The sequence below is a fragment of the Novosphingobium sp. JCM 18896 genome, assembly GCF_025938095.1.
In the GTDB taxonomy this organism is placed as follows: domain Bacteria; phylum Pseudomonadota; class Alphaproteobacteria; order Sphingomonadales; family Sphingomonadaceae; genus Novosphingobium.
The window spans coordinates 170,520-613,970 of sequence record NZ_JAPCZF010000002.1 but is presented as its reverse complement, the minus strand read 5'-3'; the positions used below and the strand labels follow the sequence as shown (position 1 = coordinate 613,970).

Sequence of the window (443,451 nt, the reverse complement as noted above, 5' to 3'; positions counted from 1 at the left end):
AACCCATGGCGCTCGCGCTGGCCCAGGCGGAAAAGGCCGTGGCCGCGGGCGAAGTGCCGATCGGCGCGGTCCTGGTCAAGGATGGCAAGGTGCTCGCGGTCGCACACAACGCGCCGCGCACCCTGCACGATCCCACGGCCCACGCCGAGGTCCTGGCGATTCGCGAGGCGGCGCGGGCCTTGGGCAACGAGCGGCTCGACGGCTGCGAGCTCTGGGTCACGCTCGAACCCTGCGCGATGTGCGCCGGCGCGATCGTCCACGCGCGAATCGCCAAGGTCTATTACGGCGCCTCCGATCCCAAGGGCGGCGCGGTCGAGCACGGCGCGCGCGTGTTCGAGCAGGACCAGTGCCTGCATCGGCCCGAGGTCTATCCGGGAATCGGCGAGGCGGAGGCGGCGGACCTGCTGCGCGGTTTCTTCCGCGAGCGACGCTAGAGTCCGCGCCAGATCTTCAGCGGCGCCGAATCGGGCGGGCCGCGGTCCTGGCGGTCGCAGGCGGTGGGCATGAAGTCGCGCCCATAGCAGAGGTGGATTTCGCGGAGCCAGCCGGCATCGCTGAGCCGCACCTTCACCTGCTCGGCGCGCCAGTGCGGATTGCGTTCGAGGAAGGCCTTGCGCAAGTCGCCGACGGTCAGGCCCTCCTGGCGCGAGAACCGGTCGGCGTCGGGCCAGTGCAAGGAGCGCCACAGCGCGGCGCTCGAGCGGTAATAGGCCTCGGGCGTCCGGGCCATGCACGAGCCGTGCTTGGCCCATTCGTGCTCGATCAGCCAGGGCACCGGCGTCATGCAGAGGTTGCGGCGCACCACCTGCGGCGAGGGGCGCGGGGTCAGGCTGCACCATTGCGGTGGCGGCCCATTGGCGGCCTCGGGCCAGAGCCCGTGGAGCACGAAGCCGAAGCGGCCATTCTGGCCCGAGCACTGCATCGTGCCCTTGTCCTGCGGCCGCCGGCAATATTCGGGCGACCAGCTCGCCGCGAGCACATAGCCGGCCACGGGCACGCGCCGGACTTCGCCGTCGGGCTGGACCGGACGCGGCGGATCGAAGCGGCGCGGCGCCGTGCATTGATAGGCCTGGGCATGCGCCAGTCCCGGCAGCGCCAGCAAGAACAGCGCGGCGGTGGCCGGAAGCCTCACAGCGGCGTGAAGTCCAGGCCGATGTCGGCGGCGGGGGCGCTCTGGGTCAGGCGGCCGACCGAGACGTAGGTCACGCCCGTCGCGGCGATCGCGGCGATCGTCTGGAGGTTGACCCCGCCCGAAGCCTCGCAGGGCACGCGACCGGCGACGATCGCCAGGGCTTCGCGCAGCCTGTCGGGATCCATGTTGTCGAGCAGCAGATGGTTGGCGCCGGCGGCGATCGCGGGTTCGATCTGGTCGAGGTGGTCAACCTCGCAGATGATCTGCGCCACCCCGGCGGCCTTGGCGGCGCCCACCGCCTGGCCGATCGAGCCCGCGACCGCGACGTGGTTGTCCTTGATCATCGCCGCGTCCCACAGGCCGAGGCGGTGGTTCTGCGCGCCACCGGTGCGCGTCGCGTATTTCTCGAGATGGCGCAGGCCAGGAATGGTCTTGCGCGTGTCGAGGAGGGTGCCGTTACCCTCCATGGCATCGACATAGGCGCGGGTCAGCGTGGCGACGCCCGAGAGGTGCTGGACGGTGTTGAGCGCCGCGCGTTCGGCTGTCAGCAGCGCGCGGGCATTGCCCGAGAGCCGCATCAGGTCCGAGCCGGCGGGAACGGCCTCGCCTTCCGCGACGAGGATCTCGATCTCGACCGTAGGGTCGAGCTTGCGGAAGAAGGCCGCGGCGATCGGCAAGCCGGCGACGGTGATCGCGTCGCGGCTGTCCATCACCCCGGCGAAGCGCGCTTCGGCCGGGATCACGCTTTCGGAGGTCACGTCGCGCCCACCGCCGGGCCAGCCCTCACCGAGGTCTTCGGCGAGCGTGGCGGAGACGAAGGCGTCGAGGTCGAACCCAGGAATGGCGAAGGTCATGCAGCGGACCTAGCGTCCGGATATCCAGGGTCAAGCGCTGTGCTTGGTGCTTCGACAAGCTCAGCACGAGCGGCAATGGACTGGATCAAACGCCACTCCGCTCATCCTGAGCTTGTCGAAGGATGCTGGCGCAACGTCAGTGAACGAAGCGCGCCACCACGTCGCGGTAGGAGCGGCTGACCTTCACCTGCGCGCCCGAATCGAGCACGAGGAAGCATTCGCCGTTGGTGTGCGGCTTGACCTGGCGGACCTGGTTGAGGTTGACGATGGTCGAGCGGTGGACGCGCTGGAACACGCGCGGGTCGAGCCGGCGCTCGAGGTCTTTCATCGTCTCGCGCAGGATCAGCGAATTGTCGGCGGTGCGGATGCACATGTAGTCGCCGGCGGCCTCGATGTGCTCGATCGAATCGACGTCGATGCGGAAGATCTGGCCGCGATCCTTGATGTTGATCAGCTTCTCGTAGCGCGAGGCGTTGGCGTCCACCTCCTCGGGCAGCGTCTCGATCGCGTCGGGCGCCACTTCGGCGAGGACGTTCTTGAGCTTTTCGGCCTCTTCGGCCGACTTCTTCTCGGCCAGGCGCGTACGCACGCGGTCGAGCGTATCGGCGAGCTTGTCCTCGTCGACGGGCTTCATCAGGTAGTTGACCGCATTGGCCTCGAAGGCGCGGACCGCATGTTCCTGATAGGCGGTGACGAAGACGAACAGCGGCGGCTCGATCTCCATCACGCCCTTGACCACCGAGAAGCCGTCGAAGCCGGGCATCTGGATGTCGAGGAAGACGAGGTCGGGCTTCTCGGTCTTGATCTTGCGGATTGCTTCGCGGCCGTTCGAGCAGGTGTCGATGATCTCGACGTCGGGGAACTTCTCCAGGCGAAGCTGCAGACCCTGGATGGCCAGTTTCTCATCGTCGACGAGGATGGTGCGGATGCTCATGCAAGTACCTTTGCTGGGATTCCCGGTGGCACCGCTCAACGTGGCGGTTGCGCGACTTAGCTCGCCGCAGCAACGCTTCGCGGTGCGATCGGTTCCGATTCAGTCGCCTCTCGGCGTTCGAAGGGGATTTCGATGACGACAGCGAAGCCGCCTTCGGGTGGTTCCAACGTTTCGAAACGATGCTGTTCGCCATAGGCTTGCGCCAAGCGATCACGGATGTTCGCCAGACCCACCCCGGTGGAAACAGGTTCGCCGCCGTCAAAACTCACGCCCGACAACCTGTTGGAGGCGCTGGGGCTTTGCAAGCCCGGGCCGGTGTCCGAGACGGTGATGCGAAGGTTCTGACCGATGAGTTGCGTGGTGATGGTGATCTCGGCACCGGTTTCCTGCGCGCCGACCGCATATTTGATCGCGTTTTCGACCAAGGGCTGCAGCAACAGCGAGGGCAGCAGCGCGGCTTCGGTCTGCGGATCGATGTTGAAGGTGGTGCGCAGCCGTTCCTCGAAGCGCATCCGCTCGATGTCGAGGTAGAGTTTGAGCGTGTCGATTTCCTGCTGCACGGTGACCCGGCCGGTCGGCTCGGTGATCAAGGTGTAGCGCAGGAAAGACGACAACCGGCTCAGCATCGCATTGGCCGGCTCGGTCTGCTTGAGCAGCACCAGGGTCGAGATCGAGTTCAGCGTGTTGAACAGGAAGTGCGGGTTGAGCTGATAGCGCAGCATGGTCAGCTGCGCCGAGGTCGCCTGGTTCTCGAGCCGGATCAGCTGGTCCTGCTGTTCCTCGATCTGCAGGAAGAAGTTCACCGCATAGTAGAGCGCGGTCCAAGCGCCGAGCAGGGTCAGGTCGAGATAGAACACGCCGATGAACAGCTGCGCGAAGCTGCCCTCGCTTTCGGCGCGGTAGAGCGAGATCACCCAGGCGTCGATGAAGGCGTTGAGGCCCACCGCGAAGGGCAGGACGATCATCGTCACGCCCCAGGTGATCAGCGGTCGCTGCGAGATCAGCTGGCGATAGATCACCGACAGCAGCAGCGAGATCGAGAAACCGGTGATCGTCGCGATCAGCAGCAGGACGAGGAACGACGGCGGCTGCGCATTGGCCAGGCTGGACATCGCGCGCAGCAGCATGGCACCGGCCCAGCCGGCCGATTGCAGGCGCCAGAAGGCCTGGTTCTTGTTGGCGAAGAACGGCGTCGGTCGAAAGGGCAGCACGGCCATGGACTGACTCTTACCGAAAAAAACCGCTTAGGCGAATCCCCGCTTGGACAGACCCTTGGCGCGCCTTATCGTTCCCGGCCGAGGCATGGTGCGGGGTAGGGCTGCCGATGGTCGACGTGTTCATCTCCTATTCGCGCAACGATCAGGCCAAGGTCGCGGTGCTGGCGCGCGCGGTCGAGGCGGCGGGCTACAAGGTCTGGTGGGACGCCGAACTGCCGCCGCACGAATCCTATGGCGACGTGATCACCGACAAGATCGCCCATGCCAAGGCGGCGATCGTCGTCTGGTCGCCGACCGCGGTGAAGAGCGAATGGGTGCGCGCCGAGGCCGACATGGCGCGCAACCAGCGCAAGCTGATCCAGACCGCGCTCGATCAGGTGGTGCCGCCGCTGCCGTTCAACCAGATCCAATATGCCGAGATCGGCGACTGGCAGGGCGAGGACGATCATCCCGCCTGGAACAAGGTCAAGCTGAGCCTCGCCACGCTGTGCGGCGCGCGCGAGGGAGCCGAGCCGCCGCCCGTGCGGCCGGCGCTGCGGGTGGAACCACAGCGGGTGGCGGCCTTGCCGCAAGGCGGATCGCGCGGCGGTCTCGTGGTGGGAATCCTGGTTGGCGCGGTCGTGATCGCGCTGGCCGTCGCGGGCGGCATCATGCTCGGTCGGGGAAGCAGCGAGGCGCCGGCGCCCACTCCGTCAGCCGGCACAAGCGCAGCCGTGCCCGTTGCCGCGACCCCAGCGCCTTCGGTCGCACCGGAGCCTGTCGCGAGCGTGTCCCCTGCTGTGGTCTCCGACGGGGCCGAGGACGCCCCGTCGCCCCCGCCGACCGACATGGAGTTCCCCGATTCGAGCACGCGGCTGCTGACCGCGGCCGAGGTCCAGGAACTCGGGCCGACGACTCTGCGAGTCGCGCGCAACGAGATTTACGCGCGCAAGGGGCGGCGCTTCGCCGATCCCTGGCTGCGCGAATGGTTCGGCCGCTATGCCTGGTATCGCCCGCGCTTCGACCAGGTGGAGCTCAACGCGATCGAGAAGCAGAACGTCGCGCTGATCCAGCAGGCCGAGGCGCGGTACCAGTAGGGGCAGGAACAGGGGGAACGCCGCATGGTCGACGTGTTCATTTCCTATTCGCGCAAGGACGAGGCGCTCGTCGCGGTGCTCGCGCGGGCAGCGCTCGCCGAGGGCTACGACGTGTGGTGGGATGCCGAGCTGCCGCCGCACAAGTCCTATGGCGAGGTGATCACCGACAAGATCGCCGAGGCCAGGGCGACGATCGTCGTCTGGTCTGCCGATGCCGTGCGCAGCGAATGGGTGCGCGCCGAAGCCGACATGGCGCGCAACCAGCGCAAGCTGATCCAGACTGCGATCGACACGGCGATGCCGCCGCTGCCGTTCAACCAGATCCAGTTCGCCGAGATCGGCGACTGGCGCGGCGAGCCCGATCATCCCGGTTGGCGCAAGGTCAAGGCCAGCCTCGCCGAACTTTGCGGGCCGCGTGACGGCGACGCCCGCGCGACGCCGCTGCCCGCCACGCCGCCGCCGCATTTGGCGGCGCCTGCTGCGCCGATATTCCCGCGCTGGCCGCTGTTCGCCGGAATCGGCGTCGCGGCGCTGGGCCTGGCGGCTGCGGGCGGGGCTCTGCTCGCGCCGCGTGGCAGTGCGCCGGCGCCCGATGCTTCGCTGCCGGCCGTGCCCGCGGTGACCTCTGCCCCCGCGACCGTCGCCACCGAACCGACGGCCGCAGTGGCGGCGGCGCCGCGTCCGGCCGTCACACCCCTGGCCGTCCCAGTGCCCAATGTCCCGATCGCGCGTCCCCCGGTGATGCCGCCTGCCCCCGTGGCGGCCACGCCTTCGCCGACGCCTGCAGTTGCCGCGATCCCCACGCGCAGGGTGACCTGGCCGAAGCTGCTGTTCCCCGATTCGAGCCGGCGCCCGTTGACCGCGGAGGAATTGGCGCCTTTGACCCGGCAGCAATTGCTGATCGCGCTCAACGAAATGCCCGCGCGGCACGGCTTCCGTTTCAAGGATCCCGCCTTGCTGGCCCACTTCAGCCAGTATCCCTGGTACGATCCGCGGCTCGATCAGGTTTCGCCCAACCCGGTCGAACGGCAGAACACGGCGCTGATCCGGCAGGCCATGCAGGCGCGGAATGGCAACTGACGCCGGGCCTGATACCGGGCCGCCGGTCGTCGTCTACTGCGGCCATATGTTCAACGCGGGCAGCGACGAGGAAGCCGCGCTCGCGGTGCGCATAGCCGAAGCGCTCGACCGGCTCGGCGCGCGGGTCGGCTTCGGTCCGCTGGCCTGCGGCGCCGATATCCTCGTCGCCGAGGCGCTGCTCGCGCGCGGCGGCGAGCTCAACGTCGTGCTGCCGTTCGCCGAGGAGGACTTCGTCGCCGAATCGGTGCTCTGCGGCGGCGAGGCCTGGCTGGCGCGCTACCGCGCCTGCCGCGATGCTGCGGCTTCGGTGCATTTCGCGACGCCGGGCGCCTATGTCGGCGACGACAACCAGTTCGCCTACAACACGCGCCTCGCGATGGGCCTCGCGGCGCTGCGCGCGCAGCAGATCGAGGTCGAGGCCGTGCAGGTCGCGGTGATCTCGGACAAGTTCCGCTCGCTGTCGAAGACGGGCCTGGCCGGCACCTTAGCCGATATCGGCATGTGGCAGGCGCTGGGGCGCGAGACCGTGACGATCCCCGCAGGACCCGTGCCGCGCGACCTGGTGTTTCCGCCGCATCCGCCGATCGCGGGCGGCACCCGGCGCGAGATCCGCTCGATCCTCTTCGCCGACTACAAAGGCTTCTCGCGGCTCGGCGAGCGCGAGCTGCCGCTGTTCATGGCCGAGGTCATGGGGCGGATTGGCGCGGTGCTGGGCGAATTCGGCGATCACGTCGAGTTTCGCAACACCTGGGGCGATGCGATCTACGCGGTGGTCGATACGCCGCGCGTGGCGGCGCGGCTGGCGCTGGCGCTGCAGCAGCGGCTCGAAGACCTGCCACTGGCGCTGATCCCACCGGGCGGTGAGGCGGGCATGCGTATCGGCGTGCACTATGGCCCGATCTGGCAGGGCACCGACCGCATCACCGGCAACCGGATCTGGTACGGTGGCGAGGTCAACCGCACCGCGCGGATCGAGCCAGTCACCCCGGTCGGCGGTGTCTACTGCACCGAGAGTTTCGCCGCGGCTCTGCTGATCGACCAGTGCGATGAGTGCCGGTTCATCTCGGTCGGGCACAAGCCGCTGGCCAAGGAGTTCGGCGAGATCGAGCTGTATCGGCTGGAGGGGATCTAGTCCTCCCCGGTACGGGGAGGGGGACCGCCCGCGCAGCGGGTGGTGGAGGGGGGGCGCCGCAAAAGCAGCGTTGATCGAGAGCCCCCTCCGTCAGCCCTGCGGGCTGCCACCTCCCCGTGCCGGGGAGGATGAAGCTGGATTACCCCTTCTTCGCGGCTTCGATCGCTTCGCTCAGACGCGCCTTGCCGACCGCGCCCGAGAGCAGCTGATCGCCGGCGATCCAGGCCGGTGTGCCGTTGAAGCCGAGCTGGCGGGCGAAGTCGATGTTGCGTGCCAGCTCGGTCTCGATCCGCGGATCGGCGATCACCCTTTGCGCGCGCGCCATGTCGAGGCCGGCAGCCTGGGCGGCGGCCTGGATCGTCTCGGGGCCGGGCTGGCCCGCGGCGAACATCGCGTGGTGGAAGGCCGCGTACTTGCCCTGCTCGGCCGCGGCGAGCGCCATCTTGGCGGCATCGGCGCTGCGCGGGCTCAGGATCGGCAGGTCGCGCACGACGACGCGCAGCTCGGGATTGGCGGCGATCAGCTGCTCGACCTCGGCGACGCTCTGGCGGCAGAAGGTGCAGGCATAGTCGGTGAACTCGACGAGCGTGACCTTGCCCTGCGGATTGCCGAGCACGGCGCCGGGGAACGGCGTGTGGACCTGGTCGCGGATGCCCGACAGCGCCTGCGCGTTCTCACGCTTCTGCAGGTTCTGCATCGCCTCGGGCAGGATCTCGGGATGCTCGAGGATATACTCGCGGACGATCTTCTCGATCCCGGCACGGTCGCCGGCATCGACCGGCGCGCGCCAGAAGCGGCCGACGAGCAGGCCGGCGCCCAGCGCCAGGACGACGGCCACGACGGCGAGCACCGTCCCCTTGCGAGAGCTGGTCTGTGTCATGGCGCGTGCGCTAGCGGCGTTTGCGGTTGCGTTCAATCTCGGCGCGCGCCTGCAGCGCTATGTCCTGCGCGCGCAGCCAGTCGGGCGTACCCTTGGGCAAGGCTGACTCGGCCGCTTCGGCGCTGGCCAGGGCCTCGGGCATGCGCATCGAGAGCACCTGCTGCTCGGCACTCGCGAGCCGCGCGCGGGCATTGTCGCCGTTGGCGGCATAGACCACGCCGAGTTGGTACCAGGCGAAGGGGTTCTCGCGGTCGCGCGCGACCGCGGCCTTGAGCACGCGCTGAGCCTCCTGGAAATTCTTCGGATCCTCGGTGGCGATCAGCGCGTGGCCGAAGGTCGTGGCGATCAGCGGCTGGTTGCCGGTCAGCTCGGTGGCGCGGCGCAGCGGGCCCAAAGCGTCGGTCGGCCGCCCCGATTCGAGCAGGATCTGGCCCTTGAGCTCGAGGAAATAGGGATCGTCGGGTGACTGCTTGAGCAGGGCATCGGCCTCGACCATCGCCTTGTCGACGTGCGCGTCCTTGTGCCAGGCATAGGCGCGGGCATAGCGTGCGGGCACGCTGGTGTTGGTCTCGGGATAGACGCGCATCGTGTCCGCCGGCTCGGCCAGATAGCCGAACAGCTTGGCCTTGGCGCGCTGGAACCGCGCCTCGATCGTCGGATCGCTGGGCTTGGTCCAGGCCGGGTCCTTCTCGTAGACGTCCTGCAGGGTGGTGATGCGGTCACCCGTCATCGGGTGGCTCGAATAGAACTCGCTGTCGGCATTGCGCGTGTAGCCGTAGCGGAATTCGAGGTTCTGCAATTTCTTGAAGAAGGCGACCGAGCCGCGGCCGCTGATCCCCGCGCTCGAGAGGAACTTTGCGCCGGCGGCATCGGCGCTCGATTCCTGGCCGCGGCTGAAGGCCAGGTACTTGCCCATGGCCGCCTGCTGGCCGGCCATCAGCACGCCGATCGCGGCATCGCCGCCACCGGCCGCAGCCGCCGCGGCGCCGAGCAGCAGCGACAGCAGGCTGATGCCGCTCGCCGCCTTGCCGCCACCATCGCTGATGACGTGACCGCCGACGACGTGGCCCAATTCGTGCGCGATCACCCCCTGAACCTCGTTGGCGGTGTCGGCGGTGTTGATCAGGCCCGAGTTCAGATAGACGATCTGCCCGCCCGCGACGAAGGCGTTGACCGAGGGATCGTTGACCAGGACCACGTCGACGTTCTTGGGATCGAGCCCGGTGGCCTTGACCAGCGGCGTCGACATGTCGCGCAGCAGCGCCTCGGTCTCGGCATCGCGTAGGATCGATTGCGCGGCGACGGGCTGAGCCAGGAGCGTCGATGCGGCCAGGGCCGCGATCAGGCCCCGAGTAAAGCGATGGCGTGCCCATTGACGGCATTCCAGGCGACCGGTCCTTGCGAATGGGAGGCGCATGGCGGCGGGATTAGCCCGAAAAGCCCTGAACCGGGCGTGAAGCGGAAGCGGCATGGGAGATGTGTAGCCACGGCGTGCAGATACGTCATCCCCGTCTGCACGCCATCATTCTCTTCCCGTCATCCCCGCGAAGGCGGGGATCCATCTCCGGGGGCTTCCTGTCTGCACCGCGGTTCGAGCGGAGAACTCGGGTGATGGATCCCCGCCTTCGCGGGGATGACGGGCGTTCGTGGCGGGGCTGACAGGCAGGGAGCTTCTTACGCGTCGTGTTGGCACGACGACTTGCCACTTGCGACAAGATGAACGAGGAACGCGGCCTGTGACAATTGACGACAATAAACCCGGAACCCGGCATAAACGCGCGACATTCCGCATCTAGAAGCAAGGACAAGAGGCCGCGGTGAGGTTCCCCCTCCCTTCAAAATCATCGCGGCCTCCCCCTTATTCGAGAATGGACGGAGATTTGACATGACCCTCACCCGCAAGATCGCTCTGGGTATTTCGCTGACCGCCACCGCACTCGCCGGCGCTGCCTATGCCGAGCAGGCCAAGCGCGATGCGCCGGTCACCCGCGCCGAAGCCCAGGCCAAGGCGCAGGAGCATTTCGCCCGCATGGACGTCAACAAGGACGGCAAGATCGACCAGGCCGACCGCGCCGCACGTCGCACGGCGATGTTCGACCGGATCGACACCGACAAGAACGGTCAGATCTCGCGCGCCGAATTCGACAGCGCGCACCAGCGCGGTCCGAAGATGGCTGGTGCCCAGGGCGAGCGCGGTCCCGGCGAGCATGGTGCCGGCATGCGCGGCCACGGTGGTCCCGGTCGCGGCCCCTGGGGCCATCGCGGCGGCGGCATGGGCCGCATGGCCGATGGCGACAAGGATGGCGCGGTGACCCAGGCCGAATTCACCCAGGCGGCCATGACGCGCTTCGACCGTGTCGACGCCAACAAGGACGGTACGGTGACCAAGGAAGAGCGCCAGGCCGCGCGCCAGGCCATGCGCGACCAGTGGAAGAACCGCGCCGGTGCCCCCGCGGCGCCCCAGGCCAACTAAAGAACGGAGCGCGGTAGAGCGTGACGATGACCGATACCGCGCCCGTCCGACTGCTGCTCGTCGACGACGAAGCCGCCTTGCGCGAACCCCTGGCCGAGTACCTCTCGCGCCAGGGGTTCGACGTTACCCAGGCCGCCAGCGCCGCCGACGCGCGCACGCACATCCGTGACGAGACGCCCGATCTCGTCCTGCTCGACATCATGATGCCCGGTGAGGATGGCCTGTCGCTGTGCCGCCACCTGGTCGAGGCCAAGGCGATCCCGACGATCTTCCTGACCGCGCGCGGCGAGGCGACCGATCGCATCGTCGGGCTCGAGATCGGTGCCGACGACTATGTCGTGAAGCCGTTCGAGCCGCGCGAGCTCGTCGCGCGGATCCGCTCGGTGTTGCGCCGTGCCGGCCGCGCCGCCCAGCCCGCGGACAACGAGATGTTCGAATTTGAGGGCTGGAAACTCGATCCGCTCAAGCGCCGGCTGATCGATACCGAAGGCGCGATCGTGGCGATCTCCTCGGTCGAGTTCCGGCTGCTGATGGCCTTTCTCGAGCACCCGCGTCAGGTGCTCGATCGCGATCGCCTGCTCGACATGGTCCAGGGCCGCGAGGCGCATCTGTTCGACCGTGCGGTCGACAACCAGGTCAGCCGCCTGCGCCGCAAGATTGAGCTCGACAGTCGCAATCCGCAGCTGATCCAGACGGTATGGGGCGGCGGCTACATGTTCGCGGCCGACGTGAAGCGCACCGCCGCGTGATCCGTCGCCTGCTTCCGCGCAGCCTGATGGGGCAGATGATGCTCGCCGTGGCCGTCGCGCTGCTTGCGGCGCAGACCATCGGTGCCGTGCTCGCCTATCGCGCCGGGGCCGAACGGCGCGAGGCCGCGCTGCTCCATTCGGCCGCCTTCCGCCTGCTGATGACCGCGCGCGACGACGATCAGGATCGGCGCGAAGAGCGCCGCCCGCGCGAGCGAGACACCGATATGCGCCGCGAACGCGGTCCCGACAGGGGGCCGGGGCCGCGGCGCGATGGCGGCGGTGGTTTCCGCCTCGAGCGCGTCGCCGCCGCGCCGCTGCAGGCCGGAGACAGGCCCGATGCCGAGGCCGCGCGCGAACTGCGCCGGATCCTCGCCGATCAGGATTTCGCCGCCGCCGACGTGGTCGTGCTGCGCCGCGAGATCGCGCGGGACGAGATCACCCGCCGTCGCATGGATCGCCAGCAGCGCATGCTGGCCGCGCAGCACGAGCAGAGACCCACCCAGGTGATCCTCGCCGCGGTGCAGATGCCCGACGGCAGCGGCTGGGTGGTCGCCCGCGCGGTCGTGCCGCCGGGCGAGCGCGCGATCGTCATGTCGCTGCTGCTCCAGACCTTGTTCATCTACATCGTCCTCGTCGGTGCGATCGCGCTGATCCTGCGCCGGATCACGCGTCCGCTCGCGCAATTGACCCAGCGGCTCGAACGCTTCGCCGAGACGCGCAACCCCGAGGGACAGATCGCGCCGCAGGGCCCTGGCGACGTGCGCCGCCTGATCGTCGCGCACAATGCCATGGAAGCGCGCATCGCCGCCCTGCTCGACGAGAAAGACGTGATGCTCGGCGCGATCGGCCACGATCTCAAGACGCCGCTGGCGGCCTTGCGTGTGCGCATCGAATCGGTCGAGGACGACACCGAGCGCGCGCGCATGGCTGCGACGATCGAGGACATCACCCGCTCGCTCGACGACATCCTCTCGCTCGCACGCGTCGGCCGGCCCAGCGATCCGCTCGAGAAGTCCGAGATCTCGGCGCTGGTCGCCTCGGTGGTCGAGGAATACGAGGACATGGGCGAGCCGGTCGAACTGCTCGACACCCAGCGTGTGGTCCTGCCGCTGCGCGCGACCTGGCTGCGCCGCGGCCTGCGCAACCTGATCGACAATGCCTTGCGCTATGGCCAGCGTGCGCGCGTCTCGCTGGCGCGCGAGAGCCGCCACGTGGTGATCTGGATCGAGGATGACGGGCCGGGCATCGCCGAGGCCGATCTCGAACGCATGCTTGAGCCGTTCTCGCGCGGCGACCCCTCGCGCAACAGCGCCACGGGCGGCGCCGGTCTCGGCCTCACGCTCGCGCGTGCGATCGCCGAGCAGCATGGCGGTGCGCTGACCCTGGCCAATCGCCGCGGGGCGGACGGTCAGGTCACGGGCCTGGTCGCGACGCTAAGTTTGCCGCTTACCTGAACCGCGCGAATTCCGACGAGATCGCGGTCTCGCGCTTGTCGCGCAGCAGGCCGCAATTGCGCACGCGTTCGATCGTGCGCTCGAGTTCGAGCGCACCGGGCTTGCCGGCGAAGCGCGGGCGCAGGTCGCGCGCGAATTCGTCAGCGCGCTCGGCCGAGCAGAAGTGCGCGAGGAACTGCGGCAGCCGCGATGAGAAAAAGATCCCATTGCTGCCCGAGGTCAGCGCGTCGAGGTTGGCGCGCAGATAGGTGTAACCGATCTCGCGCGTCTGGCCGGTCAGCAGTACCCCGCGCAACAGGTCGTTCTTCTCGCTCGCGCGCAGGCGCTTGTCCGACAGGCCGTTGAGCAGCCAATTGGCTACGTCCTTCGAGCCGCTGTTCGCCGCGGCGCCCAGCGCGACCGGGCGGAAGGCCGGGTCTTCGGAGGCCAGAGCCTTGTCGACCAGCGCCTTGGCCGCCGAGACCTTGCCCTGGGCGACGCTCATTTCGAAGCCCATGCCGTACCAGGCGCGATCGAGCGCCTTGCCGTCGCCGGCGAGGAAGGCGCGGGTCGCTGTCGAGATGCGGCGGCGCAGCTCCTTGTCGCGGCCGGCCCCGGCCAGGCGGCCGACGATCTGCACGCGCCGCTGCGCGCGTTCGGGGGCTTCGGCGGAATAGGCGCCGGCGCGCGGATCGAAGCCGTATTGCGTCAGCAGCGGGCGATAGAGCCGTTCGACCAGGCGGCGCAGACCGCGGCGGCCGCGATCGTCGAGCAGACCCATCGCCGCGAGATCGCCGAGCGCATCGGTTGCCCTGTCGCTGGCATAGGTATCGGGATGATGGACGAGATTCTCGGCGAGCGCGGCAAGCCGCGTGGCATTGCCGCGCCCCGCGAGCACGCTGGCGTGGAGCGAATCGACCAAGGCCTGGGCCTCGCCGCCGCTGAGCTTGTCGGTACCGGCGATCAGCGCGTCCCAGTCGGCCGCGGGCAGTTCGAAGCGGTAGTAACCGGTGCCGCCGGCATTCGGCACCAGCGGTCCGCTGCCTGCGGGCAGCTCGATCGTGGCGCTCTCGTCGGTCAGCAGGCTGCAGGCGCGCGCTTCGCCGCGGCGCAGGCACAAGGGCACGCCCCAGCGTGTGGCCGGCGCCGTAGTGCCCAGCGCGGCGTAGCGGCTCTGACGAACGGTATAGCCGCCCTCGGCGGTGCGGCTGAAGGTCAGCAGCGGCACGCCCTGCTGGTCGATGAAGCTCTGCATGGCCGGGACGATCCGCGGATCGTGCGCGGCTTCGGCCATGGCCTTGAAGAAGTCGGTGCTGGTGGCGTTGCCATAGCGATGCGCGGCCATGTAGCGGCGCACGCCGTCGCGGAACGGGATGTCGCCCATGAAGGCGGCGATCATCGCGACGACGTGGCCGCCCTTGCCATAGGTAATCGAATCGAAGGCCGAATCGATCTCGCCGTTGGTGGCGATCGGCTGGTGGATCGGCCGGCCGGCGACCAGCGCGTCGGTGTCCATCGCCGCGAAACCCTCGGCCAATGCACCCGCGCCGATGTTGAGATCGGGCCGCCATTCCTGGCCGATGCGATAGCCCATCCAGTTGGCGAAGCTCTCGTTGAGCCAGATGTCGTCCCACCAGGTCGGCGTGACGAGATCGCCGAACCACTGGTGCGCGAGCTCGTGCGCGACGACCATGCCGAACTGGCGCTTCTGCGGCGTCGGCGCGTCGCGGTCCATCACCAGGATCGGATCGCCGTAGAGGTCGGCGCCGGCGTTCTCCATGGCCCCGGGCATGATCGGCGAGGTGATCTGGTCGAGCTTGGGATAGGGAAAACCGTCGGCGAAATAGTCTTCGAGCAGCGCGACGATCTCCTTCGAGCCCTGCAGCGCGAAGTCGAGCTTGGCGGCGTTCTGCCGGGTCGAGACCACGCGCAGCGGCAGCGGCTTGGCGCGCTGCGGCGTCGGCGCGACCTCGCTGGCCACGGTCTCGAACGGCCCGACCATCATCGCCACCAGATAGGTCGGCAACGGCAGGGTGCGCGCGAAGCGGTGGACGGCGAGCCCGTTCTCGATCTTCGTTTCGGTCTCGGGCGCATTGCTCACCGCCTTGAGCCCCGGCGGCGTGCGCAGGGTGACGGTGAACGAGGTCTTGAACGAGGGCTGGTCGAAGCCGGGGAAGGCCGCGCGCGCGTCGATCGATTCGAACTGGCTCCACGAATACCAGTCGCCGCCGACCTGGACGCGGAACATCCCCGCGGGCCCGTCCTGGAACTTCGCGTCATAGTCGAAGGCGAGGATCACCGGCCCTGCGGGCAGCAGCTCGGCGAAGGTCAGCGCGGCGACGCCGGTATCGTCGAGCTGCTTCCAGCTGCCCGCGAACGTGCGGTTGCCGACGCGTGCGGTGGCGCTGCGCATGACGAAGTCGCGGCCGTGCAGGTGGATCGTCGTGCTCGGCCGCTTGAGCAGCGCGTCGATCTCGGCATGGCCCGAGAAACCCTCCTTGGCCGGATCGACGGTCAGGTCGAGCCGATAGTCCTGCGGCTGGACGAGGTCGGTCAGCTGCCCCTTGGGATAGGGCGCGGCCTCGGGTGAAGCAGCGGCGGGAGCGGGGGCTTGGGCGAGGAGCTGCGCGGGAACGGTGGCCAGCAGCGAGGCCAGGACTATGCGGATCATCGCCCGAGCTTAGCGCGGTGATCGGCAAAATCTAATCGTTCTTGCCCCTCAACTTTCGTCGCCCCTGCGAAGGCAGGGGCCCAACCAAGCTGGCAATGCGAACGCTGCCGCGGCGCTTGGGCGTTAGGTCAGTTGGGCCCCTGCCTTAGCAGGGGCGACGGGAAGTGTTGGGGCAAGTCTGGCACGGCGTACCCTCAGCGCAGCAGGCCGCCCAGCAGCCCGCGCGCGAAGCGGCCCAGTGCACCGCTGCCGAGGACCGCGCCGACCGCGGCGGTCGCCGCCGAAGCCATCGGCGAAGCGCTCGACTTCTTGCCGCTCATCGAGCGCGCGACCATGGTCCCGGCCGAGGCCGCGGCGGCGCCGAGCGCGGCCTTGCCGGCCTTCTCCCACAGCGAGGGCGACTGGCGCGGCTGCGCGCGTTGCACCTCCTCGCCCTTCTCCTCGACGACCTGCGCCGCGGCGGCGGCATCCTGCGCCTTGCGTTCGAGCACTTCGGCCGCTGAATCGCGATCCACCAGCGTGTCGTACTTGCCTTCGCAGGGGCTGATCGACTGGACGATCGCGCGCTCCTTGTCGGTCACCGGGCCCAGCCGCGAGACCGGCGGCGCCACCAGCGTGCGCTGCACGACCGACGGGCTGCCGTCTTCCTGCAGGGTCGAGACCAGCGCCTCGCCGACCTTGAGCTCGGTGATGGCGGTGGCGACGTTCAGGTCGGGGTTGATGCGGAAGGTCTCGGCCGCGGCCTTGATCGCGCGCTGGTCGCGCGGGGTGAAGGCGCGCAAGGCGTGCTGGACGCGGTTGCCGAGCTGGCCGGCGATCTTCTCGGGAATGTCGATCGGGTTCTGCGTGATGAAATAGACGCCGACGCCCTTCGAGCGGACCAGGCGGACGACCTGCTCGACCTTGTCCATCAGCGCGTCGGGCGCATCCTCGAACAGCAGATGCGCCTCGTCGAAGAAGAACACGAGCTTGGGCTTGTCGGGGTCGCCGACCTCGGGCAGCGCCTCGAACAGCTCGGACAGCAGCCAGAGCAGGAAGGTGGCGTAGAGCTTGGGGCTCTGCATCAGCTTGCTGGCGGCGAGCACGTTGACGTAGCCGCGGCCCTGATCGTCGGCGCGCAGGAAGTCGGCGATCTCGAAGGCGGGCTCGCCGAAGAACGAGGCGGCGCCCTGACTCTCGAACGACAGCAGCTGGCGCTGGATCGCGCCGACCGAAGCCTTGGTGACGTTGCCGTACTTGGTAGCGAGTTCGCTCGCCGCCTCGGCCGTGGCGGTGAGCACGGCCTGGAGGTCTTCGAGGTCGAGCAGCAGCCAGCCGTTGTCGTCGGCATAGCGGAAGGCGACGTTGAGCACGCCTTCCTGCGTCTCGTTGAGCCCCATCAGCCGCGCCAGCAGCAGCGGCCCCATTTCGGAGATCGTCGTGCGGATCGGATGGCCCTGCTCGCCGTAGAGATCCCAGTAGATCGCCGGATTGTCGCGATAGGCATAGTTGTCGATGCCGATCTCCTTGGCGCGGGCCTCGAGGATCGCGGCGTTCTTGAACTGCGGGCTGCCGGCCATGGCGATGCCCGAAAGATCGCCTTTCACGTCGGCCAGGAACACGGGCACGCCGGCGGCGGAGAACTGTTCGGCGATGGTCTGCAGGGTCACGGTCTTGCCCGTGCCGGTGGCGCCGGCGATCAGGCCGTGGCGGTTGGCCCGCCCGAGATGGAGCACCTGCCGCTCGCCGTTCGCGCCCAGGCCCACGTAGATCTCGCTCATCCGCCGCTCCGTTCGATCTTGTCTTGCGGGTGATACCGGGCGTGGCGGGCGGCGGCGAGAGGGATTTTTGTGAACTCTAGTTCATCCCGGCAACGCCCGTCATCCCGGCGAGACGTAGTCGACCAACGGTCAAAGCCGGGACCTCTCTCGGCCGTTTCTGAGAGCGCCGAGACACAATGGCCAAAGGTCCCGGCTTTCGCCGGGATGACGATGGGGCTAGAGGCCGCTCGAATGCTCGCTCGCGAACCTTTCATCCTGCTCGACGATGCCCGGACCGAGGGTGCGAGCGACGCGCGGCTCTATCGCGCGCCGCTCGAACTGGTCGTCGCGCGGCGGCCCGAGGAGGTCGCGCCGGCGCTGGCGCGGATCGAGGAACTGCACCGCGCGGGACACGAGATGGCGGGCTATCTGGCCTATGAGGCCGGGCTGGCGCTCGAGCCGCGGCTGATGCCGCTCGCCGCCGCGCGCACCGGTGCGGCCGGGCCGCTCGTCTGGTTCGGCGCCTTTGCGGGCTATGAGACGATCCCCGCCGCCGACATGCCGCAATGGCTCGCCGCGCAGGCCAGCGGGCCGGGCGCGATCGGTCCGGTCGAGCCGCAGCTCGGCTTCGGCGGCTACGAACAGGCCTTCGCCGCGCTGCAGGCGGCGATCCAGGCCGGCGACATCTATCAGGCCAACCTGACCTTCCGGCTGGCAGCGGCCTGGCACGGCGATCCGCTGGCGCTCTACGCCGCGATCCGTCCCGCCGCCGCCGCCGGCTACGGCGGCCTGGTCTACGACGGCGCACACTGGCTGCTCAGCTTCTCGCCCGAGCTGTTCTTCGCACTGAAGGACGGCGCTGCGACGGTAAAGCCGATGAAGGGCACGCGCCCGCGCGGGCGTGCGGCCCCGGAGGACGCGGCGCTTGCGGCGGAGCTCGCGGAGTCGGTCAAGGACCGCGCCGAGAACCTGATGATCGTCGACCTGATGCGCAACGACCTGTCGCGCGTCGCCGCGCCGGGCTCGGTTCGCGTCGAGAATGCCTTCGCGGTCGAGACCTATCCGACCGTGCACCAGATGGTCTCGACCGTGCGTGCGCGGCTGCAGCCGGACAAGGGCGCGGTCGACATGATCCGCGCGCTGTTTCCTTGCGGTTCGATCACCGGCGCGCCCAAGATCCGGGCAATGGAACTGATCGATCGGGTCGAGCGCGATGCCCGCGGCGCCTACTGTGGTTCGATCGGTCGGATCGATGCCTCTGGCGATAGCGCTTTCAATGTGGCAATCCGGACTTTGCGTCTGACCCCCGGCGAAAATGGGGGGAGGGCCGTACTCGGAGTGGGATCGGCCATCGTCGCCGATTCCGACGGGCTCGGCGAATGGCGTGAGTGCCTGGTAAAAGGGGGTTTCGTGCGAGAATCTGCCGAGAGTTTCGATCTGATCGAGACCATGGCCTTCACGCCCGATGACGGCATTCCGCTGCTCGAGCTCCATCTCGAACGGTTGAAGGCGAGCGCGGCCGAGCTGGGTTTCACTTTCGATCGCCACGCCGTGCGCAACGCCATCCAGGCCTTGTGCTTCGAGGCTGATCAACCTTCGAAGCTGCGATTGGTCGTGGCGCGGAGCGGCTCGTTCAGCCTCGAACTCGCTGATCTGCCGCCGGCCCTGCCCGATCCCGCGCCCTGCGCCTTGTTCCGACTGCCCATCGATTCCGGCGACTGGCGGCTGCGCCACAAGAGCTCGGACCGCGGGTTCTACGAGATCGGCCTCAACGCCGCGCGCAAGGAAGGCGCGGCCGAGGCGCTGTTCCTGCGCAGCGACGGCCTCGTTACCGAGGGTTGCTTCACCAACGTCTTCGTCGAGCGCGACGGCAAGCTGCTGACCCCGCCGCTCGCGCTCGGGCTGCTGCCCGGCGTGCTGCGCCGCTCGCTGATCGAGCAGGGTCTGGCCGAGGAGGCCGAGCTGACGCTGGCCGATCTCGGTCCCGGCTTCCTCATCGGCAATGCCCTGCGCGGGCTGATGCCCGCCCGACTCCTGCCGTGATCCTGTTACCATGAACCAGACATCCATAGCGCTCCAGCGCATCGCTCCCTCGCAGACCACGGCCATGACCGACCGCGCGATCGCGCTGAAGGCGGAAGGGCGCGACATCATCTCGCTCTCGGTCGGCGAGCCCGATTTCGCCACGCCCGCCCACGTCATCGCCGCGGCCAAGGCGGCGATGGATGCCGGCGACACCAAGTACACCGCAGTCGGCGGCACGGCGCGGATGAAGGCGGCGGCGGCGCTGCACTTCGCGCGCGACCTCGGCATCGAAGTTCCAGTGAGCCAGGTGACGATCAGCGCCGGCGGCAAGCAGGCGATCTTCCACGCGCTGCTGGCGACGCTCGATCCGGGCGACGAGGTGCTGATCCCGGCGCCTTGGTGGGTGTCCTACCCCGAGATCGTCCGCTTCGCCGGCGGCGAAGTGGTCAAGCTGCCGACCCAGGCCGCGGGCGGCTTCCGCGTGACTGCGGCGCAGCTCGAGGCGGTGATCACGCCGCGCACGCGCTGGCTGCTGCTCAACAGCCCGGGCAACCCGACCGGCGCGACCTATCCGGCCGAGGAACTGCGCGCGCTCGGCGAGGTGCTGCGCCGCCACTCGCGCGTGCTGGTGATGAGCGACGATATCTACGCGCCGATCCGTTATGGCGCGGGCGCGCACGCGACCCTGGCGGTCGAATGCCCGGATCTGGCGGATCGCGTCCTGACGGTCTCGGGCGTGTCGAAGAGCCACGCGATGACCGGCTTCCGCATCGGCGTCGCCGCCGGCCCGGCCTGGCTGATCAAGGCGATGGAGAAGCTGCAGTCGCATAGTTCGGGCAACCCGGCTTCGGTCAGCCAGGCGGCGGCGGTCGCGGCCTTCGAGGGGCCACAGGACTTCCTGCTCGACTGGCGCGAGCGCTTCCGCGCGCGGCGCGATCTGGTGGTGGGTGCGATCAACGCGATCCCGGGCCTGTCGGCGCCAGTGCCCGACGGCGCGTTCTACTGCATGGTCGATGCCGCGCCGCTGATGGGCCGGTTCGGTGATGGCGAGAAGCTCGCCTTCCACCTGCTCGACCACGGCGTCGCGATCGTCGCCGCTTCGGCCTTTGGTGGCCAGGACGGTTTCCGCATCTCCTTCGCCGCCGACGAGGCGCAACTGACGGAAGCGCTGCGCCGCATTGGGAGCGCACTGGCATGACCGACATCCGCATCCTCTTCGAAGACGGCGAAGCGCTGGTCATCGACAAGCCCGCGGGCTTGCCGCTCGACCAGCCGCGCGCCGGCGGGCGCAGCCTCGAGGATCATCTCGACGAGCTGCGTTTCGGTTTCCAGCGTCAGCCGCTGCCGGTTCACCGGCTTGACCAGGACACCTCGGGCTGTCTGCTGCTCGCGCGCAACCCCAAGGCGCACAAGCGCTTTTCGGCGGCCTTCGAGGCGCGCCAGGTCGAGAAGCGGTATCTCGCCGTGCTTGCCGGGCAGATCGAGGCCGACGAGGGCACGATCGAACTGTCGCTGTCGAAGATCTCGAGCGCCGAGAAGGGCTGGCGGATGATCCCGGCGAAAAAGGGCAAGCCGGCGATCACGCATTGGCGCAAGCTCATGGTCGCGGGCGGCCTGACCCTGGTCGAATTCCGCCCCGAGACCGGCCGCACCCACCAGATCCGCGTCCACGCCGCCTCGGGTCTCGGCGTGCCGCTGCTCGGCGATCCGGTCTATGGCGATGGAAAAGGCGCGGGCCGGACGATGCTCCATGGCGCCGGGCTGACCGTTCAGCGCGAGACCAAGCCGGCGATCGTCGCGGTGGCGCCGCTGCCGGCGGACTTCGTCGCGCTCGGCTTCAGTGATGCCTGAAAACGGGGATGAGGTCGTTCAGCGCGCGCTCTCGCTGATCGAGGAAAGCTTCATCGCCGCCGCCGGCCCCGGCGGGCAGAACGTCAACAAGGTTGCAACCGCGGTGCAGGTGCGGCTCGACGTCTTTGCATTGCGTTTGCAGCCGGCGGTGTTCCATCGGCTCAAGGAGCTCGCGGGCAGCAAGATGACCGCCAAGGGCGAGATAGTGCTCACCGCGCGCAGCTTCCGCACCCAGGAAGCCAACCGCGCCGATGCGCGCGAACGCCTGGCCGAACTGCTGCGCGAGGCGCACAAGCTGCCCGAAAAGCGCGCGAAATCGCGGTTGAACCGGGTCGGCAAGACCGAACGGCTAGCGGGTAAGAAAATCCGCGGCGCGGTCAAGGCTGGGCGCGGCAAGGTGCGCTTCGACTGATCGTCAGGGCACGGTGGTCGCCGCGGTCGAGGGGCCAGGCATTTCCGGCGATCCCGAGGGATACTGGCGCTTCTCGATCATCTCCGCCGCTTCGTCGAGCGCCTTCGCCTCGCCCAGGGTGACGCCGCCGGGGCCGGGGGCGTTGTCCGACTTGCCGCAGGCGGCCAGCGTCAGCAGGGCGATCAGGGGAAGGGCGGTTCGCATCGCGCCAGCATAGCCGATGCCGTCGCCGCGGCTACCCTTCGATCACGCGCGAGCCCGGATGATGGCGATCGAGATGCTTGCGCACGATCTTGAGGTTGCGGCTGTTCGAGCGGAACAGGAAGTCGCCGACGACGCCGACGAAGGGGATCGCGCCGATCACCGTATCGAGCCCAACATTGCCGAGCATCCGCGTCATCTGCCACTTCGACATGCCCAGGTTGCGCGCTTCCCAGACCAGGTAGAGGCCCATCAAGGCGCCGACCGCGTCACCGGCGACGGGGACGAGGCCGACGATCGCATCGAGACCGACGGGCTGACTGGTGCCGGGCAGGGTGAAGCTGCGCTCGAGCAGGCGCTCGATCGCTTCGATCCGCCGCCGCACCGAAGCCGCGTCGCGGCCGAGGGGAAATTCGGGCGTCATCCGCCGCGCCTGCTGTGCCGTACCGGCCATCTCGCTCCTTGCCGGAACCGCGAGAAGGGCGGCTCCTCGCCTCTACTTGGGGCGTAGGGCCATGGGCATCAAGGGATGCATGTTCCAGCGATTGGCGGCGAAGCCGTGGACGTCGCCGCGCACCAGCGACCAGCGGATCGGCGGGCCGAAGGGGATGAACACGTTGGCCTTGGTCAGTTCGGCTTCGGCATCGGCCAGCAGTTCGGCGCGAACGGCCGGGTCGATCGCGCGCTGGGCCTGGGCCAGGGTGCGGTCCGCATTCTCGCTGCAAAGCCCGCGTTGGCCGGCGCAGCTGAGCTGGTTCATGTACCAGCCGACGCGCGGATAGCGGGCCACGGCCTCGAACAGGCGCAGGTCGGCATCGTCGTCGGGGCCGACGCGCAGCGTCTGCAGGCCGATCGCCTTGAGATCTCCCTGCAGACGATCGAACAGGATCTTGCCGCCGGCACCGCCCGGCAAGGCCAGTCGCAGCACGATCGGCGCCCCGCCGTGGCCGCTGCGCCAGCCCGAGACACGGGCTGCGGCCTGTCCGCGGCGCTCGTCGATACTCAGCCCGGCCCAGCGCTCGCCGATCGAGCCGGGATCGTCGGCCACGCCGGTACCTACGATGCGCGTCGTCGGGCTCCAGCCGCCGAGGCCGAAGGGTGCGATCAGGGCATCGCGGTCGATTGCCAGCGCCACCGCCTCGCGATTCTCGGGCGCGGCGAGGAAACCCTGACCGTCGACGACGGCCAAGCCGAACAGGCCCATGACGGGATCGAGCTGGATCGTCCCGCGGATCAGCCCGACCGATCGCGCGAGCGGAAAGTCCTCGATCCGGCCGCCGAGCAAGACGTCGGCCTCGCCGCTGTTGAACAGGTCTACGGCCTGCTTGGCCGGCAAGGCGCGCAGCCGTAGCGGGCGGACCTGATCGGACCAGCTCTCGATCGCGGGAAGGCCGCGTGCCTCCGGGGCGATCGGGGTCAGCAGCGCCACGTCACCCTGACGCTGCAGCCGCATCGGCCCGGTACCGCGGCCTTTCGGGGCAATGCCGAGCTCCGGCTGGGCGAGCAGTTGCAGGAGGTTCGGCATCGGCGCGGCAAGGCGGATCTCGATGACGCGCCCGGTCATCACGCGAATCTCGCCGATCCCCGCGAGATCGAGCGCCAGCGGCGTTCCGCGCAGGCTGGCCATGGTCTCGCGCAAGGCCGTGCGCAGCGTCTGCGCGCTCAGCGGACTGCCGTCGGCCCAGGTGCCGTCGCGCAAGCGGAAGATATAGCTGAGGCCGTCATCGGTGACGATCCAGCGGTCGGCCAGCGCGGGCACGACCTGGCCCTGTTCGTCGAAGCCGACGAGGCCTTCGCTCGTCGCGCCGCGGATCAGGCGGGCTGAAGGTGGTAAACGCACGCCTTTCTCGAAAGGCGAAGCGGTGCTGCCGATGGCGACGACGTTGAGCGCGGCATCCTGGCCCGAACCGCAGGCGGCCAGCAACAGCAAGGCAGAGAGCCAGGCATGGCGGGCGGCGATCTGCAGGGCCTTGCGCATCTACGCGAGGACTAACGGATTTTCCCTGAAATCGGAAATGCGGATCGAGCCTAATGCCCGCCGAAGCGTGCGATCAGATCTTGCGCAGCGCGCGCTCTTCGCGCGGAGCCGGGCGATGGAGCGGCGAGACGGTGCTGTCCGAAGCGACCGAGGCGCGTGCGATCTTGGGATCGATCTCGTCGCGGAAGGCCACGCCGAAGCGATCGTCCTGGACCCAGGCGACCGAGCCGGCGACCCAGCCGACGTTGCGGATCTTGATCTCGACCTCGTCGCCGCGTGAGACGCGGACCGCGCCTTCACCCATCATGCCGCCGGCCGAAAGATTGCGCACCTTGATCCGATGTTCGTCGTTCGAACCCGGCAGACGCAGGTCGGCCATCACGAACAGGCTGTCGCGCGCGATTTGCCTATTTTCGTTACCGTCCATTATCTCGCCTAGCCGATTGCCCAGCGCCATTCCGCGACTCTCTCATGCAGCCATGAGCCTATCATAGCCGCTGCGACCTCGCCGAGTGATAAAAGGAACTGCCCAACAAAGCCTTAATCGCCGTGTCGGGCATCCCACATCGAGACAGTGCCGGCTCAGTCGTCGCGCGAGATTTTCTCGCGCCTTTCATGCGCCTGCTGGGCCTCGACCGTCATCGTTGCGACCGGGCGGGCGATGAGCCGGCCGATGCCGATCGGCTCGCCCGTGACTTCGCAGTAACCATATTCGCCTTCCTCGATGCGGCGCAGTGCCGAATCGATCTTGGCGATCAGCTTGCGCTGCCGGTCGCGCGTGCGCAACTCGATACCCCAGTCGGTCTCGCTCGAAGCGCGGTCGTTAAGGTCGGGCTCGCGGATCGGGCCTTCCTGGAGCTGCTGCAGCGTATCCGCGGCAGAGTTTAGGATCGACTTCTTCCATTCGAGCAGGAGGCGCCGGAAATAATCCTGCTGCGCCTCGGACATGTAAGGTTCGTCTTCGCTGGGAGCGTAATCGCCCCCTATCGCACGCTTGGCCTTCGCAAGAACGTCGATTTCATCAGCAAGGGCAGTCGCCATCAGAGTCTCCGCACCACTCCTCCCCAGGGCCGCTTGCGTTATGCTGCCCCGGCTTTTGCCGGTGACGTAGAGCGAGCCACGGTTGCCGCGCCTATAGTTGCCCCCCGGAAGCCGCACAAGCGGCAATGGCGGTTGTCCTACGTGAAATTTCAAAGGGCTTGTGCGGTTAGACCTATGTCGAAGCGGGACCCCGCGATTTCGCCGACGGCGTTAACCCTTTGTTGACCATAAATCGGGCAATTCTCTTGTCATGGACGGGCGAAGGAGGGCCCGAGGATTTATGAAGGGATGTTTCGATGAGCAAAGCATGGTTACATGAAGTCGATCTCTCCACCGTCAGCGAGTGCCACGATACGGCCGGCGACATGATGGTGGCCCGTTGCCTGGCCAATGCGGCCCACGGCGACATCAACGCCTACTTCGAACTCGGCGTTGCCTTCTCGACCGGCGGACACGGCATTGCCGTCGATCTCGTCGAAGCTCACAAGTGGTTCAACCTGGCTGCAGTCGTCGGTCACGAAGAAGCCCAGATGTGCCGCGCCGACATCTCCGAAGAGATGACCGCGCGTGAAATCGCAGAAGCCCAGCGCCGCGCGCGCCAGTGGCTGGCTGCCACGAGCCGCAAAGCGGCCTGAAATCCATAGCGGCCTAGGCGGATAGGCCGACTATCACACCAGGACAGCCTCGCGCGTCCTGCCAGTCCCGGATCAGGGCCGGGACCTGTCTTCCTTACGAAACGGCGTTCGACCGCCGAGATAGAGCTGATCGCTCGCAATGCCTTCGCGTTCGCGCGCGAGGAAATCGGCCACGGCTTCGCGGAAGCCCGCGTGGACGATATAATGCGCCGATAGCGTGCGCACCGGCTCGTAGCCACGCGCCAGCTTGTGGCCGCCCTGCGCGCCCGCTTCCACCCGTTCGAGCCCGAGCGCGATCGCCGCGTCGATCGCCTGATAGTAGCAGAGCTCGAAATGGAGGAACGGCTTGTCGATCACGGCGCCCCAATAGCGTCCGTATAGCGCGTCGCCGCCGATGAAGTTGAGCGCGCCGGCCACTGGGCTGTCGTCGATGAAGGCCAGCACCAGCAGAATCCGGTCTGCCATCCGCTCGCCGAGCAGGGTGAAGGCCTCGCGCGTCAGATAGGGCTGCCCCCATTTGCGCGCGCCGGTGTCCTGATAGAACTGCCAGAAGGCGTCCCAGTGTTCGGCGCGGATGTCGTCGCCGCGCAGCGCGCGGATCTTCACGCCGTCCTGCGCCGCCGCGCGCTCCTTGCGCAGGTCCTTGCGCTTGCGCGACGACAGCGCGCCCAGGAAATCGTCGAAGCTCGCATAGCCGCGGTTGGTCCAGTGGAACTGGATGTCGTCGCGCAGCAGCCAGCCGGCCTTCTCGAACAACGGCGCCTGTTCGGGCGCGATGAAGGTCGCATGGGCCGAGGACAGGCCGTGCGCTGCGCAGAACCGCTCGGCCGCCAGCAGCAGCGGCGCGGCGAGTGCGGGTTCGCGGGTCAGCACGCGCGGCCCGGTCGCCGGGGTGAACGGCACGGCGATTTGCAGCTTGGGATAGTAGGATCCGCCGGCGCGGTGCCAGGCATCGGCCCAGCTGTGATCGAACACGTATTCGCCCTGGCTGTGCGACTTGACGTAGGCGGGCAGCGCGCCCGAGAGGCGGCCATCGGCACCGTCGATCACCAGCGGTGTCGGCAGCCAGCCCGTGCCCTGGCCGACGCTGCCCGAATCCTCCATCGCGGCCAGGAAGGCATGGCTGACGAAGGGGTTGGTGCCGCCCGGTCCTTCAGCGCTCAGCGCGTCCCATTCGGCGGCCTCGGTCTCGCCCACGGCCGACAGGACCCGCACGGTGAAATCGGCTTCACTCACGGAATGCCGGCTCCTTCGGCGATCGGCGCGTCGGCATGCTCGGCGGCGCGCGCGCGCAGTTCGGGGTTGCGCACGGTCCAGCTCGCGACGGGCAGGCCGCGCGCGCGCTGGCTGGCGGCGAAGCTGCTGGGCAGGTCGCGGATGTCGTAGGCGAGGAACTGCGGCTTGGCTCGCCACAGCGCGAGGTGGCGCTTGATCGCGGCGATCGCGTCCTTGGCGTTCTCCTCGGTGACGACGAGGCCGCGCAGGGTCAGCGGCGCATGCCGGGCGAACCAGTGGACGACGCGCGGGTCGAAGCTCATCACCGCGTGCAGGCCGCGATAGCCTTCGAGCACGCGGCGGACCGCCAGGCAGACTGGTGCGATGTGCATGTCACGGCGTGACTTGATCTCGATCAGCAGCGGCACCCGGCCGGCGACTTGGTCGATCAGCTCGCGCAGGCTGGGCACGGTATCGCTGCTGCCGGTCAAGGTCAGCGCACCGAGATCGGCCGCGGTCCGCTTGGCGACGGGGCCCTTCGCCTCGGTCAGCCGGTCGAGCTCCCAGTCATGGAAGACCATCGCCTGGCCGTCGCGCGAGCGCTGGATGTCGCATTCGATGCCGAAGCCGCGCTCGATCGCGGCGGCGAAGGCGCTCGGCGCATTCTCGGGCACACCCGGGCCGTGCAGGCCGCGGTGCGCGAACACGTGCTCACCGATCCAGGCCACGCGGGCCGGATCGGGCGCCGGCGCCAGCCAGCGGTCAATCGGCGCGAACGGCGACAATCGCATCGACCTCTACGGCGGCGCCCAGCGGCAGCACGGGCACGCCGACCGCGCTGCGCGCGTGCTTGCCGGCCTCGCCGAACAGCACGGCCATCAGCTCCGAGGCGCCGTTCGCCACTTTCGGCTGTTCGGTGAAATCGCCGGTCGAGCTGACGAAGGCGCCGAGCTTGACGATCCGCTCGATCCGATCGAGCGAGCCGAGCGCGGCACGCAGCTGCGCCAGGATCATCAGCCCGCAGGCGCGCGCGGCTTCGTAGCCCTGCTCGGCGCTGACGCTTTCGCCGAGCCGGCCCGTGACCAGAGCGCCGTTCACGAAGGGCAGCTGGCCCGAGACGTGCGCGAGACCGCCCGCGACGACCACCGGTACATAGGCCGCGACCGGCGCGGCCGGGGCGGGCAAGGTCAGGCCCAGTTCGGCGAGCTTGGCATCGATGGCGGCGTCAGTGGTCATGCGGTTTCCTCGGGTGTCTTTTCGATGTGTAGCCGGTCGAGCAGCCAGGGCAGGGCGCTGGCCCAGTCGTCGATCCGGGCGTGGGCGTGGCCTGCACGGTGGGCGCAAGCGATATGTGGCGAAAGCAGCGGTTCGCCGCAGAGGTGGAGGCGATCGACTTGAGGTACGAGCGCCGCCGCCGAATCGTGATGCTGCGCGAGATCGTCGATGAACACCGCGCGCGACGGCTGGTATTCGTCGAGGATCGTCTTGATCGCGGGGCCCTTCGGCCCCTGGTTGGTGAACACGCGCAGGTCCAGCCCGTGATCGCTCAGCTGGCGCGTGCGCGTCGCCTGGCGATGGTCGAGCAGGTTGGTCAGCACGACGACGTCGGCATGTTCGGCCAGCGCGGTCATCGCTTCGATCGCGCCATTGATGGGAAACTGGCGATGCATCTCGTCGTCGAAGAACATGTTGAGGTAGCGCCAGACGCCCTCGGGGGCGACCTGATCGCCGGTGCCGACGTGGGTCATCGACTGGGCGAAATCGCCGCGGCCGAGATCGAAGGCGATGCCGTGCTGCTCGGCCAGCCAGTCGCGATAGGGCACGATCATGTGCAGCAGCACTTCGTCGCAATCGCTGATGATCAGGGGACGGCTCACGAGACCAGCCTTTCGCGTGCATTCGCAAGCACTTGCGGCGGCACGTCGAGCGCTTCGGCCGCGGCGACGAGGTCGCGCTCATGCGCGCAGAGGAAGTCGAGCACGGCACCCATGAGCGCGGGATCGCCGAGCCTTTCGCGCAGGCTTTCGGGCGTGAGACCGGTCAAAGCGAGCAAGCGCTCGGCCCGGTCCTGGTCGCCGAGGACCCAGCCCAAGGCGGACAGCGCCAGAGTTTGCGCGTCAACGCCCAATTTTGGCACGGGGGAAGAAGGATTTACCGGAATTGTCAGCCTCGCTTGCAAAGCCTAGAGGGGCAGCACGCAACATGGTGCGCGGGCGGGCGAATGGCAAAGCGAATCCTCGTTGTCGAGGACAACGATCTCAATCGAAAGCTGTTCTGCGATGTCCTGAAGAGTCAGGGCTACGCCGTTGAACCCGTGTCCGATGGACTCGACGCGCTCGACAAGGCGAAGAACTTCGTCCCCAACCTGATCATCATGGACATCCAGCTTCCCAACGTCTCGGGACTCGACCTGATCGAGGCGGCCAAGGCCGATCCGTTGCTGCGGATGATTCCCGTGCTGGCCGTCACCGCCTATGCCGGCAAGGGCGACGAGGAGCGGATCCGCGAGGCGGGCGCCGATTCCTATCTGGCCAAGCCGGTCTCGATCGGACCGTTCATGGTGGCGGTCAAAGGCCTGGTCGAGCGGCCCGCGCTCTAGACCGGCGCGGCCCCCGCCGAGTCCCTTTGACTTGACACCTTGCCCAAGCGCCGCTTTTGCGCCGCATTTCTTGGCCAGAGCGCCAGACCTGTTTCGGGAGCCTATTTTGACCATGGACCGCGCCGCCACCGCCGAGCGTATCGGAGCGCTGATCGCGCCCTTCAACAAGAAGGGTGTCGCGATCACCGACGCTTCGACCTTCTCGGGCGACCTCGAGTTCGACAGCCTGACCGTCATGGATTTCGTCGCGGCGATCGAGGACGAGTTCGACATCATCATCAGCATGAACCAGCAGGCCGAGATCGAGACCTACGGCCAGCTCGTCGATGCCGTGGTCAAGCTGCAGGGCTGACATGACCGACACCACCGCCAAGGGCGACCTGTTCGACAAGTTCCAGCCGATCATCGATCTGCGCGCGGGGCTGCTCGCCTCGGGCGTCGAGGATCCGTTCGGGCTCGTCATGGAGAAGGTGCTCTCGCCGACCACGGCGATCTGCAACGGTCGCGAGACGATCCTGCTCGGCACCTACAACTACATGGGCATGACCTTCGACCCCGACGTGATCGACGCGGGCAAGCAGGCGCTCGACGATTTCGGCGCGGGCACGACGGGCAGCCGCGTGCTCAACGGCACCTATGCCGGGCACAAGGCGGTCGAAGAGGCGCTCTGCGAATTCTACGCCATGGACCACGCCATGGTCTTCTCGACCGGCTACCAGGCGAACCTCGGCATCATCAGCACCATCGCTGGCAAGGGCGATTACATCGTCCTCGACATCGACAGCCACGCCTCGATCTGGGACGGCTGCAAGATGGGCGACGCCGAAGTCGTGCCGTTCAAGCACAACGACATCGAGGCGATGGAAAAGCGCCTCAAGCGCATTCCCGAAGGCGCGGGCAAGCTCGTCATCCTCGAAGGCGTCTATTCGATGATGGGTGACATCGCCCCGCTCAAGGAGATGATCGCGGTCGCCAAGGCGCACGGCGCGATGGTCCTGGTCGACGAGGCGCATTCGATGGGCTTCATCGGCCCCAACGGCCGCGGCGTCGCCGAGGACCAGGGCGTGCTCGACGACGTCGACTTCGTCATCGGCACCTTCTCCAAGAGCGTCGGCACGGTCGGCGGCTTCTGCGTGTCGAACCACCCCAAGTTCGAGATCATGCGGCTGGTCTGCCGGCCCTACGTGTTCACCGCCAGCCTGCCGCCGAGCGTCGTCGCCACGGCCGCGACCTCGATCCGCAAGCTGATGCACGCCGGCAACAAGCGCGCGCATCTCTGGGAGAACTCGCGCACGCTGCATGCCGGGCTCAAGGAGCGCGGCTTCCAGCTCGGCACCGACAGCCCGCAGAGCGCGATCATCTCGGTGATCATGCCCGATCTCGAGCGCGGCGCGGCGATGTGGGAAGCGCTGCTCAAGGAAGGCCTCTACGTCAACCTGGCGCGCCCGCCGGCGACCCCGGCCAACATGACCCTGCTGCGTTGCTCGCTCTGCGCCGAACATTCGGCCGAGCAGGTGCAGACGATCATCGGCATGTTCGAACGCGCGGGCAAGGCGACCGGGATCATCTAGGCCGCGGCGGACTTGAAAAATTCATGGTTTTGGGCTAAAGAACACTCGTCAGTGTCGGAGTATTCTCCGTTGATATGACCCTCAGTCGTTGCTGCGGCTGGGGGTCAATCATTTTTGGCCGTTTGAGGGGGCAAGTTGCTGCTTACCCCCTCGCCCGTGCAGCTACTTGACCCGCATGACCTCCACGATCCTCAAGATGAGGGTCGCAAAAGCAATCAACAGGCCTAGGAGGATGCAGACTTCGGTCAGTGTCATCTGTCTCTCCATTGATGCGGCGGAATTGCCGCATCGCCGGAATATTCCTGGAGTGAGACATCGACAAACGCGTCCCGCCGTTGCGGGCACGGCTACGGCGTGAACTCCGTCCGCTTCGGACGCAGTTCGCCTCAGGCTTCCATCGTCAGCGTCGGATAGAGCGAGGCGACGAGCAGCAGCGCCATGACCACGTTGAACGCGCGCAGGGTCTGCGGGCGGTCGAGCAGGCGGCGCAGCTGCACGCCGAGCGCGGTCCACAGGCTGACCACGGGCAGGTTGATCATGCCGAAGACCACGGCGACCTGGACGAGCCCGAGCGTCTGGTTGTCGGCGGGCACGTAGACCGCGGTCGCGGTCAGCGCCATGGCCCAGGCCTTGGGATTGACCCACTGGAACGCGGCGGCCTGGACGAAGGTCATCGGCTTGCCGCCCGCGCGCAGCTCGACGTTCGGCGGCGGTGCCGTGGCGATCTTCCAGGCGAGGTAGAGCATGTAGACCGTGCTCGCGACCTTGAGCGCCAGCCCGGCATAATAGCTCGAATGGATGGCGAGGCCGACGCCGCTGCCGACCACGACGATCATCGCCACGAAGCCCAGGGCCACGCCCAGCATGTGCGCGCCGCTGCGCGCGAAACCGAAATTGGTCCCCGAGGCCATCAGCATCAGGTTGTTGGGTCCGGGCGTGGCCGAAGAGACCAGTGCGAAGACCGCGAGTGCTATGAGCGTGCCGGTGTCGAGCATCATTGTGCAATGATAGCGCGTGACGCGCAGTGATTGGGTGCATATTCACCGATCGATTGCACTAGATTTGCAAGGATCGGTGAATATGGACCGTATCGACCGTGGAATATTGCGCGAACTCTCGCGCGAGGGACGGCTGAGCAATGCCGAACTGGCCGATCGCGTCGGCCTCTCGCCCTCGGCCTGCTCGCGCCGGGTGGCCGAGCTCGAGCGCATCGGCGTGATTCGCGGCTATCGCGCGGTGCTCGATCCGATCGCGATGGGTGGCGGCTTCATCGCCTATGTCGCGGTCGGCCTGTCGCGGCACACGATCCACGAGCAGCGCGCCTTCGAGCGCGCCATGGTCGAGGCGCCGGCGGTGCGCGAATGCCACAACGTGACCGGTTCGATCGAATTCCTGCTGAGGGTCGAAGTGCCCGATCTCGCCGCCTACAAGCATTTCCACACCGAAGTCCTCGGCGCGCTGCCGCAGGTGGCGACGATCACCAGCTACATCGTCATGGAATCGGCCAAGGACGAGCGCGCCTAGAGCAATGCGCTAAATCCGGGGGCCGACGCTCGTCAGATTTACGAGGCTTTCCGCTGATCCTCGTCACCCCGGACTTGATCCGGGGTCCCGCTATTGGTCTCAATGCATTGCGTGCTGCAAGAAGCGGGACCCCGGATCAAGTCCGGGGTGACGGAAGGAGAGGCTTTGGTCGCACGCTGGGCGCGGAGATGCCGAATGTCCGGGCCATCCGAGAAGGCGGGAACCCGGTTCCGCTTGAACGCTTTTCCAAGAGCTCATAGTATCGAGCTGCGGGCCGGGCCCCTCTGGCGATCGTTCAGCGACGATCGTGATGTCGGACCGCATCGAGTCACTCTCGGTGCAGGCGGCCCCTTTCCGGCTTCATCACCGCGCGTGACCCGATCGACACCAGCATCGCTGATGTGAAGGGACCAACGTGGACGGACTTGTCACGCTATTTTCCGATCCGGCCGTCTGGGCCGCGCTCCTGACTCTCGTCGTCATGGAGATCGTGCTCGGCATCGACAACCTCATCTTCATCTCGATCCTCTCGAACAAGCTGCCGCCCGAACAGCGGCAGAAGGCGCGGCGCACGGGCATCGCGCTGGCGCTGATCATGCGCCTGGGCCTGCTCACGACGATCGCCTGGCTGGTCGGCCTGACCGCGCCGGTGATCGATCTCGGCTTCCAGGGCGCACCCGGTCCGCACGGCGAACCCAGCTTCGAGACGCAGTTCTCGTGGCGCGACCTGATCCTCATCGCGGGCGGCCTGTTCCTCGTGTGGAAGGCGACCAAGGAGATCCACCACAACGTCGATCCCAGCCCGGCGCAGAGCGTGTTCGGCGGCGACGAGGCGAAGGGCGTTGCCGGTAAGGCGGCGCTGAGCTTCGGCGCGGCGATCGTGCAGATCCTGCTGCTCGACCTCGTCTTCTCGATCGATTCGATCCTCACCGCCGTGGGCATGACCGATCACTTGCCGATCATGGTCGTGGCGGTGATCTCGGCGGTCGTGGTCATGCTCGTCGCCGCCGATCCGCTGGCGAATTTCATCAACCAGAACCCGACCGTGGTCATGCTGGCGCTGGGCTTCCTGCTGATGATCGGCGTGGTGCTGATCGCCGACGGTTTCGGCGTGCACGTGCCCAAGGGCTACATCTACGTCGCCATGGCCTTCTCGGCGGGCGTCGAGGCGCTCAACATCTGGGCGCGCAAGCGGCGCGAGAGGGCTGAGGCGCTGGCCGCCGAGGGAGGCTGAGCCGATAATCCCTCCCCGTCGTCATTGCGAGGCCCGCAGGGGCCGCGGCAATCCAGGGGCGGCAGAGCACTTCGCTCTGGATTGCCGCGCCGCTTCGCGGCTCGCAATGACGAAGTAGGGGGGCAGGCGTCAGCGTTGGGCCTTGTGCTCCAGCCTGCCGAGCAGGTCGAAGTAGCCCGACATCCTCTCGCGGATGTCGGGCTCGTTCAGCCCCGCATCGGCGAGCGAATACGGGAACGCCCCCAGCTTGTGCATGCGGTTGGCGGCGTTCCAGGCGAGCATGCTTTCGCGCGATGCCGCATCCAGTGGCAGGCCGGCGTGGTCGTAGATCCGTTCGATCGCGCGCGGCAGGTCGGCGACCACGTCTTCGAATCGCAGGTCGAGGATCGGCAGCTCGGGATGCGCTGCGCGGTTGGCCAGATGCGCGTCCATGCCGCGATAGTTGCCCTCGACGATCGCGCGGTTGTCGACCTCGGGGCTGCCATAGGCCTGGCGAAAGCAGCGCAGCAGCTTGCACATCGAGGCCATGGTCTCGATCGGCGAGCGGTGCGCCATGACGAAGCGCGCTTCGGGAAAGACCCGGCGCAAGGCGAGTTCCTGCCCGTTGTAGTTCGGCGACTTGAGCAGCCAGGGCCGGCCGGGCTCGGCCAGCCCCTGCCATTGCAGGTACTTGAGCACGTCGCGCAGGAACTCGAAGAAGATCGTCCGCGGCCGCGCACCCATCCAGGCGGCGTAGCTGGGCATCTCGGCATAACCGATGAACGAGGGTGCGACGAAGCAGCCTTCGCTGAGCGGGCCTTCCTCCTCGGGCTCGAGCGCTTCGAACTGGTGGCCGAGCTTGGTCTCGGGCGAGCGGTCGTCGTACCAGCGACAGAAGGCCTCGGCCTCGGCGATGCGGCTGTCGACCGGCTCGCCGGGCCGGCCGGTGACTGAGGCCCAGTTGAAGTTCTGCCAGAAGGTCAGGAAATTGAAATCGCCCGAGGCGGCGAGCACTTTCTGCAGCTTGGTCGTGCCCGAGCGGGCGACGCCCATGACCACGAGCGGGCCGGCGATTTCCTGCTCGGCGATCTCTGGATGGACCAGGAAATCGCGCTGCATCCGCAGGCGATTGGCCAGCAGGCGGACGAACTTCGCCTCGTAGGCGCGCGCGCCCTCGGCATCGAGCCGGGCCTCGGTGTTGAGCGCTTTGACCAGCACCGACAGCGGTTCGATCACCGCTTCGTCGATCAGGTCCATGCCCGCCACTTCGCGCGCGCGGGCCATGAGCTGCTCGACGGTCAGCGACAGCGGGTGGCCGCTCATGTCGCGATCTTCGGCCAGGCCACGGCGCTCGAACGCAGCGGTCCCAGTTCGTAGACGGGAACGATGCCGGGGCGCGCGGCGATCACGTCGGGGATGCGGTTGAACAGATTGCCCGCGGTGGCCTGCGCGGAATCGAGCCGTTCGACCCGCAGGCGGTTGCGCGGGGTGCCGGCGACCTCCCAGAACATGTGCTCGACGTCGCCGGGCAGGAACAGGCGCTGATCGATCAGGCCGGTGCCGGTCACGCCCTCGGCAGTCGTGGTCGTGCAGTGGAAGCGCACGCCCATGACCAGGCCGGGCTCGAACCAGCCGCCGGGGGCGAACTTGCTCTTCACCGGCACGTCGTAGACCACGGGTTCGATCGTCGCCGTGGATTCGAGCACGGTATAGCCGAGCGCGCGCAGCACCATTTCGGGGATGGTCTTCTTGGCCAGCGCCGCGGCGTTGGTGGCGATGCCGCGTTCGTGGAAAGTCTCGACCGGCAGGCTGATGCAGTATTGCTGGATCTGCTCGATCGAATTGCACTGGCCCTCGGGATCGGTGAGGCTGGCGATGTGGATCGACGTGATCTCGGTACAGGGGCCGGCGGCGAGGATCCCCGCCCAGATCCGCGACATGTCCCAGATGCCGCAGCCGGTGAAGCTGACGCCGTTGGCCTGGGCCAGCGCCTCGATCTCGGCGGCGAGCGCCGGATCGTTGCTCTGCGGCAGGTAGGACTGGACGCCGTGGCAGGCCACGTTGAGCCCCGCGCCCATCAGCCGGCGATAGGCGGGCATGTTGGCGCTGAGCAGGTCGCGATGGGTAACGACGCCGATGTCGGCAGCGAGGTTCGCGTAGTCGCCGGTCTCGGCGTCCTGGACCACGATGCCGAGATCGCGGCCGAGCCCGGCGACGCGGCCGAGATCCTGGCCGACCTTGGGGCCGGCGCGGTTGAAGGCGGCGACGATCGGCCAGCCGCGATCGGCGGCGAGCCGCGCGATCATCGTGCCGTACTGGCCCAGACCGTAGATGACGATCCGCGGCCTCGCCGCGCCTGCTGCCATGCCCCATGCTCCGTTGTGCGGGGCACAAGGTAAGGCAGGCGGCGCAGCGGGTTCAAACGCTAGGGTTAGAACGAAAGCCCGCTACGCTCCCGCTTGGGAAGTGGGATCAATCCTTTTCGCGGAAGCGCTCGTGGCAGCCCTTGCAGGCGGCGCCGAGCGGGCCCGTGGCGCCGCGGACGGCGGCGAGATCGCCCGACTGTGCCGCGGCGTCGAGCGCAGCGGCCGCCTCGGTGAAGCGTGCGGAGGCCTTGCCGAATTCGTCGGGCTGTTCCCAGATCGCCGCGAGCGCATCGGTCTTGACGCCGTCCTTCGGACTCGAGCCGGCGGGGAACCAGTCCTTCACCTGCGGGGCGAAGCCGTTGATCTTGGTGGTCTGGGCCTTGATCGCGGCGAGGTCGGGGGCGTCCTTCTTGAGTTCGTCGCCGATCGTCTTGAAGGCCTTGCCGATCGCCTCGAAATTCTCGTGGCGCTCGTGTGCGGCCTTGGCGCCGGGGCTGTCGGGCGTGCCGCCGCAGCCGGCCAGCGCGACGCAGAGCAACGCCCCCGGCAGGAGGTATAGCTTCATGACGTACTCCCTCGTTCTATCGCCCGACGCTGCCCGGCCTGACCAGACAGCATGGGTTCGTTCGGGGAGCAATGCGCCATATGGCGCAGGGTTCCGCAAGGGGGCTGCGACTTGGCGACCCGCGACTTGGCGACTTCGTCTCAGGCGAGCGCCTTGGGCCGCCGCGGCACGGGGGGGCGGTGATAGGACACGTCGTTGCCGTCGCGCGTGGCCTGGCTGGGCTCTTCGGCGGTGTAGGCCGGCGGGATCAGCGCGTTCATCGCCGCGTCGGACACGTCGAACTTGCCCTCGATGATGCAGACGCGGTTGGCGATCCGCCATTCGCCGTTGCGCTTCTGGAAATGATCGACGTAGCGGCCGGTCGAGACGAAGTGCGGCGGGGTCTCGCGCACGCCGGTGAACTGGTAATAGGTCTCGGCATAGGCGTCATCGCCGTCGAGCTCGCAATAGTGGTTGAGGATGCCGTGCTGGGTCGACAGGTGGGCCAGGGTCGTGCCGTCGGCCCAGTCGATGAAGTCGTCGGGCCGGCCGACGTAGTTGCCGTGGTCCTCGATCGCATCGTCCCAGTAGCACGAGCGGACCAGCGCGCGGTCGAGCCGGTCGAGCCCGCGCGCGTAGCGGAGCATGACCTGGTGGATCTCCTGGCGATCGACGAGTTCGCGCAGCTTGGCCTCGAGTGCGGCGTCCATCGTGTCCTCTCCCTTCGTGCGGTTTCGCCGGAACCTATCGTCAGCGCATCGCGCGGAAAAGTGGGCAGCGGTTTTCCGTGGGGGCGATGCGATCGCCAGGGCTAGCCCTTGAGGAACTCCAGCACGTCGGGTGCGATCAGCGGCCAGCGTTCGAAGCGGCCGCGGCGGTTGGCCGGGTCCATCGGGAAGGTCGAGACGTAGTTCCACTCCTGGTCGCCCCAGGGCGGCTCGCGGAAGGTCGAATTGGGCAGCAGTTCGTTGACCCATTCGCTGGTGCGGCGCGTGTGCGCCATGTCGCTCTTGCCGCTGCGGAAGACGAGGATCGGCATCGTCAGCTTGGCGAAATCGGCCTCGGTCAGGCCCGGCATCGGCGTGTCGTCGCGATAGTTGAAGGCCGCGGCCCACTTCTGCATCGTGTCGATGTAGGTATCGGGATCCTGGCGCAGCAGGATGTCGCGGATGCGTGGGTTGCGCGCGGTCTGGTCGGCCCAGCTCGGCAGTGCGGCGACGGCTTCCATGCCGCCCTTCGAGCAGGCCGCGACCTGGTCGCCGCAGTAGAACCAGGCGAGCCCGGCCAGGCCGATCGCCCCGCCCGACAGCCACCAGACCGCGATCTTCTTGACGTTCTCGGGCATGCGCGTGCCGATCATCAGCGAGATGCGCGATCCGGCCGAGCCGCCGACGAGGGTGATGTCCTTCAGATCGAGCGCGCGGATCAGGCCGGCGCCGGCCTCCGCGTTCATCACCGATTCGCTGGGCGCGGTGAAGGCGATGTCCGAGGCACCGCAGCCCGGGCGGTCCCACATCAGCACGCGATAGCCGTTGTCGGCGAAAATCCTGGCCAGCTCGGGTACGCCCGCGGTATCGCGCGGATAGCGACCGCCCGGGGTCAGCATCAGCGGCGGGGCGCCCTCGTCACCGATCAGTTCGTAGTCGATCTCCAGCCCGTCGACATCGATCCGTGCCATCGCCCCATCTCTCCGCTTGCGCTATTCGTATTACAATGTAATATGATTTATCGAATAGTAACATTGCAGGGATGGGCATGGCGGTCAAGCGGAGTTCCAGCGCCTCGCGCGTGCTCAAGGTGTTCGAGGAGATCGCGGCGAGCCAGCCGATCGGCGTGAGCGCCCTGGCGCGCGTGCTCGAGGCCGACAAGTCGGCGGTGCAGCGCGACCTGATGACCCTGGCCGACGCCGGCTGGATCCGCGCCGCGGTCGGCGCGTCGGGGCAATGGGAGCTGACCCCGCACGTGCTGACGATCGCGCGGCCGCCGCATTCGACCGACAGCCTGCGCCAGCGCGCGCGGCCCGCGCTTGAGCGGCTGCGCAGCGAGACCGGCGAGACCGCCTATCTGACCGTGCCCGACGGCGATCAGTTCGTCGTCATCGACGCGATCGAGAGCGAGCACCTGCTGCGCATGGCCCAGCCCGTCGGCATGGTCGTGCTGGTCGAGGGCACGGCGACCGCGCGCGCGATCCTGCCCCACTTGCCCGAACCCGAACAGGCGCGCCTGCTCGGCCGGGACGTCACCGCGGCGATGCGCGAGGAGTTCCGCGCGACCCTGGCGCGCGGCTTCGCGGTCAACGATGGCGAGGTCGCGCCGAGCGCCGTGGCCATGGCCTCGGCGATCGTCTCGCGCCAGGGCGTGCCCGCGGGTGCACTGGTGCTGACGGGGCCAGCCGAGCGCCTGACCGCGGCGCGGCGTCCCGAAGTGGGCGAGCGGCTGCGGCACGAGGCCGAGGCGCTGACTCAGGCGGTCGGCTGAGCCCCGCAACTATCGCGACATTCCAAGCGTTTGCTTCATGTTCGGCCCCGGTTCATCGGGTCTGTGAGAGAAAGATCATCATGAAGACTCGCCTCTACGCGGCGCTTCTCGCCGCTTCCGCATTCGGCCTCTCGGGCTGCGTCACCGACGATTACGGCTATGGCGGCGTGAGCCTCGGCTACGGCACCGGCTATGGTGGGGGAGGCTATTACGGCGATCCCTATTGGGGCTGGTACGACGACTTCTACTATCCGGGCGCGGGCTATTACATCTACGATCGCGGCGGTGGCCGCCACCGCTGGAACGATCGCCAGCGCGCCTATTGGGAAGGCCGCCGCGGCAATCGCTCGGTGCGCGAGAACTGGAGCGGCTTCCGTCGGGATGGCGGTTCGGCCTGGCGCGGCCAGCGCCAACCTTCGGGTCAGGGGCTGACCGACGAGGCTCGCCAGCAGCGCCGCGAGGCCTGGCAGGCGCGCCGCCAGCAGTCGGGCCAGGGTCTGACCAACGAGGCCCGCCAGCAGCGCCGTGAGGCGTGGCAGGCGCAGCGCCGGCAGTCGGGCCAGGGCCTGACCGACGAGGCTCGCCAGCAACGCCGCGAAGCCTGGCAGGCGCAGCGTCAGCAACGCCAACAGTCGGGCACCGCGACACAGGGCTGGCAGGGCCGGCCGCGCGGTCCGGATGCCGGCGGCCAGGGTTCGAGCGATCGGGGCTGGGGCGGCCGCCGTCAGCAGCGGCAATAGCCGACAGACGTCATCCCGGCGAAAGCCGGGACCTCTCTCGGGCTGTTCTGAGGGCTCGGAGACGCGTCGGCCAAAGGTCCCGGCTTTCGCCGGGATGACGATTTTGGCTGGCGGCCGTTATCGTGCCGTCGCGACGATCGCCGGCGCCTGTTTGCACTTCGCGCTGGTCTCTTCGCCGCCGCCGCTGAGCATGACCACCGCGACGAAGCCCGCGACCACGGCCACCGCGAAGCCCGCCGTGGCGAGACCCAGGTACTTGTCGATGAAGGCCTTGATCGGCGCGCCGAACAGGCGGAACAGCACGCCGACGATCATGAAGCTGATCGAGCGCGACACCAGGCTGGCACCGACGAAGGTCAGCAGCGGCATGGCGATGAAGCCCGCGGTGATCGTCAGCAGCTTGAACGGGATCGGCGTGGCGCCCTTGATCATGATGATCTCGGCGCCGTATTCGCGCAGATAGCAGGCCGCCTGCGGGAAGCTCTTGGCGAGGCCCAGCGCCGTCAGCATCTGCGTGCCGACGCTCTCGTAGACGAAATAGCCGATCGCATAGCCGAGCATGCCGCCCATCACCGAGGCGAGCGTCGCGATCACCGCGAAGCGGATCGCCTTCTTCGGCTCGGCCAGGCACATCAGCCCGAGCAGCGGATGCGGCGGGATCGGGAAGAAGCTGGCCTCGACGAAAGCGAACAGCGCGAGCCACCACTCGGCGTGGGGATGCGCGGCCTTGGCCATGGTCCAGTCGTAGAGGCGGCGCAGCATGGGGATCTCCGGCGTCAGTCATCCTCCCCGCTACGGGGAGGGGGACCGTCGCGAAGCGGCGGTGGAGGGGGGCTGCCGGTCGGGCACACCCTTTCGCCGAAGCGTTGGGACGATAGCCCCCTCCACCACGCCGCCTCCGGCGTCGCGGTCCCCCTCCCCGTACCGGGGAGGATTGCCGTTTAGACGGGCGCGATTCCGGGGGCAATAACCAAATGGGTTATTTCTGCTTGACATCGTCACGCTCATTCGGTACATAACGGGAACATCGCGATGAAGCGAGTCGCCTTCGGGTCGGACCGCTTCGCCGTTCTTCGAGACATATCCATGACCGATGATTTGACTCCGGCACGTTCGAAGCGTGTCGCGCGCAAGCCCCTGCGTGATGCTGAGGCCGATGCCGCGGCCTCAACGACGGGCAAGCTCAGCAACCGCTGGCGCGAACCGTTCTTTGCGAAACTTGCCGAAACCTCGAACGTGGCCGCCGCTTGCGCTCATGCCGGGGTTACCCGTGCCGCCGTCTACGACCTGCGCCGCCGCGATCGGCGGTTCTACGATCGCTGGATGGAAGCCCTCGCTGCCGGATACGACAATCTGGAGATGGAACTGCTCCATCATCTGCGCACCGGCGAGATCCAGGGCGGGCCCAAGTTCAACCCGCTGGCGGCGATGCGCGTGCTGCAACAGCATCGTGACACGGTGGCGCGCGAGAAGGCTCGCCGCGCCAATGTCGATGCCGCCACGGTGCGCGCCTCGATCGATCGCAAGATCGCCGAGATGCGGGCGCTCGTTCTGGCCGACAAGCTGGTGGCCGAACGTCTCGGCGATGTGCCCGACGATGACGATCGTTGATCGCAACCTGTGGCTGGCCGAGGCCAAGCCGCGGCACGTCACGCACCTGATGAAGCGGCTGTCGGAGCCGGAGCGCGACGAGGTTCCCTATGACTGGCAACTGCGTGCCCGCGATTCGCAATTGCCGCCCGAGGGCGATTGGCGGGTCTGGCTCATTCTTGCGGGTCGCGGCTTTGGCAAGACCCGCGCCGGTGCGGAATGGGTCCGCAGTGTGGCCGAGGCCGATCCGCACGCGCGCATTGCCCTCGTCGCCGCCTCGCTAGGGGAAGCGCGCAGCGTCATGGTCGAGGGCGAGAGTGGTATCCTCGCCTGCTCGCCGCCATGGCGCAGGCCCGAGTTCGAACCTTCGCTGCGGCGACTGACCTGGCCTTCGGGCGCGCAGGCCATGCTGTTTTCGGCCGGCGAACCCGAAGGCCTCAGAGGCGCGCAGCATAGCCACGCCTGGTGCGATGAAGTGGCCAAGTGGCAAAACGCGGGTGGTCGCGCGATCGCGGCCTGGGACAACCTGCTGCTCGGGCTGCGGCTCGGCGAGAATCCGCGGGTACTCGCCACCACCACCCCGCGCGCCGTAGCCCTGGTTCGGCGGATTCTGAGCGAGGATGGCGTCGAGCGGCGCGGCGGCAGGACCGAGGAAAATGGCGGCAACCTGCCCGATCGCTTCCTGCGCGCGATGCGCAAGACCTATGCGAAGACCCTGCTCGGCCGGCAGGAGCTCGACGGTGAACTGATCGAGGACCTGCCCGGCGCGCTGTGGACGCGCGCGTTGATCGAGGAGTGCCGTGAGGCCGAGGCTTCGGTACCCGCGCTGCGCGTGGTGGTCGGGGTCGATCCACCGGCTTCGGTCGGCGGCGACGCCTGCGGCATCGTCGTCGCGGCGCTGGGCGAGGATGGCGTGGGCCGCGTGCTCGCCGATGCCTCGGTCGCCGGGGCCAGTCCCGAGCGCTGGGCCAAGGCGGTCGCGCGCGCGGCGCGGCGCTGGCGCGCCGACCGCGTCGTGGCCGAGGCCAACCAGGGCGGTGCCATGGTCGCCTCCGTGCTGCGCGCCGCCGACGTCATGCTACCGCTGCGACTGGTCCACGCCAGCCGCGGCAAGGCAGCGCGCGCCGAGCCGGTCGCGGCGCTCTACGAGGTCGGGCGCGTGCGCCATGCCGGGGTGTTCGCGGCGCTCGAGGACGAATTGTGCGGGCTCGTCGCCGGCGGACCCTACCAGGGCCCCGGCCGCTCGCCCGATCGCGCCGACGCGCTGGTCTGGGCCCTGACCGAACTGATGCTCGGCCGTAGTGCCGAGCCGCGGGTGCTGATGACCTAGCTGCTGGCCTAGCGCGAACGTCCTTCGACGAGCTCAGGACGAGCGGGCCTTGCGTATTGCCGATTACCCCGAACCCGCTCGTGCTGAGCTTGTCGAAGCACCGCACGCAACCCCTCGCCCAAAGCGAAAGGTGTCCCATGTCCTTCCTCCAGTCGCTCGCCGCCGCCTTCAAGGGCGGGGGGGAGCGCGTGCCGCTGGCGCGCTCCTTCGTCTCGCCGTGGTATGCGGCGCAGGCGCTGACCTACGACTATCCCTCGGCGGTCAAGCAGGCCTATCTCGACAATCCGGTGGCGCAGCGTGCGGTGCGGCTGGTGGCCGAAGGCATCGGCGGCGCGCCACTGCTACCGAGCGAGCCGGCGATGGCCAGGCTGGTCAGCGCCACCAGCGCGGGGCAGGCGCTGCTCGAGACCTTGGCCTCGCATCTGCTGCTGCACGGCAATGCCTATGTCCAGGTGATGAAGGACGCGCGCGGCCGGCCGGTCGAGCTGTTCGCCTTGCGCCCCGAGCGTATGCAGGTGGTGGCAGGCCCCGACGGCTGGCCCACGGCCTTTGCCTACCGCGTCGGCGAGAAGGCGCTGACGATCCCGCTCGAGGCCGAGGATGCCGCGCCGAACCTCATCCATATCCGCCATTTCCATCCGGCCGACGATCACTACGGCGCCGGTTGTCTCTCCGCCGCGCACCAGGCGGTGGCGATCCACAATGCCGCGGCGCGCTGGAACCGCGAGCTGCTCGAGAACGCGGCGCGGCCCTCGGGCGCGCTGGTCTACGAGAACGGCGAGGGTGCTGGGCTGACCAGCGACCAGTTCGACCGGCTCAAGGCCGAGCTGACCGCGGCGTTTTCCGGCCCCGCCAACGCCGGACGGCCGATGCTGCTCGAAGGCGGGCTGTCGTGGCAGGCGCTGAGCCTGTCGCCCGCCGACATGGACTTCGCGACGCTCAAGGCCGCGGCGGCGCGCGACATCGCGCTGGCTTTCGGGGTGCCGCCGATGCTGCTCGGGCTGCCCGGCGATTCGACCTATGCCAATTACCGGGAGGCCAACCGCGCGCTGTGGCGGCTGACCCTTCTGCCGCTGGCCGCGAAGATCTTCGCCGCGCTGGGCGAGGGGCTGGCGCTGTGGTTTCCGAAAGCGGCGCTGGCGATCGATCTCGATCGCGTGCCGGCCTTGGCCGAGGACCGCGAGCGGCTGTGGGCCCAGGTCAGCGCCGCCGATTTCCTCAGCGATGCCGAGAAGCGGGCGATGTTGGGGCTGGAAACACCCGATGGATCCTCCCCTGCAAGGGGAGGTGGCGCGCGCGAAGCGCGTGACGGAGGGGTGTCCCCCCTCGTTAGCACGAAACCCCTCCACCACTCGCTGCGCGAGCGGTCCCCCTCCCCTTGCAGGGGAGAATCTTCAAGGAACTGTAGATGACTTCCCAGGACATGCTGGCCCAGCTCGTCGCCCAGGCGGCGAGCGAGGGGGCCGATTTCGTCACCCTGCGCGCTGTGGTCGAGGAAGCCAGCGAGCTCGGCGCCAAGCGCATGCTGGCCGGGCTCGGGCTCGACGACGAGAAGGCCTCGCGCGATCTCGGCGAGTTGCGCCAGCTGCTACGCGCCTGGCGCGACGCCAAGGCCAGCGCCTGGAAGGCCGCGGTCGAATGGACCGTGCGCGGCTTCCTGGCGCTGCTGCTGCTGAGCATCGCCTATCGGCTCGGCGTGGCGGACCTGCTCAAGTGATGCGCTTCGCCGGATATGCGGCGCTGTTCGATCGGCGCGACGCGGGGCGTGACGTCATTCGGCCCGGCGCCTTCGCGCGCAGTCTCGCCGAGCGGCGTGAGCGTTTGCCGCTGTGCTGGCAGCATCGACCGGACCAGAGGGTCGGCTGGATCGAGCGCGCGGTCGAGGATGCGCGCGGGTTGCGCGTGATCGCGCGGCTCGACGATCCCGAAGGCCGCGCCGCGCTGGCCCTGCGCCGGGGCGCGATCGACGGGCTGAGCTTCGGCTACCGCGCGCGCGACTTCCGTCGTGACGTCAAGGGACGCGAGCTGACCGGCATCGACCTGTTCGAGGTCAGCCTCGTCACCCACCCGATGCAGCACGCCGCGCGCGTCCATCTGATCGCCTAAGTTCCAACCAGGAAAGGGATAATGCCATGGATTACCCGGTACAGGACGGGGCGCTCGACGCCTCGTTCGATCTCGTCGCACGCCAGGACGCCGCCGACGAGGCGATCGACCGGCTCAGCACCGATGTCGAGGAGGTGAAGTCGCGGCTCGACCGCGTCGCCCGTGCTGCTGGGCGTCCGGCGCTCGACGGCGGTGGTATCGCCAGCCCCGAGGTCAAAGGCTTCGTCGACGGCTATCTGCGCCAGGGGCGCGAGAGCGAGATCAAGTCGCTGTCGGGTTCGGTGCTGGCCGATGGCGGCTATGCCGTCCCGCGCGAGATCGACGCGGCGATCGCCGCGCGGCTGCGCAACATCAGTCCGATCCGGTCGATCGCCCAGGTCGTCCAGACCGGCACGGCCGGCTATCGCAAGCTGATCACGACCAGCGGCACCGCCGCCGGCTGGGTCAGCGAGACCGCCGCGCGGCCCGAGACCGCGACCCCGGCCTTCGCCGAGATCGTCCCGCCCGCGGGCGAGCTCTACGCCAATCCCGCGGTCAGCCAGACCATGCTCGACGACGCGGCCTTCGATCTCGAATCCTGGCTGGCCGGCGAGATCGCCACCGAGTTCGCGCGTGCCGAAGGCCAGGCCTTCGTCTCGGGCAGCGGCACCAACCAGCCCAAGGGCTTCCTCGCCGCGCCGACCGCGGCGACGGCCGACGGCGTCCGCGCTTTCGGCACCTTGCAGTTCCTCGCCAGCGGCAATGCCTCGGGCTTCGATGCCGCGCCCGATCTCAAGCTGATCGACCTGGTCCACCAGCTCAAGGCCGCGCATCGCCAGAACGCGACCTGGGTGATGAACGCCACGACCCTGGCCTCGGTGCGCAAGCTCAAGGACGCGCACGGCGCCTTTCTCTGGCAGCCGGGCATCGCCCAGGGCCAGCCCGACCGGCTGCTCGGCTACCCGGTGGTCGAGGCCGCGGACATGCCCGACGTCGCCGCGGGCACTTTCCCGATCGCCTTCGGCAACTTCCAGGCCGGCTATCTGATCGCCGAGCGCAACGCGACGACGATCTTGCGCGATCCCTTCACCAACAAGCCCTTCGTCCACTTCTACGCGACCAAGCGCGTGGGCGGGCAGGTGCTCGACAGCGACGCGATCAAGCTGCTCAAGATCTCGGCCTGACGCCCTAGATCCTCCCCCTTTGGAGGCAGCGCAGAGCGCTGACGGAGGGGTGTCACCGCTGGCCGGGACACCCCTCCACCGCCTTCGGCGGTCCCCCTCCCCTTGCAGGGGAGGATCCTTCGCAAAGGAATCCCCCATGCAGCGGACATTCGTCACGCCCCCGGCGCTGGCCTCGGCGGCGCTGGCCGAACTCAAGCAATGGCTCGGCGTGACCACGCCGGCGGACGATGCACCGCTGGCCGCGCTGCTCGGCACCGCGCTCGAGACCTGCGAGGCCTTCACTGGCCAGATGCCGATCGCCGCGAGCTGCGAAGAGATCCTGCCGCTGTCGCGCGACTGGCAAGCGCTCGCGACGCGGCCGGTCCAGGCGGTCACCGCGCTCTACGGCGTTCCCGCCAGCGGCGCGCGCTTTGCGTTGCCGGCCGAGGCCTATGCCCTCGAACTCGAGGCCGACGGCGGCGCGCGGGTGCGGGTCTTCGCGCCGGTCGCGGCCGAGCGCATCGCGGTGCGCTTCACCGCCGGCCTGGCTCCCGCCTGGGACGGCCTGCCCGATGGTCTGCGCCATGGCGTCATGCGTCTCGCCGCGCACCAGCACCGTGCCCGCGACGGCGCCGAGGCCGCGCCTTTGCCACCCGCGGCGGTCGCGGCGCTGTGGCGCCCGTGGCGGCGGATGCGGTTGGCATGAGCGATTTCGATCGGGCCTTCGATCGTCTGGCGGCCCGCTTGCTGGCCAAGGCCCGCGCGCTCGCGGCGCAGCGCGAACTCGCCCGCCGCGACGATCCGCGCCGCTGGCGCCGCGCCGGCCTGCTCTGGCCGCTTTTCGGAAAGGACTGAGCGATGGAAGTCCCCCTGCGCGCCGCGCTGCTCGCCTGGCTGCGCGCCGATCCCGCGCTCGCCGCGCTCAACGGCGTCAGCGAGGAGATGCCCGTGCGCGCCGCTTTGCCCTGGCTGGCGATCGCCACCAGCGCCAGCGCCGACTGGTCGTGCAAGACCGCCCTGGGCCGCGAGGTTCGCCTCGCGCTCGAACTCCACGCCCGCGGCGACAGGCCCGATGCCGCCGGCGATCTCGTCGCCGCGATCGAGGCGCGGATCGCCGCCCTGCCGCGCGACCAGCCCGGTTTCACCGTCGTCACCGCGCAGTTCCTCCGCGCCCGCGTGGAACAGCAGGGCGAGAGCCGCCGCGCGATCCTGCTCGAATACCGCTTCCGCCTGCTCGCGGACTGAAACCCAACCACAGGAGCCCAGCCATGACCGCCCAGAAAGGCGCCGCCTTCCTCCTCAAGATCTCGGACGGCGCCGTGCCGCCCGCCTACCAGACCGTCGCCGGGCTGCGCACGACGCAGATGTCGGTGACCGGCGACGCCGTCGTCGTCACGCACAAGGGCAGCCAGGGCTGGCGCGAGCTGCTCTCGGGCGCGGGCGTGCGCGCGGTCTCGGTCGGCGCGGCGGGGATTTTCCTCGGTTCGGCGGCCGAGGCCAGGCTGCGCGCCAATGCGCTCGCGGGAACGCTCGACGACTACGAGCTGTCGTTCGAGGACGGCGAGAAGCTGCGCGGCAAGTTCCTGCTCCAGCGGCTCGACTATTCGGGCGATTTCAACGGCGAGCGCAATTACACGCTCCAGCTCGAAAGCTCGGGCCAGGTGTTGCCGGCATGACGTCGAACCCGCTGCGGGGCGAAGCCGCGCTGACGATCGCCGGCGCGCCGCACCTGCTGCGACCGAGCTTCACCGCACTGGTCGCGGCCGAGGAGGAACTCGGCCCGCTGTTCGCGCTGGTCGAACGCGCGGCCGCGGGAGAGCTGCGGCTCGCAGAGATGGTCGCGCTGTTCTGGCACTGCCTGGCCGACCGCGACACGGTGTCGCGCGAAGCCGTGGGTGAGGCGGTGGCGGCGCAGGGCCTCGCCGCCTGTGCCGCGCCCTTGCGCATGTTGCTCGCGCAGATTCTCCAGGGCCGCGAATGAGCGAGAGTTTCGCGGCGGCGGCGCTGCGGCTCTACGCGCTCGCTGCGCGGCTGCTTGGCTGGCGCCCGCCGGAATTCTGGGCGGCGACCCCGGCCGAACTTGCCGCCGTGTTGAACCCGCAGGGCGAAGTCGGGCTCGATCGCGCCGCCCTGGCACAGATGATGGAGCGGATAGATGGACGATCCGGTTGATACGCTGCTCGTCGACGTGCGCGCGAGCACCCAGGGTTTCGCGCAAGATGTCGCGGCGATGCGCGCGCAGTTCGACGGCACTCTCGTCGCGGGCTTCGAACGCGCGGGCGGCGTGCTCGAACGCGGCCTGCTCGGTGCGATCCGGCGCGGCAGCCTGGGCTTCGAGGATCTTCGCCGTATGGCGCTGCAGGTGATCGAGGACATCGCCGCGCAGGCGGTGCGCGGGCTGTTTGCGGGCGGGCGCAACACCGGCGGCGATCCGCTTGGCGCTGCGGTATCGGGACTGGGCGGGCTGCTCGGTTCGATCCTCGGCCTGCCGGGCCGCGCCACGGGCGGACCGGTCGCGCCGGGTCGCGGCTATCTGGTGGGCGAGCGCGGGCCCGAACTGTTCGTGCCGACTTCGGCCGGGCGGATCGAGCCGGGCGGTGCGGGTCGCCCGCGCGACGTACGCGTGTCGATCGCGGTCACCGGATCGAGCCCGGCCGCCGCGCCGCAGGCATTGCAGCGCTCGGCCCGCCAGGTCGCGAGCGCGGTGCGGCGGGCGCTGGCCTGATCCTCCCCGGTACGGGGAGGTGGCAGCCGCGCAGCGGTTGACGGAGGGGGCTCTCCGCAGCGCACGGCCTTCGCCGAGAGCCCCCTCCACCACCCTTCGGGCGGTCCCCCTCCCCGTGCCGGGGAGGATGCAGGGAGATTTCCATGGCCTTCTGGCTCGCCAAGACCCGCGAGGGTCAGCATTCCGATGTCATCCAGCGGTTCGATCCGCGCTTCTGGACGGTGAACTTCCCGCGGCCGATGACCGCATCGATCGTCACCACGGCGCCCGATGCGCTGCGCGTCGATGCCATGTTCCTGCGCAAGGCCGATCTCGCCGGGCTCATCTGGGAGAGCCGCGACCGGCTCGACCATCCGCTGCTCGCCTACGAGACCGACCGCGACTATTCGCGCACCACCCTGTCGTTCCGCTGGCGCTCGGGCGGGATCATTCCGCTGCCCGCGATCAATGGCCCGACCCTGACGATCGAGGGCCGCGACGCCGCGGGCAATCCGCGCACCTGGTACGTGCGGCTGTGGAACTATGCGCAAGGGGTGCCCGAGGACGCGCGGATCACGCTCGATTTCGCGAACCTCGCCGGCGGTTTCCTTCATCCGGCCGAGGCCGATCCGGTCTGGCCCGCCGACATCGACCGGCTGTTCGTCTCGCTGGTCGCGCCCGATTTCGACTGGTCGAGTAGCGCGCCTTTGGCCGCGGCGGTCGAGGGCTGGATCGAACTGACCGAGATGCGCTGCACCGGGCACCGGTCGATGCTCGAGATCGGTGACGTCGTGGTGCCGCCGCACGGGCTGTCGATCGCCACGGGTTTCGACGACAACGGCACGCAGAGCCCGGCGCGATTGCTGCGCAACATGCGCCAACTCGGCTACCGCGGCAGCGTCGTCCACTATGTCGGGATGAGCCATTATTTCCGGCTCACGGCGAGCGAGGAGGGCTATCTGGTGGGTGGGGGCGGCGATCCGCTCTGCGCCCCGGCACGCGCCTGGCACGCGGCCTTCTTCGCCGAGTGCAAGCGGCTGGGCTTCTCGCCGATTTCATCGCTGTCCTACGAAGTCCTGGCGCAGCATTGCCCCGAAGCCTGGCAGCAGCGCGCGCATGACGGCGCGCCGTCGCGCACGGGCTGGGATCCGCCCTCGGCGCTGCTCTCGCCGGCCAATGCCGAGGCCATGGCCTGGCTGCGCGAGGTCGGCGCGGCCTATGCGGAAATGATGATCGCGGCCGGGGTGGACGTGCGTTTCCAGGTCGGCGAGCCCTGGTGGTGGGTCTTCGCCGACGGGCGGATTTGCCTCTACGACGATGCCGCCGTGGCGGCGTTTGGGGCCAGAATGGGGATGAGCCCGCCGGTGATCGCCGATCTGCGCGCGCCGCTCGATGCTGCGCAGCAAGCACTGCTCGACATGGCCGGCACCGTGCTGGCGGAATCGACCGCGGCGCTCGTCGCGGCCGTGCGCGCAGCGGCTGCGCCCGAGCCGGTCGAGGCGCTGGCACTGGTCTTCCCGCCGACCCTGCTCGACCCCGCCACGCCCGAGGCGCGCCGCGCCAACCTGCCGCTGGCCTGGGCGGCACCGGCTTTCGACCGGCTCCAGGTGGAGGACTACGACTGGCTGACCGCGGGCGCCGATGCGCGGCGGCGTCAGGCCTACGATCTCGTCAACGCGCGGCTCGGCTATCCGCCGGGTGAGCAGGACTATTTCGCCGGCTTCGTGCTGCTCCCCGAACAGGCGGACCTGTGGCGGCGGATCGACGCCGGCATCGACGAGGCGCTGGCGCGCGATCCGCACCAGGTCTTCGTCTGGGCGCTGCCGCAGGTCTGCCGCGACGGTTACGTGCGGCTGCCCGCACCCGCTTCCGAGGATGACGCCATGCAGGCTTTCGACGACGTGCTCTATCCGCTGGCGCTGGGCATCGATGCCACGATCGCGCCCGAATTCTCGACCTCGGTCGCGGTCACGGCTTCTGGGCACGAGCGGCGCAACAGTCTCTGGTCCGACGCGCGGCTGCGCTTCGACGTCGGGCCGGGGCTCCGCTCGGAAAGCGAGCTCGGCGTGCTGATCGCCTTCTTCCGCGCCCGGCGCGGCGCGGCGCGCGGGTTCCGTCTGCGCGATCCGTCGGACTACAGCTCGAACGGCATGAGCGGCGCGCCGACCATGGCAGATCAGCTGCTGGGCATCGGTGACGGCACGCGATCGGCCTTTGCGCTGGTCAAGCGCTATGGCAACGAGAGCGCCGAGCAGGTCCGCCGGATCACGCGGCCGCGCTTCGACACCGTACTGGTCAGCGTCGGCGGTGTGCTGCGTGCGAGCGGCTGGACTCTGGCAGAGGGCGGGGTGGTGACCTTCGATCTGGCGCCGGCCGCCGGTGCCGAAGTGCGCGCGGGCTTCCTGTTCGACGTGCCCGTGCGCTTCGCCGAGGACCGGTTGCAGGTCTCGGGCGCGGCCTTCGCCGCGGGCGAGGCGCCGGCCGTGCCGCTGGTCGAACTGCGCGAGGCGTCATGACCCGCACCTGGTTCGCGCAGCAGCTCGATACCGCGGCGACTTTCTGGCGCGTGCTGCGGCGCGACGGGGTGGCGCTGGGCTTCACCAGCCATGACCGTGACCTGTGGTTCGACGGCGTGCTGCACCGCGCGGCGCCGGGCATGACGCCTTCGGCCGTGCGCCGCTCGGCCGGGCTCGATGCCGACAGCGCCGAGGTCGAAGGCGCGCTCAGCCATGACGCGATTTCGGGCGCCGATCTCGCCGCGGGGCGGTTCGATGGCGCCGAGCTGCGCATGGGCCTGGTCGACTGGGACGGCGGCGAGCGGACTTTCCTCTATCGCGGCACCCTGGGCGGCGTGGTCGAGGAGGACGGGCGCTTCACCGCCGAGCTCACCTCGCGCAAGGCGCTGCTCTCGGCCGATGACCTGCCGCGCACGAGCCCGTCGTGCCGCGCCGTGTTCTGCGGGCGCGGGTGCAATCTCTCGGCCGTGGCTTTCACGCACGAAGCGGTGCTGGCGGGCTGGAATGCCGATGCCAATGCCGTGACTCTCGCGACCGAGGCTGCGCCGGGTGACCTGGTCGGCGGCCTGCTGCGCTGGCTCGACGGGCCGCTGGCGGGCCTGGCCACGACGGTGATGCAGGCCGGTGCGGCGGGGCTCGTGCTCGACATGCCGCTGCCCGCCGGGATGGCCGCTGGCCAGCGGGCGATCGCGCGCGAGGGCTGCGATCATACGCTCGACACCTGCGCGACGCGCTTCGCCAATGCCGTCAATTTCCAGGGCGAGCCGTTCCTGCCGGGCAACGACCTGCTCACGCGCTATCCGGTGCCGGCGACATGACCGGTGAAGATCTCGCACGCGCTGCCGAAGCGCTCGTGGGCGCAAGGTTCCGATTGCATGGCCGGGATCCGGCCACGGGACTCGACTGCCTCGGCGTGCTCACGGCGGCCTTTGCTGGCTGTGGCCGGAAGCTGGTTCTGCCGACCGGTTATGCGCTGCGGGCGCCGATCCCGCGCGATGTCGATGCTTTGGCTGCAGCGGGTGGGCTCGTGCCCGCCGTTGGATCGGTCGCATCGGGTGACGTCATGCTGCTGCACGCCGGGCCCGGGCAGATTCACTGTGCGATCGCGACGGCCGCGGGGCACGTCCATGCCCATGCCGGGCTGCGACGCGTGGTCGTCACGCCGGGCGTTCCCGCGGGCACGATCCTGCGCCATTGGCGCCTCGTCGAGGGATAGATCATGGCGACTTTGCTGCTTTCGGCCGTGGGCACCGCGCTCGGCGGTCCGCTGGGCGGGGCGATCGGTGCGCTGGCCGGTCGTGCGATCGACGGGGCCGTGCTCGGCGGCGGGCGCGGCGAGGGGCCGCGGCTCAAGGAGCTGGCGCCCACCACCTCGACCTACGGCCAGGTGCTGCCGCGCCACTTCGGGCGCATGCGCGTCGCCGGCGCGATCATCTGGGCGACCGACCTCGTCGAGCATCGCGAGAGCCAGGGCGGCGGCAAGGGCCGCCCGTCGGTGACCAGCTATACCTACACCGCCTCTTTCGCGGTCGCGCTGGGCAGCCGGCCGATCGCGGCGATCGGGCGGATATGGGCCGACGGCAACCTGCTGCGCGGCGAGGGCGGCGATCTCAAGGTCGGCGGTGCCATGCGGTTGCATCATGGCTGGGGCGACCAGGCGCCCGATCCGCTGATCGCCGCGGCCGAGGGCTTGGCGCGCTGCCCGGCCTGGCGCGGCAGCGCCTATGTCGTGTTCGAGGATCTCGAGCTCGGCGACTTCTTCAACCGCATCCCCGCGCTGACTTTCGAGGTCATCGCCGATCCCGGTGCCTTCACTCTGCAGGATGTGGTCGATCCGCAACTGGCGGAGGCCGCCGTTGCCCTGCCGGGCATCGCCGGGCTGACCTGCGAGGGCCCTGTGGCCGACGTGCTGCGCCAGCTCGATCCGGTGCTGCCGATCGCTTGCGACGCCGGCGGCGAGCGCCTGGTGATCGCGCGCGAACGCCTGCAGGACGCGCCGATCGTGCTGCCCGAAGCGGCGGTAGCGGTCGAGGACGATGCCTTCGGCGGCCTGAGCGGTCGCACGCGTCGGCGCGAGGCGCTGCCCCAGGCGGCGCCCGAAATCCTGCGCTACTACGATCTCGACCGCGACTATCAGCCCGGCGTCCAGCGCGCGACGGGGCGTATGGCGAGCGGGCAGCCGTGGACCGTCGAACTGCCGATGGCGATGGCGGCTACCGATGCGCGCGCTTTGGCGGAAACGGTGGCGCGGCGCGCGGGCTGGCGGCGCGAGACGCTGTCCTGGCGTTGCGCCGCGCTCGATCCCGCCGTCGCGCCCGGCGCGCTCGTGACCGTGCCGGGGCTCGGCGGTCGTTGGCGCGTCGCCGAATGGGAGTGGCGCGCGAGCGGGGTCGAGCTCACGCTCGAGCGCGCGGTGCCGACCGGCGCCGACGCGGTGCCCGCCGCACCCGTCGATCCCGGGCGGATCAACCCGCCGCCCGACCTGCCCCCACCGCCGACCACGCTCGCGGCCTTCGAGCTGCCATGGGACGGCACCGGCAACGGCGATGCGCCGACGATCTATGCCGCGGCCTCGGCGGAGACGGCAAACTGGCGCGGTGCCGCGCTTTACGTCGATCGCGGCGACGGTGCGCTCGAGCCGCTGGGGCCGAGCGGCCGCACCCGCGGCCTGATCGGTGAGGCCGAGACGGCGCTCGCCCCCGCCCATCCGCTGCTGTTCGATCGCGGGGCCGGGGTGGTCATACGGCTCGTGGATCCGGCGATGGACCTGATCGACGCAAGCGGGCGCCAGCTCGCGCTCGGCGCCAACCGCGCGCTGCTCGGCGACGAGATCATCCAGTTCGGCCGGGCCGAACCGCTTGGCGCGGGACGCTGGCGGTTGCGCCTGCTGCTGCGCGGCTGCGGTGGTACCGAGGCCGCGCTGGCGAACCACGTCGCCGGCGAGCGTTTCGTCCTGCTCGACGGGCGGCCGGTGGCGCTCGATCCGGCGCGCGTCGGCAGCGTTCCCGGCGTGCAGATCGCCGCAGTCGGTTTCGGCGACGATGCCCCGGTCTTGGCGCCGATCGCGCTGCGCGGCGTGGGGCTGCGCCCGCCGGCACCCGTCCATCCACGCGTCGCCGCGGCGCCCGACGGCGCGCTCGAACTCGGCTGGACACGACGCGCGCGGGGCGGCTGGGCCTGGCGCGATGGCGTCGACGTGCCGCTGCAGGAGCAGGTCGAGCGCTATATCGTGACCTTGGGCGATCCGGCCGCGCCGGCAGCAGTGTGGGAACCGAGCGAACCGCGGCTCGCACTGTCGGCGGCCACGCTCGCCGCCTTGCCGACTGGCGCGCTGCGCGTGCGCCAGCAGGGCAGCCACGCGCTGTCCGAGCCGCTGTTCCTGACCACGCTTGCCTGATGGAGACTCGCCATGAGCGATCCGTTTCTCTTCGATACCGCCAGCCCGCGCTACGGCTTACCGCTACTTTTCCCGGGCCAGGCCCAGAAAGAGGTCTTCGTCAATGAGGCCCATGCGCTGGCTGATGCCCTGCTGCATTGCGCGATCGAAGGCGAAAGCGCGACCCCGCCGTCGACGCCCGCAGAAGGCGAAACCTGGCTCGTCGCCGCTTCGCCGAGCGGTGTCTGGGCGGGGCAGCCAGGCAAGCTTGCCTGCCGCCAGGCGGGCAACTGGCTCTTCGTCAGTCCGCGCGACGGCCTGCGTCTGCTTGATCGGTCGACCGGTCAGGAGCGACGTTTTTTCGGTATCTGGCGATTTCCTGCTGCGCCGCTGGAACCAATCGGCGGCAGCGTCGTTGATGCCGAAGCTCGCGCTGCAATTGTGCAACTGATTGCTGCGCTCAAGGACGCCGGGGTCTACCCCGACGGTGCATGAGGGACTGAACGTGAGGGAACTGCCGAAATTCGATGATGCCTGCGGGGCCGTCGTTTCTGGTTTGCAACCCACCGGAATCGCGGCATTTCTGCAACAGCGATCAGTTTTGCACACTTGCGCGGGCCATTTTAAGGCAGTAGACAAGGCCGCACTCGGTGGCTCCAGTCTCTATAATAGGGGAACAATAATGCGGAAACTCGTCATTGGGATGGCGCTGGCTACTTCAGCCCTCGCCACACCGGCTTTGGCGCGCGAAGGATCGTGGTACGTCGAAGCTGACGGCGGCGCCATGATCGTCGAAGATCTTCAGTTCGACATCAACAACGTCAACAACGCCAGCAATCTCGACCTCGCGACCGGCTATGACTTCGGTGGCGTGATCGGTTACGACTTCGGCATGTTCCGTCTCGAGACCGAGGCGAGCTATCGCCGCGCGAACGAAGGCGAAGACTACCGCGTCGGTGCGGCCACCTACACGGGTGCCCAGGTCGACGGCGGTGCCAGCGCTCTCAGCTTCATGCTGAACGGCCTGCTCGACTTCGGCAACGACGACGGCATTCAGGGCTTCGTCGGTGGTGGTGTCGGTGTTGCTCGCGTCAAGCTCCAGGCTGCCAGCCCGGGCGTCGGTGCGGCTGCTTCGAACATCAACGACAGCGACAGCGGCTTCGCATGGCAGGCTCTGGCCGGCGTTCGCACGCCGCTCAGCGACCATGTCGACGTGGGTCTGAAGTATCGCTTCTTCAACGTCGACAACGTCGACGTGGTGAACAACGCGGGTCTGCCGGTCAGCACGCGCTTCCGCTCGCACTCGCTGCTGGCAAGCCTGACCTACAACTTCGGTGGTGAAGCTCCGCCGCCGCCCCCGCCGCCCCCGCCGCCGCCCCCGCCGCCGCCTCCTCCGCCCCCGCCGCCGCCGCAGGCTGTGTGCAACAAGGGCCCGTACATCGTGTTCTTCGACTGGGATAAGTCGGACATCACGCCTGAGGCTGCGACGATCCTCGACAGCGCGATCAGCGCCTATGCCAACTGCGATCGCGTTCCGATCATGCTGGCCGGCTATGCTGACCGTTCGGGTACGGTGCAGTACAACCTCGGCCTGTCCGAGCGTCGTAACACCTCGGTCCGTTCGTACCTGGGCGCTCGTGGCATCCCCGATGCTGCGATCACCGGCCAGGCCTTCGGTGAAAGCAACCCGCGCGTCCCGACTGCGGACGGCGTTCGCGAGCTGCAGAACCGTCGCGTCGAGATCACCTACGGTCCGGGTTCGGGTCAGTAAGGTCCCGACAGGGCAAAACGATTGGGGGGCCGGAGCAATCCGGCCCCTTTTTCGTTGTGCGAGGCAGGCCCTTCACTAGGATGCGGGCCGTCTAGCCGGAGGCCGTACATGAAGACCAAGACCCTATCGTTGCTGCTCGTCACGGGTGCGCTCGCCAGCTCGGCCTATATGGCCGCCGCGGTCGCCAAGCCCACGCGTGCGGCCCGGCCCGCGGGCCTCGCCAGTGCCACGCTCAGGGCGGCCGACGGCACGCCGCGCGGCAAGGCCTGGATCGCCAACCGCAACGGTCATTGGGATCTGAAGGTCGAGGCGATCGGCGTTGCACCGGGCGCGCATGGCGTCCACCTCCACACCGTCGGCAAGTGTGACGCGCCCGATTTCACCAGCGCCGGTGGCCATCTCAATCCGCATGGCAAGATGCACGGCACCGCCAATCCCCAAGGGCCGCACCTCGGCGATCTGCCAAACCTGATCGCGGGCACCGACGGCAAGGGCACGCTGACCGCGGGGCTCACGGGCAGCGCGGCCGAGTTGAACGCGGCGCTGTTCGATGCCGACGGCACGGCCGTAGTAATCCACGCCGGTCCCGACGACAACCGCACCGATCCCAGCGGCAACAGCGGCGGCCGCGTCGCCTGCGGTGTGCTTACGCGGGGTTGAGCGACTTTCGGCGAAGATCGCGCTCGGCCACGGCGAGCGCGATCAAGCCGAAGGGCACGACCACGAGCAGGACGAGCAACCCGTTGCCGAGCCCGCCCAGCAGGCTCGAGAACTTGCCCGCCGAATAGGGGCCGAGCGCCAAGCCGAGCAGCGTCGATCCCAGGACGAAACCGGCCGTGGCGATCCCGCGCACCCGCGCGGGCACTGCGTTGACCACCGCGCCCGACGATCCGCCGAGCGTGCCGGCGAAGAAGATCCAGCCGACGAAGTTCAGCGCATAGTAGAGCGAACGGTCGCTGGCGGTGAACATCAAGGTGTAGAGCAGTGCCGAGCCGATCGCGGTGCCAGCGATCACCCAGACGCGGCGGTGGTTGTGGCTGTTCCCCGCAAGCCGATCGGCCAGCGCGCCGCAACCGACCACGCCGATGATCCCGCCGAGTGTGCCCGCGCCGCCCAGCCAGAAGCCGGCCTCGCGCGGATCGGCGCCGAGCACCTCGATCGCATAGAGCGGGGCGAAGGCGGTCATCGCATAGCCGACGATCGTGACCAGGCCATAGCCGAGCGTGACCCCCACCAGCGCGCGCGAGCGGCAGACCGCGTCGAAGGTTGCGTGATCGCGCAGGCGCAGGTTCTGGCCCCAGGAAAACACCGCATAGCAGCCGAGGGCGAAGGCGATCCACTGGACGAGATCGCCGGTCAGCCGCTGCATGCCCCAGACGAGCAGGCAGGCCAGTAAGGCGCCTAGAGCGTTGACCGCGAGTGCGATCGGCCCATGACGGCCGGCGGCGAACAGGGTGAAGGGCGGGAGCACGCTTTCGAGCGAGCGCACGAAATCGGCGAGCGGGCTGATCGGGGCGGCTGCAGCGCCGTCGTGCGGCGGATCGAAGCGGCCGCGCATGGGTTCGCGCATCGTCGTCACGAGCAGCGCCAGCAGCAGGCCGGGAATGCCCATCGTCATGAAGGCGACCTGCCAGCCGACGAGCCCGAGCGGGGCGCTGCCATCGGCAAAGTGGGCGTTCCACTCGGCCGCGATCGAGCTGCCGAAGGCGAGCGAGATGCCGCCGCCGACATAGAGCCCCGCCGAATAGATCGACAGCGCCAGCGCGCGCCGGCGCGGCGGGAAATAGTCGCTGACCAGCGAATAGGCGCAAGGACTGGCCGTGGCCTCGCCGATGCCCACGCCGATGCGCGCGGCACCGAGCTGGGTGAAGTTTTTCGCAAAGCCCGACAGCGTCGTCAGTGCCGACCACAGGGCCAGCCCGACCGCGAGCAGCCGCACGCGCGACCAATGATCGGCGAGCTTGCCCAGCGGAATGCCGAAGACCGCATAGAACACGCCGAAGGCCGTCCCGTAGAGGAAGCCGAAGTCGCTGTCGCTGATGCCCAGGTCGCGCTTGAGATCGGGCGCCAGGATGGTGATCAGCTGGCGGTCGATGAAGTTCAGCGCATAGACCAGCATCAGCACGCCGAGCACGTAGAAGCGATAAGGCTCGCTTTCGGCCGGCGGCACCGGATCGACGGTCGCCGGCTCAGCCTGCTGCATAGACGGTGCCATCGGTGAGGCCGGCATCGGCGAAGCCTGCGCGGCGCAGGCGGCAGCTGTCGCAGAGGCCGCAGGCGCTGCCATCGGACTGCGGGTCGTAGCACGACCAGCTCATCGCCGGATCGAGCCCGAGCCGCGCGGCCTCGCGCGCGATCTCGGCCTTACCGAGGAACTGCAGCGGCGCGTGGATGGCGAAGCGTTCGCCTTCGGCGCCGGCCTTGGTCGCCAGGTCGGCGAGGTCGGCGAAGCCGGCGATGAATTCGGGGCGACAGTCGGGATAGCCCGAATAGTCGAGCGCGTTGACGCCGATGAAGATGTCGCGCGCCGACAGGGCTTCGGCCCAGGCCAGGGTCAGCGACAGGAACACGAGATTGCGCGCGGGCACGTAGGTGACGGGGATGACGTCCTCGGCGACACCGTCCTTGGGCACGGCGATGTCGTCGGTCAGCGCCGAGCCGCCGAACTGGCGCAGATCGAGTGGCAGCGTGACGTGGCGCGCGGCGCCGAGCGCTTGCGCGATCGTCCGCGCGGCATCGAGCTCGCGGCGGTGGCGCTGGTTGTAATCGATCGTCAGCGCGTTGACGCGGTAGCCAGCCTCGCGCGCGAGACCGGCGACGACCATCGAATCGAGGCCGCCAGACAGCAGCACCACGGCCTCACGGCCATTACCTGGAGGAAGCGTCGACATGCCTGCGGGCTAGCCCGTCGGGGCCGGGCTGGCAACCGTATCGCGTCGTGGGCTCAGGTGGCGCAATCGCCGACCTTGCGGGCCTCGGCGGCGAAGGAGAAGGGCAGGCCGTCGGCGATGCCCTGGCTGTCGATCTGGACGAGACGGTTGGTCTCGCGCCGGATATGGGTGCGGCCATAGCCGCGGCCGCGGCAGGTGTACTGGACCGTGACCTCGCTGGCGCCGTCGTCGACCACCAGGCGCTCGCAGCTGTCGGCCGGATGGCGCAGCTGGATCAACCGGCGGGTGTCGGGCAGGCACAGGCGCTCGACCGAGCCGGTGTCGCGATTGCGCAGCTCCCAGCGGCCGGCCTCGAGCTGGCCGAGCATGGCCAGCGCGGGTCGCTGCGCCGCCGAGGGCGCGGCGAGCGCGACGAGCATGCCCGCAGCAGCCACAGCAATTCGCATCCGGCTTTTCATCCCAGGATCCCGCGTCGGTGAGGTTGGTCGTTTCCTGTCTTCACAGCGATCTGTGCCGTGAAATGGACAGGATAAGCATTGTACCGATCAAGCGTGCAATATGAGCGATGAGGTGCCGATTTTCAAGCGATCTTGAAAATCCGCGAGCAGAACGCGCAGTCGACCGAGATCATTCCGTCGTCGCCGCGCATCTCCTGACGGGCATCGTCGGAGAAGCGCGAAAGCACCTTTTCGTAGTGTTCGACGCTGCAGCGACAGCCGCGCGAGAGCGGCGAAAGCTGCTCGACGCGAACCTCGTCCTCCTCGTGGAACAGCCGCCAGACGAGCGCTTCCAGCGAGAGTGCGGGGTCGACGAGCTCTTCCTGCCGCGTGCTGCCGGCCAGGGCCGCGACGTGCTCCCACTCGGGGTGATCGAGGCGGACGTGGAGCCGTTCGCGGCCCTCTTCGCCGTCGGGCAGGTGCTGGACCAGCAAGCCGCCGGCGACACAGCAGTGCCCATCCCAGCGGACCGCGGTGCGGATCAGCGTGGGGATCTGCTCGGACTGCGCGAAGTAGGACTGACAGGCCTCGGCCAGCGAATCCCCTTCGAGCGGCACGATCCCCTGATAGCGCTGTTTGGTCGAGGCGAGATCGAAGGTCAGCGCGAGATAGCCGCCCGAACCGAACAGCGCGGTCATCGTCGGGAAGGTCTCGAGCGCGGCGAGCCGCTCGGCATCGAAATTGACGTAGCCGCGGACCTCGCAGGCGCGCCAGTCGCAGACGAGCAGGTCGACGATGCCGGTACCGGTCTCGTCCTGCGCCTGGGCCTGGATCGTCAGCTGGCCTTCGTCGTCCTTGAGCAGCGAGCCCATCAGCGCGGTCAGCACCAGCGCCTCGGCCAGCAGGTGGCGGATGGCGGTGGGGTACTCGTGCGCCGAGAGGATTTCGTCGAGCACCGGGCCCAGCCTTACGGCGCGGCCGCGGGCGTTGCGTTGCGGCAGGCCGAAGGCGAGCACCCGGTCGAAACCGGTCTCGCCTTCGGGGATGGAGGCCTCTTGTGTCATGCCACTATTCCTGGATCTGACTCAGATCTGGCCGAAGACCCAGCGTAGCACGGATTTCTGCGCGTGGATGCGGTTCTCGGCCTCGTCCCAGATCACCGACTGGGGGCCGTCCATGACCTCGTCGGTGACTTCCTCGCCGCGGTGTGCGGGCAGGCAGTGCATGAACACCGCGTCCTTCGCCGCCGTCGCCATCAGCGCGGCGTCGACCTGGTAAGGCTGCATCGCCGCGATGTGCACGTCGCCGCCGGCCTGGCCCATCGAGACCCAGGTGTCGGTGACCACGGCCTGCGCGCCGGCCACGGCTTCGCGCGGGTCCTGCGTGAACAGCACTTCCGCCCCGGCTGCGCGCGCACGTTCGACGAAGCCGGCATCGGGCTCGTAGCCCGCCGGGCCGCCGACGCGGATCGAGAACTTCATCAGCCCAGCCGCTTCGATCAGCGAGTTCAGCACGTTGTTGCCGTCGCCGAGCCAGGCGAGCTGGAGCCCCGGCAGCGCATGGCCGCGCTCGACGATCGTCAGCAGGTCGGCCATGATCTGGCACGGATGCGAGAGGTCGGTAAGGCCATTGATCACGGGAACGCTGGCGTGGTGCGCGAGTTCCTCGATCTTGGCGTGATCGTCGGTGCGGATCATGATCGCGTCGACCATACGGCTGAGCACGCGCGCGGTATCGGCGACGGTTTCGCCGCGGCCGAGCTGGGTCGAGCCCGCCTCGAGAATGATCGCGCTGCCACCGAGCTGGCGCATCGCCATGTCGAACGAGACGCGCGTGCGCGTCGAATTCTTCTCGAAGATCATCGCCAGGACGCGGTCGGCCAGCGGCGCGTCGGCATCGGCCTTGCCCTTGGGCCACGCCTTGCGCGCCACCTTCCGGTCGAGCGCGTCGTTGAGCATCGCGGCGACGGCATCGCCGCCCGCGTCGGTGAGATCGATGAAATGCCGGGTCATTGTCCTGCCTCGGGCGCATAGCTCGCGGCACCGGCCGAGAGCTTTTCCATGAATTCGTCGATGTGGCTGTCGTCGATGACGAGCGGCGGCACGATGCGCAGCGTGTTGTCGCCGCCGGCGACGGTCAGCAGGCCATGCTCGTCGCGCAGATGGGCGACGAAGCCGCGCGGCTCGATCTTGAGCTTGACGCCGAGCAGCAGGCCCTTGCCGCGCACTTCCTCGAACAGTTCGGGATAGTTGCCGATGAACTGCTCGAGCCGGCCGACGATCTTGGCGCTCTTGTCGCGCACGTTGGCGATCACGTCCTCGGCCGCGAAAGCGTCGAGCACGGCGACGCCGGCGGCCATGGCCAGCGGGTTGCCGCCATAGGTCGAGCCATGGCTGCCCGCGATCATGCCGCGCGCGGCCTTCTCGGTGGCGAGGCAGGCGCCGAGCGGGAAACCGCCGCCGATGCCCTTGGCCGAGGCGACGACGTCGGGCGTGATGCCGTAGAGCTCATAGGCGAAGAAGGTGCCGCTGCGACCATAGCCGCACTGGACCTCGTCGAGTGCGAGGATCAGATCGTGCTCGTCGGCGAGCGCGCGCAGGCCCTTCATGAATTCGTCCGTGGCCGGGCGGATGCCGCCTTCGCCCTGGATCGGCTCGAGCAGGAAGCCCGCGGTATTCGGCCCGATCGCGGCCTTGACGGCATCGAGGTCGTTGAACTCGACGTACTTGAAGCCGGGCAGCAGGGGCAGGAAGCCCTTGTGCATCTTCTCCTGGCTCGACGCGCTGATGGTGCCCAGCGTCCGGCCGTGGAAGGCCTGGTTGAAGGTGATCAGCTCGAACTTGTGATCATTGCCGACATGCTGGTGATAGGCGCGCGCGGTCTTGATCGCGCATTCCACCGCCTCGGCGCCCGAATTGGTGAAGAACACCGTATCGGCGAAGGTCTGGTCGACCAGCCGCTGCGCGAGCACTTCACCTTGCGGGCTGCCGTAGAGGTTCGAGACGTGCATCAAGGTCTCGGCCTGCCGCTGGATCGCGCCGATCAGGCCCTTGTGCGAATGGCCGAGGGCATTCACCGCGATGCCCGCGGCGAAATCGAGGTATCGCCGACCGTCCTCGCCGATCAGATGGCAGTGCTCTCCGCGGACGGGCCGAAAGGCGGTCCGAGGGTAGACGGGCATGAGCGGGGTGATCGACATTTCACATTCCTTCGGCATTTCGAAATCGAGAGGAAACGCAAACGACAAATGGCGGCCCCCCGAGGTCCGAAAACCTTAGGGGCCGCCATTTGCGCGCGTTTATTTTGTCGCGTGCTTCCGGTCAAACGTCCGGAAGCGGGTGCGCCTTTACGGCGGTGTCAGCCCTGACGCGGCACCAGGTTGACCGCCGAGTACTTGCCTCGTCGATCGACCTCGATATCGAATTCGAGACGGTCGCCTTCGTTCAGGGCAGACATGCCCGAACGCTCGACCGCGCTGATGTGGACGAAAGCGTCCGGCTGGCCGTCATCACGCGTGATGAAGCCGAAGCCCTTCATGGTGTTGAAGAACTTGACCGTGCCGGTCGCCTTCTCGCCGGTCAGCGAGCGCTGCGGCGCGGCTTCGCGCTTTTCGACGGGGATGACGTCGCCGACGACCACAAGGTCGCTCGCCGAGATCTTGCCGCCGCGATCGACCAGCGTGAACTCGAGCTGCTGGCCCTCGGCCAGGCCTTCGAGACCCGCGCGCTCGACCGCGCTGATGTGCACGAACACGTCTTCGCCGCCTTCATCACGCTGGATGAAGCCGAAGCCCTTGCCCGAGTTGAAGAACTTGACGACGCCCTTGCCCTGGCCAACGACCTGGGCGGGCATGCCGCCGCCACCGCCACCGCGGGGGCCGCCGAAGCCGCCACCACCGCCGCCGCGCGGGCCGCCGAAACCGCCGCCGCCGCCACGATCGCCGCCGCCGAAGCCGCCGCGTCCGCCGCCACCGCCGAAGCGATCACCGCCACCGCCGAAACGGTCGCCGCCGCCAAAGCCGCCGCCGGCAAACGGGTCGAAGCCGCCGCCGTCTTCACCGAAACCGTCCCGCTTGTCGCGTCCCCTACCGCGACGACCTCTGTCGAAACCCATAAACCTAGGTATACCTTCAATTCGCCCCATCCAACGAGCCTGGCAACGCGGACGAATCGCGCCAGACGACAGGGCAAGCGATCGTGCTGCGCGCACAACGCTTTCCTCTGCAGCATTGGACATAGACGAGAAAATGTAGAATGGCGAACGGAATCATGTCTCTTGCATGAATAGGCTCGTTTTTTGTCGCTCTCGCGGCCCTTCGCATCGGCTTGCTAGCCATTGCTCTGCTTGGCAGAGAGACGCTTTCCCCCGAATTATCCGATCGTGATGGAGAAAGATCGATGTTCCGCAAACTTTCCGACAGCGTGCTGGCCAGTCCCCAGATCGAGATCGCCGACGTCGCTGCCGCTGCTGCGCAAGGCGTGACCCTGATCATCAACAACCGCCCCGAGGGCGAGAGCGACGACCAGACGCCCGGCGCCGAAATCGCCGCGGCGGCCAAGGCGGCCGGTCTCGCCTATGTCGAGATCCCGGTGACCCATGCCGGCTTCAGCCAGGCCCAGGTCGAGGCGATGTCGGAAGCGCTGGCCGGTGCTGGCGGTGGAGTGCTCGCCTATTGTCGCTCGGGCACGCGCTCGACCCTGCTCTGGGCGCTGGCCGAGGCCAGCCAGGGCGGCGATCCCGATACCATCGCGGCGCATGCCGCTGCCGCCGGCTACGACATCACGCCGGTGCGTGCACTGGTCGACATGCTGGCGGCCGGCAAGGCCTGATCCCTCCTCGTCTTCCCGCCTCGCGTACGCTTCTCGAGCGCCGCCGGCAGCGAACATAAAAAAGGGGCCGGAGCGGCTGGCTCCGGCCCTTTAGTTTGCTGTTCGCAGGAGGAACATCGGATGGCGGGGTCCGGGGGGAGGAGAGGAGGAAGGTCCCGTCCCCCGCCAAGCTTGGTAAGTCTCAGTAGTTGTAGGCGCGCTCGCCGTGCTCGGAGAGGTCGAGGCCTTCGCGCTCGGCTTCTTCCGCGGGACGCAGACCGAAGATCTTGTCGACGATGAAGAACAGGATCGCCGAACCGACACCCGAGAAGATCAGGGTGAAGAGCACGGCCTTGATCTGAACGATCACCTGCTTGCCCATGTCGTAGCTGGCGGCGTCGAAGCCGGCAGGGAACACGGTGTAGTCGAACACGCCCTGACCGCCGAGCGACGGAGCGGCCATGATGCCGGTGCCGATGGCGCCGACGATGCCGCCGATGCAGTGGACGCCGAAGACGTCGAGCGTGTCGTCGTACTTGAGCTTGTTCTTGATCGTGCTGACGAAGAGGTAGCAGATCGGCGAGACGATCAGGCCGAGGACGATCGAGGTGCCCGGAGCGCCGAAGCCGGCGGCCGGAGTGATCGCGACGAGGCCGGCGACGGCACCCGTGGCGGCACCCAGCAGCGAAGGCTTGCCGTGGTGGAGCTTCTCGACGATCGACCAGCTAACCGCTGCGGCAGCCGTGGCGACGAAGGTGTTGATGAAGGCGACGGCGGTGACGGCGTTGGCTTCGAGGTTCGAGCCGGCGTTGAAGCCGAACCAGCCGATCCACAGCAGCGAGGCACCGATCATGGTCATGGTCAGCGAGTGCGGCGGGGTGGCTTCCTTGCCGTAGCCCGTGCGCTTGCCGATCATGATGCAGCCGACGAGGCCCGCGATACCGGCGTTGATGTGAACCACGGTGCCGCCGGCGAAGTCCAGCGCGCCCCAGCCCCACAGCATGCCGTAGTCGGTCGGAGCATCGACGAGGAAGTCCGGACCGGCCCAGTACCAGACCATGTGCGCCATCGGGAAGTAGATGCAGGTCAGCCAGAGCACGACGAAGATGATCAGCGGCGTGAACTTCACGCGTTCGGCGAAAGCGCCGACGATCAGCGCCGGCGTGATGCAGGCGAAGGTCATCTGGAAGACGACGAAGACCAGCTCGGGCAGATAGACGTTGTTCGAGAAGGTCGCGGCGTAGGTGGTCGCGTCGACGCCCACGAGGAACGCCTTCGAGAAGCCGCCGACGAATTCGCTGCCGCTGGTGAAGGCCATCGAATAGCCCCAGCAGACCCAGACGAGCGCGGCGACGGAAACGATCATCAGAACCTGCATCAGCACGCTGAGCATGTTCTTGGTGCGGACCAGGCCGCCGTAGAACAGCGCGAGCGCCGGCACGCTCATCATCAGCACCAGTGCGGCGCAGACGAGCATCCAGGCGGTGTCGCCCTTGTTGACCATGCCGGCCATCTGCTCGGCCGACGGTGCCTTGATCAGGCTGGTGGCGGCCTCGGTGGCCGCTTCGGTGGCTTCGGGCGACGGCGTCGCGGTGGCGACGGCGGCCGCAGCGCTGGCCGCGGCATCCTGGGCCCAGGCGGCCGTGGCGGCGAAGAGCGACGTACCCAGCGCCCCCGCGCCGCAAATCATCTTGCGGATCATGGTTGTACCCCCCTGTGGGAAGATGTGTCGGATGCGCGCATCAGAGCGCGGTGTCCCCGGACTCGCCGGTGCGGATGCGCACGGCGGACGCGAGGTCGAGAACGAAGATCTTGCCGTCACCGATCGCTTCGGTGCTGGCGGTCTGCTGGATGGTCTCGACGATCTGGTCAGCCAGGCTGTCCGGTGCGGCGACCTCGATCTTCACCTTCGGGAGCATGTTGGTCGAATATTCGGCCCCCCGATAGATTTCGGTCTGCCCCTTCTGCCGGCCAAAGCCCTTGACCTCGGAGACGGTCATCCCCGCGACGCCGATGGCGCCGAGAGCTTCGCGCACCTCGTCGAGCTTGAACGGCTTGATGATGGCGATGATGAATTTCATGCCTATCCCCTGCTAGCCACCGGACCGATCGCCGGCGGGCAGGGCATCGCAAGGGGCGTGCCAATTTAAGGAATCGTCAATAAAGCAGGCCGCAGGGCCAGAACGGCTCACCGCAGCGCAGCATGACAACGCTCGAATCGTGAGCAGCTGCCTAATTTTTAGGCAGGGATAGGCGAGCCCAGACCGGCAGATGGTCGGACCCTTTCGCCGCCAACGCCGAGTGGTGCACTCCGGTTCCCACCAGCTTCCAGTCGTGCGAGGCGACGATGCGATCGAGCTGCGCGACGGGGCGCCGCGACGGGAAGCTCCGGCCCGGGGCGAGCAGGTGCCAGCCGTCGAGGAATTCGTGGAAGCAGCCGCCGTGGCGCGCCCATTCGTTGAAATCGCCCATCAGCACGGTCGGGCTCGCGCCGTCGCAGGCGGCGACGTGCGACAGGATCGAGCGTACCTGCTGGCGTCGGCGCAGGCCCGAGAGGTCGAGATGCATGCCAACGACGCGCAGGCGGTGCCCGTCGAGCCGCAGATCGGCGCGCACCGCGCCGCGCGGTTCGAGCGTCGGCAGCGGCACGGCGGCGGCCTCGATCACCTCGATCTCGCGGCGCACGAGCAGGGCATTGCCGTGCCAGCCGATCGAATCGGGCTTCATCTGCAGCGGGATCGCGCGGTAGGGCGTATAGGTGTCGATCGCGGCCAGCGGCAGCACGGTCTCGCGTCGGCCGAAGCGCCGATCGGCTTCCTGCAGCGCGACCACGTCGGCGCCGATCTCGTTGAGGATCGCGATGATGCGATCGGGATCGCGGCGGCGGTCGATGCCCACGGCCTTGTGGATGTTGTAGCTGGCGAAGGTCAGTTCCATGACCGCGATCAAGCGTCGGTGGCGACCGATTTGTTCCCAGGCCCATGACCGGAAATGTAGCGATCGGTCGGCGTCACCGGCAGGCCGTCGATGCTTTTCGTCCGCGCGCGATACTTGGCTTCCCAGGCCTCGGGATCGGCCTGGGCGTGATATTTGACCAAGGTCTGCCGCTCGTGATCGAGCGTCATTACCGGCACGCCCCAGCCGCAGCTCGTCTGGACGCTTTCGACCGTTACCTCGAAGATCTGGCGGGTGCCGGGAAGCAGATCGAATGGCGCGGACAGTTCGTGCCAGTCGGGATCGGCGGGCAGCACCGGGCGCCCGCGCCCATAGATCCGCAAGATCAGCGGCGGCTGCGCGAATTCGCAGAACATTATGGTGATGCGCCCGTCGGCGACGAGGTGCGCGTGGGTCTCGTTGCCCGAGCCGCCGAGATCGAGCCAGGCGACGCGCGTGGGCGAAAGCACGCGGAAGGCATCGTAGCCCTTGGGACTCAGGTTGATCCGCCCCTCATCGGCGGCGGTGGCGACGAAGAACAGGCTTTGCCGCCCGATCATGGCGATGTCGGTGTCGGTCAGCGCTTCGGTGAACTGGGCCATGCGCCCAGACTAGGATCCGGCGCAGCGCGCGGCAATGGCCATGACGTGGCGGTGATCGGTGCCGCAGCAACCACCGAGGATCGTAAGCCCCGGCAAGGCGGCCAGCAGGCGGCGGTAGTCTTCGCCGAGCTCCTCGGGATCGCCCGCGTCGAGATCGGCGGCTTCGTCGAGCTCCGCATGGCTGCGGCGCGAGGCGTTGGCGCGGATGCCGCGGATGCGCTGCAAAGCATCGCCACCGTCGGCCAAGGTGCCGGCGAAGTGGCTCGGATGGGCGCAGTTGATCATGTAGTAGGCGGGACCATCGCCCGTCGCGCGGTCGACCGCGACAATCGCATCGACCAGCGTCTCGCCCGTCGGCAGCCTGCCGTCGGTTTCCAGGGTGAACGAGATCGCCACCGGCAGGCCGGCATCCTGCGCCGCCAGCACGACGCCGGTCGCCTCCGGCAGGTTGGTCATCGTCATCGCGGTCACCATGTCGGCACCCTGCTCGGCGAAGAGCGCGACCTGCCACCCATGATAGGCCCTGGCTTCGGCGACGGTCATGATCAGGCCGGGGTCGTAACCGTCGCCGCGCGGACCGATGCAACCGCTGACGACGATCGGCATGTCTTGTGTCGCGTGCGCCGTGCGCAGCGCCTGCAACTGGACGATCGCCTGCCGGTTGAGATCGGCGAGGGCCTGCTCGCCGAGCGCGAGCGGCGCGGCCCAGTCGCGGCTGGCGCGCCAGGTCGCGCTTTCGAGCACGAAACCGGTGCCCGCCTCGCGCGCGATCGCGAGATAGGTCTCGAAATAGCGATCGAGCACCGCGCGGCCTTCCTCGCGTTCGAGCAGCACGATCGCGGCGAACAGCGGTAGGTCGATGCCCTGGTGGAATATCAGCGTGGTCTCGAGACCGCCGTCGGTGAGAAAGCGGCGGGCGCCGAGCTGCGGCAGGGCCCAGGTCTGGTTGGCGGTCTGGTTCGCGGTCATCAGTCCGATCCCCCACGAGTGGACGGGCCCGACCGGCCCCGTTCCGATTCGCGATGCGATCAGTCTATGCCCGTCCGCCCCGCCGCTCCAGAGCGCGGCTGGACCTTCAGCGCTCCTTGGTGGCGCTGAAGGTCAGCTCGGGATTGCGTTCCTGCTGGTAGTTCACGTCCCAGGCCGAACGCGCCAGGAACACCGGGTCGCCGTCGCGGTCCTTGGCGAGGTTCGACTTGTTGAAGTCGGCGAAGCCCTTGAGCGCGGTGTCGCTGCCCTTGAGCCAGCGCGCGGTGTCGAAGGGTGCGGGTTCGAGCATGGCCTCGACCTTGTATTCGGCCTCGAGCCGGCTGATCAGCACTTCGAGCTGGAGCTGGCCGACCACGCCGACGATCCACTGCGCGCCGATCTCGGGGTAGAACACCTGGATCACGCCCTCTTCGGACAGATCGTCGAGCGCTTTGCGCAGCTGCTTGGTCTTGGTCGGGTCCTTGAGCGCGACTCTGCGCAGGATTTCGGGCGCGAAGTTGGGCAGGCCGGTGAAGCGGACCTTGTTGGCCTCGCTCAGCGTATCACCCACGCGCAAGGTGCCGTGGTTGGGAATGCCGATGATGTCGCCGGGCTCGGCGCTGTCGGCGATCTCGCGGTCCTGCGCGAAGAACAGGATCGGCGAGTGCACCGCGATCGGCTTGCCCAGGCCCGACGGCGTCAGCTTCATGCCGCGCTTGAAGGTGCCCGAGACCAGTCGCATGAAGGCGATGCGGTCGCGGTGCATCGGGTCCATATTCGCCTGGACCTTGAAGATGAAGCCCGTGACTTCCTTGTTGTCGGGCTCGATCGTGCCGGCCTCACTCGGCTGCGGACGCGGCGGCGGCGCGAACTTGGCGATCGCGTCGATCAGCTCGGCGACGCCGAAGTTCTTGAGCGCCGAGCCGAAATAGACCGGGGTCAGGTCGCCGTGACGATAGGCCTCGATGTCGAATTCGGGATAGCCGGCCTGGGCCAGCTCGATCTCTTCGGCGATGTCGTCGGGCAGCGCGGGCGCTTCCTCGACCTTGCCGAGGAATTCGCGGCTGTCGCCTTCGGGGCGGCTGATCGTGTTGGTCGCCAGGTCGAGCACGCCCTGGAACTGGCCGCCCATGCCGACCGGCCAGGACATCGGCACGACGTCAAGCGCGAGCGCATCGGCAACCTCGTCGAGCGTTTCGAACACGGGCCGGCCCTCGCGGTCGACCTTGTTGACGAAGGTGATGATCGGCACCGAACGCATGCGGCAGACTTCGAACAGCTTGCGCGTCTGCGGCTCGATGCCCTTGGCGGCGTCGATCACCATGATCGCCGAGTCCACCGCGGTCAGCGTGCGGTAGGTGTCTTCGGAAAAGTCCTCGTGGCCCGGGGTGTCGAGCAGGTTGAAGGTGATGGTCTCGCCATTGTCCATCGCCTTCTCGAAGGTCATCACCGAGCTGGTCACCGAGATGCCGCGCTGCTGCTCGATCTTCATCCAGTCCGACCGCGCTCGCCGCGCCGCGCCGCGCGCCTTGACCTGCCCGGCGAGATGGATCGCGCCGCCCTGCAGCAGCAGCTTCTCGGTCAAGGTGGTCTTGCCGGCGTCGGGGTGCGAGATGATGGCGAAGGTGCGACGATTGGACATGCGGCCCGTTAGCCGGGCGAAACGGTCACGTCCATGCGGAAGCTGCGTTCCGCGCCGGGGGCGAGGCTGACCACGCCGGGCTTGTTGCGCAGGTCATCGGCGAAGCCCTGCGGGTCGGCGATGCCCTGCCAGGGCTCGATGCAGAGGTAGGCGGCGCCGGGTTTCTGCCAGATTCCGAGCATCGGCGTGTCGGGGAAGGCAATGTCGAGGCTGGCGCCGCCCGGCGCGCCATAGGTCAGCGCGCGGCTGGCGAGATCGTCCCAGATCAGCGCATCGGCCTCGAACAGCGCCGCGTCGGGGGTGAGTTCACGCCCGACGACGGGTGTCGGCTGCGGCTCGGGTCGCAGCAGGCCGCTGGGCGGCTCGATCCGGCGGATCGGCTGGGGTTCGGCCTGCGCGAAGGTCACGCGATGGTCCTGCTTGGCCGCGCCGCCGGGCAGCGGCCAGGCGAAGGCGGGATGGAAGCCGAAGGAGAACGGCATGTCGGTCACGCCGTCGTTCGCGACCGTGGCGGTCATGCGCAGCGTCCAGCCCTCGAGCGCGAACCGCATGTCGAGCGTGAAGGGAAAAGGATAGGCTTGGTGCGTTGCTTCGCTGGCGGTGAGCCGGAACGTGGCGCTGACCGCATCGGCGGCCACGCAGTCGAACCGGCTGTTCCGCGCGAAGCCGTGCTTGGCCAGTTCGTGCGCCGAGCCGCAGAGCCGGTAATGCCCGCCGTTTAGCGCGCCGACGATCGGAAACAACAGCGGCGCGCGGCCGGTCCAGAAGGCCGGATCGGCGTCGGTCATGTACTCGCGGCCCTGGGCATCGGTCAGCGACCAGAGCTCGGCGCCTTGCGGGTTGATGCGGGCGGTGAGATCGCCGGAGGTGATCGTGATCAGGTCGGTCATGGCAGCTCCAATCCTCCCCGGCACGGGGAGGGGGACCGCGACGCGAAGCGGCGTGGTGGAGGGGGTTTGCCCGAAGCGCCGCTTGGCGTCGAGAGCCCCCTCCGTCAGCGCTGCGCGCTGCCACCTCCCCGGACCGGGGAGGATTGGCTTATCCCCGCAACGTCGCGCCCAGCTTGGCGGCCGCGGCGGTGACCTTGTCGGCGATCGCCTTGAGGTCGGCCTCGGCATAGCTCTTGTCACCCGGCTGGAGCGTCACCTCGATGGCCAGCGACTTGCTGCCTTCGGGCACGCCCTGGCCGCGGAAGTCGTCGAACAGGCGTGCGGCGACGATGTTCGCCTTGTCGGCGCCCTTGACCATGCGGACGAGATCGCCCGCGGGCAGTTCGGCGGGCACGAGGAAGGCGAAGTCGCGCGTTACCGCCTGCAGCGCGGGCGGGGCATAGTGGACGCGGGCGAAGCTCGCCGCGCCCTTCTTGCCGGGGATCGCATCGAGGAACAGCTCGGCGACGGCGACCGGCGCGTCGATGTCGAACTGCTTGAGCACCGCGGGATGCAGCATGCCGAAGCGCGCGAGCACGGCCTTGGGCCCGAGCCGCAAGGTTGCCGACTGGCCCGGATGGAACTGCGAACCCGCTTCGCCCATGACCTGCAGGTTGTCGACCGGCGCGCCGGCTTCGGCGAGCAGGGCCAGCGCCTCGGCCTTGGCGTCATAGGCGTCGAACGTGGCGGCCTTGCCCGTGGCCCAACCGCGCGGGGTCTTCTCGCCGGCGAGGACTACCGCCAGCGAAAGTCGCTCGTCGCTCGTGCCGTTCTCGGCGCGCAGATAGCGGCGGCCGATCTCGAACAGGCGCAGGCCGGCGGCACCGCGGTCGAGGTTGCGGCGCACCGCGGACAGCAGCCCGGGCAGCAGCGAGGGGCGCATGGCTTTCATGTCCTCGCTGATCGGATTGGCGAGGGTCCAGACGGCCGAATCCGCGAAGGTCGCGGCCTCGGCTTCGGGCAGGAACGACCAGGTCACGGCCTCGTGATTGCCGCGCGCGGCAGCGGCGCGGCGCAGACGGCGCTCGAGCTTCTGCGTGGGCGTGGCGGTCGGCCGCGCGACGCCATCTGCACGCGGCAGGGCGACGCTCTCGACCTTGTCGAGCCCGTGGATGCGGATGACTTCCTCGACGATGTCGGGCGCGCCGTCGACGTCGGGGCGCCAGCCGGGCGCGGTGACGCTCCACTGTTCGCCCTGCTGGCTGTCGACCACGACCACCGAGAAGCCGAGGCTTTCGAGGATTTCGCGCTGGCGTGCCGGCTGTACCGCGACGCCGCCGAGCCTTTCGGCCAGCGCCGGCTCGTAATGGACGACCTTGGCCCCCGAGGGCGGCGTGCCCGCGCGGATGACTTCCGAAGCCTGGCCACCGCAGATCTCGATGATCAGCCCGGTGAGCAGGTCGAGCCCGGTGTCGAGGAACTGCGGATCGATGCCGCGCTCGAAGCGGCCACGCGCGTCCGAGGTCAGGTTCAAGGTGCGGCCGGTCTGGGCGATGCGCGTCGGATCGAAATAGGCGATCTCGAGCAGCACGTCCTTGGTGTCGTCCGAGCAGCCCGAATGCTCGCCGCCCATGATGCCGGCGATGTCGTGGACGCCGGCCTCGTCGGCGATCACGGTCATCGTGTGGTCGAGCAGGTAGTGCTTGCCGTTGAGCGCGGTCACGCCTTCGCCGTCCTGGGCACGGCGCGCGACGACGGCGCCGGTCAGCTTGGCGCGGTCATAGGCGTGGGCCGGGCGGCCATAGGTCAGCATGACGTAGTTGGTCACGTCGACCAGTGCCGAAATCGGGCGCTGGCCCGCGCTCTTGAGGCGGGCCTGGAGCCAGTCGGGCGAGGGGCCGTTGGTCACGCCCAGCACCGTGCGGCCGTAGAAGGCGGGGCAGCCTTCGGCGTCCTCGGTACGGATCTCGACCGGCGAGGCGAAGGTGCCGGCGATCTGCGGCGCGGCGATCGGCTTGAGCGTGCCGAGGCCGGCGGCGGCGAGATCGCGCGCGATGCCGTAGACGCCCATGCAGTCGGGGCGGTTGGGCGTGATGGCGATGTCGAACACCGGATCGGCGCCATGATAGTCGGCGAAGGCCTGGCCGATCGGCGCGTCGGCGGGCAGCTCGATGATGCCGTCGTGGTCTTCGCCGAGCTCGAGCTCGCGGGTCGAGCACATCATGCCGTTCGATTCGACCGAGCGCACTGCCGCGACCTTGAGCACCATGCCGTTGGCCGGAACCACGGCTCCGGGCAGGCCGAGCACGCCGACGAGGCCGGCACGCGCATTGGGCGCGCCGCAAACGACCTGGAGCGGCTGGCCGTCACCCGAATCGACCGTCAGCACCTGCAGCTTGTCGGCATTGGGGTGGCGTTCGGCGGTCAGCACCTTGGCGACGCGGAAGCCCTTGAGCTTGTCGGCCGGGTTCTCGATGCCTTCGACCTCGAGGCCGATGGCGTTGAGCGTCAGCGCGATCTCGTCGACCGAGGCGGTCGTGTCGAGGTGGTCCTTGAGCCAGGAGAGCGAGAATTTCATCTGTCTGGCTCCCTTAAGCAGCCGTGCCCACGCCGCCCGACAGGGTCGGGACGTCGAGCGGGGCGAAACCATAGTGCGACAGCCAGCGGACATCGCCGTCGAAGAAGGCGCGCAGATCGTCCATGCCGTATTTGAGCATGGCCAGGCGATCGACGCCGGTGCCGAAGGCGAAGCCCTGGTAGACGTCGGGATCGAGCCCACCCGCGGCGATCACCTTGCGGTTGACCATGCCGCTGCCCAGCACTTCCATCCAGCCTTCCGAGCCGCCGATCACGCGCTTGCCGTTGACCAGGCTGTAGCCGACGTCGACCTCGACCGAAGGCTCGGTGAAGGGGAAGTAGGACGGGCGCAGGCGCAGGACCACGTCGTCGCGCTCGAAGAAGGCCTTGAGGAAGGTTTCCAGGGTCCACTTGAGGTGGCCGAGGTGGATGCCTTTGTCGATCACCAGGCCTTCGATCTGGTGGAACATCGGCGTGTGCGTCGCGTCGCTGTCCGAGCGGTAGACGCGGCCCGGGGCGATGATGCGCAGCGGTGCGCCCTGCTGGAGCATGGCGCGGATCTGCACGGGCGAGGTGTGCGTGCGCAGCAGCATCTCGCGGCCTTCGGCGTTCCGGTCGGGGAAATAGAAGGTGTCGTGCATCGCGCGCGCCGGATGGCTCTCGGGCATGTTGAGCGCGGTGAAATTGTGCCAGTCGTCCTCGATCTCGGGGCCGGTGGCGACGGCGAAGCCCATGTCGGCGAAGATCTCGGCGAGTTCGTCCATGGTCTGGGCGATCGGATGGACCGAACCGCGCGGCGCTTCGGGCGCGGGCAGCGACAGGTCGATCGTCTCGGCGGCGAGGCGCGCGTCGAGCGCAGCATGTTCGAGCGCGGCCTTGCGGTCGGCCAGGGCATTGGTCACGCCTTCGCGCAGCGCGTGGATCTTGGGGCCTTCGCTCTGGCGTTCCTCGGGGCTCATGCCGCCCAGCGTCTTCAGCAGGCCCGAGATCGAGCCCTGCTTGCCGAGAAACGCGACGCGCAGGCTTTCGAGCGTTTCAAGATCCTGCGCGGCCGCGATTTGCGAAAGCGCCTCCTGCTCGGTTGCTGCATGGTCCAAGGAAAATCACCCAACTGTTCGATGTTCAGGCGGGCTCCTTAGGGACCAATAGGGCGAATCGCAATCAGCCCCAATCGCCGTCAGCCCGCGAGTGCGACGCCTTCGGGGCCGTCGAGCGTCTGCGCGGCCGCACCGGCGATGCGGGCGCGGGCGCGCATCACCGCCGAGAGCACGGGCTTGTCGAGCGCGGCATAGGCGCGCGGGGTCATGCCCATGAACTGGCGGAAGTCGCGGACGAACTGTGCCTGGTCGTAATAGTGCCCGTCCATCGCGCCCGACCAGCGCATCGACGGATCGAGCATGAACTGGGCGAGGCTGCGCATGAAGCGCTGGCGGCGCAGCAGCAGCTTGGGTGCGAAGCCGAAGGCGCGGCGGCAGACCCGCTCGACCGTGCGCGGGCTGCCGCCGACGCGTTCGACCAGCGCGCCGACCGTATCGATCTCGGGATCGACCAGCGCCTCGTGGATGGCGAGAATCCGCTCCTCGTCGGGCAGCGGCTCGTCGAGGCGGGCGAGGAACAGCGCGGCGATGCGCGCGGCGTCGTCCTCGACCGTGGAGCCGGGGGCGAAGAGCGTTTCGGCCAGAGGCCGGAACGGCTCGAACGCGGGGTGGAGATTGCCGTCGGCCACGGTGTTGGCGACCGCGGCGGCGTCGCCCCGAACGAATTGCGCCCAGCCCAGCGGCATCAGGCCGATGCCCCAGAGCCGCGTCGGTCCGACCGAGAAGCGCACGGCCTGGCTCGAAGGGCCGGTCGCCGAGAATTGCGTGCCCGTCACGCGGGTGCCGTCGCGCGCCTCGGCCAGCGGCAGCGCGCCCGAGAAGAAGCGCATGTTCGCCCATTCGGGGTGGAGCAGGTCGATCGCCAGCGTGCCTTCGGCGGGAACGATCTCGGCGTGATAGAACGATGTGAAATAGCGCCGGAGTTCCTCCGGCGGTGCCATGAACTGCACTCGCACGTCACAAGCAGCTTGCACGCCAACCCCCGTGCAGCGGAGCCGAAGCTCCCTCCTTCCGGGGCCGTAACCGCAAACGATGTTGCGGCACAACAAAAAGGCGCAGACTCGCTAAGAGTCTGCGCCTTTTTGGTTTTCTCGAAAAACGAGAGGCTTAGGCGAGAGCAGCCTTGGCCTGGGCGATCACTGCCGAGAACACGCCGCCTTCGTTCATCGCCAGGTCGGCGAGCGTCTTGCGGTCGAGTTCGATGCCAGCGAGCTTGGTGCCGTGGATGAACTGCGAATAGGTCAGGCCTTCGGCGCGAACCGCGGCGTTGATGCGCTGGATCCACAGGGCGCGGAAGTTGCGCTTCTTAACCTTGCGGTCGCGATAGGCGTACTGGCCGGCCTTTTCGACGGCCTGACGCGCGACGCGGATCGTATTCTTGCGGCGGCCGCGGTAACCCTTGGCCTGCTCCAGAATGTTCTTATGCTTGGCGCGGGTGGTAACACCCCTTTTGACACGTGCCATTTATCAATCCTTCCTAGCTTCAGCCGAGCCCGTAGGGCGCCCACTTCTTGATCACCTTCGCGTCGGCGTCGGAGATCGTGTCGGTGCGGCGATGCTGGCGGATGTACTTGGCGTTGTGGCTGATCAGGCGGTGGCGCTTGCCGACGGCGCCGTGCTTGATCTTACCGGTGGCGGTGAGCTTGAAGCGCTTTTTCACGCCGCTCTTGGTCTTGAGCTTGGGCATTTTCGTCTCCTTTTTCAGGGACACGTCCAACCAGCCCTGGCAGCCCTTTGAGCCAGGCCGGTGGCTTGAATCCGTGTCGTGAAGCGGGGGCCCATAGTGACAGAAGCGCGTGATGGCAAGCGCGATCGACGACTCTGCGCCCGCCGCGTGGGCGGTCAGCCCTCGGCGCGCGCCCGGATCGTGTCGAGTGCGCGCAGCAGCACGCTGCGGGTTTCCTCGTCGAAACCGCCGAAGAAGCGTTCCTCGTTGGCATGCGCGAGCACGTCGATCTCGGCATGCAGCGCCTGGCCCGCGGGTGTCAGCGTTAGCGCGTGGGTGCGGCCGTCGGCCACGGCGCGTTTCACCAGCCCGCGATCGACCAGGCCGCTGACCACGGGCACCATGTTGGTGCGCCTTACGCCCAAGGCCTTGCTGATCTCGCCCTGGTTGCAGCCGGGATTGGCGCCGACGAAGCGCAGGACGATCGCGTCGGTCAGCCGCAGGTCGAGCGCCTCGTAGGATTCGCTGAGCGCCGCCAGGGTCGCCAGCGAGGCGCGGCGCAGCTGGTAGCCGAGCAGGTGCTCGAGCGGATCGATCAAGGGCCCTTTGCTGGTCATCGCGCCAGCCTTAGCGAATCGCCCGTTGCGGACAACTGGTAATAAGCCTACCAATCATGCAAAGGTGCGAAGGGTGCCGAGGGGAGAGACGTGATGCCGGTTTCGATCAAGCGCAGGATTCGCCATGCTCTTTATAGTGTCGCAGCCGGATCGCTGCTCGTGACTGCACCCGTTTCGGCTGCATCGGACGCGCCGCGCCCGCAGGTCACCGCCGTGCCGGGCAAGCCGAACCTGCTGATGGCGGCCTACGATCTCACCGCGCTCGGTTATCAGGTCGAAGAATACTTCATCGCCGGCAATGCCACGTCCTATCGCCTGCCCGGGCCGCCGCCGGCGAACGGCGTGTGGAACGCCCAGGCCGATGCGACCGCGCCTTATGTCACGCGCGTCGTGGTGGTGCGGCCCAGCGATCCGTTGAAGTTCAACGGCACCGCGCTGGTCGAATGGTTCAACGTCACCGCCGGCCAGGACACCCCGGCCGACTGGATGGTCGCGCACCGCGAGATGCTGCGCAAAGGCTATGCCTATGTCGGCGTCTCGGCGCAGAAGGTCGGCGTCGAGGGCGGCGATTCGGTGATGGGCCAAGGCACGGCGCTCAAGAAGGCCGATCCCAAGCGCTATGGCACCCTGGCCCATCCGGGCGACGCCTGGTCCTTTGACATCTTCTCGCAGGCCGGCGCGCTGCTGAAGACCCAGCGCGCGGGGGGCCTGCTCGGGCCGCTGATGCCACGCAAGGTCATCGCCATCGGCGAATCGCAGTCGGCCGCCTTCCTCACGACCTACGTCAACGCGGTCGACCGGCTGGCCCGCGTCTACGACGGCTTTCTCATCCATTCGCGCTTCGGCGGCGGCGCGGCCATCGACGGTACGCGCATGGTCGCCGGCTCGGGCGCGGCGCCAGATCACGTCGCCTTCCGCCCCGACCTGCGCGTGCCCGTACTGACCGTGATCACCGAGACCGACCTGCTCGGCGCGCGGCTGCCCGGTTACCACGCCTCGCGCCGGCCCGATGGCCCCAATCTGCGCGTCTGGGAAGTCGCCGGCACGGCCCATGCCGACAACTACCTGTTCATGGGCGCCTTCACCGATTCGGGGCAGAAGAGCGCGGCGGACCTCGCCAAGATCTTCGTGCCTTCGCTCAATTCGCCGATGGGCAAGCTGGCCAAGCCGCTCAATCCCGGCATGGCGCATCACTATGTCGTCCAGGGCGCGCTCGCCGCGCTCAACGGCTGGCTGCGCACGGGCAAGGCACCGGCCTCGACGCCGCTGCTGACCCTGGCGACCGGCGGCAAGCCCGGCGAGACCGCCAGCCTCGCGCTCGACGCCAATGGCCTGGCCAAGGGCGGCGTGCGCACCCCCTGGGTCGACGCGCCGACGATCCACCTCTCGGGCAAGGGCGATCCCAATTCGTTCATCGGCATGCTCGGCGGCAGCGGCGAGCCGATGACCAAGGCCGAGCTCGAAAAGCTCTATCCGCACGGCAAGGAGGACTACCTGCGCCGCTTCACCACCTCGCTCGATGCGGCGATCGCGGCGGGTCACATCGTGCGCGAGGACCGTGCCGAGATCCTCGAGATCGCCGCGATCAACTACGACACGGCGCCGTAAGGCCGCAGCCCCTCGCGTGCGATCCAGGCGGCGAAATCGCCGTCGGGGATCGCCAGGGCGCCCGGCGGCAGCGGGCCGTTGAAGACATAGGCCTGGGCTTGGTGGAAGGCGCCCTGGGCATCGGCGACGACGATCGTCGTGCGCAGGTAGAGCGAGCCGGCGGGATTCGCGGGATCGAAATCCTCGTAGGCGTCGAGCGCGGCGAGGTCGGCCTCGCCGAAGCCCGGCGCCGCGGCATAGAGCCGGCCGTGGACCGGCGCCGCGCCTGCCAGCATGATCGGATACCAGCCTTCGGGCTCTCCCAAGGCGTGGAGCGTGCCGCGTGCGGTCGCCGGCCCTTCGTCGCGCAGGCAGGCGTGGACGCGCGTCGCGACCGGATTGGCGTTTCCCGCCATCAACGTGCCGTAGAAGAAGAAGCGCATCGCTTTCCTGCACCTTCGGGCTCTGCCATGGGTGCCGCCGACATCAATAAGGAGAGGGCAGGCCGATGGCGTTGGTACACAGCTATCAGATGATCGCGCGGGCGGGCAGCGAACGCGCGCTCGGCGCCGCGCTCGAAGCGCTGGGCGAAGCGGCGCGGGCGGTCGCCGGCTCGCAGGGCGCGATGGTGCTGCAGGACCGCAAGGAGCCGCAGAAGTTCCTGTTCCTCGAATTCTGGGACAGCGAGGAATCACGCAAGGCCGCAGGTTCGCAGCTACCCAAGGAGGTCATGGGCCAGATCATGGCCGCGCTCGGCGGGCCGCTGCAGATGGCCGACTGGGATCGGCTGGCCGGCTAGCGGTCTTTCGAGCTGGTTCTGGAAGCGGCACCGGCCGGTGGCCGCATTCACATCAGTGGTGGCAGGCCATGGCCTCGACCACGTCCTCGAGCCGGGCGGGATCGCCCAGCGCCAGGACATGGCCGTCCGAGCCGGCGTGGAGCGGATCGCCGTTCCAGTCGCACATCGTGCCGCCGGCGCCCTCGACCACCGGGACCAGCGCGGCCCAGTCGTGCAGCTTGAGCCCGGCCTCGCAGACGAGGTCGAGATGGCCCGAAGCGAGCAGGCCGTAATTGTAGCAGTCGCCGCCCATGACCATGCGCTTGTGGTCGGTCTTGGCGGCGAGGCTCATGAAGTGCGCGCCTTCGTGGTCGTCGAAGTATTGCGGTCCGGTGGTCGCCAGGGTCGCGTCGGACAGCTCGCGGCAGGGGCGCGTGCGCACCGGTTGGCCGTTGAACGTCGTCGGCCGTCCGGTCGCGCCCAGCCAGCGTTCGCCGAGGATCGGCTGGTCGATCACGCCGAGCACGGGCCAGCCCTCGACCACGAGCGCGATCAGGGTGCCGAAGATCGGCCGGCCGACGAGGAACGAGCAGGTGCCGTCGATCGGATCGAGCACCCAAGAGCGGCCCGAGGTCCCCGGCGTCGTGCCGAACTCCTCGCCGATCACCGTGTCCTGCGGCACTTCGGCCTTGAGGATGCGGCGCATCGCCTCTTCGGCGCTACGATCGGCAATCGTCACCGGGCTCGCGTCGCCCTTGCGTTCGGAATCGACGCCGCTGCGGAAATGCGGCCGGATGGCCTCACCGGCGGCATCGGCCAGGCGTAGGGCGAGGGCGATGTCGGCGTCGGTCAGGCTCATGGGCGGTATCCTTAGTCGAACAGACTCGAAACCGAGCTTTCGTCGGCGGTACGGCGGATCGCCTCGCCGAGCAGCGGCGCGATCGTCAGGATGCGGATGCGGTCCGAATCCTTGGTCGCGTCGGTCGGCAGGATCGAATCGGTGATGACCAGTTCCTTGAGCGCCGAGCCGTTGACCCGCGCCACCGCGCCGCCCGAGAGCACGCCGTGGGTGATGTAGGCGGTGACGCTGGCGGCGCCCGCGTCCATCAGCGCCTGGGCGGCGTTGCACAGGGTGCCGCCCGAATCGATGATGTCGTCGATCAGGATGCAGGCGCGGCCCTTCACGTCGCCGATGATGTTCATTACCTCGGACTGGCCGGGCTTGTCGCGGCGCTTGTCGACGATCGCCAGCGGGGCGTTGTCGAGGCGCTTGGCCAGCGCGCGCGCGCGAACCACGCCGCCGACGTCGGGCGAGACCACCATCAGCGACTGGTCGCCGTAGCGCGCCTGGATGTCGGCCGCCATGACCGGCGCGGCGTAGAGGTTGTCGGTCGGGATGTCGAAGAAGCCCTGGATCTGCCCGGCGTGGAGATCGACCGACAGCACGCGGTCGGCACCAGCCTCGGTGATCAGGTTGGCGACGAGCTTGGCCGAGATCGGCGTGCGCGGGCCGGGCTTACGGTCCTGGCGGGCATAGCCGAAATAGGGCACCACCGCGGTGATCCGCTTGGCCGAGGCGCGGCGCAGCGCGTCGATGCAGATCAGCAGTTCCATCAGGTTGTCGTTGGCCGGGAACGAGGTCGACTGCAGGACAAAGACGTCCTCGCCGCGCACGTTCTCGTGGATCTCGACGAAGACCTCCTCGTCGGCGAAGCGGCGGACGCTGGCATCGGTCAGCGGCTGTTCGAGATAGCCCGCGATCGCTCTTGCGAGCGGCAGATTGCTGTTGCCGGCCATGATCTTCATTGCGCTGCCTTTCCCGCTCGATTCGAGGGCGTTCGAATGCGGCCCGGCTCTAGCCGAGAGTCTCGCGATTGCAATATTCCGCGACTGCGAAGCCGGGAAAGGGTGTGGACCGGTGGTGCTCCGGCCTCAGTGAAGCCGGAGCCGGGTCAGAATCAACGCGCCTTGCGGTGCTCGCCCTTGACCCAGCGGACTGTGCCCGACGAGGCGCGCATGACGACGCTCTCGGTGGTCATCGTGCCGTCCTTGCGGCGCTTGACGCCTTCGAGCAGCGAGCCGTCGGTCACGCCGGTGGCGGCGAAGATGCAGTCGCCCTTGGCCAGCTCTTCCAGCTTGTAGATCTTGTTGAGGTCCTCGATGCCCCACTTGCGGGCGCGGGCGCGCTCGTCGTCGTTGCGGAACAGCAGGCGGCCGTTGAACTGGCCGCCGACGCAGCGCAGCGCCGCCGCGGCGAGCACGCCCTCGGGGGCGCCGCCCGAACCCATGTAGAGGTCGATCGTGGTGTCTTCGTTGGTCACGGCGATCACGCCGGCGACGTCGCCGTCACCGATCAGCACGACGCCGCAGCCCAGGCCGCGCAGTTCGGCGATCAGATCGGCGTGGCGCGGACGGTCGAGCACGCAGACGATGATCTCGTGCGGCTGCACGCCCTTGGCGGCGGCCACGGCCTTGACGTTCTCGGTCGGGCTCTTGGCGAGGTCGATGATGCCTTCGGGATAGCCGGGGCCGACCGCGAGCTTGTCCATGTAGACGTCGGGCGCGTTGAGCAGGTTGCCTTCCTCGGCCACGGCGAGAACGGCCAGCGAGTTCGGGCCGGCCTTGGCGCAGATCGTCGTGCCTTCGAGCGGGTCGAGAGCGATGTCGATCTTGGGGCCGGAGCCCTGCGCGGCGCCGACCTTCTCGCCGATGAACAGCATCGGGGCCTCGTCGCGCTCGCCCTCGCCGATCACGACGGTGCCGTCCATGTAGAGTTCGTTGAGCGCGGCGCGCATCGCCTCGACGGCGGCGGCGTCGGCGGCCTTCTCGTCACCGCGGCCGACCAGCTTGGAGGCCGAGATCGCGGCGGCTTCGGTCACGCGAACCATCTCGAGGACGAGGACGCGGTCAAGAACGTGGCTGGCGGGCGTGGCGGTCATGAACTGATGGTCCTTTACGAAAAGGGCGGGAAGCGACTTGGCGGCGGCTTAGACAGGGGTTGGGTGCTTGTCGAGACGCCGCGCGGCTGCCGCGCGGCGACCGGGCGGACTTAGTCGCCGAGCAGTTGCATGACCAGCGGCGGCTCGGCCAGAGCGGGCGAACCTTCGAGCAGGCGGAGCGCTTCGCTGACGCGCGCCTCGGGCCCCTCGTGCGTGACCATGGCGACCATGACGTTGCCGCCTTCCTCGTGGCGACCCTTCTGGATCAGGCTCTCTATGGAGACGCCGGCGTCGCGCATGGCTGCGGTGATCTCGGCGAGGACGCCGGGGCGATCGGCGACCATGAAGCGGATATAGGCGCGGCCCAGGCGATGGCCCGAAGGCGCGGGGGCCATCGTCTCCATCTCGGCGACCTGGATCGAGAACGGCGCACCGGCCTCGCCGCCGAGATCGCCGCGGGCGATGTCGATGAGGTCGGCCACGACGGCGCTGGCGGTCGGACCGTCACCGGCGCCGGCGCCCTGGAACAGCAGGCGCCCTGCGAAATTGCCTTCGGCGACGACGGCGTTGGTCGCGCCGTCGACGTGGGCCAGCGGGTGATCGAAGGGCACGAGATGCGGGTGGACGCGCTGGAACAGGCGGCGCTGGCCGCCTTCCTCATCGACTTCGGCCACGCCGATCAGGCGGATGACGTAGCCGAGCGCATCGGCCTGGGCGATGTCGGCGGCCTGGATGCGGGTGATGCCCTGGGTGTCGACCGAGGCGAAGTCGATCCGCGTGCCGAAGGCGATCGCCGAGAGGATCGCCAGCTTGTGCGCGGCATCGGTGCCTTCGACGTCGAAGCTCGGATCGGCTTCGGCATAGCCCTTGGCCTGGGCCTCGGACAGCACGTCGGCAAAGTCGCGGCCCGTGTCTTCCATCGACGAGAGGATGAAATTGCAGGTGCCGTTGAGGATGCCGTAGAGCCGGTCGATATTGTTGGCCGCGGCGCCTTCGCGCAGGCCCTTGATCACCGGCACGCCGCCGGCGACCGCGGCTTCGAACTTCAGCGCGACCTTGGCCTTCTCGGTCAGTTCGGCCAGTTCGAGGCCGTGATGCGCGATCATCGCCTTGTTGGCGGTGACCAGCGACTTGCCGTGCTGGATCGCGTTGCGCGCCAGGGTCAGCGCCGGACCGTCGGCACCGCCGACCAGTTCGACCACCGCGTCGACGTCGTCGCGCGCGGCCATCGCGGTCATGTCGTCTTCCCAGGCGTAGTGCGAGAGATCGACGCCGCGGTCCTTGCTGCGGTCGCGCGCGGACACCGCGACGATCTCGATCGGCCGTCCCGCACGGCGGGTGATCAGTGCGGCATTGGTCTCGATCAGGCGGATGACTCCGCCGCCGACGGTTCCAAGCCCTGCCAATGCGATTCTAAGCGGTGCGGCCATGATGCTCCCTTTCGGGCCGCGCCCTAAGCGAGCCTCGGCGGAAAGGCCAGCGCCTTGAAGGCCGTCGGCCCTACGATCGCGTGCGCGTGCAGGTCCCCAATTCGCCGAGCACCATGCGGTAGTCGGCCTCGGCCTGGGCGCGGCTGCCCGCGCCTTCGGAGAGGTTGACCCCGCTCGGCAGCCGGTTGGGCAGGAAGCACGCGAGGCGATACCAGGCGAGCGTGTCGCGCTGCGGTGGGCTGCCGACCAGCGCGGCGACTTCGGAGAACGAGGCGCCCCAGGCCGGTGCCGCGCCGGGTCGGTGCTGGACGGTGATCGATGCGGCCGAATGCTTTGCGGTCTCGAGGAAGAACTGCGTCTCGCCCTCGCCGGCGAGATTGCCCGGGACGTGGATCGCTTCGCGCACGCGGGTCACCGATGGCGCCGCGTCGGGCGCCACGAGCGCCGCCAGCACCGCGCGCAGCTTGGCCTCGGTCTCCGCGCTCCACAGGATCTGCGCGTCGGGCGCGGCCAGTTGCAGGTCGCCCGCGGGGCCCTGGGCGCTGGTGGCGAAGAGCAGCACGGCCTTCTTCTTGATCGCGGGCGGCTTGCCGCGCGCATCGGGCTGCATGTCAACCAGATAGCGCAGCGACTGGCCCAGCGGCTTGTCGCCGCGGATCAGCGCCTGGGTCCGCGCCTCGATATAATAGCGGGCCCAACCCGGCCGGACGCCCCGTGCGCGCGCCGGTTCGACGGGGGCGATCTTGCGCACTTCGGCACGCACCACAATTCGCGCCGAATCGGATAGATCGGCCAGGTCGGCATAGGTCGGAACGACGACCGGCGCGGGGGGCTGGGCGGCGATCGCGGGCGCAAAATTTATCGGCAGCACCGCTGCCGTTATCGCCGCCGTCGCGGTCCGAAGGAAGCGCTTGGTTGAATTCATGTTCAACGAACTCCCGGAATTTCTCAGGTTTTTTGACGGGTGCAAAGCCCGCCGGGTGCGGCCATTCAGCTTAACATGTCTGAATCAGATGTTAACTTCTGGACACGCGCATAAGGCGTTGCGCGGGTTTGGCAACGGAGCTAAAGCATGGCCGAATTCCGGGCCAAAAAATATAAAAGGCCCTGCCGTTCGCCTAATCGGGCGCCGATGCCCCGAGAGGGGAGCCGGTCGTCCGTTCGGGGTGGTGCGTTAAGAATCACATGGGTCGCTGCCTAACGGCTCGCCTGTGGGCGCCTCGAGCTGTGGCTCGTGGCATTGTAATGGAGTGATGCGTCGGAATGGCTTACGCTGACCAAAAGATGAGCGGTAACAAAGTTACCGCGTTGATCATCGTTGCCCTCATTCACGTTTTAGTTGGTTATGCGCTTGTCACGGGTTTGGCCTATGAGGCGGCCAAGAAGGTCATCCAGAAGGTGACCACCGTCGACATCAAGGAAGAAGTCAAGAAAGAGGAACCGCCGCCACCGCCGCCGAAGGATGACCTTCCGCCGCCGCCGCCCGTCGTGGCGCCGCCGCCGAAGATCAACGTTTCGGTCGTGCCGCCGCCGATCACGGTCGTCGACACCCCACCGCCGCCGGCTCCGCCGATGGTCGTGGTGCCGCCGCCGCCGGCAGCTCCCCCGCCGCCGCGGTTCACGCCCTCGGGCGCCGTGCCGCGTGGCAATCCCGGTTCCTGGGCTACCACCAACGACTATCCCGCGCGGGCTCTGCGCGAGGAACGCGAAGGTACCACCGGTTTCCGCGTGTCGGTCGGCCCTGATGGCCGTGTGACCGACTGCCAGATCACCAGCTCGAGCGGCCATCCGGACCTCGACCAGGCGACCTGCGACAACGTCCGTCGTCGCGCCCGCTTCACGCCGGCCAAGGACGGCGAAGGCCAGCCGACTACCGGCACCTATGCGAACCGCGTCCGTTGGGTCATCCCGAAGGACTGATTTTCCTGACCGTGCCGGCACGCCCCCTACGCTGCCGGCCATCTTTTTTCCATTCTTGAGAGGACCTACCGCATGCACATCATCGATCTTCTCGCCGCGGCTGCCCCGGCTGCCCCGCAGAACAAGTTCGGTTTCGCCGAAGCTCTCGAGCAGGGCGGTTTCATCGCCTATGCGACCGTCGTCATCCTCGGCATCATGTCGTTCGGCTCGTTCTACATCCTGTTCACCAAGTGGTTCGAACAGTCGAAGATCCTGCGTCAGGGCCGCGAGGTCCGCGCGAGCTTCTGGAAGGCCCCGACCCTCAAGGACGGCGCTGCCAAGCTCGACAAGAACAGCGCCTGGCGCCAGATCGTCGACGACGGTCTCCAGGCTGAAGAAGAAGCCACCAAGCTCAAGGACTCGACCGAAGCGCACGACTGGCTGCACGGCTCGCTCGCTCGCTCGGAAGCCTCGATCAACGCACGCCTCGCTTCGGGCCTGCCGTTCCTCGCGACCGTCGGTGCAACCTCGCCGTTCATCGGTCTGTTCGGTACCGTCGTCGGCATCTATCGCGCTCTGATCAACATCGGCATCGCCGGTTCGGCCTCGATCGACAAGGTCGCGGGTCCGGTCGGTGAAGCTCTGATCATGACCGCGCTCGGTCTGCTCGTCGCCGTTCCGGCCGTGCTTGCCTACAACTACCTGCAGGCCCGCAACAAGTCGATCGGCGAGCAGCTGACCGGCTTCTCGACCGACGTCCTCGCCAACATCGCCTCGGGCGGTGCCGTGCGTCCGGCAACGATCGTTGCTCCTGCCAAGGCTGCTCCGGCCGCTGCCGCCAAGCCGGCTGCTGCCCCGACCAAGCCCTGAGCACGCAGCGGCGGCGGGCCTGGCTCGCCGCCAACCGCGGGGTCACGCGACGGGCTGCTGCATGCGGGCCCGTCGCCCTCTCGGGATTGAATGCAAAGATAGGATGAAACTATGGCAGTTTCAGTAGGCGGCGGGGCAGAGACTCCGATGTCGGACATCAACACCACGCCGCTCGTCGACGTGATGCTGGTGTTGCTGATCATCTTCCTCATTGCGGTGCCGGTCGCGATCCAGACCATCGAGAAGCTCAAGCTTCCGATCATCGTTTCGTCGGAATCGAAGGACAAGGTCGAAAACCTGCTCCTCACGGTCAGCTCGACCGACGGTGCAGGTCGCAGCGCGGGCGAGCCCGGCTACGAAGGCGCGACGCGCTATGGCCAGTGCCGCATTTACTTCAACAACATCACGCCGGTTACCTCGGTCGAACTGCGCGAACAGGCGTTCAAGCGGCTCGATGCCATCGTCAAGCGCGAGGGCGGTCCCGAGGCGCTGCGCGACAACCCCGACAAGGTTCCCCAGGTGCACATTCGCGGTGACGTGAACGTTCCCTGGCGCTGCGTCGCCGGTGCGATCTACAACGTGCAGATCTCGGGCTATCCGACGGTCGGCTTCATCTCGAACCCCGTGGATCCCACCGCCTAACCCGCGGCACGGCCCAATTCAGGAGTAAGATCCATGGCAATGTCAGGCGGCAAGGACGATGGCTCGCCGATGATGGAAATGAACACGACGCCGCTGATCGACGTCATGCTCGTGCTTCTCATCATGTTCATCATCACCATCCCCGTCGCGACCCACTCGGTCGATATCGACCTGCCGGTGCCGAATCCGAACGATACGCCGCCGCCGCCGGTCCTGCCGGTGGTCAACAAGCTGGTTCTCACCCGCAACGGCGAGATCCTGTGGAACGGCAACGTCCTGAACGCCGGCCAGCTGGTGACCAACCTCAAGACGACCACCACGATGAATCCCGAGCCGGAACTCCAGTTCCAGCCGGAACAGGACGCCAGCTACGATCTGTCGGCGAAGGTCCTGAACATCATCAAGGGCTCGAAGGTCACCAAGTTCGGCTTCGTCGGGAACGAGCAGTTCTCGGAATTCGACAAGTCGGCGGCCAACCCGAAGTAATTCGGCGCTGGTCCGATCGAACCGAAGAAGGGGCGGAGCGATCCGCCCCTTTTTTGTTGCGCGCCGCGAATACGAATGGCGCGGGCCGGGCGCCTTTAATCCGCTTCGCCGTCCCCAGCCTCTCTGATATACCTGTCTCATTAGACGACGAGAATCTTGGGAAGGTATTGCTGAAAGGAGGCGATTGACGATGGCCATGGCAAGCGTGCGGCCGGGAACCGGCCAACCGATGGGTGAGATGAACACGACGCCGCTGATCGACGTCCTGCTCGTACTGCTGATCATGTTCGTGATTACGATCCCCGTCGCCAGTCACGTCATCGAAGTGGGTCTCCCCGGAAAGGCGCCACCGCCGGGCATCATCGATCCCGTCACCAATCGCTTGGCGATCACCGGCGACGGCAAGGCGCTGTGGAACGGTGCGCCCGTCAGCGAGGCCGAACTCGGCGGTATCCTCCAGGCGACGGCGGCGATGAAGCCCGAACCCGAACTGCAGTTCCAGCCGGACCAGGATGCCAGCTACGATCAGTCGGCGAGGACCCTGGCGCTCATCAAGGCCTCGCAGGTGACGCGCTTCGGCTTCGTCGGCAACGAGCGGTTCGGGCAGTTCGACAAGGCGCCGACGACGCCCTGACCGCGCTCAGTCCGGCTCGACCGCGTCGGGCTCGGTCCGCATCGCTGCCGAGGCCAGGCTCTCGGCCTCTTCGAGCAGCAGATCGTCGGCCGAGCCCGCGGGCAGGCTCTCGCGGCCGATCATCGACAGCACGGGCACCGACAGCGGGCTGATCCGTTCGAGCCGGACATGATCGATCTCGCGCGCGGCGCGGTCGAGCACGTCGGCGACGCGGGCGACGTCGGTCATGCGCGCGCGCGCATCGGCCCAGGCCGCCTCGATCAGCAGGTGGTCGGGCTCGTACTTGCGCAGCACGTCGTAGATCAGGTCGGTCGAGAAGGTGACCTGCTTGCCCGTCTTCTTCTTGCCCGGATGCTGGCGCTCGACGAGGCCCGAGATCACCGCGACCTCGCGGAAGGCGCGGCGCAGCAGGTGCGACTGCTGGACCCAGTCGACGAACTCGTGCGTCAGGATGTCGGGCGAGAGCAGCGCGGCCGGATCGTCGACGGGCTTCAATCCCCAGATAGCCAGCGCATAGTCGGTGGCGTTGAAACCGAGCGGGCCGAGCCCGCGGTCCTCCATCCGCCGCGTGATCAGCATGCCCAGCGACTGGTTCGCGTTCCACCCCTCGAAGGTATAATAGGTGGTATAGGCGAGTCCGCGGTGCGGGAAGCTCTCGACCAGCAGCCGGCCCGGCACGGGCAGGTGCGAGCGCCAGGCCTGTACCTCGAGCCATTCGCGCACGTCGTCCGGCAGGCGGCCCCACTGGCTGCGATCGGCGATCAGGTCGCGCACCTTGTCGGCCAGATGCGTGGTCAGCGCCAGCCGCAGGCCGGTATAGGACGGGATCTGTGCCGACCTCTTTGACGCGCGCACGATCAGGTCGAGATCGCGGAACTGCTCGACCTCGAGATCGGTGCCGGCGAAGCGGAAGGTATCGCCGGGCGAGAGCTGCGCGGCGAAGCCCTCCTCGACCTTACCGAGCGCGCGGCCGTTCCTGAAGCGCACCTCGACCATCTCGTTGTCGACGATGATCCCGGCGTTGAGCCGGTGGCGCGCGGCCTGTTCGGGATGAGTCAGCCGCCAGAACCCGTCGCGACCTTTGACGATACGCTTGAAGCGGTCGTAAGCGCGCAGCGCGTAGCCGCCGGTCGCGACGAAATCGAGCACGCGCGTCATTCCCGCCTCGTCGAGCCAGGCATAGGCCAGCGACGAGCGAATCTCGGCGAGCAGGTCATCCTCGCGGAACGGCCCAGCGCAGGCGCATCCCATGACGTGCTGCGCGAGCACGTCGAGCCCGCCCGGGCGGAAGTCCTCGCCGTCGCGTTGGCCCTGTTCGACCGCGTCGGCGGCGGCCATGGCCTCGAGGAATTCGAAGCGGTTGCCGGGCACCAGCATGGCCTTGCTCGGGCAGTCGAGCCGGTGGTTGGCGCGGCCGATGCGCTGGAGCAGCCGCGACGAGCCCTTGGGCGCGCCCATCTGGACGACGAGGTCGATGTCGCCCCAGTCGACACCGAGGTCGAGGCTGGCGGTGCAGACCAGCGCGCGCAGCTCGCCGCGCGCCATCGCCCCCTCGACCTTGCGCCGCGCTTCCTTGGCCAGCGAGCCGTGGTGGATGCCGATCGGCAAGTGGGCCTCGTTCACGTCCCACAGCAGCTGGAAGATGTATTCGGCGAGAAAGCGCGTGTTGGTGAAGATCAAGGTTGTGCGGTGACGCTCGATCTCCGCATAGAGTTGCGGCACGGCCCAGGCGGCAGCGTGGCCAGCCCAGGGGACGCCGGTGTCCTCGCCCGGCAGCAGGATCGACACCTCGGGATCGGCCCCGGCTTCGCCTTCGACCAGCGCGACGCTGTCGATTTCTCCCCAGGGTGCGAGCCAAGCGCGATAGGACTCGGGATCGGCGAGCGTGGCGGAGAGCGCCGCGCGCTGGAGTCCGGGCGCGATCGCCTGCAGCCGCGTCAGGCACAGCGCCAGCAGGTCGCCGCGCTTGCCGGTGGCGAAGGCGTGGACCTCGTCGATCACCACACGCTGGAGCCCGGCGAACAGGTCCGCCGCCTCGGGATAGGACAGCAGCAGCGACAGCGATTCGGGCGTGGTCAGCAGGACGTGCGGTGGCTTGACCCTTTGCCGCGCCTTGCGATCCGAAGGCGTGTCGCCGCTGCGCGTCTCGACGCGGATCGACAGGCCGATTTCCTCGATCGGCGTCATCAGGTTGCGCTGGACGTCGTGCCCCAGAGCCTTGAGCGGCGAGACGTAGAGCGTGTGCAGGCCTTCGGGCGGCTTCGCGCCGCCGAGCCGCGACGGTGCGAAGGCGGCGAGCGTGGGCAGGAAGCCGGCGAGCGTCTTGCCGGCGCCGGTATCGGCGACGAGCAGCGCGTGCCGGCCCGCTTCGGCGGCGGCGAGCATCTCGGCCTGGTGGCGCCGCACGCGCCAGCCGCGGCCGGCGAACCAGGCCTCGATCTCGGGCGGGAGGGCGGAGCGGTCATCCACGTCGCAAGAGATGGGCGTGCCTCGCGCCGCTGTCGATAGGCCTTTGAGCTCGCGGTGTTTCTTTCCTGAAATCAAACACTTTGCTGCACCTGCAGCAATGCGACGAAGCGCGGAGCGGATGCGATGGGCACGCGGAACGCCGTCGCCTCGCGTGACGTTCCCTTTTTGGAAGCACGCGCGCCGGGCTCGCCCAGCCGCGCTCCTTTCAAGCTAGAGAGGAACTCTGATGACCGACTATCGAGACCGTTACCGCAGCCACGACGACGACCGGAACGAAGATCCCGGCCAGCGCTGGCGCCGCAACGAGGAGCGTTATCGCCGCGAGGCCAGCGGCACGCCCAATGGCAATCAGGGCGAAAATCGTTTCGACGAGGACCGCTATGAAGCCAACCGCCGCAATCGCGACTTGGGCTATGGCCGGACATCGCACGACGACGACTTCGGCAGCCGCGGCGGCTTCGCTCGCAACGACTGGCGTGATCAGCGCGGCTACAATCCGCGCACCTATGATACGCGCGATGACGACCGGCCCGTCCATCACTGGCACGAACAGGATCGCGAGTTGCGGTCGGGCCAGCCCTACCAGGGGACTTACGGCGGTACCGGCGATTCGAGCTACTTCACGGGCCAGCAGGGCTCCTGGGCCGTTGGTGGCCCCCAGAACTCGAACAACTATTACGGCGGCACCGGCTATGGCGCCGGCGGCTATGGCGGCGGAGCGCGTTATGGCACCGATTATCGCCAGCATGGGTATGGCCGCAACGACGACGACGGTCGCCGCGGCTTCTGGGATCGTGCCAGCGACGAGGTCGCTTCGTGGTTCGGCGACGAAGATGCGGCACGCCGTCGCGATCAGGATCATCGTGGCCACGGCCCCAAGGACTACACGCGCTCCGACGAGCGCATCCGCGAGGATGCCAACGATCGCCTGACCGACGATTGGCGCGTCGACGCGAGCAATGTCACGGTGACCGTCGACAAGGGCGAGATCACGCTCAACGGCACGGTCGGCAGCCGCGAGGCCAAGCGCCGGGCCGAGGACGTCGTCGACAACATCTCGGGCGTCAAGCACGTGCAGAACAACCTGCGCGTCGCGGTTGGGAGCGGCCAGGCCCATTCGGGCAACTGGGCCACTAGCCAGAGCGTTGCCGAGGGTGGCACGCTGGGGCAGTCGAAAACCGACGCGACGAAGACCAGCAAGATCTGATTCGCTGAAAACGAAAAAGGCGCCTCCCTCGCGGGGGCGCCTTTTGTTTTCATCCTCCCCAGAATGGGGAGGGGGACCGCCGGCGCAGCCGGTGGTGGAGGGGGCTCTCGGCAACGTGGGACTCGGCGGATAACCCCCTCCACCACCCTGCGGGTGGTCCCCCTCCCCGTACCGGGGAGGATGAGGGTACTATATCAGTGCCCCGCCTGCTCTCCGCGCTCGAGACCGGACTGCGCAAGCTGCGCGTCGATCTCGGCCATCAGACGGTCGAGCCCAGCCTGGTCGCTGCTCTCGGCGCGGGCGACGAGCACGTCCTGCGTGTTCGAGGCGCGCAGCAGCCACCAGCCGTCGGGGGTGGAGACACGCACGCCGTCGGTGGCGTCGACGTCTGCGCCAGAGGCCTTGAGGCGTTCCTTGACCTCGTCGACCACCGCGAACTTGCGGCTCTCGTCGACCTGGAAGCGCAGCTCGGGCGTGTTGATCAGCGCGGGCATCGCACCGCGCAGTTCGGTAACCGACTTGCCCAGCCGCGCCGAGGCGGCGATCAGCCGGATCGCGGCATAGAGCGCATCGTCGTAGCCGTAATACTTGTGCGCGAAGAACACGTGGCCGCTCATCTCGCCGGCGAGCGGGGCGTGGGTTTCCTTCATTTTGGACTTGATCAGGCTGTGTCCGGTCTTCCACATCAGCGGTTTGCCGCCGAGCTCCTCGACGCGCTCGAACAAGGCGCGCGAGGCTTTCACATCGGCGATGATCGTGGCGCCGGGCAGGTCGCGCAGCACGTCCTCGGCATAGATCATCAGCAACTGGTCGCCCCAGATCACCCGGCCCTCGCCGTCGATCGCACCGATGCGGTCGCCGTCACCGTCGAATGCCAGTCCGAAATCGAGCTTCTTCTCGGCGACGATCGCCTTGAGATCCGCGAGATTCTTCTCCTCAGTAGGATCAGGATGATGGTTGGGAAAACGCCCGTCGACTTCGGTGAACAGCAGATGGTGCTCGCCCGGCAGCTTGGCGGTAAGCTTCTCGAGGCTGGGACCGGTGGCGCCGTTGCCGGCGTCCCAGGCGATGCGCAGGGTCGAGAGCCAGTCGCGGTCGACGCCGTCGAGCCCTTCGAGCAGCCGGTCGATATATTCGTCGAGCACTTCGCGCCGCTCGCTGGTGCCGTTGCCGTGCATCCAGTCGCCCGCCGCCGCCAGCCGGCCGAGTTCGAGGATGTCGTCGCCGAAGAACGGACGCCCCTGAAACACCATCTTGAAGCCATTGTAGTTGGCGGGGTTATGGCTGCCGGTTATCTGAATGCCGCCATCGACATCTTCCGCTGAGGCGGCCGCGTAATAGAGCATCGGCGTCGGCCCCATGCCGATCCGCACGACGTCGACACCGCTGCCGGTCAGGCCTTCGACCAGCGCATCCTCGAGAATCGGCGAAGACACGCGCCCGTCATAGCCGACCGCGACCTTGGTGCCGCCGGCGCGGCGCAGCAGGGTCGCGAAGCCGCGCCCGATCGCGCGCGCGTCCTCGACGTCGAGCGTCTGGCCGATGATGCCGCGGATGTCGTATTCCCGAAGAACCGTCGGGTGAAATGTGTGCGTCATTGCTGCTCCTGGTCCTCTAGCGGACCGGCAGCTCGGCAAGCAGCAGGTCGCGCGCAGAATTGGCTTCATGCACCAGTTCGCTCGTGCCGCCCTTGTCCGGATGGACTTGGGTCACGAGCCGCCGGTGCGCTTCGATGATCTGTTCTCGGCTGGCGCCCTCGCCCACCCCGAGCAGGACGCGGGCTTGCTTGGCCCCGGAACGCGTGGGAACACGCCGCGGTTCCCATGGCCAGCGCCCTGCGACCAAGCGAAAAGCCAGCACGCCGAGCGCGATGAGGAGAAGGAATTTCATCGGTTCTGGCTCACGCCGGCTCGGCGAGCGCCAGCTCCTTCTGCCGCTGCGCCGGGGTGGGCAGGTTGAGCCCCGCGATCAGCTGGCGCAGCTCCTGGCGCGCGACGAGATGGCTGGTGCCGAGCTCGCCGAGATGGCCCTTGTCGAGCAGGGTCAGGCCCGAGGGGAACAGCTCGCGATAGATCACGCGTTCGGACAGGCCGCCGGTGACGCGGAAGCCGACCCGCTTCGACAGCTCGGTCAGCGCCTGCTCGATGCGGCGCATGTTGCGCGCCTCGGTGAAGCCCGTGCGGTTGCGCACGACCACCCAGTCCATCTCGCGGCGCTGGTCCTTGATCGTCGCCATCGCGCGCTTCTTGCGCGCTTCCCAGATCAGCTCGGCATAGAACGACAGGCGGCGGACCTTGAAGGTCTCGGCATCGACCTGACCGATCAGGTCGAAGTCGACGAAGCTGTCGTTGAGCGGGGTCACCAGGGTATCGGCCGTGGTGGCGACGTGGCGCGCGAAGGGATCGTCGCGGCCCGGCGTGTCGAACAGCAGGAAGTCCATGCCTTCGCCGACTTCGGCGGCCAGGGCTTCAAGCTCGTCGACGCCGGCGCCGGTCTCGGCACCGTTGAACACATCGAAGCGCGCCATCGGCAGGTCGATCTCGCGGCGGCGGATCGTCTCGGTGCGGTTCTCGAGATAGCGGTGCAGCGTGCGCTGGCGCGGATCGAGATCGATCGCCGCGACCTTGGCGCCCTGATAGGCGAGCGCGATGGCGACGTGGACGGCAGTGGTCGACTTGCCGGTGCCGCCCTTCTCGTTGGCGAAGACGATGCGATGAGGAGCCACGGTACTCTTTCTCAAACTGTTGCCGCGAAACTGTCGCTGGCCATCTGCCGGGCGGGCTGGCAGAGCGGGCCGCTCCACAGCTCATATCGGAGGGGCATGGCCCATGCAAACCGTCGACCAGCTTGATCCACTGCGCCGTGCCGTAGAGGGACTGCGCGCCGATGGGCCGGTGGCCATCGTGCCGACGATGGGCGCGCTCCACGAGGGCCATCTGACCCTGGTGCGCGAGGCCCGGCAGCGGGCCGCGCACGTCGTCGCCTCGATCTTCGTCAACCCGCGCCAGTTCGGCGTCGGCGAGGATCTCGACGCCTATCCGCGCCCGCGCGAGCGCGATCTCGAACTGCTGGCGGGCGAGGGTGTTTCGCTCGTCTGGGCACCGACGGTCGAGGTCATGTACCCGGCCGGCTATGCCACCAACGTCTCGGTCTCCGGCGTCAGCGAAGAGCTCTGCGGCGCGGCGCGGCCCGGCCATTTCGACGGCGTCGCCACGGTGGTCTGCAAGCTGTTCAACCAGGTGCGCCCCGACATGGCCTTCTTCGGCGAGAAGGACTGGCAGCAGCTCGCGGTGATCCGCCGCATGGCACGCGATCTCGATCTGGTGGCGCCCTATGCCGATGCCATCCACGGCGTCGCCACGGTGCGCGAGGCGGACGGCTTGGCGATGAGTTCGCGCAACGGCTACCTCACGGCCGACGAACGCGCGCGGGCGGAGGCGCTGCCCGCGGCGATGCACAAGGCCATCGCCGCGCTCGAGGCGGGCGGCGATGTCGGGTCGGTGCTCGACGAGGTCGCGCGCGAATTGCTCGCGGCGGGTTTCGTCTCGGTCGACTATGTCGAGCTGCGCGATCCCGATCGGCTGCGGCCCGTCGTCGCGCTCGGCGAGCATGGTGCGCGGCTGTTCGTCGCGGCGCGGATCGGGCGGGCGCGGCTGATCGACAACATGGCGGTCGGCGGCGCGAAAGCTGTCCCATCCCGCTGATATTTCCACATTTGCGCAGCGCTCAAAGCGGGCTATGACCGGCGAAACGGGCGCTCAGCATCTATCGCTATTCGGGGTAAGGGCTAAGGCCCGAAATGGGCCGTCGTGCCCATGCAAGGAGTTGGATTGATGAAGAAATTCGTCTGTGGGGTGGCTGCGCTCGCTGTCGCCATCGGCGGCGGTTCGGTGGCTGGGGCCAAGGATACCAAGGGGTCGTCGGCCCGCCAGCAGCAGAGCCGCGAGACGCAGGAAATTCCGCGCTGCAGCCGCCGGCTCGGCGCGCTCGCGATCGTCGAGCCCGACAACCAGTGGTGGCGCGAATTCAACCTCGGCAGCCCCGAGCAGATCCTGCGCGTCTTCGTCCAGCAGTCGGGCTGCTTCACGCTCGTCAACCGCGGCCGCTCGATGCAGAGCCGCGCGATGGAGCGCGCGCTCGCCGATGACGGCGAACTGCAGAAGGGCTCGAACCTGGGCCGCGGCCAGGTCCGCGCGGCCGACTATTTCCTCGAGCCGAACATCGTCTCGGCCAACCGCAACTCGGGTGGCGGCGGCGCCGGTGCCGTGCTCGGCTCGATCGGCGGCGGCCTGTTCGGTCGCGGCTTCGGCGCGATCGCCGGCGGCATCAGCGTGAAGAAGGGCGAGGCCAACGTCACGCTCTCGATCGTCAACGCCCGCACCACCGAGGAAGAGGCGCTGACCGAGGGTTATGCCCGCAAGTCCGACGTCAGCTTCGGCGGCGGTGGCGGCGGCGGCTCGTTCTGGGGCACCTTCGCCGGGGCCGGCGGTGGCGGCTATCAGGACACGGCGATCGGCCAGATCATCGTGCTCGCCTATCTCGATGCCTATACCAAGCTGGTCACCCAGCTCGGCGGCCTGCCCGACAACGCTTCGGCGGCGGCGCCGCGCGCGAACTGAGCGCGTTCAGAGGTTTGCGAAGGGCGGGTCCGCTGGGCCCGCCCTTTTCTTTTGCGGCCGGGGTGCTTTTGGGGAACCCGAAGCCCGCGCCAGGTATTATCGCGGCGCGGGGTTGACGATAGCTTAGCCGGATTGCGGGAAGGGCATCCGTCGAGGGAGGCTCCTATGTCGAACATCAGCATTCACAGCGGCCCGTCGGATCGATCGGCGAAGCCGCGCCAGGCACTGGATCCGAGCATGCGTCGCAAGGTGCACGGGCCGATCCGGCCGATGGAAGAACCGAGCCTGCTGGCGCGCCTGTTCCGCTGGAGCTGAAAGCCGTCGGGGTTTGGGCGCCCGGCATCGGAACATGGCCATCCGGTGGGCGCCCAGTTAACAGAACGTCACCGCAAACCCTGGTTTAAGCCCGACCTCCTTGGAGATCGGGCGTTTAGCATGCTGAACGATCCGAATTGGATCAATCGCCAGCGATGATCCCTGGCTGGCGGGTATCACTGGCCCGGGGGAGGGCCGCCCCAACCGCCACCACCGTTCCCGCCTCCGGGGCCATTGCGCATGCGCTCGGCGCGGAAGGCATCGCGTTCGGCCTTGGTCAGCTGACCGTCCTTGTTCGCATCCTGCATGTCGAAGCGGCGCAACTGCGCGGCGACGAATTCGTCCTTGGTGATCTTGCCGTCCTCGTTGGCATCGGCGCGGCGCAGGCCGCCGCCACCCGGACCGCGCTGGCCCTGGGCCGCGGCTTCGAGTTCGTCTTCGGAGATCGCGCCGTCGTGATTGGTGTCGGCCGCGGCGAAGCGCTCGCCGGCCTTGGCCTCTTCGTCGGCGCGCGCGACGGTGGCATCGCCGTAAGGATCGGGGAACGGCTGGGCCAGAGCGGCACCGGCAAGGCTCGCGGCCAGCGCCGCGGCGGCAATCGTCACATGCTTCATGTCATCGTCTTCCCAAGGCGGAAAGCCCGCCTGCGTCTCGCATGGCGCAGGCGCAGCGCGCGCGCAATTTGGGAAATGGTCGCGAATTGTCGCGGGAAGACGGCGCGCCCGAGCGGGCGCGCGGCGCGTGTCTTAGCTGCTGGCGCCGACGCCGGCCTGGGCCTCGCGGCCGTCGCCTTGCGGCGCGGCCAGGATGTCGCGGGTCACCTCGCCCTTGGCGACGGTGTTGGTCTGGTTGTCGCCCACGCTCGAACGGATGCCCGGCGCGGCGGTGCCGGCGCGGCCGATCGTGTTCTTCTCGATCTCGCTGCGCTGGGCCGGGCCGCCGAACAGCGCGTCGAGCGTCTGCTGGCGGATGCCGCCGTCGACCGGACGCGGCGCGCCCTGCTGCGGCGGGGTCAGCGCGAAATCGGGCGGAACCACCAGCGGCGACTGGCGCTGGACGGCGAATTCGTCGGGCCGGTCGCGGTTGAACAGCCCGCCGCCACCACAGCCGGCGAGCAGCGCCGAAGCGGTCGCGACACAAAGAAGGGTGGTGGTCTTGCGCATGTCTTAGCTCTCCGGAGCGGCCTGCTCGGTTTCGGGCTTCGGCTTCTCGCGCGAAAACAGGGACCGGGCAAGGATAATCAGGACGCCGATGGTGATGGCGGCGTCGGCGATGTTGAAGATCAGGAAGGGGCGGAAATCGCCGATGTGGAAATCCGCATAGTCGATCACGTAGCCGCGCGTGAAGCGGTCGCGAATGTTGCCGATCGCGCCGCCGAGGACGAAGGCCAGCCCCAGCAGTTCGGGCCAGCTCTTCTCGCGCAGCATCCAGACGAAGACGACGAGCGAGATCAGGCTGGTCAGCGCCACCAGCAGGTAGCGCATCTCGACCGACTGCGCGGTGAGCATGCCCAGCGAGACGCCGTAGTTCTCGGTCCAGGTCAGGTTGAAGAACGGGAGCAGGGGGATCTGGCCGACGTCGGGCAGGGCGAAATGGCCCAGCATCAGCATCTTGACCCACTGGTCGAGGCCGAAGACCAGCGCCGCGACGATCAACGCGATGACGCGTCGCTTCAGGACATTCGGCTGTTGCGCGTTCATGCCGCGGCGTCCGCGCCCACCACGTCGTCGCAGCGATCGCAGAGATCGCCGTCTTCCTTGACTTCGGGAAGCAGGCGCCAGCAGCGGCCGCACTTGTGGTCATCGGAGCGGGAGACGGTCACGCCCTCGCCCTGCCCGCGCGTGACTTTCGCGGTGATGAACAGCTCGGCGAGGTCGGCTTCCGGTGCGCTCTCGGGCACGGTGACATTGGCTTCGAGCCCCGAGCCGAGCACCTTCTCGCGGCGCAGCGGTTCGATCGCCTCGAGCACCTGGGCACGTAGCGCGCGCAGCTCTTCCCACTTGCCGGCCAGGCCCGCATTCTCGCCGTCCTCGGTGAAGGCGGGCAGTTCGGGCCATTCGAGCAGGTGGACGCTGCCCTGGTCGGGATAGCGCGACTGCCAGACTTCCTCGGCGGTGAAGACCAGCACCGGCGCGGCATAGCGGACCAGCGCGTGGAATAGCAGGTCGAGCACGGTGCGATAGGCGCGACGCTTGGGATCGGTCGCGGCGTCGCAGTAGAGGCTGTCCTTGCGGATGTCGAAGAAGAAGGCCGAGAGGTCTTCATTGCAGAAATCGCTGAGCTTGCGGACGTAGGTGTTGAAGTCGAACTCGGCGACCGCGAGCTTGAGATCGCCGTCGAGCTGCCACAGGCGGTGCAGCGCATAGCGCTCGAGCTCGGGCATCTCGTCGACGGGCAGGCGCTCGCTCTCGTCGAAGCCGTCGAGCGCGCCGAGCAGGTAGCGGAAGGTGTTGCGCAGCTTGCGGTACTGGTCGGCGACGCCCTTGAGGATCTCGTCGCCGATGCGGTGATCCTCGGTATAGTCGACCGACAGCGCCCAGAGGCGGATGATGTCGGCGCCGTTGGTCTCCATGACCTTGAGCGGGTCGATGGTGTTGCCCAGCGACTTGGACATCTTCATGCCCTTGGCATCCATCGTGAAGCCGTGGGTCAGCACCGCCTTGTAGGGCGCGTGGCCGCGCGTCGCGCAGCTCTCGAGCAGCGAGGACTGGAACCAGCCGCGATGCTGGTCGCTGCCTTCGAGATAGAGGTCGGCCGGCGGGCCCTTGTAGCCTTCGGGGCGCACGAGGTCGGGCCAGCGGCCGGACTCGAGCACGAAGGCGTGGGTCGAACCCGAATCGAACCAGACGTCGAGGATGTCGGTGACGCGCTCGTAGTCGTCGGCCTGGTAGTCGGCGCCCAGGTATTCCTGCGCGCGCTCGTCGGACCAGGCGTCGACACCGCCGGCCAGCACGCCGGCGATGATCCGCGCGTTGACCGCGGGATCGGCCAGGTACTGGCCGCTCTTGCGATCGACGAACAAGGTGATCGGCACGCCCCAGGCGCGCTGGCGGCTCAGCACCCAGTCGGGGCGGCCTTCGACCATGGCGCCGATGCGGTTGCGCCCCTTCTCGGGGATGAAGCGCGTGTCGGCGATCGCGTCCTTGGCGACCGTGCGCAGGGTCGGCGGCATGACCTCGTCGAGCAGGGCATAGCGATCGTCGCTGCGCACCAGAGCCTCGGATTCGCGGTCCATCGGCACGAACCACTGCGGCGTGCAGCGATAGATGACCTTGGCCTTCGAGCGCCACGAATGCGGATACGAATGCTTGTAGTCGGCCGAAGCGCTGAGCAGCCCGCCGCTCTCGCGCAGGTCCGAGCAGATCGGGCCGTCGGGCGCGTTGAACTTGGGATTGATCACCGATCCCTGGCCGCCGAGCCACAGCCATTCGGGCTTGTACTTGCCGTCGCCTTCGACCGCGAAGACCGGGTCGATGCCGTGCTTCTTGCACAGCAGGAAGTCGTCCTCGCCGTGGTCGGGTGCCATGTGGACGAGGCCGGTACCGCTCTCGGTCGTGACGAAGTCCGAGCCGTTGAGGAAGGGGCGCGGCTTGGCGAAGAAGCCGCCAAGCGCGTGCATCGGGTGGCGCGCGGTGGCGCCTTCGAGCAGCGGGCCCTTGACGTACATCTCCATCTTGAAGCCCTCGGCGCCGATGCGCTTGAGGAAGCCTTCGACCAGCGGCTCGGAGACGATGTAGCGCTCTTCGCGGCCGGTGACCGAGATCAGCAGGTAGTCGATCGGCGCGCCATAGGCGATCGCCTGGTTGGTCGGGATCGTCCAGGGCGTGGTCGTCCAGATCACCGCCTTGGCGCCGACCAGTTCGGGGCACTCGGGTGCGTCGACGATCTCGAAGCCGACGTCGATCTGGGTCGAGGTGATGTCCTCGTACTCGACTTCGGCCTCGGCCAGCGCGGTCTTCTCGACCGGCGACCACATCACCGGCTTGGCGCCGCGATAGAGCTGGCCGGTCTCGGCGAACTTCAGCAGCTCGGTGACGATCGTCGCCTCGGCCTGGAAGTCCATCGTCAGGTAGGGATTGTCCCAGTCACCGTTGATGCCCAGCCGCTTGAGCTGCTCGCGCTGCTTGTCGACCCACTGCTGCGCATAGGCGCGGCATTCGGCGCGGAACTCGACGGGATCGACCTGGTCCTTGTCGAGCTTCTTCTTGCGATACTGTTCCTCGACCTTCCACTCGATCGGCAGGCCGTGACAGTCCCAGCCCGGAACGTAGGGCGCGTCCTTGCCCAGCAGGCTCTGCGTGCGCACGACCATGTCCTTGAGGATATGGTTGAGCGCGTGGCCGATGTGCATGTCGCCGTTGGCATAGGGCGGGCCGTCGTGAAGGATGAACTGCTCGCGGCCGCGACGGGCGTCGCGCAGCTGCTTGTAGAGGTCCTGCTGCTGCCAGCGCGCAAGAATGCCCGGCTCCTTTTGCGGAAGCCCGGCCTTCATGGGGAAATCGGTCTTCGGCAGGAAGACGGTCGATCTGTAGTCGCGCTCGCTCATGACCGGCCGCCGTTAAAGGAAAGTGGTTAAGGAGGGAAGTCCGCGCTGCACGTATGAACGGCTCTTTGCCGTTAAGAATCAGAGTGAGATATGTATCGTGTGTTGAGCTGCACCGGCCCACGCCCCCACCCGGCCTCCCATAGGGTACTATCGTAGGGAGGCCGGGTGGGGGCGTGGGCCGGTGCCGCCTCCGCTACAAGCGGAGAGAAGCCAGTCTGGCGCGGGCCTCGTCACAGTCGCGCGCGATCTGCGCGGTGAGTTCCTCGAGGCTGTCGAATTTGGCTTCGGGGCGCAGGAACGAATGGAACGCGACTTCGATTTCCTGGCCGTAGAGATCGCCCGAAAAGTCGAAGAAATAGGGCTCGAGCAGTTCCTTCGGCGGGTCGAAGCTGGGCCGGATGCCGAGATTCGCGGCGCCGCCCACGCGCCGTCCGTCGGGCAGCAGGCCGGACACCGCATAGATGCCGTAGCGCGGGCGCAGATAGTCGCCGACGTCGACGTTGGCGGTGGGGAAGCCGATCGTGCGGCCCAGCTTGTCGCCGTGCTGGACCGTGCCGCGAATCGCGAAGGGCCGGGTCAGCAGCCGCGTCGCCTCGTCGCAGTCGCCGGCCTGGAGCGCGGCGCGGATGCGGCTCGACGAGATCGCCCCTTGCGCATCGTGGACCGCGCCGACCGTGCGCGCGGTCACGCCGACCGTGGCGCCCAGCGTGCGCAGCAGGTCGGTGTTGCCGCCGCGGCGCTTGCCGAAGGTGAAATCCTCGCCGGTGACGACGCCCGCGGCGCCGATGTGGCGGGCGATGACGTCCTCGATCCAGCGCTCGGCGGGCATTTCGGCCAGGCTCGCGTCGAAATAGAACACGAGCACGGCATCGACCCCGGCCGCCTCGAACAGCTCCATCCGCTGGTCGAGCCGCGTCAGGCGGAACGGCGGCGTCTCGGGCCGAAAGTAGCGCATCGGATGCGGCGAGAAGGTCGCGACGATTGCCGGCCGTCCCTCGCGCCGTGCCCAGGCGATGGCCTCGCCGATCACGGCCTGGTGGCCCTGGTGGAAGCCGTCGAAATTGCCCAGCGCCAGCACGGCGCCGCGCAGGTCTTCGGGCATGGGATCGCGGTGATCGAGGAGAATCATGTCTGGCGAGGGCTATAGATCGCGCGTCAGCGTCACGAAAGCGAATGCGGGGCGTTCGCCTTCGGCGGCGTGCTCTTCGCGGAAGGTCTCGTGCCAGGTGGCATCGAGCGCCGGCATGAAGGTGTCGCCGGCGATCTGGGCATGGACCTCGGTCAGCTCGACGCGGCGCGCCCGATCGAGGAACAGCGCGTTGATCTCGGCGCCGCCGATCACCGCGACCGCGCCGTCGCCCGCGATGGTGAGCGCTTCGTCGACCGAATGGACGACTTCGGCGCCCTCGGCCCGCCAGGCGGTATCGCGCGTCAGCACGATATGGCGGCGGCCCGGCAGCGGGCTGGGGAAGCTCTCGAAGGTCTTGCGGCCCATGATCATAGGCTTGCTCATGGTCAGCGCCTTGAAGCGCTTGAGATCGGCGGGCAGGTGCCAGGGCAAGCTGCCGTCCTTGCCGATCGTGCCGTTGGCGGCGCGCGCGTAGATCAGGAACAGGTCCTGGGTCACGGCGTCAGCACAAGGTCAGGCGGGTGACGTGGCCCATCTTGCGCCCGGGCCGCGCCGCCGCCTTGCCGTAGAGGTGGAGGTGGTTGGCCGGATCGGACAGGATCTTGGCCCAGTCCTCGGCGGCGTCGCCGATGATGTTGCGCATCTCGACGCCGCGTGCGGCGAGCGCGGTGTCGCCCAGCGGCAGGCCGCAGATCGCCCGGACGTGGTTCTCGAACTGGCTGGTGACCGCGCCCTCGATCGTCCAGTGCCCCGAATTGTGCACGCGCGGCGCCATCTCGTTGAACACCGGTCCCTCGGCGGTCGCGAAGAATTCGAGCGTGAGTACGCCGACATAGTTGAGCGCGTCGGCGACCTTGGCGGCCAGCGCGCGCGCCGGCGCGACCTGGTCCTGGATCGGCGCCGCGGCGGGCACGGTCGACAGCGCGAGGATGCCGCCCTTGTGGACGTTCTCGGCACTGTCCCAATAGCGGATGTCGCCATCGGCGGCGCGGCACAGGATCACCGAGAATTCGGCTTCGAAAGTGACGAAGCCTTCGTAGATCAGCGGAACATCGGGGAGATCGAGGCCCTGCGCGTCCTCGGGCGTCATGATCCGCCACTGGCCCTTGCCGTCGTAGCCGTCGCGGCGGGTCTTGAGGATGCCGGGCGTGCCGATCGTCGCGATCGCCGCGGCGAGGTCTTCGGCCGAATCGACCGTCGCATAGGGCGCGGGCTTGCCGCCGAGCGTCTCGACGAAGCGCTTCTCGTTGAGCCGGTCCTGCGCGGTTTCGAGCGCGCGCGGGTGCGCGAGCAGCGGCACCTGGCCGAGCGCGGCGAGCGGCGGCACGGGGACGTTCTCGAACTCGTAGGTCACCACGGCGCAGTCGGCGGCGAACTTCGCCATGGCCTCGGCATCGTCCCAGGCCGCGCAGGTGAAGGCACCGCAGACCTCGGCCGCGATCGAATCGGCCTCGGGCGCATAGACGTGGCAGCGATAGCCGAGCTGCGCCGCGGCCACGGCGATCATCCGGCCGAGCTGGCCGCCCCCGAGGATGCCGATCGTCTCACCGGGCGGAATCATCGCGTTACGAAGGCCTTTCCGCCACGGATTCGGTCTGCGCCGCGCGATAGGCCTTGAGGCGTTCGGCGAGCGCGGCATCGTTGCCCGCGAGGATCGCCGCGGCGAGCAGGCCGGCATTGGTCGCGCCGGCCTCGCCGATCGCCAGGGTGCCGACGGGAATGCCCGCGGGCATCTGCACGATCGACAGCAGGCTGTCCTGGCCCGACAGCGCCTTCGACTGCACGGGCACGCCGAGCACCGGGACATGCGTCATCGAGGCGATCATGCCCGGCAGGTGCGCGGCGCCGCCGGCGCCGGCGATGATCACCTTGAAGCCCGAAGCTTCGGCGCCCTTGGCGAAGTCGACCAGGCGATCGGGCGTGCGGTGCGCCGAGACGATGCGGACATCGGTGTCGACGCCGAGCTTGTCGAGCGCTTCGGCCGCGCGGCTCATCGTCGCCCAGTCGGACTGGCTGCCCATGACGATCGCGACGAGAGCGCCCACCTTACTTCTCCGAGAGGTAGTAGCGCTCGATCGCGCCCAGGTTGTCGTCGAGTTCGTAGACGATCGGCTGGCCGGTGGGGATCTCGAGGCCGGTGATCTCGTCGTCCGAGATGTTGGACAGGTGCTTGACCAGCGCGCGCAGCGAATTGCCGTGCGCCGAGATGATCACCGTCTCGCCCTTGCGGAGCTCGGGAACGATCGCGCTCTCGTAATAGGGCAGGACGCGGGCGATCGTGTCCTTGAGGCTCTCGGTCGAGGGGATGGCGATGCCGGCGTAGCGGCTGTCCTTGCCCAGATCGAATTCGCTGCCGGCGTCGAGTACCGGCGGCGGAATGTCGAAGCTGCGGCGCCACACCTTGACCTGGTCGTCGCCGTGCTTGGCCGCGGTCTCGGCCTTGTCGAGCCCGGTCAGGCCACCGTAGTGGCGCTCGTTGAGGCGCCAGTCCTTGGTCTCGGGGATCCACAGCCGGCCCGCGGCCTCGAGCGCCAGGTGCAGCGTCTTGATCGCGCGCGTCTGGAACGAGGTGAAGGCGACCGTCGGCAGCATGCCCTTGTCGGCAAGCAATTTGCCCGCGGCCAGGGCTTCTTCCTCGCCCTTGGGGGTGAGGTTTACGTCCCACCAACCGGTGAAGCGGTTTTCCAGGTTCCACTGGCTCTGGCCGTGGCGCACGAGAATCAGACGAGGCAAGGTCTATCGCTCCCTGTTTCGGAAGGCTGCTTGGAAGTTGGCGGCCCTAGCTTCTCGTCGGGGCTTTGGGAAGAGCGGCTTTGTCGTCCTGGTCGAGTGCGCGCGCCTGCACCTTGCGGCGCTTGAGGTTCTCGCGCAGCTTGGCTGCCAGCCGTTCTTCACGCGAAGCGGTTTCGGACTTCTTCTCCATGTCCCAGCCTTGCCGCGCGCCGGGCGAAAGCTCAAGCCGGCGCAATCCGCATGCGGGCGCTTGACATTGCTTCGGCTCGCGGCCAAAGCGCGCCCCTGCCCGGCGCCCCAGGTGCCGCGCGAGCGAATGGTGTGCTGCTGTAGCTCAGTGGTAGAGCGCATCCTTGGTAAGGCTGAGGTCGGGAGTTCAATCCTCCCCAGCAGCACCATTCGTTCCCCGGCCGGCACGGTTTTCGCCGAAGCGGCTTTAGGTGAACTTCTCGTAACAATACTTATCCTGCGTCGCCCCCGCGGCGCGAATCTGCTATGCCCGTTCCAGGTGAGCGGGGGGCCGATCGCCTGACTGTGCGAATTTCGCCATGGAGGCGGGGATGAAGGGCTTTGTGCTGCGCAGGCTGCAGCCGCATGCGGGTGTGATCAAGCAGAGGTATGCCGAGGGCGAATCGTTCGCCGATCTGGCCGAGCATTTCGATTGTGGCTGGGGGACGATCCGTCGTTTCCTGATCAGCCACGATGTGCCGCTGCGTCAGGAGCCGCGCAAGCGCAAGCTCGACGCGGTGGGGCCCGACGTGCTGGCGGCGTTCCGCGGCGGTACCGACATCAGCCTGATCGCGGCGCGCTACGAAGTGCAGTTGCAGACCGTGCGCAACTATCTGGTCGAACGCGGTGCACTCGTTGCGGCCAATTCGGCCGAGGATCTCGACGCGGCCTAATCCGCGTTGTTGAGCGTTCCATGCTGGCGCGAATCGCGCATGGTCACCGCGGTGACCAGCGCCAGCCCGCTCATGCCCGCCGCATACCAGTAGAACAGGCTCTCGCTGCCCGCCGCCTTGAACGCGAGCGCGACATATTCGGCCGAGCCGCCGAACACCGCATTGGCCACGGCATAGGAAAAGCCGACCCCCAGCGCGCGCACCTCGATCGGAAACAGCTCGGCTTTGAACAGGCCCGAGATCGAGGTGTAGAAGGACTGGATCAGCATCGCCGCCATGATCAGTGCGAAGGCCGTGGTGGTGTCGCTCACGCGGCCGATCGCGGTCAGCAGCGGCACGGTGGCCAGGGTGCCGAGCGCGCCCCAGACGATCAGCATGTTGCGGCGTCCGATCCGGTCGGACAGCAGGCCGAACAGCGGCTGGACCAGCATGAAGCAGAACAGCGCCAGGGTCATCACCGCGGTCGCGTCCCGGGTCGACATGCCCGCGGTGTTGACCAGGTACTTCTGCATGTAGGTGGTGAAGGTGTAGAAGCCGAGCGAGCCGCCGGCGGTCAGCGCGATCACCGTGATCAGCGCGCGCGGATGGCGCAGCAGCCCCTTGATCGTGCCGGCCTCGGCCGAGGCGGCGGCTCCTTTCGAGGTCTCATGCAGCCCGCGGCGCAGGTAGAGCGCCGACAGCGCCAGCACCGCGCCGATCACGAAAGGCACGCGCCAGGCCCAGGCGTGGATCGTTTCCTCGCTGACCAGCAACTGGAGCACGAAGACCACGAGCACCGCGGTCAACTGGCCGCCGATCAGGGTGACGTACTGGAACGACGAATAGAAGCCGCGGCGCCCGGCGATCGCGACCTCGCTCATGTAGGTGGCGCTGGTGCCGTACTCGCCGCCGAGCGAGAAGCCCTGAAGCAGCCGCGCCGCCAGCAGCAGCGCCGGCGCGGCCGCGCCGATCTGGGCATAGGTCGGCAGGCAGGCGATGATCAGCGAGCCCAGGCACATCAGCAGGACCGAAAGCAGCATCGCCGCCTTGCGCCCCTTGCGATCGGCATAGCGGCCGAAGAACCAGCCGCCGACCGGTCGTGCGAGGAAGCCGATCGCGTAGATCCCGGCGCTGTTCAGCAATTGCGCGGTGCGATCGGCCTGGGGGAAGAAGCTCGAGGCGAAGTAGAGCGCGGTGAAGGCGTAGGCGTAGAAGTCGTACCACTCGACGAGATTGCCGGTCGAACCGGCGACGATCGCCTTGACCCGTTGGCGCGGGGTGAGCGCCGGGGTTTCGTCGGCGGGCGTGATCGAAAGGTCGGCGCTGATCGTGCTCATGCGCGGCACGGTAGCGGAAAAGGTGGCGGTGGGAAGTATCCTCCCCGGCACGGGGAGGGGGGCCAGCCGCAGGCTGGTGGAGGGGGTTCTCGTAGGGGCGCTACCGCGCGGGCGTGGCGGTAGCGGTGAGCCCCCTCCACCACGCCCCCTTCGACAAGCTCAGGGGTCGCGGTCCCCCTCCCCGTGCCGGGGAGGATCGGCTCAATCGAACCCTTCGAGCCACTCCGCGATCATGCGCTGGCCGGCGGCGACGGCGCCGGGGCCCAGCGCTTCGTGATCGGCGCGCAGCCGGGCCTCGGTCGTGCCCGCGCGGAGAATCGCATCCTGGCCGCCTTCGATCCAGGCGTCGAAGCGCGGGTCGAGCCCCATCTCGGCGTGGAACTGCAGCGCCAGGATGTGCCGGCCGCGGGCGAAGGCCTGGTGCGGGTAGAGCGGGCTCGAGGCCAGCAGCTCGACGTCGTCGGGCAGGGTGAAGGTATCGCCGTGCCAGTGCAGCACGGGCACTTCGGCGACATGGCGCAGCGGACCGGACAGGCCCTGCGCGCTCAGGTTCACGGGATGGAAGCCGACTTCGGAGGCATGGCCGGCGTAGACCTCGCCGCCGAGCGCGGCGGCCATCATCTGCGAGCCGAAGCAGACGCCCAGGGTCGGGCGATCGGCTTCGAGCCGGCGCGCGAGGCGGCCGAGCTGGCAGGAAATCCAGGGGTATTTCTCGCGCTCGTAGACCCCCATCGGCCCGCCCATCATGATCAGCAGGTCGGGCTCGGCCAGGTCGACCGCGGAAAAGCGGGGGTCGGACACGTCGATCCGATCGACGTCGTAGCCCGCGGCCTCGATCGGCGCGCGGTAGCCGGCGACCCCTTCGTAGGGAACGTGCCGGATGATCAAGGCGGTCTTTTGGGCAGTCTTCTGCGTCATCGATATCCTCTCGTGAGGGCCGGCTCGGGTTGTCCCGTCGCAGGCCGCTCATCAAGTCATAATAGCGATCAGCCTCAGAACGAGAACTTCAGCGTACCGCCCCAGGTGCGCTGATCGCCCGGCGTACCGGCGATCAGGCCGACGTTGCCCGGCGCGACCTGCAGCAGATCGATGTAGTTGACGTCGAAGGCGTTGCGGACCCAGCCGAACACGTCGAAGCCCTCGCCGCGGAAGCCGGCGCGGAAGTTGGTCAGCGCATAGCCCTCGACCTTGGTGTAAATCGACGGCGAGGCGTTCGAGTTCCAGTCCGAGCGGTAGTTGCCGTCGACGCCCAGGTAGATCTGGCCTTCCTTGTCGAGCAGGTTGACCGGCACGTTGTATTCGGCGCCGTAGGAGAAGGCCCACTTCGACACGCCCGGCAGACCCTGGCCCGAGATGTCGCAGGCGCGCGGGCTCAGCGCGCCCGGAACGCCCGCGGCGCCCGGCGTGCCGCCGACCGCGACGAAGCTACCGCCCGAGAGCTCGGGCGGGCACGGCGCGCTGGTGAACTTGACGTACTTGGCGTCGGTATAGGCGGCGTTGGCATAGGCGGTGAAGCGGTCGCTCGCGCGGATCTTGAAGTCGGCTTCGATACCCTGCGAACGGACCTTCTCGGCATTGGCCAGATAGCCGCGCACCGTGCCGAACTGGCCGCCGTTGACCGTGGCCTGGAAGTCCTTGATCTCGGTGCGGAAGGCGGTGAGGTTGAAGGTCGCCAGACGGTTCAGGAACGAGGTCTTGAGGCCGATCTCGAAGTGGTTGACCGATTCCGGCCGGACCGTGGAGGCGCTGAGCACCGGCTGGTTGTTGGTGTCGAGCGGCAGGCCGTTCTGGTTGATGCCCACGGTCTTGAAGCTCTTCGCATAGGTCGCATAGACCAGCACGTCGGGCGTGATCTTGTAGTTGACGTTGAGGTCGTAGCTGAAGTTCCAGTCGCTGACCGAAGGCGTCGTCAGCTGCGGCTGATAGACGCCGCACTGGGCGGTGAGCACGGCATTGCCCGCCGTCGCCGAGGGCGCGCAGCTGGTGATCAGCGTACCTGCACCGGTGGTCACGACGCGCTGGTAGAAGCCTTCCTTCTTGTCGTAGTTCACGCGGATGCCGGGCTGGATGGTCAGCTCGGGGGTCAGCTTGTAGCTGACCTGGCCATAGAGCGCGACGCTGTCGGCCTTCAGATACTGCGTGTTGGTGGCGGTCAGGCCGTTGAGCACGTCGGGCCGGTTGTAGACGTTGGTCGGGTCGGTCGAGGGCGCCAGGCTGAAGCGCGTGGCTTCGCTGCCCTGCTGCTCGGTGCCCTGGGTGTCGATCCGCTGCTTGAAGCCGAACAGGCCGACGACGAAGTCGATCTTGTCGCCCGAGTAGTTGTAGCGGAACTCCTGGCTGTACTGGTCCTGCTGCGAGGGGTTCTGCGACTTGGCGACGACCGAGGCGCCGGTGAAGTCACGATCGTTCTCGGGCTTCCAGTCCCAGAAGCGCCAGGCCGTGATCGAAGTGAAGGTGCCGGGGCCGACGTCCCACTTCACCTTCAGCGAGGCGCCGCCGATCTTGTTGCCGGCGTTGAGGCTGGCGTCGATGTCGGTCAGGCGATCGTAGACGTTGCGGCTGGGAACGGTGAAGTTCTTGCCGGGATTGGCCGCGTTGAGCGCGGCGATCAGCGCGTCGTACTGGCGGTTGAGCGGGCGCTGGGTGGTGCCGACGCGAACGAAGGCGGTGCCGCAGCATTCGGGATCCTGCTGGCTGTAGTCGCCCGACAGCGTGATCGAGAGATCCTCGCTGGGCTTGAACAGCAGCTGGCCGCGCAGGCCGAGGTTGTCCTGCTCGTTGACCCAGCGCTGGGTGCGCGTGTTCCACAAGGTGCCGCGGCGGCTGGTCGTGGCGACGGCGACGCGCGCGGCGACCGTGTCCGACAGCGGACCCGAGACCGCGGCCTTGCCCTGCTTGTAGCCGAGGTTGCCCGCGGTCAGCTCGGCGCGGCCCTCGAAGTCGAAGGTCGGCTGGTTGGTGGTGATGTTGATCGCGCCGGCCGTGGTGTTCTTGCCGTAAAGCGTGCCCTGCGGGCCGCGCAGTACTTCGACCTGGTCGACGTCGAGGAAGTCGAAGGTCGCGGCGGCGACGCGCGAGTTGTAGACGTCGTCGACGTAGATGCCGACGCCCTGCTCGAAGCCGTCGCTGGTCAGGCCGAACGGCACGCCCAGGCCGCGGATGTTGACCGAGGTGTTGCGCGGGTTCGAGGTGTAGACCTGCAGGGTCGGTGCCAGCTGCTGCAGCTTGACGACGTTGAAGTTGCCCGTGGCTTCGATCGAGTCCCCCTTGATCACCGAAATCGCCAGCGGCACTTCCTGCGCGGTCTCCTGGCGGCGGCGGGCGGTGACGATGATCACGTCGCCGCGGCTGGGATTGTCGGCTTCGGGCTGATCGGCGGCAGCGGTGTCGGCACCCGTGGCGGTGCCGGTCGTCGCCTCGTCGGCGAGGGCGGGAGACGCGAGAAGCGTCAGGCCGGCGGCGCTCGCCAGCAACAGGGAACGGGAGATCATCGTATTTTCCTCCTGGTAGAGATCACGACGCCTCCAGTGGTCCGGTTGGCAGTCAGCGAATTTATGGATTGTTGTTGAAAGGAAGGGTGGAGCGCGTGGGTGCGATCAGTTCGGCTTGAGCCGCTTCTTCTCGGTCACGTCGATCTGGACGACGCGGCCCTCGTGGACGGTCAACGAGACGTTGCCGTACTTGAGGCCGGTCAGCGCCTCGCGGACGCTGGAGATGCTTTCCTCGAGGATGCGCGCCGCCTCGGGCGAGATCGGCGCAGATTCTTGGTTGGTCATGGCTGGGCTCCATTGGGGGTGAAGGTCGTGGAACGGAGGGGGCGCACGCGGATCGTGCTGCCGAGCGCGGGCGCCGGCTGGTCGGCATCGACGTCGATCTCGACGACTTGAGCAGGGTTGGGGCCATTGCTCTCGAGCTGCCCTTCGATCCGCCAGGCGCCGCCCTTGCGGAAGACGTTGTCGACGACCACCGCCCAATTTTCCTGAGATGGGCCGCCTTCGGACACGATCTCGATGTCGTGTGGGCGAACGTGCAGGTTGCCGGGCAGCTTGTTGGTTTCGCCTACGAAGTTCGCGACGAAGGGCGTTGCCGGCTGCATGTAGACCTGCTCGGGCGTACCGATCTGCTCGATCCTGCCGTGGTCCATGACGACCACGCGGTCGGCGAGTTCGAGCGCTTCCTCCTGATCGTGGGTCACGAAGATCGAGGTCAGCCCCATCTGCTGGTGCAGTTCGCGCAGCCAGCGGCGCAGATCCTTGCGCACCTTGGCGTCGAGCGCGCCGAAGGGCTCGTCGAGCAGCAGCAGCTTGGGCTCGATCGCCAGGGCGCGGGCCAGGGCGACGCGCTGACGCTGACCGCCCGAGAGCTGGCTGGGCAGGCGATCGCCGAGCCCGTCGAGCTGGACCAGGCGTAGCAGTTCAGCGGCGCGCGCCTTGATGTCGGCCTTGCTCGGCCGGTCGCGGCGCTTCTTGACGTTGAGCCCGAAGGCGACGTTCTCGGCCACGGTCATGTGGCGGAACAGCGCATAGTTCTGGAAGACGAAGCCGACGCCGCGGTCGCCCACGCCGATGCGCGAGACGTCCTCGTCATCGAACAGGACCTCGCCGGTATCCTGGAACTCGAGGCCGGCGATGATGCGCAGCAGGGTGGTCTTGCCCGAGCCCGAAGGGCCGAGCAGCGCGATGAATTCGCCCGGCTCGATCTTGAGGTCGATGCCGTGCAGCGCGGGGAAGTCGCCGAAGCGCTTGGTGACGTGGTTGACGGTGATCAATGCCCGACTCCTTCGTGGCGGAGGTCGAAACGCCATTCGAGGACGCTCTTGGCGACCAGCGTCACCAGCGCGAGAAGCGCCAGCAGCGAGGCCACGGCAAAGGCACCGACAAAGTCGTATTCGTTGTAGAGGATCTCGACGTGCAGCGGCATCGTGTTGGTCAGGCCGCGGATGTGGCCCGAGACGACCGAGACCGCGCCGAACTCGCCCATGGCGCGCGCGTTGCACAGCAGCACGCCGTAGAGCAGGCCCCAGCGGACGTTGGGCAGGGTGACGTGCCAGAAGGTCTGCCAGCCGTTGGCGCCGAGCGAGATCGCGGCTTCTTCGTCGGCCTTGCCCTGCTCCATCATCAGCGGGATCAGCTCGCGCGCGACGAAGGGGAAGGTGATGAACACCGTCGCCAGGACGATGCCGGGTACCGCGAAGACGATCTTGAGGTCGTGCGCCTGGAGCCAGGGGCCGAGATAGCCGTGCGCGCCGAACAGCAGCACGAAGATCAGGCCCGAAACCACCGGCGAGACCGAGAAGGGCAGGTCGATCAGGGTGATCAGCAGGCTCTTGCCCGGGAACGAGAACTTGGTGATCGCCCAGGCCGCGGCGAGGCCGAAGACCATGTTGAGCGGCACCGAGATCGCGGCGATCAGCAGGGTCAGCCTGATCGCGGCGATCGCGTCGGGATTCTTGATCGCCTCGAGGAAGGCGCCGAGGCCCTGTTCGAGCGCCTCGAAGAACACCGCGATCAGCGGCAGCGCGAGGAAGAAGGTGAGGAAGGCCAGCGCCAGCGCGATCAGCACGCCCTGGGTCAGCCGGTCCTCGGTGGTCGAGCGGAGGCGCGCCATCAGATCGCCCTCCCGCGCGCACGCGCCTGGATCAGGTTGATCAGCAGCAGCACGCCGAAGCTCGCCAGCATCATCACCGTCGCGATCGCGGTGGCGCCGGCATAGTTGTACTGTTCGAGCTGGGTGACGATCAGCAGCGGGGCGATCTCGGTCTTGCCGGGCATGTTGCCCGAGATGAAGATCACCGAGCCGTATTCGCCGACGCCGCGGGCAAAGGCCAGGGCGAAGCCGGTCAGCAGCGCCGGGCCGATCGCGGGGAGGATCACGCGGTTGAAGGTCTGGAAGCGGTTGGCGCCCAAGGTCGCGGCGGCCTCCTCGACGTCCTTGCCGAGATCGGCGAGCACGGGCTCGACCGAGCGGACGACGAAGGGCAGGCCGATGAAGACCAGCGCGACGGTGATGCCGAAGGCGGTGAAGGCGACCTTGATGCCCAGCGGGTCGAGGAACTGGCCGACCCAGCCGGTCGGCGCATAGAGCGCGGTCAGGGCGATGCCGGCGACCGCGGTGGGCAGCGCGAAAGGCAGGTCGACCAGCGCCGAGACCACCTTCTTGCCCGCGAAATCATAGCGCACCAGCACCCAGGCGACGAGCAGGCCGAACACCGCATTGACCAGCCCTGCGGCCGCGGCCGTGCCGAAACTCAGGCGATAGGCGGCGAGCGCGCGGTCCGAGAAGCCGACCGCGACGAAGTCGTGCCAGCCCATGCCGGCGGACTTGAGGAAGATCGTCGCGAGCGGGATCAGCACGATCAGGGTCAGCCAGCCGAGCGTGAAGCCGAAGGTCAGCCCGAAGCCGGGCAGGACCGACGGCCGGCGCCAGGATCGGGCGCGCGCCAGGGTGCGGGGATGGGATGGGGACATCTGCAGTGGCCTGCTCGAATGCGGGGGTGGGGAGGGTGGCTTACTTCTTGACCGAGATGCGGTCGAAGACGCCGCCGTCGTCGAAGTAGGTCTTCTGCGCCTTGGTCCAGCCGCCGAAATCCTTGTCGATCGTGACGAGGTTGATCTCGGGGAACTGGGCCTTGAACTGCGCGGCGACCTCGGCATTGCGCGGGCGGTAGAAGTTGCGCGCGATCGCGGTCTGGGCCTCGGGCGTGTAGAGGTATTCGAGGTAGGCCTTGGCCACGGCCTCGGTGCCGTGCTTCTTCGCGTTCTCGGTGACCACCGCGACCGAAGGCTCGGCGAGGACCGAGATCGACGGGACGACGATCTCGAACTTGCCCGCACCCAGCTCCTTCTCGGCGAGGAAGGCTTCGTTCTCCCAGGCCAGCAGGACGTCGCCGATGCCGCGCTCTACGAAGGTCGTGGTCGAGCCGCGCGCGCCGCTGTCGAGCACGGGAACATTGCCGTAGACGCGCTTGACGAAGTCCTCGGCTGCGGCCTCGGAGCCGCCGGCCTTGCGGCCATAGGCCCAGGCGGCGAGGAAGTTCCAGCGCGCGCCGCCGCTGGTCTTGGGGTTCGGGGTGATCACCTGGATGCCCGGCTTCACCAGGTCACCCCAGTCCTTGATCGCCTTGGGATTGCCCTTGCGAACGAGGAACACGATCGTCGAGGTGTAGGGCGCCGAATTGTCGGGCAGCGCCTTCTGCCAGTCGGCGGGGAGCAGGTGGCCCTTCTCGGCGATGGCATCGACGTCGTGCGCCAGCGCCAAGGTGGCGACGTCCGCCTCGAGCCCGTCGATCACCGCGCGGCTCTGCTTGCCCGAACCGCCGTGGCTCATCTTGAAGGTCACGTCCTGGCCGGTCTTCTGCTTCCAGTAGGCGGCGAAGGCGGGGTTCACCGCCTGGTACAGCTCGCGCGTCGGATCGTAGGAGACGTTGGTCAGCTCGACCGAATTGCCGTCTTTCTTGGCGCCGCCCGAACAGGCGGAGAGCGTGGCGGTCAGGGCCAGGGCGGCGGTCAGGAACAGGCGGCGTTGCATCTCGTGGGTCTCCCTCGTGGGTTGGACGCAGTAAACTCAATTAATCAAGTAGACATTCAATTTGATCTGTTGCGCCCTAAAGCGCGGCTTTCATCGCGGCCGCTCCGGCTGGTCTTTCTGCAGGGTTGCGGAGGCGTGCCGAACGAATCGACCGCCTGCGATTAACCAGGATCAACTAACTCAACTCTTGAAGTAGACAATGACCTGTCGACGAGCCGATGTCAAATCTCGATGAAATGAGTAGACATTGCATCGCCTCAGCGATCGGGTTCGATTCCGACAGTGCGATATCGCGCGGCGATCAGGCGCCGTTCAGCCAGACTGGCGAAAATGGCCGTCTTGCTTTATCGCGGCGCGGGGCCGTGGAGTTCGAATCGGGTGGATCGCCGTATTTTCGTGTCTCTCGCCGCGAGCTCCGTCGCGGCCATGATCCCGTCCGCGGCCTCGGCCGACGTGATGGAAATCGGCGTGGGCGGCCACAGCTGGATCGCCGGCGGACCGCGCGCCGCGGTGGTCGAGGTGGCCGCGCCGGCCAGCGATGGCCAGATCGAAGCCCAGATCGAGGCGGGGCCCGATTCCGCAGCCTATCCTTTGTCCTTCACGCAGATCGGCGACACTGCCGGACCCGCGCAGTGGCAGCCGCGCGTGGCCGAACTCGCCGCCAAGTACGATCTCAGCCCGGCGCTGCTCGAAGCCGTGGTCTGGCAGGAGAGCCGCTGGAACACCGGCGCGGTCTCGCCGGTCGGTGCGCGCGGCCTGACCCAGCTGATGCCGGGCACGGCGCGCCAGATGGGGGTGAACCCGCACGATCCCAGCGCCAATCTCGAAGGCGGCGCCCGCTACCTGCGGCTGCAGCTCGATGCCTTCGAGGGCGATATCGAAAAGGCGCTCGCCGCCTACAACGCCGGGCCGCAGCGCGTCGTCCGCGCCGGCGGCATCCCGGCGATCCGCGAGACGCAGCTCTACGTCTCCTCGATCATGGCGCGGCTCTCCGCGCCGGTCCGCAGATAGTCGCGATGCCGGCGAACCGGTCACCCGTCGCCGTCGTACCGCATTGCCGCAATCGTCACAGTGCTGTCATGTTACTAGCGCAACGGAGCCGCCAGGAGGGCCCCTTGAGTCGTCGATTCTCTAGCCGTGCGTTGCGTTCGCTGCTTCCGTTCCTGTCGTTCGCCGCGCTTTCGGCGCCGGTTTCGGCGCAGGTGCAGGGCGCCGATCCTGCGGGTTCGGGCCCGATCGTCGCGGCGCTGGGCTGGCTCCAGGGCACCCTGCTCGGCAATGTCGCCACCGCGGTTGCGGTCATGGCCGTCGCCGCCGTCGGCTTCATGATGCTGACCGGCCGGATGAACTGGCGCTTCGGCGCCACCGTCATCATCGGCTGCTTCATCCTGTTCGGTGCCGGGGCGATCGTCTCGGGCATCCAGACGGCAGCGGGCTGACCCTCGTGGAACTCATCCGCCACTCCGTCCATCGCGCGCTGACGCGGCCGCAGATGTTCGCCGGCGTGACCTTCAGCTTCTTCGTGATCAACCTGATGGTCACGACCGAACTGTTCCTGATGACCAAGAGCTTCTGGGCGCTGCCCGCCGCCGCGCTGATCCACGGCGTCGGCTATATCGCCTGCCTGCGCGAGCCGCGGGTGTTCGACCTGTGGATCACCAAAGTTTCGCGCTGCCCGCGCGTGCCGAACTTCCGGCACTGGGGCTGCAACTCCTATTCGGCGTGAGGGCCTGACGCGATGGCGAAACCCAAGCTTTCCCTCCCCTGGGCCACCAAGGAAGCCAAGGCCGGCGACCGCCTGCCCTATCGCGCGCTGGTCGACGAGAACGTCGTGCTGCTGCGCGACGGTTCGGTGATGATCTCGCTGCTCGTCCCCGGCATCTCGTTCGAGACCGCCGACGCCGACGAGCTCAACGCCCATACCGCGGTGCGCGAAGTCCTGCTGCGTGCCAGCCTCGACGCGCGCTTCGTGCTCTATCACCACGTCGTCCGCCGCCGTGTCCACGTCGAGCTCGCCGGCGGCTTCGAGGATCCGCTGGCCGCGCATATCGACGCGCGCTGGCGCGACAAGCTCGGCGCGGGCGCGCTGTTCGTCAACGACCAGTTCGTCACGCTCGTGCGCCGTCCCGCGCGCGGCAAGGCGGGCTGGCCCGAACGTATCGGCCGCCTGTTCAAGAACCGCGGCCAGGAAGCGATCGAGGCCGAACCGGGCGACGTGCGCACCCTGCGCTCGGCCGCCTCGGCCATGCTCGCCGCGCTCGGTGCCTATGGCGCGCGCCTGCTGGGTGATTACGAGGGCGGTGCCGGTACCTGCTCCGAAGTGCTCGAACTGCTCTCGGCGCTCTACAACGGCGAGATGCGCCCCGTGCGCCGGCCCGAGGATCACGTCGACGTCGGGCAGATGCTGCCCTATCGCCGGCTGTCGTTCGGGCTCGACGCGCTCGAGCTCAAGGGCGCCCAGGGCACCTCGTTCGGTGCGCTGGTCAGCCTCAAGGACTATCCCGATTCGACCGGCCCGGGCCTGACCGACGCGCTGCTGCGGCTGCCGCAGGAGCTGACCCTGACCGAAAGCTATGCGCCGTCGGACCGCCAGGTCTCGCGCGAGCGGATCGATCTCGCCATCCGCCGGCTCAAGTCGGCCGACGAGGAAGCCGTCGCCGAACGCCGCGAGATGACCGCGGCGCGCGATGCGCTCGGCACCGGCTCGGCGGCTTTCGGCGATCATCACCTGTCGGTGCTCGTGCGTTCGGACCGGCTCGACAGCCTCGACGATGCCGTGGCCATGTGCGCCGCCGCGCTCGCCGATGCCGGCGCGGTCGCGGTGCGCGAGGACACCAATCTCGAGCCCGGCTTCTGGGGCCAGCTGCCCGGCAACGAGGCCTATGTCGTGCGCCGCTCGCTGATCTCGAGCGCCAACATGGCCTGCTTCGCCAGCCTCCACGGCTTCGCCATGGGCCAGGCTTCGGGCAACCACTGGGGCGAGGCGGTGACCCTGCTCACCACGACCAGCGCGACGCCGTTCTTCTTCAACTTCCACGCCGGCGATCTCGGCAATTTCACCGTCATCGGCCCCTCGGGCTCGGGCAAGACCGTGGTGATGAACTTCCTCGCCGCCCAGGCGCAGAAGTACAATCCGCGCATGGTCCTGTTCGACAAGGACCGCGGCGCCGAGGTCTTCGTCCGTGCGATCGGCGGGACCTACTCGCGCGTCGCCGCCGGCCATCCGACCGGGTTCAACCCGCTGGCGCTGCCCGACAGCCCCGCCAACCGCGCCTTCCTGCGCGACTGGCTCGGCGTGCTGCTTGAAGCCCAGGGCCCCGAGGAACTGGCGACGGTCTCGGCCGCGGTCGACGCGGCCTATGCCAACGACGCGCGCCTGCGCCGTCTCACCCACTTCCGCGAGCTGCTCGCCGGTTCGCGCCGCCCCGAGCCCGGCGATCTCGCCAGCCGCCTCGACGCCTGGATCGGCAACGGCGAACACGGCTGGCTGTTCGACAACGAGCAGGATCGCCTCGACCTGACGTCGAAGACGCTCGGCTTCGACATGACCGCGCTGCTCGAGACGCCGCGGCTGCGCACGCCGGTCATGATGTACCTGTTCCACCGCATCGAGGAACGCCTCGACGGCGAGCCGACGATGATCCTGATCGACGAGGGCTGGAAGGCGCTCGACGATCCGGTCTTCGCCGCGCGCATCCGCGACTGGCTCAAGACCTTGCGCAAGCGCAACGCGCTGGTCGGCTTCGCCACGCAGTCGGCGCGCGACGCGCTCGAAAGTCGCATCTCGGCGGCGCTGGTCGAGCAGACCGCGACGATGATCTTCATGCCCAACGCGCGCGCCAGGGCCGAGGACTATTGCGAGGGCTTCGGCCTGACGCAGCACGAGCTCGAGCTGATCCGCACGCTGCCCGCGCAGAGCCGCTGCTTCCTGATCCGCCAGCCCGATGCCTCGGTCGTCGTGCGGCTCGACCTTTCGGGCATGCCCGAAGTGCTCACGGTGCTCTCGGGCCGCGAGTCCATCGTGCGCCGGCTCGACACGCTGCGCGAGACCTATGGCGACGCGCCGGCGGCTTGGTATCCGGCGCTGACCGGCCAGATCTGGCCCGACGACGTGGACGGTGACCCCCTCTGGACCGAGGCGGCCGAATAATGGCCAGCGCCTGCGAGGTCCTGGCGGCAGAAGCGTCGAACGGCGTCGCCTCGGCGCTGCGCGCGGTCGATTGCCTCGCGGGCGAGACCGTCGCTTCGGCTTTCGCACGGCTGTTCGGTGGCGGCGCGGGCGGCGGCGGTGCGCTGCTGCCGGCGCTGACGATCGGCCTCACGCTCTACATCGCCTTCTTCGCGATCAGCCTGCTGACCGGGCGCAGCCGCATCGGCGTCTCGGCGCTGACCCCGCGGATGCTGACCCTGGGCCTGGTGCTGACCTTCGCGACCTCGTGGGTCGCCTATAGCCAGGTCGTCTGGAACCTGACGACGGGCGCGCCCGACGAGATCGCCTCGGTGCTGACCGGTAGCCAGGGTTCGGCGACGCAGATCTTCGGCGACCGCGTCGACCTCGTCTTTGCGGCGATCGCCGAGGCGGCCGATGCCAACAAGGCCGCGACCCCGCCCGCCGCCGCCGCGCAACAGGGCGCCCAGGCGGCCAGCGCCGCGGTCTCGGGCAATTTCACCCCCGCCAACGTCATGTGGCTCGGCGGGCTGCTGCTGCTGCTCGGCACGGTCGGCGTACTCGTCACCGCGCGGATCGCGCTGGCGGTGCTGCTCGCGGTCGGCCCGGTCTTCGTCATCTTCGCCTTGTTCAACGGCACGCGCGGGCTCTTCGTCGGCTGGCTGCGCGGGCTGACCCTGACCGCGGTGACGCCGCTGTTCGTCGTCGTCGGCGGCGGCGTGGTCATGGAACTGCTCGTGCCGGTCGTGGCCTCGCTCCACGGCGTCGAGGGGGTCAACGGCCGCTCGGCGCTGGCGCTGTTCGTCATCGCCTGCGTCCACGTCGCGCTGATGTCGATGATCCTGAAAGTGGCGGGGACGATGGTCTCGGCCTGGCAGGTCTTCGGCCTCGCCAGCAACGATCGCGAGAGCCGCGACAGCATGCCTGCGGCCGCGCCGCTGATGCCGGCCGCAGTGATGTCGCCGCTCATGCCCGCGAGCGGCGCCGCCGCGCTCGGCGGTCGTGCGGCGGCCCTGGTGCCGGCGACGAGCGTCGAAGTGGTGTCGCAAGGTGGCACCGGGGCGGCGTCCGGGAGCTCGTCGAGCCGCACCCACATCACTCAGGTTTCGGGCGGTTCGACCGCGGGCCTGCCGCCGCTGCCGCGCAGCCGCGCGCGCGGTATCGGCAGCCGCTTCGCCGCGCCCCAGTCAACGGGCGGCTCGGGCCGCGCCGGAGGAATGCAACGATGAAGACCCGTCTCCTCGCTCTCGCGCTGCTCGCCGCCACGGCGTCGCAAGCGGCCCACGCCGCCGACGCAAGGCTGACGCAACGGCTCTACAACGCCAACGAGGTCGTGCGCATCGACGGCAAGATGGGCGTCCAGGCGACCGTCGCCTTCGCCGACGACGAGCACATCGAGAACGTCGCCGTGGGTGATGCCGAATCCTGGCAGATCACCCCGAACAAGCGCGCCAACCTGCTGTTCGTGAAGCCGCTGACGGCCACGGCGCGGACCAACATGACCGTGGTGACCGATCGCCACACCTATTACTTCGACCTGATCGCCAATCCGCGCGCGACGGCGCCGGTCTATGCGCTCAAGTTCACCTATCCGGCCGAGCCGAAGGCTGCCGGAGCCGCGGGCGCCCCGGCCGTGGCGCTGACCGATGACGAGCGCGAGGCGCTCGACGCGCAGCCGGTCGATCCCGCACAGCTCAACTTCGCCTGGGCGAGCAAGGGCCCCGCGCGGCTGATCCCGCAGCGGCTCTACGACGACGGCGAATCGACCTATGCGGTCTGGCCCAAGGACGTGCCGATCCCGGCGATCCTGGTGACCAACGAGAAGGGCGACGAAGGCCCGGTGAACTTTGGCGTGCGCGGCGACACGATCGTGATCGACGGCGTCCCCAAGCAGCTCGTCCTGCGCGTCGGCCGCGAGCGCGCGCAGCTCGACTACAAGGGGCCGGGTCCCAAGCCCAAGGCCCAACCACAGGTCCAGACCGCCAGCAACGCCAGCGTCCAAGGGGGACAGCCATGAACCGCCAGCTCGGTACCCGCCGCAATGCCGAGGAATTCGAGGATCCGCGCGACCAGCAGGGCGCCGAGGTCATCGACCTCGCCACGCGTTCGGTGCTGCCGCAGGTCGCGGCGACCAAGCGCGGTTCGGACGGTCTCGGCCTCGCCGCGGGTGTCGCGGTGGTGGCGCTGCTCGGCGGCGTCACCCTGTGGTCGATGAACGCCGCGCGCGAGGATAGCCGGACACCCGCCGTGGCGCCGCAGGCCGCGGTTCCCGCACCCGCCGCGCCGCCGGTCGTGCCGCCGCAGGCGATTACGCCTGCGCCCAATCCCGCTGCGCCGCCGCCGGCTCCTGCGCCCGCGCCGGTCCTCGCCGCGCCGCCGCAGACCGCTGCCAATCTCGCCCCGCGCGCCAATCCCGCGGGTTCGCCCGCGGTCGTGTTCGACGCCTCGGCGTTGCCCGCGGCCTTGGCCGGCCCCGCCGCGGCCGGCGCGCCGGCCGGTGCCGGCAACAGCAACGACGACTTCGCCTCGCGCCTCGGCGTCGGTGGCGGCTCGGGCATGGCCACGGCCACCAAGATGATCGACCCCAAGTCGACCGTGACCCAGGGCACGCTGATCCCGGCAATCCTCGAGACCGCGATCGACACCGACGTGCCCGGCTATGTCCGCGCGATCGTCTCGGCCGACGTCCGTTCGTTCGACGGCAGCCGCGTGCTGGTCCCGCGCTCGTCGCGGCTGATCGGCCAGTACAAGTCGGGCCTCCAGGCCGGGCAGAAGCGCGCCTACGTTATCTGGACGCGGCTGATCCGGCCCGATGGCGTCTCGGTCAACATCGCCTCGCCGGCCGTGGCCTTCTCGGGCGAGACGGGCCTCGCGGGGAAGGTGAACTCGCACTTCTTCGAGCGCTTCGGCTCGGCCATGCTGCTGTCGGTGATCGGCGGGCTCTCGGCGATCGGCGGCAATGCCGGCGTGATCATCGCCGGTGGCGGCCAGTCGGCGGCGGCGGCGGCGGTCGGCCAGTCGGGTCAGATCGGCCCGACGATCCGCGTGCGCCAGGGCGAGCCGATCCGCGTGTTCACCGCCAAGGACCTCGATTTCTCGAAGGTGAAGACCGACTGAGGCGGCGCCCCGCGCAATGATGAAATGGTGGCGTAAATCACAATAGAAGGCGTCGCATTCCGCCTATACACTTCGCTACGTTGCCGCCATCCGACTCGGAAATCGCGTGTCGGGAATGGCTTGGCGCCGAAGGGGGAAGAACAATGGCGGTATCGGATCACGTCGACTTCAATGGCTTCATGGAGGGCGTCAACCGGCGCAATCCCCATCAGCCGGAGTTCGTCCAGGCGGTCCAGGAAGTGGCGGAAGACATCTTTCCGTTCCTCGACAGCAACGAAGAATACCATTCGCAGCAGATCCTGCGCCGCATTGCCGAACCCGATCGCGTGGTTTCGTTCCGCGTCTGCTGGGAAGACGACAACGGCAACATCCGCGTCCAGCGCGGCTGGCGCGTGCAGAACAACAACGCGATCGGCCCCTATAAGGGCGGCATCCGCTTCCACCCCTCGGTCACCGAATCGGTGCTCAAGTTCCTGGCCTTCGAGCAGACCTTCAAGAACGCGCTGACCGGCCTGCCGATGGGCGGCGGCAAGGGCGGCTCGAACTTCAATCCCAAGGGCAAGAGCGTGCGTGAGATCATGCGCTTCTGCCAGTCGTTCATGACCGAGCTCTATCGCCACATCGGCGCCGACGTCGACGTGCCCGCGGGCGACATCGGCGTGGGTGGTCGCGAGATCGGCTACATGTTCGGCCAGTACAAGCGCATCACCAACCAGTTCACCGGCGTGCTGACGGGCAAGGGCCTCGAATACGGCGGCTCGCTGATCCGTCCCGAGGCGACCGGCTACGGTGCGGTCTATTTCCTCGCCAACATGCTCGCGACCAAGGACCAGGACCTCGTCGGCAAGACCGCGGTGATCTCGGGCTCGGGCAACGTCGCCACCCACGCGGCCGAGAAGATCGTCCAGCTTGGCGGCAAGGTGCTGACCCTGTCCGATTCGGGCGGCTTCATCCATGATCCCGACGGCCTGAGCCAGGAGAAGATCGACTGGGTGAAGACGCACAAGACGCACCGCCGCGGCCGCATCGAGGAATATGTCGAGGCTTTCCCCGGCGCCACCTTCACCGCCGGCAAGACCCCCTGGGGCGTGCCCTGCGACGTCGCACTGCCCTGCGCGACGCAGAACGAGCTGCTCGGTGAAGATGCCAAGACCCTGATCGCCAACGGCGTCCAGGCCGTGTCCGAGGGCGCCAACATGCCGACCGACCTCGACGGCGTACACGCCTTCCGCGGCGCCAAGATCCTGTTCGCGCCGGGCAAGGCCGCCAATGCCGGCGGCGTCGCGGTCTCGGGCCTCGAGATGAGCCAGAATTCCGAACGCCGCTCGTGGAAGGAAGAGGAACTGCAGCAGATGCTCAAGGACATCATGGCCGGCATCCACAAGAGCTGCGAGACCTATGGCCGCCAGGGCGATGGCTACATCGACTACGTCAAGGGCGCGAACATCGGCGGCTTCAAGAAGGTCGCCGACGCGATGCTGGCCTTCGGCGTCGTCTGATCGCAGAGCCTTAGAGCGTGAACAGTGAAGACAAGCCGGCGGCGGCGGTGACTACACCGTCGCCGACTGCCTCGACTCCGAGTGCGCCGGTAGGCCCCGCGCGCAATGCCGACGGCTTTTCGATCCAGGCGATCCACCTCGTCCGCACGACCATGCAGGTCAACGTGACGATGAGCCAGATGGCCGACCAGAAGGCCTCGATCCTGATGGGCGCGACCTTCGTCGTCTTCACCATCGCGGTCGGCCAGGCGAGCCGCGGGGACTTTCCCTATGCGCTGATGGTCCTGGCGATCTCGGCCTTCCTCTCGGCGCTTTGCGCGATCGCCGCGGTGCTGCCCTCGTTCCGGCCGCCGCGCCGGCAGAGCTCCGATCGCGAGAACGTGCTGTTCTTCGGTGTGTTCGCCAATCTCAGCGAGGACGAATATGCCGATCGCGTGCTGGCCGCGCTGCGGTCGGACGAGACCGTGTTCCGCACGATGCTGCGCGACATCCACCAGAACGGCGTCGTGCTCCAGCGCAAGAAGTACCGCTATCTCGGCTACGCCTACCGCATCTTCCTCGCGGGGCTGACCCTGACTCTGGTGACCTTCCTGGTCGAGAGCGGTGGGGCGTTGGAGCGGTTGTTCTGACGGTCCACGCAGAAGGCTTTCCCACCTTCCACCGTCGCCCCTGCGAAGGCAGGGGCCCAACCGACCGCGCGCTCACGCACCTTTAGCTGCAGGACGAGAGCTTGGTTGGGCCCCTGCCTTCGCAGGGGCGACGGGACCGGGAAGCAGCTAGCCTCCCGGCTTACTTCACCCCCAGCACACCGGCCTGCTCGCGCAGCAGATCCGCCTTGTCGGGATTGGCCGCGATCGCGTCCCTGAGTGCCTGGCTGGCCTTGTCGGGCTGGTTGAGGGTCATCCGGCTGCGCATCAGCATGACCCAGCCTTCGGGATTCTTGGGCTGCGCCTTGAGCTTGCCCTCGAGCCGCGAGACCATGCCTTCGGCCATTTCGCGCTGTTCGCTCGGCGCCATGGCGGTGGCGGCCTGGAGGTCCTGCGCGGTCGGGCCGGGGATGCCCTGCGCCGCCATCGGCATCTGCGCCATCTGCGGTGGCGTCGTCGGCTTGGGCGCCTTGGCCTGGGCCGCGGCGATGCGCGCGGCGACGTCGATCTTGTTGATCTTGCCAATCTGCTCGATCGTGCGGACGAGGTTGTCGTGCCAGACCGCGTCGCTCGGCGTATCGGCGAGCAGCGCCAGCCAGTCGCCGACCGCGCCTTCGTGATCGCCGGTCAGGTCGCGCTTGACCGCGAGGAAGTAGCGCGAGCGCGGATCCTTGGGATCGAGCTTGAGCGCGCGCTGGAAGGCTTCGACCGCCGGTGGCGGCACGTCGCTGCCGCTGGCCATGGCCCGCGCCTCGCCGAGCGCCGACCAGATCACCGCATTGTTCGGCTCGATCGCGCTGGCCTTTTCATAGGCACCGGCGGCATCGGTATAGCGCTCGGCGACGAAATAGGCCGTGGCGAGCTGGCGCCAGACGCTGACGTTGTCGGGCTCGGACTTGCTGCGCAGTTCGAGCGCCTCGATCGACTGCGGCGCCAGGGCGGCGTCGCTGGCCGTCGCGGCGGGCGTGGAATCGCCCGACTTGCGCATGATCGTGAGGCCCACGGCAAAGGCCGCGATCAGCGCCGCGACCAACAGGGCGATCCTGCCCCACGGCAACTTGCGGGCTTCTGCCCCGTTCACGGCTTGTGTCATCCCGCCCTTCCCGTCATAGTCCGCGCAGCCATTGCGGTGATCCGCTTTGCCGGCGCTGATCCGCGATGTGCGGAAAATCCGCCGATAAAGCAATCGTCGAGACGGATGGGGACCCGGGGGGAAACGGGGTTGGAAACGCGCGTACGCATTGCCGTCATCGGCTCGGGTCCGGCTGGGCTCAGCGCAGCTTCGCGTGCAGCGCAGCTGGGGCTGGCGCATGTCCTGATCGAGAAGACCGACCACCTCTCGGACACGATCTACAAGTACCAGAAGGGCAAGCACGTCATGGCGACGCCCTCGTCGCTGGTGCTGCGTTCGGACCTCGATTTCGAGGCCGGCAAGCGCGAGGTCGTGCTCGGCACCTGGGACGAGCAGACCGCGGGCAACAAGGTCAACGTGCTCTACGAGGCCGAGATCACCGCGATCACCGGCGAGAAGGGCAATTTCTCGCTCAAGACCAAGAAGGGTGACGTCGTCATCGCCGAGACGGTGATTCTGGCGATCGGTACCCAGGGCAATCCCAACCTCGTGCGCTGCCCGGTCGAGGACGGCGCCCAGGTCCAGTACCAGCTCGACGATCCCGGCGAATATATCGACGAGCACATCACCGTCATAGGCGCGGGCGACGCGGGCATCGAGAATGCGATGGGCCTCGCGGCCGACCCGCAGCAGCGCAACAAGGTGACGATCGTCAACCGTTCGGCCGATTTCGCCACGGCCAAGGATGCCAACGTCAAGGCGCTGGTGGCGATGGAGGCCGAGGGCCGCATCACCGTGCTGCGCGAGACCACGGCGTCGCGGATCGACAAAGGCTCGATCACCTTCGACACGCGCGACGGCGAGCTGACCGTCCCCTGCGACCGCGTCATCGCGCGCATGGGCTCTGCCCCGCCGCGCGCCTTCGTCGAGGGCGCCTGTGCCGAGTTCGAGGAGAAGGACGGGCGCAAGGTCATCAAGCCCGGCACCGGCATCGAGTTCACCAGCGCCGACCGCGTCGCCTATCCCAAGCTGTCGCCGGCCTTCGAATCGACCGTCCCGGGGATCTACGTGATCGGCGCGCTGGCCGGCTATCCGCTGATCAAGCACTGCATGAACCAGGGCTACGACGTCGTCGAGTTCATCAACGGCAACAAGAGCCTCAAGCCTGCCGACGAGCCGATCCTGGCCGACAAGTTCGCCAAGCTGCCGGGCAACCGCTCGGTCGACGAATGGCTGACCACCTTCGGCAGCCAGATCGACATCTTCAAGGAGGTCTCGCCGCTCCAGCTGCGCGAGCTGATGCTCGATTCGACCGTCGCCGCCTTCGACGCGGGCGAGGCGGTGTTCGAGCGCAACGAGCCGGGCACCTCGCTTTTCGCGATCGCCGAGGGTTCGGTGCTGGTCGAGATCGACAAGGACGATCCCAGCAAGACCGTGCCGCTGCCGCAGGGCTCGATCTTCGGCGAGGTCGGCCTGATCTCGGGCCGCCGCCGCGGTTCGACGATCCGCGCGGCCGAGCCGACCGTGGTGGTCGAGCTCGCGCGCAACGCCGCGCTCAAGCTGATCTCGACCGTGCCGCCCGCGGGCCGCGCGATCACGCGCACCTCGATCGAGCGCCAGCTGCTGCAGATCTTCGGCTCGGGGCTGACCAGCGCCGACGTCGCCGAAGTGGTCGCGGGGGCCGAGGTCAAGGACGTGCGCGCGGGCGACGTCGTGCTGACCGAGGGCGACACCGGCGACGACATCTACGTGATCCGTCGCGGCTCGATGATCGTCGAGAAGACGATCGCCGGAAAGCCGGTGTTCCTCTCCTACCTGCCCGCGGGCTCCTATGTCGGCGAGATGGCGCTGATCGACGGGCAGCCGCGCTCGGCCACGGTCAAGGCGGCGATCAAGTCCGAAGTGATCCGCCTGCCCGGCGAGGCCTTTGCCCGCCTGCTCGAAAAGAAGCCGCAGCTGCTGGCCAAGGCCCAGGCCGAGATGGCCACGCGCCGCGACGTCAACGCCTTCATCGAGGGGCGCAAGGACATCTTCTCCTCGGTCGTGGACATGTATTCGGAGACCGCGCGCTTCCTCGTCGACAACGGCATCGGCGAGGCGACCGACGTGCTGCTGATCGACGAGACGCTCTGCGTCGGTTGCGACAATTGCGAGAAGGCCTGTGCCGACAGCCACGAAGGCCTGTCGCGGCTCGATCGCGAGGCGGGCAAGACCTATGCCCACCTCCACGTGCCGACCTCGTGCCGCCACTGCGAGCATCCGCACTGCATGGCCGATTGCCCGCCCAACGCGATCAAGCGCGGCCCCGACGGCGAGGTGTTCATCGACGACACCTGCATCGGCTGCGGCAATTGCCAGCGCAACTGCCCTTACGGCGTGATCCGCATGGATTCGGTGCCGCCGCCCAAGCCGTCGCTGCTCGAATGGCTGTTCTTCGGCAAGGGGCCGGGGCCGGGCGAGCCGTCGTACTACTGGCGCAAGAAGAACGCCGTGCCGGGCGAGGAAAAGCCCAAGAAGGCGATCAAGTGCGACATGTGCTCGGGCATCGAGGGCGGCCCCGCCTGCGTTCGCGCCTGCCCCACCGGCGCCGCGATCCGCGTCGCGCCCGAGGCCTTCCTCACCGTTTCTCGGCTCGGGGAGGACAACTGATGGCCAGCCAGCCCGACACTGGCGCACCGGCGGTGACCGCGGCTTCGACCCCGGCCGAAATCCGCGCAGCCGTGCAGAAAGGCCGCCAGACCGGCCGCCAGGCGGTCAGCGATCACGAAGGCTTCCTGCGCCACGCCAAGTTCCGCTGGCTCAAGATCGCGGTGGTGCTCTGCGTGCTGTCGCTGATCGGCTATTTCGGTGCCGACGTGAAACCGCGGCCCAACGGCGGCTCGTGGATGGGCTATACCCTGGGCACGATCGGCGCCTTGCTGATCGTCTGGCTGACCCTGCTCGGCTATCGCAAGCGCCACATGACGCGCGGCGCCTGGTCGCTCAAGGCCTGGACTTCGGCGCACGTCTACCTGGGCCTGTCGCTGATCATCGTCGCGACCTTGCACACGGGCTTCCAGTTCGGCTGGAACGTGCACACCCTGGCCTATACCTTGATGATGCTGGTGATCCTGTCGGGCATCTTCGGGATCAGCGCCTATGCGACCCTGCCGCAGCAGCTCTCGGCCAATCGCGGTGAGATGACCCAGGGACAGATGCTCGACGCGTTGCGTGCGATCGACCGTCAGCTGCACGATGCCGCGCAGCCGCTCGACCGGCACTATGCCGATCTCGTGCTCGCCGCGCTCGAGCAGGATCCGTTCGAGGGCCGGCTGTTCGCGCGGCTCACCGGCCACTATCCGGGCTGCACGACGCGCGCTGCGGTCGAAGGCTTCAACCGCGCCTCGCTGTCCGAGGCGCGTGATCCGACGATCCAGCGCATCGAATCGCTGCTGCAACGGCGGACCTCGCAACTGTCGCTCGTGCGCCGGCACATGCGCATCCGCGGTCTGCTCGAAGTCTGGCTCTACGTCCACGTGCCGGTCACTTTCGCGCTGCTCGCAGCACTCACGGCGCACATCATCAGCGTCTTCTATTACTGGTAGGGGTGCTGGGGGGCATGACTTTCAGGCTTCGAACGATCGACATCACGGCCGATGGCCGGCAGATCGTGCGCGACCGCGACGTTGCCGCCAGCCGGCTGACGATCGGCCGCGCGGCGGAAAACGACATCCATCTGCCCGACCTGGCGATCGACCCGCATCACGCGGCGATCGAACTCAAGGGCGATTTCCTCGAAGCCGTCGCGCTGGGTACGCTGGGCTTCGGCGTCGATGGCGTGTCGAGCCAGGCGACGATGATCGATCCCGCGCGCGGGGCGGAGCTGCGCTTCGGCTCGTACAACCTCACCGTCTCGCGCCCTGATGACCTTGGTGCCGATGTCGCCGCGCTGATCACGATCGCCCAGGTGGCGAGCCAGGATCCGGGCGAGGCCACCGACGAGAAGGCGCGCTTCTCGCTGGCCGGGGCCGTGCCCGGCAAGCGCCGCATGGCCTGGATCTTCGGCGCGCTGATCCTGCTGGCCTTCCTGGCGGTCCCCGTCTTCTTCAACCTGCTGCACCAGGCCAATCCCAAGATCGCGGTGCGCGGCGACAAGGCCTGGAGCGCGGGCGCGCTGAGCCTCGCGCACCATTCGCTCGAGCAGAACTGCACGGCCTGCCACGTCAAGCCGTTCGAACCGGTCAAGGACGCGACCTGCATGTCGTGCCACAAGACCGTGCACGATCACGCCAGCCCGGCGCGGCTGGCCCTGGCGCGCGGCGGCAACGGCCCGCTGGGCGAGCGTCTGCTCTGGGCCGTGGCGCACAGCTTCGGCAAGGAAGGCCCCGGCGCCTGCGCCGATTGTCATACCGAGCACGAAGGCGCGACGCGGATGGCCGCGCCGGCGCAGCAGTTCTGCGCCGACTGCCACGAAAACCTCAAGAGCCGGCTGGCCGATACGCGGCTGGGCAATGCCGCCGACTTCGGCCTGCTGCACCCGCAGTTCACCCCCGTCGTGGTCACCGATCCGATCGCCAACAAGTCGGTGCCGATGTCGCTCGACGGCAACCCGCGCGAGAACAGCGGCCTGGCCTTCCCGCACAAGCTGCACCTCGATCCGCTGGGCGGCGCCGCGCGCATGGCCGCCTCGATCGGGCGCGAGCGCGACTATGGCCGCGCCGGGCTGCAGTGTTCGAACTGCCACCGCCCGACCGAGGACGGCATCCGCTTCAAGCCGATCGACATGGAACGCGATTGCGAGGGCTGCCACAGCCTGGCCTTCGACAACGTCGGCGGCATCGTGCGCCGTCTGCGCCACGGCGACGTCGACCAGATGATCGCCGACCTTGCGGCCTCGGGCTACAATCCGCCGGCTTCGGTCGAGCGGCCACGGCCTGGCCAACTCGGGGGCCAATTCGGAGTTGGTGGTAATTACCACATCTCTTTCGCGCCGCCGCGTTATACCAGCACCACTTTCCAGCAGGCTCTGTCGAAAGAGGGCGTCTGCGGCGAGTGCCATACGCCGACCATGCAGGGCGGCCGGCCCGGGGTCGTCCCGGTGCGGCAGACCGTACGCTTCATGTCGGATGGCTGGTTCAATCATAAGGCGCACGCCCAGGAGAAGTGCACCTCGTGCCACGCCGCGGAAAAGTCCTCGACGTCTTCGGACGTGCTGCTGCCCAACCTGGCGTCCTGCCGGACCTGCCACATGGGCGGGGACGACCGGCGCGCGAAGGTGCCTTCGGGCTGCGCGATGTGTCACGGCTATCACCCCACGCAAGGCGCCCCGCGCGGGACGAAGCTAGACAAGACCTGAGGATCCTGAGCCGATCGGAGAGAGCGAGGCGCGTGTGCTGATCGCCCAGATCACCGACGTTCACATCGGCTTCGATCGGGACAATCCCGACGAGCTCAACATGCAGCGGCTGCGCGCGGTGATCGCGCGGCTGGTCGAAGGCCCCAACCGCCCCGACCTGCTGCTGATGACCGGCGATCTGACCGAGGCGGGCGATCCGGACTCCTATGCGCGGCTGGCCGCGGCGGTCGCCGACTGCCCTTTTCCGGTTCACGCGATGGTCGGCAACCACGACGATCGCGCCGAACTCGTCGCCGCTTTCCCCGACACGCCCAGCGAAGGCGGCTTCGTCCACTATGCGATCGCGCTGGCGGGGCTGCGGCTGATCGTGCTCGATACGCTCGAGCCCGGGCGCCACGGCGGCGCCTTCTGCGCGGCGCGGGTGGCCTGGCTGCGCGATCAGCTCGCGCGTGATCCGGCGACGCCGACCTTCATCGTCATGCACCATCCGCCGATCGAATCGGGCATCACCTGGCTCGATAGCGCCGCGCACGAACCCTGGATCGCGCGCTTCGCCGGCGCGGTGGCGGGCTTCGACCAGGTGCGCGGGATCATCGCCGGCCATCTCCATCGCACGATCCACACGCAGTGGAACGGCCTGTCGCTGAGCGTCTGCCCCTCGACCGCGCCGGCCGTGGCGCTCGACCTCAGCCCGATCGACGAGGACCGGCCCGACAGCCGCGAGCTGATCACCGACGAACTGCCAGGCTATGCGCTGCACCGCTGGGACGGGCGCAACCTGATCACCCATTTCGAAAGCGTGGGCCGCCACGTCGCCCTCGCCCGCTTCGACCGCGCGCTGCAGCCGATGATCAAGGGCATGATGGCCGAGCGGCGCGAGGGTTAGGCTTTCATCTGCAACTGCGATGTAGCCAGCCACCGCTCGCGTTCCGCCATGCGGCGCCCTTCGTGGAGCGCGACGACGTCGAGCCCCGGCTGGCCGAGGATCAGCCGGCGCGGCGGGCTCGGGGCATCCAGCGCGGCGAGCAGTGCCGCGGCACCGTCCTTGGGGTCATCGCCCGCACCCCATTGCGAATTGCCCGCCTCGACCGACAGTGCGCCGAGATCGTAATGCGCCGAGGGCGTGGTCATGCCCATCGACTGCGTGAAATGGGTGGCGAAGGGGCCGAGCTCGGCCAGGGTCACCGCCACGCCGAGCGGTGCGACTTCGGCGGCGAGCGATTCGGTCAGCCCCGCGAGCGCGAACTTCGAGGCCGAGTAATGCGCGAGCGCGGGAAAGCCGATCTGTCCCGCGACCGAGCCGATCATGACGATCTGCCCGCTCCGCCGCGCGATCATCTCGGGCAGCACGGCCTTGGTCATCGCCAGGGTGCCGAAGACGTTGGTCTCGAACATGTCGCGCGCGGCTTCGAGCGAGGCATCCTCGACCGTGCCGAGGCCGCCGAAGCCGGCGTTGTTCACCAGCACGTCGATCGCGCCGAAACGCGCGTTTGCGGCCGCGACTGCGGCGTCAATGCGGTCTGCAAGGGTGATGTCAAGTTCGAGCGCCAGAACCTGCTCAGGCGCTTGATCGACAAGGCTTTTCAGCGTCCCGGGCCGGCGTGCGGTCGCCACCACGCGCTCGCCCCGCGCGATCAGCGCTTCGGCCAGCGCGCGGCCGAAGCCGGTCGAACAGCCGGTGATCATCCAGGTCTTGGCAGGCATCCCGATTCCCCAATTGAGCGTTTGCTCGGACTGTCGGGCCGATCGCGGTGCGCCGTCAATGTGCCTTGGCCGAGGGCTTCGATGGGCTGCCGAAACCCTTGGGTTTGGGGGCGAGCCAGACCACGGCCGCGCAGAGGAAGAACACCGCGGCGGTGATCCAGAAGACGTGGTCGACCGCCAGGGTCGTCGCCTCGCGATCGACCAGGTTCGATATGTAGGCGATCGCCCCCTGGTCGGTGAAACCGGCGCCCGACAGCTGTCGCATCGTGTCGTCGGGCTGGAGCTTGCCGGCGATCTCGCTGCGCGCCGCCTGCTGGGTATTGCCCTGGACCGATAGCACCAGCGCGGTCGCGACGCCCACCGCCAGGGTGCGCACGAAGTTCTGGATTCCCGCGGCCGTGGCGGTCTCTTCCATCGGCACCGAACCGAGCGAGATCGTCGTCAACGGCAGCATGAAGAAGCTCATGCCGAAGCCCTGGATCAGCTGCGGTGAGGCGAGCGTCCAGAAATCGCTCTCGCTGGTCCAGTGCGCGCGCATCAGCGCCATGCAGCCGAGCCAGGCGACCGACAGCGAGACCAGCAGCCGTGCGTCGATCCCGCGCGCCAGCGCCTTCGACGCGAGCTGCGAGGTGGTCAGCGCGGCCAAGGCGGTGCACGAGGTGACGAAGCCCGCGAGCACCGCCGGATAGCCCATCGAGCTCTGCAGCCACTGCGGGATCAGCACGATGCTGGCGAAATAGGCGCCGAAGCACAGCGACAGCGCGATGACGCCGAAGGTGAAGCCGCCGTGGCGGAACACGCGCAGGTCGACCACCGGATGCTCGTCGGTCAGCTCCCAGATCAGGAAGGCGACGAAGCCGACGGCGGCGAGGCAGGCCAGCGCGACGATCAGCGGATCGTCGAACCAGTCGTGCTCGCGGCCGATGTCGAGCATCAGCTGCAGGCTGCAGACCCAGGTCAGCATCAGGCACAGGCCGACAACGTCGATCGGCAGCTTGCGCGTCGGCGTCTCGGCCGCCGGCAACAGCGTCCGCGCGGCAAAGACGCAGCCCATGACCAGCGGAATGTTGATCAGGAAGATCCAGTGCCACGAGGCGTTGTCGCTGATGAAGCCGCCGACGTTGGGGCCGAGCGCCGGGCCGAGCATCGTCGTCATCGCGGCGAGCAGCATGGCCTTGGGGCGCTGCTCCATGGGGAAAATCCGCAAGAGCAGTGTCTGCGCGAGCGGCATGACGAGCCCGCCGCAGAGCCCCTGCGCGACGCGGCAGACGACCATCATCTCGAGCGTGACCGACGATCCGCAGAGCAGCGAGAACAGGCCGAAGCCGCTCATCGCCAGCAGGTACATGCGCAGCGAGCCCCAGCGTCCGGCGAGCCAGCCGGTCAGCGGCACGGTCACCGCCTCGGCCACCGAATAGGACGTGATCACCCAGGAGCCCTGGTTCAGCGACACGCCAAGGCTGCCGGCGATGTGCGGCACCGAAACGTTGGCCACGGTCATGTCGAGCACGACGATGAAATTGCTGAAGGCCAGCACCAGCGCGGCCGGCCAGAGCCGCGCGGGCGACAGCAGCGGCTGCGCCCCAAGAGCGGACGAAGGAGCGGGTTGACTGGCCATCGGCGCGGTCCTGGCGCCGTTACTTCCGGTAGGCCGCGGGCACCCAGGCCGACATGTCGACCTCATCGGTGACCTTGAAGGGCACGCCCTTGCCGGTCATGAACAGCTTTTCCATCTCGGGCCGGGTGAAGGGCCGCGAGCCGAGGCGGCCGAACACGGCGATCTGGCCGCCGGTCTCATCGACGCCGCGGTCACGATCGAGCCCCTTCGACAGCGCCAGCGCCGGCGAGGGGGTCTTGGCCCAGGCGATCAGCTCGGGCTTGGGCGCGGGCGAGAAGCCGTAGAAGTTCGGCTGGCTCGACGGCGAGGTCAGCTGGAGCACCTTGAGGCCGTTCCGCCCGTCGGCGACATAGGCGAACAGCGAGGCGTTGGTTGAACCGACGATCACGTCCTCGGCGTCGTTGAGCTGCCCGTCGAAGGTGACCTTCTGGTAGATCGTCGGCGCCTGCGGGCGGGTGATGTTGACGATCACCAGGCCGTCGCGCTTCGCCGCGACATAGGCATAGGTGCGCGCCAGATAGACGCGGCGGGCGTCGGCCAGCGGCACCGTCGCGGTCGGCTGGTGCACCGGGTTGGCGAGCTTGGTCACGTCGAACAGTTCGAGCCCGTTGGCCGTGGTCACCCACAGGTAGCGGAACTGCACCGCCGTCGCGCGCGGATCGCTGAGCGGGGTGACGCTGGTGATCTCGGGCGCGAGGCAGGTCTCGTCGCGGGTCAGCTCGCAGGGCGTCTCGCGCGACCAGGGCTTGGTCAGGTGGACCGTAACCAGCGCCTTGTCGGTGACGATGTAGGCATAGTCGCCGGCGAGGGTGATGTGCCGCGCGCCCGTAAGCGCGCCGTCGGGATTGAAGGTCAGCGCGCGCTTGAGGTCGTTGTTGCGGAACTCGCCGTCGGCGAAGGTGTCGACATTGACCGCGATCAGGCCTTCGACGCTGTCGGTGACGAAGGCGTAGTTGTAGATCGGGCTGAACGGCTGTTCCTGGTTCATCCGGCGCAGCTCGGGCGTGCTGCGCGTCGGCGCGATCGCCTGGTTGGTCGGGATCGCCATGCAGGTGGCGTTCTTGGTGCTCACCGAATTCTTCTGGCCGAGCGGCGAGAACGGCGCCGAGATCACCGAGTCGGCGAAGCCCTTGTTGCCGATCGAGGCGATGTCGTAGACCTTGAAGCCGCCGCGGCCCTCGGCGACGAACATGTATTCACCGCGCATCTGCAGGCAGCCGACCTTGTCGCGCGTGCCCTGGACGACGTTGCGGAATTGCTCGAGCGCATGGGTCTCGCCCGACAGCTTGCGGTCGAAGGTCTTGCCGCGCGTCCAGTTCTTGAGCTCGCGGCCGTTCTGCTCGACGTGGAGCTTGTAGAAGTCGGGATAGGCGTACTTCTGGAGGTAGGAACCGATCACTGCCTGCGGCTCGTCCCATTCGGTGACGCGCACCGCCTCGAACCCGCCTTCGAGGCCGGTCCAGGCGTTCATGCCGACGAAGTTCACGAAATTGGTGCCGAGCAGCATGACCTGCGCCATGATCGCGTTGTTGTCGTCCTTGTCCGACAGGTGGCAATCGGTGCAGGTCTTGGTCTCGTTGAGGCGGACCGTGTGCGGGAAGTGCGGCGCGAAGGCCTGGCTCGAGAAGCCGATCGCCGAGATCGGCGGCTGCTGGATGTAGATGCGCTCACGGTTGACGTTGGTCGAGGACAGCACCAGCGCCGAGGTCGAACGGATCGGCGCAGTCTGGTTGCCCTTGGTCGTCATGTGCTTGCCGAGCTGGAACATCTCGTCGCGTGCCACCTGCGGGTTGTAGGTCGCGAAGTTTCGCGTCTCCTCACCCTCGTAGTGGTGCATCGTGGTCTTCCAGTTCGCCTCGATCGGCAGGTGGCAGCCGCCGCAGCTCGTGGTCCACGACAGGTGGCAGGTGAAGCAGGCGACCTCGTCGGTCTTGTGCGCGCGTTCGGACAGCGGCACGCCGGGGCCGAAGGCGAACTTGCCGTCTTCGGCACCCTTCGCGCTCATCAGCTTGGCGCGCGCGGACTTCGGATTGAAGTTGGGCGAGGTCGGGTCGACCGCATCCTTGACCAGGCTGACCTGCCACGAGAGCCGCGGATCGACGATCGAGCGCTGGATCAACACCTTGCGACCGAAATTGTCGGTGGACCACTCGAAGCGACGCTGGCCGTCGCCATTGCGCAGCAGCGCCAGGTTGGTGCCCTTGGGCGGCGCGGCCGGGCCCGAGGTCAGCAGGGTCGGATACTCGTCGGCCGTGCCGTGGCAGTCCTTGCAGCCGATCTCGACGGCATTGGCGACCTCGCCATAGATCAGGCCGTTGCCGTGGCTGTCCTGGCCATAGTGGCAGTCGGCGCACTGCAGGCCCTTTTCGGCGTGGATGTCCATCATGTGGACGGTCTTGCCGGGGTTCACGCCGACATCGACGAACTTGCCTTCGCCCGCCTTGCGCCACTTCTCGGGATCGTTGGGATCGACGATGTGCGCGGTGTCGGTGCCCCAGGTCGCCATGTTGCCTTCGGCGTCGAGCAGGTTGCCCTCGCGGTCACGCTTGAAGATGCCGCGGAAGTTCCAGCCGTGGCCGTGATAGTCGGCGAACTGCGTGTCCTTGGCGGTCTCGTTGACGTCGTAGACGTTGCGCAGGAAGTCGATGTCGCCCCACTTGCCGCGCGGCGCCGCGCCTTCGGGATTGCGCTCGTTGATCTCGCGGACCTGCGCCGCGGTCGGATAGAGCTGTTTCTCGGGCCACATCTTCGGCGCGTCGGACTCGTAGTCCCACATCGTGTAGCCGAGGTACGAGTTCAGGAAGATGTTCGGCTGGTGCATGTGGCAGTTCATGCACTGCGCGGTCGGGATCGCGCGGGTGAAGACGTGCTGCAGCGGGTGGCCTGATTCCTTCTCGGGCGCGGCCTTCTCGTCACCATGCCCGTCGCCGTGCTCGCCCTCGTGGCCGGTCTTCAGCGCGCCGTGGTCGCTGCCACCGTGCTTCTCGCCATGACCGTGGCCGTCGTCGTGCTGGAGCTTGTTGGCGATCGTTGGGTCGACCGTGATCGTCTGGCCGTCGCGGCCGAGCGAGGCGTAGATCAGGCTGTGCCGCGGCTCGCGATCGTTGGCGTAGATCACGTGGCAGCTGGTGCAGCCCGAATGGCGATAGTCGCCGGGCTGGTCGTTGGTGCCCATGAACCAGGTGTAGGGATCGTTGAGGCGCGTCTTGTGGATGTTGAGCACGGGGATCGACACGCGCAGGCCGGTGCCCGGGCCGCGGCTCGACTGCTTGAGATCGGGGCGGCCGGGTTCCTCGAGGCGCTGGATCGAGCCCGTGGGATTGGGCAGGCCGACCTCGGCGAACTGGGTGGCGATGTTGCGGCCGCCGCGTTCGAACACGCGGAACACGTCGCCCGGCGGAATCACGTTCCAGCGCGGCAGCGGATAGAGCTCTGCCAGCGCGCCGCGCGCCTTCTGCGCCTCGGTCAGCGTACCCGGGGGGCTGCCCGGCGAGACGATCTTCGCGGCGGCGCCGTCCTTGGTATAGGCCTCGCCGAAGATGTAGCTTTTGAACGGCACGATGCCGTTGTTGTAGGCCGCGCCGCCGAACAGCATGGCGCCCGTGGCCATCAGCGAGCGCTCGGCCGCCTCGATCACCGGCAGGTGGCAGGCGCCGCAGGAATCGCGCGCCACGCGGTAGTCGCCGGGATTGACGAAGCGGACGAATTCGGGGCTCTCGCGGTTGAGCAGCGTGTAGGAGCGCTTGGGATTGGCCGACGAGGGATAGTGCCAGCCCTCGGGATACTTGGGCAGGACGTGCGCCTTCTCCATCGCCGCGCGGTTGAACGCGCTCTCGTAGCCGAGCTCGGGCTTGCCCCAGGCGGCGCGGCTGACCGCGTCGCCGCCGTGGCAGTCGGTGCAGCCGAGCTGGACCGCGTCGGTCACGTGCATCGTCGGCGCGTCGGTCTTGACGTGGCACGACAGGCAGCCCTCGGACTTGGCGAGGACCATGGCCGGGGTCTGCTGTGCCGGGGCGGGGCCCATGCGGACCTTGGAATAGTCGCGCATGACGGGCTTTTCGCTCTCCGACGCGCGCGTCAGGCTGGCCGGAACGATCGCCAGGACCAGCAGGCCCAGCAGGAGAAGGAGGGGTCTAACCAGCCGCATCAGTAGCTCAGGATCACGTTGGCCAGCACCGAGTAATAGGCTCGGTTCCGGTCGAAATTGGTGAAGAGATCGCGGAAGCCGCCACCGGGGCGCAGGGTCGCGGCGGACAGGCGGAACACCAGGTTCTGGGTCGCCTTGGGGCGCCAGACCGCGGCGGCCGACAGGTCCCAGCCGATCGCCTTGGGGATCGAGCCCTCGCTACGCAGGGTCGACAGCACCTTGGTGTTCTCGAACCACAGGTGGTTGGCATTGGCCGAGATGCGCAGCTGCGGGGTGATGTCGAAATCGCCGCCGGCGCCGAGCAGCATCGTGCCCGGATTGATGAAGTTCGACTGGCCCTGGTCCTTCGACGAGCGCAGCGAATTGAGAATGCCGTTGCGGCCGTTGAGGCTGATCGCGCGACCGCCGCCGATGAAGGGCACCGACTGGCGAATCCAGTACGAGGTATCGGCGCCGGCGAAGACCGGGTTCTCGAAGATCGCGTCGAAGCCCTTCTCGGTATCGTCGAACGGATCGTCGTCGCCGCTGGCAAAGAGCCCCGACAGGCGGAAGCGCATCCAGTCCTTGTCGTAGCTGAGCTCGGCCGCACCGAACCAGGCGCGGATCTCGGCCGGGCGGCCGGTGAACACGTTGTTGCGGTCCTCGCCGAGCGCGGCATAGCCGAAGGCGGTCAGGTTCAGGCGGCCGAGGCGGCCGTCGACGCCGTAGCCGATATAGGCGACGTCGTAGTCGCGGCCCTTGAGGTTGCCGATCAGTGCCGGGCGCACGGGGAAGCCGTTGTCGTCGATCTCGACGTCGCCGCCTTCGCGGTTGATGTTGACCGTGGCCGACAGTTCGCTGGTCAGGCCGACGAAGGGGAAGTCCTGGCGATAGAGGTTGGCGTGGAAGATCCAGTCCTTGCGCAGGCCCTGGGTCACGTCGTTGAGGCCCGAATTGGTGTCCTTCTCGAGCCGCCACCAGGCCGACAGGTTGTATTGGAAGCGGTTGTTGTCGCGGTTGCCGAACAGGCGGATACCGAGCTGGTTGTCGTTGAACAGGAAGCCGCGGAAGTCCGCCTGGAACTGCTGGATGCCGACGCGGATCGAGTGGAAGTCGTAGCGGTCGGACGAGTTGTGCAGGTGATAGTCGATGAAGGCTTCCTGCACGCCGAGGAAGTCATCGAAGCGGGTGCGACCGCGCGACGGCTCGACGTAGAGGATGCGCCGCTCGGGCACCCGCACGTAGTTCATGTTGTAGGCGAGGGTGACGCGGTATTCGATGTCGGGCGGCTTGTAGGCGGTCTGCCCCTTGATCAGCGCGACGCCGCCGATGAAGGTCTGCGACAGCACGAGGCTGGAGTCCTTGCCGAACACGTCGTTGCTGCCCGGGCGCTCGGGATACTGGATGCCCACCGGGATCGGGAAGGTGCGCGGCTCGACCACCGTGTCCGAGATCAGGTTGGCGACGAAGAACCAATCCTCGCCCTTGATCGGCAGCCACTTGACCTTTTCGCGGTCGATCGGCCGATCGCCCTTGTAGGTGTTCTGGTGGTAGGGATCGAACCAGCGTTCCTTGACCACGCCCAGCGACTGGATCAGGCGCCAGCGATCGGGGATCGGCACCTGGTCCGCGGGAAAGGCCTCGGGCGGCGGCGCGCGCAGGGCGCCCGCGTTTTCCTGGGTGATCCGGTCGGGCAGGCGCGGGTCCTGGCCGGGACGACGGCGGCCCTCGATCTTTCCGGAATCGACATCGACGGGTGCGGGATCGATCCCCGGCGGCGCGATGATGTTAGGCTCGGCTGCGGTCGCTTCGGCCGCTGCCGGTACGGCGTCCGGCGCAGGCGCCGCTGCCGCATCGGGCGCCGGCTCGGCCGGAGCCTCGTTCGCGACGGCTGCGCTGGCGGGCTGGGCCAGCAGGAGCGGCAGCGAGAGCGCCAGGGCCGTCATCAGAAGCCCTCGCAGACGTTCTGTTGCGGCGTGTCGATGAACGGCGCGAAGGGGCAGGCGATGAAGGTCAGCCGCTGGCTGCCGCTGCCCACGGGCACGACGATCGTATCCGAACGGATCGCCGGGGCCGGCGGGCCGAGGCTGTTGCCGAGCTTGAGCCCGGCGTTCACCAGGCCGAGGAAGGCGATCATGTCGCTCTGGTCGTCACCGTCGCCCGAGGCGGCGATCGCGCCGATCAGCTGCCCACCACGGTAGATCGGCACGCCGCCGCCGAACAGGGTGATGCCGTTGTTGATGCGGTTGCGCGCGGTCGCGGGCACGATCGGGCTCTGCGAGCAGGTCTGCGGCACGTCGGTCGGTCGTGCGCCGAGGATCCACTCGATGTGACGGATGATGTCGGGGGTCACCAGCTTCGACTGGAGCCCCGTCGAGAAGATAGAGAAGCGCGATTCGGGAACCGACAGAGGCCCGTTCGGGCGCCCGGCCTCGCCATCGGGGAAGTTGGGGCGCGACAGGTTGCCGATCGCGCGGCCCGAGAAGGCGATCTTGCCCGTCAGCGCGGTCGCATCGTTGAGGAAGGTGCGCGTCGCCGCCAGGAACGGCGCGACGGCCGGATCGCCGTTGGCGGTGAGGTCGGCGGCGGCGACCGGGTTCGAGAAGAACATCGCCGTGCGCGCCTTCTGCGGCACGGCATCGATCGCGTCGACCAGCGCGTCGGGACCGCGGACCAGGCCCAGGACCTCGCCGTTGGTGTCGACCACGACGATCGTGTTCTGCGCGCGGTTGTCGACCGGGCGGCGCACCTGCGCGCGGGCGCGGCGCTGGATGTTGAATGCCTCGACCAGCAAGGTGCGCACCTCGTTGGCGGTCAGCGGCTGGGTGACGGAGCCGGCGTCGGTGCCGGCCTTGGGCAGGTAGCGCGTGTTGCCCTGGCCGTCGCTGACCACCCAGATGTCCGGATCGTTGTAGCCGTCCGAGGCCTTGGCCGGGCGCACGCCCGATTCCTCGGCGCCGTAGACCGCGCCGGCGACGATGCCGGTGGCCGCGTCGAAATAGCCGCGGACCGAGACCAGCGCGCCGACCACGCCGTTGATCGACGCGAAGCTGGGCACCGACGAGGCGCTGCTCTTGAAATCTGCCGACGTGGCTTCCGAATAGCGCAGCAGGGTGCCGTCGATCGAGATGCGATCGGCGCGAATCTCGTCCTTGGGCTCGAAGCCGCGCGTCGCGGCGAGCGCGACGGTTTCCTCGCGCAGATCGGCGTCGCGTTCGCGGTATTCGCTGTCGAAGCCGTAGATGCCGTCGCCCACGACGGCGACCGAGCCGACCACGGCGCCGTCCTTGTAGAGCGGGAAGGCGCCGGCATCGGCGCCGACGCCCAGCGGCCCACGGTGCGTGCCCGCGAGATTGCCCGGCACGCCGACGCCGAGGAAGCGGCGCGACACGTCCGAACAGGGCAGCTGGCTCAGCTGGACCGAGAACAGCGCGCCGCTCTCGAAGCCTTTGGTGATCGCCGAGGGCGGGAAGTTGGCCTGGACGATGTCGTTGGCGGTGCGGCTCGAGAAGGCGCCGCCGACCGACGAGAAGTAGGACGAGGTCAGCGCCTTGGAAATGCCGCCCGCCAGCGCGGCGGGCGCCGGCAGGTTGAGGTTCTGCAGGTCGGTGCTGTTGCCATCGGGCGCGGGCGGGGTCTTCAAGGTCAGGTCGGCGCCGGTCATGGCGAAGACCGCGAGCACGTTGCCGACGCGGTCGATCACGACGAAGCCGGCCTTGAAGTTCTGCGCCTGGGCCTCGGCAACGCCCTGGGCGATCACCTTCTGGATGTCGGCGACGGTCAGGTTGGTCGCGGCGGGCACCTGGAACACGCTGCCCGTGGTCGGGGTCGGCGTGGGGCTCTGCGTCGCGACTGGGGTCGGCGTGCCGCTATCGCTGCCGCCGCAGGCGGCGAGCAGCAGCGAGGTCGTCGCCAGCAGGGTGCCGGCGGCCTGCGCGGTCTTGCGCCGGAAGATCCGCATCAGCGCAGGCTCCGGATGGCGCCGGCGGCCTGTCCCAGCGCGGCGCGGAAGCCGGCGGGGTCGTAGGTCGTCGGGCTGGCGACCGCGGCATAGGCGCGGTTGATGTTGGCGCGGATGCCGGCGGCGGCGCCGACCGTGACGCGGCCCTGGCGGACCATGGCGTTGAGCAGGGTGTCGACCGCCATCACCGCCTGGGCCGAGCCGGTATAGTCGGTGAAGCGCGGCGCGATCACGCGGCCGGCGATCGCGTCGACCACGGCGAAGGCGCTGTCGGCGCTGCCCTGGCGCGCGGCCAGCGCGCTCGACAGCGAGGCGGCGGCGGCGCGCAGCTTGCCCGCGGCGGCGACCGCCTGCGGCCGGCCTTCGCCCATCGCCGCGTGGAAGCTGCGGCTGGCAGCATCGAAGGCGCCCGCCTGGCCCGGGGCCAGCACCTGCGCGACGGCCGAGAGCATGATGATGTTCTCGTCGTTGTAGGGCGGCAGGCCGAAGGTCATCGGGCGGCCCGGATTGGTCTCGAAGGTGCGCGCGCGGTTCGGCTGGTCGTCGATGCTGCGGTGGCATGAGTGGCAATCGTAGAAGTAGAACTCGGGGAAGATCCCCTCGCTGGCGAACTGCGGCTGCTGGAACAGCGACAGCGAGCGCTGCACGGCCTCGGCCTGGCCGACCGCCCAGAGCCGCACCGAATCGTCGCGGCCCTTGCGCTGGCGATAGTCGGCGTCGTCGTCCCAGTGGCGCTGGAGGTCGGAGAACAGGTCGAGCTCGAAGGCGACGCGCGGGTGGCCCGCGGCCATCATCGAATGGCTGACGAACTGGCCGGTCTTGGCGCTGCCGAAGTGGCAATCGAGGCAGACCGAGGCGCGCGCCTTGGGATTCTCGAGCGGGATCATGCCCTGCGCGATGTTCGAGACGTGGGTCGCCGGCACGGCATAGTGCGATGAGATCCAGCCCGAGGCGGCGCCGTGGCACGATTCGCAGCCGACGCCGTCGGTCAGCTGGAAACGCCCGCCGCGCTCGCCCGGTCCGGGATTGGTCGCATGGCAGCCAAGGCAGGCCGAGGCGCTCTCGGCCTTGCCCAGACCCAGCGCCGAAAGGATCTTCTGGCCGCGCGGGCTGGTCAGTGCGGCATAGGCGCGGCTGTGCGCGCCGCCTTTGCTCGAAGGCTCCTGCCACTGCATGAGCTCATCCTGGCGGACGACCTTGCCGTCGCCCTCGCTGCGGCCGTGGCAGGTCGAACCGGCGCAGCTCGCGACGCCCTGGAAGGTGCCGCCGGCCCAGGCGGCGGAGGCCAGCAGAAGCGCTGCCAGCAAGGTCAGAATCGCCACGACGCGCAGGGGCGCCACGGCGCGCCGCCCGGTCGCTACGTTCTGTACCGCTGCCCTCATCATGTTTTCACCCCCCGGTGCTGCGCGAAGCCGCTCCGCTACATCTTCAAGTTGTTACCGTCTTATTGCAGACGACGGCGTCGACCCGTGTGATGAAGCGCACAGTTCCTTGCGCATTGCCTGGCTTTTCTCGCGCCGAGCACACTTTCGTCAAGCAATTCCGACGCCTTGCACGGTTCTTTTCGCTTCGCGCCGCGGGCACGTTTGCCCGCGCCTCGTTTCGCGCTAAGGCGACGCGATGGACAAGATCATCATTCGTGGCGGCAATCGCCTCGCCGGTACCCTGCCCGTCTCGGGCGCCAAGAACGCCGCGCTCACCCTGCTTCCCTGTGCCCTGCTGACCGACGAGCCGCTGACGCTGCGCAACCTGCCGCGGCTCGCCGACATCGACGGCTTCCAGCACCTGATGAACCAGTTCGGCGTCTCGACGACGATCGCCGGCTCGCGTCCTGAGGACTTCGGCCGCGTCATGACCCTGCAGGCGACGCGGATGACCACGTCGATCGCGCCTTACGAACTGGTGCGCAAGATGCGCGCCTCGATCCTGGTGCTTGGCCCGATGCTCGCGCGCATGGGCGAGGCAACCGTGTCGCTGCCGGGCGGCTGCGCCATCGGCAACCGCCCGATCGACTTGCACCTCAAGGCGCTCGAAGCGCTCGGCGCGACGATCGAGCTCGCCGCCGGCTATGTCCGCGCGATCGCCCCCGACGGCGGCCTGCCCGGCGGGCGCTACTCGTTCCCCGTGGTTTCGGTCGGCGCGACCGAGAACGCGCTGATGGCCGCGGCCACCGCACGCGGCAAGTCGACCCTGCACAACGCCGCGCGCGAGCCCGAGATCGTCGACCTGTGCAACATGCTCGTTGCGATGGGCGCGCAGATCGAAGGCATCGGCACGTCGGATCTGACGATCCACGGGGTCGACCGGCTCCACGGCGCGACCTATCGTGTGATGTCCGACCGTATCGAGGCTGGCTCCTACGCCTGCGCCGCGGCGATCACCGGCGGCGAGGTCACGCTCAAGGGCGCCGTCATCGAAGAGATGGAAGCGACCGTCCAGGCGCTGCGCGATGCCGGCGTCAGCGTCGAGCCGCGCGACGGCGGCATGCATGTCGCCGCCGACGGCCCGCTGCGCGCGGTCAACCTGTCGACCGCACCCTATCCGGGCTTCGCCACCGACATGCAGGCGCAGCTGATGGCGCTGCTCTGCCGCGCCGACGGCGCTTCGGTGCTGACCGAAACGATCTTCGAGAATCGCTACATGCACGTGCCCGAGCTCAACCGCATGGGCGCGCGCATCGAGACCTCGGGCCGCACCGCGATCGTCCACGGCGTGCCCAAGCTGACCGGCGCCGAAGTCATGGCGACCGACCTGCGCGCCTCGATGAGCCTGGTGATCGCCGGTCTCGCCGCCGAGGGCGAGACCCAGGTCCACCGGCTCTATCACCTCGACCGCGGCTACGAGCGGCTCGAGGAGAAGCTGGCGCTGATCGGTGCTGAGATCGAACGCGTCGGGGGCGACTGATCCGAGAACCAAAACCGCGCCGGCGCGTTTGAAGGGCAAACAACGAGGAGTTTGCTCTGATGGGTTTGCTTCAGATCGCTTTCGCCGGTGCGGTCGGTTACGGCCTCTACCGCTACGCCACGCGCGAAAAGGAACTGCGCCGCGCCGCTTTCGCCAGCGGCGAATCGACGCCAGGGCCGGTCGAGGTGCGCAACGCCGGACCCGATTCGATGCGCAGCGATCCGCCCGAATGGGACAAGGTCGACGAGGCTAGCGACGAGAGCTATCCCGCCAGCGATCCGCCGGCCGCCAACCGCTTCAACTGACGTCTAAGCCTCACTCGCCAGGCGATCGGCCAGCCACAGGCGGATCGCGCTGGCGAGCCCTGGCGGCGTTTCGGCCGCGATCCGCTCGACGTCGATACGCGCCACCAGCGCATTGAGCGGCACGCCTTCCGCCTGCGCCGCCTGCTTCAACAAGTCCCAGAACAGCGGTTCGAGGCTGATCGAAGTCTTGTGACCGGCAATCTCGACCGATCGCTTCACGGGCGGGTGGTAAGGCGTGCTCACCAGTTCAATACATGTGCTGGCCGCCGTTGATCGACATCGTCGAGCCGGTCACGAAGCCGGCTTCCTCCGAGGCGAGGAAGGCGACGCCGCGGGCGATTTCCTCGGCGTGGCCGAGGCGGCCGACGGGGATCTTGGCGACGATCTTCTCGAGCACCGGTGCGGGTACCGCGGCGACCATGTCGGTGTCGATGTAGCCGGGCGCGATCGCGTTGACCGTCACGCCGAACTTGGCACCTTCCTGGGCGAGCGCCTTGGTGAAGCCGTGGATGCCCGACTTGGCCGCGGCATAGTTGACCTGGCCGTACTGGCCGGCCTGGCCGTTGATCGAGCCGATGTTGATGATCCGGCCCCAGCCGCGGTCGCGCATGCCGGGGAAAGTGGCCTTGGCCATGTTGAAGCAGCCGCCGAGGTTGATGCGCATCACCTCGTTCCAGTCGTCGAAGCTCATCTTGTGAAGCACGCCGTCGCGCGTGACGCCGGCGTTGTTCACGACGACGTCGATCGGCCCGAAGCGCGCGGCGATGTCGACGCAGTTGTGGAAGGTGGTCTCGTGGTCGCCCACGTCCCAGCGCACCGCCGGAATTCCCGTCCGATCGGTGAAGGCCTTGGCCTTCTCGACGTTCCCCGCATAGTTCGCGACCACGGTGAAGCCCTGTCCCTGGAGAACCAGCGAGATCGCTTCGCCGATGCCCCGGGTCCCGCCCGTCACGACTGCCACACGCGCCATATTGAATCCTTCTTTTGTTGCGCTCTCCTCATGAAGAGGAATGCGTCGGATCCCGCCCGAAGGCAATCCAGGCCGGATCGCGAAGGCGCTATTCGGTCGAATTTATGATGGCGTGATGACGATTTAGGCGCGGGTTGCGTCCGATCCGGCGCCAACCGGCGATGGCGTGAACGATCGCCTCAGAACTTGAACTGCGTGCCGACGTAGACCGCCTGGTTGTCCTGCTTGCCGTCGGTCAGCGGATGCAGACGCTCGCGCTCGGACTGCGAATAGCGCACGCCGGCGGTGACGTTGAGGTTGCGCGTCAGGCGGTACGAGCCGCCGACATCGACCTGATCGTCGCCGTCGCCGGCGAAGGTTCGCGGGGCGCGGCCGGCGGCCTGACGCTCGTCGACGACGATACGGGGGCGCAGGCGCGAGGCCGGATCGGCGCCCGTGCCGCCGCTCGAGGCGATGGTGAACTTGCTGAGATCGGCGAGATCTGGCTTGCGGCCTTCGGTCGGCGGCACCAGGCCTTGCGCGAAGTTGTGGTAGCCGCGCGACACGCCGAGGTTGAACGCGGTCGGCGCGATGCGCAGCGGGGCGGTGCCGACGTCGGCCAGATGCGGAACGCGGATGCCGCGCACGGAGATCATCTGCGGCGCGCCCGAATCGACGCGCACGGCCACGGTCACCGAGCGGTCGGGCCGGTTCGGCGTGCCCGCCGGGGTGAACGGATAGAGCGGACCCTTGGCCAGCGAACGGATCGGGATCGCGCGTGCCAGCCGCGGCGGCGTACCGCTGGAATCGATCCCCTGCAGCGCGCTGGCGCCGGCGGGGGCGAACTGGGCTTCGAAATCGGTGGCGAAGGCGAGCACGGCGCTGGGCAGGGCCAGCAGCGAAACCGCACCGGCCAGCCAGAGACCGGCTGTCATGCCGCTCTTCGATCCGCTGGCCATCTTACTCCCCTCTTCAACCCTGGCAGCTCAAACCTCGCGCCGGACTTTGCCTCGGCCGCGACCTAGACTGCAGCGCGAGACTCGCGCAAGCAACCTTAACACAAGCTGAGACCGGCCGACAGCATTCGCCGTTCAGCGGGCGTTTAGCGGCGCGCGGACAATGAGGCCGCACTTGCCGCGCGGCGCGGCGCGGCTATAGAGGCTCAGCGGCGCGGGCTAAGGCCCCCAACTTCGCTCAGGGTTTTGGGCTCTAGGATTTGGAAACGACGATGACGGCCAGCATTGTTACCGGCACTGATACCGGTCCCTTCTCTTCGCGCTGGATTGCGCGCGCCGGCGTGGCCGCGATGATCGCGCTCGCGCTGACCGGCTGCGGCGGCAAGAAGGAACTGGCGCGGCAGGACATCGCGGCTTCGAAGGTCACGACGATCGGCGTGAACTCGTATCTGTGGCGCGCCAGCCTCGATGCGCTGTCGTTCATGCCGCTGGTCCAGACCGACAGCAACGGCGGCGTCATCGTCACCGACTGGTATGCCAACCCGCAGAACCCGGGCGAGCGCGTCAAGGTCACCGTCACGATTCTCGACCAGGACCTGCGCGCCGATGCGCTGCGCGTCGCGGCGAGCCGCCAGGTCGCCCAGGGCACCAGCTGGATCGACGCGCCGGTCCAGGCGGCGACCGTGCAGAAGCTCGAGGACATCATCCTCACCAAGGCCCGCGACCTGCGTCGGAACGCCATCGGCGGCTGAGGCTTTAGCAGATCATGAGCGAGCGTTTCGAACCGTCCGTCGCGGACGTCCGCTGGCAGCGCGTCTGGGACGAGAAGCAGAGCTTCCGCGCCGACGACGCCAGCACCAAGCCGCGCAGCTACGTCCTGGAGATGTTCCCCTATCCGTCGGGGCGCATCCACATCGGCCATGTCCGCAACTACACGATGGGCGACGTGCTCGCGCGGTACAAGCGGATGAAGGGCTTCGAGGTGCTCCACCCGATGGGTTGGGACGCCTTCGGCATGCCGGCCGAGAACGCGGCGATGGAGAAGGGCGTCCACCCCGGCGGCTGGACGCGCGAGAACATCGCCAACATGAAGGCGCAGCTCAAGCGCCTGGGCTTCGCGCTCGACTGGAGCCGCGAACTCGCCACCTGCGAGCCCGAATACTACGGCCACGAGCAGGCGCTGTTCCTCGATCTCTATGCCAACGGCCTGGTCTACCGCAAGGAATCGGCGGTGAACTGGGATCCGGTCGACATGACCGTGCTCGCCAACGAGCAGGTCATCGACGGCCGCGGCTGGCGCTCGGGCGCGCTGGTCGAGAAGCGCAAGCTCAGCCAGTGGTTCCTCAAGATCACCGACTTCGCTGACGAGCTGATCGAAGGCCTCGGCAGCCTCGACACCTGGCCCGAGAAGGTCCGGCTGATGCAGGAGAACTGGATCGGCAAGAGCCAGGGGCTGCGTGCCAAGTTCCACTTCGTCGACAGCCAGGACGGCATCGAGGTCTATACCACGCGCCCCGACACGCTGTTCGGCGCGAGCTTCGTGGCGATCGCCGCCGACCATCCGGTCGCGCAGCAGATGGCCGCCAATGCGCCCGAGCTCGCCGCCTTCATCGAGGAATGCAAGCGCGGCGGCACCACCGCGGCCGAGCTCGAGACCGCCGAGAAGCTGGGCTTCAACACCGGTCTCTCGGTCGAGCATCCGCTCAAGAAAGCCTGGCACCTGCCGGTCTACGTCGCGAACTTCGTGCTGATGGACTATGGTACCGGCGCGGTCTTCGGCTGCCCGGCGCACGACCAGCGCGACCTCGACTTCGCGCGCAAGTACGAGCTGCCGGTGACGCGCGTGGTGGCGGAAGGCGACGAGACCGGCGCGACGTTCCACGGCAACGAGGCCTATACCGGCCCGGGCCGCATCGTGAACTCGGAATGGCTCGACGGCATGTCGGTGCCCGACGCCAAGGCCGCGGTGATCGCCAAGGCGCAGCACGAGGGCTGGGGCCAGGGCGAGACGCAATACCGCCTGCGCGACTGGGGCGTCAGCCGCCAGCGCTATTGGGGTACGCCGATCCCGTTCATCCACTGCGAATCCTGCGGCGTGGTGCCCGTGCCCAAGGCGCAGCTGCCGGTCACCCTGCCCGAGGACGTCGACTTCCAGACGCCGGGCAATCCGCTGCTGCGCCATCCGACCTGGAAGAACGTCTCCTGCCCGCAGTGCAACGGCGCGGCGCAGCGCGAGACCGATACGCTCGACACCTTCGTCGACAGCTCGTGGTATTTCCTGCGCTTCGCCAGCCAGCCCGCCGACAAGCCGTTCGATCCCGAGCAGATCGCCAAGTGGCTGCCGGTCGAGCAGTATATCGGCGGCATCGAGCACGCGATCCTGCACCTGCTCTACGCGCGCTTCTGGACGCGTGCGCTCAAGCGCATCGGCCTGATCGACGTGGCCGAGCCGTTCGGCAGTCTGTTCACCCAGGGCATGGTCACGCACGAGACCTACGAGCGCAAGAATCCCGAGAACGGCCAGCCGGTGTTCTTCTCGCCCGCCGAGGTCGAGCGTTCGGGTGACGGCGCGACCCTGCGCGCCGATGGCGCGCCGGTCGAGATCGGCCGCGTCATCAAGATGTCGAAGTCGAAGAAGAACGTGGTCGATCCCGACGAGATCGTCGCGACCTACGGCGCCGACGCGATCCGCTGGTTCATGCTGTCCGACAGCCCGCCCGAGCGCGACCTGCCCTGGTCGGCCGCGGGGATCGAGGGCTGCGGCAAGTTCGTCCAGCGCCTGTGGCGCCTGTTCGCGCAGTACGATGCCGCTGCCGCGGGCCCAGATGCTATTTGGGACAAGCCGCTCGACCGTAAGCGCGACCAGACCGTCGCCTTGGTGGCCGAGGACATCGAGGCGCTGTCGTTCAACAAGGCCGTCGCGCGGATCTACGAGCTGACCTCGGCGATCGAGAAGGCCGCGCCTTCGGCCAGCCGTTCGCAGGCGATCAAGGCGCTGCTGCTGCTCGTCGCGCCGATGATGCCGCACCTCGCCGAAGAGGCCTGGAGCACGATTGGCGACAATCTGGTTGCGGAAGCGCTCTGGCCCGAAGTCGATCCGGCGCTTCTGGTCGAGGACGAAGTGACCATCGCGGTCCAGGTCAAAGGCAAGCTGCGCGATACCCTGACCGTGGCCAAGGGCACGGCCGGGCCCGAGCTCGAGGCGCTTGCCCTCGCCAGCGAGAAGGTCCAGCGTGCGATCGACGGGGCCGAGGTCAAGAAGATCATCGTCGTGCCCGATCGTCTGGTGAACATCGTCGCGTGAAGAAGCTGACCGTCCTTGCCCTGCCGCTCCTGCTGGCCGCCTGCGGGCTCCAGCCGATGTACGCGGGCGGGGGCAGGGGCGCGGTGGCCCAGGGTCTCGCGGGCATCGACGTCTCGCCGATCGAGGGCAAGTCGGGCTGGCTCGTGCGCAATGCGCTGAACGACCGGCTCGGCGCCGCGAGCAGTGACAGCGGCGCGCCGCGCTACCGGCTCGACATCCGGCTCGACGACAAGCTCGAGGGCCTGGCGCTGCTGTCGAACGACACGATCGGCCGCGAGCGCCGGACCCTGCGCGCGCGCTACCAGCTCGTCGATCTGAGCACGGGCCAGATCATGCTCGACGCCAGCGACGGTTCGGACGCGGGCATCGACGTGGTCAGCTCCGAATATGCGACGATCGCGGCCGAGAACACCGCGCTCGAGAACCTGGCCAAGGACGTTGCCGATCGCATCGTCACCAAGGTGGCGCTGCAGCTCCGCAAGCAGCAGTGAAAGCGACCGGGCGCGACTTCGCCGGCATGGCCGCTCGCGCGGCCGCCGAGGCGAAGGTCTTCTTCTTCTGCGGCGACGATTCGAGCGCGCACGACGCGGCGCAGAAAATCCTCTCGCTGCTGCCCGATCCCGGCGAGCGCATCGAATTCTCGGGAGCCGATCTCAAGCGCGATCCGGTCAAGCTCGGCGACGAGGCGCGCTCGAACTCGCTGTTCGGCGACAAGCGCCATATTTTCGTGCGCGGACAGGGCGACGATACCTTCGACGCCGTCCAGGTTCTGCTCTCAGGTGATGTCGAGCCCTGCCCGGTGCTGATCGTCGCGAGCGGCGCGACCGACAAGTCGCGCACCGCCAAGCTGCTTGCCGACCGGCCCGACGCGCTGATGGCGATGTTCTATCCGCCCGATCTCAAGTCGGTTGCCGCCTCGGTCCGCGCCATGGCCGATGCTGCAGGCCTGCGTATCGGCGGCGACCTGGCCGAGCGGATCGCGCGTTCGGCGGGGCTCGACACGCGGCTGGCGCGGTCCGAGGTGACCAAGCTCGCGCTCTATCTCGACGCCAGCGCCGAGAGCCCGCGCAGCGCCGACGCCGCGGCGATCGAGGCGATCGGCGCCAAGACCGAGGAGGATGGCTTCGGTGCCTTGGTCAACGTCGTGCTCGGCGGCGAGAAGGCGAAGATCCCCGGCGAGCTGCGGCGGATGCGCGAGCTCGGGCTCAACCCGATCGGTCTGCTGCTGGCGATCGAGCGCCGCGCGGCACAGCTCGCCGCGCTTGCGGCCAAGCTGGGGCCGAGGGGTGACGTCACCGCCCTGCTCAAGGCCGAGGTCCAGGCGCGGCGCGTGTTCTGGAAGGACGAGCGCGAGCTCGGCGCGCAATTGCGCCAGTGGCGCGGGCGCAAGCTCGAGCGACTGGTCGACAAGCTGGTCGGCCTGCATCGGTCGCTCTTGTCGAACAGCCAGGATTCCGAATTGCTGCTGTCGCAGGGTCTGGCGGAGATCGCGCGGGCGGCTGCGGGTTAGGCCTACCGCGATATTCACTGGAATCCTTCACGATTCATCGCAGCGTAAGCCGCAATGCTTGATGCTTGCCGCCGAAAAGGGCAAAATCGTGACGCGGGGCACCGCTCATGGAGCACGCCCCGGCAGCCAGCATAGATGGTCTACAAGATGAAGCAGGGGACGAAGGTGGAATTGCGTAAAGCGCTGATCGCGGGTGTGTTCGCGGTGTCCGGAGCGGTCGTGGCCGCACAGCCCGTGATCGCACAGGCCCCGACCGCGCAGCCGCGTCGCACGCCCGCGCCCGAGGTGTTGCTGCCGACCCCGGCGCCGGTCGTCGCCCCGCCTGCGCCGACGACCAAGGCCGGCGCGCCGGTGATCGGCATTCCCGAAGTCCAGCCGCTTCCCGTGGCCGAACCCGTCATGGCCTGGCCGCTCGCCGATGCGCGCGCGCTGCTCGCGGTGATCGACACGATCGACGGTGAAGGCCTGTTCGCGAAGGACTACCAGCCCGAGGCGCTGCGTGCGGCGATCGCCGGCGGCGCTGGCTCGGCGCTCGATGCCGTGGCCAGCAAGAGCTTCGCCTGGCTGGCCGAAGACCTGCGCGATGGCCGCACGCCGATGGAATCGCGCGTGCAGTGGTTCGCGGTCGATCCCGATCAGGACGAGACGCCGACGAGCATGCTGATGACCAAGGCGCTGGCGACGCACAACGTCGCGGGCACCCTGGCCGAACTCGCGCCGACCCATCCCGACTACCAGGCGCTGAAGGCGGCGCTGGCGACCACGCCGAAGACCGACGCGGCGACGCGCTCGAAGATCCGCATCAACATGGATCGCTGGCGCTGGCTGCGCCGCGATCTGGGCGAGATCTACCTGATCGCCAATGTCCCCGAATTCCAGCTGCGGCTGATGAAGGCCAACCACCAGCTGGTGAAGACCTTCCGCACCGTCGTCGGCAAGCCCGGCCGCACCGCGACGCCGCAGCTGGCCGAAGAGGTCAAGGCCGTGGTGTTCAACCCGACTTGGACGGTGCCGCAGTCGATCGTCGTCGGCGAAGGGCTCGGCGCTTCGCTGATGCGCGCGCCGCGCAAGGGCTACAAGGTCACGCGCAATTCCGACGGCAGCCTGACCGTGGTGCAGCAGCCCGGGCCGAGCAATTCGCTGGGCGTGATGAAGATCGACATGCCCAATCCGCACGCGATCTATCTGCACGACACTCCGGCCAAGCAGTATTTCAACCAGGCGGTCCGCGCCGAGAGCCACGGTTGCATCCGCACGCAGAACGCGCTGGTGCTGGGCATGACCATGGCCATCATGGGTGCCGACATGCCGCAGGAGCAGCTGATCGCCAACGCCACCTCGGGCAAATATACCAAGGTGCCGATGACGCGGACTTTCCCCGTCTATATCAGCTACTTCACCATGGGTCAGGATACGGGGATGACCGGCAACGTGGTGTCCTATGCCGACATCTACCGCCGCGATGCACCGGTCCTGGCGAGCTTTGCCAAGGCGCGCGAGCTCAAGACCACGCAGCGCATCAGCAGCGAGCCGGTGATCCAGCTCGACAATCCGCTGTAAGCTCCGGCGCGGGCCGTCGAAGCCGTCGAACTGGCGGAAATCCGCGGTTTCGACGGTTTCTTAACGCTTTACCCTTATCGCTCCCCTGAAATCCTCAGGGGGTACGCCATGGAATACAGTGCGCCCGGCCCGTGCGGAGCCGGCGACGACCAGGACGAGACCACGCTCGATGCGCTGACGCGCGCCGAACGGGCGGTCGATCGCGCGGAAGCACGCCTGCGCGAGGCGATCGAGGCGATGCCGCACGGCGTCGTCTTCCTCGATCCCGAAGGCCGCTACATCCTCTGGAACAAGCAGTACGCCGAGACCTACCAGCGCTCGGCCGATCTCTTCCACGTCGGCGCCCGGCTCGCCGACACCCTGCGCCAAGGCGTCGAGCGCGGCGACTATCCCGAGGCCGTCGGCCGCGAGGACGCCTGGATCGCCGAACGCCTCGAACTGCTGCAGAACCCGCGCGGCCGCCACGAACAGATGCTGGCCGACGGCCGCTGCATCATGATCGAGGAGCGCAAGACCGCCGACGGCGGCACGATCGGCCTGCGTGTCGACATCACCGAGATGAAGGCGCGCGAGGAAGGCTTCCGGCTGCTGTTCGAAAGCAATCCGGTGCCGCTGCTGGTCTACGATCCGGTCGAGGAATGCGTGCGCTCGGCCAATGCCGCGGCGGCCGAGCACTTCGGCTATGCCCTGGCTGAGCTCGAAGGCCTGGCCGCCGAGCGTCTCTTCGCCGCCGACGAATGGCCCGAGGCGCGGCGCCTGCTCGCCACCTCGTGCTCGGACAAGGATCGCTTCTGGCGCCAGGTCGCGCGCGACTGGAGCGAGATGGAATCGGTGCTGTTCACCCGCCAGTCGGTGATCGACGGCCGGCTCGCGACGATCGTCTCGGTCTTCGACGTGACCGAGCGCCGCAAGGCCGAGGCCCGTATCGAGCACATGGCCAAGCATGACGAGCTGACCGGCCTCGCCAACCGCGCGCATTGCCGCGAGGGGCTGCAGGACATGCTCGACGAACTGCCGCAGACCGGCGGCACCGTCGCGATCGCGATGATCGATCTCGACATGTTCAAGCAGATCAACGACAGCTACGGCCACCATGTCGGCGACATTGTACTCGCCGAAGCGGCGCGGCGCATGCGCGCGCTGACCCCCAAGCAGAACGCGCTGCTCTGCCGCCTGGGCGGCGACGAGTTCGCCGTAATCTGCCAAGCCAAGACCGACGAGAAGATCGATCTGATCACGCGCTCGATCGTCACGGTCATGGCCGAGCCGATCACCGTCGCGGGCACGACCCTGCACATCGGCGCCACGATTGGCATCGCCTTCGCGCCCGAGCACGGGCTCGATGCCAATCACCTGCTGCGCTACGCCGATCTCGCACTCTACGCCGCCAAGGCCGACCAGCGCGGCACGGTCCGCCGCTTCGAGCCCGAGATGGACACGGCCGCGCAGGAAAAGGCGCGGCTCGAAAACGACCTGCGCCGCGCCGTGCGTCAGGGCGAGTTGGTCATCCACTACATGCCGCTGATCGATCTCGCCGGTAACGACGTCATCGGTTACGAGGCGCTGCTGCGCTGGGAGCATCCCGAGCGCGGGTTGCTCTACCCCGACAGCTTCATCGGCCTGGCCGAGGAGATCGGCCTGATCGACGTGATCGGCCAGTACGTGCTCCAGGCGGCCTGCCGCGAGGCGGCATCGTGGCCGGGCAATCTCAAGGTCGCGGTCAACGCCTCGCCGCTGCAGTTCCGCGGCGGCAACCTGCTCAACATCGTGCTGCAGGCGCTGGCGATGTCGGGGCTCGATCCGGCGCGGCTCGAGATCGAGATCACCGAGGCGGTGCTGATGGATCGCAGCCCGGCGATCGCGCATCTGCTCGAATCGATCCGCGCGCTCGGCGTCGGCATCTCGATGGACGATTTCGGCACCGGCTATTCGTCGCTGTCCTATCTGCTCAGCTACCCCTTCACCAAGATCAAGATCGACAAGAGCTTCATCATGGGGCTGGCCGAGCCCAATTCGAAGGCCGTGGTCAGCGCGATCATTGGCCTGGGCCAGAGCCTGGGCATGACGGTCACCGCCGAAGGCATCGAAGAGCCCGAGCACATCGAATACCTCAAGGGCATCGGCTGCGGTCAGGGCCAGGGCTATCTAATCGGCAAGGCCCAGCCCGGCGATAAGCTGCCGCACGCGCAGGAACCACGCCGCAACGTCGCCTGAGTTCGGTTGCGGGGGCCCAACAAAGAGCCGGGCGCGGGGAGGTCCCCGGCCCGGCCATGCGCGCCAAGCGTCGGATCAGCGCGGTTCGGCGAACCTCTCGGTTCGTGGTGCCTTTTGAACATGGGGCGCCGCGCCGCCCGTTCAACCCGCCGGGTGCATCGCCCCTGCGGTTTGCCGCGAGTTCGCCGCGTCCCGGCGCAGCGATACTTTAGCGCACCACGATCCGTGCCCGCGCGAGGTTGAGCACGCGCGCATAGGGCGTCGCCGGGTCGCCCTGGCGATGCGCGCCGACGCGGACGACGGCGAAATAGGTGCCTGGCACGGCGTAGGCGTGACGCGTCGACAGGGTCATCGTTTCGGCAAGTGTGCTGACGCTCGCGGGGGTGAAGTCCCCGCTTCCGTCGAGATCCCATTCGACCGATACCACCTTGCCCGCACCCGGCGGCACGGTGATCGTTGCAGTCAGTGTCATCTCTTCGCCGACCGCGACTTCGGCTCGGTTGTTTCCGTTGGCCAGAAGATCGACCACCGGCTGCACGCCGCCGCGCGCTGCGGCTTCGGCGGGGACGATCACCTGCGTGTCCGCGACGGCATAGTTCGTTTCGGAAGGTTTGCGGCCCGTCTCCACCCAGGCCGCGAGATCGCGCAGCGCCTGCTGCAAGGCGCCTGAGAAGCTGGCGACCTGGGTGCGCTGGAGCGGGGTCAGCGGGTTCTCGTGATGCGCGCGATCGACGAACCACAGCGCGAAATTGTCGGCGAAGTCGGCGCCTTTGGCCTCGCGCACCAGCGAACGGTACCAGTCGGCCTGCCAGGCATAGGCGTCGATATCCATCAGCGCCGAGAGCATCAGCACTTTGCCCTGGACATTGCCGGTCAGCACCGCGCCCGCAGCGTTGGCGGTGCCGGCCGGGCCGACCAGCACCGGGCGCTGCGGATAGATCGGCTGACCGGCGGCGTCGCGGAACTGGTTCCAGCCGTAGTAGTCGGTGGTCGGCGGCACCTGATGGCGGTGATAGGTCTCAAGCGCGAGTGCCCACGAATTGTCGATGCGCACCTGGTCGCCGGCGCGGATGCCCGCGGCCTTGGCGTGGTCGAGCACGGCGATCAGGTGGACGGTCCTGCCCTCGACCCGCGCGATCGGCAGGCTCGCGCCCGCGGACTCGCCGCTGAGCACGACGAGGTGGCCGTTCTGGCCGTCGCCTTCGGGCAGATCGGCCAGTTCGATCACGAAAGGCGGGCCGCTGACTGCGGCGACGGTCGAATCGAAGCGGAAGCGCGCCTCGCCGATTGAACTGGTCGGATCGGTGCCGAGGTAGCCGGGCTTGGACCAGAAGTCCTCGGCATAGGTCGGGTCCATCATCGGGATCATGCCCGAGATGTTGGCGAAATAGCCGCTGTCGAGCGTCTCATGCAGGTACCAGCCGCGCGGCGGGAAGCCCATCAGCGTGACCTCGCGCAAGGCGCCGGCCTCTTCCTCGGTCAGGCCTTCATAGGGATCACCGCTGCCGCCGACCTCGACCGCATCGGCGATCCGCGCGAAGACGCCCGGTCGCTGGCGCAGCACGCGCAGGGCATGCATGCGCACGGTGAACATGCTCGGGATCGCGTGATTGCAGCCTGGGACGAAAGGCACGAAGCCGTCCCAGACGCCGCTGGTGTTCTCGGCCGCGCCCATCGTCTGGTAGGCGCCGCCCGAACCGCCGAACAGGTAGCCCCAGGGGCGATGCTCGCCGTAGAGCTCGGCCGCGACCTGCCGCGAGAACTTCGCCGCCGCCGCGTTGACGCGATAGGCGGCGATCGCCGGATCGGCGCCGGGGTTGCGGAAGACCAGGCCATTGTTGGTCTGGACGTAATAGGCGCCCGAATCGAGCGTAAAGCCGAGATCGCCGACCGCCACTTCGAACTGGATCGGGAAGGGCCCGATGTCCGAGGTCACGGCCATCGGATAGGTGTTGTGGAAGAAGCGGCCCTGGTACTGCAGCTTGAGCGGGAAATAGAACGAGAAGCGCGCGTCGGTGCCTTTGAAGCCGCCGCTCACATAGCGGTGCGGCACGGGCTCGGTGCGATCCTCGGAGATGTCGACGAAGGGATCAGCATAGTCGGGATCGATCGAATCCGCGGTCACGTGAATCGGCATGGGCGTCTCTCCCGTTCATTATGTTTCCAAGTGATAACATGCGTGACCGCCGGCTTGTCAATCGTGACGGGCATGCTTTTCGTTCCAGAGATGAAAGCGCGAATGCGCTTGCCGCTTTCGGGCTCGCACCGCAGGATCGGCCAAACGGATATTTCGGAGAGACTATCATGACCGTACCCAGCCTGGGCCGTCTCGGCATCTGGTCGATGGAACTGCGCTTCGGCGACCCCGGCGAAGCGGCCGAGGCTGCGGCCGAGCTCGACGAACTGGGCTATGGGGCGATCTGGTTCCCCGGCGGCATCGGCGGCGACGTCACCGGCGATTTCAGCCGGCTGCTGAACGCGACCAAGCGCACCACGCTCGCCACGGGCATCATCAACCTGTGGAAGCACGAGCCCGCCGAGATCGGCGCCTGGTGGAACGGCCTGTCCGACGATCACAAGGCGCGCGCGCTGCTCGGCATCGGCATCAGCCACGGTCCGCTGATCGGCGAGAACTGGGGCAAGCCGATCCCGGTGACGCGCGACTGGGTCGAGCGGCTGACGGCGCTGGGCGTGCCCGCGGACAACCAGTGCCTCGCCGCGCTCGGCCCCAAGATGGTCGCGCTCTCGCGCGATCTCACCGCTGGCGCGCATCCCTATCTCGTCACGCCCGATCACACCGCGATCGCGCGCGAGATCCTCGGGCCCGGCAAGCTGCTTGCGCCCGAGCAGGGCGTCGTGCTCGAAAGCGATCCGACCAAGGCGCGCGATCTCGCCCGCGGGGCGGTCGATCACTATCGCGCGCTGCCCAATTACCGCAGCAACTGGGTGCGTCTGGGCATTGCCGAGGAAGACATCGAGGCGATGAGCGACAGCTTCATCGACGCGCTGTTCGCCTGGGGCGGGGTCGAGCAGATCGCCGAACGCGTGAAGCAGCACCACGATGCCGGCGCCGATCATGTCTGCCTGCAGGTGATCGCGCCGCAGGGCACGCCGATCGCCACGCAGCGGCAGGCCTGGCGCGAGATCGCCGAGGCGCTGCTCTAACGGGCTTGCGCGGTCGTTCATCGGACCCCAAGTGAGTCCGATGAACGACAAGATCACCAGCGCCATCGAGCGCGTCACCGAACTGGAATCCGAGCTCGAGGCATCGACCGACGCGACCACCGGCGGCGATGCGCTCGGCCGCGCGCGCGAGATCCTGCACCGCTGGGTCGACAGCGTCACCGCCGTCGTCGCCACGCCGGGGATGGGGCGCGTCGTGCTGATCCACGACAACGGCAGCGAATCGCGGATCTCCTCGCCCGATCTGCCGATGCGGCTGGCCGTGCCCGTGACCTTCGCCGAGAAGTCCGACTAAGCAGTCGATTGCGCTTCGCCCAAGCGCTTGCTACAAACTCTCATGACATCCGGACAAGCCCGGAGCCTGGGAGATTTGGGACATGGCCGAAGCCGATTTCGACGTTAACCAGCAGTTCGAAGCCGAGCCGCGCGTGGCCGACTACGTGGTCGATGCCGACGTCCACGTCACCCCGCCGCCGACCTTCTGGGCCGAATACCTCTCGCCGCAGTTCCGCGATCTCGCGCCCAAGGTCGAGAGCGAGGGCGAGTTCGACTACATCGTCTTCGAGGGCCAGCGCCGCGCGGTTAACCTCATGGCCTCGCAGGCCGGCCGCACCTTCGACAAGTACAAGAACGCGGGCAAGCTCTCGGACCAGCGCCTGGGCGGCTGGATGGTCGACAAGCGGCTCGAGGACATGGACCGCGACGGCATCGACAAGGCCGTCTGCTTCGGCGGCGGTCCGCTGGGCACGGGCAATCTCGAACTCTATCTCGACAGCTTCGACGCGTTCAACCGCTGGCAGTCGGACTTCTGCGCCGATTCGAACGGCCGCATTTTCGCCTGCGCCTATCTGACCACGGTCGACGTCGACCAGACGATCGCGGGGATCAAGGCGGCCAAGGCGCGCGGCGACGTCGCGGTGAACCTGCCGGCCTTCCCGCAGTCGATCAGCCAGTTCACCAAGGAGGGCGCGGTCTGGCAGGCGATGACCGGCGATCCGCAGGGCGCGCGCCAGTATCGCGATCCCGAATTCGACAAGCTCTGGGCGACCCTGGTCGATCTCGACATGCCGGTCACCTTCCACCTCGGTGCGCGGATCTCGCGCTTCAAGGACAAGACCAACTTCCTCTGCGACCTGCCGATGGGCAAGCCGGCCATGCTCGAGATGATCAACATCATGCTCTATTCGGGCGTGTTCGATCGCTTCCCGACCCTGCGCGTCGGCCTGATCGAAAGCGGCGTGGGCTGGATCCCCTGGGCCTGCGAATACATGGACCGCGCCTGGGAGATGCAGCGCCACTGGACCGAGTGCGCGATCAAGCATCCGCCCAGCTACTACTTCGACCAGAATGTCTACGCCTCGTTCATCGAGGACCCGGTCGGGGTCGAGCTGCGCCACAAGCCCGGTGCGAAGAACATCATGTGGTCGTCGGACTATCCGCATTCGGAGACGACCTTCCCGCACTCGCACAAGGCGATCGCGCGGAACTTCCAGGGCGTACCCAAGGACGAGATGGACTGGATTCTCTCGGGCTGCGCCGAGAAGTTCTTCGGGCTGAAGTAAGAAGATCGTCCCCCATTGGGAGGGGGACCGCGTCGCGTAGCGGCGTGGTGGAGGGGTGTCCTGGTCGTCGGTTACACCCCTCCGTCAGCGCCACGCGCTGCCACCTCCCCTTGTAGGGGAGGATCGGTTCATCGGCCCCACCGCCTCTCGCAGAAGCCGCGCACTTCGGTGTCGAGTTCGGCTTCTTCGGGGGTGCGGTTGCCGAAGGCGCCGTGGGCGGCGGCTTCGAGGACGTGAAGTTCGGCCGGAACGCCCGCCGCGCGCAGCTTGCGGTGGAGCCGCACCGCGTTCGACAGGAACACGTCGCGCGTGCCCGCGGTGAGCAGGGTCGGCGGGAAGCCCTTGGCATAGTCGCCGAACAGCGGCGAGACGTAGGGATCGCGGAGGTCGTGTCCACCGGCATAGAGCAGGTTCGCCTGCATCAGGCTGCCCATGCCGTCGATCCCGGCATTGGTGCGGAAGGTGTCGCCCGATTCGGTCAGGTCGATCTCGGGCGAGAGCAGCACCACCGCGGCGGGCAGCGGCAGGCCCTCGTCGCGCGCGCGCAGCACCATGGCCGCGGCGAGGTTGCCGCCAGCCGAGGCGCCGCCGACGATGATCTCCTGCGGATCGCGGTCGCGCAGGAGCATGCGGTAGAAGGTCAGGCAATCGTCGAGTCCGACGGGGAACGGGTGATCGGGCGGCATGCGATAGTCGGGCGCGATCACGCGTGCGCGGACATAGCTGGCGGTGTTGACCGCCATGGCTTTGCAGACCTCGCCCGCGCCCATGATCAAGCCGCCGCCGTGGACGTCGAGGAAGACGCGGCGATTGGCGGGATCGAGCCCGGCGGGCAGGACCTCGAAGCCGCGCGCCGATCCTTCGGCGATCTCGCGGACCGTGCCGTCGAACGGCTTCCCGCCGCCGAGGTGGACGGTCAGGATCATCGCGTCGCTGGCGGCGATGCGCTGGCGCCAGGCTTCGGCGTCGTCGAGCGCGGGATAGACGTTGGCGCCTTCGGGTGGTCGCGGCATTGCCAGCCAGGCCTGGGCCTCGGGGCTCAGATGCGCGGGGATCGGGATCTCGCGCGCGGCAATGCGCAGCGCGCCGGTTTCGCCTTCGGCCATCGTGTCTCTCCCATGTTCTCGTTGCCGCCAGCATCACCCCGGGCGACGTTGCGTGCAAGGCAAGCGCGCGTGCACGACACGAGATCGCCGGGGCGCAGTAATGCTGCTAACGTCGCCACATGGTCTGGGATCTGCGCCGCGCCCTGCTTGCGAAGGAGGAGTTCGAATCCTCCCGCCTGACCGACTTCGAATTCCGCGAGATGGTGCGGGCCTTGCGCCTGGTCGCGGCCGACCTGGCGGTGGAGGTCACCCCGGTTCTGCACGAACTGACCGACCACGGGCTCGATGCCGGGCTGGCGCTACTGGCACGGGTTGCGGAACGCGAGCCGAGGTCCGTCGAACTGCTCTACTACGAGGCCCGACCCGAAGCGCGGCGTCAGCTCATCGCCGAACGCGGCGATCCGACGCCCTATCGGTTGGGTTAGTGCTGCCGGATCACCTGCAGAAACGCATCGCCGTAAGCCTCGAGCTTGCGCGTGCCGACGCCGCCGATCTCGCCGAGCGCGGCCAGCGAAGCGGGGCGTAGCGCCGCCATCTCGCGCAAGGTCGAATCGTGGAAGATGACATAGGGCGGCACGCTTGCTTCCTGCGCCAGCGCGCGGCGCAGCTCGCGCAGCGCGTCGAACAGCGGATCGCCGACCGGATTGACCCCGCCGCCGCTGCCGCCGCGCCCCTGGCCATTGGCTCGCCGCCCCCGCGGTTCCTTCTTGGGTGGCAGGACGAGCTGGACGCTCGCGTCGCCCTTGAGGATCGCCCGCGCGTCGCCGCCGAGCATCAGCCCGCCGTGCTCGGTCGATAGCAGGCTGCCCCGCGCCTGGAGTGCGCGCGACAGCGGCTTGAGCAGTTGCACCTCGTCGCCCGCGACGATGCCGAAGACCGAGAGCTGGTCGTGCCCGCGCGTCAGCACGCGATCGTCGGCCTGGCCGAGCAGCACCTTCTCGACGTGGCCGAAGCCATAGGTCTGGCCCGTGCGGAACACCGCCGAGAGCAGCTTCTGTGCGGTGACCGTGGCGTCGACCACGCCCGGCGCGTCGAGGCAGTTGTCGCAATTGCCGCAGCGTTCGGGCGGATCCTCGCCGAAGTGCCGGAGCAGGATCGCGCGGCGGCAACCGCCGGTCTCGACCAGCACCGCCAGCGCGTTCAATCGCGTGTTCTCGCCCGCGCGGCGGCTTTCCTCGATCTCGGACAGACGCGATCGCGCCTGGGCGAAATCGCCCGCGGCCCAGAACATCACCGCCTGGGCATCGTCGCCGTCGCGCCCGGCGCGGCCGGTCTCCTGGTAATAGGCCTCGATCGACTTGGGGATGCCCTCGTGCGCGACGAAGCGGACGTCGGGCTTGTCGATACCCATGCCGAAGGCGATCGTCGCGACGATGACCATATCCTCGGAGGCGACGAAGGCGGCCTGGTTGCCCGCGCGGACCTGCGGATCGAGCCCGGCGTGATAGGGCAGGACCGTGCGCCCGGTCGTGGCGGCCAACTGCTCGGCCAGCTTCTCCGTCTTCGCGCGCGAGGTCGTATAGACGATGCCCGGACCGGGCACGTCGGCCATGAGCTGGGCAATCTGCCGCGCGACGCTCTCGCGGTGGCGGATCGTGTAGCGGATGTTGGGCCGATCGAAGCCGGCGACGATCAGCCCCTCTTCGGGAATGCCGAGCTGGGCGAGGATGTCGGCGCGCGTGTGCGCGTCGGCGGTCGCGGTCAGCGCCAGCCGCGGCACTTCGGGAAAGGCGTCCATCAGCGGACGCAGCAGGCGATAGTCGGGGCGGAAGTCGTGGCCCCATTCGGATACGCAGTGCGCCTCGTCGATCGCGAAAAGGCAGATTGGCGCCTTGGTCAGCAGCTCGCGGAAATGCGGCTGGCTCGCGCGTTCGGGGGCGACGTAGAGCAGGTCGAGTTCGCCCGCGCGGAAGCGGTCGATCGTCGTCTCGCGGTCGGCGTCGGCGCTGGTCAGGGTCGCGGCGCGGATGCCGTTGGCCGTGGCCGAGCGCAACTGGTCGTGCATCAAAGCGATCAGCGGGCTGATGACGACGCAGGTGCCCTGCTGCATCACCGCGGGCAACTGGTAGGTCAGCGACTTGCCCGCGCCGGTGGGCATGACCGCCAGGGTCGAGCGCCCCGCGAGCACCCGCCGCACCACGTCCTCCTGCACGCCGCGGAAGGCGGAGAAGCCGAAAGTCGCGTGCAGCGCTTCGGCGGGATCGATCAGCAGGTCGGGCACGCGGCGCTTATGGCAGATCGCTGCGCCCACGCAAACGGAAGCCCCGATCGTTCCAACAATGCCGGTTTCGCGGGGGCCGGGATGGACTAGGCTCGCGCAAAATCCTGGGAGAGCGGGGCATGAGCCATTTTGACTTCGATCCCGCGGCGACGGCGCCGCGCCAGTATCCGCTCGAAGTCGCGCCCGATACCTTCTGCATCCGTGCGCTGACACCCTCGGTCGGCGGGACCTGGACCAATCTCAACTCGATGGTGATCCGCGGCGCCGAGCCGATCGTGGTCGATACCGGCATGGTCACGCACCGCGATCAGTGGTTCGAGGACCTGTTCTCGCTGGTACCGGCCGAGGATCTGCGCTGGATCTTCGTCAGCCACATCGACACCGATCATGCGGGCAACCTGATCGAGGCGCTGGCGCGTTGTCCGCAGGCGACGATGATCACCAGTCGCGGCGAGTCCTTCCGCATCGCGGCCTCGCTCGGCGTGCCGGTCGAACGCATGCGGTTGGTCGACGAGGGCGAGAGCTTCGGGGTCGGCGACCGCGCGCTCACGGCGCTGCGTCCGCCGGTCTACGACAGCCCCTACACCCGCGGTCTGCTCGACGAGTCCACCGGGGTCTACTACGCCTCGGACGCGTTCTGCGCGCCGATCCCCGGCGCGCCGGTCGACTGGACCGACGAGATCGATCCCGCGCTCTGGGCGGAAGGCCTCGCGCGGTTCCATCACGCCTCGCTCTGCCCCTGGGTCGCGCTGGTCGATCAGGCCAGGTATCAGGCCGAGGTCGACGCGCTAGCGGCGCGCGCGATCACGACGATCGTCAGCGCCCATTCGCCCGTCATTCGCGGCGCGGCGGTGGCCCAGGCCTTCGCGCTGCTCGCCGGCCTGCCGGCGGCCCGCTAGGCGGCGAGCGCCGGGCCGTCGCCGCGCAGCAGGCGTTCGACCATCGCATCCCAGTCGGCGAAGCCCCATTCTGCGGGATCGGCGGCAGCGACGATCGAATCGTTGGCGAGGTTGTCCTGGATCGTCACGTCCTCGGGTGCGATGAACTGGCGGTCGCGTGTCGCGTAGAAGGCCAGCACGCGCGGGCGCGAGGCGCGGCGCTTGTTCTCGAGCACCAGCGCCAGCCGGTTCGAGCGAAGCTGGACCAGCATGCCCGCCGGGAAAACGCCGATCGACTGCATGAAGGTGAACAGTAGCCCCTGGTCGAAATGGCCCTGCCACGACCACATCGCGGTCAGCGCCTCGACCGGCGACCAGGCGTTCTTGTATGCACGCTCCGAGGTCAGCGCGTCGTAGACGTCGCAGACCGCGCCGAGCCGTGCCACCAGCGAGATCGCCTCGGCCGGTAGCCCGAAGGGATAGCCCGAGCCGTCCATCTTCTCGTGGTGGTGCCGACAGACGTCGAGCGCGGCCTCGGGGATGTTCGGCGACTGCGACAGCACCTGATAGCCGTGCTCGGGGTGATTGCGCACCGCGAGGAACTCGGCCTCGGTGAGCTTGCCCTCCTTGTTGAGGATGGCGTCGTCCACACCCATCTTGCCGAGATCGTGGAGCAGGCCGGCCAGGCCGTAGTCGCGCGTTTCGGCCGCGCCTTTGCCCATATGGCGCGCGGCGTTGACCATTAGCGTGCAGACCGCGACCGAGTGCAGATAGGTATATTCGTTCTTGCTCTTGAGGCGGAGAATCTCGAGCAAGGTGCGCGGGCTGCGATCGACCGTGCCGACGACGTCGTCGACGATGGCGGTGACCTCGTCCATCCGCACCGCGCGGCCCAGGCGGACGTCGGCGAAGGCCGTGCGCAGGACTTTCATCGACCGCGAAACGAGTGCCTTGGCCTGCTGCTTGTCCGAGCGTTCGAGCGCCTTCTCGCGCTCGTCCCATTGCACCTGGGCGCTGCGCTCGGGGCGCTGCAGCCGGATCGACACGGGAACGGGTCGAGCTGCCGCGACGGGCGGGCTACCGGCCTGGTCGACGATACCCAGCCCCAGCGCATCGTCGATCACGACGTAGGAAACGCCAGATCCCTGGACGCGTTCGAGATCATGCTGGGTCTTGAGCACGAATTTGGCGCGCCAGAAGGGGTGGCTGAACCACGAGCCGCCGAAGCCGCAGACATACATGCCGAGCCGCACGTCTTCGGGTCGTATCTGGCGTTGCATCGGCGCTACCCCCCATCGTTCTCATCTTGAACAATAGGGGAAACGCCATGAACAAAGGGCATTATGGACTTGGTTAACGGGGCATTTAAAGTGCTGTAAAAACTGATGAAAATCGAGATCGGACTTATACCGCCGCGAACAGTCGGCTCAGGGTGCCGGTCAGGTCCTCGCGCTGCCAGAAGGCGAGGAAGTTGGTCATCATCTGCAATTGCACGCGCGCGGTCTCGCTGGCGGTGATGCGCGGGTCGAGCGGGCCGGTGCAGAGCGCCAGCTCGGGCACTTCGCGGCGCACGCGCGGCGGCGCGTCCATCAGCCAGCACAGCCCCATCATCGCGGTATAGAGCAGCAGGTGCGTCTTGAGCCCGGCCTGGTCGAGCGAGGGGCCACCGGCCGCGGCATATTCGCGCACGAACAGCGCCAGCAATTCGTCGAGGTGGTCGCGCCACATCCACAGCTCGGCGCTGGAGAGGCAGCCCCACAGGGTCATCGCCACGTGCATCTGGCCGACGGAGCCCCAGTCGAGCAGGCCGCACCGGAGTTCGCCGGTCTCGTCGCGCCAGTACCAGCCATTGTCCGAATTGGCGTTCCAGTGGCACAGCGCGATCAGGTCGGGATCGGCATGGAGGAAGCGCTTGATCGCATCCTCGTGCGTCTGGAACAGCGCCGCGCCTTCGCCGAGCTGGGCGATGAATTCGGGCGTGCGGATCTCGGGCGGCAGCAGCTGCGGCAGCTCCTCGGCGAAAGCGGCATAGCGCGCGACGCGGTTGGCCACCTGCTGCGGCGTATAGGGCAGGCGGTCGCTGGCCAGCGCCTTGGCATGATCGAAGGGAAACTCGGACGCCACGTATTCGGGCAGGTGGCCGCCCTTGTGGCTGCCCGCCAGCCGCGCCAGGGTGCCGATCAGCGCGCGGTAGTGCGCGAGCGGCTCGGGCATGACGTGATCCATGCACTTTTCGTACTGCGGCTCGATCGTGCCCTGACCGAAAGGAATGCAGCGGGTGATCAGAATGCCCGTGCCGCTCTCGGCCTCGTAGTCGGCGAAAAGGCAGTCGGGCACGGCCACGGGGAAGCCCGGCATGCGCGACAGCGCGGCGAAGCGGATCTCTGGGCCCATGTGCCAGCGTGCGCCGTCCATCGAAGCATCGACGAAATTGCGCGAGAACTTGACGAAGAGATCCTCGGCGAGATCGGCACCGGGCTTTTCGTAGGCCACCGACAGCAGCGCCTTGGCACCGGTGCCGCCCTGGACGAAGCTCTGGCAGCGGGTGATTGCGGTGATGCGATTGTCGGGCGCGAGCGAGCCCATCGCGTGGAAGGCGCGGGTCAGCCAGTCGGCGCCGCCCTCGCGCAGCGCCTCGGCATCGGCGGGCACGGGAAGGCCGAGCGCGTCGCCGGTGGCCCAGCGCTCGGGCGATAGGTCTGGGGAGGAAGCGTCGTTCATGGTTGGTCTCGCCATGACAGAAGCCCGGCCGGGACGAAATAGGCGCGGCGCGATCCACACTTGCCCCGAGGGGAACGGCTTGCTCCCCGCGCCGGTGGCGGCCAAGGTCCGTTGGCAACGATGGGACGAGACATGAGCGACAGGCAGAAAGTGGCAGTGGTGACCGGGGCGAGTTCGGGCATCGGCAAGGAGGTCGCGAAAGCGCTCGTCGGCGCGGGCTGGCGGGTCATCGCCACGGGACGCGATCCGGCGCGCATGGCTTCGGCTGAGGCCGAGATCGCCGCAGCGGCCGAAGGCGGTTCGGTCGAGATGCTGCGCGCGGACCTCTCGCTGATCGCGGAGGCTGACCGGTTGGCGCAAGACGTCGCCGCGCGCACCGATCGGCTCGACCTGCTGGTCAACAACGCCGGCGGCATGACCGACCGGCTGGAGATGACCGGCGAAGGCCTCGAAGCCAATTTCGCGGGCAACCACCTCGGCCCCTTCGCGCTGACCCAGGGGCTCGAACCGCTGCTGCGCGCGGCCGCGGCCGATGCGCCCGCTGGCGCGACGCGGATCGTCATGACCGCCTCGGACGCCAGCGAGATGGGTCTGCCGGTCGATTTCGCCGACATGCAGAACCTCACGCGGTTCAATCCGGGCCTCGCCTATTGCACGGGCAAGCTGGCCAACGTGCTGTTCGCCCGCGCGCTGGCGTCGCGGCTCGACGGCAGCGGCATCGTCGCCCACGCGATGGCGCCGGGCGCCACCGACACGCCGTTCTTCGACAATGCCCCGGCCGAGACGCGCGTGCACACCGAGAAGCTGGCCAAGCTGACCGTCGCCGAGGGTGCGGACACGCTGATCTGGCTGGCGCTGGGCGACGAGGCCGGCCGCAGCAGCGGCGGCTACTGGGAAAAGCGCGCGCCGCGTGCCCCGCACCCGCAGGTCGACGATGCCGAGGCGGTCGCGCGGTTCTGGCAGGAGAGCGAGAAGCTGGTCGACGGCGTACGGGGGTAATTATCCTCCCCGGAACGGGGAGGGGGACCGCCCGCGTAGCGGGTGGTGGAGGGGGCTCGCAGGCTTACGCCGCGTTTAGCCGATAGCCCCCTCCGTCAGCCCTGCGGGCTGCCACCTCCCCGTGCCGGGGAGGATATCAATCCAAATTCGGGCGCAGCCAGCGTTCGGCGGTCTTGAGATCGACCCCGCGGCGCGTGGCATAGTCCTCGAGCTGGTCCTGGCCGATCCGCGCGACGCCGAAATACTGGCTCTCGGGGTGCGCGAAGTAGAAGCCCGAGACCGCCGCGGTGGGCAGCATCGCATAGCTCTCGGTCAGCACCAGACCGGCGTTCTCTTCGGCCTTGAGCAGGTCGAACAGGATCGGCTTGAGGCTGTGGTCGGGGCAGGCCGGATAGCCGGGAGCCGGGCGGATGCCGCGGTACTGCTCCTTGATCAGCGCTTCGTTCGACAGCTGCTCGCCCGGGGCATAGCCCCACAGCTCGGTGCGCACATGCTGGTGCAGGCGTTCGGCCATGGCTTCGGCGAAGCGGTCGGCCAGGGCCTTCAAGAGGATGTCGTTGTAGTCGTCGTGGTTCGCGCGGAAGCGTTCGAGGTGCGGCTCGATGCCGTGGATGCCGACGGCGAAACCGCCGATCCAGTCGCCGTCGTGGTCGATGAAGTCGGCCAGAGAGAAGTTGGCGCGATCGCGGCTCTTGCGGATCTGCTGGCGCAGGAACGGCAGGTGCAGCGGCGGTTGCGGGCCCTCGATGTGCAGCACGACGTCGTCGCCGACGCGCGCGCAGGGCCAGAAGCCGCAGACCGCCTTGGCGGTCAGCCACTTCTCGGCGACGATCTGGTCGAGCATCGCCTGGGCATCGGCGTAGAGGCTACGCGCGGACTCGCCGACCACCTCGTCGTCGAGGATCGCGGGGAACACGCCGGCGAGCTCCCAGGCGCGGAAGAACGGCGTCCAGTCGAAGGTCGCGCGCAGGTCGGCAAGATCCCATTCCTCGAAGACGTGAACGCCCGGCTGTGCCGGCGGCGGCGCCTTGTCGCGCATGTCGGGCTTGAACGCATTGTCGCGCGCGTCGGTCAGGTTGAGGAGGATCGAGCCCTCCTTGCCCGCGCGCACGTCGCGGATGTGCTCGTACTCGTCGGCCGTGGTCGTGACGAAGCCCTCGGCCTGCGTGTCCGAGAGGAGCTGCGAGGCGACGCCGACCGCACGGCTGGCGTCGAGGACGTGCACGACCGGGCCCTCATAGGCGACGTCGATGCGCAGCGCGGTGTGCACCTTGCTCGTCGTCGCGCCGCCGATCAGCAGCGGGATCTTCATGTCGGCGCGCTGCATCTCCTCGGCGACGGTGACCATCTCGTCGAGCGAGGGCGTGATCAGCCCCGACAGGCCGATGATGTCGGCCTCGTTCTCGTTCGCTGCCTGGAGGATCGTCGACCAGGGCACCATGACGCCGAGGTCGATCACCTCGTAGCCGTTGCACTGGAGCACGACGCCGACGATGTTCTTGCCGATGTCGTGGACGTCGCCCTTGACCGTGGCCATGATGATCCGGCCCTTGGCCTTGGCGCCCTGATCCTTCTCCGCCTCGATGAAGGGGAACAAGTAGGCGACCGCCTTCTTCATCACGCGCGCCGACTTGACCACCTGCGGCAGGAACATCTTGCCCGATCCGAACAGGTCGCCGACCGTGTTCATGCCGTCCATCAGCGGGCCTTCGATCACCTCGATCGGCTTGCCGCCGCGCGCCGAGATTTCGGCGCGGGCTTCCTCGGTATCGTCGACGACATAGGTGTCGATGCCCTTGACCAGCGCGTGCTCGATCCGGCGTACGACGTCCCAGCCGCGCCATTCCTCGGCGGCCTTCTCGGTCTCGGCGCTCTTGCCCTTGTAGCTCTCGGCGATCTCGATGAGCTTTTCGGTGGCGGTCAGCTCACCTTCGGGCACGTCCTGGTTGCGGTTGAGGATCACGTCCTCGCAGGCTTCGCGCAGCACGGGGTCGATCTGGTCGTAGATGTCGAGCTGGCCGGCGTTGACGATCGCCATGTCGAGCCCGGCGGGGATCGCGTGGTAGAGGAACACCGAATGCATCGCGCGGCGCACCGGCTCGTTACCGCGGAACGAGAACGAGAGGTTGCTGAGGCCGCCCGAGAAGTGGACGTGCGGGCAGCGCAGGCGGATTTCCTTCACCGCCTCGATGAAGTCGACGCCGTAATTGTTGTGCTCCTCGATACCCGTCGCCACGGCGAAGACGTTGGGATCGAAGATGATGTCCTCGGGCGGAAAGCCGATGCCCGTCAGCAGCTTGTAGGCGCGCTCGCAGATCTCGACCTTGCGGTCCCTGGTGTCGGCCTGGCCGGTCTCGTCGAAGGCCATGACGACGACGGCGGCGCCATAGGCCATGCACTTGCGCGCGTGTTCGAGGAACTGTTCCTCGCCTTCCTTCATGCTGATCGAGTTGACGATCGGCTTGCCCGAAACGCATTTCAGGCCCTCCTCGATGACGTGCCACTTCGAGCTGTCAATCATCACCGGCACGCGCGCGATGTCGGGCTCGGCGGCGATCAGCTTGAGGAAGGTGGTCATGGCGACGACCGCGTCGAGCAGGCCTTCGTCCATGTTGACGTCGATCACCTGCGCGCCGTTCTCGACCTGCTGGCGCGCGACCTCGACCGCCTTGGCATAGTCGCCCGCGAGGATCAGCTTCTTGAACGCGGCCGAGCCGGTGACGTTGGTGCGCTCGCCGATGTTGACGAACATGGAACCGGCAGGCCGGGTGGAGGTGGTGGTGTCGGTCATGCCTGATCCAGTTGGACGGAAGTTTTGAGAGGGCGGGCGAGCACGAAGTCGTGGTGTTCGACCTTGCCGACGAGGAAGCCGCGCGTGCCGATCTGGGCGAAGCCCTGGCGCTCGTAGAACGCCAGCGCACGCGTGTTGCGCGAATGAACGCCCAGCAGAAGACGATCGTAACCGGAGCAGGTCGCCAGCGCCTTGTCCATCAAGGCTCGCCCGAGGCCGGTGCCCTGCATCCGGGTCAGCGCGTAGATTCGCTTGAGCTCGATGTCGCCTTCGCGCGCGTCGTCGAGTTCGGGCGGGCAGAGCAGCGCATAGCCGAGCGGAACGCCGGTCCCTTGCGCTTCCGCCAGCCAGGCCTGCGCCCCGCCGTCGATGTAGCGGCGATAGGCTTGCGCGCTATGCTGCGTCGCGCAGAAGTCCAGCATGTCGGCGATTTCGAGCAGGCCGGCATAGGTTTCGAGGATCGTCGCGCTGCCGACGAGCGCCAGCGCTGGCGCATCGTCGGCGCCCGCTTCCCGAATATTCCAACCCGCGATGTCGAACATCGCCTCAGGCCGCCATGGTGAACGGTTCGAGCCCGGCCAGGCGCGTCACCGGCTCGAGCACCGGCACCACGCGCGGCTTGGCCTCGGCGACGGCCTTGGCGATCGCGGCGATGTGTTCGGGCGTCGTGCCGCAGCAGCCGCCGACCGCGTTGACCAGGCCGCCGTCGATCCATTCGCCGATCAGCTGCGCGGTCTTGGCCGGCAGCTCGTCGTACTGGCCCAGTTCGTTGGGCAGGCCGGCGTTGGGATAGGCGAGGATCAGCGTGTCCGAGGTCTTGGCCAGCTCGGTCAGGTAGGGGCGCATCAGGTCGGCACCGAAGGCACAGTTGGCGCCGATGGTCAGCGGCTTGAGGTGGCGCAGCGCGTACCAGAAGGCGGTGATCGTGTGGCCCGAGAGGTTGCGTCCGCTCATGTCGGTGATGGTGAAGCTGGCCATCAGCGGCACTTCGCGTCCAGAGGCTGCTTCCGCCTCGCGCGCGGCCATGCCGGCGGCCTTGGCGTTCAAGGTGTCGAAGCAGGTCTCGATCAGCAGGAAGTCGACGCCGCCGGCGATCAGCGCGTCGCACTGTTCGCGGTATTCGGCCTTGAGGCCGTCGTAGTCGACCTCGCGGAAGCCCGGGTCGTTGACGTCGGGCGACAGCGACAGCGTCTTGTTGGTCGGGCCGATCGAGCCCGCGACGAAGCGGCGGCGGCCGTCCTTGGCCTGCGCCTCTTCGGCCGCCTCGCGCGCGATCTTCGCGGCGGCGACGTTGATGTCCCAGACCAGGTGCTCGCAGCCGTAGTCGGCCATGGCGATCTTCGTCGACGAGAAGGTGTTGGTCTCGACCATGTCGGCGCCGGCATCGAAATAGGCGGTGTGGATGCCCTTGATGATGTCGGGCCGCGTCAGGCACAGCAGGTCGTTGTTGCCCTTCTGGTCCATCGGCAGGTCGAGGCTGCCGCGATAGTCGGCCTCCTCGAGCTTGAACTTCTGGATCGAGGTGCCGTAGCCGCCGTCGAACACCAGCACGCGGGATGCGGCGGCCTTGCGGAAATCGGCTTCGGCGGAATTGGCGTGAACGGTCATCGCGGCCGCACTCCCAGCAGGTGGCAGATGGCATAGGCCAGTTCTGCGCGGTTCAAGGTGTAGAAATGGAACTGGCGGACGCCGCCGGCATAGAGCCGGCGCGACAGCTCGGCCGCCAAGGTCGCGGATACGAGCTGGCGCGCGGCGGGGCGGTCGTCGAGGCCTTCGAACAGGCGCTCCATCCAGCCGGGCACCTGGGTGCCGCACATGCCCGACATGCGCACGACCGAGGCATAGTTCATCACCGGCATGATGCCGGGGACGATCTCGGCGTCGATGCCGGCCTTGGCGGCGTCGTCGCGGAAGCGGAAGAAGGTGTCGGGTTCGAAGAAGAACTGCGTGATCGCGCGCGTCGCGCCGTTGTCGATCTTGCGCTTGAGATTGTCGAGGTCGGCCGCGGCATGCGGCGAATCCGGGTGGCACTCGGGATAGGCGGCGACCGAGATCTCGAACGGGTGCAGCTTGGTCAGGCCGGCGACCAGGTCGGCAGCGTTCTCGTAGCCGCCCGGATGCGTCTGGTACTTCTCGCCCGCGCGCGGCGGATCACCGCGCAGCGCGACGATGTGGCGCACGCCGGCCTGCCAATAGTCCTGGGCGATGCGGTCGATCTCTTCCTTGGTGGCATCGACGCAGGTCAGGTGCGCGGCGGCCGGGATCGCGGTCTCGCGCGCGATCCGCGCGACCGTGTTGTGCGTGCGTTCGCGCGTCGAGCCGCCGGCGCCGTAGGTCACCGAGACGAAGCGCGGGTGGAGCGGCGAGAGCGTCTCGATCGACTCCCACAGGGTCTCTTCCATCTTCTCGGTCTTGGGCGGGAAGAATTCGAACGACACGTCGATGTCGCCCGCGACGTCGGCGAACAGTGGGGTGGCGTGGGCGCGATAGCTTTCGATCGGGGCGGTCATCGGCCGGCGGTCTTCTCGGTCTTGGTCATTTCGTCGGGTCCCCTGCGCGTATCCTGTCGCGCCGTCCAGATTTTTACCGTCAGCGGCGTGCCGGGCAGCGCGATCGCCGGCTCGGGCGCGAGCCCGGCATCGGCCAGCAGCGCGAGCATCTGCTCGTCGGAAAAGCCGAGGCGGGCATGCGCGTGCCGCTCGCGCAGCTCCTCGCGGTCGTGCGCGGCAAAATCGACCACGGCGATGCGCCCGCCGGGCCGCGCGACGCGCGCGGCTTCGGCCAGAGCAACTTCGGGTTCGAGCGCATAGTGCAGCACCTGGTGGAACAGCACGGTGTCGAAGCTGGCGTCGGCGAAGGGCAGGGCGCCGAATTCGCCCTGGACCAGCGAGACCTGTTCGGCCGGGATGTTCTGCAGCCGGGCGCGGGCGATGCGTAGCATCTCGGGGCTCTTGTCGAGCCCGGTGATGTGGCGGCTGCGCGGCGCGAACAGTTCGGCCATGCGGCCGGTGCCCGTACCGATGTCGAGCAGCGAACCGAGATCGCCTTCTCCCAGCGCGCGCGCCAGCGCCGCCTCGACCGGGCCGTCGGGCGAATGCAGCGAGCGCAAGGTGTCCCATTCCTCGGCGTGGCGGGCGAAATAGGCCTCGGCGCTGGTTTCGCGCGAGGCGCGGATCGCGGCGAGGTGGCGGCGATCCTCGCCGCAGCGCGCGGCGAAGCCGGCGTCGTCGCGTTCGGCCGCGGCGAGCAAGCCGGCGGCGGCGCTGCCCAGCGACGGGGAGGACGACGGCCCGCGCGGCTCGGCGATGGCGCTGCGCAGGAACACCCAGGAGCCCTCCTTGCGCCGCTCGGCCAGGCCTGCGTCGCAGAGGATGCGCACGTGGCGCGAGACGCGCGGCTGGCTTTGCGCTAGGACCTGGGCGAGCTCTCCCACGGCCAGCTCCATGGCGCTGAGCAGGCGCATGATGCGCAGCCGCGTCGGGTCCGCCAGAGCGCGCAGGAGGGGATCGATCTTCATTGCAAGGGTCATATAAAGAAATCTTTATATGACTTCAACCCGACCCGTTTAGGTAGATATACGGGGAACGCCGAAGCCGTCCTGCCGGGAACCATTGCCGTTTGCGATGTATTGGAGGCTCGACTAGTGTCCGCGCCCGCAGGGGGGCGGGTTTCCACGGATCGTGGCCGCACTGCGTCACGCCAGTCGAAAAGGGATTAGCATGAAGAAGATCGCTTACGCCGCATTCGCTTCCATCGCCGCCTTGGCGTTGTCGGCTTGCGGCAGCTCGGACAAGGCCAGCGAAGAGGCCCAGGCCGAAAACGTCGAAATGCCGGCCGAGGAAGCGATGAACACCGCCGATGCCGCCGCCACGCCGGTGGCCGATGCCTCGGAGGCCGCGGGCGATGCCGCCGCTGCCGCTTCGGAAGCCGGTGCCGCTGCTTCCGGCGCGGCCGAAGCCGCGACGATGAGCGCCGAGAAGAAGACCGACGCCGCCAAGCACTAAAGCCTGGCCTCGCCCGGCGGGCTCACCGGGCCATCTGGCCGCCGCGGCCAAGCAGAAGCCCTCCCGCCTCGGGAGGGCTTTTTGTTTGCACGACGCAAAACGTTTGCATGACCGGATGGGGGGCGGCATCAGACCGCCATGCCCGATACGCTCAAGATCACGCTCGCCCAGCTCAACCAGTCGGTCGGTGACCTTGCCGGCAATGCGGCGGGCATGCTGGCCGCGCGCGCCAAGGCGAAAGGCTCGGACCTGATCGCTTTCCCCGAACTCCAGCTCATCGGCTATCCGCCCGAGGACCTGATCCTCAAGCCCGCGCTGATCGAGCGCGCCCAGGCCGAGCTCGAGAAGCTGGCCCAGGCGACCAACGACGGCGGCCCGGCGATGCTGGTCGGTTCGGTCTTCGTGCGCGACGGCGCCTTGCACAACGGTGTCGCCCTGCTCGACCAGGGCAAGATCGCCGCGACGCGGTTCAAGCGCGAGCTGCCCAATTACGGCACCTTCGACGAGATGCGGCTGTTCCAGCCCGGGCCGCTGCCCGAGCCGATCATCGTGCGCGGTACCATGATCGGCGTGCCCATCTGCGAGGACATCTGGCAGCCCGACGTCTGCCGCCACCTTGCCGATTTCGGCGCCGAGATCTTCGTCTGCATCAACGGCAGCCCCTACGAGATCGACAAGGACACCCTGCGCATCGATGGCGTGGCCAAGCGCCGCGCGGTCGATACCGGCCTGCCGCTGGCCTATCTCAACCGCGTCGGCGGCCAGGACGAACTGGTCTTCGACGGTGCCAGCTTCGTGGTCAACGGCGACGGCGGCCTCGCCGTGCAGATGCGCGACTGGGAAGAGCAGGCGGTCGAGACCCGCTGGACCAAGACCGCGCAGGGCTGGCGCTGCGATCGGGGCGAGATCGCCCAACTCGCCGATCATCCCGAGGACATCTACTGCGCCATGACCATGGCGCTGCGCGACTATGTCGATCGCAACCGCTTCCCCGGCGTGGTGCTCGGCATGTCGGGCGGCATCGACAGCGCGATCTGCGCGGCGATCGCCGCCGACGCGCTCGGCCCCGACCGCGTCTGGGCGGTCATGCTGCCCAGCCGCTTCACCAGCCAGGAAAGCCTCGACGACGCCGCGGCCTGCTGCAAGGCGCTCGGCATCCGCCACGACGTGATCCCGATCCAGCCGGCGGTCGCCGGTTTCGACGAGATGCTCGCGGGCAGCTTCGCCGACCGGGCCGTCGACATCACCGAGGAGAACCTGCAGTCGCGCGTGCGCGGCGTGACCCTGATGGCGCTGTCGAACAAGTTCGGCCACATGCTGATGACCACGGGCAACAAGAGCGAGATGAGCGTCGGCTACGCGACGATCTACGGCGACATGGCGGGTGGCTACAACCCGATCAAGGACGCCTACAAGATGACCGTCTTCGCGATCTCGAAGTGGCGCAACCAGCACCGCCCGAAGATCGGGCTCGGCGCCAAGGGCGTGGTCATTCCCGAGAACATTATCGTCAAGCCGCCGAGTGCCGAGCTGCGCCCCGACCAGAAGGATTCGGATTCGCTGCCGCCCTACGAGGTGCTCGACCCGATCCTGCTCGGCCTCGTCGAGCACGAGAAGAGCGTCGACCAGCTCGTCTCCGAAGGCTTCGACAAGCCCACGGTGACGCGCATCGAACGCCTGCTCCACCTGGCCGAGTACAAGCGCCGCCAGGCGCCCCCGGGGGTCAAGCTCGGCACGCGCAACTTCGGCCGCGACCGCCGCTATCCGATCACCCACGCGTTCCGCACGGCATGAGCACGGTCACCCGTTTCGCGCCCTCGCCCACGGGCACGCTGCACGTCGGCAACGTGCGCACGGCGCTGCACAACTGGCTACTCGCCAAGAAGCACGGCGGCCGTTTCCTGCTGCGTATCGACGATACCGATGCCGAGCGTAGCAGGGAGGAATATGTCGAGGGCATCCGTGCCGATCTCGCCTGGCTCGGGCTCGTGCCCGACGGCGAGGAGCGGCAGTCGGCGCGCTTCGATCTCTACGAACGCGAATTCGCCAAGCTCTGCGAGGCCGGCCGCGTCTATCGCTGCTACGAGAGCGCGCAGGAGCTCGAGCTCAAGCGCAAGGTCCTGCTCGGTCGCGGCCTGCCGCCGATCTACGATCGCGCCGCGCTGAAGCTGACCGAGGCCGACCACGCCGCCAAGTGGGCCGGCGGCGAGCGGCCGCACTGGCGCTTCCTGCTCGATCACGAGCAATCCATCGAATGGACCGACGGCGTGCGCGGGCCGCAGCATTTCGATCCGCGGCAGATGAGCGATCCGGTCGTCCGCCGCGCCGACGATTCGTGGCTCTACATGCTGCCCTCGGCGATCGACGACGTCGCCATGGGCGTCACCGACGTGCTGCGCGGTGAGGATCACGTCTCGAACACCGCGGTCCAGCTGCAGATGTTCGCCGCGCTTGGCGCGCCGGCGCCGAACTTCAGCCATACCGCGCTGCTCGTCGGCACCGAGGGCAAGCTGTCGAAGCGACTCGGCTCGCTGGGCATGGCCGAACTGCGCGAGGCCGGGATCGAGCCCGAGGCGCTGATCGCGCTGCTCGCGCGGCTGGGCACGTCCGATCCGGTCGATCCCGCGCTCGACGCGGCGGCGCTGGCGGCGAGCTTCGACCTCTCGCGCTTCGGCCGCGCGCCAGCGCGTTTCGACGAGGCCGAGCTGCAGCGGATCAACGCCGCGGTGGTTCACGACCTGCCTTTCGCCCGCGTCGCGCACCTTCTGCCCGAAGGCATGAGCGAAGCCGGGTGGGACGCGATCCGCCCGAACCTCGCGCATATCGGCGAGGCGGCCGAATGGTGGCAGATCGTCACCGGTGCCGTCGATGCGCCGGCCTTCGACGGCGAGACCCAGGGCTATCTCGAACTCGCGGCCGATACGCTCGCCGCCGTGCCGTGGAGCGATAGCGTTTGGCAGGAGCTGACCGGCGAACTCAAGCAAGCCACGGGCCGCAAGGGCAAGCCGCTGTTCCTGCCGCTGCGCCAGGCGCTGACCGGGCGTGATCACGGACCCGACATGGCCGCGCTGCTGCCGCTGATCGGGCGCGACGTGGCCGTCGCACGCTTGCGGAGCGCCGCTTCGGCTTAGTCCAGGCGTTCGAACAGGTGCTCGTAGCGGAGCACCAAGCCGTCGTCGTCGATTTGGAGATCGGCCTCGAAGCCCGCCGACAGCCCGAGATCGACATAACGGCAGCGTCCCGGGCCCTGTCGGTGGTAGCGCTGGCGCGAGCGCGCGACGGTGAGCGCCGGCCCGTCGATGAAGGCCGTGTCGAGCGTCAGGCTGGCGCCTGGCCCTTCGGGCAAGCGGCGGATCGGGAAGCTGTTGCAGAACGGCGTGACCGAAAGGTCGGGTTCCTCGGCGCCGTCGAGATCGGGGCGCGGCAAGCCGTCGACGCGCCAGCCGTCGTCCGTGCGTTCGAGCAGCAGCCGACCGTGCCCTTGCGCATCCCAGCGCTCGACGGCGACCGACAGCGCGCGCCAATCGGGGGAAAGCTGCCAGACGTGATCGAGGCGAAACCCGCCTTCGCCCTGGCAGAGCACCGTCGATCGCGCGGTGATTCCCTCGGGCTCCGCCGAAAGTTCGAGCCGTTCGAGACCGGGCAGATCGATCCGCTGCCAGAAGAGCACGCGCGTCATGCGAGGATAATGGCGGGAACGTCGCGGTGTTCCGCGCGATTTCGCTTGGCAGGCCGCGGCGAAGCGCGTTGAGGGATCGCGATGCAGTTCACCCCGTCCGATCGCGAAGTGCTCCACCGCCTGCTCGCCTGGCGGCGCGACGTGCGCGAGTTCCAGCCGCGGCCGGTGGCGGAAGATCTGATCGCGCGGCTGCACGCGGCGATGGAACTGTCGCCCTCGGTCGGCAATTCGCGGCCCTGGCGGGTGATCCGGGTCGAGGACGGGGGACTGCGTGCCCAGGTGCGCGCGCAGTTCGCCGTGACGAATGCCGAGGCGGCGGCGGTCTACGACGAACGCCGGGCCGAGTACGAGCGGCTGGTCCTCGCCGGGCTCGACACCGCGCCGTTGCAGCTCGCGGTGTTCACCGCGCTCGATCCCGACGCGGGTGACGGGCTCGGGCGGCAGTCGATGCCCGAGACGCTCGAACAGTCGACCGCCATGGCGGTCTACACCTTGTGGCTGGCGGCGCGCGCGGAGAACGTCGGGCTCGGCATGGTCTCGATCCTCGATCCCGATGCGATGACGCGGCTGTTCGCGGCACCGGCCGACTGGCGCTTCTCGGCCTACCTGTGCCTCGGCTATCCGCTGCGCGCCGACGACGACACGCCGCTGCTCCACCGCGTCGACTGGCAGGAGAATACCGCCAGCGCCTGGCAGACGCGTTAGGCGGCCTCGACCTCGACCGAATCCTCGCTCGCGGCTTCAAGCAGCTTCTTCTCGACCGCCTTGATCCGCGCGGGTGCGTCGATCTTCTCGCCGAGCAGGTCGGTGACGTAGAAGGTATCCGCCGCGCGCTCGCCATAGGTGGCGATATGCGCCGAATGGACCATCAGCCGCGCCTCGAACAGCGCGCGCGCCAGGCGGTTGAGCAGGGCCGGGCGATCGCGCGCGTTGACTTCGACCACGGTGAAGCGGTTCGAGGCCTTGTTGTCGAACTCGACGCGGGGGCGCACTTCGAAGGCGTCGGCGCGCGGCCGGGCGAGCGGGCGCGCGGCGAGCTGGGGCACGAGCTTGACGCGGTTGGCCAGGGCATCCTCGATCGTCGCCTTGATCCGCGCGAGCTGGCTGTCCTCCATGAACGGCCGGCCGAGCGGGTCCTGGACGAGGAAGTTGTCGACCGCCATGCCGTTCTTGGCGGTGTGGATGCGCGCGTCGATGATGTTGCCGCCGGCCAGGTGGATGCCGCCGGCGATGCGGTAGAACAGGCCCGGATGGTCGGCTGCGACCACGGTGACGAGCGTCGCGCCGCGCGCGGCGTAGTATTCGGTGGCGATCGTCAGCGGCGCCGTGCCCGCGGCGGCGAGCTGTTCGAGGTTCATCACGATGATGTCCTCGGGCTCGGCGATCCAGTAGGCGTCGGCGAGCTGCGAGCCGGCGTCTTCGACCAGCGCGGCCTGCGCGCCCATGCGCTCGGCGACGCGCGCCTTCTTGGCGGTGACACGCTCCTCGCGGCCGTGCTGGGCATGGCCCAGGCGCAGCCTTTCCTCGGCGGCGTTATAAAGCTCACCGATCAGCTGGCGCTTCCACGAGTTCCAGGTCCCCGGCCCGACCGCGCGGATGTCGACGATGGTCAGCAGGGTCAGCTGGCGCAGGCGTTCGATCGACTGGACCTGTTCGACGAAGTCGGAAATCGTCTTCCAGTCGGCCAAGTCGCGCTTCTGCGCGGTGGCCGAGAGCAGCAGGTGATAGCGCACGAGCCAGGCGACCAGCTCGGTTTCGTCGGCATCGAGGCCGAGCCGCGGGCACAGCCGCAGGGCGATCTCGGCGCCGAGCACCGAATGGTCGCCGCCGCGGCCCTTGGCGATGTCGTGGAGCAGCACCGAGCAGTAGAGCGCGCGGCGCGAGCCGATCTTGTGGATGATGCCATGTGCCAGCGGATGATCGGCCTTGAGCTCGCCCTTCTCGATCCGTGCGAGCAGGCCGATCGCGCGGATCGTGTGCTCGTCGACCGTGTAGTGGTGGTACATGTCGAACTGCATCTGCGCGTTGACCCGGCCGAAGTCGGGAATGAACCGGCCGAAGACGCCGGCTTCGTTGAGCCAGCGCAGCACCATCTCGGGATTGTTGCGGCTGGTCAGCAGGTCGAGGAACAGCGCATTGGCGCGCGGATCCTTGCGCACGTCGCCGTTGATCAGCCGCGCGTCGCGGCTGACCAGGCGCATCGTCTCGGGATGGATCTCCAACCCCTCGCTGTCGGCGATCGCGAAGACCTCGAGCAGGCGCACGGGATCCTGCTCGAACCAGTCGTCGCCCAGGGCCTGGATCTTGCCGCCGAAGACGCGATAGCCCTTCACCATGCGCGGCCGCGCGCGGAAGCCGGCGAGCAGCCCGCGCGGCTGCTTGGCGAACTGCTCGTCGAGCTGGGCGAGGAACAGCCCGGTCAGGTTGCCGACGACCTTCGCCTGCAGGAAGAAGTACTGCATGAAGCGCTCGACCGGGCTCTTGCCCGGCCGATCCGAGAAATTCATCCGCAGCGCCACTTCCCGCTGCAGGTCGAAGGTCAGGCGGTCCTCGGCGCGATTGGTGATCGTGTGGAGGTGGCAGCGCACGGCCCAGAAGAACGATTCGGCGCGGCGGAAGGCGCGGTATTCGTCCTGGCTCAGCAGGCCGACGGTGACGAGTTCGCTGACGTCGCGCACCTTGTGGATGTATTTGCCGATCCAGTAGAGCGTGTGGAGGTCGCGCAGCCCGCCCTTGCCCTCCTTGACGTTGGGTTCGACGACGTAGCGGCTGTCGCCCAGCTTCTTGTGCCGGTCGTTGCGTTCGGCCAGCTTCTCGGCGACGAACTGGCGCTCGGTGCCGGCGACGACTTCGGCCCAGAAGCGGCGTGTGCCTTCCTCGTAGAGCGGCTGATCGCCCCAGACGTAGCGGCCCTCGAGCATGGCCGTGCGGATCGTCAGGTCCGAACGGCACATGCGCACCATCTCGCTCAGCGAGCGGCTCGAATGGCCGACCTTGAGACCCAGATCCCAGAGGAAATAGAGCATCGCCTCGATCACCTGCTCGCACCAGGCCGTGGCCTTGATCGGTGTGAGGAAGGCTATGTCGAGGTCCGAATGCGGCGCCATCTCGCCGCGGCCGTAGCCGCCGACGGCCATGATCGTCAGGCGTTCGCCCGAAGAGCGGTTGCTGGCGCGATAGACGTCACCGACGACGTGATCGTGGATGATGCGCACGATCTGGTCGATCAGGAAGGCTTGCGCCTCGGCGACGTCGTGGCCGGCCGAGGGCTTGTCGGCGAGGCGGCGTGCGATCTCGGCGCGGCCCGCGGCCAATGCACCGCGCAGCAGCTCGACCACGCGCTGGCGTGCAGCGGCGCCGCCTTTCTCCTGGACAGCCTCGCCGATCGCATCGGTCAGGGCGCGCCGGTCGACGATGGCACGCTGGTTGGGTATCCGCGATGCGCTCATAGAGCGCCTTTAGCGCCTTCCCAGTCCTGCGAATAGCGGGCTTTCAACCCCTGCTTGTCGATCTTCTCGCTGCCGAGGCGCGGCAAGGCGACGTTTTCGCGCCAGAGCCGTACGGGAACCTTGAAGGCGGCGATGCGCGCCTCGAGGTGCGATCGCAGTTCCTGCTCGCTCAGGCGGTGGCCGTCGCGGATCGCATAGACCGCGACCGGGACCTCGCCATAGCGATCGTGCGGCAGGCCGAAGACGCTGGCCTCGGCCACGCCGGGATGGGCGCAGAGCGCCAGCTCGACCTCGGCACTGGCGATGTTCTCGCCGCCGCGGATGATGATGTCCTTCTTGCGATCGACGACGAACAGATAGCCGTCGTCGTCGAGATAGCCGATGTCCCCGGTCAGGAAAAAGCCGTCGTCACGAAAGGCCGCGGCGGTCTCGTCCGGATTGCCCCAGTAGCCGCGGATATTGCAGACCGATCGCACCGCGATCTCACCGCGCAGGCCGGCCGGCAGCGGCAGGCCGTCGGGCCCGAGGATCGCCACTTCGGCGAGCGGGAAACTGGCCGGGCCCGAGCTGCGCGGCTTGGCCAGATAGTTGTCGGCGACGTTGCAGGTGCCGACGCAGTTGGTCTCGGTCAGGCCGTAGCCGAGGAAATGCGCGGCGTGGGGCAGCGAATCGCGCAGATGGTCGACATGCTGGACGGGACGCGGCGCGCCGCCGGCGGCAAAGCCCACGCAGCTCGTCAGGTCGAAGTCGCCGCGTGCCGGATGACTGGCGATCTCGACGCTCATCGAAGGCACGCCGGCGAAGAAGGTGATCCGCTCGGACTCGATCAGCCGCATCGCCTCGAGCGCGTCCCACTTGGGCATGACGATCAGGCGGCGGCCGACGAGGAAGCTCTGGAGGAACAGCGCGATCTCGCCCGCGACGTGGAACAGCGGCACGCTGACCAGCGCCGATTGCGGCGGCTGCTCGGCGCCATCGGGTGCGAGCGCATCAAAGATCACCTGCGCCTGAACGACGAACGAGTAGGTCGCCTGGACCAAGGCGCGGTGGTCGGAGACCGCAGCCTTGGCCATGCCCGTCGATCCTGAGGTGAACACGATTGTCGCCAGATCGTCGGCGTCCAGCGTCGGCAGCGCTGAGATCTCGATCGCGCCGACGAGCAAGGCGGCGAGGCCGCTTTCGGGCCGGCCGTGTTCGAACACGACGACCGGCGCCGCCGATCCGGCCTGGGCGAGCCGCTCGGCGCGCGGCCGATCGGCGAGGACCAGCGAGCATTCGGCCAGGGCGACACCGCCCGCCAGCTCGTTGCCGGCCCACCAGCCGTTGAGCAGGGTCACGCAGCCGCCGGCCATGAGCACGCCCATGTAGAGCACGATCCAGCTCGCCGAATTGCGCGCGGCGAGGCCAACGCGATCTCCGCGGCGCACGCCATGCCGCGTCACCAGCCCGGCGGCGACGCGCTGCGCGAGCGCGTGCGTTTCGGCATAGGTCAGTCGCACGTCGCCATCGACGAGGAATTCGGTTTCGGCGTGTTCTGCGCAGGACCGAGCGAACAGCTCGGTCAGGGTTTCCGGGGCACGGGCGAAGACGGGCAGACGCGAACCGCCACGATCGAGGAAACCGGTCTCGAAAGGCGTGCCGGAAGCGGTGACGCGCGCCGTCTTGGCCGTCAATCGCTGGTCGAGTTCGCTCGGCATGCGCCCGGTTTTCATCCCTGTTCGGTGCCGGTCAAAAGCCGGCTTACATCGCGGCAGCCGCTATGCCAGAAGGCCAGGCGGGAACTCGCTTTCCGCAACCATACGCCGATGGGGTTAAACCTTTGTTGTCCTTGCTTTCCGCCGCAGCCACCGCCGGTGCGCCGATCCATTGGGTCGACCTGGGTCTGACCCGCGGCATCGATCTCGGTTTCTTCACACTGCGCTGGTACAGCCTCGCCTATCTCGCGGGCATCGTTCTCGGCTATTGGCACCTGACGCGGATGCTGCGCGTGCCCGGCGCGCCGATGGCGCAGCGCCATGCCGACGATCTGTTCTTCTACTGTACGCTCGGCATCATCCTCGGCGGCCGGCTCGGCTATGCGACGTTCTACACGGGCGGCGACACCGGCATTCCCAGCCTCTGGGCGCACCCGACCGAACTGCTCAAGCTGTGGAATGGCGGGATGAGCTTCCACGGCGGGTTGATCGGCACGGTCCTGGCGATGGCCTGGGTATCGTGGCGCGGGAAGCTCGATTTCGTCCGGGTGGGCGACTACGTCTCGGTCTGCGTGCCCTTCGGCATGCTGTTCGGCCGGCTCGCCAACTTCGTCAACGGCGAGCTCTGGGGCAAGGTCGCCACGGGCGTGCCCTGGGCGATGGTGTTCCCCGACGGCGGGCCGCTGCCGCGCCATCCGAGCCAGCTCTACGAGGCCGCGCTCGAAGGCTTCGTGATGATGGTGGTCATGCTCCTGCTGTTCTGGAAGACCCGCGCGCGCTGGCGCAAGGGCCTGCTCGTCGGCGTGTTCACCTTCGGCATCGCGCTCGCGCGGTTCATCGTCGAATTCTTCCGCGAGCCCGATGCCCAGCTCCAGGAATTCGCCATGCGCACGGGCCTGTCGATGGGCCAGTGGCTGACCGTGCCGCTGATCCTGCTTGGCCTGTTCTTCGTCGTGCGCGCGCTGACGCGCCGGCCGCTCGGGGCGGGGGAGGCCGTCGCCCCGGCATGAGCGGTGCCGACAGGAGCGGGCGGGAGCCGCTGTCGACGGTCTTCGCGCGGTTGATCGCCAACTTCGGCCCTATCAGCATCATGCAGTACATGGGCGAGGCGAACGCGCGCTACTACGCCGCGCGCGATCCGCTGGGCGCGGCCGGCGATTTCGTCACGGCGCCCGAAATCAGCCAGATGTTCGGCGAACTGATCGGGCTCTGGCTCGCGGACCTATGGCAGCGGGCGGGGGCGCCGGCGACGGTGCACTATGTCGAACTCGGCCCCGGGCGCGGCACCCTGGCGCGCGACGCCCTGCGGGCTGCCGGCAAGGCGGGGCTGGCGCCGCAGGTTCATTTCGTCGAGGGATCGCCGGCGCTGCGTGCGGTCCAGCGCGAAGCCGTGCCCATGGCGCAATGGCACGACGACCTGTCGACCCTGCCCGATGACGCGCCGATCCTGCTCGTCGCCAACGAATTCCTCGATGCCCTGCCGGTGCGCCAGCTCGTGCGCGCCGAGGCCGGATGGCGCGAGCGGATGGTCGGCCATGAGGATGGCGGCTTCCGCCCGGTGATCGGTGATCGGCCGATCGACGTGGCGGTTCCCGAGCATCTGCGCGAGGCCGAGGCCGGCACGATCATCGAGACCTGCCCGGGCGCGGCCGCTGTGGTCGACGAGGTGGCCCGCCGTCTCGCGTCGCAGGGCGGCGCCGCGCTGTTCGTCGACTATGGCCATGCGGCGTTCCAGACGGGATCGACCTTGCAGGCGGTGCGCGCGCATCGCAAGGTCGACCCCTTCGTCGATCCCGGCGAGGCCGATCTCACCGCGCTGGTCGATTTTGCGACCCTGGCCGACGTCGCACGCGCCGGCGGCGCGCGCTGGCTCGGCACCACCGAGCAGGGCGCCTGGCTGCGCGCGCTCGGCATCGAGGCACGCGCCGCGGCGCTGAGCCGCGCGGCGCCGGCCCAGGCCGAGGCCATCGCGATCGCGCGCGACCGCCTGACCACGCCCGATCAGATGGGCGCGCTGTTCAAGGTCATGGGCCTGGCCGCGCCGGGCTGGCCCGACGGCGCGGGTTTCTAGTGCCCCAGGACGCGCCGTTCGCTCGGCACGGCGCGAACCGGCACGGCCTTGATCCAGGCTTCGAGTGCATCGATGTCGGTGGCGCCGCGCACCTTGTCGCGCTGCTGCGCGAAGACCGAGAAGCCGTCGCCGCCGTTCGACAGGAAGTCGCTGACCGTGATCCGGTAGTCGGCCTTGGGATCGATCACCTTGCCGCCCAGCTTCATCGCCGAGACGCGCGAACCGGCGACGGCCTTGCGGTCGACCGTATAGGTGAAGCCGGCCGAAGGCGTCAGGAACTGCTCGGGACCGCTGTCCTGGAAGCTCTGTTCGAGCATGGCTTTCAGATCGGCGCCGCTCATCGTCATCGTGACGAGCTGGTTGTTGAACGGCTGGGTCGCATAGATCATGCCGAAGCTGACGTTGCCGTCGGCCGCAGGCACCAGCGGCGCGCGCACGCCGAAGGCGTTCATGAAGCTGAGCTGCGCGCCGTTGACCTTGGTTGCGGCGAGCTGGGCATCGGCGATCAGGCCGGCCAGCGGGCCGCCGTAGTCGACGTCGCCGATCTCGCGCCGCGTCGCCGGACCCGCGAGCTTGCCGATCGTCCGCTCGGAGAACGCCTTCGCCGCTTCGACATAGCGCGCGACATAGTCGCGAACGTCGGCGCGTGGCTGCATCACCGGCACCAGATCACTGTTCGGCACGGGCCCGCGCGACGCCGTGTAGGGCGGCGACTGGACGACGACGTTGCGCGCCTTCTTGCTCACCACGCGGTGGGTTGCCGGATCGATCTTGAGCTCGATGTCGCTGACCAGTTCGCCATAGACCCCGGCGCTGGTCAGCAGCACGGGCTTGGCCGGATTGATCGCGGCATAGTCGCAGACATAGGCCCAATGCGTGTGGCCCGAGACGACGACGTCCACCGCCGGGTCGAGCCGATCGATGATCGGCTGGATATCGCCGATGAAATCGGTGCAGCCGCTCGGATCGCTGCCCGCCGGGGTCTTGCCGCCCTGGTGGATCAGCACGACCACGGCATCGGCACCCTGCGCCTTGAGCTGCGGCACCGCGGCGTTGACCGTGTCGGCCTCGTCGGCGAAGGTCAGGCCCTTGATCCCCGCGGCCGAGACCAGTTCGGGCGTGCCCTTCAGGGTCAGGCCGATGAAGCCGACCGTGACCTTGCGGCTGCCCTCGCCGAAGCTCTTGAGCCCTGTCGCGGGGAACAGGGTCGAGCCGTCCTCGGTCTTGGTGGAGGCCGCGAGGTATTTGAACTGCGCGCCGGCGAATCGTTCGAGCTGGCAGGGCTGGCGCGCGGTATGCTTGTCGCAGCCGCCGTTCTGCATGCGCAGCAGTTCGTCGCGGCCGCGGTCGAACTCGTGGTTGCCGACCGCGTTGAACGCGACGCCGATGCGGTTCATCACGCCGATCGTCGGCTCGTCGAGATAGACCGACGAGGCGAACTGCGAGGCGCTGATCATGTCACCGGCCGAGACCACGACGTTGTTCGGATAGTGCGCGCGTATCCCGTCGATCGCCGAGGCGAGCCAGGCCGCGCCGCCCGCTGGTATGCCGACGGTGCCGCCCTTGCCGTCGGGCACGAAGACCGACTGCTTGGGCGGTTCGATCGCACCGTGGAAGTCGTTGATGCCGATGATGCCGACGGTAACGGGCTCGCTTGTCGCGGCTTGCGGACCGGGGCGCGAGGCCATCGGCGCGGCGCAGGCGGAGGTGAGCAGGACGGCGGCGAGCGTTGCGGAGAGACGACGGATCATGAGGGGGATCTGATACTCGAATATTGCAGGGGTGAGACTTAGCCTGCCGTACCCGGAGCGGCAATCTGCGGGCTTAGCCTGCGGGCAGGGCATAGACGTTGCGCGTGATGCCGTCGGGGAAGCGCTCGCGTGCGATCATCGTGCCGCCCAGCTTTTCGGCGAGCAGCCGCGCCGGCGCGTTCTCGTCCTGCATGTGCGTTTCGACCAAGTCCCAGTCGAGCGTGTTATAGCCGAAGGCGATCGCCGCGCGCGAGGCCTCGAAGGCATAGCCATGGCGCCGCGCTGTGGGGACGATCCACCAGGTCAGCTCGGAGCGCGGATAGCCTTCGGGCCACCACAGGCCGGCACCGCCGATCATCCGCCCGCTTGCCTTCTCGACCACGGCCCAACGACCGTAACCGCGCAGCGCCCAGTGGCCCAGGTCGGTGGCGAGCACGCGCCAGGCGCGATCGGCCCGCAGCGGCCCGCCATAGGCCGCCGAAGCCTCGGCATCGGCGAAGAAGTCGCGATAGACCGGGAAGTCCCCGGCGATCGGACCGCGCAGGATCAGCCGCTCGGTCTCGATCTCCGGGATCACGATCGGCTCAGACGTCGAGGTTGGCGACGTTGAGCGCGTTCTCCTGGATGAAGTCGCGGCGCGGTTCGACGATGTCGCCCATCAGGCGGGTGAAGATCTCGTCGGTGACGTCGGCGTCCTCGACCTTGACCTGCAGCAGGATGCGGTTGTCGGGGTCGAGCGTGGTTTCCCAGAGCTGCTCGGCGTTCATCTCGCCGAGACCCTTGTAGCGCGCGATCGACAGGCCCTTGCGGCCATTGGCCAGGACCGCGTCGAGCAGCTGCGTCGGCCGGGTGATCGCGCCGTCCGAAACGGTCGGGCGCGCCGGGGCGGCCTGCTGCGTTTCCTCGTCGGCGTCCTCGATCGCGGCCTCTGGCTCGGCGATGTCCTCAACCGTGCCCGCCTTCACCAGACGCGCCGGGGCGGTGTAGACCTCGGCCTGTTCGCCGGCGAGTCTCGCCAGCTTGCGCGCCTCGGCGCTCGACAGGAAGCTGGCCTCGATCTTGTGGTTGTCGGTGACGCCGCGCCAGACGCGGTTGATCTCGACGTGGCCGTCCTCGGTGAGTTCGGCGGTCCACTTGGCCTCGCGGTCGGCGCGGTCGAGCCAGCCGGCGGCGCGGGTCAGCGCGGCCACGCGCGCATCGCGCGACAGGTCGGGATCGAGCGCACCGGCCAGGGCCAGCGCCTCGACGATCGCCGGGTCATAACGGCGCGGCACGAAGCCCATCAGCGAACGAAGGCGCAGCGCATGCTCGACCAGGCCTTCGAGCTCCTGGCCGCCGCGCGCACCGCCTGCGGTTTCGAGCACGCGGCCGGCGGTGCCCGCCTCGACCAGGTAGCGATCGAGCGCGGCGCCATCCTTGAGGTAGACCTCGCTGCGGCCCTTGGCGACCTTGTAGAGCGGCGGCTGGGCGATGAAGAGGTGCCCGGCCTTGATGATCTCGGGCATCTGGCGGTGGAAGAAGGTCAGCAGCAAGGTGCGGATGTGCGCGCCGTCGACGTCTGCGTCGGTCATGATGACGATCTTGTGGTAGCGCAGCTTCTCGAGGTTGAACTCGTCGCGGATGCCGGTGCCCATCGCCTGGATCAGCGTGCCGACCTCCTTCGACGAGATGATCCGGTCGAAGCGCGCGCGCTCGACGTTGAGGATCTTGCCCTTGAGCGGCAGGATCGCCTGGATGTGGCGATCGCGCCCCTGCTTGGCCGAACCGCCGGCCGAATCACCCTCGACCAGGAACAGTTCGCACTTGCTGGGATCGCGCTCCTGGCAGTCGGCCAGCTTGCCGGGCAGCGAGGCGATGTCCATCGCGCCCTTGCGGCGGGTCAGCTCGCGCGCGCGGCGCGCGGCTTCGCGCGCGGCGGCGGCGTCGATGATCTTGCCGACGACCTGCTTGGCGTTGGCGGGGTTTTCCTCGAGCCATTCGGACAGGCGATCGGCCATCAGGCTCTCGAGCGGCTGGCGCACTTCGGACGAGACCAGCTTGTCCTTGGTCTGCGACGAGAACTTGGGATCGGGCAGCTTGACTGAGACGATCGCGGTCAGGCCTTCGCGCATGTCCTCGCCGGTGAGGTTGACCTTCTCCTTCTTCAGCAGCCCAGTCTTCTCGGCATAGGAGTTGAGCGTGCGCGTCAGCGCCGCACGGAAGGCGGCGATATGGGTGCCGCCGTCGCGCTGCGGGATGTTGTTGGTGAAGGCGAGGACGTTCTCGTAGTAGGAATCGTTCCATTCGAGCGCGACGTCGATGCCGATGCCGTCACGCTCGGAGCTGATCGCGATCGGATCGGCGAGCAGCGCGGTCTTGTTGCGGTCGAGGTACTTCACGAAAGCGGCGATGCCGCCCTCGTAGAACAGGTCGTGCTCGATCGGCACTTCGTGGCGCCGGTCGCGCAGCAGGATGCGCACGCCCGAGTTGAGGAAGGCGAGTTCGCGGTAGCGGTGCTCGAGCTTCTCGAAATCGAACTCGGTGACGTTCTTGAAGGTCTCGGTGCTGGCGAGGAAGGTCACGCGCGTGCCCTTCTTGCCGGCCGGGGCGGGGCCGCGCTCGATCAGCGGTGCCACGGCATCGCCGTTGGCGAACTTCATCCAGTGCTCGATGCCGTCGCGCCAGATCGTCAGTTCGAGCCATTCGGACAGCGCGTTGACCACCGAGACGCCGACGCCGTGGAGGCCGCCCGACACCTTGTAGGCGTTGTCGTCGCTGGTGTTCTCGAACTTACCGCCGGCGTGGAGCTGGGTCATGATGACCTCGGCCGCCGAGACGCCTTCCTCGGGATGGATGCCCGTCGGGATGCCGCGGCCGTTGTCCTCGACCGAGACCGAACCGTCGGGATTGAGTTCGATCAGCACGAGGTCGCAGTGCCCGGCCAGTGCTTCGTCGATCGCGTTGTCCGACACCTCGAACACCATGTGGTGGAGGCCCGAGCCGTCGTCGGTATCGCCGATATACATGCCGGGGCGCTTGCGCACCGCATCGAGGCCCTTGAGGACCTTGATCGATTCAGCGCCGTAGGAATTCTGGTTGGGGGTGTTCTCGGGAGTGCTGGCCATGCCCAGCATATAGGCATGGCGGGCGGAATCCGGAACCCGTAATCGCCCCTCTCGTCCACAGATTAGGGGCAGCAAAAAGCCCGCGAAATCGCGGGCTCTGTTCGCCTTGTGAGGCAGTCAGGCTCGGCCTTGCGGGTGCGGTCCGGGATGTCCCGCCGTCAGCCGCAAGGCACGAGCGAATGCGCCGGCATCAGGCCAGCGTCAGAGCGAACATCAGACCGCTGGTGCCCAGGGCAACCGCGAGACCGACCGCACGATAAATGCGTTCCATGTTTCCACCTTTCTTGTGTTTTTATGACCACCCGCGAAATGGGATCGATTCCCCGTTTCGCAAGTGCAACATACCTAGGTTAGTAATTTTTGCACGCGCAAAAGCAACAAACGAAGTTGCATAAAATGCAATCAACGGTGAACCGTTTTTCATCATCGCCCAAGCGAGCGACGTCGGCTTCCGACTACGCGGTTTAGCGTAGAGACCCCAAGAAAAGGTTACCTTGGTTAGCATGAGGGGCTGGTCGCGAATTTTTTGCGATTGCGAAGATCGATGGCCGCAATGCAGCGGGCGAGCCACTGGACACCTCGCGCCCGCGCGACTAACGGCTTGCCATGAGCGTACAGCCTTCGGATTCCATCCTCATCGTCGACTTCGGCAGCCAGGTGACGCAGCTCATCGCGCGTCGCGTTCGCGAAGCCGGGGTCTATTCGGAGATCGCCCCTTTCAGTCTGGCCGAAGCCGCCTTCGCGCGGATGCAGCCCAAGGGGATCATCCTTTCGGGGTCGCCCGCCTCGGTGCTCGACGACAACGGTCCGCGCATCCCGCAGACGATCCTCGACAGCGGCCTGCCGATCCTCGGCATCTGCTACGGCCAGCAGGCGCTGATGCATCAGCTCGGCGGCGAGGTGCTGCTCGGCGATTCGGGTGAATTCGGCCGCGCCTTCATCGAGATCGCCGACGGCTGCGTGCTGTTCGACGGGCTGTGGAAGGAAGGCGAAACGCACCAGGTGTGGATGAGCCACGGCGACAAGGTCACCAGGCTCGCCTCCGGCTTCCGCCCCGTCGCCGCCAGCCCCGGCGCGCCTTTCGCGGTCATCGCCAACGACGACAAGCGCATCTACGCGATGCAGTTCCACCCCGAGGTCGTGCACACGCCCGACGGCGGCAAGCTGCTCAAGAACTTCGTCCGCCACGTCTGCGGCCTTACCGGCGACTGGACGATGGCCGAGTTCCGCAAGACCAAGATCGAGGAAATCCGTCAGCAGGTCGGCAAGGGCAAGGTCATCTGCGGGCTGTCGGGCGGCGTCGACAGCGCGGTCGCCGCGCTGCTGATCCACGAGGCGATCGGCGATCAGCTGACCTGCGTCTTCGTCGACGGCGGCATCCTGCGTGCAGGCGAGGCCGAACAGGTCGTCTCGCTGTTCCGCGGCCATTACAACATCCCGCTGGTCCACGTCGACGCTTCGACCTTGTTCCTCGGCGGTCTGGCCGGGGTCACCGATCCCGAGCAGAAGCGCAAGTTCATCGGCAAGACCTTCATCGACGTGTTCGAGGCCGAGGCGAACAAGATCGGCGGCGCCGAATTCCTCGCCCAGGGCACGCTCTATCCCGACGTGATCGAGAGCGTCTCGTTCACCGGCGGCCCTTCGGTGACGATCAAGAGCCACCACAACGTCGGCGGCCTGCCCGAGCGCATGAACATGCAACTCGTCGAGCCGCTGCGCGAGCTGTTCAAGGACGAGGTCCGCGTGCTCGGCCGCGAGCTCGGCCTGCCCGAGATCTTCGTTGGCCGCCATCCGTTCCCCGGACCGGGCCTGGCGATCCGCATCCCCGGCGAAGTCACGCGCGAGCGCTGCGACATCCTGCGCAAGGCCGATGCGATCTACCTCGAGGAGATCCGCAACGCCGGGCTCTACGACGCGATCTGGCAGGCCTTCGCCGTGCTGCTGCCGGTCAAGACCGTCGGCGTCATGGGCGATGGCCGCACTTACGACTCCGTCTGCGCGCTGCGCGCGGTGACCTCGACCGACGGCATGACCGCGGACATCTATCCGTTCGACGCGAGCTTCCTCAGCGCGGTGTCGACGCGGATCATCAACGAGGTGCGGGGCATCAACCGCGTGGTCTACGACTACACGTCGAAGCCGCCGGGCACGATCGAGTGGGAGTGAGGCGTTAAGCCAGAAGCTGGGTCGCCACGCCCAGCGGCGGCCCGGCATGGGCAAGCTGTCTGTCGAGCGTATGCAGGACCGCGCCATGGTTGGCCGCGATGGCCAGGTGCAGGGCATCGCCGCTGCGCAGTCCCAATTCGTGCTGATCCACGAACCGCGCCGCCGCCTGGAAATGGCTTCGCGCGACCGGCAGAACGGTGAGGCTTTCGCTGACGAGCCGATGGAACGCGGTCATTGCCATGGTCCGCTGATCCAGGTCGATCTGTTGGGTGCGCAGCTTGATCGCAAAGGCCGATGATGTCTCGGTCAAGGTCCAGTCGCTGATCGTCAGCTGCTCGGCATCCTGTTCTGCCAGCCAATCCTGCACCGCCCGGGTCGAAGCCTCGTTGGACAGAGCGGCTACGACCAGCGAGGTGTCGAGATAGAACATCAGTAGCGGTCGCTGTCTCGCATGGATCGGACCAGCTCCGCGGCGTCCTCTGCAGATTTGGGCATCCTGGCGGTCAAGGCGTACAAGGCTTCGGCGTCGATCGCCTTGCGTGGTGTCGCGGCGCCCGTCAGCCGGGCAACGGGCTTGCCGCGGCGGGTGATCTCGATCGACTCTCCAGCCTCGGCCCGATCGATCAATTCGCTCAAATGCGCCTTTGCTTCGGCGAGGCTGATCGATTCCATACCATGCTCCTGACCAACTAGATGGTCATATAGAGCGAAGTGGCCAAATCCGCAACGTCAGCTTGCCCAGTCGGCGATGTTGTCGGCCTCGCCGATCAGCGCGAGGCCGTGGGCGATCGAGGTCAGTTCGCCGCCGCTGGCGATGCGATCCTCGCCGAAGCGCTCGACGAACAGGCGGCGGATGACGGGGATCAGCGACGAGCCGCCGGTGAGGAACACGCGGTCGATCTGGCCGGGTGCGAGCCCGGCCTTGGCCAGGGCGTCGTCGACGCAGGCCTGGATCCGCGCGACGTCGGGTGCGATCCATTCCTCGAACTCGGCGCGGGTGACCTCGGCCGAGATGTCGAGCCCGCCGCCGGTGAAGCGGAATTCGGCATGGCTCTCGGTCGAGAGCGCGCGCTTCACCTGGCCCACCGCCTCGTAGAGCGGATAGCCGAGCTCGTTCTCGACGATCGCGATCATCCGGCCGATCGCCGCGGGGTCGACCGCGGCGCGCTGGAGCTTGGCCAGTTCGTCGAGCGTGCGGCGGTTGCGCATCAGCGCCAGTTTCGACCAGTCGGCGAAGTCGGTGAAGAAGCCCGGCGGGATCTCTAGCACCTTGTCGAACGAACGGTATTCGCCGCCCTTGCCGAGCAGCGGCAGGACCAGTCGCTCGACCAGACGCGAATCGAAGCGGTCGCCGGCAAGGCCCACGCCCGAGGCGCTCAGCGGCACGCAGCGCCGCGCCGTGCCCGGTTCGGCGACGCGCACGATCGAGAAGTCGCTGGTGCCGCCGCCGAAGTCGGCGACGAGCAGGGTCGCGGGTTCGGTCAGCCGCGAAGCATAGGAGAAGGCCGCGCCCAGCGGCTCGAAGACGTAGTGGATCTCGGGCGCGAAGCCCGCGAACATCTTGTCGTAGCGCTCGCGCGCCAGCGCGGCGTCGGCGCGCGCGCCGGCATAGGACACCGGCCGGCCGACCACGACACGCGCGGGCCGGTCGCGCAGCGCACCGCCGGCGTGGCTCACCAGCTTCTCGAGGAACTTGGCGCCGAGCTCCTCGAAGCGGTAGCGCTTGGTGAAGACCGAGGCGTGCTCGAACAGCGGGCTCGCCGCGACGGTCTTGAACGACTGGATGAAGCGGCTGCCCAGCGGGAAGTCGAGATATTCGGCGATCGCCCAAGGCCCGGCCTCGTGGTCGATCCCGCCGCGCGTGCCTTCGTCCTCCCAGAACGACAGCGCCGAGCGGAACACCGCGCTGGTGGCCTGCGGTGCGGCGAATTCGATCAGATCGGGCGAGGGCGTGCCGTTGGCGCGCGCGACGACGCTGTTGGTCGTGCCGAAGTCGAGGCCCAGCGCGGGACCGGCAGCATTCGTCATGAGGAATCTCCGGCTGGGTTGAGCTGCGGGCGGCGCCTATGGCACCGGGCCGCGCTCAGGGCAAGCGCGCGCCGCCGGCTGATCAAACCGGCCGATCAAACCGGCTGGGGCAAGCGCGCTGACGAGCCATGCTATCGACTGCGCCGCCGCGATTGCGCATCCTCGCCCGACAAGACGGGAGAGAAACGATGCGGCGCTTCAAGATGCTGGTGTTCTCGGAGCCTTTCGCGGGCCAGGATGCGGAATTCGACGAATGGTACACCGGCCGCCATCTCGACGACATCGTCGCGCTGCCGGGCTTCACCACGGCGCAGCGCTTCAAGCTGCATTCGGTGTCGATGGGCACCAGTCTCAACCGGAACCTGGCGATCTACGACATGGAGACCGACGATCCCGACTGGGTGATCGAGAACATGTTCGCCCATCGCGATACCGATGCGATGCCGATCCACCCGGCCTTCAACCTCGATGCCACGACCGTGATGCTCTACGAAGAGACCACCGGCGTGGTCTATGCGAAGGACAAGCCCTAACGCCTGCGCCTTGGCCAGTTGATCGCCCCGCTCGCCCAGAGCGCGAGCCAGATCAGCAGCGGCTGCGCGGCCAGGCGCGGAACGTGATAGGCGAGTGGCAGGCCGCCGCTCGGCCGCGCGAGATCGAGCAGCATGTGCTGGACGTTCGCCGGCCAGACGCACAGCGCGTAAAGCGCAAGGCCCCAGCCGGCCGCGCGGCGCAGGCCTGACGATCGGCGTTGCACCAGGCCGATGGCCCCCGCGATCTCGGCCAGGCCGGTCAGCGCGACGACCAAGCCGGCGGCGGGCACCCAGGGCGGCACGATCGAGACGAACGGATGCGGCGCTGCGAGGTGCAGCACGCCGGCGAGACCATAGAACAGCGCCAAGCCCCAGCGGGCGAGGTCGCGCTTGTTCACCAGGCATTGCCTTCGGCCACGGCGCGCTTCTCGGCGCGCGTGGACTTGCGGCCGAGCACCTTGTTGCGGTGGGGGAAGCGGCCGAAGCGTTCGATCATCCGCGCGTGCGAGCGGCAGAAGTCGAGAGTCCGGTTGTTCCCGAGCGCAGCGAAGAGCCGCAATGCGAGCAACTGGTCGGCGATCGCCTCGCTGTGCATCATCGGCATGTAGAGAAAATGGCGCGCGTTCTTGGTCATCGACCGGTCCCAGCCCTTCGCGCGGGCACCGCGGGTGATCGCGCGGGCCAAGCTATCATAGGCGAAAGCGCGCGGATCGTCGCGGAACAGGTTGCGCGGCACCTGATCGAACAGCAGCACCGCGGCGCGTGCGGTCAGCGGATCGCCGAGGAAGGCCGTGGCGGGTTGCCCACCCAGCCGGGCCAGCGTCCGGGCAAAGCGGCGGCGCAACTTGGTGTCGACGACATCACTGCGCCCGAACCATTGGTCCGGGCGCAGTTCGTGAAACCAGGCGTGCAGCAGGTCCGCCGCCCAAGGGAGTCGGGCGGCGGTCATCGTCAGAAGTTGAACTTGACCGTTGCGCCATAGGTGCGCGGCGCGCCGTTGCTCTGGGTCGTGCCGGTGCCCGTGGTGATCTTCTGCACGGCATAGTCGGTGTTGGTCAGGTTGCGGCCCCAGATCTCGACGCCGAGATGTTCGGACGAGCGGTACTCGATCGAGGCGTTGAGCAGGTGGTATTCGTCCTGCTTGGCGATGTTGTCGGGCTCGAAATAGTAGCCGCTGTTGAACGCGTAGAGACCCGTCAGGCGCAGCTCGCGCTCGTCGCCGAGCGGCACCGTATAGGTCGCGCCGAAGCTGGCCGCGAAATCGGGGGCGTTCGACACCTTGTTGCCCGAAGCGTCGCCGAAGCAGGTGACGTAGCCGCCGGTCCAGACGCCGCCCGCGGGAACGACGCCGGGATTGCGCGTGCCGCGCAGCGCCGCCGGGCAGGTCGCCGCAGCGGTCTGGCCGGCGATCACCGGATAGACGATCGGTGCCTGGAAGTTCTGGCCGGCGCCGCCAAATGTGCCGTAGCGCGAATTGAGCCAGGTGGCCCCGCCGAACAGGCGCAGGTTGTCGGTCGGCTTGGCCTCGAACTCGAACTCGACGCCGTCGACCTTGACCGTCGCCGCGTTGAGCACCAGCGACGAGCCCGGATTGGCCGCGGCGGCCGAACGGACCTGGTAGTCGTCGATGTCGTAGTGGAAGGCGGCGAGATTCAGGCGCAGGCGGCGATCGAACAGCTCGGACTTGAAGCCGATCTCGTAGGCCATGATGGTCTGCGGCAGATAGGGATCGTTGAGCGGGTTCTGCAGGCTGTACGAGCCCGACTTGAAGCCGCGGTTGGCCGAGGCGTAGACGCTGATGTCGGGCGTCAGCTCCTGGCGCAGCGCGGCGCGCCAGGTGACCTGGTTGTACTTGAGCTTGGTGCGCTGGATACCCGGTGCGGTCAGCGGCTGGCCGCTGGGATTGGTCACGGTGCCGCCGGGCAGCGCCGTGCCGTTGGCCAGGATGGTGAACTGGCTGGCGTCGAACGAACGGCGATCCTCGGTATAGCGGATGCCGCCGGTCAGCTTGGTGGTCGGCGTGATCGCATAGGTCGCTTCACCGAAGGCTGCATAGGAATTGCTGTCGAGCTTGGCGCGGACGTCCTGGCCGCGAGCCGTGCCGAAGGCGCCGCCCGAGAAGAACGACGTGTTGTTGGCCTTGGTGTTCAGATAGAAGCCGCCGAACTGCCATTGCAGCGGGCCCGAGCCGGTCGAGGCCAGGCGGACTTCCTGCTGGAACGACTTCATGCCCGACAGGAACTGGATGCGGATCAGCGAGATCGGGCCGCCATCGACGTCGAAGTCGCTGTTGGTGCGCGTGTTGCGATAGGCCGAGACGCTGGTCAGCGTGGCGAAGCCCAGATCGAACTCACCGGTGAAGCTGCCGCCGTAGATGCGCTGCTTGGTCAGCGCGAGATCGTTCGCGGTGGTGTCGTGGTCATCGGCGACGACGGCGCCCGCGGGAGTGCCGGGCACGTCGGGGCCGCGCGACAGGCCCGTGCCGATCGTGCCGTCGGCGATGCGCCAGCCCACGGGATTGTCACGGTTTTCGAGGTAGTCGCCCGAGAGGATCAGTTTGATCCGGTCGGTCGGCCGCGCGACGATCTTCGAGCGGATGCCCGAATAGTCCTGGATGAAGTTCTTGTCGCCGCGCGTCAGGTTGCGGCCCCAGCCCTCGTTCTGGTGATAGCGCGTGACCGCGATGTCGGCGCTGAGGCCCTCGGTGATCGGTGCGGCGACATAGGCGCGCGCGGAGACCGTCTCGTAATTGGCATAGCCGAAGTCGCCGTCGAGCACCCATTCGTCGCCGGGCTCGCGCGTGATGACGTGGACCAGGCCGCCCGTGGCATTGCGGCCGAACAGCGTGCCCTGCGGGCCCTTGAGCACTTCGACGCGCTCGATGTTGTTGAAGTAGTTAATCGTCTGGCCGAGGTCGGCCATGTAGACGCCGTCGACGTAGACCGCGTTGGCGCCCTCTTCACCGGCCGCCGCATTGGTCGTGCCGACGCCGCGGACGAAGAACAGGCCGCTCGGGCCCGAGCGCGTGAACTGCACCGAAGGGATGATCTGCGGCAGGTCGCGCGTGGTGTCGACGCCGCTTTCCCGCAGCGCCGAGGCGGTGACCGCCGAGACCGCGATCGGCACGTCCTGCAGGCGCTCCTGGCGGTGCTGCGCGGTGACGACGATTTCCTCGAGGCCGCCGGTATCGGCCGCGGCGTCCTGCGCGAAAGCCGGAACGGCGCTCATCGCGGCCAGGCCGGCCAGCGCTGCGCTGGTCAGAGCGCGCGCGCGAAAAGTCGTCAGAAGAGCAGCCATGGTATCCTCCCTTGTGTTTCCGATGATCCGGCCTTGCCGCGATCGTTCGGTGGCGCAGCACCCTCATGCCCGCCTCGAAAACTGGACGCCGTCTTAGTTACGGGTGGAATCGCGTCAAGCGGCCGCGGCAAAACGTTCCGCTGTGTATCATTGATGCCGCAGTCGGAGTCAGGAGCCGGGGTGCGTCAGGCGCCGTGTCGCGCGAGATCGACGGCTGCGAGCTCGCCTTCGCCCAAAGGTTCGAACTTGTCGAGGACCTGGGCGATCAGGCGCTTGACCTCTTCGTGTCCGAGCTGGACGCCGACTTCGTCCTCAATGACGAAGTTGCGGGCGATGGCCGACATCAGCAGGACGATGCCGTGCGGGCCGATCGTCGTCCGGTCGAAGCCGCGCTCGGCATAGATCCGTTCCATCGCCTCGATCTGCTGGCTGCGGAAACGCTCGCCGGTGTGGCGCATCTCCTCGCGCAGGCCGGGATAGACTTTGCCCAGCGCGACATATTCGGTCATGCGCTTGCCTTCGGGCAGGTTGCTGTTGAGTGCCCAGAGTGCGCGCACCGGATGGCGCGACGACAGCGCTTCGTCGTGGAGGCGGAAATAACGCGCCGACGACCGCTGGAACACCGCGATCAGCAGCTCTTCCATCGAGCGGAAATAATAGTGCACGAGCTGGGGCTTGAGGCCGGCCTTCTGCGCGACGCGGCGCGCGCTGAAGGCGTGGTAGCCCTCTTCGCCGAGCAGATCGTAGGCGGCCTCGATCAATCGCAGTTTGGAGCGCGAGCCGCGCGCCTTGGATCCCGGCGTTGACGCCATTGGCTCTCCGTTCGTGTCAACTCGCGCCAAATTGGCGCGCATCGTCACGCGAGGCAAGCGACAAGCGAGTCAGTTCCGCCCCGGAATGGAGCGCCACCCCGCAAGATCATCTCGGTATGCTCGGTCGGCGCGCTTAGTTGGCGCGCGCCACCCGGCGGTAGGGCACGAACTGCTGCAGCCCGACGAAGCCGTTGTAGAAGAAGCCGGCGCGGTCGTGGGTGCGGACGATGTCCATGCGGCAGAGCTGGCTGCCGCGGATGTCGGTGACCATGATGTCGTCGCGATCGAGATCGCGCGGATTGCTCGGCCGGTTGACGTAGATCGTGCCGCCGTTGCCATAGACGATCGCGGTCTTGTCGATCACGCGCTGGTCGCGCGAGTCGGTCAGGCTGATGCAGTCGACCGGTGTGCCCGGCTGGCGGCCGTCGAGGATCTTGGCGAGCTGTTCTTCGCCGGTGAGCTTGGGCTTCGCTCCGGCGGCTGCGCCGGTCAGAAGCACGGCGCCCGCCGCGAGAGCCAGGGCGATCTTACGCATGGGGACTCTCCTAAACGTCAATTTCGCACACCATACCGCAATCAGGCTTAACGCAGGCTGAGCAAAAATCAGGCCGTGCCGCCTACGGTCAGCCCCTCGACCAGCAGGGTCGGCTGGCCCACGCCGGCGGGCACCGATTGCCCACCCTTGCCGCAGACGCCGACGCCTTCGTCGAGGCACATGTCGTTGCCGATGCCGGTCACGCGGGTCAGCACCGAAGGCCCGTCGCCGATCAGGGTCGCGCCCTTGATCGGTGCGCCCAGCTTGCCGTTCTCGACCTTGTAGGCCTCGGTGCACGAGAACACGAACTTGCCCGAGACGATGTCGACCTGGCCGCCGCCGAAGCTCTTGGCATAGATGCCGTTCTTGACGCGGCTGAGCAGTTCGGCCGGATCGTCGTTGCCGCCGCGCATGAAGGTGTTGGTCATCCGCGGCATCGGCGCGTGGGCGTAGGATTCGCGGCGACCGTTGCCGGTGGCGGGAACGCCCATCAGCCGCGCGTTGAGGCGGTCCTGGATATAGCCCTTGAGGATGCCGTCCTCGATCAGCACGTTCTCCTGCGTCGGCGTGCCCTCGTCGTCGATCGACAGCGAGCCGCGGCGGCCGGCGATCGAGCCGTCGTCGATCACGGTCACGCCCGGCGCGCCGACGCGTTCGCCGATGCGGCCCGAGAAGGCGCTGGTGCCCTTGCGGTTGAAATCGCCCTCGAGGCCGTGGCCGACGGCTTCGTGCAGCAGCACGCCGGGCCAGCCGGGGCCGAGCAGCACGGTCATCTCGCCCGCCGGGGCATCGACGGAGTCGAGGTTGGTCAGCGCCTGTTGCAGCGCGGTGTCGATCGCGCGGTTCCAGTTGGCCGGGTCGAACAGGTCGTCGTAGAGCCAGCGCCCGCCCATGCCGAAGCTGCCCGTCTCGCGGCGGCCGTTCGCCTCGGCGACGATGCCGACGTTGAGCCGCACCAAGGGGCGCACGTCGGTGGCGACGAAACCGTCGGCGCGGACGATCTCTACCACCGACCACGAGGCCGAGAGGCTGGCCGAGACCTGGCTGACTCTCGGATCGCGCGCGCGGGCGGCGGCGTCGATCGTCTTGAGCAGCTCGACCTTCTTCTCGAAGGCGACCGCGTCAAGCGGCGAGGCGTCGGTATAGAGATGGCGGTTCGACTGGCGCGGCGGCGCGGCGCGCGTGCCCGTGGCGGGATCGAGCAGTTGCAGCGTCTCGCCGGCGCGGCGGATCGCCGCGGCCGAGATGTCGTTGGCGTGGGCGAAGCCGGTCATCTCGCCCGAGACGCCGCGCAGGCCGAAGCCGGCGTCGCGCGAGTAGTCGGCGGTCTTGAGCCGGCCGTCGTCGAAGCCGAAGGATTCCGAAGCGATGAACTGCAGGTAGAGCTCGCCGTCGTCGCATTTGCGCAAGGTTTCCTGCGCGAGCGCCTGAGCCTCCTCGGGGGAGAGCTGGCCGGAACGGTAGAGAAGCGAGCGGGGATCGGCGATGACGGTCATGCCGTCGATATAGGCGCTTTTGCGAAGCGCGCCAGCGTTACGCCGCGGCGGCGCCAGTCTCGCCGTCGGCCACGCCACCGCGCAGTACGAAGCGGCGGTCGCAATAGCCGCATTCGACGAAGCCCTTCTCGTCGATTTCCAGCCAGACGCGCGGATGACCCAGCGCGGCGCCGCCGCGGATGTCGGTGGCCCCGTCGCAGCTGACGCGGTGGGAATCGGTGTAGACGGTTTCGGGCGGCGTGATCATGGATGCGCGATTAGCAATCGCCTGCACCTTTTTCCAGCCTTTACGCAGGCGGCGTCCTGCCGCACAGAACGCGGCCATGAGCGATGCCCCTGCGATCTCGATCCGCAATCTCGTCAAGCGCTATGCCCCGGTCGGCGAAGGCCCTGGAAAACTCGCGCTGAACGACGTCAGCTTCGACGTGCCGCAGGGCGGGATCTTCGGCCTGCTCGGTCCCAACGGCGCGGGTAAGTCGACCTTGATCAACACGCTCGCGGGGCTGGTCATGAAGACCTCGGGCGAGGTGTCGATCTGGGGTTTCGACATCGACCGCGACATGCGCAATGCCAAACGCGCGATCGGCATCGTGCCGCAGGAGATCGTGTTCGATCCCTTCTTCACCCCGTTCGAAGTGCTCGAGAACCAGGCCGGGCTCTATGGCGTCGCCAAGCCGCTGCGCCGTTCGATGGAACTGCTGCGTGACGTCCACCTGGCCGACAAGGCCAAGTCCTATGCGCGCACCCTGTCGGGCGGGATGAAGCGCCGCCTGCTCGTGGCCAAGGCCATGGTCCACTCGCCGCCGGTGCTGGTGCTCGACGAGCCGACCGCGGGTGTCGACGTCGAGCTGCGCCGCCAGCTGTGGGACCTCGTCACCGAGATGAACCGCGAGGGCGTGACCGTGGTCCTGACCACGCACTACCTCGAAGAGGCCGAGGAGCTGTGCGATCGCATCGCCATCATCAACCACGGCAAGCTGATCACCAACCAGCCGACGCGCGAGCTCGTCGGCATGGCGCGCGAGAAGGTGGTGGTGCTGACGCTCGACCGCGACATCGACACGCTGCCCAGCCACCCGCATTTCCTCAAATGCGAGAAGACCGGTGAGCGCACGATCGAGGTGACCTACGACAAGGACCGCAGCAATGCCGGCGAAGTGCTGGCCTCGATCCAGGGGCAGGGCTTCGCGATCGTCGATGTGACCACGCGCGAGGCCGATCTCGAGGACGTGTTCGTCAGCCTGACCAGCTCGGTCCAGGCGGCGTGACATGATCCACGACGTTATCATCGTCGGCTCGGGTGCCGCCGGCCTGACCGCCGCGCTGGGCCTGGCCGAAAAGCTCAAGGTCCTGGTCCTCGCCAAGGGCACGCTGACCGGCGGTTCGACCGCGCATGCCCAGGGCGGCATCGCCGCCGTGCTCGACGCGGGCGACACCTTCGAGGATCACATCCGCGACACGATGGTCGCCGGTGCCGGGCTCAACCGCCAGGAGACGGTCGAATTCGTCATCGAGCGTGCGCCGCACGCGATCGACCGGCTGATCGAGCTCGGTGTGCCGTTCAACACCGCCAAGAACGCCGACGGCGGCGAGAACCTGCACCTGACGCGCGAGGGCGGCCATTCGCACCGTCGCATCGTCCATGTCGACGATGCCACCGGCTGGGCGGTGCAATCGGCGCTGCTCAAGGCGGCCGAGGACCATCCCAACATCACCCTGCTGCCCGGGCGTTCGTGCATCGACCTGATCACCGGCCGGCACGAATTGCGCTATTCGGGTTCGGGCCGCGTCTGGGGCGTCTATGCGCTCGACGAGGCGACGGGCAAGGTCGAGGCGCACACCGCGCGCGCGACCGTGCTGGCGACGGGCGGCGCGGGCCGCGTCTACCAGTTCTCGACCGCCCCGCGCGGCGCCACGGGTGACGGCATCGCCATGGCCTGGCGCGCCGGCGCGCGCGTCTCCAACATGGAGATGATGCAGTTCCACCCGACCTGCCTCTACAACCTCGAGGTCAAGAACTTCCTGATCACCGAAGCCGTGCGCGGCGAGGGCGGGCACCTGATCAACCCGCGCAGCGGCAAGCGCTTCATGGAGTTCTACGATCCCGAGCGGCTCGAACTCGCCCCGCGCGACGTCGTCGCCCGCGCGATCGACTCCGAGATCAAGCGCTTCGGTCTCGACTACGTCCACCTCGACATCAGCCACCAGCCGCCTGAATTCGTCCGCGAGCATTTCCCGACGATCTACGAGAAGCTGATGGGACTGGGCATCGACATGACCCGCCAGCCGATCCCGGTCGTCCCCGCGCAGCATTACACCTGCGGCGGCGTGCTGATCGACCTGACCGGGCGCACCGACCTGCCCGGGCTCTATGCCGTCGGCGAATGCACCGAGAGCGGGCTGCACGGCGCCAACCGCCTCGCCTCGAACTCGCTGCTCGAATGCTTCGTCTTCGGCGAGGCGGCGGCGGCCGACATCCTCGACCAGTGGGACGCCTTCGACGCGCCGCCGCCGGTCAAGGCCTGGGACGAGAGCCGCGTGACCAATTCGGACGAAGAGGTCATCATCAAGCAGAACTGGACCGAGATCCGCCGGTTCATGTGGAACTACGTCGGCATCGTCCGCACGACCAAGCGGCTCGAGCGCGCGCAGCACCGGATCAAGCTGTTGAACCACGAGGTCGAGGACTATTACGGCCACTTCCGGGTGACCACCGACCTGATCGAGCTGCGCAACCTGCTGCAGTCGGCCGACCTCATCGTCCGCTCGGCGCTCCACCGCCACGAGAGTCGCGGGCTGCACTATACGCTCGACTATCCCGAGACCCTGCCCGAGGCCCGCGACACGGTGCTGGTGCCATGAGCCAGGATTTGCGCTTCCTGATCCCGTCATCCCGGGCTTGACCCGGGATCCCGCTTTTTCTGCAAGGGTGGAGAAGGCAGCGGGACCCCGGATCAAGTCCGGGGTGACGATATGGATTGAGCAAGCGAACAGCGATCGCCCTGCGATGGTGGGAGAGAAGGAATGACCAGAACGGCCTTAGTCACCGGCGCGTCGCAGGGCATCGGCGCCGCGACGGCCAAGGCGCTCGCCGCCGACGGCTATCACGTCGTCGTCCACTACGGCGCACAGCGTGACAAGGCCGAAGCCGTCGTCGATGCGATCCGCGCGGCGGGCGGCAGCGCCGAAGTGGTCGGTGCCGACCTTGCCGATCACGCGGCGCCTTTCGCCCTGGCCGAGGAAGTCACGCGGCTCTGCGGTGGCCAGCTCCACGCGCTGGTGCTCAACGCCGCGATCATGTCGCCCTCGGCGATCCTCGACTGCCCGCCCGAGACCTTCGACCGGCTCTATGCGATCAACCTGCGCGCGCCGTTCTTCCTGCTCCAGCAGCTCGCGCCCGCGCTGGTCGAAGGGGCGAGCGTGACCTTTCTGTCCTCGCTGACCGCGCGGCGCGTGGTCGGCAACGTCTCCGCCTATGGCGCGATGAAGCAGGCGCTCGAATCGCTCGTGCATCGCGGCGCGGCGGAGCTCGGTTCGCGCTGGGTGCGCGTCAACGCGGTGGCGCCGGCGACGACCGCGAGCGAGACGATCAAGCCTTTCACCGATACCGAAGCGGGCTTCGCCGCGACCGTGGCGATCCAGGCGCTCAAGCGCGTGGCCGAGCCCGAGGACATTGCCGACGTCATCGCCTTCCTCGCCTCGGACAAGGCGCGCTGGATCAACGGCGCGGTGATCCCGGTCGACGGAGGATCGATGCTGTGACCGCCTATGACGACAATGACTATGGCTACGAGGACGAACACCGCGTCGACCGTGCCTATCGGATCATCGCGGCCCCGGTCGCGGTGGTCTATGCGGCGCTGACCGACGCGCGGATGGTGGCGAACTGGTTGCCGCCCGAGGGCGCGACCGGGACGATGGAGGCCTTCGACCCGCAGCCCGGCGGCGCGATCCGCATGACCCTGCGCTTCGCCTCGGGCGAAGGCGGCAAGACCACGGCCGACACCGACGTGGTCAGCGGCCGCTTCGTCGAACTCGATCCCAACGAGTGCGTGGTGCAGGAGTTCGACTTCGTCTCCGACGATCCCGCTTTCGCCGGCACCATGCGCATGACCTGGGGCCTGACCTGGTGCGCCGAGGGCACCGAGATCAGCGTCGTCGCCGAGAACGTTCCCTCCGGCATAAGCAAGGAGGATCACGCGGTAGGGCTGGCCTCGTCGCTTGCCAACCTCGCGGCTTACATCGAACAGTAGCGCGCAGTGTTGAGCGGGCCGGTGCCGCCGCCCTCATAAACGGGAGAGACAGGTGCGGATCAAGGACAGGGTGGCGCTGGTCACCGGGTCGTCGCAGGGCATCGGCAAGGCTATCGCGCGCAAGCTCGCGCAGGACGGCGCCAAGGTGATCGTCCACGCGCGCAGCGCCGAGAAGGCCGAACCGGTCGCCGCGCAGATCCGCGCGGAAGGCGGCGAGGCCGACGTCGTGCTGGGGGACCTGGTCGAGGGCGATACGCCGACGCGCGTGGTGCGCGATGCCTTCGCGGTCCACGGTGCGCTCGACATCCTCGTGCTCAACGCCGGCGGCGGCAGTTCGGGGCTCGCCACCGATCTCTCGGTCGAGACGATCGACCGCGTGCTCGCCTTCAACCTGCGCGCGACGATCCTCGCGACCACCGAATATGCGCGGCTGACGCAGAGTCCGCACGGCCGCGTGGTGTTCATCTCCTCGGGCATGGCGACCCACGCCGCGCCCGGCGTCTCGGTCGGCGCCGCGGCCAAGGCGGGGTCGGAGACCTTCCTGCGCTCGGTCGCGCAGGAACTCGGCGAGCGCGGCATCACCTGCAATTCGGTCGCGCCCGGCTGCACACGCACCGAGATGATCGCCGGCCAGACCTGGCCCGATCAGGTGCCGCCCTGGACCGCGCTGCGCCGGCTCGGCCAGCCCGAGGACATCGCCGACGTCGTGGCCTTCCTCGCCAGCGACGAGGCGCGCTGGCTGACCGGGCTGACGATCGCGGCGAACGGCGGCCTGGTCACGACCGCGGCGAACATCCTCGCCCGCGCGCGCTGAGCCCGCTTTTCAGCAACAGGCGGGCAAAGAACCGCGGCTTGTCACCGCTCTGACAACCGCGCGTGGCAGCAAATGCACCGTCCGTCGCAGTCGGGGATTGCCATAAGGCGTTCTCGTGAGTTTTCGCGGTCAACGATTTGCTAACCAAATCTGGTGGGACTGCGATTTGCTGGAAATCTCAAGAGCTTCGCTCGACTGTTCGGTGCTGTTCCTGGCCTTGCTCGGCTGCGCCACGACGGTGCTGACCGCGCGAGCCGTACGCGCGCCGCATCGGATCGACCGGCCGGCCTCGCAGGAACCGATCGAACTCGCCGTCGCCGTGCTGGCCGCCTTGGCGATCCCTTTGTGGCTGACCACGCGTCCGATCGATCTGGTGGCGATGCTGGCGCTGGTGCTGGCGACAGCCGTGGCGCTGTCGCTGTTCGTCCGCCGGCTTAGCCTGCCCGGGGTGCTGACCCTGGCCACCCAGGTGGTCGCACTGGTCGTCGGCCCGCTGTGGGGCGCGCTGTTCGTCGTCGAGGCGGGGCTGCCCTGGTGGCTCGAACTCGCCTCGCTGGCGGCGCTCGGCCTCGGCGCGATCGCCAGCGGCGTCACATTGGTCGCGGGTTTCGCGCGCGAGGCGGTGCTGACGCACGAGGACTGGCGCATGCCCGCGCAGGTGCCCGCACCCTGCGATCTCGCGCCGCGCTTCAAGGTCTCGCTGCACCTGCCCTGCTATGCCGAGCCGCCCGAAGTGGTGAAGGCGACGATGGATGGCCTCGCCGCGCTCGACTATGCCGATTTCGAAGTGCTGGTCTGCGACAACAACACCCAGGACGAGGCGCTGTGGCGTCCGCTCGAGGTCCATTGCCGCACGCTCAACCGTCGCCTGGGGCGCGAGGTGTTCCGCTTCTTCCACGTCGCGCCGCTGCCCGGCGCCAAGGCCGGTGCGCTCAACTTCTGCCTCGAGCAGATGGCGCCCGATACCGAGGTGGTCGGCGTGATCGACGCGGACTACCACTCGCGCCCCGATTTCCTGGCGCGGCTCGTGCCGTTCTTCGCCGATCCGCGGATCGGTTATGTCCAGACGCCGCACGACTATCGCGGCTATGAGGACAGCGATTTCCTCACCGCCTGCCACTGGGAATACATGCCGACCAACAAGGTCGATTACCCCGGTGTCAGCGAATACGGCGGGGCCTTCACGATCGGCACGATGTGCCTGTTGCGCGCCGAGGCCCTGCGCCGCGCAGGCGGCTGGGCCGAATGGTGCCTGACCGAGGATTCCGAAGTCTCGGTCCGCATCCGCGCGGTCGGCTATCGCGGGCTCTATTTCGGTGAGACCTTCGGCCGCGGCCTGATCCCCGAGACCTTCGACGACTACCGCAAGCAGCGCTTCCGCTGGACCGCGGGCCCGGTGCAGCAGCTGCGCCGCCACTGGCGGCTGTTCCGCCCGGCACCGCTGGCGGCACCGCTGCCCGGCTGGAGCAAGCTGCTCGAGGTCACGCGCTGCGTCTCGCCGTTGCTCAACCTTGCCGGGATCGCCATGGCCGCGCTGTCGGCCGTCGGCATCGCGATGACCGTGGTCAGCGACAATGCCCCGCGGATCGCCGTGCCCGACGTGACCTGGCTCCTGCTCGTGGTCGGCCTCGTGACCTGGATCGTGCGCACGGTCCATCGCTATCGACTGTCGGGCTGCGACGATCCGCGCGCGATGATCCGCGGCCAGATCGCGCGCGCCTCGCTCGACTACGTCGTGCTGCTCGCGGGTGTCGCGGGCCTGTCGAAGCGCCCGATCGCCTGGCGGCGCACGCCGAAGTTCGCGGTGCAGTCCGCCGCCGAATCGCCCTTCGTCATCGCCCGCGGCGAGACCGTGGCAGGCGCCATCTGCCTGGCGGTCGCGCTGCTCGCGCTGTTCGCGGCCGAGCACCTCGGCGGCGGTTTCGCGCTGCTACTGGGGCTGAGCTTCGCGACGATGGCGCTGCGCTTCTTCTGTGCACCGGTGATGGCGGCCCTGGGCAACCATCACGCGGCGCGCGCCACCGAACTGGCCGAGCCCGAACCCGAGCCCGAACCGAGGCCGCTCGCCGCCTAGAAGTTCAGGCCGAGCAGCCGGCCGACGAAGATCAGCACGATCGCGCCGATCACTGAGGCGAGGCAGCCCGCGCGGCTGAAGTCGCTGCTGCCGCGGCTGGCGAACCAGCCCGCGAGCAGCGAACCGCCGACGCCGAGCAGGATCGTCGACAGCCAGCCCATCGGCACCGCACCCGGATAGAAGAAGCGCGCGAGTGCGCCGATGATGAGGCCGCTGATGATGGCGCCGATGATGTTGAGCATGGGTTGTCTCCTCCGCTGGAACGCTTTTGCTGCCAAACGCACGAGAAGGCCATCTGTGTCACCGCCCGATTATCGACAACGCACGCGAGATCGGCGGTCATAAGACCGCCGCAGGTGCCGAGAATCTCGTTGGTATCCCGGCCGCTCGGGCAAATCTGCGCTGCAGCTTGCCGGCCAAAGGAAATGGTGCCCAGAAGAGGACTCGAACCTCCACGCCCTTGCGAGCGCCAGCACCTGAAGCTGGTGCGTCTACCAATTCCGCCATCTGGGCACGGGGTAGGCGCCGGCCTTTAGAGGTGAGTCTCGCAGTCTGTCAACAGCCCGATGCGGCAATATCAAACTTGTTTTCACCGCACGCCGCGCGGCACGGGAGGGGCGGGGCAAATCGCCATCTTGCGCGAGGGGGCGCCGGTGCCATATCGCCGGTCGCGACAATCCGCTTCAGGGCTGGGGGCACGATCATGGCCGATATTCCGGACGACATCTTTACCGAACAGGACGCCGATCCGAACACCTTGGCGAAGCTCGGGCCGCTGGCGCGGCTCGCGGGGGTCTGGGCGAGCGAGGGGCCGCGCGGCGCCGACATCAATCCCAAGGCCGACGGCCCCGAACATCGCGTCTACAGCGAAACGATCGAGGCGCACCCGATCGATCCGCAGGCGAACGGGCCGCAGCTGCTCTACGGGCTGCGCTATCACGTCCATATCAACACGCCCGAGGAGGATACGACCTTCCACGACCAGACCGGCTACTGGCTCTACGAGCCCGACACCGGGCTGATCATGCAGACCGTGTCGATCCCGCGCGGCCAGGTCGCGCTGGCTTCGGGCTTCGCCAAGCCCGAGGACACCACGCTCAGGCTCTCGGCGGTGCGCGGCAAGACCGATTACGGCATCTGCTCGACGAGCTTCCTCGAGCAGGCCTTCCGCACCGAATCCTATTCGATCGAGCTGACCTTCAATCCCGATGGCTCGATCACCTATGTCACCGAGACGATGCTGGCGGTGCACGGGCAGGAGGGGCTGTTCAACCACCGCGACACCAACACCTTGGTCAAGGTCGGTGAAGCACGCCCGAATCCGCTGTTCGAGATCGTCGGTCAGGGGCAGGGCCAGGGGCAGGAATAGGGCGCACCGCGGGAACCTTTCGGCGCCGCGGACCGTAAACACCCCTCATCGTCTGGATCATCGGAGCCCATGACCGCTGCAAGTCTCGAAGAGCCGGCGTCGCCGCGCCTGGCCTGGAAGCATCGCCTGGCCGACCGCCGAGTGCGGGCGGTGCTGGCGGTCGCGCTGGCCGGGCTCTGCGTGCTGGCCTTCCTCGTGCTGCGCGGTGGTCCGGCGGCGGGGCCGCAGGCGGGTGCGCCGCGACCCGCGACCTTGAAAGACCTGCCCGCCTTGCCCGAGGATATCGAGGCGCACGGCCAGCAGGCGGCTTCGGTGCTCGCGCCCGACGATGCCCGCGCGCGCAACGCCGCGGTGCCATTTCTCGTCGACAAGCTCGGCGCGGCGCGGCCCTTCGTGTTCCAGGGCTCCGACGCCGATCGCGACCGCGCCACCGAATGCCTGGCCACGGCCGCGCTCTACGAGGCCGGCGACGATACCGAGGGTGAGGCCGCGGTCGCGCAGGTCGTGCTCAACCGCGTGCGCCACGCGGCCTTCCCGGCGACGGTCTGCGGCGTGGTCTATCAGGGCTCGCAGCGCGCCACCGGCTGCCAGTTCACCTTTACCTGCGACGGTTCGCTGCGCCGGCACATGTCCGATGCGGCCTGGGCGCGCGCGCGTGTCGTCGCGGCGCAGGCGCTCGCGGGCAAGGTCTATGGCCCCGTCGGGCTCGCCACGCATTACCACACCGACTGGGTCTATCCCTACTGGAGCCCCGAGCTGAACAAGCTCGCGCGGGTCGGCACGCACCTGTTCTTCGGCTGGCGCGGTGCCTGGGGCGGCGGCGGCGCGTTCCGCCGCGAATATCGCGGCAACGAGGCCGGCGCGGCGGCGCTGATCGCCGCGGCCCAGCCCGGCCCGGCGCCGGTCGGCGAGTTGGGCACGGGCATTCTCGGCCTGCCGCAGCCCAAGGCGGAACTGCCCGCGGGCATGGGCAAGGTGCCGCTCTACGGCAACCGCGTCAGGCTGGTGCGTCCCGACGGCCGCGGCTTCGGCCTGCTCGCGCCGGCGGGGGCCTCGGCCGCCCAGCTGGTCAACGCCGCGCTGGCGCTGTGCAAGGATCAGGGCGCCTGCGAAGTCGCGGCCTGGGCCAACGAAGACGACATCCCCGGCGCCTATCCGATCCCCGAGGGTGCGCGCGGGACGATGGTGTTCGAGTACCGCCGCGACGGCCTGGGCGGCCGCGGCGCGACGCGCTTCGACTGCGACCGCTATCCGAACCGCGATCCCAAGGCCTGCCTCGCCGGTTCGGCACAGGCCGCGGACGTGCTGCCCGGCGTTCGCTTCAAGACGAAGCAAAGCCTCGAGTAATAAGGCCTCAAGCAATAAGGCGGGGAGCCACGGCGGCGACCAGGGCCTCGATCCCGGCGACGTCGGCTTCGTCGAACCGCGCGAGGTGCGGGCTGTCGAGATCGAGCACGCCGATCAGCGCGCCGTCGTGGACCACCGGCACGACCACTTCCGATTGCGAGGCGGCGTCGCAGGCGATGTGGCCGGGGAAGGCGTGGACGTCGGCCACGCACTGCGTCACGCGCTCGGCCGCGGCGGTGCCGCAGACGCCCTTGCCCAAGGCGATGCGGATGCAGGCGGGCTTGCCCTGGAACGGCCCGAGCACGAGTTCCTGCCCGTCGAAGCGGTAGAAGCCCGCCCAGTTGAGATCGGGCAGCGTGTCCCAGATCAGCGCCGCGACATTGGCCATGTTGGCGATGCCGTCGGGCTCGCCTTCTGTCAGCCCGCGCGCGGCAGAGACGAGGTCGGCGTACATTTCGGGCTTGGACGAGGTGTCGATCGTGGTTTCGAACATGGGTGCGATTTAGGGGCTTGATGCTGCGAGCGCCATAGAGGCTTCCCGTTCGGGATATTGTCTGGTGTGCGGACAGGCCGGTCCTAGCCGCCCGGACTTCAAAAGCGGACCTGCCCATTTCCCCCCTCGTCGCCCCTGCGCAGGCAGGGGCCTAACCAAGCTCTCGTCCTGAAACGGAAGGCGCGTGGAGGCGCGGTCAGTTGGGCCCCTGCCTTCGCAGGGGTGACGGATAGATAGTAGGATGCGGCACTGGCGACCCCTGCCATTTCGACGCAGCGATCGCTCTGTCGCGCCAGGCCGGCCTCGCCGGACGCAGCTCGCTGGCCGTGGGGTGCGGACTGGCGGGTTGCAACCGGAAACGAGGGATTTCCATCACACCACTCGTCGCCCCGGGCTTGACCCGGGGTCCCGCTTTGCCCGCATCGCCGCGTTGAAGAACAGCGGGGCCCCGGGTCAAGCCCGGGGCGACGGAGAAGATATGGGAAACGTCAGCATCGACGCAGTCGACGATCACGCGCTACGTCCGCTCTGTCGGCGCAACCAGCCATTCGCCACCTCACACCCAACGCTTGATCGGCCCCAGCTGCGGCGTCTGGTTGGGCAGGTCGACGAAGGTCTCGTCGACGTAGCACCAGCCCCAGCCTTCGGGCGGGTCGTAGCCCTCGATGATCGGGTGGTGGGTGGCGTGATGGTGGGCTGTGGCGTGGCGGTTGGGCGAATCGTCGCAGCAGCCGACATGGCCGCAGGTCCGGCACAGGCGCAGGTGAACCCACCAGTCGCCGCTGGCCAGGCATTCCTCGCAGCCCTTGGCGCTGGGCACGACCTGCTGGATGACGGCCTGGTGATCGCAGTTGCGGGTCATCGCGAACGTTCCTCGGCCTGGGCGGCGAGCGCCTGGTGGATCTGGGCGACGACCGCGGCGCCTTCACCGACCCCCGCGGCGACGCGCTTGACCGAGCCCGCGCGCACGTCGCCGATCGCGAAGATGCCGGGCCGCGTGGTCTCGAGCGGCAGGATTCCTTCGCGGTGCAGCGTGTCGCCGGTGCAGATGAAGCCGTGCGCGTCGGTCTCGACGCAGCCCGAGAGCCAGCCGGTGTTGGGATCGGCGCCGATGAACAGGAACAGGTGCTTGAGCGCGCAATGCTTGGTGGTGCCGTCGGCGCGGTCGCGGAACACGGCGCCGGTCAGGCCGGTCTGGCAATCGCCTTCGAGCTCGGCGATCTCCTTGCCGATGTGCAAGGTGACGTTGGGCAGCGCGGCGATGCGGTCGATCAGGTAGCGCGACATCGTCGCTTCGAGCGGGCGGCGTGCGACGAGGTGGAGGTGCTTCACCTTGGGCGCGAGGAAGACCACGCCCTGGCCCGCCGAATTGCCGCCGCCGACGAGCGCCACTTCCTCACCCTCGCAGAGCCGCGCCTCGATCGGCGAGGCCCAGTAGGACACACCCTTGCCCTCGAACATGGCGAGGCCCGGCACGTCGGGGCGGCGGTAGCGCGCGCCCGAGGCGATCACGACGGTGCGTGCGCGGATGTGGCGGTCGTCGGGCAGGACCAGGCCCAAGGGAAGGTCGGGGCAGACCTTGCCTTCGGGGCAGTCGAGCCTGGTGACTTCGAGCGGGATCGCGATCTCGGCGCCGAACTTGAGCGCCTGGTTGAAGGCGCGGCCGGCGAGCGCCTGGCCCGAGATGCCCGTGGGGAAGCCCAAGTAGTTCTCGATCCGGTTCGAGGCGCCGGCCTGGCCGCCATAGGCGCGTTCGTCGAGCACGATCGTCTCGAGCCCTTCGGACGCGGCATAGACCGCGGCGGCGAGACCGGCGGGGCCGGCGCCGACGATCGCGACGTCGTAGAGCTTGCGCGGGTCGATCGCGGGGGTGATGCCGAGGCAGGCGGCGAGCTGGATTTCGTTCGGCCGGCGCAGCAGCGAGCCGTCGGGGCAGACCACCAGCGGCAGCTCGTCGGCCTGGACGCCGATCCGCTCGACCAGCGCATGGCCTTCCTCGTCGCGCGCGGCGTCGAGCACCTGGTGCGGATAGCCGGCGCGCGCGAGGAAGCCCTGCAGCCGGACGATGTCGGGGCTGTTCGGCGTGCCGATGATGATCGTACCCGCGCCGCCTTCCTCGATCAGGCCGACGCGGCGCAGGATCAGCGCGCGCATCACCAGTTCGCCGATCTCGGCGGAGCCGATCATCAGCGCGCGCAGGTGCGCGGCGTCGAACGGCAGGGCCGTGGCGCCCTCGGGGCCGGCGCGGCCGCGCGCGATGGCCGAGCGGCCGGCGAGCTGGTTGACCTCGCCGGTGAACTGGCCCTCGGCCAGGGTCGTGATCGTCGCCTCGGCGTTGAGCCCGTCGCGGCGGGTGATGTCCGCCGAGCCCGCGAGCAGCAGCCAGGACGGGGCGCCGACCTCGCCGATGTCGTAGAGCAGTTCGTCGGGCGCGAAGTCGCGCGCGGGGCCGCTGGCGAAGCGCGAGGCTTCTTCGACCTGGGCCGCGCTGAGCACGGGGAACATCTGCGGGCGACGATCGTCGAGCGTGCTCATCGTTCCTCCTCAAGCGGCGCGTGGGTACCAGGCGGCGATCGTGGGCCGGCTGCCGCATCGCTGTCGATCATACCAAGGTTGGGCGGGCCTGATGTCTCGCACGGTGGGCCCGGCGCGGATGCTCACACAGCTGACGGGCGAGGTCAACGCGGCCAACGAGGGGTGGGCGGTGAAAGGCGGGCGCCTATGAGCATCGCCGGGCTGTGATGGTCAAGCTGCGGACTGACACGAATGTGAGTTTTCCAACAGTTTTTTGGCAACTCTCGTTCGTTCGGTTCGTTTCTTCATGTTACTAATGGGCATGACATAGGCGGGCATAGGAGTTGCGTATGGCCACCGGCGATCTGTTTTCCGATTTCGCTGCCAGCTACGAGGCGCGGCGCCAGACGGAGATGTCGCTGGAGGAGTATTTGAAGGGGTGTCGCGGCGACCCCATGATGTACGCCAGCGCGCCCGAACGATTGCTCGCCGCGATCGGCGAGGCGCAGGTCATCGATACCTCGATGGATCCGCGGCTCGGCCGCATCTTCATGAACCGGACCATCCGGCTCTATCCGAGCTTCGCCGAATTCTACGGCATGGAAGAGACGATCGAACGCATCGTCTCCTACTTGCGCCACGCCGCGCAGGGCCTCGAAGAGCGCAAGCAGGTGCTCTACCTGCTCGGCCCGGTCGGCGGCGGCAAGTCGTCGCTGGCCGAGCGGCTCAAGGCGCTGATGGAACTGCACCCGATCTACGTGCTCAAGGCCGGGGACGAGGTCAGCCCGGTGTTCGAGAGCCCGCTGGCGCTGTTCGATCCCGAGACGCATGGGGCGATGATCGAGGACAAGTACGGCATTCCGCGTCGTCGGCTGTCGAGCCTGATCAGCCCCTGGTGCCGCAAGCGGCTCGACGAATTTCGCGGCGACATCAGCCAGTTCAAGGTCGTGCGGCTGATGCCCAGCCGCATCCACCAGATCGGCATCGCCAAGACCGAGCCGGGAGACGAGAACAACCAGGACATCTCCAGCCTCGTCGGCAAGGTCGACATTCGCAAGCTCGAGATGCTGAGCCAGAACGATCCCGACGCCTATAGCTACTCGGGCGGGCTCAACCGCGCGAACCAGGGCATGCTCGAATTCGTCGAGATGTTCAAAGCGCCAATCAAGATGCTCCACCCGCTGCTCACGGCGACGCAGGAAAGCAATTACATCGGCACCGAGAACATCGGCGCGATCCCGTTCACCGGCATCGTCATGGCGCACTCGAACGAGAGCGAATGGGCGAACTTCAAGAACAACAAGAACAACGAAGCCTTCATCGACCGCATCTACGTGATCAAGGTGCCCTACTGCCTGCGCCCGACCGAGGAGCGGCAGATCTACGAGAAGCTGATCAGCGGCTCGGAGCTCGCGGCGGCCGCCTGCGCGCCGGGCACGCTCGACATGCTCGCGCGGTTCTCGGTGCTCACGCGGCTGCGCGCGCACGAGAATTCGAACGCCTATTCGAAGATGCGCGTCTACGACGGCGAGAGCCTGCGCGAGGTCGATCCGCGCGCCAAGTCGATGCAGGAATACAAGGACGCCGCCGGCGTCGACGAGGGCATGGACGGCATCTCGACGCGCTTCGCCTTCAAGGCGCTGTCGGCGACGTTTAACCACGATCCGACCGAGGTCTCGGCCGATCCCGTGCACCTGATGTACGTGCTCGAGCGCATGGTGAAGCAGGAGCAGCTGCCGGGCGAGACCGAGACCAAGTACCTCGAATTCGTCAAGGGCGACCTCGCGCCGCGCTATGCCGAATTCATCGGCAACGAGATCCAGAAGGCCTATCTCGAAAGCTACCACGACTACGGCCAGAACCTGTTCGACCGCTATGTCGCCTATGCCGACGCCTGGATCGAGGACCTGGACTTCAAGGACCCCGATACCGGCCAGCTGCTCGACCGCGAGGTGATCAACCAGGAACTGACCCGGATCGAGAAGCCCGCGGGCATCGCCAATCCCAAGGACTTCCGCAACGAGGTGGTCAAGTTCGCGCTGCGCATGCGCGCCGCCAACAGCGGCCGCAATCCGTCGTGGACGAGCTACGAGAAGATCCGCGAGGTCATCGAGCGGCGCATGTTCAGCCAGGTCGAAGATTTGCTGCCGGTGATCAGCTTCGGTTCAAAGAAGGACGGCGATACTGAGAAGAAGCACGACGAATTCGTCGATCGCATGATCGCCCGCGGCTATACCGCGCGGCAGGTTCGGCGCCTCGTCGAATGGTACATGCGGGTGAAGCAGGCCGGTTGATCGGAAAGGAGGCGGGCCGAAGCTAGATGCACATCGTCGATCGCCGCCTGAACCCGGGCGGCAAGAGCCTGGTGAACCGACAGCGCTTCCTGCGCCGGGCGAAGGCCTTGGTCCAGCAGGCGGTGCGCGACAGCCTCAAGGACCGCTCGATCAAGGACCTCGAGACCGAGGGCGAGGTCACCATCCCGCGCGACGAGGTCCACGAGCCGAGCTTCCGGCGCGGATCGAGCGGCGGCAACCGCGAGCACATCCTGCCGGGCAACAAGGAATACCTGCAGGGCGACGAGATCGAGCGTCCGCCCTCGGGCGGCGAGGGTGCCGGCGGGCACCAGGGCGAGGGCGACGACGAGTTCCGCTTCGTGCTCAGCCGCGAGGAATTCCTCGACCTGTTCCTCGACGATCTCGAACTGCCCGAACTGGCCAAGAAGAAGCTGACCAGCGGCGAGGCCGAGGGCGTGCGCCAGGCCGGCTATTCGACCAGCGGCAGCCCCTCGGCGTTGTCGATCACCCGCACCATGCGCAATTCGATGTCGCGCCGCATTGCGCTCAAGCGTCCGCGCGGCGAGGAGATGGCGAAGATCGAGGCGGAGATCGCCCGGCTAGAGGCGCTCCCCGGCGACCATTCCGATGCGATCGCCAAGCTGCGCGAGGAGCTCGAACGCCTTGAACGCCGGCGCAAGCTGATCACCTACGTCGATCCGATCGACCTGCGCTATCGCCGCTTCGAGCCCACGCCCAAGCCGATCAGCCAGGCGGTGATGTTCTGCCTGATGGACGTCTCGGGCTCGATGACCGAGCACATGAAGGACCTGGCCAAACGGTTCTATGCGCTGCTCCACCTGTTCCTCAAGCGCTGCTACCGCCACGTCGAGGTCGTGTTCATCCGCCACACCGACCGCGCCGAGGAGGTCGACGAGGAGACCTTCTTCTACAGCCGCGAGACCGGCGGCACCCTGGTCTCGACCGCGCTCGAGAAGATGCTCCAGGTGATGAAGGACCGCTATTCGCCGAACGACTGGAACATCTACGTGGCCCAGGCCTCCGACGGCGACAACATGCCCAGCGACACGGCCAAGACGATCGCGCTGATGGCCGACGAGATCATGCCGGTGGCGCAGTACGTCGCCTATCTCGAGGTCGGGCGCGAGGAAGACCCGATGATGTCGATGGGTGGTCCCTTGATGCGCGCGAGCGACCTCTGGCGGTCCTACGGCCAGATAGACGGGCAGAACGGCAAGTTCGTCATGCGCAAGGTCCACCACCGGCGCGAGATCTATCCGGTGTTCCGCGAGCTCTTCGCCAAGCGCGGCCTGGCGGCGGGGAGGGGCAAGTCATGAGCAAGCTCGCGACCAAACCGCTCTACGAGGGCAGCGACTGGAACTTCGACACGATCCAGCGGATCTACGACACTGTCGAACAGGTCGCGCACGAAGAGCTGGACCTCAACACCTATCCCAACCAGATCGAGGTGATCACGGCCGAGCAGATGCTCGACGCCTACAGCTCGACGGGCATGCCGCTGCTCTACAATCACTGGTCGTTCGGCAAGCAGTTCCTCACCAACGAGCTGATGTACCGCAAGGGCCAGCGCGGTCTGGCCTACGAACTGGTGATCAATTCGGACCCCTGCATCAACTACATCATGGAGGAAAACTCCGCGACGATGCAGACCCTGGTGCTCGCGCACGCGGCCTTCGGACACAACCACTTCTTCAAGAACAATTACCTGTTCCAGCAGTGGACCGACGCCGAGGGCATCCTCGACTATCTCGAATTCGCCAAGCGCTACATTGCCCAGTGCGAAGAACGCTATGGCCAGATCCAGGTCGAGCGGCTGCTCGACGCCGCCCATGCGCTGAACCGGCAGGGCGTCCACCGCTATCCGCGCGGCCAGGCGCGCGACCTCAAGGCGGAGATGGCGCGCGAGAACGAACGCCACGCCCAGCGCGAGCGCGATTACAACGATCTCTATCGCACCCTGCCCAAGGGTAAGGCCAAGGCCGCCGACGCCGCGGTCAGCGAGCGCGCCGCGGCGTTGGGCCTGCCGCAGGAGAACGTGCTCTATTTCCTCGAGAAATCGGCGCCGCGGCTGGCGCCCTGGCAGCGCGAGATCCTGCGCATCACGCGCGTGCTGGCGCAGTATTTCTATCCGCAGGGCCAGACCAAGGTGATGAACGAGGGCGCGGCCTGCTACGTCCACTATCGGATCATGACGGCGCTGCACGAGCGCGGCCACATCACCGAGGGATCCTTCCTCGAATTCCTGACCTCGCATACCAATGTCGTCAGCCAGCCGATGTTCGATTCGGGGCGCTATGGCGGGCTCAATCCCTATTGGGTCGGCTACAACATGATGCAGGACATCGCGCAGGTCTGCACTGCGCCGACCGAGGAAGACCGGCTGTGGTTCCCCGACATTGCCGGCGGCGGCGACGTCGAGGGCACGCTCAAGCACATCTGGGCGAACTACCGCGATGAGAGCTTCGTCTCGCAGTTCCTCTCGCCGCGGCTGATGCGCCATTGGCGGCTGTTCAAGCTCGACGATCACGAGAAGGTCGATCACATCAAGGTCGACGCGATCCACGACGAGCGCGGCTATCGCGAACTGCGCCGCGGCCTGGCGCGGCAGTACGACATCTCGTGGCAGGAGCCCGACATCCAGATCGTCGACGTCGACCTCGCCGGCGATCGTACCCTGATGCTCGAGCATCACGTCACCAACGGCGTGCTGCTGGCCGAGAAGGATGCCGGCCGCGTCGTCCAGCATCTCGCCGATCTCTGGGGCTACGAGGTCGTGCTGGCCGAGATCGAGCCCGAAGGCGGCTCCACGCTCAAGGAGCACAAGGCGCGGCCAAGAGCCAGCGGGCCACGATTGGCCGAGGGCTGACCCTCTGGGAATCCGCTTCTATCCGCTCCGGAATCGGAGTATGGCCTGTGGATAAACACAAAGCGGATACACGGGGGATAGGAGCGATCAGATGTTCGATTCACCTGATGCCCAGGCCTATATCGAGCGCGCGGAGATGCACGAGCAACTTGCCGCGACCACTTCGGACGCGCCCGCGCGCAAGATGCACCAGGCCATGGCCGAAGCCTATCGCCGCAAGGCGGAGGAGGCGAATGGCCGCATGATCCAGGCGATCCCGCTCGATACGACACCGAGCCGCCTCGTCCTGAGCGGCGGCGTCTAGAAACCGCGGCAATTTGCTTTCGCCAAAACGCGCCGCCTGCAAGGGCGGCGCGCGTTTCGTGTTGGTTTTACGACAGGATATTGACGGTCCAGTTTCCAAGATGCATTCTGGAAGTCCTTCGAAAGACGCGCCCGCGGAAATTTCAACATCCTCCACGGGCCTCAGACTTCAACCCCCCGCTTCGGCGGGGGGTTTTTTATGGCCGGTGTCGCGCCGTGTGGCGACCTTCTCCGCGCGATAGCCCTGGCCGTTATCGAGCGTGCCGAACAGCCAATCGTAGAGCAGGGTGATCGTGGCGAAATTGCCGCCGGTGAAGCGCGCGTGGTGGTTGTGGTGCATCCGCGACATCGTCGCCAGGTAGCGGAAGGGAAAGCGGTCGGTCTCCCACAGGTCGTGGTTGTGTAGGTTGATCTGCGAGAAGGCGACCCAGGTGATGACGATCGTCACGACGTGGAAATCGCCCATAACCCGCGACAGCGCGAAGATCGTGCCGGCGTAGAGACCCAGCCCCAGCGCCACCTCGATCGGGTGGATATAGCTCGAATCCTGCCGGCAGGGGTTGTGCTGGCGGTGGTGCACCGCGTGGACCCACATCAGCGGCCCGCCGAGAAAGCCGCCGTCGTGGAACAGGAAGCGGTGCACGAGGTAGTAGAAGAAATCGTAGACCAGCAGGATGACCGCCATGTCGAGCAGCACCCGCCACCACGGCTGCGGCGCGGCGGTCAGGCAGAACGGCAGGATCCCGGCGAAGATCGCCACCATGAAGACCGGACCCCAGCGGCGGTTCCATTGCTGGTTCTGCGCATAGTGCGGCTTGGCCATCTTGCTGCGGCGCATGGCCTGGTTGCGGTCATGCTCGGCGCGGAAGGCCGGGATCAGCAGCGCGAGCCTGCTGCCGATCAGGGTGAGCGCGGCAATGCCGAGCGCGGCATAGAGCGAGAGCTGCCATTCGTATCCGGCGAGCAGCGGGGCGAGAAATCCTGTGTCCATGACGTGCTTTCCAGGTTGGTCTGGCCTGGATGTAGAACGCTGTTCTCAAGTGCTCCTTGATCGAGGACAAAGCGCGCAGTGCCCTTGCGCGGCTAGCCTTGCCGCGAAGGAGACGGACCCATGGAACAGGCCACCCAGAACCGGCCGCTGACGGCCTACGACAGGCTCGGCGGGCAGCCGGTGGTGCGGCGGATCGTCGATCGCTTCTACGACCTGATGGAGGCCGATCCCGCCTATGCCGAACTGCGCGCGATGCACGCGCCGGACCTGACGCCGATGCGCGCATCGCTGACCGGGTTTCTGACCGCCTGGCTCGGCGGCCCGCGCGACTGGTTTGAGGAACGGCCGGGCCTCTGCATGATGTCCGCGCATCGCGGAGTGACGATGACCGAGCCGACCGCGCGGCAATGGGCCGATGCGATGACGCGGGCGGTTCAGGATGCCGAGGCCGATCCCGAGCTGGCAGCGAAGATGGCCGAGGCGCTGGCCGGCATGGCGCTGAACATGGGCGGGGTGGGGCGCTGATCCTCCCCGGCACGGGGAGGGGGACCGCATATCAGCTTCGGCAACTCATATCGTCACCCCGGGCTCGACCCGGGGTCCCGCTGTCTTCTCCGCCGCTGCGGGAAAAGCGGGATCCCGGGTCAAGCCCGGGATGACGGGAAGAGGAAGCGCAAGTCCGCCCTCCCTAATCCAACCCCAAATCCAAAATCGGCCCGTCGAAATTGCCGCCGAGCTTGCGGTTCGCCGCCGCCAGCCGCTCGCCCGATACGCCGGCGATATAGCCGTCGATCAGCCGCTGGTAGTTGCTGATCAGCCCTTCGCGGTCCTGCGACAGCCGCACCACGTCGAGCCCCTGCGAATGCAGGCCCTTCTGCTGGATCGGAATGTTCGCATAGTCCTGCCGCGGGATCATCGGGAAGTCGGGGCTGTCGAACGGCAGCATGACCGGTTCGCGCGGCACCTCGGGTTCCTGGCCTTCGGGATAGTGCGTCAGCGACCACAGCTCGAACAGGCAGGACTCGGGACCGAGCGGGCGGATGCGGTAGCTCGACATGCTCGTGAAATAGGTCAGCAGGAAATAGTGCGGGAACAGGAACTCGACCGCCTCGACCGGGTGCTCCTGCATCACCCTGGGCAGGTCGGGCACGTCCTCGCCGGCCGCGCGCAGCCTGTCGGTGATCGCCTGGCAGACCAGGCCGTACCAGGTCATCATCGCCAGCTGCGGATCGTCCGGCAGCGGCGCGTCGGCGAGGTCGCGGGCGATGGCGATCTCCTTGGGCTGGACCAGCCCGGCCATGCCCGCGCCGAGCAGTTCCATCGAGGCCAGGGCTTCCTCGACGTTGTCGCGCACCGAAAGGTTGGGATTGATCGTCGCGCCGATCCCGCCGGTCTCGTGGCCATAGCGCGCGTTGTAGAGGCTGGGCTGCGCATGCTGGAGCTGCGGGTGCGTCTTCATCACGTGGTAGCCTTCCATGAAGGCCTCCATAGCCACCTTCCAGTTGGCCGGCAGCACCGTGGCGAACCACCACTGGCTGCGTAGCTTGCTCATGCCGCGCGCCTCAAGCCGGTCGAGCACCGGCCCCAGGCTGTCGCGCAGCGAGGGGGCGTCGGCATCGTGGTTGATGAAGGCGCAGCCGCCCCAGGTCTCGACGCGCACCGGCCGAAGCGCGAGTTCGTCCTTCTGGAGGACCTCCTCGTCGAACAGGTGGCGGCCGTAGACGAAGGTGCATTCGCCTTCCATGTTCCAGCGCCAGCCGTGGAACGGGCAGATGAAGCCGCTCTTGGCGCAATTGCCGTGGGCGTGCTGGCCCTCGGCATTGCCCGCACCGCCGGCGATCGGCACGCCGCGGTGGCGGCAGTGGTTCTGGTGCGCCTTCACCCCGTCCTTGGTGCGCACGACGATGACCGACTTGCCGACGTTGGAATATTCGATCCAGTCGCCGACATTCGGGATCTGCTCGAGCCGGCAGGCCATCTGCCAGACGTGCGGCCAGACGCGCTCGCATTCGAGCCGGTAGAAGTCCTCGTCATGATAGCGCGCGGCGGGGATCAGCGCGGGGTTGTCGATCTTCAGCGGGTTGTCGGCGCGGAGGTCGCCCAGGTCCATTTCGGCCATTGTCCTCTCCCTATATTGGTGATCGGGTGCTGGCGATCAGGCGAAGGGCTCGTCGCCCTGGAGGATCGTGCGGTGGAGCAGGCGGCCGCAGTCGGGATCGTAGGCCATGGCGCGGTGCAAGGTGCCGGTGTTGTCCCACATCACCGAGTCGCCGACCTCCCATTCGTGCGCGTAGTGGTAGGGCTCGGAGGTCGCGATCTCGCGCAGGCCGTGGAGAATGCGCGCGGACTCCTCGGGCTCGAGCCCGACGACATATTGCGCGGTGTTGCCGAGCACGAGCGACTTGCGGCCCGAGCGGTGCGTCCAGACCAGCGGCAGCTCGCGCTTGCCCTGGCCGCGCGTCTGCCAGTTGGTCAACTGGGCCAGTGTCGGCTCGGGCGTGTGATAGAGCTGCGAGGCCCACATCGTGTGGATCACGCGCAAGGACTCGATCCGCGCCTTGGTCTCGGTGGGCAGGTCGTCGTAGGCGGCATAGCAGTTGGCGAATTCGGTGTTGCCGCCCCAGGTGGGCAGGACCTTGCTGGTCAGGATCGAGCCGCGCACGGGAACGTCGTTCATCGTGCCGTCGACGTGCCAGAACAGCGAACCCTTGAGGTATTCGGTCACCTCGCGGTTGACCGACTTGTCGAGCGAGATCGGGAAGACCGCCTTGTTCTGGAAGCCGATCTCGGTGGCATTGCCGCCGAGCGCATTGGTGAACTGGATCTGCTCGTCGTCGGTGAAGTGGAGCTGCTTGAACACCAGTACGCCGCGGCGTTCGAGCAGGTCGTTGACCGCCTGGGTCAGGTCGCCGCTGAGCAGCTCGTCCTTGGTGTTGAGCACGCGGCTGCCGATCTGCGGCTTGATGTCTTCCGCGCGCAGGCGGGTGAGGGTGGTCGTGGCCATGAGGCGCTCTCCTGTCGGTTTGGGGGTAGACTGCGAGGGGCGGTGCAGGGCCGCCTTGATCTCGCGCAATGTTGCGATCAGGCCGAGACCGCCTCGCGCGTCAGTTCGAGCCCGGCCAGGTCGCCCGCCTCGCGCCAGCGCTGCAGCATGGCCTCGAAGGCGTAGTAGCCCTCGCCCCAGGGCTCGCCGAAGATCGAGCGCTTCTTCTGCTGGTCGCCCTCGTTGTTGAAATAGGAGGGCGTGCACTCGGTCTGGAATTCCGAGACGTCGACCGCGACCGAACGCAGATGCGCGATGTAGGCGTCCTGCGCTGCCTGGCTGGGCTCGACCCGCACCGCGCCGCGCTTCAGCGCTTCGCTGGCGATATGGCCGATGTGGAAGCCCTGATCGATGAAGGTCTTGGAGTTCGAGGCATTGGTCCCGGCCTGGGTGAAGCCGGTGAAGAACATGTTGGGGAAGCCGTGTGCCATCATCCCCTGGAAGGTCCGGTAGCCATCGCGCCAGTAGTCGTAGATCGACAGGCCGCCCTCGCCCTCGATCGTGTCGATGCCCCAGCGGCGGTCGAGGTCGTTGGTCACCTCGTAGCCCGAGGCCATGATCAGGCAGTCGATCGGATATTCGGTCCCCTCGTGGACGAAGCCGGTCTCGGTCAGTCGCTCGAGCCCGCGCGTCTCGGCCACGTCGATCAGGTGGACGTTGGGCTGGTTGAACGCCGGATAGTAATCGTCGTTCGAGGCCGGGCGCTTGCACAGGTAGCGGTAGTAGGGCTTGAGCGCCTCGGCCACCTGGGGATCGGTGACCACATCGCAGCGGCGGCGCAGGCGTTCCATCACGCGATAGTCCATCACCTCGCGGCGAGCGGCATAATCAGCCGGCGAGATCTCGGGCCAGCCTTCGGCTTCGAGCTCGGCCGCGCAGTTGCGGCTGATCTCGGTCCAGATGTCCTTGACGAGATCGGGCTCGCCCGGCGCGAGGCGTTCCATCGCCGCATGATGGAAGTTGCGGATGCGCTCCTGCTGCCAGCCGGGCTGCTGCGCGGCGAACCAGGCGGGATCGATAGCCCGGTTGTCGCGCGCGTCGATCGTCGAGGGGGTGCGCTGGACGACGTAGGTCTGCTGCGCATACTTCGCCAGATAGGGCACGACCTGGATCGCCGTCGCGCCCGTGCCGACGATCGCCACCTTCTTGTCCGCCAGCTTGCTCAGCACCGGATCGCGCCAGGCGCCGCCGGTATAGTCGTAGTCCCAGCGCGCGGTGTGGAAGACCTTGCCCTGGAACTGGTCGAGCCCCGGGATCCCCGGCAGCTTGGGCTTGTTGAGCGGGCCCATGGCGAGCACCACGAAGCGCGCCTTGATGCTGTCGCCGCGGTTGGTGCCGACGTGCCAGCGGTTGAGCGCGGGATCCCATTTCAGCGACTGGATCAGCGTGTGGAACAGCGCGTTCTCGCGCAGGCCGAAGGTGTCGGCGATGACCTGGCAATGGTCGTGGATCTCGTAGCCGTCGGCGAACTTCTTCGACGGCATCGTGCCCGTCTCTTCGAGCAGCGGCATGTAGACCAGGCTGTCGTTGTCGCACTGGATCCCCGGATAGCGGTTCCAGTACCAGGTGCCGCCGAAGTTGCCGCCGTGGTCGATGTTGTGGAACTTGGTGATGCCCGCCTTCCTGAGCTGGGCGGCGACCATCATGCCGCAATAGCCGGCGCCCAGGATCACCACGTCGGTCTCGCCGGTGATCGGCTCGCGCGGGGCGACGGGCGTATAGGGATCGGTCTCGTAGATCCCGGCCCACTTGCCGCTGGTGGGCACGTACTGGTCGTTGTGGTCGCGTTTGACGCGGCGATCGCGCTCCTGGCGGTACTTTGCGCGCATCGCCGGGATGTCGATCTCGCTGGCGGGCGGGCAGTCGCTGGGCTGGCAGATCATCGGGGACTCTCCTAATCAACAGGTCTGTTGATTAACTGGCGCATCCACCCAATTACAGCTTTGATCCGGATCAATGCCGCGGGGGAAGCGCACGGCGAATGTGGCCTCCCGGTTCCGCCACAAGGCACGCAGGTACCTCCATTCCGTCCCTGCGCGCCGGAACCGACTCTCCCCACCTTCGAGCGGCCGACCTCGTGACGGCCGCTCATTTTTTGCCTGCCGATCGCGTCGGCGATGGCGCCGTCGGCTCCCGGCCCGTTTTGACCGCGATCAATGTCGCGCGGCGGTCCGCCCCGGACAATGCGCCGGCAAGCCGCCAGATCCGCGCGGCCGGGAGATACGACGATGCACATGAACGACATGGTGGTGATCAGCACCGACGACCACATCTGCGAGCCGCCGACCCTGTTCGACAACCAGCTCTCGGGCGACCTGCTCGCTTCTGCGCCCAAGCTGCGCACCGACGCGCAGGGCAAGAACTTCTGGCAGTACCAGGGCTATATCCGTCCCTCGGTGGGTCTCAACGCCGTGGTCGGCCGGCCTTTCGAGGAATACGGCATGGAGCCGACCTCGCTCGACCAGCTGCGCGACGGTTGCTGGGACGTGCACAAGCGCATCGACGACATGGACGTCAACGGCGTGGCCGCCTCGATGTGCTTCGGCAATTCGATCGGCTTCGACGGCCAGACCTTCCACAAGGCGGCGGACAAGGCGCTCAGCCTGCGCCACATGCGGGCCTACAACGACTGGCACTACGACGAATGGTGCATGGCCTATCCGGGCCGCTTCATCCCGCTGGCGATCCTGCCGACCTGGGATCCGGCGGCGACCGTCGCCGAGATCGAACGCTGTGCGAAGAAGGGCTTCCGCGTCGTCTCGATGAACGAGAACCCGACCGTCCAGGGCCTGCCCTCGATCCACAACGCTTATTGGGATCCGGTCTACAAGGCGCTGATGGACCACGACATGACCATCGCGCTGCACATCGGCAGCGGCAATCCCGCGCCCCACGCGTCGATGGAAACGCCGATCGAAGCCTGGATCAGCACGATGCCGCTGTCGGTGGCACAGGGCGTCGCCGACTGGCTCCAGCTCGAGGAGCTGCACCAATACCCGAACATGCGGATCATCGTGTCCGAAGGCTCGATCGGCTGGGTGCCCTATCTGGCCGAACGCGCCGACTTCTCGAACTGGCGGCACAAGGCTTGGACGCGTTCGCGCTTCCAGGACATCAAGCCCAGCGAACTGCTCAAGCGCCACTTCGCGCACTGCTTCCTCTGGGACCCTTACGGCATCAAGAACCTGGCCGAGGTCGGCGAGGACAACGTCACCTACGAGGTCGACTACCCGCATTCGGACGCGCTCTGGCCCGATGCCGCCGAACTGCTGTGGGAACAGGTCAAGGACCTGACCGACGCGCAGATCGACAAGGTCACGCACGGCAACGCGATCAAGTGGCTGCGCCATGATGCGCTGTTCGCGCACAACAAGCGCGAGGACCTGACCGTCGGCGCCTGTCACGCGCGCGCGCTGGCGAAGAACGTCGACATCGCGCCCAAGAGCTCGGGCGGATCGGTGCCGACCACCGAAACCCGGCCGGTGACCTCGGGCGACGTCATGGAGATGTTCAAAGCCCACGCCGAGAAGCGCGCGAAGGAGGTCGAGGCGGCCTGAGGCCAGATCCTCCCCTGCAAGGGGAGGTGGCAGTTGCGAAGCGACTGACGGAGGGGTGTAGCCGCCAGCGGGGACACCCCTCCACCACCGCCCTTCGACAAGCTCAGGATGGCGGTCCCCCTCTCCCTAAGGGGGAGGATACGGCGTCACTTTTGCGCCGCCGCCACGATCGCTTCGACACTCGGCATAGCCCGCGCCACGGTGCGGCTCACGCAGTCGGCATCGGGATTGAGCGGATAGAGCCGATCGAGCGTGGCGCAGGCATCGCGCGCCACGCGTTCGACGCGCGTCGTCAGCCGCGCCGCCTGCGCGGGCTGGCTGAGGTCGAGATCGCCATAGAGCGCCGAGATGCGCACCGTCGTGGTGACCGTCGGTGCGCCGGTGAAGCCGTCGCGCGTGGCGGGTGCGGGCGGAGGCAGTGGCAGCGCCCGCGGTGCCTCGACGACGATCGCGGCATCTTCGGCCGGCTCGGCCGCTTGCGCCGCCACGGCGGCGGCGATCGCCAGCACGGCGATGCCGCAGATCTCCGCGACGAGAATGTAGAACGCTATCGTCGATTTCCGCATGCCCCGACCTTCCCCTGGTGCCGGAGACCGGATTGCCGCGTCGCAGGCGAGTCCGCGATACGGTATGTTCCTTAGTCGGGGAGGGGCAGTGCTGCGGTCAGGCTGCCGCGACGATGCGTTCCACGGCGATCTCGTCCTGGTGCGCGCGGACCTGTGCCAGTTCGTAGGCGCTCTGCATCCGCATCAGACTGTCCGCCTTGATGCCGAAGGCCTTTTCGAACCGGATCGCCATCTCGGCAGACAACGCAGCGCGTCCATTGAGCAAGGTGCTCAGCGCTTGGCGGGAAACCCCGAAATGCTGGGCGAGCTGCCGCACGTTCTGGCCATGGGGCTCGACGATCTCGCTCTTCAGCCAGAGCCCAGGGTGGACATAGATCGACGGGTGAAGCTGGATGGCCATTGGTTGTGGTCCTCGATGTCGCGAACTTTTTGGTACGACAGCTTCTAGCATCATTGAGGTAGCAGATGGCTGGCACAATGAACACCACTCGTCATCCCCGCGAAGGCGGGGATCCATCTCCGGCGTTGCGGTTGTGGAAAGACCTGGAGATGGATTCCCGCCTTTGCGGGAATGACGACGATATTGAGTTTGGGGACTTCATCATTCCGCTTGCGGGCCAGCGCGCAAGATCAAAACCGGAAATAGACCCCGCCGCTGACGACCCAGGGGTCGAGCTTGTGCCTGGTCTCCAGCGCCGTGACTCCGGCGGCGGTGGTGAAGCGCGTGGTCGTGCCGATGAAATACTTCTTGGCGTCGAGGCTGAGGCCGAGGCCGCTGTCGCTCACGGGAATGTCGACGCCGCCCTGGAGCACCACACCGAGCTCGTTGCTCATCGACACCTTGCTGGCACCGAGCGCCCTGGCGGCGGCGCCGGGTTTTTCGCCCATGATCACGAAGAGGCTGGGGCCCAGGCCGACATAGGGGCGGATCGGCCCGGCATCGACATGGTACTTGAGCGTCAGCGTCGCGGGCAGGATCAGTACGTGATCGACCAGCCTTGCCCCGGCCAGCGCGCCGGCACCATCGACCTTGTGCTGGGTCAGGCAGCAGATCGTCTCGATCGAGACGTTGGGTGTGGCGTAGTATTCGATCGCCAGGGTCGGCACGACATTGTCGTCGGCCTTGGTCTGGCTGCCGGCCGGAAGCCCGATCAGGTCGGTCTTCACCGCATCGATCTTGCCGTCGGGCAGCACGCCGCTGCCGAGCAGCTTGACCTGCCAGCGGCCGTGCTGGTCCGCGGCCAGCGCGGGCGTGGTGACGGCCGCGGCCGTGGCGAGCGCGGCGGCCCAGAGCATCGTCTTGTTCATGATCCCTCATCCGTCGCCGCAGTGTCCGCAGGCCGCGGACCAGGGTTGTTACGGCGTCGGATCCCGCCTGGGGCAGCGAGCGCAGGGATGCTTTGATCGCGCGCAAAACGGCCCAGCACATTTCGTCGCCCCGGACTTGATCCGGGGCCCCGCTGTTCTTTCGAGCGCATTGCCTGCCGCAGGAAGCGGGACCCCGGATCAAGTCCGGGGCGACGATGCTGGATATGTAACGTGCATTTGCGACAACTGGCCAAGCGGCGACAGGGGGGACGGAAAATCCCCCCGCCGGCGATTGTTGATCGCGGTCAATGTCGCGCTGCACAAATCGGCCCAGGGCGCTCTCATCATTCACATGAGGGAAGGCTCATGGTTAGCGTTCTATCGCGCGCCGGCATCTGGCTGGCCGTGCTCGTCCTCGCCGTCATGGCGGTCGCCCTGGCCGCCGACACCGGCTTCGCCGTCCACATGACCATCGTCGCGCTGGCCGCCTTCGTCGGTCTCTGCGTCTCGATCTCGACGGTCGACTACGCCGCCGTGGCGCGGGGGATCATCCGTACCCCGGCCGATCCCGGCATCTACGACGACGATCCGATCCGCTGGGGCGTGATCGCCACCGTCTTCTGGGGCATGGCCGGCTTCCTCGCGGGGCTGTTCATCGCGCTCCAGCTCGCCTTTCCCGCGCTCAATCTAAACCTTGAATGGACCACCTTCGGCCGCCTGCGGCCGCTGCACACGTCCGCCGTGATCTTCGCTTTCGGAGGCAACGCGCTGATCGCCACGTCCTTCTACGTGGTCCAGCGCACTTGCCGGGCGAGGCTGGCCTTCCCCGGCCTCGCCCGTTTCGTGTTCTGGGGCTACCAGCTGTTCATCGTCCTCGCGGCGACCGGCTACCTGCTCGGCATCACCCAGTCGAAGGAATATGCCGAGCCCGAATGGTACGTCGACTGGTGGCTGACGATCGTCTGGCTCGCCTATCTGGCGGTCTTCGTCGGCACCGTGGTCAAGCGCAGCGAGCCGCACATCTACGTCGCCAACTGGTTCTACCTCGGCTTCATCATCACCGTGGCCATGCTGCACGTGGTCAACAACCTCGACATGCCGGTCAGCCTGTTCGGCTCCAAATCCTATCCGCTGTGGGCGGGCGTCCAGGGCGCGCTGGTGCAGTGGTGGTACGGCCACAACGCGGTCGGCTTCTTCCTGACCGCGGGCTTCCTGGCGATGATGTACTACTTCGTGCCCAAGCAGGCCGAACGCCCGATCTATTCCTACCGCCTGTCGATCATCCACTTCTGGGCGCTGATCTTCCTCTACATCTGGGCGGGTCCGCACCACCTCCACTACACGGCGCTGCCCGACTGGGCGCAGACGCTGGGCATGGTCTTCTCGATCATGCTGTGGATGCCGAGCTGGGGCGGCATGATCAACGGCCTGATGACGCTCAACGGCGCCTGGGACAAGATCCGCACCGACCCGATCATCCGCATGATGGTGATGGCGCTGGCCTTCTACGGCATGAGCACCTTCGAGGGGCCGATGATGTCGATCAAGTCGGTCAACAGCCTGTCGCATTATACCGACTGGACGATCGGCCACGTCCATTCGGGGGCGCTCGGTTGGAACGGGATGATCACCTTCGCGGCGATCTACTACCTGGTTCCGCGCCTGTGGAACCGCCAGCGGCTTTACAGCCTCCGCTGGGTCAACTGGCACTTCTGGCTCGCGACCGTGGGCATCGTCTTCTACGCCGCCGCGATGTGGGTGGCGGGGATCACCCAGGGGCTGATGTGGCGCGAATACGGGCCCGACGGCTACCTGGTGAACTCCTTCGTAGAGAGTGTCGTCGCGGTCCACCCGATGTTCGTCCTGCGCGCCTTCGGCGGCCTGCTCTACCTCGCCGGCGGTGCGATCATGGCCGCCAACGTCTGGCTGACCATCCTCGGCAAGCTGCGCGACGAAGCCCCCATGCGTGACGCCGCGTTCGATCCTGAGAAGGACCGTCCGCTCGCCCCTGTTCCCGCCGAATAAGGGACCGATCCGATGTCCACCATCGTGCAAAACCACAAGAAGCTCGAACGCAACGTCAGCCTGCTCGGCCTGTTCGCCTTCGTCGTCGTCGCCATCGGCGGCATCGTCGAGATCGCGCCGCTGTTCTGGATCGACAACACGATCGAGCAGGTAAAGGGCGTGCGCCCCTACACGCCGCTCGAACAGGCGGGGCGCGACATCTACGTGCGCGAGGGCTGCTACGTCTGCCACAGCCAGATGATCCGCCCGTTTCGCGACGAGGTCGAGCGCTACGGCCACTACAGCCTCGCCGCGGAATCGATGTACGACCATCCGTTCCAGTGGGGCTCGAAGCGCACGGGGCCCGACCTCGCGCGGGTCGGCGGGCGCTATTCGGACGAGTGGCACGTCCAGCACCTCAAGGACCCGCGTGCGGTGGTGCCCGAGTCCATCATGCCGCCCTATGCCTTCCTCGCCGAGCGCGAGCTGAACCCGGGCGACATGACCGCGCAGCTCACCGCGCTCTACCGCGTCGGCGTGCCCTATACCCGGGCCGATCTCGCCAAGGCCAACGACGACCTCAAGGTCCAGGCCGATCCCGAGGCTGATACGGCCGATCTGCTCAAGCGCTATCCCAAGGCGCAGGCGCGCGACTTCGACGGCGATCCCAGCCGCCTGACCGAGATGGATGCGCTGGTCGCCTATCTCCAGGTCCTGGGCACCATGGTCGACGTCAACGCCGCCGCCGCGCAGGAGGAACTGGCCAGGGAGAAGGGCCGGTGAGCCTGCACTCCACTTACGACCTGCTGCGCCACCTGGCCGACAGCTGGGGCCTGCTGGTCATGACCCTGGTGTTCCTCGGCCTCGCCGCCTGGCCGTTCCGCCCCGGCGCGCGCGAGCACAACCGCGACGCCGCGAACCTGATCTTCAAGGACGAGAACGATGGCTGACGCCAACAATGTCCCGGCCTCCGCCGGGGGGAAGCGCATCGACGAAGCCACCGGCACCTCCACCGTCGGCCACGAGTGGGACGGGATCGAGGAACTCGACACCCCCATGCCGCGCTGGTGGCTGTGGACCTTCTACCTGACCATCGTTTTCGCGATCGGCTATATGGTGGTCTATCCGGCGGTGCCGCTACTCGACCGCGCGACCGCGGGCCTGTGGGGCTGGACCAGCCGCGGCGAGCTGGCCAGGGAAACCAAGGCGGCGAACGATGGCCGCGCCGGCCTGCTCCGGCAGATCGCGGCGACCCCGATCGAGCAATTGCCCGGCAAGCCCGAGCTGATGCAGGCCGCGGTCGCGGGCGGGCGCGCCGCCTTTCGCGTCAACTGCGTGCAGTGCCACGGCGCCGGCGCGGCGGGTGTGGCGGGGCTCTACCCCAACCTCGCCGACGACGACTGGCTATGGGGCGGCAATCTGGTCGAGATCGAACGCACGATCACCCACGGCATCCGCCAGCCCGGCGATGACCAGACGCGCACCAGCCTGATGCCCTCGTTCGGGCGCGACGGCATGCTGACCGCGGCGCAGATCGACGACGTGGTCAGCCATGTCCGCACCCTGTCGGGCAAGGAGCAGCCGAGCGCGGCCTCGGCGCGCGGTGCGCAGACCTTTGCCGACAACTGCGCCGCCTGCCACGGCCCCGCCGGCCAGGGTGGCCGTCCGTTCGGCGCACCGAACCTCGCCGACCAGATCTGGCTCTACGGCGGCAGCCGCGAGACGATCGCCGCGTCGATCCACAGTGCCCATGCCGGGGTCATGCCCGCCTGGGGCCAGCGGCTCGATCCGGTGACGATCAAGATGCTGGCCGCCTATGTCCACTCGCTTGGCGGCGGGGAAGAGTTCGATGCTGCCGGTCCTCGATAGTCCTCCCCATCCTGGGGAGGATGCCCCCCTCTACGAGAAGCGCCGGGCGGTGTTTCCCAAGGCGGTCGACGGGCTCTATCGCCGGATCAAGTGGGGCTGGATGGGCGTCACCCTGGCGATCTACTACGGCACGCCCTGGCTGCGCTGGGATCGCGGTCCCTATGCGCCCGACCAGGCCGTGCTGGTCGATCTCGCGCATCGCCGCTTCTACATGTTCGGCATCGAGATCTGGCCGCACGAGTTCTACTTCGTCGCCGGCCTGCTGATCATGGCGGGGATCGGCCTGTTCATCGTCACGAGCGCCGTCGGCCGCGCCTGGTGCGGCTACTCGTGCCCGCAGACGGTCTGGACCGACCTGTTCCAGCATGTCGACCGGCTGATCGACGGCGATCGCAACGCGCAGCTGCGGCTGCAGCGCAGCGGCTGGACCATGGAGAAGATCGGCAAGCGCACGCTCAAGTGGTCGATCTACCTCTTCGTCAGCTTCTGGACCGGCGGTGCCTGGATCCTCTACTTCGCCGATGCGCCCAGCCTGGTGCGCGATTTCTGGTCGGGCCAGGCCGCGCCGGTGGCCTATGCCACCGTGGCGACCCTCACCGCGACGACCTTCGTGCTCGGCGGCGTGCTGCGCGAGCAGGTCTGCATCTACATGTGCCCCTGGCCGCGCATCCAGACCGCGATGCTCGACGAGAATTCGCTGACCGTGACCTACAAGGACTGGCGCGGCGAACCGCGCGGTTCGGTCAAGCAGCACACCGGCGGAGACTGCGTCGACTGCAACCAGTGCGTGGCGGTCTGCCCCACCGGGATCGACATCCGCGAGGGGCCGCAGGTCGGCTGCATCACCTGCGCGCTGTGCATCGACGCCTGCGATGCCGTCATGGCACAGGTCGGCCGTGCGCCGCGGCTGATCGACTATGTCACGCTCCAGGGTGCCGAGGCCGAGAAGGCCGGGGCGGCGCGCCACCAGCCCTTGAAGTCGATCCTGCGCCCGCGCGTGCTGGTCTATTTCGGCGTTTGGTGCGCGATCGGCGCTGGCCTGCTGTTTGCGCTGGGCACGCGGCGGCACATCGACATCTCGGCCGATCGCGATCGCAATCCGCCCTATATGGTGCTCAGCGACGGTGCCGTGCGCAACGCCTACACGGTCAAGCTGCGCAATATGGAAAGCCGCCCGCGCGCGATGGAGATCGCGCTGCTCGGGCTCGACCGTGGTGTGATGTGGAGCGACGACATGCCGCGCGGGCAGGCGGCGCGTGCCCTGCGTCGCACGGTCGCCGCCGACCAGGCCGCATCGGTCCGCCTCTACGTCACCGCACCCGCCGGCACGCCCGCGCAGGACTTTCGCCTCACCGTCCGCGCGCTCGATGCCGAGGGCGGCAGCGACACGCACAAGGTCCGCTTCGACGGGCCGGGAGATGAATGATGAGCAGCTTTGCGAGCACGGCCCGTCCGAACCCAAATCCCCGTCACCCCCGCGAAGGCGGGGGGCCATCTCCAGGTCTCTCCACGATCGCAGCGCCGGAGATGGATCCCCGCCTTCGCGGGGATGACGGGAGAGGGGCTGGGGATGACGGAAATTTTGCGAGGCGAGGCAAAGCATTCACCGGCCGCCACATGGTCGCGATCCTGGTGGGCTTCTTCGCCGTGGTGATCGCGGTCAACGTGACCATGGCGCGGCTCGCGGGGGCTACTTTCGGCGGAGTGGTGGTCGACAATTCCTATGTCGCCAGCCAGCACTTCAACCGCTGGCTCGACGAGGCGGCGACCGAACGCGCGCTGGGCTGGAAGGCCGATTTCGGCCGCGCGGCCGACGGGCGCGTCACCCTGACGCTGGCCGGCCCCGACGCGGCGGCCACGGTCGAAGCCGTCGCGCGCCACCCGCTCGGCCATGCGCGCGACGTGGTCCTGCACTTCGTGCCCGCGGGCGCAGGCCGCTTCGTATCGGCCGAGAAGCTCCCCGCCGGCCGCTGGCGGCTGCGGCTCGAGGTCCGCGCGGGCACGACAAAAATCTGGCGCAGCGAAGGAGACCTGCGATGAACGCCGTCGTGCCGATCGTCGACGAGCCGCTGAGCGAGACCGTGCTGGTCGTGCCCGGCATGCATTGCGCGGGCTGCATGGCCAAGGTCGAGCGCGGGCTTGAGCAGATGCCCGCCGTCGCGCGCGCAAGGGTCAACCTGACCGCCCGGCAGGTGCGCGTCGCGCATCATCCGGACGTTTCCGTGCCCGATCTGGTCGCCGCGCTCGAGGCGATCGGCTTCGCCAGCCAGCCGCGCAGCGAGGAGCTGGGGGCGCGGCCCTCGGCGGTGAAGCCGCTGCTGGCGCCGCTGGCCGTGGCGGGCTTTGCCGCGATGAACGTCATGCTGCTGTCGGTCTCGATCTGGTCGGGTGCGGAAGGTGGCACGCGCTGGCTGTTCCACTGGCTCTCGGCGCTGATCGGCGTGCCGGCGACGGCCTATGCCGGCTGGCCGTTCTTCGCCTCGGCGTGGTCCGCGCTGCGCCGCCTGCGCACCAACATGGACGTGCCGATCTCGATCGGCGTGCTGCTCGCCACGGCACTGAGCCTCTACGAGACCGTGACCGGCGGCCACACCGCCTGGTTCGACGGCACCTTGATGCTGCTGTTCTTCCTGCTCGCCGGGCGCACGCTCGACGCGATGATGCGCGATCGCGCGCGCGCCGGGGTCGATGCCCTGCTGCGCCAGGCCGCGCCGGGCGCCATGGTGCTGACCCCGGGCGGCAAGCTCGAATGGCTGGGCGCCGCCAGCCTCGCGCCGGGCATGCTGATGCGTGTCGCCGCGGGCGAGCGGCTCGCCGCCGACGGCGCGATCGTCAGCGGGCGCACCGCACTCGACCAGTCGCTGCTGACGGGCGAAAGCGCGCCGGTCCGGGCCGAGCCGGGGCAGGCGGTCCACGCCGGCACGCTCAATCTCGATGCGCCGATCGACGTGCGCGTCACCGCCGCGGGGGCCGACACCTCGCTCGCCGAGATCGCGCGACTGATGGAGGCGGCGGGGCAGGCGCGCTCTGCCTATGTGCGGATCGCCGATCGCGCCGCGCGGCTCTATGCCCCGGCGGTACACAGCCTGGCGCTGGCCAGCTTCATCGGCTGGATGCTGATGGGGGCGGGCGCCTACCAGTCGACGGTGATCGCCATCGCCGTGCTGATCATCACCTGTCCCTGCGCGATCGGGCTGGCCGTGCCCGTGGCGCAGGTCGTCGCCTGCGGCGCGCTGATGCGCGCGGGGATCATGGTCAAGGATGGCTCGGCGCTCGAACGGCTGGCGGGTGTCGATCGCGCGCTGATCGACAAGACCGGTTCGCTGACCCTGGGACGGCCCGTGCCCGATGCCGCGGCGCTGGCGGTTCTGTCCGAACGCGAGCGGGGGATCGCTCTCGCGCTGGCCTCGCACAGTCGCCATCCTTTGTCGCGTGCCCTCGCCGATGCGCTGATCGTGGGGGGCCATTTCCCCGCAGCGCTCGAAGACGTACGTGAGGTGCCCGGCTACGGCGTGCGCGGCCTGTGGCAGGGCATGCCGGTGGCCCTGCGGCGGCCCGAGGTCGCGGGCCGCATGGCCGTGGCGCTGCATGTCACCGACTGGCCGGTGCGGCTGATCGGCTTCACCGACGCGCTGCGTCCCGATTGCTGCGAGGCCCTGGCGCAGCTGACGGCGCTGGGCGTGCAGAGCTCGATCCTCTCGGGCGACAACGCCGGCGCCGTCGCCGAAGTGGCGCGGCTGACCGGGCTCACCGGCCAGGCCAGCGCCAGCCCGCGTGACAAGACCGACGCGATCCACCGGCTGCAGAACGGCGGGCACTTCGTGCTGATGGTCGGCGACGGGCTCAACGACGGGCCGGCACTCGCCGCCGCCGATGCCTCGATCGCGCCGGGCACGGCCAGCGACGTCGGCCGTCAGGCGGCGGACGTGGTGTTCCTCGGGGATTCGCTCAGCGCCCTGCCGCGCGCCGTCCGCGCCGCACGCGCGACCCTGCAGGTGGTGCGCCAGAACTTCGCGCTGGCCGTGGGCTACAACGTGCTGGCCGTGCCGCTGGCGGTGCTCGGCCATGTCACCCCGCTGATCGCGGCCGTGGCCATGGCCAGCAGCTCGATCCTGGTGATCGCCAATTCGCTCCGCCTGGCGAGAGTTGCCTGAGGAGGGCCGCCCAATGACCAGTCTCGCTACCCTGATCCCGATCGCGTTGTTCCTCGGGCTGTGCAGCCTCGGCACCTTCTTCTGGGCGCTGCGCGGCGGCCAGTTCGACGATCTCGAGGGCGCGGCCAACCGCATCCTGATCGACGAAGAACCCGGAGAGCGGCCGTGAGGCGCGCCGCGCCGTTCGGCCTGCTGGCGCTGGTGCCGGCGGCGCTCAATGCCTCGGCGCCGGCGGGCATGACGCTGACCGCGCTGTCTTGTGCGGGAGGAGCGCAGGCGATCACCGTGCCGCTGCGTTCGGACGCACCGCAGGAGCAGAGCTCGACCTGTTGCGCCAAGGGTTGTCATGGCCGCAAGCGGGGCGTGCGGCCCGGCTAGTTCCTCCCCTGTAAGGGGAGGGGGACCGCCAGCGGAGCTGGTGGTGGAGGGGTGTAACCCTCTCCGAGATGGGGACACCCCTCCGTCATCCCTACGGGATGCCACCTCCCCTTACAGGGGAGGATCTCGGGTTCTTGACCTGCCGCAATGATCTCGCCGCCAGACAGCGCCAGAAAGCCCCGCATGTGGCCTTATCATCCCGATCTGCTGAGCACCCCGGTGCCGCGCTATACCTCCTACCCCACGGCGGCCGAGTTCGGCACGGGGATCGACGAGGTCGATCTCGAAGCCGCGCTGGTCACGGCGACGGGCGACGTTTCGCTCTACCTGCACGTCCCGTTTTGCGAGGCGATCTGCTGGTACTGCGGCTGCAACACCGGTCGCGCCAACAAGCGGCAGCGGCTGGCCTCTTACCTCGACGCGCTGCACCGTGAGATCGCGCTGGTCGGCAGCCGCCTGCCGCCGGGCGCGCGGGTACGGCGGATCGCCTTTGGCGGCGGCAGCCCCAATGCGATCCAGCCGACCGACTTCGTGCGGCTGATCCTGGCGCTGACCCAGGCCTTTCCGCTGGCCGATCCCGAAATCTCGGTCGAACTCGACCCGAGGACGCTCGACCGCGACTGGACTCAGGTGCTCGGCCGGGTCGGCGTCACCCGCGCCAGCCTCGGCGTCCAGACCTTCGACGCTGCGGCCCAGGTGGCGATCGGCAGGATCCAGCCCACGCATCTGATCGAGCGTTGCACCGCGCTGCTGCGCGAGGCCGGGGTGACCTCGCTCAACTACGATCTGATGTACGGCCTGCCCGGCCAGGATCGCGATGCGCTCAAGGCCAGCCTCGCGCTGACGCACATGCTCGGCGCGGATCGTGTCGCGCTGTTCGGCTATGCCCATGTCCCGCACCTGATCCCGCGCCAGCAGAAGATCGACGCCGCCGCCCTGCCCGGCCAGGCCGAGCGCTTCGCCATGGCCGAGTTCGGCCACGACTGGCTCGCCGGTGCCGGCTATGTCCCGGTCGGCTTCGATCATTTCGCACGGCCGGAGGATCCGCTGGCGCGAGCCGCGCGGGCCGGACACCTGCGGCGCAATTTCCAGGGCTTTACCGACGACCAGGCGCCGATCCTGATCGGGCTCGGCGCCTCGGCGATCAGCGCGTTCCCTGGCCTGCTCGTCCAGAACCAGAAGAACGCCGGCCGCTATCGCATGCTGCTCTCGCAGGATCGCCTGCCAGTCGAGCGCGGGCTGCGCCGCTCGGACGAGGACCGCCGCCGCGGCGCGGTGATCGCGGCGCTGCTGTGCCAGGGTCGGGCGCGGCTCGACGCGCAGTTGTTGCACGAGAGCGAGCGCGATCTCGATCGCTTCGTCAGGGCCGGGCTGGCGGCGATCCGCGACGGCGAACTGGTCATCGCGCCCGCCGGTCTGCCCTATGCGCGCACGATCGCCGCGCTGTTCGATCCCTATCGCCGGCAAGACGCGCGCCGTTTCAGCTCCGCGGTCTGACAGCGGCGCGAATGCGGCAGCAAAGGCAGCCGTCAAGTTCTCCGGTCATTTACGTATACCGACGCCGACGCGATTGCCCGATAGACTGATTTATCAGCATTTTCCGGATGAAAACGATGACGACCTGTGCCGACTGCGGTGTGCGCGAACGCGCCATCTGCCAATCGCTCTGCGAAGCCGATCTCGACCGGCTCAACCGCCTCGGCCGGCATCAGACGATCCAGCGCGGCCAGACCCTGCAGTGGCAGGGTGACGATTCCCTGCTGGTCGGCAATGTCATCGACGGCGTGCTCAAGCTCTCCTCGTCGAGCGTCGACGGCCGTGACCAGACCTTGGGAATCATGTTCGCCAGCGACTTCATCGGCCGGCCTTTCGGCAAGACCACCGATCACTCGATCGTCGCACTAACCGACGCAAAGATATGCACTTTTCCGCGCGCGGCTTTCGACGATTTCGCGCGCGACCACCCCGATCTCGAGCACCGCCTGCTGCAGCGGACGCTGACCGAGCTCGACCGCACGCGGCAGTGGATGATGCTGCTCGGCCGCAAGAGCGCGACCGAGCGGGTCTCGGCCTTCCTGCTCGAAATGGCCGATCGCCTCGCGGACAACGATAACGACGCCGCACCCTTGCGCTTCGCGCTGCCTTTCGGCCGTCAGGAGATCGGCGAACTGCTGGGCCTGACGATCGAGACCGTCAGCCGCCAGATCACCCGGCTGCGCGAAGAGGGCGTGATCGACACGCCCGATCGCCGCTCGATCGTCGTGCTCGATCGCGACGCGCTCGAAGCCTGTGCCGGCTGAGCATGACCTGGCAGTCGATACGTCTGGAACTGGCCGAAACCCGCGATTTTCCGCGCGGTTCGGCCAGCCGCGTCTATCTGCTGAGGCTGCCGCTCGATGCCGCGGGCGCGATCGACGAGGGCGCACTGACCCGCCTGCCGGCGCGTGCCACGGTGCGTCGTTTCTGGCCGAGCCAGGCCGATCTCTCGGGCCGCGTGGTCAAGACCGCGCAGGGCTGGGCCTTCGCCTATGCCGGCGGCGATCCGGTGATCCAGCCGGGCCTGCCGGCCTTCCACAGCGGCGCCGACGTGTTGCTGGCCGAGCCCGACGGAACGCCGCTGCCGTTCCGCGTGGCGCGGCTCGAACGGCTCAACTAGCCGGATCGCTTTCGCCGAGGCCTGCGGCAAAAGCCACGCGCAGCGCTTCGGACAGGCTCGACACGCCGAGCTTGGTCATCACGTTGGCGCGGTGGATCTCGACCGTGCGCGGACTGATCTCGAGATCGTAGGCGATCGTCTTGTTCGGATGACCGCGGACCAGGCCTTCGAGCACCTCGCGCTCGCGCGGGGTCAGGATCTCGAGCCGGGCGTTCGCCTCCTCGGCGCGCGCGGCGACGCGGCCGCTGCGTTCGAGCCGGGCGAAGCCCTCTTCGAGCGCGGCGAGCATGACCGCCTTCTCGAACGGCTTCTCGATGAAATCGACCGCGCCGGCCTTCATCGCCTGGACCGCGACGGTGACGTCGCCGTGCCCGGTCATGACGATCACCGGCAGATGCACGCCGCGCGTCCGCAGCGCCTGCTGGACTTCGAGCCCGCTCATCTCGGGCATGCGCACGTCGAGCAGAACACAGCCTGCCATCAGGTCCTTGGCCTGGTCGAGCAGTTCGACGCCCGAGGCATAGGTCTTCACCACTAGGCCCGACGTGCGCAGCATGAAACTGGCCGAACGGCGGATCGCCTCGTCGTCGTCGACCAGGTGGACCAGGCGGCCGTTTGCCTCAGCCATCGCTTTCTCCGGCATCGATCAGGGTGAAATGGAAGGCGGTGCCGCCAAGCGCCGAGGCTTCGGCCCAGATGCGCCCGCCGTGGCCGTTGACGATCGTGTGGCAGATCGACAGGCCGAGGCCCATGCCCGCGGTCTTGGTGCTGACGAAGGGCTGGAACAGTTGCGCCGCGACGTCCTCGGCCAGGCCCGGCCCGCTGTCCTCGACCGTCACCGTGACAAGACCGGCCTCGCGGCCCGACGAAATCCGCAACTGTCGCACCGGGCTGTCGGTCATCGCCTCGAGCGCGTTGCGCACGAGGTTGAGGATCACCTGCTGAATCTGGATGCGGTCGATCAACACCCGGTCGGCCTGCGGATCGAGCGAGAGCTCGACCTCGACCGCGCGTTCGCCCGCGGAGACCAGCGCCAGCGCGATCGCCTCGTTGACCACGCGCGCCAGGCTCTCGACGCGTCGCTCGGTCTCGCCGCGCGAGATGAAGTCGCGCAGTCGGCGGACGATCTGGCCCGCGCGCACCGACTGCGTCGCGCATTCGTCGAGCGCCTCGCGCACGATCTCCAGGGTCGCCGGATCGGGTTCCACGAGCAGGTCGCGTGCGGTCTCGACATAGTTGGCGATCGCGGTCAGCGGTTGGTTGAGCTCGTGCGCGATCGAGGTGGCGAGCGTACCCATCGCGGTCACGCGCGAGACGTGGGCGAGCTCGGACTGCAGGTCGTGGAGGCGAAGCTCGGTTTCCTGGCGCTCGGTCAGGTCGCGAATGAAGCCGGTGAACACGCGCTCGTTGTCGACCGTCGCTTCGCCGATGTGCAGGTCGATCGGAAAGGTGCCGCCATTGCGATGGCGCGCTGTGGTCACGCGCCCAATGCCGATGATCTTGCGTTCGCCGGTGCCGAGGTAGTGGCCGATATAGCCGTCGTGCCGCTCGCGGTCGGGCGAGGGCATCAGCATCGAGACGTTCTCGCCGAGCACTTCGTCTTCGGCATAGCCGAACATCCGTTCGGCCGCGGCGCTGAACGAGAGGATCGTGCCGCGCGCGTCGATGACGATCATCGCATCGGGAACGGTTTCGAGCAGCGAGCGCAGATAGGCTTCGCGCGCCAGCACCACGGTGCTCGAATTTCCGGGACCCTCAGGCGAACGATCGGTCATCGCCCTCCCTCATAGAAGTCCCGTGCGAAGGATCAACCGCGGCTAGCGCCGCTGCGCGACTTCGGCGGCGGCGATCGTCGTCAGGTTGAGGATGCCGCGCGCGGTCACCCCGGGCGTCAGCACGTGGATCGGCTTCGACAGGCCCATCAGCATCGGCCCGACCGTGGGCGAGCTCGACGAGGCCGAGAGCGCGGTCAGGGTGATGTTGGCGGCGTCGAGGTTGGGCATGACGAGCACGTTGGCGGCGCCCGCGAAAGCGCTGTCGGGCACCAGCCGCTCGCGTACGTGCTGCGACAGCGCAGCATCGGCGTGCATCTCGCCGTCGACCAGCAGGCCGGGTGCGGTCTCGCGAAGCAGACCGAGCGCGGTGCGCATCTTGCGCGCGCTGGGGCTGTGCGAAGCGCCGAAGTTCGAGTGCGAGAGCAGCGCGACGCGCGGCTCGAGGCCGAACTGGCGCACTTCCGCGGCGGCGAGGATCGCCATTTCGGCTACCTGCGCCGGTGTCGGTTCGGGCACCATGTGGGTATCGGTGATGAACAGAGCGCCGGCTTCGAGGATCAGGCCCGACAGCGCATAGACGCGGCTCTTGCCCGGCGCGCGATCGATGATGCGCAGGACATATTCGATCTGGCCCCAGTATTCGGAATTGCCGCCGACCAGAGCCGCGTCGACATAGCCGGTGCGCAGCAGCATCGCCGCGGTCACGGTCGGCCGGCGATAGACGTGGCGGATGATCTCGGCCGAGGGCACGCCCTTGCGGCCGGCGACCGCCTGATAGGCCTCGACCAGCGGACGCAGCTTGTCGTGGTCGGTCTCGGGGTCGATCACCTCGACGTCGCGATCGAGCTCGAAGCGCAGACCGAGCGCGGGCAGCCGCTGTTCGAGGATGCGCCGCCGCGCGACGATCACCGGGCGTACGATCGAATCGTCGAGTGCGTCCTGGATCGCGCGCAGCACACGTTCGTCCTCGCCCTCGCCATAGGCCACGCGCGTCAGGCTGTGCCGCGCCGCTTCGAACACGGGCATCATCAGCTGCGCCGAGCGCGTGTTCTGGCGGCTCAGCGACTGGCGGTAGGCATCGATGTCGAGGCTGCGACGGGCAATGCCGCTGTCGATCGCCGCCTGGGCGACGGCGGGCGCGATCTCGGCGATCAGGCGCGGATCGAACGGCGTCGGGATGATGTAGTCGGGGCCGAAGGTCAGCTTCTGGCCGCCATAGGCCTGGGCGACGCTTTCGTGCGCGGGCAGGCGCGCGAGCGAGGCGATGGCTTCGGCCGCGGCGACCTTCATCGCCTCGTTGATCGTCGTCGCGCCGACGTCGAGCGCGCCGCGGAAGATGTAGGGGAAGCAGAGGACGTTGTTGACCTGGTTCGGATAGTCCGAACGGCCGGTGGCGACGATCGCATCGGGGCGCTCGGCGCGCGCGACGTCGGGCAGAATTTCGGGCTCGGGATTGGCCAGGGCGAAGATCAGCGGGCGCTCGGCCAGCAGCGGCAGCCATTCGGGCTTGAGCACGCCGGGCGCCGACAGGCCCAGGAACACGTTGGCGCCGGGGAGCACTTCGGGCAGGCTGCGCGCGTCGGTCTGGCGGGCATAGCGCGCCATGTTGGGCTCCATGCCCTCGCGTCCGGCATGGACGACGCCGTCCTTGTCGGTCAGCGTCACGTTCTCGATCGCCAGGCCCATCGAGACGAGCAGATCGACACAGGCCAGCGCGGCGGCGCCGGCGCCCGAAGTCACGAGCCGCGCTTCGGCCAGGGTCTTGCCCTGGAGCACCAGCGCGTTGCGCACCGCCGCGGCAACCACGATCGCCGTGCCGTGCTGGTCGTCGTGGAAGACCGGGATGTTCATCCGGGCCTTGAGCGCCGCTTCGATCGCGAAGCACTCGGGCGCCTTGATGTCTTCGAGGTTGATGCCGCCGAAGGTCGGTTCGAGCAGGGCCACGGCCTCGACGAACTTCTCCGGATCGGTCGTGTCGACTTCGAGGTCGAACACGTCGATGTCGGCGAACTTCTTGAAGAGCACGGCCTTGCCCTCCATCACCGGCTTCGACGCCAGCGGGCCGATCGCGCCGAGCCCGAGCACGGCCGTGCCGTTCGAGATCACCGCGACGAGGTTGCCGCGCGCGGTATAGTCGAAGGCCTTGTCGGGATCGGCGGCGATCTCCTCGCAGGGCGCGGCGACGCCGGGCGAATAGGCTAGCGCGAGGTCGCGCTGGTTGACCATGCGTTTGGTCGGCTCGATCCGCATCTTACCCGGCTGGGGATAGCGATGATAATCGAGTGCCGCGCGGCGAAGCGTATCGTCCATAGGAAGCCCTGTCGGGCCTTCGCGGCCCATTTGCAATGCCGATTGGACCTGGGCCGATGGGCCTATCCGCTAGCCGGCGTAGGTGTGGGTCGGCAGTCCCTTGACGCCCGCGTCCACCTCGAACAGCGCGCCGTCGTAGACCGTGGGCTCGAGACCCACCGTGGCCGAGGTCACGAACATGCGGTCGAGGTTCGGCCCGGCGAAGGCGATGTTGGTCGTGCGGCGGGCGGGCAGGGCGATCGAGCGTTCGACCTTGCCTTGCGGGTCGAAGCGGCTGACCTTGCCGCCGTCCCAGTGCGCGACCCAGAGGCAACCCTCGGCGTCGACCGTCATGCCGTCGGGATAGCCGTCGGCCTCGTCGAAGCGGGCGAAGACCTCACGATCCACCAAATTCCAGTTGCCGGGCCCGTCCTCGGTCAGCGCAAAGCGGTAGATCGTCCGCAGGCCGGTGTCCGAATGATAGAGCCAGCGACCGCAGGCGGAGAAGGCCGGACCGTTGGGCACGAGGTAGCCGGTGTCCATCGGCGCCCATTCGCCATTGGGATCGAGCCGATAGAGCGAGCCCTGGGCGTTCTCCTCGGCGATCTCCATCGTGCCGCACCAGATCGCGCCGTGGCGATCGGCCTTGCCGTCGTTCATCCGGTTACCCGGCAAATGCGACTCGGGATCGCCGATTGGGCGGATCGCGAAAGGATCGAGATCGATTTCGGCAAAGCCGCTCCGGAAGCCGCCGATCATGCCGCCCTGGCTGCGCTCGACCACCCAGCCGAGCGGTTCGGGCATGGCCCAGCGTTCGATCTTGCCATCGACCAGCGACAGGCGATTGAGCGCGGGGTCGAGGATGTCGACCCAGTAGAGCGCCTGCTCGCGCGCCGACCAGGCCGTGCCCTCGCCCAGCGTGTCGCGCTGCTCGCGCTCGATCATCTGCCACTGCGCCATCGGTCTGTCCCGCTTAGTGCCGCTCAATGGTTGTCGCGCGGCAGGCCCTGGGTCTGCGCGATCCGCTGGTACTTCTCCGCACCCTCGAGGATCGCGCCGGTGTCGAGCTGGCCGACGACGGCACGCTGGATCTCCTGCCACGGCGTCTGCGAGGCGGGATAGGGGTAACCACCCTGCGCGACCAGCGCGGCGCGCCGCTCGGCGAGTTCCGCGTCGGGGATCAGCACGTCGACCCGGCCCTTGCCGAGGTCCATGCGCACGCGATCGCCGGTGCGCAGCAGCGCGAGACCACCCATCGCCGCCGCCTCGGGCGAGGCGTTGAGGATCGAGGGGCTGCCGCTGGTGCCCGACTGGCGCCCGTCGCCGATGCAGGGCAGCGCGCTGACGCCCTCGGTGATCAGATAAGCCGGCGGCCGCATGTTCACCACCTCGGCCGCGCCCGGATAGCCGATCGGGCCGGCGCCGCGCATGAACATCAGCGTCTGCGAGGTGATGCCGAGCGCGGGATCGTCGATGCGGTGGTGATAGTCCTCGGGGCCGTCGAACACGATCGCCGGACCTTCGAAGGCCTCGGGATCGGCGGGGTTCGACAGATAGCGCTGACGGAACTCTTCGCTGATGACGCTGGTCTTCATCACCGCCGCGTCGAACAGGTTGCCCGACAGCACGAGGAAGCCGGCGTCGGTTTTGAGCGGCTGGTCGAACGGGCGGATGACCTTCTCGTCCTCGATCGTGGCGTCGCGGCAGTTGTCGCCCATGGTGCGGCCGTTGACCGTCATCGCGCCTTCGCGGATCAGGCCCTGGCCCATGAGCTGGGCCACCACCGCGGGCACGCCGCCGGCGTGGTAATAGTCCTCGCCCAGATATTCGCCGGCGGGCTGCAGGTTGACCAGCAGCGGCACCTTGTGGCCGACGCGTTCCCAGTCGGTCAGCGGCAGGTCGACGCCGATGTGGCGCGCGATCGCGGCGAGGTGGATCGGCGCGTTGGTCGAGCCGCCGATCGCCGAATTGACGACGATGGCGTTGTGGAACGCGTCGAGCGTCAGGATGTCCGAAGGCTTGAGATCCTCGTCCACCATCGCGACGATGCGCTTGCCCGTGTGATAGGCGCATTCCTGGCGGTCGCGGTAGGGCGCGGGGATCGCCGCCGAGCCGGGCAGCATCATGCCCAGCGCCTCGGCCAGCGAGTTCATCGTCGTCGCCGTGCCCATCGTGTTGCAATAGCCGGTCGAGGGGGCCGACGAGGCGACGAGCTTGATGAAGCCATCGTTGTCGAGCTCGCCCTTGGCCAGCATCTCGCGGCCCTTCCAGACGATCGTGCCCGAACCCGTGCGCTCACCCTTGTGCCAGCCGTTGAGCATCGGCCCGACCGACAGCGCGATCGCCGGCAGGTTGACCGTCGCCGCGGCCATCAGCAGCGCCGGCGTGGTCTTGTCGCAGCCCGTGGTCAGCACCACGCCGTCGAGCGGATAGCCGTAGAGCGCTTCGACCAGGCCGAGATAGGCCAGGTTGCGATCGAGGCCCGCGGTCGGGCGCTTGCCGGTTTCCTGGATCGGATGGACCGGGAATTCGAGCGCGATGCCGCCGGCCTCGCGGATGCCTTCACGGATGCGCTCGGCCAGGACGATGTGGTGGCGGTTGCAGGGCGATAGGTCGCTGCCGGTCTGGGCGATGCCGATGATCGGCTTGCCCGAGCGCAGCTCTTCCAGGCTGAGGCCGAAGTTCAGGTACCGCTCGAGATAGAGCGAGGTCATGTCGATATTGTCGGGGTTGTCGAACCAGGCGCGCGAACGCAGCTTGGGTTTGGCTTGCTGGGTCATGGGGTCTCGATCAGCGTGAAGTGGACAGGCGGTAGATCATGGCGTGCCGGTAAGGCTTGCCGGGATCGACGCGCGGAGAGGTGAAGGCGGCCTGGTTGGGCGCATCGGGGAACTTCTGCGGCTCGAGCGCGATGCCGTCGCCCATGCGGTAGACGTGGCCGTGCTTGCCGATCAGCGTCCCGTCGAGGAAGTTGCCCGCGTAGAACTGCACGCCGGGCTCGGTGGTCAGCACTTCGAGCACGCGGCCCGAAGCCGGATCCTCGAGCCGTGCGGCCAGTTCGGGCTTGGCGGTCAGGCCTTTGTCGAGCGCGAAGTTGTGATCGTAGCCGCGGCCGAAGACGATCTGCGGATCGGTGCCGTCGCGCAGGCCGTCGGCGACGCGCCGCGCCGCGCGGAAATCGAAGACCGAACCGGCGACCGGCTTGAGCTCGCCCGTCGGGATCAGCTTGGCGTTGACCGGGGTATAGCGGGCGGCCGGGATCGTCAGGCGATGGCCGGTCGCGCCTTCGGGCGAACCTTCGCCGCCCATGTCGAAGATCGCGTGGTTGGTCATATTGACCACGGTCGGCTTGTCGGTGCTCGCCTCGAACAGGATGCCGAGGTTGCCGGCCTCGTCGAGCGTGTAGGTGACCGTCGCGGTCAGCTTGCCCGGATAGCCCGAATCGCCGTCGGGGCTGACGTGGCGCAGGACGACGCTGGCCGTGGGGCCGGACTTGACCGAGACGACCTGCCAGGCCGCCTTGTCGAAGCCCTTGCCGCCGCCGTGGAGGCTGTTGCCGCCGTCGTTCTGGGGCAGCTGGTAGGTCTTGCCGTCGAGCGCGAACTTGCCGTCGGCGATGCGGTTGGCATAGCGTCCGACGGTGACGCCGAAATAGTTGGGGTGATCGACATAGGACGCGAGATCATCGTAGCCGAGCACGACGTCCGCGACCTTGCCCGCGCGATCGGGCGCGAACAGCTTCTGCAGGGTCGCGCCGTAGCTGAGCACCACCGCCGAGACGCCGTTGCCGGCCTTGAGCGTGATCGCGGTGATCGGCGTGCCATCGGCGAGCGTGCCGGCCGGAGCCTGGGTCGCATCGGCGGCCATAGCCGTGCCCGCGAACGTGGAAGCCAAGGCGAGAACCGCCGAAGTCGCCAGTCTCTTGCCCAGTTTCCGCATTCCCGAAGCTCCCATATCTATGGCATTCGCTGCTCCATTGACGCAGCGTTGCAATCTATATAGTCCGACAAATAGAAAATGTGCAAGCCGCTTTGCCGCTCGGTGTTTCGGCTTCGTGATCTGAGAGGAACGATATGCCCCCTGCGGTCCCTTCGAGCGCCAAGCCTTTGACGAACCGGCAGGATGGCGCGGTTCGCTACGGTCCCGCGCTGACGCTGCTCGCCAGCCTGTTCTTCATGTGGGGCTTCATCACGGTCATCAACAACACGCTGCTGCCGCACCTGCGCAGCGTGTTCGAGCTCAATTATACGCAGACAACCCTGATCGAATCCGTCTGGTTTATCGCCTATTTCGTGGCGTCGATTCCCTCTGCCAAGCTGATCGAGCGCCTCGGCTACCAGAAGTCGCTGGTGATCGGCCTGCTGATCATGGCGGGCGGTTCGCTCGGCATGATGCTCGCGGCCTCGATCCCGTCCTACGGCGTGACCCTGACGATGCTCTTCGTGATCGCCTGCGGCATCACCCTGCTCCAGGTCGCGGCCAATCCCTACGTCGCCGTGGTCGGCAAGCCCGAGACGGCCTCGTCGCGGCTCAACCTAGTGCAGGCGCTCAACTCCGCGGGGACCATGCTCGCGCCGATGTTCGGCGCCTACCTGATCCTCGGTCGCTCCAAGGGTGGCACGGCCGAGGCCGGCGTCGTCCTGACCCATGCCGAGCGCCTGGCCGACGCGCAGTCGGTGATCCTGCCCTATGGCCTGGTTGCTGCGGTGCTGCTGGTCCTCGCGGTGGTGATCGCCAAGTTCCCGCTACCGGCGATGGTCTCGACCGCGTCACGGCGCGAGGCCCTGCTCGAAGGTGCGGGCCAGGGCGCCTGGCAGCGCTTCTGGCACCATCCGCTGTGGCAGCACCGCAATCTCGTGCTCGGCGTTCCGGCGATCTTCATCTACCTGATCGCCGAGATCGGCGTGGCCAACCTGTTCATCAACTTCGTCAGCCAGCCCGAGATCGCCAACCTGACCCACGAGCAGGCGGGCAAGTATCTGTCGTTCCTGTGGGGCGGCATGATGGTCGGCCGCTTCGCCGGTTCGGCGATCATGCAACGCTTCGACGCGGCCAAGGTGCTCGCGCTGTTCTCGGTCGGTGCCTTCGTGGTGATGCTGGTCACGGTCTTCGCACATGGCCCCGCCGCTATGTGGTCGCTGATCCTCGTCGGCCTGTTCCACTCGATCATGTTCCCGACGATCTTCACGCTCGGGATCAAGGGCCTGGGGCCGTTGACCGAGGAGGCCTCGGGCCTGCTCGTCATGGCGATCGCCGGCGGCGCGCTCGTCGTGGTCCAGGGCTACATCGCTGACCACGTCGGGCTGCAGACCTCGTTCCTGCTGACCGCGGCCTGCGAGCTCTACATCCTGTTCTATGCGCTGTGGGGTTCGCGCCCGACCGCGGCGCTGGCCGATACCGAGGTCGAAGCGCCAACGGCTTGAGCCTGCCGGCTATACCAAATCCCGCTCGTGCTGAGCTTGTCGAAGCACCGGTCGCAACGTTCGCGCCGGCACCCTTCGACAAGCTCAGGGTGAGCGGGGTTTGTCTAGGTCCTGGGATCTCGCCCTTCAGTTCTCCATCGAACTGCGGGTGTCCTCCAGCGCGAGATCGACGAGGACGCCCATCGCCTCCGCCGCGGCTTCCGCCTCGCCGGCGGCGATGGCGTCATAGACGCGCACGTGGTCGGGGATCGGGTTGCGTGGCAACTCGCGCGAGCGCTGCTTGAACTGTGTGGTCCAGTGCACCGCCGCGCCGATCGAGGCGCTGAGCACGACGAGTGCGTGGTTGCGCGTCGCCTGGAGAATGGCGTTGTGGAAGTCGCGGTCGGCGGCGCGGCCCGCGTCGGTGGTCAAGGTGTGGCGGCGCATGCCGGCCAGTGCATCCTTCATCACCTTGAGGTCGGCCTTGTCGCGACGCTGGGCGGCGAGCCGCGCGGCGGCGGGCTCGATGATCGCGCGCAGTTCGAACAGGTCGCGGACGAATTCGACGTCGGGTTCGCCGGCGAAGGCCCAGGCGAGCACTTCGGGATCGAGCAGGTTCCAGCGGTCGCGCGGCAGCACGCGCGTGCCCGCTTTGGGGCGGCTCGCAACGAGGCCCTTGGCGGTGAGCACCTGGATCGCTTCGCGATAGGCGCTGCGCGATACCTTGAGCTCCTCGGCGAAGGCGACTTCGCCCGAGAGCACGTCGCCCGGGGCATATTGGCCGGACAATATCGCCGTACCCAATTTGTGCGCAATCGCTCCGTGCAGCCTCCGCCCAGGACCGCGCGTCTCCTTCAGGCGCTCTGCTCCGTCTTCGTCATTGGCGGATTTAGGCTCGGTCACGATACGATATTCCCCTTCGATCAAAGCCTAACAGCCATCTTGCCGACAGGGAACGACAAAGATTGCGTTTCCTGCGCAGGAATAATATGTCGGAGTAAATAAGGAGCACCGATATGACCGAATTCCGTTCCGTGGCCGCAGCGACCGGCGAGCCTTTCGGCGAGCCCTTCCAGGTCGACGGACCGGCCGAAGTCGCCGCGGCCTGCGCCGCCGCCGAGGCGGCCTTCGACGTCTACCGCGCCACCAGCCGCGAGGATCGTGCGCGCTTCCTCGAGCGAATCGCCGCCGAGATCCTCGCGCTCGGCGATTCGCTGGTCGAAGCCGCCGTCGCCGAGAGCGGCCTGCCGCGCGGGCGCATCGAGAACGAGCGCGGCCGCACGATCGGCCAGCTGCAGATGTTCGCCGACGTCGTGCGCAAGGGCCTGTGGCAGCAGCTTCGCATCGATCCGGCGCTGCCCGAGCGCCAGCCGCTGCCGCGCCCCGATCTGCGCCTGCGTATGATTCCGCTCGGCCCGGTCGCGGTGTTCGGCGCCTCGAACTTCCCGCTCGCCTTCTCGACCGCGGGCGGTGACACCGCCTCGGCGCTCGCCGCCGGTTGCCCGGTCGTGGTCAAGGGCCACCCCGCCCATCCGCAGACCGGCGCGCTCGTTGCCGGTGCGATCGCCCGCGCGGTCGAGGCCAGCGGGCTTCCGGCCGGCGTGTTCGGCCACGTCGCCGGCCCGTCGAACGAACTCGGCGCCGCGCTGGTCCAGGATCCGCGCATCACCGCGGTCGGCTTCACCGGCTCGCGCGGCGGCGGCCTCGCGCTGGTCAAGCTGGCCCAGGCGCGCGAGGTGCCGATCCCGGTCTATGCCGAGATGTCGAGCATCAATCCCGTCCTGCTGCTGCCCGAAGCGCTGAAGGCGCGCGGCGAAGCGCTGGGCAAGGCCTTCGTCGGCTCGCTGACCATGGGCGCGGGCCAGTTCTGCACGAACCCCGGTCTCGTGATCGCCATCGCGGGCGAAGGGCTCGACGCCTTCGTCGCCGCGGCGAGCGGCGCCGTGGCCGAGGCGGCGCCGCAGACCATGCTCACCACCGGCATCCGCGCCGCCTTCGGCAGCGGTACCGGGGCGCTGGCGGGTCATGCCGCGGTGGAGACCCTGGCCCAGGGCGATGCCGGCAACACGACCTGCGGCGGTGCGGTGCTGTTCCAGACCACGGGAGCCCAGTTCCTCGCCGACAAGGCGCTCCAGCACGAGGTGTTCGGCGCCTCGTCGATCGTCGTGCGCTGCCAGGACGAGGCCGAGCTCGCCGCTGTGGTCGCCGGTCTCGAGGGCCAGCTCACCGCGACCCTGCAGATGGACGGTGCCGACGAGCCGCTCGCCGGCCGCCTGCTGCCGTTGCTCGAACGCAAGGCCGGCCGCATTCTCGCCAACGGCTGGCCGACCGGTGTCGAGGTCTGCCACGCCATGGTCCACGGCGGCCCGTTCCCCGCGACCTCCGACGCGCGGACGACCTCGGTCGGCAGCCTCGCGATCGACCGCTTCCTGCGGCCGGTGTCCTACCAGAACCTCGCGCAGGCGATCCTGCCCGCCGAACTGCGCGATGACGCCAAGACCGATGGCGCGCCGCGCCTGATCGACGGCGCGCTCACGCTCGGCTGATCCACATATGCACCCGCGGCGTCCGCAGCGGCGCCGCGGCAGGGAGAGATTTGATGACTGCCATTCGCCTGCTCCAACATCGCGCGTCCGACGGTACCCGCTCGGTCATCCTGGCTGAGGGCGACAGCGCCCATTTCATCCTCGGCGGCGTGACCAGCACGCGCGCGCTCGCGCTCAAGGCGCTGACCGCGGGAACCTCGCTGCTCGACGCGGCCAAGGCCTGCCCGCGCGGCGCGGCGGTCGACATCGCTGCGGAGTTCGCCGCGGGCAACCTGCTGCCGCCGATCGATCATGAGGATCCCGCGCATCTCGTGCTCGCGGGAACGGGGCTGACCCACCTCGGCTCGGCCGAGGGGCGCGACAAGATGCACCGCGCCGCGGCCGAGACCGAAAAGCAGACGGACTCGATGCGCATGTTCCTCGAAGGGCTCGAAGGCGGCAAGCCGGCGCCCGGCACGGTCGGCCAGCAGCCCGAATGGTTCTACAAGGGCGATGGCTCGCAGCTCGTCTCGGCGACCGATCCGCTGGCCATGCCGGCCTTCGCGCAGGACGGCGGCGAGGAGCCCGAGCTCGCCGGCATCTACATCATCGACGAGGATGGCACGCCCTATCGTCTCGGCCTGGCGCTGGCCAACGAGTTCAGCGACCACGTCACCGAGCGGCACAACTACCTGTGGCTCGCGCACTCGAAGCTGCGCCAGGCCGCGCTCGGCGCCGAGCTGCTGCTGGGCACGCCGCCCGAGCACGTCGAGGGCACCAGCCGCCTGTTGCGCGGCGGCGCGGTGATCTGGGAAAAGCCTTTCCTTTCGGGCGAGGGCAACATGTCGCACACGATCGCCAATCTCGAGCATCACCACTTCAAGTATGCGCAGTTCCGCCGCCCGGGCGACATTCACGTCCACTTCTTCGGCACTGCGACCCTGTCCTTCGCCGACGGCGTGCAGACGCAGGAAGGTGACGTGTTCGAGATCTCGGCCGCGCCTTTCGCGCTGCCGCTGGCCAATCCGCTGACCCGCGCCGAAGACGCCGCGGTCGCGGTCAAGGCGCTCTGAGCCGATGGACCCGATTCGCATCGCGGTCGTCGGCCTCGGCAAGATCGCGCGCGACCAGCACCTGCCGGCGATCCAGGGCAACCCGGCCTTCAGCCTGGCGGCAACGGTCAGCCCCGACGATCCGGGCCCGGTCGGCGTGCCGCACCTGGCGCGGCTCGAGGACCTGCTGAACGACGGTCCGGCGGTCGACGCGGTCGCGCTTTGCACACCACCGCAGGTGCGTTACGGCCTCGCGGCCATGGCACTCAAGCGCGGCGTCCACGTCTTCCTCGAGAAGCCGCCGGGCGCGACGCTGTCCGAAGTCGCGGCGCTGCGCGATCGCGCGGCCAAGGTCGACGCTACCCTGTTCGCGGCCTGGCACTCGCGCTTCGCCGCGGGTGTCGCGCCGGCGCGCGCCTGGCTGTCCGATCGCAAGGTCGAGCGCGTCTCGGTGGTCTGGCGCGAGGACGTGCGGGTCTGGCATCCGGGCCAGGCCTGGATCTGGGAACCGGGCGGGCTCGGCGTGTTCGATCCGGGCATCAACGCGCTGTCGATCCTCACCCATATCCTGCCGCGGCCGGTCTTCCTCAAGACCGCGACCCTGAGCATCCCAGAGAACCGCGCCGCGCCGATCGCCGCCGATCTCCAGTTCTGCGACACGGCCGGCGCCGACATCCACATGGATCTCGACTGGCGCCAGACCGGCCCGCAGAGCTGGGACATCGAGGTCGAGACCGATGCGGGCACGCTCAAGCTGTCGAGCGGCGGCGCCGTGCTGACCCTGCCGACGGGCACCGAGCACGCCGACGATCTCGAATATGCGGGGCTCTACGCGCGCTTCGCAAACCTGATCCGTGGTGGCCGCAGCGACGTCGACATCGATCCGCTGCGCCTGGTGGCCGACGCCTTCCTGCGCGGCCGGCGCGAGACCGTCGCCGCGTTTCACGACTGACAATCCGACCCAAGATCGACCTTCAGGAGAGGCCCCGATGTTCAAGACCCTGCGCCGCGCCGCCGCTGCGCTGCTGCTTTCCACCGTCGCCATCGTTGGCGCCGCCCAGGCCGACACGGCCGGCCAGCTCAGCACCGCGACGATCCGCGCCGACAAGCCCGGCCCGGTCTACGACAAGCTGATCTTCACCCAGTTCGCCGAGCATCTCGGCAACGGCATCTACGGCGGGCTCTGGGTCGGCAACGACAAGACGATCCCCAACACCAACGGCTTCCGCAACGACGTCGTCGCGGCGCTGCGCAACCTGTCGGTGCCGGTGATCCGCTGGCCGGGCGGCTGCTTCGCCGACGAATACCACTGGCGTGAGGGCATCGGCCCCAAGGCCAAGCGCCCGGTCAAGGTCAACACCCATTGGGGCGGCGTGACCGAGCCCAACACCGTCGGCACGCACGAGTTCTTCGAACTGCTGCGTCAGGTCGGCGCCGAGGCCTATATCGCGGGCAACGTCGGCAACGGCACCCCGCAGGAAATGGCCGAATGGGTCGAATACATGACCGCCCCCGCGGGCAGCCTCGCCGAAGAGCGCGCGCGCAACGGCCACAAGGAGCCGTGGAAGGTCCCCTATTTCGGCGTCGGCAACGAACTGTGGGGCTGCGGTGGCAACATGCGCGCCGAATATGCGGCCGACGTCACGCGCCGCTACGCGACGTTCGTCAAGGCGCCCGCGGGCACCAAGATCACGAAGATCGCCGCCGGCGCCAATGTCGCCGACTACGACTGGACCGAGGCGATGATGAAGATCGCGGCGGGCCAGCTCGATGCGGTGTCGCTGCACTACTACGTCCACCCCGCCGGCGGCTGGCCGCCGCGCGCGCCGGCGGTCGATTTCGACGAGACCGGCTGGGCCGATGCGCTCGCCGGCGCGATGCGCATGGACGAGCTGATCACCAAGCACAGCGCGATCATGGACAAGTACGATCCGCAGAAGCGCGTCTTCCTGGCGGTCGACGAATGGGGCGCCTGGTATGCCCAGGATCCGGGCACCCACCCGGGCTTCCTGCGCCAGCAGAACACCTTGCGCGACGCGCTGATCGCCTCGGTCCACCTCGACATCTTCGCCAAGCATGCCGACCGCGTGCGGATGTCGGCGATCGCGCAGATGGTCAACGTGCTCCAGGCAATGATCCTGACCGACGGCCCCAAGATGGTGCTGACGCCGACCTACCACGTCTTCGAGATGTACAAGCCGTGGCAGGATGCGACCGTGCTGCCGATCGAGCTCAAGACCCCGCAGTACAAGAAGGGCGACTTCGCGGTACCGGCGGTCAGCGGCTCGGCCGTGCGCGCCAAGGACGGCAAGGTCTATCTGGGCCTGTCGAACCTCGATCCGAACCAGACCAACACGGTGACGATCGGCCTCGACGGCATTGCCGTGAGCGAGGCTTCGGGCCGCATCCTCACCGCGAATGCGATCAACGCGCACAACACCTTCGCCGCCCCCGAAGTGGTCAAGCCGGCCGCCTTCAACGGCGCGCAGGTGCAGGGCGGCAAGCTGGTGGTGACGCTGCCGGCGAAGTCGGTCGTCGTGCTGCAGCTGCGGTGAGGGCCTTACGCAATATCATCGGCCTGGCGGCGCTCGTCGCCGCCAGTGCCGCCGGCGCGGAGCCGGCACCGGCCTCGCTCAACGCGCAGCTCTCGGGCGACATCACCCATGTTCACGACCCGGTGATCATCCGCGAGGGCGACACCTATTACGTGTTCAGCACGGGCGGAAAATACATCGTCTCGCGCAGTTCCAAGGATCTCAAGCACTGGACCGCGGGTGACACCCTGCTCAAGGAACTGCCCGCCTGGGCGACCCGGGCGGTGCCCGGCGCCGGGGATCTGTGGGCGCCCGACATATCCTTCGTGAACGGCGAATACCGGCTCTACTATTCGGTCTCGACCTTCGGCTCGAACCGCTCGGCGATCGGCCTCGCCACCAGCCCGACCCTGAACCCCAAGGCGGCGAACTACGGCTGGACCGATCGCGGTCTGGTCGTGCAGTCGGTCCCGGAAAGCGATTTCAACGCGATCGATCCCAACCTGGTGGTCGATGCCGAGGGTAAGCAATGGCTCGCGTTGGGCTCGTTCTGGACCGGGCTCAAGCTCTTCGCGCTCGATCCGGCGACGGGCAAGCCCGCGCCCGGCACCAAACCGCTTTCGATCGCGCGCCGCCCCGCCCCCGCGGGCGGGCCGGCGCCGGTCGAAGCACCTTTCATCATTCCGCACGGCGGCTGGTATTACCTGCTCGCGTCCTACGACTACTGCTGCAAGGGCGTGAACAGCACCTATTACACGGTCGTCGCGCGGTCGCGCTCGGTCACCGGGCCCTATCTCGGCAAGGACGGCAGCGCGATGATGCAGGGCGGGGGCTCGATCTTCCTGCGCGCCGATCTGCAGGAGCAGCAGCGCTTCCGCGGTCCCGGCCACGCCGGCGCTTTCACCGACAGGGACGGCACCACCTACGTCGTCTACCACGCCTATGATCGCGAGAATAACGGCGTCCCGACGATGCGGATCGCGCCGATCCGCTGGGGCGCAGACGGCTGGCCCGTCGCGCAAAACTGACACCACAAGCTCTGGAGAGGCCCCGATGCAGTTCCCCCTTTCGCGCCGCACTTTCGTCGCCGGCGCCGCGCTATTGCCGCTGGCGAATGCCCGCCTCGATGCCACCACGCGGCGACCTGTGGCAGCACCGGTCAATCCCTTGGTCCGCCAGCGCGCCGACGCGCAGGTGTTCCGTCACGACGACGGCTTCTACTACATGACGGGCTCGGTGCCCGAGTACGACCGGTTGGTGCTGCGCCGCTCGCGGACCCTGGCCGGCCTGGCCACGGCGGAGGAAGCGGTGCTTTGGCGCCACGAGGCCAGCGGGCCGATGTCGGGTTTCCTCTGGGCGCCCGAACTGCATTGGATCGACGGCCGCTGGATCATGTATTTCGCCGCCGGGCCGAGCGGCGGCGGCGAGGACGTGTTCCGCATCCGCACCTATGCGGTGGTCTGCGACGGACCCGATCCGATGCGGGGTAAATGGTCCGTTCTCGGCGAGTTCAAGGCGCCGTGGGACAGCTTCAATCTCGATTCCACGAGCTTCGTGCACCGCGGCAAGCGCTATTTCGCCTGGGCGCAGCGCGAACCGGGGATCGAGACCAATTCGAACCTCTACATCGCGCCGCTGGCGACGCCGTTGACCCTGGCGGCCAAGGCGACGCGGCTGACCGTGCCGACGCTCGACTGGGAGATCCGCGGCTACAAGGTCGCCGAGGCACCCGCCGTGATCGAGCGCAATGGCCGGCTGTTCATGACCTATTCGGCCAGCGCCACCGATGCGCGCTATTGCCTGGGCCTGCTGACGATCGACGCCGATGCCGACCTGATGGACGCGCGCGCCTGGAGCAAGTCGCAGGAGCCGGTCTTCGTCACCTGCCGCGAGACTTCGGTCTTTGGCCCCGGGCACAACAGCTTCACCGTGGACGAGCAGGGCCGCGACGTGCTGGTCTACCACGGCCGCGATTACGAGGCGATTACCGGCGATCCGCTTTTCGATCCCAACCGCCACACGCGCATGCAGCGGCTCTACTACAAGCCCGATGGCAGCCCCGATTTCGGCGTGCCCGTGGGCAACGGCGTGCTGCCCGAGCGCTTCGCGTCGGCGAGGAAGCCCGGGCTCCAGCTTGCGCACGACGGTCCGCACGCTTTCGTCGGCGCGGCGGCGTTGCCGGCGACGCAGTTCCGCGCGGTGGTGGAGCCGGGCGGCCTCGTCCGCCTTTCGCCGATCCTTCTGCCCGACCATAGCCTCGCCGTCGCCAGCGACGGTTCGGTGCGACTGGCGCGTCAGGGCGAGAGCGGCTTCGCGCCCGGCGCCGATCGCTTCCGGCGTCTGCCGGGTTCCGCGCGCGGCACGGTTCAGTTCGAGTCCAGCCTGCAGCGCGGAAAGGTGCTGTCGTCGGCGGAGGGTGCTCTGCACCTGACCTCGCGCGGCGATCCGGCCTCGGTCTGGAAAGCCGACTGAGTCGCATTCAGGTAGGACAAGATCGGCCGAAAATCGGCCTGATACTCCCCATTAAATTACTATATTTCATGTATATGAATGAAATCTGACGCCCGCCATGCATTTTCCCTTGCATCGGATTACTCGGACAAATAATTAGTCCGAGTAATCCAGGGCACCGAGCCACAGGGCCGGCCTATATGGGAGGGAATTCAATCATGGCGTTCAAGCCATTCGCATACTGTGCCGCATCCGTTCTTGCGCTGACCATCGCCGGCGCCGCCCAGGCACAGGATGTCGCTCCCGACAGCGCCGAGGGTGACGGCGAAGCGATCGTCGTCACCGGCGTCCGCGCCTCGATCGTCGGCGCGATCAACGTCCGCAAGGAATCGGTGCAGATCGTCGATTCGATCGTTTCCGAAGACGTCGGCAAGCTGCCCGACAACAACGTCGTCGAGGCGCTCCAGCGCGTCACCGGCGTGCAGGTCACCAACCGCACGGGCGGCGAAGCCGCGGCGCTGTCGATCCGCGGCCTGCCCGACGCGCTGACCACGCTCAACGGCCGCAACATCTTCACCACGACCGGCCAGTCCTTCGCGCTGCAGGACATCTCGGCCAACCTCGTCAACCGCGTCGACGTGTTCAAGACCCGCGCCGCCGACCAGATCGAGACCGGCCTCGCCGGCCAGATCAACGTCGAGACGCGCCGCCCGTTCGACTTCGACGGCTTCGCCATCTCGGGCCTCGTCCGCGGCATCTACAACGAGCAGGCCGACACCTATAACCCCAACGCCGCGCTGCTGATCAGCAACCGCTGGGACACGGGCGTGGGCGAGATCGGCCTGCTGGTGAACGGCTCCTACAGCCGCACCAAGTTCCGCGACCAGACCGTGACCGCGGGCGCGCTCGTGCCCTTCGCAACCCAGACCCCGCCGGCTGGTTCGGGCCTGGCCCCGCTCGAGCGCATCTTCCCCGGCGCCGACAACGTCAACTGGACGCCCGGCCTCGACCGCGGCCTCTCGACCGCGCCGGGCTCGACCCTGCGGATCAACGGCGTGAACGTGCCGTACTACCTGTCGCGCGATGCCGTGTTCAGCTCGGACCTCTACGGCAAGCGCGAGCGTCCCTCGTTCAACGTCGCGCTGCAGTGGGCGCCGAACACCAGCTCGGTCTACACCGCCGAAGTCTACTACGCCGGCTTCCGCGGCGAGACCTTCAACAGCCTGCAGTTCAGCTTCGTCGACTGGTGGGGCAACCCGGGCACGGTCGGGCTCTATGACGGCACCAACATCATTAAGTCGCGCACCAACGTCGCCGACGTCTACGGCTTCAACAGCGGCGATTTCACCAAGTCGAAGACCGACAGCTTCGTCTATGCGCTGAACGGCAAGTGGGACCTGGGCGATCGCGGCAAGATCGTCGCCGACCTCGCCTATCAGACCAGCAAGGTCGACAGCTCGTTCCTGGCCATGCGCACCGATCGCGTCGCGAGCTCGATCAGCACGGTGTTCAACGCCGGCGGCGGCATTCCGTCGTACCACTTCAGCGACGACAGCCTGCTGACCAATCCGGCGGTGTGGAACCTCGCCCAGCTCTACGACAACGCCAACCGCGACAAGGGCAGCGCCATCACCGGCACGCTCGACGGTTACTACACCTGGGACGAGGGCTTCCTCCGCAAGATCAAGGCGGGCGTGCGCATCGACGACCGCAAGGGTTCGTCCTTCGTGCGCACCCAGGACGCCGGCGCACCCGTCGGCGGGCTCAACCTCGCCAGCTTCGTCTCGCGGTTCGGCGCGGAATCGGTCTTCACCAACAAGGACTTCTACCAGGGCCGCGCCGACGTGCCGACCTCCTGGGTCCTGCCCAACGGCTCGTGGCTCTACGACAACGCCGATGCCGTCCGCGGCCTCTACGGTGTGAAGACCTCGGACCAGCTCGCGCTGCAGCAGGTCTTCGCGATCAACGAGAACACGATCGCCGCCTATGTCCAGGCCGATGCCGAGGTTTCGATCCTCGGGCGTCCGCTGATGCTCCAGGCGGGCGTGCGCTACGTCACGGTCGACACCAATTACGACTTCTTCGACCGCTACAACAACGGTGCCCACACCCGCGTGTCGAACGGTTCGAGCAAGTGGCTGCCGGCCTTCACCGCGCGCTACGAGATCACCGACAAGCTGCGCCTGCGCTTCAACTACGGCGAGACCTTGCGCCGTCCGAACTTCACCGACGTGAACCCGAACTACACCTTGACGGGTGACCTCACCAACGTGGGCTACGGCAGCGGCACGGCGGGCACGGCGAGCCTGAAGCCGACGACCTCGAAGAACTACGACGTCGCACTCGAATGGTATTTCGACCGCGACAGCGCGATCACCGCGACGGCCTTCCGCCGCGAGATCAACGGCCTGGTCGTGCCGCTGACGGTGATGGAGACGATCCCGAACAACGGCATCGTCGCCGGTGCAACCAACCGCTTCGCGATCACCCGTCCGGTCAATGCTTCAGACGGCGTGCTCAAGGGTATCGAGCTCGGCCTCACCTACTTCCCGCACTACCTGCCCAAGTTCCTGGACGGCCTGGGCTTCGTGGGCAGCGTGACGGTGCTCGATTCCAAGCAGAACATTCCGCTGTCCGATGCGGCAGGTAACATCACCGGCCAGGCGACCTCGTCGTTCTTCGGCGTGTCCGACCTGTCGTACAACGCCACCCTGGCCTACGATAACGGTCCGATCGGCGCGCGCCTCTCGTACATCTGGCGCAAGGAGTTCCTGGCGGTCAACGAAGCCCGCCTGTTCGCCAACCCGATCGGCGTCTGGCGCAACCCCGAGCAGAGCCTCGACCTCCAGCTGACCTTCAACGTCAACGATCGCCTGGGCATCACCTTCGACGCGGTGAACCTGACCAAGTCGAAGCAGCAGACCTACTATAAGTTCGAAGACGTCGGCGGTCCCGACCAGTTCAACCTCGGTACCACGCTGCTTTCGCGCACCTTCGCGCTGGGTGTCCGCTACACGTTCAAGTAGCGCGCCCGGCCCATAGAGCCCCCCGGAGGCGATGCGGATGCTGTCCGTATCGTCTTCCTGCGGCGGTCGTTCCTGGTAACTTCCTCCCTCCCGGACTTGGAACGGCCGCCGCACTCCCGCGATCCCGAAAGGACCGGCCATCCGTCGCGCGCTGGCATTTCTCCTGGCTGCAGCCGTCTCGCTGACCGGGGCGAATGCCTCGGCGCTCGACCGCGAAAGCATCGCCGAGCAGCGCTTCGGCAACGACGCGGCCTGGTACCGCGACCGCATCCCCTTCTTCGAATCCGCGGACCCGAAGCTCGATGCGGTCTGGTACTATCGCTGGGGGCTGTTTCGCGCGCACCAGCGCGATCTCGGCGCCGAAGGCTATATCACCACCGAGTTCCTCGACGACGTCTCGTGGCAACGGCAGCCCTATGCCAGCCTCAACGACGCCAGCGGCTTCCACATCGCCGAAGGGCGCTGGCTGAACGACCGGCGTTTCACCGACGACTACGTCGCCTTCATGTATGCGGGCGGCAACGACCGGCACTTCACCGATCACATGGCGGACTCGGTCTGGGGCCGCTACCTCGTCGACGGGAACCGCGATGCCGTGCTGCGGCACCTGTCGGTCATGCGCCACGTCTACCGGCTGTGGGACGAGAAGTACGACTTCGCCAAACGGCTCTACTTCGTCGAGCCGCTGCTCGACGCGACCGAATATACCGTGTCCTCGATCGACGCCTCGGGCGGCAAGGACGGCTTTCGCGGCGGCGATTCCTTCCGGCCCTCGGTCAACAGCTATATGTTTGCCAATGCCCGCGCGCTCGCGAACATGGCGCGGCTGGCCGGCGATGCGGCCATGGCGCGCGAATACGACGCGCGCGCCGCGGACATCCGCGAGCGCGTGCTGGCCGACCTGTGGAGCCCGCAGCTTTCGCACTTCATCGACCGCTATCAGGTCGACAACGAGCATGTGAAATACTGGCAGCCGATCCGCGCGCGCGAGCTCGTCGGCTATCTGCCTTGGATGTTCGATCTCGTGCCCGACGATCCGCGCTATGCCCAGGCCTGGGCGCACCTGCTCGATCCCAAGGCGCTCGCCGGCAAGGCTGGGATGCGCACGGTCGAGGCCAGCTACGAGCACTACATGCGCCAGTACCGCTATCTGGGCACGGCGCCCGAGTGCCAGTGGAACGGTCCGGTCTGGCCCTACCAGACCACGCAGGTGCTCATGGCCATGGCCAATCTGCTCGACCACTACGAGGGCACCGGACCGGTCACGCGCGGCGACTACATGCGGCTGCTGCGGCAATATGCCGCGCTGCACTATCAAGACGGCCGGCTCGATCTCGAGGAGGACTATCATCCCGAGACGGGTAGGCCGATCGTCGGGCTCGACCGCAGCCACCACTATTTCCATTCGGGCTTCGTCGACCTGGTCCTGACCGGGCTGGTCGGCATCCGCCCGCGTGCCGACGACGTACTCGAGATCAATCCGCTGCTGCCCGCGGCCGGCGATGCCCAGGCGTTGGCCTGGTTCCGTGTCGAGAACGTGCCCTATCACGGCCATAGCCTGGCGGTGACCTGGGATGCCGACGGCCGCCATTACGGCCGTGGTGCGGGGCTCGCGATCGAGGTCGACGGCCGCGAGGTCGCGCGCCGCGCCACGCTGGGGCGGCTGACGCTGCCGATCGCGCGGCGTGCGCAGCCGGCGATCGTGCGCGAGGCGAACCAGGCGGTGCAACTCGTGCGCGGACAGTTCCCCAAGCCCAGCGCATCGAGCAATCCGGATCCCGAGAAGCTGCAGGACGCGGTCGACGGCCGGGTCTGGTTCTATCCCGAACTGCCCAACGGCTGGGATTCGTCCGGCGCGGGCCAGCCCGAATGGTTCGCGATCGACTTCGGCCGGCCCGTGCCGCTGGCCGAGGCCGAACTGGCCTTCTTCGCCGACGGCCGCCGCTTCGCCGCGCCGCGTGGTGTCGAGATCGAGGTCTGGCGCGAGGGGCAGTGGCAGTCGGTGGCCAAGCCCGTGCGAGCGCCGCTGGCGAACGGCGTCACGCGGATCGACTGGCCTGCGGTCTCGACCGAGCGTATCCGCCTGCGGATGACGCCGGAGCGCGGGCGGGCGATCCGGCTGGTCGAGTTCAAGGCCTTCAGTCGGACGCGATGACCCGGCGCACGGGCGTACTGCCCTCGCTGACATATTGCCGGATATGCGGCTTGCCCTCGATCAGCGCTGCCGACCTGGGCAGGGCCTCGCGCACCCAGGCGCTGGCCATGTGCGCGGCGTGGACTGCGGCATCGGCATAGACCTCGACGACGACATAGGTGTCGGCCTCGTCGACGCTCTTCGCCCAGCCGTAGTGGACGACGCCGGGTTCGTGCGCGCGCGTCATCGCCGCGACGTGGGTCATCAGCGCCTCGTAGGCCGCCGCATTTTCCGGCGCGACGCGCAGGTGGGCGATCATCGTGATCACGCCTGGCCCCTCTGGCCCGCGGCGAGCGGATCGGCCACCGCGCCCGCGCCGCCGATCGGGCCGACGATCTCGATGACATGGCCCTCGTTGTCGGCGACGACCGCGGCGCGCACGGCATGTTCGGGGCGATCCTCGCCCGCGCGCAGCACGCTGCCGCCGGCGCTTTCGACCGCGGCGATCGTCGCGTCGACGTCGGCGACGTTGAAGGCCAGCCAGACCTCGCGCGGATAGGCGGGCAGCGCGGGGGCGGGGACTTCGAGGAATTGGGTGAGGATCAGCATATGCGTGGTCGAATCGCCCGAGACCGAGAGCCACGACTGCTGCTGGCGCACGTCGCCCTCGCCGCCGAGGTTGCGCGCCACGGGCTTGAGCCCGATCGCCTGGTAGAACCGATCGGCGGCGTCGAGATCGCGCACCACGAGCTTGGTTGCATGCATCGCCAGGATCATGTCTGCTCTCTCCCGTCTGGCGCATCGCGTGACTGCGCTCTAGACATTTGAGCAACTGCCTAACATTCGGCCAGAAACGGAGTCAACGCTTGGAGACCGACGCATCGTCCCCGCCGCGCGAGGCGATCCTCGACGCGACGATCGAGCTACTGCGCGAGGAGGGCTATGCCGCGGTCAGCTCGCGCCGCATCGCCACGCGCGCGGGGCTCAAGTCGAAGCTGGTCCACTACTACTTTCGCAACATGGACGAGCTGTTCCTTGCGGTGTTCAAGCGCATCGAGGACGAGCACTTCGCCCAACTCACCCAGGTCCTCGCGCAGCGCAAGCCGCTGCGGGCCTTGTGGCGGCTGTCGATGGATTCGACCAACACCGCCATGGTGCTCGAACTCAATGCACTCGCGACGCACCGTAAGGTCCTGCGTGCCGAGATCGCGCGGGCGAGCAAGCGGCTGCGCCTGCTCCAGTCCGCCGTGATCGAGCGCGCGGTCGCCGAATCGGGCAGCGACGGCGCGCCGCTGTCGCCGATCATCCTGTCGGTGCTCGCGCTCGCGGTGTCGCGGCTGCTGGCGATGGATTCGGTGCTCGGCGTCGATTGCGGGCACGAAGAAACGCTCGGCTGGATCGAGGCGCTGATCGCCCATGTCGAGGACGGCGCGCCGCTGCCCGCCTGACCTCTCCCGGCCTGCCCCCAGCCTGCCCCATTGACAGCCACGCTCCCGTTCGACAGATTTAGGCGACTGCACAAAAAATAGAACGGAAGAGGATCTGGCGATGGCGGGACTGTCGGGCAAGAGGGTGCTGGTGACCGGGGCGAGCGGCCTCGTCGCCTTTCCGGTGGCTACCGAACTGGCCAAGGCGAACGAGGTCCATGCGCTCGCGCGCTGGTCCGACCCCGAGCAGAAGCGCAAGATGGAAGCTGCGGGCGCGCGGACGGTCACCTTCGATCTCGCGAACCCCGATCTGTCTTCGCTGCCGGACGTCGACGTGGTGATCAACTACGCCGTGCTGCCCCAGCAGTATGCGCAGTCCTACGAGGTGAACACGGCGGCGACCGGACGCCTCGCGCGCCGCTATCGCGATGCCGAGGCCTTCGTCCACGGCGGCACCGGCTCGGCCTACGAATACCAGGGCGAGCGGGCGCTGCGCGAGGACGATCCCTATGGTCTCCACGCCTCGATCGAGAACTACGCGGCGAGTAAGATCGCCTCGGAATTCCTGCTTCGGCACGTGAGCGAGGACTACGGACTGCCGGTCACGATCGTGCGCATCTTCTCGTTCTACGGCCCGCGCGGCGGCGCGATCACCCAGCGGATCGACCAGGTCGCCGCGGGCCAGCCGGTGAGCGTCTATCCCGGTGTCCGCAACGTCTACACCCCGCTCTACGAGGACGACTACGTCGAGAAGACGATCGCCGCCGCGGGCATCGCCAAGGTCGGTGCCGAAGTGGTCAACGTCGGCGGGACCGAGCCGGTGACGATCCAGGAATACTGCACGATCGCCGGCGAGATTCTCGGCAAGGAGCCGGTGTTCGTCGAGAACAGCAAGGCCTGGCCGATCTGGGGCGACACGACGAAGATGGTCGCGCTGCTCGGGCCGAACAAGGTTTCGGTGCGCGAGGGCGTGCGGCGCGTGATCGAGAGCCGGCGCGAGCGGCTGGCCGGTGCGCACCACGTGGTCGGGGAGCCGACGGAATGACCGATCTCGAACGCCTGATCGAGCTCGAGGCGATCCGCCACATGAAGGCGCGGCGCGACCATGCGGTCGATCGCAAGGACTGGGACACCTATGCCGCGCTGCACAGCGACGATTATGTCGCGATGTCGATCGGTGCCGTGCCGATCGTCGGCGGCAAGGCGGCGGCGGCGGCGCTGGCGGTGCAGATGGCCGGGGTGACCACGGTCCACCACTGCCACACGCCGGTGATCGAGTTCCAGGACAGCCACAACGCCACGGGCGTCTGGGCGATGGAGGACAACCTCTTCTGGTACCGCAACGGCGAGAAGCAGTGGCTGCGCGGTTTCGGCTTCTACCACGAGACCTATCGCAAGGAGGCCGACGGCCTCTGGCGCTTCACCTATCGCAAGCTCGAACGCACCCACGCCGAGACCTCGCCCGGCGCGCGCGCGATCGCGGCGGACTTTTCGGGCGAGAACCTCATCGTCGGGGTGGGGTGATCACCGTCATCCCCGCGAATGCGGGGACCTCTATCGATCTTGCCCGAGATCGCGGAGACACGCCGGCCAAAGGTCCCCGCTTTCGCGGGGATGATGAGAATGTTGCAGAGACAGAAACGGAGAGAATGACATGAGCAGACTGGCCGGAAAGGTCGCCGTGGTCACCGGCGCGAGCCAGGGCATCGGCCTCGCCATCGTCCAGGCCTTTGTCCGCGAGGGCGCGGCGGTGGTGATGTCGGCGCGGCGCGGCGAAGTGCTCGAGGCCGAGGCGCAGAAGCTCACGGATGCCGGGGCGCAGGTCCTGGCCATCACGGCCGACGTTGCCAGCCGCGACGATGCCAGCCGCACGATCGCCGCGGCGGTCGAGCGTTTCGGTCGGCTCGATGTGCTGGTCAACAATGCCCAGACCACGCGCCAGGCCGGGGTCGAGGCAATCACCGACGAGGCGATCGCGCTGACTTTCGGCTCGGGGCTGTTCGGCACGCTCTATCACATGCAGGCGGCCTTCCCGCATCTCAAGCAACGTGGCGGTTCGGTGATCAATTTCGGCACGCGCCAGGGCATCTATGGCGAGCCCGGCGACGGCATCTACGGCGCCAACAAGGAAGGCGTGCGCGCGCTGTCGCGCTCGGCCGCGCGCGAGTGGGGCCAGTTCGGCATCCGCATCAACGTGATCAATCCGGCCGGGCTCAGCCCGGCGGCGGCGCGCTTCTTCGAACAGAACCCCGAGCGCGGACAGAAGTACATGGACGATATTTCGCTGCGCCGCTTCGGCGATCTCGACGCCGACATCGCCCCGGTCGCGGTGTTCCTGGCGAGCGAGGACAGCCGCTACGTCACCGGCCAGACGATCAACGCCGACGGCGGCCAGGTCATGCTCTGACGGAACCGGAAGCGACGATCCGCGCGGCCCCGCGCCACAAAATGGTGTTTCGCTGTAAAATGAGAATGACTCGCAATAGAGATAGGGCTATTGGCGCTCCCAACTAGGGAGCAAATCGTGAAGCGCATTCTCTGCATGTCGGTTGGGACCGTTCATGGTCCGTCCGTCGGGTCGACCGATCGATGAGCGCGGGCATGACGAGTCCGCGTATTCTCGCCTGGCGGCGGCGCGGGGACATGACCCTGCGCGTGATCGCCGCCGTGCCGCTCGGCTATGCCGTTGGCAGTCTCTGGGCGATGGCGCTTGCGCGGCTGCTGCCGGGTGACCGGGCCGAGGCCACGGTCGCGGCGACGCTCGTCGCCTTCGCGCTTTGCGCTTTCGCCGCGATGTGGGCCTTCGCGGCGCGCAGCGGCTGGCGCGCCTTCTGGACTCTGGCGCTGCTCGGCGCCCTGGCCGGCGGGATCACCTGGCTGTCCATCGCATCGACGGGGCGTCTATGAGCAAGAGCTTCCGCCAATCGCAGTCGTTCCTGCACACCTGGTCGGGCCTGATCCTCGGCTGGGTGCTGTTCGTGATCTTCGTCGCGGGCACGATCGCCTATTGGCGCGAGGGGCTCAACCGCTGGATGCGACCCGAGCTCGACCGCGTCGAGGAGCCCTATGTCGTGCTCGCGGGGGCGCAGCGCTTCCTCCAGAACAAGGTGCCCGATGCCAAGTCCTGGTCGATCTCGATGCCGAGCGCGCGCTCGCCGGGTTCGCAGGTGTTCTGGCAGCCGCAGCCCAAAAAGGGCGAGGAGAAGGGCCGTCGCGGCGGTCGTCGTGGTCGCGACAACCAGGCGCTGATCGGCGCCGACGGCGTGCCCACCGTGGCGCGCGACACGCGCGGCGGCGACTTCTTCTACCGCTTCCATTTCGACCTGCACTACATGCCGATCATCTGGGCGCGCTGGCTCGTCGGCATATCGGCCATGGCCATGCTGATCGCGATCCTCAGCGGCATCGTTACGCACAAGAAGATCTTCAAGGACTTCTTCACCCTGCGCCGCGGCAAGGGCCAGCGATCGTGGCTCGACGGGCACAATGCCACGGCCGTGCTGTCGCTGCCGTTCCACCTGATGATCACCTATACCGGGCTCGTCACCTTGATGGCGATGCTGATGCCCTGGGCCGTGGTCGCCAACTACACCGATCGCGAGACGATCTCCGACAAGCTGTTCCCGCACGTCGAGGAGCCCGAGCGTTCGGGCCGGCCGATGCCGATGGTCGATCTGACCGGGGTGGTGCGCGATGCGGAGAAGCGTCTCGGCGGTCCCGTCGGCTTCATCAGCGTGCGCGAGCCCGGCGATGCCGCGGCGCTGATCACGGTCACGCGTTCGGCCAATTCGATGCTGTCGTCGCGCGAGCCGTCGCTGGCCTATGACGCGAGCGGCAAGCTGTTCTGGCAGTCGCCGCCGCCGGGCGGCGCGAACGAGACCGCCGGTGCCATGATCGGTCTGCATGCGGGGCGTTATGCCGACTATGGCCTGCGCTGGTTCTACTTCCTCTGCGGTCTGGGCGGCTGCCTGATGGTGGCGAGCGGGCTCGTGCTGTGGACGGTCAAGCGGCGCGAGAAGCTGCCCGATCCGGCGCGGCCGCATTTCGGGTTCCGTCTGGTCGAATGGCTCAACGTCGCCGTCGTCGGCGGTTTCCCCTTCGGCATCGCGGCGATGCTCTGGGCCAACCGGCTGCTGCCGCTGGGCATGAAGGGCCGCGCCGAATGGGAAGTGCACGGGCTGTTCATCGCCTGGGCCCTGGCGCTGGTGCTCGCCAGCCTGCTCAAGGCGCGGCAGGTCTGGACCCTGCTGCTCGGCGCAACGGGCGTGCTGCTGGCCGCGCTGCCGCTCTACAACGTGGTGGCGACCTCGCGCGGGCTGCCCGAGACCCTGGCCCAGGGTGATTTCGTGCTGGCCGGTGTGGACCTGGTTCTGATCCTCTTCGGTCTGGGCTTCCTGGCGACGGCAAAGCGCGTCGCCTCGCACCGGACGGCCGAGCCGCGGCGCAGACGGCGCGAGACGCCGCCGGCTCCCGCCCAGACCGAGTCTTTCGGAGAACTGGAGCCTGCCGAATGACGCTGCTCTGCATCATCAGCGCGGTGATCGCCTTCGCGCTCTTCGGCCTGTCGACCGACAACCACCACCAGCACAGGCTCGGCGCGCGCCCGGGGACCTTGCGCAAGCGCGCGTTCAAGCGCGGGGCCTGGGTCGCGGTGGCAGTCTGCTGCGTGTTCGCCTTCGCGGCTGAGGGCGCGATCTACGGTGCGATGTTCTGGATCGGCGCGTTGAGCTTCGGCGCCGCCGCCAGCTTCCTGTTCTTCAATCTGGCGCCCGTCGCCAAGCCAAGGAATTCGAAATGAGCCCCAAGCACATCGCCCTGCCGCTCGCCCTGCTCGTCACGGTCCCGGCCCAGGCGCACGAGGTCTGGGTCGAGCGCGACGGTGCCGGCCCGGCGCGGATCTATCTGGGCGAGCCCGAAGCGCCGCTGCCCGAAGGCGGCGATCCCGAATTCGATCATCTCCAGGCGCCCAAGCTGCTGCCGGCGAGCAGTGCGGCGCAGGCGCGCAAGGCGGGGTATATCGAAGTGGCGGTGCCCGCCGGCGACGTGCGCGTCCACGACGACAACGTGTTCAAGCCCTGGGGGCCCGAGGGCAAGAAGCAGAGCATCGTCTATTACGCCCGCGCCGGTCGCGGCGAGGCGCGTGCGGTCCTGCCGCTCGAACTGGCACCCGCGAGCGCCGGCGGCGATCGCTTCGTGCTGACCCGCGACGGAAAGCCCGTCGCCGACGCCGCGGTCACCGTCATCTCGCCCGACAAGTGGACGCGCTCGCTCAAGACCGACGCCCAGGGCGGCGTCACCGTGCCGCTGCTCGGCAAGGGCCGTTATCTGCTCTCGGCCTCGCAGAAGGACGAGGGCAGCTTCGAGACGCCGCACGGCCCGGTCACGGTCCTGCATCGCACCACGACGACGACTTTCGTGCTCGACTGACGCCTTTTTGCCCAATCGCGTCGACGACGGCGCCCGCCGGCCTCGCGGTCGGCGGGCGTTTTGCGTTTCGGCTCAGGAAAGCCCGCGCACGTAGGCGTCGACCGTGCCGGCGCAGCCGATCTTGTCGTCGCCTTCGAGATCGGCGTAGCGCACGATCGAGTCGCGGATCGACGGGCTCTTGGCGCCGCAGGCGCAGGGGCTGAAGTCGATCGAGACCTTGTCGCCCGAGATCACGCCGCCCCAGCGCCCGTCGATCGACAGGTCGAAGAAGGCCGCGCGGCCCTCGTACTCGCCTTCTGCGATCGGCAGCAGATTGTCGCCGCTCTTGTCGAGAATCAGCGGCACGAGCCAGGCGGGGAGGTGATAGCGCCCGCCCTTCTGGCACCGCGGCATGCCCGAGTGGAGCTCCTGCATCGAGTAGTTCTGGTAATTGCGCTCGGGCTGGATGTTGAAGGTCTCGTAGACGAATTCGCGATAGTCGGCCGGCAGATTGGCGCGCTTGAGGCCGCCGCCGACGTAGATCGAGTTCTTGGGATTGAAGTCCTTGGCGCTGTAGCCGCTGTCGCGCACGGCCTTGGCGACGTTGTAGAGGCCCGACCACAGGCCGGTCAGATGCAGTTTGTCGCCGCGCGCCGCGACGAGCGCCTCGGCGGTGATGCCGACCGCGTCCTCGACCGCCTTGGCGCGTTCGGCCGAGATGCGTTCGAACTCAGCCAGTTCTTCGGGCCGGATCGTGCCATCGGCGATCTTCTTGCGCGCGACGACCATCTGCGTGAGGCTGCCGACGGTGATCGGCGGCACCGGATAGTTGAACCGTTCGGAGTTCGGATCCTGCAAGGTCGAGACATAGGCCTCGCCGGTGGCGGCGTTGCGCGGCACGCTGGCGACCGGGGCCAGGCCGAAGATGCGGCGGCTGCGATCGAGCGGCACGCCCGAGCCCCAGGTGTAGGCCTGCGGCGCCTCGCGCTTGCACCATTCCATGTCGGCGTTCGAGGCGACGAGCATCGCCGACTTGCCCGTGGTGCCCGAAGAGCACGACACGTTGTGACCGCCGGCTTGCAGCGTTTCGACCCAGTGATCGACGTCGCGCACGGCGTCCTTGGCGATTGCCGGCACGCGATGCGTCGATACCGAATCGAGCCACTTCGAGAGCTTGTCCCACTTGCCTTCCATCAGGAAGCTTTCGGGATAGGACTTGTAGGCCGTGTGCGGCAGCAGCAGCGGCACGGCTTCCTCGAGGCTGCGAATCTCGGTGATCCCGGCCTCTTCGGCGCGATGCCGGAGCAGCTTGATCTTGCCCACGCGGTCCTGGAAGCGCGCGTTCATCGCCGCGATCTGCGCCTCGCGCAGGTCGGCCGCAGCGTAGTCGTACCGATCGGGGGATTCGACCAGGCTGGTCAGTCGCTCGATTGCCCCAATTTCCATCGTCGTCGCCATGCTTCCGCTCCCAATGCCGCCATTCGGATAATGGCAACTTATGCGTTTCATTATACTATGTGACGGCAAAAGCAAGGGCGATCGGCATTGGCGCTTAACGGCCCGCGTCACCGGCGGTAGGTGAGGCTGACTTCTGATTGGAGCGGAACGCGGATGGCGATGTTCTCGAAAATGATGGCGGCGCTCGGCATGGCGGCCCTGGCGACGGCGCCGGCCCATGGCGCGGGTTTCGACGTGACCGCGATCGGCGTGCGCGGCGGGCTCGACGACGGCAATCTCTCGGCCTGGATGATCGCCCCGCAGGGCCAGTCCAAAGCGGTGATGTGCGACGCCGGCAGCCTGGTGAACGGGATCGAGGTCGCGCGACGCCGCGGCACGCTCAAGCGCTCACGCGAGACCATCCTGCACGACGACATCGCCGGTTATCTGATCAGCCATCCGCATCTCGACCATGTCGCCGGCATGCTGATTGCCTCGCCCGAGGACAGCGCCAAGCCGGTCTACGCGCTACCCTCGGTCGGCCGCGTCCTGCTCGACAGCTATTTCAACGGCAAGGCCTGGGCGAACTTCACCGATCGCGGCCAGGCGCCGATCGGCAAGTACAAGCTCGTCGATCTCGTGCCGGGTAAGGCGCTGCCGCTCGCCGGCATGGCGATGCAGGTCACCGCTTACCCGCTCGCGCACGGCGGCATGGAATCGACCGCCTTCCTCGTCGAGGCGCAGCAGGATGCGATCCTATGTCTGGGTGATACCGGTGCCGACGTGGTCGAAGGCCAGCCCCGCCTGGCCGAACTGTGGCGCGCGGTCGGCCCGCTGATCGCGGCGCGGCGGCTCAAGGCGATCATCATCGAGGTGTCCTATCCCAGCGAGCGCCCGCGCAACCTGCTGTTTGGCCATCTGACGCCGGCGCTGTTGTTCGACGAACTCGCGCAGCTCGAGACCGCGGCGGGCGGCAAGGGATCGCTGAAAGGCCTGCCGATCGTGGTGAGCCACATCAAGCCGGCTGGTTCGGGCGAGGATCCGCGCGCGCTGATCGCCCGGCAACTGAGCGCCGCCAACCGTCTCGGCGTGAACCTCATCATTCCGAGCCAGGGGCAGCGCTGGACCTTCCGCTAGGCCGTGGCCGCCTTGGCGGCATCCTTGATCCAGTCGCCGCTGTCCTTCGCCTGCTCGTAGATGTCGAGGTGGCGGATCTTGTCTTCCGGGGTGAAGCGATAGACCGCGATCACGTTCTTCTTGATGAACTGGTCGCCGCGCTGGTGGCGTTCCTCGATCTCTTGAAACACCGCGTCGCCCACTTCGGTGATGTGGAACTGGGTGAATTCGAACTGCGTACCGCCGCGGGCCCAGCCGGTGAGGAATTCGGTATAGGCCGGCCAGTCGAGCTCTTCGAGATAGGCGCCAACGCGTTTGAATTCGTCGACCGCGACGAATTCCGCGACGGGCGCATAGTCCGCGGGTGAGGTGACCCCTGCGGCGAGCACCGCGCCCTGCGCCGCAGTGAAGCGGTTGACGACCTGGGTCAGCGGGCCGAGCGCGTTGTTGGTCGCGGTGGCGGTTACGATCTGCGTCATGGTTGCTCCTCTCTGTGTTTCGACGTGCGTTCGGTTGCGCCGACCCAGCCGTCGAGCATCGAATGATAATGGGCGAGGCGCACTTCCTGGCGGGTCAGTGCCATGTGATCGAGGCCCGAATTGCGGAGGCCGCGTTGCTGGCGCTGCATCATCTCCCAATCCTGCTCGAGCGCGAGGAAGTAGGGAAAGTGCTCGCCTTCCGGGACTTCGCGCAGAGGCTCGCGCTTCGCAGGGCGTTCTTCGGGCGGTAGCCACATCAGGTTCTGCACGAGCCAGTGGCAGCGACCGGGATCGCCGTCGGGGTGTGGGGTGGACAGGATCACGGTCGCCTCGCCCGCGCGGATCGTCATGAACAGGTTGGGGAAGACGAGGTGGAAGTGGTTGTCGCTCATCTGCGTGTCGGTGAGGCCCGACACGTCCAGCCCCTTGGCCTCCAGCGTCGCGCGTGTCGCCTGCTGGAGCAAGAGCCGGCCGGTGACGCCTTCGGGAAAGGCCAATAGGCCCGCGTCGTCGCGATGGGCGTCGAGCAGGGTTTCGAACCGCGGCAGCACTTCGGCGACGCCGGGAAAGGTCGCGGGCAGGCCGCGGATCGATTCCGCCTGGCTTTCGGGGCCGAAGGATTCGAGGTTCGCCGCGCCGAAGGGCCCCGTGGCGACGCTGTGATCGCCGAAGAAGCCATAGCGCTCCTGCGATTCGTCCATCGCCGCGATCAGTTCGGGATGGACCGCCTGGATGTGATAGCCCTCCTGGAAGGCGTCCATCACCACCTTCCAGTTGCATTCGAGCGCCTCGCGCACGTTGAGGCCGACGGGGATCATCTCATCGAGCCGATAGGGCGCGAGAAGGCCGGCGATCTCGCCGAGGAATTCGCGTAGCGGTGCGGCCTGGCGATCGGGATTGAGAAAGACGAAGCCGGCGAAGCATTCGGTCGGCACTTCGACGAGACCGAGTTCGTCCTTGCGGCCGACGAAGTCTTCGAGGCTGCCGGCGAAATCGGGCTTGGCAACTGCGAGCAGCTTGCCGTCGAGCCCATAGGACCAGTTGTGATAAGGGCAGGTGAAGCGGGCGGACCGTCCTTTCCCTTCGCACAGGGCATTGCCGCGGTGGCGACAGGCGTTGACGAAGCCGCGGATCCGGCCGTCGCGCCCGCGGACGATCAGGAACGACTGGTCGAACAGCCTGTACTCCGTCCAGTCGCCCACCTCGGGGATGTCGTCGGCGCGGCCTGCCGCTTGCCAGACGTGCATCCACAGTCGCTCGCGTTCGCGGCGATGATGGTCGTCTGCATGATAGCGCGCGGTCGAGACGCGCATTTCGAACGTGGCGAAATCGATCTCCGCGATCAGGGGGCCATGGTCGATCGCCTCGCCCGGTCTCGTCGTCATCGCGCGCTCCTCTCGACGCCATGGCTATCGCGGCGATGGAAACGATTCAATAATAAATGTCATGAGTCATTCTTATTTATGCTTGACCCTTTGGCGCCGCCGCAGCAGGACGGTGTCATGAAGGCCGAAAGCGAGACGCTGCTGTTCACTGGCAAGCCGGCGAAAGCCTCCCGTGAAGGCGCTCGTGGACCGGGTCGGCCCTCGCGCGAGCAGATCGAGGCGCGCAATCGCGAATTGCTCGACCATGCGCTCGACCTGTTTCTCGAGCGCGGCTTCGCCGGAACGACGATCGAGGCGATCATCGACGATCTCGGCATGGCGCGGCGCACGGTCTATGCGCGCTACGGCGACAAGATCACGCTGTTCAAGGCCGCGCTACAGCGGGCGATTGACGACTGGGTCGTGCCCGAAGAGCAATTGCGCGCCGCCGAGAGCGAAGATTTCCAGCAGACGATGCTCGGCGTCGCGCGATTGATGGTAGGCCATGCGACGAGCCCGTCGGGCATGCGCCTGACCCGGATCGCGCACGCAGAGGTCATCCGCATGCCCGAGATCGGCGCATACCTAGCCGAGCGGACCGAGCGACGGGCCATGGCCTATCTGGTCGACCTGTTCCGGCGGCGACTGGCTCTGGCCGATCCCGAAGACGCGGCGAAGGCGTTCATGCTGTTGGTGGTGGATGGGGCCTTCCAGGCGCGGGTCTGGCATGGCTCGGACGATGCTGAGATCGAACGGCAGACCGCCTACCGGACCGGGCTTTTCCTGAACGGGGTGGGCTAGTCGGCGTCGAAGCAGACGGGCAGCGATCGAACCTGGCTCGTCACGAGGAACAACGAAAATCGCCTGGGAGCGATGGCCGGCGCAAGCCTGCCCGGTGTCTGCTACCCTGCTGAGAATGTAGGAGAAACTGGATGCCCCGCGAGGATTCGAACCTCGATAGACGGAATCAGAATCCGTAGTCTTACCATTAGACGACGGGGCAACAGGCGGGTGCCTCTAAGCGTGTCGGGCAGCCGCGTCAAGCGGTCCTCTTGCCCCTTTCTCACACTGCGGCTAGCATCGTGTCAGGTACCCGTCGCAATCGGCGGGAAAAACGATAACGAGTGCTTAGACTATGGCGGAACAGTTTCCGCCGGTAAGACGCACAGGGGCTAAGGGCGACAGGGACGCGACGACGAACGAGCGCAATGCCGACGTTCGCAATTGCGCGTCCTCGACGCCTTTACCCGGGCAGCGCGCCGGCGATGGACCGTACGGGAATGGTCCGCCAGGCGGGCCGCAGCTTCCCATTCCACGGCTCCCTGATCAAAGGCAGGGCACGGGCCCCAGGCAAGCCTATGCGGCCATCGACCTCGGCACCAACAACTGTCGCCTGCTGATCGCACGGCCTTCGGGCGAGAATTTCGTCGTCATCGATGCCTTCAGCCGCGTCGTGCGGCTGGGCGAGGGGCTGGCGCAGACCGGCCTGCTCAGCCAGGCGGCGATGGACCGCGCACTGGCGGCGCTCCACGTCTGTGCCGACAAGCTCTGCCGCCGTTCGGTCCAGCTCGCGCGTTCGGTCGCCACCGAGGCTTGCCGCCGCGCCAGCAATGGCGAGGCCTTCATCGAGCGCGTGCGCCAGGAGACGGGCATCGCGCTCGACATCATCAGCGCGCGAGAGGAAGCGCGGCTGGCCGTGCTCGGCTGCCACATCCTGCTCGAACCGGGCGAAGGCCCGGCGATGATCTTCGACATCGGCGGCGGCTCGACCGAACTCGTGCTGATCGACAGCACCGCGCCGGTGCCGCGCATTCTCGACTGGCAGTCGGTGCCCTGGGGCGTGGTCTCGCTGTCCGAGACCTGTGGCCCCGAGGGCGACAGCCAGGCCGCGCGCACGGCACGCTACGTGCGCATGCGCGAGCTCGTGAGCGACAGTTTCGCGCCCTTCGCCGATCGCGCCACGCGGTTCCGCGCGCAGGATCCGGGCAAGGGGCCGATGCGCCTGCTCGGCACCAGCGGCACGGTGACGACGCTCGCCAGCCTGCATCTCGATCTGCCGCAATACGATCGCCGCGCGGTCGACGGGCTGATCGTTCCGGCCGATTCGATGCGCGCGATCTCGACGCGGCTGTCGTCGATGTCGATCTTCGAGCGTCGCGAACTGCCCTGCATCGGCCGCGAGCGCGCCGATCTCGTCGTTGCGGGTTGCGCGATTCTCGAAGCGATTCTCGACGTCTGGCCGGCCGACCGGCTCGGCGTCGCCGACCGCGGGATACGCGAGGGCATCCTGCGCAGCCTGATCGCCGCCAACGGCCAGGGCGAAAAGATGCGCGCCGAGCTTCGCCGCATGCGGGATCTGGGCTAGGGCCGGAACATGAGTATTTCGACATGAGCCGATCGGGCAAGGACCCGGGTGAGCGTTTGCGCACCGCCAAGAAGCGTACGGCCAGCTCGGCGCGCTGGCTGTCGCGCCAGCTCAACGATCCTTACGTCAAGAAGGCCAAGGCCGACGGCTATCGCAGCCGCGCCGCCTACAAGCTGGCCGAGCTCGACGAGAAGTTCGGCCTGCTCAAGGGCGTGACCCGCGCGGTCGACCTCGGCGTGGCACCGGGCGGCTGGAGCCAGATCGTCCGCCAGCGCTGTCCCAAGGCCAAGGTCGTGGGCATCGACCTGCTGCCCACCGAGCCGCTGGAGGGCGTGACCTTGTTCCAGATGGACTTCATGGCCGACGAGGCGCCCGCGGCGCTGGAAGAGGCCCTGGAAGGCGCGCCCGATCTCGTGCTGTCCGACATGGCCGCGAATACCGTCGGCCACAAGCAGACCGATCACTTGCGCACGATGGGCCTGGTCGAGACCGCCGCCGACTTCGCCATCTCGACCCTGGCGCCGGGCGGCGCTTTCGTCGCCAAGGTCCTGGCCGGCGGCACCGACACGCAGCTGCTGGCCCTGCTCAAGAAGCACTTCACCACAGTCAAGCACGCCAAGCCGCCCGCGAGCCGCAAGGATTCGTCGGAGTGGTACGTGATCGCGCAGGGCTTCAAGGGGTAACAAGATCCCCCCCTGTAAGGGGAGGGGGACCGCGACCGTAGGTCGTGGTGGAGGGGTGTAACGCTTTCGGAGATGGGGACACCCCTCCGTCAGCGCTACGCGCTGCCACCTCCCCTTGCAGGGGAGGATCAGTCCAAGTTGATCAAACGAAAAGGGCGCCCCGCTGGTACGGGACGCCCTTTTCGTTTTTGCGAAGCCGAAGCTTACTTCTTGGCGGCGTCCGCGGCCGGGGCTTCCGCTGCAGCAGGCGCGGCGCCGGCGGCCGGAGCTGCGGCTGCGTCCTTGGGAGCGTCGGCGGCCGGGGCGGCGCCAGCGGCCGGAGCGGTCGGCAGCGGCAGGTTCGGACCCTGGGTGTTGAGCCAGGCGATCACGTTGGCGCGGTCTTCACCCTTCGACAGACCGGCGAAGGTCATCTTGGTGCCGGGCGCGAACTTCTTGGGGTTGTGCAGCCAGTCGTTCAGGTTCTTCCAGTCCCAGGAGCCGCCATGGCCCTTGAGCGCGTCGGAGAAAGCGAAGCCGTGGCCGGTGCCGATGGTCTCGCCGACGACGCCGTGGAGATTCGGACCGATGCCGTTGGCGCCGCCCGCATTGGCGGTGTGGCACGAGGTGCACTTCTTGAAGACGGCTTCACCCTTGGCCGGATCGGCCTTGGCGAGCAGCGCTTCGATCGGTTCCTCGGCGCTGGCGCCGCCTTCGCTCGAGACCACGCCCTCGATCTCATAGCCCATCTTCTCGGGACGATGAGCCTTGTCGGCCTGGAAGTAGTGGCTGCTCACGCTCGATGCGCCGAAGGCGACGATGCCTGCGAAAAGCGCCCAGCCGGCAAAGGTGTTGAAACGATCGTCCATCGAAAATGCCCCGTAGGAAGTGCCTATAGCGGTTTGCGCGCCGCTCTAGTCAGGCCGATGGGCGAGCGCAAGAGCCATTGCGGGATTCGCCCATTGCACGATTTTGCGAGCCTGCGTAAGCGGCCGTGCATCATGCACAGCTTTCCCGAACCCGCCGTCGCCCTCGTCGAGGAAATGACCCGCGCCGCTGCCGCCGATCCTGCGCGGGCCGTGTCGTTCCAGGGCGCGCCGGGCTGCAACGGTCACCGCGCCGCGCTCGAATACGATGCGAACTGCCTGCCGCTGCCGTGCTTCGCCTTCGAGGACGCGCTCGATGCGGTGAAGGACGGCCGTGCCGCGCGCGCGATCATCCCGATCGAGAATTCGCAGCACGGCCGCGTCGCCGACATCCATTTCCTGCTGCCCGAGAGTGGCCTCGCCATCGTCGGCGAGCATTTCCTGTCGATCGAGCACGCGCTGATGGGTCTGACCGAGGGCCCCTTCGCCGCAGCCTACAGCCACCCGCAGGCCTTGGGGCAGTCGCGCCATTATCTGCGCGAACGTGGCATCGTGCCGATGTCCTATGCCGACACCGCCGGCGCCGCCGCTTTCGTCAAGGAGCAGGGCGATACCGAGGCTTGCGCGATCGCACCCGCGCTCGCGGCCGAGCTCTACGGTCTCAAGATCATCGAGCAGAACGTCGAGGACGCGGCCGACAACACGACGCGCTTCGTCATGCTGTCGCAGGCGCCGCTCGATCCGGCAGCGATCGGTGATGCGACCGCGATGACGACCTTCGTCTTCGAGGTGAAGAACATTCCCGCGGCGCTCTACAAGGCGCTCGGCGGTTTCGCCACGAACGGCGTCAACATGACCAAGCTCGAGTCCTACCAGAAGGGTGCGAGCTTCGCGGCGACGCGGTTCTTCGCCGATATCGAGGGCGCGCCCGGCGACGCCGCGGTCGATCGCGCGCTCGAGGAGCTGGCGTTCCACTGCAAGGAACTGCGCATTCTCGGCACCTATCGCCAGGCGCGCAAGCGCGGCTGATTTCCGTCGCTTTCGGCGCGGATCGGCAGTTGCCCTTCGCCCGGCCCCGTGTCACCAATCGCGCGTGACGAGGGCTGGGGCACAGATCGCGGGATCGACGGCCGCGCAGGACGCGGCCCGCGATTGGCAGGTCGTCCGCGCCGACAGCGACATCCAATACGCGCCGCTGCCGCCCTACAAGCGGCCCGAGCCCCAACTGCCCGAATGGTTGCTGCGTTTCATGCGCTGGCTGGGCGAGGCGCTCGAGGCGGTGTTCCGGCCGCTCGGCGATCTGTTCGGACTGTCGTGGCCGGTGATGCAGAAGGTGGCGATCGCCGTCGCCGGCGTGGCACTGATCGCCGTGCTCTGGTTCGTGGTGATCCGTCCGCTGCTCGGGCTGCAACGCCGGCCCAAGGTCGCGGCAGAATCGCCGGGCTGGCAGCCCGATCGCGATGCCGCGGTGGCCCTGCTCGGCGATGCCGATCGGCTCGCCGCCGAGGGCCGCTATGGCGAGGCCGTGCACCTGCTGCTCCAGCGCAGCGTCCACCACATTGCCGAGGCGCGGCCCGACTGGTTGAGCCCGGCGAGCACTGCGCGTGAGATTGCGCAGCTGCCGGCGCTGCCCTGGGACGCACGCCAGGCCTTTGCGACGATCGCCACCCGCGTCGAGCTCAGCCTCTTCGCCCTGCGCGCGCTAGACCAGGTCGACTGGCAGGCGGCGCGCGACGCCTATGCCGAATTCGCGCTGCAGCGTCTCTCGCCGGGCCAGGCTGCATGAGCACTGGCACCAGTCCGTTCTCGCAGCGTACGGCGCTGGCGCTGATCGTGTTCGGGGCGTTGGTCTTCCTCGCGCTGCTCTACACGATCGGTGCGGGGCTGACCGGCGGTTCGACCAACGACGGTGGCGGCCATGCCGGCGGCAAGGGGCTCAACGGCTATGCCGCCTTCGCCGACTATCTCGAACGGCGCGGCTATGGCGTGCGGCGGCTGCGCGATCCGGGCGCGCTCGACGATCCGGGGTTGCTTGTGCTGACGCCGCCGGCCGGCGCCGAGGGCGCGGAGATCGACCGGATCGTGGAGGAGCGCCGCGGTGCCGGGCCGACCTTGGTGATCACGCCGAAGTGGCGGGCGTCGTCGTCCGACAATCCCAAGGCCAAGCGCGGCTGGGTGCAGATCGGCGGCACGGCCGCGCCGAACTGGCCCGGCTTCCTCGATGACGTCGGCGTCGGCATCACGCCGATGGGGCGCGAGAAGCGCGCGGTTTGGAGCGGCGGCGGGATCACCGGGCGCCTGCCCGATGCGCGCCAGGTCCAGGCGGGCACCGGGCCGCGGCTCGTGCCGCTGGTCGTGGGTTCCGATCGCCGCATCCTCGCCGCCTATGTCGATGACGGCGGTTCCTATCCCGCGCTCGAAGCGATGGCCGGTCTGCCGGTCTCGGAAGGTGGGGAGGAGGGCAACGGCGCCGCGCAGCAGCCGATCGTGCTGGTGTTCGAGCCCGACCTGCTCGACAATTACGGCATGGCCGATCTGGCCAATGCCCGCCTGGCCGAAAGGCTCGTCCATGCTGCGACCGGCGGCGCGGGCAAGGTCCAGTTCGATCTCACGCTCAACGGTTTCGGGCGCCGACCCAACCTGCTGACCCTGGCCTTCACCCCGCCGTTCCTGGCGGCGACCCTGTGCCTGCTGCTCGCGGCGCTCGCGGTGGGCTGGCGTGCGTTCCTGCGCTTCGGGCCGCCGCGTGCGGGCGCGCGGGCGATCGCCTTCGGCAAGCGCGCGCTCGTCTCCAACGCCGCCGGACTGATCCGCCGCAGTCGCCGGCTGCATCTGGTCACCGCGCCCTATGCCACGCGCGCTCGCGAAAGGCTGGTGCGGGTGCTGGCGCTGCCGCGGCTGGCCGACGTCGCCGCGACCGAGGCGGCGATCGATCGCGCCGTCGCCGCCCGCGCGCCCGAGGCCACGCCCTTTTCCGACATCGCCACGCGTCTGCGCGCGGCCCGTTCCTCCCACGAGATCATGAAGGCGGCGCAGGACCTGCACGCGCTCGAAAGGACGCTTACCCAATGAGTGATGTGATGACTCTCGAAGAGGTCGGCCGCCTGGCGGGGGCGATCCGCGGCGAGATCGCCAAGGCCGTGGTCGGTCAGACCGAGACCGTCGATCATCTGCTCGTGGCGCTGCTCGCGCGCGGTCACGTCCTGCTCGAAGGCCCGCCGGGCACGGCCAAGACCTTCCTCGCGCAGAGCTTCGCCGCGGCGCTCGGGCTCGATTTCGGGCGCATCCAGTTCACGCCCGACCTGATGCCGGGCGATATCCTCGGCTCGAACCTGTTCAACTTCCAGACCAGCCAGTTCACCCTCACGCGCGGCCCGATCTTCTGCGACATGCTGCTCGCCGACGAGATCAACCGCACCCCGCCCAAGACCCAGGCGGCGCTGCTCGAGGCGATGCAGGAGCGCCGGGTCACGCTCGACGGCACGCGGCACGATCTGCCCACGCACTTCATGGTCGTGGCGACGCAGAACCCGATCGAGAGCCAGGGCGTCTATCCGCTGCCCGAGGCGCAGCTCGACCGTTTCCTGTTCAAGCTGCTGATCCCCTATCCGAGCCTCGAGGAAGAGGCGCGGATCGTCGCGCGCTATGGCGAACGCTCGGGCCTGCCGAGCCCGCAAGAGCTCGGCATCGTGGCGGTGGCGACACCCGCCGTGCTCGACGCCGCGACGCGCGCGGTGCAGGCGGTCAAGCTGGCCGACAGCGTCACCGAATATGTCGTCCGCCTGGTGCGCGCGACGCGCGACAGCGCCGATCTGGCCTGCGGGGCGAGCCCGCGCGCTGCCGTGCTGCTGGCCAGCGCCGCCCGCGCCCGCGCCGCGCTCGACGGCCGCGACTATATCGTGCCCGACGACGTCAAGGCGCTGGCGACATCGGTGCTGCGCCACCGCCTGCTGCTGAGCCCGGCGGCCGAGATCGAAGGCAAGCAGGTGGAGGCGCTGGTCGAGGACCTGGTTCGCCAGACCGAGGCGCCGCGCTAGTGCTTCGACAAGCTCAGCATGAGCGGGGGGGCGGCTTTGTGACAAAGCCCGCTCGCCCTGAGCCTGTCGAAGGGCTCAGGCGCTACCTCGCGTCATGATCGTCCCCACGCTCCGAGCTGCGGTGCTGGTCGCCCTCGCGGCGCCGGTCGCGCTGGTGATCGCCGCGGCGGCGCCCGGGGCCTGGATCGCGGCGCCGGCGCTGGGCGGGGCGCTGCTGCTGCTCGTACTGGCCGACGCGCTGGTGGCGGGGGCCCTGCGCGACGTGACCCTGACCGCGCCGCGCGACGTCGAGGTCGGCGACGAGGCCACCTTGCTCGGCCATGCGCAGTTCTCGGGCGGCCAGCGCAGCCGGGTCGATCTGGCCCTGGCGCTCGATCCGCGGCTCGCGCCCGGCGGCCGTGCGGCATTCCCGCTGACGCGTGCCGATGGCGCCTGGCGCGGCACATTCGCCTTCACGCCGAGCCGGCGCGGGACCGGCGCGGTCGATCGGCTCTGGCTGCGCTGGGCCGGGCCGCTCGGGCTCGGCGCGCGGCAGGTGTCGCATCCGCTCGACCAGACGGTGCGGGTCTGGCCGAACATCGGCTTCGTCCGCTCGCCGGCGCTGCAGACCTTCCTCAAGGACGCGCAATACGGCCTGATCGCGCGGCGCATCCGCGGCGAGGGCACCCAGTTCGAGGCTCTGACCGAATACGAACCCGGCATGGATCGCCGCCGCATCGACTGGAAGAGCTCGGCGCGCCACGTCCATCTCTATGCCAAGGAGTTCGAGACCGAGCGCAACAACCAGATCGTCTTCGCCTTCGACTGCGGCCAGACGATGTGCGAGCCGATCGGTGGTGTCCCCAGGATCGACCGCGCAGTCTCGGCGGCGCTGGCGACGTCCTACGTCGCGCTCAAGGGCGGCGACCGCGTCGCGCTGTTCGGCTTCGCCGCAAGGCCCGAGGTCTCGACCCCCTTCGTCACCGACAGCCGTGAGTTCCACCGCCTGCAGAGCGCCGCCGCCGGGCTCGACTACCACGCGCAGGAGCCCAATTTCACCCTGGCGCTGGCGACGCTCGCCGGGCGGCTGCAGCGGCGCTCGCTGATCGTGATCTTCAGCGACTTCACCGATCCGACCAGCGCCGAGCTGATGATCGAATCGATCGGCCGCCTCGTCGCGCGCCATGTCGTGCTGTTCGTGACGATGACCGACGAGGAGCTCGAGGACTTGGCCATGGCCGAGCCCGGCGACATGCAGGCTCTCGCCATGTCGGTCACCGCCGATTCGCTGCTGCGCCAGCGCGCGCTGGTGACGCGGCGGCTCAAGCAGATCGGCGTCGACGTGGTCGAGGCGCCCTATTCGCAGATCGGCACGCGGCTGATCGACGCCTATCTGGCGATCAAGCGCACGGGAGCGATCGGCTGATGGCGGAGCAGGATCCGATCTCGGCGATCGAGGCCGCAGCATTGCGTTCGGACCGTTTCCGGCTCGAACGCGAGGGCGACTGGCAGCGGCTCGACGCGATCGTCACGCAGATGGAGAAGGGGCGGCTGCGCAAGCTGTCCGACGAGGACGTGCTGGCGCTGCCCGTGCTCTACCGCACCGTCGCCTCGAGCCTGTCGATCGCGCGCGAGACCTCACTTGACGCGGCGACGCTCGGCTATCTCGAAGCCCTGGTCCAGCGCGCCTGGTTCGTCGTCTACGGCCCGCGCGTCTCGCTCGGCTCGTGGCTGCGGCGCTTCCTCGGCGGCGGCTGGAGCGCATCGGTGCGGGCGATCTGGCTCGACGTGCTGATGGCGCTGGCGGTGATGGTCGCGGGAACCCTGGTCGGCTGGCTGCTCGTGGCGCATGATCCCGAATGGTATCACGCGCTGGTGCCCGGCCAGTTCGCCGATGCGCGCGTGCCGGGCGCCACCCGCGCCGTGCTCGAGCGCACCTTGTTCACCGATCAGTCGAAGGAACCGCTGGCCGCCTTTGCCGCCAGCCTGTTCGGCAACAATGCCCAGGTCTCGATCCTGGCCTTCGCGCTGGGTTTCGCCTTCGGCGTGCCCTCGCTGATGATGCTGGTCTACAACACCGCCGGCTTCGGCGCGATGTTGTGGCTCTATCACGGCGCGGGGCTGACCACGGACTTCGTCGGCTGGATCGCGATCCACGGTACGACCGAGCTCTTTGCCATCCTCTTGGCCGGCGCGGCGGGGCTGCACATCGGCCGCGCCATGGCCTTTCCCGGCGAGCGCGCGCTGCTCGACGCCGCGGCCGAGGCCGGACGGCGCGCCTCGCAGGTCATGACCGGGGTGGTGCTGATGCTCGTGGTTGCGGCCCTGCTCGAAGGTTTCGGGCGGCAGCTGATCAACCACACCGCCGGCCGGTTCGGCGTCGGTGGCTTCATGCTGCTGTTCTGGCTCGGCTACTTCTTCCTGTTCGGCCGCGGCCGGGCCGATCGGAGCGAGGCGGCGTGAGCGCCGCGGTGCCCGAGCAGGTCGTCCGCTACCGCGCGGCGGGCCAGGGCGATCGCGGTCGCATCATGGTCACGCCCGAAGGCGTGGCCCTGCCGTTGACCGTCGCCAGCCGCGCGGCGAGGGCGGGCGCCTTGATGCTCGACCTGCTGTTCATCGGTCTGGCGGTCTTCCTGACCTTTCTCGGCCTGATCTTCATGGCTGGCGGTGCTCTCGTCGGCGCGGCGCAAAGGGGCGACAGCAGTTCGCTGTTCTATTCGCTGCAATTCGTCCAGATCGTCGCGATCATCGCGCTGTTCCTGTTCCGCAACGCCTATTTCCTGTTCTTCGAGCTGGGCCCGCGCGGCGCGACGCCGGGCAAGCGGATCACTGGCATCCGCGTCGCCGCGCGCGGCAGCGGCGATGGCGGCGGCCGGCTCTCGGCCGAGATGATTATCGCGCGCAACCTGCTGCGCGACATCGAGCTGTTCATGCCCGTGGTGTTCCTGGCGCAAGTCGGCGCCGAGGGCGACTGGAGCGCGGGCGGCATCGCCGGGGTGCTGTGGTTCCTGATCTTCGCGCTGTTCCCGCTATTCAACCGCGACCGGCTGCGCGCGGGCGATCTGATTGCCGGGACCTGGGTGGTCGAGGCGCCCAAGCGCAAGCTCGAAACCGCGCTGTCGGTGGCGCCCGCGGGGGCGGCTCCCGCCGATCCCGCCGCCGGCTATCGCTTCGGCGAGGCCGAACTCGCGGTCTATGGCGAATACGAGCTGCAGATGCTCGAACGCGTGCTGCGCGACGATCGCGCAGAAGCGATGCAGGCGGTCTACGAGACGATCTGCGCCAAGATCGGCTGGACCGCGGGCCACGGCGATGCGCGGGCCTTCCTCGAAGCCTATTACCGCGCGTTGCGCCAGCGGCTCGAAACCGGCATGCGCATGGGCAAGCGCAAGGCGGACAAGTTCACATGAAGCTCCACATCGCCGAGGATGATCTGAGTGGCGAGGCGATCGCCGGCCTGCTGCGGCTGCACCTCGACGAGATGTTCGCTTTCTCGCCGCCCGAGAGCGTCCACGCCATGCCGCTCGAACGGCTGCGTCAGCCCGACGTCACGTTCTATGCCGCCTGGGACGGGGCGACGCTGGCGGGTTGCGGCGCGCTCAAGCATCTCGACGCGGGGCATGGCGAGCTCAAGTCGATGCGCGCGGCGCCGGCCTATCGCGGCAAGGGCGTCGGCAAGGCGATCCTGCTCCATCTGCTCGCCGAGGCGCGGGCGCGCGGCTATGCGCGGGTCAGCCTTGAGACCGGCAGCCACGAACCCTTCCTGCCCGCGCGGCGGCTTTACCAATCGCACGGCTTCGTTGAATGCCCGCCTTTCGCCGACTACGTGCTCGACGATTTCAGCCTCTGCATGACGAGGACCCTGTGACCGATCCGATTCTGCGCCCTGCCAACGAAGCCGACATTCCCGCGCTCGCGGCGCTCGGGCGCGACAGCTTCGTCGACAAGTTCGGCTACATGTACCGGCCCGAGGACCTCGCCGCCTTCCTCGCGCAGACCCATTCGCATGAGGCCGTGGCGGGCGAACTCGCGGATTCCGAGCGCCGCTATTGCCTGGTCGAGATCGACGGCGCGCTGGCCGGCTATTGCAAGCTGGCGGTGCCGAGCACGCTCGGCGAATATCACGCGGCCGAACGGCCGATCGAGATCAAGCAGCTCTACACCGCGCCGGGCATGACCGGCAAAGGTATCGGCGCCGCGCTGATGGACTGGGCCATGGCCGAGGCCCGCGCCCATCGCGCCGATGCGATCCAACTCTCGGTGTGGAGCGGCAACGACGGCGCGCAGCGCTTCTATGCGCGTTACGGCTTCGCCAAGGTCGCCGACATCACCTTCGAGGTCGGCGAGCAGATCGACGAGGAATTTCTCTTCGCGTTGAGGCTGTAGGGGCTGGCGTTCCGGGCTGGGCGGCAAATTCGGCCGGCTTCTACCTCCTCCGTCACCCCGGACTTGATCCGGGGTCCCGCTTTGGGGGCCAGCGCATCCCTTGCCGCAATAGCGGGACCCCGGATCAAGTCCGGGGTGACGAGGGAAGGGGGCTAGGGGGCTTAGACTCTACCGAACCTCAAAGCGCACCGTCGCGCTCTGCACCGAGGCCACTGCTGCCCCGGAAGCGTCGGTTACCGCCGCCGGGTGATAATCGCGCACCAGGTTCTCGCAGGCGACCGGGCCGAGCGCGGGGACGGTCTGCTGGAAACGGCGGCGCTCGGCGGCCAGCGGCGTGCACTGGCTGACCCTGCCGGCGCCGTCGACGAGGAAGGCGACGCGCGTAAAGGCCGGGCCGGTCACGCCCGCGGGCAGGCTGTCGACGGCAACCGCCAGCTTCGAGCGATCGGGGCGCGAGCGCTGCTTGCCGGGCATCAGGAAGCTGGCGACGGCCTCGTAGGCGCCGGCGACCGGGCGGCCCTGGTCATCCTTCGCGGGCAGGAAGCGCGCGCGCTTCATCACCAGCGCGCAGACGTCCTGGTCGAGATCGGTCTTTTCCTCGGGCGTGCAGCGGATCGGAGTGCCGTCGGCCGCGACGTCGATCGTGTAGACGACATGGCCACGCTCGGCGACGCGCATCGCGGTCTTGGGATTGTCCTTGCTGTTGAACCAGCTGTTGGGTTCGACCGGCGTTGCGGGCGCCACGGCCGCGCCGGCGAGGACGATGGACAACCAGGCGCTCATGACGGATCCCCTCGCGATTCCGGCGGGGCCGACCGATGCCGCCCGCGTGGTCGAGCCATGAACGAGCGCCATTGCCGTGTAAATGAGAATCGCTCGCAAGATTGCGCCAACCGCTTGGCGTTTTCCTAAAGCCTGCCCACCTGCTATGGCGCCGCCATGAGCTCGCCCGTCACATTCGCGGTCTATGGTGGTGCGAACGCTTTTCGGGTTTTTCCGGGCCTTTCGAATCCCAGGACTGCGTCACTTTTGTCACCTTCGTCACTTTTGAATTAGAAACGCGGAATTAATCGATGTCTTCGATCAGACCCTGGCGCGATATCGCGCGCCGCAAGAGCCGGCAGATCATGGTGGGCTCGGTGCCCGTCGGCGGCGATGCGCCGATCACCGTGCAGACGATGACCAACACGCTGACCTCGGACGCGGTGGCGACGATCGACCAGATCCGCCGCTGCGAGGATGCCGGCGCCGACCTGATCCGCGTTTCCTGCCCCGACGTCGAGAGCACCGCGGCCTTCCGCAAGATCGCCAAGGCCGCACGCGTGCCGCTGATCGCCGACATCCATTTCCACTACAAGCGTGCGCTCGAGGCGGCCGACGCCGGCGCGGCCTGCCTGCGCATCAACCCGGGCAACATCGGCTCGTCCGACCGCGTCGCCGAGGTCGTGCGTGCGGCCAAGGCCAATGGCTGCGCGATCCGCATCGGGGTCAATGCCGGCAGCCTCGAGAAGGACCTGCTCGAGAAATACGGCGAACCCTGCCCCGAGGCGCTGGTCGAATCGGCGCTCGACCACATCAAGCTGCTGCAGGACCACGATTTCCACGAATACAAGGTGGCTGTGAAGGCCAGCGACGTATTCCTCGCGGTCGCTGCCTATTCCGGCCTGGCCGACGCGGTCGACTGCCCGCTGCACCTGGGCATCACCGAGGCGGGCGGGTTGATCGGCGGCACGGTCAAGTCGTCGATCGGCATGGGCAACCTGCTCTGGGCCGGCATCGGCGATACGATCCGCGTTTCGCTCTCGGCCGAGCCCGAGGAAGAGGTCCGCGTCGGCTTCGAAATGCTCAAGGCGCTCGGCCTGCGCACGCGCGGCGTGCGCGTGGTCTCGTGCCCCTCCTGTGCGCGCCAGGGATTCGACGTGATCCGCACGGTCGAGGCGCTGGAGAGCCGGCTCAGCCACATCAAGACGCCGCTATCGCTCTCGGTGCTCGGCTGCGTGGTCAACGGACCGGGCGAAGCGCGTGAGACCGACATCGGCCTGACCGGCGGCGGCAACGGCAAGCACATGGTCTACCTCTCGGGCGTGACCGACCACACGGTGTCGAGCGAGGCGATGCTCGATCACATCGTGTCGCTGGTCGAGGCCAAGGCGGCCGAGATCGAGGCCGGGATTGGGGCGGAGAACGACGATGCACGACAAGTCGACGTTGCAGAATAAGCTGGACGACGCGCTGTCGCGGAAGGGCATCGTGAAACTGCCGCCGACCAAGCTGCCCGCCGTCGGCGTCGGCGCGATGTCGGCGGGAACCCTGGCGCTGGGCTCCTTCGCGCTCGGCGCGATCGCCATGGGGGCGGTCGCGATCGGTGCGCTGGCGATTGGCAAGCTGCGGATCAAGGACGCCAAGATCGATAGGCTGCGGATCGGCTCGATCGAGGTCGGCGAATAGCATGGCCTTGTCGATCCGTCCGGCGGTGCCGGACGACCTGCCGCTGATCGCCTCGCTGATCCGCGACCTCGCGGTTTACGAGAAGCTGGCGCACGAGGTGCGTTTCGAGCCGGCGGTCCTCGCCAGCCACCTGTTCGGCGAACGGCCGATGGCCGAAGTGGTCATTGGCGAGGTCGACGGCGTGGCCCAGGGCTTCGCGCTGTTCTTCCACAATTTCTCGACCTTCGAGGGCAAGCCCGGGATCTATCTCGAAGACCTGTTCGTGCGGCCCGAGGCGCGCGGGGCCGGGCTCGGCAAGGCGCTACTCGCGCACCTCGCCGCCTTGGCTGTGCAACGCGGCTGCGCCCGGCTCGAATGGGCCGTGCTCGACTGGAACGAACCGGCGATCGGCTTCTACAGCAAGCTCGGCGCGCGGCCGATGGACGATTGGACCGTGATGCGCGTCGACGGGCTGGCCTTGGCCGGCCTGGCTCAGAAATAGATGTCGACGTAGTCGGTCAGGTCGTCGCACCACTCGAAGGTGCGGATGCGCCAGTAGCGGCGGTTCTGGGTGACCGCGAAGCGCCAGACGTCGCGCTTCTCGCAGGTGCGGCCCTTGTCGGGGGTGTCGGTGATGCGCACCGTGCCGTCGAACAGGAAATAGTCGCGGCCGATCTCGGTGACCCGGCCGTCGAGCAACAGGCGCCCCGGTCCGCCCGCCTCGGCCTGGGCCGCGCGCAGGGTCCAGACGCCGCGCGACACGGCGACATGGGCCGAGCCGCGGCTGTTCCAGTCGATCCACTGCAGGGTCACGCCCTTGTTCGCGCGCAGCCTTTGCGCCGCGCCGGCATCAAGGATCCGCGTCGGCGGTGGAGGGGCGCTCGCGCCGCACAGCGCCAGCAGGCCGAGCCCGAGGAGGAATCGCTTCATCGCGAAAGACTTAGGACCGATCGACAGTCGCGGCCAGCCCGGAAACCGTTTGGCCGGCTTGCGGTTACCGGACCATGCCCTTGAGCGTCATCCATAGCTATGCCTACGACAGCGCCAGCGCGGCGCTGGAAGTGACCTTCTTCAGCGGGCGGCGCTATCGCTATTTCCTCGTTCCGGCCTATGTCGCCGACGGGCTCCACGAGGCCTTTTCGATGGGGCGCTACTTCAACGAGCGAATTCGCGATCGGTTTCCGTTCGAGGAGCTTGAAACCGCGGCCGAGGCGGCGATCGCGGCTTCGGCGGTCATTTCCCCAGGAACAGGAAGCCGGCGGCGGCCATGATGCAGGCGAAGGCAGCGATATGGCGCCACGACAGCGCCTCGCCCAGCACGGTCACCATGAACACGCCGAAGATGGTCAGCGCGATCGCCTCCTGCGCTATCTTGAGCTGGCCCGCGCTCCAGCCGTGGGCATAGCCGATCCGGTTGGCGGGTACCGCGAAGCAGTATTCGACAAGTGCCAGGCCCCAGCTTACCGCGATGACCATGGCGATCGGCCGGGCGTTGGCGACTTCGGGACCGCCCTTGAGGTGCCAGTACCAGGCGGCGGTCATGAAGACGTTGGAAATCACGAGCAGGATCAGGGTCGGCATGGCGGCCTTGTGCTGCCGGCCTCGTCCCCACGCAAGCCTTACAGCGTGGCCTTGATCCCCGCCGCCATCGCCGTCAGCGCCTGTTGCCGGGGCAGGGCCGTGAGCTGATCGAACTGCGCGCGATAGTGCGCGTTGGGCACGAAGACCGGACCCTCGGCGATGTTGTCGAGCGCGAGCCGGGCGACTTCGGCAGCCGGCTGCATGTTGGGCACGGCCGCGTACTGCTCGGCATATTTCGCCGTGGCCTCGCTCTCGGTCGCGCCGGGGCAGAGCGTCAGGACGTCGACGCCGGTGCCCTGAAGCTCGCCCCACAGCCCTTCGCCGAGCCCGACGACGAGCGCCTTGGTCGCCGAATAGGCGGTCGAGAACGGGCAGCCGATCAGGCCTTCGACCGAACTCGTGAAGATCAGGCCGCCTTTTCCGCGCGCCTTGAGCCGCGGCAGGAAGCCATGCGTGAGTTGCATCGGCGCGTGGCAGTTGACCGTGAGCATCTCGGCCATCTGCGCGGGGTCGGTCTGCTCGAAATAGCCGCGGATGTTGAAGCCGGCATTGCTGACGACGAGGCCGATGTCGCTGCCAGCCGTCTCTGCGAGCAGCTTCGCGGGCGCATCGGGCTGCGACAGGTCCGACTGGCAGACCTGGGTGCGGGTGCCGTGCGTGGCCTCCAGTTTCGTCGCCAGTTCCTCCAGCCGCTCGGTGCGCCGCGCCGCGAGCACGAGGTCGAAACCGCGTTCGGCCAGTTCCTCGGCGAAGGCCCAGCCGATGCCCGAGGAGGCGCCGGTGATCAGAGCGACCGAACCATATTGTTCATGAAATGAATTTTTTGTCATGGGTCCCTCGTCTTCGGTCTTGGCGCTGGCTATGCCATGACCAGCAGAGGGGGAGAAGCGGGATGGCGGAACTCATCGTCCAGACGAAGGCCGGCGCGGTCGAAGGAACGGCGCTGCCCGGACTGCGCCGCTGGCGCGGCATTCCTTATGCGCGGGCCGAGCGCTTCGGTGCGCCCGAGCCGGTCACACCCTGGGCTGGCGTCCGGGCCGCGCATGATTTCGCCAAGCAGTGCCCGCAGCAATATGGACCCAAGGTCCGGCGCGAGACGCTCGACAGTGCCGACTATGGCGAGGACTGCCTCTATCTCAACGTCTGGACGCCCGACGGCGGCGCGCCCGGCGCCAAGCCCGTCATGGTCTGGATCCACGGCGGCGCCTTCATGGCGGGCAGCGCCAATCCCTATGATGCTTCGGCATTGGCGCGCGAGGGCGACATCGTCGTCGTCACGATCAACTATCGCATCGGCGTGCTCGGCTTCGTCAATTTCGGCGACGCGCTGGGCCTGCCGGCGATTCCCTCGAACCTCGGCCTGCGCGACCAGATCGCCGCGCTCGAATGGGTGCGCGACAACATCGCCGGCTTCGGCGGCGATCCGGGCAAGGTCACGATCTGCGGCCAGTCGGCAGGATCGATGTCGGTCTCGCTGCTGATGCTCTCGCCCAAGGCCCGCGGACTGTTCCACGGCGCGATCGCGCAGAGCGGTGCGGTCAGCCTGATCCATGATCGCGAGCGGTCGATACAAGACGCGCGCCGTTTTGCCGAACTGCTCGGCGTCAACCAGGGCGATCTCGCGCGGCTGCGTTCGATGGACATCGCCGAACTGATCGAAGCCCAGGCCGCGGTCGCGAAGGAAATCCGCAACGGCATTCCCGCTGCGCCCTGGTTCGACGGCGACCTGTTGCCCGCATCGCTGGCCGACGCCCATGCTCAGGCGATGGCGCCAGTGCCGCTGCTCGCGGGGGCGACGCGCGACGAGATCCGCCTGTTCGAGCTGATGCCGGGCGACATCCTGCCATCGAAGTGGCCCGATCTCGAAGCCTTGCTCCATGGCCAGCTTCCCGAAGCCCAAGCCCGGGCCGTGCTCGCTGCCTATCCGCGCACGCGCAAGGGCCGCACCGCACTGGCGACCGATCTCACCTTCTTCATGCCGACGCGCAACTTCGCCGATCGCCACGCGCGGTCGCAGCCGACCTGGTTCTATCGCTTCGACTACAGTCACCCGATCGCCGGCGCGACGCACGGGCTCGACCTGACGCTGTTCTGGCCGTTCAAGGGCCTCAAGATGGCACTCGCCCGCGGTGGCCCCGACAGCGGCCGTCGTGCCGCGCTGGGGCGACGCATGCGCGGCCATGTCGCGCATTTCGTCCGGCATGGTACGCCCGGAGCCGACTGGCCTGCCTATGCGCCCGACGAAAGGACGGTGCGGATCTATGGCCTGGCGGACCGGCTCGAGGCGAATCCCCAGGCGGAGCGTTTCGCCGCTTGGGCTGGTCGCGACGTTACGCCGGGTGTCGTGCGGACCTGATTCGCACGCTTTTCCGCCAAAAAAGCACTGCGACTGAACATCAGTTCAAAAAAATGAGATAGCCTCATTCAAAGGCGCGACGGGTGCCTTGCTCGCCTTTTTTGAACGACCATTCCTCATGTCGAATTCGATTTGACGGTCGCGATCCGGTTGGAGGCGATGCCCGCTAAACGCCCGCCCGTCGGCGTGCATTTAGCAATGTGTCAGGTTCGATTCATTTTGTCGAAATGCAATATTCAGGAAGTATTCGTCATTACGGGCGTAAATGACGCTGTTGCATGGAAAGCACATGCGAGGCTGTTTCCTGGTAAATTCCCGTAATATGCGAAGATGTCGGTGTTAACGATGTCTTGCCTAGCGCCCCGTTCACCAAGTTCAAACAGGGACGAACGGGGACAACATGAAACTGAAATATCTTCTTCTCGCAGCAGCCGTCGCCTTCCCGGCTTCGGCCTACGCCGAGGACGCCGGCGCCGCCAAGGACACGCAGGTCGAAGCCGGTTCGACCACCTCGGCCGATGCCGTGCAGCCGACCAAGCGCGCCTTCACCACGGGCGTCGCCCGCGGCCGCGACCTGCTCGACAGCGCCATCTCGACCAGCGCGCTCGACGAGGGCGAAATCCAGAAGTTCGCGCCGCGCTCGGTCAGCGAAATCTTCCGCAACATCCCGGGCATGCGCTCCGAAGCCTATGCGGGTGAGGGTTACTCGAACATCTCGATCCGCGGTCTGCCGATCGCGCTTGGCGGTGCCAAGTTCCTGCAGCTTCAGGAAGACGGCCTGCCCGTCCTCGAGTTCGGCGACATCGCTTTCGGCAACGCCGATCAGTTCCTTCGTGCCGACCTGACCTTGTCGCAGGTCCAGGCGATCCGCGGCGGTTCGGCGTCGACCTTCTCGTCGAACTCGCCGGGCGGCGTGATCAACCTGATCTCGAAGACGGGTGAGGAAGAAGGCGGCGCGGTCCAGCTGACCACGGGTCTCGACTACGAAACCTACCGCATGGACTTCGACTACGGCGCGAAGATCACCGATACGCTGCGCTTCAACATCGGCGGCTTCTACCGCCAGGGTGAAGGCGAGCGCCATACGGGTTACGACGCCTACAAGGGCGGCCAGTTCAAGTTCAACCTGACCAAGACCTTCGACGGCGGTTACGTGCGCCTCTACGGCAAGTTCCTCGACGACAAGTCGCCGAACTACAGCTCGGCCCCGCTGCGCGTGACCGGCACCAACGACGATCCGAAGTATTCGGTCGTTCCGGGCTTCGATCCGCGCAAGGACACGATGTACTCGCGTTATCTGCAGTCGAACCTGTCGATGAACGAGAACAACCAGTTCAGCCGTTACGACTACACCGACGGCATGCACTCGAAGGTCAAGTCGCTCGGCGGCGAGGCGCAGTTCGAGGTCGGCGATTGGACCGTCACCGAGCGCTTCCGCTATGCCGATATCTCGGGTTCGTTCCGCGGCACCTTCCTGGCCCCTTCGCTGACCGGCCCGGCTTCGGTCGTCACCGGCATCTGGGGCGGCCCGGGCGCGGTCCTCAGCTACGCCAATGGCCCGCTCGCCGGCCAGGTGATCAGCAACCCGTCGACGCTCAACGGCAACGGCCTGGTCTCTTCGACCACGCTGTTCGACGCGGACCTCAACGACCTGACCAACGTCACCAACGACATCCGCGCCAGCCGCGTGTGGAACGTCGGCGGCGGCAAGCTGACCGCCACGGCGGGCTTCTACAAGGCCGCGCAGACCGTCAACACGACGTGGCACTTCTCGTCGGTGTTCCAGGAAGTGAAGGGCAACGGCGAAGCCGCGCTGCTCAACCTGACCTCGGCCGCCGGCGTGCCGCTGACGCTCAACGGCTTCTACGGCTTCGGCTCGACCTTCTTCGGTAACACGCGTCGCAACATCTACGACGTCGACTACTCGGTGAACGCGCCCTACGCCTCGCTGAACTACCACGTCGGCAATCTCGCGATCGGCGGCTCGATCCGCTACGATTTCGGCACCGCCCGCGGTGAAGTCTTCGGCGCCGATCTCGGCGGTGGCCGCACCGGCATCACCTCGTACGACGTCAACGGCGACGGCGTGATCTCGGCCGCGGAAACGCGCGTGGCGATCTATCCGCTGACGCGTCCGGCTCCGGTCCACTACAACTACGACTACCTGTCGTACTCGCTGGGCGTGAACTACCGTCTCGCCGACGACATGTCGGTCTTCGCCCGCTACAGCCGTGGTGGCCGAGCCAACGCCGACCGCATCCTGTTCTCGAACTACATCAACGCCACCGACGGCAGCCTCGCCCGCGAGGACGCCGCCTACGATCCGGTCACCCAGGCCGAAGCGGGCGTCAAGTATCGCGGCCAGGACGCCGAGCTCTACGTCACGGGCTTCTTCGCCAAGACCAAGGAGCACAACATCGGTCTCGACCGCTCGTACCGCGCCTATGGTGTCGAGCTCGAGGGTTCGGTCAAGAAGGGTCCGTTCCGCCTGAACGCCGGCGCGACCTTCACCAAGGCCGAGATCACCAAGGATGCGCTGGTCGCCGCCACGGTCGGCAACACGCCGAAGCACCAGGCCGATCTGATCTTCCAGGTCACGCCGCAGTTCGAGACCGAGCGTTTCACCATCGGTGCGAACTTCCTCGGCACCACGAACAGCTACGTGGGTGACAACGACGGTCTTAAGATGCCCGGCTACACGCTGGTCAACGGCTTCGTGCAGTATCGTGTGAGCGACCGCGTGCAGCTGTCGGTCAACGCCAACAACCTGTTCAACAAGCTGGCGATCATCGAAGCGCAGGACACCACGATCCCCGCTACGGGTATCGTCCAGGCCCGCACGGCCAATGGTCGTACGGTCTCCGCTTCGCTGCGGTTCGACTTCTAAGAACGAGGACCGGCCGGGGCAAACAGCCCCTCCCCAATTGCTCCGGTCGATTCCTCAAAATCGAAACGGCATCGGTCTCCGCCCCGGGACCGGTGCCGTTTCTGATTCTAGAGCCCGAGGAACAGTCCCGCGAGCGCGCCGCTCATCAGGTTCGACAGGCTGCCTGCGAGCAGGGCCTTGAGGCCGAGGCGCGCGATCGCCGGGCGCTGGTTGGGGGCGAGGCCGCCGGTTACCGCCATCTGGATCGCGATCGAGCTGAAATTGGCGAAGCCGCAGAGCGCGAAGGTCACCACCGCGACCGTGCGTGGGGACAGGTCGGTCGCCTGGCCGAGGTCGATGAACGAGACGAATTCGTTGAGCACGATCTTGGTGCCGAACAGGCTGCCCGCGTGCAGCGCCTCGGCCCAGTCGGCGGCGCCGAGCACGTAGAAGATCGGCGCGAAGACATAGCCGAGCAGCGACTGGAAGGTCGCGCCCGGCGCGCCGAGCATGCCGCCGACCCAGCCGACGAAGCCGTTGGCCAGCGCGACCAGCGCGACGAAGGCGAGGACCATCGCGCCCACGGCGACGGCCAGCTTGACGCCGGTCTGCGCACCCTGGCTCGCGGCCATGATGACGTTGGCCGGGCGCTCTTCCTCGTCGTGCAGCGCGACCACGTCCTCGACCGGGGCGTCGAGATCGATCCCCGGCGGATCGGGCATGATCAGCTTGGCCATGAGGATGCCGCCCGGCGCCGACATGAAGGCCGCGGCGACGAGGTAGTCGATGCGGATGCCCATCGAAGCATAGGCGGCGAGGATCGTGCCGGCGACGCCGGCCATGCCCACGGTCATCACGCAGAACAGCTGCGAGGGCTTGAGGCTGGCGAGATAGGGCCGGATCACCAGCGGGCTCTCGCTCTGCCCGACGAAGATGTTCGAGGCGGCGCAGAGGCTCTCGACCTTGCTGACCCCGGTGACCTTCTCGAGCCCGCCGCCGATCCAGCGGATCACCAGCTGCATGATGCCGACGTAGTAGAGGATCGAGATCAGCGCGGCGAAGAAGATGATCACCGGCAGCGCCGAGATCGCGAAGCTGGTGCCGCCGATTTCGGGATTGGCCAGGGGCCCGAACAGGAAGGCCGTGCCGGCATGGGCATAGCCGAGCAGGCTCGACACGCCGGCGGCGACCGCCTGGAGCAGCGCGTTGCCCGGCGGGAAATAGAGCACGAGCGCGGCGAGCCCGGCCTGAAGCGCGAAAGCCGCGCCGACCACGCGCAGGCGGATCGCCTTGCGGTTCGACGAGAGCAGCACTGCCACGACAAGAATCAGAACAATGCCTAGCAGGCTGTGGACGACTTGCATCGGCGCCGGTTCCCCCCGTTGCGCGGTTACTTACAGCGCGACAGGTAACGAGGCGCGGTCATCGCGCATAGTGCAAATGCTCCACCGGGGCGCTAGGGTCTTTCGATGCAGGAACAGGGTGGGGCCATTCCCCGGTCGCTTTTCGTCTTCTCGCTGCTCTACGGCGGCCTCGCCGTGCTCGCGGGCGTGCTCGGCACCAAGCTCGCCTCGCTCGGTCATTGGCCGCTGCTCGGCGACCTTGCGGTGGAATCGGGGATCTTCGCCTTCCTGCTGCTCGTCGTCATCTCGAGCGCCGTCGCCGAATTGTTCGGGCAGGGCATGGCCAACCGGCTGGTGCGCTATGGCTTCATCCCTCTGATCGTTTCGATGGTGCTGTTGACCCTGGTGATCCACGTCGTGCCGCCGGCGCCGTTCTGGAGCGACCAGGACGCCTTCGCGCGTTTGCTCGGCCAAGGCGCGCGGATGCAGTTCGCCGGGCTGATCTCCTACGGCACCTCGCAGACGCTCAATGTTGCGATCTTCTCGCGGATCGCGGGCGGACAGGGCAAGTTCCTGCTGCTGCGCGCCTGGATCGCCTCGATGCTTTCGCAGATCGTCGACACGGTGCTGTTCATCACGATCTCGTTCTACGGTGTGGTCGACCAGAGCGGCCAGGCCATGCCGATCGTCCAGATCATGGAAGGCCAGATCATCTCGAAGCTCGTGCTCTCGACGATCATGGTGCCGCCATTCATCTACCTGTTCGTGCGGCTGGGGCGGCGGCTCGATCGTCCGGCCTGAACGCCGGGTCTGAAAACACTTCAAATCGCCGTGCAGCGCGGTAAAGCGCGCTCATGTCGAATCCCAACGATCCCGCACAGAGCGCGCAGCTGCTCGCCAAGGCCGAAACGCTGATCGAGGCGCTGCCCTATCTGCAGCGCTATGCCGGCCGCACCTTCGTGGTGAAGTATGGCGGCCACGCGATGGGCGATCCCGAGCTGGCGCGCGATTTCGCCGAGGACGTCGTCCTGCTCAAGGCGATCGGCATCAATCCCGTGGTGGTCCACGGCGGCGGCCCGCAGATCGGCGCCATGCTCAAGAAGCTCGGCGTCGAATCGCAGTTCATCGACGGCCTGCGCGTGACCGACAAGGCCACCGCCGAAGTCGCCGAGATGGTCCTGTCGGGTGCGATCAACAAGGAACTGGTCAACTGGATCAGCGGTGCCGGCGGCAAGGCCATCGGTATTTCGGGCAAGGACGGCCGCATGGTCACGGCCAGCAAGGTCCGCCGCACCAAGAAGGATCCCGAAAGCAACATCGAGCAGGTGCTCGACCTCGGCTTCGTCGGCGAGCCCGAACTGGTCGACACGACGGTGATCGACACGCTTTCGGCCGCGGGCATGATCCCGGTGATCGCGCCGATCGCCGCGGGTGCCGACGGCGAGACCTACAACATCAACGCCGATACCATGGCCGGCGCGATCGCCGCCGCGATCGGCGCGGCGCGGCTGTTCCTGCTGACCGACGTCACCGGCGTGCTCGACAAGGACAAGAACCTGCTGACCAGCCTGACCCCTGCCGACATCGATCGGCTGGCCGCGGACGGCACGATCCAGGGCGGCATGATCCCCAAGCTCGAGACCTGCGTCCACGCGGTGCTCGCGGGCTGCGAGGCGGCGGTCGTGCTCGACGGCCGCGTGCCGCACGCGATGCTGCTCGAATTCTTCACCTCGCGCGGCGCCGGCACGCTGATCCGCGCGGGTTGATCCGGCCGCGTTACCGGGAACATCCGCGCGGCGGAGGCGCTTTTCCGGCATGAGACGTGTTCTGATGATCGCCCTGGCGCTCGGCACAGTCGCCTGCGAACGCAAGTCCGAGCCTGCGCCCGAAGCGTCGGCCAGCGCGGCAGCGCCGGTGCCGGCGGCGACGGCCGTACCTCTGCCCGAAGCCAGGCCGACGCCCAGTGCGACTCCCAGCGAGGCCGCGCCCAGGCTCGACAGTGCGGCGCTCAACGATCGCAAGGACCCCGACCGCCTGCTGCGCTACTACGCCGCCGCGCTCTATGCGCGCGATTGGGATGCAGCGGCCAAGGCCTGGGGCAGGGGCTCGGGCGTGACCGCCACGACGCTCAAGGCCTCCTACGATCGCGCCGAGCCGCCCGTGCTCGAACTCGGCAAGGGCCAGCAGGACGGCGGCGCCGGCTCGCTCTACTACGAAGCGCCGGTGGTGCTGCGCTTCGGCGACGACCGGCCCGAGCGCGGCAGCCTGGTCCTGCGGCGGGTCAACGACGTCGACGGCGCAACGGCCGAACAATTGCGCTGGCATATCGAACGCAGCACGATCGGCGCGGGGCAGTAGCCGCGGCGCATAGCCGCTCTTTCCCCCCTGCCCGTGCTCGGCTATCAGCGGCCAAACCCCGATCGCTGAAAGGCACGGCCTTGCTGTTCTTCACGCTCTACGAAATCATTTCCTACCTCATCAACATCATCGTCGTCGTCGTCATCGTGCAGTTCGTCCTGAGCCTGCTGATCTCGTTCAACGTCGTGAACCTGCACAACAATTTCGTCGCCGCCATCTGGCAGGCGGTGAATGCGATCCTCGAGCCGGTGCTCGCGCCGATCCGCCGGATCATGCCGAACACCGGCGCGGTCGACCTTTCGCCGATGGTGCTGATCATCGGCCTGACCATCCTTCAGATCATCCTCAAGAACCTGGCCTACGCAGCACTATGACCCAAGCTTCGATCATCGACGGAAAAGCCTTCGCCGAAGGCCTGCGCGGCCGCGTCGCCGAATTGGCCGCCACTTTTGAACCGGCCGCGGGTCGCAAGGCGGGCCTCGCCGTCGTCCTCGTGGGTGAGGATCCGGCGAGCCAGGTCTACGTCCGCTCGAAGGGCAAGCAGACCGTCGCCTGCGGCATGGCCAGCTTCGAGCACAAGCTGCCCGAGGATACGACGCAGGACGTGCTGCTGGCGTTGGTCGATCAGCTCAATGCCGATCCCGCGGTCGATGGCATCCTCGTCCAGCTGCCGCTGCCCAAGCACCTCGACGAGCAGGCGGTGGTCGAGCGGATCAGCCCGAACAAGGATGTCGACGGCCTCACGCCGATCAGCACCGGCCGTCTCGCGCTCGGCCTGCCGGGTCTGGTGCCCTGCACGCCGCTGGGTTCGCTGATGCTGCTCAAGGACCGGCTCGGCAGCCTCTCGGGGCTGAACGCCGTCGTGATCGGCCGCTCGATCCTCGTCGGCAAGCCGATGGCGCAATTGCTGCTCGGTGAGAACTGCACGGTGACGATCGCACACAGCCGCACCAAGGACCTGCCCGAGGTCGTGCGCCGTGCCGACATCGTCGTCGCCGCGGTCGGTCGGCCCGAAATGGTCAAGGCCGACTGGATCAAGCCCGGTGCGACCGTGATCGACGTCGGCATCAACCGCCTGCCGCCGGCCGAAGGCGCGGAAAAGGGCCGCCTGGTCGGTGACGTCGACTATGCCGACGCCAGCACCGTCGCCGGTGCGATCACCCCGGTGCCCGGCGGCGTCGGGCCGATGACCATCGCCGTCCTGCTGCGCAACACGATCGTTGCGGCGCACCGCAATGCCGCTATCCCGCTGGCCGAGGACGCGATTTGAAGCGTCTGGCCGCCTGCCTCGCGTTGCTGGCGCTCGCGCCGGCGGCGCTGGCGCAGGACGGCCCCCCCGGCCCGCCGCGCGGTGGCGGTGTCCGGCTCGGCAGCCTGGCCAATCCCAGCGCGGCGATCGCCGCCGAGATCGCCTTTGCGCGGCTCGCGCAGGAGAAGGGCCAGTGGACCGCCTTCAAGGCGACCGCGGCCGAGGATGCGGTCATGTTCACGCCGCGCATGGTGCTGGCTCAGGCCTGGCTAAAGGATCGCGCCAATCCGCCCGCGGGGCTGAACTGGCAACCGCACGAAGTCTGGTCGAGCTGCGACGGTTCGCTGATGGTCACCCACGGCGCCTGGCAGAACGGTGCCAGGCACGGCTGGTTCACCACGGTCTGGCAGCGCCAGGACAAGGGCGGCTACAAATGGGTGCTAGACCATGGCGACGAGACCAAGGACGCGCTTGAGGCGCCCGACATGCTCTCCGCGCGTGTCGCCGAGTGCCCTGAGCGCCGCATGGGTGCCCGTCCGGGCGGACCACCACCCGGCAAACGTGGCAAGCCTCCCAAGCAACCCAAGGCGCCGCCGGTGCCGTTCGATCCGGCCCATCGCGAAGGCCGCTCTAACGACGGCTCGCTAATCTGGAGCGTCGATGTCGCGGCCGATGGCGCGCGCAGCTTCGTCGCGCGCATGGCCAGCGATGGCGAGGTTCGCGAAGTCCGCAACGAACGCGTCACCGGGAGCTGACGTGATCGAGCTGTTCATCTCGGCCTTCGTCACGCTGTTCGTGGTCATCGACCCGCCGGGCTGCGCGCCGATCTTCGCGGGGCTTACCAGCACCGCGCCGCCGGTCGCCGCGCGGCGCATGGCGATGCGCGCCTGTCTGATCGCGACGATGATCCTGCTCGTCTTCGCGCTGTTTGGCGAGAAGCTGCTCGGCGCGCTGCATATCGAGCTCAACTCGTTCCGCATCGCCGGCGGCATCATGCTGTTCCTGATCGCGATCGACATGGTCTTCGAGAAGCGCACCGAGCGCCGCGAGAAGCGCGCCGAAGAGGTGCGCACCGCGGCCGAGGTCGACGACGTCTCGGTCTTCCCGCTGGCGATCCCGATGATCGCCGGGCCGGGCTCGATCGCGACGATCATGCTGCTGATGTCGCGTGCGCAGGGCACCGAGGCGACCCTGATGATCCTCGCGGCGCTGATCGCGGTGATGGTGCTGTGCCTGGCCGCGCTGCTCGCGGCGGGGCCGATCATGCGGCTGGTCGGGGCCAAGGCCGAGGCCGTGGTGACTCGGCTGCTCGGCGTGCTGCTGAGCGCGCTGGCGGCGCAATATGTGATCGATGGTTTGCGCGCCGTGATGGCGAGCTGAATCGAAGCACCCGGCGGAGGCTCGCCGGCTACTGCAGCGTCTCGCCGTCCTCGTCGTCGCTGTCGCGGCGGGCGAAGAACTGCATGAGCTGGATCAGCAGTTCGCAGCGTTCGTTGATCCCGTTGGCTTCGAGCAGCGCCTGCTTGGCGGCGGCGTCGAAAGGGGCGATCTGGCAGACGCCGTTGATCAGCGAGACGTCGTCGAGCCGCGAAACCGAATCCCAGTCGACGCGATAGCCTTGCGCGTCGGCGAAGCGGCGCGCCTCGCGTTCGAAGCCGGCGCGTTCGATCGCGGCGAGGACCTCGTCCTCGGGCTCGTCGAGCAGTTCGCCCTCGATCTGGCGGAACGGGGTGGTGACGTCGAGCTCGCGCAGCATGCGAAAGCGTGATTCGCCTTCGAGCACCAGATTGAAGCGCCCGTCGTCGAGCGCCTCGACGTCGCCGATCCGGCCGAGGCAGCCGATCTGGAACAGCGGTGCGCCTTCGAACTCGCGCTGCGGCTGGATCATGCCGATGCGGCGATCGCGCGCGAGCGCGTCGCTGATCATCGCGCGATAGCGCGGCTCGAAGATGTGCAGCGGCAGGTGCAGGCCCGGGTAGAGGATCGCGCCCGTCAGCGGGAAGATCGTGATGCGCATCTGTCCCCTCCGCCTTTCGTCTGCGCTAGCCGAACAGCACGGTCGATAGTCGCCGCCGCGTTGCCGCGACCCAGGCGTCCTCGAGCCCGATCGCCTCGAACATCTGCAACAGCTTGGCGCGCGCGGCGCCTTCGTTCCATTCGCGATCGGCCGCGACCATCTTGAGCAGCGTATCGGCGGCGGCGTCGCGCTCACCCGCAGCGAAGGCGGCGTTGGCGAAGGCGAGCTGCGCGTCCATGTCGGCTGGACGCTCGGCCGCGGCGGCGCGCAGCGCGGCCAGTTCGCCGTCGTCGGGCTTGGCCTTGGCCAGTTCGAGTGCCGAACCCGCGCGCTCGATCGCCGGATCCTTGGCGAGCGCAGGGTCGAGCGCGGCGAGCATTTCGCCGGCTTCTTCGATTCGGCCGGCGAGTACCAGCGCGCGAATCAGACCGCCGATCGCCTGGGCATTGTCGGGCACCATGTCGACGATCTGCGCGAAGACGCTCGCCGCGCGTTCGCCGTCGCCCTCGGCCAGCACGTCCTCACCCATGGCGAGCAGCGGCGCGACGTCGGGCGCGGCCTGACCGCCGGGTTGGATCGGCAGCTTGGCGAGAAGCTGGTCGAGCATCGACTTCAGCTGCGATTCGGTGCGGGCGTTGGTCAGGTCGGCCACCGGCTGGCCCTGGAACATCGCATAGACCGTGGGAATCGAGCGAATCTGGAACTGGTCGGCGATGAAACGCTCTTCGTCGACGTTGACCTTGGCGAGAATCACGCCCTTGTCGGCATATTCGGCCGCGACTTTCTCAAGCAGCGGCGTGAGTGCCTTGCAGGGGCCGCACCATTCCGCCCAGAAATCGAGGATGACGAGCGAAGTCATCGACGGTTCGGCGACCTGCTGGCGGAACCGGTCCACGGCTTTCTGCTCTTCGATATTGAGGCCGAGGCTTGCCAAGGCAGGTACTCCACTTGTGCGGTCTGGGGATAATGGCGGCCAATGTGGGCTTTTCGCCGCATTTGTGAAGGGCGAAAGCGCCCGGGACGGGGCTTTGAAATTTTATCGCATTTTTCCCCTTGCCGGGTCCGAAAGCCGCTGCTAGTTGCGCGCCTCACCCCGGCCCGCCGCCGCAGAAAACGGCGGGCTGAGACGTTCGAGCGGGCGTAGCTCAGGGGTAGAGCACAACCTTGCCAAGGTTGGGGTCGAGGGTTCGAATCCCTTCGCCCGCTCCAGTCTCTTCCGAGACATTCGCAGGCCGGAACCGGCCGCTGCGTAACGGGCCAGGCCCGTTAAGACTTCCATATCATTGTGTCCCGCTGCTGAACGATCAGTGGACATTGGTCGAACCGGCTGCGTGAGGCGATGGACTCTCGTGGAATGACGGTATAGCTCAAGTGCATCGCCCCGCGCAGCCGCCGGACCGTCATCCGGAAGTCGCGCGGGGTCAGAATTCTCGATACTCGAATAAAGCCCCGCGGTTCCTCCACCCGCGGGGCTTTTTCACGTCTACAGCACGCGGCCGGCCTGTTCGGGGCTGGGCACCCAGCAGGTCTGGCGCTTGCCGAACAGTCGATAGCGATTGCGTGCGATGAGCCGGTACAGCGGGTCGCGCAGCGCCCGCGGGACGAGGCGCAGCACCATCAGAGCGCGCCATGGCCAGCCGAGCCCCGACCAAATCGCCAGGATCGCATCGCTGTCGCGCAGGGCTTCGTCGCCGGTGACGACGATCAGCGTGTCGGGATCAGCGGGATCGATGCCGAAACGGCGATAGAGCGCGGCGCCGACCGCACCTTGCATCGAGGCCAGCCGGAAGTGTCCGCGGCGATCGTAGCGCAGAACGAATTGCGCGTTGAGCGAGCACAGCACGCATTCGGCGTCGAACACGATGATGGGATGCGCGCCGTTCATGCGGACTGCATAGCCGACCGGTTGATTGCGCAAAACCGACACGATAACGCGTGCGCGTGTTTCCTTTCACCGGCCTGCGTCTGTTGCTGCCCGCGATCGTGCCGTCGTGGCGTTTCTTCGATGCGGTGACCGCCAGTCCCCGCCTCGACTATGCGCTGGCGCCTGCGTCCGATACGCCGGCGGGGCCCTGGCGGGAGTTTCGCCCGCGTCCCGCCGTCCTGACACCCGCTACCATGTTGCGTCGACTGCTGTGGAACCCGCAGTGGAACGAGAGCCTCCATTTGGTCAGCCTGGCCGAGCGTTTGCTCGGCGCGGCCTCCGCGGAAACCGCGGCGCATAGCCAGCGTGAACTGCTGCTGCGCGTCGCGCGCGATCTCGATCGGAACGGTGGCTGCGCGCACGATGCTTTGCTGCAGATACGCCTGCGTCTGGTCAGCCGCGTCGGACCGGGCGACGCGATCGCCTAAGAGGTGGTCTACCAGTCCAGCCCCTACCCGATCGCCGGGCTGCTCACGCGATGACGCTCGACGGCGCGATCCAGCTCACCACGGCGATGATGGCCGCGGCCTTCGTCCAGCAGAGCCTCGAGCATCTGCGTCCGGCTGCGCGGCTTGAGGAGCGCCTGCTGTTCGTGCCGCGCCTCGTGCTGTCGTTGCTCTTGCTGGCAGCAGGCCTGGGGGTTGCCGGGCTGCATCCGGGCTGGCTGACCCTGGCGCTGGTCGCCAACCATCTCTTGATCCTGCCCTTCTTCAACGGGCCCTATAACGGCGGCGCCGACCGGATGAGCCTGCTCGTCCTGCTGTGCCTCGCCGGCGCCTGGAACTTGCCCGAGCCGGCCTGGCGCGAGTTGGCCTTCGCCTATCTCGGGCTGCAACTGCTGCTGTCCTATTTCATGGCCGGCTGGGTCAAGGTGGTGAACCCCGAGTGGCGCAGCGGGCGGGCGCTACGCGACGTCTTCCTGTTCTCGGCCTATCCGGCCGGGGAGAACCTGCGGCGCTGGGCGGAGCGTCCGGGCGTCCTGTTTGCCATGGGCTGGGCGGTGATCGGCTTCGAGCTGGCCTTTCCGCTGGCCTTCCTGTCGCAGCCGACGCTGATCGCGGGGCTCGCCATCGCCGCGCTGTTCCATGGTGCCAACGCCTGCCTGTTCGGGCTCAACCGCTTCTTCTGGATCTGGATCTGCGCCTATCCGTCGATCCTGTGGCTGCAGGAGCGCGTGCTGTGAAAGGGCGCAAACGCTACCTGACCGCGACGATGGCCGACGGCTACGTCAAGACGATCGGGCCGACGGCCTCTCCCTTCACCCATTACTGGCGCATCGTCGCGGAGCTCGGCGGCGGGCGCACCGAGGTGTTCTGGGGGCACACGACCTCGCTCAAGGAGGCCACGAAGAAGAAGACCGCGACCGCCGACGCCGCACGGCAGCGCGGCTGGGAGCGCTACGACTTCGAGGTGGTGGAACTCGTCGAATCGCTCGATCCGCCGGGGCGCCGCTAGCCGAAGGCCTTGCCCGCCGGATCAAGCCGCCGCGATTGCGAGCCTCCGTGCCGATGCTAGATTTCCGCGCGGCCCGACAGGCGGCCGGGAGAGCAGACATGGGCGAACTGCCCGCCGCAGACCGCTTCAGCGATGGCCGCACCGACAGTCCCTATTGGAACGAGAACTCGTGGTTTTCGGTCTCGATCCCCGAACGCCGCATCCACGGGCTGATCCAGCACTTCTTCCGCCCGAACATGAACATTCTCAACGGCGGGCCGGTGCTGTGGGACCCTTCGGGCATCTACCAGTGGAATTGCCTCTACTATAACTGGAGCCATCTCCAGGCGATCCCCGAGGGTGCCGAGAAGTTCGACGTGGTCGCGCGCAATTCGCTGTCGGTGAAGGTCGTCGAGCCGCTCCAGCGCTACAAGATCGACTACGACAAGGAAGGCTTCCAGCTCGATCTCGAGTGGACCGCGGTCGCGCCGCTCCACCGGCTTGAGACCGGCGACCCCGACCAGGCCAAGACCGCGGCCTTCCACTACGAGCATCCGGGGCGGATGACCGGCGTGATCCGCCGCCACGGCGAGGAGCTGCGGGTCGACTGCTGGTCGATGCGTGATGGCTCTTCGGGGCCCTACGATACCGAGGTCTGGCCGCACGGCGGCTATTTCTGGGGCATGGGCGATTCAGGCAGCTTCCAGACGCTGTGCATGGGCAAGAAGCCCGAAGCGAAGACGATGGGCGGCTTCCTGATGCGCGATGGCGAGATGGCGCCGCTGGTCTCGGGCAAGCGGACCGTGCTCGAATATGGCGCGCATGGCCCGGCGAAGGTGCTGTTCGAGGGCGTCGATACCCTGGGCCGGACGATCACCGCGCGCGGGACGATCGATCCCGGGTTGGTGTTCACCGGCTATACCGACCACACGGTGATCTGGTCGCTGGCCGAATGGGATGTCGCCGGCGAGACCTATTGGGGCGACAACCAGGAGTTCTGCCCGTCCGAGACCTTCCGCCGGATCGTGCGCGGCGAGGTCAAGCTGGGAGCGGCATAAGAAAGTCGGCGGACCGGCCGCAAGATAGCCGGCCCGCCGCCCCCCTGCGTGAATGGCCGTTACAGCTTGCGCACCTTGGCGGCGACGAGCGCCCGGGCTTCGGTCAGCGCCTTGGCCGTGGTGGTCTTGCCCGCCTTGATCTCGTCGGCGAGCTCGAGCAGGCGGCCGCTGACGACGGTGCCGGTCTCGGCTTCCTCCGCCACGCCGATGCCCTGGCCGCCCGCCGCAATACCGTCCCACAGCGCACGGATCTGGGTCCAGTAGTCCTTGGTCGCCGCCCAGTAATCGTCGGCCGCCTTCACGTTGAACTCGCTGTTCCGCGTATAGGTGTTGAGCACGTATTCCTGGACGATGGGGACGAGTTTGCCGTCGCGCAGGCCGAGCTTGGTGTTGTCCTGCCAGTGGACCCAGCCGTCGGGGCTCGGCTGGTGGCGGTTGATCGACAGGTAGCGGTCGTAGACCGGCTTGCGCACGGCGTCGCGGCGCGCAAGCGGGCGCCAGGTCCACGACGAGCGCCAGCGACGCACGCCGCCCTGGCTCTCGAACTGGCCCCAGCCGCCATAGCGCGGGCTGTCGTCGACCTGCCACACGGTCTGCGACCAGCGGCCCTTGCGCAACGCCTCGGGAATCTCCTCCCAGCGCCATTCGTTGCGATCCGAATAGGCGAGCACGCGGGCGGGCTCGTATTCCCAGTCCTGGCGCCAGTGCTTGATGATCATCGTCTTGCCCTCGTGCTCGATCACCAGCAGGTGCTGGAGCACGATCTTGCGGCCGGTGTCCTCGATCACGCGGACGACCTCGTTGCCGCCCGAGAGCTTGTTGGGCAGCGGCGTATAGGTGGCATCCCAGCGCGTCGATTCCTGCATGTCGAACTCGACCTCGAAAGTGCCGGCCATGGCGAGGATGTCCGCGCGGTCCTGGTCGAAGCTGGGCGCAGGCGCGGCGGCGATCGGCGGATGCGCCATCGCCGGGCTGACCGCGAAGGCGAGGGCGAGGAGCCCGGCGCCGAGAAGGTGATGAAGCTTGGTCATGGTTTCTCGTCCTCGGGATCAGAAGCGATAGCTGGCCGACACGCTGACATTGCGTCCGGGCTGGGTATAGGCGTCGGCGACCGGCGGGTCGACGAAGCTGGTGGCAGGCGCCGTGGCGGCCACGCGCGAGACGCCGCGGACGTCGCTCCACCAGGCGTATTTGGCATCGGTGATGTTGAACAGGCCCGCGCGCAGGGTCAGGCTGGGCATGGGCTTCACGAAGACCGTCGCGTCGAGGATCGTGAAGGCGTTCGGCAGATAGGCGTTGGCGGCCGCGTCGTTGGGCGACTTGCGCGCGGAATGGGTCATGATCAGCTGGCCGCCGAAGCGGTCCTGCCGGTCGCGATAGCCGAGGCCGGCGACGAGCTTGAGCGGGTCGATCGAGGCGAGCGGCATGTCGACCCCGTTCCGCGTGGTCGTGCCCTTGGCATAGGAGATCGCGAGTTGGCCGGTGAGCCCGCTTTCGGAGCGCAGGTCGAGCTTGCCCTCGACGCCCTCGATCTTCACGCGCGCCAGGTTGACGTACTGGAACACGATCGGATTGGCCGGGGTGCCGACGCCGCTGATCTGTTCCTGGCTGATGAAGTCGTTGTAGCGCCCCGCGAAGCCGGTGATCCCGGCCGAGACGTACTTGCTGTTGAGCCGTACGCCGCCTTCGATCGTCTTGCTCTTCTCGGGCCTGAGGTTCGGGTTGGTGATCGTGCGATAGGCACCCTGCGCCGAGGTCGGGTTCTCGAAGAACTGGTTGACCTGGCTGGGCGCGGGCGCCTTGAAGCCGTGCGCGTAGTTGGCGAAGACCGACAGGGCCGAGCCGAGCTTCACCACGGCGCCGATCTTGGGCGAGAGGCGCGAGCCGTCCTGCTTGGCGGCGACGAAGGCCGGCAGCAGGGGATCGGCCTGCGGGCTGAGCTTGTAGTGGTCGAAGCGCAGCGCCGGATAGAGCGCCAGCACGCCATCGGCGATCAGGATGCGGTCGGAGACGTAGGCGCCCGCCAGCGTGAAGTCGGTGACGGGGAAGGCGCGCGTCGGGAAGACGTCCGGCGGGGTCGGCACGGTGCCGTCGCGCAGGCCTTTCTGGCGCGTGACCGAGGCGTCGAGGCCCCAGGCGAGCTCGTGCTTGATCGCGCCAGTATCGAGCTTGGCGCGGAAATCGGCCGCGCCGCCGATCACGCGGTTGTCGAAGGTGTTGATGCGGATGCGGTCGGCCGCGGTGTTGCGGTCCTCGGCGATCCACTGGCGGTTCAGGCCCTCCTGCCAATAGGCGGTGAGCTGGATGAAATCGATCCCGCCCTCTCCCTCGTAGCGCCAGTCGAGCGCGGCGCGCTTGCGCTCGGTGGTGTCGTGGGCGACGAGGCCGATCACCGCGGTTGCCGCCAGGGGCGCGCCGGTGGTCGAAGGCGCGGTGATGCCGCTGAGCACGTTGGTGTCGACCACGCCCTTCTGCCATTCGCCGGTCAGGCGCAGGCGGCTCGAGGCGCCGGTGTCGAGCACCAGCTTGCCGAGCAGCGCGTCGGACTTGGTGTCCTGCGGGTTGGGCGCGGTGCGCGTGGCGTTGAGCGCCTCGTCGGTGCCCTGGTTGTCGAGTTCCTTCCCGTCGCGACGGGTATAGGCGATCATGCCCGAGATCGCGCCGCTGCGCGCGGCGAGGATCGCGGTCTCGCTGAATTCCTCGTCGGCGGAATCGTAGGACGCGCTGAAGCGACCGGCGACGTTGTGATCGCGCAGCAGGTCCGACGGATCGCTGGTCACGAAGCTGACCGCGCCGGCGAGGCCGTCCGAGCCATAGAGCGCCGAGGCGGGGCCGCGCAGGATCTCGACCGACTTGACCAGGCCGAGATCGACATAGGCGCCGCGGCCCGCGGCCTGGGCGCCGAATTCGAAGCCTTCGGGCACGCGTACGCCGTCGATCAGCATCAGCACGCGGTTGCCGTCGAGCCCGCGGATGTTGAAGCTCGCCGCGCCGTCGCGGCCGGTCACGCCCTGGGCCGCGCCGAAACGGCTCGGCGCCTGGCGCACCGAGACGCCGGGCTCAAAGCGGACGAGGTCCTTGATGTCGGAGACCATCTCGTCGGCGATCTGCTCGTCGGTCTTGATCGAGATCGTCGCGGGTACGTCTTCGATCTTTACCGGTGTGCGCGTGGCGCTGACGACGATCTGGCCCTTGCGTTCGGCCCAGAACAGGCCGTCGTTATCTTGCGCTGCGACCGGACTGGCCGCCAGCGCCACGGCGAGTGCCTGCAGAGCGCATGCGGCGCGCACCCGCGAAGAACCGTAATACCCCATCGATTTTCCCTGCTAATGAATATGATTCTCATTAGCCTATGTGCAGAATGCGGCGCAGGGGTCAAGCCGTGGTAGGATTGCTGTCGCTCGCGCTATGAGCGGCTTTAATCGATTATATGAAAATTGAATGCGGATATTAATCGGCAAAACCGATCAGTGGGGGCGAGATTTCCTATTGGATAACCCCCACCACAACCCCTAGCTAAGCGACGTCAGTTTCATCCCGAGCCACATTGGAGAATCACATGGGAATCGTCGGAAGCCAGCTCAAGCCGTTCAACGCCACGGCCTTCCACCAGGGCAAGTTCGTCGAAGGCATCACCGAGGAGACGGTGAAGGGCAAGTGGGGCGTGTTCTTCTTCTACCCCGCCGACTTCACCTTCGTCTGCCCGACCGAGCTCGAAGATCTCGCCGACATCTACGGTGAACTGCAGGGCCTCGGCGTCGAAGTCTACTCGGTTTCGACCGACACGCATTTCAGCCACAAGGCCTGGCACGACACCTCGCCGGCGATCAGCAAGATCAACTACTTCATGCTCGGTGACCAGAACCACGTCCTGAGCAACAACTTCGGCGTTCTGCGCGAAGGCGTCGGCCTGGCCGACCGCGCCACCTTCGTCACCGATCCCGACGGCACGATCCAGCTCGTCGAGATCACCCCCGAAGGCGTGGGCCGCAACGCCGCCGAGCTGCTGCGCAAGATCAAGGCTGCCAAGTACTGGCGCGAGCACCCGGGCCAGGTCTGCCCCGCGAAGTGGGAAGAAGGCGCCGAAACCCTTGCGCCCTCGATCGACCTCGTCGGCAAGATTTGATTTTGGAGAGGCCGGGCGGTTCGCCCGTCCGGCCACCCTCTCCGAGAGCCGTTTCGTTTCCGGTCGCGTGCGACCCGAACCGCAACCGCTTTCGTTAGTTCACCTTCGCGACGCCGCTTCGCGGTGCGACGCGACATGTTCAGGAAAGGCCCGTCATGCCCGTTCTCGACGCTTCCACCACTGCCACGCTCAAACAGTACCTCGGCAACCTGCGCCGCCCGATCGAACTCGTCGCCAGCCTCGGCGACGGGCCCAAGTCGGCCGAAGTGCAGAGCCTGGTCGAGGAAATCGCCGTTCTCTCCGACAAGGTGACTGCGCGCACCGACGGCACCGACGCGCGCAAGCCCAGCTTCGCGATCCATGCGGTCGACGATCCGCGCGCCGAAGTCGTCTTCGCCGGCCTGCCGATGGGCCACGAGTTCACCTCGCTGATCCTCGCGCTGCTCCACGTCGGCGGCCATCCGCCGAAGGAAGAAGAAGAACTGCTCGACTCCGTCCGCAACCTCGAGGGCGAGTACAGGTTCGAGACCTTCTTCTCGTTGTCGTGCCAGAACTGCCCCGACGTCGTGCAGGCGCTCAACATCATGGCGGCGCTGAACCCCAACGTCAGCCACGTCGCGATCGACGGCGCGCTGTTCCAGGACGAGGTCGATAGCCGCAAGGTCATGGCCGTGCCGATGGTCTTCCTCAACGGTGAGGTTTTCGGCCAGGGCCGCATGGATCTCGCGCAGATCATGGCCAAGCTCGACACCGGCGCGGTCGCCCGCGCGGCCGAGAAGATCGCTGGCAAGGAACCGTTCGACGTGCTCGTCGTCGGCGGCGGTCCCGCCGGCGCGGCGGCGGCGATCTATGCCGCGCGCAAGGGCATCCGCACCGGCGTCGCCGCCGAGCGCTTCGGCGGTCAGGTGCTCGACACCCTGGCGATCGAGAACTTCATCTCGGTCAGCCACACCGAGGGCCCGAAGCTCGCCGCCGCGCTCGAGCAGCATGTCAAGGACTACGAGGTCGACGTGATGAACCTGCAGAAGGCGACCCAGCTGATCCCGGCCAAGGACCTGGGCGGGTTGCACGAGGTGCGTCTCGAGAACGGCGCGAGCCTCAAGGCGAAGACGATCATCCTCTCGACCGGCGCGCGCTGGCGGCAGATGGGCGTCCCCGGCGAGGACGAGTACCGCAACCGCGGTGTCGCCTATTGTCCGCACTGCGACGGCCCGCTGTTCAAGGGCAAGCGCACGGCGGTGATCGGCGGCGGCAACTCGGGTGTCGAGGCGGCGATCGACCTGGCGGGCATCACCGCGCACGTCACCCTGATCGAGTTCGACAGCCAACTGCGTGCCGACGCCGTGCTCCAGGCCAAGCTGCGCAGCCTGCCCAACGTCACGATCGTCACCTCGGCGCTGACCACCGAAGTGCTCGGCGACGGCGAGAAGGTGGTCGGCCTGCGCTATCGCGATCGCAACAGCGAGGAAGAGCATCTGGTCGAGCTCGAAGGAATCTTCGTGCAGATCGGCCTGATCCCGAACAGCGAGTGGCTCGACGGCGCCGTTGCGCTGAGCAATCGCGGCGAGATCGAGGTCGATGCCCGAGGCGCCACCAGCGTCCCGGGGATCTTCGCCGCCGGCGACGTGACGACCGTGCCCTACAAGCAGATCGTCATTGCCATGGGCGAAGGTTCTAAGGCTTCGCTCTCGGCCTTCGATCACCTGATCCGCACGAGCGTGCCCGAGCCGGAAGCCGTGCCCGCCTGACATATTGACTTGCTCCCCACCCGCACCGAAAACGGAGCGGGTGGGGAGATATGAAGACACGTAGCTTCGCCTACATCACGCGGTCGATCCGAACCGCGCCGTCCTTCGGCGAGGGCCTTGTGCGGTCCGTGCTGGCCGTCGCGATCCCCACGTTCATCCGCTGGTTGATCGACGGCGGTACCTCGGGCGTACCTTTCGTCCTCTATTTCCCGGCGATCCAGATGATCGCGACCTACCTCGGCTGGCGCTGGGGGGCGGTGACCGCCTTTGGCAGCGCGATCGCCGCCTGGGGGGTGTTCCTGCCGCCGCAGTTCGGCTTTTCCTTTGACTGGGCCCAGGTCGTCGCGCTGACGCTTTTCGGCATTTCCGCCGCGACGATGGTCTGGGTCGGCAATATCCTGCGCAACGCGGTGATCGAGATGGAGGAGCGCGCGCGGCAGAGCGACGACTTCAACCAGGAGCTCCAGCACCGCACCAAGAATTCGCTGCAGATGATGCGCGCGCTGGCCTCGCAATCGTCGAAAGCCACCGACCCCGCCCAGTTCTACGAGATGCTGGCCGGCCGGCTTGGCGCCTTGGCCAAGGCCAACGAACTGCTGCGCTTCGGCGCGCTCAAGTCCTGCGCGATCGGCGATCTCGTCGGCGCGGCGATCGCGCCGTTCAACACCTTGCAGTTCGACCTCGCCGGTCCGCACTGGGACGTGTCGCGCAACGCCTGCACGCCGCTGATGATGGCGCTGCACGAGCTCGCGACCAATGCCAGCAAGTACGGGTCGCTCTCGGTCGCGGCAGGGCGGGTGCGGATCGTCTGGGATGCGGCGGAAGAGCCGGGGCTCTACCGGCTCCGCTGGGAAGAAGTCGGCGGTCCGGCGGTACAGGCGCCGACGCACAGAGGGCTGGGCAGCCGCCTGCTGCGATCGGCCGGCGGGATCCCGACGGTCGACCTGCGCTTCGCGCCCGCGGGAGTCACCTGCGAGATGACGGTGACCGCGGGCTAGCCCGCGCGGACGAGCTGACCGAACAGCCGGGTGACGCGGTCCGCCAGGGTCGCGGTCTCCGATTCCGAGGCGATCGCCTCGTCTAGCAGGCCGTGCAGCCCGTGGAACATGAAGGCAGCCGTGGTCAGCGGTTCCTCGACCCGCCAGGCACCCTGTTCGGCGCCCGCGCGCAGCAGCGCGGCGAGGCTGACGACGAAGGCCTCCTCGCTGATCACGCAGCGCTGGCAGACCTCGTGATCGTGGAAGATGGCGTCGTGGAGCAGGTAGGTCGCGAGATATTCATCGACCGTCGATCGCGTCCAGGCGGCGAGGCGTGCGTTCCAGTCCTGTGGCGGGCAGGCTTCCATCGCCGCGTCGACCAAGTCGGCGAAGCGCTGCGAATAGCGCTTGCGCAGCGCCTCGAGCATCGCCGCACGGTCATGGAAGTAGTGGTAGAAGGTGCTTTTGGCGACGCCGGCGCGCTCGGCGATGTCCTCGATGCTCGTGGCCATGACGCCCTTTTCGACGAACAGCGCGGCGGCGGCATCGAGCAGGCTGGCGAGGCGTTCGTCGCGGCGGCGCGGCCCGGGACGGGCGCCGGCGAGGCGGCTGGGGCGGAGAAGTGTGACGGGGGGCGGTGGGGACATCAGTGCATCAATACTCGCATTGGATCCTTATTGCGAACAAATTGCAATTGACCTTGTTCCGCTCCGGCGATAACCGATGCGTCAATAATCGACCACCAGTCGATTTATACAGATGAGGGCGGTTCGGCAATGTCGGGCGAAGGGGTGGATACGGAATACGGGCCAGCGGAGCATGGGCCAGTGGGGCACGCGGCAGGCGAACCCGCGCCGCGCTCGCAGAAGCGCGCGGCGGTGATCGTCGTGATCGCGGTGATCGCGATCTTCGCGCTGCTGTTCGGTTGGCGCATGTGGCGCAATTCCGCGCCGCCGCCGCCCGCACCGCCGCCGACCGCGGTGGTCGCCGCCGTGGTCAATCCCACCAGCGTGCCGTCTTCGCTCGAGGCCGTCGGTTCGCTGCGCGCAGTGCGCGAGGTCATGCTCGCGCCCGAAGTCGCCGGCCGCGTCTCGCGGATCGCTTTCTCGGGCGGACAATATGTCGGCGCCGGCGCGACGCTCGTGCAGCTCTATGACGGCCCCGAGCGCGCCGATCGCCAGGCCGCGGCAGCCAAGGCCGAATTCGCGCGGCTCCAGCTCTCGCGCGCACGCCAGCTCGTGACGACCGGCGCGGAATCGCGCGAAGTCGTGCAGCAGCGCCAGGCCGAATACGACCAGGCGATTGCCGCCGTCCGCCAGCTCGACGCCCGGCTCGTCCAGAAGCGCGTAGCCGCGCCGTTCTCGGGCCAGATCGGCGTGCGTCAGATCAATCCCGGCCAATATCTGAACCCCGGCGACAAGGTCGCCTCGCTGACCGCGCTCGACGAGCTGTTCGTCGACTTCACCGTGCCGCAGCAGGAACTGGCCAAGCTCCAGCCCGGCCGCGAGGTGCGCGTGACTTCGGATGCCTTCCCCGGCCGTGTGTTCACCGCGCGCGTCACCACGATCGAGCCGCGCGTCGACGAGGCGAGCCGCAACATCTGGGTCCAGGCGACCCTGGCCAATCCCGACCGCGCGCTGCGCCCAGGCATGTACATCACTGCGGCGCTGACCTTGGATCCGATCGCGGGCGCGCTGGTCGTACCGGTCACGGCGATCATGACTTCGGCCCAGGGTGACAGCGTCATGGCGATCCGCGGGGGCAACGCGCACAAGGAAGGCAAGGCCGAGCCGGTCGCGGTCAAGACCGGGCGCCGCTTCGGCAATTCGGTGGTGGTTACCAGCGGGCTCAAGGCCGGCGACGTCGTCGTCACCGAAGGCCAGCTTCGCGTCCAGCCCGGGGCCGATCTCAAGGTGTCGAAGCTGATCCCGGCCAGCGGAGAGTAAGGCGCGTGCAGTTCACCGACCGCTTCATCCGCAGCCCGATCCTGGCGATCGTCGTCAGCCTGCTGATCCTTCTGGTCGGCGGCGCGTCGATGTTCATGCTCAACACGCGCGAATATCCGAACATGGAAAGCGCGACGATCGTCGTGACCACCTCCTATCCGGGCGCGACGCAAGAGGTGATGCAGGGCTTCGTCACCACGCCGATCAGCCAGGCGATCGCCACGGCAAACGGCATCGAATACCTGACCTCGACCTCCAGCCAGGGCATGTCCACGGTCAACGCCAAGCTCGTGCTCAACGCCAATGCCGACCGGTCGATGACCGAGATCCTGGCGCGCGTGCAGCAGGTCAAGAACCGCCTGCCGCCGGGCGCGACCGACCCGGTGATCAACAAGATCACCGACGGCGTCGCTGCCGTGCAGTACATCACCTTCCAGAATCCCAAGCTGACGATCCCGCAGCTGACCGACTTCGCCAGCCGCGTCGCCGAGCCGCTGTTCACCTCGGTCGCCGGGGTCGGCAAGGTCGAGATGGGCGGCCAGCAGGTGCTGGCCATGCGCATCTGGCTCGACCCCGACAAGCTGACCGCGCGCGGCATCTCGGCGGGCGAGGTGGCGCAGGCGCTGCGCGCGAACAACGTCCAGTCGGCGCCGGGCCAGCTCAAGGGCGCGCGCACGGCGATCAACATCACCGCCTCGACCGACCTGCGCGGCGTCGACGATTTCAAGAACATGGTCATCAAGACCACGGGTTCCTCGATCGTGCGGCTATCCGACGTCGCGACGATCGAGATCGGCGGTCAGAACTACGACAGCAACGCGATGAGCAGCGGCAAGCCCGCGGTGTTCATCGCGATCTCGCCGACACCCGACGGCAACCCGCTCGAGATCGTCAAGGCGGTCAACGCGCTGCTGCCCGGGATCGAGCGCGTCGCCCCGCCGGGTACCAAGGTGTTCAACCAGTTCGACGTCGCCCACTTCGTCAACGCCTCGATCGAGGAAGTGCAGTCGACCTTGATCGAGGCGATCGTCATCGTCGTCATCGTCATCTTCCTGTTCCTCGGCTCGTTCCGCGCGGTGATCATCCCGGTGGTGACGATCCCGCTGTCGCTGGTCGGCACGGCGGCGCTGATGCTGATGTTCGGCTTCTCGCTGAACTTGCTGACCCTGCTGGCGATGGTCCTGGCGATCGGTCTCGTCGTCGACGACGCGATCGTCGTGGTCGAGAACATCCACCGCCACATCGAGGAGGGGCTGACCCCGATCAAGGCGGCGCTCGTCGGCGCGCGCGAGATCGTCGGGCCGGTGATCGCGATGACGATCACCCTGGCCGCGGTCTATACGCCGATCGGCCTGATGGGCGGCCTGACCGGCGCGCTGTTCCGCGAATTCGCCTTCACCCTGGCAGGATCGGTGATCGTCTCTGGTGTCGTCGCGCTGACCCTGTCACCGATGATGAGCTCCTACCTGCTCAACGCGAACCTCTCCGAAGGCAAGCTCTCGCAGAAGATCGAGCACAACATGCAGCGCCTGACCGAGCGCTATTCGCGGCTGCTCGACAAGACGCTGGCGATCCGCGGTGCGGTGATGATCGCCGGGCTCGCGGTGCTGGCCGGCATCGTCATCCTGTTCACCGGCGCGCAGCGCGAGCTGGCGCCTGAAGAGGACCAGGGCGTCATCTTCACCCAGCTCAAGGGGCCGCAGTACGCGAGCGTCGACTATACCGCGCGCTATGCCAGCGGCATGGACGCGATCTTCCACGAGCAGAAGGAATACCGCTCGTCGTGGTTCGGCTCGGGTCCGGGCAACACCGGCTTCGGCGGCATCATCCTCAAGGACTGGGACCAGCGCGACCGCAGCGCCGCGCAGATCCAGGCCGAGCTCAACCAGAAGGGTTCGGGCCTGACCGGCGTCTTCGCCGCGGTGTTCCAGCCGCCCTCGCTGCCTGCGGGTTCCGGCGGTCTGCCCGTGCAGATGGTCATCCGCTCGTCGGCCGACTTCAACGAGCTCTACCAGACGATGGAGGGCATCAAGGGTGCGGCCTGGGGCTCGGGCCTGTTCGCCTTTGTCGACAGCGACCTTGCCTTCGACAGCCCCGAGGCGCGGATCACGATCGACCGCGCCAAGGCCGGCGAGCTCGGCGTGACGATGGACGACATTTCGAACACCCTGGCGACCCTGGTGGGCGAGAACTACGTCAACCGCTTCAACTATTACGACCGCTCCTACGACGTCATTGCCCAGGTCCCGCAGGACCGCCGCCTGACGCCGGACTCGATCGGCCGTTTCTACGTCAAGGCGCAGTCGGGCCAGCTGATCCCGCTGTCGACCGTGGTCAGGGTCGACATGCGCCCGCAAGCCAACATGCTGCCGCAGTACAACCAGATGAACTCGGTAACGCTCTCGGCGATCATGGCGCCGGGCACGACGATGGGCCAGGCCGTGGCCTTCCTGCAATCGCAGAAGCTGCCCGCGGGCTTCGAGGTCGACTGGCTGTCGGACAGCCGGCAATATGTCTACGAAGGCAATGCCCTGACCGTGTCGTTCGGCTTCGCGCTGGTCGTTATCTTCCTCGTGCTCGCCGCGCAGTTCGAAAGCTTCCGCGATCCGCTGGTGATCCTGGTGACCGTGCCGCTGGCGGTCTGCGGCGCGCTGATCCCGCTCTACCTCGGCTTCACCACGCTCAACATCTACACGCAGATCGGTCTCGTCACGCTGATCGGCCTGATCTCGAAGCACGGCATCCTGATGGTCTCTTTCGCCAACGAGATGCAGCACAACGAAGGGTTGAGCCGGGTCGACGCGATCCGCAAGGCCGCCGCGGTGCGTATGCGGCCGGTGCTGATGACCACGGCGGCGATGGTCGCGGGCCTGATCCCGCTGATCTTCGCGGCGGGCGCGGGTGCCTCGAGCCGCTTCGCGATCGGCATCGTCGTGGTCATGGGCATGTTGATCGGCACGCTGTTCACCCTGTTCGTGCTGCCCACGGTCTACAGCTTCATCGCGCGCGACCACAGCGCCGCGGCTGACAGCGAACGCTCGAAGACGACGGTCGGGCCGGAGGACTTCTCGCATGCGTAAGCTCGCCGCGATCCTGCTGCCGCTGCTCGCTTCCGCCTGCGCGGTCGGACCCGACTACAAGCGCCCGACCACGCCGCCGCCGGCCGCCGCGACCTTCCAGACCGTCGCGCCCGGGCTGTCGAGCGCGCCGGCCGAAGACAAGTGGTGGCGGCTCTACGACGATCCCGCGCTCGACACGCTGGTCCAGCGCGCGCTCGCGGCCAATACCGACCTGCGCGCCGCGCGCGCCAATCTCGAACGCGCCCAAGCCGTGCTGCGCGAGGCGCGCGCCAACCGGCTGCCGCAGGGGCAGACCACGGGCTCGGCGCAATATGGCAATTCGGGCGGTTTCGTCGGCCAGGGCGGGCGCTCGTCCGAATGGATCTACAACGGCGGCATCAACGTCGAGTGGGAGTTCGACCTGTTCGGCCGGCTCAGCCGCACGATCGAGGCCGCGCGGGCCGATGCCCAGAGCACGGCGGCGACGCGCGATCGCGTGGCGCTGACCGTCGCGGCCGAGACCGCGCGCGCCTATGTCGATGCCTGCGCCCTGGCCGAAAGCATCGCGGTCGCGCGCAGCTCGGCCGACATCGCCCAGCGCCAGCTCGGCCTGATCGACCAGCGCGTGCGTGCGGGCGCGGCGGCCCGGCTCGACAGCGAGCGATCGGCGACGACGCTGGCGAACATCCGCGCCGAGCTGCCGACGCTCGAAGGCCGGCGCCGCGTGTCGCTGTTCGAGCTGGCCGTGCTGCTCGGCCTGACTCCGGCCGAAGTGCCGGCCGAAGCCCAGGCCTGCGCGCGGGCGCCCAAGGTGCTCCAGCCGATCCCGGTCGGCGATGGCCAGGCGCTGATCGCGCGCCGCCCCGACGTGCGCGAGGCCGAGCGTAAGCTCGCCGCCGACACGGCGCGGATCGGCGTGACCACGGCCGAGCTCTATCCGAAGATCTCGCTCGGCGGTTCGGGCAATTTCTTCCGCAACGGCCAGGTCCAGGGTTCGGATTCGTTCACCTTCGGCATCGGCCCGCTGCTGTCGTGGTCGTTCCCGAGCATTCTCGCGGGGCGCACGCGGATCGACCAGGCCGAGGCGACGACGCGCGCTTCGCTCGCCGCCTTCGACGGGGCGGTGCTGACCGCGCTCAAGGAGGCCGAACAGGCGCTGTCCAGCTATGCCGCAGAGACCGAGCGGAACCAGCGGCTGCGCGAGGCGGTGAGCCACGCCGATGCCGCGTTCCGCCTGTCCGACCAGCGCTATCGCGCGGGTTCGATCGGGTTGCTCGACCAGCTCGACGCCCAGCGCGAGCTGATCACCGCGCGCTCTGCGCTGGCGGCTTCGGACCAGCAGCTGGGTTCGCTGCGGGTCGACCTGTTCAAGGCGCTCGGCGGCGGCTGGGCCGACCTGCCGCCCGAGGCGCCGCGCCGCGACTAGAGCGCGATTTCGCGGGTCACGCCGATCGCTCCGAGGAAGGCGGGATCGTGGCTGACCGCGAGGATCGCGCCGTCGTAGCCGCGCAGCGCGGCTTCGATCACCTCGAGCGATTCGATGTCGAGGTGGTTGGTCGGTTCGTCGAGCAGGAGCATCTGCGGCACCGGCGCGGTTGACAGCACACAGGCCATGCCGGCGCGCAGCATTTCGCCGCCGGAGAGCACTGAAACGGGCTTTTCGGCATCCAGGTTGCGGAAGGCGAAGCGCGCGAGCGCGGCGCGGGCCTGGTTGTCGGTCAGCGTGGGGTTGAGCCGGCGCATGTTGTTGATAATCGAGGTATTCCGGTCGAGTAGCGCGACCTGCTGATCGAGCAGGACCATGCGTTCGGACGCCGACTTGACGGCTCCTTCGCTGGCCGCATTCGCGCCGCATAGCAGGCGCAGCAGGCTGCTCTTGCCCGCACCGTTGCGGCCGGTGACCGCAATCCGCTCGGGCCCGGTGATCGTGAAGGAAAGCCCGTCGATCACGCGGCGGCCACCGACGTCCCAAGAGACGCGATCGCAATCGACCAGCACGCGATTGGCGGGCAGGCCCGACGAGGGAAGGTCGATCGTCAGCGGCGTGACGACCTCGACCCGCGCCTTGGCCGCGTCGAGCGCGGCTTGGCTTTCGGCATCGCGTTGCCCGGCGAGTGCCGCGCCGCGCGCGGCGGTGTTTTCGGCGCGCTCCTTCTGGCGGCCGAGCAGGATCTTGGGCGCCGAACCGCTGCCGGCATAGGACCGCCCGGCCTTGTCGCGCCGCGCCTGGCGTTCGCGCGCGACCTGCGCCTCGCGCGCCTGGCTGCGGACCTGGCGTTCGGCACGGTCGAGTTCGCCCTCGGCGGCTGCGCGCGCGGCGTCGCGCGCCTCGACATAGGCCGACCAGCCGCCGCCGTGGACGGTGACGCCCGTGGGCGAGAGCGCGACGATCCGGTCCATATGTTCGAGCAGCGCGCGGTCGTGGCTGGCGACGATCGCGCCGCCGCGCCAGCCGGCGAGCAGTTCGGCGATCGCCGCGCGGCCCTCGGCGTCGAGGTTGTTGGTCGGCTCGTCGAGCAGCAGCAGGTCGGGCGGATCGATCAGCAGCCGCGCCACGCCGATGCGCGTGCGCTCGCCGCCGCTGAAGCTGGCGAGCGGGCGGTCGAGCGCCACCGACGAAAGGCCGGCCTGGGCGAAGGCCTCGTCGATGCGTGCGGGCAGGGTCCAGTCGGCAAGGTCGAAGTCGGGTTCGTCGGCCGCGCCCTGTTCGATCCGGTCGAGCCGGGCGAGCGCGGGGGCGATGTCGAGCGCTTCGGCGACCTTGACCTCATCGGCGAGCAGCGCCTGGCGCAGCATGGCGGTGGTGCCCGATCGCGTGATCGTGCCCGCGCTGGGCGCGAGCTCGCCCGCGATCATGCGCAGCAGGGTCGACTTGCCCGCGCCGTTGCGGCCGACGAGGCCGGTACGTTCGGCGCCGAAGCTCAGCGACAGGTCTGAAAACAGGGTCTTGCCCGACGGCGTCGCAGCCGCGACCGAGGCGAGGGTGAGGAAAGCAGGCATGGATAGGCACCGGAGAAAACAAAGGGACGGGCTGGTTCAGCGCGTCTTCCGGTCCATTCCATCCTCCTGTGCCCTGCCGACAGGGTGCCGGCGCGAGGGTTATATAGGGCACCCTGAGCGTGACTGCAAATCGTCGCCTAACAGCCAATCCGTCGCCCCTGCCTGCGCAGGGGCGACGGATTTTTAGGCGGCGAGGATGGCCAAAGCCTTCCTCAATCCTGCTCCAGGTCGAACAGGTCGCGATACTGGCGCGGTTGCGAGCGCAGGTATTGCGGCGGCGCCTTGACGCTGGCGCCGAGGTGCGCGGCGGCGTGCCAGGGCCAGCGCGGATCATAGAGAATGCCGCGCGCCAGTGCGATCGCGTCGGCATCGCCGGTGGCGACGATCGCCTCGGCCTGCTCGAACTCGGTGATCAGGCCGACCGCGACCACGGGCATGGTCACCGCCTGCTTGACCGCGCGCGCCAGGGGGACCTGATAGCTGGGGCCGACGGGGATCTGCTGGTGATGCGCGAGCCCGCCGCTCGAGACGTGGATCGCCGCGCAGCCGCGGGCTTCGAGCGCCTGGGCGAGCGCCACCGTCTGTTCGACGTCCCAGCCGCCCTCGGCCCAGTCGGTGCCCGAGACGCGGACGGTGACGGGCTTGTCGGCGGGGAAGGCGGCGCGCACCGCGTCGAACACTTCGAGCGGGAAGCGCAGGCGGTTTTCGAGGCTGCCGCCATATTCGTCCTCGCGCCGGTTCGACAGCGGCGAGAGGAATTCGTGGAGCAGGTAGCCGTGCGCCATGTGGATCTGCACCGCATCGAGCCCGATCCGCGCCGCACGCCGGGCCGCGGCGGCGAAGGCCTCGCGGATCGCATCGAGGCCCGCGCGGTCGAGTGCGAGCGGCGGAACTTCGCCCTCCTCGAAAGCCAGCGCCGAGGGGGCGACGGTCTGCCAGCCGTTGGCGTGATCGGGGGCGAGCTGCTTGCCGCCGTGCCAGGGCAGGTCGGTCGAGGCCTTGCGCCCGGCATGGGCGAGCTGGATCGCGATCGGCATGTCGGACCACTTGCGGACGCTGGCGAGGACATCGGCCATAGCCGCTTCGGTCGCGTCGTCCCACAGCCCGACGTCGGCATAGGAGATGCGGCCTTCGGGCAGGACCGCGGTCGCCTCGATCGTCAGCAGCGCCGCGCCCGAGAGCGCGAGCTGGCCGAGATGGATCGTGTGCCAGTCGGTCATGCGGCCGTCGACCGCCGAATACTGGCACATCGGCGCGATGACGATGCGGTTGGCCAGGGTCTGGTCGCCCACGGTCAGGGGCTCGAATAGACGGGGGGTGGGCACCGTGCCTCCTAGGTCAAAGGGTTCGGCACGGCAGGATGCTCGCGAGCCGATGCGTGGGCCGGTTGGCCGTGCTCGGAAAAGCTGGCGAGGATCGGCCGGAATACAAGCGCCGGCGCGCGCAGGGGGACCGAAAGAAAATCTGGTCCCGACGATAGTTGGAGAGGGGTCGCCTCGGTGGCCGCCCCTCTCCGAACTCGTCGTGCCTTGTGAAAGCTGAGGTTTCGCAAGGCAGCTTCGCGCTCCGCCCGCAAGGGGGATGCGCGAAGTGAAGGGCTTAGCCGTTCAGCTTGTCCTTGACCGCCTTGGCAGCGGCGAAGGTCAGCTTCTTCGAAGCAGCGATCTGCATCGCGGCGCCGGTTGCCGGGTTACGGCCTTCGCGAGCCGGGCTGTCCTTGACCTTGAACTTGCCGAAACCGTTCAGCGAGACTTCCTCACCCTTGCTGGCAGCCGTGGCGATCGCGGCGAAAACGCCGTCGACGTACTTGCGGGCATCGGCCTTGGTGATGCCGTGCTCGGCAGCGAGGCTGTCGGCGATGTCGTTGTTGTTCATGTTGATCGGTTTCCCTTCAGTGATGAGGCGCGCCCGCTAGACGAGGAAGTTGGCAATTTCCAGTGCCAACCGCCCAGAATCGTACTGTTTCCGCCATAGCGGGGCGGGATCGGTATCGTCCTATCTCGGCTCCCCTCACCGGATCCGAAGCGGACGATTGCGATCGACTAGCATCACGCGCGGCCGAAGCAAATCGCAAGAAGCAGGTTTTCTGCGAGTTTTCGGTAGGGAAAAGCCCCAAACGAGGCGTTTTTGCGCTGTCCGGCATGCGATCAGTCGTTGCGCGGGGTCAGGCCGCGCGTCAGCAGCCGCGTGAGAAAGGCCGCATAGTCGCCCGCGCCGCGCTGCGGCAGTCCGCGGGGGCGGTCGTCGTCGGGCCTCAGGCCTTCCGCAAAAATCAGCTGGATTGTCGCTCGCGCCGTGGCCTCGACATCGTCGATTGCCAGTTCGCCGCTGGTTTTCGCCCGGACGAGGAGCGTAGCCAACGGCACGAAGAAGATCTTGCGCGTCGCATCGAGCATCTCGGTCTTGAGCGCGGCGAAATAGCCGTGATCGCGGCGCAACAGGCGTTGCATTGCCTGCGATGCCGGGCGCGCGATCGCGGCGAGGGCGGCCTCGATATAGTGCTGCAACTGCTCCTCGGCCGTCCCCGTCTCGTCGTAGCCGAGCGCCTCGGCGTTCATCAGCAGCGCGCGGATGACGTCGCGGAACAGGGCCTCCTTGTTCGGATGGCGTGCGTAGAGCGACTTGCGCGAGATGCCCGCGGCCTGCGCCACCGCGTGCATCGTCGCGGCCTCGCCATGTTCGAGCAGGACCTGGAGCGTCGCGTCGCGGATCGCGCGGTCGATCTCCGCGATTTCGGTGCGTTTCGGCCGGCCTTTGCCGCGTGCCCCCTCGGTCATTTCGTTCCCCGTGTGACCAGTCCCTGTGTCACCAGTCGCTTCCAGCACGTCGGTCGAGTTTAGACAGGCCTGTCGATAAAAGAAACACTATTGTGTATTTAAAATCGGCCTGCTAGTCGAGCGGCCCTACTGGGACGGATCGATTTTCCCGCCGATGACGCCGCCGCGATATCTTGTCCCCGTTCTGTTCGTCGGCCTCGCCGTGATGACCGGATGCGCCCCCTCGGTGCATTTGCCGCCGCCCGACACGCAGCTGCCGGCCGCTTTCGAGAAGCCATCCACCGTGGTGCCTGCCGATGCGATCGTGCTCGATCATTGGTGGGACGGCTTCGCCGATCCGCAGCTTTCGGGGCTGGTCGCCACTGCGCTCGACCGCAGCACCACGGCGCGGCTCGCCTATGCGCGGATCGTCGAGGCGCGCGCGACGCGGCGCCAGAGCCGCGCAACGACGCTTCCCACGGGCAGCTTTTCCGCCACGGCGACCGAGCAGGGCAGCGAGCGGCTGTGGGGCAACGGCCTGTCGCAGGATGGCAGCGAGGCCTATCAGGCGACCTTCTACCCGAGCTGGGAAATCGACCTGTTCGGCCGGCTCGGCGCGATCCGCGAACGCGCCGATCTCGACTATCGTGCTGCCGCGCTCGATTTCCACGGTGCGCGGCTGGCCCTGGCCGGAGACGTCGCGGCGGCGCTGTTCCAGGCGCGGTTCCTCGCGGTCCAGCTGGCCAATGCGCGCGAGACCCTGGGCATCGCCCGCGATCTGGCGCGGACCGGCGATCTCGGCCAGGCGCGCGGGCTGACCTCGGGCCAGGACGCGGCGCGGCTCCAGGCCGATCTTGCCAGCGCCGAGGGCGAGGTGACCCGGCTCGAGGCCGAGCTGCGCGCCGCCAAGCGTTCGCTGCTGATCCTGATCGGCGATCCCGCCGCGGCCACCGACACGCTGGCGATCGAGGCCGCGCTGGCCGCGCCGCCGAGCCTGCCCGCGGCGACGCCGGGCCTGCTGCTCGCGCGGCGTCCCGACGTGCGCCGCGCCGAACTGGCGCTGGCCTCGGCCGCGCGGACGATCGAGATCGACCGGCTGGCGCTGTTCCCGCGCTTCTCGATCCAGCCCGGCGCCGTGCTCAACGCCACCGATGCCGGCGGCACCGGGCTCTGGTCGATTGCGGCGGGCATGACCCTGCCGATCCTCGACCGCGCGCGCCTGCTCGCGACCTTGCGGATCAGCGAGGCGCGCGGGCAGCAGGCGGTGGTCAGCTACGAGCGCGCGGTGCAGACGGCTTTCGGCGAGGCCGAGAACGCGTTGACCCGCGTCGAGGCGGGGCGCCGGCGGATCGCCCAGCTCGCGCGGGCGACCGACCAGGCGCGCTTCGCCTTCGACGCCGCGCGGCGCGGCTATGCGGCGGGACTGACCGATCTCACCACCCTGCTGCAGGCGCAGCGCGTCTGGCTGCAGAACCGCGTGACCCTGAACGCCGCGCAGTTCGGCCTGTTGTCGGACACGGTCACCGCGGTGCGGGCGCTCGGCGGCGGCTGGGATCCGCAGGCTGATCTCGGCGCACAGGCGCCGCTACCGTCTTCCCCTACTTCGGAAGCTCCCTGATGCATCGTCTTGCTCTCCCCGTTCTGGTCCTGGCAGGCGCGCTGGCGCTTTCTGGTTGCGGCAAGAAGGATGCCGAGGCGAACAAGCGCCCGCCGCTGCAGACGGTCACCGTCGCCGCCGCCGCAAGGCGCGACGTCTCGGGCGCGCTGACCGCCTCGGGCCGATTGATCCCGCGCGAGGAGATGGCCGTCGCGGCCGATCTCAACGGCTACCGCGTCGCGCGTGTCACGGTCGAGGAAGGCGCCTATGTGCGCCGCGGCGCGGTGCTGGCCGTGCTCGACGACAGCCTGCTGCGCTCGCAGATCGATCAGGTCCGCGCGACCCTGGCACAGCAGCAGGTCGCGGCCGAGCAGGCGGCGGTGCAGGCGGGCCGGGTCGACGGGCTCGACAACCAGGGCGTGCTGTCGAAGGAGGCGATCGACAACCGCCGCTTCGCCGTGCGCTCGAGCCGCGCCGCCGCGGCGGCGACGCGCGCGCAGCTCAACGACCTGCTGACCCGCCAGAACCACCTGCAGATCCGCGCGCCCGACGACGGCGTGATCCTCGAACGCACGGTGCGACCGGGCGACACCTCGAGCAGCGGCAGCGCGATGTTCCGCATGGCGCGCGACAGCGAGATCGAGCTCTATGCCGAACTGCCCGAGAGCGACGTCGCGCGCATCTCGGTCGGCGATCCGGCCGAGGTCGTGCTCGCCTCGGGCCGCAAGCTGACGGGGCAGGTGCGGCTGATCGGCATGAGAGTCGACGCCCAGACCGGGCTGTCGATCGCGCGCATCGCGCTGCCGCGCGATCCCGAGCTGCGCCAGGGCGGCTTTGCCCAGGCGCGCTTCACGCGGACCTTCTCGGTGCTCGCCGTGCCCGAGGCCGCGGTCCACTTCGACGCCGATGGCGCCTCGGTCCAGGTGGTCGATGCCAAGGACCGCGTCAGCCGGCTGCGCGTGCGCACCGGCCGCCGCGCGCAGGGGCTGGTGGAGATCGTCTCGGGCCTGGCCGAAGGCCAGCGCGTCGCGGTCAAGGGCAGCGCCTTCGTGCTCAACGGTGACCAGGTGAAGGTCACCCAATGAAGATCTCGGCCTGGGCGATCCGCAACCCGATCCCGGTTGTCCTGCTGTTCATCATCCTGACCCTGTCGGGCTCGGTCGCGTTCCTGCGGATGCCGATCAAGCAGTTCCCCAACGTCCAGCTGCCGATCGTCACGGTCACCGTCACCCAGGCCGGCGCGGCGCCGACCGAGATGGAGAACCAGATCACCCGGCCGATCGAGAACGCGCTGACCGGCGTGGCCGGGATCAAGAACGTCAGCTCGACCGTGACCACGGGCAGTTCGAGCACGACGCTCGAATTCGAGCTCGGCACCGACCTGCAGAAGGCGGTCGACGACGTGCGCACGATCGTCGAGCGCACCCGCGTGCAATTGCCCTCGGGCATCGATCCACCCTCGGTCCAGCGGCTCGACCTCGATTCGGCGCCGGTCATGACCTATGCGGTCTCCGCGCCGGCGATGGGCGAGACCGAGCTCGCCTGGTTCATCGACAACGACGTCGCGCGCGTGCTCCAGGCGCAGAGCGGCGTGGCGCAGGTCTCGCGGATCGGCGGCGCCGCGCGCGAGATCGTCGTCGTGCTCGATCCCGAGCGCATGGCCGCGCTCGACATCAACGCGGCGCAGGTCAACGCGGCGATGGCTGCGTTCCACAGCGACAATCCCGGCGGCCGCGCGACGATCGGCGCGGTCGAGCAGACGATCCGCGTGATCGGCTCGGCGCAGGACGTCGCCGCGATCCGCGACCTGACGATTCCCGTCCAGGGCCGCTACGTGCGGCTGTCCGACATCGCCGAGGTCGGCGACGGCAAGGGCGAGGTGCGCGGCTTCGCGCGGCTCAACGGGCGCCCGGTGGTGGCGATCCAGATCTCGAAGACGAGCAATGCCAGCGACGTCACGGTCGACAACGCGGTCAAGGCCGGCGTCGCCCAGCTCGCCAAGGCGCATCCGGGGGTGACCTTCACCGAGATCGTCTCGACCGCCGACCAGACCCGCCGTGCCTTCCACGCGACGCTCGACGTGCTGGTCGAGGGCATCGTCCTCGCCATTGTCGTGGTCTACCTGTTCCTGCGCGACTGGCGCGCGACGGCGATCGCGGCGACGGCCATGCCTTTGTCGCTGATCCCGACCTTCATCTTCATGGCGGCGATGGGCTTCAGCCTCAACGGCCTGACCCTGCTGGCGCTGACCCTGGTGATCGGCATCCTCGTCGACGACGCGATCGTCGAGATCGAGAACATCGAGAAGCGCATCGAGCGCGGAGAATCACCCTATCGCGCCGCGCTGATCGGCGCCGATTCGATCGGCCTCGCGGTGATCGCCACCACCGCGACGATCATCGCGGTCTTCGCGCCGGTCTCGGCGATCCCCGGCGAGATCGGCCAGTTCTTCAAGGAATTCGGCCTGACCGTCGCCGCCGCGGTGACCTTCTCGCTGGTCGTCGCGCGCCTGCTGACGCCGGTCATGGCCGCCTATTTCCTGATCCCGCACGACCAGCGCGATTCGCACAGCACGGGCGGCGGGCTCCATCCCAAGCACAAGCGCCTGCTCGACTGGGCGCTGGCGCGACCCTGGACCTGCACCGCGATCGGCGGCGGGCTTTTCGTCCTGGCGCTGGTGCTCGGCGCGACGCTGCCGTTCGGCTTCCAGGCCGTGCCCAATCGCAATTACGTCTACGTCGCGATCGAGGGCGCGCCCGGCGCCACGCGCGAGGACATGAGCGAGGCCGTGCAGAAGGCGACGCGGATGATCGAGCGCGAGCCCGACGTGGTCTCGGTCTTCGCCCAGGTCGGCTCGACCAGCGGCTCGTTCGGCGGCGCCGGTTCGGACCTGCGCACCGGCACCCTGACCGTCGTGCTCAAGCACGACCGCGAACACACGTCCGAGCAGTTCCAGGCGCTGATCGGCCCCAAGCTGCGCGAGATCCCCGAGGCGCGGTTCTACAACCAGGGCAATTTCGGCCAGGCCGCCGTGTCGGTCGTGCTCGCCGGCCAGGATGGCGCCGCGCTCGAACGCGTGCAGATGCAATTGCTGCGCGAGATGCGCGGGTTGAAGTCGGTCTCCGACCCGCGGCCGAGCCCTTCGGCACCGGGGCCGGAGCTGATCGTCACGCCGCGCCCGGCCGAAGCGGCGCGGCTCAACGTCGACAGCCGGGCGCTGGCCAACGTGCTGCGCATCGCCACGATCGGCGACATCGACGCGACCGTCGCCAAGTATCCCGCGGGCGAGCAGCTCCTGCCGATCCGCGTCCGCCTGCCCGAGAACGCGCGCGACGATCTCGACACGATCGCCCAGTTGCGCGTGCCCACGCTCGATGGCCGGACGACGCCGCTGTCGAGCGTCGCCGACTTCCGCTTCCAGTCGGGGCCGGGCCGCATCGTCCGGTTCGACCGCGAGCGCCGGGTCGCGGTCGACGCCGATCTCGCGGTCGGCGCGGTGATCGGCACGACCCTGGAGGAAGTCCGCAAGCTGCCGACGATGCGCAACCTGCCCAAGGGCGTGCACGAGGCGAACCAGGGCGTGAACCAGCAGCTCGGCGAGCTCGTCATCGGCTTCGCCCTCGCGCTGGTCGCCGGCATCGGCCTGACCTTCACCGTGCTCGTCCTGCTGTTCCGCGGTTTCTTCAAGCCGATCGTGATCATGGGCGCGCTGCCGCTGTCGATGGTCGGGGCCTTCGCCGCGCTCAAGCTCGGCGGCTTCGCGCTCGAACTGCCCGTCTTCATCGGCTTCCTGATGCTGATGGGGCTCTGCGCGAAGAACTCGATCCTGCTCGTCGAGTTCGCGATCGAGGCCGAGCGCGCGGGCGCCTCGATGCGCGACGCGCTGATGGAAGCCTGCGCCCAGCGCACGCGGCCGATCATCATGACCTCGGTGGCGATGATCGCGGGCATGCTGCCCACGGCCTTCGCCGTCAGCGAAGGCTCCGAATCGCGTCAGCCGATGGCCGTCGCGGTGATCGGCGGCATGCTGACCTCGACCGCGCTGTCGCTGTTCCTCGTGCCGGTGATCTACGAGATCATCGACACCTTCGAGATGCGCGTGCGCCCCAAGCTCGCGCGCTTCGTCACGCCCAAGCAGCCGGGCGACGACGATCCGCTGCCCGACGAGGCACCGGCTCATTGAGGGGGCCCCGAACCGTCGTCGGACCCACTGAGTTAAACCAAGGAGAAGACCTGAAATGCGTAAAGTCCTGATCACCGCCGCGCTGGCCTTGGCGCCCGTCCTCGCCCAGCCGGTTCTCGCCGCCGAGCCGGCCGCGCCTGCCGCTGCCAAGCTTTCGGTCGAAACCACCGATCTCGGCACGCTGCTCGACGATGCCGGTTCCAAGGCCGTGCTGGCCAAGCACATCCCCGATCTGATCGCCAACGAGCAGATCTCCATGGCGCGCGGCATGACGCTCAAGCAGCTCCAGGGCTTCGCCGGCGACGCGCTGACCGACGCCAAGCTCGCCGCGATCCAGGCCGATCTCGACAAGCTGCACAGCCACTGATCGCGATGGCAAGTGCGGGGGCCTTTTTGCGGTCCCCGCGCTTGTCTCGCACTGCGATTTCCACGGTGCCGGCGCAATCGGGTTAGACCTCGCCGACGCTTGATGGCAGTAACCGCCGCCATGCAGGCCCACCGGCACCTCGTACTGGCTGTTTCCGCCGCGCTCCTGGCGCCGGGGATCGCCCATGCCCAGCTGGTGAGCATCGAGCCGATCGCCCCGGTCGAGGAGACCGACCGGATCGAGATCGAACCCGTGCCGACCGCGGCCGATGCCATCTGGATGGCCGGATTGCAGGGGGGCCTGATCGATCGCGACGGCGGCGCCAACAGCCCCTATGCCACATTCTCGCTGACCCGTTACCGCCAGCAGACCTATCTGCGCGCAGCCCTGACCGTCTATCGCAGCACCTTGCGCCAGGTGGATACGCCGCTGCCATCGACCTATTACATCGGTTCGATCGGCGCGGGCGGGAACTTCAACGACTGGGTGCTCGATGCCCATGTCAGCTATGGCCAGCAGCGCTATGGCCTGATCCGTACGGCGATGACCACGGTCAAGAGCGACTACGCCTCGACCAACTATGTCGCCGCCGGCGTCAGCCTGGGGCGCGTGATCCGGCCCGCGGCGCAGCTCTATCTGACGCCGACGGTCGAGATCGAATATGTCGACACCAAGTCGCTGCACCACGGCTTCGATCTCGGTCGGCCGGTCGAAATCGAGGTCGCCGAACACATCTGGACCGGCGCCGCGACCTTGCGGCTCGATCGCACCTTCGGCGCCTACGAGCAGAACTATTTCGGCATCGCCGCCTCGCACCATCGCACCAACACCGGCCTGACCCAGCTCTATCTGGCCTCGCCTGGGGGCATCGCGGTGGGCGGGGTGACGGACAGCGGCAAACCCTTTGCGCCGCCGCCCGAAGGGGGTGATGTCGTCGGCGGCGCACCGGCGGGCCTGGTGCTCGTGCGCACGCCCGACAACTGGCAGGAGCTCGAGGCTTCGGGTACGATCCAATTGAGCCGGCGACTCTGGCTCGACGGTCAGCTCCAGCGCAGCTTTGGTGCTATCGCCGGTGACAGCACCCGCGCGACCCTGGGCTTCCGGTTGCGCTTCTAGTGGGCTCCGTCGCCGGGTTTGAACACCTGTTCAATATCCGGGATTGACAGTCCCGGCGCGATCGACAAGGAAGCAAGAACGAGGCGCATTGGATACATTTTGGCGCCGGGTGAGGATTGAGATCATGGCACAGACGCTGGTCGGTAAAGTCGCGCTCGTAACGGGTGCATCCTCGGGAATCGGCGCGGGAACGGCGCTCGAACTGGCGCGTGCGGGCGCGACCGTCGCGCTTTCGGCGCGCCGTGCGGATCGGCTCGCCGAACTCGTCGCGCAGATCGAATCGCTCGGCGGGAAAGCTCTGGCGCTGCCCGGCGACGCCACGGTCGAGGCCGAGGCGATCAAGGCGGTCGAGGATACGGTCGCGGCGTTCGGCCGGATCGACATCCTGATCAATTCGGCCGGGGTCATGCAGGCCGGCGGCATCGAGGGCGTCGACATCGCCGAATATCGCCGCGTCTTCGACATCAACGTCTTCGCCACGCTCTATTCTTGGTCGGCGGCCGTGCCGCACATGCTCGCGCAGGGCGGCGGCGACATCATCAACATCACCTCGCTGGCCGGGCGCAAGGGCGGTCCGCAGACCAACGCCTATTCGGCGTCCAAGCACGCGGCCAATTCGATGACCGACGCCCTGCGTCAGGAACTCGGCGGCAAGAACGTCCGCGTCGCCTATCTGATGCCGGGCGCGACGAGCACCGAGGTCGCCTCGGGTATTTCGAACCCGAACTGGCGCGACGCCATCGCCGCGCATGTCGCCAAGGACGGCGCGGTGCAGCCGTCGGAGATCGGCGAGACGATCGTCTTCATGCTGTCGATGCCGCGGCATGTGAACATCGCCGAGATCACCGTGCGGCCGACGATCGACACGACCGCCTGATCGCCAAAGACGAAGACAAGACAAAGCCGGGGGCCGCAAGGTCGGATCGGATACCAAGGAGAGACGCTGTGGCTGGAAGACTCGACAACAAGATCGCCGTGATCACCGGCGCCGGTTCGGGCATGGGCAAGGCGATGGCCGAGCTGTTTTCGTCCGAGGGCGCGCAGGTCGTGCTCGCCGACATCAGCGGCAAGCAGGAAGAGGTCGCCGCGGCGCTCAATGCCCAGTTCCCGGTCAGCGGCGGCGGCTCGGGCGCCAATGCCGTGCGCGCCGTGGCCGTGCATTGCGACGTCTCGAACGAGGACGACGTCCAGGCCATGATCGCCACGGCTGAGAAGGAATTCGGCCGGCTCGACATCCTCTGCAACAATGCCGGCTTCGGCGGCCCGATGGCGCCGCTGCACAAGCAGACCAGCGAGATCTGGGACAAGGTCCACAGCACCAACATCAAGGGCGCCTGGCTGGGCATGAAGTACGGCATCATCTCGATGCTCAAGACCGGTGGCGGATCGATCGTGAACACCACTTCGGCCTCGGGCGTGGTCGGGTGGAAGCACCACTCGGTCTATGGCGCGGCCAAGGCCGGCGTGAACCAGCTGACCAAGACCGCGGCGCTCGACTATTCGGACAAGAACATCCGTATCAACGCGATCGCGCCGGGTACGATGTGGACGGGCCTGGTCGGCGCCTCGCAGACCCATGCCGAGCCGCCGTCGGACTTCCCCAAGCTCGCCGGCATCCCGCTCGACCGCTGGGGCCTGGCCAAGGACATCGCCAATGCCGCGCTGTTCCTCGCCAGCGACGAGGCGGCCTATGTCACCGGCGTGATCCTGCCGGTCGACGGCGGCTATTCGATCGGCTTCTCGGGCATGGGCGCCGAACGTCCGGGCATGACCTCGGTCAACGACGACGGCAGCTGATCTTGCCGGCTGATCTGGCTTAAATCCCCGAAACGGACCCACCCCGCGTTCGCGGTCGCCGCCGCGCGTGACCTGCTCGCCTGCGCAATGGCGAGCAGGAGGGTGGAACGTGAGCAAGTCCAGGGAAATCATCGAGCGCATTCAGCACGAGCTGGCGCGCCGGGGCTTCGATCCCGGCACGATCGACGGGATCAACGGTCCGCGAACGCGCGGCGCGATCCGGCGGTTCCAGGCCGCCTCGGGCCTGCTGGTCGATGGCATCGTCGGCCCGCACACGCTGGCCGCGCTGTTCGGCGCCACGACCCTGCCGGCGGTGGCTCCGGCCGACGATCCCGCGATGCCGTGGTTCCAGGAGGCGAGGCGGCTGATCGGCGTTCGCGAGGCGGTCGGACCGCGCAACAATCCGCTCATCCTCGACTGGGCGAACCAGGCCGGAATCGACTATGGGCAGGACGACAGACCGTGGTGCGGGCTGTTCACCGCCCATTGCATTTCGAGCACGCTGGTCGACGAGGCGCTGCCGAATAATCCGCTCGGTGCGCGCAACTGGTTGCGCTTCGGCGCGGCTTGCGAACCGCAGCTCGGTGCGGTGATCGTATTCTGGCGCGAGGATAGGGACAATAGCTGGGCGGGCCACGTCGGTTTCTATGCTGGCGAGGATGACGATGCCTATCACGTGCTTGGCGGCAACCAGGGCGACGCGGTTTCGATCACGCGGATCGCGCGGGCGCGCAAGCTCGGTACGCGCTGGCCGGCGACTGTGCCCGCGGGATCGGGCAGGCCGCTCAAGCTGGCGGCGGGCAAGACCTTCTTCTCGACCAACGAGGCCTGAGCTTCCGGCGATATTCGTTCTTTATTTGTTCTGATCGAGGGGTTACCTTCCGATCACGAATCGCAAGGAAGGGACGATCATGGAAGCGAAGGGCGGCTGTCATTGCGGGGCGATCAGCTATGCCGTTGCGGGCGAGCCCGTCTATCACGCGCTCTGCCACTGCAGCGATTGTCGTCGCGCGACCGGGGCGCCGGGTGTGTCCTGGGCCCTGTTCGCGCGCGAGGCGGTGACGATCGACGGCGCGCCCAAGGCCTATGCTTCGTCCGAGCTCGCACAGCGCCACTTCTGCGGCGATTGCGGAACGAGCCTGTTCTACACCAACGAAAGCGTGTTCCCCGGGCAGATCGACGTGCAGACCGCGACGCTCGATGTGCCCGATAGCTTGCCGCTGCAGTGCCACGTCCAGACGGCCGAGCGCATCGCCTGGATGGAGCATCCGCAGGACCTGCCGCAGTTCGAGCGCTATCCGGCGCCGCCGGCCTGAGCGGCGCTAGCGTAGCGCGTCGGTGCGTTGCCAGGCGGGGCGTGCGGTGACGCGATCGAGATAGCCGCGGATATTGGGCAGGGCGTCCAGATCGAAGCGTTCGGCTAAGCGCGGCAGCGCCATCATCACGTCGGCGGCGGTGAATTCGCTGCCGGCGAAATAGGGCGCTTCGCCGAGCCGGGCCTCGATCATCGCGACCACGCGCTCGCCGCGCGTGGGGCTGGGGCCCGCGGGAATGCCGGCGGCAGTGGTGACGTGCTCGATCATGAAGGCCGGCACCATCGAGCCGTTGGCGAAGTGGAACCAGAACAGATAGTCGGCGAAGTCCGCATGGTCGGCGCCGGGCATCAGGCGTCCGCCGGCGTGCTTGCGGCAGACATATTCGACGATTGCCCCCGATTCGCCGAGCGTGAGGGCGCCGTCCGTGATCACCGGCGCCGTGCCGAAGCGCGTCAGCGCCTTGTAGGGCGGCGGCGCGGCCATGCTCGGCTCGCGGTCGTAGGTCTCGAGCCGATAGGGCAGGCCCAGCTCCTCGCAGAGCCAGATCACGCGGTCGGATACCGATTGGCGCAGGTGGTGGATCGTCAGCATGGCGCTCTCCCTTGCCGCGACGATGCGCGCCGCCGCGACCGCCGACGATCCCCAAATGGTGAGGTCAGCGCAGATGTCCGGTGCCGATCCGGTGCGCGAGCGGGCGGCCCGCAGCGAAATCGTCGAGGCTGGCCAGGGTGGTCTCGGCGATCGCGGTCAGGGCCTCTTCGGTGAGGAAGGCCTGGTGGCCGGTGACGAGCACGTTGGGGAAGGTCAGCAGCCGCTGGAACAGGTCGTCCTGGACGATCGTGTCCGACAGGTCGCGGAAGAACAGGTCGCCCTCTTGCTCGTAGACGTCGAGCGCGACGCCGCCGATCGTGCCGCGCTTGAGCGCCTGGATCAGCGCTGCGGTGTCGATCAGCCCGCCGCGGCTGGTGTTGACCACGAGCAGGCCGGGGCGGACCGCGGCCAGGGTGGCGGCGTCGAGCAGGTGATGCGTCTCGGGGGTCAGCGGGCAGTGCAGGGTGACGACCTCGCTCTGCCGTAGCAGTTCGTCGCGCGGCACGTAGCGCACGCCGAGCGCGACGAGCTCGGGGTCCTCGACCAGATCGCTGGCCAGCACCTCGCAGCCGAAGCCCGCGCGCAAGGTCCGCGCGACGAGCGCGCCGATCTTGCCCGTGCCGACCACGCCGGCGACCCTGCCATGGAGATTGCGGCCGACCAGGCCGTCGAGCGCGAAATTGTTCTCGCGCGTGCGCGCCCAGGCGCGGTGGATCTTGCGGTCGAGCGCGAGCAGCAGGCCGATCGTGAACTCGGCGACGGCGTGCGGCGAATAGGCGGGCACGCGCACCACGGGCAGGCCAAGCCGCTCGGCCGCGGCGAGATCGACGTTGTTGAAGCCCGCGCAGCGCAAGGCGACGATGCCCACGCCCAGGCCGGCGAGCGTCTCGAGCACCTCGGCATCGAGCCGATCGTTGACGAAGGCGCAGACCGCCTGGCAGCCCGTCGCCAATCCCGCGGTCTGGGCATCGAGCCTGGGCTCGAGGAAGACCAACGCGTGCCGGTCCGCATTGGCCGCGGTCAGATAGCGGCGGTCGTAGGGCTGGGTTCCGAAGACGGCGAAGCGCATGGCACGAAGGTCCCGCGCTTCGCTTGCGCGGTCAAGCCATCAGCGTGCGCGCCTGGGCCAGGCAGCGCGCCAGCCGTTCGTGCGGGCCGAGGCCCGCCTCGGCTTCCGAGCGGATCGGCACTTCGAGGCCGATCACCACGTCGTCGGGCACGGCGCGCAGGAACTCGCGCAGCGGCAGGTCGCCGTCGCCGGGGGCGCGGCGTTCGTAAAGCGCTTCGGTCATGTAATCGTCGATCAGCGCGGGCATCGGCACGTCGCAGAGCTGGATATGGCCGATCAGCGCCGGATCGAGCGCGGCGAAGGCCGCAACCGTGCCGCCGAAGCGGAAGAAGTGCATCGTGTCCACGAGCAGTTTGAAAGACGGGTGCGACACGGCTGCAACCGCTGCCAGCGCCTTGTCGAGCCGCCGCAGCCCGCCCGCGCCCAGTTCGCTGGTGACGACCAGCCCGCGCTCGGAGGCGAGTTCGGTCAGCCGCGCGAACTGGGCGTGGCTGCGTGCGACGTCGCGTTCGAGGCTGACCGCGCAGATCGCCGCCGCGCCGAGCCCGGCGACCATGTCGAGATCGCGGGCGAAATCGTCGGCCTGGTTGTCGGGCAGCAGGGCGAAGCCCTCGACCATGCCGATCCGCACGCCGTTGTCCGCGAGCGCGGCCTTCATCGCGCGCTGGAGCGCGGTGTCGTGGCGGAACAAGACCGCGGGATAGATCGACAGCCGGTTCGCCGCGGGGCCGAGATTGAGCGTAACGTGACTGCAGCCCAGGTCGCCGGTCAGCTCGATCAGCGCGACGGGATCGAGCCCGAAAGTGCTCAGGCACTCGATGCCGAGGGGATTCATCGCGATGCCGCGCTCAGTCGTCCCAGTGCGGTTCGCCGCTGGGCGTGTCGAAGACGGTGCCCTTGGGATCGAACTCGGTGCCGACATCGTGGACGTCGCAGATCACGGTTACCGTCGCGGTGCGGTCGATGAAGCGGTCCTCGTCGGCGCGGAACAGGTGGTCCTTGTCGGGCTCCTGCATGATCCGGTAGATTTCCTGGAGCGCCTCCTCGCTGGGCAGGATCCATTCGGAGATCAGGTCCCAGGTCCAGTCCTGCTGGGCATAGCCGCTGCCCGCGACGCGCGAATCCCCGCCGAACCAGGCGGTGTCGACGTAGTTGCGGCGATAGTCGGCGAACAGGTGGCCGCAGAACTTGAGCGCCATCGCCGCGTGCGAGCGCTCGAAGTGCGCCTTGAACTGCGCATGGGTCAGGTGCGGCTTGCGCTTGATGAAGTGGAGGACCTTGTACATCGGTCGCTCCCCCTCAGGCGTCGAGGTCGGGCATGGCCGGGATCGGCTTGATCGCCTCGTCGACCCACAGGTACTCGGTATAGTGGCCGAGCCGCTTGCGGGTATCGACGTAGCAGAAGCACAGCTTGTCGTCGGGGCCGGGTTCGGTGGGGAACAGGTAGGCGAACTCGTCGCCGCTGGCGCGGACCTCGGCGAGCAGCGCCCGCCAGTTGTCGATCCCGCCGCGCACGGCGATGGCGATGTGGTGATAGTTGAGGATGTGCGCGTCGAGATCGACCTCGTCGGTGTAGATCTCGATCGCACCCGCGACCGGCTGGATGATCTCGAACTGGTTGCGGCCGACGTTGGCCATGGCCGCGCGCACCTTGAGCGGGCGCATCTGGCCGAACGACATCAGTTCCATCTCGGCGTCGGTGGTGTGGAACTCGGTGATGCCGAGCGCCTCGCGGCAATGGTCCATCGCCGCGTCGAGATCGCGCGTGATGTAGCTCATCTGGAACAGCTCGCCGTAGCGCGCACCGATCGACATGTTTTCTCTCCCGCCAGTGAATGCAGTGGGCGCTATCTAAGCGCCCACGTCAAGTCCAGCGAGAGTGCTTGTTACACCGCCTCGTCATTGCGAGGAGCGACGCGACGAAGCAATCCAGGGCCGTCGCGCGGGCCGCTCTGGATTGCTTCGCTACGCTCGCAATGACGATGGGAGGGAGCGAGGCCCGAGGAAAAGCCTCAGCCCTTCACCGGACGCCTCAGCCCTTCACGGGCCTCCTTAGCCCTTCACGGGAATGTCGTAGCGTTCGATGTAGCTCTTGAACCGCTCGCGCACGCCTTCCTTGGTCAGGCCGTATTCGGCGAGATCGTAGGAATGCTTGCCGTGCTTGCCCTTCTGGTTGTCGGCCATGTAGGCCTGCATCGCCGCGTCGGCTTCGGGGGTGAAGGCCTCGTCGAAGCGATCGTAGATGCCGCGAACCACGCCGATCGGATCGCGCATGACGTCGGCGTACTGGATGTCGTGGATCGCGTTCTCGCCGTGCTTCGCCTTGAAGGCATCGGCACGGTCGATCATGATCTGGAACGTGTCCATGAAGGTCTCGCCGATCCCCTTGAGGTCGACCGAGTCGCTGTAGATCGCGCGGACGTGCTTGATCAGGCTGCAGATCGAGCCGACCACTTCGGCCGGATCGCGGTGGGTCATGACGAGCTGGCCGTCGGGATAGGTCTCGTGCAGCGCGTCGAGATAGAGCGGGTGCCACGGGTTCTTGAGCGTCCAGCGGCCCTTGGTGTTCTGCTGGAGCACCTGCAGCGTGCGCTTGTGGTGGCGGAAGGCCGGGCGATAGTCGGCCTCGTGCAGGAACCACTGGCGATAGCTCGGGATGTCGGCCTGCGATTCGTAGACCTGCGAGCAGAAGCTCGGCGTCATCAGGAACTGGCACTCGGTCGGGCTGTCGGCGTCCTCGTAATGGATCGCGGCGATCTGTGGCATGTACTGCAGCGACATCTGCGTCTTGTCCTGCATCTTCTGATAGCGCGGACCGGTGCTGAGCTCGTGCGGCTGGGCGGGCGGAGTGGGGTCGTAGGCTTCCCAGCGCAGGAACGAGCGGCGCGCGGGATCGGCGTTGAGCAGGTTGATCACCAGGGTCGTGCCCGTGCGCGGCAGGCCGAAGACGAACATCGGCTTTTCGATCGGCGCGTCGAGCAGTTCGGGATGCTTGGCCAGCCAGTCCTCGATCTTCATGCGGATGCCCATGAAGTTCACCAGGTCGCCTTCGGCCAGCGCCGCGCCGCGTTCGGTGAAGCGGGCTTCGTTGGCATAGGCGTCGAGCAGGCGCTGGAGGCCTTCGAGCACGGAAGGATCGCCGAACTCGGTAAGACCGGTTTGGGCGGAAGCGGCGGCGATGATCTTTTCGACGGTCATGTTGTATTTCCTTTGCCCTGCCGGCTAGTATCGAGTCCATCGCGAGAACAGGCCGCATCATCGAAATGCAGCCAAGATATGGGAGATGGGACGCGATGGACCCGAGCGAAATCCGGCATGCCTTCGTGACCGGTGGCGCCAGCGGCATCGGGCTGGGCATTGCCGAGGCGCTGGCGGCGCGCGGCGCCGCGGTCACCCTGGCCGACGTCGATGCGGCGGCGCTCGAGCGGGCGCTGACGGGGCGCGAGAATTTCCGCGGCGTGGTGCTCGACGTGCGCGACCGCGAAGGCTGGGCGCGCGCCAAGGCAGAGGCGGAAGCCGCGTTCGGCCCGGTCGACGTGCTGGTCAACAATGCCGGGATCGGTCCCGACGGCGCGGCGATCGCCGACCTGACCCACGAAAGCTACGACCGTATCCTGGGCATCAACCTGACCGGCGTGTTCAACGGTGTTGCGAGCTTCGCCGCCGACATGCGCGCGGCGGGCCGGGGGCACATCGTCAACGTCGCCTCGGTCGCCGGGCTCTTCGCAAGCGCGCCCGGCGTCTCGGCCTATGCCATGGCCAAGTTCGGCGTGGTCGCGCTCAGCGAGACCCTGCGCGGCGAACTCGCGCCGCACGGCGTCGGCGTCTCGGTGCTCTGCCCGGGCTTCGTCGCGACCAACATCATCGCCAACACCGCGCGGCTCAGCGGAATCGACAGCGACTACGACGGCGGCACGGCGCCGGGCACGGGCATGAGCCCCGCCGAGGCGGGCGAGATCGTCGCGCGCGGGATCGCGGCGAACCGGCTCTACATCCTGACCCATCCCGAGATGTGGCCGATGATCGAGGCGCGCCACGCGGCGATCGCTGCCGACTTCGCCGCCGCCAGCGCCGAACAGGCTGGGGGGCGCTGAGGCGCATGGGACTCGCCTCGCGCATGCGGTGCGTCTAGGTCGGCGGCATGGATGCACCCCGCCGCAACAAGGGCTTCGACGAGACCCACCAGGACCTGATCGAAACCGCGGTGCGGCTGATTTCCGAGCGCGGGGTAGACGCCCTGTCGATCGCCGCGCTGGCGCGCGAGATGGGGATCAACCGGACGACGGTCTACTATCATTTCGAGAACCGCGAGGCGCTGCTCCACGCGGTGTCGAGCTGGGCGACCGCGCAGCTCGGCCGCGGCACCGACGTCAACCTGAGCCAGCCCGAGCGCATCGGCCTGATCAGCCGCTTCGCGATCGAGAACCCCGAGCTGACCAAGCTATGGATCGACGATTTCGTCTCGGGCAAGGACATCCGCGACAGCTATTCGGGATGGAACGCGCTGGTCGAGGGCACGGCCCGGCGGCTGGCCGAGGAGAACCCCGGCGAGGAGATCGACGCCGAGGTCTATTGCGTGATGCTGATCGCCGCCTCGGTCATCGGCCCGCGGGTCTATCGCAACAGCGTCAACGCCGCGGCGAGCACCGAGGAGATCGTCGCCAAATTCGTCCGTGAGCACCAGCGCGCGCTCGCGCGCGACGGGGTGACCGCCAAGCCCTAGTCGTCCTTGAGCAGTTCGGTTTCCGGGTGGTCCTTGTCGAACCGCCGCAGCCGGGCGAGCGCCGCGGCATCCTGCTTGAGATAGGCGTCGAAGAAGGTCAGCACCGCTGCGCGGGTGATCGCCTGCTGGCGCTCGGGGCCGATCAGCGGCACGCGTTCCTCGCAGCCGGGCATCGTCACCTGGGGCATGTAGCGCTCGAAGAACAGGCAGTCGGGGTTCTTGTCGCCCGCCGGCCGGTCGGTGTTGTCGCGGAACCAGACATGGGTGCCGCGGCGCACCATGATCTCGTACTTGGGCTTTTCGAGCCGCGCATAGGCCGCGTGTGGCCGGCCGGTGGTGCGCGCGAAAATGTCCTTCTCGGCCGAGAGGAACAGCACGGGCACCGAGACCGCCGCGTGCTGCGTGCCGATCAGGCCCATGTCGCTGAACAGGGCGCTCTGCACCGGATCGCCGGCGCCGATCGGCGCGGTCGCGACGATGCGCGGATCGCGCGTCTGGCGGCCGAAGCTCGTGAAATAGCTGGTGACGCCGCCGAGCGAATGGCCGGTGGTGCCGATCCGCTTGGCATTGATCGCGCGACCGAGCGCGGGATCGGCCAGCAGCCGGTCGATGACGAAGCTGACGTCCTTGGTCTGGTTCACCACGTCGCGGGTGTCGGTCATCTTGATCTGGGTATAGGTGTTCAACGAGCTCAGCGGATAGGCCGGCGCGGCGACGATATAGCCGTGGCGCACGAGCTCGTTGACCAGGTGCATGTTGTTGTCGGGCGCGCCGTTGGTGCCATGGCTGTAGATCACCAGCGGCCAGGGACCGTCCTTGGCCAAGGCGGCATCGCGGCCCGCAATGTCGGCCGGATACCAGATCATCACGTCGATCCGCCGTACCGGCGCGCCGGCGAAGCCCGAGCTGGCCTTTACCGGTCGGCTCTCGTCGACGAAGCTCGCCTGTCGCATGCCCACGGCGTGGTCGCTCGCGGCCTGCGCCGCCACGGCCAGCGCCGCGAAGACCATGGTCGCGATCAGCCGCAAGGCCGCCGCAATCGATCGATCCATATGCCCTCTCCCCGTTCTGTTTTGTTGCAAGCAGTTGAAAGCTCGTCGCTTTCTGTTGGCTGCCGCCTATCCTGCGACTAGGCTGTCACAAAATGCCGGGGAGCAATAGAGTCATGACCGATCTGGCCGAGCGGCTCGACCGCCTCGAAGCGCGCAATGCGGTGGCGGAGCTGATCTACACCTATGCCCGCCACATCCGCCGCGACGAGCCCGAGCAGGTCTCGGCGCTGTTCCTGCCCGAGGGCACTTTCGAGATTCGCGACGGCCATCCCGACCAGCCCGAATATACCGTCCGCGAGTTCCACAAGAGTGCGCAGGAGGTCCACGACTACATGGCGCCGGCCAAGGGGCGCCGGCATCCGGTGCCGCTGATCCGCAACCTGATCATCGAGATCGACGGCGATACGGCGACGGCGAACAGCGTGATGGATGCCAAGATCTACGGCACGCCGCACACGACGATGGGCGAGTACCGCGACGTCTGCCAGCGCGTCGACGGGCGCTGGTACTTCAAGGCGCGGCTGTTCACGATCTACAAGGACGCTTCGGCGGTGTGATCATCCTCCCCGGTACGGGGAGGGGGACCGCCGACGCAGTCGGTGGTGGAGGGGGCTGTCGGTTGGCGTCGTGTTGCGCCGAGAACCCCCTCCGTCAGCCCTGCGGGCTGCCACCTCCCCGTGCCGGGGAGGATCTGATCAGCGTTCCTGCACCTTCACGCCGCCGAACATCATGGCTTCGGCAGGGCCGCGCAGGACGTCCATCGGGAAGACCGGCGGCACCGCGCTGACCGCGTTGAGCCGCGCGAGCTGGTCGGCCGAGATGTCGACCGCCAGCGCGCCGAGGTTGTCCTCGAGCTGCTCGGGCGTGCGCACGCCGATCACCGGCGAGGACACCGTCGGGTTGGTCAGGGTCCAGGCGACGGCGAGCTGCGCCGGGGTGCAGCCGATCTCCTTGGCGACTTCGACCACGACGTCGGCGATGTCGAGATTGCGCTCGGTCAGCTTGCCGGTGACCGCGTTGATCGCCTTGCGCGACGAGATGTCGCTCATGTCGCCGGGCTTGAGATCGGCGCGCGTGTACTTGCCGGTCAGCATGCCCTGACCCAGCGGTGCCCAGGGCGAGACGCCGAGGCCCATTTCCTGCGCCATCGGGATCAGCTCGCGCTCGACCGTGCGCTCGACCAGGCTGTACTGGATCTGCAGTGCGCAGAACTGGGTCCAGCCGCGCAACTCGGCGATCGCCTGCATGCGGCTCGCCTGCCAGGCGGGCGTGTCCGACAGGCCGATGTAGAGCACCTTGCCCGCGCGGACGAGGTCGTCGAACGAACGCAGGATTTCGTCGACCGGCGTGCGGAAGTCCCACATGTGGAGATAGAGCAGGTCGATGTAGTCGGTGCCCATCCGCTTGAGGCTGTCCTCGACCGAGCGGACCATGTTCTTGCGATGGTTGCCCGAGGCGTTGGGATTGCCGGGCTCGGTGGTCAGCGAATACTTGGTCGAGATCACCATGCGGTGGCGGCGGTCGGCGACGAGCTCGCCGAGCAAGGTCTCGGAGCCGCCGTGCTGGCCGTAGAAGTCGGCGGTGTCGATGAAGTTGCCGCCGCGGTCGGTGAACATGTCGACCATGCGCTTGGCTTGCTCGTCGCTCGAGCCCCACGAGCCCTGGCCGACGCGGAAGGTCATCGTGCCCAGCGCCAGCGGGGACACGCGTAGGCCGGAGCGGCCCAGCAGGCGATAGTCGTCGAGTTGCAGCGGCATCATTTCTCTCCCGAAAGTGGTTGTCAGTCTGGTTTGTCGTGATCCGTCCTGTCGCGGGCGAAGCCGCCCGTCGACATGCGGGTGAACTGCCTTGCCACCTCGGGCAAATCGGCCTGCGCAACGGTGCCGTCCTTGCCGAAGTGGCGGTCCATCGCGATCGCGAAGGTCATGCCGAAGATCGTCAGGCCGACGAAGTCGAGGTCGAGCTTGTCGCGGACGAGGCCGTCGAGGATCTCGCCGCGCTTGTGGATCAGCGGGGCGATGTGCTCGCGGTAGAGCTGCTCGCCGAGATCGGGATCGCTGAACAGCGCCGCGGTGAACAGCGGGAAGATGCGGATCATGTCCTCGATGTGCCGCGTCGCCGATTCCTGCGCCATGGCCGCCAGCTCGTCGGGCGAGGTCGCCGCCTCGTAGGTCTCGCGCCGCGCGTGCATGCCGCGCATGGCGTCGATCAACGGCTGGACCACGGCTTCCTGGAACAGGGCTTCCTTCGATTCGAAATGCTCGAAGATCGTTGCCTGGTTGACCGCGGCGGCGGCGGCGATGTCGCGGGTGCGCGCGCCCTTGAGGTTCGATCGCGCGAAGACCTCCTGCGCCGCGGCGATGATCGACTTGCGGCGCTCGGCCGCCGGCAGATAGGCGCGGCGGGGGCGGGTCTTGGTCGTGTCCTTGGAGGCCTTCTTCGCAGAATCCACGTATTATTCCTCGTCGTCGTCCCCGCGGGAGCGGGAACCTCCTCCGCCCGTTACGCGAGGTTCCGCGCAAAGGCCAAAACGCCGCGACTTCGCGGTGGCGACAGGACTAGCAAGTCACTTCGTCAGATACAACCAACCATTTGGTTGATTTTATACGAGGCCGGGCGCATGATGCGATTCGAGCTGCCGGAAAGGCGGCCTGGAAGGCCCTGAACAACAGGCACGGAGAGAGCCATGGCAACCACCGCACCGCCCCAAAGCGCTTTGGGGGACAGCACCATCGAGCGCGAAGCCGAGCGCTGGATGAACGATCCCTACGGACACTTCGGATACCACAACACGCGCATCCATTCGTTGCCGCGTGAGGAAGTCGAAGCTGTCCAGCTCGCCGCGATGAACCTGCGCCTGCAGGAACGCCGCGGCCAGGTGCAGATGCTCGCCAAGCTCGCCGACGCGCAGGGCATCGACGGCGTGTCCAGCCTCGAAGGCCTGGCGCCGCTACTGATGCCGCACGACATCTACAAGTCCTACCCGACCTCGCTGCTCGCCAAGCAGCAGTTCGCCAAGCTCAACGGCTGGCTCGGCAAGCTGACCCGCCACGACCTGACCGGGGTCGACGTCTCGCAGTGCGATTCGATCGATTCCTGGCTGACCAAGATCCGCGACGAGACCCCGCTCGACGTCGGCGCCTCGTCGGGCAGCTCGGGCACCTGCTCCTTCTATCCGAAGTCGAAGCAGGACTACCGCCTGTCGATGATGGGCATGCGGGTCCAGCTCGCGCAGAAGTTCGGCGAGGACCCGAAGCCCGGCGACATCGACGACAAGATCCACGCGATCATCCCGCTCTACAAGGACGGCCACGCCTCGATGGGCGCCTTCGGCAAGTATTCGTGCGAGATCTTCGCCAAGGGCGACCCCGATTTCTGGCACTACTGCTTCGACTTCAAGCTGAGCTCGGACCTGATGTGGCTGGCCGCCCGCCTGCGGGCCGCCGCGGCCAAGGGCGACGTCTCCAAGGTCGACGTGCCCGAGACCCTGCTCGCGCGCCGTGCCGAGTGGGAACAGCAGCAGGCGAACATGCCCGCGCAGCAGCTCGCCTTCGTCAACGAGATGATCGGCAAGCTCCAGGGCCAGCGCGTCTTTGTCATGTCGACTTCGAACCTGCTCTACGCCGCGGCCAAGCGCGGGCTCGAGGAAGGCCTGTCGGGCGTGTTCGCGCCGGACTCGGTGTTCATGGGCGGCGGCGGCGCCAAGGGCGTGCCGCTTCCCGACGACCTCGAGGAAGTGATCGAGGCCTTCTTCAACACCAAGCGGATGATCTCGTCCTACGGCATGACCGAGATGAACTCGTTCTCGGTGCTGTGCGAGCACGACCGCTATCATGTGCTGCCCTGGGTCACGCCTTACCTGCTCGATCTCGACAGCGGCCAGCCGCTGCCGCGTTCGGGCAAGCAGACCGGCCGCGCCGCCTTCTTCGACATGACCGCGGATTCGTGCTGGGGCGGGCTCGTCACCGGCGACGTCGTTACGATCGACTGGGATCATCCCTGCGAATGCGGCCGCACGTCCTACGCGATGGAGAAGAAGATCCAGCGCGTCACCGAGATCCAGGGCGGCGGCGACGACAAGATCTCCTGCGCCGCCACGCCGGGTGCCCAGGCCGAGGCGATGGAATTCCTGACCGGTTTTGGAGGTTAAGCGACATGATGGCCAAGCGACCCATTTCCTACGCCGTGCTGCGCGGCGAGGTCGTCGAGACCGATCTGATCGAATTCGGCGGCCGCGGCGGCGACATCACCTTCCTCGCGCCCGATCCGCACAAGATCGCCGACCGCATCCCGCTGGCGAGCCCGCGGCTGATGGAGGACATGTATTCGATCCCGTTCGACGGCATCCTCGATTACCTGGCCGAACTCGGCCCGCGGCTCGAGCTCAGCCGGAACCCCTACATGCAGGAGGCGCTCGAATATTCGTACGACACCGCGCCTTCGACCAAGCCGATCGTCGATGCCTTCTACCACGACCTGCCGTTCATGTTCGACAAGGAGCGGATCCGGAAGATGGTCGATTTCAACATCGGCATCGATCATCTCGAAGGCTGGGTCGAGCAGCAGCTCAACGGCTGCACCGTCGGCATCCGCGCCTATGGCTCGCGCCAGCTGCACATCGTCGCGGGCAATGGGCCGGTGCTCGGCGCGCTGACGATCATCCGCGGCGCGGTGACGCGCGGCGACATGATCGTGAAGGTGCCCTCGAACGACCCGTTCACCACCGGCGCGATCGCGCGCACGATGGTCGACATGGCGCCCGATCACCCGATCACCAAGCACCTCGCGGTCGCCTATTGGCGCGGCGGCGACGAGGCGCTGGAGAGCCGGATCTACCAGCCGCACAACATCGAGAAGATCTGCGCCTGGGGCGGCTTCGCCTCGGTCAAGCACGTCACCAAGTACATCCAGCCGGGCATCGAGCTGATCAGCCTCGATCCCAAGCGTTCGGCCTCGATCATCGGCAAGGAAGCGCTCGAAAGCCCGGAGACGATGGCCGAGGTCGGCGCGCGCATCGCCGCCGACTTCGCCCCCGGCAACCAGGTCGCCTGCTCGTCGAGCCGCCTCGTCTACGTGATGTGCGGCACCGAGGACGAGGACATCGAGAAGCTCAAGCAGCTCGGCCAGGCGACCTACGACGCGATGATGAGCCTGCCCGAGGTGATCTCGACCAAGCCCAAGCGCTACGATCCCGATCTCAAGCGCCAGGTCGATACCCTGCGGCTCAACGACGACTTCTATTCTGTGATCGGCGGCCAGGACGGCGAGGGCGCGATCCTGATCTCGCATACCTCGGATCGCGTCGAGTTCTGGGAATACCTGGGCGACCGGACGATCAACATCATCCCGGTCGACACGCTCGACGAAGTGCTCGACGTGGTCGACGCCTATACCCAGACCGTCGGCGTCTGGCCCGACAACCTGTGGGACACCGTCCGCCACAAAGGCGCGCTCCACGGCGGCCAGCGCTTCGTCGAGCTCGGTTACGGCTTCAACGGCGCCGGGCTGGTCGGCCCGCAGGACGGCATCGAGCCGATGCGCCGGATCGTGAAGTGGATCGTCTCCGAAAAGCCCTCGGCCGAGAAGGTGCCGCTCTGGGGCGACACCGCCAAGGACGTGAAGATGCTGGCCTGAACCCGTTCCTCCCTGTTCCGCGCAGCGGAATGGGGAGGGGGACCGCCAGACCGAAGGGCTGGTGGTGGAGGGGGAGGCAGCGCCAGGGCCCCTCCGTCACCCGCTTCGCGGGTGCCACCTCCCCATCCGCTTCGCGGACAGGGAGGAACTTTAAAGAGTAACACCCAGCGCCCGCGCCAGAGCGTCCATGCGCCAGCGGATCGCCTGCTGCGTCTGCGGTGCGCTCTGCGCGAGCCCGAAGCCGTGGTAGGCGCCCGGAATGACGTGCAGTTCCACGGGCACGCCCTCGCGCGCCAGGCGGCGGGCATATTCGAGATCCTCCTCGAGGAAGAGATCGAGCGCGCCGACCATGATGTAGGCCGGGGGCAGGTGCGAGAGGTCGCGGGTCCGCGCCGGAGCCATGGCCTCTGACACGTCCGGCCCGCCCGGCTCGGTGCCGAGCAGCGAGCGCCAGCCGAAGCGGTTCATCTCCGGCGTCCAGCCGAAATCGCCGCAATAGGGATGCGGATCGGCGGCGCTGCAGGTGCGATCGTCGAGCATCGGGAAGTCGAGCAGCTGGAAGCAGATTGCCGGGCCGCCCCTGTCCTTCTTGGCCTGATCGCGCGCGTGGATCGCCAGCGCTGCCGCATGACCACCGCCCGCGCTGCCGCCGGCGATGGCGATGCGCGTCGGATCGACGCCGAGTGCTCCGGCATTGTCGTGCAGCCAGGTCAGCGCGGCGTAGCAGTCGTGCAGCGCGCCGGGCCACACGGTTTCGGGCGCGAGCCGATAGTCGACCGAAACGACGACACAACCGAGCCGCAGGGCGAGCGCGCGGTTGCCGGCGTCGCCCATGTCGGCATTGCCGATGACGAAGCCGCCGCCGTGGATTTCCAGGATCGCCGGGCGGAGCGCGGTTGCGGCGCCGGGCGGGGTATAGATCAGGATGCGCACGTCGGGATCGCCGGGATGCCCGGCGATCAGGCGTTCCTCGTGCTCGACCGCAACCAGCTCGGGCGGCAGCGGCGGCCGTTCGGCGCCGAAGATGTTGCCGCGGTAGGGCTCGATCCCGGCGCTGAAGTCGATCTTGGGGAAATAGTCGAGCGCCGCCCGGAGTTCGGGGGCGACCAGGTCGAGGCGGTCGGTCATCGGTATCTCCCGGTTATCGTTCCGTCTGGTCGACGATCGCCTGAATGGCGCCGGCGAACCAGGCGACGATATGTTCGCGTTCGTCCGCGCTCGGCGGGCGCAGCGGCAATTGCCGCAGATAGCTGACCAGGCCCGTCGCCAGCATGGCCATCTCGAGCGACCGGGCGCGGCCGTCGGCACCGCCGAGCCAGGCGGCGACCGGCGCCACGGTCTTGCTCTCGAACACCTTCGCGGCGATCGCCGCGGCCTCGGGATCGCCCGCGGCGAGCGCGATCATCAGCGGCGGGCGTACGGCATTGGCGGGGTCGAGCAGGGCTTCGGCAAGGCTGCGACCGATCGTCTCGCGCGGTTGGGCGAAGACCGCGTCGATCGGCATGGACGCGGTCAGCGCCGCCTCGAACAGGCCGGCCTTCGAACCGAAATAGCGCAGCAGCAGGGTCGAGCTCGTGCCCGCCATACCGGCGATCTCGCGGATGCCCGTGTGCGAATAGCCGGTCTCGGAAAAGGCGCGCTGCGCCGCCTCGAGAATGCGCGCGCGCGTGGCGACGGCGTCGCGCTTGCGGGGAGGGGGCGTGATGGCATCCACGGGGCGGTGCTAGCGCGATCCTTGACTCAGGCGCAAGCCGGGGACAGGTTATCGATCGATAACTTTTTGGGGAGTGCGGAATGGCGACCTTCGTATTGGTGCACGGCGGCGGGCATGGCGGCTGGTGCTATCAGCCCGTGGCGAGGCGGCTGCAGGCGAAGGGGCAAATCGTCTACACGCCGTCGCTGCCGGGCATGGGCGAGCACACGCACCAGTTGCATCCGGGCATCGATCTCGACACCCACATCGATGACGTCGTCAACCTGCTGCAGTGGGAGGATCTGACCGGGGCGATCCTCGTCGGCCATTCCTATGGCGGGATGGTCATCACCGGCGTGGCCGATCGTGCGCCGCAGCGCGTCGGTCACCGCGTCTATCTCGACGCGGCCTATCCGCGCGACGGCGAATCGCTGCACGAACACGCCTTCGCCAACATCGATGCGGCGCGGCAGGGGCTCTATGTCGAGAACGGGGTCGAGCTGGTGATGAAGCCCGATCCGATCCACCCGGGCTTCTTCGGCATCCACGATCCGGCGCTGGCGCAATGGACCTACGAACGACTGACGCCGCAGCCGTGGGCCTGCTTCTCGCAGAAGCTGGTGCTGCGGAACGAGGCGGCGATGCGCGCGCTGCCCGAGAGCCACATCATCTGCACGCCGACGATCCCCGGCCGCGACATGGACCTGCTGCGCGAGCGTTCGCAGGGCCGCGTCTGGGACATCGACACCGGCCACGACCTGATGCTGACCGAACCCGACTGGGTGACCGAGCGGCTGCTCGACGTCGCCGCGACGATGGGATGAGGCTGCGCGGGTGCCGAACGACGGCAGCCGCAAAGATCAGTGCGAGGTCTCGCGGATCAGCGCCGCCTCGATCGCCACGCGGATCGCCTCGGAAGTGTGCGCGGCGCCGATCTTGGTCAGCATCTTGGCGCGGTGGATCTCCACCGTGCGCGGGCTGATCGCCAGCTCTTCGGCGATGGTGCGGTTCGAACGGCCGGCGGCCATGCCGACCAGCACCTCGCGCTCGCGCTGGGTCAGCCGCTCGATCCGGCTGCGCGCGACGGCTTCGCGCAGGCGCGCGTGGCCGACGTTCTCGGCGCGGTCGTCCGCGGTCATCAGCATGTGGTCGAGCTCGGCATCGTCGAACGGCCAGGCCAGATAGTCGATCGCGCCGCCGAGCACGGCCTCGACGATGCGGCGCGGCCCCGGCTTCTCGCCGAAGGCGACGACGGGCAGCCAGTTGCCCGACTGTACGAGCTGTTCGGTGAGCTGGATGATCGCCGAGCCGCTGTCGTGGATCATGATGATGCCCTGGCGCGGCCAGTGGCCGCCGAGCTCGGCAACCGTCTCGAACGGTTCGACGTGAACGCCGCGCCCGGAAAGATAATGGGAAATGGCTGCGCGGCGCCGCAGATCGCCATCGACCAGGATGATGTGCCTTGCACTGTCCATCCGACGCATCCTAGCAAGTTCTGCGCGGGATGGATGCGAAATTCTTCCGGTTCGCCGGCCGAATTGATCGATAGCGGATGTATATCTTCGAACGGGCGAAGGCTAGATCGCCCGCGCGAAGATCAGTTCGACTGGCTCGACAGGTTCATCGCCTGCGAAATCTCGATGAAATCCTGGCGGATCGTGCCGAGGACCTTGGCATCGAAATTGAGCGCGCTGTCGAGGATCGCGCGGCGCGCCGCTTCGTAGAGATGGTTGAGCGCCTGCGCCGTCGCATCGGTGCCACTGACGCCCATCTTCAGTGCGGTGATCGCCGAGAGCGCGCGGGTCAGCGCCTTGCTCTTGAGGCTGTTGTCGCCGCGCTCCTGCGCGAACATCGCGGAACCGAGCGACGAGACGAGCTGTTCGTAGCACAGCCCGACCAGGTGGCTGGGGTCGGCGCCTTCGACGCGGGCGTCGAAATCGACGCGGCGGTAGGCTTCATGGGGGGAGCGGATTGCCAGCACGGTTCAGGCCTTAGCTATTGCTCGTGCCGTTCCAGGCGGCGATCTGGTTCTTGAGGAAGCTCAAGGTCGACTTCGAGGCGCCGACCTGGCTGTCCGAGGCCGAGAAGCGCGCGACCAGCTGCGTGCGCAGCAGTTCCTGCTTTTCGGACAAGGTGGTCAGGCTCTCGGTGTTCTTGGTCTTCTGCGCGGTCATCGCCGCGATCGAGTTGCCCAAGGTCGCGCCGTAGCTCTTGGTGTCCGTGCTGATCGACGACATGTTGCGCGAGATTTCGCTGATCGTCGCGTCGACGCCGTAGAGGCCGTTGGTGAACATCGCCGCGGCTTCCTGCGGGTTGTTCTTGAGCGTCGCGGTCAGGCGCGCGGTGTCGAGCGTGAAGGTGCCGTCCTTCTGGATCGACAGGCCCAGGTCGGCCATCGACCGCGGGATTCCTTCGGCGGCATTGGGCATGATGATCTTGCTGGTCAGCCCCTGCATCGTGCGGCGCAGCGCCAGCGCGCCGCTGTCGCGCGCGAGTTCGCCGGTCTTCGCATCGGTCAGCGTGTTGAGCTGGGTGACGATCTCGTTGAGCGCCTCGGTCAGGTCGGTCATCGCCGAGGTGATCGACGAGCTCGGATCGGAGAAGGTCACGGTCGTCGGCACGTTGGTGTTGGTGCCGGTGAGGTTGAGTTCGACGCCGGGAATGGCGTCGACGACCTTGTTGGTCGCAGAGGTGATCGCCAAGCCGTCGAGCTTGAAGTTCGCGTCGCCAGCGGTCGTGATCAGGCGTTCGGGCGCTGCCGTGGCGGGATTGGCTGCCAGGTCGCCGAGATCGCCCGTAACATTTGTCGCGTCGATCTTGAAAGCGCTGGCCGCGCCGGTGGAGCCCTTGAGGACAAGCTTGGCGCCATCGGTCGTGTTCGAGACGTAGGCGGTGATGCCCGCGTTCTTCGCATTGATCATGTTGGCGACGTCGGTCAGCGTCTGGCCGTCGGTCACGTCGATCTCGAGTGGGGTTGTGCCACTGGTGGTATTGAAGCTGGTGCCGCTGACCGTGCCGAACGAGATCGTCAGCTTGCCCGCGCCTGCCGGGCTGGTCGGCGAACCGAAGCTTTCGCTCGCCAAGGTCTGCGAAGTCGCGAGCTTGGTGACCTCGAGCGAATAGCTGCCCTTGGCGATCGTCGTGCCCGACAGCGTCGCCGTCGCGACCGCCGAGTTGGCGAGCTGCGGCTGCGACGAAAGGTCGCCGGTGCGGACGCGCGAGCTGAGCGAGGTGGCCAGGTTCGAGATCGCGCTCTTCAGCGTCGAGGCGGCCGAGATCTGCGCGTCGAGCTTTTCGGACTGGGTGGTCAGCCGGTCCTTCTTCGCCGCGAACTGCGCCTGGGCCAGGCTGGTCGCCAGCCCCGCCATGTCGACGCCGCTGCCCGCGCCGAGCGAGGTCAGAAGCTGCTGCGTCGCGGTCTGGGTGACCGACTGGGTCGAGCTGACTGAAGTTGCCATGGTTTCTAAAACGGCTCTGCGCCGCTCCCGTTAAGAGGTTGAATGCGGTCTGCGGATCAGTTCGTCGCGGCCGGGTCGAGGCGGCCCTCGGTGTCGAAGCGCAGAAGCACCGGAACGTCGACCTGCGGGCGGGTGACGGCGTGGCCGCGCTTCAGCGACATGACGAAGCCCAGCACCGCGGCGACCGCGACGTAGAGCTCCTCGCGGATCATCTGCCGCTCGCGCGTGGTGTAGTAGAGCGAACGCGCGAGCGCCGGATATTCGAGCACCGGCAGCGACAGCTCGGCGGCGAGTTCGCGCATCGCGAGCGCCTTTTCGCCGCGGCCCTTGGCGACGACGACGGGCGCCGCGGCCTCTTCGGGGTTGTACGAAAGCGCGACCGAAAAGTGGGTCGGGTTGGTGACCACGAAATCGGCCTTGCGCATCTGCGACGACATCGCGCCCATGGCGATCTCGCGCTGGCGGCGCTTGATCGCGCCCTTCTTTTCGGGCGAGCCTTCCTGTTCCTTGCCTTCGTCGCGGACTTCCTGAAGCGTCATCTTCAGGCGGCCCATGCGGCGGATCAGCTGGATCGGGAAATCGGCGAGCGCGATCAGCACCAGGCCGAACGACAGCGTGAACAGCAGCGAGATCAGCGCGTCCCAACCATAGGTCAGCTGTGCGTGGAGATTGGCCTGGCCCAGGTGGAGCAGGCCCGCAACGCGACCGCTGGCCCAGAACCAGGCCATCGTGCCGAGCAGGCCGACCTTGACCAGGCCCTTGCCCAGCTCGATCAGGCCGTTGGGGCCGAACATGCGCTTGAGGCCCGACAGCGGGTTGATGCGCTGGCCCTTGGGGGCGAGATTGCCGGGCAGCCAACGGCCCGTGCCGAAGCCGAGCTGCGAGACCAGCGAGAACAGCATGACCGCGACGCCGAGCAGCAGCACCGGCGGCATCGTCATCATCATCAGCGAATAGAGGATCGGGCCGGCCTGGAAGTTCTCGAGCGTGGCGCGATCCCAGGTGAAGCCGACGCGCAGCGCGTTGCTCATGCCGTCGAACACCCAGGGGCCGGCGAACTTCAGCCAGATGACGCCGACCAGCATGCCCACCGCGGTGGCGAGCTCCTTGGAGCGAAGGACGTCACCGTTCTTCGCGGCATCGTCGATGCGCTTCTGACTAGGGGCAAAACTCTTTTCGCCGGCGCTTTCGCTCATTTGACCAGCACGCTCTTGGTTTCAGCGAGCGCATTGGCCGACAGGTCGGTCATGCGATCGGTGATGAGGGGGAAGGAGATGATCAGCGCGGCGATGCCGGCGAGCACGCCCGCGGGCAGACCCAGCGCAAACAGGTTGAGCGCCGGGGCCGAGCGGCTGAGCACGCCGGTGACCACCTGGACCACGAGCAGCACCAGGGTGACCGGCAGCGCGATCGCGACGGCCGTGGCGAACATCGACGTGGCAAAGCCGGCGATCGTCGCGAACTTCTCGGGACCGAGCCAGGTCTGGCCCGGAGGGAATACCGAGTAGCTGTCGATCACCAGCGACAGCCAGTGGAGGTGGCCGCCGAGCGCGAGGAAGATCAGAGTCAGGATCACCGCGAAATACTGGCCGAGCGCGGGCGACTGCACGCCGCTGTTGGGATCGACGGTCGAGGCCATGGCCATGCCCATGCCGCCGCCGATGATCTCGGCGGCGATCGTCGGCGCCGCGAAGGACAGCTGCAGCACGAAGCCGAGCGCCAGGCCGACGAGGACTTCGCCCATGACCATCAGCAGGCCGTTGGCCGAGAGCAGCGCCGGCGGCGCCTGCACCGGCAGCCAGCCGCAGACGAGCACGGCGACCGCGCCGGTGACGATCACGCGCACCTGCATCGGCACCGAGTTCGCGCCGAAGAAAGGGGCGGCCATCATCGCCGCGCCGATCCGCGTCATCACGAACATCCAGCGCCAGAATTCGGCTTCGATCGCGCCGAAACCGAAGTCGATGTTGATCACCGGGTTACCTGCGCGATCTGGGTGAAGATCTCCTTCGTGAAGTCGCCGATCAGCCCCATCATCGAGGCGCCGAAGACGACCAGGACGAAGGCGGTGACGGCGAGCTTGGGCACGAAGGTCAAGGTCTGCTCGTTGACCGAGGTGGCCGCCTGGACGATGCCGACGATCAGACCCACGGCCAGCGTGGTGATCAGGATCGGCGCCGAGGCCAGCGCGGCGACCCACAGCATGCGGTCGGCGAGCGCGAGGAAGTGTTGCGACTGTTCCATCTTGGCTTATCCGAAGCTCGAGGCCAGCGAACCCATCAAGAGCGCCCAGCCGTCGACGAGGACGAAGAGCAGCAGCTTGAACGGCATCGACACGATCGCGGGGCTCATCATCATCATGCCCAGCGACATGAGGACTGACGAGACGACGAGGTCGATCACCAGGAACGGCAGGAACAGCATGAAGCCGATCTGGAACGCGGTCTTGAGCTCGCTGGTGACGAAGGCCGGCAGCAGGATCGAGAAGGGCACGTCCTGGGCGCGGGCGAACTTGGGCGCCTTGGCCATTTCGGCGAACATGGCGAGATCGTTCTCGCGCGTCTGGCGGATCATGAAGCCGTGGAACTCGTTACCGCCGAGCTGGATCGCCTGGGCGGCGTTGATCGTGCCGGCCGAGTAGGGGGCGATCGCGTTGGCGTTCACCTTCTCCAGCGTCGGCGCCATGACGAACAGCGACAGGAACAGCGCCAGCCCGATCAGCACCTGGTTCGGCGGCGACTGCTGCAGGCCGATGGCCTGACGCACGATCGACAGCACCACGAGGATCCGGGTGAAGCTGGTCATCATCAGGATCAGGCTGGGCAGGATCGTCAGCAGCCCCATGATGAGGAGCAGCTGGAGCGACATGCTCATGCCCGTCGGCGCGCCGCCGTTCATCGAGCTGAAGGCGCGATCGAGCGCGCCGGGGATCGCCGCGGCGGCCGGGACCGGTGCGGCCGGGCCGGCGGGTGCCGCCGGAGCGACCTGCGCGAAGGCGGCGACCGGGGCCGTCAGGAGGAACAGCGAGAGGGCGGCAAAGATTTGCCGCTTGCGTTGCCGCATTGCCGGCAAGGTCATGCCGTCTCTCCCGCGATCGTGACGTCTACCGGTCGTGCCCGCGCCGGCGCTTCGGCCAGGCGGGTCAGCCCGGTGCGCGAGGCGGAGACCAGGATCTCACGTCCGTGGAATTCGATGACGGCGAGCTTGAGCGTGGGCGAGAGCATCGTGGTTTCGATGATCCGCACAGACTTGGAACCGCCGCCGGCTCCGGCGCGCTCCTGCATCTTCTGCGCGAGCTTCAGGCACCCCCAGGCGAGGAGGGCGATCAGCGGCAGGAGGATGAGAAGCTTCAGAATGTACCAGAGCACGGCCTTATTCGCCGCCCAGAGCGGGTGCGGGGGCGCTGGCGCCGGCCAGTTCGACGATGCGCAGGCCGAAACGGTTGCCCTGGGCGACGATCTCGCCCTTGGCGATGGCCTTGCCGTTGACCATGACGTCGAGAAGTTCGTCGGTCAGGCGGTCGAGCACGACGACGCTTTCCTCGCCGAGCGAGAGAACGTCCTTGAGCTTCATGTCGACGCGGCCGAGTTCGACCGAGAGGCGGACGTCTACGTCCTTGAGGAAATCGAAGCCGCGGGGGTGGATGGTCATTGCAAAATCCCTTCTTGCTGTGACCGGTCCTTTTTAGAAAGCCTGAGTGACTTGGACCGCTACGCGATCATCCAATGCACCAATCGTGCCAGTTGCGATGGTCTTGTCGCCGACCTTGAGCGGAATGCTGCGCGCCACAGCCACGGGGATGATCTGACCGGGCTGGAGATTCGACAGCTCGGCGAAGCCGATGCGCATGTCGACCAGAACGGCGCTGATCGTCAACGGCACCGCGCCGAACGGTTCGTGGGCCGGGTTGGCAAGGCCGCTGCGTGCCACCTTGGGGGCGGCGCACTCGCCTTCGCCGAACATCTTGATCAGGGCGGTGCGGGGAATCGCGACGGTGACGGTCCAGGGCGAACGGCCCGGATCGTCGACTTCGAGCGTCAGCACGCCCAGCTCTTCGCCATCGGCGAAAGCGGCGAGCTGCTTGATGCAGCCGTCGCGGCGCACCGGCTGGACCGCGGCGCCGAGGCCGAGCGCCTGGCCGAGGGCCTGGACGACCACGGCTTCGAGCCGGCCGATCATCAGTTCGGCCGAAAGCGGGAAGGCGGTGGGCAGCGGCGAGGGGGCCACGCCGCGGCCGCCGAAGGCGCGATCGACCATGCGCAGCACGGCTTCGGCGTCGAGCGAGGCGAGCGCCGGCATGTCGGGCGTGCCCAGGGTGAGCAGGCTGTTGGCGGCGAGCGGGGCGATCGAATCGCCGAGCTCGGCAATCGTGCATTCGCGCGGCGCGGTGCTGCGCACCAGCGGCGGTTCACCGGCCGAGAGCGGCGCCAGCGCGGCAGAAAGCACGCGCGCGAGCCCGTCGCCCAGGCGCGTCAGCGCGGGGGCGAGCTGGACCGGCGCGGCGTCCTGCGAACGCAGCAGCTCCGGGCAGTGTTGGGCCGCCACTCGGTCGGCAACAAAGGCGCGCTCAGGCTTCATCTGCTCTCAAATCACTGAATGATGAAGGACTTGAAGTAGACGGCGTCGACCCCGCCAAACCCTTCGGTCTGGTTGAGGACCTTGTTGATCGCCGCGGTCATCCGCTTCTGCAGGCGATCCTTGCCTTCCATCGTCGTCACGTCCTCTTCGGGCGTATCGGCCAGGACTTCGAGCAGCGACGAGCGAATCGCCAGTTCGTGCTTCTTGATCCACATCAGGACGCGGCCGTCGCGGCGGGTCGAGCAGGCCAGCGAGACCTGGACCAGCGAGTCCGACTGCTTGAGGTTCGAGGTGAATTCCTCGGCGAAGCTGTAATAGGCGGTGCGATATTCGCTGCCGCCTTCGCCCTCGACCTCGGGAGCACCGCCGCCCTCGCCTTCCTTGGCGTCGCCGCTCTTGACCTCGAAAGGATCGACTTCGCCCTTCTTGATCAGCTTGGGCTTGTTGTCTTCCTTCTTTTCCTCGTGATGGTCACCGCCACCGATGACGCCCGCGGCCATCAGACCGAAGGCACCACCGCCGCCGACGCCGAGAAGCGCCACGCCCATGATCACCTTCATCATCATGCCGCCGCCCTTCTTGGGCTTGGCTTCCTTTTCGGGTTTATCGCTGCTCATTGTCTTCCTCTAGCGCTGGATCTCAGGGCCGGATTTTGCGTCAGGCGTAGATGCCACTGCGCGTGTCAGCATTATCTTCGATTATGGTTGATTTCTGGTTAGCGCGGGCGTTCGGGGTTTCTCCCTGGAACGCGGCGTTGCGGCCGTCGCGTTCACCGCCCTGGCCGAAAGTCTGCGACTGCGACTGGCCGGTCAGGCTGGCGCCCTGCTGCTGGAGCTGGCTTCCGGTATCCTGACGCTGCGCGTCCTGGCGCTGCTGATTCTGGCGATCGTCGCTCGAAGTCTGCGACTGGGCCGAGGCGGCCGTGGCCTGGACCGCGTTGGCGAAGTCCGGATCGGCGCTGCTCATGGTCACCGACATGCCCTTCGAATCCTGATCGATGCGCAGCGAGACCTGGCCGAATTCGGCGTGGTTGAGCGAAGCGTGGACCGTGCCGGGGTTCGCGGCCTCGCGCGCCTCGACCAGGCGGTCGACCAGCTTCGCGAAATCATGGCCGGACTGAACGGCCGTGGCCGGCGCGGTGGTGACCGAAGCGACGGTCTGCGACAGCGACTGGCCGTCTTGAGCCGCGAGCACGGTCGGGGCCGTGGTGGTGGCGGGCGAGATCGTCGGCGTCTCGGCGTCGGCCGTGGCGGCCAGGCGTGAATCGGACTTCTTGCTTTCGCCCTGCAGCGCGGTTTCGGCGGTCACGTCGACCGAGGGCGTCTTCGCCTGGACCTGCGGCGCGGGGCTCGCGTCGCCATTGGCGCTCGCGGTCGGCTCGACGGTCGGCTCCGTGGTCTTCTGGGCCTGCGCCTGCATCTGCTGATTCGTGGTCAGCGTTGCGAGCGTGGAGGGCTGCTCGCCGGTCGTCTTGGTCGCCGGCTGGCTACCGGTGCGCAGGCCTTCGGCGGTCTTCGGCGTGCCGTCGGGCGCGGTGGTCTGACCATTGGCCTGGCCGTTGACCTGACCATTGACCTGTTGCGCGAGCGCGGCGGCGGTCGAGACCGTGGTGGCGGTCGGCGTCGTTGCTGCGGTGGCGGTGGTCGCCTGCTGCGCGGCGGCATCGGCGGCCATCTTCGCCAGAGCCGGATCGGCTTGGGCTGCCGCGGCGGCGGCCGGGTCGAGCGTTACCGTCGGCGCGGTCTGCGGTTGTCCGGCAGCCTTGGTGGTTTCGGTTTGCAGCGCGAGCGCGGCGGCGATCGCCGGCTGGCTGGTCATCGGCAGGGTGGGCATCGCCTTGGCGGCGGCCTGGCCCAGCGCGTCGCCGGTGGCGGCGGGCGGCAGGGTCGGGGTCTGCGGCAGCTGGATCGCGACGGGCACGACCAGACCGGGCAGCAGGATGTCGGCGGTGGGTACGGTCAGCGCGGCATCGGTCGTGGCCTCGCCGTCCTCACCGCTGCCGTCGCCGATCTTCGCGGCGGCGTCGGCCAGGGCGGCGGCAGCATCGGCAATCTCGCCCGGCAACTTCTTGCCGGCAGCGCTGCCGGCCGTCTGCCGGATCTGCAGGCCCAGTGCCGCCTGCATCGCGGTCGCCGGATCGGCGGTGCCTTCGGCATCGGGGGCCGCCTTGGAGTCGAGGAGTGCGGCAAAGTCCCCGGAAGCCGCGGTGTCGTCAGCCGGCGCCGCCTGGATCACCGAAGCGATCGAGATGTTGCTGGAGGCGGACGGGGCGGCAGTCTGGATCATCGGGGTCATTTCCTCGCACTAGGTGCAGGATACTATTCAAGACCCGTGCCAGATTTCCTTTTGCCGCTGAGAACCGGCGCTACGCTGCCCTTGGCGATAATCCGGGCCTGTGCCGCGGCGCGCTCTTCGACGACGGCGCGGCGGCGTTCGGCCTGGCTCAGCTCCTGCATCTTGACGTCGGCGATGCGGCGCGCGGTGTCCGCGTCGTTGCTGGTATTGCGCGAGATGCCCTCGAGCCCGCGCGCGAAGGAATTAGCCGCCTGAAGCGAGGCCGCGTCGCGCACGCCGGTGCGATTGGCATATTCGGCGGCCATCGCGCGCGTGCGCTCGGCCAGCGATTCCAGCTGCGCGAGCGTGCCTTCGGCCGCCGCGGCTTCGGCCGCCGCGGTCTGCTTGGCGATGGCGCGCACGCGTTCGAGGCGGTTGAGCCGCTTCAGCCGGTCGCGTTCGGCCTTCATTACTGCAACAGCGCCTTGAGCTGGACGACGCAGTCATCGAGCCCGATGACTTCGCCGCGCGCCTGGCAGAGGAAGGCGACGAGCTGCTCGTGCATGGCGATCGCGCGGTCGAGCTGCGCGTCGGCGCCCTGGCGGTAAGCGCCCATCAGCACGAGATCGCGGTTGGCCTCGTAATTGGCGACGAGCGCACGGAACTGGCGCGCCAGCTTCTCGTGCTCGGGCGCGACGATGTCGTTCATCACGCGGCTCAGCGAGGCGGCGATGTCGATGGCCGGATATTGCCCGCGCTGCGCGAGATCGCGCGAGAGGACGATATGGCCGTCGAGGATCGAACGCGCGGTGTCGACCACGGGGTCGTCCTGGCTGTCGCCGTCGGCGAGCACGGTATAGAGCCCGGTGATCGAACCGCCCGAAGCGGCCGAATTGCCCGCGCGCTCGACCAGCTTGGTGATCATGGCGAGGGCCGAAGGCGGATAGCCGCGGGCGGCGCCGGGCTCGCCCAGCAGCAGGCCGATCTCGCGCGCGGCATGGGCGCAGCGGGTCAGGCTGTCGAGGATCAGCAGCACCTTCTTGCCCTGGGCGCGGAAATATTCGGCCATCGACGTGGCGAGCATGGCGCCGCGCAGGCGCAGGTTGGGGGCGTGATCGGCGGGCACCGCGACGACGACCGTGCGGTGCCGCTTGCTCGTGTTCATGTGCTTCTCGACGAAGTCCGAGACTTCGCGCGCGCGCTCGCCGATCAGGCCGACGACGACGATCTCGGCTTCGGCGCCGTGCGCGATCATGTCGAGCAGGACCGACTTGCCGACACCAGAGCCGGCCATGATGCCGATACGCTGGCCGACGCCGAAAGTGGTCATGGCGTTGAGCGCGCGGATGCCGACGTCGAAGCTGTAGCGCACCGGGCTGCGATCGAGCGCGCCCGTGCGGATACCGCCCGAAGGCCATTCCATGCGGCTGTGGATCGGGCCGAGGCCGTCGATCGGCTGGCCTTCGCCGTCGACCGCGCGGCCGAGAAAGGCCTCGCCGACGGGCAGCATGCCCGGCCGGCCCTCGGGACGGACCCGCGCGCCGGGGCGCAGCAGGACCGAATCGCCGAGCAGCATCATCAGGGTGCGGCCGTTGCGGAAGCCGATGACTTCGGCCGAGAGCGTTTCGGTCGACCCCTGCAGCACGCGGCAGATCGAGCCGACCGGCACCGACAGGCCGCTGACTTCGAGCAGCCCGTTGTCGCAAGCGACGACCAGGCCATAGCGGCGCGGCGCCAAACTAACCGAATTGGCAGAAAGATCGTCAAGAATGGGGTCGAAAAGGTTCAGCACTGACGCATGGCCTCCTCGATCGCGCGGCGCCAGAGCTCGGGGCTGTCCTCGACGCCGCCGGTGGCGGTCTCGACGCGGATCGCGCCGCGCTCGAGCGCGCCGTCGGGCACGACGTGCCATTCCTCGGCGAAGCGCTGGCTGATCAGCGCGATGTCTTCGGGGTGCAGGCGGATCACGCGTTCGTCGTCGGCGCGCGAGAACAGCGCGACCGCACGTTCGATGCGGTGGATCAGCGCGTCCTCGTCGATCGCCAGCGGCGCCAGGGCGGCTTCGCACAGCGCAGCGACGGTGGTGCGCAGCTTCTGGCGCAGCTCTTCGGCGAGCTCGCCGTCGAGCCGGGCGAACGCGAGCGCGAGGCCTTCGGCAGCCTCGGCATCAGCGGTGGCCTGCTGCGCGGCGATCGCCTGCGCCTCGGCGGCGCCGGCGGCATAGCCTTCGGCGAAAGCGACCGCGACGGGATCCTCGGCCTCGAAATGCTGTTCGACCTGCGGTTCGGGCGCGGCATAAGCCGCACCGCCGCCGAGCGAGACGAAGCGCGCGTCGCTGCGGAAGCCGCTGCCGCTCGAGACCGTCCCGAAGGACAGGCCTGCCGTGAACTGGCCGTCAGACATATTCGTCGTCGCCACCACCACCAACACCGAACACGATCGTGCCTTCGGCCGAGAGGCGGCGGGCGATCGCGACGATCGCCTTCTGTGCCGCGACCACGTCGGCCAGCTTGGTGCGGCCGCGTGCGGCGATCTCGTCCTTGACGCCGTCGGCCGCGCGGCTCGACATGGCGGCGAAGAACACTTCGCGTTCCTCTTCCGAGATGCCCTTGAGCGCGTCGATCAGCGAGTCGTTGTCGACCTCGCGCAGCAGCGAACCCATCGCCTGCGCGTTGAGCACGAAGAGGTGCTCGAACTTGAACATCTCGCTCTCGATTTCCTTGGCGAGGATTTTGTCGAGCTTGGTGATCTCGGGCATGACGCGCTTTTCCATCGCCTTGCCCGCATTGTTGATGATGTCCGCGGCTTCCTTGGCACCGCCCATGGTGAGCGCCGCACCGGCACCGCCGTGGCATTCGCCGATCTTGCGGGTCAGCAGCTCTTCGAGCATCTGCAGCGCCTCGGGCGAGACCGGGCCCAGCGTGGCGATGCGATGCACCACCTCGGGCTGGATTTCGGTCGGCAGCGAGTGGAGCACTTCGGCCGCGACCTCGGGATCGAGCTGGACCAGCAGCACGGCGATCGCCTGCGGATGCTCGCCCTTGACCAGCGGCATCAGCGACTTCGGCGTCAGCCAGCGCGCGAGCTCGAGGTTGGGCGCGCGTTCGGGCGTCGGCTGGATGCGTTCCATCAGGCCGTCGGCCTTGATCTCGCCCACCGCGCGCGTCATCAGCGAGCGCACGTGACCGACGCGATCGTGGACGATCATGCCCATCTTCTCGGTGCGATCGACGAAGTTGGCGATGGCGTGGGCGATCACCTCGGGCTGGATCTCGCCCAGCGCGCACATCTTCTCGCCGAGCAGACGCAGCTCGTGCGGTTCGAGCTGCGACAGGATCGTCGCGGCCTGATCGTCCTCGAGCAACATCACCATGACCGCGGCGCGATCGGCGTCATCGAAGGGGATGGAGGTTTCGGCGTTCATTGTGCGGCAGCCTCAGCAGCGGGCGGGTTGAGCATCTGGCGAAGCGCGACGACCGCGCTCTCGGGCTTTTCGGCGACGATGCGCTGGGCGAGGCCGACCTGCTGGCTCAGCAGTTCGGGATCGACCACACCGGTTTCGGCATCGATCATGGCTTCGGCGGGAAGTGCGGCGGGGATCGGATCGGCTTCCGCCAGTTCAACGTTTCCCTCCGCGGCCTCACCGGCAGCCCCGGCCGCGCCGGCGTTCGCGCCGCCGGCGGCGGGCTCGCGCTTCAGCGCCTTGATCAGCGGGCGGACGCCCAGCAGCAGGACGAGGAGGACGGCGATCAGCGCGACGACGTTGCGCACCACCGTGGCGAACCACGGCGCTTCGTAGAACGGCGTCGGAACGTCGGGTACGTTCTCGAAGCTGCGGGTGATGACCGCAACCTGATCACCGCGCGCCTGGTCGGCACCAACCGCGGCGCTGACCAGCTGCTTGATCTGGTCGATGTCGGCGGCCTTGCCGTTCTTCATCGCCTTGGCGCTGAGCGCGACGGCGACCGAGATGCGCTTGACCTTGCCCGGCGTCGTGTTGGCGACGGCGACTTCGCGGCCCAGTTCGTAATTGCGCGTCGTGCTCGAGTCCGAGCTCTGCGGCGTCGGCGCACCGGGGGCGGGCTGGGTGCCCTGCGGCGGTGCGGCCTGGGCCGTGGTCGGCGGAGGCGGCGTGTTCGAGAGCACGCCGGGGACACCGGCCGCCGGCTGGGCGGTCGAGGTCTGCGACTGCTGTTCGGTCTCGCTGCGGACCACGCCCTGCTTGTCGTAGCTTTCGCGCGCCGAGGTGACCTGGTCCATGTCGAGCTCGACCTGGATCTCGCTCGAGAAGTTGCCTTCGCCGAGCATCGGCGCGAGCAGTGCCGAAACCTGGGTGCGCAGCTTCTCTTCCATGCGGGTCTGCAGTTCGAGACGGTCGCTGTCGGCCTTGCTCGTCTTGTCCGAGAGCAGGCGGCCGTGCTGGTCGACGACGCGGACCTGGTCGGGCGTCAGGCCCGGGACCGAGCCGGCGACGAGGTTGACGATCGCCATGACCTGGCTGTCCGAAAGCTGGCGGCCGCGTGCGAGGCGGACCATGACCGAAGCCGTCGGCGGCAGGTTGTCGCGCACGAAGACCGACTTCTCGGCCTCGGCGAGGTGCACGCGCACGGATTCGACGCCGTCGATCTCCATGATCGTCAGCTGCATGTCGCGTTCGCGCGCCGAACGCAGGCGTTCGCCCTCGAGCTCGCGGCTCGCGCCCATCGGCAGCTTGTCGAGCATCTGGTCGCCGCTCTCGGGCGCCGCGACGGCGCCGTTCTGGGCGACGAGCATGCGCGCCTTGTAGAGATCGTCCTCGTTGACGGTCAGCGCGCCGGTGTCGTTGTTGATCTTGTAGGCGATGTTCGCCTTGTCGAGCGCATCGACCACGCCCGCCCGCTCGCTGTCGTCGAGCTGGCTGTAGAGCGTGCGCTGCGGCGCCGGCGCGAGGGTCATGTAGGTCAGCGCGACCGCGCCCAGCGCCGAGGCGCCGAGGAACACGGGCAGCATCTTCTTGACCGCGCTCTGGCCGGTGAAGGCCTTGAGCCGCGACATGGCACTGCCGCCCGCCGGATCGGTGAGCGGTGCGAGGACCGAGCCTTGCGGCGTGGCAGGGACGAGATCACTCATTTATCAGACCCCCATCCGCATGATTTCTTGATATGCGGATAACAGACGGTTTCTAACCTGAAGCGTGGCTTCGAAGGCGACGCTCGATTCCTGACGCGCCAGCATGACCTTGGCGACGTCGGTGACTTCGCCGCGCTGGTAGGCGTCGGTGATCGCCTCGGCATTCTGCTGCTTGCCGTTGACGCTATCCAGGGCGGACTTGAGCGCGTCCTGGAAGCCGCCTGCCGGGCCGTTGGTCTGCGCGGGGGCCTGGGCACCCTGCGGACCGTGAAGCTGCTGCAGGATCGTCGACTTGTCGATGATCTGCTGGCGCATGGCGATGATCTGCTGCACGCCGGCGGCGTTGCCGGCTCCGCTCAAGGGGTTCATCTACGACCTCCTGCCACGGCGAGACCGGCCTCACGGAAGGAAGCGAGGCGGTAACGCAGGGTGCGTTCCGAGATACCGAGCTGGCGGGCGGCCTGAACGCGGCTGCCACCGCAGGCTTCGAGCGTGGCCATGATGGCGCGCGCTTCGGAGAGCTGGACGATGTTCGACAGGCGCTTGCCGCCGGCCGGAGCCTCGGCCGCTGCCGGCATCTGCGGCATCGACACGGCGCCCATGCCCATCGGCGCGGCCATCTCGGCCGGAACCAGGCGGGCGGTGCCGTCGAACACGATGTGCTCGGGGCCGACCTGCGGCTTGCCGTCGGCGAGCAGCAGGGCGCGGCGGATCACGTTCTCGAGCTCGCGGACGTTGCCCGGCCAGCCGTGGACCTTGAGCAGCGCGATCGCCGCGTCCGAGATCCAGGGCATCGACTTGCCCGGGGTCGCGTGACGCAGGGCCAGCGCGAAGGCGAGCGGGGCGATGTCCTCGGGACGGTCGCGCAGCGGCTTGAGCGCGAGCGGGAAGACGTTGAGGCGGTAGAACAGGTCGGCACGGAAGCGGCCTTCGGCGACTTCGGTCGGCAGGTCGCGGTTGGCGCAGGCGATGATGCGGACGTCGACCTTGATCGGCAGGGTCGAGCCGATCGGAACGACTTCGCCTTCCTGCAGCGCGCGGAGCAGCTTGGCCTGCAGCGTGATCGGCATCTCGGCGATTTCGTCGAGCAGCAGGGTACCGCCGTCGGCCGCGCGGAAGAAGCCTTCGCTCGACGAGGTGGCGCCGGTGAAGGCGCCCTTCTGGTGGCCGAACAGCAGGGCTTCGAGCATGGCTTCGGGCATCGCGGCGCAGTTGACGGCGACGAAGGGCTTGCCGGCGCGCGGGCTACGCTCGTGGATGAAGCGGCTCAGCACTTCCTTGCCGGTGCCGGTCGGGCCGTTGATCAGCACCGGGATCTCGCTGGCGGCGAGGCGATCGGCGAGCGCCAGGACCGAGAGGCTCTCGGTGTCGGCGGCGATCGGCATGCCGGGCTTGGCGGCGCAGGCGAGCAGCGCGGCGAGGGCGGCCTCACCGGCGGCCTCGTCGTAGCGCAGGCGGAAGCGCTGGGCGCCTTCGCGGACGATCTCGGGCGAGGCGTTCTGCTCGAGGGTGACGACGTGGGCCTGGCCGGCCTGCGGCGAGCGATCGTTGACGTCGCGCAGCTGCGTCGTGGTTCCCAGGGCCTGCGCGGCGGCAATTGCCGATGCGCGCTGAACCAGGGGAGCGTGCTGCTTGGCCACCACGTCGCTGAATTCCATTCCGGTCATCTTTACCCTCGGATTAACCATCTTGCGTAACCCTCTTTCGCGCACGGACGGCAAAAACATTGGTAATTTAAGGCTACGTGTTTTCCCCTATTTTGCCGTTTTTTCGGCAAGGGCTTGCCGGACCGGCAAGCGTGTTTCCGCCCATATAAGGCTCGCGCGAGGGGGAAGGCCCCGGCAACGATTTGCCGCACCGGCAAAAAAAGCGGCACTTAATTTCCGCTTCCGCTTGCCGCTCTAGCTCCTGGCAGCCGCATCGAATGCACTCGGGCGGCACCCCCATTCGGGTCTACTTACGGGAGTTTGACATGGCAGTTATCAACACCAACATCGGCGCGATGAAAGCGGCTAACGCCGGTAACTCGGCCGCCAAGGCTCTGGGCAACGCGATGGAGCGTCTGTCGACCGGCAAGCGCATCAACAGCGCCAAGGACGACGCGGCCGGTCTCGCGATCGCCACGACCATGACCTCGCAGGTCCGCGGCATGACGCAGGCCATCCGCAACGCCAACGACGGCATCGCCCTCGCTCAGACCGCCGACGGCGCGCTGAACGAAGTCACCAACATGCTGCAGCGCGTTCGTGAACTGTCGATCCAGTCGAAGTCGGGCACCTACCAGTCGTCGGACCGCACCAACCTGCAGGCCGAAGTCACCGAACTGACCTCGCAGATCGACGACATCCTGACCAACACCAAGTTCAACGGCGTGACGCTGTTCGACAAGACCTCGACCGGTTCGGTCCAGGTGACCATCCAGGCCGGTTCGGACTCGGGCAACACGATCGACCTGAAGATCAAGGGCATCGACGGCACCAAGGTCAATGCTTCGGCCCTCGACGTTTCGAGCGCTTCGGCTGCCGGTACCACGATCGGCAACGTCGACACCGCGCTCGCCGCGATCAACACGACCCGCGCCTCGCTGGGTGCCAGCCAGAGCCGTCTGGAATCGGCGGTCAACAACCTGACCAACAACGTGACGAACCTGTCGGACGCCCGCAGCCGCATCGAAGACGCCGACTACTCGGCCGAAACGACCGCGCTCGCCAAGGCCCAGATCGTCAGCCAGGCTTCGACGGCCATGCTCTCGCAGGCCAACCAGTCGGCCCAGGGCGTCCTCTCGCTGCTCCGCTAAGAGCACCGACGAGACTGAATACCTTAACGACTACATAACCGATTGATCGACTGCCGCGGGTCCCTTCCCCGCGAAACATGAGAGCCCGGCGTCACAGCCATGATCCGCCGGGCTCTCGTTTCCTTCATCCGGACGCGACTAGTTCCCGCGTTCTCGTCGGAAGCAGAAGATCGACAGGACAAAGCCGGTCCCTTCCCGGCACTCGAGCTCGGTGGCCGCCATGACCACCGGGCTCTTTCTTTTGCCGGCAAAGGTTAACCCGCCAACGGGCCCTCCGGCGCCTCGAGGATCATCGGCGCATAGGTGCGCTTGCTGAACCGCCAGGTTCCGTCCTGACGGACCAGCGCATCGTCGTAGCTGCCGAACAGCTTGAACAGGCCGCCGGACTTGAGCTGGACGATCTCGCGCGCATAGGACCGCGCGGTCGCGCCATTACCCTCGACGCGGATCCAGCCGATCTCGCCCCAGAATGCGACCGCTTCCCAATCGGCCCAGAGCTTGTCCCATTCGGCGCGCCGCGCGGCGGCGCCGGCGCAGGCGAACATGTGCGAGTTCCATTCGCCAGCCTCGGTGAAGCAGGCGTTCCAGGCCTCGCGATCACCGCGGCAACTGGCATCGCCGTAGAGCCCGTAGAGTTCGCGGATCAGCAGGCGGTCTTCCAGCGGGCCCGTGTTGGCCATCGTGTCTCTCCCTCGTTTGCCGAGCAGGATAGATCACCGATGCCCGTGGGCAAGCATGAGCGGTCGCGCGGTCAGCGGCACTCGATGGTGACGTGCGCCAGTTCGTGGACCGGCGCGAGCCGCGCGCTAATGGTGTCGCGCGTGACCCCGGCCTGCGCGACGACGCTGACGATCGCGGCATGGGCCTCGGGGCCGACGCGCCAGACGTGGAGATCGGCGAGCCGTGCATCGCCCGGCGCCTCGACCAGTTCGCGCACCTCTTCGGCGACGTGATCGTCGGTGCGGTCGAGCAGCACCGCGGCGGTGTCGCGCATCAAGGTCCAGGACCAGCGGGCGATGACCACGGCGCCGACCAGGCCCATGACGGGGTCCATCCACTGCCAGCCGAGATAGCGCCCCGCCAGCAGCGCGGCGATCGCCAGGACCGAGGTCAGCGCGTCCGCGAGGACGTGGACATAGGCCGAGCGCAGATTGTTGTCGCCGCCATGCGAATGGCCGTGGTGATGCCCGTGATCATGGCCATGTCCATGGTGGTGGTGGTGGTGGTGGTGGTGATGGTGGCCGCCCGAGAGCAGCGCGGCGCTGATCAGGTTCACCGCCAGACCGACGACGGCGATCAGGGTCGCCTCGCCGAAAGCGACCGTGATCGGCGCGAACAGGCGCATGACCGATTCCACGCCGATGCCGAGCGCGATCAGCCCCAGTGCCATGGCCGACGCGAAACCGGCGAGATCGCCGACCTTGCCCGTGCCGAAGCTGAAGCCCGGATCGCGCGCATGCCGCCGGGCATAGGCATAGGCTGCCGCGGCCACCGCGAGCGCGCCGGCGTGCGTCGCCATGTGGAAGCCGTCGGCGAGCAGCGCCATCGAACCGGTCCAGTAGCCGGCCAGGATCTCGCCGACCATCATCAGCGCGGTCAGCACCACGACCCAGCGCGTGCGGCGCGCATGATCGTCGTGCGCGGCGGCGAGGAAGACGTGATCGTGGTCGGGCGCATGACCGGGAACGGGGATCATCGTCGCGCTCATTTCGCGTAGCGGCGGATCACCGCCATCAGCTCTTCGGCGCCCGCGGCGCGCTCGGCGTCGCTGAGCCCCGGCAGGGCGACATGCTGATCGAGATGATCGACGATGATCTCGTCGAGCAGCCCGTTCACCGCGCCGCGCACGGCGGCAACGAGGTGCAGCACGTCGCCGCAGCTCGCGTCGGCGGTCAGTGCTCGCTCGATCGCGCCGACCTGGCCCGCGATCCTGCGTACGCGCGGCAGCAGATCCGCGCTCTTGTCCGAAAGATGTCCCATATAGGGGTACCCCCTACCCCTATATGGCGCGGCAGGCAATCTCTCCGATTACAGTCCGGCCTCCTCGGCCAGCCGTGCGACGAGTTCTGCGGCGGGCAGCGCCCGGCTCAGCGGCGCGCCCTGTCCCGCCCATTGCGCGCCGAAGCCATGCTCGCCCGTCGTCTTGGCCGCGAGGTTGAGCGCTTTGCCCGCATCATAGGCGATCGGGTAGGCGGGCGGCCTCCGATCGGCTTCGGCGTCCCAGGCGGTGAAGCGGTTGGCCAGGCAGCGCGCGGGCCGGCCCGAGATCGCGCGGGTCATCACCGTATGCTCGGCCGCGTCGCCGGCCATGGCCTGGCGATAGGCCTCGTCGGTGCTGCTCTCGGGACAGCGGACGAAGGCCGTGCCGAGCTGCGCCGCCACGGCGCCGAGATCGAGCGCGGCGCGGATGCCCTGGCCGTCCATGATCCCGCCCGCGGCGATGACCGGCAGCCCGGCCTGCGTGACGAGCAGGCGCGTGAGTGCGAAAGTGCCGAGCCGGTCGTCGGGGACATCGGGATCGAACACGCCGCGATGACCACCGGCCTCCCATCCCTGTGCGACCAGGGCGTCGATCCCCGCGGCCTTGCACGCGGCGGCTTCGGCGAGGCTCGTGGCCGTGGCGATCAGCGTGCAGCCCGCCGCCTTGAGCGCGGCGATCCGTGCGGCATCGGGCAGGCCGAAATGAAAGCTGACCACTGGCGGCGCCTGCTCGACCAGCAAGGCCAGCATGGCGTCGTCGTCATTGAAGCTCTGGTAGATCGTGCGCAGCCCGGCCGGCGGCGTCGCGCCGTAGCGTGCGAACAGCGGTGCCAGCTCGGCCAGCCAGGCGGCTTCGCGCGCGGCATCGGCCTGCGGCGTGGCGTGGACGAAGAGGTTCACGTTGAACGGTCGCGCGGTCAGCGCGCGGGTGCGGGCGATCATCGCCGCGGCGCCGGCGGCATCGGTCGCGCCGACCGCGATCGAACCGAGCGCGCCGGCGTTCGCGACGGCTGCGGCGAGTTCGGGGGTAGAGGTGCCCGCCATGGGCGCCTGGATCAGGGGAAGCGACAGTCCAAGCTCGGCGATCCAGGTCATCGCCCGAATCTAGGAGTGGTGTCGGGACTGGCAAGGGGGTCCCCCCGAAGCCGTGGCCTCGGGGGGAGGGGCAATCAATCCTGCAACAGGATGGATATACGTCGGTTGCGCGGATCCTGCGGGTTGTCGCGTACGAGCAACTCGCGATCGGCGACGCCTTCGATCCGGCGGAAGCGATCCTCGGTGATGCCCGAGCGCATCAGCGCCTGGCGGGTCGCCTCGGCGCGGCCGGCGGACAGCGACCAGTTGTTGGCGCCGCCCGATTTCCACGGCAGCGAATCGGTATGCCCGCGGATCGTCAGGCCGCCGCCCTGCGGTGCGACGGTATCGCCGATCACCTTGAGCAGCTGCGAGGCGTCTGGCGTCAGCACGGTCGTGCCGAGCATGAACATCGAGAAGTCGGCATTGTCGACCAGGTCGATGCGGATGCCCTGCGTGGTGTCGACCATGCGGACCTGCTTGGCGAGACGCTTGAGGGCCTCGTTCGCCTGCATCTTCTCCTGGAGCTGCTGCTCCATCTTCTTGACGCGGTTGCTGCGGCCGCTGCCTTCCTTCGGACCGCCGGTGGCGTCGCGGGGGATGGTCATGGCCTGGGTGCCGGTCTGGCCGGCACGGTGCGGATAGTTGTCGACGTCGGTCACCGAGGAACCGCCGAGCAGGCCGGCGCCCGAGCCTGCGCTGTTCTCGCGCAGCTTGACCAGGGTCGGCGTGAAGTAGTCGGCGATGCCCTTGCGCTGCTTCTCGGTCGTGGCGCCGAGAATCCACAGCAGCAGGAAGAAGGCCATCATCGCGGTCACGAAGTCCGCATAGGCCACCTTCCAGGCGCCGCCGTGGTGGCCGCCCGCGACGATGGTGATCTTCTTGACGATGACCGGTGGCGGAAGCTCCTGCTTCCCGCCCTTCTTCGCGGCAGCCATGGCTTAGCGTCCCCGCATCGCGTCGAGCAGTTCCGAGAGACCCGGACGGAAGGCGTGGCCCAGGCCCGAGCGGGCGCTCTCGACGACCAGCGGCTGGGGCCAGCCGTGGAGCGAGGCGACGATCACCTGCTTGACCGCGTGGAAGATCATCTCGTCCTGCTCGTTCACCTGCTTGAGGCGGCCGGCGATGGGCGCGACGATACCGTAGGCGAGCAGAATCCCGAGGAAGGTACCGACGAGGGCCGAGCCGATCATGCCACCGAGGATGCTCGGCGGCTTGTCGATCGAGCCCATGGTCTTGACCACGCCGAGAACGGCCGCGACGATGCCGAGTGCCGGAAGCGCGTCGGCCAGGCCCTGGATCGCGTGCTGGGGTTCGTGCAGCTCGTGGAAATGCGTCTTCATCGCATTGTCCATGACCTCTTCGACCGCGTGGACTTCGAGCGTGCCCGACGAGACGACGATCAAGGTCAGCGTGTCGGCGATCAGGTCGACCAGCGGCTTGTTCGCCAGCAGGCGCGGGAATTCGGCGAAGATCGCCGAGCTCTTGGGATCCTGGACGTGGCTTTCCAGCGCGACCGGGCCTTCGCTGCGCAGCAGCTTCATCAGGCGCGTCGTCAGGATGATGACGTCGATGTGATCCTGCTTGTTGTGCTTGGGGCCCTTCGCCGCGCGCATGAAGCCGCCGCCGAAGGCCTTGAGTTCGTGCATCGAGTTGCCGGTCACGATGGCGCCGACTGCGGCGCCGCCGATGATCAGCATTTCGTGCGGAATGGCGTGAAGCACGGGTCCGAGCGACCCGCCGGTGATGGCGAAGCCGCCGAACACCATGGCCAGCAGGATGACGATACCGACTGCTACGAACATTGAACTAAGCCCCTTGGAAAATCAGTATGCGTCAGTTGAGCATCGAGAACAGCGAGAGGCTCGACAGCTTGGTGAAGCTGGCCTGGCTGGCTTCGAGAACGGTCATGGTCTGCTGCAGCTCGGCGATCGTCGACGGCAAGTCGGTTGCGCCGATCCGCGTCTGTTCGTCGGCGCGCAGCTCGCCCAGGTTGGTGCGGCGCTCGGAGGTCAGGTCGATCCAGTTGAGCCGCGAGCCGACCAGGGTCGAGCTCGTGGTGATCTGGTCGAGGCTGGTCTCGAGCATCGTGATGCCGTCGTTCGCCATCTTCTGGCGATCACCGGTGCCGGTCTGCAGATCGGAAGCGAGCTTCTGGATCTTGGTCAGGATGTCGTTGGGCGCGGTGCCCAGGATCTGCGGACCGGTCAGGCCGCGGCTGATCGACTGGCCGTCGCCGAGTGCGAGGTCACCCGCGGTGCCCGTGCCGATGTACTGCGGTTTACCCGTGCCATCGAGCTGATAGGCATCGCCCGAGCTCTCGCCGCCGAACAGCGCATGACCGTTCGAATCGCGCGAATTCGCCAGGTTGATGAGGTTGCCGAAAATCTGTTCGATTTCGTAACCGATGCTGGCGCGCTGCGCGTCGGTGATCGTGCCGTTGGCCGCGTTGTTCGCGAGCACCTTGGCATTGGTGATGTAGTCGGCGAAGGTCTTGAGCGCGGAATCGGCCAAGGTCAGGTCGGCAGTAGCGCGGCCCGCGTTGCTTTCGTCGATGTTCGACAGCTTATCGGTGCGCGCCAGCATACGCAGCCGCGAGGCGGCCACGGGATCATCCGACGAGCGCTCGAGCTTGTCGCCGCTGCCCAGCTGCTGCTGCAACGTTTCGGCGCGCTTGCGGATCGTGCCGATGTCGTTCTTGGCACGATCGTAGAAAGCGGCGGTGCTGGTGCTGATCGAAGTCATCTACGGTCTCACTTGATGCCCAGGATCGAATCGAAGATTTCCGACGCGACCTGCATGACCCGGCCCGATGCCTGGAAAGCTTGCTGATAGCGCACAAGGTTTGCAGCTTCGTTATCGAGGCTGACGCCGGCCTGGGCCGAGAGCGTGATCTTCGCAGTGGAGGCGATCGCGTCGAGTGCATCGCGCGTGACCTTGCGGCCCTGGACGGCGCTCGAGATCGTGAAGATCAGCTTGTCGGTCTTGCCCGCGGGATCGACCGAGGAAATGCCCGACATCAGCGCGGCCAGGTTCGACTGGTCGCGGCTGCCGGCGGGGGATCCGGCCGGCGCCGTGGCGATCTTGGAGCCGTCCTCGAAATTCAGCTTGATGTTGGCGGCGGTAATCATCGTACCCGACGAAGCCGCGAACATCGCGGTGCCGACCGCGCCGTTCAGATCGACGCCGTTGTCCTGGATGTCGTTGACCTTGGCGGCGAGGTCGCTGGCGATCGAGTTGAGACCCGTGCGGATCTCGTCAAGCTTGTCGAGCGCCTGTTGCTTGCCGACCAGCGAGCCCGAGATCGGCTTGACCGGATCGCCGTTGATCGTGAACGAGATCGTGCCGTTGGCGGCGGTCTTGAGCCCGAAGGGATAGGAGGTCCCGTTGGCGACGAGGTCGACGCCGCCAACCTTGACCGAGACGGTGTCGTCGGCATTGAACGTCGTCGCGACGTCGACGAACTTGCTCATTTCCTCGAGCAAGTGGTCGCGCTGGTCGAGCAGCGTCGTCTGGTCCGAGCTGGCATCGGCGGCGCGCGTCAGACGCAGGTTCACGCGGGAGAGTTCGGCCGAGAGGATGTTGATCTGATTGACGCCGTCGGTCGCCTCGAACGTCAGACCCTGGCCGGCCTGGTCGAGGCTCTGCGAGGCGATGTTGAGCGTGCGCGTCATCGTGCGCGCGCTCTCGACCACCGAGGCGCGCAGCGCGGGATCGGTCGCATCGGAAGCGAGCTGCTGGAGCGAGCTCTCGAAGCCGACGACGGCGTTGTAGACGCCCGACTGCTCGAGCGCGTCCTCGATGTTCTCGAGACCGCTGACTTCGGCATTGGCGCGCGCCGAGTCCGAGCCGGTGCGGCGCACTTCGGCCTGGCGGAACATGTCGGCGTTGCGGACCAGGCGCTCGACGCGCACGCCCGAGAGCGAGATGTCGGCGGCACGGCCCGCGCCACCCGCGGAGGAGACTTCCTCCTGGAGCACCGAGCGGCGAATGTAGCCTTCGGTCGAGGCATTGGTGATGTTCTGCGCGGTGACGTCGAGCGCCGTGCGCGCGGCCAGGGCGCCGCTCTTGCCGATCGAGAGAAGGTCGGATGCCACGTCTTATGCTCCCTGCTTCGCGGCGGTAGCGGTGTCTGCCGTGCCCGTTGCGTCAGCCGTCTTCGCGGCGTCGCCGTTGCCGAGCAGGCGCGCGAGGTGCGTCTCGATCATCTTGCCGAGACCGAAGGCGCCGGTGTCCGAAGCGATGTCGGCGAACTGCTCGTCCTGCATCTGGCGGAAAGTATCCATGCCCTTGCCGCTCATCAGGCTGTCTTCGCCGCCGAAGCTGGTCTTGCGCGCGGCCGCGAGCATCTGGCGGATGAAGATCGCCTCGAACTGCTTGGCGACGCCGGTCAGCTTGCCGCCGTCCGCCGCGCCAGCCGGGTTGGCGGACGCGGTGCCGGTTGCGGTGCTGGCCGCGGTGCTCTGGGCGATGGAAGGGGTGCTGATCGAGACCATGTCAGATCACCACCATTTCGGCCTTGAGCGCGCCGGCCTGCTTGAGCGCCTCGAGGATCGCGACCAGGTCCGAAGCGCCGACACCCAGCAGGTTGAGCGCATCGACGATCTTGGCCAGCGAAGCGCCGGGCTTCATCAGGATGACCTTGCCGCCTTCGTCGTTGGTCGTGATGTCGCTGTTCTGCTGCGTCGTCGTGCGGCCCTTGCTGAACGGCTCGGGCTGGCTGACGGTCGGGTTCTCGTCGACGCGGACGGTGAGCTTGCCCTGGCTGATCGCCGCGGGGCTCAGGCGCACGGCGCTGTTGATGACGACGGTGCCGGTGCGGCTGTTGACGATCACCTTGGCGGCGGTCTCGGCCGGGGTCACCTCGATCATCTCGATCGCGGCCATCACGCTCGCGCGGGTGTTGACGTCCTGCGGCAGCTTCATCGCGATGGTGACGCCGTCCTCGATCGAGGCGGTGCCGGGCATGAAGCGGTTGACCGCGTCGCGCACGCGCGTGGCGGTGAGGAAGTCGGCGTTGAACAGGTTGTAGCGGATCGTGTCGGCGCTCTCGAAGCCGGTGGCGACCGCGCGCTCGACCGAGGCACCATCGGCGATACGGCCGACGGTGGGCACGTTGACCGTGAGCATCGAGCCGTCCTTGGCCGAAACGCCGAGACCGCCGACGGCGAGGTTGCCCTGCGCCATGGCGTAGATCTGACCGTCGGCGCCCTGGAGCGGCGTCATGATCAGCGTGCCGCCGCGCAGGCTCTTGGCCTTGCCGATGGTCGAGACGGTGATGTCGAGGCGCTGGCCGGGCTTGGCGAAGGCGGGCAGGTCGGCCGTCACCATCACGGCGGCGGCGTTCTTGAGGCCCGGTGCGACGCCGGCGGGAAGCTGCAGGCCCATGCGGCCCGACACGCCCTTCATCGCCTGGGTCAGATATTCGAGGTTGTCGTCGCCCGTACCCGCGAGGCCCACGACGATGCCGTAGCCGGTCAGCTGGTTCGAACGCACGCCCTGGTAGGCGCCGAGATCGCGGACGCGTTCGGCGTGGGCGGTCTGCGGGCCGAGGAAGGCGAAGGCCGCGAGCAGGCAGGCCCACATCATGGAATCCCGCATCAGCGAGCGGACGTCGGCGACGATGGCGTTGAAGGTCGTGGTCATCGCGGGATTCCTCAGAACGGGCTGATCATGTTGAAGAACCGGCCGAGCCAGCCCTGCTTGCTGGCGCGCTGGAGCGCACCCTTGCCCGAATATTGGATGTTGGCATCAGCGACCTTGGTCGAATCGATCGTATTGTTTTCGTCGATGTCGATCAGGCGCACGATGCCCGAGACCTGGACCCATTCGTCGCCCTGGCTCAGCAGCATGCGCTTCTGTCCGCGCACCAGAGCGGTGCCGTTCGGACGCACTTCGGCGATGGTGACCGAAAGCGAGCTGTTGAGGGTGCTGGTCTGCGATGCATTGCCAGAACCCTTGAACGACGAATTGTTCGAGGCCTTAAGCGCGTTGGGGTCGATCGACAGCGGGCCGGCCGAGGGCGTGGTCAGCGAGACGCCGCCGTCGCGCTGGCTCTGCGAGCCAACAGTCTTCGAGGCGTTGGTCCGCTCGACCAGCATGATGGTCAGCGCATCGCCGACCATGCGGGCGCGGGTGCCGCCGTAAAGCGGGGCATAGCCCATCGAAGCGTTGAAGATGCCGCCGGTGGCCGGACCCGTAACGGGCGCGGCGACGGGCAGGGTCGCCTCGAAGGTTTCCTTCGGAGCTTTCTTGGCGAGCGCGGGCGTGGCCGAGAGCGCGGTCGCAGCGATCACGGTCGCGGCCAGCAGCGGCATGCGCTGCGGGAACGAACCGTTGCCGGCGGGGGCGCGGCGCTTGCGCCAGGTCGGAATGCCGAGGGGCAGGGGAGCGGAAGCGGTCATGACGATTACAGCGTCTGGTTCGCGTTGCGGAGCATTTCGTCGACCGCCGAGATCATCTTCGAGTTGATCTCGTAGGCGCGCTGGCATTCGATCATGTCGACCAGTTCCTCGACGATCGAGACGTTCGAGCCTTCGAGCATGCCCTGCTTGATCTGGCCGCGGCCGTCCTGGCCGGCCACGCCGATTTGGGCGGGGCCGCTGGCGCCGGTCTCGAGCAGGAAGTTGTCCGCGGCGGCCTGAAGACCGGCGGGATTGGTGAAGCTGGCGATGGTGATCTGGCCGAGCTCCTGGGCTTCGGTCTGGCCCTGGACCATCGCCGAGACGGTGCCGTCGGCCGAGACCGAGATCGACTGCGCGCCTTCGGGGATCTGGATCGCCGGGATCACCTGATAGCCCTGCGCGGTGACCAGCTGGCCATCGGGCGAGCGGCTGAAATTGCCGGCGCGGGTATAGGCGGTCTGGCCGCCGGGCATCTGCACCTGGAAGTAGCCGTCGCCGTCGAGCGCGAGGTCGTAGGAGTTGCCCGTGGTCTGCATCGTGCCCTGGGTCTCGATGCGCGAGGTCGACTGGACGCTGACGCCGGTGCCGAGGTTGAGGCCGGTGGCGTACTGGGTTTCGTTCGACGACTGCTGACCGGCGACGCGCGAGTCCTGGTAAGCCAGGGTCGCGAAGTTGGCGCGGTCGCGCTTGTAGCCCGTGGTGCTGACGTTCGCCAGGTTGTTGGCGATGACGCGCATGCGCTGATCCTGGGCGTCCAGGCCGGTGCGGGCGACGTGAAGAGCGGAAGTGGGCATTCGAAATCTCCGTCAGGACGGTGTCAGGCCAAACTAAGCAAGACCCGTGCCAATTGCCGGGTCGATTGCCGCTATCAGCCCGGGGTAATCCGCATCAGGCTGGCGCCACCCTCATCGAGTTCCTTGGCGGTGGCGATCAATTTCGTCCGCATATCAAAGCTTCGCTGGGCTTCGACCATCTCGACCAGAACCTCGGTCGGCTTGACGTTCGACTGCTCGAGCGAGGCCGGGATGACCTTTGCCGTTTCGTCGACCGGCAAAATTCCGCCGGCCGGCGCCCGGAAAATGCCGGTCAGGTCCTTTTCCATCTTGCTGCCGCGAAACGCGGCGAGCTTGAGCTTGTCGACCGTGGTGGCCGGCGCGTCGGGCGTCGCCGGATCCTGGACCATCACGTCACCGTCGGGGGTGATGGTGACCTTGTTGCCGAGTGGCACGGTGATCGGCGCGCCGCTCTGGCCGAGGACCGGCAAGCCCTCGCCGTTCTGCAGCACGCCGGTCTGCGAGACCGAGAGGTCGCCGCGGCGGGTATAGCCCTCGCCGCCGTCGGGCGCCTGCACGCCCAGCATGGCATCGCCCTGGAGGGCGATGTCGAGCGGGTTGCCGGTCTCGACGATCGAGCCGGCCTGCATGTTGGCGCCGCGAACGGCGGTCGAATTCAGGGCCCGGACTTCGAGTTGGGGACCGTCGAGCGTCATCGGCGTCGACTGCAGCATCTCGGCGCGGAAGCCGATGGTCTGGGCATTGGACAGGTTGCTGGCGACGACGCGCTGGCGCGTCATCGCCGCAGTCATGCCCGTCGCAGCCGTGTAGATCAGACGGTCCATTCTAGAAGACTCCGGTCATTCAGGGCCTAGCCTGCGGATCAGGTCCGCAGGTTCAGCACGGTCTGCGAGATCTGGCTGGCCGTATCGATCGCCTTGGCATTCGCCTGGAAATAGCGCTGCATGGTGATCAGGCCGACCAGTTCCTCGGTGATGTCGACGTTCGAACGCTCGAGCGAGCCCGAGCTCAGGCCGCCGAAGGTGCCGCCGCCGGGCAGGCCGTATTCGGCGTCGCCCGAAAGGCCGGTGGCGACCCAGTTCGACGAACCGGTCTGCTTGAGGCCGTCGACCGCCGAGAACTGCGCGAGCGCGACCTTACCCAGCGACTGGCTCTTGCCGTCGGCAAACGACACGCGGACCATACCGTCCTTGTCGACCGTGACGCCGGCGAAAGCCGCGGCAGGAGCCTGGGTCGGCAGATCGATCGATTCGACGGCGCCGTTGGCATAGGTGACCATGGCCTTGCCATCGACGACGGTCGCGCTTGCGAAGGCGGACGCGGTGCTTTCGGTCGGAAGCGTGATCGCCACGTCCGTGTTGGTCGGCGGGGACGTGTAAGTCGCCGTGTAGGGGGCGGAGGCGGACACGCTGGCGAGGGGGAAGGGGGCCATGGTCGGCGGAGCGATCGATTCCGACGTTCCGTCGTTATAGTATACCAGGACCGAGCCGTTGGCCTGAGGCGTTGCGCTGGCGCGAGCCGATCCCGATGCATTCGTCGCGGGAAGAGCGACGTCAGCAGCCGCCGTATAGGTTTTGCCAGCGGCATCCTTGTAGGTGATGTTGGTGCCGGAGATTTCCGCGATCAGGGCCGGCGCGGGAATGGTGGCGGCGGGCGTGATCAATTGCGTCGAACCGTCGGCGAAGGTGGCGGTGATGGTTGCGCTAGTGCCAGAGCCGTTGACGGCCGAGCTGGCGAAGGCCGATGGCGTGCTCTGCTTGGGCAGCGCGATCGATTCCGTCGTGCCGTTTTCATAGGTCACCTGCGCCGAGCCGTTGGCCGTCACGATCGCACTCGCGAACGGCGAAGGCGCACTCTTCGACGGCAGCTGCAGGCTGACCGGCGAGCTCACGGGCTTGCCGTTGGCATCGAGCTGGACTTTGCCGTCGGCGTCGGCCGCGAAGATCTGCAGGCGGTTGCCGGCGCCGTCCTTGACGAAGCCGTTGTCGTCGACGCTGAACGCGCCCGAGCGCGTGTACATCGTTTCGCCCGAGATCGGGTTGACCTTGGTGAAGAAGCCGTCGCCGTTGATCGCCATGTCGAGCGCGCCGCCGGTCTGCTCGATCGGACCCATCGACTGGGTCTGGGTGATCGACTGCACGGTCGAGCCGATGCCCATCTGCATCTTCGGGTTGGTGCCGGTGACGAGGTCGGCGAAGAGCGTGCGGCTCTTCTTGAAGCCGAGCGTTTCGGCGTTGGCGATGTTGTTGGCAGTGACGCCGAGGCCCGTCTGGGCGTTCTTCAGGCCGCTGAGCGAGGTGTAGAAGGACATATTCGGTCTCCCGGTAGAATCTGGATCAGGCGGTGGTCGACGGCGTCGGCGTCGGCGTGGGGGTCGGCGTCTTGGTGCCGGTGTTCGTGATCACGGTATCAAGCTTGTCGGCGATGGCCTTCAGCGTCGAAGTCTGCTCGGTCGAGTTCGACAGCGAGGTGAACTGCGCCATCTGTGCGAGCATCTGGCTGTTATCCATCGGATCGGTCGGATCCTGGTTCTGCAGCTGGGTGGTCAGCAGCTTCAGGAAGTCGGTGCCGTCCATCGAGCCCATGCCCTTGCCGACCTTGGAGTCGGTGGTGGCGCTGGCGGCCGAGGACGTGGCGTTTACGCCGCTAAAGATAGAAGTCATTTGAGCCTCATCGTATCGAGCATGAGCTGCTTGGCGGTAGTGAGCGCCTCGACCAGGTTCTGGTATTGGCGGGCGGAATCGAGCATCTCGACCATCTCGGTGTTCTCATCGACCGGGCTGGTCCACACGTCGCCGTTCTCGTCGGCGAGCGGATGGTCGGGATTGTGTTCGCGGACGGCGCGCGCGTTCTCGCGCATGACCGACTGGACGTTGACCGTCGAAAGGCCGCTGGTCTTGTCGAGCTGTTCGGCGAAGACCGCGCGGATCGGGCGATAGGCGCCTTCCTCGCTGCTGGCGACCGAACCGGCGTTGGCCAGGTTCGACGAGGCCGCGTTCATGCGCACGAGCTGTGCCGACATGCCCCGCTGCGCAACGTCGAAGATGTTCATCGCGGGCATGGGTTAGTCTCCCTTCAACGCGCGCGTGATCGTCTCGACGCGGCCGCGGATGAAGCTGAGCGTGGACGAATAGCCGACGGCGTTCTGCGTGAAGGCGAGCTGCTCGGTCGGCAGCTCGACCGTGTTGCCGTCGAGCGAGGGCATCAGCGGTACGCGATAGAGCGTGGCGGCCGAGGTCGCCTGGTCGGTGCTCATGCCCGAGGTCTTCGCCTTCAGCGCTGCGGCGAAGTCGATGTCCTTGGCCTTGTAGCCGGGGGTGGCGGCGTTGGCGATGTTGGACGTGATAAGCCCCATGCGCTGGGACTGAAGTTCCAGCGCAGCAGCGTGTATTCCGAACAGGCCTTCACTCATCGAACGAGCTCCGTGTGCATCACCCGCCTGAATGAGCAAGCACCGTGCCAAATCGAAAAATGGCGGGTTTTGGCGATTTGTTAGGGGTGAATGCGGCAAAGCGTTGCCGGGTGCCGGCGGCAAAATTTGTCCGAGTCGGTCTGAAATCCTGCCGGCCTTGCCGTTCTAGGTTTCACGCGAAGGGGTGCTTTTCTCGATGAACCTTGCCAGCCTTTTGGATCCGGTGTCGGCCTCGATCGTCGTGGGCGGAACGCTGCTCGCGACCGTGCTGCGCTGTGGCACGGGCGATTTCGGCGCCGCGCTCGCGGGCATCGGCCGGCTCGGCGGCAAGCGCTTCGACGCCAGCGAGGCGCGCTCCGAGCTCGCGATCAAGGTCCAGCAGATCCAGCGCGAAGGCGTGCTGCGCGTTCAGCCGATCCATTCGGGTGACCGCGAGATGGACGAGGCGACCGATCGCATGATCGGCACGCGCTCGGTCGCCGGCCTGCTCGAAATCCACGAGGCGAACAAGCAGCGCCGCCTGCTGACCGACACCCGCGCCGTGCGCACCCTGGCCCAGGCCGCGGACCTCGCGCCGGTCTTCGGCCTTGCCGCGACGCTGTTCTCGCTGACCCAGCTTCCCGCCGACGGCATCAACAAGCACGCCTACATGGGCGCGATCTCGATGGCGGTCTGCGCGACGCTCTATGGCCTGTTGCTCGCCAACCTGGTGCTCGCGCCGCTGGCCCGCGCGGTCGAGCGCGTCGCCACCGAGGAAGAGAGCGAGCGCCAGAAGATCGTCGACTGGCTGGCCAAGCAGGTTGCGGGCGCCATGCCCGCGCGTACGCGGCCGCAGTTCGTGCCCGAGAAGCTTTCGGCATGATCGCCGGGTCTGCCCTCTCGGCCAGCTCGTCGCTCAGCGGACGGTCGGGCAGCGGCTGGCAGTACCTGCTCGCCGACCTGTCGCTGATCCTGTTCATGGTCACCGCCGCGGCGCTCGCCTCGGCCGAGGACGCGCCGGCAAAACCGGCAAGGCCTGCCGTTGCCGCCCGGCAAGAAGCGGCCTCTGCCAAGAACAGCTCGCCGCTGTCGCAGCAGGGCGAGGTGCTTGCGCTCTATCGTGCCGCGCCCGGCGCGCCGCCGCTCGGCCAGTGGCTGCGCGACCAGTCGGCCGATGCGCGCCAGCAGCTGACCATCGTCGCGCAGTACCGCCCCGGCGAGCAGGCGCGGGCGATGAGCCAGGCCGCGGTGCTGGCGCAGGACGCGGGCCAGGCGGGGCTGCGCGCGCGCATCGTCATCGAGCCGGGGCAGGGCGGAACCACCGCCGCGCTGGCTTTCGATTCGCCCGATTCACAGGCTTCGGCGACAATGGCACAGACTTTGCAGAAGGCCGTTCCCAGCAACTGATTGCAAAGGAACGACCATGAGTTTGGCTCTTGGCTTGACGCTGGCGGCTGCCGCCGGCTTTGCCGATCTCGACGCCATCGACCGCGAGGTCGCGGCTTTCACCGGTGCGCCGATCGGCGCCCCCGGCGGTGCCTCGAACCCCGTCGATCGCCGTCTCCGCCTGCAATCCTGCGCTGCCCCTCTGGCGGTGACCTGGAACGGCATGCGCCGTGATTCGGTGCTCGTGCAGTGTCCGGGCGGCTGGCGGATCTTCGTCCAGGTGGCCAATGCCACGCTGGGCGCTGCGGCGGTCCCGGTCCTGCCGGCGGTCACGCGCGGCGATGCCGTGACGATCGCGGTCCAGGGCGATGGCTTCACCGTGTCGCAGCCGGGCGAAGCGCTCGAGGCCGGCCCCGTCGGTGCCTGGATCCGCGTACGCGCGGTCAGCAGCAATGCGGCCGCCGCGGCGAATGCCAAGGACACGCTGCGCGCGCAGATCGTCCGCCCCGGCATGGTCGCGATCCCGCTGCCCTGACGACTTTGTGGTCCCAGCGACAGGTAGTTTTCCGAGAGAGCCGGTAAAAATCACGCAGGCCCTTAAAGAAATCTTCCCGGCACCGTTCTGAGGCTCGAGAGAGTGAAGGAGCGGCATCATGCCACCAATCGAACTGGGACCGACGCGCCCGATTGGCGCGGTTGACGTCCGGATTGCCCGTCAGTCCGCCGGACTTCGCGAAACCGCGGAGACCAAGAGCGGAACCCCGTCCACCGTCGCCGCAAGCGACGTGCTGGATCCTGGCGAAGCACCGGTCGACACCAGCCGCGTCGAAGTTATTCGTAAGGCGATCGAAACCGGGCAGTACCCCGTTTTCCCCGCCAAGATTGCCGACGGCATCATTGCAGCCGGCATGCTGCTGACGAAAGGCCAGTAATGGACTCGAAAGCCCTTCGCGAGACCCTGCGGCACATGGTTGCCGTCCTCGAAGCCGAGCGGCAGGCGCTTGCCGGTCTCGACCTCGATGCCATCCTGGGCACCGCGAACGACAAGCAGAAGCTCTGCGGTACGCTCGACAGCTCGGGCGTCAGCGAGCTCGACGACGAGTGCCGCGGCCTGCTCGAGGCCGCCAAGCGCCTCAACGAGGTCAATCGCCAGGTGCGCAACCTGATTGCCGCCAACGTTTCCTCGCGGATCGAGACCCTGACCGGCACCGGCGCGGTCTACAAGCCCGGTGGCACGGGTTCGCGCGCGGCCTATGCCTACGCCCGCGCCTGAGGCGCGTTGATCTAAGGCTTTCTGGCGCGGTTTCGGCCGCGTCCGTCTAAGACTTTGGTCGGATCGCACACCCTGCATCCGGCAATCCAGACATAATTGGCACGATGCTTGCTGAGTAAGCTTCCGGTTCATTTGATACCGGGAGTTTGGCTTGAGCGAGCCTCAGTCCATTGCAGGTTTTTCGGCAAGCCGCGTGCCACCGGCCAACGGTGGCGTGCGTGCTGCGATCGCCCGCGCTGCGCAGAAGACGGGTGTCGACTTCGACTACCTGCTGGCGCAGGCGAAGATCGAATCCAGCCTCAATCCCGGCGCCAAGGCCCCGACTTCCAGCGCCGCGGGCCTCTACCAGTTCACCAACGGCACCTGGCTCCGCACGCTCGAGAAGCACGGCGGCGACCACGGCATGGGCTGGGCCGACGCGATGATCGACGGCGGCCGCGTCACCGACCCCTCGGCCCGCTCGCAGATCATGGCGATGCGCTATGATGCCGACACTTCGGCGCTGATGGCCGCCGAGCTGGCCAACGACAACAAGGCTGAGCTTACCGCTACGTTGGGCCGCGAGCCCGATGCCGCCGAGCTCTACATGGCGCATTTCCTCGGCTCGGCCGGCGCCCAGCAGTTCCTTTCCGCGCTGCAGACCAACCCCGGCCAGAGCGCCGCTGCGATCCTGCCCAAGGCGGCCGCGGCCAACCGCGGCATCTTCTTCGATGGCGGCGTGCCGCGCTCGGTCGCGGGCGTCATGGAACTGATGCGCGCCAAGGTGTCGAACGCCATGGAAGACGGCGGCCTGCCGCCGATGGACTACGACACGGGCCTGGGCATGACCCAGCTCGCCAATTTTCAGCCGCAGGGGCAGCCCGAGGTGACCGGCGGCCCGATCGCCCGGCAATTCGCTGCCGCCCGGCAAGAGATGTCCGACCTGCCGACGGCGCGTCGCTCGATGGCCGAAACCCTTCAGAACGCCTTCGCCTCCACCTCCGTCGGTGGCGCGTCGAGCGTCCCCGCCAATGTCCGCGCCGCCTACGGCCAGCTCCAGAAGTTCGGAATGTAATCGATGATGGCGTTTACCCGCATGTTCCGTGGATCGGCCCTGGCGCTCCCCGCCGGCATCATGACCCTGATCGGTCTGATGATCATTCCGGTCGCGCCAATCGTTCTCGACATCTCGTTCGTGCTCAACATCGCGCTGTCGATCGCGGTGCTGATGGCGGCGATGAACGCGGCCAAGGTGCTCGACTTCTCGTCGTTCCCCACCGTGCTGCTGTTCGCCACCCTGCTGCGCCTGGCGCTCAACGTCGCCTCGACCCGCGTCGTGCTGGTCCACGGCCACGAGGGCGAAGCCGCTGCCGGCCACGTCATCGAGGCCTTCGGCGCCTTCCTGATCGGCGGCAACTTCGCCGTCGGTATCTTCGTGTTCATGATCCTGATGATCATCAACATGGTCGTGGTCACCAAGGGCGCGGGCCGCGTGTCGGAAGTTTCGGCCCGCTTCACCCTGGACGCCTTGCCCGGCAAGCAGATGGCGATCGACGCCGATCTCGCCGCCGGCCTGCTGACCGCCGACGAAGCCAAGAAGCGCCGCGTCGAAGTCGGCACCGAGGCGGAGTTCTACGGCGCCATGGACGGTGCCAGCAAGTTCGTGAAGGGCGACGCGGTCGCCGCGCTGCTGATCCTGGGCGTCAACATCATCGCCGGCTTCTGCCTGGGCATGATCAGCCACGGCATGTCGGCGGGCGAAGCCGCCTCGGCCTATATCACCCTGGCCATCGGCGACGCGCTGGTCGCGCAGGTTCCCGCGCTGCTGCTGTCGATCGCCGCCGCCGTCATCGTCACCCGCGTGGCCGACAGCAACGACCTGGCCGGCCAGATCGGTCACCAGTTCGCCTCGCCGGGCACCTGGCTGCCGGTCGCGGTCATCCTCGGCCTGATCGGCGTCATTCCGGCGATGCCGCAGACGATCTTCCTGCCCGCCGCGGGCATGGCCGGTTTCATCTGGCACAAGCTCAAGAAGCGCGAGCAGCGCCTGTCGATCCCCGTCGCCGAGGCCCCGCCGCCGCCGCCCGATCCGGCCAAGATCACCTTGCAGGACGTTTCGGACCACACGCTCGTCACGATCGAGCTCGGCTATGGCCTGGTCCACCTGGTCGACGACCGCCGCGGTTCGCCGCTGGTCGCCCGCATCACCGGCGTGCGCAAGCAGCTGAGCCAGGCCTTCGGCTTCGTCGTACCGCAGTTCCGCGTCCGCGACGCGATCGAGATGCCGCCGCACGAATATCGCGTGGTCCTGGGCGGCGTGCCGCTCGGCGGCTCCTCGGTGCGCCCCGACAAGATCCTCGCGATCAACGCCGGTGAGGCGCGCGAGGGCCACATGCTGCAAGGCGAGGAAACCTGGGATCCGAGCTTCGGCTGCCCGGCGATCTGGATCGACAACACCTCGCGCGACATCGCCATCGCCGAAGGCTTCCTGACGGTCGACGCCAGCACGGTCATCGCCACGCACCTGAACCAGCTGCTGTCCGAACGTCCGCAGGAACTGCTCGGCCCCGACGAGGTCCGCAACCTGCTCGACGGCATCAAGGAGCATTCGGCCGGCCTGGTCGAGACGGTCTACCCGGCGCCGCTGTCGCTGGCCGCGGTGACCCGCGTGCTGCGCGCGGTACTCGAGGACGGCGTGCCGATCTCGCACCCGCTGCCGATCCTCGCCAGCCTGAGCAAGTCGGTCCAGGTGACCAACGATCACGATCGCCTGGTCGAACTGCTGCGCGCCGACCTCGGCCCGCTGATCGTCGGCCGCATCTGCGGACCGCACGAGCGCCTGCCGGTGATCACGCTCGACGCAAGCCTCGAGAACATGATCGTCCAGGGCATGGTCGATCCGACCACGGGCATCCCGGTCATCGAGCCCGATCTCGCCCGCACCATCGGCGAGCATATCTCGGGCCTGATCGCGAACCGCGGGCCGGGTGCCGTGCCGCTCGCCCTGATCGTCCAGCCGCGCGCGCGCCGTGCCCTGGCCGGTCTCCTCAGGCTCCGCGCACCGACCTGCCTCGTGCTGTCGATCGCCGAACTTCCCCCGACCCAGCCGATCGAAGTGATCGACGTCGTCGGCGCCGCTCAGCAGGCCCCGGGCCTGCCCCAACCCAACTACCACGATTCTCACGAAAGCCTGGCCGCATGAAATACGATCACAGGTCCTTCGCCACCGGGAAATCCGTAGCCGGAGCCTATGGCAACGCTGTTGCCGGTGCCTATGGCAGCGACATCGGCGACCGCATTCGCCGGTTCCTGCCCATGGTCCGCCGTATCGCCTGGCACGTCCACGGCTCGGGCCGTCCGGGCATCGAGATCGAGGATCTGATCCAGTCGGGCCTGGTCGCGCTGACCGAGTGTGCGCAGAAGCACCAAGGGCCGGGCGAGGACGGTTTCGCCGCCTATGCGAAGATGCGCGTGCGCGGCGCCATGGTCGACATGATCCGCCGCTCGGTGCCGCTGTCGCGCGGGGCGACCGAACGGCGCAAGCAATTGCGCGCCACCGAGGAGGCGCTGCGCCTGCAGCTTGGCCGCGAGGCGGCTCCGGCTGAACTGGCCGAGGCGCTGGGCATCGATCTGAACGAGCTGGCGAGCCTGCGCCATGCGAGCGAGCCGCTGCGTTTCGAGGCAATCGACGACGCCTATTCGGACAGCGACATGGCCTTCGCCGACGATCGCCCCGACAGCTTCGCGATGCTGGTGGACGAGGAAACCCGCGGTGCGGTGATCGCGGCGATCACCTCGCTGCCCGAGCGCCTGCAGATGGTGATCCAGCTCTATTTCGTGGAAGAGCTGAACCTCTCGGAAATCGCGCAGGTGCTGTCGGTCAGCATTCCGCGCGTGCACCAGCTCAAGGCGCAGGCACTCGGCCATCTGCGCAAGGAACTCGAAGGCGTCGCCGAAGTCCTGTGATCCCGGGATAAAGAAAGAGCGGCCTTCTTGTGAAAGAAGCCGCTCCGAGTTGGGGAGAAGAGGGATGCAGGTCTAACTCGTTTATTGCTGATTGGTTTCCAGAACATCGGAAACGGATTCTTCTAGCCGTCACATCCGCCTTCGCGACGCTGACGATCGGCGGCCGGCGATGACGGATCAGGGCTTGGTCAGCGCGACCAGTCCATCGGCGGTCAAGACCTGCGGCAATTGCCGCGGCGCGTTCTTGCCGGCCGGATACCAGACATAGAGCGGTACGCCCGCCGCGCCCTGCGCCGTCAGGTAGCGCGTGATCGCGGGATCGCGCCGCGTCCAGTCGCCGCGCAGCACGACGACCCCGGCCTTGGCGAAGGCGTCGCGCACTTCCTCGCGTTCGATCGCGACCTGCTCGTTGACCTTGCAGGTCAGGCACCAGTCGGCGGTGAAATAGGCGAAGACTGGCTTGCCGGCAGAGCGCGCTTCGGAAAGTGCGGCTTCGGAGAAGGGCTTGGCGGGCAGGATGCCCTGGGTTTCGGCCGCGGGTTTGGCGTCGATCATCGACAGCGCCAGAGCGCCGCCGACAACCGTGACGACCAGACCGGCCAGGGCCGTCGCCAGGGCCGAGCGCCCCGCCCGCTGCCGCCGTCCGATCTCGGTCAACACGGCCAGGACACCCACCGCCATGACTGCCGCCAGACGCAGAAAATCGCTGCCGCCGATACGCCATGACAGCCACAGCAGCGCTGCGGCTGTCAGCGCCATCGGCAGTGCCATGACCAGCTTGAACTTCGCCATCCAGGCGCCGGGTTTGGGCAGCGCGCGTCGCAGTGCCGGGACATAGGCGATCGCCAGGAACGGCAGTGCCAGGCCCAGGCCGAGTGCGACGAACAGCGCCATCGCCGAAGGCACCGGCAGCAGCAGCGCCGCGCCCATCGCCGCGGCCATGAACGGGCCGGTGCAGGGGGTGGCGACGAAAGCCGCGAGCAGGCCGGTGGCGAAGGCGCCCTGCGGGGATCCCTCGGTGGCGAAGCCGGGCACGGCGAATTCGAACAGGCCGAGCAGGTTGGCGGTAATCGCCACGGCCAGCAGCAGCAGCGCCGCGACGACTCCGGGCTCCTGCAGCTGGAAGGCCCAGCCCACTTCCTCGCCCGCGGCGCGCAGGCTCAGCAGCAGCGCCCCCAGCAGGGCGCAGGCGACGATGACGCCGGCGCTGTAGGCCAGCCCCTCGCGCCGGGCATGGGCCGCACTCTCGCCCGAACGCGCGAGGCTCAGGGCCTTGAGGCTGAGGATCGGGAAGACGCAGGGCATGACGTTGAGCAGCAGGCCGCCGGCCAGCGCCAGCAGCAGCAGCCAGGGCAGGCTCGCTGTCGTTGCCGGTGCCTCGGCGGCCAGCGGCGTGCCGTCGGTCGGCACGGCGCCGGGTGCGGCATCGAAACTCACGCCGTCGCCGGCCGCGTTGAGCCGCAGCACCCCGGACAGGCGCACGGGCTCCTTCGCCGCGAGCTTGGGGCGTTCGAGCTCGACGATCAGCAGGTCGCCCTTGCGGCTGAACTTTTGCGGCGCGGCATAGGCGATCAGCCGGTCCTCGGTGGCAAAAAGGTGGGGCTCGGCCAGGTCGAGACTCGCGGGCAGCGGGATGCCCAGGCGGATCGTGCCGCCCTCGCGCACGAAGTGCGCCTCGGCGCCGAGCGGCGCGGGCAGGTGGCGGCGCCAGGTGTCGAAGCGCGCATCGGGCGTGCCGCGCGGACCGATCGTCACCGTGGTTTCGAGGCTCGCCTGTTCGGGCACGCAGATCTTGTCGGTACAGGCGAGCCACTGCGCCTCGACGCGCACGAGCTGCTGGCCCGGCGCCGCGTCGGCCGCCAGGTTCAGCGGCACCAGCACCGCATATTCGTGCTCGTAGACGTGGTTCATCAGCCCCGAGATCAGCAGGGTCTCGGGCACCGGATAGCGCGGCTCGCCGGCCTTGGCGCCCGCCGGCAGAGTCCAGCCGAGCGTCATGCCGAGGCCCGCGTCGCCGGGGTTCGACCAGTAGCCGTGCCAGCCCGGCTCGGGCCGCATGCGCAGCGCCAGCCACAGCGTCTCGCCGGGATTCGCGGCGCTTTCGGCGACGAGCTCGGCCTGGATGTGGGTCGGTGCAGCCTGGGCAGCGGCGGCCGTCGCAAACAGCGCGAGGACCTGCCACAACACCGCAACAAGCAGGCGATAGCAGCGCATTCCGGTCGTCGCTCCTGACAGGGCCTTGCGCGCGCAGTGCGGGCCAGCCATCAGGGCTCTGCCGGTTCCGGCTCGAATTTTCAAGGAATGCCTATGCGTCGCTCGTTCGCTTCGTTCGCTCTCGTTCTGGCGCTCACGGCCTCGGGTGCCGCACTCGCGAAGACTGCGGACAAGGCACCGCCGGCTTCCGCGCCCACGCAAGCCTCCGCTCAGGCCCCCGCCCCCACCGCGCCGCCGCGGCTGGTCGTGGCGATCTCGGTCGATCAGTTCTCGGCCGATCTCTTCGCTCGCTATCGCCGCTATTTCACCGCCGGCCTGGCGCGGTTGCAGGAAGGCGCGGTGTTCCCTTCGGGCTTCCAGTCGCACGCCGCGACCGAGACCTGCCCCGGCCACTCGACTCTGCTGACCGGCGCGCACCCCGCGCGCACCGGCATCATCGCCAACAACTGGTTCGATCCGGCGATCGCCCGCGCCGACAAGCGCGTCTACTGCTCGGAGGACGAGCGCGATCCGGCCAGCACCTCGCGCGATCCCGTGGTCTCGGCCTGGCACCTCAAGGTGCCGACCCTGGGCGAGCGGATGAAGGCGGCCTGGCCCGAAGCGCGCAACGTCGCGGTCTCGGCCAAGGATCGCGCGGTGGTGATGATGGGCGGCCACGCGATCGACGCCGGCTACTGGTGGAAGGGTAGCGCCTTCACCAGCTTCGCCGGCAAGCCGCTGTCGCCCGCGGCCCAGGCAGAGAACGCCGCGGTGGCCAAGCTGCTGCAGGCCGGCGCCCCCGCCATCGCGCTGCCCACTTGGTGCATGGCCGCCGACCGTGCCGTGCCGGTCAAGACCTTCACCATCGGCAACGGCCGCTTCGTGCTCGAACCCGGCAAGCCCGACGCCTTCCGCGTCTCGCCGCGGATCGACGCGGCGACCGGCGACCTCGCGCTCAAGCTCGTCGACGAGATGCAGCTGGGCAAGGGCAAGGCGCCCGACATCCTCTCGGTCTCCTATTCGGCGACCGACTATGTCGGCCATGCGCTGGGTAACGGCGGCGCCGAGATGTGCGTCCAGCTGGCCGAACTCGACAAGACGATCGGCCGCCTGCTCACGGGGCTCGACGCGCGCAAGCTCGACTATGTCGTCGTCCTCAGCGCCGACCACGGCGGCCTCGACGCGACCGAACGGCTGAACCAGCAGGCCTATCCGGCCGCCAGCCGCGCCGACAAGGCGCTCAATCCCGCAGCGCTCGGCCAGGCGATCGCGGCCGAGACCGGCGTGACCCCGCCCGCGGGCGCGCTGATCTATGGCGACGGGGCCGGCGGCGACTATTACATCGCGCGCAACCTGACGCCCGAGCAGAAGGCCAAGGTCCAGGCGGCGCTGGTCGCGCGGCTGCGCGCCAGCCCCGATGTCTCCGCGGCCTATACCGGCGCGGAAATCGCCGCCCAGGCGCGGCCGACCGCTTCGCCGCAGGACTGGACCCTGCTCGAACGTGCGCGCGAATCGTTCGATGCCGAGCGGTCGGGCGACGTCGTCGCCTTCCTCAAGCGCGGCGTCATGGCGATCCCCGATCCGGCGCCCGGCTATACTGCCGGCCACGGCAGCGTCTGGGACTACGACCGGCGCGTGCCGATGCTGTTCTGGCGCCGCGGTCTGCCGGGCTTCGAGCAGCCGGCCCCGGTCGAGACCGTCGACATCGCGCCCAGCCTTGCCGCCGTCCTCGGCCTCAAGGTCGCGGCCAGCGAGTTCGATGGCCGCTGTCTCGATCTCGACGGCAGCGCCGGGGATACTTGCCAGCCCCAGCCGTGACGCCTAGTCCGGCGGGCATGGAAGAACGCCGCGATCTGGTCATTCTCGGGGGCGGGCTCGTCGGCATGACGCTGGCGCTCGCCGCCGCCAAGGCGGGCATCACCAGCCACGTCGTCGACAAGGCGAGCCCCGAGGAATTGACCGCCGAGGGCGCCGACGGCCGCGCCTCGGCGATCTCGACCGCGAGCTGGAACCTGTTCGGCAATATCGGCCTCGCCGACCGGCTCGAACCGCTGGGCTGCCCGATCGCCGCGATCGCGGTGACCGACGGCATGAAGCCCGGCCGCATCGATTTCCGCCCCGAGCCCGAGGAGGGCACCTTGGGGCGCATGTTCGCCAATCGCGACCTGAGGCTCGCGCTGTTCGCTGCGGCGCGCGAGGAGCCCTTGATCGCCTGGCACACCAGCGCCGAGGTTGCGGAACGCGAGCGCGGGCCGCACGGTGTTTCGGTCACGCTCAGGGACGGGCGCGTGCTCGCGGGCAGCCTGCTCGTCGCCGCCGAAGGCCGCCAGTCGCCGACGCGCGACGAGGCCGGCTTCTCGCTGGCGAAGTGGGATTACAAGCACCGCGCGATGGTCACCGGCCTCTACCACGAGAAGCCGCACGACAACGTCGCCTGGGAAATCTTCTATCCCTCGGGGCCCTTCGCGCTGCTGCCGCTGCTCGATACGGCCGATGGGCGCCATCGCTCGGCGCTGGTCTGGACCGTGGCGGAGAAGGACGCCAAGGGCGTGATCGGCCTGTCCGATCGCGGCTTCCTCGCCGAAGTCACCAAGCACATGCAGGGGATCTTCGGCGCGATCGAATTGTCGGCGCCGCGCATGTCCTATCCGCTCAACTTCCACCACGCCGCGCGCGTGGTCGAGGATCGCCTGGCGGTGATCGGCGATGCCGCGCACGGTATGCACCCGATCGCCGGCCAGGGGCTCAACCTCGGCCTGCGCGACGTCGGCGCGCTCGTCGAAGTGCTGACCGAGGGCATGCGGCTGGGGCTCGAGCCCGGCGACGCCCAGGTGCTCGCGCGCTACGAGCGCTGGCGCAGCCTCGATGCCTTCGCGGTGATGTCGGTGACCGACGGGATCAACCGCCTGTTCGGTGTCCCCGGCCGCCTGCCGAGCGCGGTGCGTCGGCTGGGCATGGGTGCGATCCAGCGCCTGCCGGTGCTCAAGCGCTTCTTCATGGACGAGGCGCGCGGCGTTTCGGGCAATCTGCCGGAGCTGCTGCGCGGATAGAAGGGGGCGGAATGGGGCTGTCGCTGCAATTCGTCGGCTGCGGCGATGCCTTCGGCTCGGGCGGCCGCTTCAACACCTGCTTTCACCTGACCGGCGCGACGACCAACCTGCTGATCGACTGCGGCGCCTCGTCGCTGGTGGCGATGAAGCGGCTGGGTATCGATCGCAACGCGATCCGCACGATCGTCGTCACCCATTTCCACGCGGACCACTTCGGCGGCATCCCGTTCTTCATCCTCGACGCACAGTTCTTCAGCAAGCGCCGCACACCGCTGACGATCGTCGGGCCGGTGGGCCTGCCTGCCTGGTACGAGCGGGTGATGGAGACCGCGTTCCCGGGCTCTTCCACGGCGACGCAGAAGTTCGCACTCGACCTCGTCGAGATCGCCGCGAGCGAGACGCGCGCGGTCGACGGCGTGTCGGTCGGCGCCTTCCAGGCGCTGCACGGCCCACCCGGCGGGCCTTATCTATCGGTGCGGATCGAGGCCGAGGGGCGCGCGGTGACCTATACCGGCGATACCGAGTGGACGCCGGATCTGATTCCCGCGGCGCGCGACGCGGACCTGTTCATCGCCGAGGCCTATTTCCGCGACAAGACGATCGCGACGCATCTGAGCCTCGACGCGATCGAGGCGAACCTGGCCGAGATGCGCCCCAAGCGGCTCGTGCTCACGCACATGAGCGACGACATGCTCAACCATCCCGATCGGGAGCGCTACGAAACGGCCGAGGACGGGCTGGTCGTAACGATCGCCTAGAACGAGCCGGTCGCCGGTGCTGCGGTTTCAACCGCCGCCCCGGCGTCGGGCGCCAGTGGGCTCGGCTGGTCGACGGTCTTGCCGGCGCCGTCGCGCAGGGTGCGCGGTTCGAGCATGGCGGCGGTCTCGATGACGTCGAGTGCGCGCTGGGTGTTCTCGTAGCGGCGGGCTTCGCCGATCCAGGGCTGGGCGCCTTCGGCACCGGGCAGGCGCTCGACCTCGGCCACGGCTTCGCCGATCTTGCCGCGTGCGAGCATCAGGCGGGCGCGGGCGATGCGGCTTTCGGCGGTGGCGGCGGGGACGGGGGCGCGGCGCACGACGAACAGGCTGGCGATCTCGCGGCGGATGCGCGTCCAGGTGCTCTCGTCGCGCTGGGTGCCGGTGAGCACGGGCGCGACCGCCTCGAGCTGGCCGATCAGCTCGTCGAGCGTGATCGGGCGCTTGGCGGCGGCGATGATCGTCTGCACCGCCTGCGGCTGGGCACCACCGAAGCGCAGGGTCAGCTGGTCGGCGACGAAGCTCAGCGGTTCGCCCTTGTCGATGCGCCGGCGCGCGGCATAGGCGACGAGCAGGGCTTCGGAGCGGGCGGCATGGCCCGAGGCGGCGGTCGCCTCGCTGTCGATCCGCGTCAGCCGGTCTTCGAGCAGGGCGAGCCGCGTCTCGACCCCGCCGAGCGAGGCCGGATCGGTCGGCAGGGCGCTGGGCTGTGGGACGGGGGCGCTGGCGGCCAGCGGCACGGCGCTGGGCTGCGGCGCCATGCGGGCGGTGCGCGCCTCGCGCAGGCTCGCGGGCAACTGGCCAGTCTGCGCCAGCCAGGCGACGATGCCGCCGCCCACGAGGAAGGCCAGCACGGCGGCCAGCAGGGTGGTGGTCAGATTCCGGCGCGGCCTTGGCAGCGGCAACGGTTGGCTCAGCGTTTCATCCGGCATCAGGCCCGCAATTCCTTTCAGCGGCCGGGGTTTGGCACAAGTCCTGCGCCAAGGCCAGCAATGCCGTGTCGTTCGGCACGGCGGCGGTGGCGATCGCGGCCCAGCCGGTGCCCGCCGCGCGCGAGACGCGCGGGCCGATCGTGGCGAGCGCGATCCGGCCGCGTTCGAGCCGATGGTCGTCGCAGAGCGCGGCGAGGTGCTGCGCGGCTTCGGCCGAATGCAGCGCGACCACGGCGGGCGCGGCGAGCACCTGCCTGAGCGCCGGCGACATCGGCAGCGGCTCGCTGGCATAGACCACGCGCTCGATGATCGACACGCCGCGCGGCGGGCTCAGCACCATGCGTTCGCGGCCCGACAGCCGCAGCAGCCGGCGATGTTCGGGCCGGACCAACGGCAGCAGCGCCTTGATCCCGCCGACACCGCTCGCCACCACGTCGAGACCGGCCGCGCGGGCGGCCTCGGCCGTGGTCGCGCCGACCGTATAGGCGGGCTTGCCGGCATAGGCGGCCAGCGCCGCGCCGGCATGGCGCGGGGCATTGGCGCTGCCGAGCAGCAGCGCGTCGAAGCTGTCGGCTGCGAGCGGCTCCCAGGCGATCGCCGATACCGCGAAAAGCGGGAACCCGCGAGCATCGAGCCCGAGCGCGCGCGCCGCCGCGACCGTGGCGTCGCAGCCGGGCTGCGGCCGGATGACCGCAAGCGGGATCATGGCGTGGGCATCATGTTGCGGTGGTGGGTGGGCCGGTGAAATGGACGGTGACGGCCTCGGGTGCCTCGGCGAGCAACTGCGCGGCGAGGCGTGCCGGCCCCGCGGCGTCATTCGCGGCGAAGCGCGCTTCGGCCTCGACGCGGTGGGCGCCATCGGGGCTGAAGATCGCCGCGCGCAGGTGGAGCGCGTTGCCCTCGGCCGCGGTCAGCACGGCGATCGGGCTGTGGCAATTGCCGCCGAGCGCCGCCAGCAGTGCGCGTTCGGCCAGCACGGCGTCGCGGCTCGGCGTGTGATCGATCGCGGCCAGCAGCGCCTGCGTGGCCGCATCGTCGGCGCGGCATTCGATCGCGATCGCGGCCTGACCCGGTGCGGGCAGCCACTCGTCGGCGGGCAGGGCGTGGCCGGTGCCGGTCTCGCCCAGACGCTTGAGCCCGGCCGCGGCGAGGAAGGTCGCATCGGCCTCGCCCGCGGCCAGCTTGGCGAGGCGCGTGGCGACATTGCCGCGGATCGGCACGACCGTGCAGTCGGGCCTTGTGTGGAGCAGCAGCGCGGCGCGGCGCGGGGCGCTGGTGCCGACGACGGCGCCCTGCGGCAGTGCGGCAACGCTGGCGGCGCCGACCAGCACGTCGCGCACGTCCTCGCGCGGCAGGATCGCGGCGATGGCGATCTGGGCGGGGCGGATCGTCTCGACGTCCTTGGCCGAATGCACCGCGAAGTCGATCTCGCCGGCGATCAGCGCGGCGTCGAGTTCCTTGGTCCACAGCGCCTTGCCGCCGATCTCGGCGAGCGGCCGGTCCTGGATGCGGTCGCCGCTGGCGGTGACCGAGACGATTTCGACGTCAGTCTCGCTCAAGCCGTGCGCCGCGATCAGGCGTGCGCGCGCCTCTTCGGCTTGCGCGAGGGCGAGGGGGGACTTGCGGGAGCCGAGGCGGAGGGGGCGATCAAGAGCATTCGGGTTCATGGCGCGGCTTGTGCTAGTCTCCAATCTCACTAAGTGGAAGCGCGGATGAGGATAGTCCTTGGCATCGAGAGCTCGTGCGACGAGACCGCCGCTGCGCTGGTGTCGGAGGATCGCGTCATCCTCGCGCAGCGTATCGCCTCGCAGGACGAGGCGCACCGCCCCTATGGCGGTGTCGTGCCCGAGATCGCCGCGCGTGCCCATGCCGAGATACTGACACCCTTGATCGAGGCGACCCTGGCCGATGCCGGCATGACCCTCGCCGATGTCGACGCCGTTGCCGCCACCGCGGGCCCGGGGCTGATCGGCGGCGTGATGGTCGGGCTGGTCACCGCCAAAGCACTGGCGATGGCCGGCGACAAGCCGCTGATCGCGATCAACCACCTCGAAGGCCACGCGCTGTCGCCGCGGCTGGCTGACGAGACCCTGGAATTCCCCTACCTGCTGCTGCTCGCCTCGGGCGGGCATTGCCAGTTGCTGCTGGTCGAGGGTGTCGGCGCCTATCGCCGGCTGGCGACGACGATCGACGATGCGCTGGGCGAGGCCTTCGACAAGACCGCCAAGATCCTCGGCCTCGGCTATCCGGGCGGCCCCGCGGTCGAGCGGCTGGCGGCGGAAGGTAACGCCAAGAACGTGCCCTTGCCGCGGCCGTTGCTGGGCAGCGCCGAGCCGCATTTCTCCTTCGCCGGGCTCAAAAGCGCGGTGCTGCGCGCGAAGCAGGCCGAAATCCACGCCGATGCCGACATCGCCGCATCGTTCCAGCAGGCCGCCGTCGACTGCGTGATCGATCGCACGAAACGCGCGGTTTCGGCCGCGGGTCCCGTCACGGCGCTGGTCGTCGCCGGCGGCGTCGCCGCGAACAAGGCGGTCCGCGCGGCGCTCGAAGGCCTGGCCGCGGACAATGGCCTGCGCTTCGTCGCGCCGCCGCTGGGGCTCTGCACCGACAATGCCGCGATGATCGCCTGGGCCGGGGCCGAGCGGCTCGGTCAGGATGATCCGCTCGATTTCGCGCCGCGGCCGCGCTGGCCGCTCGACGCGGCGGCCGAACCGGTGCGCGGTGCGGGAGTGAAGGCATGACCTCTTCTATCGGCGTCATTGGTGCGGGCGCCTGGGGCACGGCGCTTGCGCAGGCTCTGGCCAGCGACGGCAGCGAGGTCGTGCTCTGGGCGCGCGAACCCGAGCTCGTCGCCGAGATCAACGCCAAGCACACCAACAGCCTGTTCCTGCCGAGCGCCAAGCTGGCCGACAGCGTGCGCGCCACCGGCGACATCGCCGAGCTCGGCGGCTTGCCGGCCTTGCTCGCGGTGGTGCCGGCGCAGTTTCTCGGCTCGGTCCTTGCCGGACTTCCCGACGGTGAGCGCGATCTCGTGCTTTGCGCCAAGGGCATCGAGGCGGGCACCAGCCGCCTGATGGCCGACGTCGCGCGCGACGCTTCGCCCGCGGCCAACCTCGCCGTGCTCTCGGGGCCGACCTTCGCGCATGAGGTCGCGGCGGGCTTGCCCACCGCGGTGACGCTCGCCTGCGCCGGCGGCGAGGCGCAGTGGCAGCGGCTCTCGCCGCTGATCGCGCGGCCGGCCTTCCGGCCCTACTATTCGGACGACCTGATCGGCGCCGAGATCGGTGGCGCGGTCAAGAACGTACTGGCGATCGCCTGCGGCGTGGTCGAGGGCCTGCAACTCGGCCAGAACGCCCGCGCCGCGCTGATCGCGCGCGGCTATGCCGAGATGCTGCGCTTCGGTCTCGCTCGTGGCGCGCGGGCCGAAACGCTGTCGGGGCTCTGCGGGCTGGGCGATCTCGTGCTGACCTGTTCCTCGACCTCGAGCCGCAACTTCTCGCTCGGCAAGGCGCTCGGCGAAGGCCAGAGCGCGGCCGAGGCGCTCGCCGGCAAGACCAGCGTCGCCGAAGGCGCCGCCACCGCGCCCGTGCTCGCCGAGCTCGCGCGCGCCGCCAATATCGACATGCCGATCGTCGAGGCCGTCGCGCGGCTGCTCGCGGGCGCGGCGCCGGCGCGCGCGGTCGTGTCCGAACTACTCGCGCGGCCGCTCAAGGCCGAGCTGGAGCATAAGGCTTGACCGAAACATCGACGGGCGCCGGCCAGGAGCCGCAGCGCGACGACATCGCCGCCATCGCCAAGGGCGGGCGCACCAACCTGCTGGGCTTCCCGATCCGCCTGATGGGCCGGATCCCCTTCCTGCTGATCGCGGGCCGTCTCTACGGCGCCGACTCGCTCGGCCGCCTCGCCTCGGCGCTGGTGGTCATCGAATTCCTCGCGCTGCTGAGCTCGATGGGGCTCAAGCGCGGGCTCGCGCGGCGGCTGACCGAGGAAGAGGGTCATCCCGCCAATGCGGTTGGCGATGCCATGCTGATCTCGGTGTTCTTCGGCGCCTGCGCGGCGACGGCCTTGTGGCTGTTCCCCGCGCCGATGTTCCCGAGCGGGCGCTATTCGATCTACGATCTGATGCTGCCGCTGGCGATCATCCCGATCACCATGACCGACATCGCGCTCGCCGCGCTGGCCTATCACTTCAACGTCGGCGCGACGGTCAAGGCGCGCTCGATCGTCGAGCCCTGGACGATCTCGGGTTCGGCGCTGGGCTTCTACTACCTCGTGCCCGACGGCGGGCTGGCGCTGGCCTTCATCTTCGCCAACGTCTGCACGATGCTCGCCGCGGTGGTGCCGCTGGTGCGGGCCTATGGCCTGCCGCAGCAATGGCGCCCGCACCCGTTCCACCTGCTCGGCCTCGCGCGGGCCAACCTGCCTTTGGCCCTGGCCGAGGGCGTCGAATGGGGCTCGCGCCGGCTCGACGTGTTCATCCTCGGCATGTTCGCTTCGCCGAGCGCGGTCGGCGTCTACTACATCGCCCAGCAGGTCGCGAGCCTGCCGCAGAAGCTCAAGACCAGCTTCGAGCCGATCCTCGGCCCGGTGATCACGCGCAGCCTCAAGAACAAGGACTATCACGCGATCGCGCTACAGGTCTGCCAGGTGGGCTTCTGGATCACCGCGGCGCAGTGTGGCATCGCGCTGGCCCTGGGCATTCCCGGCGAGGGCGTGATGGGCCTGGTCGGCCCGCACTTCGTCGGCGGCACCGGTGCGCTGGCCTTCCTGCTCGCGGCCGAAGTCGTCGCGGCGACCGCGGTCGTCGCCGATTCGGCGCTGATCTACATGGCGCGGATGAAGAACCTGGCGATCTCGCTGCTGACGATCGCGATCCAGGCCGGGCTGACCGTGGGCGGCATCCTGCTCGTCGACGATCTCGGGCTCGACCAACTCTATCGCGCCGCCGCGGCGGCCGCGGCGCTGATGCTGTCGCTGGCGATCGCCTCGGTGCTCAAGTCCTGGCTGCTCTCGCGGCTGCTCGGCGAGCGGATCAACAACTGGCGCTGGCCGCTGGTCTGGGCGGCTGCCGCCGCCTCGGTCGTGGGCTGGGCGGCGACGCGCTTCCTGCCCGAATGGGCCGAGCTCGCCTTCGGCATTCCGGCGATCCTCGCGGTCTATTGCTGGGTGATCTGGAACAAGGGCTTCGGCCCCGAGGACCGCGTGCTGTTCCGCAAGAGCGCCAAGGCTTAATCCTCCCCAGCATGGGGAGGGGGACCATGCGAAGCATGGTGGAGGGGGCTCTCAGGCGAGCGCGGTGTTAGCGGCGAACCCCCTCCACCACGCCGCTACGCGTCGCGGTCCCCCTCCCCGTTTCGGGGAGGATCAATTGATCGCGCCTCCGAAACATTCAGTCGCGGTTCACGGGTTTTTTGGCCTCCTCCACGGGCGATCGTCGGAGGAGGGAATGCCATGCATCTGGCCAGGATAGTCACAGCAAGCTGCACCGTCGCACTCGTAGCCGGCTGCGCCGCGTCATCGGAAAAGCCGCGCAGCGCCTCGGGCGAGGGACAGGACGTCGTCGTGACCGCGACGCGCGTCGATGATGGGCGGCTCGCACCCCCTCCTCCGCCGCCTCCTCCTCCGCCAGCGGCGCTTGCCTATGCCCCCGCCAAAGGCGCGGCGATGCAGGAGCGCTATGCCCGCACCTATGTTCGCCCCGTCATCGTCCCCGTACCGGCGGGCACCGAGCGCTACGACGGCAAGGCGGTCGGCGCCGTGCATATCGCGCGGACCGATCCGGTCTCGACCTTCTCGGTCGACGTTGACACTGGCGCCTATGCCAATGCCCGCCGCTTCCTCGGCCTTGGCCAGATGCCGCCCAGGGATGCCGTGCGCAGCGAGGAGATGATCAACTATTTCCGCTACGACTATGCGACGCCGATCACGCGCGACACGCCGTTCACCGTGACCACCGACGTCGCGGTGACGCCGTGGAACCCGGCGACGCGGCTGATGCGTATCGGCCTGCGCGGCTACGATCTGGCGAGCGCGGGAGCGCGGCCGCCGGCGAACCTCGTGTTCCTCGTCGACGTCTCGGGCTCGATGTCGAGCGAGGACAAGCTGCCTTTGGTCAAGACGGCGCTCTCGGGACTGGCGGGCGAGCTTTCCGCCAAGGATCGCGTCTCGATCGTGGTCTATGCGGGGGCCGCGGGTCTCGTGCTCGAGCCGACCAATGACGAGTCCAAGATCAAGGCCGCGCTCGATCGCCTGAACGCGGGCGGCTCGACCGCGGGCGGGGCCGGGCTGCAGCTCGCCTACAACATCGCGCGCGACAACTTCATCAAGGGCGGGGTCAACCGCATCCTTCTCGCCACCGACGGCGATTTCAACGTCGGCGTCAGCGACAACAAGGCGCTGATCGAAATGGTCGAGCGCGAACGCGACAGCGGCATCACCCTGACCACGCTGGGCTTCGGCACGGGCAACTACAACGAAGCGATGATGGAGCAGATCGCCGATCACGGGAACGGCAACTACGCCTACATCGATTCCGCGCTCGAGGCGAAGAAGGTGCTTGGCGACCAGATGAGCTCGACCTTGTTCACGATCGCCAAGGACGTGAAGATCCAGGTCGAGTTCAACCCCGCCCAGGTCAGCCAGTACCGCCTGCTAGGCTACGAGAACCGCGCGCTGCGCGAGGAGGACTTCGACAACGACAAGGTCGATGCCGGCGACATCGGCGCCGGGCATCAGGTCACCGCGATCTACGAGATCGTTCCGGCCGGTGCACAGGGCTGGATCGGTCCGCGGCGCTACGAGGAGGCTGCCGCCGCGACGGCTGTTGGCAAGGCGGGCGAGCTGGCCTTCGTCAAGCTGCGCTACAAGCTGCCCGACGGCACGACCTCGCGGCTGATCGAGCGGCCGGTCCCGGCGCGGCTGCTCCAGGCCTCGGCGCGGCCGACTGGCGACTTCGCTTTCGCCACGGCGGTCGCGGCCTTTGGTCAGACCTTGCGCGGCGATGCCATGATGAATGGCTTCACCCCGGCGCAGATCGTCTCGCTGGCGGGCCGGCAGCAGGATTTCTGGCGACAGGAGTTCCTGCGCTTGGTCGGCGTCGCAGGCTCGCTCGCGCGCAATGACGGCGCGGTGCTGGAGGAGGATAAGGGCGGGTGAGCTAAGCGCTTTCCTACTTCACCCTTTCTTGCCGCCGTATTCTTCCCGTCGCCCCTGCGTAGGCAGGGGCCCAGCCGAGCTCTCATCCTGCAACGGAAGGCGCATGGAGGCGCGGTCAGTTGGGCCCCTGCCTACGCAGGGGCGACGGGGAAAGTTATGCCGCGGTTGGGTCTCCGAAAAGACACTCGATCCGCAGGCGGCTTCGTCAATAAAACCGGTTCCCACTTTCCCGCGCGATGCTATGCCGAGCGGGTGAAAAGCCCGCACCTGATCCTCATCCCCGCCGGCGCCTTTGCCGTCGCCGGCATCGCCTTCTCGATGATACTCGCCCACAAGGGCGCGGTCGGCGGGCCGGTGCTCATGGCGATGCTGCTCGGCACCTATGCCGTGGGCCTGGGGATCGGACGGCTGGCGCTCAACCGGAGGGGGTAGGACGTGCTGCAGACCATCGAAGCCAATTGGGTCGCCTTTGCGCTCGCGCTCGTCATCGGCCTCTTGGTCGCCTGGTGGCTGTTCGGCCGCGGTTCGCGCGACAATCGCCAGCGTGGCCATGCGCCCGACGTGCTCGACGAAGGCGCCGCCCCCGCCGCGCGCAACCAGGCGCTGATCGACGCGCCCTCGGCCGTGACGGCTGCCTCTTTCGCCGATACCGGCCCCTCGGTGATGGGCGGCCTGGGCGAAGTCATCGCCGCCGCTGCCGCGAGCGAGGTGGTCGACGCCGAACCGGAGCAGGCCGCTCCGCCGCCCGCTCCTGCGCCGGCTGCCGCACCTGCCCCCACTGCAGGTGAGGCCGACGACCTCCGCCGTATCAAGGGCGTCGGACCCAAGCTCGTCGCGCTGCTCAATTCGCTCGGCGTCACCACCTATGCGCAGGTCGCGGCCTGGACCGATGCCGACATCGATCGCGTCGATGCGCAGCTCGGCACGTTCGCCGGCCGCATCCGCCGCGATTCCTGGGTCGAGCAGGCGAAGTTCCTCGCCTCGGGCGATACGGCGGGCTTCGAGGGCCGCTTCGGCAAGCTCTGACGCGGCTTCGCGCCCTCCCCATGGCGGGAAGAGCGCGGTTCGCCAGCAGGCCAGCCGCGATCAGATCGCCTGACCGCCCGAGACCTCGATCCGCTGCGCATTGACCCAGCGATTGCCCTCGTCGAGCAGGTTGGCGATCATCGGGCCGATGTCGTCGGGCACGCCGACGCGGCCGAGCGCGGTGATGCTCGACAGGTGCTGGTTCAGATCGGCATTGTCGCGCACTGCGCCGCCGCCGAAATCGGTCTCGATCGCACCCGGCGCCACGGTGTTCACGGCAATCCCGCGCGCGCCGAACTCCTTGGCCATGTAGACGCTGAGCACCTCGACCGCGGCCTTGGCCGCGGCATAGGCGGCATAGCCGGGCAGCGCGAAGCGGGTGAGGCCGGTCGACAGGTTCACCACGCGGCCGCCATCGGCGATCAGCGGCAGCAAGGTCTGCGTCAGGAAGAACGTGCCCTTGAAGTGGACGTTGACCATCGCGTCGAACTGCGCCTCGGTGGTCTCGGCGATCGTCGCATATTCGCCGTAGCCGGCGTTGTTGACGAGGTGGTCGAACGAGTCGCGCTGCCAGGTGTCGCGCAGCGCCGTGCGCAGCCGGTCGGCGAAATCGGCGAAGCCCGCGGCCTTGCTGGTGTCGAGCTGCAGCGCCACGGCCTTGCGGCCCAGCGCCGCGATCTCGGCGACGGCCTCCTCGGCCTCGTCGGCGCGGCTGTGGTAGGTCAGGACGACGTCGCCGCCGCGCTTAGCAATCGAGAGCGCCGTGTTGCGGCCCAGGCCGCGGCTGCCACCGGTGATGAGAGTGATCTTGGTCATGGAAGGGTCCTTTCGGCCAAAGTGACCATTAGGTCGGAGTGACCATTTAGGTCGGTGTGACCAAGCTCTTGTGCCGCAAGCCGAGCCTACGGCGTTGCCGGAAGCTCGTCGATCCTTGCCTAATCCTACGAAGCCGGTTTTCGCCGTCCGATCCCGCCTGTAGAAGGCAGGGCATGAAAGAACTTCTCGACGCCGTGCGCCGCCATGCCGAGACGCTGGTCCAGGACGAGGTGATCATTCCCACCGCGATCCCCGGCATGAACCTGGCGCGCTCGCTGTATACGAGCGACCTGATCCACGCCGTCGCCCAGCCGCATGTCGTGATCGTCGTGCAGGGCGCCAAGACCGTGACGATGGGCGCGCAGACCTTTGCCTTTTCCGCCGGCGAGACCCTGCTGGTCGCGGCCGACGTGCCGACCACCAGCCAGATCGTCCGCGCCAGCCCGGCGGCGCCTTACTATTCGCTGGTGCTCCAGCTCGACGCGGCGATCGTCGCCGAGCTCTCGGCCGAGATCGACGCAGTCGCTGTGGGTAGCACCGCCGAGTCGCCGGTGCGCGTCGACACGACCGAACGCGAGGTCGCCGACGCGGCGTTGCGACTGCTGCGCCTGCTCGATCGCCCCGCGGCCGCGCCGGTGCTCCAGGCGCAATTGCTGCGCGAGATGCATTACTGGCTGCTCGCCGGCCACCACGGCAATGCGATCCGCCTGCTCGGCCTGCCCGACGGCCACGTCCAGCGCATCGCCCGCGCGGTGGCGGTGCTGCGCGCCGACTATGCGCGCGCCCTGCCGGTCGAGCGGCTAGCGGCGGTCGCCGGCATGAGCCCGTCGTCGTTCCACCAGCACTTCCGCACGGTGACCTCGCTCTCGCCGCTGCAGTTCCAGAAACAGCTCCGCCTGATCGAGGCCCGCCGCCTGATGCTCGCCCGCGGGCTATCGTCGAGCCACGCGGCCTTCGAGGTCGGCTACGAGAGCGTGCCGCAATTCACGCGCGAGTATGGGCGGTTCTTCGGGCTGTCGCCGGCAAGGGATGTGAAGGCCGCGAAGGAGCGGCTGGCGGCTTAGGATGGTTTATCCGGCGGCGTAGATCGCGGGGCGATAGCGCGGCTCGGGAATCGGCAGATCGTTGGCCAAGGCGGTCTCTAGCCAGCCTTCGATTGCCAATCGAGCCTCGGCAAGCGCCTCTTCTGGCGTGTCACCGAATGCGGCGCAGGACTTGAGATCGGGCACATCTGCGACCCAGCTCTCGTCACGCTGCGACCAGAAGAGATTGATGTGGTAGCGCGGTTCCATCACTTCTTCATCTTGAGCCCGAACTCTTCGACGATATCGAGAAACTGGTCGACTTGATAGGGCTTTGCCTTGCTGTCTCCGCGTGGCTGGATGCTGAGCGGACGTGAGACAAGCGGATGCTTGAAGATGTGGTGACTGCCCTTGATGCGATCAAGCGTAAAGCCGAAGGCTTCTAGGATCCGCCGGAAGTCGGTAAACCGCATTGCGGCACGGTTGGCGACGAGTTGAGCATAGAGCTTTTCGATCTGGGTCATGTGGCCTCCGTGCCTTTATGTGGCACACCTGAGCGCAGGTAATTACCGCCGTCAGGGCCCTTCGGATCGCCTTTGTCGAACCTATGAACAAGGATGTCTCGCCGTTGTGAGCGTGGTTACGGCTAACGCCCCCACTTCCGCTTGCTCTCCTTGCCGAACCGTCCCTTCCGCGTCCCCGGCTTCCCTTCATTCGACCGTCCGACCAGCGGTGCCTTCTGCTGGCCCTCGGGCAAGCCAAGTTCGCCCGCTTCCAAGCGCCGGATCTCGTCCCTGAGCCGACCCGCCTCCTCGAACTCGAGGTCCGCCGCCGCGGTGCGCATCTTCTTTTCGAGCTCTTCGATGTACGACCGCAGGTTGTGGCCGACGAGGTTGTTATCGCCCTCGGCGTCGATGTCGACCAGCACGCCGTCGCGGCTCGCGGTGTCGGCGACGATGTCGTGGATATTGCGCTTGATCGTCTGCGGGGTGATGCCGTGTTCGAGGTTGTAGGCCTCCTGCCGTTCGCGGCGGCGGTCGGTCTCGGCGATCGCGCGTTCCATCGAGCCGGTCATGCGGTCGGCATAGAGGATCACGCGGCCGTCGACGTTGCGCGCGGCGCGGCCGATCGTCTGGATCAGCGAGGTTTCCGAGCGCAGGAAGCCTTCCTTGTCGGCGTCGAGGATACAGACGAGCCCGCATTCGGGGATGTCGAGGCCTTCGCGCAGCAGGTTGATGCCGACGAGCACGTCGTAGACGCCGAGGCGTAGGTCGCGGATCAGCTCGATGCGTTCGAGTGTCTCGACGTCGGAGTGCATGTAGCGGACCTTGAGGCCCGCCTCGTGCATGAATTCGGTCAGGTCCTCGGCCATGCGCTTGGTCAGGGTGGTGACCAAGGTGCGATAGCCGGCCTTCGCGGTCTCGCGGCACTCGTTGATGCAGTCCTGGACCTGATCCTCGACCGGGCGGATCAGCACCGGCGGGTCGATCAGGCCGGTCGGGCGGATCACCTGCTCGGCGAAGACGCCGCCAGTCTCCTCCATTTCCCAGCCGCCCGGCGTGGCCGAGACCGCGACGGTCTGCGGACGCATCGCGTCCCATTCGTTGAAGCGCAGCGGGCGGTTGTCGATGCAGCTCGGCAGGCGGAAGCCGTATTCGGCGAGGGTCAGCTTGCGGCGATGGTCGCCCCTGGCCATGGCACCGATCTGCGGCACGGTCTGGTGGCTCTCGTCGACGAACAGCAGCGCATTGTCGGGCAGGTATTCGAACAAGGTCGGCGGCGGCTCGCCGGGCAGGCGGCCGGTCAGGAATCGGCTGTAGTTCTCGATGCCCGCGCAGGATCCCGTGGCGGCGATCATCTCGAGATCGAAATTGGTGCGCTGTTCGAGCCGCTGGTGCTCGAGCAGCTTGCCCTCGGCCTCGAGCTCCTTGAGCCGCTCGCTGAGCTCGAAGCGGATCGCCTCGCTCGCCTGCTTCATCGTCGGCCCGGGCGTGACGTAGTGCGAATTGGCATAGACGCGCACCGAGTTCAGGCTCGCGCCCTTCTTGCCGGTCAGCGGATCGAATTCGGCGATTTCCTCGATCTCGTCACCGAAGAACGAGACGCGCCAGGCCATATCCTCGTAGTGCGAGGGGAAGATCTCGAGGCTGTCGCCGCGCACGCGGAAGTTGCCGCGGCCGAATGCCGCATCGTTGCGCTTGTACTGGAGCGCGACGAGCTTGCGGATGATCTCGCGCTGGTCCTCCGACTGGCCCTTCTTGAGATCGAAGATCATCGCCGAATAGGTTTCGACCGAGCCGATGCCGTAGAGGCAGCTCACCGAGGCGACGATGATCACGTCGTCGCGTTCGAGCAGCGCGCGCGTGGCCGAGTGGCGCATGCGGTCGATCGCCTCGTTCACCGAGCTTTCCTTCTCGATGTAGGTGTCCGAGCGCGGCACGTAGGCCTCGGGCTGGTAGTAGTCGTAGTAGGAGACGAAATACTCGACCGCGTTGTTCGGGAAGAAGCTCTTGAACTCGCCATAGAGCTGGGCGGCGAGAATCTTGTTGGGCGCCAGGATCAGCGCAGGGCGCTGGAGATGCGCGATCACGCTGGCCATGGTGAAGGTCTTGCCCGAGCCGGTGACGCCGAGCAGGACCTGGGTCTTGTCGCCCGACAACGCGGCCTCGGTCAGTTCGGCGATCGCCGTCGGCTGGTCGCCCGAGGGCTGATAGTCCGAAACCAGCTCGAACCGGCGGCCGCCATCGCTCTTTTCGGGGCGGGCGGGGCGGTGGGGAACGAAGGTTTCGGTGGTGACGGGCTCTTCGAGTCCGCGACGGATGACGAGTTCGGCCATGTGCGTACATATGGCGAACAAGGCTGGCGGGTTCAACCTTCCCATCCGGGGATTGACGCTCTGGTCAGCACTGTCTGTAACGCCGGCCAAAGAGATCGGAGAGAATGATGCCCAAGACCATCGACGACGTGATTGCCGAGTCCGAGATCAAGGACGTGCACCTGCGCTATTGCCGCGCCAACGACCGCCGTGACGAGGAGCTGATGCGATCGTGCTTCCACTCCGACGCGGTGATCGAGCTGCACGAGCCGCTCGACGTCGAGAGCTTCATCGGCATGGGCCGCATGGTGCTCGGCCTGTTCTCGGTCACCTGGCACAACACGGGCAACCAGCTCGTCGAGGTCAAAGGCGACGCGGCCTGGGCCGAGCACTACACGATCTCGTCGCACCGCACCCCGGCCGACGACAAAGGCCCCGAGCGCGACTTCATCGTCTTCGGCCGCTATGTCGATCGGTTCGAGCGGCGTGATGGCGAATGGCGCATCGCCAAGCGTAAGATGCTGGTCGACTATACGCGGACCGATCCGGTCCTGCCCGGCGATGCCGGCATGGGCAGCAGCGGCGGTTCGCGCGACCGTAACGATCCCTCGTACACTTGGCGGCTGGACTGACGGGGCGGCTGGACTGAAAGGTCGGCTTGACTGGCGGGATCGTGCTTTCGTCAGGAACCTGGCGCCGCAAAATGCTTTGGGAGGTTCGGGCCGGCTGATACCGTGACGGCCGAATTCAGGGAGATGACCGTATGACCGCATTCCGTTCCGCTGCTCTGGTTGCCGCCACCACGCTCGCCGCGCTGTCGCTTTCGGCCTGCAAGAAGGAGGGCGTGGTCGCCAAGGACGAGTCGGTCGAATCGGTCGCGAAGAAGGTCGACGAGAGCGGAATCAAGCCGCAGCCGGGGCGCTGGGAATCGAGCGTGAAGATCGCCAAGATGGAAATTCCGGGCATGCCGCCGCAGGCCAAGGAAGCCATGAGCAAGCAGACCGGCCAGGCCCAGACCTTCGCGAGCTGTCTGACGCCCGAACAGGCGAACAAGCCCGACGCCGGCTTCTTCCAGGCGGGCGCCAAGGACTGCAAGTACGACAACTTCGCCATGGCCGGCGGCAAGATCGACGCGACGATGACCTGCGACCGCGGCGGGCAGAAGCTCAAGATGACGATGGCCGGCACCTACAGCGAGACCAGCTACGACATCCAGGTGAAGTCCGAAGGCGAGGTCCAGCCCGGCATGCCGATGTCGATGGAGATGTCGATCGCCTCGCACCGCGCGGGCGAGTGCAACGGCACCGAGATGACCGCCGCGCCGCCGCCGGCCAAGTGACACGGGCGGCGAAGTGACGTTCAGCCGGCGTTAGCCTGACGCCGTTACACGGAGCCGATGATAGCGACGATGTTCGGGACTTTCCGTGACAGGGCGATGGGCGCGAGCCGGGAGGTCGTGCGGCGTACCGCGCTGGCCCGCCAGCCGCGCCCCGAAGGCGTGAGCGGGCCGCCGCTCAAGCTGCTGCTGGCCGAACTCGGCGCGCTCGCCGGTCGCGGCTTGCCGCGCGAGGTGCCGCACCACATCGCGCACAATCCCCAGCCGGTCATGCTGCTGCCGGGCTTCGGCGCGCATCCGGGTCGCATGCGGCGGATGGAGCTCGCGCTCTGCGCAGCCGGTCACGAGGCGCAGGACTGGGGCATGGGCTTCAACTTCGGGCCGACCGAAGAGAACTTCGTGTTCCTGATGCGCCGCGTGGGCGCACTGGCCCGGCACTACGGCGAGCCCGTCGCGCTCGTCGGCTGGAGCCTCGGCGGCCTGTTCGCGCGCGAGATCGCGCATCGCCAGCCCGATTCCGTATCGCGGGTGATCACCATGGGCACGCCATTTTCGGGCGATCGCCGCGCCAACAACGCCTGGCGCGCCTATCAGCTGATCACGGGGCATACGGTCGACGCGCCGCCGATCGAATGCGAGCCGTCGAAGCCGCCGGTGCCGACGATAGCACTATGGAGCCCGCGCGACGGCGTGGTCGCACCGCGATCGGCCTGCGGCTGGCCCAGCGAGCGCGACCGTGCGGTCGCGGTGCGCTGCAACCATCTCGGCTTCGCCAACGATCCGCGCGTGATCGCCGAAGTGCTGCGCCAGCTCGACATGGATCACTGACGTTCGTTCGCCATAGCGAAACATTAGACGGTATTTGACTCTCGCTTCGCAAACGGCTGCATAGGCCGCGCAGGTAGGGAGAGAACCATGCTGGAAATCTGGCGGGCCGGAGGCTCGAACACGGGCGCGACGCCCGAACTCGCCCGCGGCGTCGAGGCCGAAGGCTGGGACGGCCAGATGTTCATGGATTCGCAGTCGCTCTCGGCCGATCCCTATGCGCAGATGGGCGCCTGGGCGGCCTGGACCGAGCGGCTCAAGCTCTCGCCCGGCGTGACCAACCCCTTCACGCGCAATCTGGCGGTCTCGGCCACCTCAATCGCGACGATCCAGGCGATCTCCCAAGGCCGCGCAGTGCTCGGCATCGGCCGTGGCGATTCGGCGCTCGCCTATCTCGGCTATGCGCCGGTGAAGCTGGCCTGGTTCGAGAAGTCGCTCGAAACCCTGCAGGCGCTGCTGTCGGGTGCGGAAGTGCCGTTTGCCGACAGCGGCAGCACCACGGGCGCGGCGCCCTCGCACGAGGGCCTGTCGCTCGGCGCGCGGCCCGAGGGCGTGCGGCTGCGCTGGTTGCCTGAGGGCCTGCCCAAAGTCCCGCTCGACGTCGCCGCGACCGGGCCCAAGGTGATCGCCATGGGCGCGCGGATCGCCGAGCGCGTGACCTTCAGCGTCGGCGCCGAGATCGAGCGCATGCAATGGGCGCTGGACCTGGCGCGGCAGCACGAGCCAACGCCACGCTCCTACGGCGCGCAGGTGATCGTCGTCTGCCATTCGGACGAGGCGACGGCGATGGACGTGGCGATGCACATGGCGCCGCCGCTCGCGCGCTTCCAGGTGATCCAGGGCAAGACCGTCGGCCCGGCCGATGCAGCGATGGCGCAGAACATGGACGCCATCAAGGATGGCTACGACATGACCAAGCACGGCGTCCACGACGCCAAGGACCGCATCGTCGGCGGCGGCATGACGCCCGAATTCGTCAAGCGCTTCGCCGTGGTCGGCACGCCCGATCATTGTACCGAGCGGCTGCTGGCGTTGCGCGCGGCGGGGCTCGATCGCTTCGTCGTGGTCGGGCCGGGGTTCTATCCGAAGGAATGGGGCGAGGCGGCCAAGCTGTTTGCCCGCGAGGTGATGCCGGCGCTGCGCGCGGCAGGATGATTGGGGGTTACAGGGGATGACTGTGGAGAGTGCGGACTATGTGATCGCGGGCGGCGGCAGCGCCGGCTGCGTGCTGGCGGCGCGGCTGTCGGAAAACCCGGCCAATCGCGTGGTGCTGCTCGAGGCGGGCGGTACCTCGGACGGCTTCATGAACCGCATGCCCGCGGGCGGCATGAAGATGATCTTCGGCGAGAACGACTGGCAACACCTGACCGAGCCCGATCCCTCGCTCAACGGCCGGCGGGTGCCGTGGAACGCGGGCAAGCTGCTCGGCGGTGGCTCGTCGATCAACGGCATGATCTACATCCGCGGCGACAGGTCCGACTACGACGCCTGGGCGCAGGATCTCGGCTGCACGGGCTGGGCCTGGAACGACGTGTTGCCGTTCTTCAAGAAGAGCGAGGATTTTTCGGAAGCCCCGAGCCAGGATCACGGCACCACCGGTCCGCTCGGCGTCGGCCTGCCGACCTCGCAGCATCCGCTGGCCAAGGTCTTCGTCGAGGGCTGCGCCGAATACGGCCTGCGCGCGGTCGAGGACTATTGCGCGGGCGACGTCGACGGCGCGTTTCGTATGTTCGTCACGCAGAAGCACGGCCAGCGTTCGAGCGCGGCCGAGGCCTTCCTCAAGCCGGCCTTGGGTCGCCCGAACCTGACCGTGGTGACCGGCGCACTGGTCGACAGGGTGGTGATCGAGGACGGCCGCGCGACGGGCGTGCGCTACAGCCAGAACGGCGTCACGAAGACCGTGAGCGCGCAGCGGGAGGTGATCCTCAGCACCGGCGCGGTCTGTTCGCCGGCCGTGCTCATGCGTTCGGGCATCGGTCCGGCCGAGCAGCTGAAAGCGCATGGCATCGAGGTGCTGGTCGACGCGCCCGAGGTCGGCCAGAACCTGCAGGAGCACGCGAGCTTCCATTCGACCTTCCAGGTCACCCAGCGCACCTACAACCAGATGATGAAGCCGCTGACCCTGGCGCGCGAATTCCTGCGCTATGTCTTCACCAACAAGGGCCTGATGACGATCGTCCCGGTCGAGGCGATGGCCTACCTCCGCTCGACCCCCGACCTGGCCTTTCCCGACATCAAGCTGTCGTTCGGGCTGATGTGCTACGACATGGCCAAGCGCAAGCCGCACGAGCTGCCGGGCGTGACCGTCTACTGCAACGTCGCCAAGCCCAAGAGCCGCGGCGAAATCCGCCTCAAGAGCGCCGACGCTGCCGACAAGCCAGTGATCGACCACCGCCTGCTCGGCCACCCCGACGACATCGCGACGATGATCAGCGGTGCCAAGCAGGTGCAGGAGATCTTCAAGACCCCGGCGCTGTCCGCGGTGACGGTCGGCGGCTTCACGCCCAGCCCGGTGCCGACCACCGACGCCGAGTGGGAGCAGCGCATCCGCAACGAGAGCGGCATCGGCTATCACCCCGTCGGCACTTGCCGCATGGGCGGCGACGCGGCTTCGGTGGTCGATCCGCGGCTGCGCGTGCGCGGGGTGGCCGGCCTGCGCGTCGCCGATGCCTCGATCATGCCGATCATGCCCGCGGCCAACACCAATGCGCCGTCGATCATGGTCGGCGAAAAGGCCGCGGCGATGATCCTCGAGGATGCGCGCTGAGGGAACTTCGATCCGCGACGATCGTTGTTCAGGGCGCAGTTTCCAAAGGGGAGAGCCCATGCGCAAGACCTTGATCGTCGCCCTTTCGCTCGCAGCCGGACTCGCGGTGGCGGGGTGTTCGGAGAAGACCCAGGAGCACGCCGAGCAGACCGCCGAATCGGTCGGCCAGGACGTCGACAGCGCCGCCGGCAAGGCCGGTAGCGCCGTCGACAATGCCGCTGGCAATGCCGCGAACGCGGTCGGCGACGCCGCCAGCGACAGCGCCAAGGCGATCAGCGGTGCGGTCGACAAGGCCGAAGCCGCCGCCGACCGTGCGGGCGAGAAGATGGAAGCCGGTGCCGACAAGGCGCGCGCGCGGATCCACGAAGAAACCGCGCCGAAGCCGGCACATACGTAAGCCTGCGGGCAATCGGATGCAGCCGGGTGCAAGGATCGCAGTCGCGGTTCCTGCGCCCGGTATCGCCGCGCCCCGTTCCTGAGCCTGCGCTTAGGCGCTAGACTGCGGGCGAGCGGTCCCTGTCGGTACCGCATGGGAGAGCCGCAGTGATCACCGTCCATCACCTGACCAATTCGCATTCGCATGTCGTGCTCTGGCTGATGGAAGAGCTGGGCCTGCCTTACGAGATGGTGCTGCACCGCCGCGATCCGGTGACGCGGCGCTCGCCCGATAGCTTGCGCGCGATCCATCCCGCCGCGAAGGCGCCGACGATCGAGGACAATGGCCTGGCCATGGTCGAATCGACCGGCGTGCTGCTCTACCTGCTCGAAGCCTATGGCGAGGGCCGGCTGCGTCCGGCACCGGGCACGGCCGATGCCATGCGCTTCTACCAGTGGCTGACCTTCATCGAAGGCTCGGCAAAGGGGCCGGCGATGCAGTTCGTGCGCCTGGCGATGGGGCAAGCCGACGACGCCATGCGCGACATGATCGCCCAGGCCGCCGCCGCTTCGTTCGGGCTGATCGAGGCCGCGCTCGACGGTGCCGAGACGATCGTCCCCGGCCAGTTCACCGCCGCCGACATCCAGCTGACCTTCTTCGAGGAACTGCTCGAAGGCTTCGGCCAGATCGACAACTGGCCCAACATGAAGGCGCATCTCGCCCGCATGCGCGAGCGCGAGGCCTACAAGCGCGCCGAAGCCAAGGGCGGCGCGGTCGATCTCAAGGGGCTGTTCGCGGGCACGACCAAGTAGGATGGGGCAGGCCGCGCATTGGCGTGCGATGCACGGCGATGACGTTGACGGCGTCGCCGCCGTGGCGGCCTTGGCCTTTCCCGACCATTTCGAGCGGCGCGCCTGCTTTGCCGAGCGTTTCGCGCTGTTCCCGCAGGGCTGTTTCGTGCTGGCCGAAGGGGATGCGGTCAGAGGCTATCTGATCGCCTACCCCTGGCCGCTCGGCGCGATACCGCCGCTGAACAGCCTGCTTGGCGAGCTGCCAGAGGCTCGCGATACCTGGTACCTGCACGATCTGGCGCTGCATCCCGACATGAGGGGGCAGGGGCATGCCCGGCCAGTCGTCGAGCGTTTGGCTGGCGACGCGCGCGGGCAGGGCGCGGCGCGGATCGCGCTCGTCTCGGTCAACGATTCTGTGCGGTTCTGGCGAGGGCTGGGTTTCGAACCCGTGGCCGCCGACGCGACGCTGACGCGCAAGCTCGAGAGCTACGGCGATGCGTCGTGCTATATGGTCCGCGCGCTCTAGGCGGCGACGGGCTCCAGCACGACCACCGGAATCTCGCGGTCGGTCTTGGCCTGATAGTCATCGTACTGCGGCCAGGCCTCGACCGCCTTGGCCCAGAGCCTTTCGCGCTCGGGCGAGGGTGCGGTGTGGGCGCGGGCCTGGAACACCTTGTCCTTGACCTGCAGGGTGACCAGCGGCTCGGCCTCTAGGTTCAGGTACCATACCGGATGCTTGGGCGCGCCGCCGAGCGAGGCGATGATCACGTAGTTCGGCCCGTCGCCGACGAAGATCAGCGGCACGGTCTTGTCCTCGCCCGACTTGCGACCTTTGGTGGTCAGCAGCAGGGTGGTGGCGTTGTTCCAGATGTAGCCGGTCTCGCCCCCGGTCGCGCGATAGGCCTCGACGTGGCTGGGGCCGGCGATCGTGAAATCCATTTCGGCGGGGCTGCGCGGGGGATTGCCGAGTGCCATCGTCTTTGCCTTTCGAACGGGGGGTGGCGGTGTCTTGGCACAGCCGGCAGCCAGCCTCAACGCATCAGGCGCGTGGCGGCCTTCGGCGATAGCTGAGCGCTTCGGCAATATGCGCGCGGCCGATCGTCGGCGCGGCGGCGAGATCGGCGATCGTGCGCGCGACGCGCAAGACTCGCGTATAGCCGCGGGCCGACAGGCGCATTGCGTCGGCGGCCTGGATCAGCAGCTTGCGTCCGGGCTCGTCGGGCGTGGCATGGGCGTCGAGCGCGGCGCCGTCGAGCTCGGCATTGGTGCGCGCGCCGCTCGCCTCGCCCCTCGCGGTCTGGATCGCGCGTGCCGCGGCGACTCTTGCGGCGACCTCGGCCGAACCTTCGCTCGGCGGCGGCAGGGCCAGGTCGGCGGCGCTGACCGGATCGACCTCGACGTGGAGATCGATCCGATCGAGCAGCGGGCCCGAAACCTTGCTCTGGTAATCGGCCGCGCAGCGCGGCGCACGACTGCAGCCGAGTGCGGGATCGCCAAGGTGCCCGCAGCGACAGGGGTTCATGGCCGCGATCAGTTGGACCCGCGCAGGATAGGTTACGTGAGCATTGGCGCGGGCGACCGAGACCTCGCCGGTCTCCAGCGGCTGGCGCAGCGAATCGAGTACGGCGCGCTGGAACTCGGGCAATTCGTCGAGGAACAGCACGCCCAGATGCGCGAGGCTGACCTCGCCCGGCCGCACGCGCAGCCCGCCGCCGGTCAGCGCCGCCATCGAGGCCGAATGGTGGGGGCTGCGGAACGGACGTGCGCGGCTGATGCGTCCGTCCTCGAGCGTACCCGCGACCGAGGCGACCATCGACACTTCGAGCGCTTCGGCCGGTGTCAGCTCGGGCAGCACGCCGGGCAGGCATGACGCCAGCAGCGACTTGCCCGCGCCCGGCGGGCCGATCATCAGCAGGTTGTGCCCGCCCGCGGCGGCGATCTCGAGCGCGCGCTTGGCCACCTCCTGGCCTTTGACCTGGGCGAGATCGGGGCCACGCGTCGGTGGCGCGGCCTCGCCGGGCAGGGGCGGTGGCAGCACCTGATAGCCCTTGAGGTGGTTGAGCAGGCTGATCAAATCGGGCGCGGCGATCACCGAAATGCCGCTGGCCCAGCGCGCTTCCGATCCTTGCGCGGCCGGGCAGATCAGTCCGCGCTCGGCGGCCGAGGCATGCAGCGCCGCCAGCAGCACGCCGGGCGAAGCGATCACGCGCCCGTCGAGCGCGAGCTCGCCCACTGCGACGTAGTCCGCCAGCAGTTCGGCGTCGGTCACGCCCATCGCCGCGAGCAGGGCCAGCGCGATCGGCAGGTCGTAATGCGAGCCTTCCTTGGGCAGGTCCGCCGGCGAGAGGTTGATCGTGATGACCTTGGGCGGCAGCGCCAGCCCCATCGCGGCGAGCGCGGCGGTCACGCGCTGGCGGCTTTCGTTCACCGCCTTGTCGGGCAGGCCGACGACGTGGAAGCGCGGCAGGCCCGGCGCGATCTGGCACTGCACCTCGATCGCACGCGCCTCGAGCCCCAGATAGGCGACCGTCGAAACCAGCGCGACCAAGCTTGCCCCCTGCGCAGTCTGCCAAGGAGGTGTGACGCAGCTACCCGCGGCTGTCGAGGCAATGGCTCGGGATCGGAGCAATCATGCCGGGCGCGCTTGGGGTAACGCGCGATTAACGATGCCGATCAGCCATCGGGTAAAGGAATCGGGCGCACAATCCGGGCATGCGCTCGATCGCCCGACTCCTGCTTCCGCTCCTCACGCTCGTCGCCGCGCCGGCGATGGCGCAGGAGATCGTCTATGCCGACGTGACGGGGGGTGACGTGACGGGGGCTGAAGTGACGCAGGTGGAAGCGGCGGTCGAATCGGCCGTGCTGGTCCAGAGCGCCGACGAACCCGAACTCAGCGCCGAGCGTGTCGTCGCGACCTATCGCCCGGCGCCGGTGCCGCGCGGTGTCGCGGCCTATGGCCCGTTCCGCGTGCTCGACGAAGGCCATGCCGCGCTCGTCGGCGTGACCGACGCCGCGACGCCCGGCCAGTTTGCTGCGATGCTGCGCGACCATCCGGGAATCGCGATGCTCGAAATGGTCCTGTGCCCGGGCACCGAGGACGATCGCGCCAACCTGCGGCTGGGCCTGATGCTGCGCGAGCGCGGGGTCGCGACTCACGTTCCCGACGGCGGCTTCGTCGCTTCGGGCGCGGTCGAGCTGTTCCTCGCCGGGGCGCAGCGCTCGGCCGAACCCGCGGCGCTGTTCGCGGTGCATTCGTGGGAAGACGACGCGGGCCGCCAGGCGAGCGACTATGCCGTCGACGCGCCGAAGAATCGCGCCTACCTCGACTATTACCAGGCCGTCGGCATGAGCGCGGACGAGGCGCGTGCCTTCTACGCGATGACCAATTCGGTGCCGTTCTCGAGCGCCAAGTGGCTGAGCCGTGGCGACATGGCGCAGTGGGTGCGGCTCGACCGCGCCGCCCCCGTTCAGGCGCCGGTTGGAGCCCCCGTTGCGGGCCCGTTCCAGCTCGCCGTGCTTGACTCGTCCCGCGCCCTGCACTAACGGCGCCCGTCTGTAATCCGGCCGCCTTCGCGGGCGGCCCTATTTCGTTTGAGATTTGAGGTTTTGCGATGAAGCGCACGTTCCAGCCCAGCAACCTTGTCCGCGCTCGCCGTCACGGCTTCCGCGCCCGCACCGCCACTGTCGGTGGCCGCAAGGTCCTGGCCGCGCGTCGCGCCCGCGGCCGCAAGAAGCTCTCGGCCTGATCGATTCGGTCCAGGATCGCGCGGTGAAGCCCGCGGTCCTGACTAGGCGCGCGGATTTTCTCGCCGCCAACCGGGGCCTGCGCGTGTCGCGCCCCGGTTTCGTGCTGCTCGCTCGCCCCAACGAGGGCGCGGGCCTGCGCTTCGGCATCACCGTCACCAAGCGAATCGGCAATGCGGTCGTTCGCAACCGCATGAAGCGCCGCTTCCGCGCGCTGTTGCGCGACGTGCTGCCGCTCCACGGCATGGCCGATACCGACCACGTCCTGATCGGGCGCGAGGGCGGGGTAGAGCGCGACTTCGCACTGCTACACGACGAGCTTCTGGCCGCGCTCGGCCGCGCCAAGGACGGCAAGGGCGATCCGCCGCGCAAGGGGCCTCGCAAGCCGAAGGGCGGGCCGAAGCGGTGAAACATCTGCTCATCTGGATCGCGCGTGCCTGGCAGCTTGGCCCGTCGCGCATTCTGCCGCCCTCGTGCCGCTATGCTCCGTCGTGCTCCCAATATGGCATCGAAGCCGTGGGGAAATACGGTGCGATTAAGGGTGGCTGGCTGACGTTGAAGCGTCTATTGCGCTGCCACCCCTGGGGCGGACACGGCTATGATCCGGTCCCCTGATCGAGCCGGACAAGAATAGGGACCCTTCGTGGACAATCAGCGTAACATCATCATTGCGGTCGTGCTGACCGCGCTGATCCTCTTCGGTTGGGACTATGGGGTCAAGCAGGTCTACCCCAACGCCAACAAGCCCAAGCCCGTCGCCGCGGCGCCCGCGGCCGCGCCCGAAGCGCCGGCACCCGGCAAGCCGACGCGCGAGGGCGGGCTGACCAATTCGGCCGACATCGCGCTCGAAGCGCGCGACCTCAAGTCCGCGCTCGCCGCCGGCGGCCGCATTCCGGTCGATGCCCCGGGCCTCGCCGGTTCGATCAACCTGACCGGTGCGCTGGTCGACGATCTGACCACCAAGCGCCACACCGCGAGCGTCGAGAAGGACAGCGGCCCCGCGCGCATCTTCTCGCCCGCCGGCACGCCCGCGCAGCATTTCGCCCAGTTCGGCTGGGTGGGTGAGGGCGTGGCCCTGCCCAACGCCTCGACTGTCTGGACCGCACCCGCCGGTGCCAAGCTGACCCCGGCGAGCCCGGTGGCGATCACTTGGACCAATCCGACGGGCCAGGTCTTCACGATCCGGTTCGCGATCGACCAGGACTACATGATCACCGCGACGCAGAGCGTCGTGAACCGCGGCGGCGCGCCCGTGACCGTGCGCCCCTTCGCGCTGGTCAACCGCACCGACAAGACCGCCAGCCTCGACAGCTTCAACGTCCACTCGGGCCCGATCGGCGCCTATGACGGCTCGGTCTCCTTCGCGACCAACTACAAGGACGTGCTCGAGGCGCAGACCGTCTCGAACCCCGGCAAGACCAACTGGGCCGGCTTCACCGACGTCTACTGGCTGTCGGCGCTGATCCCCGATGCCAAGTCGGCCGCGACCAGCGACTTCCGCTCGCTCGGCGGCAATCTCTATCGCACCGACCTGCTCTACCATTCGGTCGCGGTGGCGCCCGGCCAGCAGCTCGTGCGCACCACGCGTCTGTTCGCCGGCGCCAAGGAAAGCGCCGTGCTCGATCGCTACGAGGACGGCGGCATCGCCCGCTTCGGCCTGGCGATCGACTGGGGCTGGTTCCGCTGGTTCGAGAAGCCGATCTTCATGCTGCTGAAGGCGCTGTTCAGCACGGTCGGCAACTTCGGTGTCGCGATCATCCTGCTGACCCTGATCGTGCGCGGCATCATGTTCCCGGTCGCCCAGCGCCAGTTCGCCTCGATGGCGGCGATGCGCGCGATCCAGCCGAAGATGAAGGCGATCCAGGATCGCTACAAGGACGACAAGCAGAAGCAGCAGCAGGAGATCATGGCGCTGTACAAGCAGGAGGGCGTCAATCCGCTCGCCGGCTGTCTGCCGATCTTCCTGCAGATCCCGATCTTCTTCGCGCTCTACAAGGTGCTGATCCTGGCGATCGAGATGCGCCACCAGCCCTTCGCGCTGTGGATCAAGGACCTTTCGGCGCCCGATCCGCTGCACATCCTCAACCTGTTCGGCCTGCTGCCGTTCACCCCGCCCTCGTTCCTGGCGATCGGCGTGCTCGCGCTGCTGCTGGGCATCACCATGTACCTGCAGTTCAAGCTGAACCCGGCGGCGATGGATCCGATGCAGCAGCAGATGTTCGCGATCATGCCGTGGATCATGATGTTCGTCATGGCGCCCTTCGCCGCAGGCCTGCTGATCTACTGGATCACCTCGAACCTGCTGACGATCGCGCAGCAGAAGTACCTCTATTCGCGGCATCCGCAGCTCAAGGCGCAGGCGGCCAAGGACGCTGTCGTAACGGCGCGCTCGGGCAAGTGAGGCGGATCAGGTGACGCCAGAGGAAGAACTCGCGGAAGAGCTCAAGGCGGAGCGGATCGAGCGCGCAGGCAAGCTGTTCTCGGGGCGGGTGGAATTCCTCAAGAGCGCGCCCGCGCTCAAGTTCCTGCCCGATCCCGACGCGCCCGAGATCGCTTTCGCCGGGCGTTCGAACGTCGGCAAGTCGTCGCTGCTCAACGCGCTGACCGGCCGCCGCGCGATCGCGCGCGCCTCGGTCACGCCGGGCCGCACGCAGGAGCTCAACTTCTTCGACGTCGGCGAACCGACCCTGCTGCGCCTGGTCGACATGCCCGGCTACGGCTTCGCCAAGGCGCCGCCCAAGGTGGTCGAAGCGTGGAAGCGGCTGGTGCGCGACTTTCTGCGCGGCCGCCATGTGCTCAAGCGGACCCTGGTGCTGATCGATTCGCGCCACGGCCCCAAGCCGGTCGACATCGAGATGATGGACATGCTCGACCAGTCGGCGGTCGGCTATCGCCTGGTGCTGACCAAGGCCGACAAGATCAAGGCCAGCGACCTTGCCGCGGTGAAGGCCGCGACCGAGGCCGAGGCGCGCAAACACGTCGCCGCCTATCCCGAAGTGCTGGTGACCTCGTCCGAGCTCAAACTGGGCATCGACGAACTGCGCGCCGCGGTGCTCGCCGACGCGGAGCTTTGAAGGGCGGCACGAAGCATCCGTTACGGCATTCGATGTGAGCGGGGGCGCTATGGGCATTGAAAACGATCCGGTGTCTCGCGCTGGGGATCCCGCCGGGGCCGACGACTGGTTGCTCGCCGCCTTCGGAAAAGGCCTTGCCTTCGCGCTGATAGCCTTCGTCATCGGGCAGCAGATTTTCGCCATCTGGGTCACTTTGCACTTCGATCCCGTGGAATGGGTCACGTTCTTCCAGGACGATGCCTATTACTATCTCGGGATTGCCAGGAACGTCGCCGGGCACGGTGTCAGCGCTTTCAGTCTCCCGATCGAGACCAATGGCTATCAGCCGCTGTGGCTGATCGTCCTGAGCTTTGCGGCGAAGCTTGTTGGCGGTGATAGGGTCCTGCTCGTTGCTTTGACTCATGCGATCGCGCTCGTCGCGGTGGTGAGTTTCATGCTCCTGTCGCGCCGGTTCCACGGCCATGCCTGGCCGGCGGCTTTGGCCGTCGTGCTGTTCCCTGACGTCATGATCACCGGGATGGAGACGGCGCTGATCCCGCCTCTGGCGCTGCTCTATTTCAAGGCCGGATCCTGGAAAACGAGGGGCATTTTCGCGAGCCTGTTGTTTCTGGCACGGCTCGACGCTCTGGCTCTCGTGGCCGGGCGCGCGCTCTATGACCTGGTCACGAAACGCAGGATCGGTTGGGCCGAGCACGTCGTTCTGATCGCGGTTGTTGCGGCATATATGGCTGTCAATCTGGCCATGTTCGGCACGCTGGTTCCGGTGTCGGGGCTCGCGAAAGCCGTCGGCAACATTCCCGGAGAGAACCTGCCGACAGGTTTGCGCCTGATGAATCGCCTGATTCCGGCGCTCGTCGTGATGAGTCCGCTGCTATTGCTCCGTTTGAAAGGCATCTACGCGTTGCGGCATCCTGGCCCGCTGGCGGCCTGTTTCTCCGCAGTCGTGGTATCGGCGCTCTATTACGGCATCCTTTCCGGTTGGCCTCTCTGGCCATGGTACCTCTGGTCGGTGATGCTGGTCGTCTATTTCGTCCTGCTTGAGCTTGCCGATATTCAAGCCGGATTGCGGGGCCGCTATCACGTCGCTGGCCGGGTGTGGCGGATCGTCGCGTTGGTCATCCTCCTGACGCATATTTCTGCGGCGCTCTGGGTCCACTACGGCCGATTCCGGCCCCTGACCGAGCCGTTCGATAGCAAGTCCAAAATCGCATTCGGATCGGACAGTGTGCTCGTCGCCCGGGCGCTCAATCGCGATGGGCGGGGACGGATGACATTCGCAATCGGTGACCGCGCCGGGATCTTCGGCTATTTCCTCGATGACCGGTTCCGCGTCATCCAGCTTGAGGGGCTTGTCGGGAGTTACGAACAGATCGAGCGGATGCGGGACAATAGGCTTCTGGACTATATTGCATCGCGGCAACCTGACTGGCTGATCGTCGATCGCGATAGCCCGCTTCGAATCATCGATACGCAGTTGGTCGTCGAAGAGCCCATCCAAGGCCTTTCGGTCCACGAAGGCGCCTATGTCCTTTGCTTTCCACGGTCCGCGCATGCGAAATCGTCCAACTTCGGCTCGCGCAGGGAAACCCGTTACTTCTTGAGGTTTGCCGACAGGCAGCCGTGTTCCCCGGCGGCGTTGCGATGGTTCGAAAAGTGGCGATCACAGTACCATGGCTCCAAGTTTGAAGATATTTGGCGCTCACCAGCGTTCTTGCATTACTACGGTACGATCTAGCACCTCGTACTCCTCTCGTTCATTCTCGACACCGTCAGCCTGAACGCCTAGCCTTGCCGGCATGAAGCTCATCATCGGCAACAAGAACTACTCGTCGTGGTCGCTGCGCGGTTGGCTCGCCGCCAAGCAGTCGGGGGTGGCCTTCGAGGAGATCCAGGTCCCGATCCACGGCGACGACTGGGAAGCGCAGAAGAAGCAGATCGGCGAGATCAGCCCCTCGCAGGGCAAGGTACCCGTGCTGTGGGACGGCGACGCAGTGGTCTGGGACAGCCTCGCGATCATCGAATATCTGGCCGACAAGGTCGGCCGCGACCGCTTCTGGCCCAAGGCCGACGACGCGCGCGCCATGGCGCGGTCGATGGTGGCCGAGATGCATTCGTCCTATTTCGCGCTGCGCCGGCAATGCCCGATGAACATCCGCCGCCGCTTCGAGCGCTGGGAGATCGACGACGAGGCGCGCGGCGACATCGTCCGCATCCTCGGCCTCTGGGCCGAGGCGCGTGCGCGGTTCGGCAAGGGTGGGCCCTACCTGTTCGGCTCGTTCTGCGCGGCCGACGTCATCTATGCGCCCGTGGTCAGTCGCTTCGTGACCTACGGCATCGGCGTTCCCGGCTTCGCCCAGGCCTATATGGAGGCCGTGTGGGAGCACGAATGGCTGCAGCAATGGATCGCCGCGGCCGAGGCCGAGGAATGGGTGATCGAGCAGTACGAGGCGCCTGGCGTGCGGGTGTAATCCTCTCCGTATCGGGAGGACAATTAGGCCGGTCTGCCCGGGCTTTCGTAAGGCTCGCCGTCCTTGTGCAGATAGCGGCCGTCGCCCGTCCACATCATGTCGATGTCGGGATAGGAGCCGCCGGCATCGGGGCCGGCGCTGATCGCGACGAAGACGCAGTCGGCATCGCTCTCGTTGATCAGGTGGTGGCCGTTCTCGACGTCGCGCGGCCAGGCGCAGACGTCGCCGGGGCGGAGCACGGTGCGGCCGCCATCCTCGATCAGCACGGCCTCGCCGGCGAGCATTACCAGCAGCTCGTCCTCGCCGCGATGCCAGTGCCGCTGCGAGGACCAGGCGCCGGGCTTGAGCACGACGTGGCTCGCCCCGAACTGGGTCAGCCCGCCACGGGTGCGAGCCGTCGATACCAGCGACCCTGGACCGCTTCGTTGAACGGCGCCGGATAGCCGGTACGGTTGGTCTGCGGGATCGCTTCGAGATCGAGCTTCGGCATGGTTTCCCTCGTTCCGTATTGTTTCCGCGCGATATAGCCCATATGCCGGCAGATACCCATGCAAGTCGCCGAAACCGTCCTCGACCTCGCCGAAGCCCTCATCGCCTGCCCGAGCGTCACGCCGGCGGCCGGGCTCGTGTTCGATTGCCTCGAGGCGCAGCTCGCGCCGCTGGGCTTCGCGGTCCACCGCGCGGTGACCGGCGAGGAGCCCGATGGGCCGGTGGAGAACCTCTTCGCGATCCGCCAGGGCCCGCCGGGCAGCCGCCACTTCGCCTTCGCCGGCCATGTCGACGTCGTGCCGCCGGGTGACGGCTGGACCTCGGCGCCTTTCGCGCCCGAACGGCGCGGGGACCTGCTCCACGGGCGGGGTGCGGTCGACATGAAGGGCGCGATCGCGGCGATGGTCGCCGCGGTGCGCGAGATCCCGGCCGATGCCGGCACCCTCAGCTTCATCATCACCGGCGACGAGGAAGGCCCGGCCAAGTACGGCACGGTCGCGCTGATCGAGCATATGCGCAGTGTCGGCGCGATTCCCGATCTCTGCCTGGTGGGCGAGCCGACCTCGTCGACGCGGCTCGGTGACGTGATGAAGATCGGCCGGCGCGGCTCGGTCAACATCTGGATCGACGTCGAGGGTACCCAGGGCCACGTCGCCTATCCGCATCTTGCGGACAATCCGGCGCCCAAGCTGGTGGCGCTGCTGGCCGAGCTCGACGCGCTGGTGCTCGACGAGGGGACCGACTGGTTCCAGGCCTCTAACCTCGAGATCACCGACATCGGCATCGGCAATCCGGCGACCAACGTGATCCCGGCCAAGGCTTCGGCACGCGTGTCGATCCGCTTCAACGACCTGCACACGGGCCAGGGCCTGGCCGACCGCGTGGCCGAGATCGCCGCGCGTCACGGCGGCACGACGCGTGCGGTCATCTCGGGCGAGGCTTTCCTGACCCTGCCCGGCGAATTCTCGCGCCTCGTGTCCGAGGCGGTCGAGGTCGAGACCGGTATCGTCCCCGAGGCTTCGACCAGCGGCGGCACCTCCGACGCGCGCTTCCTGCGCGCGCTGTGCCCGGTGATCGAGTTCGGCCTGTCCAACGCGACGATGCACAAGCGCGACGAGGCCGTGGCGATCGCCGATCTCGAAGTCCTGACGCGGATCTACCGCCGCGTGGCCGACGCCGCGCTGGGCGACTGACACCTACGCAGCTTGCGGTATTTGCCGGGCCTGCGCCGCGCTGATAGCCTGCGCGCCGACGGCTTTCTGACAGGGTATCCCGAATGACGCGACGTTTGACGATCTGGATCCTGACGGGCCTGTTCCTGGGCATCGCGGTGGGCACCGCGCTGCATCACAGCTTCCCCGAGGGCGACAAGACGCTCGCGCAGATCGCCGATACTTTGAAGCTGCTGCCCGACGTGTTCCTGCACCTGATCAAGATGATCATCGCGCCGCTGGTCTTCGCCACCCTCGTCACCGGCATCGCCAACATGGGCGACAGCGCCGCGCTCGGCCGGATCGGTGGGCGGGCTCTGGCCTGGTTCATCACCGCCAGCCTGATCTCGATCGGCGTCGGTTTGTTGCTGATCAACGTGTTCCAGCCGGGCGTCGGGCTGGCGTTCAAGGCGGGCGGCGACATCGGCCAGCTCGCCACGGGCGACTTCACCTTCCGCCACTTCGTGCTCGAGGTGTTCCCGACCAGCGCGGCCGATGCGATGGCCAAGAACAACGTGCTGCAGATCCTGGTGTTCTCGCTGTTCTTCGGCGTTGCGCTGTCGGCGCTGCGCGAGAAGGGCGAGATCATCGTCAAGGGGCTCGACGCGCTGGCCCAGGTGATGATGCAGGCGACCGACTACGTCATGCGCTTCGCGCCTTTCGCGGTGTTCGGCGCCATGGCCTCGGTCATCGCGATCCGCGGCTTCGGCATCGTCATCACCTATGCCGCGCTGATGAGCGAGTTCTACTTTGGGCTGCTGATCCTCTGGTCGATCCTGTTCGGCATGTGCGCGCTCGTGCTCAAGAAGCGCGCGATCGCGCTGGCGCGCTATATCCGCGAGCCGGTGCTGCTGGCCTTCTCGACCGCGAGCTCGGAAAGCGCACTGCCGCGGCTGTTCGAGCAGCTCGACAAGTTCGGCGTGCCGCGCCGCATCTCGGGCTTCGTCCTGCCGCTGGGCTACAGCTTCAATCTCGACGGCTCGATGATGTACACGAGCTTCGCGACGATGTTCATCGCCCAGGCCTATGGCATCCACCTGTCGATCGGCCAGCAGATCGCCATGCTGCTGACCTTGATGGTCACTTCGAAGGGCATCGCCGCGGTGCCGCGCGCGAGCCTCGTCGTGATCGCCGCGACGCTCACGCAGTTCGGTCTGCCGGTGGAGGGCATCGCGCTGATCCTCGGCGTCGACACCTTCCTCGACATGGGGCGCACCGCGACCAACGTGCTCGGCAATGCCGTGGCGACGGCGGTGATCACCAAGTGGGAAGGCATGCTCCAGCCGATGCGCGATCCCGATGCGCCCTTCGTCGCCGAGGCCCCGCACGACACGGTCGCGCATGGCCGCCAAGGGTTGAACCTCGATCCGACGCCCGACGATTGATCGGGAACCTGAGGGGCCGGCCGGCGCTAAGGTGACATGAGCCAAGCCGCCCCAGCGCCCCATACGACTGCCCCCGAAGCCGCTTCGCCCGAGGAGTCGCATTCGGCGCTGCAATGGCGGATGGTGGCGGGCTTCGTGCTGGGGCTTGGGTTGGGCCTGCTGGTCTATGCGACCGCGCGCGATGCGGCCTGGGTCGCCACGGCGATCACCTATGTCACGACGCCGATCGGGCAGATCTTCCTGCGGCTGTTGTTCATGCTGGTGCTGCCGCTGCTGTTCTCGGCGCTCGTCGTCGGCATCGCCGAGATGGGTGAGATCCGGGCGCTGCGCTCGGTCGGCGTGCGGACCCTGGTCTATACGCTGGTGGTCTCGTCGATCGCCGTTGCGGTCAGCCTGCTGGCGGTCAACCTGCTGCGTCCGGGCGGTGGCATCGATCCGGCTGCGGCCAGTCAACTGATCGAGCAGGCCCGCGCCGGCGCGGCGGGGATCGTCGAGCAATCGGGCAAGGCCAAGACCGGGGTCGACGCGCTGGTCGGCATCGTGCCCTCGAACCTGATCACGGCGATGAGCGAGAACGACATCCTCGCGGTGATGTTCTTCGCGCTGTTCTTCGGTGTCGGCCTGCTGCTGACCCAGGGGCCGAAGACCGACACGCTCAAGACCCTGTTCGAGGGGCTGTTCGAGATCTCGATGAAGCTGATCGGCCTGGTCATCCAGCTCGCCCCGATCGCGATCTTCTGTTTCATGTTCAACCTGGCGGCGCAGTTCGGCTGGGACCTGCTGGCCAAGCTCGCGGCCTATGTCGGCGTCGTGCTGCTGGCGCTCGGCGTGCAGATGTTCGTCGTCTTCCCGCTGCTGCTGCGGCTGCTCGCGGGCAAGAACCCGGTCACCTTCTATCGCCAGATCCAGGAAGCGACGGTGATGGCCTTCGCCACGGCCTCGTCCAACGCCACCTTGCCGACCACCTTGCGCGTCGCCGACGAACGGCTGCGCCTGCCGCCGCAGGTCGCGCGCTTCGTCCTGACGATCGGCGCCACGGCCAACCAGAACGGCACGGCGATGTTCGAGGGCGTGACGGTGCTGTTCCTCGCGCAGTTCTTCGGGATCGACCTGAGCTTGAGCCAACAGCTCTTCGTCATGCTGGTCTGCATCCTCGCGGGAATCGGTACGGCGGGCGTTCCGGCGGGTTCTCTACCGGTGATCGCGCTGATCCTGGGCAGCGTCGGCGTGCCGCCCGAGGGGATCGGCCTGATCCTCGGCGTCGACCGCTTCCTCGACATGTGCCGTACGACCCTGAACGTCGTCGGCGATCTCGTCGCGGCGACGGTGATCTCGGCCAAGCCGCTATCGCCGAGGCCGGCCTGAAGCGTCAGGCGGCCTTCTTCGCGCCTTTCGCGGCGGGCTTGGCGCCCTTTTCGAGAACCTTGGCCTTGTAGGCGCAGAGATCGACCACCGCGCAGCGCCAGCACTCGGGCGTGCGCGCCTTGCAGACGTAGCGGCCGTGCAGGATCAGCCAGTGATGCGCGCCGACACGAAATGGGCCGGGCACCTTCTTGTCGAGCTGCTTCTCGACCGCTAGCGGGGTCTTGCCTTTGGCTAGGCCGGTGCGGTTGCCGACGCGGAAGATGTGCGTGTCGACCGCGAAGGTCTCGGCACCGAAGGCCGAATTCATCACGACGTTGGCGGTCTTGCGGCCGACACCCGGCAGTTCGACCAGCGCGTCGCGATCGGCCGGAACCTCGCCATCGTAGTCACGCACGAGGATCTCAGACAGGGCGATGACGTTCTTGGCCTTCGAATTGAACAGGCCGATGGTCTTGATGTGCTGCTTGAGCGCCTCTTCGCCCAGATCGACCATCTGCTGCGGCGTCTTCACCTCGCGAAACAGCGCGCGCGTCGCCTTGTTGACGCCGACGTCGGTCGACTGCGCCGACATCACCACGGCGACGAGCAACTGGTAGGTGTTGCCGAATTCGAGCTCGGTCTCGGGCGAGGGGTTGGCCTCGGCGAGACGGCGGAAGAACTCGAAGACGTCAGCGTTTTTCAAAGTCCCAAAACTCTCACAGACCCAATACCTCGGGCATCGTGTAGCGGCCCTTGGGCTTGCCGAGCAGCCACTGCGCCGCGCGCACCGCGCCCTTGGCGAAGATCGTACGGTTCTCGGCCAGGTGGGACAGCGACAGGCGCTCGTTGTCGGCGAGGAAGTGGACCGTGTGGTCGCCCGCGACCGATCCGCCGCGCAGGGACGCGAAGCCGATCGTACCCTCGCCGCGCTTGCCGGTGATGCCGTCGCGGCCGCGTTCGCTCATCTGCGAGAGGCCGATACCGCGGCCCTCTGCGGCCGCTTCGCCGAGCAGCAGGGCCGTGCCCGAGGGGGCGTCGACCTTGTTGCGGTGGTGCGTCTCGACGATCTCGATGTCCCAGTCGTCGCCGAGCCGCTGCGCCGCCTCGCGCACGAGATGGGCGAGCAGGGTGACGCCGAGCGAGGTGTTGCCCGTCTGGAGCACGGCCGTACCCTCGGCGGCGTTGTCGCAGAGGAAATGGTGGCGTTCCTCCAGCCCGGTGGTGCCGACCACGATCGGAATGCCCGCCGCCACCGCCGCGTCGAGATTGGCTTCGAGCGCGTGCGGCGAGGAAAAGTCGATCAGCACGTCGCTGACCTTGGCCAGCGCCTCGACGTCGCCGCCCTTGTCGATCCCGCCCGACAGCGTCTCGCCTGCGGCCGCCAGGGCCGCGGCGATCGCCTGGCCCATGCGTCCTTCGCTGCCGATGATTCCGATACGCGCCATTTGCATCTCCGCTTCAGGGCGTGCTTCATGGCCGCGATGAGCCAAATCCGCAACATCGTGATCCTCACCGGCGCGGGTGTCAGCGCCGAAAGCGGCATCGACACCTTCCGCACCGCCGGCGGGCTGTGGGAGCGCTACAAGCCCGAGGACGTCGCCACGCCCGAGGCTTTCGCGCGCGATCCCGATCTCGTGCTCGGCTTCTACGACATGCGCCGTGCGGCGATCCAGGAGAAGCAGCCCAACGCGGCGCACTTGGCGCTGGGCCGGCTCGATGCCGAGTGGTCGGGTGATTTGCTGATCGTCACGCAGAACATCGACGATCTTCACGAGCGCGGCGGGGCGCGGCGGATGCTGCACATGCATGGCGAGCATCTGAACGCCTGGTGCACGGCCTGCGACCAGCGCTCGCCCTGGACCGGGCCGCTGATCGACCGGCCGGCCTGCCCGCGGTGCGGCGAAAGCGCGCTGCGACCCGACGTCGTCTGGTTCGGCGAGATGCCCTACCGGATGGACGCGATCTACGCGGCGCTGCGCGCGGCGGACCTGTTCGTCTCGATCGGCACTTCGGGCGCGGTCTATCCTGCCGCCGGCTTCGTGCGCGGCGCGCGCGATCTCGGCGTGCGGACGCTCGAGCTCAATCTCGAGCCGTCGCAGGGTTCGTCCTGGTTCCACGAGAGCCGGCTGGGGCCGGCGACCGAGATCGTCCCGGCCTGGGTCGAGGAGATTCTGGCATGAGCCACCATGGGAGCTGCCATTGCGGCGCCATCAAGATCACGATCGCCGACGACCCGGTCGATGCCGGCCAATGCAACTGCTCGATCTGCCGGCGCACCGGCGCGCTGTGGACCTATTCCTCGCCGAATCGGGTGACGGTGGAAGGCGAGGGCCAAGGCTATGTGCAGGGCGATCGAACCATGACGCTGTGGCATTGCCCGACCTGCGGGATCATCACGCACTGGACCGCGTTCGATCCGGCCTACGATCGTATGGGGGTGAACCTCAGGCTGTTCGATCCCGCGCTATGGGAAGCGCTACCCCGCCGTCTGATCGACGGCGCGAGTTGGTGAGCCGCAGCCCTTGCACTCGGGATCCTTGGCGATCTTCAGCGCCCTGAGGCTCGGCGCGAGGCCGTCGAATAGCTGGAGCTGGCCCCAGAGCGGCTGGCCGAGCGCGGCCTTGCCCTCGAGCAGCACGCGAATCGCGTGCATCGCCGTGAAAGTGCCGACCGTGCCGGCCATCGCGCCGAGCACGCCGTCGGCGGCGCAGGTGTCGCAGTCCTCGGCATCGAAGGCGTCGCCGACGAAGCAGCGATAGCAGGCCTCTCCGTCCAAGTGCCCGGCGAAGTTGGCGATCTGCCCCTGGAAGCGGCCGAGCGCGGCGCTGGTCAGCGGAATGCCGAGCGCGACGCAGGCGTCCGACACGGCCAGCCGAGTCGCGAAGTTGTCACAGCCGTCGAGTACGAGGTCGCTGCCTTCCAGGATTTGCGCGGCGTTGCCGGTTCCCACCCTGGCCACGACCGTTCGGACCTCGATCGCCGGATCGAAGCGCGTTACCCAGTCCGCTGCCACTTCGGCCTTGGCCCGGCCGATGTCTGCGGGCGTGAATATCGTTTGCCGCTGAAGATTGCTTTCCTCGACCGTGTCGCTGTCGATCAGCGTGAGCCGACCGATTCCCGCGGCGGCCAGATACTGCAGCGCGGGGCTGCCGATTCCCCCGCAGCCCATCAGTGTGACGTGCGATTGCGCGAGTGCGACCTGCCCGGCGCCCCCCACTTCGGGCAGGACGATATGGCGTGCGAAGCGGTTGAGGCGATCGGGCGGGAGCATGTCGGGCGGCCTTGCGCACGCGTGCTTCGACAAGCTCAGCACGAACGGGGTTGGGGATATTCTGCCCCTAACCGCTCACCCTGAGCTTGTCGAAGGGTGACTGGTGCTCAGCTCTCGAGCTGGCGCAGCAGGCTGCGAACGTCGCCGTCCATGTCGGCGTCGCGGGCGCGCAGGTCTTCGATCAGGCGCACCGCGTGGATCACCGTCGAGTGATCGCGGCCGCCGAACTTGCGGCCGATCTCGGGGTACGAGCGCGGCGTCAGCACCTTGGCGAGGTACATCGCCACCTGGCGCGGTCGAACGACCGCGCGGGCGCGGCGCTTGGAGGCCATTTCGGTGCGGTCGACGCGGTAGAACTGGCAGACCGTGCGCTGGATCTCGTCGATCGTGATGCGCTTGCGATTCGCCGAGAGGATGTCGGTGAGCTGTTCTTCGGCGAGCTGGAGCGAAACCGCCTGGCCCGTCAGCTGGGCATAGGCGATCAGCTTGTTGAGCCCGCCGACGAGCTCGCGGACGTTGCGGTTGATCGTGCGCGCCAGGAACTCGATCACGTCGCTCGGCACGTCGCTGGGGGCGAAGCGCGCGAGGCGATGCTCGAGGATCGAGCGGCGCAGTTCGATGTCGGCCGGCTGGATGTCGGCGACGAGGCCCATCGACAGGCGGCTCAGCAGACGCTGCTCGACGCCGTCGAGCGCCTGCGGCGCACGGTCGGCGGCGAAGACCAGCCGCTTGCCCTCGGCCAGCAGCGCGTCGATCGTGTAGAGCAGCTCTTCCTGCGCCGAAGCCTTGCCGATGATGAACTGGATGTCGTCGACCAGCAGCAGGTCGAAGCCGCGCAGCCGCGACTTGAACTCGATCATCTGGTTCTGGCGCAGCGCCTGAACGAATTCGACCATGAAGCGCTCGGCCGAGCAGTAGAAGATGCGCGCCCGCGGGTGCGCCTGCAGATAGGCGTGGCCGATCGCATGAAGCAGGTGCGTCTTGCCCTGGCCGGTGGCGGCCTTGAGGTAGAGCGGCGAGAACTGCGGCGATTCGACCGCGGCCATGCGCTGCGCGGCGTTGCAGGCGAGCACGTTGGCATTACCCGTGACGAAGCTGGCGAAGGTCAGCGACGGGTCGAGGCCCACCGAGCCCTGGACGAGCGCGCCGAATTCCTGGCCGCCGAGGCTGGCGGCACCCGTGTCGAGCGACGGTGCACCGTCATTGGCCGGACGGCGGGCGCTGCCGCCGGCACCGCCGAGTCGCAGCTCGGGCAGCGGGCGACGGCCCGGGTGGACCGAGATGCGTACATGGCGCACGTCGGGCCGCGCGATCTTCCACGCCAGCGAGAGGCGATCGGCGAATCGATCGGCCACCCAGTTGGCGGAGAACTCGGTCGGCAGGAACAGGTCGAGCGTACCCGTTTCCTTGCAGAACGAACCGACCTGAATCGGCTTGATCCATTGGCTGTGGAGTTGCTGGCCCAGGTCCTTGCGGAGACCCTGGCTGATGTCAGCCCAGTCCGCCGCCAAGTCGAGCGCTTCCCGATCCTCATCCATCTTCGCGTCGCAAACCTTACCTTTGCCAGGTGTCGCAGTCACGCGTCCCCCCGTCTGAGAAACCGTCACACGGTCCTCCTCTAAAATTGTACGACCCCACACACGCACACGATTCCCGTCGGAAATCGCACATGCGCACGAAACCCTCTCACCCCATCCAGAGATGCGGTGCCCCACTCGAATTTCTGTAGCAATTTCCCCGGCGCGACCCTGCGCTGGGAGGACCGATTTATGGATGACTTGGCGCGAAGAGCAAGGCGCGCCCTGCAAAAAAATTGAAATATACTGCCTTGACAGCGGAACGGCTGAGGCAATCCCTAACGCCCAATCAACCCTATGAATTCATTAGAATATTTCTCAGGGTCTGCGCCGAATCGCGGGAATTCAAGGACTTCACCGGAACGTCATCATCGTGTCTTCCGGACATGAAAAAATGGCCGGCGCCCGAGGCACCGGCCATGTTCCGTTTTCGTCCCGCTCACTGCGTTATGAGCGAGCGAATCGCATATCGAATCAGAGAGCGGCGACGCGCTTCGTCAGACGCGACAGCTTGCGCGAGGCAGTGTTCTTGTGAAGCACGCCGCGTGCGACGCCACGCGCCATTTCGGGCTGGGCTTCCTTGAGCGCGGCAGCGGCGGCGTCCTTGTCGCCACCGGCGAGCGCGGCCTCGACCTTCTTCACGAAGGTGCGGATGCGGCTCAGGCGGTTGCCGTTGATCAGGGCGCGGTTTTCGTTGCGGCGGATGCGCTTACGGGCTTGCGGCGTATTGGCCATGTCTGTCCTCTGTCATGGCCGCAGGGGCCGTAGCTGGTAAAAATCGATAGCATTGCGGGCGAGCAAGCCCGCCGGAAAGCGCGGCCCTTAGCGACGAGGGTCCGAATCGTCAAGCAATATGGCCCGGCCCCGTGGCATAGGGATGCGCCCTCATGCCGCGCTTTACCAAGGCGTAGCGCGGCACCGTCCAGGATGCGAGCGGTTCGTGGGGGAGAGCTGTATGATGTCGATGCGCGCGCGTGTTCTGACGGCGCTGGCCGCGACTTTGGCTAGCCAGCCTTTGGCGGCACAGTCGCCAGAGCCGGCGGTGGACGAGATTCCTGCGCCGGTCCGTCATGTTCCGCTCGCGGCGCCGCTCGATGCCGAAGCCCAGGCGGCCGTGGCCGGGATCAATGCCTTCTCGCTCGACCTCTATCGCCGGACGCTCAAGACGGGCGAGAATCACTTCCTCTCGCCCGCCAGCGTCTCGGTCGCGGTGGGCCTCGCCTATCGCGGTGCGCGCGGCGAGACCGCGGCCGAGCTCGAGCGCGTGCTCCGTTTCGGCCAGCCGCCGCGCGAATACCTGCGGGCCAATGCGCAAATCCTCGCGAGCATGAATTTCGTGGGCGAGGGCCGCGAACTGCGTACGGGCAATGCTATCTGGCTTCAGGACGGCATTTCGCTGCTGCCCGAATACGAAGCCGACATGGCGCGATTCGCTGATGCCGGTTTGCAGCGGGTGGATTTTCAGAAGAATGCCGAGACGGCGCGAACTCGGATCAACGGCTGGGTCGAGGACCGTACGCGGGGCAAGATTCGGGATTTGTTGCTGTCCCCAGATGTCACGGATGGAACGCGCGCGATTCTCGTGAACACGATCTACTGGAAGGGATTGTGGGCGCAGGGCTTCGACGCGGCAGCGACCAAGTCCCAAGTTTTCGAGACGCTGGCGGGCGAAAAGCCGGTCATTCCGCTGATGACCCAGCGCGCGTCATTCCAGATCGTCGAGCGCAAAGGGATCAAGGCAATTCTCCTGCCCTATCAGGGGCGCGAGATCGAAATGGCGGTGTTCGTTCCAAACTCGCGGGAAGCGCTCCCTCGCTTCGAGGCCGAACTGACGTCCGAAGAACTGACGCGCTGGCTGGGTGACCTGCAGGGGGGAGATTTCCGAGACACGATCCTGACTTTGCCAAAGATGCGCGTCGAATGGCGCCAGGACTTGGTGGACACGCTAAAAGAAGTGGGGGCTACGACCGCGTTTTCGGATCGTGCTGACTTTTCGGGAATGACGAGTTTTCCTTTGCCGCATGAGCCTGAGAGTGCGGGGCTCAAGATCAGAAAGGTCATTCATCAGGCCTATCTCGACGTCGATGAGGCAGGCTCCGAGGCGGCAGCCGCGACAGCTGTCATCATGGATATAGTCACGTCGGGCCGCCGAGGCCCGCCACCGCCGCCGCCCTTCATCTTCCGCGCCGACAAGCCATTCCTGTTCCTGCTGCGCGACCGCCGTACTGGCCTCATCCTCTTTATGGGCCGCTACGTCGCGCCGTCCGCGGGCTAGTGCCTCACTTCTGGCACTTGGCGCACCAGAAGGTGCTGCGGCCGCCCTGGTTGAAGCGGGTGACCGTGCCGCCGCAGTCGCAGGCTTCGCCCTCGCGGCCGTAGACGCGCCACGAGGCGGCGAAGTAGCCGAGTTCGCCGTTGGGCTGGGCATAGTCGCGGATCGTCGAGCCGCCGGCCTCGATCGATTCGGCGAGCACGGTCTTGATCGCCGGCACCAGCCGCTCGAGCGCGGGGCGCGAGATCTTGCCGGCCTCTTTGTCCGGGCGGATGCCCGCGCGGTAGAGCGCTTCGCATACGTATATATTGCCGAGCCCGGCGACGATCCGCTGGTCGAGCAGCAGCGGCTTCACCGGCGCCACGCGATCCTTGAAGGCCTGGTGGAGATGGCGCGGTGTCAGATTGTCACCCAGCGGCTCGGGGCCGAGCGCGGCGAAGGGCGGCCATTGCTCGAGCGCGGCGGTGTCGATCAGATCGACCGAGCCGAACCGGCGCGCGTCGTTGAGCGCGAGGACGTGGCCCGCACCGGTCTCGAGCACGAGGTGGTCGTGCTTCTCGGCGCGCTCGGGCTCGATCCGCCAGCGGCCCGACATGCCGAGGTGGAACACCATGGTCTGGTCGCGGTCGGTGTGGATCAGCCCGTACTTGGCGCGGCGGCCGAGGCCGGTGACCGTGGCTCCTGTCAAGGTCTGGACCAGGCCGGGCGGGAAGGGGCGGCGCAGGTCGGGCCGGTTGAGCGCGACCCGCGCGATCTTCGCGCCGTCGAGATAGCGGGCGAGGCCGCGGACCGTGGTTTCGACTTCGGGTAATTCGGGCATTTGCGCGCTCTATCACCCTTTGCCCGCGCGGCAATTCCCCCTAAGGCGCAACACCATGAGCGAACAGGCATCCTTCGGTTACGAGGACATTCCCGCGGACGAGAAGGTCGAGCGGGTCGGCGCGGTCTTCTCGAGCGTCGCGCGCAAGTACGACGTCATGAACGACGCCATGTCGGTGGGCATGCACCGGCTGTGGAAGGACAAGTTCGTCCGGCGGGTGAAGCCGCGCGAGGGCGAGGTGATCCTCGACATGGCGGGCGGCACCGGCGACATCGCCTTCCGCATGGCCGAGACCGGCGCGGAGATCACCGTCTCCGACATCAATCAGGACATGCTCGACGTCGGCATCGAACGCGCGATGAAGCGCGGCATCGACGGCTTGGTCTGGTCGCGCCAGAACGCCGAGGAACTGGCCTTCGAGGACCGCGTGTTCGACGCCTATACGATCGCCTTCGGCATCCGTAACGTGACGCATATCGACAAGGCGCTGGCAGAGGCCTTCCGCGTGCTGCGCCACGGCGGGCGCTTCTTCTGCCTCGAATTCTCGACCACCGAATGGCCGGGCTTCAAGGAAGTCTACGACACCTATTCGCACAAGCTAGTCCCGAAGATCGGCCAGGCGATCGCCGGCGATGCAGAAAGCTATCGTTATCTGATCGAATCGATCCGCCGTTTCCCGCCGATGCGCGAGTTCGAGGGCATGATCCGCACGGCCGGTTTCAGTCAGACCAAGGTCGAGCCGATCCTCGGCGGTCTGGTCGCGATCCATTCCGGGTGGAAGGTTTGACCACACCTGCCCGGCATATCGCGCGGCTGCTGCGCTGGGGGCGCGTGCTCGCGCGTCACGGCGCGCTGCGCATCATCGAGGAGGGGAGCAATACCCCTGCGCCGGTGCGCCGCCTGTGCAAGCTCGCGCGCCTAGGCACTATCCAGCCGCGCGTGCCCGACTATGCCGCGGCCTTCCGCGCGATCGGCCCCGCCGCGATCAAGCTGGGGCAGACCCTGGCGACGCGTCCCGACGTGGTCGGCGAGGAGGCCGCGCGCAACCTGCTGAGCCTGCAGGACCGGCTGCCGCCGATCGGCTTCGACCTGATCCGCGCCGAGATCGAGACGAGCTTCGGTGCGCCGCTCGACGCGCTGTTCGCCTCGATCGAGACCGAGCCCGTCGGCGCCGCCTCGATCGCGCAGGTGCACCGCGCGGTGACGACCGACGGCCGCACCGTCGCGGTCAAGGTACTGCGCCCCGGCGTGCGCGAGAAGTTCGCGCGCGACATCGAGACCTACGAATGGGCCGCCGCGCATCTCGAGGCGCTGGGCGGCGAGGCGGCGCGGCTGCGTCCGCGCGCGATCGTCGCCAATCTCAAGCGCTGGACCGTGCGCGAACTCGACCTGCGGCGCGAGGCGGCCTCGGCTTCCGAACTGGCCGAGGCGATGCGTGGCCAGGAGGGCTACCGCGTCCCCACGATCGACTGGGACCGCACCAACGGCCGCGTGATGACGGTCGAATGGATCGACGGCGTCAAGATCAGCGAGATCGACGTGCTGCGCGCGCAGGGCCACGATCTGTCGGACATGGCGCGGCGGCTGGTGCTGACCTTCCTGCGCCAGGCGATCAGCGCCGGTTTCTTCCATGCCGACATGCACCAGGGGAACCTGTTCGTGCAGGCCGACGGCACGATCGTCGCGATCGACTTCGGCATCATGGGGCGGATCGACCGGCGCGCGCGCCAGTGGCTGGCCGAGATCCTCTATGGCCTGACCACGGGCGACTATCGCCGCGTCGCCGAGATCCATTTCGAGGCGCAATACGTGCCGAGCTATCATTCGGTCGAGGAGTTCGCGACGGCGCTGCGCGCGGTCGGCGAGCCGATGCGCGGCAAGCCGGTCAGCGAGCTGTCGGTCGGCCAGATGCTCGACGGGCTTTTCGCGATCACGCGCGACTTCGACATGCAGACCCAGCCGCACCTGCTGCTGCTGCAGAAGACCATGGTCATGGTCGAAGGCCTGGCGACGGCGATCGATCCCGAGATCAACATGTGGGACGTCGCCGCGCCGTTCGTGCGCAGCTGGATCCGCGACGAGTTGGGCCCCGAGGCGGCGATCGCCGATCGTCTGCGCACCGATGTCGAGACGTTGTTCCGCCTGCCCGAATTGATCCGCCGGATCGAGGACCGCTTTCCCGCCAAGGGCGGCGCGCCCGACCAGGCGCCCTTGCCGCCCGTCGAGATCATGTGGCAGCGTAAAGGCCGCGGTAACCAATGGCTCGGCTATATAGCCGCCGCATTGGCAGGGGGCGCGCTGGTATGGGCGACGACGCAGGGGATAGTGCTGGGATAAGGCCCCAAGTGGTCGCTTCGGCGCCCGCCTGGGATCGCTTCGCGCATTGGCCGGTGTTGCGTGCGCGGCTGGGCCTGCTGGCGCTGGTCCTGCTGCTCGTCGCCGCGGCCCTGACCCCGATCGGGGAGCGCGAGGACAAGGTCGAGACCAAGTCCTTCGTCGAGAACCTGGCGCCGGGCCAGAGTGCGAAGGACGGGGCCGAACGCCCGCGCGACGACGACCTCGTGCTCTACGACCACGCGATCGCGCGCATCCGCAAGGGCGAGAACTACTACGACTTCATCGTCGCCGAGCACCGTCGGGCGAACTATCCGGTGAGGCCCGGTTTCACGGTCCGCCTGCCGACCTTGGCCTATATCGAGGCTTGGATCGGCGAGCCGGGTCAGATCGTCGCGGCGATCGTGCTGATGTTCGCGGTGCTGCTCGCCTGGTGGCGCCGGCTGGGCGAAGAACCCGGCGGCGAGCAGAAGCGCCGGCTGCTGACCCTGGCCTTCCTGTTCCTCGGCGTCGCGCTGGGGCTCAACCGCTACTATTTCGTGCTGCACGAGCTGTGGAGCGGTACCCTGCTGGCGCTGGCCTTCGGCCTGCACCGGGTCCGCGCGGACGGCACCGGCCGCTGGGGGGCTGCACTCGCCGTCGCCGCGCTGGCGCTGGCGATCCGCGAGCACGCGCTGCCTTTCGTCCTGTTGATGGCGGCCATGGCCTTCTGGCGTCGCGACTGGCGCGAGGGTGCGGCCTGGAGCGCGCTCGTCGCCGCCTTCCTCGTCGCCTTGTCGGTGCACCATCACGTCATCGCCGCGCAGGTTCTGCCCAGCGATCCTCCGTCGGCTTCGTGGCTGGGGCTGCGCGGACTTTCGGGCTGGCTGTCGAACATCGTGATGTCGAGCAACCTGCGCTTCCTCCCCGGCTGGCTCGCCGGGCCGGCGGTCGTGCTGATGATGGCGGGCTGGGCGAACTGGCGCTCGCCGGCGGGGGCTTTCGGGACCCTGCTGTTCCTCGGCTATGGCCTCGCCTTCATGATCGCGGGGCGGGCCGACAACTTCTACTGGGGGGCGGAGATCGCGCCGGCCATGTTCATCGGCCTCGCTTTCGCCAGCCGTGCGGTGAAGTCGCTGATCGTCGCGGCTTTTCCGGGATTGCTCGACGATGATCCGTCCGAAGCGTCGGCGTGAACAAGGTAATTGCGTGTAAACCATAGTGCGGGCACAAGCGCGCCAATGGGTACGCCTCGCATCCTGCTGATCGTGGGCGGTGGGATCGCCGCTTACAAGTCCTGCGAACTCGTCCGCCTGATCCGCAAGGGTGGCGGCGCGGTGACTTGCGTGCTGACCGACGGCGGCGCGAAATTCGTCACGCCGTTGGCCTTGGCCGCGCTCAGCGAGAACGAAGTCCACACCACGCTCTGGGATCTCAAGAACGAGGTCGAGATGGGGCACATCCAGCTCTCGCGCCAGGCGGACCTCGTCGTCGTCTGCCCGGCGACGGCGAACATGCTCGCCAAGATGGCGCAGGGCATCGCCGACGATCTCGCGACGACCCTGTTGCTCGCCACCGACAAGCCCGTGCTGGCCGTGCCAGCGATGAACGTGCGCATGTGGCAGCACGCCGCGACCGTGCGCAATGTCGAGACCCTGCGCGCCGCCGGTGTCGAGGTGATGGAGCCCGACGAGGGCGCGATGGCTTGCGGCGAGTACGGCCCCGGCCGCCTGCCCGAGCCCGAGCGGATCTGGGCGCGCATCGCCGAGCACTTCGGTCTGGTCGCGCCGGCTGCCGTGCCAGTCTGGCCGGACGAGGCGGAAGACCTATCGCCCGAGGTGGCGGACGCCGGCATGGGCGGCCTTTCGGGATCGATGATCGCGCGCAAGACGCCGATCGTCTTCGCCGACGATCCGTTCGAGGACGTGACCTTCGCCGGTCCGGCCTTCCTCACGCCGCCGCTCGACCTGTCGGGGCCTTTGCTGTCGAAGAAGGGTAAGGCCCGCGCCGCACCGCCGACCGATGCCGAGGCGCTCAATCACCTGGTCTCGCCCGACGCCGCGCCGCCCGAGCCGTTCGACGCCGCGCCCGAGGACGTGCTGGCGGGCCAGCCCGATTTCGAGGCCGACCCCGCGCATCGCCCGCTCTACGGCAAGCATGTCCTGATCACCGCCGGGCCGACGCACGAGCCGATCGATCCGGTCCGCTACATCGCCAACCGTTCGTCGGGCAAGCAGGGCTATGCCATCGCCGCCGCTGCCGCCGCGATGGGCGCGCGCGTGACCCTGGTCTCGGGGCCGGTCAACCTGCCGACCCCGCCGGGGGTCGATCGCATCGACGTCGAGACCGCGGTGGAGATGGGCAATGCGGTCAAGGATGCGCTGCCCGCCGATGTCGGCGTGATGGTCGCGGCCGTGGCCGACTGGCGCACGGCGAATACCGCCGAAGAGAAGATCAAGAAGCGCGGCTCTGCCCCGCCGGTGCTGATGCTGACCGAGAACCCCGACATCCTCGCGACGGTCTCGGCCCATCCCAAGCGTCCCAGGCTGCTGATCGGCTTCGCCGCCGAAACCGAGAACGTGCTCGACAACGCGCGCGAGAAGCGCAAGCGCAAGGGCGTCGACTGGATCATCGCCAACGACGTCTCGGGGCCGAGCGGCGAGAGCGTGATGGGCGGTTCGTCGAATACCGTGCATATCGTGACCGAGAAGGGGATCGAGGACCTTCCGGAAATGCCCAAGGAAGAGGTAGGGAGGGCCATCGTCGAAAGGATCGCCCTTGCACTCGGACAACAATAGCATCCCCGTACTGGTCAAGCGCCTGCCGCATTTCGAAGGGCTGGAGCTTCCGGCCTACGCCACGGCTGGCGCGGCCGGCATGGACGTGCTCGCGGCCGAGGACGTGACCCTGGCGCCGGGCGGCTGGCACGCAGTGGCGACGGGCCTCGCGCTGGCGATCCCGCCCGGTTACGAGATCCAGGTGCGCCCGCGTTCGGGGCTCGCGCTCAAGCACGGCATCTCGGTGCCGAACGCGCCGGGGACGATCGATTCGGATTATCGCGGCGAGCTCAAGGTGATCCTGATCAACCACGGCAGCGAGGACTTCGCGATCCGTCGCGGTGACCGCGTCGCCCAGCTGGTGCTGGCGCCGGTGGTCCAGGCCTCTTGGCTCAAGGTCGACGAACTCGACGACACCGCGCGTGGCGAGGGCGGCTTCGGTTCGACCGGCGGCGTCACCGCGCTGGGGAACTGAACCCTTACCTCTAGTGGAAATCGCGCGACTTCGGCAGCAGCCGCACGTCGCGCGGATGGACGCCGGTGCGTGGCGCCTCGTTGCGGCCGCGCGGGTGCTGGGGATGGAGGCAGACGTCGGCGCGCGAGAGCAGCGGTTCGGTGTCGTCGATCTCGGATAGCCAGCCGAGCACCTCGGTTCGGTCGACGATGCGCATGGCCATGACGTGCATCACGCCTTCCTTACTGCGCTGGAGTTCGCCCTCGACCTGCATCAGCCGCGCGGCCATGACCTCGCGGCGGAAGCGTTCGAAGGTCCGCGCCCACATGATCACATTGGCGATCCCGGTCTCGTCCTCGAGCGTGACGAAGATCGCATTGCCCTTGCCCGGCCGCTGGCGGACGAGGACCACGCCCGCGACGGTCAGCCGCACGCCGGCCTTGGCTTTGGCCAGGTCGGCGCAGCGCAGGATTCCGTCGCGTGCGAAGACCGGGCGCAGCACCGTCATCGGATGGTC

440 protein-coding genes, 4 tRNA genes and 1 pseudogene (2 of these 445 running past the window's edge) are annotated in these 443,451 nt (G+C 67.9%); 230 read left to right on the top strand and 215 right to left on the bottom strand.

Going from position 1 to position 443,451, the window contains the following annotated elements; translation table 11 throughout:
- Positions 1 to 434, top strand: the 3' portion of a protein-coding gene (locus OLX23_RS08855; RefSeq protein WP_264444498.1) for a nucleoside deaminase. 22 nt of this gene lie to the left of the window's left edge; only the last 434 of its 456 coding nucleotides appear in the window; its start codon lies beyond the left edge, outside the window; it ends in the stop codon at positions 432 to 434.
- On the opposite strand, the gene OLX23_RS08850 is transcribed toward OLX23_RS08855, so the two are convergent.
- The 4 genes from OLX23_RS08850 to OLX23_RS08835 all read right to left on the bottom strand — a co-directional run bounded on the left by OLX23_RS08850 (position 431) and on the right by OLX23_RS08835 (position 4,137).
- Positions 431 to 1,132: a ribonuclease T2 family protein gene (locus OLX23_RS08850; RefSeq protein ID WP_264444497.1), complete on the bottom strand. Its 702-nt coding sequence runs from the start codon at positions 1,130 to 1,132 to the stop codon at positions 431 to 433. The genes OLX23_RS08855 and OLX23_RS08850 overlap by 4 nt on opposite strands.
- On the bottom strand, positions 1,129 to 1,986 hold the full coding sequence (nadC, locus tag OLX23_RS08845) for a carboxylating nicotinate-nucleotide diphosphorylase (protein WP_264444495.1): 858 nt from the start codon (positions 1,984 to 1,986) through the stop codon (positions 1,129 to 1,131). The genes OLX23_RS08850 and nadC overlap by 4 nt, the downstream gene beginning before the upstream one ends.
- Before the next feature lie 136 nt (positions 1,987 to 2,122).
- A complete protein-coding gene (locus OLX23_RS08840) occupies positions 2,123 to 2,920 on the bottom strand; it encodes a LytR/AlgR family response regulator transcription factor (RefSeq protein WP_264444494.1) in 798 nt (265 codons plus the stop codon).
- 56 nt (positions 2,921 to 2,976) lie between these two features.
- Complete coding sequence (locus OLX23_RS08835) at positions 2,977 to 4,137, bottom strand: sensor histidine kinase (RefSeq protein ID WP_264444492.1); 1,161 nt, start codon at positions 4,135 to 4,137, stop codon at positions 2,977 to 2,979.
- A gap of 107 nt (positions 4,138 to 4,244) precedes the next feature.
- Between OLX23_RS08835 and OLX23_RS08830 the strand changes: the two genes are divergently transcribed.
- From OLX23_RS08830 to OLX23_RS08820, 3 genes are read left to right on the top strand one after another with little or no spacing between them, the layout of a single operon-like run.
- Positions 4,245 to 5,213 (top strand): TIR domain-containing protein, encoded by a 969-nt coding sequence (locus OLX23_RS08830; protein WP_264444491.1) that lies wholly within the window; start codon positions 4,245 to 4,247, stop codon positions 5,211 to 5,213.
- 24 nt (positions 5,214 to 5,237) lie between these two features.
- Complete coding sequence (locus OLX23_RS08825; protein WP_264444489.1) at positions 5,238 to 6,293, top strand: TIR domain-containing protein; 1,056 nt, start codon at positions 5,238 to 5,240, stop codon at positions 6,291 to 6,293.
- Complete coding sequence (locus OLX23_RS08820; RefSeq protein ID WP_264444488.1) at positions 6,283 to 7,425, top strand: adenylate/guanylate cyclase domain-containing protein; 1,143 nt, start codon at positions 6,283 to 6,285, stop codon at positions 7,423 to 7,425. The genes OLX23_RS08825 and OLX23_RS08820 overlap by 11 nt, the downstream gene beginning before the upstream one ends.
- Positions 7,426 to 7,564: 139 nt before the next feature.
- On the opposite strand, the gene OLX23_RS08815 is transcribed toward OLX23_RS08820, so the two are convergent.
- On the bottom strand, positions 7,565 to 8,305 hold the full coding sequence (locus OLX23_RS08815; RefSeq protein WP_264444487.1) for a DsbA family protein: 741 nt from the start codon (positions 8,303 to 8,305) through the stop codon (positions 7,565 to 7,567).
- A 10-nt stretch (positions 8,306 to 8,315) separates the two neighbouring features.
- On the bottom strand, positions 8,316 to 9,722 hold the full coding sequence (locus OLX23_RS08810; protein WP_264444486.1) for a M48 family metalloprotease: 1,407 nt from the start codon (positions 9,720 to 9,722) through the stop codon (positions 8,316 to 8,318).
- Positions 9,723 to 10,190: 468 nt separating this feature from the next.
- Here OLX23_RS08810 and OLX23_RS08805 point away from each other — a divergent pair, with 468 nt between their 5' ends.
- Genes OLX23_RS08805 through OLX23_RS08795 form a run of 3 tightly spaced genes read left to right on the top strand, consistent with a single transcriptional unit; the run spans position 10,191 to position 12,981 of the window.
- Entirely contained in the window at positions 10,191 to 10,778 is a 588-nt protein-coding gene (locus tag OLX23_RS08805; protein WP_264444485.1) for an EF-hand domain-containing protein, read from the top strand.
- A 26-nt stretch (positions 10,779 to 10,804) separates the two neighbouring features.
- On the top strand, positions 10,805 to 11,527 hold the full coding sequence (locus tag OLX23_RS08800) for a response regulator (protein ID WP_264444484.1): 723 nt from the start codon (positions 10,805 to 10,807) through the stop codon (positions 11,525 to 11,527).
- A complete protein-coding gene (locus OLX23_RS08795; protein WP_319641303.1) occupies positions 11,524 to 12,981 on the top strand; it encodes an ATP-binding protein in 1,458 nt (485 codons plus the stop codon). Before OLX23_RS08800 ends, OLX23_RS08795 begins: the two co-directional genes overlap by 4 nt.
- Here OLX23_RS08795 and OLX23_RS08790 read toward each other — a convergent pair.
- Positions 12,974 to 15,631: a M1 family metallopeptidase gene (locus OLX23_RS08790; protein ID WP_264444483.1), complete on the bottom strand. Its 2,658-nt coding sequence runs from the start codon at positions 15,629 to 15,631 to the stop codon at positions 12,974 to 12,976. The genes OLX23_RS08795 and OLX23_RS08790 overlap by 8 nt on opposite strands.
- A 194-nt stretch (positions 15,632 to 15,825) precedes the next feature.
- The gene (locus OLX23_RS08785; protein ID WP_264444482.1) at positions 15,826 to 17,391 is read right to left on the bottom strand and encodes a DUF853 domain-containing protein; all 1,566 of its coding nucleotides are present in this window, start codon (positions 17,389 to 17,391) and stop codon (positions 15,826 to 15,828) included.
- 231 nt (positions 17,392 to 17,622) lie between these two features.
- On the opposite strand from OLX23_RS08785, the gene pabB reads away from it, so the two are divergent.
- The 4 genes from pabB to arfB are packed head-to-tail and all read left to right on the top strand — an operon-like array spanning position 17,623 to position 21,658.
- Positions 17,623 to 19,413: an aminodeoxychorismate synthase component I gene (pabB, locus tag OLX23_RS08780; protein WP_264444480.1), complete on the top strand. Its 1,791-nt coding sequence runs from the start codon at positions 17,623 to 17,625 to the stop codon at positions 19,411 to 19,413.
- A gap of 10 nt (positions 19,414 to 19,423) precedes the next feature.
- Complete coding sequence (locus tag OLX23_RS08775; protein WP_264444479.1) at positions 19,424 to 20,593, top strand: pyridoxal phosphate-dependent aminotransferase; 1,170 nt, start codon at positions 19,424 to 19,426, stop codon at positions 20,591 to 20,593.
- Complete coding sequence (locus OLX23_RS08770) at positions 20,590 to 21,246, top strand: RluA family pseudouridine synthase (protein WP_264444478.1); 657 nt, start codon at positions 20,590 to 20,592, stop codon at positions 21,244 to 21,246. Before OLX23_RS08775 ends, OLX23_RS08770 begins: the two co-directional genes overlap by 4 nt.
- Positions 21,239 to 21,658: an alternative ribosome rescue aminoacyl-tRNA hydrolase ArfB gene (arfB, locus tag OLX23_RS08765; protein ID WP_264444477.1), complete on the top strand. Its 420-nt coding sequence runs from the start codon at positions 21,239 to 21,241 to the stop codon at positions 21,656 to 21,658. Before OLX23_RS08770 ends, arfB begins: the two co-directional genes overlap by 8 nt.
- A 3-nt stretch (positions 21,659 to 21,661) precedes the next feature.
- Here arfB and OLX23_RS08760 read toward each other — a convergent pair whose 3' ends face one another.
- The 5 genes from OLX23_RS08760 to dksA all read right to left on the bottom strand — a co-directional run bounded on the left by OLX23_RS08760 (position 21,662) and on the right by dksA (position 24,878).
- Positions 21,662 to 21,862: a hypothetical protein gene (locus OLX23_RS08760; RefSeq protein ID WP_264444476.1), complete on the bottom strand. Its 201-nt coding sequence runs from the start codon at positions 21,860 to 21,862 to the stop codon at positions 21,662 to 21,664.
- 31 nt (positions 21,863 to 21,893) lie between these two features.
- A complete protein-coding gene (locus tag OLX23_RS08755; protein ID WP_264444474.1) occupies positions 21,894 to 22,313 on the bottom strand; it encodes a DUF4112 domain-containing protein in 420 nt (139 codons plus the stop codon).
- 42 nt (positions 22,314 to 22,355) lie between these two features.
- Complete coding sequence (locus OLX23_RS08750) at positions 22,356 to 23,837, bottom strand: ABC transporter substrate-binding protein (RefSeq protein ID WP_264444473.1); 1,482 nt, start codon at positions 23,835 to 23,837, stop codon at positions 22,356 to 22,358.
- A gap of 73 nt (positions 23,838 to 23,910) precedes the next feature.
- On the bottom strand, positions 23,911 to 24,264 hold the full coding sequence (locus tag OLX23_RS08745) for a PilZ domain-containing protein (protein WP_264444472.1): 354 nt from the start codon (positions 24,262 to 24,264) through the stop codon (positions 23,911 to 23,913).
- Positions 24,265 to 24,419: 155 nt separating this feature from the next.
- Positions 24,420 to 24,878, bottom strand: a complete 459-nt coding sequence (dksA, locus tag OLX23_RS08740; RefSeq protein WP_264444470.1) for an RNA polymerase-binding protein DksA — start codon at positions 24,876 to 24,878, stop codon at positions 24,420 to 24,422.
- A gap of 296 nt (positions 24,879 to 25,174) precedes the next feature.
- On the opposite strand from dksA, the gene OLX23_RS08735 reads away from it, so the two are divergent.
- The gene (locus OLX23_RS08735) at positions 25,175 to 25,513 is read left to right on the top strand and encodes a hypothetical protein (RefSeq protein WP_264444469.1); all 339 of its coding nucleotides are present in this window, start codon (positions 25,175 to 25,177) and stop codon (positions 25,511 to 25,513) included.
- Between the two features lie 72 nt (positions 25,514 to 25,585).
- On the opposite strand, the gene OLX23_RS08730 is transcribed toward OLX23_RS08735, so the two are convergent.
- Genes OLX23_RS08730 through OLX23_RS08710 form a run of 5 tightly spaced genes read right to left on the bottom strand, consistent with a single transcriptional unit; the run spans position 25,586 to position 28,820 of the window.
- Positions 25,586 to 26,749 carry a GNAT family N-acetyltransferase gene (locus tag OLX23_RS08730; RefSeq protein ID WP_264444467.1) on the bottom strand — a complete coding sequence of 388 codons (1,164 nt, stop codon included), beginning with the start codon at positions 26,747 to 26,749 and terminating at the stop codon, positions 25,586 to 25,588.
- Positions 26,746 to 27,519, bottom strand: a complete 774-nt coding sequence (locus OLX23_RS08725; protein ID WP_264444466.1) for a glycerophosphodiester phosphodiesterase family protein — start codon at positions 27,517 to 27,519, stop codon at positions 26,746 to 26,748. Before OLX23_RS08725 ends, OLX23_RS08730 begins: the two co-directional genes overlap by 4 nt.
- Entirely contained in the window at positions 27,491 to 27,964 is a 474-nt protein-coding gene (locus OLX23_RS08720; RefSeq protein ID WP_264444464.1) for a RidA family protein, read from the bottom strand. Before OLX23_RS08720 ends, OLX23_RS08725 begins: the two co-directional genes overlap by 29 nt.
- The gene (locus OLX23_RS08715; RefSeq protein WP_264444462.1) at positions 27,961 to 28,605 is read right to left on the bottom strand and encodes an HAD family hydrolase; all 645 of its coding nucleotides are present in this window, start codon (positions 28,603 to 28,605) and stop codon (positions 27,961 to 27,963) included. The genes OLX23_RS08720 and OLX23_RS08715 overlap by 4 nt, the downstream gene beginning before the upstream one ends.
- The gene (locus tag OLX23_RS08710; protein ID WP_413629795.1) at positions 28,602 to 28,820 is read right to left on the bottom strand and encodes a DUF3572 domain-containing protein; all 219 of its coding nucleotides are present in this window, start codon (positions 28,818 to 28,820) and stop codon (positions 28,602 to 28,604) included. Before OLX23_RS08710 ends, OLX23_RS08715 begins: the two co-directional genes overlap by 4 nt.
- A gap of 129 nt (positions 28,821 to 28,949) precedes the next feature.
- On the opposite strand from OLX23_RS08710, the gene OLX23_RS08705 reads away from it, so the two are divergent.
- The 3 genes from OLX23_RS08705 to spt all read left to right on the top strand — a co-directional run bounded on the left by OLX23_RS08705 (position 28,950) and on the right by spt (position 30,898).
- Entirely contained in the window at positions 28,950 to 29,327 is a 378-nt protein-coding gene (locus OLX23_RS08705; RefSeq protein ID WP_264444461.1) for a response regulator, read from the top strand.
- A 112-nt stretch (positions 29,328 to 29,439) separates the two neighbouring features.
- A complete protein-coding gene (locus OLX23_RS08700; protein WP_264444913.1) occupies positions 29,440 to 29,679 on the top strand; it encodes an acyl carrier protein in 240 nt (79 codons plus the stop codon).
- A 1-nt stretch (position 29,680) separates the two neighbouring features.
- Positions 29,681 to 30,898, top strand: coding sequence for a serine palmitoyltransferase (spt, locus tag OLX23_RS08695; protein ID WP_264444460.1), 1,218 nt, complete (start codon positions 29,681 to 29,683; stop codon positions 30,896 to 30,898).
- A 386-nt stretch (positions 30,899 to 31,284) separates the two neighbouring features.
- Here spt and OLX23_RS08690 read toward each other — a convergent pair whose 3' ends face one another.
- Entirely contained in the window at positions 31,285 to 31,896 is a 612-nt protein-coding gene (locus OLX23_RS08690; RefSeq protein WP_264444459.1) for a LysE family translocator, read from the bottom strand.
- Between the two features lie 82 nt (positions 31,897 to 31,978).
- On the opposite strand from OLX23_RS08690, the gene OLX23_RS08685 reads away from it, so the two are divergent.
- Both OLX23_RS08685 and OLX23_RS08680 read left to right on the top strand, forming a co-directional pair.
- The gene (locus tag OLX23_RS08685; RefSeq protein ID WP_264444458.1) at positions 31,979 to 32,422 is read left to right on the top strand and encodes an Lrp/AsnC family transcriptional regulator; all 444 of its coding nucleotides are present in this window, start codon (positions 31,979 to 31,981) and stop codon (positions 32,420 to 32,422) included.
- A gap of 481 nt (positions 32,423 to 32,903) precedes the next feature.
- Positions 32,904 to 33,656 (top strand): TerC family protein, encoded by a 753-nt coding sequence (locus OLX23_RS08680; RefSeq protein WP_413629815.1) that lies wholly within the window; start codon positions 32,904 to 32,906, stop codon positions 33,654 to 33,656.
- A gap of 129 nt (positions 33,657 to 33,785) precedes the next feature.
- On the opposite strand, the gene OLX23_RS08675 is transcribed toward OLX23_RS08680, so the two are convergent.
- The 5 genes from OLX23_RS08675 to OLX23_RS08655 form a co-directional block, all read right to left on the bottom strand.
- Positions 33,786 to 34,958 (bottom strand): sulfotransferase family protein, encoded by a 1,173-nt coding sequence (locus OLX23_RS08675; protein ID WP_264444455.1) that lies wholly within the window; start codon positions 34,956 to 34,958, stop codon positions 33,786 to 33,788.
- A complete protein-coding gene (locus tag OLX23_RS08670; protein WP_264444453.1) occupies positions 34,955 to 36,001 on the bottom strand; it encodes a hypothetical protein in 1,047 nt (348 codons plus the stop codon). Before OLX23_RS08670 ends, OLX23_RS08675 begins: the two co-directional genes overlap by 4 nt.
- Positions 36,002 to 36,107: 106 nt before the next feature.
- Complete coding sequence (locus tag OLX23_RS08665) at positions 36,108 to 36,566, bottom strand: c-type cytochrome (protein WP_264444452.1); 459 nt, start codon at positions 36,564 to 36,566, stop codon at positions 36,108 to 36,110.
- A gap of 140 nt (positions 36,567 to 36,706) precedes the next feature.
- The gene (locus tag OLX23_RS08660) at positions 36,707 to 37,255 is read right to left on the bottom strand and encodes a nuclear transport factor 2 family protein (protein WP_264444450.1); all 549 of its coding nucleotides are present in this window, start codon (positions 37,253 to 37,255) and stop codon (positions 36,707 to 36,709) included.
- A 101-nt stretch (positions 37,256 to 37,356) separates the two neighbouring features.
- Entirely contained in the window at positions 37,357 to 38,223 is an 867-nt protein-coding gene (locus OLX23_RS08655) for an alpha/beta fold hydrolase (RefSeq protein ID WP_264444449.1), read from the bottom strand.
- A 77-nt stretch (positions 38,224 to 38,300) separates the two neighbouring features.
- Between OLX23_RS08655 and OLX23_RS08650 the strand changes: the two genes are divergently transcribed.
- Both OLX23_RS08650 and OLX23_RS08645 read left to right on the top strand, forming a co-directional pair.
- A complete protein-coding gene (locus OLX23_RS08650) occupies positions 38,301 to 39,023 on the top strand; it encodes an IclR family transcriptional regulator (protein WP_264444447.1) in 723 nt (240 codons plus the stop codon).
- A gap of 80 nt (positions 39,024 to 39,103) precedes the next feature.
- Positions 39,104 to 39,763, top strand: a complete 660-nt coding sequence (locus OLX23_RS08645) for a peptidase (protein WP_264444446.1) — start codon at positions 39,104 to 39,106, stop codon at positions 39,761 to 39,763.
- Positions 39,764 to 39,880: 117 nt separating this feature from the next.
- Here OLX23_RS08645 and OLX23_RS08640 read toward each other — a convergent pair whose 3' ends face one another.
- On the bottom strand, positions 39,881 to 40,525 hold the full coding sequence (locus OLX23_RS08640) for a YqaA family protein (RefSeq protein ID WP_264444444.1): 645 nt from the start codon (positions 40,523 to 40,525) through the stop codon (positions 39,881 to 39,883).
- 324 nt (positions 40,526 to 40,849) lie between these two features.
- Here OLX23_RS08640 and OLX23_RS08635 point away from each other — a divergent pair, with 324 nt between their 5' ends.
- From OLX23_RS08635 to OLX23_RS08540, 20 genes are all read left to right on the top strand, one after another.
- Complete coding sequence (locus tag OLX23_RS08635) at positions 40,850 to 41,374, top strand: hypothetical protein (RefSeq protein WP_264444443.1); 525 nt, start codon at positions 40,850 to 40,852, stop codon at positions 41,372 to 41,374.
- Positions 41,361 to 42,683 (top strand): DNA-packaging protein, encoded by a 1,323-nt coding sequence (locus OLX23_RS08630; RefSeq protein WP_264444442.1) that lies wholly within the window; start codon positions 41,361 to 41,363, stop codon positions 42,681 to 42,683. Before OLX23_RS08635 ends, OLX23_RS08630 begins: the two co-directional genes overlap by 14 nt.
- 137 nt (positions 42,684 to 42,820) lie before the next feature.
- Positions 42,821 to 44,095, top strand: coding sequence for a phage portal protein (locus tag OLX23_RS08625; RefSeq protein WP_264444441.1), 1,275 nt, complete (start codon positions 42,821 to 42,823; stop codon positions 44,093 to 44,095).
- Positions 44,092 to 44,400: a DUF6127 family protein gene (locus OLX23_RS08620; protein ID WP_264444440.1), complete on the top strand. Its 309-nt coding sequence runs from the start codon at positions 44,092 to 44,094 to the stop codon at positions 44,398 to 44,400. The genes OLX23_RS08625 and OLX23_RS08620 overlap by 4 nt, the downstream gene beginning before the upstream one ends.
- The gene (locus OLX23_RS08615) at positions 44,400 to 44,789 is read left to right on the top strand and encodes an HK97 family phage prohead protease (RefSeq protein ID WP_264444439.1); all 390 of its coding nucleotides are present in this window, start codon (positions 44,400 to 44,402) and stop codon (positions 44,787 to 44,789) included. Before OLX23_RS08620 ends, OLX23_RS08615 begins: the two co-directional genes overlap by 1 nt.
- Before the next feature lie 26 nt (positions 44,790 to 44,815).
- A complete protein-coding gene (locus OLX23_RS08610; protein ID WP_264444437.1) occupies positions 44,816 to 45,952 on the top strand; it encodes a phage major capsid protein in 1,137 nt (378 codons plus the stop codon).
- A gap of 136 nt (positions 45,953 to 46,088) precedes the next feature.
- Positions 46,089 to 46,637, top strand: coding sequence for a head-tail connector protein (locus tag OLX23_RS08605; RefSeq protein WP_264444435.1), 549 nt, complete (start codon positions 46,089 to 46,091; stop codon positions 46,635 to 46,637).
- Entirely contained in the window at positions 46,634 to 46,786 is a 153-nt protein-coding gene (locus OLX23_RS08600; RefSeq protein WP_264444433.1) for a hypothetical protein, read from the top strand. The genes OLX23_RS08605 and OLX23_RS08600 overlap by 4 nt, the downstream gene beginning before the upstream one ends.
- A gap of 3 nt (positions 46,787 to 46,789) precedes the next feature.
- Positions 46,790 to 47,176, top strand: coding sequence for a DUF3168 domain-containing protein (locus tag OLX23_RS08595; protein ID WP_264444432.1), 387 nt, complete (start codon positions 46,790 to 46,792; stop codon positions 47,174 to 47,176).
- Positions 47,177 to 47,199: 23 nt separating this feature from the next.
- Positions 47,200 to 47,607 (top strand): phage tail protein, encoded by a 408-nt coding sequence (locus tag OLX23_RS08590; protein ID WP_264444431.1) that lies wholly within the window; start codon positions 47,200 to 47,202, stop codon positions 47,605 to 47,607.
- Positions 47,604 to 47,912 carry a gene transfer agent family protein gene (locus OLX23_RS08585; protein WP_264444429.1) on the top strand — a complete coding sequence of 103 codons (309 nt, stop codon included), beginning with the start codon at positions 47,604 to 47,606 and terminating at the stop codon, positions 47,910 to 47,912. Before OLX23_RS08590 ends, OLX23_RS08585 begins: the two co-directional genes overlap by 4 nt.
- Positions 47,909 to 48,103 (top strand): phage tail assembly chaperone, encoded by a 195-nt coding sequence (locus OLX23_RS08580; protein ID WP_264444427.1) that lies wholly within the window; start codon positions 47,909 to 47,911, stop codon positions 48,101 to 48,103. Before OLX23_RS08585 ends, OLX23_RS08580 begins: the two co-directional genes overlap by 4 nt.
- On the top strand, positions 48,087 to 48,656 hold the full coding sequence (locus OLX23_RS08575; protein ID WP_264444426.1) for a tail tape measure protein: 570 nt from the start codon (positions 48,087 to 48,089) through the stop codon (positions 48,654 to 48,656). Before OLX23_RS08580 ends, OLX23_RS08575 begins: the two co-directional genes overlap by 17 nt.
- A gap of 143 nt (positions 48,657 to 48,799) precedes the next feature.
- Positions 48,800 to 51,151, top strand: coding sequence for a DUF2460 domain-containing protein (locus OLX23_RS08570; protein ID WP_264444425.1), 2,352 nt, complete (start codon positions 48,800 to 48,802; stop codon positions 51,149 to 51,151).
- Positions 51,148 to 51,969, top strand: a complete 822-nt coding sequence (locus OLX23_RS08565; protein ID WP_264444424.1) for a DUF2163 domain-containing protein — start codon at positions 51,148 to 51,150, stop codon at positions 51,967 to 51,969. Before OLX23_RS08570 ends, OLX23_RS08565 begins: the two co-directional genes overlap by 4 nt.
- A complete protein-coding gene (locus OLX23_RS08560) occupies positions 51,966 to 52,367 on the top strand; it encodes a peptidoglycan endopeptidase (protein ID WP_264444423.1) in 402 nt (133 codons plus the stop codon). The genes OLX23_RS08565 and OLX23_RS08560 overlap by 4 nt, the downstream gene beginning before the upstream one ends.
- Positions 52,368 to 52,370: 3 nt before the next feature.
- Positions 52,371 to 54,548, top strand: a complete 2,178-nt coding sequence (locus OLX23_RS08555) for a phage tail protein (protein WP_264444422.1) — start codon at positions 52,371 to 52,373, stop codon at positions 54,546 to 54,548.
- A gap of 12 nt (positions 54,549 to 54,560) precedes the next feature.
- Complete coding sequence (locus OLX23_RS08550) at positions 54,561 to 55,022, top strand: DUF2793 domain-containing protein (RefSeq protein ID WP_264444420.1); 462 nt, start codon at positions 54,561 to 54,563, stop codon at positions 55,020 to 55,022.
- 187 nt (positions 55,023 to 55,209) lie between these two features.
- Positions 55,210 to 56,298, top strand: coding sequence for an OmpA family protein (locus OLX23_RS08545; protein ID WP_264444419.1), 1,089 nt, complete (start codon positions 55,210 to 55,212; stop codon positions 56,296 to 56,298).
- Positions 56,299 to 56,406: 108 nt separating this feature from the next.
- Complete coding sequence (locus OLX23_RS08540; protein WP_264444417.1) at positions 56,407 to 56,958, top strand: superoxide dismutase family protein; 552 nt, start codon at positions 56,407 to 56,409, stop codon at positions 56,956 to 56,958.
- Here the strand turns inward: OLX23_RS08540 and OLX23_RS08535 are convergent.
- The 7 genes from OLX23_RS08535 to OLX23_RS25750 form a co-directional block, all read right to left on the bottom strand.
- On the bottom strand, positions 56,945 to 58,501 hold the full coding sequence (locus tag OLX23_RS08535; RefSeq protein WP_264444416.1) for a spinster family MFS transporter: 1,557 nt from the start codon (positions 58,499 to 58,501) through the stop codon (positions 56,945 to 56,947). The two genes, OLX23_RS08540 and OLX23_RS08535, sit on opposite strands and share 14 nt — an antisense overlap.
- Positions 58,488 to 59,189 carry a 7-cyano-7-deazaguanine synthase QueC gene (queC, locus tag OLX23_RS08530; RefSeq protein WP_264444415.1) on the bottom strand — a complete coding sequence of 234 codons (702 nt, stop codon included), beginning with the start codon at positions 59,187 to 59,189 and terminating at the stop codon, positions 58,488 to 58,490. The genes OLX23_RS08535 and queC overlap by 14 nt, the downstream gene beginning before the upstream one ends.
- A gap of 53 nt (positions 59,190 to 59,242) precedes the next feature.
- Positions 59,243 to 59,635, bottom strand: coding sequence for a DUF3617 domain-containing protein (locus OLX23_RS08525; protein WP_264444414.1), 393 nt, complete (start codon positions 59,633 to 59,635; stop codon positions 59,243 to 59,245).
- Positions 59,636 to 59,769: 134 nt separating this feature from the next.
- Positions 59,770 to 60,690, bottom strand: a complete 921-nt coding sequence (locus OLX23_RS08520; RefSeq protein ID WP_264444412.1) for an Hsp33 family molecular chaperone HslO — start codon at positions 60,688 to 60,690, stop codon at positions 59,770 to 59,772.
- 21 nt (positions 60,691 to 60,711) lie between these two features.
- The gene (gene argF / locus OLX23_RS08515) at positions 60,712 to 61,638 is read right to left on the bottom strand and encodes an ornithine carbamoyltransferase (RefSeq protein ID WP_264444410.1); all 927 of its coding nucleotides are present in this window, start codon (positions 61,636 to 61,638) and stop codon (positions 60,712 to 60,714) included.
- Positions 61,635 to 62,825 carry an aspartate aminotransferase family protein gene (locus OLX23_RS08510; RefSeq protein WP_264444408.1) on the bottom strand — a complete coding sequence of 397 codons (1,191 nt, stop codon included), beginning with the start codon at positions 62,823 to 62,825 and terminating at the stop codon, positions 61,635 to 61,637. Before OLX23_RS08510 ends, argF begins: the two co-directional genes overlap by 4 nt.
- Before the next feature lie 158 nt (positions 62,826 to 62,983).
- On the bottom strand, positions 62,984 to 63,739 hold the full coding sequence (locus OLX23_RS25750; protein WP_319641301.1) for a cold-shock protein: 756 nt from the start codon (positions 63,737 to 63,739) through the stop codon (positions 62,984 to 62,986).
- A gap of 284 nt (positions 63,740 to 64,023) precedes the next feature.
- On the opposite strand from OLX23_RS25750, the gene OLX23_RS08495 reads away from it, so the two are divergent.
- A complete protein-coding gene (locus OLX23_RS08495; RefSeq protein ID WP_264444407.1) occupies positions 64,024 to 64,455 on the top strand; it encodes a TIGR01244 family sulfur transferase in 432 nt (143 codons plus the stop codon).
- Positions 64,456 to 64,636: 181 nt separating this feature from the next.
- Here the strand turns inward: OLX23_RS08495 and OLX23_RS08490 are convergent, their stop codons facing one another.
- The 13 genes from OLX23_RS08490 to OLX23_RS08430 all read right to left on the bottom strand — a co-directional run bounded on the left by OLX23_RS08490 (position 64,637) and on the right by OLX23_RS08430 (position 77,407).
- Positions 64,637 to 66,136 carry an ammonium transporter gene (locus OLX23_RS08490; protein ID WP_264444406.1) on the bottom strand — a complete coding sequence of 500 codons (1,500 nt, stop codon included), beginning with the start codon at positions 66,134 to 66,136 and terminating at the stop codon, positions 64,637 to 64,639.
- Between the two features lie 40 nt (positions 66,137 to 66,176).
- Positions 66,177 to 66,515, bottom strand: a complete 339-nt coding sequence (locus tag OLX23_RS08485; protein WP_217404757.1) for a P-II family nitrogen regulator — start codon at positions 66,513 to 66,515, stop codon at positions 66,177 to 66,179.
- A 151-nt stretch (positions 66,516 to 66,666) separates the two neighbouring features.
- A complete protein-coding gene (locus OLX23_RS08480; protein ID WP_264444403.1) occupies positions 66,667 to 67,371 on the bottom strand; it encodes an endonuclease/exonuclease/phosphatase family protein in 705 nt (234 codons plus the stop codon).
- 8 nt (positions 67,372 to 67,379) lie between these two features.
- On the bottom strand, positions 67,380 to 67,970 hold the full coding sequence (locus OLX23_RS08475) for a pyridoxamine 5'-phosphate oxidase family protein (RefSeq protein WP_264444401.1): 591 nt from the start codon (positions 67,968 to 67,970) through the stop codon (positions 67,380 to 67,382).
- A gap of 9 nt (positions 67,971 to 67,979) precedes the next feature.
- Positions 67,980 to 68,939 carry a homocysteine S-methyltransferase family protein gene (locus tag OLX23_RS08470; protein ID WP_264444399.1) on the bottom strand — a complete coding sequence of 320 codons (960 nt, stop codon included), beginning with the start codon at positions 68,937 to 68,939 and terminating at the stop codon, positions 67,980 to 67,982.
- Between the two features lie 106 nt (positions 68,940 to 69,045).
- Positions 69,046 to 70,581 carry a peptide chain release factor 3 gene (locus OLX23_RS08465; RefSeq protein ID WP_264444398.1) on the bottom strand — a complete coding sequence of 512 codons (1,536 nt, stop codon included), beginning with the start codon at positions 70,579 to 70,581 and terminating at the stop codon, positions 69,046 to 69,048.
- Between the two features lie 8 nt (positions 70,582 to 70,589).
- A complete protein-coding gene (locus OLX23_RS08460) occupies positions 70,590 to 71,471 on the bottom strand; it encodes an aldose 1-epimerase family protein (protein WP_264444397.1) in 882 nt (293 codons plus the stop codon).
- Positions 71,472 to 71,619: 148 nt separating this feature from the next.
- Positions 71,620 to 74,028, bottom strand: a complete 2,409-nt coding sequence (gene pheT / locus OLX23_RS08455) for a phenylalanine--tRNA ligase subunit beta (protein ID WP_264444396.1) — start codon at positions 74,026 to 74,028, stop codon at positions 71,620 to 71,622.
- Positions 74,029 to 74,041: 13 nt separating this feature from the next.
- Positions 74,042 to 75,124 carry a phenylalanine--tRNA ligase subunit alpha gene (pheS, locus tag OLX23_RS08450; protein WP_264444394.1) on the bottom strand — a complete coding sequence of 361 codons (1,083 nt, stop codon included), beginning with the start codon at positions 75,122 to 75,124 and terminating at the stop codon, positions 74,042 to 74,044.
- An 80-nt stretch (positions 75,125 to 75,204) separates the two neighbouring features.
- Positions 75,205 to 76,065, bottom strand: a complete 861-nt coding sequence (locus OLX23_RS08445; protein WP_264444392.1) for a helix-turn-helix domain-containing protein — start codon at positions 76,063 to 76,065, stop codon at positions 75,205 to 75,207.
- 166 nt (positions 76,066 to 76,231) lie between these two features.
- Positions 76,232 to 76,588 (bottom strand): 50S ribosomal protein L20, encoded by a 357-nt coding sequence (rplT, locus tag OLX23_RS08440; RefSeq protein ID WP_264444391.1) that lies wholly within the window; start codon positions 76,586 to 76,588, stop codon positions 76,232 to 76,234.
- Between the two features lie 19 nt (positions 76,589 to 76,607).
- Entirely contained in the window at positions 76,608 to 76,811 is a 204-nt protein-coding gene (rpmI, locus tag OLX23_RS08435; protein ID WP_217404741.1) for a 50S ribosomal protein L35, read from the bottom strand.
- Positions 76,812 to 76,966: 155 nt separating this feature from the next.
- Positions 76,967 to 77,407: a MarR family winged helix-turn-helix transcriptional regulator gene (locus tag OLX23_RS08430; RefSeq protein WP_264444390.1), complete on the bottom strand. Its 441-nt coding sequence runs from the start codon at positions 77,405 to 77,407 to the stop codon at positions 76,967 to 76,969.
- 93 nt (positions 77,408 to 77,500) lie between these two features.
- Between OLX23_RS08430 and OLX23_RS08425 the strand changes: the two genes are divergently transcribed.
- Positions 77,501 to 79,015 carry an alpha/beta hydrolase domain-containing protein gene (locus OLX23_RS08425; RefSeq protein ID WP_264444389.1) on the top strand — a complete coding sequence of 505 codons (1,515 nt, stop codon included), beginning with the start codon at positions 77,501 to 77,503 and terminating at the stop codon, positions 79,013 to 79,015.
- On the opposite strand, the gene OLX23_RS08420 is transcribed toward OLX23_RS08425, so the two are convergent.
- Positions 78,997 to 79,437: a gamma-glutamylcyclotransferase gene (locus OLX23_RS08420; RefSeq protein WP_264444387.1), complete on the bottom strand. Its 441-nt coding sequence runs from the start codon at positions 79,435 to 79,437 to the stop codon at positions 78,997 to 78,999. The genes OLX23_RS08425 and OLX23_RS08420 overlap by 19 nt on opposite strands.
- Before the next feature lie 65 nt (positions 79,438 to 79,502).
- On the opposite strand from OLX23_RS08420, the gene OLX23_RS08415 reads away from it, so the two are divergent.
- On the top strand, positions 79,503 to 79,793 hold the full coding sequence (locus tag OLX23_RS08415; protein ID WP_264444385.1) for an antibiotic biosynthesis monooxygenase: 291 nt from the start codon (positions 79,503 to 79,505) through the stop codon (positions 79,791 to 79,793).
- 52 nt (positions 79,794 to 79,845) lie between these two features.
- Here the strand turns inward: OLX23_RS08415 and OLX23_RS08410 are convergent, their stop codons facing one another.
- The 5 genes from OLX23_RS08410 to OLX23_RS08390 form a co-directional block, all read right to left on the bottom strand.
- Positions 79,846 to 80,631: an inositol monophosphatase family protein gene (locus OLX23_RS08410; RefSeq protein WP_264444384.1), complete on the bottom strand. Its 786-nt coding sequence runs from the start codon at positions 80,629 to 80,631 to the stop codon at positions 79,846 to 79,848.
- An 11-nt stretch (positions 80,632 to 80,642) separates the two neighbouring features.
- The gene (locus OLX23_RS08405; protein WP_264444383.1) at positions 80,643 to 81,578 is read right to left on the bottom strand and encodes a ribose-phosphate pyrophosphokinase; all 936 of its coding nucleotides are present in this window, start codon (positions 81,576 to 81,578) and stop codon (positions 80,643 to 80,645) included.
- A gap of 152 nt (positions 81,579 to 81,730) precedes the next feature.
- The gene (glpX, locus tag OLX23_RS08400; RefSeq protein ID WP_264444381.1) at positions 81,731 to 82,711 is read right to left on the bottom strand and encodes a class II fructose-bisphosphatase; all 981 of its coding nucleotides are present in this window, start codon (positions 82,709 to 82,711) and stop codon (positions 81,731 to 81,733) included.
- Positions 82,712 to 82,821: 110 nt separating this feature from the next.
- Positions 82,822 to 84,141 (bottom strand): homoserine dehydrogenase, encoded by a 1,320-nt coding sequence (locus OLX23_RS08395; RefSeq protein ID WP_264444379.1) that lies wholly within the window; start codon positions 84,139 to 84,141, stop codon positions 82,822 to 82,824.
- A 70-nt stretch (positions 84,142 to 84,211) separates the two neighbouring features.
- Positions 84,212 to 85,066, bottom strand: a complete 855-nt coding sequence (locus OLX23_RS08390) for a hypothetical protein (protein ID WP_264444377.1) — start codon at positions 85,064 to 85,066, stop codon at positions 84,212 to 84,214.
- Between the two features lie 338 nt (positions 85,067 to 85,404).
- On the opposite strand from OLX23_RS08390, the gene OLX23_RS08385 reads away from it, so the two are divergent.
- From OLX23_RS08385 to OLX23_RS08365, 5 genes are all read left to right on the top strand, one after another.
- A complete protein-coding gene (locus tag OLX23_RS08385) occupies positions 85,405 to 86,061 on the top strand; it encodes an energy transducer TonB (protein WP_264444375.1) in 657 nt (218 codons plus the stop codon).
- A 72-nt stretch (positions 86,062 to 86,133) separates the two neighbouring features.
- A complete protein-coding gene (locus OLX23_RS08380; protein ID WP_264444373.1) occupies positions 86,134 to 86,910 on the top strand; it encodes a MotA/TolQ/ExbB proton channel family protein in 777 nt (258 codons plus the stop codon).
- 111 nt (positions 86,911 to 87,021) lie between these two features.
- Entirely contained in the window at positions 87,022 to 87,552 is a 531-nt protein-coding gene (locus tag OLX23_RS08375) for an ExbD/TolR family protein (protein WP_264444372.1), read from the top strand.
- Positions 87,553 to 87,585: 33 nt separating this feature from the next.
- Positions 87,586 to 88,038, top strand: a complete 453-nt coding sequence (locus OLX23_RS08370; protein WP_264444370.1) for an ExbD/TolR family protein — start codon at positions 87,586 to 87,588, stop codon at positions 88,036 to 88,038.
- 190 nt (positions 88,039 to 88,228) lie between these two features.
- Positions 88,229 to 88,672: an ExbD/TolR family protein gene (locus tag OLX23_RS08365; protein WP_264444369.1), complete on the top strand. Its 444-nt coding sequence runs from the start codon at positions 88,229 to 88,231 to the stop codon at positions 88,670 to 88,672.
- A 6-nt stretch (positions 88,673 to 88,678) separates the two neighbouring features.
- Here the strand turns inward: OLX23_RS08365 and OLX23_RS08360 are convergent, their stop codons facing one another.
- Positions 88,679 to 91,141: a ligase-associated DNA damage response DEXH box helicase gene (locus tag OLX23_RS08360; protein ID WP_264444368.1), complete on the bottom strand. Its 2,463-nt coding sequence runs from the start codon at positions 91,139 to 91,141 to the stop codon at positions 88,679 to 88,681.
- Between the two features lie 226 nt (positions 91,142 to 91,367).
- Between OLX23_RS08360 and OLX23_RS08355 the strand changes: the two genes are divergently transcribed.
- Positions 91,368 to 92,348 (top strand): BON domain-containing protein, encoded by a 981-nt coding sequence (locus OLX23_RS08355; RefSeq protein ID WP_264444366.1) that lies wholly within the window; start codon positions 91,368 to 91,370, stop codon positions 92,346 to 92,348.
- 194 nt (positions 92,349 to 92,542) lie between these two features.
- Here OLX23_RS08355 and pgmG read toward each other — a convergent pair whose 3' ends face one another.
- From pgmG to OLX23_RS08340, 3 genes are read right to left on the bottom strand one after another with little or no spacing between them, the layout of a single operon-like run.
- Positions 92,543 to 93,946 carry a phosphoglucomutase/phosphomannomutase PgmG gene (gene pgmG / locus OLX23_RS08350; protein ID WP_264444364.1) on the bottom strand — a complete coding sequence of 468 codons (1,404 nt, stop codon included), beginning with the start codon at positions 93,944 to 93,946 and terminating at the stop codon, positions 92,543 to 92,545.
- A gap of 16 nt (positions 93,947 to 93,962) precedes the next feature.
- On the bottom strand, positions 93,963 to 94,238 hold the full coding sequence (locus tag OLX23_RS08345) for a molecular chaperone DnaJ (RefSeq protein WP_264444363.1): 276 nt from the start codon (positions 94,236 to 94,238) through the stop codon (positions 93,963 to 93,965).
- Between the two features lie 10 nt (positions 94,239 to 94,248).
- Entirely contained in the window at positions 94,249 to 95,073 is an 825-nt protein-coding gene (locus tag OLX23_RS08340; RefSeq protein ID WP_264444362.1) for a division plane positioning ATPase MipZ, read from the bottom strand.
- Between the two features lie 103 nt (positions 95,074 to 95,176).
- Here OLX23_RS08340 and panC point away from each other — a divergent pair, with 103 nt between their 5' ends.
- From panC to OLX23_RS08325, 3 genes are all read left to right on the top strand, one after another.
- Positions 95,177 to 96,052: a pantoate--beta-alanine ligase gene (gene panC, locus OLX23_RS08335; RefSeq protein ID WP_264444360.1), complete on the top strand. Its 876-nt coding sequence runs from the start codon at positions 95,177 to 95,179 to the stop codon at positions 96,050 to 96,052.
- 129 nt (positions 96,053 to 96,181) lie between these two features.
- Positions 96,182 to 96,967, top strand: a complete 786-nt coding sequence (locus OLX23_RS08330) for a CsgG/HfaB family protein (RefSeq protein ID WP_264444358.1) — start codon at positions 96,182 to 96,184, stop codon at positions 96,965 to 96,967.
- Positions 96,968 to 97,132: 165 nt separating this feature from the next.
- The gene (locus OLX23_RS08325) at positions 97,133 to 97,282 is read left to right on the top strand and encodes a hypothetical protein (RefSeq protein ID WP_264444356.1); all 150 of its coding nucleotides are present in this window, start codon (positions 97,133 to 97,135) and stop codon (positions 97,280 to 97,282) included.
- A 176-nt stretch (positions 97,283 to 97,458) separates the two neighbouring features.
- Here OLX23_RS08325 and OLX23_RS08320 read toward each other — a convergent pair whose 3' ends face one another.
- The 10 genes from OLX23_RS08320 to OLX23_RS08275 form a co-directional block, all read right to left on the bottom strand.
- A complete protein-coding gene (locus OLX23_RS08320; RefSeq protein ID WP_264444355.1) occupies positions 97,459 to 97,896 on the bottom strand; it encodes an EF-hand domain-containing protein in 438 nt (145 codons plus the stop codon).
- Between the two features lie 132 nt (positions 97,897 to 98,028).
- Positions 98,029 to 98,445, bottom strand: coding sequence for a DUF3035 domain-containing protein (locus OLX23_RS08315; protein ID WP_264444354.1), 417 nt, complete (start codon positions 98,443 to 98,445; stop codon positions 98,029 to 98,031).
- Between the two features lie 3 nt (positions 98,446 to 98,448).
- Positions 98,449 to 98,982 carry a signal peptidase II gene (gene lspA / locus OLX23_RS08310; RefSeq protein WP_264444353.1) on the bottom strand — a complete coding sequence of 178 codons (534 nt, stop codon included), beginning with the start codon at positions 98,980 to 98,982 and terminating at the stop codon, positions 98,449 to 98,451.
- On the bottom strand, positions 98,979 to 101,828 hold the full coding sequence (ileS, locus tag OLX23_RS08305; protein ID WP_264444352.1) for an isoleucine--tRNA ligase: 2,850 nt from the start codon (positions 101,826 to 101,828) through the stop codon (positions 98,979 to 98,981). The genes lspA and ileS overlap by 4 nt, the downstream gene beginning before the upstream one ends.
- A 193-nt stretch (positions 101,829 to 102,021) precedes the next feature.
- Positions 102,022 to 102,957 (bottom strand): bifunctional riboflavin kinase/FAD synthetase, encoded by a 936-nt coding sequence (locus tag OLX23_RS08300; RefSeq protein ID WP_264444351.1) that lies wholly within the window; start codon positions 102,955 to 102,957, stop codon positions 102,022 to 102,024.
- A 12-nt stretch (positions 102,958 to 102,969) separates the two neighbouring features.
- Positions 102,970 to 103,455 (bottom strand): dihydrofolate reductase, encoded by a 486-nt coding sequence (locus OLX23_RS08295; RefSeq protein WP_264444349.1) that lies wholly within the window; start codon positions 103,453 to 103,455, stop codon positions 102,970 to 102,972.
- Between the two features lie 4 nt (positions 103,456 to 103,459).
- On the bottom strand, positions 103,460 to 104,518 hold the full coding sequence (locus OLX23_RS08290; RefSeq protein WP_264444347.1) for a 5-(carboxyamino)imidazole ribonucleotide synthase: 1,059 nt from the start codon (positions 104,516 to 104,518) through the stop codon (positions 103,460 to 103,462).
- A gap of 4 nt (positions 104,519 to 104,522) precedes the next feature.
- Positions 104,523 to 104,978 (bottom strand): 5-(carboxyamino)imidazole ribonucleotide mutase, encoded by a 456-nt coding sequence (purE, locus tag OLX23_RS08285; RefSeq protein ID WP_264444911.1) that lies wholly within the window; start codon positions 104,976 to 104,978, stop codon positions 104,523 to 104,525.
- A 25-nt stretch (positions 104,979 to 105,003) separates the two neighbouring features.
- Positions 105,004 to 105,690: a 2,3-diphosphoglycerate-dependent phosphoglycerate mutase gene (gpmA, locus tag OLX23_RS08280; RefSeq protein WP_264444345.1), complete on the bottom strand. Its 687-nt coding sequence runs from the start codon at positions 105,688 to 105,690 to the stop codon at positions 105,004 to 105,006.
- A 46-nt stretch (positions 105,691 to 105,736) separates the two neighbouring features.
- On the bottom strand, positions 105,737 to 105,880 hold the full coding sequence (locus OLX23_RS08275; protein ID WP_264444344.1) for a hypothetical protein: 144 nt from the start codon (positions 105,878 to 105,880) through the stop codon (positions 105,737 to 105,739).
- A 133-nt stretch (positions 105,881 to 106,013) separates the two neighbouring features.
- Between OLX23_RS08275 and OLX23_RS08270 the strand changes: the two genes are divergently transcribed.
- Together OLX23_RS08270 and OLX23_RS08265 are read left to right on the top strand one after the other, a co-directional pair.
- A tRNA-Thr gene (locus OLX23_RS08270) sits at positions 106,014 to 106,088 on the top strand.
- A gap of 162 nt (positions 106,089 to 106,250) precedes the next feature.
- Positions 106,251 to 106,592, top strand: a complete 342-nt coding sequence (locus tag OLX23_RS08265) for a hypothetical protein (protein WP_264444343.1) — start codon at positions 106,251 to 106,253, stop codon at positions 106,590 to 106,592.
- Here the strand turns inward: OLX23_RS08265 and OLX23_RS08260 are convergent.
- The 8 genes from OLX23_RS08260 to OLX23_RS08225 form a co-directional block, all read right to left on the bottom strand.
- A complete protein-coding gene (locus tag OLX23_RS08260; protein WP_264444341.1) occupies positions 106,589 to 107,908 on the bottom strand; it encodes an MFS family transporter in 1,320 nt (439 codons plus the stop codon). The genes OLX23_RS08265 and OLX23_RS08260 overlap by 4 nt on opposite strands.
- A gap of 201 nt (positions 107,909 to 108,109) precedes the next feature.
- Positions 108,110 to 108,826: a glutamine amidotransferase gene (locus OLX23_RS08255; RefSeq protein WP_264444340.1), complete on the bottom strand. Its 717-nt coding sequence runs from the start codon at positions 108,824 to 108,826 to the stop codon at positions 108,110 to 108,112.
- Positions 108,827 to 108,900: 74 nt separating this feature from the next.
- On the bottom strand, positions 108,901 to 111,399 hold the full coding sequence (locus OLX23_RS08250; RefSeq protein ID WP_264444339.1) for a TonB-dependent receptor: 2,499 nt from the start codon (positions 111,397 to 111,399) through the stop codon (positions 108,901 to 108,903).
- Positions 111,400 to 111,504: 105 nt separating this feature from the next.
- Positions 111,505 to 111,684, bottom strand: coding sequence for a YezD family protein (locus tag OLX23_RS08245; RefSeq protein WP_264444338.1), 180 nt, complete (start codon positions 111,682 to 111,684; stop codon positions 111,505 to 111,507).
- The gene (locus OLX23_RS08240) at positions 111,681 to 112,676 is read right to left on the bottom strand and encodes a sulfate/molybdate ABC transporter ATP-binding protein (RefSeq protein ID WP_264444336.1); all 996 of its coding nucleotides are present in this window, start codon (positions 112,674 to 112,676) and stop codon (positions 111,681 to 111,683) included. Before OLX23_RS08240 ends, OLX23_RS08245 begins: the two co-directional genes overlap by 4 nt.
- Complete coding sequence (gene cysW, locus OLX23_RS08235; protein ID WP_264444334.1) at positions 112,673 to 113,515, bottom strand: sulfate ABC transporter permease subunit CysW; 843 nt, start codon at positions 113,513 to 113,515, stop codon at positions 112,673 to 112,675. The genes OLX23_RS08240 and cysW overlap by 4 nt, the downstream gene beginning before the upstream one ends.
- Positions 113,515 to 114,375 carry a sulfate ABC transporter permease subunit CysT gene (gene cysT / locus OLX23_RS08230; protein WP_264444333.1) on the bottom strand — a complete coding sequence of 287 codons (861 nt, stop codon included), beginning with the start codon at positions 114,373 to 114,375 and terminating at the stop codon, positions 113,515 to 113,517. Before cysT ends, cysW begins: the two co-directional genes overlap by 1 nt.
- Before the next feature lie 40 nt (positions 114,376 to 114,415).
- Positions 114,416 to 115,435 carry a sulfate ABC transporter substrate-binding protein gene (locus OLX23_RS08225; RefSeq protein ID WP_264444332.1) on the bottom strand — a complete coding sequence of 340 codons (1,020 nt, stop codon included), beginning with the start codon at positions 115,433 to 115,435 and terminating at the stop codon, positions 114,416 to 114,418.
- Positions 115,436 to 115,813: 378 nt separating this feature from the next.
- On the opposite strand from OLX23_RS08225, the gene OLX23_RS08220 reads away from it, so the two are divergent.
- The 9 genes from OLX23_RS08220 to OLX23_RS08180 all read left to right on the top strand — a co-directional run bounded on the left by OLX23_RS08220 (position 115,814) and on the right by OLX23_RS08180 (position 124,848).
- Positions 115,814 to 116,446, top strand: a complete 633-nt coding sequence (locus OLX23_RS08220; protein ID WP_413629792.1) for a lytic transglycosylase domain-containing protein — start codon at positions 115,814 to 115,816, stop codon at positions 116,444 to 116,446.
- A 104-nt stretch (positions 116,447 to 116,550) separates the two neighbouring features.
- Positions 116,551 to 116,874 (top strand): TrbC/VirB2 family protein, encoded by a 324-nt coding sequence (locus OLX23_RS08215; RefSeq protein ID WP_264444331.1) that lies wholly within the window; start codon positions 116,551 to 116,553, stop codon positions 116,872 to 116,874.
- A gap of 5 nt (positions 116,875 to 116,879) precedes the next feature.
- Entirely contained in the window at positions 116,880 to 117,161 is a 282-nt protein-coding gene (locus OLX23_RS08210) for a type IV secretion system protein VirB3 (protein WP_264444330.1), read from the top strand.
- A 12-nt stretch (positions 117,162 to 117,173) separates the two neighbouring features.
- Complete coding sequence (locus tag OLX23_RS08205) at positions 117,174 to 119,585, top strand: VirB4 family type IV secretion/conjugal transfer ATPase (protein ID WP_264444329.1); 2,412 nt, start codon at positions 117,174 to 117,176, stop codon at positions 119,583 to 119,585.
- Complete coding sequence (locus tag OLX23_RS08200) at positions 119,585 to 120,832, top strand: type IV secretion system protein (protein ID WP_264444328.1); 1,248 nt, start codon at positions 119,585 to 119,587, stop codon at positions 120,830 to 120,832. Before OLX23_RS08205 ends, OLX23_RS08200 begins: the two co-directional genes overlap by 1 nt.
- Complete coding sequence (locus OLX23_RS08195) at positions 120,829 to 121,620, top strand: TrbG/VirB9 family P-type conjugative transfer protein (RefSeq protein ID WP_264444327.1); 792 nt, start codon at positions 120,829 to 120,831, stop codon at positions 121,618 to 121,620. Before OLX23_RS08200 ends, OLX23_RS08195 begins: the two co-directional genes overlap by 4 nt.
- Positions 121,617 to 122,720: a TrbI/VirB10 family protein gene (locus OLX23_RS08190; protein WP_264444326.1), complete on the top strand. Its 1,104-nt coding sequence runs from the start codon at positions 121,617 to 121,619 to the stop codon at positions 122,718 to 122,720. Before OLX23_RS08195 ends, OLX23_RS08190 begins: the two co-directional genes overlap by 4 nt.
- A gap of 143 nt (positions 122,721 to 122,863) precedes the next feature.
- A complete protein-coding gene (gene gdhA / locus OLX23_RS08185; RefSeq protein ID WP_264444324.1) occupies positions 122,864 to 124,219 on the top strand; it encodes an NADP-specific glutamate dehydrogenase in 1,356 nt (451 codons plus the stop codon).
- Positions 124,220 to 124,236: 17 nt separating this feature from the next.
- Positions 124,237 to 124,848 carry a Pycsar system effector family protein gene (locus OLX23_RS08180; protein WP_264444323.1) on the top strand — a complete coding sequence of 204 codons (612 nt, stop codon included), beginning with the start codon at positions 124,237 to 124,239 and terminating at the stop codon, positions 124,846 to 124,848.
- 160 nt (positions 124,849 to 125,008) lie between these two features.
- Here the strand turns inward: OLX23_RS08180 and OLX23_RS08175 are convergent, their stop codons facing one another.
- Positions 125,009 to 125,959: a tetratricopeptide repeat protein gene (locus tag OLX23_RS08175; protein WP_264444322.1), complete on the bottom strand. Its 951-nt coding sequence runs from the start codon at positions 125,957 to 125,959 to the stop codon at positions 125,009 to 125,011.
- Between the two features lie 129 nt (positions 125,960 to 126,088).
- On the opposite strand from OLX23_RS08175, the gene OLX23_RS08170 reads away from it, so the two are divergent.
- The 4 genes from OLX23_RS08170 to OLX23_RS08155 are packed head-to-tail and all read left to right on the top strand — an operon-like array spanning position 126,089 to position 132,159.
- The gene (locus OLX23_RS08170) at positions 126,089 to 128,587 is read left to right on the top strand and encodes a cyclic nucleotide-binding domain-containing protein (protein WP_264444321.1); all 2,499 of its coding nucleotides are present in this window, start codon (positions 126,089 to 126,091) and stop codon (positions 128,585 to 128,587) included.
- Positions 128,587 to 129,522 (top strand): hypothetical protein, encoded by a 936-nt coding sequence (locus OLX23_RS08165; RefSeq protein ID WP_264444319.1) that lies wholly within the window; start codon positions 128,587 to 128,589, stop codon positions 129,520 to 129,522. Before OLX23_RS08170 ends, OLX23_RS08165 begins: the two co-directional genes overlap by 1 nt.
- Before the next feature lie 14 nt (positions 129,523 to 129,536).
- Positions 129,537 to 131,273 (top strand): cytochrome c3 family protein, encoded by a 1,737-nt coding sequence (locus OLX23_RS08160; RefSeq protein ID WP_264444317.1) that lies wholly within the window; start codon positions 129,537 to 129,539, stop codon positions 131,271 to 131,273.
- A 34-nt stretch (positions 131,274 to 131,307) separates the two neighbouring features.
- Positions 131,308 to 132,159 carry a phosphodiesterase gene (locus OLX23_RS08155; RefSeq protein ID WP_264444315.1) on the top strand — a complete coding sequence of 284 codons (852 nt, stop codon included), beginning with the start codon at positions 131,308 to 131,310 and terminating at the stop codon, positions 132,157 to 132,159.
- Here the strand turns inward: OLX23_RS08155 and OLX23_RS08150 are convergent.
- From OLX23_RS08150 to OLX23_RS08125, 6 genes are read right to left on the bottom strand one after another with little or no spacing between them, the layout of a single operon-like run.
- Positions 132,156 to 132,977 carry an SDR family NAD(P)-dependent oxidoreductase gene (locus OLX23_RS08150; RefSeq protein WP_264444313.1) on the bottom strand — a complete coding sequence of 274 codons (822 nt, stop codon included), beginning with the start codon at positions 132,975 to 132,977 and terminating at the stop codon, positions 132,156 to 132,158. The two genes, OLX23_RS08155 and OLX23_RS08150, sit on opposite strands and share 4 nt — an antisense overlap.
- Positions 132,978 to 133,032: 55 nt before the next feature.
- Entirely contained in the window at positions 133,033 to 134,595 is a 1,563-nt protein-coding gene (locus tag OLX23_RS08145) for a DHA2 family efflux MFS transporter permease subunit (RefSeq protein WP_264444311.1), read from the bottom strand.
- Positions 134,596 to 134,614: 19 nt separating this feature from the next.
- A complete protein-coding gene (locus tag OLX23_RS08140; protein ID WP_264444309.1) occupies positions 134,615 to 138,742 on the bottom strand; it encodes an LVIVD repeat-containing protein in 4,128 nt (1,375 codons plus the stop codon).
- Positions 138,742 to 140,667 (bottom strand): hypothetical protein, encoded by a 1,926-nt coding sequence (locus OLX23_RS08135; protein WP_264444308.1) that lies wholly within the window; start codon positions 140,665 to 140,667, stop codon positions 138,742 to 138,744. Before OLX23_RS08135 ends, OLX23_RS08140 begins: the two co-directional genes overlap by 1 nt.
- Positions 140,667 to 142,682: a heme-binding protein gene (locus OLX23_RS08130; RefSeq protein WP_264444306.1), complete on the bottom strand. Its 2,016-nt coding sequence runs from the start codon at positions 142,680 to 142,682 to the stop codon at positions 140,667 to 140,669. The genes OLX23_RS08135 and OLX23_RS08130 overlap by 1 nt, the downstream gene beginning before the upstream one ends.
- Positions 142,682 to 144,022: a cytochrome c family protein gene (locus tag OLX23_RS08125; RefSeq protein WP_264444304.1), complete on the bottom strand. Its 1,341-nt coding sequence runs from the start codon at positions 144,020 to 144,022 to the stop codon at positions 142,682 to 142,684. Before OLX23_RS08125 ends, OLX23_RS08130 begins: the two co-directional genes overlap by 1 nt.
- 280 nt (positions 144,023 to 144,302) lie before the next feature.
- Here OLX23_RS08125 and murA point away from each other — a divergent pair, with 280 nt between their 5' ends.
- Positions 144,303 to 145,586, top strand: coding sequence for a UDP-N-acetylglucosamine 1-carboxyvinyltransferase (murA, locus tag OLX23_RS08120; RefSeq protein WP_264444303.1), 1,284 nt, complete (start codon positions 144,303 to 144,305; stop codon positions 145,584 to 145,586).
- Between the two features lie 59 nt (positions 145,587 to 145,645).
- Positions 145,646 to 145,891 (top strand): hypothetical protein, encoded by a 246-nt coding sequence (locus OLX23_RS08115; RefSeq protein WP_264444302.1) that lies wholly within the window; start codon positions 145,646 to 145,648, stop codon positions 145,889 to 145,891.
- Positions 145,892 to 145,894: 3 nt separating this feature from the next.
- Here the strand turns inward: OLX23_RS08115 and OLX23_RS08110 are convergent, their stop codons facing one another.
- The 3 genes from OLX23_RS08110 to OLX23_RS08100 all read right to left on the bottom strand — a co-directional run bounded on the left by OLX23_RS08110 (position 145,895) and on the right by OLX23_RS08100 (position 147,799).
- A complete protein-coding gene (locus OLX23_RS08110) occupies positions 145,895 to 146,134 on the bottom strand; it encodes a ribbon-helix-helix domain-containing protein (RefSeq protein ID WP_264444301.1) in 240 nt (79 codons plus the stop codon).
- 4 nt (positions 146,135 to 146,138) lie between these two features.
- On the bottom strand, positions 146,139 to 146,861 hold the full coding sequence (phbB, locus tag OLX23_RS08105; RefSeq protein WP_264444300.1) for an acetoacetyl-CoA reductase: 723 nt from the start codon (positions 146,859 to 146,861) through the stop codon (positions 146,139 to 146,141).
- Positions 146,862 to 147,040: 179 nt separating this feature from the next.
- Positions 147,041 to 147,799, bottom strand: a complete 759-nt coding sequence (locus tag OLX23_RS08100) for a hypothetical protein (protein ID WP_264444299.1) — start codon at positions 147,797 to 147,799, stop codon at positions 147,041 to 147,043.
- A 347-nt stretch (positions 147,800 to 148,146) separates the two neighbouring features.
- Here OLX23_RS08100 and OLX23_RS08095 point away from each other — a divergent pair, with 347 nt between their 5' ends.
- From OLX23_RS08095 to OLX23_RS08070, 6 genes are all read left to right on the top strand, one after another.
- The gene (locus OLX23_RS08095) at positions 148,147 to 148,548 is read left to right on the top strand and encodes a DUF3576 domain-containing protein (protein WP_264444909.1); all 402 of its coding nucleotides are present in this window, start codon (positions 148,147 to 148,149) and stop codon (positions 148,546 to 148,548) included.
- A gap of 14 nt (positions 148,549 to 148,562) precedes the next feature.
- Complete coding sequence (leuS, locus tag OLX23_RS08090) at positions 148,563 to 151,100, top strand: leucine--tRNA ligase (RefSeq protein ID WP_264444298.1); 2,538 nt, start codon at positions 148,563 to 148,565, stop codon at positions 151,098 to 151,100.
- A 56-nt stretch (positions 151,101 to 151,156) separates the two neighbouring features.
- Positions 151,157 to 151,591: an LPS assembly lipoprotein LptE gene (gene lptE / locus OLX23_RS08085; protein ID WP_264444908.1), complete on the top strand. Its 435-nt coding sequence runs from the start codon at positions 151,157 to 151,159 to the stop codon at positions 151,589 to 151,591.
- The gene (holA, locus tag OLX23_RS08080; RefSeq protein ID WP_264444296.1) at positions 151,588 to 152,610 is read left to right on the top strand and encodes a DNA polymerase III subunit delta; all 1,023 of its coding nucleotides are present in this window, start codon (positions 151,588 to 151,590) and stop codon (positions 152,608 to 152,610) included. Before lptE ends, holA begins: the two co-directional genes overlap by 4 nt.
- A 165-nt stretch (positions 152,611 to 152,775) precedes the next feature.
- Complete coding sequence (locus tag OLX23_RS08075) at positions 152,776 to 154,170, top strand: L,D-transpeptidase family protein (protein ID WP_264444294.1); 1,395 nt, start codon at positions 152,776 to 152,778, stop codon at positions 154,168 to 154,170.
- A gap of 108 nt (positions 154,171 to 154,278) precedes the next feature.
- On the top strand, positions 154,279 to 156,384 hold the full coding sequence (locus OLX23_RS08070) for a putative bifunctional diguanylate cyclase/phosphodiesterase (protein ID WP_264444293.1): 2,106 nt from the start codon (positions 154,279 to 154,281) through the stop codon (positions 156,382 to 156,384).
- A gap of 208 nt (positions 156,385 to 156,592) precedes the next feature.
- On the opposite strand, the gene OLX23_RS08065 is transcribed toward OLX23_RS08070, so the two are convergent.
- Entirely contained in the window at positions 156,593 to 158,521 is a 1,929-nt protein-coding gene (locus OLX23_RS08065) for a PKD domain-containing protein (RefSeq protein WP_264444292.1), read from the bottom strand.
- Positions 158,522 to 158,688: 167 nt separating this feature from the next.
- Between OLX23_RS08065 and OLX23_RS08060 the strand changes: the two genes are divergently transcribed.
- The 3 genes from OLX23_RS08060 to OLX23_RS08050 all read left to right on the top strand — a co-directional run bounded on the left by OLX23_RS08060 (position 158,689) and on the right by OLX23_RS08050 (position 161,129).
- A complete protein-coding gene (locus OLX23_RS08060) occupies positions 158,689 to 159,549 on the top strand; it encodes a TIGR03620 family F420-dependent LLM class oxidoreductase (RefSeq protein ID WP_264444291.1) in 861 nt (286 codons plus the stop codon).
- A 40-nt stretch (positions 159,550 to 159,589) separates the two neighbouring features.
- Positions 159,590 to 159,862 carry a hypothetical protein gene (locus OLX23_RS08055; RefSeq protein WP_264444290.1) on the top strand — a complete coding sequence of 91 codons (273 nt, stop codon included), beginning with the start codon at positions 159,590 to 159,592 and terminating at the stop codon, positions 159,860 to 159,862.
- Between the two features lie 82 nt (positions 159,863 to 159,944).
- A complete protein-coding gene (locus tag OLX23_RS08050) occupies positions 159,945 to 161,129 on the top strand; it encodes an amidohydrolase family protein (protein WP_264444289.1) in 1,185 nt (394 codons plus the stop codon).
- A 128-nt stretch (positions 161,130 to 161,257) separates the two neighbouring features.
- On the opposite strand, the gene OLX23_RS08045 is transcribed toward OLX23_RS08050, so the two are convergent.
- Positions 161,258 to 162,235, bottom strand: coding sequence for an alpha/beta hydrolase (locus tag OLX23_RS08045; RefSeq protein ID WP_264444288.1), 978 nt, complete (start codon positions 162,233 to 162,235; stop codon positions 161,258 to 161,260).
- A gap of 119 nt (positions 162,236 to 162,354) precedes the next feature.
- On the opposite strand from OLX23_RS08045, the gene OLX23_RS08040 reads away from it, so the two are divergent.
- Positions 162,355 to 162,660: a hypothetical protein gene (locus tag OLX23_RS08040; RefSeq protein WP_264444287.1), complete on the top strand. Its 306-nt coding sequence runs from the start codon at positions 162,355 to 162,357 to the stop codon at positions 162,658 to 162,660.
- Here the strand turns inward: OLX23_RS08040 and recQ are convergent.
- On the bottom strand, positions 162,657 to 164,486 hold the full coding sequence (recQ, locus tag OLX23_RS08035; protein ID WP_413629789.1) for a DNA helicase RecQ: 1,830 nt from the start codon (positions 164,484 to 164,486) through the stop codon (positions 162,657 to 162,659). The two genes, OLX23_RS08040 and recQ, sit on opposite strands and share 4 nt — an antisense overlap.
- Before the next feature lie 89 nt (positions 164,487 to 164,575).
- On the opposite strand from recQ, the gene OLX23_RS08030 reads away from it, so the two are divergent.
- A complete protein-coding gene (locus OLX23_RS08030) occupies positions 164,576 to 165,355 on the top strand; it encodes an MBL fold metallo-hydrolase (RefSeq protein ID WP_264444286.1) in 780 nt (259 codons plus the stop codon).
- On the opposite strand, the gene OLX23_RS08025 is transcribed toward OLX23_RS08030, so the two are convergent.
- Both OLX23_RS08025 and OLX23_RS08020 read right to left on the bottom strand, forming a co-directional pair.
- The gene (locus OLX23_RS08025; RefSeq protein ID WP_264444285.1) at positions 165,352 to 166,614 is read right to left on the bottom strand and encodes an HD-GYP domain-containing protein; all 1,263 of its coding nucleotides are present in this window, start codon (positions 166,612 to 166,614) and stop codon (positions 165,352 to 165,354) included. The two genes, OLX23_RS08030 and OLX23_RS08025, sit on opposite strands and share 4 nt — an antisense overlap.
- 124 nt (positions 166,615 to 166,738) lie before the next feature.
- Entirely contained in the window at positions 166,739 to 168,055 is a 1,317-nt protein-coding gene (locus OLX23_RS08020; RefSeq protein ID WP_264444284.1) for a hypothetical protein, read from the bottom strand.
- Between the two features lie 132 nt (positions 168,056 to 168,187).
- On the opposite strand from OLX23_RS08020, the gene OLX23_RS08015 reads away from it, so the two are divergent.
- Complete coding sequence (locus OLX23_RS08015) at positions 168,188 to 169,054, top strand: SDR family NAD(P)-dependent oxidoreductase (RefSeq protein ID WP_264444282.1); 867 nt, start codon at positions 168,188 to 168,190, stop codon at positions 169,052 to 169,054.
- A gap of 136 nt (positions 169,055 to 169,190) precedes the next feature.
- On the opposite strand, the gene metH is transcribed toward OLX23_RS08015, so the two are convergent.
- The 5 genes from metH to OLX23_RS07990 are packed head-to-tail and all read right to left on the bottom strand — an operon-like array spanning position 169,191 to position 175,362.
- Entirely contained in the window at positions 169,191 to 171,845 is a 2,655-nt protein-coding gene (gene metH / locus OLX23_RS08010; protein ID WP_264444280.1) for a methionine synthase, read from the bottom strand.
- Positions 171,842 to 172,387 (bottom strand): GNAT family N-acetyltransferase, encoded by a 546-nt coding sequence (locus OLX23_RS08005; RefSeq protein WP_264444278.1) that lies wholly within the window; start codon positions 172,385 to 172,387, stop codon positions 171,842 to 171,844. The genes metH and OLX23_RS08005 overlap by 4 nt, the downstream gene beginning before the upstream one ends.
- 4 nt (positions 172,388 to 172,391) lie before the next feature.
- A complete protein-coding gene (locus OLX23_RS08000) occupies positions 172,392 to 173,453 on the bottom strand; it encodes a homocysteine S-methyltransferase family protein (RefSeq protein WP_264444277.1) in 1,062 nt (353 codons plus the stop codon).
- Positions 173,450 to 174,355, bottom strand: a complete 906-nt coding sequence (metF, locus tag OLX23_RS07995) for a methylenetetrahydrofolate reductase (protein WP_264444276.1) — start codon at positions 174,353 to 174,355, stop codon at positions 173,450 to 173,452. Before metF ends, OLX23_RS08000 begins: the two co-directional genes overlap by 4 nt.
- The gene (locus OLX23_RS07990) at positions 174,352 to 175,362 is read right to left on the bottom strand and encodes an ArsR/SmtB family transcription factor (protein ID WP_264444274.1); all 1,011 of its coding nucleotides are present in this window, start codon (positions 175,360 to 175,362) and stop codon (positions 174,352 to 174,354) included. The genes metF and OLX23_RS07990 overlap by 4 nt, the downstream gene beginning before the upstream one ends.
- A 202-nt stretch (positions 175,363 to 175,564) precedes the next feature.
- Here OLX23_RS07990 and OLX23_RS07985 point away from each other — a divergent pair, with 202 nt between their 5' ends.
- The 3 genes from OLX23_RS07985 to gltX all read left to right on the top strand — a co-directional run bounded on the left by OLX23_RS07985 (position 175,565) and on the right by gltX (position 178,980).
- Positions 175,565 to 175,849 (top strand): hypothetical protein, encoded by a 285-nt coding sequence (locus OLX23_RS07985; protein WP_264444272.1) that lies wholly within the window; start codon positions 175,565 to 175,567, stop codon positions 175,847 to 175,849.
- A 138-nt stretch (positions 175,850 to 175,987) separates the two neighbouring features.
- Positions 175,988 to 177,643, top strand: a complete 1,656-nt coding sequence (locus OLX23_RS07980; protein ID WP_264444270.1) for an NAD+ synthase — start codon at positions 175,988 to 175,990, stop codon at positions 177,641 to 177,643.
- Entirely contained in the window at positions 177,640 to 178,980 is a 1,341-nt protein-coding gene (gene gltX, locus OLX23_RS07975) for a glutamate--tRNA ligase (protein ID WP_264444269.1), read from the top strand. The genes OLX23_RS07980 and gltX overlap by 4 nt, the downstream gene beginning before the upstream one ends.
- Here the strand turns inward: gltX and OLX23_RS07970 are convergent.
- A complete protein-coding gene (locus OLX23_RS07970; RefSeq protein WP_264444267.1) occupies positions 178,977 to 179,528 on the bottom strand; it encodes a putative glycolipid-binding domain-containing protein in 552 nt (183 codons plus the stop codon). The genes gltX and OLX23_RS07970 overlap by 4 nt on opposite strands.
- A gap of 81 nt (positions 179,529 to 179,609) precedes the next feature.
- Between OLX23_RS07970 and bluB the strand changes: the two genes are divergently transcribed.
- Positions 179,610 to 180,233 carry a 5,6-dimethylbenzimidazole synthase gene (gene bluB / locus OLX23_RS07965; protein WP_264444266.1) on the top strand — a complete coding sequence of 208 codons (624 nt, stop codon included), beginning with the start codon at positions 179,610 to 179,612 and terminating at the stop codon, positions 180,231 to 180,233.
- Here the strand turns inward: bluB and OLX23_RS07960 are convergent.
- Complete coding sequence (locus tag OLX23_RS07960) at positions 180,230 to 182,977, bottom strand: [protein-PII] uridylyltransferase (RefSeq protein ID WP_264444265.1); 2,748 nt, start codon at positions 182,975 to 182,977, stop codon at positions 180,230 to 180,232. The genes bluB and OLX23_RS07960 overlap by 4 nt on opposite strands.
- On the bottom strand, positions 182,974 to 184,674 hold the full coding sequence (locus tag OLX23_RS07955) for a class I adenylate-forming enzyme family protein (protein ID WP_264444264.1): 1,701 nt from the start codon (positions 184,672 to 184,674) through the stop codon (positions 182,974 to 182,976). The genes OLX23_RS07960 and OLX23_RS07955 overlap by 4 nt, the downstream gene beginning before the upstream one ends.
- A gap of 62 nt (positions 184,675 to 184,736) precedes the next feature.
- Between OLX23_RS07955 and lgt the strand changes: the two genes are divergently transcribed.
- Positions 184,737 to 185,681 carry a prolipoprotein diacylglyceryl transferase gene (gene lgt, locus OLX23_RS07950; RefSeq protein ID WP_413629788.1) on the top strand — a complete coding sequence of 315 codons (945 nt, stop codon included), beginning with the start codon at positions 184,737 to 184,739 and terminating at the stop codon, positions 185,679 to 185,681.
- Entirely contained in the window at positions 185,678 to 186,742 is a 1,065-nt protein-coding gene (locus OLX23_RS07945) for a class I SAM-dependent methyltransferase (protein WP_264444262.1), read from the top strand. The genes lgt and OLX23_RS07945 overlap by 4 nt, the downstream gene beginning before the upstream one ends.
- Here OLX23_RS07945 and OLX23_RS07940 read toward each other — a convergent pair.
- From OLX23_RS07940 to gyrB, 3 genes are all read right to left on the bottom strand, one after another.
- On the bottom strand, positions 186,739 to 188,493 hold the full coding sequence (locus tag OLX23_RS07940) for a bifunctional metallophosphatase/5'-nucleotidase (RefSeq protein WP_264444261.1): 1,755 nt from the start codon (positions 188,491 to 188,493) through the stop codon (positions 186,739 to 186,741). The two genes, OLX23_RS07945 and OLX23_RS07940, sit on opposite strands and share 4 nt — an antisense overlap.
- 73 nt (positions 188,494 to 188,566) lie before the next feature.
- Positions 188,567 to 189,070, bottom strand: a complete 504-nt coding sequence (locus OLX23_RS07935) for a GNAT family N-acetyltransferase (RefSeq protein ID WP_264444259.1) — start codon at positions 189,068 to 189,070, stop codon at positions 188,567 to 188,569.
- A 7-nt stretch (positions 189,071 to 189,077) separates the two neighbouring features.
- On the bottom strand, positions 189,078 to 191,597 hold the full coding sequence (gyrB, locus tag OLX23_RS07930; RefSeq protein WP_264444256.1) for a DNA topoisomerase (ATP-hydrolyzing) subunit B: 2,520 nt from the start codon (positions 191,595 to 191,597) through the stop codon (positions 189,078 to 189,080).
- Between the two features lie 606 nt (positions 191,598 to 192,203).
- On the opposite strand from gyrB, the gene guaA reads away from it, so the two are divergent.
- Positions 192,204 to 193,763, top strand: a complete 1,560-nt coding sequence (gene guaA / locus OLX23_RS07925; protein WP_264444254.1) for a glutamine-hydrolyzing GMP synthase — start codon at positions 192,204 to 192,206, stop codon at positions 193,761 to 193,763.
- Between the two features lie 4 nt (positions 193,764 to 193,767).
- On the opposite strand, the gene OLX23_RS07920 is transcribed toward guaA, so the two are convergent.
- Genes OLX23_RS07920 through OLX23_RS07910 form a run of 3 tightly spaced genes read right to left on the bottom strand, consistent with a single transcriptional unit; the run spans position 193,768 to position 195,791 of the window.
- Positions 193,768 to 194,193 carry a type II toxin-antitoxin system VapC family toxin gene (locus tag OLX23_RS07920; protein ID WP_264444252.1) on the bottom strand — a complete coding sequence of 142 codons (426 nt, stop codon included), beginning with the start codon at positions 194,191 to 194,193 and terminating at the stop codon, positions 193,768 to 193,770.
- A complete protein-coding gene (locus OLX23_RS07915) occupies positions 194,193 to 194,435 on the bottom strand; it encodes a type II toxin-antitoxin system Phd/YefM family antitoxin (protein WP_264444251.1) in 243 nt (80 codons plus the stop codon). The genes OLX23_RS07920 and OLX23_RS07915 overlap by 1 nt, the downstream gene beginning before the upstream one ends.
- 57 nt (positions 194,436 to 194,492) lie before the next feature.
- Positions 194,493 to 195,791, bottom strand: coding sequence for an Hsp70 family protein (locus OLX23_RS07910; protein WP_264444250.1), 1,299 nt, complete (start codon positions 195,789 to 195,791; stop codon positions 194,493 to 194,495).
- Between the two features lie 188 nt (positions 195,792 to 195,979).
- Here OLX23_RS07910 and OLX23_RS07905 point away from each other — a divergent pair, with 188 nt between their 5' ends.
- A complete protein-coding gene (locus OLX23_RS07905; RefSeq protein WP_264444249.1) occupies positions 195,980 to 196,324 on the top strand; it encodes a hypothetical protein in 345 nt (114 codons plus the stop codon).
- Here OLX23_RS07905 and OLX23_RS07900 read toward each other — a convergent pair.
- The 7 genes from OLX23_RS07900 to OLX23_RS07870 all read right to left on the bottom strand — a co-directional run bounded on the left by OLX23_RS07900 (position 196,321) and on the right by OLX23_RS07870 (position 202,711).
- Positions 196,321 to 196,722 (bottom strand): hypothetical protein, encoded by a 402-nt coding sequence (locus OLX23_RS07900; protein WP_264444248.1) that lies wholly within the window; start codon positions 196,720 to 196,722, stop codon positions 196,321 to 196,323. The two genes, OLX23_RS07905 and OLX23_RS07900, sit on opposite strands and share 4 nt — an antisense overlap.
- Positions 196,719 to 197,273, bottom strand: coding sequence for a DUF924 family protein (locus OLX23_RS07895; protein ID WP_264444247.1), 555 nt, complete (start codon positions 197,271 to 197,273; stop codon positions 196,719 to 196,721). Before OLX23_RS07895 ends, OLX23_RS07900 begins: the two co-directional genes overlap by 4 nt.
- Before the next feature lie 2 nt (positions 197,274 to 197,275).
- The gene (locus OLX23_RS07890) at positions 197,276 to 199,621 is read right to left on the bottom strand and encodes a TonB-dependent receptor (RefSeq protein ID WP_264444246.1); all 2,346 of its coding nucleotides are present in this window, start codon (positions 199,619 to 199,621) and stop codon (positions 197,276 to 197,278) included.
- Between the two features lie 185 nt (positions 199,622 to 199,806).
- Positions 199,807 to 200,433 carry a TetR/AcrR family transcriptional regulator gene (locus tag OLX23_RS07885; RefSeq protein WP_264444245.1) on the bottom strand — a complete coding sequence of 209 codons (627 nt, stop codon included), beginning with the start codon at positions 200,431 to 200,433 and terminating at the stop codon, positions 199,807 to 199,809.
- Positions 200,434 to 200,566: 133 nt separating this feature from the next.
- Positions 200,567 to 200,968: a hypothetical protein gene (locus OLX23_RS07880; RefSeq protein ID WP_264444244.1), complete on the bottom strand. Its 402-nt coding sequence runs from the start codon at positions 200,966 to 200,968 to the stop codon at positions 200,567 to 200,569.
- Positions 200,969 to 201,036: 68 nt separating this feature from the next.
- Positions 201,037 to 202,464, bottom strand: a complete 1,428-nt coding sequence (tldD, locus tag OLX23_RS07875) for a metalloprotease TldD (RefSeq protein WP_264444243.1) — start codon at positions 202,462 to 202,464, stop codon at positions 201,037 to 201,039.
- 37 nt (positions 202,465 to 202,501) lie between these two features.
- Entirely contained in the window at positions 202,502 to 202,711 is a 210-nt protein-coding gene (locus tag OLX23_RS07870) for a zinc-finger domain-containing protein (RefSeq protein WP_264444906.1), read from the bottom strand.
- A 76-nt stretch (positions 202,712 to 202,787) separates the two neighbouring features.
- Here OLX23_RS07870 and OLX23_RS07865 point away from each other — a divergent pair, with 76 nt between their 5' ends.
- The 6 genes from OLX23_RS07865 (at position 202,788) to OLX23_RS07840 (ending at position 209,605) form a co-directional block, all read left to right on the top strand.
- Entirely contained in the window at positions 202,788 to 203,732 is a 945-nt protein-coding gene (locus tag OLX23_RS07865) for an ABC transporter ATP-binding protein (RefSeq protein ID WP_264444241.1), read from the top strand.
- A 1-nt stretch (position 203,733) separates the two neighbouring features.
- Entirely contained in the window at positions 203,734 to 205,326 is a 1,593-nt protein-coding gene (gene nadB, locus OLX23_RS07860; protein WP_264444240.1) for an L-aspartate oxidase, read from the top strand.
- Positions 205,327 to 205,488: 162 nt separating this feature from the next.
- Positions 205,489 to 206,226: an SDR family NAD(P)-dependent oxidoreductase gene (locus tag OLX23_RS07855; protein ID WP_264444239.1), complete on the top strand. Its 738-nt coding sequence runs from the start codon at positions 205,489 to 205,491 to the stop codon at positions 206,224 to 206,226.
- Positions 206,223 to 206,717, top strand: a complete 495-nt coding sequence (locus OLX23_RS07850; RefSeq protein WP_264444238.1) for an SRPBCC domain-containing protein — start codon at positions 206,223 to 206,225, stop codon at positions 206,715 to 206,717. The genes OLX23_RS07855 and OLX23_RS07850 overlap by 4 nt, the downstream gene beginning before the upstream one ends.
- Before the next feature lie 52 nt (positions 206,718 to 206,769).
- Positions 206,770 to 207,531, top strand: a complete 762-nt coding sequence (locus OLX23_RS07845) for an SDR family NAD(P)-dependent oxidoreductase (protein ID WP_264444237.1) — start codon at positions 206,770 to 206,772, stop codon at positions 207,529 to 207,531.
- Positions 207,532 to 207,697: 166 nt separating this feature from the next.
- A complete protein-coding gene (locus OLX23_RS07840) occupies positions 207,698 to 209,605 on the top strand; it encodes a glycosyltransferase (RefSeq protein ID WP_264444236.1) in 1,908 nt (635 codons plus the stop codon).
- Here the strand turns inward: OLX23_RS07840 and OLX23_RS07835 are convergent.
- Both OLX23_RS07835 and OLX23_RS07830 read right to left on the bottom strand, forming a co-directional pair.
- The gene (locus tag OLX23_RS07835) at positions 209,602 to 209,847 is read right to left on the bottom strand and encodes a GlsB/YeaQ/YmgE family stress response membrane protein (RefSeq protein ID WP_264444235.1); all 246 of its coding nucleotides are present in this window, start codon (positions 209,845 to 209,847) and stop codon (positions 209,602 to 209,604) included. The genes OLX23_RS07840 and OLX23_RS07835 overlap by 4 nt on opposite strands.
- Positions 209,848 to 210,031: 184 nt before the next feature.
- Positions 210,032 to 210,118 (bottom strand) — tRNA-Leu (locus tag OLX23_RS07830).
- Between the two features lie 190 nt (positions 210,119 to 210,308).
- Here OLX23_RS07830 and OLX23_RS07825 point away from each other — a divergent pair.
- Together OLX23_RS07825 and OLX23_RS07820 are read left to right on the top strand one after the other, a co-directional pair.
- Positions 210,309 to 210,974, top strand: coding sequence for a heme-binding beta-barrel domain-containing protein (locus OLX23_RS07825; RefSeq protein ID WP_264444234.1), 666 nt, complete (start codon positions 210,309 to 210,311; stop codon positions 210,972 to 210,974).
- A gap of 69 nt (positions 210,975 to 211,043) precedes the next feature.
- Complete coding sequence (locus OLX23_RS07820) at positions 211,044 to 212,321, top strand: cell wall hydrolase (RefSeq protein WP_264444233.1); 1,278 nt, start codon at positions 211,044 to 211,046, stop codon at positions 212,319 to 212,321.
- A 7-nt stretch (positions 212,322 to 212,328) separates the two neighbouring features.
- Here the strand turns inward: OLX23_RS07820 and OLX23_RS07815 are convergent, their stop codons facing one another.
- The 3 genes from OLX23_RS07815 to OLX23_RS07805 form a co-directional block, all read right to left on the bottom strand.
- Positions 212,329 to 212,814, bottom strand: coding sequence for a GAF domain-containing protein (locus tag OLX23_RS07815; protein ID WP_264444232.1), 486 nt, complete (start codon positions 212,812 to 212,814; stop codon positions 212,329 to 212,331).
- A 556-nt stretch (positions 212,815 to 213,370) separates the two neighbouring features.
- Positions 213,371 to 213,676 (bottom strand): UBP-type zinc finger domain-containing protein, encoded by a 306-nt coding sequence (locus OLX23_RS07810; RefSeq protein WP_264444231.1) that lies wholly within the window; start codon positions 213,674 to 213,676, stop codon positions 213,371 to 213,373.
- Complete coding sequence (locus OLX23_RS07805) at positions 213,673 to 215,349, bottom strand: FAD-dependent oxidoreductase (RefSeq protein WP_264444230.1); 1,677 nt, start codon at positions 215,347 to 215,349, stop codon at positions 213,673 to 213,675. Before OLX23_RS07805 ends, OLX23_RS07810 begins: the two co-directional genes overlap by 4 nt.
- A gap of 329 nt (positions 215,350 to 215,678) precedes the next feature.
- Here OLX23_RS07805 and OLX23_RS07800 point away from each other — a divergent pair, with 329 nt between their 5' ends.
- The 4 genes from OLX23_RS07800 (at position 215,679) to OLX23_RS07785 (ending at position 220,813) form a co-directional block, all read left to right on the top strand.
- The gene (locus tag OLX23_RS07800) at positions 215,679 to 217,622 is read left to right on the top strand and encodes a PrkA family serine protein kinase (protein ID WP_264444229.1); all 1,944 of its coding nucleotides are present in this window, start codon (positions 215,679 to 215,681) and stop codon (positions 217,620 to 217,622) included.
- Positions 217,623 to 217,648: 26 nt separating this feature from the next.
- The gene (locus OLX23_RS07795; protein WP_264444228.1) at positions 217,649 to 218,959 is read left to right on the top strand and encodes a YeaH/YhbH family protein; all 1,311 of its coding nucleotides are present in this window, start codon (positions 217,649 to 217,651) and stop codon (positions 218,957 to 218,959) included.
- Complete coding sequence (locus OLX23_RS07790; protein WP_264444227.1) at positions 218,956 to 220,509, top strand: SpoVR family protein; 1,554 nt, start codon at positions 218,956 to 218,958, stop codon at positions 220,507 to 220,509. Before OLX23_RS07795 ends, OLX23_RS07790 begins: the two co-directional genes overlap by 4 nt.
- Before the next feature lie 91 nt (positions 220,510 to 220,600).
- The gene (locus tag OLX23_RS07785) at positions 220,601 to 220,813 is read left to right on the top strand and encodes a hypothetical protein (RefSeq protein ID WP_264444226.1); all 213 of its coding nucleotides are present in this window, start codon (positions 220,601 to 220,603) and stop codon (positions 220,811 to 220,813) included.
- 168 nt (positions 220,814 to 220,981) lie between these two features.
- Here the strand turns inward: OLX23_RS07785 and OLX23_RS07780 are convergent, their stop codons facing one another.
- Positions 220,982 to 221,803 carry a sterol desaturase family protein gene (locus OLX23_RS07780; protein WP_264444225.1) on the bottom strand — a complete coding sequence of 274 codons (822 nt, stop codon included), beginning with the start codon at positions 221,801 to 221,803 and terminating at the stop codon, positions 220,982 to 220,984.
- Positions 221,804 to 221,923: 120 nt separating this feature from the next.
- Between OLX23_RS07780 and OLX23_RS07775 the strand changes: the two genes are divergently transcribed.
- A complete protein-coding gene (locus tag OLX23_RS07775) occupies positions 221,924 to 222,328 on the top strand; it encodes a group II truncated hemoglobin (RefSeq protein ID WP_264444224.1) in 405 nt (134 codons plus the stop codon).
- Between the two features lie 163 nt (positions 222,329 to 222,491).
- On the opposite strand, the gene OLX23_RS07770 is transcribed toward OLX23_RS07775, so the two are convergent.
- From OLX23_RS07770 to OLX23_RS07760, 3 genes are all read right to left on the bottom strand, one after another.
- Positions 222,492 to 223,922: an aromatic ring-hydroxylating oxygenase subunit alpha gene (locus OLX23_RS07770; RefSeq protein WP_264444223.1), complete on the bottom strand. Its 1,431-nt coding sequence runs from the start codon at positions 223,920 to 223,922 to the stop codon at positions 222,492 to 222,494.
- 36 nt (positions 223,923 to 223,958) lie between these two features.
- Positions 223,959 to 224,807 carry a TauD/TfdA dioxygenase family protein gene (locus tag OLX23_RS07765; protein ID WP_264444222.1) on the bottom strand — a complete coding sequence of 283 codons (849 nt, stop codon included), beginning with the start codon at positions 224,805 to 224,807 and terminating at the stop codon, positions 223,959 to 223,961.
- Between the two features lie 77 nt (positions 224,808 to 224,884).
- Positions 224,885 to 226,729 (bottom strand): flavin-containing monooxygenase, encoded by a 1,845-nt coding sequence (locus tag OLX23_RS07760; protein ID WP_264444221.1) that lies wholly within the window; start codon positions 226,727 to 226,729, stop codon positions 224,885 to 224,887.
- Positions 226,730 to 227,074: 345 nt separating this feature from the next.
- Here OLX23_RS07760 and OLX23_RS07755 point away from each other — a divergent pair, with 345 nt between their 5' ends.
- Positions 227,075 to 228,403 carry an amidohydrolase family protein gene (locus OLX23_RS07755; RefSeq protein ID WP_264444220.1) on the top strand — a complete coding sequence of 443 codons (1,329 nt, stop codon included), beginning with the start codon at positions 227,075 to 227,077 and terminating at the stop codon, positions 228,401 to 228,403.
- 146 nt (positions 228,404 to 228,549) lie between these two features.
- Here OLX23_RS07755 and OLX23_RS07750 read toward each other — a convergent pair whose 3' ends face one another.
- The 3 genes from OLX23_RS07750 to OLX23_RS07740 all read right to left on the bottom strand — a co-directional run bounded on the left by OLX23_RS07750 (position 228,550) and on the right by OLX23_RS07740 (position 230,277).
- Positions 228,550 to 228,969, bottom strand: coding sequence for a UrcA family protein (locus OLX23_RS07750; protein WP_264444219.1), 420 nt, complete (start codon positions 228,967 to 228,969; stop codon positions 228,550 to 228,552).
- Between the two features lie 97 nt (positions 228,970 to 229,066).
- Positions 229,067 to 229,369: a HigA family addiction module antitoxin gene (locus OLX23_RS07745; protein WP_264444217.1), complete on the bottom strand. Its 303-nt coding sequence runs from the start codon at positions 229,367 to 229,369 to the stop codon at positions 229,067 to 229,069.
- Positions 229,370 to 229,599: 230 nt separating this feature from the next.
- Positions 229,600 to 230,277 carry an OmpW/AlkL family protein gene (locus tag OLX23_RS07740; protein ID WP_264444216.1) on the bottom strand — a complete coding sequence of 226 codons (678 nt, stop codon included), beginning with the start codon at positions 230,275 to 230,277 and terminating at the stop codon, positions 229,600 to 229,602.
- Between the two features lie 366 nt (positions 230,278 to 230,643).
- On the opposite strand from OLX23_RS07740, the gene ccoN reads away from it, so the two are divergent.
- The 12 genes from ccoN (at position 230,644) to OLX23_RS07680 (ending at position 241,338) form a co-directional block, all read left to right on the top strand.
- Complete coding sequence (gene ccoN, locus OLX23_RS07735; RefSeq protein ID WP_264444214.1) at positions 230,644 to 232,302, top strand: cytochrome-c oxidase, cbb3-type subunit I; 1,659 nt, start codon at positions 230,644 to 230,646, stop codon at positions 232,300 to 232,302.
- Between the two features lie 12 nt (positions 232,303 to 232,314).
- Positions 232,315 to 233,064, top strand: coding sequence for a cytochrome-c oxidase, cbb3-type subunit II (gene ccoO / locus OLX23_RS07730; protein WP_264444213.1), 750 nt, complete (start codon positions 232,315 to 232,317; stop codon positions 233,062 to 233,064).
- Positions 233,061 to 233,231: a cbb3-type cytochrome c oxidase subunit 3 gene (locus OLX23_RS07725; protein WP_264444211.1), complete on the top strand. Its 171-nt coding sequence runs from the start codon at positions 233,061 to 233,063 to the stop codon at positions 233,229 to 233,231. Before ccoO ends, OLX23_RS07725 begins: the two co-directional genes overlap by 4 nt.
- Positions 233,224 to 234,150 (top strand): cytochrome-c oxidase, cbb3-type subunit III, encoded by a 927-nt coding sequence (gene ccoP / locus OLX23_RS07720; RefSeq protein ID WP_264444209.1) that lies wholly within the window; start codon positions 233,224 to 233,226, stop codon positions 234,148 to 234,150. Before OLX23_RS07725 ends, ccoP begins: the two co-directional genes overlap by 8 nt.
- Complete coding sequence (gene ccoG, locus OLX23_RS07715) at positions 234,131 to 235,576, top strand: cytochrome c oxidase accessory protein CcoG (protein WP_264444208.1); 1,446 nt, start codon at positions 234,131 to 234,133, stop codon at positions 235,574 to 235,576. The genes ccoP and ccoG overlap by 20 nt, the downstream gene beginning before the upstream one ends.
- Positions 235,577 to 235,767: 191 nt before the next feature.
- Entirely contained in the window at positions 235,768 to 236,190 is a 423-nt protein-coding gene (locus OLX23_RS07710; RefSeq protein WP_413629785.1) for a FixH family protein, read from the top strand.
- On the top strand, positions 236,187 to 238,304 hold the full coding sequence (locus tag OLX23_RS07705; RefSeq protein WP_264444206.1) for a heavy metal translocating P-type ATPase: 2,118 nt from the start codon (positions 236,187 to 236,189) through the stop codon (positions 238,302 to 238,304). The genes OLX23_RS07710 and OLX23_RS07705 overlap by 4 nt, the downstream gene beginning before the upstream one ends.
- A 13-nt stretch (positions 238,305 to 238,317) precedes the next feature.
- The gene (gene ccoS / locus OLX23_RS07700; RefSeq protein ID WP_264444203.1) at positions 238,318 to 238,473 is read left to right on the top strand and encodes a cbb3-type cytochrome oxidase assembly protein CcoS; all 156 of its coding nucleotides are present in this window, start codon (positions 238,318 to 238,320) and stop codon (positions 238,471 to 238,473) included.
- Positions 238,470 to 238,682 (top strand): hypothetical protein, encoded by a 213-nt coding sequence (locus OLX23_RS07695; RefSeq protein WP_264444201.1) that lies wholly within the window; start codon positions 238,470 to 238,472, stop codon positions 238,680 to 238,682. The genes ccoS and OLX23_RS07695 overlap by 4 nt, the downstream gene beginning before the upstream one ends.
- A gap of 183 nt (positions 238,683 to 238,865) precedes the next feature.
- A complete protein-coding gene (gene hemN / locus OLX23_RS07690) occupies positions 238,866 to 240,179 on the top strand; it encodes an oxygen-independent coproporphyrinogen III oxidase (RefSeq protein WP_264444199.1) in 1,314 nt (437 codons plus the stop codon).
- Positions 240,180 to 240,295: 116 nt separating this feature from the next.
- Complete coding sequence (locus OLX23_RS07685; RefSeq protein ID WP_264444197.1) at positions 240,296 to 240,982, top strand: Crp/Fnr family transcriptional regulator; 687 nt, start codon at positions 240,296 to 240,298, stop codon at positions 240,980 to 240,982.
- 2 nt (positions 240,983 to 240,984) lie between these two features.
- Positions 240,985 to 241,338: a hypothetical protein gene (locus OLX23_RS07680; RefSeq protein ID WP_264444196.1), complete on the top strand. Its 354-nt coding sequence runs from the start codon at positions 240,985 to 240,987 to the stop codon at positions 241,336 to 241,338.
- Here OLX23_RS07680 and OLX23_RS07675 read toward each other — a convergent pair.
- The 6 genes from OLX23_RS07675 to OLX23_RS07650 form a co-directional block, all read right to left on the bottom strand.
- Entirely contained in the window at positions 241,331 to 241,966 is a 636-nt protein-coding gene (locus OLX23_RS07675; protein ID WP_264444195.1) for a response regulator transcription factor, read from the bottom strand. The two genes, OLX23_RS07680 and OLX23_RS07675, sit on opposite strands and share 8 nt — an antisense overlap.
- Entirely contained in the window at positions 241,959 to 243,113 is a 1,155-nt protein-coding gene (locus tag OLX23_RS07670; RefSeq protein WP_264444194.1) for a sensor histidine kinase, read from the bottom strand. The genes OLX23_RS07675 and OLX23_RS07670 overlap by 8 nt, the downstream gene beginning before the upstream one ends.
- Positions 243,114 to 243,155: 42 nt before the next feature.
- Entirely contained in the window at positions 243,156 to 245,423 is a 2,268-nt protein-coding gene (locus OLX23_RS07665; RefSeq protein WP_264444193.1) for an NADP-dependent malic enzyme, read from the bottom strand.
- Between the two features lie 69 nt (positions 245,424 to 245,492).
- A complete protein-coding gene (locus OLX23_RS07660) occupies positions 245,493 to 246,362 on the bottom strand; it encodes an SMP-30/gluconolactonase/LRE family protein (RefSeq protein WP_264444191.1) in 870 nt (289 codons plus the stop codon).
- Between the two features lie 23 nt (positions 246,363 to 246,385).
- On the bottom strand, positions 246,386 to 248,182 hold the full coding sequence (locus OLX23_RS07655; RefSeq protein ID WP_264444190.1) for an IlvD/Edd family dehydratase: 1,797 nt from the start codon (positions 248,180 to 248,182) through the stop codon (positions 246,386 to 246,388).
- 10 nt (positions 248,183 to 248,192) lie between these two features.
- Complete coding sequence (locus OLX23_RS07650) at positions 248,193 to 249,341, bottom strand: aldose epimerase family protein (protein ID WP_264444189.1); 1,149 nt, start codon at positions 249,339 to 249,341, stop codon at positions 248,193 to 248,195.
- Positions 249,342 to 249,475: 134 nt separating this feature from the next.
- Here OLX23_RS07650 and OLX23_RS07645 point away from each other — a divergent pair, with 134 nt between their 5' ends.
- Positions 249,476 to 250,825 (top strand): sugar MFS transporter, encoded by a 1,350-nt coding sequence (locus OLX23_RS07645; RefSeq protein ID WP_264444188.1) that lies wholly within the window; start codon positions 249,476 to 249,478, stop codon positions 250,823 to 250,825.
- A gap of 126 nt (positions 250,826 to 250,951) precedes the next feature.
- Here OLX23_RS07645 and OLX23_RS07640 read toward each other — a convergent pair whose 3' ends face one another.
- Entirely contained in the window at positions 250,952 to 251,632 is a 681-nt protein-coding gene (locus OLX23_RS07640) for a FadR/GntR family transcriptional regulator (RefSeq protein WP_413629814.1), read from the bottom strand.
- Between the two features lie 188 nt (positions 251,633 to 251,820).
- Here OLX23_RS07640 and OLX23_RS07635 point away from each other — a divergent pair, with 188 nt between their 5' ends.
- The 8 genes from OLX23_RS07635 to OLX23_RS07600 all read left to right on the top strand — a co-directional run bounded on the left by OLX23_RS07635 (position 251,821) and on the right by OLX23_RS07600 (position 264,547).
- Positions 251,821 to 253,350 (top strand): aldehyde dehydrogenase (NADP(+)), encoded by a 1,530-nt coding sequence (locus tag OLX23_RS07635; RefSeq protein ID WP_264444186.1) that lies wholly within the window; start codon positions 251,821 to 251,823, stop codon positions 253,348 to 253,350.
- Positions 253,351 to 253,403: 53 nt separating this feature from the next.
- A complete protein-coding gene (araD1, locus tag OLX23_RS07630) occupies positions 253,404 to 254,402 on the top strand; it encodes an AraD1 family protein (protein WP_264444185.1) in 999 nt (332 codons plus the stop codon).
- A gap of 4 nt (positions 254,403 to 254,406) precedes the next feature.
- On the top strand, positions 254,407 to 255,333 hold the full coding sequence (locus OLX23_RS07625; protein WP_264444183.1) for a Gfo/Idh/MocA family protein: 927 nt from the start codon (positions 254,407 to 254,409) through the stop codon (positions 255,331 to 255,333).
- 37 nt (positions 255,334 to 255,370) lie between these two features.
- The gene (locus tag OLX23_RS07620) at positions 255,371 to 256,936 is read left to right on the top strand and encodes an alpha-N-arabinofuranosidase (RefSeq protein ID WP_264444182.1); all 1,566 of its coding nucleotides are present in this window, start codon (positions 255,371 to 255,373) and stop codon (positions 256,934 to 256,936) included.
- On the top strand, positions 256,933 to 257,943 hold the full coding sequence (locus OLX23_RS07615; RefSeq protein WP_264444180.1) for an arabinan endo-1,5-alpha-L-arabinosidase: 1,011 nt from the start codon (positions 256,933 to 256,935) through the stop codon (positions 257,941 to 257,943). Before OLX23_RS07620 ends, OLX23_RS07615 begins: the two co-directional genes overlap by 4 nt.
- A gap of 25 nt (positions 257,944 to 257,968) precedes the next feature.
- Positions 257,969 to 259,387, top strand: a complete 1,419-nt coding sequence (locus OLX23_RS07610; protein WP_264444179.1) for a glycoside hydrolase family 43 protein — start codon at positions 257,969 to 257,971, stop codon at positions 259,385 to 259,387.
- Positions 259,388 to 259,584: 197 nt separating this feature from the next.
- Positions 259,585 to 262,392 (top strand): TonB-dependent receptor, encoded by a 2,808-nt coding sequence (locus OLX23_RS07605; RefSeq protein WP_264444178.1) that lies wholly within the window; start codon positions 259,585 to 259,587, stop codon positions 262,390 to 262,392.
- A gap of 121 nt (positions 262,393 to 262,513) precedes the next feature.
- Positions 262,514 to 264,547, top strand: a complete 2,034-nt coding sequence (locus OLX23_RS07600; RefSeq protein WP_413629813.1) for an MGH1-like glycoside hydrolase domain-containing protein — start codon at positions 262,514 to 262,516, stop codon at positions 264,545 to 264,547.
- Here OLX23_RS07600 and OLX23_RS07595 read toward each other — a convergent pair.
- A complete protein-coding gene (locus OLX23_RS07595; RefSeq protein ID WP_264444905.1) occupies positions 264,531 to 264,845 on the bottom strand; it encodes a putative quinol monooxygenase in 315 nt (104 codons plus the stop codon). The genes OLX23_RS07600 and OLX23_RS07595 overlap by 17 nt on opposite strands.
- A gap of 5 nt (positions 264,846 to 264,850) precedes the next feature.
- Positions 264,851 to 265,303 carry a VOC family protein gene (locus OLX23_RS07590; RefSeq protein ID WP_264444176.1) on the bottom strand — a complete coding sequence of 151 codons (453 nt, stop codon included), beginning with the start codon at positions 265,301 to 265,303 and terminating at the stop codon, positions 264,851 to 264,853.
- An 89-nt stretch (positions 265,304 to 265,392) separates the two neighbouring features.
- On the opposite strand from OLX23_RS07590, the gene OLX23_RS07585 reads away from it, so the two are divergent.
- From OLX23_RS07585 to OLX23_RS07550, 8 genes are all read left to right on the top strand, one after another.
- Positions 265,393 to 265,974, top strand: a complete 582-nt coding sequence (locus OLX23_RS07585) for a TetR/AcrR family transcriptional regulator (protein ID WP_264444175.1) — start codon at positions 265,393 to 265,395, stop codon at positions 265,972 to 265,974.
- A 100-nt stretch (positions 265,975 to 266,074) separates the two neighbouring features.
- A complete protein-coding gene (locus OLX23_RS07580) occupies positions 266,075 to 266,998 on the top strand; it encodes an NAD-dependent epimerase/dehydratase family protein (RefSeq protein WP_264444173.1) in 924 nt (307 codons plus the stop codon).
- The gene (locus tag OLX23_RS07575; RefSeq protein ID WP_264444171.1) at positions 266,995 to 267,477 is read left to right on the top strand and encodes a nuclear transport factor 2 family protein; all 483 of its coding nucleotides are present in this window, start codon (positions 266,995 to 266,997) and stop codon (positions 267,475 to 267,477) included. Before OLX23_RS07580 ends, OLX23_RS07575 begins: the two co-directional genes overlap by 4 nt.
- A 130-nt stretch (positions 267,478 to 267,607) precedes the next feature.
- The gene (locus OLX23_RS07570; RefSeq protein WP_264444170.1) at positions 267,608 to 268,360 is read left to right on the top strand and encodes an SDR family NAD(P)-dependent oxidoreductase; all 753 of its coding nucleotides are present in this window, start codon (positions 267,608 to 267,610) and stop codon (positions 268,358 to 268,360) included.
- Positions 268,361 to 268,554: 194 nt separating this feature from the next.
- Positions 268,555 to 268,860: a hypothetical protein gene (locus tag OLX23_RS07565; RefSeq protein WP_264444168.1), complete on the top strand. Its 306-nt coding sequence runs from the start codon at positions 268,555 to 268,557 to the stop codon at positions 268,858 to 268,860.
- Positions 268,857 to 270,467, top strand: a complete 1,611-nt coding sequence (locus tag OLX23_RS07560; RefSeq protein WP_264444167.1) for a PepSY-associated TM helix domain-containing protein — start codon at positions 268,857 to 268,859, stop codon at positions 270,465 to 270,467. The genes OLX23_RS07565 and OLX23_RS07560 overlap by 4 nt, the downstream gene beginning before the upstream one ends.
- Entirely contained in the window at positions 270,464 to 270,751 is a 288-nt protein-coding gene (locus OLX23_RS07555; protein ID WP_264444166.1) for a DUF3325 domain-containing protein, read from the top strand. Before OLX23_RS07560 ends, OLX23_RS07555 begins: the two co-directional genes overlap by 4 nt.
- Positions 270,748 to 271,380 (top strand): DUF4198 domain-containing protein, encoded by a 633-nt coding sequence (locus OLX23_RS07550; protein ID WP_264444165.1) that lies wholly within the window; start codon positions 270,748 to 270,750, stop codon positions 271,378 to 271,380. The genes OLX23_RS07555 and OLX23_RS07550 overlap by 4 nt, the downstream gene beginning before the upstream one ends.
- 72 nt (positions 271,381 to 271,452) lie before the next feature.
- On the opposite strand, the gene OLX23_RS07545 is transcribed toward OLX23_RS07550, so the two are convergent.
- Positions 271,453 to 272,817 carry a hypothetical protein gene (locus OLX23_RS07545; RefSeq protein WP_264444163.1) on the bottom strand — a complete coding sequence of 455 codons (1,365 nt, stop codon included), beginning with the start codon at positions 272,815 to 272,817 and terminating at the stop codon, positions 271,453 to 271,455.
- 159 nt (positions 272,818 to 272,976) lie between these two features.
- On the opposite strand from OLX23_RS07545, the gene OLX23_RS07540 reads away from it, so the two are divergent.
- Positions 272,977 to 273,933 (top strand): MBL fold metallo-hydrolase, encoded by a 957-nt coding sequence (locus OLX23_RS07540; RefSeq protein ID WP_264444162.1) that lies wholly within the window; start codon positions 272,977 to 272,979, stop codon positions 273,931 to 273,933.
- Here the strand turns inward: OLX23_RS07540 and OLX23_RS07535 are convergent.
- Together OLX23_RS07535 and OLX23_RS07530 are read right to left on the bottom strand one after the other, a co-directional pair.
- Positions 273,930 to 274,391 (bottom strand): hypothetical protein, encoded by a 462-nt coding sequence (locus OLX23_RS07535; RefSeq protein WP_264444160.1) that lies wholly within the window; start codon positions 274,389 to 274,391, stop codon positions 273,930 to 273,932. The genes OLX23_RS07540 and OLX23_RS07535 overlap by 4 nt on opposite strands.
- On the bottom strand, positions 274,388 to 275,776 hold the full coding sequence (locus tag OLX23_RS07530) for an aromatic ring-hydroxylating oxygenase subunit alpha (RefSeq protein ID WP_264444159.1): 1,389 nt from the start codon (positions 275,774 to 275,776) through the stop codon (positions 274,388 to 274,390). The genes OLX23_RS07535 and OLX23_RS07530 overlap by 4 nt, the downstream gene beginning before the upstream one ends.
- Here OLX23_RS07530 and OLX23_RS07525 point away from each other — a divergent pair.
- Positions 275,744 to 276,556 (top strand): TetR/AcrR family transcriptional regulator, encoded by an 813-nt coding sequence (locus OLX23_RS07525; RefSeq protein WP_264444158.1) that lies wholly within the window; start codon positions 275,744 to 275,746, stop codon positions 276,554 to 276,556. The two genes, OLX23_RS07530 and OLX23_RS07525, sit on opposite strands and share 33 nt — an antisense overlap.
- Before the next feature lie 128 nt (positions 276,557 to 276,684).
- Here the strand turns inward: OLX23_RS07525 and OLX23_RS07520 are convergent.
- Positions 276,685 to 276,758 (bottom strand) — tRNA-Gln (locus OLX23_RS07520).
- 132 nt (positions 276,759 to 276,890) lie between these two features.
- On the opposite strand from OLX23_RS07520, the gene OLX23_RS07515 reads away from it, so the two are divergent.
- Together OLX23_RS07515 and OLX23_RS07510 are read left to right on the top strand one after the other, a co-directional pair.
- Complete coding sequence (locus OLX23_RS07515) at positions 276,891 to 278,120, top strand: Ppx/GppA phosphatase family protein (RefSeq protein WP_264444157.1); 1,230 nt, start codon at positions 276,891 to 276,893, stop codon at positions 278,118 to 278,120.
- 23 nt (positions 278,121 to 278,143) lie between these two features.
- Complete coding sequence (locus OLX23_RS07510; protein ID WP_264444156.1) at positions 278,144 to 278,803, top strand: RlmE family RNA methyltransferase; 660 nt, start codon at positions 278,144 to 278,146, stop codon at positions 278,801 to 278,803.
- 203 nt (positions 278,804 to 279,006) lie between these two features.
- Here the strand turns inward: OLX23_RS07510 and OLX23_RS07505 are convergent, their stop codons facing one another.
- Entirely contained in the window at positions 279,007 to 279,651 is a 645-nt protein-coding gene (locus tag OLX23_RS07505) for a c-type cytochrome (RefSeq protein WP_264444155.1), read from the bottom strand.
- Between the two features lie 132 nt (positions 279,652 to 279,783).
- Here OLX23_RS07505 and OLX23_RS07500 point away from each other — a divergent pair, with 132 nt between their 5' ends.
- From OLX23_RS07500 to OLX23_RS07460, 9 genes are all read left to right on the top strand, one after another.
- The gene (locus OLX23_RS07500) at positions 279,784 to 280,677 is read left to right on the top strand and encodes a prephenate dehydratase (protein ID WP_264444153.1); all 894 of its coding nucleotides are present in this window, start codon (positions 279,784 to 279,786) and stop codon (positions 280,675 to 280,677) included.
- A gap of 64 nt (positions 280,678 to 280,741) precedes the next feature.
- The gene (locus OLX23_RS07495; protein ID WP_264444152.1) at positions 280,742 to 281,434 is read left to right on the top strand and encodes a hypothetical protein; all 693 of its coding nucleotides are present in this window, start codon (positions 280,742 to 280,744) and stop codon (positions 281,432 to 281,434) included.
- Entirely contained in the window at positions 281,431 to 282,720 is a 1,290-nt protein-coding gene (locus OLX23_RS07490) for a DUF4350 domain-containing protein (RefSeq protein WP_264444151.1), read from the top strand. Before OLX23_RS07495 ends, OLX23_RS07490 begins: the two co-directional genes overlap by 4 nt.
- A gap of 8 nt (positions 282,721 to 282,728) precedes the next feature.
- Positions 282,729 to 283,685: an AAA family ATPase gene (locus tag OLX23_RS07485; protein ID WP_264444150.1), complete on the top strand. Its 957-nt coding sequence runs from the start codon at positions 282,729 to 282,731 to the stop codon at positions 283,683 to 283,685.
- 94 nt (positions 283,686 to 283,779) lie between these two features.
- A complete protein-coding gene (locus OLX23_RS07480; RefSeq protein ID WP_264444149.1) occupies positions 283,780 to 285,090 on the top strand; it encodes a DUF58 domain-containing protein in 1,311 nt (436 codons plus the stop codon).
- On the top strand, positions 285,090 to 286,127 hold the full coding sequence (locus OLX23_RS07475; RefSeq protein ID WP_264444148.1) for a stage II sporulation protein M: 1,038 nt from the start codon (positions 285,090 to 285,092) through the stop codon (positions 286,125 to 286,127). Before OLX23_RS07480 ends, OLX23_RS07475 begins: the two co-directional genes overlap by 1 nt.
- The gene (locus OLX23_RS07470) at positions 286,124 to 287,074 is read left to right on the top strand and encodes an RDD family protein (RefSeq protein WP_264444147.1); all 951 of its coding nucleotides are present in this window, start codon (positions 286,124 to 286,126) and stop codon (positions 287,072 to 287,074) included. Before OLX23_RS07475 ends, OLX23_RS07470 begins: the two co-directional genes overlap by 4 nt.
- Positions 287,071 to 287,532, top strand: a complete 462-nt coding sequence (locus OLX23_RS07465; protein WP_264444145.1) for a GNAT family N-acetyltransferase — start codon at positions 287,071 to 287,073, stop codon at positions 287,530 to 287,532. The genes OLX23_RS07470 and OLX23_RS07465 overlap by 4 nt, the downstream gene beginning before the upstream one ends.
- The gene (locus tag OLX23_RS07460) at positions 287,529 to 288,050 is read left to right on the top strand and encodes a GNAT family N-acetyltransferase (protein ID WP_264444143.1); all 522 of its coding nucleotides are present in this window, start codon (positions 287,529 to 287,531) and stop codon (positions 288,048 to 288,050) included. Before OLX23_RS07465 ends, OLX23_RS07460 begins: the two co-directional genes overlap by 4 nt.
- A gap of 168 nt (positions 288,051 to 288,218) precedes the next feature.
- Here the strand turns inward: OLX23_RS07460 and OLX23_RS07455 are convergent, their stop codons facing one another.
- Complete coding sequence (locus OLX23_RS07455; RefSeq protein ID WP_264444140.1) at positions 288,219 to 288,833, bottom strand: energy transducer TonB; 615 nt, start codon at positions 288,831 to 288,833, stop codon at positions 288,219 to 288,221.
- A gap of 290 nt (positions 288,834 to 289,123) precedes the next feature.
- Between OLX23_RS07455 and ispG the strand changes: the two genes are divergently transcribed.
- From ispG to OLX23_RS07440, 3 genes are read left to right on the top strand one after another with little or no spacing between them, the layout of a single operon-like run.
- On the top strand, positions 289,124 to 290,269 hold the full coding sequence (ispG, locus tag OLX23_RS07450) for a flavodoxin-dependent (E)-4-hydroxy-3-methylbut-2-enyl-diphosphate synthase (RefSeq protein WP_264444138.1): 1,146 nt from the start codon (positions 289,124 to 289,126) through the stop codon (positions 290,267 to 290,269).
- Positions 290,241 to 290,498 (top strand): hypothetical protein, encoded by a 258-nt coding sequence (locus OLX23_RS07445; protein ID WP_264444136.1) that lies wholly within the window; start codon positions 290,241 to 290,243, stop codon positions 290,496 to 290,498. The genes ispG and OLX23_RS07445 overlap by 29 nt, the downstream gene beginning before the upstream one ends.
- Before the next feature lies 1 nt (position 290,499).
- Positions 290,500 to 290,979, top strand: a complete 480-nt coding sequence (locus OLX23_RS07440) for a GNAT family N-acetyltransferase (protein WP_264444134.1) — start codon at positions 290,500 to 290,502, stop codon at positions 290,977 to 290,979.
- On the opposite strand, the gene OLX23_RS07435 is transcribed toward OLX23_RS07440, so the two are convergent.
- Complete coding sequence (locus OLX23_RS07435) at positions 290,970 to 291,407, bottom strand: hypothetical protein (RefSeq protein WP_264444132.1); 438 nt, start codon at positions 291,405 to 291,407, stop codon at positions 290,970 to 290,972. The genes OLX23_RS07440 and OLX23_RS07435 overlap by 10 nt on opposite strands.
- Positions 291,408 to 291,487: 80 nt before the next feature.
- Here OLX23_RS07435 and OLX23_RS07430 point away from each other — a divergent pair, with 80 nt between their 5' ends.
- Positions 291,488 to 291,748, top strand: coding sequence for a KTSC domain-containing protein (locus tag OLX23_RS07430; protein WP_264444130.1), 261 nt, complete (start codon positions 291,488 to 291,490; stop codon positions 291,746 to 291,748).
- Here OLX23_RS07430 and OLX23_RS07425 read toward each other — a convergent pair.
- Both OLX23_RS07425 and OLX23_RS07420 read right to left on the bottom strand, forming a co-directional pair.
- Entirely contained in the window at positions 291,711 to 292,058 is a 348-nt protein-coding gene (locus OLX23_RS07425) for a DMT family protein (RefSeq protein WP_264444129.1), read from the bottom strand. The genes OLX23_RS07430 and OLX23_RS07425 overlap by 38 nt on opposite strands.
- A gap of 38 nt (positions 292,059 to 292,096) precedes the next feature.
- On the bottom strand, positions 292,097 to 292,888 hold the full coding sequence (locus OLX23_RS07420; RefSeq protein WP_264444127.1) for an SDR family NAD(P)-dependent oxidoreductase: 792 nt from the start codon (positions 292,886 to 292,888) through the stop codon (positions 292,097 to 292,099).
- Positions 292,889 to 292,950: 62 nt separating this feature from the next.
- Here OLX23_RS07420 and OLX23_RS07415 point away from each other — a divergent pair, with 62 nt between their 5' ends.
- Both OLX23_RS07415 and OLX23_RS07410 read left to right on the top strand, forming a co-directional pair.
- The gene (locus OLX23_RS07415; RefSeq protein WP_264444126.1) at positions 292,951 to 294,414 is read left to right on the top strand and encodes a carboxylesterase/lipase family protein; all 1,464 of its coding nucleotides are present in this window, start codon (positions 292,951 to 292,953) and stop codon (positions 294,412 to 294,414) included.
- 400 nt (positions 294,415 to 294,814) lie between these two features.
- Positions 294,815 to 297,301, top strand: coding sequence for a TonB-dependent receptor domain-containing protein (locus OLX23_RS07410; protein WP_264444125.1), 2,487 nt, complete (start codon positions 294,815 to 294,817; stop codon positions 297,299 to 297,301).
- A gap of 107 nt (positions 297,302 to 297,408) precedes the next feature.
- Here OLX23_RS07410 and OLX23_RS07405 read toward each other — a convergent pair whose 3' ends face one another.
- Complete coding sequence (locus tag OLX23_RS07405) at positions 297,409 to 298,644, bottom strand: NupC/NupG family nucleoside CNT transporter (RefSeq protein WP_264444124.1); 1,236 nt, start codon at positions 298,642 to 298,644, stop codon at positions 297,409 to 297,411.
- A gap of 105 nt (positions 298,645 to 298,749) precedes the next feature.
- Here OLX23_RS07405 and OLX23_RS07400 point away from each other — a divergent pair, with 105 nt between their 5' ends.
- The 7 genes from OLX23_RS07400 (at position 298,750) to OLX23_RS07370 (ending at position 303,610) form a co-directional block, all read left to right on the top strand.
- Positions 298,750 to 299,424: a queuosine precursor transporter gene (locus OLX23_RS07400; RefSeq protein ID WP_264444123.1), complete on the top strand. Its 675-nt coding sequence runs from the start codon at positions 298,750 to 298,752 to the stop codon at positions 299,422 to 299,424.
- 53 nt (positions 299,425 to 299,477) lie between these two features.
- A complete protein-coding gene (gene argB, locus OLX23_RS07395; RefSeq protein ID WP_264444122.1) occupies positions 299,478 to 300,389 on the top strand; it encodes an acetylglutamate kinase in 912 nt (303 codons plus the stop codon).
- Between the two features lie 49 nt (positions 300,390 to 300,438).
- Positions 300,439 to 300,981 carry a hypothetical protein gene (locus tag OLX23_RS07390; protein WP_264444120.1) on the top strand — a complete coding sequence of 181 codons (543 nt, stop codon included), beginning with the start codon at positions 300,439 to 300,441 and terminating at the stop codon, positions 300,979 to 300,981.
- Between the two features lie 80 nt (positions 300,982 to 301,061).
- Complete coding sequence (locus OLX23_RS07385) at positions 301,062 to 301,355, top strand: YggT family protein (protein ID WP_264444119.1); 294 nt, start codon at positions 301,062 to 301,064, stop codon at positions 301,353 to 301,355.
- Positions 301,352 to 302,251: a bifunctional methylenetetrahydrofolate dehydrogenase/methenyltetrahydrofolate cyclohydrolase FolD gene (gene folD / locus OLX23_RS07380; protein ID WP_264444117.1), complete on the top strand. Its 900-nt coding sequence runs from the start codon at positions 301,352 to 301,354 to the stop codon at positions 302,249 to 302,251. Before OLX23_RS07385 ends, folD begins: the two co-directional genes overlap by 4 nt.
- Positions 302,248 to 302,985 carry a hypothetical protein gene (locus OLX23_RS07375; protein ID WP_264444115.1) on the top strand — a complete coding sequence of 246 codons (738 nt, stop codon included), beginning with the start codon at positions 302,248 to 302,250 and terminating at the stop codon, positions 302,983 to 302,985. The genes folD and OLX23_RS07375 overlap by 4 nt, the downstream gene beginning before the upstream one ends.
- A gap of 1 nt (position 302,986) precedes the next feature.
- A complete protein-coding gene (locus OLX23_RS07370; protein ID WP_264444112.1) occupies positions 302,987 to 303,610 on the top strand; it encodes a MarC family protein in 624 nt (207 codons plus the stop codon).
- A 28-nt stretch (positions 303,611 to 303,638) separates the two neighbouring features.
- Here OLX23_RS07370 and OLX23_RS07365 read toward each other — a convergent pair whose 3' ends face one another.
- Positions 303,639 to 304,247 (bottom strand): LON peptidase substrate-binding domain-containing protein, encoded by a 609-nt coding sequence (locus OLX23_RS07365; protein WP_264444111.1) that lies wholly within the window; start codon positions 304,245 to 304,247, stop codon positions 303,639 to 303,641.
- Between the two features lie 25 nt (positions 304,248 to 304,272).
- Positions 304,273 to 305,181: a tetratricopeptide repeat protein gene (locus OLX23_RS07360; protein ID WP_264444110.1), complete on the bottom strand. Its 909-nt coding sequence runs from the start codon at positions 305,179 to 305,181 to the stop codon at positions 304,273 to 304,275.
- 200 nt (positions 305,182 to 305,381) lie between these two features.
- Here OLX23_RS07360 and OLX23_RS07355 point away from each other — a divergent pair.
- Positions 305,382 to 305,456 (top strand) — tRNA-Gly (locus OLX23_RS07355).
- Between the two features lie 274 nt (positions 305,457 to 305,730).
- On the opposite strand, the gene OLX23_RS07350 is transcribed toward OLX23_RS07355, so the two are convergent.
- Complete coding sequence (locus tag OLX23_RS07350; protein ID WP_264444109.1) at positions 305,731 to 306,174, bottom strand: thiol-disulfide oxidoreductase DCC family protein; 444 nt, start codon at positions 306,172 to 306,174, stop codon at positions 305,731 to 305,733.
- An 8-nt stretch (positions 306,175 to 306,182) separates the two neighbouring features.
- Between OLX23_RS07350 and OLX23_RS07345 the strand changes: the two genes are divergently transcribed.
- From OLX23_RS07345 to OLX23_RS07330, 4 genes are all read left to right on the top strand, one after another.
- The gene (locus tag OLX23_RS07345; RefSeq protein ID WP_264444108.1) at positions 306,183 to 306,599 is read left to right on the top strand and encodes a hypothetical protein; all 417 of its coding nucleotides are present in this window, start codon (positions 306,183 to 306,185) and stop codon (positions 306,597 to 306,599) included.
- A 50-nt stretch (positions 306,600 to 306,649) separates the two neighbouring features.
- Entirely contained in the window at positions 306,650 to 307,354 is a 705-nt protein-coding gene (locus tag OLX23_RS07340; RefSeq protein WP_264444107.1) for an HTTM domain-containing protein, read from the top strand.
- Positions 307,351 to 307,626 (top strand): hypothetical protein, encoded by a 276-nt coding sequence (locus OLX23_RS07335; protein WP_264444106.1) that lies wholly within the window; start codon positions 307,351 to 307,353, stop codon positions 307,624 to 307,626. The genes OLX23_RS07340 and OLX23_RS07335 overlap by 4 nt, the downstream gene beginning before the upstream one ends.
- Before the next feature lie 98 nt (positions 307,627 to 307,724).
- Complete coding sequence (locus OLX23_RS07330) at positions 307,725 to 308,663, top strand: hypothetical protein (protein WP_264444105.1); 939 nt, start codon at positions 307,725 to 307,727, stop codon at positions 308,661 to 308,663.
- Between the two features lie 59 nt (positions 308,664 to 308,722).
- Here the strand turns inward: OLX23_RS07330 and OLX23_RS07325 are convergent, their stop codons facing one another.
- Positions 308,723 to 309,694 carry a DUF6607 family protein gene (locus OLX23_RS07325; RefSeq protein WP_264444104.1) on the bottom strand — a complete coding sequence of 324 codons (972 nt, stop codon included), beginning with the start codon at positions 309,692 to 309,694 and terminating at the stop codon, positions 308,723 to 308,725.
- Between the two features lie 18 nt (positions 309,695 to 309,712).
- Positions 309,713 to 311,977, bottom strand: coding sequence for a TonB-dependent hemoglobin/transferrin/lactoferrin family receptor (locus OLX23_RS07320; RefSeq protein WP_264444103.1), 2,265 nt, complete (start codon positions 311,975 to 311,977; stop codon positions 309,713 to 309,715).
- A gap of 245 nt (positions 311,978 to 312,222) precedes the next feature.
- Between OLX23_RS07320 and ahpC the strand changes: the two genes are divergently transcribed.
- The 3 genes from ahpC (at position 312,223) to OLX23_RS07305 (ending at position 315,535) form a co-directional block, all read left to right on the top strand.
- Positions 312,223 to 312,789, top strand: a complete 567-nt coding sequence (gene ahpC, locus OLX23_RS07315) for an alkyl hydroperoxide reductase subunit C (protein WP_264444102.1) — start codon at positions 312,223 to 312,225, stop codon at positions 312,787 to 312,789.
- Between the two features lie 155 nt (positions 312,790 to 312,944).
- Entirely contained in the window at positions 312,945 to 314,537 is a 1,593-nt protein-coding gene (gene ahpF / locus OLX23_RS07310; RefSeq protein ID WP_264444101.1) for an alkyl hydroperoxide reductase subunit F, read from the top strand.
- Positions 314,538 to 314,587: 50 nt separating this feature from the next.
- Positions 314,588 to 315,535 carry a sensor histidine kinase gene (locus OLX23_RS07305; protein WP_264444099.1) on the top strand — a complete coding sequence of 316 codons (948 nt, stop codon included), beginning with the start codon at positions 314,588 to 314,590 and terminating at the stop codon, positions 315,533 to 315,535.
- On the opposite strand, the gene OLX23_RS07300 is transcribed toward OLX23_RS07305, so the two are convergent.
- Positions 315,532 to 316,161: a TetR/AcrR family transcriptional regulator gene (locus OLX23_RS07300; RefSeq protein ID WP_264444098.1), complete on the bottom strand. Its 630-nt coding sequence runs from the start codon at positions 316,159 to 316,161 to the stop codon at positions 315,532 to 315,534. The two genes, OLX23_RS07305 and OLX23_RS07300, sit on opposite strands and share 4 nt — an antisense overlap.
- Before the next feature lie 180 nt (positions 316,162 to 316,341).
- Between OLX23_RS07300 and OLX23_RS07295 the strand changes: the two genes are divergently transcribed.
- Genes OLX23_RS07295 through OLX23_RS07285 form a run of 3 tightly spaced genes read left to right on the top strand, consistent with a single transcriptional unit; the run spans position 316,342 to position 321,945 of the window.
- A complete protein-coding gene (locus OLX23_RS07295) occupies positions 316,342 to 317,460 on the top strand; it encodes an efflux RND transporter periplasmic adaptor subunit (protein ID WP_264444097.1) in 1,119 nt (372 codons plus the stop codon).
- Positions 317,461 to 317,465: 5 nt separating this feature from the next.
- Positions 317,466 to 320,540: an efflux RND transporter permease subunit gene (locus OLX23_RS07290; RefSeq protein ID WP_264444095.1), complete on the top strand. Its 3,075-nt coding sequence runs from the start codon at positions 317,466 to 317,468 to the stop codon at positions 320,538 to 320,540.
- Positions 320,533 to 321,945: a TolC family protein gene (locus tag OLX23_RS07285; protein ID WP_264444094.1), complete on the top strand. Its 1,413-nt coding sequence runs from the start codon at positions 320,533 to 320,535 to the stop codon at positions 321,943 to 321,945. Before OLX23_RS07290 ends, OLX23_RS07285 begins: the two co-directional genes overlap by 8 nt.
- Here OLX23_RS07285 and OLX23_RS07280 read toward each other — a convergent pair.
- From OLX23_RS07280 to OLX23_RS07265, 4 genes are all read right to left on the bottom strand, one after another.
- A complete protein-coding gene (locus OLX23_RS07280; RefSeq protein WP_264444093.1) occupies positions 321,942 to 323,519 on the bottom strand; it encodes an ATP-binding cassette domain-containing protein in 1,578 nt (525 codons plus the stop codon). The two genes, OLX23_RS07285 and OLX23_RS07280, sit on opposite strands and share 4 nt — an antisense overlap.
- 212 nt (positions 323,520 to 323,731) lie before the next feature.
- Entirely contained in the window at positions 323,732 to 324,844 is a 1,113-nt protein-coding gene (locus OLX23_RS07275; protein WP_264444092.1) for an NADH:flavin oxidoreductase/NADH oxidase, read from the bottom strand.
- Between the two features lie 274 nt (positions 324,845 to 325,118).
- The gene (locus tag OLX23_RS07270) at positions 325,119 to 325,394 is read right to left on the bottom strand and encodes an HU family DNA-binding protein (protein WP_264444090.1); all 276 of its coding nucleotides are present in this window, start codon (positions 325,392 to 325,394) and stop codon (positions 325,119 to 325,121) included.
- A 272-nt stretch (positions 325,395 to 325,666) separates the two neighbouring features.
- Positions 325,667 to 326,296, bottom strand: coding sequence for a TetR/AcrR family transcriptional regulator (locus OLX23_RS07265; protein WP_264444089.1), 630 nt, complete (start codon positions 326,294 to 326,296; stop codon positions 325,667 to 325,669).
- Between the two features lie 154 nt (positions 326,297 to 326,450).
- On the opposite strand from OLX23_RS07265, the gene OLX23_RS07260 reads away from it, so the two are divergent.
- From OLX23_RS07260 to OLX23_RS07215, 9 genes are all read left to right on the top strand, one after another.
- Entirely contained in the window at positions 326,451 to 327,893 is a 1,443-nt protein-coding gene (locus OLX23_RS07260; protein WP_264444088.1) for an efflux transporter outer membrane subunit, read from the top strand.
- Positions 327,893 to 328,957 (top strand): efflux RND transporter periplasmic adaptor subunit, encoded by a 1,065-nt coding sequence (locus OLX23_RS07255; protein WP_264444087.1) that lies wholly within the window; start codon positions 327,893 to 327,895, stop codon positions 328,955 to 328,957. The genes OLX23_RS07260 and OLX23_RS07255 overlap by 1 nt, the downstream gene beginning before the upstream one ends.
- Positions 328,954 to 332,055 (top strand): efflux RND transporter permease subunit, encoded by a 3,102-nt coding sequence (locus OLX23_RS07250; protein WP_264444086.1) that lies wholly within the window; start codon positions 328,954 to 328,956, stop codon positions 332,053 to 332,055. Before OLX23_RS07255 ends, OLX23_RS07250 begins: the two co-directional genes overlap by 4 nt.
- Positions 332,056 to 332,110: 55 nt before the next feature.
- Positions 332,111 to 332,422 (top strand): hypothetical protein, encoded by a 312-nt coding sequence (locus OLX23_RS07245; RefSeq protein WP_264444084.1) that lies wholly within the window; start codon positions 332,111 to 332,113, stop codon positions 332,420 to 332,422.
- 102 nt (positions 332,423 to 332,524) lie between these two features.
- Positions 332,525 to 333,538, top strand: a complete 1,014-nt coding sequence (locus OLX23_RS07240; protein ID WP_264444083.1) for an autotransporter outer membrane beta-barrel domain-containing protein — start codon at positions 332,525 to 332,527, stop codon at positions 333,536 to 333,538.
- A gap of 124 nt (positions 333,539 to 333,662) precedes the next feature.
- Complete coding sequence (locus OLX23_RS07235; protein WP_264444081.1) at positions 333,663 to 334,415, top strand: SDR family oxidoreductase; 753 nt, start codon at positions 333,663 to 333,665, stop codon at positions 334,413 to 334,415.
- A gap of 68 nt (positions 334,416 to 334,483) precedes the next feature.
- On the top strand, positions 334,484 to 335,335 hold the full coding sequence (locus tag OLX23_RS07230) for an SDR family NAD(P)-dependent oxidoreductase (RefSeq protein ID WP_264444079.1): 852 nt from the start codon (positions 334,484 to 334,486) through the stop codon (positions 335,333 to 335,335).
- A 109-nt stretch (positions 335,336 to 335,444) separates the two neighbouring features.
- Entirely contained in the window at positions 335,445 to 336,167 is a 723-nt protein-coding gene (locus OLX23_RS07220) for a TIGR02594 family protein (protein WP_319641300.1), read from the top strand.
- Between the two features lie 79 nt (positions 336,168 to 336,246).
- Entirely contained in the window at positions 336,247 to 336,651 is a 405-nt protein-coding gene (locus OLX23_RS07215) for a GFA family protein (protein WP_264444077.1), read from the top strand.
- Between the two features lie 6 nt (positions 336,652 to 336,657).
- Here OLX23_RS07215 and OLX23_RS07210 read toward each other — a convergent pair whose 3' ends face one another.
- The 6 genes from OLX23_RS07210 to OLX23_RS07185 all read right to left on the bottom strand — a co-directional run bounded on the left by OLX23_RS07210 (position 336,658) and on the right by OLX23_RS07185 (position 341,509).
- A complete protein-coding gene (locus OLX23_RS07210) occupies positions 336,658 to 337,242 on the bottom strand; it encodes a glutathione S-transferase family protein (RefSeq protein WP_264444076.1) in 585 nt (194 codons plus the stop codon).
- A gap of 64 nt (positions 337,243 to 337,306) precedes the next feature.
- Positions 337,307 to 338,311, bottom strand: a complete 1,005-nt coding sequence (locus OLX23_RS07205; RefSeq protein WP_264444074.1) for a 2-hydroxyacid dehydrogenase — start codon at positions 338,309 to 338,311, stop codon at positions 337,307 to 337,309.
- 31 nt (positions 338,312 to 338,342) lie between these two features.
- On the bottom strand, positions 338,343 to 339,146 hold the full coding sequence (locus OLX23_RS07200; protein WP_264444073.1) for a sugar phosphate isomerase/epimerase family protein: 804 nt from the start codon (positions 339,144 to 339,146) through the stop codon (positions 338,343 to 338,345).
- A gap of 13 nt (positions 339,147 to 339,159) precedes the next feature.
- Positions 339,160 to 339,597 (bottom strand): EthD domain-containing protein, encoded by a 438-nt coding sequence (locus OLX23_RS07195; RefSeq protein WP_264444071.1) that lies wholly within the window; start codon positions 339,595 to 339,597, stop codon positions 339,160 to 339,162.
- Positions 339,598 to 339,610: 13 nt separating this feature from the next.
- On the bottom strand, positions 339,611 to 340,126 hold the full coding sequence (locus tag OLX23_RS07190; RefSeq protein WP_264444070.1) for a VOC family protein: 516 nt from the start codon (positions 340,124 to 340,126) through the stop codon (positions 339,611 to 339,613).
- A gap of 237 nt (positions 340,127 to 340,363) precedes the next feature.
- Positions 340,364 to 341,509: a sulfotransferase family protein gene (locus OLX23_RS07185; protein ID WP_264444069.1), complete on the bottom strand. Its 1,146-nt coding sequence runs from the start codon at positions 341,507 to 341,509 to the stop codon at positions 340,364 to 340,366.
- Positions 341,510 to 341,604: 95 nt separating this feature from the next.
- On the opposite strand from OLX23_RS07185, the gene OLX23_RS07180 reads away from it, so the two are divergent.
- Together OLX23_RS07180 and OLX23_RS07175 are read left to right on the top strand one after the other, a co-directional pair.
- Positions 341,605 to 342,405, top strand: a complete 801-nt coding sequence (locus tag OLX23_RS07180) for an SDR family oxidoreductase (protein ID WP_264444067.1) — start codon at positions 341,605 to 341,607, stop codon at positions 342,403 to 342,405.
- Positions 342,406 to 342,452: 47 nt separating this feature from the next.
- Positions 342,453 to 343,034 (top strand): TetR/AcrR family transcriptional regulator, encoded by a 582-nt coding sequence (locus tag OLX23_RS07175; protein WP_264444066.1) that lies wholly within the window; start codon positions 342,453 to 342,455, stop codon positions 343,032 to 343,034.
- Here OLX23_RS07175 and OLX23_RS07170 read toward each other — a convergent pair.
- Positions 343,031 to 344,086: an alpha/beta hydrolase family protein gene (locus tag OLX23_RS07170; RefSeq protein WP_264444065.1), complete on the bottom strand. Its 1,056-nt coding sequence runs from the start codon at positions 344,084 to 344,086 to the stop codon at positions 343,031 to 343,033. The two genes, OLX23_RS07175 and OLX23_RS07170, sit on opposite strands and share 4 nt — an antisense overlap.
- A gap of 113 nt (positions 344,087 to 344,199) precedes the next feature.
- Between OLX23_RS07170 and OLX23_RS07165 the strand changes: the two genes are divergently transcribed.
- Entirely contained in the window at positions 344,200 to 344,643 is a 444-nt protein-coding gene (locus tag OLX23_RS07165) for a nuclear transport factor 2 family protein (RefSeq protein WP_264444063.1), read from the top strand.
- Between the two features lie 138 nt (positions 344,644 to 344,781).
- Here OLX23_RS07165 and OLX23_RS07160 read toward each other — a convergent pair whose 3' ends face one another.
- Together OLX23_RS07160 and OLX23_RS07155 are read right to left on the bottom strand one after the other, a co-directional pair.
- Positions 344,782 to 345,846 (bottom strand): aldo/keto reductase, encoded by a 1,065-nt coding sequence (locus tag OLX23_RS07160; protein ID WP_264444061.1) that lies wholly within the window; start codon positions 345,844 to 345,846, stop codon positions 344,782 to 344,784.
- Positions 345,847 to 345,866: 20 nt separating this feature from the next.
- Positions 345,867 to 346,538 carry a TetR/AcrR family transcriptional regulator gene (locus OLX23_RS07155; RefSeq protein WP_264444059.1) on the bottom strand — a complete coding sequence of 224 codons (672 nt, stop codon included), beginning with the start codon at positions 346,536 to 346,538 and terminating at the stop codon, positions 345,867 to 345,869.
- A 234-nt stretch (positions 346,539 to 346,772) separates the two neighbouring features.
- Here OLX23_RS07155 and OLX23_RS07150 point away from each other — a divergent pair, with 234 nt between their 5' ends.
- Together OLX23_RS07150 and OLX23_RS07145 are read left to right on the top strand one after the other, a co-directional pair.
- The gene (locus OLX23_RS07150) at positions 346,773 to 348,236 is read left to right on the top strand and encodes a long-chain fatty acid--CoA ligase (RefSeq protein ID WP_264444057.1); all 1,464 of its coding nucleotides are present in this window, start codon (positions 346,773 to 346,775) and stop codon (positions 348,234 to 348,236) included.
- Positions 348,237 to 348,241: 5 nt separating this feature from the next.
- Positions 348,242 to 349,720: an acyl-CoA reductase gene (locus OLX23_RS07145; RefSeq protein WP_264444056.1), complete on the top strand. Its 1,479-nt coding sequence runs from the start codon at positions 348,242 to 348,244 to the stop codon at positions 349,718 to 349,720.
- A 150-nt stretch (positions 349,721 to 349,870) separates the two neighbouring features.
- On the opposite strand, the gene OLX23_RS07140 is transcribed toward OLX23_RS07145, so the two are convergent.
- Entirely contained in the window at positions 349,871 to 350,848 is a 978-nt protein-coding gene (locus tag OLX23_RS07140; protein ID WP_264444055.1) for an alpha/beta hydrolase, read from the bottom strand.
- Positions 350,849 to 350,861: 13 nt separating this feature from the next.
- Positions 350,862 to 351,434 (bottom strand): TetR/AcrR family transcriptional regulator, encoded by a 573-nt coding sequence (locus tag OLX23_RS07135; protein WP_264444054.1) that lies wholly within the window; start codon positions 351,432 to 351,434, stop codon positions 350,862 to 350,864.
- 80 nt (positions 351,435 to 351,514) lie between these two features.
- Here OLX23_RS07135 and OLX23_RS07130 point away from each other — a divergent pair, with 80 nt between their 5' ends.
- A complete protein-coding gene (locus OLX23_RS07130) occupies positions 351,515 to 352,237 on the top strand; it encodes an alpha/beta fold hydrolase (protein ID WP_264444053.1) in 723 nt (240 codons plus the stop codon).
- A 36-nt stretch (positions 352,238 to 352,273) separates the two neighbouring features.
- Here OLX23_RS07130 and OLX23_RS07125 read toward each other — a convergent pair whose 3' ends face one another.
- The 19 genes from OLX23_RS07125 to OLX23_RS07035 form a co-directional block, all read right to left on the bottom strand.
- A complete protein-coding gene (locus tag OLX23_RS07125) occupies positions 352,274 to 352,888 on the bottom strand; it encodes a response regulator transcription factor (protein ID WP_264444051.1) in 615 nt (204 codons plus the stop codon).
- A gap of 122 nt (positions 352,889 to 353,010) precedes the next feature.
- Positions 353,011 to 353,394 carry a flagellar export chaperone FliS gene (gene fliS, locus OLX23_RS07120; RefSeq protein ID WP_264444049.1) on the bottom strand — a complete coding sequence of 128 codons (384 nt, stop codon included), beginning with the start codon at positions 353,392 to 353,394 and terminating at the stop codon, positions 353,011 to 353,013.
- Positions 353,395 to 353,404: 10 nt separating this feature from the next.
- Entirely contained in the window at positions 353,405 to 354,871 is a 1,467-nt protein-coding gene (fliD, locus tag OLX23_RS07115; protein WP_264444047.1) for a flagellar filament capping protein FliD, read from the bottom strand.
- Between the two features lie 56 nt (positions 354,872 to 354,927).
- Positions 354,928 to 356,067 (bottom strand): flagellar biosynthesis protein FlhB, encoded by a 1,140-nt coding sequence (locus tag OLX23_RS07110; RefSeq protein WP_264444046.1) that lies wholly within the window; start codon positions 356,065 to 356,067, stop codon positions 354,928 to 354,930.
- Positions 356,064 to 356,846: a flagellar biosynthetic protein FliR gene (gene fliR, locus OLX23_RS07105; RefSeq protein WP_264444045.1), complete on the bottom strand. Its 783-nt coding sequence runs from the start codon at positions 356,844 to 356,846 to the stop codon at positions 356,064 to 356,066. The genes OLX23_RS07110 and fliR overlap by 4 nt, the downstream gene beginning before the upstream one ends.
- Positions 356,843 to 357,115 (bottom strand): flagellar biosynthetic protein FliQ, encoded by a 273-nt coding sequence (locus tag OLX23_RS07100; protein ID WP_264444044.1) that lies wholly within the window; start codon positions 357,113 to 357,115, stop codon positions 356,843 to 356,845. Before OLX23_RS07100 ends, fliR begins: the two co-directional genes overlap by 4 nt.
- A 6-nt stretch (positions 357,116 to 357,121) precedes the next feature.
- Positions 357,122 to 357,949: a flagellar type III secretion system pore protein FliP gene (gene fliP, locus OLX23_RS07095; RefSeq protein WP_264444043.1), complete on the bottom strand. Its 828-nt coding sequence runs from the start codon at positions 357,947 to 357,949 to the stop codon at positions 357,122 to 357,124.
- Positions 357,946 to 358,239: a flagellar biosynthetic protein FliO gene (locus tag OLX23_RS07090; protein WP_264444041.1), complete on the bottom strand. Its 294-nt coding sequence runs from the start codon at positions 358,237 to 358,239 to the stop codon at positions 357,946 to 357,948. The genes fliP and OLX23_RS07090 overlap by 4 nt, the downstream gene beginning before the upstream one ends.
- 4 nt (positions 358,240 to 358,243) lie before the next feature.
- On the bottom strand, positions 358,244 to 358,522 hold the full coding sequence (fliN, locus tag OLX23_RS07085; protein WP_264444039.1) for a flagellar motor switch protein FliN: 279 nt from the start codon (positions 358,520 to 358,522) through the stop codon (positions 358,244 to 358,246).
- A gap of 33 nt (positions 358,523 to 358,555) precedes the next feature.
- Positions 358,556 to 359,449, bottom strand: coding sequence for a FliM/FliN family flagellar motor switch protein (locus OLX23_RS07080; protein WP_264444037.1), 894 nt, complete (start codon positions 359,447 to 359,449; stop codon positions 358,556 to 358,558).
- Positions 359,450 to 359,460: 11 nt separating this feature from the next.
- Complete coding sequence (gene fliL / locus OLX23_RS07075) at positions 359,461 to 360,066, bottom strand: flagellar basal body-associated protein FliL (protein ID WP_264444036.1); 606 nt, start codon at positions 360,064 to 360,066, stop codon at positions 359,461 to 359,463.
- Positions 360,067 to 360,106: 40 nt separating this feature from the next.
- Complete coding sequence (locus tag OLX23_RS07070; protein WP_264444035.1) at positions 360,107 to 361,735, bottom strand: hypothetical protein; 1,629 nt, start codon at positions 361,733 to 361,735, stop codon at positions 360,107 to 360,109.
- Positions 361,736 to 361,767: 32 nt separating this feature from the next.
- Entirely contained in the window at positions 361,768 to 362,193 is a 426-nt protein-coding gene (locus OLX23_RS07065) for a hypothetical protein (protein ID WP_264444033.1), read from the bottom strand.
- Positions 362,193 to 363,515: a FliI/YscN family ATPase gene (locus OLX23_RS07060; protein WP_264444031.1), complete on the bottom strand. Its 1,323-nt coding sequence runs from the start codon at positions 363,513 to 363,515 to the stop codon at positions 362,193 to 362,195. The genes OLX23_RS07065 and OLX23_RS07060 overlap by 1 nt, the downstream gene beginning before the upstream one ends.
- Positions 363,509 to 364,126 carry a flagellar assembly protein FliH gene (locus OLX23_RS07055; RefSeq protein ID WP_264444029.1) on the bottom strand — a complete coding sequence of 206 codons (618 nt, stop codon included), beginning with the start codon at positions 364,124 to 364,126 and terminating at the stop codon, positions 363,509 to 363,511. Before OLX23_RS07055 ends, OLX23_RS07060 begins: the two co-directional genes overlap by 7 nt.
- The gene (fliG, locus tag OLX23_RS07050) at positions 364,119 to 365,147 is read right to left on the bottom strand and encodes a flagellar motor switch protein FliG (RefSeq protein WP_264444028.1); all 1,029 of its coding nucleotides are present in this window, start codon (positions 365,145 to 365,147) and stop codon (positions 364,119 to 364,121) included. Before fliG ends, OLX23_RS07055 begins: the two co-directional genes overlap by 8 nt.
- Positions 365,144 to 366,832, bottom strand: coding sequence for a flagellar basal-body MS-ring/collar protein FliF (gene fliF, locus OLX23_RS07045; RefSeq protein WP_264444027.1), 1,689 nt, complete (start codon positions 366,830 to 366,832; stop codon positions 365,144 to 365,146). Before fliF ends, fliG begins: the two co-directional genes overlap by 4 nt.
- Before the next feature lie 3 nt (positions 366,833 to 366,835).
- Positions 366,836 to 367,201, bottom strand: a complete 366-nt coding sequence (fliE, locus tag OLX23_RS07040; protein ID WP_264444026.1) for a flagellar hook-basal body complex protein FliE — start codon at positions 367,199 to 367,201, stop codon at positions 366,836 to 366,838.
- Complete coding sequence (locus OLX23_RS07035; protein ID WP_264444025.1) at positions 367,198 to 368,499, bottom strand: sigma-54 interaction domain-containing protein; 1,302 nt, start codon at positions 368,497 to 368,499, stop codon at positions 367,198 to 367,200. Before OLX23_RS07035 ends, fliE begins: the two co-directional genes overlap by 4 nt.
- Between OLX23_RS07035 and OLX23_RS07030 the strand changes: the two genes are divergently transcribed.
- Positions 368,465 to 368,737 (top strand): hypothetical protein, encoded by a 273-nt coding sequence (locus OLX23_RS07030; RefSeq protein WP_264444929.1) that lies wholly within the window; start codon positions 368,465 to 368,467, stop codon positions 368,735 to 368,737. The genes OLX23_RS07035 and OLX23_RS07030 overlap by 35 nt on opposite strands.
- 67 nt (positions 368,738 to 368,804) lie before the next feature.
- Positions 368,805 to 369,629, top strand: coding sequence for a flagellin (locus OLX23_RS07025; RefSeq protein ID WP_264444024.1), 825 nt, complete (start codon positions 368,805 to 368,807; stop codon positions 369,627 to 369,629).
- Positions 369,630 to 369,883: 254 nt separating this feature from the next.
- On the opposite strand, the gene OLX23_RS07020 is transcribed toward OLX23_RS07025, so the two are convergent.
- From OLX23_RS07020 to flgB, 17 genes are all read right to left on the bottom strand, one after another.
- Complete coding sequence (locus OLX23_RS07020; protein WP_264444023.1) at positions 369,884 to 370,309, bottom strand: nuclear transport factor 2 family protein; 426 nt, start codon at positions 370,307 to 370,309, stop codon at positions 369,884 to 369,886.
- A 71-nt stretch (positions 370,310 to 370,380) separates the two neighbouring features.
- Positions 370,381 to 371,325 (bottom strand): CDF family Co(II)/Ni(II) efflux transporter DmeF, encoded by a 945-nt coding sequence (gene dmeF / locus OLX23_RS07015; RefSeq protein ID WP_264444022.1) that lies wholly within the window; start codon positions 371,323 to 371,325, stop codon positions 370,381 to 370,383.
- Positions 371,326 to 371,333: 8 nt separating this feature from the next.
- Positions 371,334 to 371,609 carry a metal/formaldehyde-sensitive transcriptional repressor gene (locus OLX23_RS07010; RefSeq protein WP_264444021.1) on the bottom strand — a complete coding sequence of 92 codons (276 nt, stop codon included), beginning with the start codon at positions 371,607 to 371,609 and terminating at the stop codon, positions 371,334 to 371,336.
- Positions 371,610 to 371,657: 48 nt separating this feature from the next.
- On the bottom strand, positions 371,658 to 372,704 hold the full coding sequence (locus OLX23_RS07005; protein ID WP_264444019.1) for an NAD(P)H-dependent flavin oxidoreductase: 1,047 nt from the start codon (positions 372,702 to 372,704) through the stop codon (positions 371,658 to 371,660).
- Positions 372,705 to 372,778: 74 nt separating this feature from the next.
- Positions 372,779 to 373,621, bottom strand: a complete 843-nt coding sequence (locus OLX23_RS07000) for a flagellar motor protein MotB (protein ID WP_264444017.1) — start codon at positions 373,619 to 373,621, stop codon at positions 372,779 to 372,781.
- A 3-nt stretch (positions 373,622 to 373,624) separates the two neighbouring features.
- Positions 373,625 to 374,488 carry a flagellar motor stator protein MotA gene (motA, locus tag OLX23_RS06995; protein ID WP_264444015.1) on the bottom strand — a complete coding sequence of 288 codons (864 nt, stop codon included), beginning with the start codon at positions 374,486 to 374,488 and terminating at the stop codon, positions 373,625 to 373,627.
- Positions 374,489 to 374,519: 31 nt separating this feature from the next.
- Complete coding sequence (locus OLX23_RS06990; RefSeq protein WP_264444013.1) at positions 374,520 to 375,428, bottom strand: flagellar biosynthesis protein FlgL; 909 nt, start codon at positions 375,426 to 375,428, stop codon at positions 374,520 to 374,522.
- A gap of 8 nt (positions 375,429 to 375,436) precedes the next feature.
- Positions 375,437 to 376,780 carry a flagellar hook-associated protein FlgK gene (gene flgK, locus OLX23_RS06985; protein ID WP_264444011.1) on the bottom strand — a complete coding sequence of 448 codons (1,344 nt, stop codon included), beginning with the start codon at positions 376,778 to 376,780 and terminating at the stop codon, positions 375,437 to 375,439.
- 3 nt (positions 376,781 to 376,783) lie between these two features.
- Positions 376,784 to 377,179 (bottom strand): rod-binding protein, encoded by a 396-nt coding sequence (locus tag OLX23_RS06980; protein WP_264444010.1) that lies wholly within the window; start codon positions 377,177 to 377,179, stop codon positions 376,784 to 376,786.
- A 1-nt stretch (position 377,180) separates the two neighbouring features.
- Positions 377,181 to 378,272, bottom strand: coding sequence for a flagellar basal body P-ring protein FlgI (locus tag OLX23_RS06975; RefSeq protein WP_264444903.1), 1,092 nt, complete (start codon positions 378,270 to 378,272; stop codon positions 377,181 to 377,183).
- 68 nt (positions 378,273 to 378,340) lie between these two features.
- Positions 378,341 to 379,000 (bottom strand): flagellar basal body L-ring protein FlgH, encoded by a 660-nt coding sequence (locus tag OLX23_RS06970; RefSeq protein ID WP_413629812.1) that lies wholly within the window; start codon positions 378,998 to 379,000, stop codon positions 378,341 to 378,343.
- A 92-nt stretch (positions 379,001 to 379,092) separates the two neighbouring features.
- Positions 379,093 to 379,881 carry a flagellar basal-body rod protein FlgG gene (gene flgG / locus OLX23_RS06965; RefSeq protein ID WP_264444008.1) on the bottom strand — a complete coding sequence of 263 codons (789 nt, stop codon included), beginning with the start codon at positions 379,879 to 379,881 and terminating at the stop codon, positions 379,093 to 379,095.
- A 74-nt stretch (positions 379,882 to 379,955) separates the two neighbouring features.
- A complete protein-coding gene (locus OLX23_RS06960; protein WP_264444007.1) occupies positions 379,956 to 380,705 on the bottom strand; it encodes a flagellar basal body rod protein FlgF in 750 nt (249 codons plus the stop codon).
- A gap of 38 nt (positions 380,706 to 380,743) precedes the next feature.
- Positions 380,744 to 382,192 carry a flagellar hook protein FlgE gene (locus OLX23_RS06955; RefSeq protein WP_264444006.1) on the bottom strand — a complete coding sequence of 483 codons (1,449 nt, stop codon included), beginning with the start codon at positions 382,190 to 382,192 and terminating at the stop codon, positions 380,744 to 380,746.
- A gap of 25 nt (positions 382,193 to 382,217) precedes the next feature.
- A complete protein-coding gene (locus tag OLX23_RS06950; protein WP_264444004.1) occupies positions 382,218 to 382,544 on the bottom strand; it encodes a flagellar hook assembly protein FlgD in 327 nt (108 codons plus the stop codon).
- Positions 382,541 to 382,942, bottom strand: a complete 402-nt coding sequence (gene flgC / locus OLX23_RS06945; RefSeq protein WP_413629784.1) for a flagellar basal body rod protein FlgC — start codon at positions 382,940 to 382,942, stop codon at positions 382,541 to 382,543. Before flgC ends, OLX23_RS06950 begins: the two co-directional genes overlap by 4 nt.
- 3 nt (positions 382,943 to 382,945) lie before the next feature.
- Complete coding sequence (gene flgB / locus OLX23_RS06940) at positions 382,946 to 383,293, bottom strand: flagellar basal body rod protein FlgB (protein ID WP_264444002.1); 348 nt, start codon at positions 383,291 to 383,293, stop codon at positions 382,946 to 382,948.
- A gap of 196 nt (positions 383,294 to 383,489) precedes the next feature.
- Here flgB and OLX23_RS06935 point away from each other — a divergent pair, with 196 nt between their 5' ends.
- From OLX23_RS06935 to OLX23_RS06900, 8 genes are all read left to right on the top strand, one after another.
- Positions 383,490 to 384,155, top strand: coding sequence for a MotA/TolQ/ExbB proton channel family protein (locus OLX23_RS06935; RefSeq protein WP_264444001.1), 666 nt, complete (start codon positions 383,490 to 383,492; stop codon positions 384,153 to 384,155).
- A complete protein-coding gene (locus OLX23_RS06930) occupies positions 384,152 to 384,679 on the top strand; it encodes a hypothetical protein (RefSeq protein WP_264444000.1) in 528 nt (175 codons plus the stop codon). Before OLX23_RS06935 ends, OLX23_RS06930 begins: the two co-directional genes overlap by 4 nt.
- Before the next feature lie 16 nt (positions 384,680 to 384,695).
- Positions 384,696 to 385,193 (top strand): flagella basal body P-ring formation protein FlgA, encoded by a 498-nt coding sequence (locus OLX23_RS06925; protein WP_264443998.1) that lies wholly within the window; start codon positions 384,696 to 384,698, stop codon positions 385,191 to 385,193.
- A gap of 118 nt (positions 385,194 to 385,311) precedes the next feature.
- Positions 385,312 to 385,590, top strand: coding sequence for a flagellar biosynthesis anti-sigma factor FlgM (locus tag OLX23_RS06920; protein WP_264443996.1), 279 nt, complete (start codon positions 385,312 to 385,314; stop codon positions 385,588 to 385,590).
- The gene (locus OLX23_RS06915) at positions 385,590 to 385,931 is read left to right on the top strand and encodes a flagellar protein FlgN (protein WP_264443994.1); all 342 of its coding nucleotides are present in this window, start codon (positions 385,590 to 385,592) and stop codon (positions 385,929 to 385,931) included. The genes OLX23_RS06920 and OLX23_RS06915 overlap by 1 nt, the downstream gene beginning before the upstream one ends.
- A gap of 151 nt (positions 385,932 to 386,082) precedes the next feature.
- Positions 386,083 to 386,985 (top strand): lytic transglycosylase domain-containing protein, encoded by a 903-nt coding sequence (locus OLX23_RS06910; RefSeq protein WP_264443993.1) that lies wholly within the window; start codon positions 386,083 to 386,085, stop codon positions 386,983 to 386,985.
- Positions 386,986 to 387,006: 21 nt separating this feature from the next.
- On the top strand, positions 387,007 to 389,112 hold the full coding sequence (locus tag OLX23_RS06905) for a flagellar biosynthesis protein FlhA (RefSeq protein ID WP_264443992.1): 2,106 nt from the start codon (positions 387,007 to 387,009) through the stop codon (positions 389,110 to 389,112).
- Entirely contained in the window at positions 389,109 to 389,876 is a 768-nt protein-coding gene (locus OLX23_RS06900) for a sigma-70 family RNA polymerase sigma factor (protein ID WP_264443990.1), read from the top strand. Before OLX23_RS06905 ends, OLX23_RS06900 begins: the two co-directional genes overlap by 4 nt.
- Before the next feature lie 177 nt (positions 389,877 to 390,053).
- Here OLX23_RS06900 and OLX23_RS06895 read toward each other — a convergent pair whose 3' ends face one another.
- Positions 390,054 to 392,090 (bottom strand): protein-disulfide reductase DsbD family protein, encoded by a 2,037-nt coding sequence (locus OLX23_RS06895; protein ID WP_264443989.1) that lies wholly within the window; start codon positions 392,088 to 392,090, stop codon positions 390,054 to 390,056.
- A 93-nt stretch (positions 392,091 to 392,183) separates the two neighbouring features.
- On the opposite strand from OLX23_RS06895, the gene OLX23_RS06890 reads away from it, so the two are divergent.
- The 3 genes from OLX23_RS06890 to OLX23_RS06880 are packed head-to-tail and all read left to right on the top strand — an operon-like array spanning position 392,184 to position 395,877.
- On the top strand, positions 392,184 to 393,887 hold the full coding sequence (locus OLX23_RS06890; protein WP_264443987.1) for an alkaline phosphatase family protein: 1,704 nt from the start codon (positions 392,184 to 392,186) through the stop codon (positions 393,885 to 393,887).
- Positions 393,888 to 393,904: 17 nt separating this feature from the next.
- Positions 393,905 to 395,119 carry a UbiH/UbiF/VisC/COQ6 family ubiquinone biosynthesis hydroxylase gene (locus OLX23_RS06885; protein ID WP_264444901.1) on the top strand — a complete coding sequence of 405 codons (1,215 nt, stop codon included), beginning with the start codon at positions 393,905 to 393,907 and terminating at the stop codon, positions 395,117 to 395,119.
- Between the two features lie 11 nt (positions 395,120 to 395,130).
- Complete coding sequence (locus tag OLX23_RS06880) at positions 395,131 to 395,877, top strand: MBL fold metallo-hydrolase (RefSeq protein ID WP_264443986.1); 747 nt, start codon at positions 395,131 to 395,133, stop codon at positions 395,875 to 395,877.
- On the opposite strand, the gene OLX23_RS06875 is transcribed toward OLX23_RS06880, so the two are convergent.
- The 3 genes from OLX23_RS06875 to hemC are packed head-to-tail and all read right to left on the bottom strand — an operon-like array spanning position 395,874 to position 398,473.
- On the bottom strand, positions 395,874 to 396,806 hold the full coding sequence (locus tag OLX23_RS06875) for an MICOS complex subunit MIC60 (protein WP_264443984.1): 933 nt from the start codon (positions 396,804 to 396,806) through the stop codon (positions 395,874 to 395,876). The genes OLX23_RS06880 and OLX23_RS06875 overlap by 4 nt on opposite strands.
- The gene (locus OLX23_RS06870) at positions 396,796 to 397,512 is read right to left on the bottom strand and encodes a uroporphyrinogen-III synthase (protein ID WP_264443983.1); all 717 of its coding nucleotides are present in this window, start codon (positions 397,510 to 397,512) and stop codon (positions 396,796 to 396,798) included. The genes OLX23_RS06875 and OLX23_RS06870 overlap by 11 nt, the downstream gene beginning before the upstream one ends.
- A 10-nt stretch (positions 397,513 to 397,522) precedes the next feature.
- The gene (gene hemC, locus OLX23_RS06865) at positions 397,523 to 398,473 is read right to left on the bottom strand and encodes a hydroxymethylbilane synthase (protein WP_264443981.1); all 951 of its coding nucleotides are present in this window, start codon (positions 398,471 to 398,473) and stop codon (positions 397,523 to 397,525) included.
- A 45-nt stretch (positions 398,474 to 398,518) separates the two neighbouring features.
- Between hemC and tsaD the strand changes: the two genes are divergently transcribed.
- The 6 genes from tsaD to OLX23_RS06835 all read left to right on the top strand — a co-directional run bounded on the left by tsaD (position 398,519) and on the right by OLX23_RS06835 (position 404,987).
- Entirely contained in the window at positions 398,519 to 399,547 is a 1,029-nt protein-coding gene (gene tsaD, locus OLX23_RS06860) for a tRNA (adenosine(37)-N6)-threonylcarbamoyltransferase complex transferase subunit TsaD (protein WP_264443980.1), read from the top strand.
- Positions 399,544 to 400,542 carry an NAD(P)H-dependent glycerol-3-phosphate dehydrogenase gene (locus OLX23_RS06855; protein WP_264443978.1) on the top strand — a complete coding sequence of 333 codons (999 nt, stop codon included), beginning with the start codon at positions 399,544 to 399,546 and terminating at the stop codon, positions 400,540 to 400,542. The genes tsaD and OLX23_RS06855 overlap by 4 nt, the downstream gene beginning before the upstream one ends.
- Positions 400,539 to 402,038: a lipopolysaccharide biosynthesis protein gene (locus OLX23_RS06850; protein ID WP_413629783.1), complete on the top strand. Its 1,500-nt coding sequence runs from the start codon at positions 400,539 to 400,541 to the stop codon at positions 402,036 to 402,038. The genes OLX23_RS06855 and OLX23_RS06850 overlap by 4 nt, the downstream gene beginning before the upstream one ends.
- Positions 402,039 to 402,257: 219 nt before the next feature.
- Positions 402,258 to 403,961: a vWA domain-containing protein gene (locus tag OLX23_RS06845; RefSeq protein ID WP_264443977.1), complete on the top strand. Its 1,704-nt coding sequence runs from the start codon at positions 402,258 to 402,260 to the stop codon at positions 403,959 to 403,961.
- 252 nt (positions 403,962 to 404,213) lie between these two features.
- Positions 404,214 to 404,393, top strand: coding sequence for a hypothetical protein (locus OLX23_RS06840; RefSeq protein WP_264443975.1), 180 nt, complete (start codon positions 404,214 to 404,216; stop codon positions 404,391 to 404,393).
- A 3-nt stretch (positions 404,394 to 404,396) separates the two neighbouring features.
- Positions 404,397 to 404,987, top strand: a complete 591-nt coding sequence (locus tag OLX23_RS06835) for a hypothetical protein (protein WP_264443974.1) — start codon at positions 404,397 to 404,399, stop codon at positions 404,985 to 404,987.
- 60 nt (positions 404,988 to 405,047) lie between these two features.
- Here OLX23_RS06835 and OLX23_RS06830 read toward each other — a convergent pair whose 3' ends face one another.
- On the bottom strand, positions 405,048 to 405,803 hold the full coding sequence (locus OLX23_RS06830; protein WP_264443973.1) for an SDR family oxidoreductase: 756 nt from the start codon (positions 405,801 to 405,803) through the stop codon (positions 405,048 to 405,050).
- 173 nt (positions 405,804 to 405,976) lie between these two features.
- Here OLX23_RS06830 and OLX23_RS06825 point away from each other — a divergent pair, with 173 nt between their 5' ends.
- Positions 405,977 to 406,867: an AraC family transcriptional regulator gene (locus tag OLX23_RS06825; RefSeq protein WP_264443971.1), complete on the top strand. Its 891-nt coding sequence runs from the start codon at positions 405,977 to 405,979 to the stop codon at positions 406,865 to 406,867.
- A 6-nt stretch (positions 406,868 to 406,873) separates the two neighbouring features.
- Here OLX23_RS06825 and OLX23_RS06820 read toward each other — a convergent pair whose 3' ends face one another.
- The 3 genes from OLX23_RS06820 to uvrB all read right to left on the bottom strand — a co-directional run bounded on the left by OLX23_RS06820 (position 406,874) and on the right by uvrB (position 409,661).
- Positions 406,874 to 407,095, bottom strand: coding sequence for a type II toxin-antitoxin system HicB family antitoxin (locus OLX23_RS06820; RefSeq protein ID WP_264443970.1), 222 nt, complete (start codon positions 407,093 to 407,095; stop codon positions 406,874 to 406,876).
- A complete protein-coding gene (locus tag OLX23_RS06815) occupies positions 407,095 to 407,349 on the bottom strand; it encodes a type II toxin-antitoxin system HicA family toxin (RefSeq protein ID WP_264443969.1) in 255 nt (84 codons plus the stop codon). Before OLX23_RS06815 ends, OLX23_RS06820 begins: the two co-directional genes overlap by 1 nt.
- A 122-nt stretch (positions 407,350 to 407,471) precedes the next feature.
- Positions 407,472 to 409,661, bottom strand: a complete 2,190-nt coding sequence (uvrB, locus tag OLX23_RS06810) for an excinuclease ABC subunit UvrB (protein WP_264443968.1) — start codon at positions 409,659 to 409,661, stop codon at positions 407,472 to 407,474.
- Positions 409,662 to 409,765: 104 nt separating this feature from the next.
- Between uvrB and OLX23_RS06805 the strand changes: the two genes are divergently transcribed.
- The 8 genes from OLX23_RS06805 (at position 409,766) to OLX23_RS06770 (ending at position 416,261) form a co-directional block, all read left to right on the top strand.
- Positions 409,766 to 410,272 carry a nuclear transport factor 2 family protein gene (locus OLX23_RS06805; RefSeq protein WP_264443967.1) on the top strand — a complete coding sequence of 169 codons (507 nt, stop codon included), beginning with the start codon at positions 409,766 to 409,768 and terminating at the stop codon, positions 410,270 to 410,272.
- A 131-nt stretch (positions 410,273 to 410,403) separates the two neighbouring features.
- Complete coding sequence (locus OLX23_RS06800) at positions 410,404 to 410,979, top strand: DUF3617 domain-containing protein (protein ID WP_264443966.1); 576 nt, start codon at positions 410,404 to 410,406, stop codon at positions 410,977 to 410,979.
- 69 nt (positions 410,980 to 411,048) lie between these two features.
- A complete protein-coding gene (locus OLX23_RS06795) occupies positions 411,049 to 411,804 on the top strand; it encodes an esterase/lipase family protein (protein ID WP_264443965.1) in 756 nt (251 codons plus the stop codon).
- A gap of 87 nt (positions 411,805 to 411,891) precedes the next feature.
- Entirely contained in the window at positions 411,892 to 412,956 is a 1,065-nt protein-coding gene (locus OLX23_RS06790) for an LLM class flavin-dependent oxidoreductase (RefSeq protein WP_264443964.1), read from the top strand.
- Positions 412,957 to 412,972: 16 nt separating this feature from the next.
- The gene (locus tag OLX23_RS06785; protein ID WP_264443963.1) at positions 412,973 to 414,568 is read left to right on the top strand and encodes a GMC family oxidoreductase; all 1,596 of its coding nucleotides are present in this window, start codon (positions 412,973 to 412,975) and stop codon (positions 414,566 to 414,568) included.
- A gap of 58 nt (positions 414,569 to 414,626) precedes the next feature.
- A complete protein-coding gene (locus OLX23_RS06780) occupies positions 414,627 to 414,965 on the top strand; it encodes a hypothetical protein (RefSeq protein WP_264443962.1) in 339 nt (112 codons plus the stop codon).
- 146 nt (positions 414,966 to 415,111) lie between these two features.
- A complete protein-coding gene (locus OLX23_RS06775) occupies positions 415,112 to 415,756 on the top strand; it encodes a glutathione S-transferase family protein (RefSeq protein ID WP_264443961.1) in 645 nt (214 codons plus the stop codon).
- Position 415,757: 1 nt separating this feature from the next.
- Positions 415,758 to 416,261 carry a GNAT family N-acetyltransferase gene (locus OLX23_RS06770; protein WP_264443960.1) on the top strand — a complete coding sequence of 168 codons (504 nt, stop codon included), beginning with the start codon at positions 415,758 to 415,760 and terminating at the stop codon, positions 416,259 to 416,261.
- Here the strand turns inward: OLX23_RS06770 and OLX23_RS06765 are convergent.
- Positions 416,258 to 416,710 carry a nitroreductase family deazaflavin-dependent oxidoreductase gene (locus OLX23_RS06765; protein WP_264443959.1) on the bottom strand — a complete coding sequence of 151 codons (453 nt, stop codon included), beginning with the start codon at positions 416,708 to 416,710 and terminating at the stop codon, positions 416,258 to 416,260. The two genes, OLX23_RS06770 and OLX23_RS06765, sit on opposite strands and share 4 nt — an antisense overlap.
- Before the next feature lie 64 nt (positions 416,711 to 416,774).
- Positions 416,775 to 418,283 (bottom strand): YifB family Mg chelatase-like AAA ATPase, encoded by a 1,509-nt coding sequence (locus tag OLX23_RS06760; RefSeq protein WP_264443958.1) that lies wholly within the window; start codon positions 418,281 to 418,283, stop codon positions 416,775 to 416,777.
- 164 nt (positions 418,284 to 418,447) lie between these two features.
- Between OLX23_RS06760 and OLX23_RS06755 the strand changes: the two genes are divergently transcribed.
- From OLX23_RS06755 to OLX23_RS06720, 8 genes are all read left to right on the top strand, one after another.
- Positions 418,448 to 419,278, top strand: a complete 831-nt coding sequence (locus OLX23_RS06755; protein ID WP_264443956.1) for an alpha/beta hydrolase — start codon at positions 418,448 to 418,450, stop codon at positions 419,276 to 419,278.
- A 68-nt stretch (positions 419,279 to 419,346) separates the two neighbouring features.
- On the top strand, positions 419,347 to 419,481 hold the full coding sequence (rpmH, locus tag OLX23_RS06750; RefSeq protein WP_039336437.1) for a 50S ribosomal protein L34: 135 nt from the start codon (positions 419,347 to 419,349) through the stop codon (positions 419,479 to 419,481).
- A 23-nt stretch (positions 419,482 to 419,504) separates the two neighbouring features.
- Positions 419,505 to 419,888, top strand: coding sequence for a ribonuclease P protein component (gene rnpA / locus OLX23_RS06745; RefSeq protein WP_264443953.1), 384 nt, complete (start codon positions 419,505 to 419,507; stop codon positions 419,886 to 419,888).
- A complete protein-coding gene (gene yidD / locus OLX23_RS06740) occupies positions 419,885 to 420,094 on the top strand; it encodes a membrane protein insertion efficiency factor YidD (protein ID WP_264443952.1) in 210 nt (69 codons plus the stop codon). Before rnpA ends, yidD begins: the two co-directional genes overlap by 4 nt.
- A gap of 28 nt (positions 420,095 to 420,122) precedes the next feature.
- Complete coding sequence (gene yidC, locus OLX23_RS06735; RefSeq protein ID WP_264443951.1) at positions 420,123 to 421,880, top strand: membrane protein insertase YidC; 1,758 nt, start codon at positions 420,123 to 420,125, stop codon at positions 421,878 to 421,880.
- Positions 421,881 to 421,890: 10 nt separating this feature from the next.
- Positions 421,891 to 422,553: a ribosome biogenesis GTP-binding protein YihA/YsxC gene (gene yihA / locus OLX23_RS06730; protein ID WP_264443949.1), complete on the top strand. Its 663-nt coding sequence runs from the start codon at positions 421,891 to 421,893 to the stop codon at positions 422,551 to 422,553.
- A 49-nt stretch (positions 422,554 to 422,602) separates the two neighbouring features.
- Positions 422,603 to 424,288 (top strand): hypothetical protein, encoded by a 1,686-nt coding sequence (locus OLX23_RS06725; protein ID WP_264443948.1) that lies wholly within the window; start codon positions 422,603 to 422,605, stop codon positions 424,286 to 424,288.
- 61 nt (positions 424,289 to 424,349) lie between these two features.
- Positions 424,350 to 425,021, top strand: coding sequence for a glutathione S-transferase family protein (locus OLX23_RS06720; RefSeq protein ID WP_264443947.1), 672 nt, complete (start codon positions 424,350 to 424,352; stop codon positions 425,019 to 425,021).
- Positions 425,022 to 425,044: 23 nt separating this feature from the next.
- Here OLX23_RS06720 and OLX23_RS06715 read toward each other — a convergent pair.
- Positions 425,045 to 425,511 (bottom strand): annotated as a pseudogene (locus OLX23_RS06715) (cupin domain-containing protein).
- A gap of 58 nt (positions 425,512 to 425,569) precedes the next feature.
- Between OLX23_RS06715 and dapE the strand changes: the two are divergent.
- The 3 genes from dapE (at position 425,570) to OLX23_RS06700 (ending at position 429,471) form a co-directional block, all read left to right on the top strand.
- A complete protein-coding gene (dapE, locus tag OLX23_RS06710; RefSeq protein ID WP_264443946.1) occupies positions 425,570 to 426,703 on the top strand; it encodes a succinyl-diaminopimelate desuccinylase in 1,134 nt (377 codons plus the stop codon).
- An 83-nt stretch (positions 426,704 to 426,786) separates the two neighbouring features.
- A complete protein-coding gene (locus OLX23_RS06705; protein WP_264443945.1) occupies positions 426,787 to 428,106 on the top strand; it encodes a dicarboxylate/amino acid:cation symporter in 1,320 nt (439 codons plus the stop codon).
- Positions 428,107 to 428,226: 120 nt separating this feature from the next.
- A complete protein-coding gene (locus OLX23_RS06700) occupies positions 428,227 to 429,471 on the top strand; it encodes a dicarboxylate/amino acid:cation symporter (protein WP_264444899.1) in 1,245 nt (414 codons plus the stop codon).
- Between the two features lie 4 nt (positions 429,472 to 429,475).
- On the opposite strand, the gene nth is transcribed toward OLX23_RS06700, so the two are convergent.
- Both nth and dapB read right to left on the bottom strand, forming a co-directional pair.
- Positions 429,476 to 430,153, bottom strand: coding sequence for an endonuclease III (gene nth / locus OLX23_RS06695; protein ID WP_264443943.1), 678 nt, complete (start codon positions 430,151 to 430,153; stop codon positions 429,476 to 429,478).
- Between the two features lie 13 nt (positions 430,154 to 430,166).
- Positions 430,167 to 430,895, bottom strand: coding sequence for a 4-hydroxy-tetrahydrodipicolinate reductase (gene dapB, locus OLX23_RS06690; RefSeq protein WP_264443941.1), 729 nt, complete (start codon positions 430,893 to 430,895; stop codon positions 430,167 to 430,169).
- 36 nt (positions 430,896 to 430,931) lie between these two features.
- On the opposite strand from dapB, the gene OLX23_RS06685 reads away from it, so the two are divergent.
- Entirely contained in the window at positions 430,932 to 431,630 is a 699-nt protein-coding gene (locus tag OLX23_RS06685) for an NAD-dependent deacylase (protein WP_264444898.1), read from the top strand.
- Positions 431,627 to 431,962: a GFA family protein gene (locus OLX23_RS06680; protein WP_264443939.1), complete on the top strand. Its 336-nt coding sequence runs from the start codon at positions 431,627 to 431,629 to the stop codon at positions 431,960 to 431,962. Before OLX23_RS06685 ends, OLX23_RS06680 begins: the two co-directional genes overlap by 4 nt.
- Here the strand turns inward: OLX23_RS06680 and OLX23_RS06675 are convergent.
- The 3 genes from OLX23_RS06675 to rpsT form a co-directional block, all read right to left on the bottom strand.
- Positions 431,927 to 432,721: a HesA/MoeB/ThiF family protein gene (locus OLX23_RS06675; protein WP_264443938.1), complete on the bottom strand. Its 795-nt coding sequence runs from the start codon at positions 432,719 to 432,721 to the stop codon at positions 431,927 to 431,929. The two genes, OLX23_RS06680 and OLX23_RS06675, sit on opposite strands and share 36 nt — an antisense overlap.
- 107 nt (positions 432,722 to 432,828) lie before the next feature.
- The gene (gene dnaA, locus OLX23_RS06670) at positions 432,829 to 434,259 is read right to left on the bottom strand and encodes a chromosomal replication initiator protein DnaA (RefSeq protein ID WP_264443937.1); all 1,431 of its coding nucleotides are present in this window, start codon (positions 434,257 to 434,259) and stop codon (positions 432,829 to 432,831) included.
- Positions 434,260 to 434,772: 513 nt separating this feature from the next.
- On the bottom strand, positions 434,773 to 435,033 hold the full coding sequence (gene rpsT / locus OLX23_RS06665) for a 30S ribosomal protein S20 (RefSeq protein ID WP_264443935.1): 261 nt from the start codon (positions 435,031 to 435,033) through the stop codon (positions 434,773 to 434,775).
- 118 nt (positions 435,034 to 435,151) lie between these two features.
- On the opposite strand from rpsT, the gene OLX23_RS06660 reads away from it, so the two are divergent.
- Positions 435,152 to 436,573, top strand: a complete 1,422-nt coding sequence (locus tag OLX23_RS06660; RefSeq protein ID WP_413629782.1) for a serpin family protein — start codon at positions 435,152 to 435,154, stop codon at positions 436,571 to 436,573.
- 4 nt (positions 436,574 to 436,577) lie between these two features.
- On the opposite strand, the gene mutM is transcribed toward OLX23_RS06660, so the two are convergent.
- Positions 436,578 to 437,390, bottom strand: a complete 813-nt coding sequence (mutM, locus tag OLX23_RS06655) for a bifunctional DNA-formamidopyrimidine glycosylase/DNA-(apurinic or apyrimidinic site) lyase (RefSeq protein WP_264443932.1) — start codon at positions 437,388 to 437,390, stop codon at positions 436,578 to 436,580.
- A gap of 55 nt (positions 437,391 to 437,445) precedes the next feature.
- On the opposite strand from mutM, the gene OLX23_RS06650 reads away from it, so the two are divergent.
- The 5 genes from OLX23_RS06650 to dut are packed head-to-tail and all read left to right on the top strand — an operon-like array spanning position 437,446 to position 442,955.
- Positions 437,446 to 438,177 carry a class I SAM-dependent methyltransferase gene (locus OLX23_RS06650; RefSeq protein WP_264443930.1) on the top strand — a complete coding sequence of 244 codons (732 nt, stop codon included), beginning with the start codon at positions 437,446 to 437,448 and terminating at the stop codon, positions 438,175 to 438,177.
- A complete protein-coding gene (ubiB, locus tag OLX23_RS06645) occupies positions 438,174 to 439,727 on the top strand; it encodes a 2-polyprenylphenol 6-hydroxylase (RefSeq protein WP_264443929.1) in 1,554 nt (517 codons plus the stop codon). Before OLX23_RS06650 ends, ubiB begins: the two co-directional genes overlap by 4 nt.
- 8 nt (positions 439,728 to 439,735) lie before the next feature.
- Complete coding sequence (locus OLX23_RS06640; protein WP_264443928.1) at positions 439,736 to 440,899, top strand: hypothetical protein; 1,164 nt, start codon at positions 439,736 to 439,738, stop codon at positions 440,897 to 440,899.
- Positions 440,900 to 440,944: 45 nt separating this feature from the next.
- Positions 440,945 to 442,501, top strand: coding sequence for a bifunctional phosphopantothenoylcysteine decarboxylase/phosphopantothenate synthase (locus tag OLX23_RS06635; protein WP_264443927.1), 1,557 nt, complete (start codon positions 440,945 to 440,947; stop codon positions 442,499 to 442,501).
- The gene (gene dut / locus OLX23_RS06630) at positions 442,482 to 442,955 is read left to right on the top strand and encodes a dUTP diphosphatase (RefSeq protein ID WP_264443926.1); all 474 of its coding nucleotides are present in this window, start codon (positions 442,482 to 442,484) and stop codon (positions 442,953 to 442,955) included. Before OLX23_RS06635 ends, dut begins: the two co-directional genes overlap by 20 nt.
- 10 nt (positions 442,956 to 442,965) lie before the next feature.
- Here dut and OLX23_RS06625 read toward each other — a convergent pair whose 3' ends face one another.
- On the bottom strand, positions 442,966 to 443,451 hold the final stretch of the coding sequence (locus OLX23_RS06625) for an error-prone DNA polymerase (RefSeq protein ID WP_264443924.1). It continues 2,892 nt past the right edge of the window; the window shows 486 of its 3,378 coding nt (coding positions 2,893-3,378); the start codon falls outside the window, past its right edge — the gene reads right to left on this strand; it ends in the stop codon at positions 442,966 to 442,968.

Excerpts from the sequence above, each read along its gene's own strand:
- lspA (WP_264444353.1), bottom strand. The coding sequence starts at position 98,982 with ATGAACGCGCAACAGCCGAATGTCCTGAAGCGACGCGTCATCGCGTTG.
- OLX23_RS07685 (WP_264444197.1), top strand. The coding sequence starts at position 240,296 with ATGACGACCTGTGCCGACTGCGGTGTGCGCGAACGCGCCATCTGCCAA.
- OLX23_RS06635 (WP_264443927.1), top strand. The coding sequence starts at position 440,945 with ATGGGTACGCCTCGCATCCTGCTGATCGTGGGCGGTGGGATCGCCGCT.
- OLX23_RS07010 (WP_264444021.1), bottom strand. The coding sequence starts at position 371,609 with ATGGGACATCTTTCGGACAAGAGCGCGGATCTGCTGCCGCGCGTACGC.
- OLX23_RS08150 (WP_264444313.1), bottom strand. The coding sequence starts at position 132,977 with ATGCCTGCCAAGACCTGGATGATCACCGGCTGTTCGACCGGCTTCGGC.
- OLX23_RS07555 (WP_264444166.1), top strand. The coding sequence starts at position 270,464 with ATGACGCTGCTCTGCATCATCAGCGCGGTGATCGCCTTCGCGCTCTTC.
- OLX23_RS07340 (WP_264444107.1), top strand. The coding sequence starts at position 306,650 with ATGACGCTCGACGGCGCGATCCAGCTCACCACGGCGATGATGGCCGCG.
- OLX23_RS07195 (WP_264444071.1), bottom strand. The coding sequence starts at position 339,597 with ATGTACAAGGTCCTCCACTTCATCAAGCGCAAGCCGCACCTGACCCAT.
- OLX23_RS07960 (WP_264444265.1), bottom strand. The coding sequence starts at position 182,977 with ATGAGCGCATCGCGGATACCCAACCAGCGTGCCATCGTCGACCGGCGC.
- OLX23_RS07245 (WP_264444084.1), top strand. The coding sequence starts at position 332,111 with ATGCGTAAAGTCCTGATCACCGCCGCGCTGGCCTTGGCGCCCGTCCTC.
- OLX23_RS08395 (WP_264444379.1), bottom strand. The coding sequence starts at position 84,141 with ATGGCCGCACCGCTTAGAATCGCATTGGCAGGGCTTGGAACCGTCGGC.
- rpsT (WP_264443935.1), bottom strand. The coding sequence starts at position 435,033 with ATGGCCAATACGCCGCAAGCCCGTAAGCGCATCCGCCGCAACGAAAAC.
- dmeF (WP_264444022.1), bottom strand. The coding sequence starts at position 371,325 with ATGATCCCCGTTCCCGGTCATGCGCCCGACCACGATCACGTCTTCCTC.
- lptE (WP_264444908.1), top strand. The coding sequence starts at position 151,157 with ATGTACGCGGGCGGGGGCAGGGGCGCGGTGGCCCAGGGTCTCGCGGGC.
- OLX23_RS08565 (WP_264444424.1), top strand. The coding sequence starts at position 51,148 with ATGACCCGCACCTGGTTCGCGCAGCAGCTCGATACCGCGGCGACTTTC.
- OLX23_RS07580 (WP_264444173.1), top strand. The coding sequence starts at position 266,075 with ATGGCGGGACTGTCGGGCAAGAGGGTGCTGGTGACCGGGGCGAGCGGC.
- OLX23_RS07570 (WP_264444170.1), top strand. The coding sequence starts at position 267,608 with ATGAGCAGACTGGCCGGAAAGGTCGCCGTGGTCACCGGCGCGAGCCAG.
- OLX23_RS07175 (WP_264444066.1), top strand. The coding sequence starts at position 342,453 with ATGGATGCACCCCGCCGCAACAAGGGCTTCGACGAGACCCACCAGGAC.
- OLX23_RS07425 (WP_264444129.1), bottom strand. The coding sequence starts at position 292,058 with ATGCCGACCCTGATCCTGCTCGTGATTTCCAACGTCTTCATGACCGCC.
- OLX23_RS08025 (WP_264444285.1), bottom strand. The coding sequence starts at position 166,614 with ATGCAACGCCAGATACGACCCGAAGACGTGCGGCTCGGCATGTATGTC.
- OLX23_RS07910 (WP_264444250.1), bottom strand. The coding sequence starts at position 195,791 with ATGACGAATGCTGCCGGTCCCGCGCTGGGCCTCGACTTCGGCACGACC.
- OLX23_RS07485 (WP_264444150.1), top strand. The coding sequence starts at position 282,729 with ATGACTCTCGAAGAGGTCGGCCGCCTGGCGGGGGCGATCCGCGGCGAG.
- OLX23_RS08790 (WP_264444483.1), bottom strand. The coding sequence starts at position 15,631 with ATGATCCGCATAGTCCTGGCCTCGCTGCTGGCCACCGTTCCCGCGCAG.
- gyrB (WP_264444256.1), bottom strand. The coding sequence starts at position 191,597 with ATGGCCAGCACTCCCGAGAACACCCCCAACCAGAATTCCTACGGCGCT.
- OLX23_RS08815 (WP_264444487.1), bottom strand. The coding sequence starts at position 8,305 with ATGACACAGACCAGCTCTCGCAAGGGGACGGTGCTCGCCGTCGTGGCC.
- OLX23_RS07160 (WP_264444061.1), bottom strand. The coding sequence starts at position 345,846 with ATGATGCCGCTGCAACTCGACGACTATCGCCTGCTGGGCCGCTCCGGC.
- OLX23_RS08700 (WP_264444913.1), top strand. The coding sequence starts at position 29,440 with ATGGACCGCGCCGCCACCGCCGAGCGTATCGGAGCGCTGATCGCGCCC.
- OLX23_RS08510 (WP_264444408.1), bottom strand. The coding sequence starts at position 62,825 with ATGTCGATCACCCCGCTCATGCCCGTCTACCCTCGGACCGCCTTTCGG.
- flgG (WP_264444008.1), bottom strand. The coding sequence starts at position 379,881 with ATGCCCACTTCCGCTCTTCACGTCGCCCGCACCGGCCTGGACGCCCAG.
- OLX23_RS08590 (WP_264444431.1), top strand. The coding sequence starts at position 47,200 with ATGACCGCCCAGAAAGGCGCCGCCTTCCTCCTCAAGATCTCGGACGGC.
- OLX23_RS06830 (WP_264443973.1), bottom strand. The coding sequence starts at position 405,803 with ATGACCAAGATCACTCTCATCACCGGTGGCAGCCGCGGCCTGGGCCGC.
- OLX23_RS08325 (WP_264444356.1), top strand. The coding sequence starts at position 97,133 with ATGTCGAACATCAGCATTCACAGCGGCCCGTCGGATCGATCGGCGAAG.
- ccoG (WP_264444208.1), top strand. The coding sequence starts at position 234,131 with ATGCTGCCGGTCCTCGATAGTCCTCCCCATCCTGGGGAGGATGCCCCC.
- OLX23_RS07285 (WP_264444094.1), top strand. The coding sequence starts at position 320,533 with ATGCGTAAGCTCGCCGCGATCCTGCTGCCGCTGCTCGCTTCCGCCTGC.
- OLX23_RS07755 (WP_264444220.1), top strand. The coding sequence starts at position 227,075 with ATGCACATGAACGACATGGTGGTGATCAGCACCGACGACCACATCTGC.
- OLX23_RS07550 (WP_264444165.1), top strand. The coding sequence starts at position 270,748 with ATGAGCCCCAAGCACATCGCCCTGCCGCTCGCCCTGCTCGTCACGGTC.
- OLX23_RS06765 (WP_264443959.1), bottom strand. The coding sequence starts at position 416,710 with ATGGCACTCGGCAATCCCCCGCGCAGCCCCGCCGAAATGGATTTCACG.
- OLX23_RS08255 (WP_264444340.1), bottom strand. The coding sequence starts at position 108,826 with ATGACGCAGAAGACTGCCCAAAAGACCGCCTTGATCATCCGGCACGTT.
- OLX23_RS06680 (WP_264443939.1), top strand. The coding sequence starts at position 431,627 with ATGAGCCACCATGGGAGCTGCCATTGCGGCGCCATCAAGATCACGATC.
- OLX23_RS08680 (WP_413629815.1), top strand. The coding sequence starts at position 32,904 with ATGGAGATCGTGCTCGGCATCGACAACCTCATCTTCATCTCGATCCTC.
- pabB (WP_264444480.1), top strand. The coding sequence starts at position 17,623 with ATGCTCGCTCGCGAACCTTTCATCCTGCTCGACGATGCCCGGACCGAG.
- OLX23_RS07365 (WP_264444111.1), bottom strand. The coding sequence starts at position 304,247 with ATGCGCATCACGATCTTCCCGCTGACGGGCGCGATCCTCTACCCGGGC.
- OLX23_RS08595 (WP_264444432.1), top strand. The coding sequence starts at position 46,790 with ATGGAAGTCCCCCTGCGCGCCGCGCTGCTCGCCTGGCTGCGCGCCGAT.
- OLX23_RS07940 (WP_264444261.1), bottom strand. The coding sequence starts at position 188,493 with ATGATCCGTCGTCTCTCCGCAACGCTCGCCGCCGTCCTGCTCACCTCC.
- OLX23_RS07885 (WP_264444245.1), bottom strand. The coding sequence starts at position 200,433 with ATGGCGTCAACGCCGGGATCCAAGGCGCGCGGCTCGCGCTCCAAACTG.
- motA (WP_264444015.1), bottom strand. The coding sequence starts at position 374,488 with ATGTTCGTAGCAGTCGGTATCGTCATCCTGCTGGCCATGGTGTTCGGC.
- OLX23_RS07895 (WP_264444247.1), bottom strand. The coding sequence starts at position 197,273 with ATGACCGCCGCCCGACTCCCTTGGGCGGCGGACCTGCTGCACGCCTGG.
- OLX23_RS06675 (WP_264443938.1), bottom strand. The coding sequence starts at position 432,721 with ATGCTCCCGCCCGATCGCCTCAACCGCTTCGCACGCCATATCGTCCTG.
- OLX23_RS06920 (WP_264443996.1), top strand. The coding sequence starts at position 385,312 with ATGCCACCAATCGAACTGGGACCGACGCGCCCGATTGGCGCGGTTGAC.
- OLX23_RS08750 (WP_264444473.1), bottom strand. The coding sequence starts at position 23,837 with ATGCGCAAGGCCCTGCAGATCGCCGCCCGCCATGCCTGGCTCTCTGCC.
- OLX23_RS07190 (WP_264444070.1), bottom strand. The coding sequence starts at position 340,126 with ATGTCGATCGGTGCGCGCTACGGCGAGCTGTTCCAGATGAGCTACATC.
- OLX23_RS08480 (WP_264444403.1), bottom strand. The coding sequence starts at position 67,371 with ATGGAACTGACCTTCGCCAGCTACAACATCCACAAGGCCGTGGGCATC.
- cysT (WP_264444333.1), bottom strand. The coding sequence starts at position 114,375 with ATGTCCCCATCCCATCCCCGCACCCTGGCGCGCGCCCGATCCTGGCGC.
- OLX23_RS08245 (WP_264444338.1), bottom strand. The coding sequence starts at position 111,684 with ATGACCAACCAAGAATCTGCGCCGATCTCGCCCGAGGCGGCGCGCATC.
- OLX23_RS08560 (WP_264444423.1), top strand. The coding sequence starts at position 51,966 with ATGACCGGTGAAGATCTCGCACGCGCTGCCGAAGCGCTCGTGGGCGCA.
- OLX23_RS07955 (WP_264444264.1), bottom strand. The coding sequence starts at position 184,674 with ATGCCGAGCGAACTCGACCAGCGATTGACGGCCAAGACGGCGCGCGTC.
- OLX23_RS08445 (WP_264444392.1), bottom strand. The coding sequence starts at position 76,065 with ATGGCACCGCCGGAGGAACTCCGGCGCTATTTCACATCGTTCTATCAC.
- folD (WP_264444117.1), top strand. The coding sequence starts at position 301,352 with ATGACCCAAGCTTCGATCATCGACGGAAAAGCCTTCGCCGAAGGCCTG.
- OLX23_RS08345 (WP_264444363.1), bottom strand. The coding sequence starts at position 94,238 with ATGAAATTCCTTCTCCTCATCGCGCTCGGCGTGCTGGCTTTTCGCTTG.
- cysW (WP_264444334.1), bottom strand. The coding sequence starts at position 113,515 with ATGGCGCGCCTCCGCTCGACCACCGAGGACCGGCTGACCCAGGGCGTG.
- OLX23_RS08670 (WP_264444453.1), bottom strand. The coding sequence starts at position 36,001 with ATGGCAGCAGGCGCGGCGAGGCCGCGGATCGTCATCTACGGTCTGGGC.
- OLX23_RS08825 (WP_264444489.1), top strand. The coding sequence starts at position 5,238 with ATGGTCGACGTGTTCATTTCCTATTCGCGCAAGGACGAGGCGCTCGTC.
- OLX23_RS08140 (WP_264444309.1), bottom strand. The coding sequence starts at position 138,742 with ATGCGGCTGGTTAGACCCCTCCTTCTCCTGCTGGGCCTGCTGGTCCTG.
- OLX23_RS07650 (WP_264444189.1), bottom strand. The coding sequence starts at position 249,341 with ATGCGGAAACTGGGCAAGAGACTGGCGACTTCGGCGGTTCTCGCCTTG.
- OLX23_RS07810 (WP_264444231.1), bottom strand. The coding sequence starts at position 213,676 with ATGACCCGCAACTGCGATCACCAGGCCGTCATCCAGCAGGTCGTGCCC.
- OLX23_RS07080 (WP_264444037.1), bottom strand. The coding sequence starts at position 359,449 with ATGAAGCCTGAGCGCGCCTTTGTTGCCGACCGAGTGGCGGCCCAACAC.
- OLX23_RS08200 (WP_264444328.1), top strand. The coding sequence starts at position 119,585 with ATGGCCAGCGCCTGCGAGGTCCTGGCGGCAGAAGCGTCGAACGGCGTC.
- OLX23_RS07530 (WP_264444159.1), bottom strand. The coding sequence starts at position 275,776 with ATGACGACGAGACCGGGCGAGGCGATCGACCATGGCCCCCTGATCGCG.
- OLX23_RS08835 (WP_264444492.1), bottom strand. The coding sequence starts at position 4,137 with ATGGCCGTGCTGCCCTTTCGACCGACGCCGTTCTTCGCCAACAAGAAC.
- OLX23_RS07325 (WP_264444104.1), bottom strand. The coding sequence starts at position 309,694 with ATGACCAAGCTTCATCACCTTCTCGGCGCCGGGCTCCTCGCCCTCGCC.
- OLX23_RS08100 (WP_264444299.1), bottom strand. The coding sequence starts at position 147,799 with ATGGCCAGCGGATCGAAGAGCGGCATGACAGCCGGTCTCTGGCTGGCC.
- fliP (WP_264444043.1), bottom strand. The coding sequence starts at position 357,949 with ATGACCTTGCCGGCAATGCGGCAACGCAAGCGGCAAATCTTTGCCGCC.
- nadB (WP_264444240.1), top strand. The coding sequence starts at position 203,734 with ATGATCCACGACGTTATCATCGTCGGCTCGGGTGCCGCCGGCCTGACC.
- OLX23_RS07510 (WP_264444156.1), top strand. The coding sequence starts at position 278,144 with ATGAGCCGATCGGGCAAGGACCCGGGTGAGCGTTTGCGCACCGCCAAG.
- OLX23_RS07815 (WP_264444232.1), bottom strand. The coding sequence starts at position 212,814 with ATGTTCGAAACCACGATCGACACCTCGTCCAAGCCCGAAATGTACGCC.
- OLX23_RS07265 (WP_264444089.1), bottom strand. The coding sequence starts at position 326,296 with ATGACCGAGGGGGCACGCGGCAAAGGCCGGCCGAAACGCACCGAAATC.
- OLX23_RS08625 (WP_264444441.1), top strand. The coding sequence starts at position 42,821 with ATGTCCTTCCTCCAGTCGCTCGCCGCCGCCTTCAAGGGCGGGGGGGAG.
- OLX23_RS08055 (WP_264444290.1), top strand. The coding sequence starts at position 159,590 with ATGAACGACAAGATCACCAGCGCCATCGAGCGCGTCACCGAACTGGAA.
- OLX23_RS07440 (WP_264444134.1), top strand. The coding sequence starts at position 290,500 with ATGGCCTTGTCGATCCGTCCGGCGGTGCCGGACGACCTGCCGCTGATC.
- OLX23_RS07455 (WP_264444140.1), bottom strand. The coding sequence starts at position 288,833 with ATGAGCGCCTGGTTGTCCATCGTCCTCGCCGGCGCGGCCGTGGCGCCC.
- OLX23_RS08425 (WP_264444389.1), top strand. The coding sequence starts at position 77,501 with ATGCCGGTTTCGATCAAGCGCAGGATTCGCCATGCTCTTTATAGTGTC.
- tldD (WP_264444243.1), bottom strand. The coding sequence starts at position 202,464 with ATGACCGTCATCGCCGATCCCCGCTCGCTTCTCTACCGTTCCGGCCAG.
- hemC (WP_264443981.1), bottom strand. The coding sequence starts at position 398,473 with ATGAACCCGAATGCTCTTGATCGCCCCCTCCGCCTCGGCTCCCGCAAG.
- fliG (WP_264444028.1), bottom strand. The coding sequence starts at position 365,147 with ATGAACGCCGAAACCTCCATCCCCTTCGATGACGCCGATCGCGCCGCG.
- OLX23_RS08050 (WP_264444289.1), top strand. The coding sequence starts at position 159,945 with ATGGCCGAAGCCGATTTCGACGTTAACCAGCAGTTCGAAGCCGAGCCG.
- phbB (WP_264444300.1), bottom strand. The coding sequence starts at position 146,861 with ATGGCGCGTGTGGCAGTCGTGACGGGCGGGACCCGGGGCATCGGCGAA.
- OLX23_RS08290 (WP_264444347.1), bottom strand. The coding sequence starts at position 104,518 with ATGATTCCGCCCGGTGAGACGATCGGCATCCTCGGGGGCGGCCAGCTC.
- OLX23_RS08600 (WP_264444433.1), top strand. The coding sequence starts at position 46,634 with ATGAGCGATTTCGATCGGGCCTTCGATCGTCTGGCGGCCCGCTTGCTG.
- OLX23_RS08615 (WP_264444439.1), top strand. The coding sequence starts at position 44,400 with ATGCGCTTCGCCGGATATGCGGCGCTGTTCGATCGGCGCGACGCGGGG.
- OLX23_RS08390 (WP_264444377.1), bottom strand. The coding sequence starts at position 85,066 with ATGAATTCAACCAAGCGCTTCCTTCGGACCGCGACGGCGGCGATAACG.
- OLX23_RS06790 (WP_264443964.1), top strand. The coding sequence starts at position 411,892 with ATGCTGGAAATCTGGCGGGCCGGAGGCTCGAACACGGGCGCGACGCCC.
- OLX23_RS07145 (WP_264444056.1), top strand. The coding sequence starts at position 348,242 with ATGATGGCCAAGCGACCCATTTCCTACGCCGTGCTGCGCGGCGAGGTC.
- fliE (WP_264444026.1), bottom strand. The coding sequence starts at position 367,201 with ATGAACCCCTTGAGCGGAGCCGGCAACGCCGCCGGCGTGCAGCAGATC.
- OLX23_RS06700 (WP_264444899.1), top strand. The coding sequence starts at position 428,227 with ATGGTGGCGGGCTTCGTGCTGGGGCTTGGGTTGGGCCTGCTGGTCTAT.
- OLX23_RS25750 (WP_319641301.1), bottom strand. The coding sequence starts at position 63,739 with ATGGGTTTCGACAGAGGTCGTCGCGGTAGGGGACGCGACAAGCGGGAC.
- OLX23_RS08165 (WP_264444319.1), top strand. The coding sequence starts at position 128,587 with ATGGCCAGCCAGCCCGACACTGGCGCACCGGCGGTGACCGCGGCTTCG.
- argB (WP_264444122.1), top strand. The coding sequence starts at position 299,478 with ATGTCGAATCCCAACGATCCCGCACAGAGCGCGCAGCTGCTCGCCAAG.
- OLX23_RS06725 (WP_264443948.1), top strand. The coding sequence starts at position 422,603 with ATGGGCATTGAAAACGATCCGGTGTCTCGCGCTGGGGATCCCGCCGGG.
- OLX23_RS07835 (WP_264444235.1), bottom strand. The coding sequence starts at position 209,847 with ATGCTCAACATCATCGGCGCCATCATCAGCGGCCTCATCATCGGCGCA.
- OLX23_RS07775 (WP_264444224.1), top strand. The coding sequence starts at position 221,924 with ATGGAACAGGCCACCCAGAACCGGCCGCTGACGGCCTACGACAGGCTC.
- OLX23_RS07745 (WP_264444217.1), bottom strand. The coding sequence starts at position 229,369 with ATGGCCATCCAGCTTCACCCGTCGATCTATGTCCACCCTGGGCTCTGG.
- flgB (WP_264444002.1), bottom strand. The coding sequence starts at position 383,293 with ATGAGTGAAGGCCTGTTCGGAATACACGCTGCTGCGCTGGAACTTCAG.
- tsaD (WP_264443980.1), top strand. The coding sequence starts at position 398,519 with ATGAGGATAGTCCTTGGCATCGAGAGCTCGTGCGACGAGACCGCCGCT.
- OLX23_RS07625 (WP_264444183.1), top strand. The coding sequence starts at position 254,407 with ATGGACCCGATTCGCATCGCGGTCGTCGGCCTCGGCAAGATCGCGCGC.
- OLX23_RS08365 (WP_264444369.1), top strand. The coding sequence starts at position 88,229 with ATGGCCATGGCAAGCGTGCGGCCGGGAACCGGCCAACCGATGGGTGAG.
- OLX23_RS08545 (WP_264444419.1), top strand. The coding sequence starts at position 55,210 with ATGCGGAAACTCGTCATTGGGATGGCGCTGGCTACTTCAGCCCTCGCC.
- OLX23_RS08045 (WP_264444288.1), bottom strand. The coding sequence starts at position 162,235 with ATGGCCGAAGGCGAAACCGGCGCGCTGCGCATTGCCGCGCGCGAGATC.
- OLX23_RS08065 (WP_264444292.1), bottom strand. The coding sequence starts at position 158,521 with ATGCCGATTCACGTGACCGCGGATTCGATCGATCCCGACTATGCTGAT.
- OLX23_RS06990 (WP_264444013.1), bottom strand. The coding sequence starts at position 375,428 with ATGACTTCGATCAGCACCAGCACCGCCGCTTTCTACGATCGTGCCAAG.
- OLX23_RS07320 (WP_264444103.1), bottom strand. The coding sequence starts at position 311,977 with ATGGGGTATTACGGTTCTTCGCGGGTGCGCGCCGCATGCGCTCTGCAG.
- OLX23_RS07250 (WP_264444086.1), top strand. The coding sequence starts at position 328,954 with ATGAAGATCTCGGCCTGGGCGATCCGCAACCCGATCCCGGTTGTCCTG.
- OLX23_RS06845 (WP_264443977.1), top strand. The coding sequence starts at position 402,258 with ATGCATCTGGCCAGGATAGTCACAGCAAGCTGCACCGTCGCACTCGTA.
- OLX23_RS07070 (WP_264444035.1), bottom strand. The coding sequence starts at position 361,735 with ATGATCCAGACTGCCGCCCCGTCCGCCTCCAGCAACATCTCGATCGCT.
- OLX23_RS07270 (WP_264444090.1), bottom strand. The coding sequence starts at position 325,394 with ATGAACAACAACGACATCGCCGACAGCCTCGCTGCCGAGCACGGCATC.
- OLX23_RS07970 (WP_264444267.1), bottom strand. The coding sequence starts at position 179,528 with ATGACGCGCGTGCTCTTCTGGCAGCGGATCGATCTGCCCGGTCTCGAA.
- OLX23_RS07020 (WP_264444023.1), bottom strand. The coding sequence starts at position 370,309 with ATGGCCAACACGGGCCCGCTGGAAGACCGCCTGCTGATCCGCGAACTC.
- nadC (WP_264444495.1), bottom strand. The coding sequence starts at position 1,986 with ATGACCTTCGCCATTCCTGGGTTCGACCTCGACGCCTTCGTCTCCGCC.
- ccoO (WP_264444213.1), top strand. The coding sequence starts at position 232,315 with ATGTCCACCATCGTGCAAAACCACAAGAAGCTCGAACGCAACGTCAGC.
- OLX23_RS07665 (WP_264444193.1), bottom strand. The coding sequence starts at position 245,423 with ATGGACGATACGCTTCGCCGCGCGGCACTCGATTATCATCGCTATCCC.
- OLX23_RS08020 (WP_264444284.1), bottom strand. The coding sequence starts at position 168,055 with ATGAACGACGCTTCCTCCCCAGACCTATCGCCCGAGCGCTGGGCCACC.
- OLX23_RS07490 (WP_264444151.1), top strand. The coding sequence starts at position 281,431 with ATGAGCACTGGCACCAGTCCGTTCTCGCAGCGTACGGCGCTGGCGCTG.
- OLX23_RS06980 (WP_264444010.1), bottom strand. The coding sequence starts at position 377,179 with ATGGTCTCGATCAGCACCCCTTCCATCGCCCAGAGCACCGCGGCCAGC.
- OLX23_RS07330 (WP_264444105.1), top strand. The coding sequence starts at position 307,725 with ATGGGCGAACTGCCCGCCGCAGACCGCTTCAGCGATGGCCGCACCGAC.
- OLX23_RS07590 (WP_264444176.1), bottom strand. The coding sequence starts at position 265,303 with ATGATCCTGGCGATGCATGCAACCAAGCTCGTGGTGCGCGATCTCGAC.
- panC (WP_264444360.1), top strand. The coding sequence starts at position 95,177 with ATGCAAACCGTCGACCAGCTTGATCCACTGCGCCGTGCCGTAGAGGGA.
- OLX23_RS07475 (WP_264444148.1), top strand. The coding sequence starts at position 285,090 with ATGGCGGAGCAGGATCCGATCTCGGCGATCGAGGCCGCAGCATTGCGT.
- rplT (WP_264444391.1), bottom strand. The coding sequence starts at position 76,588 with ATGGCACGTGTCAAAAGGGGTGTTACCACCCGCGCCAAGCATAAGAAC.
- OLX23_RS06780 (WP_264443962.1), top strand. The coding sequence starts at position 414,627 with ATGCGCAAGACCTTGATCGTCGCCCTTTCGCTCGCAGCCGGACTCGCG.
- OLX23_RS07915 (WP_264444251.1), bottom strand. The coding sequence starts at position 194,435 with ATGGAATCGATCAGCCTCGCCGAAGCAAAGGCGCATTTGAGCGAATTG.
- OLX23_RS08655 (WP_264444449.1), bottom strand. The coding sequence starts at position 38,223 with ATGGCACGGATCGATGTCGACGGGCTGGAGATCGACTACGAACTGATC.
- OLX23_RS06705 (WP_264443945.1), top strand. The coding sequence starts at position 426,787 with ATGACGCGACGTTTGACGATCTGGATCCTGACGGGCCTGTTCCTGGGC.
- murA (WP_264444303.1), top strand. The coding sequence starts at position 144,303 with ATGGACAAGATCATCATTCGTGGCGGCAATCGCCTCGCCGGTACCCTG.
- OLX23_RS08840 (WP_264444494.1), bottom strand. The coding sequence starts at position 2,920 with ATGAGCATCCGCACCATCCTCGTCGACGATGAGAAACTGGCCATCCAG.
- OLX23_RS07605 (WP_264444178.1), top strand. The coding sequence starts at position 259,585 with ATGGCGTTCAAGCCATTCGCATACTGTGCCGCATCCGTTCTTGCGCTG.
- OLX23_RS08610 (WP_264444437.1), top strand. The coding sequence starts at position 44,816 with ATGGATTACCCGGTACAGGACGGGGCGCTCGACGCCTCGTTCGATCTC.
- OLX23_RS08420 (WP_264444387.1), bottom strand. The coding sequence starts at position 79,437 with ATGCGCTTCTTCTTCTACGGCACGTTGATGGCGGGAAACGCCAATCCG.
- OLX23_RS07575 (WP_264444171.1), top strand. The coding sequence starts at position 266,995 with ATGACCGATCTCGAACGCCTGATCGAGCTCGAGGCGATCCGCCACATG.
- OLX23_RS06755 (WP_264443956.1), top strand. The coding sequence starts at position 418,448 with ATGCGCTCGATCGCCCGACTCCTGCTTCCGCTCCTCACGCTCGTCGCC.
- OLX23_RS07980 (WP_264444270.1), top strand. The coding sequence starts at position 175,988 with ATGCCCGATACGCTCAAGATCACGCTCGCCCAGCTCAACCAGTCGGTC.
- OLX23_RS07235 (WP_264444081.1), top strand. The coding sequence starts at position 333,663 with ATGGCACAGACGCTGGTCGGTAAAGTCGCGCTCGTAACGGGTGCATCC.
- OLX23_RS07565 (WP_264444168.1), top strand. The coding sequence starts at position 268,555 with ATGACGAGTCCGCGTATTCTCGCCTGGCGGCGGCGCGGGGACATGACC.
- OLX23_RS07435 (WP_264444132.1), bottom strand. The coding sequence starts at position 291,407 with ATGAAGCGATTCCTCCTCGGGCTCGGCCTGCTGGCGCTGTGCGGCGCG.
- OLX23_RS08585 (WP_264444429.1), top strand. The coding sequence starts at position 47,604 with ATGACGTCGAACCCGCTGCGGGGCGAAGCCGCGCTGACGATCGCCGGC.
- OLX23_RS08375 (WP_264444372.1), top strand. The coding sequence starts at position 87,022 with ATGGCAGTTTCAGTAGGCGGCGGGGCAGAGACTCCGATGTCGGACATC.
- OLX23_RS07905 (WP_264444249.1), top strand. The coding sequence starts at position 195,980 with ATGCGGCGCTTCAAGATGCTGGTGTTCTCGGAGCCTTTCGCGGGCCAG.
- OLX23_RS08775 (WP_264444479.1), top strand. The coding sequence starts at position 19,424 with ATGAACCAGACATCCATAGCGCTCCAGCGCATCGCTCCCTCGCAGACC.
- OLX23_RS07710 (WP_413629785.1), top strand. The coding sequence starts at position 235,768 with ATGGTCGCGATCCTGGTGGGCTTCTTCGCCGTGGTGATCGCGGTCAAC.
- OLX23_RS06930 (WP_264444000.1), top strand. The coding sequence starts at position 384,152 with ATGATCGCCGGGTCTGCCCTCTCGGCCAGCTCGTCGCTCAGCGGACGG.
- rpmH (WP_039336437.1), top strand. The coding sequence starts at position 419,347 with ATGAAGCGCACGTTCCAGCCCAGCAACCTTGTCCGCGCTCGCCGTCAC.
- OLX23_RS06805 (WP_264443967.1), top strand. The coding sequence starts at position 409,766 with ATGATGCCCAAGACCATCGACGACGTGATTGCCGAGTCCGAGATCAAG.
- OLX23_RS07795 (WP_264444228.1), top strand. The coding sequence starts at position 217,649 with ATGCACATCGTCGATCGCCGCCTGAACCCGGGCGGCAAGAGCCTGGTG.
- OLX23_RS08030 (WP_264444286.1), top strand. The coding sequence starts at position 164,576 with ATGAGCCATTTTGACTTCGATCCCGCGGCGACGGCGCCGCGCCAGTAT.
- argF (WP_264444410.1), bottom strand. The coding sequence starts at position 61,638 with ATGACCCGGCATTTCATCGATCTCACCGACGCGGGCGGCGATGCCGTC.
- OLX23_RS08320 (WP_264444355.1), bottom strand. The coding sequence starts at position 97,896 with ATGAAGCATGTGACGATTGCCGCCGCGGCGCTGGCCGCGAGCCTTGCC.
- OLX23_RS07405 (WP_264444124.1), bottom strand. The coding sequence starts at position 298,644 with ATGCAAGTCGTCCACAGCCTGCTAGGCATTGTTCTGATTCTTGTCGTG.
- OLX23_RS08005 (WP_264444278.1), bottom strand. The coding sequence starts at position 172,387 with ATGTTCGACATCGCGGGTTGGAATATTCGGGAAGCGGGCGCCGACGAT.
- lgt (WP_413629788.1), top strand. The coding sequence starts at position 184,737 with ATGCCAGAAGGCCAGGCGGGAACTCGCTTTCCGCAACCATACGCCGAT.
- OLX23_RS08785 (WP_264444482.1), bottom strand. The coding sequence starts at position 17,391 with ATGAGCGAGATCTACGTGGGCCTGGGCGCGAACGGCGAGCGGCAGGTG.
- OLX23_RS06875 (WP_264443984.1), bottom strand. The coding sequence starts at position 396,806 with ATGCCGGATGAAACGCTGAGCCAACCGTTGCCGCTGCCAAGGCCGCGC.
- OLX23_RS06975 (WP_264444903.1), bottom strand. The coding sequence starts at position 378,272 with ATGATGTGGGCCTGCCTGCTCGCGGCCTTCGCCTTCCTCGGCCCGCAG.
- OLX23_RS08540 (WP_264444417.1), top strand. The coding sequence starts at position 56,407 with ATGAAGACCAAGACCCTATCGTTGCTGCTCGTCACGGGTGCGCTCGCC.
- OLX23_RS06925 (WP_264443998.1), top strand. The coding sequence starts at position 384,696 with ATGAGTTTGGCTCTTGGCTTGACGCTGGCGGCTGCCGCCGGCTTTGCC.
- OLX23_RS07205 (WP_264444074.1), bottom strand. The coding sequence starts at position 338,311 with ATGCGCTTCGCCGTCTTCGGAACCCAGCCCTACGACCGCCGCTATCTG.
- OLX23_RS07005 (WP_264444019.1), bottom strand. The coding sequence starts at position 372,704 with ATGACCTGGATCGCCGAGCTTGGACTGTCGCTTCCCCTGATCCAGGCG.
- OLX23_RS07180 (WP_264444067.1), top strand. The coding sequence starts at position 341,605 with ATGGACCCGAGCGAAATCCGGCATGCCTTCGTGACCGGTGGCGCCAGC.
- OLX23_RS06820 (WP_264443970.1), bottom strand. The coding sequence starts at position 407,095 with ATGGAACCGCGCTACCACATCAATCTCTTCTGGTCGCAGCGTGACGAG.
- OLX23_RS08300 (WP_264444351.1), bottom strand. The coding sequence starts at position 102,957 with ATGATTCTCCTCGATCACCGCGATCCCATGCCCGAAGACCTGCGCGGC.
- OLX23_RS08495 (WP_264444407.1), top strand. The coding sequence starts at position 64,024 with ATGTTCCGCAAACTTTCCGACAGCGTGCTGGCCAGTCCCCAGATCGAG.
- OLX23_RS07215 (WP_264444077.1), top strand. The coding sequence starts at position 336,247 with ATGGAAGCGAAGGGCGGCTGTCATTGCGGGGCGATCAGCTATGCCGTT.
- OLX23_RS07055 (WP_264444029.1), bottom strand. The coding sequence starts at position 364,126 with ATGTCTGACGGCCAGTTCACGGCAGGCCTGTCCTTCGGGACGGTCTCG.
- OLX23_RS08645 (WP_264444446.1), top strand. The coding sequence starts at position 39,104 with ATGAAGACTCGCCTCTACGCGGCGCTTCTCGCCGCTTCCGCATTCGGC.
- OLX23_RS07865 (WP_264444241.1), top strand. The coding sequence starts at position 202,788 with ATGAGCGATGCCCCTGCGATCTCGATCCGCAATCTCGTCAAGCGCTAT.
- fliN (WP_264444039.1), bottom strand. The coding sequence starts at position 358,522 with ATGACCATCCACCCCCGCGGCTTCGATTTCCTCAAGGACGTAGACGTC.
- OLX23_RS07525 (WP_264444158.1), top strand. The coding sequence starts at position 275,744 with ATGGTCGATCGCCTCGCCCGGTCTCGTCGTCATCGCGCGCTCCTCTCG.
- OLX23_RS08060 (WP_264444291.1), top strand. The coding sequence starts at position 158,689 with ATGACCGTACCCAGCCTGGGCCGTCTCGGCATCTGGTCGATGGAACTG.
- OLX23_RS08720 (WP_264444464.1), bottom strand. The coding sequence starts at position 27,964 with ATGACCACTGACGCCGCCATCGATGCCAAGCTCGCCGAACTGGGCCTG.
- guaA (WP_264444254.1), top strand. The coding sequence starts at position 192,204 with ATGAGCGTACAGCCTTCGGATTCCATCCTCATCGTCGACTTCGGCAGC.
- OLX23_RS06895 (WP_264443989.1), bottom strand. The coding sequence starts at position 392,090 with ATGCGCTGCTATCGCCTGCTTGTTGCGGTGTTGTGGCAGGTCCTCGCG.
- dksA (WP_264444470.1), bottom strand. The coding sequence starts at position 24,878 with ATGGCGACTGCCCTTGCTGATGAAATCGACGTTCTTGCGAAGGCCAAG.
- OLX23_RS08550 (WP_264444420.1), top strand. The coding sequence starts at position 54,561 with ATGAGCGATCCGTTTCTCTTCGATACCGCCAGCCCGCGCTACGGCTTA.
- OLX23_RS07505 (WP_264444155.1), bottom strand. The coding sequence starts at position 279,651 with ATGGACGATCGTTTCAACACCTTTGCCGGCTGGGCGCTTTTCGCAGGC.
- OLX23_RS08800 (WP_264444484.1), top strand. The coding sequence starts at position 10,805 with ATGACCGATACCGCGCCCGTCCGACTGCTGCTCGTCGACGACGAAGCC.
- OLX23_RS08470 (WP_264444399.1), bottom strand. The coding sequence starts at position 68,939 with ATGACCGCGAACCAGACCGCCAACCAGACCTGGGCCCTGCCGCAGCTC.
- OLX23_RS07400 (WP_264444123.1), top strand. The coding sequence starts at position 298,750 with ATGCAGGAACAGGGTGGGGCCATTCCCCGGTCGCTTTTCGTCTTCTCG.
- queC (WP_264444415.1), bottom strand. The coding sequence starts at position 59,189 with ATGTCGACGCTTCCTCCAGGTAATGGCCGTGAGGCCGTGGTGCTGCTG.
- OLX23_RS06660 (WP_413629782.1), top strand. The coding sequence starts at position 435,152 with ATGGCCCGGCCCCGTGGCATAGGGATGCGCCCTCATGCCGCGCTTTAC.
- OLX23_RS07210 (WP_264444076.1), bottom strand. The coding sequence starts at position 337,242 with ATGCTGACGATCCACCACCTGCGCCAATCGGTATCCGACCGCGTGATC.
- OLX23_RS08160 (WP_264444317.1), top strand. The coding sequence starts at position 129,537 with ATGACTTTCAGGCTTCGAACGATCGACATCACGGCCGATGGCCGGCAG.
- OLX23_RS08630 (WP_264444442.1), top strand. The coding sequence starts at position 41,361 with ATGACGATCGTTGATCGCAACCTGTGGCTGGCCGAGGCCAAGCCGCGG.
- OLX23_RS08830 (WP_264444491.1), top strand. The coding sequence starts at position 4,245 with ATGGTCGACGTGTTCATCTCCTATTCGCGCAACGATCAGGCCAAGGTC.
- OLX23_RS06825 (WP_264443971.1), top strand. The coding sequence starts at position 405,977 with ATGAAAGAACTTCTCGACGCCGTGCGCCGCCATGCCGAGACGCTGGTC.
- OLX23_RS08130 (WP_264444306.1), bottom strand. The coding sequence starts at position 142,682 with ATGCGGATCTTCCGGCGCAAGACCGCGCAGGCCGCCGGCACCCTGCTG.
- OLX23_RS06855 (WP_264443978.1), top strand. The coding sequence starts at position 399,544 with ATGACCTCTTCTATCGGCGTCATTGGTGCGGGCGCCTGGGGCACGGCG.
- metF (WP_264444276.1), bottom strand. The coding sequence starts at position 174,355 with ATGACCGCCCCGATCGAAAGCTATCGCGCCCACGCCACCCCACTGTTC.
- OLX23_RS08095 (WP_264444909.1), top strand. The coding sequence starts at position 148,147 with ATGATCGCGCTCGCGCTGACCGGCTGCGGCGGCAAGAAGGAACTGGCG.
- OLX23_RS07560 (WP_264444167.1), top strand. The coding sequence starts at position 268,857 with ATGAGCAAGAGCTTCCGCCAATCGCAGTCGTTCCTGCACACCTGGTCG.
- OLX23_RS07000 (WP_264444017.1), bottom strand. The coding sequence starts at position 373,621 with ATGGCTGCCGCGAAGAAGGGCGGGAAGCAGGAGCTTCCGCCACCGGTC.
- OLX23_RS08015 (WP_264444282.1), top strand. The coding sequence starts at position 168,188 with ATGAGCGACAGGCAGAAAGTGGCAGTGGTGACCGGGGCGAGTTCGGGC.
- OLX23_RS08725 (WP_264444466.1), bottom strand. The coding sequence starts at position 27,519 with ATGCGATTGTCGCCGTTCGCGCCGATTGACCGCTGGCTGGCGCCGGCG.
- OLX23_RS07110 (WP_264444046.1), bottom strand. The coding sequence starts at position 356,067 with ATGAGCGAAAGCGCCGGCGAAAAGAGTTTTGCCCCTAGTCAGAAGCGC.
- OLX23_RS06900 (WP_264443990.1), top strand. The coding sequence starts at position 389,109 with ATGAAATACGATCACAGGTCCTTCGCCACCGGGAAATCCGTAGCCGGA.
- mutM (WP_264443932.1), bottom strand. The coding sequence starts at position 437,390 with ATGCCCGAATTACCCGAAGTCGAAACCACGGTCCGCGGCCTCGCCCGC.
- OLX23_RS07655 (WP_264444190.1), bottom strand. The coding sequence starts at position 248,182 with ATGACCCAGCAAGCCAAACCCAAGCTGCGTTCGCGCGCCTGGTTCGAC.
- OLX23_RS06870 (WP_264443983.1), bottom strand. The coding sequence starts at position 397,512 with ATGATCCCGCTTGCGGTCATCCGGCCGCAGCCCGGCTGCGACGCCACG.
- OLX23_RS07805 (WP_264444230.1), bottom strand. The coding sequence starts at position 215,349 with ATGAGCACGCTCGACGATCGTCGCCCGCAGATGTTCCCCGTGCTCAGC.
- OLX23_RS07260 (WP_264444088.1), top strand. The coding sequence starts at position 326,451 with ATGACGCCGCCGCGATATCTTGTCCCCGTTCTGTTCGTCGGCCTCGCC.
- OLX23_RS08000 (WP_264444277.1), bottom strand. The coding sequence starts at position 173,453 with ATGACCGTTCACGCCAATTCCGCCGAAGCCGATTTCCGCAAGGCCGCC.
- OLX23_RS06955 (WP_264444006.1), bottom strand. The coding sequence starts at position 382,192 with ATGTCCTTCTACACCTCGCTCAGCGGCCTGAAGAACGCCCAGACGGGC.
- OLX23_RS08650 (WP_264444447.1), top strand. The coding sequence starts at position 38,301 with ATGGCGGTCAAGCGGAGTTCCAGCGCCTCGCGCGTGCTCAAGGTGTTC.
- OLX23_RS06815 (WP_264443969.1), bottom strand. The coding sequence starts at position 407,349 with ATGACCCAGATCGAAAAGCTCTATGCTCAACTCGTCGCCAACCGTGCC.
- OLX23_RS08370 (WP_264444370.1), top strand. The coding sequence starts at position 87,586 with ATGGCAATGTCAGGCGGCAAGGACGATGGCTCGCCGATGATGGAAATG.
- OLX23_RS08485 (WP_217404757.1), bottom strand. The coding sequence starts at position 66,515 with ATGAAATTCATCATCGCCATCATCAAGCCGTTCAAGCTCGACGAGGTG.
- ccoN (WP_264444214.1), top strand. The coding sequence starts at position 230,644 with ATGGTTAGCGTTCTATCGCGCGCCGGCATCTGGCTGGCCGTGCTCGTC.
- OLX23_RS06720 (WP_264443947.1), top strand. The coding sequence starts at position 424,350 with ATGAAGCTCATCATCGGCAACAAGAACTACTCGTCGTGGTCGCTGCGC.
- OLX23_RS07855 (WP_264444239.1), top strand. The coding sequence starts at position 205,489 with ATGACCAGAACGGCCTTAGTCACCGGCGCGTCGCAGGGCATCGGCGCC.
- OLX23_RS08745 (WP_264444472.1), bottom strand. The coding sequence starts at position 24,264 with ATGGACGGTAACGAAAATAGGCAAATCGCGCGCGACAGCCTGTTCGTG.
- OLX23_RS07890 (WP_264444246.1), bottom strand. The coding sequence starts at position 199,621 with ATGGCTGCTCTTCTGACGACTTTTCGCGCGCGCGCTCTGACCAGCGCA.
- OLX23_RS07945 (WP_264444262.1), top strand. The coding sequence starts at position 185,678 with ATGAGCGGTGCCGACAGGAGCGGGCGGGAGCCGCTGTCGACGGTCTTC.
- OLX23_RS08675 (WP_264444455.1), bottom strand. The coding sequence starts at position 34,958 with ATGAGCGGCCACCCGCTGTCGCTGACCGTCGAGCAGCTCATGGCCCGC.
- OLX23_RS06885 (WP_264444901.1), top strand. The coding sequence starts at position 393,905 with ATGGAAGAACGCCGCGATCTGGTCATTCTCGGGGGCGGGCTCGTCGGC.
- ileS (WP_264444352.1), bottom strand. The coding sequence starts at position 101,828 with ATGAGCGAGCGCGACTACAGATCGACCGTCTTCCTGCCGAAGACCGAT.
- OLX23_RS06795 (WP_264443965.1), top strand. The coding sequence starts at position 411,049 with ATGTTCGGGACTTTCCGTGACAGGGCGATGGGCGCGAGCCGGGAGGTC.
- OLX23_RS08205 (WP_264444329.1), top strand. The coding sequence starts at position 117,174 with ATGGCGAAACCCAAGCTTTCCCTCCCCTGGGCCACCAAGGAAGCCAAG.
- OLX23_RS07765 (WP_264444222.1), bottom strand. The coding sequence starts at position 224,807 with ATGGCCACGACCACCCTCACCCGCCTGCGCGCGGAAGACATCAAGCCG.
- OLX23_RS06800 (WP_264443966.1), top strand. The coding sequence starts at position 410,404 with ATGACCGCATTCCGTTCCGCTGCTCTGGTTGCCGCCACCACGCTCGCC.
- araD1 (WP_264444185.1), top strand. The coding sequence starts at position 253,404 with ATGACTGCCATTCGCCTGCTCCAACATCGCGCGTCCGACGGTACCCGC.
- OLX23_RS07705 (WP_264444206.1), top strand. The coding sequence starts at position 236,187 with ATGAACGCCGTCGTGCCGATCGTCGACGAGCCGCTGAGCGAGACCGTG.
- OLX23_RS08195 (WP_264444327.1), top strand. The coding sequence starts at position 120,829 with ATGAAGACCCGTCTCCTCGCTCTCGCGCTGCTCGCCGCCACGGCGTCG.
- OLX23_RS07480 (WP_264444149.1), top strand. The coding sequence starts at position 283,780 with ATGATCGTCCCCACGCTCCGAGCTGCGGTGCTGGTCGCCCTCGCGGCG.
- OLX23_RS07420 (WP_264444127.1), bottom strand. The coding sequence starts at position 292,888 with ATGACAAAAAATTCATTTCATGAACAATATGGTTCGGTCGCTCTGATC.
- OLX23_RS08520 (WP_264444412.1), bottom strand. The coding sequence starts at position 60,690 with ATGACACAAGAGGCCTCCATCCCCGAAGGCGAGACCGGTTTCGACCGG.
- OLX23_RS07065 (WP_264444033.1), bottom strand. The coding sequence starts at position 362,193 with ATGAAGGCCGAACGCGACCGGCTGAAGCGGCTCAACCGCCTCGAACGC.
- metH (WP_264444280.1), bottom strand. The coding sequence starts at position 171,845 with ATGACCGACACCACCACCTCCACCCGGCCTGCCGGTTCCATGTTCGTC.
- OLX23_RS08070 (WP_264444293.1), top strand. The coding sequence starts at position 154,279 with ATGGAATACAGTGCGCCCGGCCCGTGCGGAGCCGGCGACGACCAGGAC.
- ccoP (WP_264444209.1), top strand. The coding sequence starts at position 233,224 with ATGGCTGACGCCAACAATGTCCCGGCCTCCGCCGGGGGGAAGCGCATC.
- OLX23_RS07535 (WP_264444160.1), bottom strand. The coding sequence starts at position 274,391 with ATGACGCAGATCGTAACCGCCACCGCGACCAACAACGCGCTCGGCCCG.
- OLX23_RS07240 (WP_264444083.1), top strand. The coding sequence starts at position 332,525 with ATGGCAGTAACCGCCGCCATGCAGGCCCACCGGCACCTCGTACTGGCT.
- gdhA (WP_264444324.1), top strand. The coding sequence starts at position 122,864 with ATGGCGGTATCGGATCACGTCGACTTCAATGGCTTCATGGAGGGCGTC.
- OLX23_RS06880 (WP_264443986.1), top strand. The coding sequence starts at position 395,131 with ATGGGGCTGTCGCTGCAATTCGTCGGCTGCGGCGATGCCTTCGGCTCG.
- OLX23_RS07635 (WP_264444186.1), top strand. The coding sequence starts at position 251,821 with ATGACCGAATTCCGTTCCGTGGCCGCAGCGACCGGCGAGCCTTTCGGC.
- OLX23_RS08535 (WP_264444416.1), bottom strand. The coding sequence starts at position 58,501 with ATGCAGCAGGCTGAGCCGGCGACCGTCGATCCGGTGCCGCCGGCCGAA.
- OLX23_RS07515 (WP_264444157.1), top strand. The coding sequence starts at position 276,891 with ATGGCGGAACAGTTTCCGCCGGTAAGACGCACAGGGGCTAAGGGCGAC.
- pgmG (WP_264444364.1), bottom strand. The coding sequence starts at position 93,946 with ATGACGCACACATTTCACCCGACGGTTCTTCGGGAATACGACATCCGC.
- OLX23_RS07130 (WP_264444053.1), top strand. The coding sequence starts at position 351,515 with ATGGCGACCTTCGTATTGGTGCACGGCGGCGGGCATGGCGGCTGGTGC.
- dapE (WP_264443946.1), top strand. The coding sequence starts at position 425,570 with ATGCAAGTCGCCGAAACCGTCCTCGACCTCGCCGAAGCCCTCATCGCC.
- OLX23_RS07595 (WP_264444905.1), bottom strand. The coding sequence starts at position 264,845 with ATGATCGCCCACCTGCGCGTCGCGCCGGAAAATGCGGCGGCCTACGAG.
- OLX23_RS08820 (WP_264444488.1), top strand. The coding sequence starts at position 6,283 with ATGGCAACTGACGCCGGGCCTGATACCGGGCCGCCGGTCGTCGTCTAC.
- OLX23_RS07610 (WP_264444179.1), top strand. The coding sequence starts at position 257,969 with ATGCAGTTCCCCCTTTCGCGCCGCACTTTCGTCGCCGGCGCCGCGCTA.
- OLX23_RS08145 (WP_264444311.1), bottom strand. The coding sequence starts at position 134,595 with ATGGCCAGTCAACCCGCTCCTTCGTCCGCTCTTGGGGCGCAGCCGCTG.
- OLX23_RS07540 (WP_264444162.1), top strand. The coding sequence starts at position 272,977 with ATGTTCTCGAAAATGATGGCGGCGCTCGGCATGGCGGCCCTGGCGACG.
- OLX23_RS08760 (WP_264444476.1), bottom strand. The coding sequence starts at position 21,862 with ATGCGAACCGCCCTTCCCCTGATCGCCCTGCTGACGCTGGCCGCCTGC.
- OLX23_RS08265 (WP_264444343.1), top strand. The coding sequence starts at position 106,251 with ATGAAGGGCTTTGTGCTGCGCAGGCTGCAGCCGCATGCGGGTGTGATC.
- OLX23_RS06905 (WP_264443992.1), top strand. The coding sequence starts at position 387,007 with ATGTTCCGTGGATCGGCCCTGGCGCTCCCCGCCGGCATCATGACCCTG.
- ahpF (WP_264444101.1), top strand. The coding sequence starts at position 312,945 with ATGCCCGTTCTCGACGCTTCCACCACTGCCACGCTCAAACAGTACCTC.
- ispG (WP_264444138.1), top strand. The coding sequence starts at position 289,124 with ATGTCTTCGATCAGACCCTGGCGCGATATCGCGCGCCGCAAGAGCCGG.
- OLX23_RS08405 (WP_264444383.1), bottom strand. The coding sequence starts at position 81,578 with ATGAAGATCATGGCCGGCAACAGCAATCTGCCGCTCGCAAGAGCGATC.
- ahpC (WP_264444102.1), top strand. The coding sequence starts at position 312,223 with ATGGGAATCGTCGGAAGCCAGCTCAAGCCGTTCAACGCCACGGCCTTC.
- OLX23_RS08330 (WP_264444358.1), top strand. The coding sequence starts at position 96,182 with ATGAAGAAATTCGTCTGTGGGGTGGCTGCGCTCGCTGTCGCCATCGGC.
- fliL (WP_264444036.1), bottom strand. The coding sequence starts at position 360,066 with ATGAGCAGCGATAAACCCGAAAAGGAAGCCAAGCCCAAGAAGGGCGGC.
- OLX23_RS07500 (WP_264444153.1), top strand. The coding sequence starts at position 279,784 with ATGCACAGCTTTCCCGAACCCGCCGTCGCCCTCGTCGAGGAAATGACC.
- OLX23_RS07645 (WP_264444188.1), top strand. The coding sequence starts at position 249,476 with ATGCCCCCTGCGGTCCCTTCGAGCGCCAAGCCTTTGACGAACCGGCAG.
- OLX23_RS07140 (WP_264444055.1), bottom strand. The coding sequence starts at position 350,848 with ATGACCGACCGCCTCGACCTGGTCGCCCCCGAACTCCGGGCGGCGCTC.
- flgC (WP_413629784.1), bottom strand. The coding sequence starts at position 382,942 with ATGCCCGCGATGAACATCTTCGACGTTGCGCAGCGGGGCATGTCGGCA.
- OLX23_RS06960 (WP_264444007.1), bottom strand. The coding sequence starts at position 380,705 with ATGGACCGTCTGATCTACACGGCTGCGACGGGCATGACTGCGGCGATG.
- fliD (WP_264444047.1), bottom strand. The coding sequence starts at position 354,871 with ATGGCAACTTCAGTCAGCTCGACCCAGTCGGTCACCCAGACCGCGACG.
- OLX23_RS08115 (WP_264444302.1), top strand. The coding sequence starts at position 145,646 with ATGGGTTTGCTTCAGATCGCTTTCGCCGGTGCGGTCGGTTACGGCCTC.
- OLX23_RS07100 (WP_264444044.1), bottom strand. The coding sequence starts at position 357,115 with ATGGAACAGTCGCAACACTTCCTCGCGCTCGCCGACCGCATGCTGTGG.
- OLX23_RS07750 (WP_264444219.1), bottom strand. The coding sequence starts at position 228,969 with ATGCGGAAATCGACGATAGCGTTCTACATTCTCGTCGCGGAGATCTGC.
- OLX23_RS08660 (WP_264444450.1), bottom strand. The coding sequence starts at position 37,255 with ATGGACGCCGCACTCGAGGCCAAGCTGCGCGAACTCGTCGATCGCCAG.
- OLX23_RS08225 (WP_264444332.1), bottom strand. The coding sequence starts at position 115,435 with ATGCAACGCCGCCTGTTCCTGACCGCCGCCCTGGCCCTGACCGCCACG.
- OLX23_RS08355 (WP_264444366.1), top strand. The coding sequence starts at position 91,368 with ATGACCGACTATCGAGACCGTTACCGCAGCCACGACGACGACCGGAAC.
- OLX23_RS07675 (WP_264444195.1), bottom strand. The coding sequence starts at position 241,966 with ATGGCTGAGGCAAACGGCCGCCTGGTCCACCTGGTCGACGACGACGAG.
- OLX23_RS08380 (WP_264444373.1), top strand. The coding sequence starts at position 86,134 with ATGCACATCATCGATCTTCTCGCCGCGGCTGCCCCGGCTGCCCCGCAG.
- OLX23_RS07880 (WP_264444244.1), bottom strand. The coding sequence starts at position 200,968 with ATGCGTAAGATCGCCCTGGCTCTCGCGGCGGGCGCCGTGCTTCTGACC.
- OLX23_RS07390 (WP_264444120.1), top strand. The coding sequence starts at position 300,439 with ATGAGACGTGTTCTGATGATCGCCCTGGCGCTCGGCACAGTCGCCTGC.
- OLX23_RS08605 (WP_264444435.1), top strand. The coding sequence starts at position 46,089 with ATGCAGCGGACATTCGTCACGCCCCCGGCGCTGGCCTCGGCGGCGCTG.
- OLX23_RS08525 (WP_264444414.1), bottom strand. The coding sequence starts at position 59,635 with ATGCGAATTGCTGTGGCTGCTGCGGGCATGCTCGTCGCGCTCGCCGCG.
- OLX23_RS07680 (WP_264444196.1), top strand. The coding sequence starts at position 240,985 with ATGACCTGGCAGTCGATACGTCTGGAACTGGCCGAAACCCGCGATTTT.
- OLX23_RS06770 (WP_264443960.1), top strand. The coding sequence starts at position 415,758 with ATGGGGCAGGCCGCGCATTGGCGTGCGATGCACGGCGATGACGTTGAC.
- pheT (WP_264444396.1), bottom strand. The coding sequence starts at position 74,028 with ATGAAATTCTCGCTCTCCTGGCTCAAGGACCACCTCGACACGACCGCC.
- OLX23_RS08430 (WP_264444390.1), bottom strand. The coding sequence starts at position 77,407 with ATGACCAGCAAAGGGCCCTTGATCGATCCGCTCGAGCACCTGCTCGGC.
- OLX23_RS08555 (WP_264444422.1), top strand. The coding sequence starts at position 52,371 with ATGGCGACTTTGCTGCTTTCGGCCGTGGGCACCGCGCTCGGCGGTCCG.
- OLX23_RS07780 (WP_264444225.1), bottom strand. The coding sequence starts at position 221,803 with ATGGACACAGGATTTCTCGCCCCGCTGCTCGCCGGATACGAATGGCAG.
- rpmI (WP_217404741.1), bottom strand. The coding sequence starts at position 76,811 with ATGCCCAAGCTCAAGACCAAGAGCGGCGTGAAAAAGCGCTTCAAGCTC.
- OLX23_RS07200 (WP_264444073.1), bottom strand. The coding sequence starts at position 339,146 with ATGAATCCCCTCGGCATCGAGTGCCTGAGCACTTTCGGGCTCGATCCC.
- dnaA (WP_264443937.1), bottom strand. The coding sequence starts at position 434,259 with ATGGATGAGGATCGGGAAGCGCTCGACTTGGCGGCGGACTGGGCTGAC.
- OLX23_RS08665 (WP_264444452.1), bottom strand. The coding sequence starts at position 36,566 with ATGAAGCTATACCTCCTGCCGGGGGCGTTGCTCTGCGTCGCGCTGGCC.
- OLX23_RS08570 (WP_264444425.1), top strand. The coding sequence starts at position 48,800 with ATGGCCTTCTGGCTCGCCAAGACCCGCGAGGGTCAGCATTCCGATGTC.
- OLX23_RS08275 (WP_264444344.1), bottom strand. The coding sequence starts at position 105,880 with ATGGAGAAGAAGTCCGAAACCGCTTCGCGTGAAGAACGGCTGGCAGCC.
- OLX23_RS07150 (WP_264444057.1), top strand. The coding sequence starts at position 346,773 with ATGGCAACCACCGCACCGCCCCAAAGCGCTTTGGGGGACAGCACCATC.
- OLX23_RS08620 (WP_264444440.1), top strand. The coding sequence starts at position 44,092 with ATGACTTCCCAGGACATGCTGGCCCAGCTCGTCGCCCAGGCGGCGAGC.
- OLX23_RS07800 (WP_264444229.1), top strand. The coding sequence starts at position 215,679 with ATGGCCACCGGCGATCTGTTTTCCGATTTCGCTGCCAGCTACGAGGCG.
- OLX23_RS07660 (WP_264444191.1), bottom strand. The coding sequence starts at position 246,362 with ATGGCGCAGTGGCAGATGATCGAGCGCGAGCAGCGCGACACGCTGGGC.
- OLX23_RS08315 (WP_264444354.1), bottom strand. The coding sequence starts at position 98,445 with ATGCGCAAGACCACCACCCTTCTTTGTGTCGCGACCGCTTCGGCGCTG.
- OLX23_RS07825 (WP_264444234.1), top strand. The coding sequence starts at position 210,309 with ATGGCCGATATTCCGGACGACATCTTTACCGAACAGGACGCCGATCCG.
- OLX23_RS08635 (WP_264444443.1), top strand. The coding sequence starts at position 40,850 with ATGACCGATGATTTGACTCCGGCACGTTCGAAGCGTGTCGCGCGCAAG.
- OLX23_RS07170 (WP_264444065.1), bottom strand. The coding sequence starts at position 344,086 with ATGGATCGATCGATTGCGGCGGCCTTGCGGCTGATCGCGACCATGGTC.
- OLX23_RS08135 (WP_264444308.1), bottom strand. The coding sequence starts at position 140,667 with ATGACGGCCCTGGCGCTCTCGCTGCCGCTCCTGCTGGCCCAGCCCGCC.
- OLX23_RS08475 (WP_264444401.1), bottom strand. The coding sequence starts at position 67,970 with ATGGCCCAGTTCACCGAAGCGCTGACCGACACCGACATCGCCATGATC.
- OLX23_RS08460 (WP_264444397.1), bottom strand. The coding sequence starts at position 71,471 with ATGACCGACCTGATCACGATCACCTCCGGCGATCTCACCGCCCGCATC.
- OLX23_RS08735 (WP_264444469.1), top strand. The coding sequence starts at position 25,175 with ATGAGCAAAGCATGGTTACATGAAGTCGATCTCTCCACCGTCAGCGAG.
- OLX23_RS08575 (WP_264444426.1), top strand. The coding sequence starts at position 48,087 with ATGGACGATCCGGTTGATACGCTGCTCGTCGACGTGCGCGCGAGCACC.
- OLX23_RS08490 (WP_264444406.1), bottom strand. The coding sequence starts at position 66,136 with ATGATCCGCAAGATGATTTGCGGCGCGGGGGCGCTGGGTACGTCGCTC.
- OLX23_RS07255 (WP_264444087.1), top strand. The coding sequence starts at position 327,893 with ATGCATCGTCTTGCTCTCCCCGTTCTGGTCCTGGCAGGCGCGCTGGCG.
- OLX23_RS07305 (WP_264444099.1), top strand. The coding sequence starts at position 314,588 with ATGAAGACACGTAGCTTCGCCTACATCACGCGGTCGATCCGAACCGCG.
- OLX23_RS07770 (WP_264444223.1), bottom strand. The coding sequence starts at position 223,922 with ATGGCCGAAATGGACCTGGGCGACCTCCGCGCCGACAACCCGCTGAAG.
- OLX23_RS07820 (WP_264444233.1), top strand. The coding sequence starts at position 211,044 with ATGACCGCTGCAAGTCTCGAAGAGCCGGCGTCGCCGCGCCTGGCCTGG.
- OLX23_RS08810 (WP_264444486.1), bottom strand. The coding sequence starts at position 9,722 with ATGCGCCTCCCATTCGCAAGGACCGGTCGCCTGGAATGCCGTCAATGG.
- OLX23_RS08685 (WP_264444458.1), top strand. The coding sequence starts at position 31,979 with ATGGACCGTATCGACCGTGGAATATTGCGCGAACTCTCGCGCGAGGGA.
- OLX23_RS08690 (WP_264444459.1), bottom strand. The coding sequence starts at position 31,896 with ATGATGCTCGACACCGGCACGCTCATAGCACTCGCGGTCTTCGCACTG.
- OLX23_RS08175 (WP_264444322.1), bottom strand. The coding sequence starts at position 125,959 with ATGACACAAGCCGTGAACGGGGCAGAAGCCCGCAAGTTGCCGTGGGGC.
- OLX23_RS07785 (WP_264444226.1), top strand. The coding sequence starts at position 220,601 with ATGTTCGATTCACCTGATGCCCAGGCCTATATCGAGCGCGCGGAGATG.
- OLX23_RS08755 (WP_264444474.1), bottom strand. The coding sequence starts at position 22,313 with ATGGCCGGTACGGCACAGCAGGCGCGGCGGATGACGCCCGAATTTCCC.
- OLX23_RS07760 (WP_264444221.1), bottom strand. The coding sequence starts at position 226,729 with ATGATCTGCCAGCCCAGCGACTGCCCGCCCGCCAGCGAGATCGACATC.
- OLX23_RS07445 (WP_264444136.1), top strand. The coding sequence starts at position 290,241 with ATGCACGACAAGTCGACGTTGCAGAATAAGCTGGACGACGCGCTGTCG.
- OLX23_RS08385 (WP_264444375.1), top strand. The coding sequence starts at position 85,405 with ATGGCTTACGCTGACCAAAAGATGAGCGGTAACAAAGTTACCGCGTTG.
- arfB (WP_264444477.1), top strand. The coding sequence starts at position 21,239 with ATGCCTGAAAACGGGGATGAGGTCGTTCAGCGCGCGCTCTCGCTGATC.
- OLX23_RS08040 (WP_264444287.1), top strand. The coding sequence starts at position 162,355 with ATGGTCTGGGATCTGCGCCGCGCCCTGCTTGCGAAGGAGGAGTTCGAA.
- OLX23_RS07670 (WP_264444194.1), bottom strand. The coding sequence starts at position 243,113 with ATGACCGATCGTTCGCCTGAGGGTCCCGGAAATTCGAGCACCGTGGTG.
- dapB (WP_264443941.1), bottom strand. The coding sequence starts at position 430,895 with ATGGCGCGTATCGGAATCATCGGCAGCGAAGGACGCATGGGCCAGGCG.
- OLX23_RS08415 (WP_264444385.1), top strand. The coding sequence starts at position 79,503 with ATGGCGTTGGTACACAGCTATCAGATGATCGCGCGGGCGGGCAGCGAA.
- OLX23_RS07985 (WP_264444272.1), top strand. The coding sequence starts at position 175,565 with ATGAAGAAGATCGCTTACGCCGCATTCGCTTCCATCGCCGCCTTGGCG.
- OLX23_RS08805 (WP_264444485.1), top strand. The coding sequence starts at position 10,191 with ATGACCCTCACCCGCAAGATCGCTCTGGGTATTTCGCTGACCGCCACC.
- OLX23_RS06915 (WP_264443994.1), top strand. The coding sequence starts at position 385,590 with ATGGACTCGAAAGCCCTTCGCGAGACCCTGCGGCACATGGTTGCCGTC.
- OLX23_RS07125 (WP_264444051.1), bottom strand. The coding sequence starts at position 352,888 with ATGGACAGTGCAAGGCACATCATCCTGGTCGATGGCGATCTGCGGCGC.
- OLX23_RS08410 (WP_264444384.1), bottom strand. The coding sequence starts at position 80,631 with ATGAGCCTGACCGACGCCGACATCGCCCTCGCCCTACGCCTGGCCGAT.
- OLX23_RS08250 (WP_264444339.1), bottom strand. The coding sequence starts at position 111,399 with ATGATCTCCCGTTCCCTGTTGCTGGCGAGCGCCGCCGGCCTGACGCTT.
- OLX23_RS06935 (WP_264444001.1), top strand. The coding sequence starts at position 383,490 with ATGAACCTTGCCAGCCTTTTGGATCCGGTGTCGGCCTCGATCGTCGTG.
- gltX (WP_264444269.1), top strand. The coding sequence starts at position 177,640 with ATGAGCACGGTCACCCGTTTCGCGCCCTCGCCCACGGGCACGCTGCAC.
- fliF (WP_264444027.1), bottom strand. The coding sequence starts at position 366,832 with ATGAGTGATCTCGTCCCTGCCACGCCGCAAGGCTCGGTCCTCGCACCG.
- OLX23_RS08260 (WP_264444341.1), bottom strand. The coding sequence starts at position 107,908 with ATGAGCACGATCAGCGCCGACCTTTCGATCACGCCCGCCGACGAAACC.
- OLX23_RS08190 (WP_264444326.1), top strand. The coding sequence starts at position 121,617 with ATGAACCGCCAGCTCGGTACCCGCCGCAATGCCGAGGAATTCGAGGAT.
- OLX23_RS07920 (WP_264444252.1), bottom strand. The coding sequence starts at position 194,193 with ATGTTCTATCTCGACACCTCGCTGGTCGTAGCCGCTCTGTCCAACGAG.
- OLX23_RS07415 (WP_264444126.1), top strand. The coding sequence starts at position 292,951 with ATGGCGGAACTCATCGTCCAGACGAAGGCCGGCGCGGTCGAAGGAACG.
- OLX23_RS08770 (WP_264444478.1), top strand. The coding sequence starts at position 20,590 with ATGACCGACATCCGCATCCTCTTCGAAGACGGCGAAGCGCTGGTCATC.
- OLX23_RS07990 (WP_264444274.1), bottom strand. The coding sequence starts at position 175,362 with ATGAAGATCGATCCCCTCCTGCGCGCTCTGGCGGACCCGACGCGGCTG.
- OLX23_RS07620 (WP_264444182.1), top strand. The coding sequence starts at position 255,371 with ATGTTCAAGACCCTGCGCCGCGCCGCCGCTGCGCTGCTGCTTTCCACC.
- hemN (WP_264444199.1), top strand. The coding sequence starts at position 238,866 with ATGTGGCCTTATCATCCCGATCTGCTGAGCACCCCGGTGCCGCGCTAT.
- OLX23_RS06950 (WP_264444004.1), bottom strand. The coding sequence starts at position 382,544 with ATGACTTCTATCTTTAGCGGCGTAAACGCCACGTCCTCGGCCGCCAGC.
- uvrB (WP_264443968.1), bottom strand. The coding sequence starts at position 409,661 with ATGGCCGAACTCGTCATCCGTCGCGGACTCGAAGAGCCCGTCACCACC.
- OLX23_RS07465 (WP_264444145.1), top strand. The coding sequence starts at position 287,071 with ATGAAGCTCCACATCGCCGAGGATGATCTGAGTGGCGAGGCGATCGCC.
- ccoS (WP_264444203.1), top strand. The coding sequence starts at position 238,318 with ATGACCAGTCTCGCTACCCTGATCCCGATCGCGTTGTTCCTCGGGCTG.
- OLX23_RS07790 (WP_264444227.1), top strand. The coding sequence starts at position 218,956 with ATGAGCAAGCTCGCGACCAAACCGCTCTACGAGGGCAGCGACTGGAAC.
- OLX23_RS06685 (WP_264444898.1), top strand. The coding sequence starts at position 430,932 with ATGAGCCAAATCCGCAACATCGTGATCCTCACCGGCGCGGGTGTCAGC.
- glpX (WP_264444381.1), bottom strand. The coding sequence starts at position 82,711 with ATGACCGCCACGCCCGCCAGCCACGTTCTTGACCGCGTCCTCGTCCTC.
- bluB (WP_264444266.1), top strand. The coding sequence starts at position 179,610 with ATGCAGTTCACCCCGTCCGATCGCGAAGTGCTCCACCGCCTGCTCGCC.
- purE (WP_264444911.1), bottom strand. The coding sequence starts at position 104,978 with ATGGGCAGCCAGTCCGACTGGGCGACGATGAGCCGCGCGGCCGAAGCG.
- OLX23_RS07545 (WP_264444163.1), bottom strand. The coding sequence starts at position 272,817 with ATGGCGACGACGATGGAAATTGGGGCAATCGAGCGACTGACCAGCCTG.
- spt (WP_264444460.1), top strand. The coding sequence starts at position 29,681 with ATGACCGACACCACCGCCAAGGGCGACCTGTTCGACAAGTTCCAGCCG.
- OLX23_RS06890 (WP_264443987.1), top strand. The coding sequence starts at position 392,184 with ATGCGTCGCTCGTTCGCTTCGTTCGCTCTCGTTCTGGCGCTCACGGCC.
- OLX23_RS08465 (WP_264444398.1), bottom strand. The coding sequence starts at position 70,581 with ATGTCCAATCGTCGCACCTTCGCCATCATCTCGCACCCCGACGCCGGC.
- OLX23_RS07740 (WP_264444216.1), bottom strand. The coding sequence starts at position 230,277 with ATGAACAAGACGATGCTCTGGGCCGCCGCGCTCGCCACGGCCGCGGCC.
- OLX23_RS07870 (WP_264444906.1), bottom strand. The coding sequence starts at position 202,711 with ATGATCACGCCGCCCGAAACCGTCTACACCGATTCCCACCGCGTCAGC.
- OLX23_RS07300 (WP_264444098.1), bottom strand. The coding sequence starts at position 316,161 with ATGTCCCCACCGCCCCCCGTCACACTTCTCCGCCCCAGCCGCCTCGCC.
- OLX23_RS08705 (WP_264444461.1), top strand. The coding sequence starts at position 28,950 with ATGGCAAAGCGAATCCTCGTTGTCGAGGACAACGATCTCAATCGAAAG.
- OLX23_RS06785 (WP_264443963.1), top strand. The coding sequence starts at position 412,973 with ATGACTGTGGAGAGTGCGGACTATGTGATCGCGGGCGGCGGCAGCGCC.
- OLX23_RS08640 (WP_264444444.1), bottom strand. The coding sequence starts at position 40,525 with ATGCTGCGCCGCCTCTACGACTGGACCATGGCCAAGGCCGCGCATCCC.
- OLX23_RS07280 (WP_264444093.1), bottom strand. The coding sequence starts at position 323,519 with ATGCCTGCTTTCCTCACCCTCGCCTCGGTCGCGGCTGCGACGCCGTCG.
- OLX23_RS06650 (WP_264443930.1), top strand. The coding sequence starts at position 437,446 with ATGAGCGAACAGGCATCCTTCGGTTACGAGGACATTCCCGCGGACGAG.
- OLX23_RS07185 (WP_264444069.1), bottom strand. The coding sequence starts at position 341,509 with ATGACCGTCGAAAAGATCATCGCCGCCGCTTCCGCCCAAACCGGTCTT.
- OLX23_RS07410 (WP_264444125.1), top strand. The coding sequence starts at position 294,815 with ATGAAACTGAAATATCTTCTTCTCGCAGCAGCCGTCGCCTTCCCGGCT.
- OLX23_RS08580 (WP_264444427.1), top strand. The coding sequence starts at position 47,909 with ATGAGCGAGAGTTTCGCGGCGGCGGCGCTGCGGCTCTACGCGCTCGCT.
- OLX23_RS06970 (WP_413629812.1), bottom strand. The coding sequence starts at position 379,000 with ATGCCGCTGCTGGCCGCGACCGTGATCGCTGCGACCGCGCTCTCGGCC.
- leuS (WP_264444298.1), top strand. The coding sequence starts at position 148,563 with ATGAGCGAGCGTTTCGAACCGTCCGTCGCGGACGTCCGCTGGCAGCGC.
- OLX23_RS07165 (WP_264444063.1), top strand. The coding sequence starts at position 344,200 with ATGACCGATCTGGCCGAGCGGCTCGACCGCCTCGAAGCGCGCAATGCG.
- OLX23_RS07025 (WP_264444024.1), top strand. The coding sequence starts at position 368,805 with ATGGCAGTTATCAACACCAACATCGGCGCGATGAAAGCGGCTAACGCC.
- OLX23_RS07035 (WP_264444025.1), bottom strand. The coding sequence starts at position 368,499 with ATGACCGGAATGGAATTCAGCGACGTGGTGGCCAAGCAGCACGCTCCC.